This window comes from Halobacillus naozhouensis, assembly GCF_029714185.1.
Lineage (GTDB): Bacteria > Bacillota > Bacilli > Bacillales > Halobacillaceae > Halobacillus_A > Halobacillus_A naozhouensis.
Map to the genome: position 1 here is coordinate 346,029 of NZ_CP121671.1, position 461,373 is coordinate 807,401.

Sequence of the window (461,373 nt, forward strand, 5' to 3'; positions counted from 1 at the left end):
GGTGCGGAGACGGATATGGATCTTATAAACTTGAGAAAGCAGGTTATGCTGTTACTGGACTGGATATCTCACAAGATATGATTGATCGTGCGAAGGCACGCTTGGAACACAAGCGGCTTCAGTTCGTACAAGGAGATCTTGCTCGTCTTCCTTTTGAAATAGAAAGCTTTGATGCGATTATGGCTATAAATAGCCTGGAATGGACAGAAGTACCTTACAAGGGCCTCGAGGAAATGAAACGGATCCTCAAACCGGGCGGACAATTATGCATCGGCATTCTTGGCCCAACCGCGATGCCAAGAATGAACAGTTACCGGCGGATCTACGGAGAAGAAGTGATATGTAACACGATGATGCCATGGGAGCTCAGGCAAATGGCTGAGGAAACAGGTTGGAAGCTTATTGATGAACATGGAGTATACAAACGTGAAGTAGAGAAAGAGGATGTGTCCCATTTTCCTGTCGAACTGCAGCAGGCACTCACGTTCATGTGGGTCTTTTTGTTTGAGAAAAAGTAAGCTTGTCGCTAGGAAAAGAAAATAGGTAGGCCGATTACGCAGCGTGGTTAACCTTAATATATAACAGGTTAACCACGCTGCGTTGGTGCTTACGTTCCCCTTTTTTAGGAACTAAATTCACAGAAAATAGGCTGGAAAGAAGACTTTCTTTTCTAGGCGGGTTTATTCGTTGACATGTGACACTGTGTCATATATAGTAGTTCTTGTTCCTAAGTGACATGGTGTCACTTTTATTTAGATTGGGGGGAGAGATAATGCCCAAACAGACGTTTTATAATTTAAAAGGGGAAAAGAGGCAAGCTCTACTAGATGCAGCAAAAAAAGAATTTTCAAGAGTCTCATTTTACGATGCCTCTATTTCTAATATCGTGAAAACGGCCAAGATTCCAAGAGGAAGTTTTTATCAATATTTTGAAGATAAAGAGGACATCTTTTTTTATTTGTTAAATGAAGATGCGAAAAGAAGACATGAGCATTTTATTACGTTTCTAAAGAAATATGATGGAGATATATTTGCTACGATGATTGCGATATTTCAAGTTTCCCTCGAGTATTCTCAAGATCAAGGTAAAAATGATTTTATAAGAAATGCCTTTTTGAATATGAATTATAAAATTGAAAATACATTTGCTAAGTTTCTTACGGATGAAACAGTTAATAATAGGTATGAAGAAATCTTTCAATTAGTAAGTACTAAAAAGTTAAATGTTTCAAGTGAAGAGGAATTATTTCATCTTCTCGAAATTATCGTAGCCGTGACTTTTCATAATCTTGTGCAAAGCTATGCAAAAGAGTTACCTATTGAGAAAGCTATCGAAAACTATACAGCTGAATTAAATTTACTTAAAAAAGGACTTTTAAGGTAATTCTAACTAATAAACACTAATACACGTTCATGCATTTTAAATCTGGTTTCCGGATTTTAATCATATGGAAAGAAGGAATAACATGGGTAACAAAAACGATCAGGCACAAGGTGAGACTGTAAATAAGGTCCCCCTTATGCTTGTCTTAATTTCAGGGGCATTTGCTGCTATATTAAATCAGACGCTTCTAGCTACGGCCTTACCACACATTATGGCTGATTTGCATCTTGAGGCAAATACAGCCCAGTGGTTAACGTCTATTTTTATGTTGGTGAATGGGATCATGATTCCAATTACGGCTTTTTTAATTGGCCGTTTTACAACGAGAGCTTTGTTTTTATCCGCAATGGGGATGTTCGCGATGGGTACATTAATTTGTGCGATAGCACCGAGCTTTTCTTTATTAATGGTGGGGAGAGTTATACAGGCCGCAGGTGCCGGGATTATCATGCCATTGATGCAAACTATACTCTTTCTCATTTTCCCAATTGAAAAACGGGGAACAGCGATGGGAATGTTTGGTTTGGTAATTGCTTTTGCCCCGGCTATTGGCCCAACTTTGTCAGGTTGGCTTGTTGAACAGTTTCCGTGGAGAAGTTTATTTTACGTTATTTTACCAATCGTTATCGTTGATTTCATTCTCGCTTATATCCTTCTGAAAAATGTGACAGAACGCACATTTCCTAAGCTTGATATTCTGTCCATCATTTTATCTTCGCTTGGATTTGGCGGACTGTTATATGGATTTAGTTCTGCCGGAAGCAGTGGATGGGATAGTCAGCAGGTTATCATCTCGATGGTTGTTGGTGCTCTTGCTCTCACATGGTTTATCCTTCGACAAATGAAATTAAAACAACCGATTCTTGAATTCAGGGTATTTCAGTATAAAATGTTTACGTTAACTACGGCCCTTGGGATGGTTGTATTTATTGCTATGATCGGGGCTGCGACAGTACTGCCATTGCTGATGCAAAATATGCTTGGTTTTACAGCTTTTGAGTCAGGACTGGCACTCTTGCCGGGTGCGTTACTAATGGGGGTTATGAACCCGGTCACTGGCCGGTTGTTTGATAAGTTTGGAGCCAAGTGGCTTGCGATTATTGGTTTATCCATCTTGACGATTACAACCTTCATGTTTACAAATATGAGTGCAGAGACAACATTCTCCTATATAGCTATTGTTAATGCGGTAAGAATGCTGGGTGTAGCAATGGTTATGATGCCTGTGACGACTGCTGGGTTAAATCAGCTTCCACAGCACTTAATCCCTCATGGGACAGCCATGAATAATACTATGCGCCAAGTTTCTGGTGCAGTTGGGACGGCTTTACTCGTTACAGTGATGGTAAATAATACGCTTCCTGAACAAGGTGTAAACGGTCTGGTACACGGCGTGAATGTTTCATTCATCGTAGCAGGTATTACAGCTATTGTTGGACTAGTATTGTCCTTCTTTATTAAACGGTCGCACCCAGATCAAGATGACCCTGACCAAATCAGGTCCCAGGCCAATAATCGAGCCGCTACAGAAAGTTAATCAAGTATGAGCAAAACGACCACTTCTCCTATGAGGTGGTCGTTTTTATTCTAAGCCTCATAAGCTACCTCAATATAATAGGACAAGCACCCCTCACATATAATGGATTAGTTATTGCAAGTGGGGAGAGATTACATGCAAATTCATGTCGTGGCGCGTGGTGATACACTGTGGCGTATAGCACAGTTTTATGGCTCAAACATTAACCAAATTATATTAGCTAACCAACTTGAGAACCCTAATGTGCTTGTGGCAGGGCAGGCTCTGGTTGTTCCGAATCCTGACCGTGAATATGTAGTCCAGGCTGGAGATAATTTATGGTCTATTGCTCAAATGTATGGCGTTACCGTCAACGAACTTGCTGAGTTTAACAATATCACGAACCCCTCACTTATTTATGTGGGGGAACTGATTGAACTTCCTTTTTTTCCGCATATCGTTCAGCTTGGAGAAACCTTATGGGGCATCGCGCAAAGTTATGGAGTCACGGTCAATCAAATATCTCAAGCAAATAATCTTCCGAATCCATCGTTAATTTATCCGGGAACTACTTTAATAGTCCCTGCTGCAAGGGGACCAGTTACAGAAGTGAATGCATACACTACCCAGCTAAATCAGCAAGGTGCTCAGGAAGTGCTGGCACTAGGAGCAAACCTTACGTACCTTTCACCTTTTATGTACGCTATCCAGGAGGATGGAAGTATCACAGAAATGGGAGATCAGCCTATTTTAGAAGCGGCTCATGCAGTCAATGCCGCCCCGCTTCTTGTCTTAACGAACTTCTCAGGAGGGAGCTTTAGTTCGGACTTAGCTGCTGCCATCTTGAGGAATCCTGATCTGCAAGAGACGTTAATTACTAACCTCCTGGAACTCATCAATGCGAAAGGGTATGCGGGCATCAACATTGATTTTGAATACGTCTATCCAGAAGACAGAGAAAACTATAACAACTTCCTTCGGCGGGTTGTCGAACGTTTTCGTCCTGAAGATTTACTTGTTTCTACGGCTCTTGCCCCAAAGGATAGTGCAGATCAACAAGGGCTGCTTTATGAGGCACATGATTATCAAGCACACGGAGAAATCGTCGACTTTGTTGTGCTTATGACCTATGAATGGGGGTGGGCTGGTGGAAGACCATGGGCGATTGCCCCGATAAACGAAGTCCGTGAAGTTCTCGATTATGCTGTAACGGTCATTCCTCGTGACAAAATTCTTATGGGAATGCCCCTTTATGGCCGAGACTGGGAGATACCCTGGGAAGAGGGGACGACGGCGCGTACGATCAGCCCTAAAGAAGCCGTACAACTGGCAGCAAGATATGGAGTAGTGATCCAGTATAATGAATTGTACCAGTCGCCATTTTTTCGCTATGTAGATGAAACAGGACAACAACATGAGGTTTGGTTTGAAGATGCCCGCAGCGTACAAGTCAAATATGACACAATCAAGAATTATCGCCTCAGAGGGGCTAGTTTCTGGGTGCTTGGAAACCCATTTCCTCAAAACTGGGCTGTATTGCAAAATAATTTTCAAATAAGAAAACTATAGCAACTAAATGTTGCTTCACTTGAGGGACGCGGTTTAAAGATAACCGCGTCTGTTTATCTTAGTTTATAAAATTAAAACAGTGATAATTAAGATAAGACCGATAAGACCAGTGAACAGTAAAGAGTTCTTACGTGACGTGCTCGCTTCTTGAATCTCTGCCCAGTTAGCCGGTTTAATGCCACTGAGCCAAAATACTAATATAGCTGACAGCAGGATAGCGTTGATATTGATAACGAGGAGTAAAAAAGGCATGATTGCGCCGTTCCAATGAGCAGCACCAAGCATCATACCAAGTACAACAGCGGGAGGTAATACAGCTAATGAAACCATGACTCCAACCAGCTGGCCCTGGGACCGTTTCACGAAGGATAAAGACCCGGCAGCTCCAGCTGATACAGCTACAATAAGGTCGATCAGATGAACATTTGTCTGAGAGATAAATTCATTGCTGGTTAACGGCAATGGGAAAAGGTATCCAAATGACGCGGCGATTGCGATAGGGATGAACAGACCGAATAATGCCGTCGTAATCGATTGACGGACAAGTTTTCCTTCACCTAGCACGGACGCAAATGAAATCCCGATAATGGGTCTGATCGACGGGTCGATAATATTGGCACCTATCACTAAGGCTGGTCTGTTCTGGAATACACCGACAGCAGCTACAAGGGCAGCAAATATGGTAAACCAGGAAAAACTAAAGTCAATTTTACTTGAGGAATCGACGATGGAGTATAATTCGTGTTTACTGGCTCTTTCAAATTGCTCCTGATCATCGTCAGGAGTGTTTTTCTCGTTGTATTTACTAGGGATATACGCTTTTATCGAATATAGCATGGCATCAAATTCATTATGTTCATCATAAGCCGCTTTTTCTAAGTAGTTCAAAATCTCTTCGGAATCTTCCTTCTCCACGAGAATCTGAATGTGGAGCTTTTGATCTTCTTGATGGGAAATCCAGTGAGATACAAATGAAAATTTTTCTAACAGTTCATCCTTGTAGTTGAACTGTTCAGGTGCATATATTTCGATTAATTGCAGCTCCATGTCATAATCCCTCAATGTCTCAGTTGTGACTATCGTAACTATTATTGTAACCGGAGCTGGGCTTTATCATTCTGTTAGTTAAGGCGTGTTAAAGGTTAAATTGGCAAAAAATAAACTCAGAACCCTTGTAAGGAGTATTCTGAGTCCAAATTGATAACTTATTCAAACATCACTGTGCTGTGTACCTTACTTTGTATCTTCCTGCATGAATAGCCTGAAAAACACCCTTAGCGAATTTTTAAATTCAGCGTTCTCCCTGTGTTGACTGCCTATCTTTTCGCAGTGCTTTGTAGAGGGAGTAAATCATGAGCAGCATGATGACTGAGAATGGGAAGGCTGCTGAGATTAACGCGTTTTGCAAGGCTTGAAGTCCTCCTGTATAGAGTAGAACAGCCGCTATTAAGGACTGGGCAATTCCCCAGACGAACTTAACGGTTTTGGGCGGATCCAGCGCGCCATTTGTCGTTTGCATTCCTAATACAAAGGTGGCGGAATCTGCGGATGTGATAAAAAAGTTCCGATGAGCATAATCGCCAGGATTGATAAGATGACACTGAATGGGAATTGATCAAAGACTCCGAATAAGGCTTGTTCATCAGGAAGACTGGCAATGTCTGCCCCTTCGTTTTGCACCTGAATTCCTGTTATGCCAAACGTCGTCATCCAGAGAAAGCTGACGACAGAAGGAACAATAAGAACTCCAGAGAGAAATTCCCGTATCGTTCGGCCTTTGGATATCCTCGCAATGAAAATCCCGACAAAGGGAGCCCAGGCTATCCACCAGGCCCAAAAGAAGACCGTCCAGTCTAATACCCATTGTTGTTCTTCTTCATGATTTGGGGAGATGCGCAAACTCTCAGCCGGAAGCTGTTGAATGTACATTCCAAGTGTATCTGTAAATGAATTCAAAATATAAAGTGTCGGACCAATAAATAACATGGCAAAAAATAAAATAGCTGCCAGAGCCATGTTGGCATTACTTAAATACTTAATCCCTTTACTGAGACCTGTGTAAGCAGACATCATAAATAATGCAGTGACTACAATGATGATAACGAGCTGGACCCAAAATTGGTTTTCGATGCCAAGCAGGTACGTGAAGCCGCCATTGATTTGTGTTGCTCCAAATCCAAGCGTCGTGGCTACCCCCACAATCGTAGCGAAGACGGCAATAATATCGATTGTCTTCCCCCATGGACCGGCCATCTTATCTCCAAAAAGGGGTTCAAGGGTAGCGCTGATTAAACCAGGTTTTCCGTGTCTGAATTTAAAATAGGCGAGTACTAAAGCGACGACAGCATAGATCGCCCACGCGTGAATGCCATAATGAAAGAAGGTTATACGCATGGCATCCTCAAGCGCTACCCGAGTACCTGGCTCGGCCGTTGGAGGGGTCTTCATATAATGGGAGATTGGCGAGGCAACACCGTAAAAAACAAGACCAATTCCCATGCCCGCACTAAAGAGCATGGCAAACCAGGTGGAATAGCTGAAATCTGGCTTGTCCTCTGGCTTACCAAGCTTGATTTTTCCATACGGACTGAAGATCATATACAAACAGAACACGACAAACAAGGAAACAATTAATAAATAATACCAGCCAAAGTGGACGGATATGTAGATTTGAATAGTACCTGATATACGTTCAAAGCTCTCAGGCGCTAAGGAACCCCACACGGAGGCAGCAAGCGTTATAGATAATGTGATCCAAAATACAGAAGTTGTTTTATTCATAGTCTACTCCTTCCCGTCACCGTTCTCCTCTGAAAAAGAGTTATCCTGATGTAGTATTTCTGAACTGATTGTTTCTATACTATAGGGCAGAAAGAAAATCACTTAAGATATTATCCATTCTGGCAGGATAGAACTTCCTTCATTGATCAAAACTAGTGCTAGGTAATCAAGAGAGAAGGGAGGGATGCTGGTATGAATGAAGCGGTTTTCGATGTGGTCATAATAGGCGGAGGACCAGGGGGATTAAGTGCCGCTCTTGTATTAGGGCGCTCTTGTAGAAACGTGGTCATTATAGATAAAGGAACCCCGCGCAATGATGTTACACTTGAAGCTCATGGTCTTTTAACAAGGGATGGGATCAAGCCTCAGAAACTTCGCCAGATTGCCCGGCAGCAGTTGAGGGCCTATCGCAATGTAACGTGTTTTAATGATGAAGTGATACAAGTAGAAAAACATACTAAACAGTTTATTGTTACAACCCGTCTGGGGGATGCTTTTAAAGCAAGAAGGTTGATTGTAGCAACAGGAATGATCGATGAGTTACCAGCTATACCTGGTTTTAGGGAGGTGTATGGCAGGTCCGTTTTCCCCTGCCCTTATTGTGATGGATGGGAGCGTAAGGGTGAACCTCTCGCAGTGTTTGGAAATGAAGAGAAAGTTGTTAATTTTACAAAATTGCTCTATAACTGGAGCAAGGATCTTATTTTATTTACGAATGGAGCGGCACAGTTTGATGGGAAATTCAAGCAAGAATTGACAGACCATCATATTCGTATAGTAGAAACACCCGTTGTAAAGTTACAATCTAATGAGGGTAAATTAGAGAAGGTATTGACGGAAACAGGACAGACATTTTTTAGAACGGGCGGTTTTCTTTTAAATACCAGAGAAAAGCAAGCTTTCGACCTTTCTGAACAATTAGACATCCATATCAATGAACGGGGCGGCTATGAATCAGACGATCATGGACTGACAAACGTAGAAGGATTGTATGTGATTGGTGATGCCAAGAACTCATTTGTGGGGTTAGCTGGTGCTGCAGGAGAGGGGTATGAAGCAGGAGTGGTGATCAATCATGAACTGTCGATGGAAGATTGGGAGTAAGAAGAACTTTAAACCGGGTAAAGACCTGGATTAAAGGAGGGACAGGACGGCCCCTCCTTTCCTGACTAGATGAATATGCGAAGGCGTCTGGAAGTGTGAATGTTTTCGTATATTGGTATAGACAACTATATATTTAAATGATAAAGTGGATCTATGAAGCGTTTTCATATTATTTATCCGATAAAGGGGTGGAGATACATGTTGAACTTTTTACAGCGAATTGGTAAATCATTAATGTTTCCAATAGCTACTTTGCCAGCGGCGGCATTACTTGTGCGTCTTGGTATGGAGGATATGCTGGATATTCCCTTTGTAACAGCAGCGGGGAATGGGATCCTTACAAACCTGTCGTTAATATTTGCGATTGGTATTGCTATGGGATTTGCGAAGGATGGAAGCGGGGCGGCTGCTCTTGCTGGTGCCGTCGGTGTTTTAGTACTCGAAGGCGGGATTGGAGCGATTAACGAAAATATTAATATGGGAGTATTTTCAGGAATTGTTTCCGGGGTAATCGCCGGGATGCTATATAATCGTTTCTATGACGTTAAATTTCCAGAATTTCTGTCATTCTTTGGTGGAAAAAGGTTCGTTCCGATCATTACTTCACTAGTAATGGTCGCGCTCTCCTTTGTATTTGGTTATTTATGGGTTTATCCGCAAAATGTGCTTGATGCCACAGCTAACTGGATTTTAAATGCAGGAGAACTGGGTGTAGGTGTATATGGCGTTCTGAACCGTTTATTAATTCCAGTAGGCTTACACCATGTAATGAATACATTAATTTGGTTTGACTTTGGTACATTTACGACTGAATCAGGGGAAGTTGTTCGGGGAGAAATTAACCGATTCTTAAATGGCGACCCTGAAGCGGGGCACTTCCTTGCAGGGTTTTTCCCGGTTATGATGTTTGGTCTTCCAGCTGCTTGTCTGGCCATGTATGCAGCAGCTAAGAAGCATCGTAAAGCAGCTGTAGGAGGCATGTTATTAAGTATTGCTTTGACCTCTTTCCTTACAGGTGTGACAGAGCCGATTGAATTTACATTTATGTTCCTATCACCCCTTCTTTACGTTGTGCATGCTATATTAACCGCTGTTTCCATGGTTGCTGCTTTTATGCTGGATGTTCGTCACGGCTTTGGTTTTTCAGCAGGTCTGATTGATTATCTTCTAAATTACAGTATTGCTGAGAATCCGCTCATGCTGATTCTTATCGGAGTCGTTCTGGGTGCTGTGTATTTTGTTGTCTTCTACTTCTTGATTGTTAAACTCGATTTGAAAACTCCTGGTAGAGAAGATGAGGAGGAAGATCTCGTAGAAGAAACACAGGAAGTTGGACAGCCTAATAAGCCAGCAAACGATTATGATGCAAAAGCTTATCAGTACCTTGAAGCACTCGGGGGCTCTGAGAATATTAAATCATTGGATTATTGTACGACTCGATTGCGCCTGCAAATGTCTGACCGTGAAAAAGTGAATGAAGCGGCATTAAGGCGTTACGGGGCACGCGGTGTAATGAAAGTTGGAAAGCAGAATCTGCAAGTTATCGTAGGAACAACTGTCGAATTTCTGGCAGATGCCATGAGAAAGCGGATGGACCAGAGGTACGAGGCTCCACCAGAAACTGATTTCAAGGAAGATGAACAGAGCGATAAATCATACAATAGCCGCGAACTATCGGCTGAGGATTTTGTGCTGCCAAATGAAGGTACGGTCATGCCGCTTGAAGACGTTCCCGATGAAGTATTTGCACAACAGATGATGGGGCCAGGATTCGCCATCGATCCCGAGAAGGACACTTTTACTTCACCTGTTAACGGAAAGGTTGTCCAAGTATTCCCTACTAAACATGCAATTGGACTTGAAGCCGACGATGGGATGGAAATCCTCATTCACATTGGACTGGATACCGTTCAGCTTAAGGGTGAAGGGTTTGAAACTCTCGTTGAAGCTAATCAGACAGTCAAACAGGGGGACCCGCTAATACGTGTGGATCTCGACTTTGTGAAAAGAAAAGCTCCTTCTGTTGTAACTCCAATTATTTTCACAAATCTGGAAAATGAAACAGTAACTCTTCACCAAACTGGGAGGCATTCTCAAGGTGAGACAGGCATTGTTACTGTTCAATAATAGTAGGGAGAAGTTGATCACTTCTCCCTCCACTAGTAAGAAAGGGGTGAAATCATGGCTGAAACCATTGAATTTAGAAATGTAACGATAGTGACGGAAACTGAAACGATGAGATCTGCATGCCTGCAGGTTCGCAATGGAAAGATATATGCCATATCTGAATATAATATAGGCGGGGCCGATATTGTTATCGACGGTCAGGGTGAAAAGTGGACGCTCGTGCCTGGTTTCATCGATGTTCACATACATGGTGCCGATGGCCATGATGTAATGGATGCATCTCACAAGGCTCTCGCTGGCATGGCTTCCCGTTTGCCTGAAGAAGGTACGACTAGCTTCCTGGCGACAACGATGACTCAGTCGAAAGACCATATTTCCCGTGCTGTTCAAACAGTCGGAACTTATATCAAACAACAGAAGGTGAACAGCGAGGCCGAAGTACTCGGAATACACCTAGAAGGGCCGTTTATTTCACAAGAAAAAGCAGGCGCCCAGCCATTGGGACACATTTGCTTGCCCTCTATTGAGCAATTTGATCAATGGCAGGAAGAAAGTGATCACAACATTCGACTTGTTACACTAGCTCCTGAGGTGTCAAACGGCATGGAGTTTATAAAGCATGTAAGTGAGACTGGAGTTGTGGCATCAATTGGCCATAGTCAGGCTACTTACGATCAAGTTACAGAAGCTGTGCGTTCAGGCGCCCGTCATATCACTCATTTATACAATCAAATGAGCGGTCTGCATCACCGCGAACCGGGAGTCGTCGGGGCGGCTTTTTTAAATAAAGACCTTATGGTAGAAATGATTGTGGACTATGTCCATTCTCGTCCTGAGATGGTCCAGCTCGCTTACGAGCATACCCAGGCTGACCGTACCATTTTAATCACCGATGCGATGAGGGCTAAGTGTCTTCCTGAGGGAACCTATGAGCTTGGCGGGCAGAGTGTAAATGTTGAAGGAAATGAAGCTCGTCTAGCCGACGGCACATTGGCCGGGAGCATCTTGACGTTACAACAAGCTGTATCTAACATGAGCCAAAACACCAACATAACTATAGAGGAACTCACACGCATCACGTCTACGAACGCAGCTACCCAGTTAGGAATTGAAGGCCGTAAGGGAAGTATTGCAGCAGGAAAAGATGCCGATTTAGTACTTTTAAATGAAGAATACGGTGTCGTAATGACAGTATGCCGTGGAGTGATCGCTCACGACCGCAGGGAGGATACACCATGAATATCATCGTCACAAAGGATTATAAAGAGCTAAGCAAGAAAGCTTGTGAGTATATTGAAGAACAAGTAAAAGGAAAGCCGAATTCTGTCCTGGGTTTAGCAACGGGGAGCACGCCGCTTGGCACATACCAGGAGTTAGAAGAAGGATATAGAAGTGGATCTGCCGACTATCAGGACGTTTATTCACTAAACCTGGACGAGTATGTCGGATTGGACAAAATCGACCCTCAAAGCTATCATTTTTTTATGAACAAACATCTGTTTCACTCGATTAATATCGACCCTGACCACACTTATATTCCGAATGGGAAAGCAAGTGACCTTGCTTACGAATGTGAACGATATGAACAATTAATCGAGGAAATAGGACCACCGGATCTACAATTGCTAGGTATTGGTCAGAATGGACATATCGGCTTTAATGAACCTGGTACTTCTTTTGATAGTGAAACACATATTATTGATCTATCTGCCTCAACAAGAGAGGCCAATGCGAGATTTTTCAACTCAATTGAAGAGGTACCTCACCAGGCAGTTACAATGGGGATCAAGTCCATTTTAAAAAGTAAAAAGATCGTGCTTCTTGCTTCAGGAGAGGAAAAGGCTGAAGCTATCAAGCGTCTGCTTAGAGGGGAACAGGATGAATCTTTTCCTGCCTCTGCCTTGAATAAACATGATCATGTGACTTTAATTGTGGATGAACCAGCTTATAAACAAGCAAAGCTTTGAGAGGAGTCCGAATTCTATGATAGATAAGCAGTCACCATTGCCGATTTATTATCAAATTGAGGAAGATATAAAACAGCGAATAGCTGATGATGATTATCGGTCAGGGGACATGATCCCGTCTGAACGGGAGCTTTCTGAGACGTATGATGTGAGCCGGATGACAGTGAGACAAGCGGTTACTAATATGGTGAATGAAGGAGTCCTGTTTAGGGAAAAAGGACGAGGCACCTTTGTTGCCGATCAAAAAATTGAGCAGCCTCTTCAAGGGATGACGAGTTTCACAGAGGATATGAGATCAAGAGGAATGGAAGCAAGCAGCAGGCTATTGCAGTTTGAGAGGGTAGCAGCCCCGTTTGATGTATTGCGAAAATTGCAGCTCCATGAAGAGGCTGAAGTTTACAAAATTGAGCGGATTCGCTATGCAGATCAGAGGCCGATGGCGATTGAAACGACATTTATTCCTGCAGCTATGTTTCCTGGTCTCGATGAACGAGTTGTTCAAGGGTCGCTGTACGATTATATTGAAAAATCGAAACAAAAGAGGATCGGCAAAGCAAGTCAAATGATTGAAGCAACTATAGCTGATGAACAACAATCGTCCTTGTTAGAGGTACCGGCAGCATCGGCTATCTTGCATATCGAACGGAATAGCTCGTTAACGGATGGAACTCCCTTTGAAGTAGTGAAGTCATCTTATCGCGCAGATCGCTACAAATTCATTAGTGATATTTACCGAGCTTAAGGAGAGGGTATTGATGAACTATTTGGTAAAGGTAGCTGAACAGCTCAAGAATCTTGAACTCTCGACTCACTGTCAACTGACCACGATTAGTCAAACGGTGGCTGAGTATCTTAAGCAGGGACAGATTATTCACTTGTTTGGCTGCGGTCATTCCAGCCTGATTGCTCAAGAACCTTATTACAGGGCAGGAGGCCTTGTGCCTGTTCGTCCCATTTTGATCGAATCTCTTATGTTACATCAGGGCGCACTTCAATCCAGCGTGAACGAAAAAACAGTCGATTACGTCCACGATTCGCTGGCCAATGAAGACATTCGCGAAGGGGATATATTGATTGTGATCTCGACTTCTGGCCGTAATCCTGCTCCCATTGATGTTGCCATGTTCGGGCAGGAGCGGGGTGCTTACGTCATCGGGTTAATGTCAAGGGAATATACACAATCTCAACCTGCGCGACACCCTTCAGGGAAAAGGCTGGAGGAGGTCGTCAATGTCGTAATTGATACACAGGTGCCTGTCGGTGATGCAGTTTTAGAAAAAGAAGGAATTGCTCAGGCGTTTGCCCCAGCATCTTCGGTCATTGGTACAGTGCTTATCCAAGATCTTTTTGCAAAGACAATTGTAAGCCTTAAAGAATTGGGAGTAGACCCGCCAATTTTTCAAAGTGGCAACATCGATGGCTCCGAACAACATAACAAAACCCTGGTAGAAAAATATAAAGACAGAATACAATTTTAACATCCTTTTTCTGGGAGACCTGAGGTGGTATTTATACCCACTTTAGGTAATTACACCCTTAGCATGTATTCAGAGGAAGTGATCCTTGAGATGTTTCGGGTCAATTTAGAAGGAAGTTCAGCTCTTGAGTAAAACAGAATTTCGATCTTTTCAAAAGGACAATCGATTAGCAGAGATTCAGAAACAATGATCAAGAACTCTAAATGACAAAAAATAGATGACCTGAGGTGGGTGTTTTTTCCACCTCGGGTCATCCATTTTATTCCATATCACTCGCTTTGGATACTCCAAAGAAATTGTGCGATAGCCTGATCGACTTTAATATATTCGTGCAGACCCGAGTGGGTAGCGGTCTGGCTGAAAAAAGTACGTTCCTGATAATTTACTGGCGCGATAATGCGACTGAGACCCAGTGCACTTTGTTTACTGACAAGACCGTCCCATTGCTTAGCAGGGGGCGCCTCCTGGTTAATGACACCCGCGATCGCTAATGCTTGGACCTTTGAGTTAATGTTTTCTTTATTTTTGATCATATTTGTTAATGCATGTGAATCAGCTTTTAAATCAACCGTAGCTGCTCCTGTATTCGCAGCAAAGTAACTCTCTTGATCAATGCCTAAGAAAGGGCTGCCAATCGCAATCAACTTATTCACTGAAGGAAAACTCCCTTGTTGATTACTTAACAGAAAATTCGTTGCAGCAAGGCCTCCCATAGAGTGGCCGACAAGGTTAACTTGATCAATACCATAATTCTCTTTTAAGGTGTGCAGCACTTTTTTTAACCAAAACGTCTGATTCTCTAAACTGGCTCGGTCATTTTTAAACAGAATCTGAATGAATGGATTCATCGTGTGGGGAATGTTCCCGCGAATCTGTACTGAACCTGATGAAGACACGTGAATCACCATTTGCTTAGAGCCCCAATTATTACCTTCAAAACGCTGGAGCATTGTATTGAATGACCCAGGCCCGCCTTTAAAACCATGAATAAATAGGGTTGGAATGGTTGAGTCAGTTTGCTCAGAACGTGTAGGTGAGGAGTTCATAAAGAAGATGGAACTGCCTAGTAGAAAGAACAGAATGGGGATAAGAATGTATTTTCTTCTTTCGTTATAAATATGACTGCGCATGATCTTCCTCCTGGTTGCATTCTTGCTTAAGTATAACATATTCTCGTTGTTTATATTACATTTTCATTACAAATATTACAAATGTAATAAAAGTAAAAGACCAGTTCCGTTACAGGAACTGATCTTTATTATCTCCTCAATTTTTGTAATAAACGCAGTATCTCAATATAGAGCCACACAAGTGTAATCATCAGTCCGAAGGCACCATACCATTCCATATGTTTAGGTGCTCCTTTATCAACGCCTTTTTCAATGAAGTCAAAATCCAGCACTAGGTTTAAGGCAGCTACCGCGACAATTACCAGACTAATCCCAATTCCGATTGGTCCACTCGAATGCAAGTAAGGGACACTGGTCTGGAAAAAGATATTCATGATGAAATTAACAATATAGACGATAAAGATCGCAAGCGTAGCCGATATCACCATTAATCTGAAGTTCTTCGTTACTTTTATGATTCCTGTTGCATAGAGAAACAGGAGCGCGCCCATAACAGCAAAGGTTAGAGAAGCTGCTTGAATCACAACCCCCGGATAGTTTGCTTCTGCAAACGAAGAAATTCCTCCAATGAAAAAACCTTCAAGTGCTGCATAAATGGGTGCAGTAATAGGTGCAGCTTTTGGAATGAAAATCGTGATCAGGGCAAAAATCAGCCCGCCAATAGCACCGATGATCATCATGAGATTGACGTTTACCCCTTGAGAATATTGGTACCACGTGTAAAGGGCTGAACCGAGTAAAAAAAGAAACAAAAAGAAAGTTTTGGATACGGTTCCGCCGAGAGACATTGTCGCCCCAGGGCTGCTGGACCTTTGAAAGGTTTTATCCTTTAAAACGGGATTCCCACTTCGCATTTTCGTCACTCCTTTTCCTAAGTATAAATGTAAGATGGGGGTAGAATAAAGGAGGAGCATTTACAGGACCTAGTTATGAATGTTTACTTTTCTGCCCTTGAAGGAAAATGACTTATACATTTCCCAATTGGAAAGGAGAATATCATTGAATCAGCAAGCGCTTAAAGAAAAGATTTTTGATATTATGGAGCACCACCAAGTTGGTACGCTCGCAACAGTTAAAGACGGTAAGCCGTATTCAAGGTTTATGACCTTTTCAAATGACGATGAATTTACCTTCTTCACCCCTACGAATAAAGAAACTCATAAAGCAGAGGAAATTGAGTCAAATCCCAATGTCTACATTTTAATTGGGTACGAGGGTGAAGGAAATGGGGACGCATACCTGGAAGTGGAAGGGCAGGCCAAAATCCGTGACGATCAGGATATAAAAGATCGATTGTGGAATGACAGAATGAAACGGTGGTTTTCTGGAAAAGATGACCCTGAATATATCGTGCTGGAAATTTACCCAGAGAGCATTCAGTTAATGAATACAGGAACTGACACACCTGAAAAATTAGAACTATAATAGAGGAGCTGCCAGGTAACAGCTGGCAGCTCCTCTTTCAATGATGCAATGCATGGTTAATCATTTGCTGCAACACGTTAATGACATGTTCATCATCGTGAGAATAATAAATCGTCGTTCCTTCCCTGCGGTATTTAACGAGTCGCAAGTTCTTAAGAAACCGAAGCTGGTGCGAGACAGTCGATTGCCGTAGTCCGAGGGTTTCTGAGATATCATTAACTGCATATTCCTTTTCAAAAAGGAGGTTTAAAATTCGAATGCGGGTGGGGTCAGACAGAGCTTTAAACGTTTGACTGACGATAAACAGCGTTTCTTCATCCAAGTCTCTCATATAAAAAGAATCATCCATGCTGAAACCCTCCTTTATCCTGTTCGTGCATAGAACAGTACTCATCTTCATACTCAATTTCAATCGTAATATGGTCCAGGTGAATCGTATTAATAATCGATTTCACCTGCTCCTTGATTGTACAGACCTCTTCCTTAGAAGCAGAAGAAGGGACCACAATATGGGTGGAAAAAGCATGATGTTCGCCGTCTAGTGACCATAGGTGAGTATGGTGTGTAGACTCGACATGACGGAGTTCATTCATTTCATTCACAACACTGTCCAGGTCAACATCTTCGGGGACTCCTTCCAGAAATAGCCGCATCGTTTTGAGCAAATTTAAAACAACATTATATAAAATATATAGCGTGATTGCGATGGAAGCAATCGGATCAAGAATCGGTAAATCAGTGAAAGCCATGACAATACTGACAATAAGTACTGCTACCCACCCTAGAACGTCCTCAAGCAGGTGCAGTGACATGACTTTCTGGTTCATTGATTCACCGCCGCGCAGCCGAAATGCCGCTGCTCCATTCACGATAATTCCCAATACAGCGAAAGCTATCATTCCGCCTGCATGCGGTTGTTCGGGATCCATAAGTCTCGGTATCGCCTCTGTTAAAATAAATACCGATCCTACGATTAACACAATGCTATTAATAAGTGCAGCCAGAAGAGAGAAGCGTTTATAGCCAAAAGAAAAATTATGGTTTTTCCCTTTTTTTGAAAACTTTTGGAGAAACCAGGCTAAACCTAATGATAGCGAGTCGCCTAAATCGTGTAATGCATCTGAAAGGATGGCCATACTGTTGGTCAAAATTCCGCCGACAATCTCCAGGATTGTAAATCCCAGGTTGAGAAAGAAGGCTAATTTAATATTTCCGGTAGTATGGTCGTGATGATGGTGATGGTGTCCCATACTGAATCCCTCCTTTACCTCAATATATGTTTATATGTTCATATATACAATACTACTGGACATCTAAAAAGGTGTCAACTTGTGTTGACTCTTTTTAACTATACCCACTTTAAGCTTTTTCACTAGCTGAGGGTAATGGTTGATTATCCAAATTTTCCTCAATGGGGCTCATTAGAATAAAATGGTTTGAGTTATATTCTTTATGCGAGTAAAGAGTTTTTGTATAGTAAAAGTATCTTGTATAGAGGAGAATGATTATGAAGTGGATTCAGAAGAGGTTTGACCAGCTGACAACTCAAGAATTATATAAGATTTTAGAGTTGAGAACGGAAGTATTTGTTGTCGAACAAAATTGTCCGTACAAAGAGGTAGACGGACTTGATGACGAATGTGTACATATTTGGCTTGAAGATAAAGGCGAAATGATTGCTTATTGTCGAATCGTTCCTCCGCAAGCAAGTGGAGATTATCATGCAATTGGCCGTGTGCTTGTTGTGAAGCAGCAGCGCGGCAAAGGGTATGCAAAAGATCTTATGAATAAAGCGATTGAGACGTTAAAGCAAAGTGACAATATTGAGGGGATTTCCCTGCATGGTCAGGAATATTTACGCCATTTTTATGGATCGTTTGGCTTTAAAGAAGTAACAGAAGTTTACCTGGAAGATAACATTCCACATGTTGATATGGTCATGAAGCTGTAACAAATGGTTCATGTTTGAAGACAAGTATGAGGTGGAAAATATACTCTGTGACTTAAAAAAACTGGAGGGAACTCATATGAGTCCGCAAACATTTACTAGACAATATATTAAGGGGGAGTGGAGGACGGGAGCAAGTGAACAGACCGTTGAAAATATAAATCCTTACACTCACCATACTATCGCAAGTATTCCATCAGCTAATGAGGAAGACTTGGATGACGCATATAAAGCTGCACAGGCAGCACAGAAAGAATGGCGAAAGGTTACACCTGGACAGAAACAGACTTACTTTGATTCACTACAAAAAATTGTGGCGGATCGTAAGGATGAGATTATTGACTGGCTGGTTAAAGAATCAGGAAGTACACTTATCAAAGCGGAGTTAGAGTACCAAACAGCTTATGGGATTCTTCGAGAAGCTGCTTCTTTTCCAACCCGGATGGATGGACAGATCCTGCCATCGAATATCCCGGGGAAAGAAAACCGTATTTATCGTTCTCCTAAAGGAGTAATTGGCGTTATTGGTCCCTGGAATTTCCCGTTTCATTTAGCAATGAGATCGGTGGCACCGGCCATTGCAACTGGTAATACAGTAGTTGTCAAACCTGCCTCAAGCACTCCCGCTACAGCAGGACTGCTTCTTGCTGAGTTATTTGAAGAGGCAGGATTCCCGGCAGGAGTATTAAATGTTGTTGTAGGTCGAGGTTCTGAGATCGGAGATGCTTTTGTAACGCACCCTATACCTGAACTCATTTCATTTACGGGTTCCACAGAGGTCGGCAGCCATATCGGAGAGCTTGCTGGAAAGCATCTAAAAGATACCGCCCTTGAATTGGGCGGTAATAACGCAATGCTCGTCCTCGATGACGCTGATATTGACAGGGCTGTCGAAGCCGCTTCTTTCGGTAAGTTTTTACACCAGGGGCAGATTTGCATTGCGCTCAATCGAATCATTGTTCATGAGTCTGTTCACGATAAATTCGTTTCAGCCTTGAAGCAAAAAGTTGAAGGATTGCAGGCCGGTGATCCTGCTGAAAAAGAAACGATTGTCGGTCCGCTCATTAATCAGGAAGCTGCTGATCGTATTCAGAAGGATATGAACGATAGTATTGAACAGGGAGCTGTCAAACTAGTTGGTGGAGAAGAAACAAGTAATTTGCTGCAGCCTGCTTTATTAACAAATGTAACGAATGACATGCCGATTGCTAAAAACGAAATCTTTGGTCCGGTAGTAGCAGTTATTGCAGTGGCCAATGAAGAGGAAGCTATCCAGGTGGCTAATGATTCACCACATGGCTTGAGCGGCTCTGTGTTTACGACAGATGTTCATCGTGGAGTTGAAGTAGCTAAACAAATTGATACAGGTATGATTCATGTGAACGACCAGTCTGTCAACGATGAAGGACACGTTGCCTTCGGTGGTGAAAAGCAATCCGGTCTAGGTCGTTTTGGCGGGTCTTGGGCAATTGATAAATTCACAACGGTCAAGACGATTGGTGTCATGAACGGGTATCGTGAATTCCCATTTTAATAAATAAAAAAGAGTCAGAGAGCTAGTGCTCTGACTCCTTTTTTTGGAATTCTTTGAAGCGACTGATAGATTCTTTAAGGTCTTTTTTTGAGTTGTTCAGACCAATTCTGACGTACCCTTCCCCATAGGTGCCAAAACCAACACCTGGCGCCACGAATAATCCAACTTGATCAAGCAGGGCGTCAGCAAATGATTGGGAGGAATAGCCTTCAGGGACCTTCAGCCATACGAAAAATGACCCTTTACAAGGCATTAAATCCCAGCCTAACTCTTCAAATCCTTTTGCTAAAATATCTCTTCTTTCCTCATACGTTTGACGTAATTCCCTGACAGAATCCTGAGGTTCAAGCAAAGCTGTTGCCGTTGCTTCTTGAAGGGCGCCAAACAAGCTCACATGGTAGTGATCCTGAATGAGTTCAAGGGCTTCAACTACGCTCGGATTCCCGACAGCAAAGGCTACGCGCCACCCTGCCATGTTATACGTTTTAGACATTGTATAGATTTCAACCCCGACATCTTTTGCTCCAGGCATCTGCAGGAAACTCAAGGGCTTCTTATGTTCATCAAAGCCGATAGCTCCATAAGCAAAATCATGAACGACACAAATATCATGTTTATCAGCCAAATCAATCGTTTCTTTGAAAAATTCCTCTGAGGCGACAGCCCCTGATGGGTTATTCGGATAGTTCAAAAACATTAATTTAGCTTTGTCCAAGGTGTCGTTGTCCAATTGCTCATAGTCTGGAAGAAAGTCATTCTCTTGCAGGAGCGGCATCGACTTCATGACCGCATCAGCAATTGCAACACCAGACCAATAATCTGGATAACCAGGGTCAGGAACGAGCGCAACATCTCCCGGATCAAGAAAACACTGACTCAGCTCAACAAGGCCAGCTTTACTGCCCAACATGATCGCTACTTCGGACGTGGGGTCTACTTCTACGTCATATTCACGTTTATAGAAATCGGCCACAGCCTCTTTTAGAAAGTCATATCCCTTGAATGGCGGGTACTTATGATAGTCCGGATTTTCACTGGCATTTTGTAACGACTGAACGATATGTTCCGGAGTTGGCTGGTCAGGGTTTCCCTGCCCGAGATTAATCACATCATATCCCTGTTCGCGGTATGTATTTAATGTTTTCATAAGATCTGCAAAGAATTGATTAGGAAGCCTCTTTAGTGTTTCTGATTGAGGGAATGATTTCATAAGATCGCACCTTTAAAAGATATTTTTGAAAAGTCTAATAATTTATCTTAACGTGTGAAGTATAATTTGTAAAGCAGCTTTGATTTTGCTGAACGGTGAAATGGGGTATAAATAAGATAGATGAGCAGAAGGAGTGTGTTGGAATGAAGTTTGTTATTATTGGCGGAGACGCAGCTGGTATGAGTGCAGCGATGCAAATTGTCCGTAACAGTGAAGGAAATGAAATTGTTACGTTGGAACGTGGTGAAATCTACTCGTATGGTCAGTGTGGTCTGCCTTACATATTCGGAAGAGAAGTGGATTCCTTTGATGATTTGATTGCCAGAACACCGGAGACGTTCCGTAATAAGTATGGAATTGATGCGAGACAGCTTCATGAAGTTACAAAAGTGGACTGTGACCACAAAGTCGTTTACGGGATCGATCATAACAATGGCGAAGAGTTTAAAGAGTCATATGACCGTTTACTTATAGCTACTGGTGCAGACCCTGTCATGCCACCATGGGAAGGAAAGGATCTTTCAGGTATCTACTCATTAAAAACGATCCCTGACGCAAAAAACATCATGGATGGATTAGAAGATAAAGTAGATCAAGTGGCTATTATTGGCGGGGGGTATATTGGTTTAGAAATGGCTGAGAATTTAGCTGCGATTGGAAAGAAAATATGCATCATTGATCGTGGAAACCGTTTAGGTAAAATTTTTGATGAAGACATGAGCGAATTAATTCATAAAGAAGCTGAGAAGCAGGGGATCGAGTTGTTACTTGGTGAATCTGTAGAAGGGTTCAACGGGAATAAAAAAGTAAAAAGTGTGATTACCGATAAAGGAGAATATGAGACTGATCTTGTTCTGGCTGCGGTTGGGGTAGCTCCAAATACATCATTTTTAAATGGAACAGGCATTTATACGAGTTATAATCAGGCGATTGAAGTCAATGCCTTTATGGAAACAAGTATCATGGATATTTACTCCGCGGGAGACTGTGCCACACAATTTCATCGCGTGAAGCAGCGACCAGATTATGTACCGCTTGGAACACATGCAAATAAACAAGGTCGAATTGCAGGATTAAATATGGTGGATCACCGTCGAACCTTTCAAGGAATTGTGGGTACTTCCATTCTGAAGTTCTTTGATTTGACGCTTGGCCGGACCGGGATTTCCTCACAGGAAGCAAAGGAAGCACATATCCCTTACGAAACAGTGAAAATCGAATCTACACACGCAGCCGGATATTATTCTAAGGAAGATCCGATGACTCTGAAGTTGATTTACGATGAACAATCAAGGTGCTTGCTTGGTGGTCAGATTATCGGCGGCCAAGGTGTTGATAAACGAATCGATGTATTGGCTACAGCGATTTATCATTGGATGACCGTCGATGATCTTGTCGATTTGGATATCTCTTATTCCCCGCCTTATAACAGTGTGTGGGACCCGATTCAGCAAGCTGCCCGCCGTGCAAAGTGAAACGTAGTTGCTGCCACCCCGTATATACTTGATGAAGTAATTTAAAGGTTTTTATTTTGGAAATATATACCTTTAGTAGAGTGCGTATGATAAAATAAATTTACAGTAGGCTTACCTTGCACGACCGAAATTTCCGGTGTTTTCAGGACAAACGAATGGAGGAATCACATGGAATATAAGGGTCCATCAGCCTATGATGAGGAGTTCTTCTTCAACCGTTTCTTATCAAGAAGAAACCGAGCAGACAGTCCGAATAATACTATGGAACACCCAGCTTTTATAAAGTTACTTGGGGAGGTGGGGCAGAAAAAGATTCTTGATCTAGGGTGTGGTGACGCCCGGTTTGGGGTGGAGCTTCTCAAAAAAGGATGCTCATCTTACGAAGGAGTGGAAGGCTCACGTAATATGGCAGAGCAGGCAGCGGAGAGTCTTAATGGATTGAAAGGCCGCGTATTTCATTCCTACTTGGAGGAGTGGAATTATCCTTCGGCCCACTATGATTTGATCGTTTCAAGAATGTCTTTCCATTACATAGAAAAACTCGAACCTATTTTCGAGCAAATTCATCAGGCTCTTCGTGATAATGGCAGGTTTATTTTTAGCGTCCAACACCCCGTATTAACATCTTCACAAGCAAGCGCTGTGCAATCCCCAAGGAGGACAAATTGGATAGTTGATGATTATTTTGATGGGGGTAAGCGAGTGGAACCGTGGATCGAGGAGCAAGTCGTTAAATATCATCGTACCTTAGAAGACTACTTCAAGGTAATAAAAGCTTCCGGATTTACAATAGAAGATATAAGTGAATGTGCACCAAAAAGAGGGCAGCTTACTAATGAAGGGGAGTATCAGCGACGGATGCGTATCCCTTTGTTCCTTATCATTGCCTGTCATAAATAAAGAGGCCCGCGGTAAACGGACCTCAACGGCGGAATTTCGTAATATTGCGCTGCATCACTTATAGAGATCGGGTCTGCGGTCCTGGAATATCGGAATTTGTTCCCGGATCGCCTCTACTCTAGAGAAATCAACTTCTACGATTAATATTTCTTCCTCCTCACCAGCTTCACCAACGACCGTCCCCCATGGATCAATCACGAGTGAATGGCCGCCAAATTCATTATTAGGATCAGCCCCCACACGATTGCAGGCAATGATGAAACACTGATTTTCGATAGCGCGGCTGATTAATAAGCTCCGCCAATGCTCAGTCCTTGGCTTTGGCCATTCTGCTGTAACAAACAATCCACGGGCTCCTTCAAGCATGTGCGTACGAATCCATTCTGGGAAGCGGATATCATAACAGATCACACCAGCTACAGGAGTATCGCCTAGTTGAAAAATCCCCTGTTGGTTCCCTGATCTTAAAAACTTTTCCTCATCCATCAGTCGGAACAAGTGGGCTTTTCGATACTTCAAACAGCGCTGACCTGATTCATTATAGACAACGAAAGTGTTGTAAAAATCCTCCCCATCACGTTCGGCAATAGAACCAGCGATCGTTACCTTATGTTGTTGCGCCAACTCCATCATTAATTGATGGGCGGGCCCGTCAAGTTCTTCTGCGATTTCATCAAAACGACTTAAATCATAACCTGTCGTCCACATCTCAGGAAGTAGAATGACTTCCCCGCCGTGGGTGGCTGCTTCTTCTATTTGTGTCCGTGCATGTTTTCGATTCAGTGCAGGATTACCAAAAGCGATATCCATTTGAATAATAGCCAAGTTTGTTGTCATCGTTTCACCTCTTTCTTTTCAGTGTACCAAAAATTCCTCAATATTTGTTCCCTTCCAGGAATTTATAAAAAAGTTGCGCGTGGATGAGCATACATAAAGATAGCCACATCCACGCGCAAGACACGTGCCAACATCGAATTACTCCACTACGATCGAGGGCATGTTTCAACGCCGAACGGCCCTGCGTTGTGCGGGTCACTTTGTGTTAAAAGCTTATAACCATGCTACAATAGTAGCATAATCTTTTAACAGGAGAGGGCGTAGGATCTATGTTTGAGCTGCTTTTGCCGATGCTTGAGCGTTTGGGCATTATCGTAACCGTCGCTTTTATTATTACTCGTTTTCGCTTTTTTCGTGAACTGATCGACCAAAAGACACTTGATCGCCCTCAGCAATATATGGCGATCGTGTTCTTTGGATTGTTTGGGATCATCGGTACATACACAGGCATTACGTATAACGTTAATTCATTTGAGTATGGCAGCTGGGCCATCAACCTCGGCGAATCAGAAGCTCTTGCTAATTCCCGTGTAATTGGAATTGTTGCTGCCGGTTTGTTTGGCGGCTACCGGATTGGCGTGGGTGCGGGGTTGATAGCTGGTATCCATCGGTTTTCCCTTGGTGGATTCACAGGATTTGCATGTGGAATCTCCGCAGTGATAGCGGGTCTGATAGCCGGCTTTTTTCACAAAAAAAATCAGTCGCTTAAGTTGAAGACGGCGTTAATGATCGGGGCGCTTGCAGAGACAGTACAGATGGGGATTATTCTTACCATCTCAAAACCATATGCTCGTGCGTGGGAGCTGGTACAGGAGATTGGTTTACCGATGATTGTGGCAAACGGGGTCGGGTCGGCTCTGTTCTTGCTTATCATTCGGAATGTATTAAATGAGGAAGAGAAGGCCGGAGCGATTCAGGCTCAAAGAGCTCTTAAGCTGGCGGAATCCACCATTTCGCATTTGCGTAAAGGCTTGACGATAGTTTCCGCGCAAAAGGCCTGCCGGATTATATATAATGAAGTGGAAGTTCGGGCGATTTCGATGACGGACAATCATAAAATACTGGCCCATGTTGGACAGGCAGACGACCATCATCTTCCTGGAGGAATGATCCTGACGCGTGCAACTAGAGAGGTGATTCAAACAGGAGAGCTCGTTGTCGCTCGTCATGAAGATATCGACTGCAGTGATCCGAACTGCCCTCTCGGAGCTGCTGTTATCGCCCCACTCAATCGAAAAAATGAAGTCGTTGGGACGTTGAAGTTTTATGTCCAATCTGAAAAAGAAGTGTCGAACGTGCTGCTTGAATTGATTCAAGGTTTGAGTGCTTTGCTTGGTCAGCAGCTTGAGATCGCAGAAGCCGAGAAAGCACAGGACCTAGCCAGGGCAGCTGAAGTGAAGGCGCTCCAAGCTCAGGTAAATCCACACTTTCTTTTTAATTCATTAAATGTGATCGTTTCCCTTACACGCTCAGAGCCTGATCGAGCCAGGGCATTATTGATTGCTCTGTCCAAATTCTTCAGGCAAAACCTTGAATCAACGACAAGAACATGGACATCTCTGAAAAAAGAACTACAGCATGTGAAATCCTACTTAACTATCGAAGAGACACGATTCGTTGATAAATTACATGTGCAATATGAGGTGGAAGATAGGGCCCTGGATGTGAAAATAGCCCCTTTAACTCTGCAGCCCTTAGTTGAGAATTGTATCAAACACGGCATTAAGGATCAGGAAGAAAACTGTACAATTATCATTCAAATTAAATGTGTGAGAGAAGGCGTACATGTATCTGTCATCGATAATGGAGCCGGTATTATTCCGGAACGGTTGAAGGCGCTCGGAGATCAGGAAGTAAAGTCTGAAAAAGGAACTGGTTTAGGGTTATACAATGTCAATAAACGTCTTAAGCATATGCATGGAGAACAATCTGCCTTAAATATTACCAGTGAACCAGGCAAAGGTACGGAAATTTCCTTTTTCCTATTCGAAAAAAGAGAGGAGGATTCTGCATGGGGATGACGGTCATGGTGGTTGATGATGAACGATTCAGCCGGGAGGAGCTCATTTACTTGTTAGCAAAGCATCCTTCTATTGAAGTAATCGGGGAAGCCGACTCAGGTGAAGCGGCATTAATGAAAACGATCCAATTGCAGCCTGATGTCTTGTTTCTAGATGTGGAAATGCCGAAAATGGATGGTATGGAGGTAGCTCAATCAGTCCAGGGATTAAAGAAAGTTCCTGAGATTGTTTTTGCAACTGCTTATTCCAATTTTGCCGCTGAAGCCTTTCGCCATGAAGCCGTTGACTACCTGCTTAAACCATTTGATGAGGACCAGTTATCCGAGGCAGTCGAACGGCTGGAGAAGAAACTGATTGGAAGCAGTGATTTAGCAGTTAAAGCCCAGACGCCTGCGAAATTAGCTGTAGAGGAAGATGGTGAAATCAGTTACCTTGACCCCGGTGACATTTTATATGTGTTCCGGGAAGGACGACTAACAAAGGTCGTTGGAAAAAACAAGGTTCATGATACAAAATGGTCGTTAAAGGATATAGAAGAACGGCTGGAGCCTTTTTCATTTTTCCGAATTCACAAAAGCTATCTCGTTAACCTCGATTACGTTGACCGGCTTACACCCTGGTTTAATGGTGCCTATCAGCTGGAATTAAAAGGATATAAAGAAAGACTTTCGGTTAGCCGTAACTATGTTAAAGACTTGAGAAAACAACTAGAGTTGTGACTTTTAGTGTATGATAGACATAATTTTCAACATGTTATACAACATATGTAACATGTTAAACATAAACTGCTTCGATGAAAGCGGTTCCTTGCTATGATGGTGAAAACGATTACAAAACATAGTAGGGAGGAAACTCAACATGATTACATTTATTGTTAGTATTGCACTATTAATTATCGGATATTTTACGTATGGGAAATATGTTGAAAAGGTTTTTGGCCTGAATACAGAACGGCAAACTCCTGCATACACACACAGTGATGGCGTGGACTATTTGCCTATGTCTGATAAAAAGAACTCATTAATCCAGTTGTTGAACATTGCTGGGGTTGGGCCAATATTTGGGCCGATTTTGGGCGCTCTTTACGGGCCAGTGGCTTTTATTTGGATTGTCTTTGGAGCGATCTTTGCCGGTGCCGTTCACGATTATTTAACCGGAATGATCTCGATTCGGAACCGTGGTGCCCATTTGCCGGAACTTGCTGGTAAGTTTCTCGGCAAAGTGATGAAGCATGTGGTTAATGCTTTTTCTATTCTTCTACTCGTGTTGGTAGGTACGGTGTTTGTAACAGCACCGGCTGACCTGCTTCATAGTATGACGAGCAGCTGGTTGACAATGCCTGTTATTCTGCTAGCTATTTTCGCTTATTATTTGCTAGCAACCTTACTGCCGATTGATAAAATCATTGGACGACTCTATCCCATCTTTGGAGCTCTATTATTAATTAGTGCCATTGGGGTGGGAGGAGTGTTAATCTTCACTGGAGCACCGATTCCCGAACTCACATTTACGAATATGCATCCAGATAACGCACCAATCTTCCCGCTGTTATTCTTGACGATTTCGTGTGGGGCTTTATCCGGTTTCCATGCTACGCAAACACCGATTATTTCTCGTACGACTCAGCAGGAGAAGCAAGGACGTAAGATTTTCTACGGAATGATGATTACTGAAGGAATAATTGCAATGATTTGGGCTGCGGCAGCGATGAGTCTGTTCAATGGTCCAACAGGATTGAATGAAGTGCTTGCTAACGGTGGTCCGGCAGCTGTTGTGAGTGAGGTGTCTGTCGCGATGCTTGGGGCGATCGGCGGTACACTTGCCATTCTTGGTGTTATCGTGTTGCCAATCACTTCGGGTGATACAGCATTCCGCAGTGCGCGTATGATTATTGCTGACTACATTAAAGTTTCGCAAAAGAAAGTAATGAGCCGTGTATGGATCGCTGTACCAATGTTCGTGATTTCTTTCGCTCTAACAAAAATTGATTTCACGCTGCTATGGAGATATTTCTCATGGGCGAACCAGTCCACTGCAATGATTGCCTTGTGGGTTGGAGCTATGTATTTATTCTTAGCACGAAAAAATTACTGGATTGCAGCTATCCCGGCAACATTCATGACGATGGCAACGTTCACATATATCCTTAATGCACCAATAGGATTTGGATTATCACTAAATATCTCCTATATGGTTGCTGCGGTAATTACTGCTATCATTGTTACAGCTTTCTTTGTAGCTGCAAGACGTGGCCTGTCGCAAAACATACCACTCGAAGAAGAGTTGAAATCGGCTTAATCGGCCACAGAAGTCTCAGCCACCAGGCAAGTAAGCCTGGTGGTTTTTTATTTTAACCGTGGGAATATACTTGGTAGTGATAGGGTATGAGATAAATAGAAGAGAAGGGAATTGAATGACACAGGAGGCATCACGATGAAAGCTATGTTGATTGTTAATCCTTCTTCAGGTAAAGAAGAAGCGATAGATTACGTGGACCAAATTGAGGAACTTTTAAGGAAGAAAGGTTATGAAATAAAGACGGTTCAAACTGAGAAAGAACTTGATGCTATGAAATTTTGCCAAAATGCCTGCCGGGATGAATTCGAGCTCGTTGTTTCACTCGGAGGAGATGGGACACTTAATGAAACAATCAACGGGATGGTCGACCAGCGTCACCGTCCGAAACTTGGTGTGGTCCCACTAGGTACTGTAAATGATTTTGCCCGGGCTCTAAATATTCCACTAGAAGCTGAGGAAGCCATTCAAATCTTAACCTCTGATCGTACTCAAAAGGTAGATATCGGCCGTATGAATGATTATTACTTTGTTAATATTGTGGCCATTGGCGCCATAGCTGAGGCAAGTTATGAAGTAACATCAGAACAAAAGACGAAATTTGGTCCCCTGGCCTATATTATGGAGGGATTAAAAACATTAGCTTCAACCCCTTCTTACCCTCTTCATATCGAACATGATGAACAAGTGTGGGAAGGAGACGCCTTCCTGTTCCTTGCGGCTTTAACAAATTCAACCGCAGGTTTCGAACAGTTAGCTCCCCAAGCTGAAGTCAATGACGGTGTCATGCATTGCTATATTGTAAAGGAAGCGAACGCGATTCAATTAGCATCGATCACCACTTCCATGTTAAAAGGAGAATTAAGGCATCAAAAAGGTGTGGAGTATTTTACAGCTCAGAACTTAAAAGTTTCCTCGGCGAAGGACCTTGTAACGAATGTAGATGGAGAAGAAGGGGGCCCGCTACCCGCGACTTTATTGGTTAAATCGCAACACATAGAAGTTATTATAGAATAGTTATTTAATAGTATTAGAAGATGATATTGTCAGTTCACCTCGCTTCTTGTAAAATTAAGTTAATCAAATCTATGAGGTGAATCATGGAGTTTAAACAAATTCGGTTTATGATGCAAATGCAGGCAATGTCAACGTTAAGTGGAGGCACCACTTCCTCATTCAATAATTCAGTTCGTGATATGGCTTTTCAGAGTATTTTACAGTCTATTATGTCTCAGCAGCCGCCATACGGCAATAGCAGTGTCACTCAGAATAACCAGCCAACACCGCCAACACCGTTAACTAGTTTTAACGCATTTAGGTCTCAACCTGTACATATTAAGGATCAAACACCCTCTGTTTCTCACTCTCCTGTCCAGAGTCCTGTTGCAGAAGGAGAGAGCCAAACTATTGAAGCACTAATTAAAGAGGCTTCAGAGAAGTACGATGTTGAGGAAAGTCTCCTCCGTTCTGTCGTTAAAGCGGAATCAAACTTTGATCCTGATGTGGTGAGCCATGCGGGAGCGGAGGGGTTGATGCAATTAATGCCAGCTACAGCCAGGGGTCTTGGGGTAACTGACCCGTTTGATCCAAGGCAGAACCTTATGGGTGGAACGAAGTATTTAAAGCAAATGCTTGATCGCTATAGTGGAAATACTACCCTGGCGCTTGCGGCGTATAATGCTGGTCCTGGAAACGTTGATAAGTATGGTGGTGTTCCTCCGTTTGAAGAGACACAGAATTATGTAGATAAAGTATTAGGATATGCTTAACTAAAACCGCCCCAACGCTGATATGAAGCGTGGGGCGGTTTTTCATAAAAATAGGATTATGAGAAAGCAACTCCCATTCTTAGATTCTATGACTCATTTGAATGTATTGGTCGAATACTTTTGTCATCTCTTCGAGTCGGTGATGAACATCTTCGTCGATGAGTTCTCCATCAGCAGAGAAATGGTTGGTATGGGTATAGACATAATTAGGAGTGACAAGACAGCGGAAGTAGTCAAGAATAGGCTTAAGTTGACTTTCAATAACTAAGTGGTGCTGTAATGTTCCGCCGTTCGCTACTATGGAAACAGGCTTATATCGCATCGCCAGTGGTGAAATGGCATCGAGAAGGTTTTTTAAAGTTCCGGGAATGGACCCCTGGAAAATAGGTGTAGCAATAACGTAAGCATCTGCATGCTCCATTTCATGAATCAGCTTTTGCATATCCTCATTATATTGATCAACTGGCCGGCCATCGACGAACTGCATATCAAAATCTTTAAGATCAATGAGAGTTGTGTCATACTCTTTATGGAGCTTGCTTATATAGGTTTGGATTTCGTCCAGTAAACTTTTTGTTTTAGTTCCAACAATAGTTCCGTTAAGTAAAAGAATCTTCATGACCTGCTTCTCCCCTTTAATCTTCCATGAATGGGCACGATTTCACTAAACTTTCAACCATTATGTTAAATCATACGTTTTAAATAAGCAATTGTGACTGATTGAGTAAAGGGTCTTGGGAAGAGGGTATAGTATAATAAATCATCAATAAGAGGTGCAGCTCTATGAGAAAGATATGGAGAAGAATACGATTCTTATTTAATATAAAAAGATCGATCCCTTTCTTGATTGGATTTTTTCGATCACCGGATATCGCCAACGGGAATAAAGTGATAGCTATTTTACTTATGCTTGGCTACCTCCTATTCCCCTGGGATGTGATACCTGATTTCTTAGTAGTCTTCGGTCTGGTCGATGATATAGCAGTTCTGACTTTTATTTTACAGCAAATTGTCAAGATGGCTCCCGATTCCTTGAAAAAAGAGTATCGAATAGAAGAATAACAAATGTTTAAGAGTTAGTCATTTGAGGAACATATAAATTGCGTGAGATTAATTATCGAGGAGTGATTGATAGTGAGTAACGTAATGTTTACAGCACATGCTACAGCAAAAGGCGGACGTGAAGGTCACGTTAAGTCTGATGATGGTTTAATTGATTTAAATCTTGCACAGCCAGGCAGTGGGGATGAGCAGGGATCTAATCCAGAGCAGCTATTTGCAGCGGGTTATTCAGCTTGCTTCGATGGCGCCCTTAATCTGGTTGCGAGTAAGAAAAAAAAGGATATCGATTCTGAAATTACCGCTGATGTCAGCTTGTTAAAAGATGAATCAGATGGTGGCTTTAAGGTAGGAGTGGTGTTGAACGTTAGCCTTAAGGGAGTCTCCCAGGAAGAAGCGGAAGAACTTGTGGAAGAAGCTCACCAGGTTTGTCCTTACTCTAAAGCAACTCGAGGAAATATCGATGTAGAACTTAATGCTAAAGCAGTATAACTTTTGTAAAAACTCCAAGGCTTCAGGATAATTCTCCTGAAGCCTGTTTTTATTGCAGTTAAAGCTTATTTGAAAGACGTAGAGTAATATGATTTCCTATTGGATAGGTATCTGTGGTAGGTTATAGGTGAAAGTGAGGGCGATTTTATGAAGATAACTGATCAGGCTTGTCATCTCCTTGACCAGTTACTTGAAGACGAAGAAGCCAGTTGTTTACGTTTGTTCTTCGCTGGATTCGGGTGTGGTGAACCAGATATAGGCTTAACGTTAGCCGAACCTGAAGCAGATGATGAACTTCATCATATTAATTCGATCCCTGTTGCCATAGATCAACGGATTACTCATCTAACAAATGAGCTTATCATTGATGGGAAACAGACTATGGAGGGTCCTAAGTTTCAGATGTTTGGGCTGCCTGAAAAGGATTGTTAACGAAGCTACTGTTTGCACAGTAGCTTTTATTAATTTATTCATGAAAGTGATGTGTTCTGCTGACCCTCCTTAAAGGATTATTTGCTGATTTCAGGGAGTAGTTATTTACTTATCGAGCGTATGAAGGCGCACCCAGCTTTCACTAGTTTACGGTGGGATGTTTTTAGGATAATATGGAAGGCATCCTGATTCTAACCGGATCAGGCTTATTTTTGAAAAGTTAGAGGGTTGTAACAACATGATGGCATCAGGGCACCAAGTCGTTGGTTTTACTTGTGGAGTAGCTACACTAACATTCTTACCCGAACTGGTTCGTTTACCTACTACGTCTTTTGAGACCACGCTATTCTTTTTATTCGTTTTGTTTGGGTCGCTTCTTCCAGATATTGATACACCACGATCAACTCTTGGAAAGTGGTTTTGGAGACTCCTCCTCATCTTCCTTCTTGGGGCGGTCAGTGCTTATTTACTTGTACCGGTAATTATTAATGAGTATAGAGATGAATTAAGTATTGTTTCGATGTTTATCTTACCAATTCTGATTATGGTTCGCAGTCATCGAAAAATGACCCATTCCATTTTATTCATTTTTCTTATAGGTGGATACTGTTATTTTATTGGCTACTTTCTGGCTGTCCCATTGAATTATTTCATCGGACTGCTGGTCGGTGTCTGCTCACATTTGCTTGGGGATGTTATTACGAAAAAAGGAATACCAATATTATATCCTTTTTCTAAAAAGCATTTTCGGTTTATCGTAACGTTCAAAACGGGTTCACTTACTGAAAAATTTATCGTAATGACTTTAGCTGTAGCGAACCTGTGTTTTCTGGTGATTCATGTCCTTTAGCAGGTGGTATGCGTAATGGACAGTGTATCTATCAAGGAGTAATAATAAAAGCAAGAGGGCCTGTATTTTAGGCCCTCTTGCTTTTTATCATCGTTGCTTTTTAGGTTGTCTCATTTTCCTTTCGGGAATTGGCTCTTGCCGGATCATTTTCAAGAAAGCATACATGAAAATAAAGAGAATCACAGCAAAAGGGAGAGCCGATACAAGAGAAGCTGTCTGTAAAGCATTGAGTCCACCAGCTGTAAGTAGCACAGCTGCGATCGCCGCAATTAATACGCCCCATACAATCTTGGCAACTAACGGAGGGAATAGCGTTCCGCCGGCAGTCATACTAGATAAGATGTAGGTAGCAGAGTCAGCAGATGTAATTAAGAATGTGGCGATTAACAGAATTGATAGGATTGATAAAATATTTGTCATTGGCAGATAATTATATGTTTCAAAAAGTGCCAGTGCCACATCATCGTTTACAATTTCAGCGATGTTTGTTCCATTCATTAGGTCACTGTTCAGTGCCGTTCCCCCGAAAGTTGCAATCCACAAACATGCGATTAAAGGTGGAACAATTAAAACACCCACAATAAATTCTCGGATAGTACGCCCGCGTGATACGCGTGCAACAAACGCACCAACGAATGGCGACCAGGCAATTACCCAAGCCCAATAGAAAATCGTCCATTCTCGAACCCAGGTCCCTCCTCCTTCATAGGGAGTTAATCTGAAGCTATAGTTGATAAAGTTTGTAATATAATCGCCTAAACCTAATGTGAACGTGTTCAGAATAAATAAGGTAGGTCCAACAATAAATACGAATGCAAGTAATGTTAAGCATAATCCAAGGTTTAAATTACTAAGCCATTTAATCCCTTTATCCAAACCCGTAGTGGAAGATGTCAAATAGAGTACAAGCAATATCGTAGTGATAACAAGCTTTACCCATATTGAGTTCGGCACATCGAACACAGCATCAAGTCCACCAGCCATTTGTAAAATTCCTAATCCCAGTGACGTTGCTACCCCCATGACCGTTGCGATAACTGCCAGGGAATCAATTGTATGTTTAATACCTTTATTTTTACCTACCACAGGTTCAACAGCGGTGGAAATTAACCCATCTTTATTTTTTCTAAATTGAAGAAAGGCAATTAGCAGACCTACAATGGCAAAGACGGACCATTGACTGATTCCCCAATGAAAGAATGCGTACCCCATAGCTACGCGAGCTGCTTCTTCTGTTTGTCCTTCCAATTCAGGAAACGGCGTATTGAAGTAGTGGCTCATTGGCTCAGCTACACCCCAGAATACAAGTCCTGCACCGAAACCAGCCGAAAAGAGCATTCCGATCCAGGTAAAAAACGGATATTCCGGCCTTGAGTCTGGCGGGCCAAGTCTGATCTTTCCATATTTACTAATGGCTAACGCAAATAGAAAGAAGACGAAGACAAAAACGGCGATTAAATAGAACCAGCCGAAGTTTACAGTTGTAAAGTTGAAAAGTTTGGAAGATACAATGCTGAAACCTTCAGGGTTAACAGCACCAATAATTACTAGTATTCCCACTACAATAGAGGATACGAGGAAAACAGGGTTAAGTAGTTGATTCTTCATAGATAGTCCTTTCCATTTAAGTATTTGTTTACTTTAGTGTTCTAAGTAAAAGTGAGGATATATAATATGTAAAGCTATTCATTTATCCCCTTTTCAAGCAATTTTTAAACCTATAAGATGCCTGGGTGTCTCTTAAACCGTATCACAATCATGTTATTTTACATATTCATTTTACCAAATTCGTAAAGCTTCATGTATCATGCAGTCTCTTTACGGGTATAGGAAGGGGAATAGTATTTTGTCCATGTTTCAGCCCTTATACTCACTTTGGTCATTTTTGAAGCCAGTTTCATTTATGGAATGCCATGAGAGGCCATCTCTTGTATGGAATTGATTATCTAGTATAATACCCATAAAATTACGTCCCTCCTAAGCTCGTTTTCTTCAAATTATTTTAACAGAACTATGTGTTTTTGTCAGAATATTCTTGGTATCTGTGAGTAGCGGGAAAGGGTGAAAAGTGACGCTTTGCTCCATTTGAACTATTTAGCTTGTCCTTCCTCTATGTTGAAGAGAAGTTCAGTGTGAACAATGCTTGGAGCAAGTATGGCAGAATCTGTTGTTCATATGTGATAGGTCTTTTTTTTTAGGGGATACTATAATGGATAGGTTAAAAGGAGTGTTTTTCAAATGTTTGAACGTTGTTTACAGGTGAAGGAGTTTATGGCTTCCTATGAGGGGAAATGGATGGTCGCAGGCGGGTGGGCGATCGATTTACATATTGGAGAAGAAACACGGGATCATGAAGATATAGAGGTGGCTGTATTTCGTGATGAACAAAGAAGTTTAGCTTCACTGCTTGCTGATTGGGATATCTACATTGCTACAGAAGGGGAAAAGGAAAAATGGGATTTGGAGGATCCTATTGAACTTCCGATTCATGAGATTTATGCCTTTCATCAGGGAGGCAAGCAGCTAGAGATTTTAATAAATGAAAGAAATAGAGGAAGATGGAGGTTTAGAAAAGATCTAGAACTGACTTTTCCTTTATCGATGATGAACCTTCAATCGGAGCAGGGTGTTCCCTATTTAAATCCTGAAATCGTACTCTTGTATAAAGCAGCGAACACGAAGGAGAAAGATCATGATGATTTCAATTACGTTTTTCCGCATTTAAATGAGCATCAGAAAGAGTGGTTGAAGCAAGCCTTAATCCAGCATGTACCTAATCATCCCTGGCTCGAGGCACTACTATATTAGATCTGGAGGATAACGATGTATAAGGAAAAGGCCTGGGTCCATATTCGTGATAGTTTTTGGTTTCTGCCTGCGATTTATAGTATCATATCGATTTTATGTGTAACGCTAGTCACTATGATTGATTTTTGGATCATTCCTAAGATTAAAGAAAGTGTGCCCGGTATTCTGCTCATGAATACAAGTACAGCTCAAACTCTGTATGGCTCGCTGATTACATCGATCTTGACCATGACAACAATTAGTTTTTCTACGATCATGGTTGTACTTACCACATACTCGACTCAGTTTTCGCCGCGAACCTTGCAGGACTTTATGAAAAGCAGAGTAACCCAGCATGTGCTTGGTGTTTTCTCATTCGGCTTTATTTTCGTGATTATCAACTTACTTCTCATGGGCGGCGAACAGAGCAAAGCACTGATAAGCCCATTTCTAACCGTGGTCGTATCAATTGTTTGTCTCGGATTTTTTATAGTATTTATTCATCATTCATCAAGGTTTGTTCAAGTAAATAACTTAATAGGTACGATTCGATTAAGTACTTCTAAAGTAATAAAGAAAACTTTTCAGGACAAGGACTATTATGAATCCAGCGAATGGAACGAACAAAAAATCACAGAGAGAAAGAAAGCAAAGAAAACGACGGTATATGCAAGAAAATCAGGCTATGCTCAAGCTGTCCAAGTCCCGGACTTAGTTGGGTGGGCTAGTAAAAAAGATGCCCTGCTTGAAGCAAACTTTTATATAGGGAGTTATATTCAAAAGGGGATGCCTATTTATTCATGTTGGAGTAATATAGAGGATCAAGAAGAATTAGATGGATGTCATGAATTTTTACTAGTTGGAAATGAGAGAACAGACCTTCAGGATATTGAGTTTTCCATACAAAAACTGGTTGAAATTGCGGTTAAGGCCATATCACCTGCCGTCAACGATCCTCATACAGCTGTGAATTGTATTAATCGTATAGGTTCATTGTTAGCTGAACTCGGTACCGTGTACAAACCGATTCGTTATTATGGAGATGAAGAAAAGGGATTACGATTAATCATGGAGCCTCTTTCTTATGAACAGTATATTTATAAGAGCTTTTATCAAATACGAATTTATGGAAGCAAAGATATTTCCGTCATGAATGGAGTATTGGAAGCATTATATAAAGTGGCGACAGTTAATGATGAAGCAATCAAAAAGGATGTTTGGAAATTTGGTCTATATATTATAAGAGCTGTTGATAGGAAAGGACTTGACAAGTTGGATTATAAGCAATTTGCCTATCATGTAGAAAAACTGGCTTCCTCCTGTAATGAGTCTTTCCCCCTTGAAAAGTAAGGGGAGTATAGCTGCATGTAATTCTTCAACCGAGGTGTGCTGGGTATTTGACCGAACTAAGTAGACGTGAGCGAATAATAGGACATAGGTAGATATATCACGTATGATATAGTTAGATTATTTAAATAAAGGGGTAATATAGCATGGAATCTATTCAAACTAAGGATAATTTTCAAAACGTTATTGCGGGAGAACAGCCTGTAATTGTTAAGTTTCAAGCTGATTGGTGTCCAGATTGCCGTCGGATGGATCTGTTCATTGATGATATAGTAAAGGAATTTAATGGCTATAAATGGTATGATGTGAACAGAGATGAACTACCGGAAATTGCTGAAAAATATGAGGTCATGGGAATTCCTAGTCTTTTGGTTTTTCAGGATGGCAAGAAAACAGCTCATTTACATAGTGCGGATGCAAAAACTCCCGAAGAAGTTGAAGAGTTTTTGCAGCGCAGTTTGTAGGGGGAGCCTCCACATGGTAGTCCCATGTGGAGTTTCTTTTATATAAGAATGGGACTGGAGTTACCTTTACGAAACCTTGATTCTTATAACTTGAGCACTATTCTGCCGTACGCTTACTTGTTGTATGAAGGGGGATTTGATTTGACAAAACGATTATTACTGGTGGGAGCGGGCCATGCTCATATCGAGGTGCTTCGTTCTATGAAAGAGAAGCCGTTACATCATGTAAACGTATGTCTGATTTCGCCTTCAGAGTACTTTTATTATTCAGGAATGGTCTCTGGTTATATCGAGGGAATTTATTCTCTAGAAGAGATTCGAGTTGATGTAAAGAGATTAGCTCATCAAGCAGGGGTTCATTTTATCAGAAAAAAAGCTTCGCGCGTCTATCCAGCTTTCAAGAAGCTCTTCTGTCAGGGAGGTGCGGTCTATCCGTTTGATATGATCAGCTTTGACATTGGGGCAAAAAGTCAGCCGGATCAATTTGTCTCTACCTCTGACTATAATCATATAAATGATCCAAGTAAACAAATGATCGAGCAGCTAAAAGAACTGAGACAAACGAGCCATCCGCTTGTAATAGGCGGAGGAGCTGCTGGGTGCGAAATGGCCTTTGCTTTGCATGCGTATAAGAATAAAAACAAGATACCGGGACAGGTTCGTTTAGTCAGCACGTCCTCAGTTCTTGATTCGGTATCTAAGCGAAACGCAAGGAAACTGAAGGGTATTATGCAATCAAAAGGAATACAGATGTGGGAGCATGAACGAGCAGTGACCGTATACGATGATAATATTATGACTAGTGCAAACAATAAAATCAGACATACTGGGGTCCTTTGGCTTGGCAGCCCGGTTGCCGATCCACTATTTGAGACTTCAGGAATCGCAGTCGATGAAAAAGGTTTTCCGTTCGTTACAGATACCTTACAATTTGCAGACTATGAATTTATATTCGGGGTCGGTGACTGTGTAACATTAGAGTCCTCACCTGATTTAGACAAAACTGGAGTACACGCTGTCAAACAAGCTCCAATTCTTTGTGATAACTTACGCCGCTTTGCCGCTGCCATGGAATTAACCGTTTATGAACCTCAAAAGGTTGGACTCTATATATTATCAACGGGTATGAAGAAAGCATTGCTAATATACGGTCCTTTGACTTCATATACTAAACCGGCCTGGAAACTGAAAAATAAAATTGACCGTGAATATATAGATAAGTATAAATAAGGCGTTCATTCCAGTTTAATGGAAGGAACGCCTTATTTATACATTAAGCCAGTCTCGAACATTTCTTCTGAATAAGCTGCTTTCCCCTAACTTAACACGAAGTAATAAGGCTGATGGCAATTTAATAAAGGCGTTCTCGATAGCTCTCATTTAAGGAAACTTCAACCTTTTCTTGATCATGGCTATCTAACTTAGCATGAGCTGCCATCATTTTTGCCGGTGATGGAAGTGTGTTCCGTTCCGGCCACTGTTCTGGTTCCCACAGCTTGGAGCGTTTAAAAGCCTTTGCACAATGGATAAAACATTCATTGACTTCAACCACAATTTCAACCTTTGGAGCGCGTCCTTTCACTTCATGTTTTTTAAGAAGGTTCTCATCTTTAATGATGGTTGCTTTACCATTGATTCTCAAGGTCTCTTCTAAGCCTGGAATGATATAAAGAAGGCCAATATGGGGGTTTTCTAATATGTTTCTCATAGAATCAACTCGTTTATTACCCATGCGCTCTGGAATCAAAAGATGTTGTTCATCAAGTACCTGCGTAAATCCCGCAGCATCACCTCTTGGGGAATTATCACATTCTCCTTTAGCATTGGAGGTGCTCACTACGACAAAAGGGGAATAACTTAAGAATTGTTTGCTTAATTCATCAATATAGTGAATAACCTTATGCTCCGCGATCTTACCAGGTTTTCCTTGAAGAGAGTATAGTTCATCTTTTGAATGAACAGGTTTACGATAGGGTTTCATTAAACATTCCTCCAATGAGATAGTGTATGTGCTACGATAAAAAGAAAAGGGAGAGTCATAATATGTTTAAATCTTTAAATAAAGAACAAAAAGAGTATGTAATTGAACGCATCAAAGAGTACTTTGAACTTGAGCGTGGGGAAGAGCTGGGGGATTTAGCAGCTGATCAATTGCTTCATTTTATGATACAAGAAATAGGGCCAATTTTGTATAATCAAGGAGTGAAAGATTCAAGACAGATGGTGGATCAGAAAGTGCTGAACCTTGATGAGGATTTGCGTTCGCTCGAGCGTCCGGCTGGTAGAAATACTCGTACTTAATAGAGGGCAGGCCCATGGTTTCAATATGGGCTTACCTTGATTACTTGAACGCATCACTTACTAGACACTGTTCGGTTATGTATTTTTTTACGCTGATACGTAGATAGCAGGACTCCTCCAACAATAAATAGTGAACCTATTAGTTCTGAGCCCGTTATCGGTTTAGATAACAGGATTAATCCCATAACCATTGCCACAAAGGGTTCTAAATTAGATAAAATCGATGCCTTTGATGCATCAACATAACGAATGTTGGTATTCCAAATTAGTGTAGCCATTCCATGTACCACAATAGCTGTTCCAGCCAGGAATGCCCAATCTGGGAAATCAAAACTTACTCGAATAGGATGATCCAATGTAAATGCAAACGGAATAGAAATAATGAACCCTACGATATTTGAGTACAAGGTAATCGTAAGGGAGTCTAATCGTTTGGACAATCCTCTCGTCATAATAATCATAATCGCGAAGGTAACCATCGTTACCACTATCCACAAAAGTCCTCTTTCAACTTGTAAGGAGGATAAATTACCTTTTGTTACAACAAAATAAATGCCGATTATGGCTACAATAGATCCTATCAACATGCGTCTGGTTATTTTTTCTTTTAGGAAAATAGCTGCTAGAAAACCAGTCAGGATAGGGGTCGTTGCCAAAATTAATGCTGATGTAGTTGGGTCTGCTGTTTGCAGGCCTTCAAAAAATGACCATTGGTTGATGAAGACACCGACAACTCCAAGACAAAGGATCGATAGAATATCGGTTTTAGTCACTCTGTTCAAATGTCTTTTGTAAGCAGCTAACCCTAGTAACAACAACACAATAAACAAAAGTCTTAGCATGGTTAACATGGCAGGGGAGAACTCCTGAACTAATATCTTTCCAAATACAAAATTGCTTCCCCATACTGCTACGCAGAAAGTCAACCAACCATACGCTTTCAACATATTGACACCTTCTTTAAAAATTAATCCAATTGTTTCATTTTATACCTGTCCAATTAGTTAGTCGAACTTTTTTCTTCAAATGGTTTCGTTATCTTGCTTTTATATTCGGAACACCTTTCATATCAAACGGTTTGGGGTACAATTCCCTTAGGGGGGATTACATGGAAACATCACACGTGCCAAACGAATACTGGAAAGCTATTGTTGCCAATAATGCTGCATATGATGATGTCTTCTTTTATGGTGTTCAAACGACCGGAATCTTTTGTCGGCCATCTTGTAAATCAAAGGTTCCTAATATTGAGAATGTACGTATCTTTAAAAATGCTAAGGCAGCTCAATCAGAGGAGTTCCGACCTTGCAAACGATGTAAGCCTGAGGGGTTACGTCTCCCTGACCATGAGTGGGTTGAACAAATGACTAAATGGATAGATCGGTATTATTATGAACCGTTAACCCTGGATAAACTGGCGGAAATTAGTCACGGTAGTCCCTCCCATTTGCAGCGTACATTTAAGCGTGTAAGCGGGATTAGTCCGCTCGAGTATATTCAACAGAAGCGTATTGCAAAAGCCATTCGTGATCTCAAGGAGACAGATAATCCTGTAGCAGATATAGGAGTGTCAGTAGGCTTGTCTAATCATGCCTATTTTGTAACATTGTTTAAGAAAAAGACAGGTACTACCCCTTCTGAGTATAGAAAACAGTGTAAGGAGAGGGAGCTATGAACCAAATAAAAAGTGACACTTTATCCTGGTCAAGGTTAGAATATGGTAACTGGAATTTTTATGTGGCTGCAACATCAAAGGGGCTTAGTTATGTCGGGGAGCCGAACAGTTCCTTTGGAAAGATGGAGGACTGGGCAAAGCGTCGCTTCCCGCAATCCGAGTTCATCTTGGACGATACCAGATTACAGTCTTTTAAAAAGGAGTTACTGGAATATTTACAAGGCAAGCGAAAGTGGTTTACATTTTCGACAGATGTTCAGGGAACCGTATTTCAAACAAGAATATGGGGAGCTTTACAACAAATTCCTTATGGTGAAACGTGGACGTATTCGCAAATTGCTGACATGATTGGAAAGCCATCTGCTGTACGGGCAGTTGGCGCTGCTATTGGGTCCAACCCCGTACTAATCTCTATCCCATGTCACCGTGTAATAGGTAAGAATGGTACATTAACGGGTTACCGTGGAGGATTGGAAATGAAAAGGTATTTGTTAAGGATCGAGAAACAAGTAAAGGTGAATCACATTGAGAAGTAATTTACTATATAAACATCCAAAGACCATCCTAAATAAGGGATCAGGGTATTTAGCCGGGTATAGTCATTCATTAAATCCCTATACTGGCTGTGCTTTTGGCTGCTCCTTTTGTTATGTGAGGAAAATGCCTGTCGCAACCTTTAGAAAGGAAGAGTGGGGGACATGGGTGGATATCAAAAAAGGATCAGCTGAATTATTGGAGAAGGAACTAACCCGTGCCAAAGCTAAAGGGAAAGTGACGGTCTTTATGTCGTCAAGCACTGATCCTTATCAGCCTGTTGAGTATAAAGAGGAAATAACCAGGTCGCTTCTGGAAGTAATGACAAAGATCCAGCCGGATTTTTTGTTCGTCCAGACAAGAAGTCCTTTGGTGAGAAGAGATATCGATTTATTCCTGCAGCTTAAAGATAAAGTTCGGGTAAGCATGACGGTAGAAACCGACCGGGAAGATATTCGAAAACATTTTACACCGCATGCTCCTCCTATTCGAGGGAGGTTGAAGACTCTTCAGCAGTTGAAGGAAGCGGGTGTTCCAACACAGGCGACGATTGCGCCTTTGTTACCCAGCAGTCACGAATTTCCAGATACACTAGCAGACCTTGTAAACCGGGTCTGTCTTGATGATTATTTCATGGGTGATGGGAGTGGGGGAAGGCGAACTAAAACCCTGGGTATATCTTCATTATACGAAGAGTTGGGGCTAGAGGAATGGTATAGCCCATCCACTTATCGTTTAATGTATGATAGACTAAAAAAATCCTTTTCCAAAGATCAAATTCATGTAAGTCAGGAAGGGTTTCTGCCTTAAACTGTTACTTTGGCTGTGTATGAAAAAAGACAAAGGCTATTTGCGGCCTTTGTCTTTTCATTTGCTATCAGAATTCTTTTCCTCATTTGTACATATAATCGCGCGTCCAAGGGATCGAGTTATTGGTCCCTTTCGTAAATATAAATTGGCTTAAGTCGATGTTGCCAGTCTGGAAGGATGCAGAACAAGAATTTAGATAAAGTCTCCACATTCTGATGAACCGTTCATCTCTCGATTTCCGTACTTCCTCTAGTACGTTCTCGAAGTTTTCAGCCCATTTCTCCAGTGTTTTCGCGTAATGTCTGCGCAGACTCTCCAAATCTGTTAAAAGGAAGTTGTGCTCTGTAATATGACGGACAAGCTCATTTACAGCCGGAATGTATCCTCCAGGAAAAATATATTTATCGATCCAGGAGTTTGTCCCACCATCCTTAGGTGAGGTAATTGAATGGAGGACAGAGACCCCGCCATCGATAAGCAATTCATTTACTTTTTGAAAATATTCCTCCAAGTGATCTTGACCCACATGCTCAATCATCCCCACACTGACTATGCGGTCAAACTGCTGATGCTTTATATCCCGATAGTCCATTAACCGCACGTCTACGGAATCTTCGTGTTGTTCCTCGATAATTCGTTCTTTTACACGCCCGTACTGTTCCTCTGATAAGGTTACGCCGGTAGCTTTTACCCCATAACGTTTGGCCGCCGTAAGAATTAACTCGCCCCAGCCACATCCGATATCCAATAATGTATCGCCTTCCCGGAGGTTGAGTTTCTTAAGGATATGAGCCACCTTATTTTGCTGAGCAGTCATAAGGGAATCGTCAGCAGTCCTAAAATAACCACAAGAATAGGTCATCGTCTCATCAAGCCATAATTTATAAAATTCGTTACCGATATCATAGTGAAACGTAGCATTTTCTTTACTGCGCTTTTTTGTATTAGAAAATTTATCTAAAAGTTTTGCATAGATCTGGTTGTTGCCTAGGAAACTTTCCTGGCTGCGGTACATGGAGGCGATGAGTTCTTTGAGATTTCCTTCTACTTCTATTTTTCCATCCATAAAGGCTTCACCAAAGGCAATGGATGGGTCATGAAGCAGATCGCCTTTTGGGATAATATCGTAAAAGGTTAGTTTAAATTCCCGCGTACCTTCTCCATACTGGACGGTTTCGCCATCCCAAAAAGTGATGTGAATTGGATCTGAAAAAGTTTTTTTAAGTAAAGTCTTGTAAAACATTTTATCAATCATTCTAACACCTCGAATTATTGTGGATTTTGTAGATAACAAGCTTATGGGTGACTTCGTAAACTACACATCGGTGACCTTATATGATATCGGCATTGTCATTAATAGGATTCCCAAAATTATAGATAGTAGAAATATATTATTAATAACTGGCCTGAATCAATTTACTCATATGAAAGAAAAGAGGTAAAATTATCTGCACTGTAATCTTTTTAAAGGAGTATTTGAAATTATTTTTACTCTTTAGAGTAACTTATTGTTGCTCTCAAACGTAATTTATATTACTCTTAAATTAGAGGGGGAGTATCATGGAAGATTTGAGGTTGAATGTAGCGTTGTTACGCAGGCGCGTTCCAAATCTGACCAAGGCTGCACGATCTGTTGGGCTACGCCCTGCAACAGTTTCTAATTTATGTACAGGGAAAATCCCTGTAGGCCGTTCTGAAGTTCGCACCCTGGCAGCTCTTGCATCACTGGCTGAATGTAGTTTGGATGAGTTGATCATAAGAGGGGAGAATGTGGAAATGATTGAAACTAGAATTAAAACGTTAGATCTGTTTGCACCCTTGGCAAAGGGTGGTACTGTTGGACTGGTGGCTCGACCAGGGATGGGGCAGCTTGTGGTACTCGCTGAAACTTTCTATCGATTAAGAAAAGAAGGCTATGTGACGGTCCTGCTTAAACCTGAGGGTGACGCTCCAGAGATTAACGATATCCATGATTACATGGATGTTGTGACCTCCTCAATGGAAGAAGCTTACGAAAAAATAGCCACAGCTGGAAAAGAAAAGGCTATAGCTTTTACTACCGACCGCAGTCATGTTCTGTCTGGTAAGGTATATGAAATACAGGAACGTTTGGCTTCTATTGGAGTTGAAAATGTTACAACATTTCTAGTGGATTTAAAAGGCGAAGCGGTGGATGAAGACCTTCCCTATGGACCTCTTGAAACCTTGTGGCAGTTTGACTCCGAATTGTCGGCACGGCATAAATACCCTGCTGTAAATCCGATGTATTCAACTTCTTCCGTGCTTGAGGGAGCACATATTGATCAGAACCACTTTTCTATTCAACAACGGGCTCAGAAATTATTACGTCGCTATCGGGAACTTTGCTCATTAGTTAAGGTCCAGGGCCTCGATAAAATACCTGCTTCTGAATTAACGACTTATAAGCGTGGGGAGCGATTAGAAGCCTATCTTACACAACCTTTCTATGTAGCAGAAGGCTTTACGATGCGAAAAGGAGAATCAGTAAGTTTACAAGAGACTATAAAAGATGTGCGGAAAATATTAGATGGAAGTACAGATTCTAAAGAAGTAAGTGAGCTTACAAACATCGGAAAGCTATAATCTTTGAATTTATAGAGATAAAGGTCCCGGCTACCTTTATCTCTTTTTTTGGCCCAAGGCACCGTGGGGTAGTTCGACGTTGGCACATGCCCCACAGGAGGTGGGGTAGTTCGGTGTTGGCACAGGACGTGCCGTTCTTAACGGAACTTCCTTAAATCCGAACTTAGTCAAACTTCCGCTATTCCCCGTCTTAACCGAACTTCCTTTGTCTTCTTTCTTACTCGAAATCCCACTTGGCGAGTCTGTCAGGTCACTTGCGCTTTTGTTTTCAGTTTAGTAATTACATTTTAAAAGGAAATGGGCAGTAGTTGTTGAAATAATATAGTAAGCAGGCTGCATAGAAGTGAAGAGAAATAGAGAGGGATGAGTATGGATATTATTGTATTATTAGTTGCGTTCGGGTTAATTTTATTTGGTTTTAACTGGCTTATGGGATACAAGAAGAATCATATTGTCATCGATTTCGACGAAAGGTATCAAGATTATAAAGAGTATATTGGGGCCATTCAAAGAGAACTCGTGAACCAGGGAAGAGTGGTCAGCTATAAAGGAAATAGCAGGTTCCTCATAGATGGACAGGTATATGTTTTCGTTGAAAGCAATATATCGATGGGTGGTGCCCCCTTGCAGAGAACAATTCTTAAACCTGAAAAAGGAGACAGTGAAGTATTACAACAAGTGAAAGGGAAAATGAATGTTAGGTAGAAAAAAGCCCAGCCAAAACAATGGAGAGTGATTATTTAAAAACTCATTTGCATAGCTAACAATACTCATATATAAAAGGTACTTCCCATCATACAGATGGGGAACAACACGAATCACAACCTGCCTTAGAAAAGCAAAAACGAACAGGTTTTAGTTCTTTCAGCTTGTTAGAATTTGGTTAAGGGAGTGAGCAATATTGGGCTGGGTTGAATCGTTGCAGCAGACTATTGATTATATAGAGGATCATTTGCTGGATCATTTAACTGTGAATAACATAGCTAAGGAGGCGAATGCATCACCTTTCCATTTTCAAAGGGTATTTACTCTTTTAACGGATATATCAATAGGGGAGTATATTAGACGCCGACGATTAACGTTAGCGGCGCAAGATCTATTTCATACAAATGTGAAAATCATTGACCTTGCCTTTAAATATGGTTATGAGACTCCCGAGGCTTTCACCAAGGCTTTTCGCCGACAGCATGGGGTTTCTCCAAGTCAAGCTCGACGGTACATGGGAAAGCTGCAATCTTATAACCGCCTGGTTATCCAGGTGAGTCTGAAAGGAGCAGAACCGATGAAATATCAAGTGGTAGAAAAAGAAGGTTTTCAAGTTGTTGGGATTAAGAAGGGGTTTTCTATTGCGAATGGAGAGAATCTATTAGAAATTCCAAAAATGTGGGATCAGGTGAACAGTGATGGGACGACCGATTTATTACTTCATTTAAATAGCGGTCCTATTGATGGAATGTTAGGTATATGTGACACTAGCGGCAAGAGTTCTTCGGATGAAATGAATTATTGGATTGCCGCCGCTTATGATGGAAAACCACAAAAGGGGCTAGTAAGCCTTGATATTCCTGCTTCGAAGTGGGCAGTATTTGAAGTTCATGGAGCTATGCCTGATGCAATGCAAAAAGTATGGAAGCAGATTTTCTCAGAGTGGTTTCCATCTGGCGGGTATGAGCATGCCGGCACACCTGAGTTAGAAGTGTACACAGCAGACGACCCCTACAGTCCAAACTGTTATTCCGAAATTTGGATTCCAGTAAAATAACAAGGGATGTAACAAAGAGGCTGGCACACAAATAATCCGAACTGATTTCAATAGAATTGTTCGGATTATTTTATACTTAATTCAGTTTTGTCCCAGTCTCTTTGATTGATTAGTTACCATTTAAAATGTTCCAGTTCTCTATTCATTTGATTGACCATGTTCCCTAATTCATTAGCTTCTTCCGTCATTTGCTGGAAGGCGTGCTGCTGTTCGCCAGCTGAAGCGGATATTTCTTCAGTTCCTGCAGCTGTTTCTTCCGTTATTGCACTTACATTTTCAACGGAAGTCGTTATTTGCAGGCTTTGTTCTTTGGATTGAACCATTCCCTCAACAACCTCATGTAACTGTTCATTAATTTTGTCCACTTGGGTTTTTATCAATGTAAAAGACTGCTCAGACAGGTTTACCGCTTCAGTTTGCTTTACAGCCAGCGAGACGGTTTCCGTCATTTCCTGTTCAATCACATTTACCCCTGATTTAATCTGTTGAACCATAGTTGAGATTTTACTGGTGGCATCAGTTGATTGATCAGCGAGTTTTCTCACTTCTTCTGCAACGACAGCAAACCCTTTACCATGTTCACCGGCACGAGCTGCTTCAATAGCTGCATTTAAAGCAAGCAGGTTCGTCTGCTCCGCAATTTCATTGACGAGCTTCACTGTGACTTCAATTTGGTCGGTATATCCAATGAAGTCTTGCACGGATGCTTCCACCTTAGTAATAGAGCCTTTATTTTTCTCCATCCCTTTGCGTTGTTCTTCAATAGCTGTTTGTCCTTCGTAAACCTTAGAAAGGGCAGCCGTGCTTGATTCTGATGCCTTTTTACTTTCCCGCGTATTTGCTTCAAAAGCTTGGTGCATCTGTTCCATCAGGGAGGCAACATCTTGAATATCGTTAGAAATCGATTGACTTCCTTGTGCTAACTCATCTGTCGAGCTCGTTACTTGCTGTGTGACTTCAGAGAGTCCTGTCATCTCGTGATTCAACTTGGAACTAAATCGCTCCACATTTCCTCCAATTTGATGTACCGATTTAACCGTTGACGTCAGGTTGTTCACCATTACTTGAAAAGACCGCTTCAGTTGGCCAATCTCATCCTTTTCTTTTTCGGAAACATGAATGGTTGTGGTTAAGTCACCTTCCGCCACCTTAGAGGCCTGCACAGCTAAATCCTTCATTGGTTTCGCTATATGTTTATTTAAGCGGGAGGTAGCGTAAATTGACAGCATAATCAGGACTATTCCAGCGATAATAGCAAAAAGGATTAATTGACTCACTGTTCTTGCTTGACTCGCCAAGTTGTTGTCATACCAGGCACGGGATTCTTGCTGTACCATGTACATGTCATTAAGAATTCCCGAAGTACGAGCCGATTGACGTTGGATTTCATTAATATCTTCTGCTTCGAGAGCTTCAGTTACAGTTTGCTGCCAGTCCTCATACTTGGTAACAGCTTGACTGTACCAGCGTTCTTGCTCTGATGTAGCCATTAATCTGCCAAGTTCATCGAGTGCTGACTTCGTTATTTTCATTTGACTTAAAGCTTCATTTTTCGTTGCTGCTGAAGGGTTGTACCCGTATGTATTCAGCGTTTGCTCAAGAGTGACAAGTTGCCCATTTACTTCTTTAGATTCTAGCAGTACAGCTACGTCCGAATTGGAGGAACTTTCAAGGCTAGTCATTTGATAGACAATGAAAGAGATTAGTGCCAGGCTAAGGAGCAAGGGGAGTAAGGTCATGGTATATAATCTTCGTTGTATTGTCATTGTCCCATCTCCTTATCCAGTATGGCTTGTTGCTTGTCAGTTAAGTCAATTAACCGAATGGGTGCCAGCCCTACACCTTTTTCTTTAACTCCGAGTGTGATTTGACTGCCTTCCAGCTGTTCTCCATTCACAAGTTGCTCCATCACATCATAAAGTGCCACGTCCAAGTACTTCAGCATCGACGTAACAACGGCTTTTTCTGCCACAAAAAATTGGTCACTGTCGACACCAAAGGCATAAATTCCTTGATTTTGAGCTTCCTTTAATGCCCCAATTCCCGTAAACCCTGCAGCTGGAAATACAAAATCAGCTCCTTTTTCAACCATAGCCTCGGTGATCTCAGCTCCTTTAGCATCATCGTCAAAGGTCTCTGCATATTGCACAAGTACTTCAGCATCAGGATTTACTTTTTTTACACCCTTTGCAAATCCTGTCTCAAAACGCTCTACCACAGGAATTCTTTCGCCTCCAATGAAGCCAACGACGTCAGACTCTGTTCTCATCCCGGCAATCAGTCCGATTAAATAGCTGCCCTCGTCCTCTTTGAAGGTGATAGATGTTACATTATCAAACTCGGAAACAGCATCAATTAACACAAACTGCTGCTTCGGGTACTCTTGAGCCAATTCATCAATAGCGGCTTGCGAATTATAGCCTAGTCCAATAATTACGTCATGCCCCTGATTGATTAAATCCTTCATATGTTTCTTGTATTTTTTATCAAAAGGTTCACGATAATCGAAAGTAATTCCCAGTTCGTCCCTGGCTTGTTCTAATCCTTTGAAGGCTGAATCGCTAAACGAATCGTCACCAAGCCCGCTCTCTGTTACAAGCAGACCGGCACTAATTTCGTTATCTGTATCTTCAGATTGCGCCTCATGTTCAGCGCAGCCAGCGAGTAATAGTATTCCTAGTATAAATAGACCGACCCAATGTTTCTTCATGTTCCCACTCCTATCGTATGATGTCTGACAACATATGATATCGGCTTCTTTTAAAGAAAATGAAGGGGGAAATTTACGAAATAAAACTTTTAACGGTAGAGAAGCAATTCAGGAAATAAAAAAAACACTATGATGAAAATCATAGTGTTTTTTTATTTAATTGTAGGTTCACGGAGCTGAAAAGCTTCAGCTAAAAGCTCATAAGATTTCATGCGTTCGTCAAAAGGAGAAACAATAGTGTTCACAATAACTTCGTCAACTTGATAGTAGCTGGCAAGACTTTCTATTTCACTTTTGACTTTTCCCGCTGAGCCAACGATCATCCTGTTACGGTTTTCCTGAATACGCTGCTCATCAGACATTGTATATGAGTAGTTGAATGCCTCTTCAGGTGTGGGGAAATGATGGCGAATCCCACCTTGTTCAATTTTTAAAAGAGCGAGGTCTAAACTGGCAGCCAAGTATTCAGCCTGTTGGTCGGACTCAGCACAAACGGCGAATATGGATACGTTTCCTTGAGGATTTCGCTGCTGCAGGGAAGGGTGGAAGGCATCTTTGTAACGGTCCATTGCGCGTGCTCCGCCATACCCGCTAATAAAATGGGCAAATGAATAGGATACCCCAAGGTCTGCTGCCACTCTTGCACTTGTTCCGCTTGAGCCGAGCATCCAAACTGGCGGTGCTGTTCCGCCTTGCGGAGCCGCAAACACTCCCATGCCGTGAGGATCTTCCCCGTGCAGATAGGCGATCAGTTCTTCGACTTGTGCGGGGTAACCTTCTATATTTGGAACTTCCCCTCTGTTTAAGGCTAAATTGACATTTGGGATGCCGCCGGGAGCACGCCCCACTCCTAAGTCAATCCGATTAGGATGCAAGGTTTCCAGCACCCGGAAAGTCTCAGCCACTTTATAGGCACTATAGTGTGGGAGGAGGATTCCACCCGTCCCTATGCGAATTCGCTCAGTTTGGGAAGCTAGATGGGCTGTTAACACTTCGGGAGAAGAACCTGCTAAACTATGAGTACTATGATGTTCGGCTACCCAAAACCGGTAATAGCCAAGCCGGTCAGTCCATTTTGCTAACTCTGTTGTTTGTCTTAAAGCATCGCGTGAATCCATCCCTGTTAGTACAGGAGATTGATCCAATACACTTAATTTCATTTTCTTATCCCCTTAATAGTATATCTCTTTTCATCTATCATCCCATGTGAAGAATCTGAAGGCAAAGGAACGGATTATCGGACATGGACACTGCAGGCTAACAAGCGCGGAAAATATTATCTGTTCATCAGTCCTAAAAGTCCATAATCAAGCATTAGAGAAGGGTCAATCTCAAAAAGGCTTTGAACCTCAAAGTGCTCTAATTTCAATGGTGTAAGGAACACTGATCCTTCGCGAAACTCGTCTTCAGGTTGGTCGGCTAAATATTCGCCTTCTTCTAACCCTTCGGTAACTTCTACAATTCTATCCTCTCTGATCCCAGTTTCAATTTCTCTTTTTTCCAACCGTCCTCGATCACCCATGACCCATGCTGAGGAATTTCCCAGATTCTTTAATACGTCATCATAAGCAGCGACAGCATCGGTTGCCTCAGCCGTTATAATTTCAACGTTTGCATGGTAGCCAGGTCTTACTTGTTCCTTGTTTTCTTCTATAACGATTTTATATGGGTAATGACTGGGCTGCTGAACGTCTACGTTCTTAGGGAATGGTTTAATGCTTTCAACTAAACCTGTAACTTCCACCTCTAGGTCCGGGATTCGCACATACGAACTCATGCCTTCCTCTACTTGTTTTCTGTGTTCCTCAGACAACTCTCCGCTGACAATCAAATTGCTGGACGACAGGGTAAGCAAAGGAGGATGGAGATTTTCCGACAGATTTGTAACCACTCCCGAAAATTCGCTAGTTACGGTGATTGACTGGCCTGTCTCTTCAAGCTGACGCAGCTGATTCTCTACCATAGAGAGGTGAGCTTGTTTTTGAGAAAGCTGAAGTTCTTTCTCTGCGATTGCTTTTTGTTTCATGAATTCAGTTTCGATGGTCTGAGATTCACTGCCTTCCTGTTGTTGTGGTTCCAGGTCTTGCGAAAAGGAATCATCAGGGGAAGACTCAGGGATAAAGGAAGGCGGAGATGCCCCACCTGTTTCCGGAACTGTAAAGCTTCCCAGCTCATTAATATAGTTTGTGAGGGAGATGATCTCTTCTTGTAGGCGAACAGCCTTTGTCTTCAATTGAGTCAATTGTTCTTCATAATTCACGACTTTATATGTATAAAGCTCATCCCCTTCTGAAACCTCATCCCCTTCTTCCACTAAGAACTCTTGGAAACTGCCGGATTGTTTATCAAAGTAAACAGGGTTTGTTTCATTAGAGGTAAAAATACCGCTTGTATGGATGGATTCAAAGAGATCCTCTGTAAAGGTGGAGGACCACTCATTAATATACGATTTTCGATCGACTTCACTGTCCCTATCGAAGTAAATAAGGCTGGCATTTAGGGTTAAAAAAGCAATGATCAGTAGACCGCAAATTCTTACTTTGTAGCGTGTTCTCATCGTCTTCCTCCCAGCGTTAGGATGTAAGTAGATGCACGATATATGTATCATAATGAGTCAGAGCTGCAGTGCCTGCCCATAAGGTCAGGTGCCATAGAGTCACACCTGTTATAATCCGGCCTTTTCTTGATGTGGAAAGATAGGAAAGACATTTGATTTGAAACCAAATAATAAAGAATTGAAAAAGGGTAATTGCTCCAAAGAAATAGATCAACCACTCAATATTTGTTATGTAAGAAGCTATAACACCAAACGAGAAAGGCGATACATACCAATCAAGCCCGACATATACCATAAGTGGAATCCATGTAATACGCTCCAGCAGCATAACTAGTATGACATTCATCTGAATGACCATAATTTTTTTATAGGGCAGGCCAAACATAATCCAAAATAACAAGGGTGCAAAAAGAAGGACCCCAACAAATAAAAGCAGCCCATAGGCTATTCGTCCAATTATGAACCACGCTTTGTAAAGCTCATATTCGGTCCCGCTAAGTTCATTCATATTCATGGACAAAGGGGCAGTACCCAGACCAATCCAAGCTGTCCAAATGTATGTAAGGACCGTTAACACCATGAGGGTGAAAAAAGCTCTCCAAAACCGACGTATGGTTTCAGCTTCTCTTAGTTTAAATAACTGATCATCCCGTTGTGTAAACCATTTTAAGATTCGGATTGAATAATTCATATGCGTCATCCTTTGAAATCTGTCTACTCCCTTCTAAGTTTAACTTAATTTGTCAAAGCTTGCTATATCAATCTATCAATTAATGGAAAAGCGCCGTCCCTTCGCGAGACGGCGCTGAATCGTGATTAATGTGGATGCACGGGCGTGTATGGGGGAGTTTCCTCCGCCTTTGTAAAAAAAAGTTTACGATCCTTATATAAAAAGAAGATAGATAAGGTAAAAGCCAAAATATCTGCCAATGGAAAGGCTAACCAAACCCCGGTTACACCAAAGAAGTTTGGAAGAAGTAAGACCAGGGGAATAAGGAATAAAACCTGCCGTGCCATCGAAAGAATTAAGGCAGGCTTAGCCATGCCAAGTGCTTGATACAGGCCGCCGCTTACCACTTGGACTCCGATTAGAACAGACATCGCAAACATGATTCTCATGGCATACGCCCCCGAGTCAATGACAGTTTGGTCGCCCGTAAAGATATGCATGAGAATTTCAGGTAATGTCATCATAATGATGAAGATAAAAGCAGAGATGATCGTGACAACTTTCATGCCGAGCATGATGGTCTCTTTTAATCTGGTGAACTGATTACCTCCGTAATTATAGCCGATAATGGGCTGCATACCTTGAAGGACGCCGATCATCGGCATGATGGTAAACATTGTTAACTTATGGACGATCCCGAAAACACCTACTTCAAAGTCGCCGCCATACTTAATTAACATAAAGTTAATAGAAATAATCATAATACTTCCGGCAACTTGACGGACGAAAGCAGGCATCCCGATCGTTAGTGTTTCTTTAATGACTAACATCCTTGGCTTTATCTCGGACAATCTTAATTCCAGACTCGATTTGCCTGAAAGGAAATAATGTAAGACCACAATACTGACGGAAGCTTGAGAAATGACTGTCGCGACGGAAGCACCTTGAACTCCCATTTCTAAAACAAAAATAAAAATGGGATCCAGGATTATATTTAATACAGCAGGAATAATCATTGTGATCATGGCAAAGCGGGAGTTACCTTCTGAGCGGATAATGCTGTTGGTCGTAAAAGAGAATGAAAAAAACACAGATCCAAGCATAATAGGGAAAAGGTAATCGGCCGCGTAGGGGAGAATGTCAGGGGTGGCCCCGAACAAAACTAACAACGGCTTCATAAAAGTGAAGGCGCCTATTATCCCCACCACGCTAACGAGTAAAATGATAAAGATAATATTGCCGAACACTTTATTTGCGGCTTCTGGCTTACTCTCGCCGAGCCGTCTCGATATGACTGATGCTCCCCCGATTCCAACAGCTGCTGAGATGGCCATCATAATCATCATGACCGGGAAGCCGATGCTAACACCAGCCACCCCAAGAATTCCGACCCCTCTCGCAATGAATAATGTATCTACAACATTGTAAAGCGCCATCACAAACATGCCGATCATGGCAGGAATGGATAAATTCCATAGTAATTTTGGAATCGGCTGGGTGCCAAGGCGCTGACTTTGCTCTTTCATGGTCATGACCTCTCTTTTAAGTGTTTTAAGTTATTTTGGATTTTTTGAAGACACGAGATCATCACTTGCTGATCTTTCTCAGCAAGCCCAAGACTGATTTCATTTTCTATATTCTGAGCAATAGTCCAAATGGTCTCATCCAGTTGAACCCCTTTATCGGTCAGCTTAATGAGCTTAGACCGTTTGTCGTTGGGACAGATCTGTTTCGTGATACATTCGTTCTTCAAAAGAGATTCGATAATCCCATTCATGGAAGAAGCTTTAATGTACAATCTATTTTGCAATTCAGTTTGACTTTGTTCTCCGTGATTCGCCAGAAAATAAATGACTTTCGCTTGTGAATAGGTTAATCCATAATCACTCAGTTTCTCGTTAAATACGTTTTGAATGAAATGTGAAATCACATTGATGTTGTAACCTAGCAAAGGGTGTATGTCACGATCCATAAATTAGTTAGCCTCCTAAACAAAGTTATTATAAGGCAACGGACAATAAAGGTAAATGATTTTGCATTCCGCCTTTCTATTAGAAAAGTCTTTTGGAAAAGTTTTCAGCAATTGATAAAATAGACGCTCACAGGGTATAAGAGTCAAGAGGGGGGATGCATGATGCCTCGTTATCAACGTGGAATTTTCGTATATAATGGCAATATGCAGGGGGAAGATCTGGAGCAAAGTTTGACCGTTACGCTGCCAGTACTTGCCCAGGAAATAAAAGAGTTAACAGTCATTCAGACCCATTCATTGGGAGAGTTAAGAAAGGTTTGTTACGAATATGGTCCTAAGGTAGAGGTGTTCGTGATTTTAGGAGGAGATGGAACATTGCATGAATGCATCAACTATTTAGCTCCACTAGAATCCAGACCCGTTCTCCTTCTCCTTCCAGGGGGGACGTGTAACGATTTCAGCCGGGTATTAGGCACACCTCAAAATCTCCAGCAGGCTGCAACACAGCTTCTTCAAGGGGAGGAAGTGAAAGTGGATATAGGGAAGGCTGATGATCGCTATTTTACGAACTTCTGGGGAATAGGGCTTGTCACAGAAGCTTCTTTTAATATTGACTCTGAGCAAAAGAATCGAATTGGTGTATTGAGTTATTTTATCAGTGCCATAAAAACCATGAATCAAACAGAGCCATTTTCCTTTACATTAAGGATTGATGGAGAAACGGTTAACGAGGAAGCAGTAATGGTTCTAGTCATGAACGGGCGATTTATCGGGACGAGAGAAGTTCCTCTTCCTGATTCCCAGCTTCAGGATGGCGAACTTGATGTATTAATTGTGAAGAATTCCAACCTTACTACATTTAAAGAACTTCTCACAATGAACAGGCCTGGAGCAGACCCTAGTAAATTCCAGGAATTATCCCATATGCAGGGGCAACAGGTCAGTATAGAGGTGGAAGCAGAAAAAGAGGTAGATATGGATGGGGAAATTATGGGCAGCACTCCTGCTCGAATAGAAGTTCTACCAAATCACTTCACGTTTCTATGTGCGGACCCTACTGTATTTCATAATGTACAAGGTTCAATAAGTAAATAAATACGGCTGAAATCCACTCGGAAAACCGGTTGGGTTTTTTGAGCTGGGCATAAGGTTTATAGTTTCAGAAATCGAATAATTACTCTCTGAGGTTCATGCTGTTTTTATGCACGCTAATAATCTTAAGAGATTTGTCAGGTACTGTTCGGTTTCAGATGCCGAGCTCCATACCTTTGTTTGACAGTGTAAATTTGTTATCTATATACTGTCTTTAAGTAGAGGACAGATGAGAGGGCGAGGATTACTATGGATGAACAAGAACTGTATCTTAAAAAGAAACAAGACCCTTCTTTGAAGCTGTTTGTCGTCCTGGCAAAGGCTCAGCGCGCAATTGCTGACTTAGTGAAAGATGATATTCAAAGCTTTGGTTTAAACACAACTGAATTTGGTGTGTTGGAACTTTTATATCACGAAGGCGATCAGCCGTTACAAAAAATAGGGGAAAAGATTCTCTTAGCAAGCGGAAGTATAACGTATGTTGTAGATAAGCTGGAGAAAAAGGAATACTTAAAGCGCGTACCATGTCCTAATGATCGGCGTATTACGTATGCAGCTATAACGAGTAAAGGGAAAGAATTGCTTCATGGAATATTTCCTGATCATTGGAAACAAATTGAGATGATTACCGGAGGCTTGTCTGAAGACGAGAAACGGCAAGCCATCGATTTACTGAAGAAATTAGGGAAGTATGCGGATCAGCAGAAGTAGTAGCAATATTTCAAAAAGTGAGCTATAATGATCCTATGACTAAAGACAAAGGAGGGAATGAAGATGTTATCAAAGCACGTGATAGATCGCGAATTGCTCTATATTAACCGTGCGCTTTTTCATGATTTAACTGTTCAAGGGATTCGTATGTCCAATTTTCAGTTGAATAATGGAAAAAGATAATGTCTCATACCTGATTATAATTTTTACCGAAGAAAGTCAGAGGTGGCGAGACCTCTGGCTTTTTTTGTCTTTAGGAGGAAACAGATATGATTACAGTGAAAGATGTGTACAAAATTATAGGCGGCAAAGTGTTGTTTGAGTCGCTTACTTTTGAAATAAATGAAGGACAGAAGATAGGCTTAGTAGGGAGAAACGGGAGCGGTAAGTCTACACTGTTTCGGTTAATCACAAAAGAAGAAGAGCTTGATGGAGGAGACCTATTTATAAAAAAAGACCTGGCAATCGGTTATTTAAGGCAAATCCCTGATCAATTTAATGGCACGGCTAAAAAGTATTTAGAAGCCGCATTCACAGAGCTAAACCAATTATTAATGGACATGCAACGTCTAGAGAAAGAAATGTTGGATCCTGAAAAAATGGAAAAAGCACTCTCTCGTTACGGAGAGGTCCAGGATCAGTTCACAGAAATGGGCGGCTATGAAGTGGAGGCCATGATCAGCCAGGTAGCTAATGGACTTCGTGTCGAGCAACTGCTGGATCTGCCCTTTAGAAGTTTGAGTGGGGGAGAGAAAACAAAGCTTTCACTCGCCAGAATTTTATTAGAAAAGCCTGAAGTCTTGTTACTGGATGAGCCGACGAACCATCTGGATTTAGTAGCGATCGAATGGTTGGAGCAATACTTGCTTCAATATAAGGGTGCAGTATGCATCATCTCCCACGACCGTTCATTCCTAGATCATACGGTCTCAACTATTGTGGACCTCGAATCTGGTGTAGCACAGAGTTATAAGGGGAACTACTCTTCTTTTGAACAACAGAAAGAGGAGCAGCTGCTGGCAGAATTTCATCAGTATCAAGAACAGCAAAAGAAAATAAAGAAAATGAAAGAAGCCATCAGACGGCTGAGGCAATGGGCCAATGAAGCTAACCCTCCAAATCCTAAGCTGTTTAAAAAGGCTAAAAGTATGGAGCGGGCCTTAGAAAAGATGGAGAAAATCAATCGTCCAATTCTTGACCGTAAGAAAATGGGCTTAACGCTTCAGGCGGATGGTCGCAGCGGCAACGATGCTCTGACGGCTGAAGGAGTAACAAAAGGGTATCGAGGACGTTTAATCTTGGATGAAATTTATTTAAATCTTCGCTATAAAGAGCGACTTGCTATCGTAGGAGCTAATGGAAGTGGTAAATCTACACTTCTTAAACTGCTGCTCCAGCAGGAAAAGCCAGATGCAGGAGTCGTAAAGCAAGGAAGTTCTATTCAAATTGGATACTTGCCTCAAAATCCATTGGATGGGGTTGATGACCAGCAGCGAATGATCGATTATTTCAGGGAGTATATAAGAGTAACAGAAGGACAGGCTAGGCATTTGCTGGCAGCATTTATGTTTTATGGGTATGATGTATTTCTGAAAATCGCTCATTTAAGTGGCGGGGAGCGGATGCGCCTTAAGCTGGCTGTCTTTATGCATGAAGGGGTTAATTTACTAGTTCTTGATGAACCTACGAACCATTTGGATGTGGAATCACAAGAAGTTTTAGAAGAGGCACTAGAGCATTTTGAAGGAACGGTTATTGGTGTTTCCCATGATCGTTACTTTTTAAATAGGTGCTTTAAGGAAACGGCCTACCTCGTAGAGGGAAGGCTCTATCGATATCTGGGATCGTACAATGAGACGAAGGAAAAATGGCAAGGGTTATTAGAGAAACCTGTGAAGATGGAACCACCAGCTAAGGCCAAGCCCTCCAATCCAGCGATTAAAGAGGTGCCTGTAGAAGAAAGAATTATGAAGCTTGAACAAGATCTAAATGAAACAGATGAGGCACTCAAACGGGAGACGGGTACTGCTGAATTAAAGGTATTACAGAAAAGAAAAGATGTATTAACTGAACGGATCGACCAGTTGTATGATGTCTGGATGAATTAGCTCTGTGCGCACACCAATTTTAACCGTACACCTCTGGAACCGCATTAGTCGAATCGCTTCCTATCATTTCTAGGGCACCTGGAGCCTTATTAGCTTACAATGAATTTTTTCCACTTCATCATTAAATAGTCGTTTAAACCTCCGATTACCAGGGTAGATTATCGAGTAGTCATAGTATAGAAGGAGGAGCAAGCAATCGTGCGTGTCTTAGTAATAGGAGCAAATGGTAAAGTAGGAAAACATATCGTAGATAAACTAAGTGATTATGGCCACGAACCAGTTCCTATGGTCCGGGATACTGATCAATTCCCGCATTTTGAGGAAAAGGGACATAAACCAGTGCTTGGCGATCTGGAAAAAGATTTTGACTCAGCGTTTTATAATATAGATGCGGTTATTTTCGCGGCTGGATCCGGTCCGCATACGGGCGCTGATAAGACGATTCTGATTGACCAAGAAGGGGCTATCAAAGCTATCGAGCGTTCGAAATATTTTGGAATTAAGAAATTCGTGATATTAAGTTCGATCGCTGCCGATCGACCGGAATCTACTCCCGATACGATCAAGCATTATATGTTTGCCAAGCATAGAGCTGATGAACACTTGAAACAGTCAGGCTTGACTTATACGATTGTCCGACCAGGTATATTAACGAATAATTCAGGCACAGGGAAAGTTAAACTTCAGAAGCATGTTCCCGGTTTTGAAAAAATTCCTCGTGAAGATGTAGCCGAGACAATTTCTTTTTTACTGTCTGAATCTCAAGCCTTAAACAAGAGTTTTGACCTAGTTAGTGGTGAACAGCGCATTCAAGAAACTTTGACAAATTAGTAATGCATTCAGGGGCATCCTCGCCCCTCGTGTGCATTTTTTTTGGTGTTAAAGTTTAACTGTAGATGAAATGGGTATTATAAAGTAAATATTACAAAGGAACTAGAAAGAGAGAATGGAGGGGTGTCAATGATCGGTCACGAGGTTATAGTGTACACCAGTAATGACTGTGTGCAATGTGAAAAGGTATTAGCAAAATTGAGTAAATGGAATATAGCTTTTGAAGAACGTAATATTTCTAAGGATGAGAGGCATTTCAAAGATTTAAAAGCACAACGAATCTATGCTACGCCTGCTACCTTTTTTAACAGTGAAAAGATTCTTGGTTATCAAGAACGCAGGTTGAGACGAGCGCTAGGTATCCCGTACGACGCAACATTTCAAAAAACTTCAAATATATCATCATAATTTCAAGTGATTTATTGTCACTTGCTTTTTTTTACACTTTTTCCCCTTAGTAACATAGGCTATAGTAAATGAATGAAAAGGTGGAACTGATTGTGTACACTTACACTTATCCTTATAATTCTTATTACCCTTACTGTCAGCCAGATAGCCGTACCAATACATCCCCTCCCTATTATAATCATTACAACCCTTATGGTAATTTTGCATCGCCACCTAATGCCATGTGGAATCAGGGGATGTACGCTTACAACAATCCTTACACGTATGGTTATGGACAACAGGGATACAATGAAGGTGAGCCTGCAGCGGCATCGAAGAGCAGTGTTGTTTCTTATTTTCAAGATGAACAAGGACAGTTGGACTTTGATAAAATGATGTCTACCACAGGTCAGGTTATGCAAACAATTCAGCAGGTTTCCCCAATTGTTAAAGGGATAGGGTCTTTCGTAAAAGGAATGAAATGAGGCGCGCCATTTTTCTCAGGCGCGTTTCCTTCCACGTAAATTATAGAGAATTTGAATGGGCAGGTGGACAATAACGAGTGTTGGTGTTTATGCATCCATGGTTATACTGGAAGTCCAACTCCCGCGGGGCCGTACCCGAAAAAGGTCCTCCTTCACCTAGCTAGGGGCCAGCTAGGTGAAGGAGGACCTTTTCATGTTCTGACAGGGAGAGACCGTCACTTTCTTCAGGCACAAGCTATTAAATCATTACTCCAATTTATCGTTCCAGTTCCCGTCATAAAGCCAGAGGAGCTTCCACTGGCTTTAGTCATTTTTAAAAAATGCAATAACGATGCCACCTTCTCCTGCATGGGTTGAAATAATCGGTCCCATCTCTGTGAAAATGGAGTCTTTGAAGTTATAACGGTCCCTGATGCTTTGAAGAACTGACTTGCCGCGTTCTTCATCATTACTATGAGAAATTGCGATCACTTTGTCTTCAAATTGATGGGAATATTCTCCGATTTGTTCGATGAAGCGGCGGAGGGATTTCTTGTTCCCCCGTACCTTTTCGGTCACCTCGATTTTCCCTTGCTCAGTAGCTTTCATAAGCAGCTTTATATTAAGGGTTTTTGCAATAGTACCTTTTACCTTATCAAGACGACCGCCCTTAATGACATTTTCCAGCGTTTTTAAGATGAAGAGGGTAGTGGTTTGCTCGATTTTCTTCTCCATATGAGCGACGACCTCTTTGAACTTAATGCCGTTTGCTGACATCGCAGTGGCTTCATGGACCAGGAGGGCAATTCCGCAAGAAGCCGTTTTTGTATTTAATACAGCTATGGAACGGTTAGGCTCTTCTTCAAGCAGCATTTTTTTCCCTATCACGGCACTCTCGTATGTGCCGCTCAATCCTTGAGTAAGTGCCAGAACAATAATAGGCGTATCCTTATCTACTTCCTTATACTTATCGTAAAATTCGTTAGGACTGGGAGAAGAGGTGCTAGGAAGCGTAGTAGCTTCTTTCAGTTTTTCGTAAAATGTTGGCAAATCGATCGTCAACCCTGTTTTATAGTGGTCTTCATCAAAATGAAGGTTTAAAGGGACTACTTTCAAGTTATGTTGTTCAACCATGGCTTGAGGTAAATCGGCCCCTCCATCAATAATTAGTTGAATCGACATGGTGTTCACCTGCTTTCTTATAGTAAGTTTCTGTCTCGCTGCAGTACTTTGGAAAACTTGTTAAGAGTTATGGGAATTATGTGTAATTTTTGGTTTTCTTAATTTTTTGGTACTAACAATAAAGAGCATAAGTCCAAATAGAACGATGGATCCTCCGAGCCACTGATACCAGGAGATTTGTTCATCGAGCACCACGTAAGCGAGAATGGAGGCCCCGATCGGCTCTAAAAGTATGCCCATGGAGATGGTAGAGGTGCTGATCCATCTTAAAGACGCATTAAACAGCGTATGACCAAAAAAAGTTGGTACAATGGCCAGCGCTAAAAATATCAGCCATTGGTGACCGGAGTATCCCGTAAAGGAATAGTTAAGTACCAGGTTATAAATAAATAAACTAAGCGCGGCGACCCCGTACACAATAAAGGTATAAAATAGCAAGGAAAGTCGCCTTCTTAAGTTCTGTCCTAACAGAAAATAGGCTGTCACCATCACTGCCCCAAGAAGGGCGAGGATATCTCCAACCAGTGCCATTCCACTAATTCGGAAATCACCTGAACTAATAATCACACTTCCTGTTACAGCGATAACCATGCTTAGTAAAGCCCCTGCAGTGAAACGCTCTTTAAAAAACAGAAATGTTCCTAGAAATGCGAATAGAGGCTGCATAGATACGAGGATTACAGAGCTGGCAACTGACGTATAATTTAGGGATTCAAACCATAATATAAAGTGTGAAGCCAGGAAGATACCTGCAAAAGTAGCTAATACCCATTCTTTTGAAGAAATTTCTTTGAACTCATGGGTGTGGTTCCACATAACGTAGGGGAGCATAATAATCACAGCAAGCACCAACCGATAGAAAGCGATCATGGAAGCTGGAGCGTCCCCGGCCAGTTTAACCAATATAGCTGAGGTTGAAATAGATAGTACACCAATTGCTAACATGAAATATGGATGAAAGGGAGGCTTATCCAAACCTGACCCTCCTTTTGTTAGGATCACTAGCATATACCCTGATAATAAAGCATATATGGCTGCCAAGCTTCTTTTAGTTATATATTAAAACGCTTTACATCATTTTATCATTGATACGTTTGAAAAGCATAATAAAAATGTGTAGAATATATACTGTTATGTGTGTTATGATGGATGAATCTATCAGGCAGGTGCTTCAAAGCCTCTCCCGTATAGCATTGGCAGGAGGCTTTTTTTTACATGTTTTAATCACTGGTAAGGTAGAAGATTTTTTTAATAAAGGAGTATGAAAGTATAGTGACAACATTCAATTCATTAGGATTATCCAATCCGGTGTTGAAGGCTTTAAACAACATGGGGTTTGAAGAAACGACACCTATTCAAGAGCAAACCATTCCTCTTGGGTTACAGGGGAAAGATGTCATCGGCCAAGCGCAAACGGGAACAGGTAAAACAGCTGCATTCGGAATACCGATGATCGAGAAAATAAACAAAGATATCAAGTCTGTTCAGGGGCTGGTGATCGCGCCGACGCGTGAATTAGCCATTCAAGTAGCTGAAGAAGTAAACCGGCTTGGTAAATATAAAGGGGTACGCACACTTCCGATTTATGGTGGGTCGAATATGGAACGCCAAATTCGTGCACTTCGAGACAACCAAATCGTTGTGGCAACTCCTGGTCGTTTACTTGATCACATCCGTCGTAAAACGATTAAACTTGAGAACGTTCATACAGCTGTGTTAGATGAAGCAGACGAAATGTTAAACATGGGTTTCATTGATGACATTCGTGACATCCTTAAGTCTCTTCCAGAGCACCGTCAGACGTTGCTTTTCTCAGCTACCATGCCTAAGGAAATCCGCAACATCGCCACAACGCTCATGAAGAAACCTGAGGAAGTTAAAGTGAAATCAAAGGAAATGACAGTCGAAAATATCGATCAATACTACTTGGAGATCCCGGAAAAGCATAAGTTCGACACGTTAACACGCCTTCTGGATATTCACGCTCCAGCATTAGCGATCGTGTTTGGCCGTACGAAACGACGTGTAGATGAAGTTTCAGATGGCTTACAAGCTCGTGGTTTCCGTGCTGAAGGTATTCACGGTGACCTCACTCAGGGCAAACGCATGTCCGTATTGAATAAATTCAAAAAAGGCAGAATCGAGATCCTTGTAGCAACAGATGTTGCTGCTCGCGGACTTGATATTTCTGAAGTATCACATGTTTACAATTTTGACATTCCTCAGGATCCTGAAAGCTATGTCCACCGTATTGGACGTACTGGCCGTGCAGGCCGCAAAGGGGAGTCTGTTTCTTTTGTAACATCACGTGAGAAAGCACAACTCAACTTAATTGAGAAGCTTACGAAGAAGAAGGTTGAGCGCATGAATGTACCTTCTTCTGATGAAGCACGTCGTGGACAACAGCAAGTTGCTGTAGAAAAACTGACTGGTGCTGTAGGTAATAAAGACCTCGATAAGTATAGACAATCAGCAAGTGAATTGCTTGAGCAACACGATGCGTCTGACCTTGTGGCGGCAGCTTTAAAAATGCTCACAAAAGAGCGCAGTGAGGTGCCGGTTCGTTTGTCCTCTGTCCAGCCTATCAGTGTAAAAGGGGCACGCGGCGGTGGAAAAGGAAAAGGCGGTAATAAGCCTTACCGTAAAGACGGCAAGCGCAATTTCAAAAAGCACAGTAATAAGTCCCGTAACTTTAAAGGAAAAGGGAACCGCGGTTTCCAAAATAAAGGGCGTAACTCGAACGCTAAATAATATAATGAAGCTGTCAGACCTAAGGGGCTGGCAGCTTTTTTATTATACGAGTGGTAGGTTAAATAAATGATTTTCTTCTCATTAGAAAAGCCGCCTTCTTGCGGAGGGCGGCGAAAAAGTTATTAAATGTTATTAGCAAGGGCCAGCAGAACAAGAAAGATAATGATCCCCCAAAGTATGTTTTTTCCGTATCCCTTTCTTCTTACACTACGTCTATTCCATCGATTTGGGTTAAATCCTGCACCACTTTGACTCTTGTTCTTATGTCTCCCCCGGTTGACCCCAATGGAAAAGGGTTTAGCCTTTCTGAGAAAAGGAGGAGCCATGGCGAAGCCGCCGATTAGACCGAATACATGGGCCACGACATTAATATTCGGTCGCGTAAAGGTCATAAATAATCCAAGGATAAAAATGACCATAATGATTTGTGAATTGGCTGAACCGATCAAGTGTTTGCGGAACAAAACCATGAATACATAAATGCCGAAAATGCCAAATATGGCACCTGATGCTCCAAGATGCTGGTAGAAAGCATTTGGCGCAACAATGTATGTTCCGATATTTCCGGCGATCCCGGCAAGAAGATAAACGCTGATGAACTTTAATCTGCCTAACATCTGTTCAAGAGCTGGCCCAAATAGGACGAGTGAGAAGGAATTGAACAGGGCATGGGCAAATCCGCCATGCAGAAAAATAGGGGTTATGAGGCGCCAATACTCACCTTGGGCTACAAGGTAGTTGTTCCCCACCCCGGCACGCAGCATGTCGAGAGCAAATGAAAACTGAAAAACATAAATGCACAGCCATAATAAGAGGTTAATGGCAACAAGTCCTGATACGATAGGGTAAAATCTTAGAAATTCCTTGAAACTTTCTGTTCTAACAAACATGTTATTTGGTCTCCTTTAGAAGAGTATCTCATTTCCAATATAAGCAATCACATAGGCCAGTATTCTTTTTAAGAGAAGAAATTATCGGGTATACTAAAATTGTAGCCCGACTCATCAGAAGCAAAAGTATAAAGGAAGATGAATATGATTAAGGGGATTGGCATTGATATTGTTGAAATTGATCGTATTAAACAAAGTATAAAGCGAAATGCTCGCTTTGTTCAAAGAATATTAACCAGGAATGAACAGGAGCGGTATCATCAGTTAACGAAACACCGAGGTGCAGAATTTCTCGCGGGTCGTTTTGCGGCGAAGGAAGCTTTCTCTAAAGCTGTTGGAACGGGGCTCGGAAAGCTCAGTTTTCAAGATATTGAAGTGAAAACGAATAAGGACGGAGCTCCCATTATACATGTGAAGGAATATGAACACCTCGAGATATGGGTAGCTATCTCGCATAGTAAGAGTCAAGCTGTAGCGCAAATCGTCCTTGAAGATAGAGCAAATGACATAATTACATAGGTTGTCTCATAACATGTAATGCGGGTAGGAGGGAACGAAATGGATGTTGTGACCGCGCAGGAGATGTACGAATGGGACCAGGTGGCGATAGAGTCCTCTGGATTAGAAGGTAAACTATTAATGGAGAATGCGGGCCGAGCAGTTTGTTTTGATTTAGAAAAAAAGCTGTCCAAACATCAAAAGATTGTCATTCTAATTGGTGGTGGAAACAACGGGGGAGATGGGTTCGTAATCGCCCGGACATTATTAAACCTTGGTTACTCTATAGAAGCCTGGCAGGTGGTCCCTGATTCGAAGGTGGAGGGAGGCTCCCATTTTCACAAAAGGCTTTTGGAGAATTCAGGATTTCCTTTATATCATTTAGAACAGATAACTGAAATAAGGGAATCTTTGGTGGGTGCCGATGTCATTATTGACGCGATGCTCGGAATTGGTATGAAAGGGCGGTTGCGTGGTCTGATTCGGCAAGTTGTTGCGCTTTCTAATGAGCAAGAGGCATTCCGAATAGCGGTGGATCTTCCGAGCGGAGTACCAGCTGATGAAGGAATTGATGTTGATCAAGCCTTTGAAGCGGATTATACGTGTATCATAGCAGCCGTGAAGATAAGTGCGTTAGTAGAAAACACTCGGGTGTATTATGGGGAATGGAACGTTGTAGAAATCGGCTTGCCGGTGAAAAAGCTTCCTTCATCCACTCGAAAAGTGTGGCAGTGGGAAGATGCTAAACGAGCATTTCCGAAGCGAAGAGCAAATTCACATAAAGGCAGCCACGGAAAAGGGCTGATCGTTGGGGGAGCAGCTAATATGCCCGGCTCAATTGCGATGTCGGCAAGGGCCACGCTTAGAAGTGGAGCTGGTCTATTGACAGTCGCCGCCCCTGGCAGCGCTATTCAAAATGTTGCACCCTACGTTCAGGAGGCAACATTTCTCCCGTTGCAGGAAGATTCGGGTGTTGTAAATGGGCAAATTGACACAGATGTGTCTAACTATGATGGAGTGGCCTTAGGTATGGGAATGGGGCGCAGGCTGAAATCTCACAAACTAGTTGAGGATCTTGTGTGTAAAGTAGAATCACCACTGCTGATCGATGCAGATGGGCTTTACCAGTTGAAAGATATCCTTCACTTAGTGAAAGAGAGAACAAACCCTACCGTTCTCACACCGCACCCAGGTGAGTTCGCACATCTAGTTGATCAATCAATTTCTACAATTGTCAATGCGCCTTTTTACTACAGTCGTAAGTTCTCAGAAACTTATGGGGTTTATACTGTTCTCAAAGGACCTGTTACCATTATTACTGCCCCTGATGGTAGACAATATGTTGATTTAACGGGGAACGCCGGCTTGGCAAAAGGCGGAAGCGGAGACGTGTTGTCAGGAATTTTACTGGCTATGATGCTTCAGTCAAATTCAATTATGGATGCATTAAATATCGGGTGTATGGTACATGGGCTTACAGCTGAAATGTTAACAGAATCTGAACATTCCATGGTGGACCTGCTTGCCACTGATCTAATAGAAGGGTTATCCCAGACCTTTCGTACATTCTCTTTCTGATCCACGAATAATACGTTCCCTTTGTCCTTCAGAAGAGACAAAGGAGTTGAGTGCATGCCGAAACGTTTTCCGATCCTTTTGTTCGTCTTAGTGACAATAATGCTCGTTATGAGTGCTTGTGGAGAGAAGTCTAAAGAAGACGTTGTGGAGAAACTGTCACAACAAGCTAAAGAAATGCCTGGTTATAAAACGGATGTAACGATGACCATGCGAACCGGAAAAGAAGAACAAAAATATCAAATTCAAATTTGGCATAAAGAAGATAAATTCTATAAGGTGAAACTTCACAATCAGGAAGATGAAAAAGGAAACCAAATCATCCTTAAAAACAACAGTGGGGTTTATGTCTTAACACCTGCTTTGAATAAAAGTTTTAAATTTCAAAGCGATTGGCCGGATAACACAAGTCAGCCCTATCTGTATGCTTCTTTAGTGAAAGATATTAAAAAGGATGCCGATGCAGAGTTTAATGTAACAGAGAACCACTATGTGTTTAAAACAAAGACCAACTACCAAAATAATCAAACCCTGCCGGTTCAGGAAATTTATTTTGATAAGAAGACATTTAAACCTGTCTTAGTAAAAGTATTTAATCAGGATGCTCAGGCATTAGTAGAAGTGCAGTTTGATAATTTTAAGAAGGCAGAAAACCTTAAGAAAGAAGATTTCGATGTAGATCAAAACATGGCAATGGCCTCTGGGGAAGTTCCTGTCTCAAACATGGAAGAGAAAAACGGTGCTAATGAGGTTCTTTATCCTCAGGTCACTCTCGGAGCTGAGCTGGTAGATAAACGAGAAGTACAAACAGAGGATGGCACGCGGGTGATCATGACTTATCAGGGAGATAAGAGTTTCACCCTCATCCAGGAGTCAGCAGAAGTACAGCCTACGAGTGCCGGACAAGCCGTAACTGTCAATGCAGACCCTGTAGCGCTTGCTGGAGGTACAGTAGCAGCTATGTCGAATCAACGGATGCAATGGTCTGAATCAGGTACTACGTTTAACCTGGCAAGTGCAGACCTGACTCAGGAAGAAATGGTTTCAATTGCAAGTTCCATCAACAGTCATTCAACCAAATAACTTTCTTGCAAGCAGGCTTAACGGTCTGCTTTTATTTTTAGCAATTATTGTTGTTCCCACTACTAAACCTCACCTTATTACTTCTTCTTAGCGTCCGTTTAATGATTGTTGACAGCCGGACCTTCACGTTCAATAATAGAAAGATATTGAACTGGAGAGGAGAGCTTCGCCTTGTCATTCGAATCATTCTATAGAGATACTTGGGTAGAAATTAACCTGTCAGCTATAACACATAATATAGAACAAATGGATAAACGACTTCCTCCACGTACGGGAATCTACGCTGTAGTGAAAGCTAATGCTTATGGTCATGGAGATATCCAAGTAGCTAAGCAGGCTATTGAAGCTGGGGCAGAGCGACTGGCTGTTTCATTACTGGATGAGGCGATTAAACTTAGACGAGCTGGGATTACTGCCCCCATTTTAGTTATGGGCTGGATAAGACCAGAAGATGCCCCCGTTGCTGCAGATCAAGACATTGCTGTTCCTGTATTTCAGAAAGAATGGCTGGAACAGTTAGAACAAAGTGCATTTAATAAGCCACTTAAGCTTCATATGAAATGGGATACAGGCATGGGGAGGATAGGAATACGGAGTACAGAAGAGCTGGATGGTATTCTTAGTGCTATAGAGGCAAACCCCTGGGTTGAATTAGAAGCTTTATTTACTCATTTTGCCACAGCGGATGAAAAAGACCTGAAGTATTACGAAGAACAAGCGGCTCGATTTGACACCCTGTATGATCATTTTAAGAAAGTATGGTCACAACCGGTTGAGATTCATACCGGGAATAGTGCTGCGAGCATGCGTTTTCCTGAGGATATGCAGCATTATGTTCGTTTTGGTATAAGTATGTATGGGCTTTATCCTTCTTCTGTAGTGAAAGATGAGCGGCCGATCGATCTCAAGCCTGCTTTCTCATTGAACAGTCGTTTGATTCATGTGAAGGAGGTGCCTCCTAGGGAATCCATCAGCTATGGGGCTACCTATCAATCCGAAAGTGAGGAATGGATTGGGACAGTTCCTATGGGTTATGCAGATGGCTGGATTCGTAAACTGCAAGGCTTTGAAGTGTTAGTAGACGGAAAGCGCCACCCTATTGTCGGAAGAATATGCATGGATCAGTTTATGATTAAACTAGATCGAGAATATTCTATCGGAACTAAGGTTACATTAATTGGCAAGCAGGATAATGTAGAGGTTCATACCGATGAACTGGCCGATTATTTAGATACGATTAATTATGAGATTCCTTGTATGATAAGTTATCGTGTACCACGCATGTATTTGAAAAATGGGCATATGGTAGAAGTAGACAACACTTTAATTAAGGTTTGATGAAGTACATGCAAGACAATCCTCCTTCTATTCAATCACCATGCAACATTTTTCACGAAAAAAATCCAAGACTCCTTTGCAATAGACACCAGCCAATGATAAGATTAAATTGGACTTATTTGACTGGTTTCTTTTGAAAGAAGATGGTGGAGGTGTATGGTTTTGTCCGACAGTATGCAGGAGATTGTCATTCGTATTCCAGATAGCCTACTAAGTGAATTAGATGGTCATGTTCAACTCGAAAACAGTGATCGGAGCGATTTCATGTGTAAAGCAACAAAAATGTATTTGCGGGAAGAAAAGCAACGCCATATTAGAGAATCCATGCGCCGTGGATATATGGAAATGGCTAAAATTAATTTAACTATCGCTTCAGAAGCGTTTCAGGCCGAAGAGGAGGCAGATCACACCCTGGAGCAATTAGTGAGCGGGGTGTGAAGCCTGTGATAGTCAAACGAGGAGACGTTTATTTCGCTGATTTGTCCCCGGTTGTAGGATCAGAACAAGGCGGGGTACGCCCTGTTCTCATCTTGCAAAATGATATTGGGAATCGTTTCAGCCCTACAGTTATTATCGCGGCAATAACCGCGCAGATTCAAAAAGCTAAACTTCCTACACATGTTGAAATTGATGCTGAAAAATATGGTTTCGAACGCAATTCTGTTATTCTGCTGGAACAAATCAGAACGATTGATAAACAACGTTTGACCGATAAAATCACACATCTGGATGGGCCGATGATGCAACAGGTTAACGAATCCTTGCAAATCAGCCTTGGACTTATTGATTTTTAAGATAAAGCTGTCTATATAATTAGGCAGCTTTATTTTTTTGCACTTTTTATCTGGAATTGTTAAAGTGTAGATAATTTTGTTACCGTGTCCTTTTGATCAAGGTTAAAATAGACTAAATTAGTGTATTATCTTCATAATGTTTGATAAAATTATTCACAGGTAGTTATGACGCGTTTAAGCATGTAATGAAATTGTAGAATATAGTCGGGGGTTTAACGATGGATGAAAAGCTGAAAAATATCGTTTTAGAACATAGCAATGACATTATACAAATGTGGTTAGAAGAAGTTAATAGTCATAAAAAAGGTGATTATACAGCGACGATATCGGACGAGCTGTTTGAAAACACGAACCGGGAATTTGTAAATGTGATTTTTTCCAGTATTGAAAGTCAGGGACTATCCTCTGATATGGACGATTTCTCAGAACGATTGATTAATTTAGGGTGGCCTCTCAGTTATTTGACTGATGGCATGCAGGTTTTCCGCAGGGTGCTTACGGAGTATATTTTAAGCCAATCCGATCAAATCGACTCGAATTACTTCTCTAAAGTGTTAAGAGAAGTTGATGACTGGGTCGATCCGGTAATTAATCGTTTGGTAAATGAATTCTCCGGAAGTTGGGAAAACATTGTATCCTTGCAGCGTGTAGCTTTGCAAGAGCTGTCTGCCCCGCTGATTCCGGTGATGGATAATATTACGATTATGCCTTTGATTGGCACCATAGATACTGAGCGAGCTAAGTTCATTATGGAAAACCTTTTAGATGGTGTTATTAAACACAATGCAGAGGTTGTTCTTATTGATATTACTGGGGTTCCTGTCGTGGATACAATGGTGGCGCACCATATTATCCAGGCCGCTGAAGCTGTACGTTTAATTGGTTCCCGTTGTATTTTAGTAGGGATCAGACCTGAAATTGCCCAAACTATCGTAAATCTTGGGATCGATTTAGGGAAGTTCCCAACAAAAAGTTCGCTGCGCAAAGGCTTCCAAACTGCATTGGAGCTAACGAATCGTACCATTGAAGAAGCTCAAAAGAATGATAAGGATATCGAGAAATTAATCGATTCTCTAGACAAGGAGTGAACACAATGAGGATTCCAATTTTAAAGCTTCATAATTATTTACTCATTTCCATACAAATCGATTTAGATGATCAGACAGCTATTCAATTTCAGGAGGATTTGCTTAGTAAAATCCATGAAAGCGGAGCAACAGGAGTTGTCATTGATTTAACCTCGGTCGAAATTATTGACTCTTTCATCGCGAAGGTTCTTGGAGATGTGGTGACAATGTCAGATCTTATGGGTGCTAAGGTGGTGCTCACGGGTATTCAGCCTGCGGTTGCTATGACACTGATTGATCTAGGAATTCATTTGCAGGATGTCCCGACTGCACTAGATTTAGAACAAGGGTTGATCAAACTTCGACAGGAACTGGAGGAGTAGATATGGACTTCCAATCCTGTGTCAATATTAAAAAGGAGTGGGATATTGTCGGGGCACGTCAGCTTGGACGGGATATAGCCGGGAAAGTAGGCTTTGGAACAGTTGATCAAGCAAGAATTGCCACTGCAATCTCTGAACTAGCAAGGAACATCTATCTGTACGCGGGTACAGGTAAAGTTTGCTTTGAAACCATCGAAGAAATAAATCAAAAGGGATTAATTATAATTGCAATGGATGATGGACCAGGGATAAAAGAATTGAATCAAGTTATGGAAGATGGCTTTTCCACATCAGGAGGTCTTGGAGCAGGCCTGCCCGGGGTCAAAAGACTGATGGACGAATTTGATATTCAATCCGAGCATGGGCAAGGAACAGAAATTAAGGTGGTCAAGTGGCTCCGTTAAGGGAGGTTGAGAAATGGATACTCTGAAGGTTGAATTGAAAAATTATAAAGAGTTAATGCATGAGTATATTAAAACAAAGGATGAGCAGGCCCTTTATCAAGCCGAGCAATTCAGTAAACAGTCTATGCAGCAGAATATCTCACCCGAAGAGATCATTAATGTGCATATTGAAGCGTTACAAGATTTATACCCGAATATGCCGGAATATATTCAATCTTCTTTAAGTTTCTTGCTAGAAACAATGATCTCATATGGGATGGCTTATCAGGAATATCAATCGTTGAGAGAAAGGCAATTAGAGCTGAAATCAGAGATCTCAGTCGCTGCCAATATGCAAAAAACTTTGCTGTCTACTGTAAAACCTGAGCGTGAGGATTTGGATATTGGCGCAATAAGTATTCCTGCTAAACAAATGAACGGGGACTACCATCATTTTGTTGAGGATGTTGATGGAACGTTAGGGATAGCTATTGCTGATGTGATCGGGAAGGGAGTTCCTGCTGCATTATGCATGTCGATGATCAAGTATGCGATGGACAGCTTCCCAGAAATGCGAATGGATCCGGATGTAATTTTAGGAAGTCTTAATCGTGTGGTGGAAAGAAACGTTGATTCGAGTATGTTCATTACGATGTTTTATGGGTTATATGATACTGAGAATCACACGTTTAATTATTCATCTGCAGGGCATGAGCCAGGATACTACTACAGCAAAGAGAAAAATGAGTTTGAAGAAATCGAGGCTTCCGGCTTGGTATTAGGCGTTTCTTCTGAGACAACCTACCATAAATATACCAGAGAGATTGCTATGGGCGATATGATTATCCTGCTGACAGACGGAGTGACAGAATGCCGACAAGGCGACCGTTTCATTGAACAAGAAGAAATATTAGAAGTGATAAGAGAATACGCACACCTCTCTGCCCAGGAGATAGTGGAACATGTTTACAAACATTTTGAGCGATTACAGGATTTTCAACTTAGAGATGATTTTACGTTAATTATTTTGCGAAGAAATGTTTAACATAAGTTTGAGAAGGGTATTCTTTCTCCGATGAGTTTTTTAGGATTATTGGGAGGAGATCTAAATGAATTTGACCATAGATATAACAAATCAAGACCGGGTGACGTATGTATCTTTAGTTGGAGAAGTAGATGCATTTACGGCTCCTAAATTAAAAGGATCTTTACTGCCTGAGACTGAAGAGGAAGGTCAGACTGTAGAAGTTAACCTTCAAGATGTCAATTATATGGATTCGACAGGGTTAGGAGTATTTATTAGTGCGTTAAAATCAACGAAGGAACATAATTCTGATTTGAGACTTGTTCAAATGCAGGAACGTGTTTACCGTTTATTCAAGATTACAGGTTTAACTGAGATTATGAACATCGACAATACAGTTCGGGGTGGAATGTAAAAATGGAACAATTTGATTTTGTCGAAGTTAAAGTCCCTGCTAAGGCTGAATATGTCGGTGTAGTCCGTTTAAGCACTTCAGGAATTGCTAATCGAATGGGATTTTCATATGAAGATATTGAAGACCTGAAAGTAGCTATTTCTGAAGCAATTACGAATGCCGTGAAGCATGCGTATAAGGAAACGGGCGAAGGCGAGATTACCATTGGATTTGGAGTTTATGAAAATCGCCTGGAAGTCATGGTCGCCGATCATGGAGGCAGTTTCGATTTAGGGGAAATTAAAGAGGATATTGGACCTTATCAGCACAGTGACGATATTAGTGAGTTACGGGAAGGTGGGTTTGGTCTATTCTTGATTGATGCCTTAATGGATAAGGTTGAAATTAACAGCAAATATGGAGTTATTGTCCTAATGACAAAATACCTTCATGAGAATGAGGTGAGTCAAGATGGCGACCAAATCTCGAAAACACAATGATGAAGTTTATAATTGGATAGCAACTTTACAGGAAAATCCAAACGATGAAGAGATTCAGGAAAAGATTGTGCTGGCCTATCGTGATCTAGTGGAATCGATTGCTCGTAAGTATTCTAAGAACAGTACAATTCACGAAGATTTAGTTCAAGTAGGAATGCTGGGGCTTCTTGCAGCTATTCGCAGGTATGATCCGGAGTTTGGTAAATCGTTTGAATCATTCGCGATCCCAACGATTATCGGAGAAATCAAGCGATTTATTCGGGATAAAACTTGGAGTGTTCATGTTCCTCGCAGAATTAAGGAACTTGGTCCCAAAATAAAAAAGGCTGCTGAAGAATTAACTAGTGTATTGCAGCGATCTCCATCTGTGATTGAGATTGCTGACTATCTCGAAGTCTCCGAAGAAGATGTGCTTGAGACAATGGAAATGGGGAAAAGCTACAAAGCGTTATCGGTGGACCGCAAGATTGAGGCCGACTCGGATGGCAGCACAGTGACCATCTTAGATTTGATTGGTAATCAGGAGGATGGATACGATCAGATTGATCAAAAAATGCTCCTTCAAAAAGTTTTACCGACTCTAAATGAACGTGAACAAGAAATATTGCAGTGCACCTACTTTGAGAATATGAGCCAAAAGGATACAGGAGAAAGACTTGGTATTTCTCAAATGCACGTTTCCCGACTGCAGCGGAGAGCATTGAGGAAGCTGAGAGAAGCATTACAAGCAGAATCTGTTGAGGCATTCTAATGTCCGTAATTGAAAACCAGGTAGCTGTTTCCGTCTATCAAAAGGCTAAAAAGGGGAACTACTATTGCGGGGATAGCTATTTTTATAAGGAAACTGATGATGCATTTATATGTGCATTGGCAGATGGTTTAGGAAGTGGAGAGTTAGCCAAAGAATCCTCGCAGGCGGTTATGAAAGTCCTCGAAGATTTTCCTGATATGGAGATCGAATCTATTATTAGGAAATGTAATGAGGTCTTACTTGGAAAACGAGGTGTCGTTTTAGGCATACTCCGAATTGACCTTATTGAACAAACTTATTCCTATTCCTCTATAGGAAATATAGGGATCATCACGCTCGCGAAAGATGGCAAGCGAAACAGAAACATCCCATTATCCGGATATTTAGCAGGTTATCCTAAAAGGCTTAAGGTAACACGTGGAAAGGCTGAGCATGGAATGATCTTTCTGTTGTTTTCCGACGGAGTCAGTGATCGGCGTTTGTCTGTAAAGAATACGAACACGCATGATATCCATTTCATCGTTGAACAATATAAGGAGCTCTATGGTCAATTTCGTGATGATGATACAACTCTAATTGCAATGGAGTATAAATAAAGGGCCTTATTCTGATCCAGGAATAAGGTCCTTTCATATGTATAGGAAATAAACGATTTATTTTGATACAATACAAACAGGAAGGCAATAGAAGGAGGCTTATTTTTGACTGATTTAATGGAAAAAACAGATATAGTAAGCATTGTAGCCAAGCAAACAGGTTTAGCTGCAAAACCCATTAACCAAGTTATTGAGTTATTAAATGAAGGGAATACGGTGCCATTTATCGCCCGTTATCGAAAAGAGTTAACTGGCGGTCTCGATGAAGTACAAATTAAAGCGATTGAAGATCAATGGGCTTATGTTCAGAACTTAACACAGAGGAAAGAGGAAGTAATTCGGCTCATTGATGAGCAAGGAAAACTGACTGATGAGTTAAGAAATGAAATAGAAAAAGCTGTGCAGTTACAAAAAGTAGAAGATCTTTACCGTCCCTATAAACAAAAAAGAAGAACGCGGGCTACTGTTGCAAAGGAAAAAGGATTAGAATCGCTTGCCTTGCTCGTATGGGAACAAAGCGATTTTGACTATGAAAAAGAAGCAGAAAAATATTTCTCTGAAGAGCACGAGTTACATACCTTAGAGGAAGTCAGTCTCGGAGTGAACGATATTTTAGCAGAGTGGATTTCCGATGACCCTGACTTTAGAGAACCCATTCGTAAGCAAACACATCAAAGCGGAACTATCCAATCATCAGTAAAGAACGACCAAAAAGATGAGAAGTCTATTTTTGAAATGTATTACGACTATCAGGAACCGGTGAGGTCTATCGTTTCCCATCGCGTTCTAGCTCTAAATCGCGGGGAGAAAGAGGGCGTTATAAAAGTCTCTATTCACCCTCCGGAGGGAGCCATTATTGACTTATTAAACAGGAAAGTTATTAAGCCTTCCACTTCCCAGAAATTACGCAAGATCTTAGAAGAGGCGATCCTTGATAGTTACAAACGATTGATACAGCCATCTATTGAGAGAGAAATTCGTAACGCTTTATCGGAAACCGCTGAAGAACAGGCAATTGAAGTGTTTTCCAGTAATTTAAGAAGCCTGCTGCTACAGCCTCCTCTTAAAGGAAAGGTAGTCTTAGGTGTAGATCCAGCCTATCGAACCGGCTGTAAGCTTGCGGTAATTGATGAGACAGGAAAAAAACTTGAAGTATCCGTAATTTATCCAACACCTCCAAAGAGTGATGTGGAGGGCTCGGAGCGGAAGGTACGCGCCATTTTTGATAAATATCCCATCGAACTCATTGCGATTGGAAATGGTACAGCTTCTAGAGAAACAGAACAATTTATTGCTGACATGATCCAGAAATATTCATTACCCGCTTCTTATATGATCGTTAACGAAGCAGGGGCGAGTGTGTACTCTGCATCAAAGCTTGCACGAGAAGAATTCCCTGATTTACAGGTAGAAGAGAGAAGTGCCGTATCCATAGCTAGAAGAGTTCAGGATCCGTTGGCGGAATTAGTGAAGATTGATCCTAAATCCATCGGGATCGGCCAATATCAACATGATGTAAGCCAGAAGAAATTAAATCAATCCCTCACTTTTGTCGTTGAAACAGCTGTGAACCAGGTAGGGGTTAACGTCAATACAGCATCTTCATCTCTGCTTCAATATGTATCAGGTTTAAGCAAAAGTGTTGCAAATAACATTGTGAAGAAGCGTGAAGAGATTGGGAAGTTTGCAACTAGGAAGGAATTAAAAGATATTCCGCGCCTTGGTGCCAAAACTTTTGAACAAAGTATAGGTTTCTTAAGGGTTCTCGAGGGAGAGGAACCATTAGATAAGACGTCCATTCACCCGGAAAGTTATCAGGCTGCTCAATCATTGCTTCAGCAAATTGAATGTACACCTGCGGATTTAGGGAATGACGAAATTAAAGAGAAGTTGAATCATGTCAATGTATCCGCAACAGCAGAGCAATTGGACGTAGGCGAGCCTACCCTAAAAGATATGATCAAGTCGTTAACAGAACCGGGACGAGACCCTAGAGATGACCTGCCGAAACCATTGTTAAAGACCAATGTTCTGTCCATGGAAGACCTTGAACAAGGGATGGAGCTTGAAGGCACTGTTCGCAATGTAGTGGATTTCGGAGTATTCGTGGATATAGGAGTTAAGCAAGATGGGCTTGTTCACATATCAAAATTATCGAATAAATTCGTAAAACACCCTATGGACATCGTCTCAGTAGGTGATGTGGTTACCGTATGGGTAGAAAACGTAGATATACAAAAACAACGAATTGCACTCACTATGCTGAAAAAATAACACATAACCTGGGAGATCTTATTCTTCCGGGTTTTTTATTTGTATCGATGGCGATAAAAATACCAGCATTGATTTAACATTTTGATTTGGTATTTATCTTTATTTAAAAAGGCATTGGACATTTGTTTACGCAGCCAGCGTGGCAATTGAAACTCCTCCTTTTGTATTTGGAGACATTCCCATTTATAATAGACTATGCAAAAAGGGTGAGAGGTGTTCCGGAAATGTGGATTGAACAACAACAACTACAGGAGTGGACAAACAGCATATCTCTGGAGTTTTTTGGTAAGCCTTATGTAGATCATGTATCCTTTAATTCTCGATTAAGAACTACCGGTGGAAGATACATCCCTTCGAAAAGGAAGATTGAATTAAACCCTAAGTATTTAAGAGAGATGGATAAGGAAGAGTTTGTCGGCATTATCAAACATGAGTTATGTCATTATCATTTACATATTGAAGGGAAAGGATTCGCGCACAAAGATCGGGAGTTTAAGGATCTGTTAAAGAAAACCGGCTCTCCAAGGCATTGCAAACCTTTACCTTCTGAACGAGAAAAGCTGAAACATATTTATTCTTGTACTCGTTGTTCACACGAATACTTCCGGCAAAGAAGAATTAACACAGCTAAGTATCGTTGTGGAAAATGCAGAGGACAATTAAAAAAGAAATAGAAAAAGCATTGACGAATTTTGTAGTGCGTGTTAAATTAAATAAGCCTTATAAATGAAGCGGATCAGTTCTTTTATATCGACAAAAATTTTAGCTGAAAATTGTTTGACACAACAGGCTAAATGTTATAGAATATAGAACGTCGCTGATCTTGTACATACGACAAGTTAGACAAGATTAACATTGATCCACCGTAGCTCAGTGGTAGAGCAATCGGCTGTTAACCGATCGGTCGTAGGTTCGAATCCTACCGGTGGAGCCATTACGGAGAAGTACTCAAGTGGCTGAAGAGGCGCCCCTGCTAAGGGTGTAGGTCGCGCAAGCGGCGCGAGGGTTCAAATCCCTCCTTCTCCGCCATTTATTTTTTTGTTGGCCCGTTGGTCAAGTGGTTAAGACACCGCCCTTTCACGGCGGTAACACGGGTTCGAATCCCGTACGGGTCACTTTACATATTGTTAGGTCCGGTAGTTCAGCTGGTTAGAATGCCTGCCTGTCACGCAGGAGGTCGCGGGTTCGAGTCCCGTCCGGACCGCCATTTAACGTTGGGCCATAGCCAAGCGGTAAGGCAACGGTTTTTGGTACCGTCATGCGCTGGTTCGAATCCAGCTGGCCCAGCCATTTTATTTTGCGATTAAGGTTGACAAAAGCTTGATAAAATTATATGATGTTCCTTGTGCTTAAATCCTATCTCGCATTATCTGTTGTGAGATAAGAGAATAGATGTTAGTTGAAAAGAAACATCATTTACAACGGAATGAACTATTTTTAATGAAGAGCCATTAGCTCAGTTGGTAGAGCATCTGACTTTTAATCAGAGGGTCGGAGGTTCGAGCCCTCCATGGCTCACCAAACATTAGCGGGTGTGGTGGAATTGGCAGACACGCTAGATTTAGGATCTAGTGCTTCACGGCGTGGGGGTTCAAGTCCCTCCACCCGCACTTATGTACTTTGCTGTGGAATACACAGCGTTTCAAATTAGCGGTCGTGGCGGAATCGGCAGACGCGCTAGGTTGAGGGCCTAGTGGGGGCAACCCCGTGGAGGTTCAAGTCCTCTCGGCCGCACTAAGCTTTTTTGAAAAAAGTGCTTGCACAACAAGCTAGAACATGGTACGATAGAACATGTCGCTTTCAAAGGCGCCCGTAGCTCAATTGGATAGAGCGTCTGACTACGGATCAGAAGGTTAGGGGTTCGACTCCTCTCGGGCGCGCCATTATTTTACGGGAAGTAGCTCAGCTTGGTAGAGCACTTGGTTTGGGACCAAGGGGTCGCAGGTTCGAATCCTGTCTTCCCGACCATCGGATTTACTTTCAAATTTCATGCGGGTGTAGTTTAGTGGTAAAACCTCAGCCTTCCAAGCTGATGATGAGGGTTCGATTCCCTTCACCCGCTCCATTATTTAAACAACTACCAATTGGGGCCTGTAGCTCAGCTGGTTAGAGCGCACGCCTGATAAGCGTGAGGTCGGTGGTTCGAGTCCACTCAGGCCCACCATGAACATTTGATCTTTGAAAACTGAACGAACCAACCAGTACGTCAACACATTCTTTCTATTATATAGAGGGAATACAAACAAGCACATTCGGTGTGCAAAGAGTCAAAGGATCTTCAACTAGGTTCGCAACGTCCTGTTGCAACGTTGGAGGCAGTGCATCCGTGCACAAGCAAACTTAACTTTTATGGAGAGTTTGATCCTGGCTCAGGACGAACGCTGGCGGCGTGCCTAATACATGCAAGTCGAGCGCAGGAAGCAGGCAGATCCCCTTCGGGGGTGATGCCTGTGGAATGAGCGGCGGACGGGTGAGTAACACGTGGGCAACCTGCCTGTAAGATCGGAATAACTCCGGGAAACCGGGGCTAATGCCGGGTAATCTTTTCCCTCGCATGAGGGAGAAGTAAAAGATGGCCTTTGGCTATCACTTACAGATGGGCCCGCGGCGCATTAGCTAGTTGGTGAGGTAATAGCTCACCAAGGCGACGATGCGTAGCCGACCTGAGAGGGTGATCGGCCACACTGGGACTGAGACACGGCCCAGACTCCTACGGGAGGCAGCAGTAGGGAATCTTCCGCAATGGACGAAAGTCTGACGGAGCAACGCCGCGTGAACGATGAAGGTCTTCGGATCGTAAAGTTCTGTTGTTAGGGAAGAACAAGTACCGTGCGAATAGAGCGGTACCTTGACGGTACCTAACGAGGAAGCCCCGGCTAACTACGTGCCAGCAGCCGCGGTAATACGTAGGGGGCAAGCGTTGTCCGGAATTATTGGGCGTAAAGCGCGCGCAGGCGGTTTCTTAAGTCTGATGTGAAAGCCCACGGCTCAACCGTGGAGGGTCATTGGAAACTGGGGAACTTGAGGACAGAAGAGGAGAGTGGAATTCCACGTGTAGCGGTGAAATGCGTAGATATGTGGAGGAACACCAGTGGCGAAGGCGACTCTCTGGTCTGTTTCTGACGCTGAGGTGCGAAAGCGTGGGTAGCAAACAGGATTAGATACCCTGGTAGTCCACGCCGTAAACGATGAGTGCTAGGTGTTAGGGGGCTTCCACCCCTTAGTGCTGAAGTTAACGCATTAAGCACTCCGCCTGGGGAGTACGGCCGCAAGGCTGAAACTCAAAGGAATTGACGGGGGCCCGCACAAGCGGTGGAGCATGTGGTTTAATTCGAAGCAACGCGAAGAACCTTACCAGGTCTTGACATCCTTGGACCACCCTAGAGATAGGGTTTTCCCTTCGGGGACCAAGTGACAGGTGGTGCATGGTTGTCGTCAGCTCGTGTCGTGAGATGTTGGGTTAAGTCCCGCAACGAGCGCAACCCCTAATCTTAGTTGCCAGCATTCAGTTGGGCACTCTAAGGTGACTGCCGGTGACAAACCGGAGGAAGGCGGGGATGACGTCAAATCATCATGCCCCTTATGACCTGGGCTACACACGTGCTACAATGGATGGTACAAAGGGCAGCGAAGCCGCAAGGTGTAGCAAATCCCATAAAACCATTCTCAGTTCGGATTGCAGGCTGCAACTCGCCTGCATGAAGCCGGAATCGCTAGTAATCGCGGATCAGCATGCCGCGGTGAATACGTTCCCGGGCCTTGTACACACCGCCCGTCACACCACGAGAGTTGGCAACACCCGAAGTCGGTGAGGTAACACATTATGTGAGCCAGCCGCCGAAGGTGGGGCCAATGATTGGGGTGAAGTCGTAACAAGGTAGCCGTATCGGAAGGTGCGGCTGGATCACCTCCTTTCTAAGGAACTATGGAAGGCGGACACAACCTTCGGGTTGATGGATGCTGATCCATACGGAAGACGCACTGGTTGGTTGTTCAGTTTTGAGAGATCAAACGATCTTCTCAATGTGAACCTTGAAAACTGGATAAGATATTTCAGAACGTGTTTGATCGCAAGATCAACACGGGATGACAAGACATCAAACATCAATTTTTAAACGTCTTTTCACAGATAGTTAAGTGAATAAGGGCGCACGGTGGATGCCTTGGTACTAGGAGCCGATGAAGGACGGGACTAACACCGATATGCTTTGGGAAGCCGTAAGTAGGCTGTGCACCGAAGATTTCCGAATGGGGAAACCCCCTGCTCGTAATGGAGTAGGATCGTTTACTGAATTCATAGGTAAACGAAGGCAGACCCGGGGAACTGAAACATCTCAGTACCCGGAGGAAGAGAAAGCAAACGCGATTTCCCGAGTAGCGGCGAGCGAAACGGAATCAGCCCAAACCAGAAAGCTTGCTTTCTGGGGTTGTAGGACACTCCATTGGAGTTACCAAAAAAGAAGATAGATGAATCGATCTGGAACGATCAGCCAGAGCGGGTAAGAGCCCTGTAATCGACATCTTCTTTTCTCCGGAGTGGATCCTGAGTACGGCGGAACACGAGGAATTCCGTCGGAATCCGGGAGGACCATCTCCCAAGGCTAAATACTCCCTAGTGACCGATAGTGAACCAGTACCGTGAGGGAAAGGTGAAAAGCACCCCGGAAGGGGAGTGAAAGAGAACCTGAAACCGTGTGCCTACAAGTAGTCGGAGCCCATTGATGGGTGACGGCGTGCCTTTTGTAGAATGAACCGGCGAGTTACGACTGTATGCAAGGTTAAGCATCAGAAGCGGAGCCGCAGCGAAAGCGAGTCTGAACAGGGCGCGTGAGTATGCGGTCGTAGACCCGAAACCGTGTGATCTACCCATGTCCAGGGTGAAGGTCAGGTAACACTGACTGGAGGCCCGAACCCACGCAAGTTGAAAATTGCGGGGATGAGGTGTGGGTAGGGGTGAAATGCCAATCGAACACGGAGATAGCTGGTTCTCTCCGAAATAGCTTTAGGGCTAGCCTCAGAATAGAAAGTCTTGGAGGTAGAGCACTGATTGGACGAGGGGCCCCTACCGGGTTACCGAATTCAGTCAAACTCCGAATGCCAACGACTTTGTTCTGGGAGTCAGACCATGGGTGATAAGGTTCATGGTCGAGAGGGAAACAGCCCAGACCGCCAGCTAAGGTCCCTAAGTGTGTGTTAAGTGGAAAAGGATGTGGAGTTGCTTAGACAACCAGGATGTTGGCTTAGAAGCAGCCATCATTGAAAGAGTGCGTAATAGCTCACTGGTCGAGTGACTCTGCGCCGAAAATGTACCGGGGCTAAACACACCACCGAAGCTGCGGATTGATCCGAACGGATCAGTGGTAGGAGAGCGTTCTAAGGGCTGTGAAGTCAGACCGTAAGGACTGGTGGAGCGCTTAGAAGTGAGAATGCCGGTATGAGTAGCGAAAAAAGAGTGAGAATCTCTTTCACCGAAAGCCCAAGGTTTCCTGAGGAAGGCTCGTCCTCTCAGGGTTAGTCGGGACCTAAGCCGAGGCCGAAAGGCGTAGGCGATGGACAACAGGTTGATATTCCTGTACCGCCTCCTTTCCGTTTGAACGACGGGGGGACGCAGGAGGATAAGGAGAGCGCACCATTGGATGTGTGCGTCCAAGCAGTAAGACGGTCGAGGCAGGTAAATCCACTCGGCAACGTCAAGCTGTGATGGGGAGGGAACTAAAGTACCGAAGCTCCTGATTTCACACTGCCAAGAAAATCCTCTAGTGAGGAAAGAGGCGCCCGTACCGCAAACCAACACAGGTAGGCGAGGAGAGAATCCTAAGGTGAGCGGGAGAACTCTCGTTAAGGAACTCGGCAAAATGACCCCGTAACTTCGGGAGAAGGGGTGCTCCTCTGCCGAGGAGCCGCAGTGAAAAGGCCCAAGCGACTGTTTACCAAAAACACAGGTCTCTGCGAAGCCGTAAGGCGAAGTATAGGGGCTGACACCTGCCCGGTGCTGGAAGGTTAAGGGGATGCGTTAGCGCTTTTGGCGCGAAGCGTTGAACCGAAGCCCCAGTAAACGGCGGCCGTAACTATAACGGTCCTAAGGTAGCGAAATTCCTTGTCGGGTAAGTTCCGACCCGCACGAAAGGTGCAACGACTTGGGCACTGTCTCAACGAGAGACCCGGTGAAATTATACTATGCGTGAAGATGCGCATTACCCGCGACAGGACGGAAAGACCCCGTGGAGCTTTACTGTAGCCTGATATTGAATGTTGGTACAGCTTGTACAGGATAGGTGGGAGCCTGAGAAACCGGAGCGCTAGCTTCGGTGGAGGCGCTGGTGGGATACCACCCTGGCTGTACGGACATTCTAACCCAGGACCGTGATCCGGTTCGGAGACAGTGTCAGGTGGGCAGTTTGACTGGGGCGGTCGCCTCCTAAAGAGTAACGGAGGCGCCCAAAGGTTCCCTCAGAATGGTTGGAAATCATTCGCAGAGTGTAAAGGCACAAGGGAGCTTGACTGCGAGACTTACAAGTCGAGCAGGGACGAAAGTCGGGCTTAGTGATCCGGCGGTACCGTATGGAAGGGCCGTCGCTCAACGGATAAAAGCTACCCCGGGGATAACAGGCTTATCTCCCCCAAGAGTCCACATCGACGGGGAGGTTTGGCACCTCGATGTCGGCTCATCGCATCCTGGGGCTGTAGTCGGTCCCAAGGGTTGGGCTGTTCGCCCATTAAAGCGGTACGCGAGCTGGGTTCAGAACGTCGTGAGACAGTTCGGTCCCTATCCGTCGTGGGCGTTGGAAATCTGAAAGGAGCTGTCCTTAGTACGAGAGGACCGGGATGGACACACCGCTGGTGTACCAGTTGTTCCGCCAGGAGCATGGCTGGGTAGCTACGTGTGGACGGGATAAGTGCTGAAAGCATCTAAGCATGAAGCCCCCCTTGAGATGAGATTTCCCCTTACGCCAAGTAAGTAAGATTCCTCAGAGACGATGAGGTCGATAGGTCCGAGGTGGAAGCGTGGTGACACGTGGAGCTGACGGATACTAATCAATCGATGACTTAACTATATCAAAAAGCGGAGACGACCGTTTATGGGAGTCAAAGCTAGATTATTAAACGTAGAAGATGATGTTTGTCTTGCCCCTCTTATCCAGTTTTGAAGGTTCGCCCTTCCTAACAGAATGATGTGGTGGCGACAGCGAAGAGGTCACACCTGTTCCCATGCCGAACACAGCAGTTAAGCTCTTCAGCGCCGATGGTAGTCGGGTCGATCCCCGTGAGAGTAGGACGCGGCCACGTCATTCTATATTATTTACAGAGAATATTATGGGAACCAAATAAAAGGTTCACCCACATTGTCGCGGGGTAGAGCAGTTCGGTAGCTCGTCGGGCTCATAACCCGGAGGTCGCAGGTTCAAATCCTGCCCCCGCAACCAAAATACTTAACAGTAACTTGAAGTTATAGATCTCCTTGAACGCTTCAAAACCAGTTTTCAGGAACTGGTCCGGTAGTTCAGCTGGTTAGAATGCCTGCCTGTCACGCAGGAGGTCGCGGGTTCGAGTCCCGTCCGGACCGCCATTAACATTAAAATTAACTTTCCAAGCCTTAGGAATACTTTTCCTAAGGCTTTTCTTATTTTTTGGATGAATAACATAATATATCGGTTTTTCTCAATGAGTTTTTTAATTATCATCTTCCATTGGTATAATAAATATATTGATTGTTAACAGTGGAGGGTTCTTATATGGATGAGTTTTCTTTTATCGATTCAATTAAGCCTGACAGCTACCGTCAATCTTCGCTTATTAAAGGAATTGATGATGATGCTGCTGTTTTTCGGCAAAATACACAAGATATTGTTACGGCTGTAGACACAATGGTTGATGGAATTCACTTTTCACGGGAAACTATGGAACCTTATTCCATCGGCTACCGAGCATTAGCAGCCAATCTAAGTGATTTGGCTGCTATGGGGGCAGAGCCTGCCTTTTTCATGGTATCGATTGTTATTCCATCGGATTGGGCAGAACAAGAGCTGCAAGAGGTGTATCGTGGAATGGCTTCTCTCGGTGATGGATATAGGATGGATATGATCGGGGGAGATACAGTATCCGGGAAAGAATTCGCGATCTCCATTACAGTGTTCGGGTATGTGGAAAGAAACAAGGCACGGTATCGCACGGCAGCTCTTCCCGGGGATATCCTTTTTGTAACGGGGACGTTGGGCGATTCGAGAGCTGGTCTTGAATGTATAAATAAGAAAATAGACAACGAGTATTTGATACAAAGACATTGTCAGCCCTCACCTCGGATTACTTTTGCTGAACAATTAAGTTCATTCAACAGAGTAGCTTTGAACGACGTGAGTGATGGGATTGCTAGTGAGGGAAGTGAAATTGCTGAAGCTTCGTGTGTGGATCTACATATAGCTTACGATTCTATCCCTTATCATTCCTCCATAGCTGAGCTTTTTCCTAACCAATATCAGGAATGGATACTATCTGGCGGTGAGGACTTTGAACTGCTGGGTACAATTTCAGAGCGTGAATGGCCGGAAGTTCAGCAAAAAGCCGAAGAGCTAAATCTTTCAGTGACGAAAATTGGATATGTCTCGGAGGCACGAGAGAGCAAAGGTCTGGTATACTTAACCATGGATGGTCGGACTGAACGGTTAGAAAAATCGGGCTACACACATTTGCAAGAAGGTCGTGATTAAGGTGAAAAGATATGAATGGACGACAGCGTCTGAAGGGGAAACAATTCTCTTTTCGGAGAAGTTAGCTGAGTACTTAACTCCTGGAGATGTGCTGACACTGGAAGGAGATTTAGGTGCAGGTAAGACAACGTTTACGAAAGGACTTGCGAAGGGTCTAGGTGTTACACGCACGGTAAACAGCCCGACGTTTACCATTATAAAAGAGTACATGGGAAGAATCCCTTTATATCATATGGATGTATATAGACTTGAGGATAGTGATGAAGATTTAGGTTTTGAGGAATTTTTTGAAGGAGACGGAGTGACGGTGGTTGAGTGGTCTCAATTTATTAAAGAGTACCTGCCTGACGAAAGGTTAGATATAACTATCGAGTACCTGAGTGAGACGGAGCGGAAAATAAAGTTGCAGCCGCACTCTACCCACTTCGAGGAAATTTGTAAGGAGATTAAAAAATGAATGTATTAGCCATAGATACATCAAATTATGTAATGGGTGTTGCGGTTATAAAAGATGGAGTCGTAGCCGGTGAGCTTGTCACGAATATAAAGAAAAATCATTCTCTACGGCTGATGCCGGCGATTGAACAGCTTATGAGCGAGACAGCAACTAAACCTGAAGAACTTGATCGTATTGCTGTTGCCCACGGGCCTGGATCCTATACTGGAGTCAGGATTGGTTTAACGACAGCCAAGACGATGGCCTGGTCACTGAACATTCCAGCTGTCGGCATATCAAGTCTAGAAGCTGTAGCAAGGCAAGGTGAACTATTCGATGGTTATATTTGTCCTTTTTTTGATGCAAGAAGGGGACTGGTGTACACAGGTTTGTATGACGGGAATATGAAGCTTGTTAAGGATGAAGTGAATATTTTGATGGATGATTGGCTGGACCAACTAAAAAACTTGGATAAGCCAATTCTGTTTTTAAGTCAGGATATTCAGGGGTTTATGGAAACGATTATGGACGTCCTCGGGGAGAGGGCAGTTTTTCCAAATGCAGCTTTCAACTATGCTCGGCCATCTTTAATCGCATTAGCAGGTATAAAGAAAGACCCGGATGATATCCATGGGCTTGTCCCTAACTATTTACGCTTACCAGAGGCAGAGGCTAAGTGGCTTGCGGAGCAGGAGAAGAAGTAAATGGTGATTATACGGAAAATGCAGGTTGATGATATCGAGCAAGTGATGACAGTAGAGCATGCAACATTTGCTGTTCCCTGGACCGAAGATACATTTAGGAATGAAGTCAATGGCGAGAATCCGTATGCTCACTACCTTGTAATTGAGCAGGATGGGACGATTTTTGGCTACTGTGGTCTATGGCTGATTATTGATGAAGCGCATGTAACAAATATTGCGATCCATCCTGATTATAGAGGGAATGGATATGGAGAACAGCTTTTTCGCAAGTCATTTGAAGAAGCGATTGAAATGGGTGCGATTCAATTAAGTTTAGAAGTGCGTGTATCTAATACAGCAGCACAGCATCTCTATCGTAAGTTTGGGCTTGTCCCTGGAGGCGTTCGGAAAAATTATTATACAGATAATGGTGAAGATGCATTAGTGATGTGGGTGGGGTTAAAATGAAGCAAGATCAATACGTATTAGCGATTGAAACAAGCTGTGATGAAACGGCGGTAGCCATTGTGAAGAATGAACGGGAGTTAGTAGCTAATGTCGTCGCTTCACAAATTGAGAGTCATAAAAGGTTTGGGGGAGTGGTCCCTGAGATTGCCTCAAGACACCATATAGAGCAAATTACATTAACATTAGAGGCTGCCCTTGGAGAAGCAGAGCTTGAGGCAGATGAAATCGATGCGATTGCGGTTACGGAGGGTCCAGGTTTGGTGGGGGCGTTGCTCGTTGGTGTGAATGCAGCAAAGGCGCTGGCTTTTGCTAAAGGTAAACCGCTTGTTGGGGTTCATCATATAGCCGGACACATCTATGCTAATCGCTTAGAGAAGGAATTTACGTTTCCTGTGCTGTCTTTAGTAGTATCAGGCGGACATACTGAGCTGATCTTAATGAACGAACACGGCTCCTTTGAAGTAATTGGCGAGACAAGGGACGATGCGGCAGGAGAAGCCTATGATAAAGTAGCACGCACACTTAAACTTCCTTACCCAGGCGGACCTCATATCGACAAGTTAGCAGCTGAAGGGGAGGATGTTCTTAACTTTCCACGAGCCTGGCTGGAGGCAGATTCTTATGATTTTAGTTTTAGTGGATTAAAGTCTGCAGTTATCAACAAGTTGCACAATGCCAAGCAAAAAGGAGTGACTCTTAAACCTGAGGATGTAGCTGCAAGTTTTCAGGCAAGTGTCGTAGATGTGTTATCCACAAAAGCATATCGGGCAGCAATAGATTATGGAGTAAAACAAATCATTGTAGCTGGAGGTGTGGCAGCCAATCAGGGGTTGAGAAATGCACTTCATGAGAAGTTCGAGGGAACTGATACAGAACTGTTAATTCCTCCTTTACATTTATGTACGGATAATGCTGCAATGATTGCTGCAGCAGGGGCTGTAGCTTTTAAACAGGGACACAGAGCGGGTTATGATTTGAATGCAAATCCCGCTTTGAGTTTAGAAAGATACGGTCAACGAAACGACGATGATTAGACATGATAAACTTTCCTTTGGATAGCTGAAGGAAAGTTTATTTTTGTTAAGAGGTTATACACATATGCATAATTATACAGTGGATAAGTGTGGACAGGAAAGAATATAATTTAGATGGTATCGTTATCAAAAATGTGGATAACTAAGGTTATTTTTGTGGATAGTGTGAATAAAGTTGTTGAGAACTGATATATCAATTGAGTAATCCTGAATAAGCTGTGGATAACGAAAAGCAGCTCATGCGCATATATACATCGAATATGGAAATGAAAACCACCTCAGGTCATCCATAATCTGGATGACCTGAGGTGGAAATTAGTGGGTTTTACTCATGGAGTTGTTCCCATTCTTCCATGAGGGTTTCGATTTGTTGTTGATAGCTTTGATTGCTTTCGGTAAGTTCTAGAGATTTCTCGTGATCTTGATAGATCTCGGGATCGCACAATAAGGATTCGATTTCCTCAATTTTAATCTCAACTTCTTCAATTTGTTGTTCAATTTCAGTAATTCTACGTTGGCGTTTTCGCTCTTCTCGCTTATTGGCTTTATCCTGTTGAAAGCTATTTTTAATTTGCGCTTCTCCAGAATCCCCTGTGGCTTGCTGGGCCGCTTCTGCTTCCTCGAGCTGCTGGAGTTCCAGTTCCTCTTGTTTCTTCTGAACATAGTAATCATAATCACCGAGGAATGTCCGTGTTTCTTTCGGATGCATTTCAACAACTTGAGTAGCTATTTTGTTTATAAAATAACGGTCGTGTGAAACGAACAGCAGCGTCCCTGGATAATCAATAAGAGCCGACTCCAGAACTTCTTTACTATCAAGGTCCAAGTGGTTCGTCGGCTCATCAAGGATGAGGAAATTAGCTTCTTGCATCATGAGCTTAGCCAATGATAAACGCGCTTTTTCTCCACCGCTTAAAGCAGAAACCGGCTTCAGCACATCATCTCCGGAGAACAGGAAATTGCCGAGTATCGTCCTGATATCTTTTTCATTTTTCAAAGGATAATCATCCCATAGCTCGTTCAATACAGTCTTCTTCGAGTTCAGATTCGTTTGTTCCTGATCATAGTAACCAATTTGAACATTGGTCCCAAGCATCATTGTACCACTTGCTTTTAATTCCCCGATTATGGTTTTGAGCAAAGTCGTTTTTCCGACACCATTTGGTCCGACTAAGGCAACGGAATCTCCTCGCTGTAAATTCATCGATAAATGATCAAATAACATAGGAGAATCAGGGTCGTAACGAAAAGAAAGATCATTCAGTTTCAATACATCGTTACCGCTTTTCTTATTCACTTGAAAGCTAAAGGTAGCGGAGGATTGGTCTGTTTTCGGCTTTTCGAGCTTGTCCATTTTTTCAAGCTGTTTTCTGCGGCTTTGCGCACGCTTACTAGTCGTGGCACGCACAATATTCTTCTGGATAAACTCTTCCATTCGCTTGATTTCTGACTGCTGTTTCTCAAAACTCTTCAATTCAAGTTCATAATCGGCTTCTTTCTTTTGCAAATAATTACTGTAGTTACCGTGGTATTTCTTTGAACCTTGATGGGCAATTTCATAAACCGTGTTCACGATCTTATCTAGAAAATATCGATCATGGGAAACGATGACAACGGCCCCTTCATACCCTTGCAAATAACCTTCTAGCCAGGACAGGGTTTCAATATCCAGGTGGTTAGTCGGTTCGTCTAGGATGAGAACATCAGGTTTCGTTAATAACAGTTTTCCAAGAGCCAGCCGTGTTTTCTGGCCGCCACTTAAGGAAGTGATCGGCGTATTCCAATCGAAATCATGGAAGTTTAATCCGTTTAGCACAGCTTTTATGTCTGCTTCATAGTGATAGCCGCCTGCTCGTTTAAAATAATCTTGGCGCTCATCATAGCTTGACAACAATTTCTGGTAGGCCTCATGGTTATCGAACAGCTCCGGATCTGCCATCTCTGCCTCCATGTCCCGTAATTCTTTTTCGATCCCTTTTAAATGGGCAAATACTTTCTCCATTTCATTCCAAATCGATTCCTCAGAATCCAGTCCAGTATTTTGAGCCAAATACTCCATCGTCACATCTTTAGGCTTGAAAATATCACCAGAATCATAGCTCAATTCTCCAGCCATCATTTTTAACAGAGTACTTTTACCAGACCCGTTTCTGCCAACAATGGCAATACGGTCATTCATTTGTACTTCCAGTTTAATATTCGATAAAATTAACTCAGCCCCAAAACGCTTCGTTAATTGATTTAATTGCAAGAGAATCATGTCGTTTCACCTCAATGGATTAAGTGTATCTTATATGGGTCAAGAGTAGCAAGACGGGGAACTTCTATTTACAAACGCGTCAACGACTTTGAGTTGATTTTTTGGTAGAATAAGAGTACTGTTTCATTAACTGATTTGGCAAAAGGAGTTTGGACATGGCTGAATTTACTCATTTTAATGACCAGGGACGCGCCAGAATGGTCGATATATCTGAAAAAAATGATACGGTTCGGACCGCTGTAGCTAAGACAAGTGTGAACGTGAATGAATCGATTTATCATAAAATAAAAAACCAAACGATGGCAAAGGGTGACGTATTAGCCGTGGCTCAGATTGCCGGCATCATGGCAGCGAAAAAGACGCCGGATTGGATCCCGATGTGTCATCCGCTTTCGTTAAAAGGGATTGACGTTCGATTTGACTGGCAAGTGAAGGATGGATATCAATTGCTGATCGAAGCAGAGGTGAAAACGAAAGGAAGCACCGGTGTAGAGATGGAAGCTTTAACCGCAGCTTCGGCCACAGCTTTAACGGTATATGACATGTGTAAAGCTGTGGATAAAGGAATGGTGATCGGTCCTACTTATCTAGAGGAGAAGACAGGTGGAAAGAGCGGAGATTACCGAAGAGAAGACGGATCGAGGAGGTAGAGAAATGGATGTAGAGCATACGAAGATTCCACAGGCGACGGCGAAGCGACTGCCGTTATATTATCGTTTTTTGAACAATCTGCACAGCCAGGGAAAGCTGCGTGTCTCCTCGAAAGAGCTCAGCGAAGCTGTAAAAGTCGATTCGGCTACGATCCGCAGGGATTTTTCCTACTTTGGAGCGCTCGGAAAAAAGGGCTATGGATATAATGTAGAATATTTGCTTTCTTTTTTCAGAAAAACATTGGACCAGGATGAGACTACTAAAGTTGCCCTAATAGGAGTCGGAAATTTAGGGACGGCTTTTCTAAACTATAATTTCACGAAAAATAATAACACTAGAATAGAGATAGCCTTTGATGCAAGTCAGGAAAGGATCGGAGAAGAAGTTGGCGGCGTGCCTGTGAAGCACATTGATGACTTAGAACAATATATGAAGGAGATAGATGTTGCGATTTTAACAGTCCCTGCCTCAGCAGCGCAGGGAATTGCCGATAGATTGGTGGAAGCGGGAATATCAGGCGTGCTGAACTTTACACCGGCTCGGATTACAGTACCCACAAGCGTCCGGGTTCATCATATTGACCTGGCCATTGAACTGCAGGCACTTGTGTATTTTCTAAAGCATTACCCTTTAAAAGAAGAAGAGTAGGATCGTACGGTAAGGTTCTATTTATCAAAATATAGAGACCGCTCTTATGGAGGCGGTCTCTTTATACTTGAGAATTACTTATTTATGAGAGCTTTGACACCAAGGTACAGCAACGCCAATGCGAAGACGATAATAGCAATTCCGCCGATAATATTAAAAAAGCTGACGATTCCAGCGGTAATCACAGATGAGGTTGGTAAGTTTGCTAAGGCGAAACCTGCTAGAATGCAGGCCAGGTAAAGCAAAGCCAATTGATACATGGTATCCCCTCCTTTTTGGATAGTATATGAACACTACTCATTTATGTGATTGAACCCATCTTTCTCCTATTTCATTAATGAGGTTAATGCCTATAAGGAATGGGTATAAACTGAATAGTTCGTATGTCTAAATAAGAAGGGAGGGGAAAGAATGAAGAAATTGTCTCACAAATGGCTGGTCGTCGTTTCTGTTCTCTTTGGAACATTTACAGTTATTTTAAACAACAGTATGCTTAATCCCACACTGCCAAGGTTCATAGAAATTTTTGACTCCAATGCAGTGTCCGTCGGGTGGATCCTGACGATTTTCATGGTGTCAATGGGAATGACCATGCCGTTAACGGGATACTTTGGAGATCGTTTTGGAAAAAAGAAAGTGTATATAACGGGGTTATGCATCTTTATTGTGGGATCTTTATGTGGGGTATTCTCGCAATCACTAGGCATGATCATTTTCTCGCGGGCTATCCAGGGAATGGCTGGCGGTTTAATGATGCCCATTGCGATGGCCCTGATTTTTAATTCATTTCCCCGCCAGGAGAGAGGGCTGGCAGTTGGAGTGTATGGGGTAGCAGCCATGGTTGCCCCGGCAATTGGACCGACAGTCGGCGGTTTTATTATTCAGTTCCTGGACTGGCCCTGGTTATTTGTCTTTAACATTCCATTTGGTCTGATAGGGCTTGTTTTGTCTATGAAGTTTCTTGAACCGACCGAAACCAATCCGGAAAAGCGATTTGACTATATTGGATTTATTATCATAACAGTTGGAATCGGATCAATTTTGTATGCATTAGGAAGAGGACGCAGCATTGAGACATTAGGAGATCCCTTAAATATAGCCCTGATAGCCAGTGGACTGGCAGCACTAGTTGGATTCGTTTATTACGAAAATCGTCAACAGGATCCATTGCTTAACCTATCAGTGTTTAAAGTCCCGACTTATACGTTTTCGATTGTTGTCACCTCCTCTGCTTCCATCGGGCTATTCTCAGGAATATTCTTATTGCCGTTGCTTATCCAAAATGTGTACGGTTTATCGGAAGTCATGACAGGACTCTTGTTTCTCCCGGCTGCAGTGGCAAGTGGTATTTTCATGTCCATTGGAGGACGCCTGCTTGATAAAAAAGGTCCTAAATATGTCGTGCCACCCGGGCTGGCCATCATGGCTGGAGCTACGTTTGGACTTGGGATGCTGCAGCTCTCCACACCATATTGGCTGATCCTCGTCCTTAATACGATTCGCGGATTAGGAATGGGAATGGGGAACATGCCTGCTACAACGTCAGGAATGAATGCAATTCCTGAAAGTCTCGTCGCGCAAGGATCTGCTATGAACAATATCATCAGGCAAATTTCCTCGTCACTCAGCATTGTTTTCTTTTCGATTTATTATGAAGTGAGGCGGGCACAAATTGCAGCTGCTCCGGACGTTGGGATGCAGGCTGCCACATTGCAGACATTGAATGAAGCGTTCCTCGTCTCTGCTGGCGTGCTTACTCTCGCAATTCCTTTTTCCTTTATTTTAAAAGGAGTGCAGAATGATCAACAAACAGAAAGAGTTTAATAAAAAGAACCGCTTGAAGAGCAGGATACTCTTTAAGCAGTTCTTCTTAGTTCTCCACTAAATGATTCAGGATTTAGGAATTACTTATTAGCTTTTTTTATTTTCATGTAGGTGATTATTAAACGAATCGTGACCGCGAAATTAAAAGTGGCAATGAGGGCAGGAAGTAAAGTTCTGAAATTCCATAAACTCTCTTCCGCAGAGTGGGCGGCAATATAGGTGAAAGCCACCCCCATCGCAAAGTAAAGAAGAGCCATAAATATCGGTGACATCCTCATCTACATTAGCCCTCCAAACAGAATCGTCTGCAACTGTTCCTGCATACGGCGAATTTCTTCTTCGGAAATAAAGAATTGAGTAAACACAACGAAAGAATTCATCGCCATGTGAGCAATTATGGGTGTAATAATGCTCTTTGTTTTGATGTACAAGAAGGCAAACACAACGCCCATGGAGAAATAGACAAGCATATGCTTAAAGTCAAAGTGGAACGCCCCAAATATGAGCGCTGATACTAGAACAGCAACAAAAAAGTTAGACCTTTTGTAAATAGAACCAAAGATGACTTTACGAAAGATAATTTCCTCTGTAATAGGAGCAAATACAACAGGCAGAAGAATAAACAATGGAGACTTCCTTGCGATCTCCATTAAATTCATCGTATTTTCGGACCCAGCCGGAACCCCGAAGATTTCCGTTTCTATCAGGGCGGCTATTCCTTGAGAAAATAAGGCAAGAAATACACCTAGAATCGACCAAAGCACAATCTTTCCAGGACCAGATCGATCTTCCCGTAAGGAAGCCTGTTTCATATCTTTCTTTAATAAACCCAGCATGATGATGGTGGCGATCGTAAAGCTGAACACTGACCACACTGCAATAGCATCAGATCTACTCAGGTCAAAAGCAAACACTACAAGCGGCATTCCAACGATCGCGGATAGCTGAGTAATCACATAAGTAAGAATAATTAACCAATATCGTTTAGGCATCTAGGCACGGCTCCTTTTTCCAATTATAAAAAATAAACTGCTTCCGTTCATCTATAGATCTAGTCACAAGTAACATTCATACAAAGTAGTGTTTTTAAATCGGGCAAGGCCTAAGAGAAGCTTACCCTTTGTTGAAATAGGTGTAACATGATTTACCTTATGTATTTTATCATAGTTTAAAAACCACGAGGAAGGATAAGGGGTCAGCCCGATAAAAAATTTGTTGAAAATTGCTGATAAAAAATCTATTTTTTTTACTTGAAAAACGGAGATGAATTGATTATGATAAGAATTGTGTTAGCACTCAACATTACAGAGTGCTAATAACCGACACAAAACAAGAAACGAACCTTATTAAGGAGGGTGTCCTAATTGTTAAAGCCACTAGGTGATCGTATTGTAATTGAATTAGTAGAGGAAGAACAAACTACTGCAAGCGGTATCGTGCTTCCAGACTCTGCGAAAGAAAAGCCTCAAGAAGGTAAAATCGTAGCGGTTGGAACAGGTCGTGTAACGGATAACGGTGAGAAGATTGCACTTGAAGTTTCACAAGGTGATCATATCATCTATTCTAAGTTTGCAGGTACTGAAGTAAAATATGAAGGCAATGAATACTTAATCATTCGCGAAAGTGATATTTTAGCAGTCGTTCAGTAATATCTACAATGGGATAACCCATAGAGGATATCGATACGAATTTGATAAGGAGGGCATTTATAATGGCTAAAGAAATTAAATTTAGTGAAGACGCACGCCGCGCCATGCTTCGTGGTGTAGATACATTGGCAGATGCCGTAAAAGTAACACTAGGACCAAAAGGACGTAATGTGGTACTTGATAAGAAATTCGGCTCCCCGCTTATTACCAATGATGGGGTAACCATTGCGAAAGAAATCGAATTGGAAGATCACTTTGAGAATATGGGTGCACAGCTTGTATCCGAAGTTGCTTCTAAAACAAACGACGTAGCGGGTGACGGTACAACAACTGCGACTGTCCTTGCACAAGCTATGATCCGTGAAGGGTTGAAAAACGTAACCTCTGGTGCCAACCCAGTAGGAATCCGCCGCGGAATTGAAAAGGCAGTAGAAGTTGCAACAGAAGAACTTCGTAAAATCTCTAAGCCAATCGAAGGCCGGGAGTCTATCTCTCAAGTAGCTTCTATTTCTGCTTCTGACAATGAAGTAGGCCAGCTAATCGCTGAAGCTATGGAGCGCGTGGGTAACGATGGTGTTATCACAATTGAAGAATCTAAAGGATTTAACACAGAACTAGAAGTGGTTGAAGGAATGCAGTTTGACCGCGGATACGCTTCTCCATACATGGTAACAGACCAGGATAAGATGGAAGCTGTTCTTGAAGATCCTTATATCTTGATCACAGATAAGAAGATCAACAACATCCAGGAAGTTCTGCCTGTTCTTGAACAAGTTGTACAGCAGTCCAAGCCTCTTTTATTAATCTCTGAAGATGTAGAGGGTGAAGCTCTAGCAACACTTGTTGTCAACAAGCTTCGCGGCACATTTAATGCTGTAGCAGTTAAAGCACCAGGCTTCGGTGATCGCCGTAAAGCAATGCTTGAAGACATTGCTGTACTAACAGGCGGTCAGGTTATTACAGAAGATCTTGGCTTAGATCTGAAGAACACTACAATTGATCAGCTTGGACGTGCATCCAAAGCAGTGATCACTAAAGAAAACACAACAATCGTTGAAGGAAACGGAAACCCAGAGCAAATCGCTTCCCGCGTAGCTCAAGTCCGTGCCCAGGCTGAAGAATCTACTTCAGAATTCGATAAAGAAAAACTACAAGAACGTCTGGCTAAACTTGCTGGCGGCGTAGCTGTCATTAAAGTGGGTGCAGCTACAGAAACAGAATTGAAAGAGCGTAAACTACGCATTGAAGATGCCTTGAACTCAACTCGAGCAGCAGTAGAAGAAGGTATTGTTGCTGGTGGTGGTACCGCGCTTGTAAACATCGTCAAATCCGTTGAAGGTCTAGGCCTGCAAGACGACGAAGCTACAGGTGGAAGCATCGTGCTACGTGCTCTCGAAGAACCTGTACGCCAAATCGTACACAACGCTGGATTAGAAGGTTCTATTATTGTAGAACGTCTAAAAGGTGAAGCAGTAGGTACTGGATTCAACGCAGCTACTGGCGAATGGGTAAACATGGTTGAAAGCGGTATTGTCGATCCAACAAAAGTAACTCGTTCTGCTCTGCAAAACGCAGCATCTGTTGCGGCTATGTTCTTGACTACTGAAGCAGTCGTTGCTGATCACCCGGAAGAAGACAACGGCGGTGGCGGCGGTATGCCTGACATGGGCGGAATGGGTGGAATGGGAGGAATGATGTAGGGTATTTCCTACACTTTCTCCTAGCTTATTGTGAGGCTGTACAATGCATAAATAGTTAGTTGTTATAAAAGACTACTTCCTTACGTAAGGAGGTAGTCTTTTTGTGCTTTTAAATTTTTCTTTCTACATAAATTTGGAGCAGCTTCCCAAAAAACGGTGTTTTGGTTAACATAGTGTAAGAAGGCTTTCATGGGTGGTGGCTCATTCCCTTTTTAGAAAGGGGGTGAGGCTTTATGACGGTATTTTGAAATGATCTCGTTCGCAACTTAATCGTTGCCATACTGCTGCAAATACCCTATCTGTAAGCTTAGCCAGCAAGTAATTGTGGTAGTATAATTCGTGTGGAAAGATTTTAATGCTGTTAGTTCGTATGGAATTCCAACTCTAGTTGAATATTTATCTTAAACTACTGTGACTTCAGAGAAAAATACCTTTCATCTTGTGATGTCCCAGTAAGATTAAAATTGCTAAAGATCTTCCTTCTCTCCGTTAGATCAATGTGTTCAATTTGAGTACACCCTGTACAAACAAAACGAAATTCTGTAATATCAAGGTATAAAATGTTCATTCAGGGTTGTTCAACCCAATTGAGGTGAAAGTAATGATATTTGGCTATGCACGAGTAAGTTCCAATGAGCAAAACTTAAATCGTCAAATTAAAGAATTAGAAGCTTATGGTTGTGAAGATATTGTGATTGAAAAAGAGAGTGGTGTTATGTTTAGACCTGAATTTGAAAAGCTTTTACATCAGATTCGTAAAAATGACGTGGTTGTTTGTCATGATCTAACACGCTTTGGACGATCACAGATTCATATTTTACAAGTGATTCAAGAATTACGTGAAAAGAATGCAGGACTAGTCACATTAAAAGAGCGAATTGATACAAGAGAGGATAATCCATACAGTGACCTAATTGTCTCCATTTTCTCCGCAACAGCAGAGTTTGAAAGGAAAATGATTAAAGAACGGCAGCGTGAGGGGATTGAAATTGCCAAAAAGAAGGGCACTTATAAGGGTGGAAAGAAAAGATATCATGCGGGAGCTAAAGGAAAGGATAAAGTGATCTATGATGAAGTCGTACGTTTACTTAATCAAACAGAATCGGTGATAAACATTCATCGAAAGACAGGGCTTTCTCGTAATACGGTTTACTCCATTAAGGAGAGTAAAGAGAACGGTTCATAGTAAATTTTCCTCAACTCATGAAAAAAAGGAGATAATCAGGGGGTCCTACCAACAAAACGAGGAAAACATACGCTAAGCAAACTTCAACCTAAAAAAGTCGAATTCCCATACGCTAAGGAACCGACTTTTTACTTTGGCCTGTTAAGCTAAAGCACCCATTACTTTAAGTACACTTTTTCACAAGAAAAAATAGGTATTTAATGTTGCTTTGAAATAAAGTTTGATAAACCAACCCAAATGTTTTCAGATAAAATAAAGTATATAATACCAACTATAAAGAAATTCTGGATATATAGGGGTGGAAATGAATGGTGAAAGTCGTTCAACCAAAGTCTTTCTTATTAAAAGGCGGGAAAAAGGCGGTTTTATTATTGCATTCCTTTACTAGCAATACGGTGGATGTGAAAAAACTAGGAAGGTACCTGAATCAAGAAAATTATACTTGTTTCGCTCCGTTATATGAGGGACACGGATTATCCAGCGAACAATTACTTCTTAAGAACTCTAGTGATTGGTGGAAAAGTGTAGAAGGAGGTTACCAATTTTTAAAGAATGAGGGTTATCAAACTATTGCTGTAATTGGTGTATCATTAGGTGGCATTTTCGCTTTAAACGTAGGTCAAAAATTAAATGTTAATGGTATAGTTACGATGTCTGTTCCTTATAAGAGAGATGTAGACATGTTAAAAAGTCGTGTCCTAAAATATGCATTAACTTATAAACAATTAGAAGGAAAAGGCAAGGAGCAAATATCTCGTGAATTGGATCATTTAAAAGCATCTTCATTTAATAGTTTATTACAGTTTAAGGAATACATTGACTTAACAATGGAAGGATTGTCGAGAATTGAGAAGCCTATATGTATTTTATATGGAGAATTAGATGAAGTCTTATATAAAGAAAGTGCTGATTATATCTATCAAAATGTATCTTCGGAAAGTAAAAGTGTAAAGGGTTATTCCAATTCAAGACATTTAATGACATTAGGTGAGGATCAAGAAGAAATCCAAGCTGACATTTTATCTTTCTTAAACAATTTACAATGGTGATCTTTCAAGCACAAGAGAGAAGTAATCAACCGTAAACGGTTTGCTTATTTCTCTCTTCTTTCTAACAATCTGTTTTATTTTTCAAGGAATAACTCAATTTAAAAATTTGGCCTATTTTCACTTATTTTTTGGGATGAAATCGCAGCATGAAAGATATTACATAATGTTTTAATTCCATGTGTTAATAGTTCCTCATTTATATATGAGTAACTAATACGCAAATGATTATTTTCTTGCCCTACTGGATAACATGCTGATCCTGGCAAAAATGTTATCTGTTGGTTTTTTGCTTCTGATAAAAGAAGATGACTATCAATCCAAGAAGGCAAACTGATCCATAAATTTAATCCTCCTTCTGGTATCGTCCAAGATACACCTTCAGGAGAAAGACTTGTAAGTAAATCAAGAGCTAAATCTCTTCGGATTTTTAGAGCCGTCCTCAACTTCTTTGAGTGATCTATCATTCTTTTAGAGTTAATCAAGGGAAGAATAGCCTTTTGTGTAAGTAAAGGACTTCCTAAATCAGCATTTGCTTTTGCAGCTAATAAACGATTGAAAATAGAGCCAGAAGCTGTTAATATTCCTATTCTACAACTCGGAGCAATCGTTTTGCTCAATCCTCTTAAATAAATTACATTACCAAACTGATCCATGCTTTTAAGGGTGACAGGTGGTTTTTTTTCAAAATAAATCTCACTGCATGGATCGTCCTCCACAATAATACAATGGATACTCCCCGCTATATCAAGTAACTGCTTACGTCGTTTTAGAGACATAACAACACCTGTTGGATTATGAAATGTAGGAATCGTAAAGATAACTTTTGGTTTATGTTTTTCACACACGTTTTGGAGTATATCTATTCGCATTCCATCTTTATCAACAGGCACCGTAAGTATGGTAGCACCTCTTCCCCGAAAAATATCAATTGCCCCCGGGTATGTCGGTGCTTCCATTACCACCACATCCCCAGGTCCAACAAATGTACGTGCAATAAGATCTATACTTTGTTGAAGACCACTTGTAACTAAGATATTTTCTGGTGTAGAAGTAACCCCTGACCTTTTTAAATAGGCAGACATTTCACTCCTTAGTTGATTATCACCTTGAACATTCCCGTATATAGACAATAACTCTGGATTCTCCGAAAGAACCTGTTGTACCTCATGCTCAAAGTATCTGTTTGGAAGTAGTTTAGGATCTATCATGGACGATGAAAGGTGGACTTTTTGGGGAGCAATATGATAACGAGCAAACTGGGATCTTGGTAGATAATCTTGAAGTGATAATTGCCAATCGTATAAAGGTATTGCTTCTTCTTTCTTTTTCTCGCTAATTTTTGCTTTTACAAAAGTACCTTTTCCTTGGATAGAAGTAGCAAATCCATCTTGTTCTAATTGTTTGTACGCCTTGACAGCTGTAACCAAACTTACTTCCAGTTGTTTGGAAAGACTGCGTACAGAAGGCAACTTCGATCCCTCTTCCAAAAGTCCTGAACGGATTCGGTCAACAATAGATTGATATATTTGTTTAGATAGTGATTCCCCATTTCTTTGAATATCAATTTGCACCATAAATCCTCCTAAGTGTTATACATTTAGTTAGTGTTATAGATTTATTTCATATAGCAGATGTTAATATATTTATTTTAACACTTGAATGAAATTCATTCATACATAAGGATAAAACGCTATTAAGTAAGTCTTCATACAGAAGTTCCACAGATGAAAACACAAAGGATAAGTGTTATAAAAGTGTGTTGAGTGTTATACACACGTTAAAGTAATATAGCACTTATAGTTGAACATAGTATTACACTTGGAAAATGGAGGAGTAACTTGTGAATCAAAAACGCTTATTACTAACTTACGGTTTAGTATTTTTTGTTACAGCTATTTGGGGACTTAATCTTGTTATAATTAAAGTATTGGTGGAAGATTTACCCCCTCAAACAATGACAGCTTTTCGAATTATGATGGCTGGGATTACAGCATTAATCATAATCGTTCTGGGGAAATCATTTCGTCGTCTATCGAAAAAGGAATGGATCTATACATTATTTGGAATGTTATTCGGTGTCATCTTACACCACTTGCTTATAGCAGTAGGCTTAACAATGATTGATGCTTCGAATGCTTCTTTAATTCTTGCATTAGTTCCACTCACAACTGCAATACTTGCTGTTCTCTTTTTAGGTGAACAATTAACAAAATTACGAGTGATTGGTTTTATTCTAGCATTAACCGGCGTCTTCTTTATTCAGGGTGGATCATTCAGTAACATGCAATTATCTCAGGGAGAATTAATTTTATTTATTGCCATGTTTGTCCAAGCCATTAGTTTTATTTTCGTAAAAAAGGCAACAGAAACACTTGATTCAAAACATGTAACAACAATAATGTACCTAGCTGGCTCAATTGGATTGTTGATTATTAGTTTTATAATCGAGCCTGGAGGGGTCAGTGAAATGACTTCTGCATCTTTATTTACTTACTTTTTATTTATCGTATCAGGGTTAGTGGCAACAGGAATTGGATATATTGTTTTTAATGCAGCTATTCAGCAGATAGGTGCAGGACAAACAGCTATATTTAACAACTTTGTTCCATTTTTTGGTCTTGTATTTTCCGTTATTTTTTTAAATGAAACAATTACAACTTCACAATTAATTGGATTTGTATTTATTGTAGCTGGTGTTCTATTTGGTACAGGTTATATTGAAAAACTACGGGAGAAAAAACATAGACGGATTAATAATACTAAAAAGAGTGTGGGATAAACTATCTGGTTTCGTTATTAAGTACAAAACACAAAGAAACTATTAAAATCGCTTATGAAGTCGCAATTGATTTCGTAGGCATTTTTTTATTGCTGTAAGAGTATTTTGGCCAGTTAAACTAAACTGCTAGTTAGCTTAAGGTCTTTTGGAGTTAGCGTTATTTAGTATTATTATTCCGTTCTCCTAAGTATCTGTAGAAAGTAGCTCTACTTAAGCCGGTAGCATCCAATATCTCTTTAATCCTGTATTCCTTACTATCATACATGCGAAAGGCCATATCCAACTTGGATTGGTCTTTTTTTGGTCGACCACCTTTTCGTCCTCGGGATCTGGCAGCATCTAATCCGGACTTCGTTCGTTCAGAAATAATGTCACGTTCAAACTGAGCTAAACCACTAAAAATCGTGAAAACCAATTTTCCCATCGCTGTTGTGGTATCAATGTTCTCATTAATAGAAACAAAATTAATGCCTTTATCCTGGAAGCCATTGATTAGATCCACCAAGTGTTTTGTGCTACGACCAATTCGATCGAGTTTATAAACAACCACCGTATCTCCCTCACGTAGATACTTCATCATTTCCGCGAATGCCGGACGATCCTTTTTCGTTCCCGTGATTTTTTCTGAGTAAATATTTTTCTCTTCTACCCCATATTGCTTTAACGCGTCAAACTGCATATGTAAATTTTGATCTTTTGTACTTACCCGAGCATACCCAAATAACATATATTGTAACCCCTTTTGAAATTCATTACTTATATATTATCAAAAAGGTTATTAAGTGTATATATTAATACTTTGTTTATGATACGTCTTTTGAAACTGGAATTCCAAGGACAGAGAGCTAAATTTCCTCCTTCAGATGCTTATTATCAAAAACGAACGTTATTGATAAGGATATGGATCTTATGATTGAAAGGTGACTGTTCAACAAACGGGCCAGCGCGACAAGTTCCGCTATAAACGTCCCATGACGTGAACTGCGGGGAATCAGATGGATTCCAACTTTACAACCGAGGATGGGAATGACGGAACCATGTTTCCCGAAACTATCCCGTCAATACTCCTGCATGCGTTGTGACTGACAGGTTACAGGGTCTGAAGTACAGGTAGATTAGGCAGAACGAAGGCTGAAGCCACTCCTTCGGAGAAGGTATGCCAACGGATATGCCCAACGGCTGAAAAACTGGATATGGTGAGAATGGTTTCTAAGAAATGAAACTGACGAATAACCGAATATACAGGTCTAGAGTTTGAACATAGGGAAACTTATGTCCCATCCAACGATGGGGTGAGTGGTGTGTAGTAAAAATTGGCCCTATGAAACACGCTATACCGGACAAAGGCGGTATCCGGCTCACAGGCTTCCAGGGGACACCTAAGTTCAGTATGTATAGCTAGGTTGTAAGGGACTTGGAAAGCAAGGAACGTTGAAACAAGGACTGTCATCTGAAACGTTTGTCATAAGGCTTATGCCGAAAGACATTTATCCTTGTGAGGGTAGGGGCATGACTGATGAATTTCCTGTAATGGGAATGGAGGAACAGCCCCAAGTCTAATGAAATGAAAAGTTATTTTCCATACGTGCATTGCACCGGTCGGGTAGGAACGTGGGAACATCACTCCTATAGGGGGGATGCCACAGTGCAAGCTTTACGATATTGGGATTATTACGATATGACTAAGACGTTTACTGATTTGTATGATAAGAGTGGGAACCAACAATCTTTTTCACATCTTTACGATGTCATTATATGCAGAGAAAATATATTGCTCGCTTACCGTACTATCAAATCCAATAAAGGTTCCAAAACACCTGGAACTGACGGAAAAACGATAAATGACCTGAAAGAGTGGTCCGAAGAAAAACTGGTGATGAAAATCCGGAGGCAACTGGAAAATTATTGCCCCAAGAAAGTCAGACGAAAATGGATTGATAAAGGTAATGGCAAGCAAAGGCCACTTGGTATACCTTGTATTCTGGATCGAGTCATCCAACAAAGTTTTAAACAGGTACTTGAGCCGATTGCTGAAGCTAAATTTTACAACCACAGTTATGGATTTAGGCCCCTTCGTTCGGCTCACCACGCAATGGCGAGAGTCCAACAACTTATCAATTTATCTTCTTTTCATTTTGTAGTGGATGTTGATATCAAAGGGTTCTTTGACCATATTAATCATACATTGCTTATAAAGCAACTATGGAACATGGGAATTCAAGACCGAAAGGTATTGGCTTGTATTGGCAGAATGTTGAAAGCTGAAATAGACAATGAAGGGGTGCCCAATGAAGGTGTGCCGCAAGGCGGCATCTTATCAACTTTATTGGCAAACATTGTGCTTAATGACCTTGACCAATGGATAGCTGGACAATGGGAGTTCTTCCCTTTGACTAAACCTTATCAATCCAAAGTTGGCGAAAGATACGCCAAAAAGCGTTCTTCCCTCAAAGAAGGCTATATCGTCCGTTATGCGGACGACTTTAAAATTCTTTGCAAGGATGGAAAAACGGCGCAAAAGTGGTATCATGCTGCAAGACTATACCTCAAGGACCGTCTGAATCTTGATATTTCGCCGGAAAAATCGCAAATAGTAAATTTGCGAAAACGGGAGTCAGAATTTTTAGGATTTACCATCCGTGCCGATAAAAAGGGCAAAAGGCGAGTTGCCCGCACCGGTGTTAAAGAAGATAAAAAGCAAAAAATCAAGAAAGAAACGAAGAAACTGGTTCGAAGAATCAAAGCTTCGCCTTCGGCAATGAATGCATTGCTCTTTAACAGTTTTGTTTTAGGAATTCATCAGTATTTCAAAAGGGCTACCAAGGTTAATTTGGAGTTTTCACGTCTTGCCTATGACTTAGGTGCGTTCATCTATAACCATCTTAGACCAGTTGGTAAATATGGTCACCCGTTCCAACCACCACCGACTTATAAAAAGATGTATTATCATAACTTTAAAACATTTAAAATCGCTGGTATTTATCTATTTCCAATCGCGGATGTTAAAACGGTGAAGACCTTAGGATTCACTCCAAAAATGACGCCTTTCACCGAAGAAGGCAGAAACATGATACACAAAAAGTTACGTTCGGACATCCAAAGTGAAATAGGTACACTAATGAAATCCACACTTCCAAACCGAAGTGTGGAATACATGGATAATCGCATCAGTCGGTACAGTATGAAAATGGGGAGATGTGAAATTACAGGCCTAGAATTGCTTGCGACAGATGTCCATTGTCACCATTATGTACCGTTAACTCTTGGTGGAAGCGACCAATTTAATAACCTTCGTATCCTACACAAAGGGATACACAAGCTAATTCATGCCACTAATATAAAGATGATTGATGAACTTATACAGGAGTTTCAGCTTACTGGTGATATGATAAATAAGGTTAACCGTTTCCGAAGGAAATGTGAGCTTGAAACGATTTAAAAATCCCAAACAAAAAGTAACGAGGAACTTATGACTTAGTATATTTTGTTAGATGGAACGCGGAGTGCGAGGAAACCTGCACGCTCCGTGTGGAGCAGGGGAAAAGCTGGCGATAACCTCAAAGGCTTACCTATTGCTACTTTTCTGGAATAACTTATTGTTACAATGATGGAAATTTGAAATAATTGTTATTAGCTAATAGGAAGGAAAGCTGAGGAATTCTCAAGGAAGGGGTTAACTGGGTTTGAGTAGTTTTGTAATGAAATTCGTCAATTTTGTCATAGCTATTTTCTTCTTTGTATTATATTGGAATATTTGTGAGTATATATTTAACTCCTTTGTGCCTCTAAATCCAAAGACACATATTTTATCTCTGTTTATTATATTGCTTCTTATTCCACTTTCAATGATTTCTACATATGTGGTTGGTAGTACATATAAAAAACATAGGTGAGTAATCTCCATAGAATGACTATAAAAAAATAGTCCATTGCTGTTGAAGACTCAAGGAAGCTTTATATGGAGGTATAATTATGTGGGTAATATTTGGGGTTATTGCAATAGTAATAACTTTTATAAATCTTTATATGTATATAGCAGGAAAGGATTATAAGCTTGCTATGGCGCTAGGATTATCATTTACAGCCTTAACACTTTGTGCAGAATACAGTCTTGTATCTGAGTGGGTAAAAGCAGAAGATTGGTCAGCTTTAGGAGATGTAGTACCCGGTATGGAAAGGGCATTATGGTTTTTGACAATTGTTTCTATCTTACTAAATATAGCACCTATCCTTTTAGAACTAAAAGGTAAGAAATAGTAACTTATTGTCACATCATTTATATAATATGCAATTATTGTGTAAGTCTTTATGTGTAACTAACGGGTGCTTTAGTTGAAGATCAACTCGAGAGTATCTCGGATTCGAGTCTTCACGAAACGGGGGCTAATCTTGAATAATGGTTGGTTCCCATTTCTAAATACGAAAATATTGAACTAACGGAGCAGTTTAGTGAAAGAAGAAGATATTAAAATAGAGAGGATTGATAAAATAGCGATTGTTATAGGGTATTTAATTGCATTTATAGGTGCGCTTGTAGCTTTTCTGCTAAGCGTAGATAAACCAAAAAATAAAAAATATAAGGTATGGGGCATTGCTCTTATGGTACCAATTTCACCAGTTTTAGCTTTTGCGATAGGGTTAACCTATGCATTCATTGTAGAAAATGCTTGGGCAGGATTGATAATGTGGTATATTTTCCCCTTTATTTTCATAATCGGACTCGTTATGTTAATGGTTGGTATTTTCAAGAAAGAAGAAACAAAAATAGTTTGAGATCCTCAACTAAAGGATGCGTTAGTTGAACAAGTTAAGCAAACGGGCGCAAGAGTGGAATAAAGGCAAAGGAATGGAGGCGATTTTGTGGCACGTTGCACCATCTGTGATTACAAATGGAAAGCCAAAGAGGTTTTGTCACTCGGGTTTTCAAAGAATGGGAAAAACTGCCCCAAGTGTGGACATAAACAATATATTTCTGCTGAGACACAAAGGATGTTCACGTTAGGATATTTAAGTCTTTTATTAGTTCCATTCTTTCTTTATCGAATTAAATTGAGCGATAAAGATGAACCGTTGTGGTAATTTTTTTATCCAATACGAGCTGCTCCAGAATAGGGCGCCCTAATCTAATAAGTCGTATAACTTTTAAATCGGACCAGGTTGAGGGAGATGATTGTGTAAGCAAATTCATCGAAAGAATTATGAATAAAATAATAGTGTTTTAATTATAACTTTGAAGAAAAGTTTTATATCCATAATAGGGAGTCAATTGTGCATGTTACAAAACATAAAGGGTTGGAAACATCCTGCAATATTGTTGTCTTCCATCGGAATTTCAAATATCGGAGACTTTATCTACTTAGTAGCGATAAATATCATTGTCTATCAGATTACTGGTTCAGCGGCAGCTGTTGCGGGACTTTGGATCATCGGACCATTAACGAATATTGTAACGAAGCTCTGGACAGGAAGTTTTATCGATTATCGAAGCAAGCGAAAAGTAATGATAGTAACGTACATAATTAGAGCGATGTTCATCGGCATGATACCGTTTGCACCAAATATGGTGGTAATCTACGGGATACTCGTTATCTTAAAGATGGCGGATGCCTTTTTCAATCCGTCAGCAATAACATACGTTACAATTCTCGTTCCAAAAGAAAAAAGAAAGCGCTTCAAATCAATTCGTTCATTTACGACTTCTGGAGCGTTTATTATTGGGCCTGCAATTGGTGGTTCACTTATATTGTTAACATCTATCGAATCGACATTATGGCTTAATGCAATATTTTTTGTAATCTCAGCAATTTTATTATTATTTCTTCCGGAGAAAGAAAACATTGATAAAGAGACCATCCCTACATTAACAATTTCACAGGTGATTCGTGACTTCACGGTTGTTCGTGAGTTCATGTTCAACAATAAATATGTATCCTTTATTTATCTTGGTTTTATTATGATCATGATTTTTTCTTTTGCCATGGATACACAAGAAGTTGTTTTTACACAACAAGTAATCGGGCTTTCCGAAATTGATTATAGCCTGTTAATTAGCATAACTGGAATTGGCTCTGTTGTTGGTGCGGTTTTATTATCGTTTTTTTCGAACAAATTCTCACTTAGGTATATGATTACTATTGGTCTAATCATGATGACGATTGGTTATGTCATTTATGCATTTTCGTGGTCTTTTTCATCCATTGTTGTCGGGTTTTTAATCTTAGGTTTCTTTAACGTGTTCTTAAATGCAGGAATCATGACTTTCTATCAAAACAACGTCCCTGTTGAAGTCATGGGGAGAGTAACAAGTGTTTATCAGTTAGTTCAAAGTGCTGTTCAAGTAATCTTTATACTTGCAATTGGGGTTGTAGCTGACCTTGTTTCCTTACGACTTACGATTGTCACATTGGCGCTTCTCATGTTGTTTTCATCTTTTATCTTTTCAATTTCAGTATTAAAGCCAAGTAAAAAGTATTTTTACCAAGAACATGGCAACGAAAAAGAGGAAAGTTAAATAAATTGAGTAATCAATGTGTGCGTAATCAAAGGACATTTACAGTTCAGCAATCGGGGCGCAATTCTGGAGCAAAGGATTGCGCTTTTATTAATGTATCGGGCCATTATCTGGAAGACTTGAATTCGAGATAAATGCAAATTTTATTCTAGATAAGAGCAGGATTCTTTAAGTGCTTCGCAGAAAGCCCAAAAGTCTAGTGATCATATTCTTGGAATTTAAATTTTTAAAAACTCCCTGCATGGTAACCATGCAGGGGAAAAAGGAGGAATGGCCCTCCAGCTTTATTGACTAAATAATACCCCAATAACTGAAAGGCAAATTGCTCATTTTATCTTATGTGAATAAATTAGTCTTGCATCATTCATTTACCCAGTTTGGTTGTGTTATCAAGTACATGAAAGTTATTGGTTCAAGATGTAAAATAAAAATGATTGCTGAAAGGGCATATCTAATTCCCCATATGCCGTAGCATTTTGATAATAAAGAAAAACGTAAACGTTGACGTTTACGTTTTTCTTTATTGGGCTCGATGCTTGGAAAGAAAAAACCACATAATATTGAACTGAATTTGAAATACGCTGTTTTTGGGCGTGGTAACCTTTTAAATCCTTCCGTGAGTAAGAAATATATTAGAGCTGAGAGCTACTATGGTAGTTATCAGAATGATAACTGCCATAGGGGTACAGCCGTTGACTCACTTGCAATTCCAATAAGAGGTGCTGTTATGGCACCTAGCAAGTAGGGAAGAGCCCCTAATAAAGCAGAAGCACTGCCAGCTCGATGTCCTTGTATTTCCATGGCAATTGAAAAACAAGTAGTGTTAGTTATTCCAACACAAGCGACCACGAAAAAGAGAGAAATCACGATGAACAACTCTCGAAATAAGCAGTACTTACAGAACGTCTCTCTTCATTTATTGGTTGACAACAGAATCTTCAACTTCATATGTCTTTTGGTCAACCTTTGTGGGATTCTTTAAACTTACGACGATAAAGACTACTGTTGATATTGGCAATGCATATAAAAGTGGATGGATATGAGTTAGGGGAAAACCCAGTAAGGTTTCTTTTCCGAAAAGAGCGCTAGAAAGCCCAATGGCCGTAGCAACTTTTGCGTTGAAAAATAAATAGCCGATCACACTAGACGCAAAACCAACACTGATACTTGAAATAGCCCCAATTCTTGAAGCCCTTTTCCAATATAGCGCGCCAACCAAGGTAGGCAAGAATCCCGCCCCACAAATTCCGAACCAGAAGGATGTAGCTTGAGCAATTACACCACTCGGTAAGAAATAAGCCATAAAAACCGCACCTACCATTCCAATAATAACCCCAAGGCGGGACAAACTAAGTTTAATCCCGGGGATTTGAGTAATACCTAATGTTTTTAATATATCTTCTCCAAAAGCCGATGCTTGGACGTGTATTAAGGAGCTAATCGTGGAAATCGCTAGTGATATCAACGTCAATGTAAACAAGTATAGAAACCAATCCGGCATCATTCCATTTATTAACATTGGAATCACTAAATCAATATTTCCTCCGGCAGCTTGTACAGCAATTTCCCCGGTTGTATTGTAAAACTGAACATTACTAATCGCACCAAGCATAAATGGACCACTTGTCAAGAAAAACATAAAAATGCCGCCCACTAAAACCGAACGGTGTAAAGCTTGATTATTTTTTACTGTCATGGTCCTGACCACTAGTTGTGGTTGGGCCAACACTCCAATTCCAACACCCATAATTATTGTACTGATCATTGTCCACCATAACGGAGAGCCTGCCTCTGGCATCGATGTCCAACCTTGGTGTCCCTGCTCTACAAGCGATTCTGGAACTAGATTTTCCATGGCAGTCAATGTACTATGGGCATCGAATACTCCACCGAGAGAATGATAGCCGATTATGAGAAAGATGATCATACCGATAAGCATCACAAAAGCAGCGAAGGCGTCTGTGTACATAACCGCTTTAATGCCACCACTGATAACATAACCCCCAACAATGATCGCTAGTATGAATATGGCTAGATCAAAATTCATATTTAATGTTTCTTGTAGATACCGCCCGCCACCGATTAGGACAACACCCGTATAGGCAGGCATGAAAAGAAAAATCATTGCCCCCGAAAACACTGTAATAAATTTGGATTGATAGCGCTTACCTAATAAGGAAGAAAAAGTGTGTGTGTCTAATTGAACGGATAACTTTCGTATGCGTGTGCCGAATAGGGCAAAGGCAACAAAAATACCAAACAAAATATTCATAAACGCCAGCCATAGCGTCCCAAAACCTAAATTTGCCGATACTCCGCCGAAGCCGATAATAGCGGATGTACTTTGGAGTGTTGCCCCATAGGAAAGAGCCATAATGATTGGGTTTATATTACGTCCGCCAACTAAATAATCAGCCTCAGATGTTGTTTTACGATAACCATAATACGCTAACCCCGACATCAAAATAACATATAGAATAAATAGAGGAATCATAATTGAGATATTCATTTGGGATCATCCCCTCCTCGGTTCCACATTACAGCCCCATAGATCACACAGCCTAAGGTAATTAAAACGTTTCCAATCCATGCAACCGTAATCAGGATACCTTCCATACCTAACAATAAAATCACCCTTTTAAAATAGATTAATTTTTAGCTTTTATGTGTTTTGTTAACGCCGCAATATTCACCGAATTTATTAGTTAAGTATAAGCACCAAGGGTTTAACAGTTTTCACAGTTAAACCCCTGATCAACACCTAAGTTCAACACTGTTAAAATGATTTACTAGATTTATGAAAGGGCGCTCATTGCTTTTTGGAGTTCTTTTTCCGGGTTAATCCAATCATCAGATGTCCAACCGGAAAGGTCGTAATCACTCAAAGCCTTGTCTACAAAGCCTTTATATTGGTCAGTTTGTCCTGCTGTGTTGGCCATTTTAAGTGCATCTAAACGGATACCTTCGTGATTTCCCGCATAATTAATTTCATATAATTCATGTCGTCCTCCAAATTCGGTTCCAATGGCATCCCAAATTAATTTCATAACTTTTACTCTCTCTTCGGCACTGACACCGCCAGAGCCTTTATAATATTGATCCAAATATTGTCTGATTTCAGGATTCAAAAAGTCCTTTGAACTAGAAGGCAGCTGAATGAGCCCGCCAGCAACAACTTGTTCAAAAATACCCTTTATTTTTGGCCAAACGGTTGGGGCAAACGTACGGTAAGCAGTTGCATATGTGCTGTTTGGCAATACAGTACCATTTGGCCCTTCTTCCGGATCAGAAGCCATTGCTGTAGAAATCGCCCAAAACATATTTCTATAAGAAATGACTTCTCCGATGTTGGCTTGAACTCCTCTGAAACGACTTGTTCCAGCCATTTCCGTTGCTTTAAGTAGCAGTCCTACCATAAAGTCAAGTTTCACAGCGAAACGAGTACATCCCTGGAACGTATAGCGATTAAGCCAACCGGTTTTCGGTCTGAAGCCATTTGCGATATCTACATTGTTATAGGTTAAAATGTCTTCCCATGGAATTAGCACATTATCTAAAACAATGACAGCATCATTTTCATCAAAGCGACTGGATAGTGGATAGTCAAATGGGGTTCCATTTTTAGTTGCCATTTCTTCAAATGACTGACGGCTAATAATTTTCAAACCTGGAGCATTCATGGGGACAAAGAAAATTAAAGCGTGACTCTTATCGCCTTCCCCTAAATCAGCTGGTGAATAGTTTGCTACGAAATTATAGTGGGTTAAGGCAGCAGACGTACCCACCATTTTGACACCGCTTACAACAACGCCATCATCTCGCTCTTCCACTGCACGTACAAAGACATCCTTATTTTTGTGAAGGGGTTGGTCACGATCCATTTGCGGGTTAACAATAGTATGGTTACAGAAAGGAACCTCTCTTTGTGCTTTCTTATACCATCTTCTTGCATTATCCTCGAATCCTTCATAAAAATCTGCAAACGGCCCCAGTGATCCTGTGAAGGCAGCTTTATAATCTGGTGTTCGCCCCATAAATCCATAGCTTAGTTTGGACCATTCTGCCATAGCATCTCTAGCTTCTAAAAGTTCTTTTGCGCTTGTTGAGGCTTTGAAAAATTTAAAGGTTCTATGTCCATCTTCTGTTTCAGTAGTAAGGGTGGGGGCTGTTTCTGGATCATGCAAGGCATCGTACAAACGTGCTACTGATCTTGCAGCATTTCGATAAGCTGGATGTGTTGTTACGTCATCCACTTGTTCACCATTTAAGTAAACAACTCTACCGTCCCTAAGACTTTCCAAATATTCTTTACCATTCATCATGTAAAAAACCTCCATTTATTTCTTATTGTATAAAACTTGCTTTGTTCAAGCGTTTCTCATACATGACTGGTTTCCAGTCCGTATTGGCCTTTATAAAAGGTTAAAGGGTGATCTTCATTAGTTTCCACATGAATAACTTCACCAATGAACAACGTGTGGTCTCCGGCTTTGTGGGTACTATACACATTGCACACAATAGTAACTAACGAATCCTTAATGACAGGCGTTTCCTTTAACCAATCAAAATTGATTTCCCGGTTTTCTTTTTTCTGACCTGCGAAATGCATCGAAATGTCCTGTTGTTTTTCCGAAAGAATATTAACTGCGAATTTTCCGGAATGCTTTAGTTTTCCATGCATCCCAGCGCGCTCATCGATCGATATAGAAATAAGCTTTGGGTCTAGTGAAACAGACATAAAAGCATTCGCTGTCATTCCATGTACTTCATTTTCGATTTCCGTAGTAATAACGGTAACACCTGTTGCAAATTTCCCCATGGCATCACGAAATAATCTATCCTCCATCTACTAAAACCTCCCTAAAATTATTCTTACCCCGATATCATTGCAGTACTTGAAATCTCGTTGGTAAATTGAATAGAAATCTTATTGACATGGGGGTCTATTAATCCGTTTACAGTTATTTCACTCTCTTCCTCAATAGAAGGGAAGAGACGAAATAATCCTTGAAGCGTTCGCTTTCCATCCTTGACTTGGACCTGATACAGCCCTGGTTTAGGTAAAAGATATCTTCCAATTGGATCCACTTTTATCGTTTTTCCTCTTGAACGTAAAGTGTTGATGTGACCTATGACCTCATAATGTTTTCCTAAATAATATGGAACGAGATGAACATGGCCTTCCCTAATTACACTCTTCAATAAGGTGGAGCTTATTTTTTCCTTGTCATATGTTTTCTTAGGAATCACAGTGACATTGAAAGGTTTCTTTAGGCTTTTTTTCTGTAAATATTCCGTATCTCCCTTTGCTTTATAACCAAAGGTAAAATCAAATCCCACCACCACATTTTTTGTATTAAGACTTATAACATAATCGTTAATAAAATCAGCTGGAGGAAGAGAAGCAAACGCCTTATCGAAGCTGACAACAAACAATTTTTCACAGCCGAATCTAGCTAATCTCTCTGCTTTAGCAGGCAACGGGGTTAGGTATTTTCGGTCAGTCTCTTCCTTGATCACCTCATCTGGGTGTGGATCGAAAGTCATCGCGGTTAGTGTTCTATTCTCCTGATCAGCAATCCGTTTCGCTTGTTTTATTAAATCTTGGTGACCTAAATGAACTCCATCAAAGAACCCCACGGCCATAACATGAGATTCTTTTGGACTAAGTGATTCTTTTAAAGGGTGAGTCAGCCGCACAATTTCCATTTTGTTCACCTTCCCAAGTAATTTCCTTTTGATAACAATCAGATCTTCTGGATACAGATACGGTTGAATCCGCTTTCATAAAGTGGTGTAATTGCTGGGTGATAGAGGAACGCATAAATGGTTTTAGATCCTCTTTTTTCGTCGTTACCTACATCATTTAAATTTTTTCCTGTCATTGGATTCCTTTAAATAAGGAGTGTCAATTTTTCAACTTATCAAAATACTCAAATTAATCATAACGAACAGCACGTATAGGATCTACGACAAACATTGTCTAATAAATACTTAATAATTAAATATATTTTGTTCGTTTGTTCAAGGAAATGGCTACAACTTGCTATTATACTGAGCTCATCTTGGCCCTCATTAAACAAAAAAAAACCACCTAAAAGCATAAAATGCAGTTAAGCAGGTTCTAAAAAGGGCGTATGATATAATGCTTTCCTAAATAAACATCTATCGTTTGCAGCGTGTCATCAATATACGCTTATTCAATTTTTATCTCACCTTCGACAACCAAAGCTTGTAACGTTATAAAAAGATGGTAACCAAATTCAGGGTTTCGGAGGTCTTGTCCAAGTAAGGACTCAATTTTTTTTATTCTGTAGCGTAACCCACTCATTGACAAAGAAAGCTTGTCCATCGTCTTCTCAAGATTTCCCCCGTTTGATAAAAATACATAAAGAGTTTTGATAAATTCTACGTGATCATCTTTTTGTTCATATAGTGTCCCTAAAAGTTGTTTAGCTTTTTGTTTGATGGCTTTTTTATTGTTGGAATGAATTAATATTCCCACGACACCTAGATCTTCAAAATGTGTTACCTCATTAAAGGAAGTGGCCATCTGCAAGGCAGTAATAGCCTCATCGTAAAATTCTGATGCCAGTTGAATATCCTTGGTTAAAGAACTTATTCCCATTTTAAAGGTATGCATCGGAAAACACTTGGTTAGAAAGCCAATAAGAGTGTCGCATAAGTGGTTTATGCTTTCTTTTAAAAAGTCCTTTTGTATAAGAAAAATAATATTTCCGTTCCGTTGGCCGATCAAGACATGGGAGCAATTTTTAAAATATTGAAGAACACGTTCCATTACCTCTTCATGGAAAAATAACTCTTCTTTTGAATGATTGTGTTGATTATTATATTCAAGTGCAACAATGTAATAGGGTCGTTCCAGGTTAAGGTTAACGTAAGTTCCTCGTTTTAAAATTTCCTGTTTGGATGATGAGAAATGTCCGTAAATGATTTGTTCTAAAAAGTGCCCCTTCATTCTCTCTGTGGCTTCGAAGGAATTCTTCTCGTTTAGCATATATAACGAACAAACGGTGGCAACCCTCTCCAGAATCAATTGGTCCACTTCAGAAGGTTCCTCATTCTTTTTATCATAAACAAAGGAACAATACCCAAAGACTTTTTTCTCCAGAATAATTGGCGCCATCAGGCGTTGATGATTAACAGACGAGCGTTTACTCGTTTGATAAAAAGAATTGATGTGTTTCTTTTCCTCTAAAAAAGATGGAACGTCTGATTTTACCTCTTCGAATCGTTCATGAGTTAATCCGGCATACGCTAATTGGTGAAAAGCTGCATCCTCTATTATAATGGGTTTTTGCGTTGTCTGATAAACAACATCTGCCATGGACTGCAAATTATTCCCATTGATGAGTTCTTCCGTTAATTTTTTATGAATGGATACTGATCTCGAGAGATTATTACGCTCTTCAAGAAGCTTTTCGTACGCTGTCTCCAATTCTTGTACAATCGTTGTATTTTCGTAATATGGTAATTCACTATCCACTTCACCTTCCCATTGGTTTAGTGATTTACCAACATAGCGACACTCACTGTCACCTTTTCCTTTACAAGAGACTTCTTTAAAGAGAACATTGTGTTCACAAATTTTTGAGTAATAGCCACTAGCGTAACCAATTAGTTGTGACACACCGGTGCTTCTGAGTTTCCGAACTGATGTACGTGTTCTTCTGCCTCATAAGAGCTGAACCATGTTCCTTCTACATGCACGGATTGTACCGATCCGTCCAAATGATAATCAATTTGAAGATTGGATGTTTGGCCTTTGTATATCCCCTCATCATATGTAAAACAGGTCCTTGCTTCAGAATTTTTTCTACAGAAGGTAAGTTTTTTTCGAGCGCTTTTTCGGCATCGTTTGCACCTAAGTTCCAACCATAACGGATAAGGAATCCCTTCATCCGATCCATTCAAATATTCTCAATAAGATCTTTTCTAAGTGTTCCAAATACAGAGGATGAAGTTAAAATCATCCGTTCATTATCCAAATAAAGTTCCCCATTGTGGTTGGAGTTATATAAAACTTCGCCTATAGACTTTCCATATGACATTTCTAGCACCTTCTTTATGAGAGTTGCTTGGTTAGTCTTAATATTAGATAAGCTGTTAGGATTCTATAAACCTTACTATATAATTAGTTCAACGTGATCTTATTCATGAGTATACGTAAAAACGCTTCAAATTGTAAGCGCCTTCCCGATTCCGCATAGCTTATTATATAGTGATTACATACTGGAAAGTCCCTATCAAAACATACTTTACATCCTGGATAGTTAGTTTTTTTCTTATCTATATCTTTTTTGTATACATTATCAACTTTATAAATATTTATTATATGAATGGTAGAATGTTACGGTTTTATTATCGGATATTTCTGAATAAAGGGAACGATTAAAATGGAAGGAGTGAACGTAATGCCATATGTAAGAGCCAACCATAGTGGATCTCTGCAGCATACAGTACTCGAAGTTAATCTACAATCCTCTCAGGTAAAACTTAAGGAGCAAAATGTTGACCTAGAGGGGCAAATATGGAACCCGCCTGTTTCAGGAACGGTTTATGGAACGTTGCTAAATTATAAAGGAAGTTTAGAAAAAATGGGAGAATCACTAAATGAGGACCCTTATAAACGACCGCCCCAAGCGCCGGTTTTATATATAAAACCAGCGAACACCCTTATCGGACATCAAGGAATAGTACCATTTCCAAAAGAAGAGGATGAATTGGAGATAGGGGCCAGTCTTGGCATTGTGATTGGTCAAAAGGCCACAAAAGTAAGCCAAGAAGATGCCCTGAACTATGTGGAAGGGTATACGGTTGTGAGTGATATCAGCATTCCCCATGAAAGTGTATTCCGACCGGCTATTAAAGAAAAAGCCAGGGATGGTTTTTGCCCAGTCGGTCCTTGGGTGATCGAAAAGGAAGCAGTTGAAAATGTAGACGCTTTAGACATCAGTGTGTACATAAATGATGAAGTAAAACAGGAAAACAACACGAAAAATCTGGTGAGGTCTGTTTCTGAATTACTTAAAGATGTGACAGAGTTCATGACATTAAACAAAGGGGACGTTTTAATGATCGGGATACCGGAAAACGCTCCTAAAGCATCCAACGGGGATCATGTACGCATTGAGATCGAAAATGTTGGTACATTAAAACACACAATCGCGAAGAAATAGTCAGGAGGTATGGGTTATGAAAACAGCTCGTGTAGCTTATGAAGGAGATATCCATCATGCGACCGCATCTCATGAGGGAGTCCAATTGGAAAATGGTAAATCTATAGCAGAAGAGGAGGTCGTGTGGCTTCCTCCCATCGAACCGAAAACATGTTTTGCGTTAGGATTGAATTATTTTGACCATGCGAGCGAATTATCTTTTAAGGCTCCCGAGGAACCCCTCGTTTTTTTAAAAGGCTCTAATACCTTTATAGGTCACCGTGGTAATACTAAGCGTCCCGACGATGTTACGAACATGCACTATGAGTGTGAACTGGCCGTAGTCATTGGAAAACAGGCCAAGGATGTTCCAAAAGATAATGCTTATGACTATGTTGCTGGATATACTATTGCAAATGATTATGCTTTTCGAGATTATTTAGAGAATTATTACAGGCCTAATCTTAAAGTGAAAAACCGTGATGATAGTACGCCTTTAGGACCGTGGTTTGTGGATGTTGATGATATTTCAGATCCGATGAATTTATCGTTATGTACCTATGTAAATGGAGAGATTGTCCAAGAAGGTTCAACGAAGGATATGATTTTTGATGTTCCCACTTTAATTGAATACTTAAGTAGCTTTATGACATTAAACCCTGGCGATCTACTATTAACTGGAACTCCAAAAGGTACAGTAGACACGAAGGTTGGAGATGAAGTGATCACTGAAATTGAAGGGCTGGGAAGGCTTAAAAATACAATCATTGAATAAGGAAGAGGGTATAGACATGCCACATGTCATTTTAGAGTACACGGATAATCTTTCTCCTCATACGGACATTCAACAACTACTTAAGAAAATCAATAATGTTTTAATCTCTAAGAAAGAGGTTTACCCAATAGGGGGAGTTAGATGCAGAGCCCATGAGGTTCACCATTATTGCATAGCAGATGGACAAGAAAATGATGCATTTGTCCATGCCACTTTTAAGATAGGTAAAGGGCGAAGTGAACAAGAAAAACAGGAAACGTGTGAGGAGATTTTCGAAACAATAAAAATACATTTTCAAGGCTATTCTAAGGAACATTATTTAGCCTTATCGCTTGAGTTAGTGGAGTTTCAAAATGGAACTTTTAAATCGAATAATATACATCAGCGGTTCAAATAAACCACTATATCTAAAAAAGGGCATGCTTTTTGAAGGAGTTTGCTCTTTTTTTGCATAGTTTTCCGAAAATATATTTTTAAAATTGGTTAAAACAACTTAATTAATATTTATCATATCAATAATCCAGTGATAACCTATAGTTGTTTTATATTTCTGAAGATTCCCTCATCCACCTAAGCCATGTGCCTTAAGTATTTAAGTTGTTGAAAGCGTTTACTGATAGGGAGATAGACTTTGAATTTTAAAGAGGAGGTTTTTATTTTGCCAGCAACAGATTCCATAAAAAGAGAAAAGCTTTTTATCCATGGACAATGGAAGGAAGGAAGCGATTATACAGAACTCGTTTCCCCATATAGCGGAGAAGTCATAAGTGAAATTCCATCTGCTTCTACGGAAGACGTGGAAGAGGCGATCAATGCCGCCGATTCTGTAAAGCCAATTATGAGAAACTTATCATCTTTTGAACGTGCAGAAATTCTTGAAGAGCTTGTGACCCTTTTAAAATCAAATAAGGAAAGAGCAGCACATATTATTGCATTAGAAGCAGCTAAGCCGATCTCTACGGCAAAAGGAGAAGTAGAAAGAACCATTCAAACATATAAGTTTGCAGCTGAGGAGGCTAAGCAAAATCATGGGGAGATGATCTCTCTTGATGCAACACCTGGCGGGAAAAATCGGATAGGTTATACCAAATACGAACCGATTGGGGTTATAGGCGCTATTACCCCGTTCAATTTCCCGATGAATTTAGTGGCCCATAAAATAGGACCAGCTATCGCGGCAGGGAATGCCATTGTATTAAAACCAGCCTCCCAAACCCCGCTGTCTTCCTTTTTCCTTGCCGAGTTACTAGAAAAAGCCGGTCTTCCAAGTGGGGCTCTAAACGTGGTTACAGGAAAGGGAAGAGTGGTAGGAAACGCCATTGTAGAAGATGAACGTGTGAATATGGTTACATTTACTGGAAGTCCAGAAGTAGGGAAATCCATCCGTAATAAGGCTGAGTTAAAAAGAGTAACCCTCGAGTTAGGGTCGAATGCTGCCCTTATTATCGATGAAGATACGGATATTGATTCGATCGTTTCAAGATGTGTGAGTGGGGCATTCAGTTTCCAGGGTCAAGTATGTATTTCATTACAAAGGGTTTATGTACATGAAAACCTTTATGAAGAATTTGTCCAGAAGTTTGTAAAAGAAACGGAAAAACTTCAATTAGGAGATCCTCTCTCTGAAAGCACCGATATTTCAGCCTTGATTTCCCCAGAGGATGTTACACGTTCCTTAGAATGGATAGAGGAAGCAACGAAAAATGGTGCTTCCATTGCTTCAGGGGGGCAATCTGATGGGAATATGCTCCAACCGACCGTTTTATTAAATGTTGAACCTAGCATGAAGGTATCATGCCAAGAAGTATTTGCTCCGATTGTTTTGATCGACAAAATATCCTCTATTGATGAAGGGATAGAGAAGGTGAACGATTCGAAATATGGGCTTCAAGCAGGAATCTACACAGAATCCATTTCTTCAGCTCTTGATGCGGCAGATCAGCTGGAAGTTGGTGGAGTGATTGTTAATGATTTTCCTACCTTCAGAGTCGATAACATGCCTTATGGAGGAGTGAAGGACAGCGGTACCGGAAAAGAAGGCGTGAAATATTCTTATGAAGAAATGTCTGAAATGAAATTAGTTGTGATCAACCAAGATTAATAATGAGCTTAAGAAGATATAAGGGGGAATAGGATGTTAGGATTCGGAGATTTATGGAGTGCACTTGCCTGGTTTGGGGCCATTTTAGCTCCTATTGTGTGTATTGTTTATGGAGCATATATGTGGAATAAGGGAGGGGAAGAAGAGTGAACTTAACCATCTTGATCCCCTTGGTCTTAGGTTATATAGGCATTATGTCAGGACTGGCTTATTATGGGTATAAAAAAACGGTTACCCAAGAGGATTATTTAGTAGGAGGACGAGATACGAATTCAGTTGTCATGGCACTTTCCTATGGCGCTACGTTTATAAGTACGTCATCAATGGTAGGATTTGGAGGCGTAGCATCCGTGTATGGTATGGGGTTATTGTGGTTGGCATTCTTGAATATCGTCTTAGGCATATTTGTGGCTTTTGCTGTATTTGGTAAGAGGATAAGGAGAATGTCCCTTCATCTAAACGCTTCAACTTTTCCTACATTTCTTGGGAAGTATTATAAATCCAGATTCATTACTGTTTTCTCAGGTACTATGATTTTTATTTTCATGCCTGCTTATACAAGTATTGTTTTAATTGGAGGAGGGAGATTTCTTCAAGAGTCCCTCTCCATAAATTTTAATATAGCATTATTTTTATTAGCTGTGATTGTAAGTCTGTATGTCATTTCAGGAGGAATTAAAGCTGTGATGTATACAGATGCTTTTGGAGCCGTGATCATGTTGGTAGGGATGGCCATATTTTTAGTAGTTACCTATCAAGCCGTAGGTGGGCTATTAGACGGGCATAAAGCCTTAAGTGCTTTAAAAAGTATGGTTCCGGAAGAGTTGGCTGCAGAGGGACATGCGGGTTGGATGAGTATGCCAGAATTCGGGTCCCCAATGTGGTGGACTTTAGTAAGTACTATGATCTTGGGGGTAGGAATTGGCGTCTTAGCCCAACCCCAATTAGCTATGCGATCCATGACTGTCGAAAATGATAAAGCGTTAAATCGATCGGTTATAGTTGGCGGAGTTTTTATTTTCTTTATGGCCGGTGCCGCCTATATGATTGGGCCATTAAGTAATGTGTATTTTATGGAGACGACCGGTCAATTAGCTATTACAGTAGCTGAAGGGAATACAGACTTAGTTATTCCTAGGTTAATAACCTCTTTAATGCCAGAGTGGTTCGTCTATTTATTTACACTAACTCTTTTATCAGCAACCATATCAACGGTAAGCTCGTTAATCCATGTTCAATCCTCTGCGTTTGGTGAGGATATACTTAAAACGTTAGGTGTCAAAACAGTGCTTTGGAATAAAATAAGTCCAGCTCGATTGGGAGTCATTATTGGGGTTATCTTAGCTGTCATATTAGGTTATACCTTACCAGGTGGTATCATCGCTCAAGCCACAGCCTTTTGGTTTGGCATATGTGCCGCTGGCTTTCTACCAGCATTGACGGGGGCGTTGTTTTGGAAGGGTGCTTCTAAAGAAGGGGCCGTAGCCAGTATTATCACCGGTTTTACAGCAAGCGTATTTGGATTCCTGTTTTTGAAAGTTTCCCAATCTTCTGCTTTTGGACTCTCTCAGGCCCTTTTTGGGAAAGACTATTTATTACCGTATCCATGGACACATGTTGATCCTTTAATCTATTCCCTCCCTTTATCAACTATAGTGTTTATAGGGGTGAGTATAATAACTAGATCTAAAAAACAAAACAAAAATAGCGAATGGGAACGTGAAAATGTTGATGCTATTCAATAAATAAAGCCGTGTGACTATCTTTGATGGTCGACACGGCTTTTGCTTTGAAGTGATTACACTAATTGAGCTTCACAATATTGATCTTTGAAATATTGTATTAATCGCTGAGAACCTTTCGTTAAATATCGATCTTTATGCCAAATTACTACAGATTCAGCTTTAATAGTCGAATCGGAAAGCTTATAACTTTTTATATTAGGATAAGAAAAAGAAGTAAGTGTTGATTCTGGAACTATTGTGGCTCCCATTCCTTGTGCAGCGAGAGAAAGGAGCATAGCAGCATCAGGGCACTCACAAACAACCTTTGGTTCCACCCCGTGCTTTCGACACTCATCGACAACTAACTCATATTGCCCCGCTCCGCTAATTCGGTGCAGTAACATTAGGGGGATACCCCTTAACTCTTCAAATGCTATCTGTTGACTATCGTTAGAGTTCATGTTCCATGAATCAGGTGTAACGAGAATATAAGATTCGGAAGGAAGTGGTAGCATATCAAATTCTTCAAATTGCAAAGGAAGACGAACTACAGCTAATTCGATTTCCCGATTTATTATACATTTTTCGAGAAAATAGGTATCTCCTTCACGAAGCTGATAGGATACTTGTGGGTGTTGAACCTTAAATTGATTTAAAGTAGAACTCAGGAAAGAGAAACATGTTTTATTTGACCCAATATTCATGGCCCCACGGATCCCTTCACCTGTCTCCTTTACTTCCGCTAGCGTTTCCTTGAAATCATTTAGGAGGCGTGACCCTTTTTCGTAGAGAATCTCCCCTGCTTTCGTTAATTCAAGTTTACGCCCTTGGCGATCGAATAATTTTAGGTCTAGCTCTTGTTCCATTAATTTAATTTGTTGACTTAATGGAGGTTGAGCCATATGTAACTTTTTGGCGGCTTTCGTAATCTGTTGTTCATCAGCTACAGTTTGGAAATAATGAATTTGTTTAATATTCATTTTGAACTCCTCTCGTTATTTAGTAACTTATGAAGCTCCAATTGGGCGCCTCTGCTGGGAGTATATTAAATAGGTATAGGAAGTAAATTTTATAGATATTATTAATATACTTCTAGGTGTGATAACTTTGATAATACAAAGTTTATTGAAAATTTGCAAATCTGGTTTGGAAGGGTTTGCATTTTATATCACCTATTAGGTAAGCGCTATCAAATGAGGAGGAAAAGAATGGGTAATGTAAATTTAGTTGATGGTAGTAAGTCCGGTCAAGAAGTTATATCTGAAATTAAAGATGTAAAATTGTATATTGACGGAGCGTTTGTTGATGCTGAATCAAATGAACAGTTTGACAACATCAATCCTTTTACAAATGAAAAGATTAATCAAGTAGCCTCTGGTGATCGCAATGATATTGATAAAGCTGTAAAAGCAGCAAGGAAGGCCTTTAAAGGAGAATGGGGAAGCCTACCTTTGAAGGAGCGTCTAAGCTATGTCTATAAGATTGCGGATTTGATTGATGAACATATTGAGGAAATAGCCCCGTTAGAATCCTTTGACACGGGCCTTCCGATCAGTCAAACGAAAAAAATGGTAGCACGCGCAGCTCAAAACTTTAGATTCTATGCTGAAATGGTGTCGAGCCGACTTGTGGGAGATGCCTATCAAGTCGATGATCAGTTTTTAAACTATACAATTCATAAACCAGTTGGCATTGCCGGATTAATTACACCGTGGAATGCACCATTCATGCTGGAAACATGGAAGATTGCCCCAGCTTTAGCAACAGGGAATACAGTGGTGTTGAAACCGGCAGAATGGTCGCCGTTGACTGCTAACCGTTTAGCCGAAATTATCGATAAAGCAGGCCTTCCAGATGGGGTGTTCAATGTTGTCCATGGGTATGGAGAAACGGCAGGAGCTTCACTGGTGGCCAATGAAGATGTTGAGTTGATTTCCTTCACAGGGGAAACAACAACAGGGTCGGAAATCATGAAAAATGGCGCCGATTCGTTAAAACAGTTCTCCATGGAGCTTGGCGGCAAGTCGCCAATCATCGTCTTTGAAGATGCCGATATGGAACGGGCTATCGATGCTTGTACTTGGGGAATCTTCTCCTTCAACGGGGAACGTTGTACAGCTAACTCAAGACTGTATGTCCATGAAAATGTGGCAGAGGATTTCGTTGCTGCTCTTAAAGAACGAGTGCAAAACATTGTTGTCGGGGACCCGATGAAAGAGGAAACTCAAGTCGGACCATTGATCCATACCAAGCATTATGAAAATGTGAAAAAGTATCTGGACATAGCGGAACAGGAAGGGTGTCAGGTGGTAAGCGGAACGGTCCCTGAGGAGTTTAGCCGTGGGAACTTTATTGCTCCTACATTGCTATTAAATGCCGAAAACTCTATGCAAGTCATACAAGAGGAAATATTTGGTCCGGTTATTGCCGTCATGACATTTAAGGATGAAGAGGAGGTTATCGAGAAAGCGAATGACGTCCGCTACGGTCTAGCCGGTTATGTATGGACAAAAGATCTTCAGCGCGGGCACCGAGTGGCTCAAGCCGTTGACTCAGGTATGCTATGGATCAACGCACAAAATGTGCGGGACTTACGCACACCATTTGGCGGATCCAAACATAGCGGGATCGGTCGTGAGGGCGGTCATTATGCATTTGAATTTTACACAGAAGTCCAAATTATCCATGTAGCGTTGGGAGAACACCATATCCCTCAGTTTGGTAAAAAATAAAGAAATCAAGGAGGAGACTTTATGCCTGCAAAAACAGGAGCGGAATATATTGAAAGACTAAAGAATGCTAAAAACAATATTTATATTCACGGAGAAAGAGTTGAAGATCCAACGACTCATCCTGCATTTAAAAATGTTATCCAATCGATGGCAAAACTATATGATACGCAATACGAAAAACAAGAAAAAATGCTTTATACCTCCCCACAAACAGGGGATAAAGTTGGAATGACTTTCTATCGTCCGGAAACCATTGATGACTTAATAAAGAGAAGAGAAGCCATCCAAGAATGGGCACGCATTTCTGGAGGAATGATGGGACGTTCCCCGGACTATTTAAACGCTGAAGTTATGGCTATGGGAGTAGCTACGGACCTATTTGCTGAAGATGACCCAATGTTTGCAGAAAATGCTAAAAATTATTATGACTATGCTAGAGAAAATGATGTAAGTCTGACACATACACTTATTCATCCACAAGTTAACCGTCAAAAAGCTCAACATGAGCAAAAGGATGCTAATGTGGCTTTACACTTGGTTGAGAAAAAGTCTGATGGAATCATAGTGGACGGTGCTCGTCTACTTGCCACGCAGGGTGGTATTACTGACGAAATCCTCGTATTCCCATCGACTGTTAAACAATCTGGGGAGCATGATGATCCATATTCCTTAGCTTTCGTCGTTCCAAATAATACGCCTGGGCTTAAGTACTTTAGTAGAGAATCCTTTGATTATGGTAAAGATGAATGGGATCATCCTTTAAGCAGTCGTTTTGAAGAAGGGGACGCCATTGTTTATTTTGATAACGTGTTCGTTCCATGGGAGAAAGTTTTTGTTTGCGGAAACTCTTCCATTTGTAACCGTACATTCCTAGAAACAAACGCTGTGGTACACATGTCCCACCAAGTGGTTGCCAAAAATATTGTGAAAACAGAATTCGTCCTTGGCGTTATTCTAAGTGTTATGGACGCCATTGGCATCGATAAGTTTCAGCATGTACAGGATAAAGGAACAGAAGTCATGCTTATCTTAGAAACTATGAAATCTCATTTATATAAAGCGGAGCACAATGCAAAATTAGATAAATGGGGAACGATGACGCCAGACTTTGAAGCATTGAATGCAGCTAGAAACTGGTTCCCAAGAGTATATCCTCGTATTACGGAAATCCTTCGTATTCTTGGAGCTTCAGGACTTATGGGAATTCCTACAGAAGAAGACTTCCACCATGAAGATATCGGTCCATTGTTAGATCGTGCCTTACAATCGAAAAATCTACAAGGATACGACAGAGTTAAATTATTCCGCTTAGCTTGGGATGTGACTATGAGCGCATTTGGCAGCCGACAAACACATTATGAATATTATTTCTTTGGCGATCCGATTAAGATGGGCATGACGTACTTTGAGCAGTTTAATAAAGAGCCATATAAAGAATATGTTCAAGACTTTTTAAAAAATGTTAAATCATCAAAACCGGATTTTACTAAAGTGTGAGGAGTGAGTATATATGAGTTTTGATATTATTCGTTCAGGAAGAGCGATTTTACATGTAACCGATTTGGAAGCATCCAAAAAGTTTTATGATGCTCTTGGGTTTATCGAAACCGAATCTGATGAAAAACAAGTTTTTCTAAGAGGGTTAGAAGAACATAATCACCACAGTTTATTACTAAAAGAAAAAGAAACTCCTGCACTAGAGGTAATTAGTTATAAGGTAAGGTCTGAAAATGATTTAGATAAGTTAGCTTCTAAACTTCAGAATGATGGAAATGAAGTGAAGTGGCTTGAAGAAGGTGAACAGAAAGCTGTAGGAAGAGCGTTTCGTTATCAAGATATTTCAGGATTGCCAGTTGAATACTATGCCCAAATGGAAACAGTGGAGCGTAAGCTGCAGCAATATGACCTTTATAAGGGAGCGAAAGTACAAAGGATCGACCATTTTAATTGTAATGTTCCCGATGTAGAGCAAGCGTATAATTACTATATTGACGAGTTAGGGTTTGCATGTTCAGAATATACCGCGGGTGAAGAAGATAAAATTTGGGCTGCGTGGCTTCACCGTAAACCTAGTGTCCATGATGTAGCTTATATGAATGGGGTGGGCCCAAGGTTACACCATGTAGGTTTTTGGTTGAAAGATCCGATGAGTTTAATTGACGGGTGTGATGTTCTAGCATCCATGGGGTATGGTCCGAATATCGAAAGAGGTCCAGGACGTCATGGGTTATCCAATGCATTCTTTCTCTACCTACGCGACCCAGACGGACATAGAATTGAGTTATATAATGGAGATTATTTGACAAGTGATCCAGATTTCAAACCAATTCGCTGGGAATTAGATGATCCGATGAGGCAAACGTTCTGGGGTCATGAAGCTCCTGATAGCTGGTTTAATGAAGCTACAGAAGTTCTTAATGTTCATTCAAATGAAAAGGTAAAACTCAAAGAACCTAAACTTAAAAAGCGTAAACCAACATTTGTGATCTAATTGAATAAATAAAAGATTTGAGAGGTGATAATGATGGATGATCGCATGTTTCGAGCAGCAATGGGTAAATTTGCCACTGGTGTTACTGTTATCACATCTGAATTAGATGGCGATGTGCATGGGATGACGGCTAATGCCTTTATGTCCGTCTCCCTTGACCCAAAGCTTATTCTGATTTCAGTAGATGAAAAAGCTCGCATGAAAGAGGTCATTAACCAATCAGGGAAATTCACGGTTAATATCTTGTCGGGAGAGCAAAAAGAAATGTCGATGATTTTCGCTGGGCAGATTAAGGAAGACAGAGATGTTGAATTTGAAACCTTCGAAGGCCTTCCTGTCATTGAAAACTCCCTTGTTAGTTTAGCTTGTGATGTTTATCAAACCCAGGATGCGGGTGACCATACGCTGTTTATTGGAGAAGTTTTAAACCTTAATGTGCAAGACGGCGAACCCCTTGCTTTTTATGAAGGAAAATATAAGCAAATGACTTAATACCTGAGGAGGTGGGATAGGATGCGAACAATTCAGATTCATTATCCAATTTCAACGGCCACACAATTAGACAGTGAACGCTGCGTTATGGCTTTAGGTTTTTTCGACGGCGTACACTTGGGGCATCAGAAAATCATTAAAACAGCAAAGAGGCTTGCCGATGAGAAGAATCTCAAGCTGGCTGTCATGACCTTTTCGCACCATCCCTCCTCTGTGATTAAGAAAGGTAAGATCATTAAAAATTATATCACTCCATTATCTGTGAAAGTCAAAGTTCTTAAACAGCTTGGTGTGGATCTTCTATATGTTATTGATTTCAATGAAGAGGTTGCGAAAATCCCTCACCACCAATTTGTGAATGATTATTTATGTGGACTTAACTGTGCCCATGTTGTTGCTGGGTTTGATTACAAATATGGCTTTAAAGGTAAAGGAGATATGGAGCAGTTATCTATAGACAGTGCCGGGAGATTTGAAGTAACAACCGTTCCGAAGCTTGAAAAAGATGAGGAAAAGGTAAGTTCTACGCTTTTAAGGGAGTTAATTTCATCTGGAAAAGTAGAAAAGATTCGAGAGTACTTGGGAAGAAATTATGAAGTATTGGGTGAAGTGAAGGGACGGGGAAGAACGTGCACGATTAATTTTGATCCTGACTACTACCTTCCTTGCCCTGGACAGTATGAAGTCACGATTATGAAAGGTCTGTTCCACTTAAAAGGAATCTGTGAAGTGAAATCCGTTCACCATCCGGGTCAGTTAATGGTCACGCTTTTTCATGATCAACTGTTTGATGATCATTCTAACGTGCGGCTGCAATGGGATAATTTCATCGCTGACTTTGAAATGGATGCTTTCCATGCTCAACGTGACTTTCGTGAGTTGGAAATGAGTATCTGATTTTTCTAGAATAATAGAGGAGGAATAAAACATGGTACAAGATTATAGCGAAATCAAATCAAGACTAAAAGGATCGGTCACCCCAGTCATCACACCGTTTACAACAAACTCTGACGTAGATTATGATACATTGTCAGAATTGATTGAGTTCCAATTAGAGAATGGTACACACGCGATTTCGGTAACGGGTACCTCAGGGGAACCAAGCTCTTTGACAGAAGAAGAACGGGTGAACGTTATGGAGACGGCTTATAAGTCGATCAATGGACGAGTTCCATTCGTACCTGGCACAGGGTCAACCAATCATGACGAAGCCATGCGTCTGACGAAAAAAGCGGAAGAAATTGGTGCAGACGCGGCCTTGGTCATCGTTCCTTATTACAATAAGCCGAATCAACAAGCACTGTATAAGCACTTTAAAACAGTTGCCGACTCTGTTGATATACCGATTATTATCTACAATATCCCCGGACGTACGGCTCAAAACTTGCATGTTGATACCCTTGCACAGTTGAGCAAAGATTGTCCTAATGTGATCGGAGTCAAAGAATCGAATAAAGATTTTGAACATGTTAATCGAGTATTGTTGAAATGCGGTAGAGACTTCCTACTGTTCTCCGGAATTGAATTGCTTTGCTATCCAATGCTAGCGATTGGCGGAGTGGGCTCTGTCAGTGCTACAGCTAATGTGGTTCCGGGAAAAGTAGCCCAAATGCATGACGCTTGGTTTGAAGGAGATGTGGAAACGGCCCAAAATCTCCATTATGAGCTGATGGAGTTGAATGACGTGCTCTTTAAAGATACAAACCCTGCCCCCGTTAAAGCAGCGCTCGGCATGATGGGTAAAATTGAGCCTCACCTAAGACTTCCTATGGGATTACCATCAGAAGAATTGCAAAAGGAAATTCGCCAAACATTAGACAAATATAATGTTTCTGTACAATATGCATAAAGTTCCTTAACGATAAATAAGTACAGAACGATAAATCGATTGTTCTGTACTTATTTTTATTTATAGCATGAAAAGGCATTATTGCACAGATGGATCAATCAAAGAAAAACATGGTTACAGTTCTTGAGGGAAGATAGTCTTGCTAAGGTAAAGGCAACAAGTAGTTTTTATATACAAGGATCTGGTGAGAATGGACGCAAACGACCTCGAGAAAGAATTCGAACAAAGGCTAGAACGTGAGTTAAAAGAAAAAGAGAGGGAACTTATTAAATGGATGGTTTACCAAATTTCCCTTCACACATAAGATGAATAGTTTAGTTCAAACGAAGAAACGTTTAAAACAACGTTGGATGGAATACTAGACTTCATATAAATTAATCAGGAATTTTGAAAAATCAAGAGGATTCATATTGGTCTATGTCGAAAAATATTATATGGAAGTAGAGATCCATAAAATTAAGTGAACTAATATTTTGAAAACCCTTTCATTTATTATGTATAGATAATTCCAAAACCTAGACATGTAGACGTGATTGAATTTCGGCTAAGCAAATTCGATTAAGCTAGCACGTCAAATCTATTTTGTACTGCACATGTGCTATAAAACGAGGAGGATAAACGTGGATTATAGAAAAATGTTCTTGCTATATGGAATATTATTTTCCTGTCTAAGTGTCTTTGTGTTGTTTATGGCTATTGTACAAAGTTATTCGCTTTATGGATTTTACTTTATGTTGGCTATGGCTATTACGAGCATCTGTTTAAGTTACTTTTTACCGATAACTAAACTAAAGGATGAACAAATGAAACTATCCCAAAAAAATGAATCGTATTATTCTTATTTTTGGATGTGATGGTTCGTCAGAATTAATTCCCCATGTAGCGTGATCCTTTCCATAGGATCAGCGCTTTTTTTGTATACAGTCTTATTATTGATGACATCTTCACTTTCACCGGGTTTTGATTCGTCAGTTCGTCTTTTAGATTTTAAAAATTATATTAGCTCCCATTAATGATTAGTCGAAGATATGAAAATAGTTCCATCATCTTAACCTCCAACAAGTCTTTCAGCCAATGGGGAGAAGTACTGGGGGATTGAATTATTGCGACAGCAATATTAGATCGATTGCTTCACCATTCTAAAGTTTTTCTGTAGTGGACCCAGTTATCGGATGAATGAAAAAGGCAACAACTAAGGTGCCACTATTGTACATTTATAACCCGACGATTTTGTATAAATTTAAACGACCTTAACAGGGCCAAAGGGGGATGATCACGGAATCGCATATGATTTATACTGAACAATCAATACCGAAGCTGATGATTTCTAGACAGGTGAGTCATAATAATCTTGTATTAGCTCATTCTATGTTAGAAGAACATAATAACTAAGGGAGGGAGAGTATGGCTGACTTAAAAAAACAAGTAATCCTTATTACTGGTGCGAATCGTGGGCAGGGAAAAGCTATTGCTGAGCACCTTGCCTCGTTAGGTGGCATAGTAGGGGTAGGTGCCCGAAATCATGACCAGGCTCAAGAAGTGGCAGTGGCGATAGGTAAAGACCATGCATATCCGGTGCAGTTAGATGTTACAAAGGAATCACAGTGGGAAGCAGCTATGGATCTGATTATGGGTAAATTTGGTAAAATAGATGTGCTCGTTAATAATGCTGGGATCCTGATACGTAAACCGTTCACAGACATAACCATAGATGATTATCAACAGATGATTAATGTGAATCAGCTCGGAGTATTTAGAGGGATGCAAGCTGTTATTCCGCATATGGAAAAACAGCAAAAAGGTTCTATCATAAATAATTTATCAATCTCTGCGTTTGACCCAATCAGTAATTCTTCTGCCTATGCTGCGACAAAAGCGTCTGTAGTTGCGATGTCTAAAGCAGCAGCCATTGAATTAGGAAAAAAAGGAATACGAGTAAACATGGTCCATCCGGGTGGGATTGAAACCGAAATGGCCACCCAAGGTAAAGGTGTTCCCGATTTTTACAATTCTGTTCCTCTAGGACGTATCGGACAGCCGGTTGAAATTGCTCGTACTGTAGCATTCCTTGCTTCTGATGAAAGTTCATATTGCACGGGAACAGAAATTGTCGTTGATGGTGGAATGACATTGGGGCTTGTGGAAGATTAATGAAGGGGTATAAGCCCATATTCAAAACAGGTTATCAATTACAGAAAATGTCGTTATGTATATGGGGTTTAGAATTGGAAAATACTTTTCAACAGCCAGCAAATCAATACCACCATTAGACGTATTATATAACCAAAAAATATTTAATCAAAGAACTCTCATTTTTTGAATATAAATAAAGGATCAAAAAATTTGTTTAGAGGTTATCTAAGATACTAGTTAAGATGTGAATACCACTGGTTAAATGACATAATTTTTGACATACTATTGCTCATATATATTTATATCCATTTATTTGTGGTATTGGATTGGATCCTTATAAAAGTTGCTTTTCAAGTTAAATTTGCTATATTAAATTAGATGAATCCATGGGCGGCATGATGTAATAACTCCCATAACACTTTATAGAAGGGTCATAGCAACATGTAATCCCTATTTTGTAATATCTAAAAAAGAATACACTAAATGGCAAGAGCCTCTCATTAGTTCACTGGAACTTTTGAGGGGTTTTTTATTAATAGGTTGATCAGAAGAAAAAATATAATATGAAAGTTAGTATCCTTTTCTACTAGTAGGCAATCCCCTATTTATTTACCCGTTCGTTTGTTTACAGTCAGACTAAGATTAATTAATATCGCATATTGGAAAATATAACTTCTTATATCTTTGTTTTTACTCATATTTTTTGATTATTTGTTCAATTTAGAAAATCAATGATATGATAGTAAAAAAACGACTCCAAGAAGGATAGACGACATGAAAAACTATTTGAAACGTCTAGTGGAAAAATATCGATTTAAGAAGATTAAAACCCGGTTTTTAGCTGCTCTTATAGCTTTAACAGTTCCCCCTATTTTTCTCACTGGTGTAATCGCTTACAATATTTCCTCGGATTCATTAGTAGATACTCATATTCAAGCGTATGAGCAGCAACTGAAGACATTCAATAAAAATATTGAAATGGTTTTCGTGAACATTATTAAAATGAACCGCTATATTTTATCCAATGAAGAGATTAGAGACCAACTGATTGAACGGGAGAAAAGTCGAGCAGAAGCACAGAGAACATCTAATAAATTACAGCAAATTATGTTCGAATACTTAATAGAGAATAGGCATGTGGAATCGATCTGTTTAATGGACAAACAATTCCGGTTCGTTTGCTATGGAAGGTCGGATAATGCAGGGGTATATAACGGCAAATATAAAGTGTTGAACATCATGAATTCCAATTGGTATCAACAAGCCGTCCAAGCAGAAGGAAAAGAGGTATTCCTGAATTACAACGTGCTGGAACCTTCTCGGAAACATACTTTTTCCAGTGTAAAGAGGATGCTCGACCCTGAAGATATGAGCTTAGAGCCTTTGGGTATATTGATTGTAAATATGAATAAATCCATGTTTGAAGAGGTTCTAAATAATAATAACGAGTCCAATGGTTTACTGATAGTGAAACCGGAGGACAATGACCTCGAAACGGTCTACTCCTCAAATGACTACTTAAACAAGCTTGCCGAAAACCATTCCTTATCAGAGGTGTACGATGAATTAACGAAGGAGGGTTATGTTTATAGTCAATTCACCAATGAAGAAACAGGGTGGCGTTTTATTCATACAATTCCGGAGGATATCTTACTGCAAGAATCTCATCAGATCAGGACCGTTACTTTTTTTATCGCTGGTCTTATTGCTGCTTCAGCGATTGTAATGTCTTTGTATATCTCGGACACGATTACAAAGCCATTGAGAAAAATTAAAGGCATGATTGTCCGTTGGGCCCTGGGGCAAAGAGAATTTACGGAGAAATATAGAGATGATGAAATCGGGGAAATTGGAGAAACATTTAAGCAAATGGCCGCCGAAAACAGGGACCTTGGCGAGCGGTTGACACGCTCACAGTTGAAACAAAGGGAAACGGAACTAAGGGTTCTTCAGGCACAAATCAACCCGCACTTTTTGTACAACACAATGGATACGATTTATTGGATGGCGATTATCCAAAATCATCAGGATATTGCCAAGATGTCCATTGCACTCTCAGAAAGCTTCAAAATCATTTTAAGTAAGGGGAAAGAAACGATCACTGTAAAAGAAGAGTTGAAACACATTGACCATTACATGACGATTCAGAAGTTCCGCCATAAAGAAAAAATATACTACCATTCTGAAGTTGACCCTGAAATTATGGACCTTCCGATACTGAAATTACTGCTTCAGCCGATTGTTGAAAATGCGATTTATCACGGGCTTGAGAAAAAGGTTGGTCATGGATCGATTATACTGTCAGGAAAAAAGATCGATCGGTTTGTTGTCTTTCATATCTCTGATAATGGAGTCGGGATCGAGGATAGGAATGTCATCAAAAATGGTTATGGCATTGGGAATATTCAAGAACGTCTGCAGCTTTATTATGGAGAGGATTGCTCATTTAAGATTAAGAGTGCCCCTCAAAAAGGGACCAGTGTTGAAATCAAGTTTGACCCTGAAAAAGGAAGAAGGAGTGATACGGATGAGAGCCATCATAATTGATGACGAACCGATCATCATAGAAGGGTTAACCAAAATGATTGATTGGTCTCACTATAATGTTGAGTTGATTGGTTCGGCAAGTGATGGGATAGCCGCTCTCGAATTGTTTCACGAATTTGAACCGGAAGTCGTTTTCACCGATATCCGGATGCCGGGGATCGATGGGCTGGATCTAGTCAAAGAAATTATGAAGACGGCACCGGATACGATCTGTATTGTGTTTAGCGGGTTTAATGAATTTGAATATGCGCGCACGGCCTTAAAATTAGGCGTGACCGATTATATGGAAAAACCGATTACCATTCCTATGATTGAAGAATCATTAAGGAAAATCAACGAAAAACATCATGAAAAGGAAAAGCTATCTCAGTTGGAGGATCAATGGGAAAAGTCCAAACGTATAGTGACGGAGAAAGCTGCCCTAGATCTTGTGCTGCAAGGAGTGGAAAAGCGAGAAGTCCAAGCTTGGGAAACATTTGAAGGCATTCAGGCCAGCACAGTGCTTGCTTATACAGGAACAGAGTTGGGAGGTGCCCCTCATTCTGATTCTGCTCGAATTGTCTCCACTTTTGATGGTACGAACTCCCTTGTGGTGATTTTTCATTTGGAAACCAATGCAAATGCTTTTTTGGAAACCTTTCTGGATACATTGGAATATTCCTCCGTTACGGTCGGGTGCGGCAGGACTTATGAAAATTTGGCCGATGCTTCTCAAAGCTATAAAGAGGCCTTGTATGCACTAAGATTTGCTACCTTTTCCAATCGAAAAGGGTGTTGGAGGTATGATGACTTGAAGAATGAAATCAATTCTTCGGAATCCTTGGAACCGAAAGAGGAAGCTGTACTTTATTCGATTCGGATTGATGATGCGCACGCCTTAAAAGCAGCACTCGAAAAATATGTAGAGGAATTGGAAAAGAAGCCATTACATCCGGATGTAGCCGAGAGGGAAATCTTAAGATTGATTTACTTATCCATGGATGCTGTCAAAGAAGTAGGTTTTGATGGTGCAGAGGATATGCTTCACCATTACTTTCCACAGCAAGAGCTGAAAAACCTTACGACGAAACAACAAATGATGGTTTGGTTAAGAGAACAACTGCAGATGATTACGAAGTGGTTGCCGAACGCTGGTGAAACGAGAAAACATCCGGCTGTTGAGAAGGCCTGTGATTATGTCAAAAAGCATTACGCACAGGATATTTCCCTTGATGAAGTAGCTGAATTCGTGCGTATGAATCCTAATTATTTTAGCATGCTTTTTAAAGAAGAGATGGGGATTACGTATATCAAATATTTAACCAGGTATCGGATGGTTGTAGCGAAATGGATGCTTGAAAAAGGAGAAACGGTATCAGAGGTAAGTGACAAAGTGGGTTATACTACTTACAGGCATTTTTCCAATAATTTTAAAAAACAAACTGGATATTCTCCTGGTGAATTTAAAAAATCTACCAGAAGATATAACCATGACCTTAAATGATACCTAAATATGGTATTATTTAAGGTCTTTTTGTGATGTATCTGAAAAATCCGTACACCACCCTAAAAATGAAGCGATTATATCTATTGATGATAGCGTTTACAATGACGTTAACCAAATGAAAAGAGGGGGACACAAGTTGAATAGAATCGGAATGATTTTGTTAGGAATGCTGATGGTTTTCTTAGTTGTTGGCTGCAGTTCCGAGGAAAGTGCCAATTCCGAAGACGGCACAAGAACAATTGATTTTTTAACGGAAGACCGTCCTGATCAGGGAGAAAGTAAAATTCTACTGGATTTGGATGAAGAGATTCCGGAAACTGAACTGGAAACTGAAACGATTGAACATGCCAACATCATGCAGCAAATCTCTTTACTTTCAGCGAGTAATGATCTGCCGGAATTATTTAAATATGAATCCGCTCAATTAGAGGAACTCATTGACAATGGACAAGTAATTAATATGGAAAAAACCTTCAAAGATTTAGGGATCTACGATGAGCTTACACCAGGAGCGGTTGATTTACTTACACAGCTCAGTGGTGACCGCGGCCTTTATGCTTTACCCGTTGAATTGAATATCGAAGGATTTTGGTACAACAAGAAAATGTTTGAAGAAAACAATTTAGAAGTTCCAACCACATGGGAAGAGATGATGGAGGTTAGCGCAAAGTTAAGTGAAGCAGGGATTCAGCCCTTCTCTGTAGCAGGAAAAGAAAAATGGCCGATTACTCGATTTTTGAATGGCTATGTGATTCGTTACTATGGACCAGACGTTATGGAAAGAGTCAAAAAGGGTGAATTGAGTGTAACCGATGAAGGTTTTGTAGAAGGTGCCCAGCTAGTTCAGGAAATGAATGAAAAAGGATACTTTGGTAAAGGTACCAATACGATTGATGCAGATACAGCCTTAGATATCTTCCTTCAAGGCGAGGCAGCCATGTATTACAGCGGCAGCTGGGATTTAGCTAACTTCAATAACCCTGAACGTAACCAAATCGGCCTGGAAAATGTCGGGATGTTCAATATCCCATTAGTGGAAGGCGGAAAAGGAACGCTTGACGATTGGTCGATGAATGCAGGTTTAACATTAAGCGCCTCTGCAGAAAAGTATGATGAGCAAATGGGTGAATGGATGAAACAGATCTTCTCAGAGTATGGGGATAAAGCTATGGAAGAAGGAATAATTACAGGATTCAAAGCATCAGAAATTCCAGATGATATAAGCCAATTAACTAAAGAAACCATGGATAAGATCAACAGTGTAGAAAATGCAGCTTTATGGTTTGAAGCAAGGATGGATGCCGAATCAAAAGCGCTCGCGGAAGACAATGCCCAACTATTACTGACAGGTCAAATGTCTCCAGAAGAATATTTAGAAGCGTTAAAGAGTCAATTGGAAAAATAAGTAGAAAGGAAGGTCGACCAATGACCTTCCTTTCTACTTATGATCATATGTGAATCCAACATAAGGGGTGAAATTATGAAAGAAGTATTAGGAGATCGCAAAGCTATTCTTCTATTTATGCTCCCGGCTCTGCTGATTTATATAGTCATATTATTAGTGCCTATTGTTTGGTCGAGCGTGTATACATTTTATGAAGGTTCGTTAATCAAAGGATTCAGCTTTGTCGGAATACAGAACTATATTCAATTATTCAATGACAGCAACTTCTTTTCAAGTTTATGGATTACCTTAAAATTCACATTAATTGTTACAACCGGACAAGTCTTTCTTGGATTGATGCTGTCCTTGCTGTACGTATTCTATATCAAACGTGCATCATTTTTAATAAGGACACTGGTTTTTTTCCCGGTCGTCCTGCCCACGGTTGCCATCGCACAACTGTTTGCCAAGTTGTTCGAGATTGCACCTAACTATGGATTAGTAAACAGTGTTCTGACTGCTTTTCACTTAGAAACCTGGGTGCAAGCATGGCTGGGACAACCGGAAACAGCCTTCTGGATTCTATGTATCATGGAAATTTGGAAGGCGATGGGTTTTTATGCAGTAATTTTATATGCTGGGCTAATGGATGTCCCTGAAGATGTATTAGAAGCAGCCAAAATTGATGGGGCTAAAGGGTGGAAAATGACGCAATTCATAATCCTGCCTCTCATTAAACCGATCTTGATTTCTGCAATTATCTTCAGTTTGAGTGGGACGCTGAAAGTCTTTGAACAGGTCGTGGCTCTGACAGGAGGTGGACCCGGAAAAAGCACTACAACGCTCTCGGTTTATATGTACCAGCATGCCTTTACGAATGGAAATTACGGTTATGGAAGTACGGTTGCTTTATTTCTATTGTTCATGACACTAGTGGTTACCTTGATCGTTTATAAAGTTTCCTGGAAAGATCAAACATAATAAGATGGGGTGATTTCGATGAACACAAGCGGTGGAAAATGGATCGGAAATATTTTAGGCAAGCTATTAGTTTTTATTATCGTGGTCATAACGGTTTATCCGGTCTTTTGGTTATTGATGTCTTCCTTAAAAGCTCCTGGAGAATTTAGTACGTCTCCGATGTATACTCTTCCAGAAAGTTTCCACATCCAGAACTACATCGATGCTTGGAAAGATGGGAATATGGGAGTTTACTTTAGGAATAGTATTATCGCTACATTCCCGTCATTATTGTTTATCATCCTTTTTGGAGCGGCAGCAGCTTTCGCTATTGAAAAAATGAGATGGAAAATCAGCCGGGGGATGTTATTAGTTTTCTTAGTCGGGATTATGGTTCCTGTCCCCATAGTACTGCTGCCTTTATTCACGATTTTCTTTAATGTTGGTTTATTGAATAACCTCCTAGGTTTAATTCTAGTTTATGTGGCCTTCGGTTTACCATTAACCATCTTTTTGTTTACCAGCTACTTTAAGGCAGTTCCCAATGAATTGATTGAATCAGCTGTCATGGACGGGGCAAGTATCTACAGGATTTTCATCAGTATTGCGATGCCTATGATAATGAATGCTGTCGTAACCGTAACGTTAGTGCAATTCTTTTTCGTTTGGAATGACTTGATTTTTGCTATGACTTTTATTAGTGATTCCGAATTAAGGACCATCCAAACAGGGTTAATGAGTTTTTCCGGCGAATATGGACAACGCCAATGGGGACCTACTTTTGCTGCCATTTCTATGGCTGTACTACCCACTTTAATCCTTTACCTTTTTTTGAATAAGACAGTTATGAAAGGGATGACAAGTGGCGCGGTGAAAGGATAAGAAACTTTAAATAAAAAAGGAGAGTGGAGAGAAATGATCGAAGTTAAAAACCTTACATGTGAATATTTTAAAGAACCGCTTGGATTAGATACACAGAATCCTCGCATTAGTTGGCAGATCGAGTCTGACAAACAGGAAGTAAAGCAATCGGCTTACCAATTACAGGTATCCAAGAAGCAAAGTTTTGAAAACCCCATTTATGATCAAAGATTTGAGAGTCATGAATCCATTCTAAATGAAATCAAGGACTTGAAGCTCGACCCGTTTACTCGTTACTACTTTCGAGTGAAGATCTGGTGTCAGGGTGAGGTCCCTACCGACTGGTCACCGGCAAGTTTTTGGGAAACAGGTTTCATGAATGAAGAGTGGGAAGGCGAGTGGATTACAGCCCCTGAGAAAATGGAAAAATCAGAAGCATCGCCTTATCTCTATCATTCTTTCAATAGTAGGAAGGAAATTTCTCAAGCAAGGGTATATGCAACAAGTCTAGGTGTTTATGAGCTTAGTATTAATGGCAGCCGAGTCGGAGATCAATATTTCTCACCGGGATGGACGAGTTATCATAATCGTATTCAATATCAAGCCTATGATGTGACGGAGTACTTAACAGCCGATCATAATGAAATTGGCGTATCGCTAGGAAACGGCTGGTATAAAGGTCCATTTGGATTTGAAGGAAAAAAAGAAATCTATGGAGATACGAAAGCAGCATTGGTCGAACTGCATATTACCTATGGGGATGGAACGAAAGTCAAGATCGTTACAAACAAAGACTGGCAGGCAGTTGCGACACCAATCCTTATGTCTGAAATCTATCATGGGGAAACCTATGATGCTCGCTTAGAAGACCAACGAAACCATAACGTTGAGACCGTGGAAGTCGTGAATTATCCCAAGCATCACATCATTCATCAGCAGAACGAACCTGTAAGAAAAATCGATGAGCTGATACCTCTGGAGATTTTCACCACACGTGAAGGAGATACCGTCCTTGATATGGGGCAGAATATGGTCGGATGGATCAAATTTAATGTAAGAGCAGAAAAGGGTCATCAAATAGCTTTGAAACATGCTGAGATTCTAGATGAAGAGGGAAATATCTACTTTGGCAATCTACGAAAAGCCGAACAGAAAATAACGTACACATGTAAAGGCGGGGGGCAGGAAGTCTTTGAACCGCATTTCACCTTCCAAGGTTTTCGTTATGTCAAATTGATTAATTTCCCAGAGGACGTTGATCTCAGTGATTTCACAGGAGAGGTTTTACATTCGGATATGGAACGTACGGGAGACTTTGAAACATCCAATCCACTAGTTAACCAGCTCCACCATAACATTGTCTGGGGTCAAAAAGGCAACTTCCTGGATGTCCCAACCGATTGCCCTCAACGCGATGAACGATTGGGATGGACGGGGGACGCACAAATGTTTTTCAAAACAGCATCCTACTTGAGAAATGTGGGGCCTTTTTTCAATAAATGGTTAAAAGATTTAATAGCTGATCAACTCTCAAATGGTGGCGTTCCTTATGTTATTCCAGACATTATCAGTAAAACAGATGGGAATCTTGGAGGTGTGACGCATTCCGTAGCTGCTTGGGGAGATGCTGCTGTAATCATCCCTTGGACGCTTTATGTTAGTTACGGGGATAAAAGGATTCTTGAAGAGCAATATAGCAGTATGAAGGCATGGGTAGAGTATATGAGGTCGCAAGGAGAGGACGAAAACCTGTGGGATACGGGCTTTCAACTCGGAGACTGGCTGGGCCTTGACTCCGAACCTGATACTTATACAGGCGTAACAGATAAAACTTTGATTGCCACCGCTTTTTTTGCCTATTCAACCCAGATACTGATCCGTACCGCTAAGGTGCTGGAACTTAATGATGATCTAGAAGCATACGAGCACTTGTATAAAAAAATTAAAGACTCTTATCAAGACTGTTTCTTGAAGGATAATGGCTCTTTACAAGTCCAAACACAAACGGCCCATGTCTTAACTTTGATGTTTAATTTAGTGGATAAGAGATCAAAGGAAAAGATAGCGGCTGATTTAGTAACATTAATTGAACAAGAAGGTGTTCATTTGACGACGGGTTTTGTGGGAACCCCTTATTTAAATTTAGTTTTGAGTGAGAACGGATACCACTATATCGCCTCCCGTCTGTTTTTACAAAAAGACTATCCTTCATGGCTGTATCAGGTTACTAAAGGGGCTACGACGGTATGGGAGCACTGGGATAGTATCAAGCCAGATGGTAGCTTCTGGAGCGATGATATGAATTCCTTCAACCACTATGCCTATGGTTCGATCGGTGAATGGATGTACAAAGTTCTGGCTGGGATAGATACTGATCAAACGCAGCCTGGTTACAAACATATTCATCTTGCTCCAAAACCAGGTGCGGAATTGACATGGTTAAGATCCACCTATCATTCCATGTATGGGGAGATTGGATCGAGCTGGACATTCGAAGGTGAAGTATTCACCTATAATGTTTCTATTCCGGCAAATACTACTGCTACTGTTACCTTGCCTGGTGCAGCTTCACCGGTCAAAAATCAAAAGCTTTTTTTGGAGGCCATCGGTGAATATCAGTTTTCTGGAGAAAATGTTATTGTTCACATCGGTTCAGGTAACTATAAATTTCAATATGAGTATAACGTTTTAGAAGGCTCTCTTTGATTCAGTATAAATAGAAGGAAAAGAAATCATATACCATGGGCGGCATGGTGTAAGAAAAACATGAATTGACAAAAGACTATGTCTAGATAGTTCACATAATTTTAAGAAAAATAAGCTTATCTTCTTATCTAGAGAGGTGGAGGGACTGTCCCTTTGAAACCTCGGCAGCGGGACTAATGTAGTTCATTAGAAACTGTGCCAACTCCAACAGGTGCGTATGCACTTGAAAGATGAGGAGAGTCGGTTTTCTATTTAAATTTGAAAGCCCCCCTTCTAATTTTTCGAGAAGGGGGGCTTTTTTGTGTAGACAGGGGGATAAGAAATATAAAATGTCGATACCATAACATTTTAATTACAGCTCATAGATAGAGTTCATCCCCGGCAATAAACCCTAACACGCGGGGTTTTTTTTGATTTTATAGCAGGAAAGACGACGTTCGATCAGCCAACAACACCCTTGTACAGATTAGAACACGACAAAGAGGGGGATAGAGGGAATATCATGCCCTTAAAGGAGTGTCGAGATGAAGAATCGGAATAAACTCCAAAATAAAAAGAAGTACAAAAACATGTCAAAAAGAGAGAAATGGCACCGGGTTTACTCAAACCTTTGGGTTACACCCATTATTTATGCAGGGTTATCACTATTGCTTTTTGTCTTAACCGTGTGGGCAGATCTGAAGATGGAGTTTGGCAACATGATGCCTTCGATTCTAAGTGCAAATTATCAATTGACCAAAACCATATTAAGTACTCTAACAGGAGGACTTTTATCATTAAACTCCTTTACCTTTTATGGTGTGTTAACAGCTCTAACGACCTTCGCCGGCCAATATTCTCCAAGGATACTAAAGAATTTTATGATGACGAATGTGACACAGCGAACGCTTGGGATTTTTAACGGGAGCTTCCTATATGTATTGTTTTGTCTATTATTTCTTAATGGGGAAACAGCTTCCCAATATTCCTTGATTCCAGTAACAGCTACATTTCTGACAGCTTTATGTTTAGGAACATTTGTTTTTTTTATTAATCACATTGTCACCTGGCTTCAAGTATCAAATATGACGAGTGATATGAAAAGGGAATCCATTGGAATTATTGAAAGTTCCTTGCTTAATGAACTCGAACCTTACAGGGTAGAGGATGAAGCGACAATAAAAGGCCAAATCCCGGAATACCAGGGACACCAAATAAGTATTGATTCTTCTGGCTATTTACAAACTATGGATTTTATTCCATTGATTGAGGAAGCTTGTAAGGATGATCTCATTATTCGGCTAGAGTACAAAGTTGGGAATTTCGTCTTTGGCTCTACACCTTTGTTAACCTATTGGAAGAAGAAAGAAAAAACAACTATTGATGAATTTAAATATAAAAATATGTTTCATATAGGAAAGGGCCAAACAGAAATTCAGGACATTGAGTTCAGTATCAATAAATTCGTGGAAATCGCTATTCGGGCTTTGGGTAATGATGACCCCAAAACAGCCACTGATACTATTTATGAGATTGGGGATTTACTTATAAACATTTCTCAGAAGGCAAAATTCACTCCCTATTTAACCGATAAAAATTATGACCTCCGTCTTATTTTACAGAATCTCGATTTTGAAGATTATTTATATATCGGGTTCGCCTCTATACGGCATTATGCAAGGGATAACGTAGTCATTACCGTTGAGTTACTTAAAGTCCTTGATGCGATTGCACGAGCAGTGAGTAAACGAGACGACCAATCTGTCTGGGAATTTGCCGTATATACGGCAAGTGGATTCGAATATGAATACATGCATCACCTAGATAACAGAAAATTTTATGATGGGCTTTTTAATATCGCAAAAACAACAGGGAATGAAGAAGATTACAATAATATCATTGAAGAAATATTAAAACACGAAGAACGCTCCCCTAGAGATAGAATATTACAAAGAAATTAAAAATATCCATTTATGGTTAATATATGTTTTAACCCTATAGCTAAGGAGGAATGGTATATATACAACACAAAAGGAGGAATTGAAAATGGCTAAACAAAACAATAGCAATCGCAAAATGACTGTAGAGGAAGCAGGTCAAAAGGGCGGAAACAAGACCTCCAAGGAACACGATAAGGAATTTTATCAAGATATAGGTCAAAAAGGCGGAGAAACTACCTCCCAAGAGCATAATAAAGAATTCTACGAGGAAATCGGGTCAAAAGGCGGTAAGCAAAATAATAATAGAAAAAGCTCATAAATCTATTAGAGAGAAGGCCTGTTCCAAAGAGTGGACAGGCCTTCTATAGTATTTGAACATGCTTAAATAATAACGATTGGCAGTAATCATAAAAAGATATTTAAAAGAACAGATGCTGAACTCAGCGACTCTAAACAACTCTGGAATAAATAAGTATATTTATTCCATTAGGAAGATGGGGGAAATTGAAAATGTCCATTACACCATTCCTGATTTTATTGTTTATCGGCTATATCATCTTCACCATTGATAAAAAGAAAGAAAATTTCCCTGTACCACTCATACTAGTCCTCGTCGGTATTGGGCTCTCTTTTATCCCTTATTTTTCTTCTATTGAAGTTACGAAAGACATGATTTATCACATCTTTTTACCAGGATTGTTGTTTACTTCAGCTTACCGGTTTTCTCCCGATGCCCTTAAAAGGAATGCTGGGATTATAACCTTCTTGGCTACGATAGGAATTATGCTCACTGTCCTCTTATTAGGTTGGACAATTTATGTGATCAGTGGTCTATTCGCGCTATCATTTGTTGGATCTTTATTGGTTGCTTCTATGCTGACACCCACAGATCCTGTCTCCGTCGTTTCCATTCTTAAGAAGTCTTCCGGAGATAAGATGATGGCTGACGTGGTCGAAGGCGAGTCGCTCATTAACGATGGCACAAGTATCGTCATTTTCACAGTAATCTTAGGTATATATCTTCATGATAAGACTTTTTCTATCGGTGCTTTCTTAGGTGAATTTTTATTTGTATCTATTGGAGGAACGCTTGTCGGCTTAGGATTTGGGTGGCTGTTTAGTAAGGCTATACACATTACTCATCATAAAGAATACCAGGTAATGCTGAGTATTATCCTTGCTTATGGAATTTTTAATTTGGCAGAGCATTTAGGCGTATCAGGGGTATTAGCCACCGTCTTTGCTGGTATCATGCTTTCCATTGAATTTAATCGCTCCCATCAGGAAGACCATTTCCGTGAATCATTAGACAGTTTCTGGGGAGTGGTAGAACTCTCGATCTTATCTTTATTATTCTTACTCATAGGTGTTGAATCTACTAACTATCTTTTATTTGATGCTTGGGGGCTTGCCTTTCTTATATTTGTTGCATCTTTATTGGTAAGATTTCTTATTATTGCTGGTACGACTCAGTCCTTCCCGGTTTGGAGAGACAAAATCAATTGGAAAGAATCCCTCCTTCTCAGCTGGTCAGGATTGAAAGGCTCTATGTCTGTCTTTTTGATCTTAAGTCTACAGGCTAAAGAAGCTCAAGGCACAGAATTCATCCTCTCTCTGACATTTGCTGCTGTCTTACTGTCTTTAGTGATCCAAAGCATTGGAATACATCCTTTGTCAAAAAAGATACTTACTGATTAATATTCCCTCAAGTGCTGAAGGGTGTACGTTTCGACTTAGTATTATATTAAGGGGTAGGGTGTGGGGAGGGAGCGGAGGAAGAAGAAGACGTTCACAATGGATATTAATCTGAATTTCAGAAAATGTTCTACCCAGATGACGAAAAATGGAGTGAATCTGTTATGACAGGGGGCACGGCTAGGTATTGAATCCGTGTTGAGTAAGGAAGGTATCTTGAACTAATTCATAAATCGAGAAAAGAAGCCAATGATGAAGAAGGACGTTTAAGTCCATGTCTCCCGGGAACGCATTATATAAGCCTTTCTTTTTATTTCCTCTATTTCTAATTTATAGGTAGTAATTAATGGAAGATGAGAAACGAAAGGAAACAATCTGGGCGTTACCCACATAAAACTTAAGTAAGACCTGATGGTGGGGATTGAAGAAGGCTTATAGAGTCTATACAAGATCTTTTACAACAAAAAAGGAGGAGAGACATCATGGAACATGTAAAGGCACTTGCAATCAAAGGGATCATGACCCTAATAGTCCTGTATGTAATCCTTAGTTTGGGGTTTGGAATTTCTTTTATTAACACGCTCATTTTAACTGTCGTTTTAGGTGCAGTCTCCTATCTTCTAGGGGATCTCTATATTTTACCTAAAACCAATAACATGATAGCTACTATGGCAGATTTGGGAGTCACGTTCATAATTGTTTGGATACTTGGGACGGTCTTAACAGGTATGGGACTAGGAACGATGATTTGGGAAGCTGCTATTTCAGCTGTTGCAATTGCAATAGGTGAATACTTCTTCCATTCTTATATTTCAAAGAAACCTCTTGGCGCCAACAAGAGATTAAGAGCTTCATATAGTCATTAAAACCACCAAGTAGCAGCTCTTAATAGGGCTGCTATTTTTATTTCACCCTTTTTGATGAAGTTCAAAGGAGCTAGAAAAGAGCTTCAACTGCTGATTGTGATAACGACTGCTATGAGTGAAACAACCTCTAACGATATAGGTTCCATTGACTTAAAATTTAAAAAAAGTACCTGGGGGAAGAACTCCTTTCTTCTCCCAGGTACTTATCTATCTTTTTCAATATAGTTATGAGACTTTTACCCAGTTTGCTGCATCGTTACTTGATGGAGAAGGGGGGAACTGCTCTCCTTCCTCTACCTTGACTTCCGTGTCATCTTGATTAGAAGAACCACCGTTGACTAAACTCTGTACTTTGTACTTACCGCTTTCTGGTGCTTTTTCACCTGTTTTATACGTCTGATTGTTATTAGCCATCTTACTCCACCTCCGATATAAATTTTAGAAAAGACATTAAGCTGTTTTCTTTTCTACTAAACTTGTTCCCTCCACTTAAGGGACTAAACGTCTTTAATGGTGAAAGTTACTATTTGTAAACAAAATGTAACTATAATACTCATTACTATACCTTTTTTGGTTATCCTGATAAAAAAAGAGACTGACTTAGTTAGGAATCAGTCTCTTTGCTCTATTATATTAATCTAGGGGAGGCGTTCCATGGACGTAGGATGGGGCTGGCTTTAACTCCTGTTTACCTCCGTGAGCTTTCGGCTTTTTCACGTAGTCAAATTCCCCATTTCCATCCGGAGCCTTCCCAGAAGCCCAGCTTCCTTTTTTGCTTTCCTCTCCTTCAGAAAAGTTCATAAGACTATAAGAAAAGTCAGTTGCTTCCCAATCAGATGGGACTGTAGACGGTACTGTGGTTCCCCGTTTTTCTTCTAATTCCTTAATAGCAGCAATCCATTGGTTTTGGTGCATCGTATCACGAGCTAGAAGGAAGGAAAGCATATCCTTCACTCCAGGGTCATCTGTAATTTCGTATAATCGAGCTACTTGCAGTCTTCCTTGCGACTCAGCATTTAAGTTCGCCCGGAAGTCCGCCAGCATATTACCACTTGCTACGATATAGCCAGCATTCCAAGGAACACCTGTACTGTTCTCAGGCATAGCACCAAGTCCTGATACAATAGCGTGATGAGGGTTCATTCCTCCCATGATCGAGCCGATTACAGGGTCTTCGGCTGCTTTTTCCTGTTCGTTAATAGGTGCATCGTCTAATAGCCTCGCGATCATCGTAGCGATCATTTCTACATGACCCATTTCTTCTGCTCCCGTATCCATAATCAAGTCTTTATACTTCTCATCCCCTCGAGCATTCCAGCCCTGGAATAAGTACTGCATAGCGACTGATATTTCACCGAATTGTCCACCTAAGATTTCTTGTAACTTTTTAGCGTATACCGGATCTGGGCGTTCTGGTTTAGCATGAAATTGTAGCTCTTTTTTGTGAGAAAACATCCAACCCCACCTTTCTCATAATAAGATTGGTTGGTAAGGATAATATTACCTCTTTACAACCATACATTCGATGTTCCCAATAACATGCGATAGGAAACATTAAAGCATCTAGGTAAGTCCAAGATTTCATTGATGTATAGAACCGTCCTTATTCCTCACTTTTTGGCATGATTCATGAATCATGGAATATATAGAATAGAAAGGGGGGTCTCATATTACGAAAAAAATTCTTTTATTTTGTGATCCTGGAATTGATGATTCTTTAGCAATTATGTATGCCATGCTGGATCCTGAAATTGAACTGGTTGGTATCGTCACTAGTTATGGTAATGTAACAAAAGACCAGGCTACAGCCAATGCTGCTTATTTGGTGCAATTAGCGGGTAGAAACGACATTCCCATTATCCCTGGTGCTTCCAATCCAGTTCACCAGAAAGAAATGATGTTCTATCCTGAAATTCACGGTGAGGAAGGAATCGGTCCAATACGGCCTCCTAGTAACATGCAATATCAGATTTATCCTTTTGACACCATTCGTATCATCATAGAGAAATATAGAAATGAGCTGATCATTGTAGATACAGGCCGTTCGACTACCTTGGCAACTGCATTTATTCTATTTCCCGATGAAATAAATAGGGTTAATTCCTTTTATGTAATGGGCGGGGCATTTTTTGTTCCAGGTAACGTAACGGCACTAGCGGAAGCAAATTTCTATGGAGATCCGACTTCATCTAACTATGTTCTTAAGTTTGCACATAACCTGACGATAACTCCGTTAAATGTCACTCAATTCGCCATTATCACTCCGGATATCGTAGACACCATTTCCAAAAACGAGAAAAACGTCTATGCTTCCATGATGGCGCCGGTCTTTGAGTATTACTACGAATTTTATAAAAAAAGTGTACCAGGTATATTAGGTGCACCTATTCACGATCTTCTCACTATTATACTCGTTAAAAATCCTACTATTGTTGATTACATATACTATGATGCAAATGTTGTAGAGGGTATAGAAGCAAGAGGACAATCCTATATTGACCTTCGACCAACAAGTAAACCAGGAAAAACGGGTATTGCCACCACACTTTATTACGAAGCATTTATAGAAGAATTTAGTAAGGTGATGTTGCCGGAATGATAGGGTGTTTATTGATCCATTTTATTAACGGTATTGCCTTGAAATTATGCGCTACTCGAAAGCCCGTTTTCTCCTAATTTATATAACGAGAATGGGCTTTCTTTATTTTTCGTTATTTTAAAGCGCTGGGTTAAATAGTGAAACGCCAGAATCATTCTGTATCTTTTGATTTAGTAAGTTTTTGCTTATCTATTGTTCCAGGTGGCTGTTCTAACCATCTATTTTTAATCATGAGGTCGGCGCCATCCTTCGCATATCGAGCGATTTCTATGGATAAGCGTTCATAATTTACCATAAGGTCGTTTCTTTGACTTGCAGCTGCTGCGGTCGCGTAATTCCCAGTTCCAGCCCCACTTAATAAACCCATATGAAATAAAGTTAATTTATCTGAGAATGGTGGGGTAGTTGAGTCTGTAATACTAACATCCGATGAGGCAGGGGGCTGTATGTTATTATTCATAAGTGCTTTTGTAAAGATTTCAACATGTTTTTTTGAAATATCTGCCCCTCTTAACATCCATTTTTGAACCTGTTCATTCGGTGAAGTTTGAGCAAAACTAAGGGCTAGTTTAGTTCCTATCATGTTAGTTTGAGTGTTCATGAACAAATGAGATATTTCAATTGAATTTAACGGCCGTTGGTTACCGAGAAGAGAAAATCCATTTATATATTTTTTTGAGTCTACAAAGTCCGTTCTAGTTGGATAGGCAATATAAGGTGCTCTAACAAATAAACCTTTTGAAAGGAGTACGTCTGTACTATTGTCGTATAGATCAGACGTTTCTTGCAGTCCTTCCATAAAATAAGCTCGTATATCTTTTCGGGCACTCATAGCGATAAAACTGCTGTAGGCAAGTAATCCAACCTTAGCCATATGGTTGATGTAATTTAGCATGAACATGTCTGTATAAAGCCTAGGGGCATTTAAATTTAAATCCTCCTTTTTTGTAAAACCTGTCGGCAATGGTATATTTTCAATTTGAAATATACTTGTTAGCTTTTTTATGTGTGCAGATGAAATGTCATAAGCAAACTGAACAATAGGTCGAATTTCGTCGTCCTCTACATGTTTGAGAAAATACTTTAAAATACATTTGGACATGCTATCATTCATATAAGAAGTCCAAACAGAACTTATTTCAGAAGAAGTTAGCTTCGTACGATTTTCAGTCATAATTAAGTTCCTCCAAAGAATATTTTTTAGGTATGGATTTATTCTTTACGAAAAACTCATTAATATTATGGCAGAGGCTAGGGTAGGTTTACCCCTAGCTTTTCTTTTGCCAAGATTGATGACCATCGCAGCGATTTTGGATTGTAAAGAAAGGTTTTTAACTTCTGAATTTTAAATACCGGGAATAATTAACCTCTTTTATGAAAAACTAATTTTCAAAGGAGGTGCGGTAGATGAGTAGATCTCTCCCAAACAACAAGGATAATGAGCAATTAAACACTGAAACTTCTTCTATTCTGCTATCTTTGTCTCTTGAGTCAAACCTCTCTATGTTAAAAGAGACATTTACTTCATGTGACGACATCGTCTTTCGCAAAGCGCAATTCGGTAATCAATCTGGTTGCCTAGTTTACTTATCTGAAATGATCAACAATCAGACATTGTTTGAAATAGAAAAAGGGCTCTCTTCTTCTTCAGTCCCTCATACCCAGCAGGGTTCAAAAGAATCCTTCACCGAACTTATTCGCCGTCACTTCCCATTAAGTAGTATGGATGAATCAGACAATTCTCAATTCATCATTAAAAAAATTTTGGCAGGACAAATTATTCTTCTAGTTGATGGAATAGATCATGTTTTTTTGTTCAGTTCAAATAACCAAACAAGTAGAAGAGTGACAGAGTCAGATAATGAGCGGACTGTTCGGGGGCCAAAAGAAGGGTTCGTCGAAAACATTCATACAAATTTGCAGTTAATCCGTCAGAAAATACAAACACCTGTTTTAAAGGTGAAATATTTAACCCTTGGCAGACAAACAAATACACAAATAAGCGTTGTGTATATGAAAGGGATCGCGGATGAGGAAATCGTAAATGAGGTACAACGTCGATTGACCGATATTGACATTGATGGGGTGTTGGACAGTCATTATATAGAATCGATGATAAAGGATTCCCCGAGGTCCCCTTTTCCCACTGTTTTTAGCACAGAACGTCCTGATCGTGTCTGTGGCGGGTTGTTAGATGGGAAGGTAGCCATTCTTACGGATGGTACACCCTCTGCTTTAACGGCACCTGCGATGTTTGTCGAGTTTCTTCATTCAAGCGAAGATTATTATGACAGCTCCTTAATCGCAACAATTATTCGCTGGGTACGTTTTTTAGGGCTTTTCGTCATTTTAATTCTTCCAGCATTTTTTGTGGGGATGACCATGTTTCATCAAGACTTATTACAGACACCTTTTCTAATGAGGATTGTCGCCAATCGGGAGGCCTTGCCGTACCCTGTGTTAGTCGAAGGCATTTTTATGCTGCTGACATATGAACTAATTCGGGAGGCAGGGTTACGAATGCCGAAAATATTCGGTGGTCCTGTGGTAACCATTTTAGGACTCGTGTTAATAGGGCAAGCTGCGGTACAAGCAGGGATTATTGGTCCCGTGATGGCAATTGTCGTTTCAGTAACGGCTTTAACGTCCTTTATTTTACCTAATTATGAATTTCATCAAATTATACGCTTTTGTGGTATTCCCATACTGTTATTGGCAGGACTTTTTGGTTTTATGGGGATCATTGTCGGCCTGATGTTTGGGTTAACTCATCTCGTCAGCTTACGTTCCTTTGGTGTCCCTTACTTTTCACCCGTTTCCCCTGCAAGAAAAGAGGGATGGAAAGACGTATTTATGCGGGCACCATGGTGGGCAATGGATACCCGTACGCCGGGCCTTGGAGTGGATAATGTTGACCGTACAGGGAAGGATAATATCTCCAAACCTCCAAAAACTGGTGAGGAGGATCGTCATGAGGAAAAATAAGCCTTTCAAATGGACACGTCTATTTCAAGCGCTAGTACTACTTGTAATGGTTTTATCACTTTCAGGGTGTTGGGATGCGGATGAAATCAATAACCTTTCCACGATCAATCTCATCGGAATTGATGAAACGGATTCCGGCCAAGTTGAGGTAACAGCTGTCATTGTTAAACCCCATACCCTTTTTTCAGAAACCGCTGTTGCTGGCAATGAACAAAATAAGTTTCTGATTGAAACAACAACAGGTAAAAGCATTCTTGAAGCGCTAGGTAATTTATCAAGTACCATTTCTGAAAAAGTTTACTTTGGACACGTCAATGCGATCGTGTTTGGAGAACGGGCAGCACGTGAAAGGATGGTATCCTCCTTAGATTTTTTCAAAAGACAAACCGGTTTTCGTCCAAGTACTAAGTTACTGGTAACCAGAGGAACCGCATCACAATTGGTCAAAACGATGCCTCAGTTCAATGTAACACTAGGGATGGAACTGGACGATTTAGTACTTTCAAACCGGTATGCTACTACGGCTATGGTGAAGGACATTAGTCAATTTATGAAGGCACTTTCCAGTAATACAACGGACCCAATTACAGGTGTCATCAGTGCAGCCGAAAAGCAAGGAATAGAAATAGGAAAGAATGAAAAGGAAACAAAAAAGCAGTCTGATACTGAAAAAAGTGAAGCAACAGCCAATACAATTGAAAAAAATCAAAAAGATATACCAAAGGTACTAAGTCTAAAAGGTACCGCCGCGTTTAAGGGTGGGCAATTGCAAGGTTTTCTCGATGAACGGGAAACACGTGGACTACTATGGGTAAAAGGAGAACTCCAAGATGAAATTGTTGTTTTAAGCTGTGGAGAAAACAACAATGAAACAGTTACCTTAAATATCACAAACTCAAAATCGAAATTCACACCTGAACTATCTGGCGGAACAACCAAGATAGGTGTAGATATTCAAGTTGAGGCCGACATCGGTCAATTGACTTGTCCTGATTTCAACGTTAATACCGATCAAATTGACCGTTTAAATCAACACCTTGAGAGAGTGGTTGTACAAGATGTTACCAGTGTGTTGAGCAAGGCGAAGAACCACTGGCAAACGGACATTTTTGGATTCGGTCAATCTTTTTATCGAAACTACCCGAACAAGTGGGAACAAATAGCTCCTCTTTGGAGAAACGGCCTGTTAAAGAATACGGAAGTAGATTTAAAAGTCTCGGCAAATATATCTCGATATGGACTGCTTAAAGATCCAATCAGAGCGAATGAGGGGGAGTAACAGGTGAATAGTTTATTATGTTTACTTCTTGTAGTGTTGATTGTACTGACCACAGGCACCCATATCCATTTTGTATGGAAAAGAAACCATTATAAAATGTTAGCTGCCCAACTTGGGATCATTAGTCTCACGATTATTCTAAGCATACTGGCGATTTATGATCTTTCTGATCCTTCCATATCTAAATTATTAAATATGTTGAGCCCCTTGTAGGAAAAGAAACGGAGGTACCAACCATGATTGAAAAAGGCAGAATAAGTAATATTCAGGCAGCCATGTTGGCCATTACATCCTTAACGATCGTTGGGCACTTAATTTTGTTAACCTTAGTCCTCCAACAAAGCGGACGGGATGGCTGGATTGCAGCTATTGGAGGCGCCATTTTGGGGTTGATTGGGATTATTACATTGGTGAAACTATCTCGGTATTTCCCAGGTCTAACATTAATTGAGATTTTATTTCAACATTTCTCGTGGCCGGGTAAAATTATCGGGGTGCTTTATCTGGTTTATTTTTTCATTATGGTTACTTTGGGGACGAGATTGTTTGCTGAAGCGTTTAAAAAAGTCATGGATGAAACACCAATGTGGGCGTTTGTTACGGTTATTCTGCTCTTGACAACATATATTGTGTATCTGGGGTTAGAAACCTTGGGGAGACTCAATCAAATTATGCTCCCGGTTTTAGTAATTATAGCAATGGCAGTGGTTTTCCTTACCATGGGTGAAAAAAAGGATTATACAAATTTATTACCAATCATGGGAGATGGGCTGATGCCTGTTACTGTAGGTTCCCTATCGGTAATGGGTTGGTTCGGTGAGTTTGTGATTTTGGGCATGATCCTCCCCTATGTTCAACGACCGGAAAAATTGGTTAAAACAGGCGTTGGGGTAGCCGTTGTTACCTTAATCTTTTTTCTAGGTCCTATCACTGGCCCTGTAGCTTTATTCGGTGCCGAACAGGCTGCGAAGATGTCCTTACCAACCTATTCAGAGGTCCGTTATATCGAAGCTGGAAATGTCATCAATCGCTTTGATGCTATTGCGGTAATCTTATGGACGGTCGGTCTAATGATTAGAATATCGCTATTTTTCTACGGACTAAGCTTAGGATTAGCCCAGGCTCTTCGACTAAATACATACCGACCTTTAGTTATTCCATTAGCCTGGTTGATTGGAGTAGGGTCCATTCTATTTGCCAGTAACTACCCAGAACTGAATGAATTTCTCTTTAAATCCTATGTCCCTCTCAATATTTTGATGGGTGCTGTTATACCTTTAACGTTGTTCATATTGGGTTTAATGAGATTTAAAAATAGCAGGAATCAAAATGGTTTAAGTGGTTAAAATGACATTAACCATACCGCCAAAATTAAAGGGTTTTTCAATCATGAGGAGACAAACTTAAACAAATCGAGTGTTCCTAAAAAAGGAATACTTGTAAATATATTGACTTGTGGTAGATTATCCTATATATTAGGATGAAATTAAAACATGGCGATGACAAGGACATGAGTCATTCTTAACGGTTTACAGAGAGGGAAGGCAAGGCTGGAAACTTCCTAACGCTGTGGAATAGCTTACCCCCTTAGAGCAGTATTGGTGAACAAAAGTAATCAATACCGTAGGTGCTACGATACAGCAATATGAAGCCATTACCTTTTAATTAGGTGGTGGAAATCTGGGTGGAACCACGAGACCGCACACACTCGTCCCTTTTGTTGAGGGATGAATGTGTGTTTTTTATTTTAATTTTATACAAGTAATGCAATGAAAAGGACATGAGTTATTTTTAACGGTTTACAGAGAGGGAAGACACGGCTGAAAACTTCCTAATGCTGCGGAAAAACTTACCCCCTTAGAGCAGTACTGGTGAAAACACAGTAATCGGTACCGTAGAAGCTACGATATAGCTTAAACAAAGCCATCATGATTTTAGGATATGATGGGAAGTTGGGTGGAACCACGAGTTATGATACACGCTCGTCCCTATTTTAGGGATGGCGTGTTTTTTTATATCCTAAAAAGGAGTGTTGATTTATGAAACAAGAAGAAGTTGTAATCAAGTTTCCAGACGGAAATGAAAAACAGTTTCCAAAGGGTATTAGCTTAGAGCAAATCGCAGACTCCATTAGTCCAAGTTTAAGAAAGAAATCTTTGGCAGGTAAAGTTAACGGGACATTGTATGACCTTAAGAGAAGTATTGGTAAAGATGCTGAAATAGAGTTATTGGATATAAGTTCTTCGGCTGGTATCGAGATTATGAGGCATACAACCGCGCACGTATTAGCACAAGCTGTTAAACGTCTGTATGGAAACATTCATTTAGGTGTTGGACCCGTCATCGAAAATGGTTTTTACTATGATATTGATGTAGAGCATAGCATTACAATGGATGAGCTAGTTAAAATCGAAAAAGAGATGAGTAATATCATCTCAGAAAATCTTGAGGTTGAACGTAAAGAAGTCTCACGTAAAGAGGCAATGGAGATCTTTACACATGATCCTTTAAAATTAGAACTGTTAGAGGATATTCCACAAGAAGATATGGTTACAGTATACCGTCAAGGGGAGTTTTTTGATTTATGTCGGGGTCCCCATTTGCCTGTTACACGATTTATCAAAGCTTTTAAGCTAACTCATGTTTCTGGGGCTTACTGGAGAGGGGATAGCCAAAATAAAGTGCTTCAGCGTATATATGGCGTGGCTTTTGCTTCAAAAGAAGAACAGGCTGAATATTTTCGCTTTGTTGAAGAAGCAAACAAAAGAAATCATCGGAAATTAGGGAAGGAACTAGAGTTATTTATGTTTTCAGAAGAAGCACCTGGAATGCCTTTTTATTTAGCCAATGGTCAACTTATTCGAAATGAATTAGAGTCCTTTTTAAGGGATTTGCAGCATTCATATAATTATAAAGAAGTACGTACACCAATAATGATGAACCAACGGCTATGGGAACAGTCAGGTCATTGGAACCATTACAAAGAAAATATGTACTTTTCTGAAGTAGATGATCAAAAGTTTGCCTTAAAGCCAATGAACTGTCCCGGACATATGCTTATTTTTAAGGATAAACTTCATTCCTATCGGGATCTCCCTATTCGGATGGCTGAGTTTGGGCAAGTTCATCGACATGAATTCAGCGGGGCCTTGAATGGTATGTTACGAGTACGTACATTTTGTCAGGACGATGCCCATATCTTTGTAACACCAGATCAAATAGAACAGGAAATCACAGAAGCTTTAACATTAATTGATTACGTGTACAGTACATTTGGGTTTAGTTATGAAATTGAACTCTCAACAAGACCAAGTCATTTCATGGGGGATGAGCTGTTGTGGGATAAAGCAGAGGGCGCCCTAAAGAATGTCTTAAACGAACTTAACTATAACTTTAAAATCAACAAAGGTGATGGAGCATTTTATGGTCCGAAAATTGATATCCATATTAAAGATGCACTTAAGAGAAGTCATCAATGTGCTACAGTCCAACTAGATTTTCAAATGCCGGAGAAATTTGACTTATCTTATGTGGATGAGAGCAACGAAAAAAGCCGTCCAGTTGTTATTCATCGTGCTGTCTTTGGGTCCATTGATCGTTTTCTAGGTATCTTAATTGAGCATTTCGGCGGTGCATTTCCTACTTGGTTAGCACCTGTTCAAGTAAAAGTAATAGGTGTATCCAATAAAGCTCATAAGGAATATGCAGACGAGGTTACACAACGGTTGAAACAAGAAGGAATACGAGTGGAACATGACTTACGCGAGGAAAAGCTCGGTTATAAAATGAGAGAAGCTCAAATTAAAAAGGTGCCAAATATTCTTGTAGTGGGGGACCAAGAACGTGAGAATCATACTGTAAATGTAAGAAAATACGGACAAGAAGGGTCGGAAGAAGTTCAAATAGATGAGTTTATCTCTAGTCTGAAAAAATCTATTAATAATAAATGGCTGAACGAAGGTGTATAGTGTCTAAGTTCTGGTCAGCTATTAAAAGACTATATGATTATTCAGTTGGACGATATGGCGCTATTCTGGAATAAGAATTGCGCCATAAGGTCGTATTCAAGTAAATTTAATCGATCAATTTAATGGGAGGGCATCTTCTATTTCCTCACGATTATTAAGATAGTCTCGTATAATCCATCTTAAAACGAAACTAGCTAGAATAGTATAGGCGATTACATTAGGAAAAGTAAGAGGGATATCCGTGTGGAGTACGAGTACACCGCCTATGAATAGGAGTAGAATAATAGCCCAACAGGTAATGTATCCGGCAAAGTGAGCATTAGAACGTGTGCGCTGATCATGCTCAAGGTTAACTTTGGTCCAATTTCCCTTCTTGTGAATATCAATCCCAAAGGCCCCATAATGAATCGTAGCTACAATCGCAGCAACTAAAGTCATTGTAGAGTGAGACTGAAAAAAATACATATAAAATAAAATTAACGGAATCCCTATTTTCAACAGGAAATTTGTTCTATAGGTTACGTTCATTTTCATTCCTCTCCTTCGATCCAAAATAAATTTTCTAAAGAACAATCTAGTACAGTAGCTAATTTAATGGCTGTTCCAATGGATGGTTCATAACGTTGCTTTTCTATAGCAATAATCGTTTGTCTGGTAACGAGGATCTTTTCGGCCAATTGATCCTGAGTGAAACCCATTTCTTTTCTAAAATCTTTTACGGCATTACGTACTCCATGTTTCATCGTTAACGACCTTCCTGGATTGTAATGTGCACCTTACATAATTCAATTATATATGAGGGTTTATGTAATGTAAACATTACATTTAAAATTTTCCATATTTGTATGTAAATAATCACTCAGTTAATGCGGTTGTTCCATACTTCAAAACTTTTTTGAAGTATATATGGTATGAATTATTTGGTGAGCAGTTTTGGGGGCTCTTTTTCATATTTCCGTTGTTCAATTATCAAGCGTCTTTAATAAAGATTAGCACTCATTTTTCTTCTAAAGAGCCAAATCTCGTAATAAGATTTGCGCCATATTATTAAGTAAAGAATTGAGTTAAAAAGGGAAAAATGCCAACGAAATTATGTAAAAGGGAGGCTTGGTGGTTCTTATGAAGATGCTGTGGTATTATTAGGCATATTATTGGAGGTGTATAAATGGATAATAATGATATATTAATTAGATTAAGATATGCCCTGGATATAAAAGATATAGATATGATAAAAATATTCAAACTTGGTGGCATTGACCTAACAAAAGAAGAAGTGTTAAAGGTACTCACAAAATCAGATGACGGGTACGATGATGAGCTTGACTATGATGGTGATGTAGCTGAAAGTGAAGAGAATATAAAATGCACGAACAGTATGTTAGAGTCATTTTTAAACGGCATGATTATTTTTAAAAGAGGACCACAAGAACCAAAACCTGGACAACCAAATAAACCAGACCGGTCAATAAAGAATTATTCAAGTGTTAATAACGTCATGCTAAAAAAAGTGAAAATAGCACTAACGTTAACAAGTGAGGATATAATAGATATCCTAGAAGGCGCAGGTGTCACGATAACAAAAGGGGAATTAAGCGCGTTATTAAGAAAAGAAGGCCACAAGAATTATAAAGAGTGTGGTGATCGATACGCCAGGAATTTCTTAAAAGGATTAGCTATAAAATATAGAGTATAAGAAGGGCTATGAGACTGTATGACATTTAATGCCCTTCCTCACGAATGCTTGAAATACTTGATAGCCTTCCTTCTCTAAATGAATCGCAATTAAATCCGCGATTTCTTCTCATCATCTGCTACAAGAATGTATTTTGCTTTGAACCCATGGACAGGATGTATACCGATCCTCAAAGACCCTATTATGCCAATAATTTGTGACCACAACAACGTGTTGTGGTCACATTCTTTAGTCATAAGCTTTTTCAAGATAAGAAGTTATTAATTTCATTAAGTTTTCGGATCCTAAAGAGAAAGAAAGTGATAAGGAGTACACCTTTGTACTTCCACCCTTTTTCCTGCTATCTTTTATTCACAGAAGCATCGTAAATCGAATCCACAGCATTCTTCAATGCTGTATTAAACTCTTCTTCAGACTGATTGGCATTTAAGTCAGCAGATAGTGCCCGGGAGAAGCTCGCAATGAGCCCATCATTTTCTTTCAACTTCTCATTTGCTTCTGTACGAGAATAACCGCCTGAGAGAGCGACGACCCGTACAACGCGAGGATGCTCAATCAATTCTTTATAGGCATTGGCCGTTGTTGGAATCGTTAGCTTTAGCATCACGTTTTCGTCTTCTGTTAAGTCATTTAAGTGCTTAATAATTTCATCTCGAAGGATTTCCTCCGATTTTTCTTTGTCTTCACTGTGAATATTGACTTCCGGCTCAATAATCGGGATGAGGTCAGAAGCGATAATACGTTTTCCGACTTCAAATTGCTGTTCAACGACAGCTTTAATTCCGCTTGAATTTGGTTCGTGAATGACAGAGCGCATTTTAGTACCGAAAATGTTTCGTTCGTTAGCACGTCTTAGTGTCTCATCCAAATTATTAATCGGTTTCATGAGCTGTACACCGTTTTCCTTTTCAGCAAGTCCTTTATCCACTTTGAGGAAAGGGACAATTCCTTTATCAGCGAGGTAATCCGCTGTATATTTGCCTTCGATTTCGCGGTCCATCGTCTGCTCGAATAGGATGGCGCCAAGGATATGGTCGGAATTAAATGCAGGAGATGTGATAATTCTTGTCCGCATTTCGTGAACCAAATCAAACATTTCATCCTCACCAGAATAAGAATCTTCTGGTACACCGTACGCTGCTAATGCTTTCGGCGTACTACCGCCACTTTGGTCGAGGGCAGCGATAAATCCGTTTCCGTTCTTTATTTTACCGAATTGTTTGTTGTTCATCATTTTCCGCTCCTTTTTTCTAGTATTCAAATTAAAGTCCATTTATACTCTTTCCCTTTTTTCTCCCTATTTAACACAAATAGAGCAAAAAGAAGCACATGATTTAATGGGAGTCCTCTTCATATATCGTAACCTTATAAAAAAAGGCAAGGCAGGATCAGGCGTCAAGGTGAAGTTCTAGACATCTTCATCTGTTTCCATTTACGATAATAGGGAAGGGACATGTATCGATTGTATCATCAATGATCTAGTTTAATTAGAAAGGGTGGAGAAATTGAAAGTTCTTGTTGTTGGAGCAAATGGTCAAATTGGAAAACATCTCGTTTCATTTATTCAGGATAGCGATAACCAGGAAGCGAAAGCTATGATTCGTAAACAGGAGCAAGCCTCCTTTTTCGAAGATTTAGGTGCGGAAACCGCGGTGGTGGATTTGGAACAGGATATCGAAACGATTGCAGCAGCGGCTGAGGGAGTGGATGCGATCGTCTTCACTGCAGGATCTGGGCCGAAAACAGGGGCAGACAAAACCATTTTAATTGATTTGGACGGTGCCGTAAAAACTATTGAAGCGGCAAAAGTTGCTGGAATAAAACGGCTTATCATGATTAGTTCGTTTGACACGAGCCGTGAAGCAATTCAGGCAGCTCCTTCGTCCTTTTCGCCATATGTTGCAGCAAAGCATTATGCAGATGAATGGTTGAAAAGAACAGACTTAGATTATACGATTATCCATCCTGGCCTGCTGACAAATGATAAAGGAACAGGTCAAGTAGAGGCCGCATACGAAGTAGACAGGGCTGAAGTTCCTCGAGAAGATGTGGCAAGTGTCATCGTTTCAAGCCTGGAAAATGAGACAACGATCGGCAAGGAATTTCAAGTAGTGAGTGGAACGAAACTTATTAAGGAAGCAATAACATCCATCTAAGTGAATATGGATAGTTTTTGTTACTTGGTTCGATGTTTAGAAGACAATTTGCCGATAAGGTGAATTGTCTTTTTTAACGTGTCTGGAACTTTACGTTTAGAGTTGACAAATCTAACGAAGTTCTATAGAATTTATCTTGAATTAAAGATAAATTAATTAAGGATTTGATGCTCATGAAGCAGTATGATGAAAAAGATTTGTCCTTAAAATCATTTATTGTTCTTTCTCGTGCGAATCATGCTGTGGAAGGAAAAATTAGAGAAGATATTCGAAAGCATGGTTTGAATCCTACGGAGTTTGCCGTATTAGAACTGCTTTACCACAAAGGTGACCAGCCGATACAACGTATTGGGAAAAAGATCCTGCTGGCAAGCGGCAGTATTACGTATGTGGTTGATAAATTAGAAGAAAAGCACCTTTTGCAACGTATTAGATGTCCAGAGGACCGACGCATTATTTATACTAGGATCACAGACAAAGGCAAGAATTTGATGAATGGTATTTTTCCAAAACATGCAAAAGGTATTCAATCTATATTTGGGGAATTGGATGAGACTGAAAAGGAAACACTGATTTCTTTATTAAAAAGGCTAGGTCTTTCTTTGAAGGAAAATTAAATTTTTTTAGGTTATTATCTTTAATTCAAGATAAGTGAATTGAAAGTAAAATGACAAGACATAATACAAACGATAGGAGGATGGCCATGACAAAAGCTACGGCAGGTATCCACCATATTACAGCGATTGTAGGGGATCCGCAGGAAAATGTTGATTTTTATGCAGTTGTTCTTGGGTTAAGATTGGTCAAAAAGACCGTGAATTTTGATGATCCAGGCACTTACCATTTGTATTTTGGAAACGAGAAGGGACAACCGGGTACGATTATGACCTTTTTCCCCTGGGCAGGTGCCCGTAATGGCCGGATTGGTACTGGTCAGGTAGGTACAACGACATTTGTCGTGCCCGAAAACACCCTGGGTTTCTGGGAAGAGAGGCTTCTTACATTCAATGTTTCAGTTAGAAAAGAAACTCGTTTTGGGGAAGAATTTCTCCAATTTAATGATCCGCACGGATTACACCTTGAAATCGTTGCACGAGAAGAAGGTCCTAATAGTAAGTGGGAAGATGGCAGTGTTACAGCTGGATTTGCTATTAAAGGATTTGGCGGGGCTATTCTAAATACAGCAGCTCCATATAAAACGGCAGACCTACTTGAAAATGTCATGGGGATGGAAAAGGTTGGACAACAAGATGACTACCTTCGTTTTCGTTCTTATGCAGATTTGGGTAATGTCGTTGATATTCAATTAACGGCAAGCACAAGAGGCGAAATGGGTGCTGGTACCGTCCATCATATAGCATTTAGAGCTGAAGATTTCGAAGACCATAAAGAATGGCAGAGCCATATTGCACATCAAGGATATTTCCCGACAGACGTAAAAGACCGGGATTATTTTAACGCCATTTACTTCCGTGAACATGGTGGAATATTGTTTGAGATTGCAACCGACCCGCCAGGATTCACGCGTGATGAGACATTCGACGCGTTAGGCGAAGAGTTAAAACTTCCCCAATGGCTGGAAACTCATCGTACGAGAATTGAAGAGGTTCTTACACCTATTACTGTTCGAGAACGTAAGGAGGAGCAATCATGAAACACATTTTCCACAAAGGAACAGATTTAGAGAAACCAACTTTCCTTCTGCTGCATGGTACTGGAGGGACAGAGACGGATTTATTACCGATTGCGGGTATGATTGATGATTCTGCATCTGTATTGGGTGTTCGTGGCAACATCAGTGAAAACGGTATGCCTCGATTTTTTAAAAGGCTTGCTGAGGGCGTATTTGATGAAGAGGACTTAATTAAGCAAACGAAAGAACTTCATCAATTTCTTGATACAGCTGCTGATGATCATAATTTTAATCGGGATCATTTACTCGCCATTGGCTATTCCAATGGTGCGAATATAGCCGCTAGCTTGCTTTTCCACTACCAAAATTCTTTACAGGGAGCCGTATTATTGCATCCTATGGTGCCGCGTCGGGGGATTGAACTACCTGATTTGACGGGACTGCCTGTATTTATCGGTGCGGGTACAAATGATCCGATTTGCAGCCCGGAAGAAACTAGGGAATTAGCAGAAATGCTGGAAAAATCCGGAGCCACTGTAGAAGTTCATTGGGAGAATCAAGGGCATCAACTCACAAAAAGCGAGATTGACAAAGCGGCTGAATGGTACAGGGCAACCTCGATTAAAAAGTAAACTTTACGAAACTGAGGTTTGGGTGAATTAACTGCAACTGAAGTATTAGTTTAGGAATTTTTTTGAATGGGAGATATACCACATGGGATTATTAGATTTTTTTAGAAAAGATACAAAAGGGAGCGATTTAACAATGGAAAACGTAAAATTAGCAGTCATTTATTACAGTTCCACGGGCACAAATTATGAAATGGCAAAATGGGCAGAAGAAGGTGCCAAGCAGGCAGGTGCTGAAGTGAAGTTAGTCAAAGTCCCTGAGCTTGCACCGACGGCAGCAATTGAGTCTAATCCGGCATGGAAGGCCCATGTGGATGCGACGAAAGAACTACCGGAAGTCACTTTAGATGATCTTGAATGGGCAGATGCGTATATTTTCAGCATGCCAACTCGTTTTGGTAACTTGCCGGCCCAAATGAAACAATTCCTTGATACAACAGGGGGACTTTGGTTCAATGGGAAGCTGATTAATAAAGTGGTTAGCGGAATGTCTTCAGCAAACAACCCACACGGTGGACAGGAGGCAACAGTTAAAGCACTTTATACGTCCATGATGCACTGGGGTGCGATCATTGCTGCACCTGGTTACACAGATCCTGTGCAATTTACTTCAGGAGGTAACCCATATGGTGTTAGTGTGACGGTTGATCAGGAAGGAAACATGCAAGAAGATGTAGAGGAAGCCGTTAAACATCAAGCCAAACGTACGGTTACTATCGCTTCATGGGTGAAAAAGGGTCAACAGTAATTGATCGTTACATTTCTTTGACATGTGAAGAATTCAAATACCTCACATGTCATGTATAGAACAAGTTTATTTCCGTGAAATAATTCTTATCCTAAAAACACAAACGTAAACACTAGCTGTTTACGTTTGTGTTTTTGTATGGGAGGACATAGAGAACAATCTAACCAATGTATGATCTCTTTAAAATAACTGCTTCACCCCATCCCTGGGTCCCCGGGATCTTCAGCTAAACCTTGGAAATAGACAAACTCATGTAGACTAGAGCGTAAAACTGCAGACTGAAATAAATCAAAGATCTGTGTTATGGTCATCATTCCTTTCTAATTTTAAAATTATGTAGGGTGGGGAAAGCACTATTTTTTGATAAGTCAGAATCTTTTAGTCTAGTTATGAGTATAAAGGAGGAGAAACGAAAATTCCGTCGGTTTTTGTAGAAATCTAAAATTTTCTTATAAATTATTCGGTCTCCATTTAGGAAGGTAAACCCGGTGATTAGTCTATTCAAAACATTTTTCATTAGAAGAGGGGATTATATGACATGGCAACACTATGGATTAATAAACTTTGGAGAGGAATAGGGATGGACTTTAGACCTCCCTATTTAGTCTTAAAGTCATGAAGTTGATGAAACTTAACGCTTTATGAGTTAGCAAGTGGTGTATGAATATAACGCATTGAAACTAGACAAAATAGTACCCTGTCTTTTCCATATTAAAAACATAAAAATGACGTGAAATCTCTGAGTAGAGAAGCCACGTCATTCGTAAGAGAAATGGCACACAACTTCACGGGATGCGAAGTCGGGCCATTTCTAATTATTTATATGTCTCAGCGAAGTTATTATTTAAATTCCTTGCATGATCATGGCATCAGCAACCCTAATGAATCCTGCGATATTTGCACCAATTACAAGGTTACCTGGGTATCCATGCTCTTCTGCTGCTTTAACACTGTTCTTGTGAATGTTAACCATTATTTTGTGTAAACTGGCATCTACTTCATCAAAAGACCAGGATAGACGTCCACTATTTTGAGCCATTTCGAGAGCAGATACAGCTACACCTCCAGCATTTGCTGCTTTTGCTGGTGCAAACAGTACATCATTATTGTGGAAGATTTCGATAGCTTCAAGAGTGGAAGGCATATTTGCTCCTTCCCCGACGGCAGAAATCCCGTTCCCAACAAGTACAGAAGCTGCTTCGGTATCAAGTTCATTTTGTGTCGCGCATGGAAGAGCAATATCACAAGGGATAGACCAAATATTATTACAGTTTTCAAAGTAGTATGCGCTCGGATATTCATCAATATATTGTTTGATCCGTTCATTGCGTTCGATCTTCAGTCGTTTCACTGTGTCGAGATCAATCCCATTCTCATCATAGATATAACCGTTGGAATCACTGCAGGCCACGACCTTTGCACCTAGGTGTTGCGCCTTTTCCATGGCAAAAAGCGATACGTTACCTGAACCGGAGACAACCACTGTTTTTCCATCAAAGCTTAATCCCTTAGTTTTAAGCATTTCTTCAACAAAATAGACGGTTCCATATCCTGTCGCCTCTGTACGTGCTAAACTTCCCCCGAAACCTGGGCTCTTACCAGTTAAAACGCCTGCTTCATAGGCACCGCGGAGTTTTTTGTACTGACCAAACATATATCCAATTTCACGCGGTCCGACACCGATATCTCCAGCTGGGACATCAATATCTGGACCGATATGATTAGCTAGTTCAGTCATGAAACTTTGGACAAAACGCATAATTTCTTGATCTGATTTTCCTTTAGGATCGAAGTCTGATCCTCCTTTTCCTCCACCAATGGGCTGCCCGGTGAGGGAGTTTTTGAATATTTGCTCAAACCCTAGGAATTTAACAATACTTGAATTAACGGAAGGGTGAAAACGAAGCCCTCCTTTATAAGGCCCGATTGCGCTGTTGAATTGAACACGGAAACCGCGGTTGACCTGTACCATTCCCTGGTCATCCGTCCATGGCACTTGAAAGCTGATCATCCTTTCTGGTTCGACTATTCTTTCAAGAATACCATGTTCCATATATTTGGGTTTCTTGATTAAAACCGGGACTAACGATTTGAGAGCCTCTTCTACTGCTTGATAAAATTCAGGCTCATGCGGGTTGCGTTGTTTTACTACCTCTAGAACTTTTTCTACATATTTCTCCGCCACTTGTGTCCCGGGTTTTTTAATTTTTTCTTGAATAGCCATATATAGGGGACTCCTTTCGATTGGAATTTCTTTATGAATATGATTTCACATAATTTAAATAATTGTTATATCTACCGAAATATTTTATAATTTATAACTGATCTAATCAATGCAATAAACAGATAGAATCGATATCAGAATCAGATCGTTTTGAAAAGAGGTGCTCATGAGTTTGGAATTAAAACAGATTAAATATTTTATGGAAGTAGCTGAACATGAGCATGTTACAGAAGCAGCGCTTAATTTGAATATTGCACAATCTGCGGTCAGCAGACAGATTTTCAATTTGGAGTCTGAATTAAATGTAGATCTTTTTGTTCGAGATGGCAGAAATGTACGTCTCACACAAATAGGGAAAACTTTCTATGAGCATATGCAAAAGGCAGTAGTGGTCATTGAGAATGCTCGTAGAGAAGTTATGGAGTACTCAGATCCTGAAAAAGGCACGATAAATATTGGTTTTCCAAGTAGTATGGCCGCTTTTACCATGCCAATGGCTATATCCGCCTTCCGCAAGATTTACCCAGACGTTAAATTCAATTTGAGTCAAGGTTCTTATTATCAACTTATAGAAAGGGTTATGAAGGGCGATATAAATTTGGCTTTGCTGGCCCCTCTTCCTAGTAATAAGGAAAAAATCCTAGGGGATATTCTTTTCTCTGAAAAAATTGTTGCCTTATTGCCAGCTGATCACCCCCTTGCTAATAATCATGTTATTAACATTAGCGATCTGAAAGGGGACGCTTTTGTTATGTTTCCCGAAGGTTTTATATTACGTGACATTATTTTTGAAGCATGTTTAAAAATAGGTTTTAAACCTGACGTTACCTTTGAAGGGGAGGATATTGATGCTATAAAAGGGTTGGTTTCGGCAGGACTCGGAATAGCTCTGATCCCGGAAATAACCTTAGTCGACAGTTTGCCCAGAAATACAGTGAAGGCAGAACTATGTGAACAGCAAATGACCCGGACGGTCGGTGTGATCAGTTCCAGTGAACGTCAGTTGCTTCCAACTGAACAGAGGTTTTATCAATTTCTCAAGGGATTTTTCACAAGGTTGGAGGGATTTAGAAATTGATTCACAACCTGTAATTTTTCCTCCTCAGGACATGTTTGGACGATTAAAAAATAGAAGAGCGATAATTAGAAGTAGATTTGACGGCGATGTTGGAGAATGAATTTTTATCATCTTTATTACTAGTAAGGAGGGGTAAAATGGACAAATTCATGGAACGAGCAGTAGAATTAGCAGCAGAAAATGTTCGTGAGAGCGGCCAGCCTTTTGGCGCAGTACTTGTGGAGGATAACAAGATAGTGTCAGAAGGCGTGAATGAGTTGCATAAAGCTTATGATGTTAGCGGCCATGCTGAATTATTGGCTATCCGGCGCGCGCAAGAACAATTACAAACAAATGACCTATCAGGTTATACTATGTATGCAAGTGGAGAACCTTGTCCAATGTGTCTATCGGCAATGTATTTTGCTGGAATCGAAAAGGTCTTTTATTGTGCGTCAGTTGAAAATGCGGTGGAAGCAGGGTTAGGAAAATCAAAAATTATATATGAGGATTTACAAAAAACAAAAGGGGAACGTATGCTTTCGATGATACAAATGCCATTGGATGAAGGAGAGGAAGATCCAATGAAACTTTGGAAAATGCGACCATAACGACAAGCAGTTATAAATTTTATGCATATGAAAATATACGTTTTTGGGCTTTCAGGATGACTAGAGGGACCTAATCAAAACATAACTAAATAAAACAACCAAGCTGCCAATGCTAGAAATTCAATATGACTTTGGCAGCTTCGTTTTTAAAGGGGCATACACACGTGGGCAAAAGGCTTTCCTGTCAGCATTAATAGGTCCATTTCAGTATTCATTTCCAGGAAACCACAAGAAAATAAGTGCTCTTGAGTTTACCTAGGAAATTTACACTTCATAATTACCAGTAGTATTGACGCCGCGGGTCAAAACTCCACGGAGCTCTATATCTATGCCACCTTCCAGACATCCCTCCGCCTTAGCCAGGGAGCGGGATTTGAGGAAACATACCACCGCCTGGCATTCCGCCACCTTGCCGGTCTTGACCGCCTTGCCCCTGCTGGTGACGATTGGATCAAACCGCTTGATAAGGATTGAAGTAAAACATGATGGGAGTTACTACTAGTTACTCCTAATAAGAAAGTATCATGGAACTTCTTTTTTAAACTGCATAATAATTGAAGTGAGAGAAAACAAAGGATGTCAGGGAGAAATAAATAGAGGGAGTGAATCCATATGTATCACTGCGGAGGATTTTGGACCTGTGTTTCACCTGATGCTTGGATAACGAGTGGGGGGACATTAATAGGGGCATTTCTGGGAGCATTAATTGCGGGTCTGATCACACTGCGTGCAAATAAAAAGATGATTGTATGGCAGGAAAGACTGAGAACAAGAGATAAAGACGACTATTTTAAGATCATTTCCCAACAATTCATAGATCAATTTGAGTTAATTCATTCCAAGGTCCAGGTAGTAATAGACACAAACTTCGATAAAAAAATCTCAAAAGAGGTTGGTCACTATATATCAAGTAAAATAAATACTATCGATTCGACTATTGATATCAAACAAATGAATCCTGGAGATTATAAAGTTTTTAATAAGTTGTTAGAAGGCTATCGGTATATATCATATGAATTAGTCTATATGCTCGATGAACGTTCACCTAACTTAGAAGTCATGAACATCATTAAAACGGAAATGGAAAATACATTAAAGCAACTTAAAAACACCCCTTAACCTTATGATTAGTCTCTTCTCTTGTAATCATTACTAATTAGACATAAAAAAAACGCCGAGGATAAGTCCCCGGCAGGTAGAATAATAGTTCTCTTATTTACCAATGAACATTTGAGTCCAGTAGTTTCCTTGTTCCACATACCCTACACCAATGTGTGTGAAGGAAGGGTTCATGATATTTTTACGGTGGCCTTCACTGTTCATCCATCCTTGAACCACTTCTTGTGGAGAAGTTTGTCCCATCGCAATGTTTTCTCCAGCACTACGATAGTCAATACCATATGCATTCATCATATCAAACGGTGACCCGTATGTCGGGCTGTTGTGTGAAAAGTAATTTTTTTGCTGCATATCAAGAGATTTGTCTCCTGCTACTTTACTCAATTCTACATCTAATTTCAGTGGTTCTAGTCCTGCTTGAGTACGCTCAGCGTTCGTTAGTTCTACAACCTTTTTCTCAAATGCTGACACGACAGAATTGTCGGCAGCTTGTTCTGTTTGTTCCTTAGCTTGAGCTGTTTCTTCGGCTTTTGGTTGAGCCTCAGCTTTAGTTGGTTGTTTTGGCTGCGCTTCAGCTTTAGCTGGCTGCTCTGCAGCTTGGGCTGGTTGTTGCTCAGCCTTAGCCGGTTGTGGCTGCTGGTCTTCTTTAGCGGGTGTGCTAGGCTCTTCTGTTTGTTTTTGAGCTTTCTGAGGTGTTTCTGTTTGCTGCTTAGCTGGAGCAGGTTTTTCAGATCCAGTCTGGGTCTTTTCCATTTGTTTTAAAATCGATTGAATGGAGCTGCCCTCCTGGAAATTCCCGATTAGTGACTCCCAGTTTGTCACACAATCTATATTAATGTTCTTCTGGTCTGCGGTTGACGCTTGTGTTGCTGCTGGAGCAAATAAAAGCGATGCCGCTACGGCTCCAGAAATGATAAATGAAATACCTTTCATGTTTTACTTCCTCCTTTTGGGTTTTTGTCTTTCCGACTCTTTTATACTACCATCCGATTTTTGTAATATATTAGGATAAATTTGGTTAACTCTATTTTTCTAGTACGAATAAGCTGACAAACTAGCTATTTACATTAAATGACTCCAATAATCCTTGATGACACGGGGGATTACCTAATTTGCCCTTCATGGATAAAATCATCATGCATTGGAATATTTATGATTTGGTAGAAAAATATTAACAATGCATTTAGGTTGACAGGTGTTGAAACGGCAAAGTTTTGTTACGAATGTTACTCAAACATTACAATTGTTTACTGCTTATTAGGAAAAAAGGGACTCGTCTCCTTTAAATAATGGAAGAAATTTATTAATCCATCTAATGTGAACGAAAAAACCGGATAAAAAAATGAAAGCAGGGAGGAGCAGGAAAACCTAAAAATCCCGTACCACCCTCAGAGTGGTACGGGATTACTTATCTAGCCACAGTAGTTACAAAGCGGCATAATGATATACACCGTTTCTCAACACCTTATTAATATTACCCTTTTTTTCTAAATAATCGAGTTGCCCAATAATCTCTGACATGACTAAGGAGAATTGTTGTTCGTAAGTAGAGCCGTAATAGTTTTGAGCGATTTCTCTGCCTGTTGAAGCGCCCTTTTCAATAAGGGAAATGATTTTATTTCCTTTTTGATCGATACGGTTTAACCTTTTTTTAACTAATGCCTGTGGGTTATGAATAACAGACCCATGGCCAGAATAGACAAGTTGAACGGGTAAGGAAGCAATAGCCTTCAATGATTCGACGCTTTGGCTTAGCGTCGGCAGTCGTTCTCCGTTCTCATCAGGCTCGACTAAAGCGTTACTGGAGATGTGTTGAATGAGGACATCAGCTCCTAATAAAGTCCGTGATGTTTCCTCCCAGAGCCCAATCTGATCAGGAGCGTGTCCTGGAAAGTGGAGAACGCTTAAACCATCAAGAGGGGCTTCCTCAATTGGCGAAAGGTCTGCCTTTACAGCTAGGTGACGGTTATTTTCCAGAGAGCGTTTTAAGTGGTTAACTTGTTCCTCACCTTTTTCCTTGCAGTCAAACTCTTCATATAATGTGTAAAAAAACTGGATACGTTTTTTTAGGAATGCCTCATCTCTTTGCAAGCGAGGAAAGGCCTTTTTATGAGCGTAAACAGGGATATTATGTTGTGCAACTAATTGATTCACCAAACCACAATGATCGATGTGGTGATGACTGAGGACAATGCCTGTGAGATCTTCAAGTTTAAATTGGTTTTCTTTTAAAGTTTGCTTAAGTGCATACCAGTATGAATCTCCTGTCCAGCCCGCATCAAATAACAGTAACTGGTTCTTTGTTGAAAGAAGATAGAAATTTACTGTTTTTAAACTCCCCGGAGTGGGGATACATATCGGATGAATTTTAAAAGTAGTCGTCTGAGATTCAATCAGTATGACCACGCCCCTTTTTATAAAGTTCTACTCACCCCGCAGAGGGATCTTTTGCTAGAATTATACCTCATTTAATAGATGCGTTCCATTTTAATCAAGAGATAACGGTTTTTTTAAAACATTACCGCCCTAACTAACTGATTCCCACCTTTACTTATTTACTCGTTACTGTAGAGTGAAAGGGTTCCTCAGCAACCTTAATAGATTCAGTAGGGCAGCCTTCTTCGGCATCAAGTAAATCCTCTGCTAATTCTCCAACAATTTCAGTGATACCTTTGTTATCGTCCAGAATAGCATCAGCCAATCCTTCATCATCATAACCAAAAATATCAGGAGCCGTATCACCACATGCTCCACAAGCGATGCATGTATCTTTATCAACCATAGTAAATTTAGCCAATTTTATCGACCTCCTGTGAAAAATTTTTAAGCAAACACACTTGTGCTGTGTTTCGGCTGAACCTTGGCTTTAGGATCCATATAAGCTTTTGCGTTATTTACGGCGGTAGGGCCTTCGCCAAATCCGCTGGCAATTAACTTCACTTTTCCATCATACGTACAAATATCTCCAGCCGCATAAACCCCCGGAACAGCTGTCTCCATCTTGGAGTTAACGACAATTGAATTTTTTTCAATTTCTAATCCCCAATTTTTCATGGGCCCAAGAGAGGCTAAGAATCCAAAATTCACAATCACGTCATCTACTTTAATACAATGCTGATCGTCTTCCTTCTTAGTGTGTCTGATTACGGTTTCATGGATTAATTCCTCATTTCCATTAAACAGTTCGGGTTTATATGGGGTTTTAATGGAAACCTTGCTATTAAAAAGTTGTTCAACGCTATGTTCATGGGCTCTGAATTTATCTCTTCGGTGAACAAGAGTAACTTGTTTCGCCAAAGGCTCTAACATGAGGGCCCAGTCAACAGCGGAATCCCCTCCTCCAAAGAGCAGGACGTTTTTATCCTGGAATCGATTTAAGTCTTTAATATGATAATGAAGGTTTTTCCCTTCATATTGTAGGGCATTCTCTAAATCTAGTTTTCTAGGGCTGAATGCGCCATTTCCTGCTGTTATGATGACGGTTTTTGTATAATGTACTCCTTGGTTTGTTGTTAACTTGAGGGTCTGATCTTCCAGAACTTCTAAATCCTCAACCATTTCTTCTAAACAAACGGTAGGGTTAAAATAATTAGCCTGCTCTGTTAAACGATCAACTAGGTCCTGGGCTTTTACTTTAGGAAAACCTCCTACATCATAAATGTATTTTTCTGGGTATAATGCTGTAAGCTGACCGCCCAGATGCGGTAAACTTTCTACAATTTTGACTGATGATTGTCTCATTCCTGCATAAAAGGCAGTAAAGAGTCCTACTGGTCCTCCACCAATAATCGTAATGTCATACACCTTTTCGTCCTGGTAGAACGTGTGCAATAAAATCCCTCCAAATTATATTATGTTTTATTTACTATCGTAATTTATAAATAATATATAACAGGTTTCCTAAGGTGTCAAATGGTTTTTAGCCATCTAAAAGCAGTCATAAATCAGCTGGAATGCAATGAGTAGTCACATTAAGGCCTTTAAAATATATAAGATTCAGAAAAATGGCAGTATATAAAAGGAAATGGAAGATAACGATTAATTACACGGCTTTAACTGTAATATATTGGGCAATTTGAGGGTTTGAAAAAGCAGCCTACATTCCTTATATTATGTATATAGAACGTTAGCTTTTAAATAATAATGAAATTTAGGAGGAATTAAAATGGCTACAGCAACTGAAAACAAATTGACGGTAACAAAGAACAATGGGATTGCAGAAGTCCACATTCACGTGAACAAGTCTAACTCTTACAATTTGGACTTTTACCGCGAATTGAATGCAGCGATTGATGAGATCCGCTTCGATAATGACATTAAGGTCGCCGTGCTCATGAGTGACATGCCGAAATTCTTCTCAGCCGGGGCGGATGTTTCGTTCCTGAAATCCGCTGAACCGAAATTCAAAACACAGTTTTGCCTGTTCTGTAATGAAACCTTAGATAAAATCGCGCGTTCACCGCAAATCTGGATTGCTTGTTTAGAAGGCCATACCGTAGGAGGCGGCCTTGAAATGGCACTTGCTTGCGACCTTCGTTTTATGGGCGATGCCGCAGGGAAAATCGGACTTCCGGAAATCAGCCTTGGTGTGTTAGCCGGGACAGGCGGAACGCAGCGTCTGGCTCGTCAAGTTGGCCATTCTAAAGCACTGGATATGAACATTACGGGGGATACGATTTCCCCGCAAGAAGCGCTGGACATCCAACTCGTGGATAAAGTGTATCCACAAGAGGAAACACGTGAAAAGACGTTAGCTTATGCCGAGAAAGTGGCCAGCCAAGCGACATATGCTGCTTCTAACATTAAGCTATCCATCATGAATGGGAAGGAAATGCCGTTGAACGCAGCGATCCGTTACGAAGGGGAATTGCAGAATCTGTTGTTCCGTTCCGAAGATGCTCAGGAAGGCTTGAGTGCTTTCTTAGAAAAACGTGAGGCGGACTGGAGCGGGAAGTAAATTTTGGATTATTAAGATGAGGAGGGGCGGTATCGGTGTTCCGGTATCGCCTTTTTAGTCATTGTGAAGCGCACGATTATTCTAATGGAGGTGACGGACGATGGAAGAAAAAGTTCAATCATTAGATGAAGCCATTAAAGACCACGTAAAAAATGGTGATTCGGTCGTAATGGGAGCTTGTTTAGAGCCGATGATCCCTTTTGCTGCAGCACATGAATTGGTTCGACAGCAAAAAGAAAAGCTTAATGTAATAGCGCCGATCTCGGATATTTTATTTGATATGTTAATTGGCGCAGGGGCCGTTCAAAAAGTAACAGCGGCTTGGGCAGGAAATGTGAGTGCAGGATTAGGCCATAATTATCGTCGCTCCGTTGAAAAGGGTGTGCCTTTTCCGATTGAAATCGAGGATCACAGTAATTTTTCAATTGGATTAGCATTGTTGGCTGGAGCGATGGGGGTCCCGTTTTTACCAACTCGTTCTTTATTAGGGACGAATCTGTTAGATAGCAATCCCCATTTGCAGACACAGGAATATGAAGGAGAAAAACTCGTTTTTGTGCCGGCGATAACACCCGATGTAGCTATTCTCGGAGTACAAAGAGCTGATAAGGAAGGCAACGCTCACTTGTGGGGGAATTTGGGTATCGCACAGGATGCGGCCATGGCAAGTAAAAAAATTATATTACTTGCAGAAGAAATCGTGGAGAGTCATGAAATTGACAGTGACCCAAACCGTATTTTAGTACCTGGTTTTAAGGTATCTTCGGTTGTTTCGTGCCCAGGCTTTGCGCATCCATCCCCAGTCCAGGGGTACTACAGGCGGGACCATGAATTCTTCCATTCGTATCATAAAGAGACCAAAACCAGAGAAGGTTATCTTTCCTGGCTGGACCAATATGTCCTAGGAATGAACTCCCATAAAGAGTACTTGCAAAAAGTAGGGAGGGAACGATTAGAGAATCTTCAAATTAAAGAAGAAAAATTAGCGGCACCCGTCAATTATTCGGCTGAGTAAAGGAGGAGGGAAAAAATGAATTATACAACAGGGGAATTAATGGTTGTAGCTGCTGCCAGGGAAATCCAGGATAAAGAAGTGGTATTTGTAGGAATGAGGCTTCCTATGCTTGCTTTCGCCGTAGCCAAACGAACTCATGCACCTAATGCCGTTGGTTTTTACGAATGTGGTATTGTAAGGGATTTCCCCTCAGAAGAATTACTTTACACGATGGGAGACACACCGAATATAGAAGGAGCTAAATGGTGTACTTCTACGAATCACTTGATGTTTTTGATGCAGCGTGGAGACGTAGATTGCGGATTCATTGGCGGAGCAGAAATAGATAAGTATGGAAATGTGAATACATCTTATATCGGGGATCATAAAAAGCCAGCCGTGAAACTTCCTGGAAGTGGCGGGGCTGCTGACATTGCAAGTCTATCTAAACGGTTGCTTGTCATTATGAACCATGAAAAAAGACGCCTGACGGATCGAGTCGATTACATTACTTCTCCAGGTGCCGGGACAGGAGGAGACTGGCGTCAAGAAAAGGGTCTTCCAAGGGGCGGGATTGGAGCATTAATCACAACTCTTGGAGTGATGCGTCCCGGCGATAACAATGAATTAGAGTTATCCTCGATTCATCCAGGTGTGTCAAAAGCAGAAGTTAACGAAAGCACAGGATGGGATTTGAAGGAGGCCAATGACTTAAAAGAGACCCTTCCACCTCAGCCTGAAGAGTTGAATGTCATACGATCCATTGATCCAGATGGGTTTTGGACAGGGTGATAGAAAGGAGGAAGAGTAATGCGCAGTAACGAAATCGATTTTTTAATTAATTGGGGCGATACGGATATGGCAGGTATCGTTTATTATCCAAACTATTTTAAGTGGTTTGATATAGCGGGGCACCAATTTTTTCGCAGCTGTGGGTTGTCACCCAAAAAACTTGAAGAAGAACAGGGGATCATCTTACCGATGATGGACACCCGCTGTACCTTTAAGAAGCCGCTTTATTATGATGATTTAATGACCGTCGTCACTAAAGCGGTAGAAGTAAATAATAAAACGATCAAACTAACCCATGAGGTATATCGAGATGGGGACCTAACAGGTCATGGGTACGAGTTGAGAGGATGGGTGAAAAAATACGGTCATGGTATTAAAGCAGTTTCCATCCCAGAAGAGGCCAGACTCTTGCTTGAGGCAGACAAACATACCAGCTTCAAAAAGCCACAGTTTAATGCATAATACGGTCTAATCCTCTATAATAAAAATAACGTGTCAATATACTATACATCGAAGTAATGGACGGTGAAAAAATGAAACCGAGGTCACTTATGTTTACACTTTTTGGAGAATATGTACAAAATTACGGCGGTGAGATATGGGTAGGAAGCCTTATCCAGATGATGGAACGCTTTGGAGTATCTGAATCGTCAGTTAGAGGAGCCATTTTACGTATGGTTCAAAAAGACCTGATGAAAGTTCGTAAAATTGGTAATCGGAGCTATTATTCGTTTACACCACAAGGAATTAACCAAATTAACGAAGGTGTGAAACGTGTATACAGTGAAAGAAATGCAAAGTGGGACGGACAATGGCGAATCTTGACATATTCTTTCCCTGAAGCAAAACGTGATATGCGTAATGAAATTCGGAAGGAATTGAACTGGACAGGCTTTGGAGCTATTTCCAACAGCACTTGGGTCAGCCCTAACCCTATTGAAAAACAGGTGATGGAACTAATGGAACGCCATCAGCTTGGAGACTATATGATGTTGTTCACTTCTTCTAAAGTAATGTCACATGATAATCAGGAAATTGTTAATAAAGGCTGGGATTTACAGCATATTTCAGATGAGTATGACCGTTTTATCCAAGAACATTTGAAAATATATGATTACTTACGTGAGAAGGCGCTCCAAAATACTTTAACCGATGAGGAAAGCTTTATTGAACGAACGAAAATTGTTCATGAATATCGGAAGTTCTTATTTAATGATCCCATTTTTCCTGTGGATCTGTTGCCTGAGAACTTTAGGGGAACTGAAGCGAGAGAGCTGTTTTGGAAAATCCATCAGATGATCTCCATTCCGGCTGTTCGCTGTTTTGAGTCTTTATATGAATCTGCCCCGGACCGGGAAGTGGAGCCGCATCGTGAGAGAGCCGTCAATCCGTTTAATAAAGTTTATATGTAGTAAGCGCCAGGAAATTGGAGGCTTTATATATGGAAAAGGTACTTTTTGAAAAGCAAGGATACTTAGGGATCATAACCATTAATCGGCCAGAGCAGTTAAATTGTTTCGATTATGAAACTTTAGTGCAGCTCAGGGAGACTGTAGAACAGATTCAAATGGACAATGAGGTACGGGCTGTACTTATAACCGGATCGGGAGAAAAGTCGTTCAGTGCCGGTGCTGATTTGAAAGAAAGAAGAAATCTTTCTGAGCAGGAAGTCCGGCGTAATGTACGAATGATACGGGGAGTATTTAATGAGATTGAAAACTTAGCCCCGCCGACTATTGCAGCCGTGAATGGCTACGCTTTAGGCGGCGGACTTGAATTAGCACTTGTTTGTGATTTTAGGTATGCTTCGGAAAGCGCTGTCATGGGGTTGACCGAAGTCAGCTGGGCCATAATCCCCGGAGCAGGAGGAACACAAAGGTTAGCCCGGCTGATAGGTGCATCGAAGGCGAAGGAACTTATTTTAACCGCTCGTCGCGTTAATGCCGATAAAGCACTGGAGTTGGGGTTGGTGAATAAAGTTTGCCCGGCTGAAGAGCTAATGTCTGAAGCCGGACAATTGGCTGGGGAAATCATGAGAAATGGTCCGTTAGCTGTTACACAAGCCAAATATGCCATTAATCATGGAAACAATTCAGATCTGAATACTGGATTAGCGATTGAAGCTAAAGCCTATGAAATGATTATTCCGACTGAAGACCGTGTGGAAGCATTAGAGGCTTTTAGGGAAAAAAGAGAAGCCAACTTTAAAGCTCGTTAAAAGGAGGAGCTGAATGAATCTCAATAAAATCGAAGGAAATGGGTATCGAATAGGTATTCCAGTCCCGTTTCCGATGAAGTATGTCTACTGTTATCTGCTTCCAAGTGATGATTCCTATGTTTTGATTGATACGGGCTACAATTATGGAAAAGCACGGGAAGCATGGGAGGAAGTGTTTGATCAACTTACTGTTGACCCGCTTTCAATACGGGCTATTTATGTTACTCATTTTCACCCTGACCACTCGGGCCTTGCGCATTGGATGCAGCAAAAGACGGGTGCAGCAATATATATGCACGCAAGTGACCGGGAGATGATGGATCGAGTGTGGGGCAAGGGAACTGTGCAAACTGCCCGCATAGAAGAAATGATGAAAAAACACGGTGTTCCTGCTGCACTTAGCAGCGAGATTGCTGATCATATGGATAAAATGTCGCAGCAGATGAGACCCTTGCCTGACATTCAAGAGCTCGATCATGATCCGGTCTTTATGGACTCGTCATGGCAAGTTCTTCATACTCCTGGCCATAGTGACGGTATGTTCTGCCTTTATAACGAACAGGAACAAAAGGTGTTCTCATCTGATCTGATCTTGTATCCAATCACACCAAACATTAGCGTGTGGCCGGGCGCGAGTCAACGACCGCTTCACGATTATCATTTGTCTTTGCAGAAAATAAAGAGATTGCCAGTGAAAACAGCCTATACCGCTCACGGAGAGCCCATCCACAATGTGAAGGAGCGAATCGATGAGCTTATTGAACATCATGATCAACGACTTAAACAGATGGAAGAACTGGCGGGTGGGCTGACGGCTTATCAGATTGCTTCAACTGTTTTTGCGCATCGGGATTTAACACCGCACCAATGGCGGTTTGCAATGGCTGAGACGATTGCTCATCTGCATTATTTAGAAGAAGAGAAGCGGACAAGAACTTGGAAAGATCATGAAGGAACAATCTATAACGAACATATCCATAAAACGGTTACTTAATCACGAGGGAACTTTCCTTCGTGATTTTTTTTGCGCATCGGCGGAGTAAGTATAATATTAACTTTCGTCAAAAAAACATAATAAAGTGATTGACAAAAAAACGCCGATGTTCTATATTATTATTTAACAACGATAATTCAAAAAACATAATTAAAAGAGGTGGAGAAATGAGCCAGGCGGAAGTTTTAATGGAAAAAGTTCAAAAGGGGTTTATGGTCGAACGATTGGAAGACATGGATGAGGACTATAAAAAAGCATTGATGCAAACCCTCACCATAGTTGGGGATACAGAATTGCTCAGCGTGCCGCCGCTGCTGACGGTGTACAACGATGCACCAGATCTAAATTATAAAATTACTGCCCTCGCCGTTATGCAGGATGAATTAGGGCATGCACATATTGCATACCGGCTGTTGGAAGCTCTGGGAGAAGATGTAGATGAACTGCTTTATGAACGTTCTCCAAATCGATGGAAAAACCCTTATGCATTTGACTTTCCATTAAATAATTGGATTGAACTTGGAGTTTTTAACGGTTTGTTTGACAGGGCTGGATATACCCTTTTGGGGGATGCTTTCGAACATACTTCATATGGACCATGGAAACGAGCCCTGGTCAAGGTAGATAAAGAAGAATTGTTCCACTTACGTAATGGCGAAATCATTATGAAAAAAGGAATGAAGAATCCGGAAACAGCCAAACAAGTCCAAGAAGCTGCCGACTGGATGTTTATGATGGGGCTCGAGTTTTTCGGTGTATCAGATTCACATAAGAGCCGCTCGGCACAAATTGATTACCGAATAAAAGGAAGTAAGAATGATGAGTTACGTCAAAAATGGATGTCTACCGCAGTTCCATTCTGTGAATCTATTGGAGTAGATGTACCGGCACATTATGACGAAGAGCAAGAAAAATATGTAGTAGATGTTCCGTTCCCATGCAAGTTTGATCTCGAGAATCGCAAATGGTTACATGATGAACCTGACACATGGTCGGGAATGATCGAAAGATTTAAGAAACGTGGTCCTCAAAACGAAGAGTTTGTGCAGCGAATTCAAAAAGGTGTGAAGGAATTAGAAAAAATGCGCCAGGAGGAGGCTTCGTAACAATGAGTGTTATTCATCAGTCAGCCGAACAATATTGGGAAGCTTTAAAGGAAGTTATGGATCCTGAGTTTCCTATAAGCGTAGTAGATATGGGGTTAATTCGAAATATTGCACAGCTAGAGGAAGGTGTCATCAAAGTGACGATGACGTATACATCCACGGGCTGTGCTTGTATGGTCTGGATTGAAAGCGATATCAAAGAGCGTTTACTTTCGGAGGAAGAAGTAAAAGAGGTGGAGATTGAAGTTCAATGGGATCCTGCCTGGACAGTCCATGACATGACTGAGGAAGGCAGAAGTAAAATGCAGAATTGGGGAGTGAGGTCATGACATCCCCAATTGAAAAAAATGAAGACTATATCCTCCTTACACGCATCAAGCGCGGGGATGATTTAATGCAGATTGGTTCATTCCGAGCTGCCAGCGATGAACTGGCCAAAATTTATGCAGCTAAGATATATGACGAAGAAGATTGGGTAGAGATGCATGTGGTTAAGGCATCCAATCTGGTCCCGGTTCGGCTGCCGAAAGGGCTATTTGAAAAGGAAGGGGTGAAGTAAATGACAGAAGAACAAATTAATGAACTAGTAAGTTTGGCTGAAACTATTGCTGATAACAAGTTCATTATGGGAGAACAGCTGGTAGAAATTGGCGTCAGTGGGCCTAATCTCGAAGCCTCGCTTGCATCTATATCCATGGCTCAGGGCGAACTTGGTCATGCGCGTCTATTATATCGATGGTCGTATGAAGTTCAGGGTCTACGGGCTGGAAAATTAGATGTAAAGGAACAAACGGGAAAAGCCTTCGATCAAATCGTAAATGCTTCGAACTGGGTAGAGCTTATCGCTGGCTTATACGTAAATAATGTGGCTATTGATTTAATCATGCAGGAACTAATAAAGAATAAAGGAAAAGATTTAAATGCTCAATTCAGTAAGATGGCGAATGAACTTAACGAACATATTACCTATTCAAAGAATTGGTGCAAACAACTGATCAATGATAAAGGTTCTATACCGAGGAGAGTACAAGTTGATTTGGAGAAAGCCTACGAATCGGCAAGTACATGGATAAAAGAAATTGAAGAAAACACTCATTTGAAAGAAGCGGGTGCTGTTGACGAATCTAGTAATCTAGGAAAATCATTTGAACCGACCATTAACGAGGTACTTGGTGAAAGGTCCGTTACTCATGCCTGAGAGTGATAAAGACATTCAATGTCCATTTTGTTCTTCTGGAGATGTAGAACTTATTGCTCCTTTTGGGACAGCACAGCTTGTCAGACAATACTACTGTAACCATTGTAAAAGCGTTTTTGAATATATCAAATGGCAAAGCGCTTCCCATGGGTAGTGAAGGGTGGTGATGAATAGTCATGGAAGGTGTCAATAAAGTAGCTGTCATTGGATCAGGAACTATGGGAGCAGGGATTGCCCAGGTTGCCATTCAGAATGGTTATTCTTCTATTCTCTATGATATTGATCAACAACAATTAGCAAAGGCTAAAGCACAAGTATTTAAACGTTTGGAGCGGTTGGTTGAAAAAGGCAGGATTCTGGACGAAGAGTCTATTCAGGCTAAGGAGAAGTTGATGGTAACTACTGATTTAAAAAGCCTTGAAAAGGTAGATTTAGTTATAGAAGCTGCTCCTGAAAAATTGGACATCAAAAAATCAATTTTTCACCAGTTAAACGATATCTGTTCACCTGAAACCCTTTTTGCCACCAATACTTCATCCTTATCGATTACAGAAATAGCGGGATACATCCAAGACCCATCGAGGCTGGCTGGATTTCATTTTTTTAACCCGGCACCACTCATGCCGCTAGTTGAAATCGTCCAGGGAATATCCACCAATCAAGATACAATCAACAGATTAAAGGATTTTGCAGAAAAGATTCATAAATATCCAGTGGTTTGTCAAGACACTCCGGGATTTATCGTCAATCGAGTCGCCAGGCCGTTTTATAATGAAGCATTAAGGATCATGAATGATCAAGTAGCAAGTGTCGAGCAAATAGACCGAATTATGAAAAAGGCCGGCGGTTTTAAAATGGGACCGTTTGAACTGCAGGATTTAATTGGTATTGATATTAATTTAGCCACTACCAGAACCGTATACAGTAGTTTCTATGGAGAAAATCGCTTTCGACCGCACTATTATCAGGAGCGGATGGTCCAGGCCGGCCGGCTTGGTCGTAAAACAGAGGGAGGGTTTTATGATTATGCCTCAGCTGAACATTAGTATTATTGGCAGAAACCAAGCGGCGGAGTCGATCTTTACCCTTTTGAAGCATAATTACTTTGAAAGCGCTTCCCTGAATAATGACAGCCAGCTTGCCCATGCCGAACTGATTATTGAAACGGAGAATTTGGAACGCCATGAGAAAATCAATAATCTTAAGAGGATTGATGGGCTGGGATCCCAAGGAGCTACTATATTATCGTCTACTTTGCAGTGGACCGCAACTGAAGTAGCCTCCTGGCTGACTCATCCAGAAAGATTAGTTGGTTTTGGCGCTTTTGCTGATGTGGGTCAATCTCAGTTGATAGAAATAGCACCTGGTTTGCAAACTGAACCTCAACACCTTCAATTGGCCAAGGATCAATTGAAGCTAATGGGGAAGGAAATCGAGATGGTGGAAGATGAGGCGGGCCTCGTCTATCCCCGTATACTCAGCTTAATCATTAATGAGGCTATTTTTGCCTTAGCTGAGGGAACAGCAAGTGCGGAGGATATCGATAACGCGATGAAGAAAGGCACCAACTATCCTGATGGTCCATTAGAGTGGGCGGAAAAGGTTGGGATTGACAATGTTTATGCTGTATTAAACGGACTTTATCGTCAACTCGGCGAGGAGAGGTACCGGCCTGCATCGTTATTACGCAAATTAGTTTATGCCGGCTGGACGGGAAGAGCTTCGGGTAAAGGGTTGTACTACTATGAACAGCAAAGGTTAAACCATTCAAGTAATTACCAAAATGTCTAAGGAGGATTTCTTAATGGCTACAGGTACCACTGAAGTAAAGGTAGAAAAAGATACTTATCAATTGTTAATCAATGGGGCATACACTGATGGCCTTAGCGGCAACTATTTTGAAACTTACAATCCTGCAACTGGAGAGTCAATTGCTAAAGTAGCAAAAGCTTCAAAAGAAGATGTAGATCTTGCGGTGGAGTCAGCAAGAAATGCATTTACTTCTGGAAAATGGCCAAAGCAAGGACCAGCAAAGCGAGCACGTCTGTTAAATAAAATTGCCTCTATTATGCGTGAGCGCTTTAACGAACTGGTAGAAGTAGAGGTATTGAATAGTGGTAAAACGGTAGCAGCAGCCCAGGGCCAAGTCAGTCAGGCGATTGAGGACTTTGAATTTTATGCAGGGGCGATTTCCACTTTTGGCGGGGCTACCAATCCCATGGTACCGAATGGATTTTTCAACTATACAGAGAAAGTGCCAGTAGGAGTTTGTGCTCAAATTATTCCTTGGAATTATCCATTGATGATGGCTGCCTGGAAACTTGCACCTGCTTTAGCAGCAGGGTGTACGATCGTTTTGAAACCGGCAAGCTATACACCAATTACAGCCTTCATGCTTGCAGATATTTGTCATGAAGCTGGACTTCCAGATGGAGTATTAAATGTTATTACCGGCAGTGGATCCGAAATCGGTCCTTACTTAACGGAACATCCTGACGTTGACAAAGTGGCATTCACAGGTGAAACAGATACGGGCAAGGATATTATGGCGAGAGCTTCTGAAACGCTGAAACGTGTCACGTTAGAACTTGGCGGCAAATCTCCAAGCATCGTTTGTGAAGATTGTGACCTGGAAGGCGCGGTTGACGGATCCCTGTTTGGTATCTTTTATAACACAGGACAATCATGTGAGGCGCGTTCAAGAGTGTTTATCCATGAATCGATTTATGATCAGTTTGTCGATCGTTTTATAGAAAAGGCAAAGAGAATTAAGGTGGGAGATCCGTTTAATAAAACGACGCACATGGGGGCGCTAATCTCCGAAAGTCATGAAAAGACCGTAGATGATTACGTTAAGTTAGCACAGGAAGAAGGAGGAGAAGTTCTTTACGGCGGAAAAAGACCTGAAGGAGAAGCCTATCAAAATGGGCACTGGTATATGCCGACCATCATTGGAAATGTAAGCAATGACATGCGGATTGCTCAGGAAGAAGTGTTTGGACCCGTTGTTGTATTAATGAAATATACGGACGAAAAAGAAGTGCTTCAACGAGCGAATGACTCAATCTTTGGGCTTGGCTCCGCAGTATGGACAAAGGATCATGGCAAAGCCCATCGTCTTGCCTCTGGTTTGCGCGCAGGTATCGTGATGGTAAACAATCCGATCTCTGCTTTTCCAGGAGCTCCGTTTGGCGGGTTTAAGCAATCCGGTTTTGGCCGTGAATTAGGGGCTGAAACATTGGATCTGTACTCTGAAACGAAGAGTGTTGTTTCTTATGTAGGGAAAAAACCACTTAATATATTAGGTGTTGAATAAATATAAAATTTTAAATTATTTAGGAGGAATGAAACATGACAACAGCAACTGAAAACAAATTGACGGTAACAAAGAACAATGGGATTGCAGAAGTCCACATTCACGTGAACAAGTCTAACTCTTACAATTTGGATTTTTACCGCGAATTGAATGCAGCGATTGATGAGATCCGCTTCGATAATGACATTAAGGTCGCCGTGCTCATGAGTGACATGCCGAAGTTTTTCTCAGCCGGGGCGGATGTTTCGTTCCTGAAATCCGCTGAACCGAAATTCAAAACACAGTTTTGCCTGTTCTGTAATGAAACCTTAGATAAAATCGCACGTTCACCGCAAATCTGGATAGCTTGTTTAGAAGGCCATACCGTAGGAGGCGGCCTTGAAATGGCGCTTGCCTGCGACCTTCGTTTTATGGGCGATGCCGCAGGGAAAATCGGACTCCCGGAAATCAGTCTTGGTGTGTTAGCCGGGACAGGCGGAACGCAGCGTCTGGCTCGTCAAGTTGGTCATTCTAAAGCACTGGATATGAATATTACCGGGGATACGATTTCCCCGCAAGAAGCGCTGGACATCCAACTCGTGGACAAAGTGTATCCACAAGAGGAAACACGTGAAAAGACGTTAGCTTATGCCGAGAAAGTGGCCAGCCAAGCGACATATGCTGCTTCTAACATTAAGCTATCCATCATGAATGGGAAGGAAATGCCGTTGAACGCAGCGATCCGTTACGAAGGGGAATTGCAGAATCTGTTGTTCCGTTCCGAAGATGCTCAGGAAGGCTTGAGTGCTTTCTTAGAAAAACGCGAGGCTGACTGGAGCGGAAAATAAGGGACGATGTTATAGTAGTGAAGAGTTAAGGTTGAACTTATTCTGCCTTAACTCTTTTTCTAAGCCAACTGTTGAATGCGCTTTCGTAAATAGATAGGAGGAGAAAATGTTACAGTCGGTTGATACATTGAGAGGAATAAAGGATTCTTATAATGCTGCTGTCCGTTTTGTTGACGATAATGTGAAGAATGGTAATCAAAATAAGATAGCCATCGCGTGTGGGGAAGATGAACTGACTTATCAGCAACTGTCACATCAGATGAATCAGTTCGGAAATGCTTTATTAGATATTGGCTTAGAAATAGAGAACCGAATCTTACTATCTCTTCCTGATTCTCCTGAATTTGTGGTTTCATTTTTCGGATCGGTAAAAATCGGTGCCGTACCTATTCCTGTTAATACAAACCTTCAGCCCCATGATTATGAGTATTTTTTAAACCACAGCCGTGCGAAAGTATTTGTTGTGTATGAAGAACTGTGGGAAGAGTTAAAAGCATACAAGGATCGTTTCCCTTTTCTGAAGCATGTCATTATTGTATCGGACAAGGGATCATCCATAGAGGAATTAAACTTCCACACTTTTATAGCAAAAGCCTCTCATCAACTAGATGAGTCCTATCCAACTACCTCTGAAGATTCAGCATTTTGGCTATATAGCTCGGGAAGCACTGGAACTCCAAAGGGGGTCATACATCGGCAGCGAAGTATGGAATCAGCATACTATAATTACGCTGTAAATATTTTGAATATTCAATCAGATGACATTGCCTTTTCTGCGTCGAAACTATATTTTGCGTACGGATTGGGCAACGGTATGTATTTTCCGTTTGGATCCGGAGCGACAGCTATATTACTTAAAGATAAGCCTACACCTGAAAAGGTTTTCGAGACGATCGAAGAGAAAAAACCGACTATATTTTTCGGTGTTCCTACACTCTATGGAGCAATGATTAATTACGTGGAAAAAATAGGGCGCATTCCTGACCTGTCCAGCGTACGTGTTTGTGTGTCTGCAGGAGAAGCATTGCCTGCCTCCTACGTCAAAAAATGGAGAGAACTGTTTAACGTTGATATTTTAGACGGCATTGGTTCAACTGAAGCCCTCCATATTTTCCTTTCTAACCAAAGCGGACAAGTTCAGCCAGGAAGTACGGGGAAAATTGTTCCCGGGTACAATGCTAAAATTGTCAATGAAGATGGACAAACACTATGTGCAAATGAAGTTGGCGATTTAGTTATTAAAGGTGACAGCATTGCTTCGGGTTATTGGTGCAACCTCACTGAGAATTACCATAAGTTCAAAGGGGAGTGGATGTATACAGGAGACAAGTACTATCAGGATGACGATGGCTACTTCTGGTACTGTGGCCGCTCCGATGACATGCTTAAAGTAGGGGGGATTTGGGTTTCTCCGATTGAAATTGAATCAACTCTCTTGCAGCACGAGGATGTGTTAGAGGTGGCAGTTGTCGGAGAAACGAATACAGCTAATCTAGTTCATCCTAAGGCTTATGTCATTTTAAAAGAACTTGAAAAGGCAAGCGGTGAATTAGCGGAATCACTAAAATTGTATGTGAAGGATCAGTTGGCGCCTTATAAATATCCACGAGAAATCGAGTTTATTGAAGAACTTCCGAAAACAGCAACAGGGAAAATACAACGATTTAAATTAAAAACATAGTTTTTTTCTCGAACTTAGCCGGACTTCCTTAAGAGTGAAGAGATTACTCCGGAAGAAATTTTATACGATACTAGCCGTTACTTTTCTATAGAAGGAGAATCGTTAATGAATGAAGTAGTAATCGTCGACGCAGTTCGAACTCCAATAGGCAGGTATAAAGGAGCTTTAAAAAATATAAGACCAGATGACCTCGGGGCTGCTGTAATTAAAGCGTTGATGGATCGAAATACCAGTCTGCCTCCTGAGGAGGTGGGGGATGTCATATTGGGTAATGCCAACGGGGCGGGAGAGGAAAACCGCAACGTTGCGCGAATGGCCCTTTTGTTAGCTGGTTTACCCCAGGAGGTTAGCGGAACTACGATAAACCGCCTTTGTGGATCCAGTCTTGATGCCGTAAGTATGGCAGCTCGATCGATTCTATCGGGAGAGGAAGACATCATGATTGCCGGCGGAACTGAAAGCATGTCACGTGCCCCCTTCGTCATGCCTAAACCCGAAAAAGAGTTTCCTAGGGGAAACATGGAACTCTATGATACGACAATAGGATGGCGGTTTATTAATCCGCAACTACAGGAAATGTATGGGACAGATTCGATGCCGCAGACAGCAGAAAATGTTGCCAGGCGATATCATATCACCCGAGAAGAACAGGACGAGTTCGCATTGATGAGTCAGCAGCGTGCCAAAGAGGCTGTTGAAGCGGATCGGTTTGCCGAAGAGATCATCCCCGTGCTGTCCAGGGACAAACGGGGAAATGAAGAATGGATTGATAAGGATGAACACCTTCGTCCTCAGACAACAATAGAAAAGCTTAGTAAACTTCGGTCTTTATTTCCTGATGGAACCATTACTGCCGGAAACGCTTCCGGGGTCAATGATGGAGCCTCCGCCTTACTGCTAATGAGTGCAGATCGCGCCAGGGAACTTGGGCTCCAGCCTTTGGCCAAGTACACAGCCTCAGCAACTGCAGGAGTTGAACCATCTGTCATGGGACTAGGACCTATCTCAGCAACGCAAAAGCTTATAAAGAAAAATTCCCTAAATGTGAATGATTTTGATTTAATTGAATTAAATGAAGCATTTGCGTCTCAATCCTTAGAATGTATAAACCAGCTTGGCCTAGATAGGGAACAGGTTAATGTAAATGGAGGAGCTATTGCATTTGGCCATCCTTTAGGTGCAAGCGGAGCGAGGATGTTAACAACTTTGGTCCATGAAATGAAGAAGCGCGATGTCGCCAGAGGTCTGGCTACAATGTGTATTGGTGTTGGGCAAGGAATTTCTGTTGCCGTGGAGAACATAGGTTAGAGATTTGTTTTTTAAAAACTCCATCGAGAAATGCAATGCTGGATCGAGGGCAATCACCCCTTGATCCAGCATTCATGATAATCTAATTGTATAATTTCCAGGATAACTTCAATGAATCAACAATATAATTCGCTGCTTCTTCTTCACTAAGCTGATCTGTTATTAATTTAGAATGATGATCTGCATAGGTCTCTCTTCTAGCTTGAAACAACAATTCGATCTCCTCTATTGTACGCCCTTGCAAAACTGGACGGGTTTCAATTAACATATCGAGTCTTTCTTTCCACATCTCCCATGAAAGATCCAGATGAAAAACAATACAATGACTGAGACAGACATCACGTATTTCTTCCTGTAGAAAAGCCCCTCCTCCAAGAGAGATGACTTTAAGATTCTGGTGGCAAAGCTCGGTAATGAGGTTCTTTTCCGCTTTACGAAACTCGCTTTCACCTAACGTTTTAAAAATTTTCGGAATAGGCATCTGATATTTACGCTCGATTTCTGAATCGGCGTCAATAAAGCTTCGATGCAGCTTCTGGGCAACCAGTTTCCCAATTGTAGTTTTACCGACCCCCATAAAGCCTACAAACACAATACTTTTTTCTTTTAATGGAATTTCTCTTAGTGAATTTTCTATATACCCCATAGATAAAGCATCCTTTAGTTAGTAGATTTGAATTGCTTGAACAAATAAAAAGTTGGATTGATTATATTATACTGCACATCGTTTTGGCAAAAAGATAGATTCAGGGACAAGCACTATTGACTAATATGCACTTCCTTTATTAGTTTTTTCTATGTGTCCGGAGGGATGTAAGCTATTAACGTTAAAAAAGAATTGTAAGTTTATAAGAAGTTTTATAGAATGACACTAATATTAGTCAAACAATATTGAATTAAGGAGACCTTCATATGGAGCGCAATAGCAAAGAATTGACAGTGAAGGGGAAAGTGATTGACGGACAGTCTCCCGCGATCTGTCTTCCGTTGATTGGAACGAATGAGGAAGAGCTGATAAGAGAATTAAAGACAATTGTTGCACAAGAACCTGACCTGATTGAATGGCGTGGGGATTTTTTTGAGAAGCTGGATGAGGAAGCTAAAGTGATGGATGCACTTTTGAAGATTAAAGACTTGGCAGGAGAAATTCCAATTTTATTTACGATTCGTTCGGTTACTGAAGGTGGGGAACCAATCCCTTTAAATGAAGAAGCAAAAGTTCATTTGCTCACACGTTTAATAGAAACAGGTAAGATTGAGTTAGTGGATTACGAATTGCACAATGAGTCTAGATACATAGAGCATTTGCGTGAAGTAACCAGAAGTCATGATGTAAAGCTCATGGTTTCTTACCATAACTTTGAACAAACACCTCCACTGGAGTCCCTTTTTGAAAAAGGAGAACAGGCGGAGCAATATGAAGCGGACCTTGTAAAATTTGCAGTTATGCCTGATGATATGAAGGATGTATTAGTTGTGCTGGAAGCTACTCATAGTCTGGATTCATATCTCCGTATTCCTGTAGTAGCCATATCAATGGGGGGGAATGGATCAATCAGCAGAATGTTTGGGTGGAGGTTTGGTTCCATGATTACGTTTGCAGTTGGACACCAAAGTTCCGCGCCCGGGCAAATCCCTCTTGAAGATTTAAGAACAGTAGTGGGCATTATCAAGAAATCATTATAGCGAAACGTTACAGGCAGGTTAATAAGTTTGTACGGTGTGGGGAGGAGTATAGTAAAGGAAAAGAGCCAGGGCGGGTGCCTCTGGCTCTTTTCCTTTACTTTAAATGTTTATTATTTGTAGAATGAAGCACCAACAATAATGAGAAGGATAAACAACACTACAATTAAGGCGAAGTTGTTACCGCGTCTGCGGCCATGACCGCAGCCACCGTAACCGCCGAATCCGCCTACGTTATTTCCGTAACCGCCGAATCCACCAACGTTATTTCCGTAGCCGCCAAAGCCGCCGACATTGTTTCCGCCAAAGCCACCAACGTTATTTCCGTAACCCATAATCTCACCACCTTTTTAATCTATATAAGTACTTTATGAAAACTTTGGAATGGCGGAAGGGCTGATGACTAGTTGGAATAATAAAATCGGGACATTTACGCTATGTTTAGAGTGGAGGCTTCAAGCAGATCAGCGAAGATGCATTAAAAGCCTGCATCTTTTAAGAAGGCACGATGAAAAAAACTTTTTTTCGAAAAGGTGGGGCTGGCTCCAAATTTCCTTGAACAAACATGTGATGACTTGTTCCGTTTTTTTAGTATCCTTTAACTCCGTTAAGATCAGAGGATATAAAAAATGGATGTATTTATGGTACAACTGGTCGAGTGCCTGCTTATCTTTATGTATAATTCGAGTGATTAATTCCTGATCCATCCTCAACTACTCCGCCCCCCTCTTCTACAAGTCTACTATAAAATACCCCTAAATGTATTTTTCGAAACTCTCATAACATGTCTATAGACTTATATTATCGTATGTTTTGGGAAATTATGGTCTCTTGTGTTCAATGATAAGTGTTTAAAGTCATGACCCAGTCAAGCGAAAATCAATAAACTTTTTATCAAGAATAAATTCCGCTCATGGCAGAAAAGATTTTTTCTCTGTAAAAACGACGCACATATTTTGTCGTATGTCTATAGTTGTAGTATAGTTAGAGTGAGCGTGACTTTTCAGAATATATTGTCAAACTAGAGAGGGGTACACCGAATGACGAAGCAAACTCTATTATATCAACCAAAGATTGCTGAAGTCTTAAAGAATATTAACAAAGTAATGATTGGTAAGGAAGAAGCAGCACTCTTAAGTGTCATTGCCTTGCTTGCCAGGGGTCATGTTTTGCTGGAAGATGTACCAGGAGTAGGGAAGACAATGCTCGTGCGGACGCTCGCCAAGTCACTGGATTGTGATTTTAAACGTATTCAATTTACACCAGACCTGTTGCCTTCTGATGTAACAGGTGTTTCGATATATAATCCAAAAGATCTTCAATTTGAGTTTCGCCCCGGTCCGATTTTAGGGAATGTTGTTTTAGCGGATGAAATTAACCGAACATCACCTAAAACGCAGTCTGCTTTATTAGAGGGGATGGAAGAAACGAGCATAACGGTTGATGGGGAATCCGTGCCTCTAAACCAGCCGTTTTTCGTAATGGCTACACAAAACCCAATTGAATATGAAGGGACATATCCGTTGCCTGAAGCTCAATTGGATCGTTTCTTACTAAAACTTAAAATGGGTTACCCATCAGCTAATCAAGAGGTCGACATGCTTATGCGAACCTCAGTAAGCCATCCGATTCATGAGATTGAGGCCGTGATTTCAAGAGAGGAACTGATTGATCTTCAGAAGCAGACAGAAGACGTGTATATCGATCAGACGGTCAATCGATATATTGTGGAACTTGTAACAGGGACACGTAAACATAATGGGGTGTATCTAGGGGTAAGCCCTCGTGGTTCGATCGCGCTTATGAAGGCAGCAAAAGCCTATGCTTTTATACAGGATCGGGATTATGTAATTCCTGATGACATCAAATATTTAGCTCCCTATGTATTAGCCCATCGGATGATTCTAACGTCAGAGTCTAAGTTTGAAGGGTCAACCGCAGAGGATATTGTTGCAGAGCTTCTCACCGTAACATCGATACCGGTGCAGAGGAACGTGAGTGAATGAAGCCATCTCTTCGATTCGCAAGCAGGTTAGTAACGATCTTGCTTATATTTGCTGTCTTATTCTCTTATGCCATGTTTCAGGGTGGCTTTGTGAGTTGGTTTCTATTCTATAGTTTCCTTCCATTCCTCCTCTATATGACTGGGCTAACCTTTTATTCAATGGATAATTGGGAAGTCGATCGTCATTTTTCTAAGAGAGTAGCTACAGCAGGGGATACCATCCATGTAGAGGTAGTGATTACGAGAAGGTTTCTGTTCCCGATGTATTATTGTGTGATTGAAGAGCTTTTTCCGGAGTCATTAATGAAGCGGGATAATCATGTTGATAAATACCGAAACATGGATAATCCGGCGAGTTTGACTCAGTCGCGGCAAATAAAAAAAGTAGCCTTTCCTTGGTTTAAGCGTACGATCCGGTATCAGTATGAAATGGAGGAGTTACCAAGAGGTGAGCACTATCTGCAGGCGCTTCGAGTAAAGACCGGAGACTTTTTTGGATTTATCACAAAAGAAGCAACCTACCAGCTAAACAACAAGCTTCTTGTTTTTCCTCGTAAAAGACCAGTGAGGTTGAAAGAAAGTGCGCAAAGTTTTGAGCAAGGTGTCAGTCCCTCTTTTAAATTAAATGAGAAAAACACAAATGTTGTATCAGGGGTTAGAGAGTATGTCCCTGGGGATCGCTTCGCCTGGATTGACTGGAAGACGACAGCGAAAAGTAACCAAATGATGACAAAGGAATTTGAGCAGGAAAAAAGTGTAGATATGCTGGTCATATTAAATGCCGTGAATGAGTCGGATATGAATCCGTTAAGCTTTGAAGGGGCAGTTGAATTTAGTGCATCGTTACTGGATGAGATGCACAGCAGGTCGTCACAGCTCGCCTTTATGACACTTGGAGAGCAGAAGAGGTATTTCCCCTTCCAAAAAGATTATACCCAGAGAGATATGATTCAAGAACACCTTGCTAAAATTCGTCCCAACGGAAAAATGCCTTTCGTTGAACAGCTGGAGCGGGAGCTTGCACAGAACCTTTCAGGGATGCTGCTCCTTTTGGTCAGCCATCACTTAGATGCTCAAATGGTCGTCACTTTATCTCGACTAGCACAGAAAAGTAAGCGGCTTGTTTTCTTTTATGTCATACCCCAGAACCAAATAGATTTTCAAGGTCATAAATGGCTTAAGCAGTTGAAAAACTATGGAATCCTTGTGAACACCATCTCAGAAGGAGAATTAACACAGTTAGAATTTGAGGTGAACACATAATGGGCATCTCACCGGGAAAGCAAAGCCAGATCTATCAAATTGTTATCTATATATGCGGTTTTTTACTATTTTGTGAATGGTTAAGGCCGTTAGAAATGATTTCAGAGACACAAAATGTAAAAGTGTTTTTCATTTATGCAGGTTTTTGCTTTTTCATTTCGTTTCTGCAGGTAAACTGGATGATCTCCGTCCCTTTAAAGCTGCTTGGACTTATGTTCATTATTGATGGCTTGTATGTTGCCGAACAGATTTTCAGCGGGCAGTGGTTTGCGGTCGTTTATAATCAAGTGATTTACAATATTCAAGTGATTCAAGGCCAGCAATGGTGGGAAATGACCCCGTTGTTTAGAAGTCTATTATTCTTAATTTTATTATGGCTCATGAGTTATTTGCTATATTACTGGTTAATCATCGCGAAACGGATGCTGTTTTTTGTGACGTTAACCTTTGTATATGTCACTATTGTTGACACCTTTACGATTTATGATGGACAGTGGGCTATCATCCGTACCTTTATATTAGGAATGGTCTCATTAGGTCTGTCTCATTTCTTTAAGGAAATGGACAAGGAGAAGATATCCTTAAGGGGTGTGAAGAAAGCCCACTTATGGGCTGCCCCGCTAATAGGGGTGGTTATTTTCTCTACCTTAGCCGGATATGCAGCTCCGAAGTTAGAGCCTCAATGGCCAGATCCCGTTCCCTATTTAACTAGTAGTGATAGTGGAGCAGGGAGTGGACCGGGAGGCAGAGTCCAGAAGGTGGGTTATGGCGAAAATGATACGAGGCTCGGCGGATCCTTTGTTCAGGATGACACGGTAGTGTTTCAGGCAGTAGCCGATAGTAAGCAATACTGGCGAATTGAATCGAAGGACACTTATACAGGAAAAGGATGGGTCGATACTCTTGATGAACAGGTAACGAAAGTTTCACCTGAGGATATTGAGTTTCAAACGTTCACGGAACAAGTGGAAACGGAGGAGCATGTCGCCTTACTAAATTTTACGGATGATGCCGAGTTTAATAAACTGGTTTATCCGTATGGAGTCCAAGGCATGGAACGTTTTCCAGACCGGTACAATATTGCCTTACACGAGAACACAGGAGAGATGGATACCTTGCTGGAAGGGAATCCTGACCAGGTTGAGCAATATGTAACTCAATATAATGCGCCTTCTTTTGAATATAACCAGTTAAGGGAAGCTGACGGTGAGGATCCTGAAGAAATAAAGGAGCGCTATTTGCAGTTACCGGACAACCTGCCAGCACGTGTTCGGGAGCTGGCAAGTGAGATCGTCAGCGGCGAAGAAAACAGATATGACCGTGCAAAAGCTGTTGAATCGTATTTCTCTGCTAATGACTATGAATATTCAACTACAAATGTCCCGGTTCCAAATGAAAATCAGGATTACGTTGACCAATTTCTGTTCGAATCGAAAGTTGGTTATTGTGACAACTTCTCCACCTCTATGGTTGTTTTACTGCGAGCAGAAGGCATTCCCGCCCGCTGGGTTAAAGGGTTTACCGGTGGGGAACGCCAAAGTGAAACAGCGACAGTCAATAATCAAACGTTAAACATTTACGAAGTAACCAGTGGAAATGCCCACTCATGGGTAGAAGTGTATTTCCCGGAAATCGGCTGGGTTCCATTTGAACCGACCCAGGGTTTCACAAACAATACAGACTTTCACATGGACATCGAAGATACAGATAATGAGGAAGCCACTCCTGCAAGTGCTGATGAACCAGAACAGGACGAAACGTTGGGCGGACCAGAACAAATGCAGCAACAATCAGCTGATACGAGCGTTGGTCAATCGGATGTAAGCATCGGTCAGCAGTCGATATCATTATGGGCCGGTTTAATAGCGGCATTGCTCATTGCGGCCGTCCTCTACCTCACAAGGTTCAGGTGGATGTCTGCCATTTTAATTCGAAGGTTTAAAAAAATGGACCGTGAAGATACTTATGATCGGGCCTATCATTATCTATTGAGGGTTCTGGCTCATAAAAAAGGGATTAAACGTTGTCCAAACCAAACGCTTCGGGACTATGCGAGACAGGTCGACGCTCATTTTCAATCGAATGACATGCGGAAGTTAACCAATCATTATGAACGTGCTTTGTATCGAAATGAAAAAGGAATTGAGCATTGGCGTAAGGTCACAGAATTATGGGAAAATTTAATTAAAAAAGCATTGTCTTGATTCCGCATCATGCTGTTGATAGAATGAATGAAAATCAATGGTATGACCCTTCATATATCCTTGGAAATTGGTCCGAGAGTCTCTACCGGAACGCCGTAAACGTTCTGACTATGAAGGCAGGAATCGTGTGAGATGTATTACACATGGACTTCTGCCTTCACCGGATCAGTTCGGAGGCAGAAGTCCATTTTTTATATGGGTCGTTTGATAGATTCATGAGTCATCAAACTAAAGCTGGCTACGCTCGTCTAAAACGGGGAGCCTAGTTATTAAGGAGTTGAATGTGTATGGAACAAGTAAAAGGCATGATCCTTGTACTGGATTTTGGCAGTCAATATAATCAATTAATCACGCGTCGCATTCGTGAATTTGGGGTGTACAGTGAACTGCATTCTCATAAATTGACAGCTGCAGAGATCAAAGATATGAACCCTAGTGGGATCATTCTCTCAGGCGGCCCGAATAGTGTGTATGGAGAGGATAGCTTTCGCTGTGATGAGGAATTATTTGAATTAGGAATCCCTGTATTGGGAATTTGTTACGGGATGCAGCTTATGACCCATCATTTCGGCGGCAAAGTTGAACGGGCTAAAGAACGAGAATATGGGAAGGCAGACATCTCTGTCCATGATGATCCTTTATTATTTCGTAAAACTCCAAAGCAGCAAACAGTGTGGATGAGTCATAGTGATAAAGTGATCGCTCCGCCAGAAGAATTCAGAATCGATGCTACGAGTTCGTCGTGTCCTGTTGCAGCTATGAGTAATGTGGATAGGAATATGTATGGCGTGCAGTTCCACCCGGAAGTGCGTCATTCAGAGTATGGCAACGACCTCTTACGAAGCTTTGTCTTCGAAGCCTGTGAAGCTACCGATGATTGGACGATGGAACATGTGGTAGACATGGAAGTGGAAAAAATCCGTGCCAAAGTAGGGGAACGCAAAGTTTTATGTGCATTGAGCGGGGGCGTCGATTCCTCTGTTGTAGCGGCTTTGATCCATAAAGCAATTGGGGACCAGCTGACCTGTATTTTTGTCGACCATGGTCTTCTTCGTAAGCATGAAGCAGATGACGTAATGCGTACTTTAGGTGACGGTTTCCAAATGAACATCATAAAGGTTGATGCAAAAGATCGTTTCCTCGGGAAGCTTGCTGGAGTATCAGACCCTGAAGAGAAGCGGAAAATTATTGGTAATGAGTTTATTTATGTATTTGATGACGAAGCAGACAAGCTCAAAAATATTGACTTTCTTGCTCAAGGGACCCTTTACACAGATATTATCGAAAGTGGTACAGAGACAGCCCAAACGATCAAGTCTCACCACAATGTTGGCGGCTTGCCTGAAGATATGCAATTTGAACTGATCGAACCTCTGAATACTCTTTTTAAAGATGAAGTTCGTGCGCTGGGTACTGAGCTCGGAGTTCCTGATCATATCGTATGGAGACAGCCATTCCCAGGACCGGGACTTGCCATTAGAATTCTTGGAGAGGTATCCGAAGATAAGCTTGAGATTGTTCGTGAATCGGATGCCATTTTGCGGGAAGAAGTGAAAAACGCAGGGTTGGATCGTGATATTTGGCAATACTTTACGGTGCTGCCGAACATCAAATCCGTTGGAGTCATGGGAGATGAACGCACTTACGACCATACCATTGGAATTCGTGCTGTTACATCGGTTGACGGAATGACATCTGATTGGGCACGTATCCCATGGGATGTGCTTGAGAAAATTTCTACTCGAATCGTAAATGAAGTCGACCACATCAATCGTGTCGTTTATGATGTTACTAGTAAGCCGCCAGCAACGATCGAGTGGGAATAAACGAATTTTTCGTTTGTTTCACCTCTGGAATGTTCGTGTTTGATGTTGACGAACCACGTCGAAACTTGTAAGATTGAAAAATAATAACTGAATAGTTCTGTCGTATAATTTTGGGGATATGGCCCATAAGTTTCTACCAGACCGCCGTAAATGGATCTGACTACGTTTTAAGAATGTAACCACACGTCTAGCGACGTGTCGGTTATTTTTCCTAGTAGATTCGTAGAACACTCTTGGCCTATTATGCCAGGAGTGTTTTTTTGATCAGAGCAGCAATCTAGTCGAAAACAGCCTTTGTTTTACTTCTTGGTCTGGGAAGGATTTGCCTCCTGAAGGGCTTCAGGAAAGGGAAGTTTCCTGAAAAAGACGTTTGGTTATATAAACAACTAAGAAAAACCATCATGAGTAAACTAGGGGAGGAACATAAACATGAAGAAATTTTTTAAATTTGAGGAGTTTGGGACGAACTATCGAACAGAATTTCTAGCAGGAATGACGACATTCTTGGCTATGGCGTATATCTTATTCGTCAACCCATCGACGCTTGCACTCGTTGGGGTTGAAGAACTTCCGGAAGGCGTGACCCGCATTGACCAGGGAGCTGTCTTCACAGCAACTGCGATTGCCGCAGCTGTTGGAACATTAATTATGGGTGTGCTGGCTAAATATCCGATTGCTTTAGCACCAGGAATGGGCTTGAACGCTTTTTTCGCCTACACAGTTGTACTCACATATGGAATTTCATGGGAAACAGCTCTCGCAGGAGTACTGGCATCTGGACTTATTTTTATTGTATTAACTTTAACAGGACTCCGAGAAAGAATCATTAATGCAATTCCTGGAAATTTAAAGCTGGCCGTAGGTGCCGGTATTGGATTATTTATAGCTTTTATTGGATTTCAAAACTCAGGAATCGTTCAAAATAGTGATGCAACATTAGTCGCGCTTGGCGACTTAACTGAGCCGACAACTATGCTTGCAATTTTTGGGATCGTCACATCGGTTATCTTTCTATCCCTCGGATTAAAAGGCGGTATTTTCTATGGAATGATCCTTACAGCGATAGCCGGGATGGTGACAGGTTTGATTGCGCCACCTACAACTATGAGTGAAGTGGTGGGGCCTGTACCAAGCGTAGCTCCTACTTTTGGTGCTGCACTGACACACTTTGGAGATATTTTTACACTGGAAATGTTAGTCGTTATCCTGACGTTCCTATTTGTTGATTTCTTTGATACTGCTGGGACCCTTGTAGCTGTTGCCACCCAAGCCGGGTACATGAAAGACAACAAACTGCCAAGAGCAGGACGTGCCTTATTCGCAGACTCTGCAGCAACGGTGGTTGGCTCGGTTGTCGGAACATCGACCACAACCTCTTATATTGAATCAACAGCTGGAGTTGGGGCAGGTGGAAGAACAGGCTTCACATCCGTTGTTACAGCAGGATTCTTTCTTCTCTCCCTGTTCTTTTCACCATTATTAGCCGTCGTCACGCAAGAAGTTACAGCACCAGCACTGATCATCGTAGGTGTGCTCATGGCTTCAACCTTGAAAAGCATTGATTGGGATCAGTTCGAGATTGCCGTACCTGCTTTCTTCACTATCGCTACGATGCCGCTTACGTACAGCATCGCCACCGGAATCGCTATCGGCTTTATCTTTTATCCGATCACGATGTGGTTAAAAGGGCGAGGAAAAGAAATTCATCCGATCATGTATCTGCTTTTCGTGATCTTCATCCTGTATTTTATTTTCTTAGCTTAAGCGTTATTCGTCCTCAAGGTGGCGGATACGAATCGGCTTCTGTTTTGTTGAATCAGAAATAAAGCGGTGCAGCTGGATAATGAGTAATCCGTGTTTATAAGTAGCATCAATTTTATCACTTCGTACTGGGAAGGGAAGGTCAATGCTTCGTTCAAACGAACCTGTGGCAATTTCCGACTTGAGCTGATGGCCGCCGCGGTGGTTAATTTCAATTCGTCCCGTTAATGTAAGTGTCGCATGGTCAACGACAACATCAACATTCCTCGGGTGACTCATCCCAGGAACGTTCACCATGCAAAGCAATTCATTATCATATTGATAGAGGTTGATTTGAGGAATTGAAGGCTTCATAAACCCTTCAAATTCACTGAAAAAGTCCTGACCAAAGAAGTGATCTAAATTTTTCTTCCAATCATTAAATTGGTTCATTTGATCTCCCTCCAATTTTCGGCAAATGATTTAAAAAAATCTTATTGTGCCATGAATACAAGATGTTATATAGTGTATGCATGATTGATCTTTTGGGTGATGTGAAGTAGTTGCAACTGTCAGATGAAAAGGCGCAGCTGTTATCGGATGGCCCATAATACAGGAGGAATACATGCATGCTGGATAACACCATGGTGATGATTACCATCATTTTAGTTGTCAACATTGTTTATGTGTCATTTTTCACCCTTCGAATGATTTTCACTTTAAAGGGGCAGCGGTACTTTGCAGCATTTATCAGTATGTTTGAGATTGTTGTTTACATCTTAGGTTTAGGTTTGGTTCTTGATAATCTTGATCAAATCGAAAACGTTATCGCGTACGCTGTTGGTTATGGGATGGGTGTTGTTGTCGGCATGAAAATTGAAGAGAAGCTGGCCCTTGGTTATACGACAGTCAACGTAATTTCATCTGATCCGGAAATTGAGTTTACGAAAATGCTTAGAGATAAAGGATATGGTGTGACGAGCTGGTACGCCTATGGTATGGAAGGTGACCGTCTGGCGATGCAAATTTTAACACCAAGGAAATATGAACTTATGTTGTATGAAACGATCAAATCGATTGATCCTAAAGCCTTCATCATTGCTTATGAACCGAAACAGATTCATGGTGGGTTCTGGGTGAAGCAAGTGAAGAGGGGAAGGTTGCGTAATGGCCAAGAAAAGCAAGAAGCGCTTTGAAGTTCGAGACAATGAAACGATCGATCAATGTCTGAACCGCATAAGTAAAGAGGGGTACATTCCTGTTCGCCGTGCGGAAGAGCCAATATTTCAGGAAGTGATTGATAATGGAGAAAGCAATTTGGAACCTGTAGGAAGAACCATTGTTTTTCATGCGGTTAAGGGTTAAAGACGAACATTATTTAGTTTTTTATTTTTTATTGTTCGTAATTTGCGTTGACAGATGTAATCGAATATTGCTATGATTAAGTCAGAAACTGCATAGAAGAACCTCATATAAGACGGGGATATGGCCCGTACGTTTCTACCCGGATACCGTAAATTTCCGGACTATGAGGGGAGATCAAGCATCTCATTCTGAACACACGTATGCCTGTTTATCTCTCCTCATTTGAGGGGAATAAGCAGGCTTTTTCATTAACAAAAAGAGTTCAACATCAAGCGTAAAGAGGTGGAAGAACATGGCTGAGATAGGTATTATCATGGGTAGTATTTCAGATTGGTCAACAATAAAAGAGGCATGTACCGTATTAGATGACTTGGGGTTAGATTATGAAACTGAGATCATTTCTGCGCACCGAACGCCTGAAGATATGTTCACATATGCGGAAGAAGCGAGAGGACGAGGGCTTAAAATGATTATTGCAGGAGCGGGAGGAGCGGCCCATTTGCCAGGGATGGTAGCAGCGAAAACTACGCTTCCGGTCATCGGCGTCCCTGTACAATCCAAAGCTCTGGATGGTTTGGATTCTTTACTTTCTATAGTGCAAATGCCTGGCGGTGTCCCTGTGGCAACGGTTGCAATCGGCACAGCTGGAGCGAAAAATGCGGGAATTCTAGCGGCAGAAATGCTAGGTGCTTTTGATGATAAAATAGCGGAGCGGCTTGCGGATTACCGAAAGCAGATGAAAGGTAAAGTATCTCAAATGAGGAGGGAGTTACGTGAGCAATAATATCGTACGACCTGGGCAAATGATTGGGATTCTAGGTGGAGGACAGCTTGGAAGAATGATGGCAATTGCTGCAAGGCATATGGGCTACCGTATTGCTGTACTTGATCCGACGGAGGATTGCCCTTGTGCCCAAGTTGCGGACGAGCATATTGTGGCTGCTTATGATGACATAGCAGCTGCAGAACAGCTAAGTGAACTGAGCAATGTAATTACGTATGAGTTTGAAAATGTGGATCTCAAAGTGGCTCGACTTTTCGAACAAGCAGGAAAGCTTCCTCAAGGAGCTTATTCACTAGAGGTGACACAAAACCGGCAGAAAGAAAAGCAGGTTGCTGTCGATGCTGGTCTGTCTGTGGCGAAATATGAGGTTGTTCAAACGTTTGATCAATTTAAAAAAGCGATCAAGACGATCGATTTTCCGGCCGTTATAAAAACGGTCAGCGGGGGCTATGACGGGAAAGGCCAGCTTCCACTCGGAAATGAAGAAGATTTTGACGAAGTAGAGGGATTTATGGAAGATGGCGGAACGTATATCGTTGAGCAATGGGTTCCGTTTGATTTGGAAATCTCCCAAGTATTCACAAGAGGTCAAGAAGGTGACATCACTCATTTCCCTGTAGCCGAAAACATTCATAAAAATCATATTTTGCATGAAACGAGAGTTCCGGCCACAGTATCCAAAAAAGTGGCTGAAAAAGCAAGGGAAGCTGTTAAAATGTTAGCTGAAAAGATGGGGATTGTCGGTACGTTTGCGGTTGAAATGTTCGTAAAAGATCACGATGTTTATATTAATGAACTGGCACCTAGACCGCATAATTCCGGGCATTATACCATTGAAGCCTGCAGTGTATCGCAGTTTGAACAACATGTACGAGCGATTTGCGGTCTGCCTCTGCTGCCTGTTCATTCCTTTCCTGCCGCTGTGATGGTTAACGTACTTGGAAAACATCAAGATATTTTACACAGCAAACTCGAGCAGTATTATGGGTTTCATGTCCACGACTACGGTAAAAATGAGGCTAGAACGAACAGGAAAATGGGCCATATCACTTTCGTTGGAAATAGTTTGAAAGAACTGGATGAGCACATCAAAAACAATCAAATTCATATGTGGTAAGCGATAAGGAGGAAGACGATGATAGAACGTTATACGAGACCTGAAATGGGTTCCATTTGGACCGAAGAAAATAGATACCAGGCATGGCTTGAAGTGGAACTGCTAGCTTGTGAAGCATGGAGTGAGATCGGGGTCATTCCTAAAGAAGATGTAGCAAAATTACGTGAGGGAGCCTCTTTCAGTATTGATCGCATTCATGAAATCGAAGCAGAAACGCGTCACGATGTTGTCGCATTCACCCGCGCTGTTTCGGAAACAGTGGAGGAGGAGCGCAAGTGGGTGCATTATGGTTTAACGTCTACAGATGTTGTGGATACGGCCCTTTCCTATCAGCTGAAGCAGGCTAATGAAATCATTCGTAAGGATCTTGTCGCTTTCATTGATATTCTGGCAGATAAAGCTCGTGAACATAAGCATACGGTCATGATGGGACGTACGCACGGTGTCCATGCTGAGCCGACAACTTTTGGACTGAAGTTAGCGCTTTACTATGAGGAAATGAAGCGGAACCTTGAGCGCCTCGATCTAGCGATAAAACATATAGAAGTTGGCAAACTATCTGGAGCTGTCGGCACGTACGCCAATATCGATCCATTTGTAGAGCAGTATGTTTGCGACAAGCTGGGTCTTGCTGCTGCACCTGTGTCTACGCAAACTTTGCAGCGTGACCGTCACGCCCATTACGTTTCAACCCTTGCTTTAATAGCAGCCTCCATTGAAAAAATTGCTGTGGAAATTCGTGGCCTGCAGAAGACAGAAACTCGTGAAGTGGAAGAGTTTTTTGCGAAAGGTCAAAAAGGTTCTTCGGCCATGCCGCACAAACGAAATCCAATTGGGTCTGAGAATATGACAGGGATGGCGCGCGTGCTGCGTGGGGAAATGCTGACCGCATTTGAGAATGTGCCGTTATGGCATGAACGTGATATTTCTCATTCGTCTGCGGAACGAGTCATCCTGCCTGATGCGACGATTGCGATTAATTACATGCTGAACCGCTTTGGAAATATCGTGAAAAACTTGACTGTGTTCCCTGAACGTATGCAGGAGAATATGGAGAAAACGTACGGCTTGATTTTCTCTCAGCGCGTATTGCTGACGCTGATCGATCAAGGGATGGTACGCGAGGAAGCGTATGATCTTGTGCAGCCCAAGGCAATGGAGGCATGGGAGCGTGGAGTGCCATTCCGCGGTTTAATTGAAGCGGATGACAAAATTACGTCCACACTAACCGAAGAACAAATTGAAGCATGCTTTGACTACAAGCACCACCTAAAAAACGTCGACCGCATCTTCGACCGCATCGGTTTATAGAATACCATAATATGGATGACCAGGTCACGCGGCCTCAGGTCATCCATAAAATCCCAAGTGAGGTGTACGTGTATGAAGGGTTCTCTTTTGTATGAGGGGAAGGCGAAAAGGGTTTACCATGTTGAGGGTAAGCCGGCGCAGCTTATTTTATCTTATAAAAATGATGCCACCGCATTTAATGGCAAGAAGAAAGATCAATTTGAAGGCAAAGGACGCCTAAATAATTTGATTGCCTCTAAAATCTTTGATTATTTGAAACAGAACGATATATCCTCTCATTTTATTAAAACGCTGAATGATACAGAGCAGCTCGTGGAAAAAACGACCATCATTCCTCTTGAAGTAGTTGTCCGTAACATTGCTGCCGGCAGTATTACGAGAAGACTTGGTATACCGGAGAAAGAGCGTTTTAACACCCCGTTAGTTGAACTTTTTTATAAGAAAGATGAATTAGATGATCCAATCATTAATGATCAGCATGCTTATCATTTAACAGATGTAAATAAGGAAGAGCTTCACTTTATAAAAGAAAAGGCACTTGAAGTGAATGCACTGTTAGCTAATCTTTGTAAGCGGACAGGCCTTGACCTCGTCGACTTTAAGTTAGAGTTTGGGCGCCTGGCTGATGGAACGATTGTCCTGGCTGATGAAATTTCTCCTGATACTTGCCGTCTTTGGGATGATGAGACTGGCGAGAAAATGGACAAAGATGTGTTTCGGGAAAACCTTGGTGACTTAATTTCAGTATATGAGACGATTCTGCAACGACTGGAGGAGTACACATGCGAAAAGTAAAAATTTATATCACTCTTAAAGAAGGTGTCCTTGATCCTCAGGGGAAGGCTGTTCAGCATTCTCTGCATTCCCTTGAATATAAGAATGTCGGTGAAGTAAGAATCGGCAAGTATATGGAAGTTATGCTGGAGGATGAAGACAATATCGAACAGCAAGTGGAGAAAATGTGTGACCAGTTGCTGGCTAACCCTGTTATTGAAGATTACTCGTACACGATCGAGGAGGTTGTCTAAGTGAAGTTTGCTGTCGTTGTTTTTCCAGGATCGAACTGTGATCGGGACATGGCTTTTGCTATTACGGAAGCTTTAGGTCAAGAAGCGGATCTAGTATGGTATCAGGAAGCAAATCTATCAGACTACGACGGAATTCTTTTGCCAGGCGGCTTCTCTTATGGAGATTATTTACGTTCCGGTGCAATCGCTTCTACTTCAGGTGTGATTGAACAAATTCGCCAGGCGGCTGAACACGGTAAGCCCGTACTCGGTGTCTGCAACGGATTTCAAGTGCTCCTTGAAATGGGTTTGCTGCCGGGCGCTATGCTGCCTAACAAAAACTTGAAATTTATGTGTCATGACGAAACGCTCATCGTTGAGAATAATAAAACTTTGTTTACTGATTTTTATCAGGTCAAAGAAGAAATCAGTATTCCAATTGCTCATGGAGACGGAAACTATTATTGCGATGAAGCAACATATCAAACGTTACGAGACAACCATCAAATTGCCTTTACGTATGCAGCCAACCCGAACGGTTCTGTCGCTGATATCGCTGGAATTACCAATGAACAAGGCAATGTACTTGGAATGATGCCCCACCCGGAGCGTGCCGTTGATGCGTTGGTGGGAAGTGAGGACGGACTCCGTTTATTTCAATCAATTTTGACACACTGGAGGAATAACCATGCCATCAATGCTTGAGATTAGTCCAGAACAAATTGAACAACAGCAGCTATACCGCGACATGGGATTGAGTGAGGAAGAATTCCAGTCGATCACACAGATCTTAGGGCGCCGTCCAAACTATACGGAAACAGGGCTGTTTTCAGTTATGTGGTCCGAGCATTGCAGCTATAAGAATTCAAAGCCATTATTGAAAAAGTTCCCCACTCAGGGTCAGCATGTCCTTCAGGGTCCTGGTGAAGGGGCCGGGATTATTGATATTGGAGATGAACAAGCCGTAGTCTTCAAGGTTGAAAGCCACAACCACCCTTCAGCTGTGGAGCCTTATCAAGGGGCGGCAACTGGCGTTGGCGGGATCTTGCGTGATGTATTTTCGATGGGAGCGCGACCTGTAGCTTTGTTAAATTCACTCAGATTCGGTTCGCTGAAACGCCCGCGTGTCAAATATTTATTTGAAGAAGTTGTACGAGGGATTGCTGGTTACGGCAACTGTGTCGGTGTCCCAACGGTGGGAGGCGAGCTTCAATTTGATGATGCCTACAACGGAAACCCACTTGTCAATGCAATGTGTGTCGGCTTAATTGATCATAAGGATATTCAAAAAGGGATCGCAGCAGGTGTTGGAAATACAGTTATGTACGTCGGTGCAAAAACCGGGCGGGACGGTATTCATGGCGCTACTTTTGCCTCAGAAGAATTATCCGAAGAGTCTGAAGAAAAACGTCCGTCCGTCCAGGTTGGTGATCCTTTTATGGAAAAACTATTAATCGAAGCTTGTCTTGAAGTGATTCATCACGAAGCGTTAGTTGGTATTCAAGATATGGGAGCAGCTGGTCTCACTTCCTCTGCAAGTGAAATGGCTAGTAAGGCGGGGACAGGCATGCTGATGAATATGGACCTGATTCCACAGCGCGAAGAGAATATGTCGGCATACGAAATGATGTTGTCTGAATCGCAGGAACGTATGCTTCTCGTAGTTGAAAAAGGCCGCGAGCACGAAATTGCAGAAGTGTTTCGCAAGTATGACCTGGAAGCTGTATCTGTTGGTGAGGTCACAGAGGATAAGCGTTTCCGCCTTGAGCACCATGGGGAAATTGTTGCCGATGTTCCAGTTGACTCACTTGCAGAAGATGCACCAGTGTATCATCAGCCTTCAACCGTTCCAGCTTATTATAAGGAATATCAGGAAATGGAGGAGTATAATCCAGCCATTTCAAATTATGGTGAAACGTTAGCTGACCTTTTGAAGCAGCCAACGATAGCCAGTAAAGAGTGGGTCTATGATCAGTACGATTCCATGGTTCAGACGAATACGGTGGTTAGACCGGGTTCCGATGCAGCGGTCGTGCGTGTGCGCGGTACGGAAAAGGCGCTGGCTATGACAACAGACTGTAACTCCCGCTACATTTATTTGGATCCTGAAATAGGCGGACAAATCGCTGTAGCTGAAGCAGCTCGCAATATCGTATGTTCCGGCGGACGGCCGCTCGGGTTAACAGATGGTCTCAATTTTGGCTCACCAGAGAATCCTGAGATCTTCTGGCAAATGGAAAAAAGCGTCGACGGGATGAGTAAAGCTTGTTCGGAACTTGGCACTCCGGTTATCAGTGGGAATGTATCCCTTTACAACGAATCGATAGGCGGACAGGCCATTTATCCAACGCCAGTTGTAGGGATGGTGGGCTTAATTGAAAAAACAGATCATATTACGCGTTCTAGTGCGAAGCAAGCAGGAGACCTCATCTATATCATTGGTGAAACGAAGCCTGAATTCGGTGGAAGTGAGCTTCAAGGTATGATGGAGGGACGTCATTTTGGTAAAGCACCAGAGATTGATCTGCAAGTGGAAGCAGCCCGTCAAAACAGTCTGCTGCAAGCGATTCAAGAGGGACTTCTTCAGTCAGCACATGATATCTCCGAAGGCGGATTTGCTGTAGCGTTAGCGGAAAGCCTTTTTGATAAAGAATTGGGTTGTGAAGTAACGGTGTCAGACGATGTAACTGCTGCGCTCTTCTCCGAATCACAATCTCGTTTTCTCGTATCTGTCTCTCCGGAAAACCAGCAGGCATTTGAAGCAGTGAGCAGTGAAGCTAGTTTACTAGGAAAAGTAACAGAAGATGGAATGTACCGTATTAAGGCAAATGATGAAGTCGTCGTGGAAGAGCAGACAGGGGAATTAAAGCAACTATGGAAAGGAGCTATTCCATGCTTGGTGAAATCAAAGGCTTAAACGAAGAATGCGGAATTTTTGGCGTCTGGGGTCATCCGGAATCAGCACAGCTGACTTATTATGGACTTCATGCTCTTCAACATCGCGGTCAGGAAGGGGCGGGGATCGTCACTTCAGATGGTGAACAAATGAAGGTAGCGAAAGGGCATGGTTTAATTAATGATGTGTTCTCACAAGATCGTTTGGATGAGCTTGACGGATCTGCCTCCATTGGTCATGTTCGTTATGCTACCGCAGGAGATGGAAGCTATGAAAATATTCAGCCGTTAATGTTCCGTTCGCAAACAGGCGGCCTTGCTCTCGCTCATAATGGTAACCTGGTCAATGCTCAAGCTTTGAAAGGCCAGCTTGAGGCTCAAGGCTCTATTTTGCAAACGACCTCAGATACAGAGGTGGTTGCACATCTAATCAAGCGAGCTGGCCACGTTCCAGTCGATGAAGCAATCTGTCAGGCGCTGTCAATGATTAAAGGGGCTTATGCTTTTCTAATGATGACAGAGGACAAACTGTTCGTTGCTAATGATCCGCGCGGGCTAAGACCGCTGTCTATCGGCTATCTCGGTGATTCATGGGTCGTGTCCTCTGAGACTTGTGCGTTTGACATCATTGGGGCCACATATGAACGTGAAGTTAAGCCAGGGGAACTGGTCGTAATCGATAAAAATGGCTTAGAATCCAAACGTTTTGCTGCACCGATTCAACGGACACTTTGCTCAATGGAACATGTTTATTTTTCCCGTCCTGACAGTAACCTCGATGGTAAAAATGTTCACGCCTCTAGGAAGAGAATGGGCAAGGCTCTGGCTGACGAAGCCCCGGTTGAAGCAGATGTTGTGACAGGGGTACCGGATTCAAGCATATCTGCAGCCATCGGTTACGCTGAAGCTGCTGGTCTGCCATATGAGCTCGGCTTAATTAAAAATCGCTACGTTGGACGCACATTCATTCAGCCTTCCCAGGAGCTTCGTGAACAAGGTGTAAAAATGAAGCTGTCTGCTGTCCGTGGTATTGTCGAAGGGAAGCGTGTCGTAATGGTCGATGATTCGATTGTGCGCGGGACGACAAGCCGCCGTATTGTCAAAATGCTTAAGGAAGCTGGAGCATTAGAAGTACATGTACGCATTGCTTCGCCACCTATTGAAAATCCGTGCTATTACGGAATCGATACGTCCACGAGCGGCGAGTTGATTGCGGCGAACAGTTCTGTCGAAGAAATCGAGAAGCAGATAGGGGCTGACAGTCTATCCTATTTATCTGTTGATGGTTTAAATCAGTCTATTTATGAAGGCAATGAATCGCTTGAACACGGAGGCTGTATGGCTTGCTTTACGGGCAACTATCCAACAGAAATTTATCCGAACACCGTTTTACCATATGAGAAAGCCTAAAGGAAGGGGGAGCCGACGTGAGTCAATCATATAAACAGGCCGGTGTAGATGTAGAAGCAGGCTATGAAGCAGTCGAACGAATGAAAAAACATGTGGCTAGAACGATGCGTCCGGAAGTTATTGGTGGACTGGGCTCGTTTGCCGGCCTTTTTGACATCGGTTCTATGAGCTATGAGCATCCTGTTCTGGTTACAGGGACAGACGGAGTAGGAACGAAGCTGAAACTTGCTTTTCAAATGGATCAGCATGACACGATCGGCATCGATGTCGTAGCGATGTGTGTCAACGACATTGTTGCTCAAGGAGCAGACCCGCTTTTATTTCTTGATTATATTGCGTGCGGTAAAAATGAACCCGAGAAAATTGAGCAGATAGTAAAAGGAATCTCAGATGGCTGTGAGCAGGCAGGCAGTGCACTTGTTGGCGGAGAAACCGCTGAAATGCCTGGCATGTACCAGCTTGATGAATACGATTTAGCTGGTTTTGTTGTTGGAATGGCAGATAAGGACAAGCTGATTACAGGGCAGAATGTTCAAGCTGGAGATGTATTAATCGGCCTGTCTTCGAGCGGAGTTCATTCAAATGGCTTCTCGCTTGTTAGAACAATTATTGAAAGACAAGAGCTTGACCTCGAAGCTGTCTATACCCCTTTTGACAAACCATTAGGGGAAGTTCTTTTAACCCCTACGAAAATTTACGTACAATCGATTAATGTTCTAAAACAATTCGTCTCTATTAAAGGTGTGGCCCACGTAACAGGTGGAGGATTCTATGAAAATATTCCAAGGATTCTTTCGGAAGGCTTAGGAGTCAAGATTGACCAGTCGAGCTGGCGTGTTCCGCCAATTTTTGAATTTCTACGTGATCAAGGTGAGGTAACGGACGAGGAAATGTTTGGAGTCTTTAACATGGGGATCGGGATGGTGGCTGTCGTGTCTGAAAAAGATGTCCCAGCGTCCCTTGAGTCTCTGAAGGATGCTGGAGAAAAAGCCCAAGTAATTGGACATGTCACGGAACAGGAAGGAATCCACTGGTCATGATGAATCTAGCTATTTTTGCGTCAGGAACAGGATCGAACTTTGATGCGATTATGACAGCGATAGAAGACGGAAAACTAGAAGCAAACGTTTCACTGCTTGTTTCAGATCGAATCGATGCCGGAGTCATTGAGAAAGCTCAGAGGAGACAAATCGATACAGTTGTATTCAACCCTAAATCTTTTGCAAATAAAGAAGCTTTTGAAAAAGCACTTCTCAAAGATTGTAAGGATAGAGGGGTGGAATGGATTATTCTTGCTGGTTACATGAGACTCATTGGTTCAACCCTGCTAATGGCATACGAACACCGAATTCTGAATATTCATCCGTCTTTGCTGCCGGCTTTTCCAGGTAAAGATGCCATCGGTCAAGCCTATGATAAACAAGTGAAATTAACCGGTGTAACAGTTCATTACGTCGACGACGGCATGGACACGGGTCCTATTATCGATCAGGAGGCTGTCCGTATCCATGAACAAGATACAAAAGATGATATAAAACAAAAAATTCAAGCTGTTGAACACGAATTGTATCCACGTGTCATCCAGTCATTAACGATCAAGGAGGAGTCCAGATGAGCACGCGTAAACGCGCCCTGTTAAGTGTATCCAACAAGCAAGGGTTAACTGTTTTTGCAAAGAAATTAATTGAACTAGATTATGAACTTGTCTCTACAGGAGGGACAAAGCGGGCGATTGAAGCAGAAGGTCTTCCTGTAAAATCTATTTCCGATATTACAAACTTTCCTGAAATAATGGATGGGCGTGTAAAAACGTTACACCCATCTGTTCATGGCGGCCTGCTTGCTAAAAGGGGCAACGACGAGCACATGAGCCAGCTGGATGAACTTGATATCCAAACGATCGACCTTGTAGCTGTCAATTTGTATCCTTTCAAAGAAACGATCGCAAAAGAAGGAGTTACAGAAGCTGACGCCATTGAAAATATTGATATTGGCGGTCCGACGATGCTGCGATCTGCCGCCAAAAGCTTTGAAGATGTAGCTGTCGTTGTCGACCCGGCTGACTATGAGCAAGTTATCACTGGTTTGCAAGAAGGAGAGCTTTCATTTGAAGCTCGTAAGAAATTGGCCGCAAAGGTGTTCCGCCACACGGCCAATTACGATGCTATGATCGCCGAATATTTCACAGAAGCAGTTCAAGAAGCTTATCCGGAAACTTATACGGTGACTTATGAAAAAGTTCAAGATTTACGTTATGGAGAAAACCCTCACCAAACGGCTGCATTTTATCAGAAAGCGAACTACGGTGGAGCTTCACTGGCTGATGCTAAGCAGCTAAATGGCAAAGAGCTTTCTTATAACAATATTCAGGACGCCAATGCAGCTTTGGATATAGTGCTAGAATTTGAGGAACCTGCAGCAGTTGCTGTGAAACATATGAATCCGTGCGGTGTGGGTACTGGGCGTGCAATTTTTGAGGCCTATGGCAAAGCCTATGCTGGCGACCCGATCTCAATTTTTGGCGGAATTGTTGCCTTGAACAGGGAAGTCGATGAAGAAACCGCAGCGAAGCTGAAGGAAATTTTCCTCGAGATTGTTATTGCCCCTTCCTTTAGTCAGGCGGCTCTTGATTTACTTACACAGAAAAAGAATCTCCGTTTACTAGAAATAGAGATGAAAAAGCCTGAAACTCAATCACATAAACTTACTTCTGTAAGTGGGGGCTTACTCATTCAGGACACGGACGAAGGGTCGCTCGAAGATGTGGAATTAGAGGTAGCGACCGAGCGCCTGCCTACCGAACAGGAGCTTAAGGATTTAGCACTAGGCTGGCAGGTCGTCAAACATGTGAAATCCAATGCAATTGTCATTGCGAAGTCAGATCAGACGCTTGGAGTTGGCGCCGGACAAATGAACCGTGTAGGAGCAGCCAAGATCGCTCTCGAGCAAGCTGGCGATCAATCGGAAGGTGCTATTATGGCGTCCGATGCGTTCTTCCCGATGCCTGATACAGTTGAAACGGCGGCACAGGCCGGAGTGAAGGCGATTATTCAGCCAGGTGGTTCCAAACGTGATCAGGATTCGATTGATGCCTGTAATCAACATGGAATAGCTATGGTATTTACAAGAATGCGCCATTTCAAACATTAAAGAGGGGGATACGAATCATGAATGTCCTTGTGATTGGACGCGGAGGACGTGAGCATAGCCTCATCCAGAAGTTTGCAGAAAGCCCACAAGTTGAACAGATTTTCGTGGCTCCAGGAAATGCTGGTATGGAAAAACAAGCTACCCGTCTTCCCATTCAGGAAACGGATCAGGATGAACTCGTTGCATTCGCTAAGGAGAACCAGATTAACCTGACAATTGTCGGGCCGGAGAATCCGTTACTTGATGGTCTTGTCGATCGTTTTATGGAAGCTGATCTTCAAGTTTTTGGGCCGACGAAAGACGCTGCGTTAATTGAGGGCAGTAAGCATTTTGCTAAGCAGCTTATGAAAAAGTACGACATTCCGACTGCTGATTATCAAGCGTTTACTGATGCAAGCCAGGCAAAGGAGTATATTCATGAACATGGCGCTCCAATTGTGGTTAAAGCAGATGGCCTCGCCGCTGGAAAAGGCGTGGTGGTTGCTGAGACAGTGGAAACGGCATGTGAAGCCGTCGATGATATGTTGCTTGCTGGACAATTCGGCGAGGCGAGCCGAGAAATTGTCGTAGAAGAGTTTCTGCAAGGTACAGAGTTTTCCTTGATGGCCTTTGTAAAAGGGAAACAGGTTTATCCTATGGTAACAGCTCAAGATCATAAGCGGGCTTTTGATGGAGATCAAGGCCCTAATACTGGAGGGATGGGCGCCTTCGCTCCTGCTACTCATATCCCTTGGGATGATTATGATTATGCAGTAGAGTCGATCCTGCAAAGAACAGCCTCAGCCCTGGCAGCGGAAGGACGCTCTTTTACCGGGATTTTATACGCTGGACTTATCCAGACACCTGCGGGTCCAAAGGTGATCGAGTTCAATGCACGATTTGGAGATCCAGAAACCCAGGTGGTTATGCCGCTTCTTGCTAATGATCTCGCCCAAGTCATCACCGATGTACTGGAAGATAAAGATCCAAACTTAACATGGTTTGAGCAAGCATGTGCCGGGGTGGTTGTAGCCTCTGCAGGTTATCCAGGAGATTATCAAAAAGGTGTCCGCTTACCACAATGGTCTGAGCAAGGTGTTTTCTCTACTCATGCTGGTACGGAGAACGATGGTGACGGGTATATAACAAGTGGAGGCAGAGTCCTGCTTGTAGGGGCTGTGGCTCCAGTTCTTGAAACGGCCCTGACGTCTGTTTATCAGTCGTTAACCTGTTTTGATCACCATGAAGGGTTCTTTTATCGGAAAGATATCGGAAGATCGTTCGAAACCAAGTCGTAAAAATAGAAGTCTCCCCTGATGAATATAAGTAGATCAATCCGCCTATTCGGGCGGATTTTTTATTATAGAGTATGTGAACTTTTCTGCTTCGCGAAGTTGATGATCATGTGTTAAGATAGAAAAAATGAATCAGGGAGGCTCTCTAGTGAATGAACAACGCTTCCGTTGGCGGAATAGACAGCTTCGTGAACACGTAGCTGTTGTGGAAGGAAAACTCGCGCCGACCAAACTAATCAAAAATACAACCTACTTAAATGTCTTCGTAAAGAAATGGATGACCGGTCATATCTGGATCTATGAGGATCGGATTATCTATTCAGGTCCAGAGCTTCCCCCTCTGACGGATGGAACGGATGTCATTGACGGTGAGGACAGTTATGTTGTCCCAGGCTATGTTGAACCACATGTCCATCCTTTCCAGTTATATAATCCTCACAGTTTAGCTGAGCATGCTGTAAGGACAGGAACCACAACACTGATTAATGATAACTTGATGTGGCTTTTTTTAACGGACAAAAAGAAAGCGTTTTCTTTATTGGAAGACTGCGCTAAATTGTCCGCTTCTATATTTTGGTGGGCTCGATTTGATTCTCAATCAGCCTTGCAGGATGATGATCGCGAGAATTTCAATAGTCAGGTGTTGTCCTGGCTCAAACATGATGCTGTGATACAAGGTGGAGAATTGACAGCCTGGCCAGACGTTCTTCATGGCGGTGATGATCAGATGCTTCACTGGATGCAGGAAGCGAAGCGATCACGCAAGCCGCTGGAAGGGCATTTACCTGGAGCTTCATGGAAAACCCTAGTAAAAATGAAACTGCTGGGACTTGATTCAGAACATGAGTCAATGACAGCAGATGAAGTGATAGAACGACTGACACACGGGTATCAAACGGGCGTGCGCTATTCATCAATTCGTCCGGATTTACCCGGCATATTGCAAGGGCTTCTTGAAAAAGAATTAACGACTTTTGATAAATTAATGTACACAACGGACGGGTCCACACCTGGCTTTTTAAAGGATGGACTGATCAATGTTTGTATAAAGATTGCCATTGAAGCAGGACTGCCTGCTATTGATGCCTACTTGATGGGATCCTATTACCCTGCTCGTCACTTCGGTATAGAAAACCGAGTAGGCAGTCTTGCTCCAGGGCGTGTTGCCCACTTGAACTTTCTATCAGATCCTAATGACCCAACCCCGCATTCTGTATTAGCAAAAGGAGAATGGGTAAAACGTGATCATAGAGACGTAGAATCCGATTCAGAAGTGAGCTGGCAAAGAAATGGAGTAACTCCACTGGATATTGACTGGGAACTGACTGATGATGATCTTCAATTTTCGATGCCGATCGGTATGGAAATGGTAAACGAGGTTATCATGAAGCCTTACGCCATCGATAGTGATGCGTCAGTAGCCCGTCTGCCAACCGAATCGAAAGAAGCATTTCTGACGCTGCTTGATCGTGAAGGGAAATGGCATGTCAATACACTGTTAAAAGGGTTTACCGATTCACTAGGCGGACTTGTCAGCTCATATTCTAATACAGGTGACTTTATTTTAATAGGGAATTCAAGAGAGGATACAAAACTGGCCTTTGAACGCATGAAAGAATTAGGTGGCGGTATTGTCCTGGCTGACCAGGGGGAAATAGTCTATGAGCTTCCGCTGCCTCTTGGCGGAATGATGTCTGATCTATCGATGTCATCTTTAATAGAGGAAGAGCATAGACTAAGAGAGCACCTCAACTTTTATGGTTACGCCTTCGGGGATCCTGTGTATACACTGCTCTTTCTATCAGCCATGCATCTTCCTTTTATTAGAATAACTCCTCAGGGGATAATGGATGTGAAGAAGAAAGAGGTACTCTATCCTGCGATGATGCGTTAAAATAAAGAAGAATATACAGGTGCAAAGGGAAGGACGTTAATGAAGAATATCGTATGGTTTATGGCAGCTGCCGTATTTATGTTGCTTCTGACTGCTTGTGCAAACCCAGCAGAAGATGAAAATAAGCAGGAGAATCAAGACAAGAAGGAGAATTCTGTAGAGGAGACTGAACAACCAAAAGGGACGAGCAATGAGAACATCTATCCGTTAACTGGGGAACCGGCTAATGATTCAGTGGATCATCGTGTGCTTTCCGTGATGGTAAATAACCATACAAATGCTCGTCCGCAGACGGGTTTAAGTCGTGCAGATATCGTGTACGAAGTATTGGCGGAAGGACAGATCACAAGGCTTCTTGCCTTATTTCATAGTGATGTTCCCGATGTCATTGGTCCGGTGAGAAGTGCGCGTCCGTATTACTTTAAATTAGCTTCTGGGTATGATGCCCTGTACGTCTATCACGGTGCTGCAACATTTATAAACGAAATGGTTCATGCCAGCGGGATTGATTTTGCCAATGGATCCTTATACGATAATGATGGGAAACTATTTAAACGCTCCACAGATCGGCGGGCACCACACAATTCGTATCTCTTAACTTCAGGTGTAGCAGATCTATTAGCCAAAAAGGGATATGAGTCAACTAAAGAAGTAGAACCTCTTCCATTTGCGGATAAGCCATCCAGTGAGGGGCAATCAGCGCAGCAGGTCCAAGTGGTTTATGATGAACAAGAAACAGTAACGTATACGTATGACAGCGCTAGTAAGCAATACAAACGTTCAAGCGATGGAGAACCGACAGTCGAGAAAGAGACGGGTGAACGTATCACCGTTGATAATATCTTTATTGTCAAAACCGAGCACCAGGTGGTTGATAATGCCGGACGCCGTGAAATTGATTTAAGTTCAGGCGGTGAAGGTTATTTAGTACAAAGAGGGCAAATCATAGAGGTAGAATGGAAGAATCACAATGGTAGAATTTTACCTTTTAAAGATGGAGAACCTGTCAGTTTCGTTCCTGGTCAAACATGGGTGAATATAGTTCCAGATCGATCGGGAATCGTCACTGCTGAATAAAAGGAGGGATGTCATCGTGCAAATTGATAAACTACGCGGCAAAACACTTGATCAGCTTTTCGAAGCGATTCTATCGCTGAAGGATGTAGAGGAATGCTATGAATTCTTCGATGACTTAGCGACAATGAATGAAGTTCAGTCTTTAGCACAGCGTCTAGAAGTAGCACGCATGCTGAGAGAAGGCTTTACGTATCATAAAATTGAAACCGAAACAGGGGCTTCAACGGCAACCATCTCACGTGTGAAACGATGCTTAAATTATGGAAATGACGCTTATACGAAAGCATTGGATCGTGTTCAGGCAAATCAAACTAAATAATGGAATGATAGAGGCTGCCTTATTGATGAGGCAGCCTTTTTTAATTAAGAAGTACGGACAACTTCAGATGGTTAGGGTCATACAGTTTAATAGATGATTGGATAAAAAGTAACTCGGCTGTAGAAGGGGTCAGATTTTTCATCGATAATAACCAAATATGATTTCGTTCTGGCACGGGATCTTTGCTATAATATATGAATGGATAAAGGTTATGGAGGAATTTGTACGGTGTACAATAACGTGAAAGAATGGAACCATGTTTTTAAACTAGACCCGAATAAGCACCTGTCTGACAGCGACCTTAACCTGGTAGGGCGATCGGGGACAGATGCTGTTATTATAGGAGGAACCGATGGCGTTACTTATGACAATGTGACAGCTTTGCTCATGAGAATGCAAGCCTTTGAGCTGCCATGTTTGCTTGAGGTTTCAGCTCTTGAAGCAATTTCTCCAGAATTTGATGGCTACTTGATACCAATGGTAATGAACAGCCGGGAGAAACGCTATATGCTTGATGTACAGCATGAAGCAGTCAAACAATACGGTGACTTTATCGAATGGAATGACATGTTTGTCGAAGGATATTGTGTGATGAATGAACAGGCGAAAGTTTTTCAGGCAGCGAACTGTACGTTGCCGGACTATGAAGATGTGATTGCTTATGCGCGAATGGCTGAGCACATGTTTCACCTGCCTGTTTTTTATATTGAATACAGCGGACGATTTGGGGATGTGAACCTCGTACGTGAGATAGCAGAACAACTTGATAAGACGCTGCTGTTTTATGGTGGGGGAATTCGTTCTGAAGCTGACGCAAGACAAATGAAACCATACGCGGACGTGATTGTCGTTGGTGATATTATATATGAAAATATTCAGGCTGCCCTTGAAACGGTACAGGCTTGCAAAAAATAAAAGAAGATGGTTTTTGCCAGATGTCTCTTTCCTACTTAACAATTTAGAAAGGTTGGTGTCCACATGACGCAAGCAATGAATCCTCTCCTTAAAGGATTGAATGAACAGCAACGAAATGCGGTGACCCATACCGAGGGACCACTGCTGATTATGGCCGGAGCCGGAAGTGGAAAAACACGAGTCTTAACTCATCGTATCGCTTACTTACTGGGTGAGAAGGAGGTCGCTCCTCGTAATGTGCTGGCGATTACGTTTACCAATAAAGCAGCACGTGAGATGAAAGAACGTGTCGAGGAATTAGTTGGACCTGAAGGTGAAAAGATCTGGATGTCGACATTTCACTCCATGTGTGTGCGGATTCTAAGGAGAGATATTGATCGGATCGGGTATGACCGGAATTTCTCAATTCTCGACTCAAGTGACCAGCTCTCCGTGATTAAACAAGTGTTGAAGGAACTGAACCTTGATCCTAAAAAGTGGGTTCCGCGAGCCATGCTTGGAGCGATCAGTAATGCTAAAAATGAATTACTGACGCCCGAAGAGTACACCCGCGATGCAGCGAGCATCCATGAAGAAAAAATCGCAGAAGTATATAAAGGCTACCAGAAGAAGCTGCGCAAGAATCAGTCCCTCGATTTTGATGACTTAATCATGCAGACATTGAACTTATTTGATCGTCTCCCCGAAGTGCTCGAGTATTATCAGCGCCGCTTTCAATATATCCATGTCGATGAGTATCAGGATACGAACCATGCTCAGTATCAACTTGTTACGCAATTATCCAGCCGCTATCAGAACCTATGTGTAGTTGGGGATTCTGATCAATCGATTTATCGCTGGCGAGGGGCGGATATTAAAAACATTCTTTCGTTTGAAAAAGATTATCCAAGCGCCCAGACCATTATGCTTGAACAAAATTACCGCTCCACGGAGCTTATTTTGAATGCAGCCAACAATGTAATCGGCAATAACAGCGGGCGTAAAGCGAAGAATCTCTGGACAGATAATTCTGGCGGGAACAAGATTCAGTATCATGAGGCTGGAACGGAGCGCGAGGAAGGATTATTTGTAACCGACAACATTGAAGATCTAGTTCGCAGCGGCCGCTTTCAGTATAAAGATATTTCCATCTTGTACCGAACGAATGCTCAGTCCCGTACAATTGAAGAAACCTTCGTTAAAGCAGGAATTCCCTACCAAATGGTCGGCGGTACGAAGTTCTATGACCGTAAAGAGATTAAGGACATGCTTGCGTATTTACGATTAATTGCTAACCCGAATGATGATTTGAGCTATCAGCGTGTAGTTAATGAACCGAAGCGGGGAGTTGGAAAGACTAGTCTTGAGAAGCTGCAGAGATACGCTGCTGATCATGATATTTCTCTTTACGAAGCTTCAGCAGAAATCGACTTTGTAGGCGTTAGTGCAAAAGCAGCTAAATCGATTATGAACTTCTATTCGATGATTCGAAACTGGACACAGCAACAGGAATTTCTATCAGCGACCGATATGGTACAAGAAGTGATTGATAAGACAGGCTATGAAGAAATGCTTCGAAATGAAAAAAGCCTTGAAGCTCAAAGCCGTTTAGAGAACATTGAAGAATTTAAATCGGTCACGAAAAATTTTGAAGAAAATAGTGAAGATAAAACACTTGTAGCTTTCTTGACAGACCTGGCCCTGATTGCTGATATCGATCAAATGAATGAAGACCCGACGAGTGATGATACGGTGACTCTCATGACGCTTCACTCTGCGAAAGGGCTGGAATTTCCCGTTGTCTTTCTAATCGGAATGGAGGAGAACGTTTTTCCCCACACCCGCTCTCTTATGGACGATGAGGAGATGGAAGAAGAACGACGCCTTGCGTATGTAGGAATTACGCGTGCAGAACGTCAGCTGTTTATGACGCATGCTAAGATGCGCACACTATATGGCAGGACCAACATGAACCCAATCAGTCGTTTTATTAATGAGATACCAGAAGATCTCGTGGATGGAAAAGAAAAACAGGAAGAGTTGCCCTTTTTCAATAAAAGACGTGAATCAGCAGCTTTTTCTCCCCAGCCTCCTAAGCATGAACCAAAGCGGGCGGCGAAGAAGGTGGAGAAAGGTTCATCAGGCGGTGAAAAAATTTCCTGGCAGCCAGGGGATAAAGCAAGCCACAAGAAATGGGGCGAAGGAACGGTCGTTAAAGTCCAAGGAGAAGGTGACGCCATGGAGCTTGATATTGCTTTTCCGGCTCCAACGGGGATCAAACGTCTCCTGGCTCGATTTGCACCGATAACGAAATCGTAAGGATGTGGAGCGATAATGAACCATAACGAAGCAGAAGAAGTCATCAAAGACCTTCGCAAAAAACTTAACCAGTATAACTATGAATATCACACGCTGGACAACCCTAGTGTCTCGGACTATGAATATGATCAAAAGATGCGGGAACTGCTTGATTTAGAGGCGCAATTTCCGGCTCTTGTCACAGCGGACTCACCTTCACAGCGTGTGGGGGACGAGCCTCTGGAGGCCTTTCAGAAAGTGCGGCACAATGTCCCCATGCTCAGTCTCGGAAATGCCTTTAATGAACAGGAGCTAAGAGATTTTGACCGCCGAGCTCGTCAAGGTACTGGGGAAGACGTTACGTATGTTTGCGAATTGAAAATTGACGGTCTTGCTGTTTCGTTACGCTATGAGGAAGGAGTCCTTGTTCGTGGGGCTACTCGGGGCGATGGCACAGTAGGAGAAGATATTACTAAGAATTTGCGTACCATTCGCAGCATTCCGCTTCGATTGCAACAGCCTGAGACCATTGAGATACGCGGTGAAGCGTTTATGCCGAAGAAGTCATTTCTGGCTTTAAACGAGGCACGTGAAAATAATGGAGATGAGCCATTTGCAAACCCGAGGAACGCAGCCGCAGGTTCACTAAGACAACTTGACCCGAAGATTGCGGCAAAGCGTAATTTGGATATTTTCTTATATGGAGTCGGAGAGTGGCAGGGTGAAACAAAACGTTCTCACAGTGAACGACTGGAAGAGTTGAAAAATCTGGGATTGAAAACGAACCCGGAATGGAAAAAGTGTAACGATATTGATGAAGTGATCGACTATGTTCATAGCTGGGTAGAGCGCCGTCCCGATCTGGATTATGAAATCGATGGAATTGTCATTAAAGTTGATCGCCTGGACCAGCAGGAAGCCCTTGGATTCACAGCCAAAAGTCCACGCTGGGCGACTGCCTACAAATTCCCGGCTGAAGAGGCTGTTACTAAACTTACCGATATCGAATTAAGTGTCGGTCGAACCGGCGTCGTCACTCCAACTGCTATCCTTGACCCTGTAAAGGTTGCCGGAACGACTGTTCAGCGGGCTTCGCTGCACAATGAAGATTTAATCCGTGAGAAGGATATCCGCATAGGGGATACTGTAGTGATTAAAAAAGCAGGCGATATTATTCCAGAAGTCGTCCGAGTGCATATAGACGAGCGTTCGGGTGAGGAAGAACCTTTTCATATGCCGGAGTATTGTCCAGCTTGTGATAGCAAATTGGTCCGGTTGGAAGAAGAGGTGGCGTTAAGGTGCATTAATCCTAACTGTGATGCCCAGCTGCAAGAGGCTTTAATCCATTTTGTTTCACGAAATGCCATGGACATTGAAGGGTTAGGAGAAAAAGTAATTATCCAGCTTTTCAACGAACAATTGATTGATAACATTGCGGACCTTTATAGATTGGAAAAAGAAGAGTTACTTAAACTTGAGCGTATGGGTGAAAAATCTGTCGAAAATTTGTTGAATGCTATTGAACAATCAAAAGAAAATTCTTTAGAGCGTCTATTATTCGGTCTGGGAGTCCGTTATGTCGGGACTAAAGCAGCCAACACGCTTGCGCAGGAATTTGAAACAATGGCGAGCCTTGTGGAAGCGAGTGAAGAAAGATTGGTTCAAGTTCCTGAAATCGGTGAAAAAATGGCCGACTCTATTGCACGTTATTTTTCCAAACCTCAGGTCATCCAGTTGTTGGAGGAATTGGAGGATATTGAAATGAACATGGAATACAAGGGACCGAAGAAAAACGACGGGCCGGAAGACTCTCCTTTCAAAGGAAAGACAGTCGTACTTACAGGAAAGATGGAACACTATACGCGGTCTGAAGCCAAGAATATCGTTCAAAATCTTGGGGGGAAAGTAACTGGGAGCATCAGTAAAAATACTGATCTGTTAATTGCCGGAGAAGATGCTGGTTCAAAGTACACAAAAGCTGAACAGCTTGGTGTTAATATTTGGGATGAAGAAGAATTTGCGAAAGCTTTAACATAAGAAGGGCGTTCAAAAAATGGCTATCGATTGTTCGGTGATTTTTTGGGCAGCTCCTAATAGGGAGTGGAATAAATGAGGAAGCTGCACCTGCTTTTACTTAGTAGCTTGCTTCTTGTAAGCGCATGTACACCCGTTTACGATAATACGGATGAAGTGGTTCGTGAAACGGGAAGTGATAATAATAACCAGTCAGCCATCATACCAAACTATAGTCTTTCCGATCAAACTTATCGGATGATTTTGACAGAAGACAGTGCGAAAGTTTCTTCTGCCCCTGGTGTAACGACCAACCAGATGGATAATCGCTTAGATATTGCGGCGTTTGAAAATGGCCTGCGTCGCCATTCTAAAGAATATTTCAGTCCGAAGAAATATTACTTTCAGCCTGGCCAGACCTTAACGGATTCCGATTTGTTAAACTGGCTTTCGCGTAAATCGGAGGACAATCCTAAGGGGCTGAATCCTGTGTTGGATGAGGATAAAGCGTCTGAAAAAGATTTCCGCAGCAAACCTCGCTACATTTCAAATATTATCGAACAAGATTATCTTGTTCGAAAGGAAGATAATGTGGTCGAAGTAGCAGGAGTTACCATTGGAATATCTATGCGATCAGTGTACAACTTTACTGCGGATGGGCGGGAGTACTCCGAAAATTTATCGACTGAAAAAGTATTAGCAAAAGGGAAAGAATATGCCAATACTATTCTGAAACGACTTCGTGAAAAAGAGACGCTTCAAGGGGTTCCTATCGTATTTGCGATTTTTGAAGAAGAGCGCGACAACGCAAAAACTGCCGGGAATTTCTTAAGCAAGACCTACGTGGAAGCCTCTGAAAATTCGATAGGTGATTGGAAGTCAATCCAAGAAAATTATGTTCTCTTTCCTTCAGATGAAGCTGAAGAGAACTACTTTGATCATGCCAAGCTATTTTCTGATTTCCGCGTTCAGGTTTCGGATTACTTCCCGAATTTCGTAGGTATGATTGCAAATGGATTTTATATTGATCAAGAGCTTAAAAAGGTAGAGATTGATATTCCGATTCAATTCCGTTCACAGTCAGAAGTCGTCGGTTTTACTCAATATATCTATAGTCTCGTTATGGAAATGTTTGAGGATCACTATGCTGTCCAAGTAAGAATTAAGAGTATGGATCAACAGGAAAGCCTCATCGTTAAAGAGCCAGGTAACGAGAAACCGTATATTTATATTTATGATTAACTTGCAAATCCCCGATGTATCGCGGCTTTCAGCTTGGAGAGAAGCCTCGTATTTTTCTTTATAAGCTTATATAGTGCTAGGCACGGGTGATAAAAGCTAATCCTCTCTTATTTCTGAACGAAGAGAGGATTAGCCTTTTTTAGTTCATTTTATCGATCTCTTCTGATTGAAACAAAAGGTTTTTTTATAAATCATAATTGTTTTTAAAAAGACAAATTAAGCAGATGAGAGCCGTTGATACACACGAAGACTCCTACGGTAAAAGCGAGACGAGAGAGACCCCGCAGAACGAAACGATAGTGGAGTTAAAGGAGGCTCACTGGCTGCCCGTGGAAAGCGAAGTGTGTATCACCGGCTGACCCAGATAGCAACAATCTAAAATCTTTGCCTCTAGAAGGCTATATCTCTAGGATAACAATAAAAAAAACTGAATTTCAGAAAACACCAAAATGCCGAAATCGTTCAATTCAGCATGTCTATAATCATAATCCGGTTAAGAAGATAAAATAAATTTGGAAAGGATATAGTTTGAAGTAGGTAAGGAGTTACGATAAAATAATTTGTGGAAGCGCTTAAATTGGTAATTTTCACACAATTTACAAAGCTTCAAACCCCATAACTCACTACAGGAGGTTGTTTTAGCATGGTCGTACCATACAAACATGAACCATTTACTGATTTTAGCTTGGATGAGAATCGCAGAGCGCTAGAGGCTGAGATTAAAAATGTTGAAGCTGATCTAGGCAATGATTACCCTCTTATTATTGGCGGAGAACGCATTATGACAGACAACAAGATTGAAGTTGTCAATCCCGCTAATAAGAAAGAAGTTATTGGTTATGTTTCAAAAGCGAACCAGGATCTCGCTGAAAAAGCCCACAAAATTGCAGACGAAACTTTCCAGTGGTGGCGCAAGACAAAGGCGCAATTCCGTGCTGATATCTTATTTCGTGCAGCGTCCATTATTCGGCGTCGCAAGCATGAATTTACCGCCCATCTTGTAAAAGAAGGTGGAAAGCCATGGAAGGAAGCGGATGCTGATACAGCGGAAGCGATCGACTTCATGGAGTATTATGGACGTCAAATGCTTGAAATCGATAAAGGGGTAGAGGTAAACTCCCGCCCTATTGAAAACAACCGTTTCCACTACATTTCCCTTGGAGTCGGAGTTGTGATTTCCCCGTGGAACTTCCTGTTTGCTATTATGGCAGGTACTACAGTGGCTTCAATGGTTTCTGGAAACACGGTATTGCTTAAACCAGCAAGCTCGACTCCTATTATTGCTTATAAAATGATGGAAGTGCTTGAAGAAGCAGGTCTGCCGGCTGGAGTTATTAACTATATTCCTGGCAGCGGAAAAGAAGTTGGGGATTATCTCGTTGATCATCCGCGCACACGCTTTGTCAGCTTTACAGGCTCGCGCGAAGTTGGGACAAGAATTTTTGAACGGGCTGCCAAAGTACAGCCAGGTCAAAAGTGGCTGAAGCGTACGATTATCGAAATGGGTGGGAAAGATACTATTGTCGTAGACAAGGAGTCAGATTTAGAGCTGGCTGCAGATGCGATTACGTATTCTGCTTTTGGATTCTCCGGACAGAAATGCTCGGCCTGCTCACGAGTAGTGGCTCACGAAGACATCTATGACGAACTTTTAGATAAAGTGGTAAGTAAGACGAAAGAATCGGTCTCTTACGGCGATCCGGCAGCACACGACACTTATATGGGGCCGGTTATTGACCAGGCTGCCTACGATAAGATTTTAAGCTACATTGATATTGGGAAAGAAGAAGGAAAGCTGCTGGCAGGAGGTAAAGGAAATGACAGTAAAGGCTGGTTTATCGAGCCGACTGTTTTTGCCGACCTGAAACCAGATGCAAGAATTATGCAGGAAGAAATATTTGGTCCCGTCGTTGGCTTTACAAAAGCGAAGTCCTTCGACGAAGCGATCGACATAGCAAACAATACAGATTACGGTCTGACTGGTGCAGTTATCTCGAACAATCGCTCACACATTGAACAAGCTCGTGAAGACTTCCAAGTTGGTAACTTGTATTTTAACCGCGGCTGTACAGCAGCAATCGTCGGGTATCATCCGTTTGGAGGATTCAACATGTCGGGTACGGACTCAAAAGCTGGCGGACCAGATTATTTGATTCATCACATGCAAGGTAAGACAACTTCCGAAATGCTGTAATAATATGAGTAAAAGAACCTCTTTCCGTATACTGACGGAAAGAGGTTCTTTTGAATGCCTAACCCGCGGTTGACCTACACTTCGCTTACCACGGGCAACCGGTGAGCCTCCTGCACCGTCACTTCGTTTCCGCCCTGGGGGCATCCCTTTGGCCGCTGTTTCTGTAGGAGTCTCCGTGTTTAACAAATGATTAGAAGAGGTATCATTTTGGGGAGGTATATCCCTATTAATTTTAAACCCCATTGCCGCTTCGGAATTAGAGTTTTGAAATTGGTTCACATAAGGGAAATTTAGATGTTTTATGTAATCTTTTTTTATGAGATTTGATGTATAGATATTGTTTATAAGTGTCGAATGCCCGTATACAATCAATAGATTTGCATAATAATACAAAATAGGCTAAATAGACTAACTTTTTGCAATGTTCCTATTAATGTACTATGATATAGTTGCACATATGTTTGGAATTTTCTACTTCTATGACTTTAGAATCAGATGTGCTTTTTGCATAGAAGTGCATAAAATGTGTGAAGTGGAGGTGAGATCGTGGTTGAACTATTATCAATTGCAGCTCAATATTCTATTGCCGGACCAACGTGGTTTTGGTTATTCGTACCAATGCCAATCTTAATTATTCTATCAATTATTACACTATTTACTAAAAGGAGCGAATAATAAAACATGGATATACCAACGTTAATTACGTTTATTGTTTACTTAGTCGGTATGCTTTTAATTGGATTTGCTGCATATCGTTTAACAAGTGATTTATCAGATTACGTATTAGGTGGACGTCGATTAGGCCCGGGAGTAGCCGCACTTAGTGCAGGCGCATCAGACATGAGTGGCTGGCTATTATTAGGACTGCCTGGTGCTGTTTATGCTTCTGGTTTGTCTGGAGCTTGGATCGGGGTAGGACTTGCTATTGGTGCCTACTTAAACTGGCAGTTTGTGGCACGTCGTCTGCGTATTTATACTGAGGTCGCAAAAGATTCTATAACGATTCCGGATTATTTGGAAAATCGTTTCCACGACAGTTCTCATTTATTACGTGTTATTTCTGCATTTGTCATCCTGTTATTCTTTACCTTCTATACTTCCTCTGGTATGGTGGCCGGTGCAAAATTGTTTCAGGCCTCATTTGAAATAAGTTATACACAGGCTTTATGGATTGGTGCAATTGTCACCATTTCTTATACCTTCTTAGGTGGGTTCCTGGCTGTTAGTTGGACAGACTTTGTACAAGGGATTCTAATGTTCTTGGCACTTATTGCAGTTCCAATTGTGGCCATTCAGCAACTTGGTGGCTGGAGTTCTGCAGTGGACGCTGTAGGAAATATAGATCCGACACATTTAAACATGGTTCAAGGAGTTGGAGCCTTAACAATCATATCCTCACTTGCCTGGGGGCTCGGATATTTCGGTCAGCCGCATATCCTTGTACGTTTTATGGCGCTTCGTTCAGCTAAAGATGTGCCGAAAGCCCGCTTTATTGGAATGGGCTGGATGATTATTGGCCTTTATGGAGCGATCTTTACTGGTTTGTTCGGACTTGCCTTTATTAATACACAAGACCTTGCAGGTTTAGCAGGATTTGGAGTAGAAGTCGTATCCCAAGACGGTATGCGGATGCTTGCAGACCCTGAAAAAATCTTTATTACATTTTCCCAGATTCTGTTCCACCCTGTGATTGCAGGTATTCTATTAGCAGCGATCCTTTCTGCGATTATGAGTACCATTGACTCCCAATTGCTTGTATCTTCTTCTGCATTAGCAGAGGACTTCTACAAAGCGATCTTCCGTAAGAATGCCTCTGAGCGTGAATTGGTTTGGGTTGGGCGTGTGGCTGTTGCTACTATCGCTCTAATCGCGATCTTAATTGCCGGAAATCCGGGTAGTTCTGTACTTCAACTAGTATCTTATGCTTGGGCAGGATTTGGTGCTGCATTTGGACCACTGATCATTTTATCCCTGTTTTGGAAAGGAATTACTCGTAATGGTGCGCTAGCTGGTATGATCGTTGGTGCGGTTACAGTAGTTGTTTGGGGAGACTTCTTAAGTGGTGGAATCTTTGATCTTTATGAGCTTGTACCAGGATTCCTGTTTAGTTTGATTGTATCTGTACTAGTAAGCTTGGCTGGTACGCCTTCTAAGGAAATAATTGCAGAATTCGAAGAAGCAGAACGTCGCTAAGACAGGATAGGAAGAGCTCTCGGCTATTTGCCTGGGGCTCTTTTTTTTGAAAAATACTATTTCCCCATATGTCACGTTTTCCTTTTTTTATAGGGTAAAACAATCAGCATTGATTTATGTTAAAATAGGAAAAGTGAAAACTGGTCTGTTTGCATACTAAATTAGCTTTTTGGTATGATCATATATTATGTGTGTTCGAATGGAGGTAACAGAAATGTCCCGTATTAGCAAAGATGAAGTAAAACATGTGGCGCATTTAGCGCGTCTCTCCATTAATGAAGAAGAGGCGGATATGTTTACGAAACAGCTTGACGACATTATTATGTATGCCGAGCAATTGAATGAATTGGATACAGATGGAGTCGAGCCGACAACTCACGTCCTTGATTTACAAAATGTGATGCGTAAAGATGAGCCAAAGAAATGGATTACTAAAGAAGAAGCACTAAAAAATGCACCGGATAAACAAGATGGGCAATTTAAAGTACCATCAATTTTAGAATAGGAGGGGGTGTAAGTTATGGCTTTATTTGACTATACCTTACGTGAGCTTCAGGAGAAGCTACATAGCAAAGAAATTACTGTTACTGATCTTGTCGATGAATCCTATCAGCGAATTGAGGAAGTCGATCATGCAGTGAAGGCATTTCTTACCTTAAATAAGGAAGCTGCCCAAAACCAGGCTGCCGAATTAGACGCTGACCGCGGTAATGATGCTGCCAAGCTATTTGGACTGCCGATTGGTGTGAAAGATAATATTGTCACAAAAGGGTTACGTACTACAGCAGCAAGCCAGCTGCTTCGTAACTTGGAAGATCCACTTTACGATGCAACCGTAGTTCAAAAATTAAATGAAGCAAAATCCGTTACGATTGGAAAGTTAAATATGGACGAGTTTGCGATGGGGTCCTCTAATGAGAACTCAAGTTATACTGCAACCCGTAATCCGTGGAATCCCGATTACGTTCCAGGAGGGTCAAGCGGAGGCTCAGCTGCAGCGGTTGCAGCGGGAGAGGTGCCTTTTTCGCTAGGCTCAGACACAGGCGGGTCTATTCGTCAGCCGGCTGCTTTCTGTGGAGTCGTAGGACTTAAGCCAACGTATGGCCGTGTCTCACGTTTTGGCCTTATCGCTTTCGCTTCCTCCCTTGACCAAATTGGACCGATTACGCGAACCGTAGAGGATAACGCCTTTCTATTAGAAAACATTGCCGGGCATGACAAAATGGACTCTACTTCAGCAAATGTAGAAGTTCCTAGTTATACTGATGCTCTAACTGGTGATGTTAAAGGGTTAAAGATCGCCGTCCCTAAAGAATACTTGGGCGAAGGGGTCACTCCTGAGGTCAAAGAAGCGGTACAAGCTGCTCTTAAGAAATATGAAGAATTGGGCGCGACATGGGAAGAAGTATCTCTGCCACATTCGAAATATGCTGTTGCAACTTATTACCTGTTGTCTTCATCGGAAGCTTCTGCAAATCTGGCCCGCTTTGATGGAGTCCGCTACGGTGTACGTACCGACAATGCAGATACTATGCTGGATATGTTCAAAAACTCCCGTTCAGAAGGGTTTGGCAACGAAGTGAAGCGTCGGATTATGCTAGGAACGTTCGCGCTTAGTTCTGGTTATTACGATGCTTACTATAAAAAAGCCCAGCAAGTCCGTACATTAATTAAGAATGATTTTGAAAAAGTGCTTGAAGACTATGATGTGATCATTGGACCAACAACTCCGACGCCGGCCTTTAAGGTGGGCGAGAAAATCGATGATCCACTAACGATGTATGCAAATGATATTTTGACCATTCCTGTCAATCTTGCCGGCGTCCCGGGGATTTCTGTGCCGTGTGGTCTATCATCAGATGGATTGCCAATCGGCCTGCAAATCATTGGCAAGCATTTTGATGAAAGCACGGTTTATCGTACAGCACACGCCTTTGAACAGGCGACAGACTTCCATAAACAACGCCCGTCCCTTGGAGGTGCGCAGTCATGAATTTCGAAACAATTATTGGATTAGAAGTACACGTTGAACTTAAAACAGCATCTAAAATTTTCAGCCCATCCTCCAACATGTTTGGAGATGAACCGAACTCGAATGTTAACCCGATTGACTTAGGATACCCAGGTGTTCTACCTGTGCTCAATGAAGAAGCGGTTAATTTTGCCATGAAAGCCGCAATGGCATTGAACTGTGAAATCGCAACCGATACAAAGTTCGACCGTAAGAATTACTTTTATCCGGATAATCCGAAGGCCTTCCAAATCTCTCAATTCGATAAACCAATTGGCGAGAATGGCTACATTGATATTGAAGTAGATGGAGTCAAAAAACGGATCGGGATCACACGGCTTCACATGGAAGAGGATGCCGGCAAACTGACTCACAGTGATGATGGCTATTCCCTTGTCGATTATAACCGTCAGGGTACACCGCTTGTAGAGATTGTCTCAGAACCTGACATTCGTACACCGAAAGAAGCATATGCTTATCTTGAGGCGTTGAAGAACATCATCCAATATACAGGTGTTTCGGACTGTAAGATGGAAGAAGGCTCACTAAGATGTGATGCTAACTTGTCTCTGCGCCCGATTGGACAAGAAGAATTCGGAACGAAGACAGAGCTAAAGAACTTGAATTCATTCTCTTTTGTACAAAAAGGACTTGAGTTTGAAGAAAAGCGTCAGGAAAAAGTTCTTCTTAATGGCGGAGAAATTTTGCAGGAAACACGCCGTTATGATGAACAAACGAAAGAAACGATTCTGATGCGAGTTAAAGAAGGTTCAGATGATTATCGTTACTTCCCTGAACCGGATCTCATTCCGCTTTATATTGATGAAGCCTGGAAAGAACGCATTCGAGAGCAAATTCCAGAGTTGCCTGATGCCCGTAAACAACGTTATATCGAAGAGCTTCAGCTTCCGGCGTATGATGCAATGGTACTTACCAATAATAAAGAAATGTCGGATTTCTTTGAGGATACAATCGCAAACGGCGGTGACATTAAGCAGTCCTCAAATTGGCTGATGGGTGAAGTTTCTGCATACATGAACAAGCAGCAGAAAGAGTTCGGTGATTTAGCACTGACGCCACAATCCCTTGCCAAGCTGACGAAATTAATTGAAGATGGAACGATCTCTTCGAAAATCGCTAAGAAGGTCTTCAGTGAATTAGTTGAAAAAGGCGGCGATCCTGAGAAGATCGTGAAAGACAAAGGCCTCGTTCAAATTTCTGATGAAGGACAGCTTACAGAAATCATTACGAAGATCCTGGATAACAATCAGCAATCCATTGAAGACTATAAAAATGGAAAAGATAAAGCGCTTGGTTTCTTAGTCGGACAAGTGATGAAGGAAACAAAAGGTCAGGCGAACCCGCCAATGGTCAATAAGATCATCCTTGAAGAAATGGATAAACGATAAGGTTTCTGGTCAAAAGCACGCACTAACCCTGCGTGCTTTTGTATGGCAGGGCAAGCCGTTTGTTTGAGCTCCCTAAGAAAAAAGTGCTTGCAAATTTTAGAAAAAAAGCTATGATGTAATTTGGAGCACACCTGGATGAAGGAGGGCTTACTATGCAACGTGCCCGAATAATATATAATCCGACATCAGGAAGAGAAGTAATCAGGAAAGTTCTCCCTGACATTCTGCAGCGATTTGAACAAGCTGGTTATGAAGCCTCTACACACGCTACAACATGTGCCGGTGATGCAACGGAGGCAGCTGAGATCGCCGTCGAACGCAAATTCGATGTCGTTGTCGCAGCAGGTGGGGATGGAACGATTAATGAAGTCATTAATGGCATAGCTGAACAGCCATTTAGACCGAAGCTTGGTATCATTCCAGTCGGAACCACGAACGATTTCGCGCGAGCACTTTATGTTCCGCGCAATATTCATAAAGCCGTTGACGTCATTTTAGCAGGATATTCAACGCCGCTTGATATCGGCCGTGTCAATGATCAATATTTCATGAACATCGCCGGGGGAGGAAAGATTACCGAAATTTCCTATGAAGTCCCAAGTAAACTTAAGACAATGCTTGGTCAGCTTGCTTATTACTTAAAGGGAATGGAGATGCTTCCTTCGATCAAGCCTACGTATGTGGAAATGGAGTACGATGGCAAGTTGTATCAAGGTGATATTATGTTGTTCCTCGTCTCTAATACAAATTCAGTTGGCGGGCTTGAGAAGCTGGCTCCTGAGGCGCAAATGGATGATGGTTTATTTGACTTAATGATTATTGAGAAAATGAACATCGCTGAATTTGTAAGGCTGGCCACGCTGGCCATACAAGGCACGCACATGAACCATCCGAAATTTATTCACAAAACCGCAAGTCGGATTAAAGTGAAGACAGAAGAGAAGATGCAGCTTAACATTGACGGAGAATTTGGCGGACTCTTGCCAGGAGAATTCGTCAACTTGTATAAACATATCGAGTTTTTTGTACCAGAAGATAAATTCTCACTAGAGCAAGAAGATGAGTTGAATGAGTGACTGATTTCAATCCGGCCGCCTCAAGCCTTTGTAAATGGACAAAGGCTTGAGGCGGTTTTTTTGGCTTTTTCCGCTTTTATGAGAGGGAGAGCCTCAGGTTCTGCCTCTGTGTGGGCAAAGGATTCTTAAATAATGTTCCTGATTCTAAAATAACGTAAATCGATTCTTAAATTAACTGCTTGGATTCTCAAGGTTTTAGCCTATATTTTTGGTCTTTAGTGCGCCCGGAAAAGCTTTGACTGTTTTCTAATAGTATTCTTTTTGCTACATATTCCGTTTTGACCGAACTCCCGGAATTCAACATTAGAGATTTCAGCCCCGATAAGCAGTTGAAAATCTCGCAACGCCGCTAAGTGAGCATCCTTCGATTTAAATCCACACCATGGACAACCCAGTGGTCTCGCTTTCGCTCCATAGAGAATCTTTTGCATTTTTGGCATTGAACGCCTTTTATTAAATCCTCTACCGTTAAATCAAAACGCTCAAGAATGGAACCCCCTCGGTAAGGCGTGTTTTCTTTTTCAAAACAACTCGTTGACCTGCATTATTATCGTACTTTCCCAATACTCCCTGTTAAAAGTAGATGTTAAATCCGTCACGGATGGGATAATTTGTTTCGGTTGGGATCTGAAAATGTATCTTTTTTACCGTCAAAAGTACGTTTTCCACGTAAATTTTCGACTTCAAGGATGAGACGAAGGATGGATTGAGGATGAGGCAATCGATTTGAAAATGTTGGATACCGTCGAAGAGTCGAATGTCCTGGATAATATGGTATCTCTCTGAGTGAAGGTATGGAACAAGAAAGTGATCAGTGGTGGTTTCTCCTAAGTGACCTGCAGACCTTATGGCGTACTGTTCATGAACGTCTATTCGTTTGAAATGAGTAGGGGGAAGGTGCTCCAGTAACGAGGCTAATTTGCTTGTGTTGCATTAATTTCATTCTTTTTTCCAAAATATATCACGCTCCAATCCTTAATAATATTCGTTATGGTATAAAAATCACCTCTAATTTTTACCAAGAGGTTTCACGAAAAAAATCTCCTGTGCCTCATTTCTGAGGGCACAGGAGATCGATATTTACTATTAAGCTTTTTCCATTTTAGCTTTGAACTCGTCATATTCCGTTTGAACTTCTTGTGGTGGTTCTTTACCAAGAAGGCTAACGATAATAATGGCTAGGCCTGCAAAAATGAAGCCAGGGGCTAATTCATATAATTCGAAAATGCCGCCAGATAGCTGTTTCCAGATAATGACGGTGGCTGCACCGACAATAATTCCGGCTAGTGCACCATTTCTGGTCATACGCTTCCAGAAAAGGCTTAGAATGATAACAGGACCAAATGCAGCACCAAATCCTGCCCACGCGTAACTTACAAGCTCGAGCACCTTACTATCACGGTCATAACCTAATAAGACAGCGAGCAACGCGATTCCCAGCACAGCGATTCTTCCTACAATCATTTCTTCTTTCTGGCTGGCACTCTTTCTGAAGATCGCTTTATAAAAGTCTTGTGCTAAAGCACTTGAAGATACAAGCAGCTGTGAATCCACAGTACTCATAATCGCAGATAGAATAGCGGCAAGTAAGAAACCAGCTACCCATGGATTAAAGAGAATTTGTGAGAACATGATAAATACTGTCTCAGAGTTCTCAAGTGGTGCGTCAGCAAAGAAAGCAATACCTGAAAAGCCGACAAGTATGGCACCGAATAGAGAGATAACCATCCAGGACATACCGATGAGGCGTGCCTTTGGAATGTCTTTCGTAGATCTGATTCCCATAAATCGAACGATGATGTGTGGTTGTCCAAAGTAACCAAGTCCCCAGGCCAGCAGGGAAACCACACTTACAAACGTGGCACCAGAATAGACATTGAGATAAGAAGGGTCCATACTTCCGATAGTGTTAACCGTTTCATTCCAGCCGCCAAGCTCAACAATGGCGACAATTGGGATAATGATTAAGGCTAAGAACATTAAGATCCCTTGAATGAAGTCTGTCCAGCTTGCGGCAAGGAACCCGCCGAACAACGTGTAAGAAAGAATAACAGCTGCTCCTACCCATAGGGCAAGTCTGTAATCCATTCCAAATGAACTTTCTAACAGTATCGCTCCACCTACAAGGCTAGATGAAGTGTAGAAGGTAAAGAAGACTAAGATGATTACTGCAGAAATAACACGAAGTATTTTTGAATGGTCACGGAAACGATTTTCGAAGTAATCAGGAACCGTAATGGAGTCATTTGAAACCTCTGTGTACACGCGGAATGGTTTCGCAACAAATTGCCAGTTCAAGTAGGCACCCATTGCCAAACCTACGGCAAGCCAGATAGAGCCCATACCACTTACATACATAGCTCCCGGCAAACCAAGCATGAGCCACCCACTCATGTCAGAAGAACCAGCACTTAAAGCGGCTACTCCTGGAGTTAATCGTCTTCCACCTAGTACATAATCTGATAAGTTACTGGTAAGTTTTGCGGCCAAATAACCAATAATTTGCATACCAACTAGATAAATAATAATCGCGGTTAGTGTCTGGTAATTTATATCCATTGTTTTATTAGCTCTCTCCTCTTTCCTTAAAGTAGGTAATGATTGATAATACAATTAATAGCGGCATTGGGATAAGCAGCCAACACCAAGTTGCAAGGGTTAAATCGAAATCCACATCGTCACCTCCTCGATCACTTGTTTCCATGTATCGCTTGTTATGTGTCTAGTTTGAAGTAGCTGCTAGTATTCATTGATATACATTTTGTAGATCTGTTTATTGGCTGAGATGTAAGGCAATGAAAGCAAACACGTTTTTAAACATAACATAATAAAAAAGACAGAACATAGGGAATAGTATAAAAAGTGAGATATATTGTATAAAAATTCACTGTTTTATATTTATTTGCGAAATAGATGATTATCTATACAAAATCATTTATAAAATTAATTTCGACAAATTCCTTGGTTTTTCGTTATTTATATTATCTCCTGATTTTCACAACAATACATATATAACTTAATTTGTTAGAGCGTACTCTGCTTCCGCAAACGGAATTAAATGTGATAAACTTTGAACAGCAAAGAAATGTAAAGGACGGATCAAATATGGCCAAACCAAAGCCACCTGTACAAAAAAATGAAACCATTCAACTCAAATTTGAAGACTTAACCCATGAAGGGAATGGAGTAGGCAAAGTCGATGGCTATCCCTTGTTCGTTCCCTACGGTCTTCCTGGAGAGACTGCTCAGGTCAAAGTGGTGAAGGTCAAGAAGAATTTCGGCTTCGGTAAATTGTTAGAGGTGGACCAAGCTAGTGAGGAACGTGTTGAGCCGCCATGTGACGTGTTCTATCAGTGCGGCGGCTGCCAGCTTCAGCACATGAGCTACAGCATGCAGCTTGACATGAAACGTAATCAGGTAAAAAACGCCATGAAGAAAATTGGGCACCTCGACCACGTTCCTGTCCATGAAGCAATTGGAATGGATGACCCCTGGCGCTACCGTAATAAAGTCCAAATTCCTGTTGGTCAAAAAGAAGACGGCCAGCTAATGACCGGATTTTATCAGAAGCGCAGCCATAACATCATTGATATGGACACCTGTTTAATCCAGGATGAAATGAACGATCGCATGGTAGAATCCATAAGGCGCATCGCCAGCCGCCTCGGGATAGATGCGTATGACGAAGAATCTCATCGTGGTGTATTACGACATATTATGGTACGAACTGGGCAAACAACAAAGGATATCATGATCGTTCTCGTAACACGCACGAAGAAGCTTCCATATAAAGAGGAACTGATTGATGAATTGCGCGAAGCATTTCCTAACGTGAAATCAATCGTTCATAACATCAACAGCGGCAAGACCAATGTGATTCTCGGAAAAGAAACAAAAGTCCTCTGGGGGGATGAGTACATTTATGACACGATCGGTGACGTGAAATTTATGATCTCACCAAAATCCTTTTACCAGGTTAATCCGACCCAGACGAAGAAGCTGTATGATCAGGCACTAGAGTTTGCTGATCTGCGCGGCGGAGAAACCGTTATCGACGCGTACTGTGGCATAGGCACTATTTCACTGTTCTTAGCCCAAAAAGCGAAAAAAGTGTATGGAGTCGAAATCGTTCCAGAAGCCGTCACCGATGCTAAGAAAAACGCTCGCCTGAATAAAATGGATAACGCAGAGTTTTATGTAGGGAAAGCAGAGGAGATCATGCCATGGTGGCGAACTCAGGGGCTGCGTCCAGACGTGATTGTTGTTGATCCGCCCAGAAAAGGCTGTGATGAGGAACTGTTGAAAGCCATGCTTGATATGGAACCGGAGCGGATTGTCTATGTGTCCTGTAATCCGTCGACACTTGCGCGTGATTTGCGTGTGCTTGAGGATGGGGGATATGAGACGAAAGAGGTTCAGCCTGTAGATATGTTTCCGCAGACAGCTCATGTTGAGGGTGTTACCTATTTAACCCCTAAATCATAGGCTTTTATAAAAGAAAAACACGAGAGTGATCACTTATGTGTTTTTTTCTAATGCGAGATGATTTAACTTTTAATATAAAAAGCGATCGACGTTTAAGAGGACGTCGATCGCTTTTTTTAGTAATAATACGGATAGTATCGATAGGGCTGATAGTGCTTCTGCTGTTGATAGGGTGTCATTTTCGACATTTCACAATCTGTATATGGACCGATATAAGTGGTCGGATGAACAGGAGCTGTCGTTTCTTTCCACTGTTTTTCATCCATACAGTAAGTGTGTGCCATTACATTAGGCGGTGTGAATTTTAAGATGTCTGAACCTAGAATGACTTCAGGGGTATCTGCATCGAAAATGGCAAGCAGATGAGTACTGTCCTTGGTGGCCGCTTCGTAATGCCACCACCCTTGTGGTACATTAGCCACTTGGCCTGGAGTAATTGGGTAGTTAAGTATCTCTTTTGTAAAAGGATTTAACATCGAAACGACGGCGGCCCCGGCAATACAGTAAACCAACTCAGCGGCATTTTGATGATAGTGGGGTTCAACGACATTACCCGAGCTTAAGAAAATGTCTAGCAACGACGAGTTTTCCAGCGTGTTCAACTGTTGGATCCCCAGAATGTTAATGTAGTTCTGTTGGTCCTTAATAAAAAGCGGACTTTGATTAACGTCAAAAGTAAACTGAGCTGAAGGGGATGAATAATCTACGGAAGAGCTCATAATTATCTCCTCACTTCGATAAAAAATTTGGCGCTTTTGTAGTGTATGGCTGGGTAAATGAATCAGTGACTTTATATTTTATCAAGAAGTTTTGTTTTACTAGGGGAAAACAATGTTTTTAAAAGGTTTACAGGAGACAGAATTCATAGTTGAACGGAGATAATACATTCTATTTTAACGATAAGCATTTTGAAAAATTTGCTGCACCATTGCAAGTAAGTGGGGGTTTCAATTCATATGGGAACTGGAAAAGAAGACATTAATTAGCGAAGAGGACCATGATCAGCTTTAAAATGAAAAAATAATTCAAGAGGGCTTTCCTTAAGCTCTATTTTTTTGGGAGAATTTCGGTGACACAGTTAGATAATCTTCATTTAAATATTTAAGGAATATTTAAGAATTAGATAAGAGGCAATTTCTTTTCTCTTTATATGATAAAGAACGAAAGGAGTTGTTTGACAGTGAAAACAAAAGTAACGGGACTATCAATCGGATCCCATTTGTGGATTCAATGGATTATGCTTGGAAGTATTTTGCTGGATACCTTTATGGTTTATCCGAATATTTTTCACGATATCCCTCATTCCTTTGAGGTAGGAATGGAATTCATGGAGGTGGCCAGTCCGCACACATACTTCCCGCCTCTGGGGTTAGCTAGTATAATTACAGGTGTTTTCGCATTAATACTCGGTTGGGGTTATAAACCTGCAAGAGTATGGGTGTTCTTAAGTATATTGATGATGGTACTTGAAGGAGCAACATCAATCATTTTTGAATGGCCAAGAAACGAAATTATGTTTATCGAAGGAGCAGAGGTACACTCAGTAGAATTTCTTAAACAGACCGCCAATGAATTCTTAATTGTTCATTGGTTTCGGGCAGCCTTTAATGTATTAGGTTCTTTATTTATCTTTGTCGGTTTCTTGAAGTTTTACAGAAGTATTTTGTTAAGGTCGAATCAGTCCTAATGCATTTCCTACGACTCTGGCTGTGTGCCAGGTTTTTTTGTATCAGGCGCGTTTCTTTGCTTATGATGGAGGGGCTAACCACGAACTAAGCGGTCAGCCCCTTTAGAAGTAATTCCTTCACTCACCAAAAGCTTCCGGAAGCATTTTAAACCCATCAATCTCGGCATCTTCTTCCACTTCAATCATAATGCAGCGTTTGCCCTTATAGTTGACCTGCCTCACGTATTGCAGATCCTGGGGGCTGATTGCGATCTTGGCTATCTTCGTGTTGATTTTAATCGATTTTGATTTGTATTTGGGGACGATGCTGCTTGCTTTCAGCTCGTATGTTTCATCATCGGTGACTCTTTGGAAAGCGGTTTTCACCTTTTCGCTATCGACTTGTTCACCGCTCTGATTTAACACACGCTCCACGTCCTTATAGTCGAGCTTGGGTGCTGCGTCCTCTTCATTTTCTTCAATGGTACGGTTGATTTCACCATAGACAGTAGCGAGGGTAGAGGGATTGAGCTGATCTCCTACGACATCCTTGATCACTTCCTCAAACACCGCTTTGTCTTCCTTCGCTGTTATAAATTCCTCTCCGTTTAATACGTCTTCAATAAAGCGATAGTCAGGCTCATTGGCCTTCCCCGCTGCGTAGAGAACGTGATTCACATCAGAGGCGCCATCTGTGATGCAGGGAAATAGGAATCCTGTCATCGGGTTCTTGAGATCAATGACCGGGTCGACCTCGATCTTGTACTTGAACTCTTTCTCAACATAGTCGAACTTTATTTCTTTTTTAGGCTCTTGCGTCTGGTTGATGCTGCAAAGAATAAAGGGATTCGAATAAACGGCGTCCCGTTCACTTTCTTCCGCTTCTTCATTACGGCGTTTCATTGGTTTCATATATTCGGCGCGAATGAAGGTGATGACGACATCCTTTTCATATGGATGGTCTTTGATCATTTTTTCTGTCATCTGCAACATTTGTTCCTTCCAGTCCTCGACTTCGTTGCTTAGCAGTCCTTTGTGTAAAGTAAGCTGGCTGTGATTTTCAGCATCGCGCTTAAATTTTAATTCAAATAATTTTTCATCCAGCTGCCCTGTCAGTAATTTTTTGAAATTATTCATGAAAAGCTCTTGCTGGTCTCTGTCCAGCATTTCGAACGGCTGGCTCTGGTGATGATAAATGTCCGTCGTTTCTTTCATAATATATACGTTAAAAATGTCAGAGATCTTCAGTAAGTCATTGTCTAATTTTAGTTGTCTGCGGATGCCGGCTATGTCTTTTTTGTCCATCGATCGTTCACTCCTAAGTTGTTCGGATATGATCCTTCGTTCTATGATTCTATTATTTTAACATATGCTTTTCTTCATTACGGGGCATTCATGTTTTGGGTGTACATATACAGTCTTTTAGAGTGGAGTGAAATTTTTCGGAGCAAATATGATAAGGTATTTCTCAAAAGATATTACATATAGGAGAAAGGATGAACATGAATGTTTATTGGGACATTGTTTTACCTGGCAATTATTCTGTTAATTACCTTCATAATCAGATGGATTAGGTTGATTAAAGTAAATAGTGATGAACAAGTTCGCCAGAATGAAAAAATTATAGATTTGCTTAGCGAATTAAGAGAGAAAGCAGAATAACTGTTTCACTCTGTGGCAGTAGAGCATGCCTACATGTATTCTTGTAATAAAGGGATTGACTCTGTTTTAATATTACAATTTTATATTGTATAATGGAAAAGATTATCATAGTTTGTTTTCATAAACGACAGGATTATAAAGGAAGATACTTTATGTCAGAGGAAAATATTACGAGAATACAGTTAAATGATAAGGAACTGATCTTAATAGGTACGGCTCACGTTTCCAAACACAGTGCAGGGCAGGTGAAAGAAGTGATCGAAGCCGAACAGCCGGATTCTGTTTGCGTGGAGCTTGATGAACAGCGTTACCAGTCGATCAAGGACGGAAACAGCTGGAGAGACATGGACATTTTCAAGGTAATTAAAGAAAAGAAAGCTACCTTACTGTTAATGAACCTTGCGATCTCTTCCTTCCAGAATCGTATGGCCAAGCAGTTCGGTATTAAGCCTGGGCAAGAGATGATTCAGGGGATTGAATCAGCTCAGGAAACCAGGGCTGAGCTTGTTCTGGCCGATCGAAATATCCAAATTACGTTTGCTCGTATTTGGCGAGGTCTAGGATTGAAAGGGAAAGCGATGCTGCTTACCCAAGTGGTTGCCAGTATCTTCAGCAAGGAGAGTATTTCTGAAGAAGAACTGGAGAAGATGAAGGAGAAAGATACGATTAATTCTGTCTTGAATGAATTCGCGGAGGCGTTTCCTAAACTGAAGCGGCCTCTTATTGATGAACGAGATCAATTTTTAGCACAAAAAATTAAAGAGGCACCAGGCAACAAGGTTGTGGCTGTGCTCGGAGCTGCTCATGTTCCTGGTATTAAAGAGGAAATAAGGGAAGAACATGATTTAACTCGGTTAAATGAACTTCCGCCTAAGTCAAAGGCTCCTAAAATCATTGCCTGGACGATTCCGATTATCTTAATCGCACTAATTGCTTTTACCTTTAGCGCAGATCCGTCTGCAGGACTGCAACAGACGATCAGCTGGGTGTTATGGAACGGGACCTTGTCAGCGATAGGAACCGCGATTGCATTAGGACACCCGCTTGCGATTCTTACAGCTTTTGTGGCAGCACCGATCACCTCGCTCGATCCGATCACAGCTTCAGGGTGGTTTGCAGGCTTTGTCCAAGCGTATTTTGTACGACCAAATGTAGGAGATTTTGAGAGGATTACAGATGATGTTCATAGTGTGAAAGGATTCTGGAGAAATAAAGCAACTCGTATTTTACTCGTCGTAGTGTTAGCGAACCTCGGCAGTTCGCTGGGAACATTCATTGGCGGGGCAGATGTCGTGCGATTATTTATTGAAAATATATAGCAGTGGGTGTATTAGGGTCTAATCTTTACATGCAAAGATTAGACCCTTCTATGTCTAGCCTATCATTTTTGTTAATTGAACATTTCTATCCTCTTGTTCATTCTCAGATGAGAGATCATACTTTTTCAAAAGGTGGAACAAGTCGTTTAGCGTCTCCTGATCATGTTCCTTTTGCAAAAAGGCATAGGCCCCTTCAACTAAATGGTCTGGCAAGAATTGTTCCTGACTTTCCAGTTTATTCACCACATCCGCATGTGAATGATCAATATTACATTTCCCCATTTGAGACATCCCTTCTATACGTTTAATAAGAGCGTTTTAACTTCTTCACGGACGACTTTCCAGGCTTCAGTTGTTGTATCGGTTACCATGAAATGCTCGGCTTCGGGCAATTCTACATATTTAACAAAATCACCAGCTTCCTGGGCTTCACGATGATAGTGGTCACTAATGCCAATCGGAACATTGATATCTAGTGCACCATGAATTAACACTTGCGACACACCTAAAGGCAGCAGTTCGATAGGAGAAGCATCATGGTAACGATCAGGTTGTTGTTCTGGTGTTCTTTGAAGCAGCTCGGCAGTCGGGTTATTGGGCTCCACAGCTAGAGCTTTTTCCCGGAAGTGGTGCACGTCATACATGCGTTCCAGATCACTTACACCCGCTAAACTGATCGCTCCGGAAATCGCAAGGGGATGATCTGTTGTATGAAGTTCACTGTCTTTGGACAAACGATGGCGGGCAGCGAGCCATAATGCCAGATGTCCTCCAGCGGAATGGCCGATCGTAATGACCCGGTTTAAATCCAGCGGGTATGTATCAGCAAGGGTTATAAGGTAGTCACTAGCCTCAGCTGCATCTGTGAGCGTTCCTGGCCAGGCGCCGCCTTCCTGGCCAACACGTCGATATTCAATATTCCACGTGGCGATTCCATTTGCCGTTAAACCCTCTGCCACATGTGTCATATTATCGAGCCCAAACGGTTCCCGCCAAAAGCCGCCGTGAATAACAATAGCAACGGGGTGAGGGCCTTCGTTATCAGGGAGACGCAATTCACCAAATTGGTTTTCATTTTTTCCGTAAAAAATCTTTTCCATGTGTTCACCTCATTGTCAGTAAGACTATAATTATTATCGCACACTTAAGAGTGATGATCAGGTTTACATGTAGTCAAAAGAGAGAAGACCGTTTGAACTGAACAATAGCCTTAGTAATAAAAAGTCCTGTGATCATTTCAGATCACAGGAGTATGCTTAGGCTTTCGTTTTATAGGAAGTGATATGAGGCTGCAGCGTGTCATCTGATCCAAACAAAAAGTGTTTTTCCATATCTGGAGAGTAGGTTGAGTTTACAGTAGTGCGTCCAACGGTTTCTGCAACCTCTCTCAGCATGCTCGGGGACGCCCCGCAACACAGGCCAAGGTAGTTAACACCTGCTTCATGAGCGGCCTTTGCCCACTGAGCCAGCTCGTAACGATTACAATAGAGCGGATCTAGTGATGTTGGAAATGTCGTCTCCGTTGGAAGATTGCAAGCACAACCCCCGTCGGGTAAATTGAAGAATGTAGGGTGTTCTTCTGTAGTTCGATAGGGAATGGGCAACGCTCCGACATAACCATCTACCGTGTCACGAATTTTTTCCACATAAGGCTGCATAGTGGCTGGACCGCGGAAGCAGTTCATGCCTACAACTAAAGCGCCTTGATCTTCTAGTAAGCGACAGGCTTCTTCGACGGTGTAGCCATCTCGAAGAATATTTTCGCCCATGAGTCCGAATGTGATCACAGCAGGTAATCCTTGTTTAGTGATTTCCTCCAGGGCAATTTTAGCTTCCTCATAATAATAGAAGGTTTCTGCGTTTACAAAGTCGACATCTTCCTCTTTACACCATCCGACCATTTCAGCAAACATACTGCGTACACTTTCTATAGATGATGGGTCTTCAGGGTTAAATAAGTTTGTATTTGAAATGTTACCTGCTACCAGCGCTTCCTCTTCTGGATGCTCCTTCGCTACTTCTTTTGCCAGTCGAATGGCCTGTCGATTTAAAGGCTCTAATAAATTTTCTTTACCAATGATGCGCATTTTTTCACGGTGTGCGTTGTACGTAAAAGCTAAAACGACATCTGACCCTGCCAGCATATAATCACGGTAAGTCTGTTTTAATGCCTGAGGATTGTCTAGAGCTACTTCGGGCACAAATGAACCTGCTTGTAAATATCCACGCCGTTCAAGTTCGAATAAATATCCTTCCCCACAAATCACCGGACCATCCTGCAGACGTTGTTCTAACGATCTTTTCATTTTCAACACCCTTTCCATTTTAATTGTAAGAAGACGAGGTTCGTATCCATCTAACTCTCGCTTTTCTTTATAAAAAGAATATAATTTACCCCCATACATCCCGTGCGATAGTGACGACCTGTCCAAGCTTGTCCCATTGTTCTTCTTCTGTTATTAGATTTCCTTCCTCCGTAGAGGCAAATCCGCATTGAGGACTTAAACACAACTGGTTCAGATCAACATATTGAGAGGCTTCTTCAATTCTTCGCTTAATCGACTCTCTATCTTCCAACTCCCCAAACTTAGAAGTGATGACCCCCAGAACGATTTGCAAGTCGGATCGCTTGGCGTGGCGGAGGGGTTCGAAACTTCCAGAGCGGTCGTCATCGTATTCCAGAAATAAGCCATCGATATGAAGTCCATTAAAAATGGTCTCTGACACAGCATCATAACCCCCGGAACTGGCATAGCTTGATTGGAAATTACCACGGCAAATATGCATCGTGATGTTCATATCATCAGGTCGATCAGCTACAGCATCATTAATCATTTTTGCAAAAATAGTACTCAATTCCTCTGGTTCAAATCCCCACGATTGTATGAGGCTGGGGCCGTTTTCTGAGAAAAATACGGACCATGCTGTGTCATCCAGCTGAAGGTAGCGGCACCCAGCCTCATAGAAGGCATGAATGGCTTTTTTATAGGCTTGGGTTAAATCGTGAATGAATTCTTCAGTAGTATTATAGATTTCTTCTTGATTTTTCCCTCTGAAGAACAGCATATTGGGACTTGGTATCGTAAACTTTGCCGTATGTGAGCCGGCAATGCTGTGAAGAAACTTATAATCTTCCAGCATAGGATGATCGGTGAAATCTATTTTGCCTGTGACCTTTACCCCGTAAGCCTTGGTAACGGTGTTATGAAATTCAATTCCTTTCTCCGGAACAAATCCCGTCACTCCGTCTAATCCTTCAAGGAAATCAAAATGCCACCAGGCTCGCCGAAATTCACCATCTGTTACGGCTTTAAGTCCGATTTCCTTTTGCTTTTCTACGATTCTAGTAATTTCCGCGTTTTCAATGGCACGCAGCTCTACTGCGTTAATCTCTCCGGACCCTTTTTGAAGACGGGCCTGTTCAATTCGCTGCGATCTTAATAAGCTTCCCACATGATCAGCGTGGAATGGAGGCAGTGACGTTTTCAATGTTCTTCGTATGAAAGTTTGACTTTGATTCATGGTTATACCTTCTTTCGTGTAAGTTTGACAACACATAAGATTTGGACTTTACAGCAAAATACCTTTCGTATTCATACCCTGAGTGGCAGCTTCAAGTGCTTGATCGATATCCTGTATTAAGTCGTCTGCATGCTCTAATCCAACAGAGAGTCTTAACAATCCATCCGTAATGCCTCTTGCCTCTCTTTCCTTTTCTGGCATGGCTGCATGTGACATAGTTGCCGGACAGGAAAGAATCGACTCGACTGCACCAAGACTTACGGCAAAAACCGGGAGGCGAATGTTTTCCACAAATGCTTTTGCGGCGGGCTTATTCGGTAATCGAAAGGATAGAAGTGCTCCTGAGCCTTTTGATTGTCTGGCATGGATGGGATATCCATCGTGAAAAGATAAACCAGGATAGTAAACTTCACTGATTAAAGAGTAAGCATTAAGATGCACAGCTATTTTTTCCGCTGTTTCTGAGGATTGTGAGAGTCTGGCACCTAAGGTCTTAATGCCCTGGATTAATTGATAAGCATCCTGCACCCCTAAGATTGAACCAAATGAGTTTTGAATAAAGGCTAATTGTTCACCAAGCTCCTCAGTCTTCGTGACGGCTAAGCCTGCAATAATATCACTGTGACCAGATAAAAACTTAGTTGCACTATGAAGAACAACATCCGCCCCCAACTGCAGTGGATTCTGATAAAGGGGTGTCATAAACGTATTGTCAACAAAGGTCAGACAGTCATTCGCTTTAGCTAATTTAACAATTCCTTCTATGTCGGTAATATTCAGGCATGGGTTTGAAGGCGTCTCGACATAAAGCACTCTTGTGTTTGGCTGGATGGCGCTGCTTGTTTCATGGAGATCAGTCATATTCACAAAAGTGTGTTCGATATTGTACTTTCCCAGCATTTCTGTGATCAGACGGTATGTGCCTCCATATACGTCTTTAGATACGAGTGCATGGTCACCGGCGGAGAGAAGCATAAAGGCAGCGGAAATGGCCGCCATGCCAGATGCGAACGCTAACCCCCTTTGGCCTCCCTCTAAGTCCGCGATGGTATCTTCTAATATTTGCCTTGTTGGGTTGCCAGATCTGCTGTAATCATACGGGCCAAATTGATCAAAGTTTTTCTGGTGGTAGGTAGATGACAGGTAAATAGGGACGTTAACAGCACCTGTGTTATGTTCTGTATGATCATGACTGGTGGAAGAATGGATGAATTTGGTCTCTAATCGATCATTGTAAGCACTCATAGTTAAAATTCCTCCTTTAGGGATCGTGTCCTTTTTGCAATACTTAATGAACGTTAAAATACCGCGCTTCAGGATGGGCGAAAACCATTGCCGTGACTGAGGCTTCAGGTTCCATCATGCATTCTTCAGTTAATTCAACCCCAATTTGTTCTGGCTCAATCAATTGGAATAATTTTTTCTGATCATCTAAATCGGGACAGGCTGGATAGCCGAAGGAATACCGCTGACCCTGGTATTTGGCTGAGAATCGCTCTTGCATTGTGAAATCAGTCGGGTCAGGGAACCCCCACTTATCTCGCAGGAGCTGGTGGATGTGTTCCGCTAATCCTTCCGCTGTTTCAAGTGCGAGTGCTTGCAAAGCGTGACTCTTCAAATATTCCCCACGTTCTTTCATGTCCAGAGAACGCTCCCTGATGCCTTTACCGGCTGTAACGGAGAAGAATCCAACATAGTCCATTTCTCCACTGGATACTGAGCGCAGATAGTCTGCCAGGCAAAGAAATGGCTCTTTGATCTGGCGGGGAAACGTAAAACGTTCCAGGATCGTTTTTTGATCAGCAGGATCATAAATGATTACATCATCCCCATCGGATTGGGCGGGAAGAAACTGATAGAGAGCGGACGGCTGTATCCAGTTTTCCTTTTCCGCCTTCAACAGTAAGTCATCGACAACCTCCTTCAACTGATGGGCTTTACCATTTCCTTCTTCTAATAGTTTGGAAAATCTCCCTTTTAGCCCCAGGTGATGCCCGATCAGCATCTGCATGTTAATAAAAGGATTAATATGGGCAATAGAATAATCACGCAAAATATGCTGTTCGAAGTCGTGCGGCTGGTAAATAGGAACGGTCTTAGAGACGTTAGATACTGGCTTTTCAGCTACGGCCGTTGCTGATTGAACTTGGGTTTGTTCATTTCCTTTGGCCACGGCCCTGGCTTGTTTCTCTTTTTGTTCGTGAATTAACAGCTCTCTTTCTTCCTTTTGACTGAGCTGGTTCGCCAGGCCAAGTCCGTCCATTGCATCTTTTGCATAAAAAACCGTACCCTCATACTGAGGAGCGATTTTTGTATTCGTAAACTTCCTTGATAGGGCAGCGCCGCCAACCAAAATGGGCAGTTCGATTTGCTGCTGCTTCAGATCCTGAGCGGTTAATACCATTTGTTGGGCCGATTTGACGAGCAGTCCAGATAATCCAATATAATCAGGCTTTTCCTCGTTTATTTGTTTGATTAACTCAGGCGGAGTTACTTTGATTCCGAGATCAACGACATCAAAACCGTTGTTGCTTAAAATGATGTCTACAAGATTTTTCCCAATGTCGTGTACATCCCCTTTAACGGTGGCGAGAAGTATTTTCCCTTTTTTATTGGACGTATCGTCTTTTTCCATATGAGGTTCAAGAAAAGCGACTGAAGTCTTCATCACCTCTGCACTTTGCAAAACTTCGGCTACAATGAGCTGATTGTCGTTGAATAATCGTCCGACTTCAGCCATTCCCTCCATGAGTGGCCCATTGATTATTTTTAGCGGGGCAGGGTACGTTCCCAGTGCCTTCTCAAGGTCTGGAAGTAACCCTTCCTTTGTTCCTTCCACCACATAGTGGGCTAATCGTTCAGGTAAACTCATCGTTGATGTTGGTGCCTTGACTTCTTTTTTCTTCCCACGGTAAAACGCAGTGAAGGAAGCGAGCGTGGCATCAGTCGTTTGAAAAAGCAGATCATTCGCCTGGTTAATTTCTTCTTCAGCAATGGAAGCAAATCGTTCCAGTTTTTCTGTGTTTACAATCGCATAATCAAGACCTGCTTTTGTGCATTGATAAAGATAGACGGCATTCAGAACTTCCCTTCCAACAGGCGGAAGGCCGAAGGAGACGTTGCTGACCCCTAAAACAGTCTGACAATTTGGCAGCTGTTCCTTAATTAAACGGATCCCGTCAATGGTCGCTTTAGCAGAGCCGATGTATTGTGCGTCACCAGTTCCGACAGGGAAGACAAGCGTATCAAAAATAATATCGGATTCATCAAGACCATATTCATCGACTAAAAGGTTGCGTGAGCGTACCGCGATCGCAAGTTTCCTCTCGGCTGTGAGGGCCATACCTTCCTCATCAATAGTTCCGACCACGACAGCTGCACCGTACTGTTGAACAAGTGGAAGGATTTCTTTAAAGCGGTCTTCGCCGTCCTCAAGGTTGATCGAATTGATAATCACTTTTCCTTGCGAGTAGGTGAGGGCTTTCTCAATAACGTCTACATCGGTTGAATCAATGATCAAGGGAACTTTCACTTTATTAATGACTTGTTTCATGAAAGCTTCCATATCCTGTACTTCATCACGATCTGGGTCCGCCAGACAAATATCAATGACCTGGGCACCTTTCTTCACTTGAGCCCGGGCGATTTCCGAAGCTTCTTCAAATTTCCCTTCCGCGATTAACCGTTTGAACTTACGGGAGCCGATTACGTTGGTTCTTTCACCAATCAGAATCGGGCGGTCATTTTTATCTTCATAGATAAAGGGCTCGATTCCAGAAACAGCATGCGGATGGGAAGATGGCACCTTCCTGGGTTCGATCCCCTTTACAGCTTCTGCGAGGGCTTTTGTGTGATCGGGGGTTGTTCCGCAGCAGCCGCCCACGACATTCAGCCATCCCTTTTCAGCAAAGCCGGCTACTTTGATAGCTAGAGATTCAGGCGTTTCATGATAGTGACCTTCTTCATCAGGCAGCCCGGCGTTTGGATAACAACTTACAGAGGTGGTAGCCAGCTCTGAAAGTGAGCGAACATGATCGCGCATGAATTCTGGACCCGTTGCACAGTTTAAGCCGACAACAGCAGGTTTCATATGTTCCAGTGATAAATAAAAGGCTTCGATCGACTGACCCGCAAGTGTTGTGCCCATCGGTTCGATCGTCCCCGAAATCATCAAAGGAAGTGTTTGCTGGAGTGATGTAAAGGCTCGAGTAATTCCGAGGTAGGCCGCTTTTACATTCAGCATATCCTGGGAAGTCTCTAACAAGAGCAGGTCCACTTCACCTTTGATCAATCCTCTTGCCTGTTCTTCATAGGAATCGGCCAACTTTTCGAATGTTGTTCCTCCTGTCACTGAGAGGGTTTTGGTTGTGGGCCCCATAGCCCCAGCTGCGAAACGGGGTTGCCCATCTTTTGAAAAGTGTTCGGCTGCCTTTTTAGCAATTTGAGCAGCCTTAAGATTCATTTCCTCCGCTAAATGACCTAATCCATATTCGTCGAGAACGAGATCTGTTGCTCCGAATGTATTCGTTTCAATAATGTCTGCCCCAGCCTCCAAGTATTGAATATGAATGTGTTCAAGCACTTCTGGAGCTGTTAGATTCAAGTATTCATTACAACCCTCATAGGCCTCTCCGCCGAAGTCCTCTGCTTCAAGACCGGCATTTTGCAGCATTGTCCCCATGGCTCCGTCTAGTACGAGAATTCGTTTTGCGAGGTGTTGTTCAAATAATGTGGCTCCCATTCGCAACCTTCCTTTCTGTGTCTGCTTGTGTTTTCTGCTTAATATAGTGAGTGAGTTCTTCTGTGATTTCGTATCGTAAAAAGGGTGTGATTAAATAAATTCCATTAAAATAGTCAACAGCGGTATCAATTAAAGATTTTGCAATGGCAATTCCTTCTGCCTGAGATAGCATGGGGTCGTGGCTGCAAGCTTCCATACGCTGTCTAATCTCCGGAGAAAGCGTAATTCCTGGTACTTCATTGTGCAAAAACTCCGCGTTGCGCGAGCTGATTAGTGGCATGATGCCAATATAGATAGGAACTGGTATATGCTGGGTCGCTTCATATACTTCCTTTAGCTGTTCGTTACTGTACACAGGTTGGCTGATAAAGTAATCTGCGCCATATTTGATCTTTTTTTCTAAACGGCCAACCGCTCGATTTAGGTTGCGGACATTTGGATTAAAAGCGGCCGCGACGGAGAAATTCGTGTTCATACCAAGCGATTTACCAGAAAAAGAGATCCCTTTATTGAGCTGTTTAATGTAATGAATCAGATCAAACGAAGACAGATCATAGACGGATGTGGCACCAGGGAAGTCACCGATTTTAGTGGGATCCCCTGTAATGGCAAGTACCTGGGTGATTCCGAGTGTATGCAGCCCCATCAAATGAGATTGCAGGCCGATCAGATTGCGGTCACGGCAGGATATATGGACTAACGGGTTGATATCGAATTTTTGTTTGATAATGGAGGCGACGGCTGTGTTGCAAATTCTCGGGCTGGCCAGTGAATTATCTGCTAACGTCACTGAATCAACTCCAGCTTGTTGGAGTGCCTGAGCTCCTTTTAAATATCGATCAGTAGAGAGACGCTTCGGTGGATCAAGCTCAACAATGATAGACGGTCTTTGCGCTGCTATTTCGTAAAGGTGTGGACGAGTATCTTTATTCTCAGGAGGGGCTGCCGAATCATTTTTTTGAATTGACACGGTCTTCTGCTCAATTGGCTTTTCACCCTTTATTTCATTCGCAATCGCAGTAATATGCTCAGGTGTTGTTCCACAGCAGCCCCCGATAAGCCTTGCACCTTGTTCATAAAGGGCGCGGGCACTAGCCTTAAAGTACTCTGCATCTGTTTTGTATATAAATCTGCCATCCTGGTAAGCTGGTAAGCTGGAATTTGGGTAGGCAGAGAGTACGGCCTTTTCGGGAAGAGGGACACTTTCTAACGCCTGCACCATGTGGTAAGGCCCCAGTCTGCAATTGACCCCAATCACATCCGCACCCTCTTTTTCTATAATCGCTAAAGCTTCTGCGAGGGAGGTGCCTTCCTGTAAGACACCAGGTTCATGCATAGACACTTGAGCGATGATCGGAAGTTCTGTTTCTTTTCGGGCAATTTGTAAAACGGTTGTAAGTTCTTCTAAGTCATAAAACGTTTCTAGTAAAATACCGTCTACTTCTTCAAACAGCAAACAGTATAGTTGCTCACGGAAGGTCCGTTTGATTTCTTCCAGAGAAACGGCTTGTTTTCTAATGCTGCGAATTCCTCCGATTGTACCCACTACATAGGTATTGTCTGTAGCAGCTTGTTTAGCTAGTCTGACAGCTGTTGTGTTGATTTCTTTTACTTTATCCTCTAACCCATAACGCGCCAGCTTAATATAGTTGGCTCCATATGTATTCGTTTGAATAATATCAGCACCAGCATCTACATATGCCTGATGAACGTGCAGGATTTCGTTTGGGTGAGAAAGGTTTAATTCCTCAAAGCATTGGTCGATGCCGTAAGAGTAAAGCAATGTTCCCATAGCACCATCACCAACAACTGTCTTTTCTTGAAGGGCATCTCTAAGGTCCATGATGTTCCTCCTGTCTTTAATATTTGTTAAGATTTATTGTCCACAAGACACGGGGGAGTAAGGAAGTGCCGTTCTTAGTCGAACTTCCTCTGCTGTGTCTAATGGAGCTTTTGTCTTCAGTAAAGATATGAGATCGATTCCAATCATCTATGACTCCCTTTGTAATTTGTTCAGTGTCTGATCGAGATCTTCGATTAGATCGTCAATACATTCAATGCCAACTGAAAAACGCAGCAGTCGGTTACAAACCCCATAGCGCTTCCGCTTTTCTTCCGGGATGTCGGCATGAGTCTGGGTCGCTGGATAGGTGATAAAACTTTCTACTCCGCCGAGACTTTCGGCAAAAGTAATGACTTTCAAGTTTCTTAAAAAGGGATCGATACAATGTTCAGCTTCTAAACGAAATGAAAGCATTCCGCCCCGGCCGGGATAAAAGACGTGTGTAACAGCGTGATGGCGTTCCAGATAGGAAACAACAGCCTTTGCATTTTGCTCATGCCGCTCCATTCGTAAGGCGAGGGTTTTCATCCCCCTCATAAGCAGCCACGAGTCAAAAGGGGAGAGGACTGCGCCGGTTGTATTTTGATGAGTCGCTAATTTTTCACAAATTACAGGGTCTTCTGCGACAAGTAGTCCGGCCAGGGTATCGTTGTGGCCGCCCAAATATTTGGTGGCACTATGGATCACAATATCGGCACCTTCTCGTAAAGGCTGTTGCAAGAGCGGTGTATATAATGTGTTATCAACAAGCAGCAGAAGACCATGTTCCCTGGCTACTCTCGCTATGGCCGGAATATCTGCAACATGCATAAGCGGGTTCGTAGGTGTCTCAATATAAATCGCCTTCGTTTTCTCAGTGATATATTCCTCTAAGTCGGATAAATGTTGGCTGTCACAATAATGAAATCTCAAACCATATTGAGTAGAGAGGTGCTCAAATAAACGATAACTGCCGCCATACAAATCTTCTGACACAATGATCTCATCTTGATGGGCGAATAAAGAAAGTGCAGTTTGAATTGCCGCCATCCCTGAACTGAATGCAAATCCCATTTCTCCATGTTCAATTTCCGCAATGGATCGTTCGAGAATGCTTCTTGTGGGATTCCCTGTTCTTGAGTAGTCAAAGCCAGTCGATTCACCGATGCCAGGATGTTGGTAGGCAGTTGAGAAATAGACGGGAGCATTAACGGCTCCTGTAGCATCCAGATTGTTTTTGCCTGTATGAACTAACTTTGTTTCCGTACGTGAGGTAGACATGAGCATTCTCCTTTTATAAAAATAAAAAAAGCCTTCTGTAAGAAGAAGACTTTAAGATACTTAATGCTTCTTCTTATCTTTCAAGTTTAAATAACTTGCTGGATTTAGCACCATACTGGTAATACCAGTGGTTGCTGAGGTTTCATCGGGCCAGTCCCTACACCTCTCTAGATAAGAAAACATATGTAATTTTTTGGTATTTATAATTGCTTACTTTACATCAAATGAACAATGGATTCAAGAGTAAACTTTATGTCTTTCTGTTGAATTCTTCTAGCCTAGTTTATGACTTCTGTAAATCATCTAGTACTCGATTTGAAATCTTGTTTCAGATGTTGCGACTTACATTACACGAAAAAAAACAAGGAATCAAGGGTAATTGTCAAAAGAATTTAAAAATTATTAAACCCGACTAAATCACTTTGAATAAAGGGTTTTAGGATTTAAATGGCAATAAATTTTACAAATTCTCTTTGACAGGATCGAATACTTGTTGTATATTTTCCAGTAACAAAATTAAATCAATTTCTTATCCAGAGGGGTGGAGGGACTTGGCCCGACGAAACCTCGGCAACAGACTAGTCATAGTACTGTGCTAACTCCAACAAGCTATTAGCTTGATAGATAAGAAGAGACGGATCCCGTTGTCTGAAATCCTCTTCTTATTGCTGTTTAAGAAGAGGATTTTTTTAATTTAATGATGATACTGCTGACTAGACAACTAGAGGTAGTGCTGCTTGTTAGAGTAGAGCAGTGCTGCCTTTTTTCTTTGCTTTTCACAAATACTAACTGTTTCTTTTGAGGAGGATTCAACGATGACTAATAACGTAGTAACCTATGACTCTGCTTTTGAAAATCCTTTCCCTGATCGCATCACAAAAGATCATAAACAAGAAGCATTCCAGGTTTTACAATGGGCCTATCGTTCTTATGATGATATTGTCTATGCCTGCAGTTTTGGTGCAGAAGGGATTGTATTAATCGACTTGATTTCTCAGGTGAAAAAGGATGCAGCCATTGTATTCCTGGATACGGATGTTCACTTTCAAGAGACTTATGATCTCATCAATGCAATTAAAGAAAGATTTCCAGATTTGCAGATTACGATGAAAAAACCGGACTTAACGTTGCAGGAACAAGCCAGTAAGCATGGCGATGAATTGTGGAATCGAAATCCTGATAAATGTTGTTATATTAGGAAGATTAAACCGCTTGAAGACGCTTTAAACGGAGCAACGGCTTGGATTTCCGGGTTAAGACGCGAGCAATCTCCAAGCAGAAGTGAAACAAACTTTGTGAACAAAGATGACCGTTTTCGCTCGATCAAAGTTTGTCCACTCATTCACTGGACCTGGGAGGACGTATGGGAGCATATTCGTACTCGTAACCTTCCATACAATGAACTTCATGATCGAGGATACGCCAGTATCGGCTGTATGCCTTGCACGTCCCCTTCAGAGGATCCTAATGATCGTTCAGGCAGATGGCAAGGATTTGCTAAAACAGAATGTGGTCTGCACACCGGATCTCCTAAGGACTCCCGTTCATGACCCTGATCATTATAGGGCTGGCCGTTTCTTGCTTTTTTGCATTTAATGTCGGGGCAAGTGGTTCAGCTGCAACGATGGGAATTGCTTATGGAGCTCAAGTTATCAAGAAGAAACGAACAGCTCTTCTCCTAAGCGGGGTGGGGGGATTGCTTGGTGCTTTGTGGGGCGGAGAGGTAGTGGAAACGATAGGAAAGGGGCTCATAGCATCAGAACTGCTGACTGTTCAGGCGGCTGTCATTATCTTGTCTGTAGCGGCCATTACATTATTTTTTACGAACATGATTGGCATTCCGCTCTCCACAAGTGAGGTAACAGTTGGAGCCATAGTCGGGGTAGGGATCTCTTTGCAGCAGCTTTACCTTGACACTCTGATTCACATTGTCACCTTCTGGGTAATTGTTCCTGTCGCTGCCTTTACCCTGACATTTTGTTTTGGATTAATCGGAAATTACTGGAGAAGGAAGCACAAGTCTTCAGCGAGTAGACAAATTTCCAAGTGGATTTCCATTTTGTTAATTATAACTGGTTTCATAGAGGCCTTTGCTGCTGGGATGAACAACGTAGCGAATGCAATTGGCCCTCTTGTCGGTGCGGGTGTTTTACCAAAAGAAATAGGACTGCTGGCAGGAGGGGTGTTTATTGCCCTTGGAAGTATTTTATTAGGAGGAAGAGTGCTTGAAACAAATGGCAAGCGCATTTCCACATTAACCTTAACAGATGGGGTTATGGTGTCAGGGACATCGGGCGTATTGGTAGTGGGTGCTTCCTTATTAGGAGTTCCCATTCCGATGACACAGGTTACGACATCAGCCATTGTGGGGATAGGGGCAACGAAGAACTGGGGCGAAATTTGGAAAAAGAGAATTATTTATCAAATTTTGAAAGTCTGGATCACTTCTCCAATTATTTCCCTGGTTCTTGCTTACTGTTTAACGGAAGTCTTTTTGAGGTCAAATTTTTATACAGTTGTTATGATGGCTTGCGGAATATTCGCCACTTTGCTTCTGACAGGCTTTGGAAGGAAGGCAGCTGTCCAGACCCCAAAAGGGAAACCTCGATCCTTAAAACAAGAGTTTTAGTATGGACACAATGCCATCGCACCATTCAGCTGGAGTGAGGTGTAGTAACTACCTGATCACAACCTAAGGAGGGAAGACCATGAATACAAACATTGCCAGGCATGATACTGCTTCTATTTCAAAGATTGATTATCACCGTAAAAATCAGCATTTTAGTGGTGTGGTTTGGCTTACCGGTCTATCAGGTTCTGGAAAGTCTACGATAGCCAAACTTATTAATCAGAAGCTCTATGATCAAGGGGTGCAAACCTATGTCCTGGATGAAGATGATGTACGTCACGGGTTGAACAATGACCTCGGTTATGGAGAACGGGATCGACAAGAAAACATTCGAAGGGTTGGAGAAGCAGTCAAGCTTTTAGTAGATAGCGGGACAATTGTAATGGCAGCATTTACTTCTCCTTTCCGTTCAGACCGCAACCAGATTCGTCATAAATTCAGAGAGAATGAGTTCCTTGAAGTATTCGTGAGTTGTCCGATTGAGGACTGTGAGAAACGTGATCCTAAAGGTTTATATAAAAAAGTTAGAATAGGTGAGATTCCATCCTTTACAGGGTTTGATTCCCCATATGAACCACCGCATGAGGGAGACCTAGTTGTTCATACGGACCAGGAATCTGAAGAGTCCTCATCTGAACGTATTTTTCATCTATTACGGCAAAAACAATGGATTTAATGGACGTAAAGGATTTTTTCAACGCATGATCTATTCAGAAAGTTGTAAATAAAGATTCTGGTCACAGCCAAACTATTCGCTAGAACTTTTTTTATAAGTTCTAGCTTTGCTCACACTTAGTGTTTAGCCTTAATTATTCGTCACTCTCTAATTCCACAAGCTGGTCTGTAATGACATTAAGTTGTCGGTCGGCCACATCAGTTGAGATGATATCTTCTTTTAACAATTGTTCAACAGCTTCGTGCTGCGCATATAAGGCATGCTTTTGCAAGGTGGTTTGCTGTTTCTCTTTAAGGTCGGGATGGTTTGCAAAAAGGTTGTCAATGTCGGTATGCAATTGGTTCAGTTCTTGTTCATATTGTTCAATGATTCCTTTCGTTATCGTTTCAGTAATGAACAGGTTCTCCCTTACTTTAGTTATTTCTGAAATGGATTTTTTAAATCGATAAACACGTGCTATAAGTTCTTCATACTCTATAAAACCTTCTTCTTCCTTATTAGCTCCCAGCCATGTGATCAACGGTTTAATTGAGAGCCCTTGAAAGACTAGGGAGAACAGAACCACGCTAAAGGCTAAAATTAAAATATCCTCACGTCCTGTGAAGTCACGAGGTAGACTCAACACAAGTGCAATGGATAATGATCCCTTTAATCCACCCCAGTTTAAAATGTGTTTCCACGAAGCAGCGATTCCTTTGACAAATAGTAAGCTTAAATATACAGCAGCACTTCTAGCCAAAAGTACAATTAGAATCGCCAAAAAGATATATCCCCATTTGTCTGTGACATCGATGCGTGTGATTTCCAGTCCTACCATCAGAAATACGAGGGAATTCGCGAGTAGTGTGATGACATCCCAGAAGTTGCTGATATTCAACTTTGTCGCAGGTGTCATCCCGATTTTTGCGCCATAATTCCCTAAGATAAGTGCTGCAACCACAACCGCAATAACTCCCGAAGCGTGAACTGTTTCAGCAAGGAGGAATGCCCCGTAAAACAAAATGATGCTGAAAATAATTTCCAAGGGATAATCATCAAAGAGTTGGGTGATTCGTGACCCTACATAGCCTAGTGCTCCTCCAACGATCAGGCCTAACGCTACAACTTTAATGAATTCCCATAGTCCATTGCCGACGCCAATCAACCCAAGTTCCGTATAGGCCAGTAAAGAGAATGCAGATATATTAAAAAGGACAACGGCCAGCCCATCATTAAATAAACTTTCACCTTCAATAACAGTGGCAAGTCTGTTGTTTACGCCCACGTTCTTAAAAATCGATAATACACTGACCGGATCTGTGGCACTCATAATGGCGGCAAACACGAAAGCAGCGGGAATTGAAAATTCTAAAAGCCACATGGAAGAAAACCCAATCACGACAAAGGATAAAAAGGTGCCTCCAAATGCGAGTGCGATGATGGGCTTTTTATTCTCATTTAAATGGGAGAAGGGGAGCTTCAAGGCAGCTTCTCCTAATAGCGCAGGTAAGAATAGTGTGATAATCGCAAAATTAAACACTTCTGCTTCGGTAATAAAATCTTTCAAAGGGGTAAGTATGGGGACATCTATCAAACCAATGATAGCTCCAACTATGACAAGGGCGATCGGGTAGGGTTGTTTTAATTTTTTTGCAAATGCAGTAATCCCGGCTGCAATCAGAACTAAGATTAGTACAAGTGAAAATATATGATGTAAATCTAATTCATGCACTGGCTTTTCCTCCTAAGCTGGGGCTAATTTCTTGTTAACGGTAAAGTCAGACAGTGAATACCGCCTCCTAGTTTATAAAACTCGCTGATATCTACTGTGATCACCTTTATCCCGCATGATCTTAAGAGTTCATTCGTCTTAATTCCAGAGCTCGGACAGACTACTCTTCCGGGAGCTATCGGCAGAACGTTAATGGAAAGGGCGGGATCTCGAGGATCGACGTGTAACAAGTTCAGCTTTCGTTTATGTAGCTCATCCAGAAACCAAAAAGGCAGAAGAGCCTGGTTTATAAGGGCGGTATGCTGGTCGAGCAGAAGAAAGGCTTCATCCAAATGGATGATCGTTGAGGGCAGATCCACGCTAATTAGGTCGATGTTTTGATGCGAAAGGATTTGCCTTACTTGTTCAATGCCGTCCGGATTTACACGTTCAGATCGTCCGATAATGGCTGTAGTGCTATCTAACATGCTAAAGCTGCCGCCTTCAGCAAACCCGTTTCCCTGAATGCATCCTAGCATCGGTACACCTAAACGACTGAATGTCTGCGAAGCGAAGACAGTTTCCCCATATCGGATATAAAGGGCAAGGCGGGGAAGGATCACTCCTCCGGGGATCACCATCCCCAAGTCTCTTGTGAAAGTTCGCTCCGGCCAAGATTCTGATTCCCCTTCAAGATAGACGACTTCAATCCCTTCTTTAGTTAACACCCCAGCAAGCTGGTCATGCTGAAATTGCAAGCTCTCTAAATTCGGTAGTCCTGTAGTTTGTTCGTCTTGCGGGGGCGTTCCTTTTATATTTTGCGCCAAAACACTTCCATATTCGATTTGCTGGGCATTACTATGCAAACTCAGTATTTCTTTCCCGGGACGATGCATTAATACTTTCTTGACTGGTTGTATATCATTGGACACGCCCCAGTTCTCACCCCACATATCTTTCAGCAGTTTCTTGTCATGAAACGGCTCGACTACCATTTTTCTTGATAAATATCGACGGGAAGTGTGCATGTCATAACTCCTAATCCTTTTGGTTTCGTAGTAAAAGCTTTTCCAAAAAGAGAGGTAGTTATCCTTATGCAAGAGCCCTGGACCTTACATAACCAGGGCGCCTGTCTTTAATCCTATTCAATAGAATCCCCACACTAAATTCATCGTTAAAGTACAGCAATTCTCAAAATTATCCGCATCTGCATATAAGGTAAAAGTTACGGAGTTAGGAGTGTAAGTCGTCTTAACATCTGAAGGCACTCCGGTGGATTTAATGATACGATCCACTTCATCTTGCTCATTTTCCTGGGCTGAACTCATAAGATTTCTCATTTTCTCAGGGTGAGACAAGAGATGGTTCACAATCGTTTTAGCCTGATCGAATAAAGTATGATAAGCCTGTAATGATTGCTTAAAATAGTCAGTATTCACCTGAGGATACGGGTTCCTGTAGTAAGGATGAAGGTAATATTCACTCACTTTTTGTACAACCTCCAAGTCCATAAGATTTAGAAAACTTCTTACACCTTATGATAATGGGCGAACTGTAGTGCGAAATGCTTTTACAGATGACGAATGTTTTTACGTTCTTTTGTTAATCCTAACAATGAATTACATAAGGAGGAATTGATAGTGAATATAGCTGACATCATGACAGTCATCGGTTTTGTTACATGTGCGATTCTATTGCTGATCATCATTATAGCTGGAATTTATCTATATTTTATTGACAGAACGCAAGACATGCACCCAATTTTGCGTAATTATCCCGTTGTTGGACGAGCAAGACATTTTTTTCAACAAATTGGTCCGGAAATGCGGTCCTACTTATTTAACAATGACAACGAAGGTAAACCTTTCTCACGGAACGACTATGAACATATAAAGAATAAAGCAAAATATAAACGTGATGTCTTTGGATTTGGCTCACAGCGGGATTTTGAAAAAGAGGGTTATTATGTAAGGAACTCAATGTTTCCGAAGCTGTCTGAAGAATTAAGGATGGACAGGGAAACAAAAGTAACGACGGACCGTTATTTACTGCTGAAAGAGCCATTATTTACCCAGAAAAAAGAAGAATTGGAGCAGGATGAATCTCCAGTTTATCTACTTAACGAAGAAGATACGATTGTGATTGGAAAAAACGCCAGAAATCCCTTTCATGTCAGAGGGCAGATTGGAATGTCTGCGATGAGCTATGGATCTCTTGGTGATCACGCGATTACCGCCTTATCAGAGGGTCTTGGGATCGCTAAGGGGACGTGGATGAATACAGGGGAAGGCGGTCTTTCGAAATACCACCTCAAGGGCGGCGTAGATATTATTATGCAAATCGGCCCCGGGATGTTTGGCGTTCGAGACCCGGAAGGTAATTTTAGTTGGGATGCTTTAAAAGAGAAAAGCGAAATCCCTGAAGTTAAAGCTTTTGAGGTTAAACTCGGGCAAGGGGCAAAAACTCGTGGCGGTCACATTGATGCAGAAAAAGTGACAGAGGAGATTGCCGAAATTCGTATGGTGGAACCATTTAAATCCATTGACAGCCCAAACCGTTTTCGTGAATTTAGTGACTTTCCATCGCTATTTGAATTTATCGAACAAATTCGGGAGCATAGTGGTAAGCCAGTTGGTATGAAAGTGGTGATTGGAAGTGCCTTTGAGGCTGAGGAATTAGCCAGGAGCATTAAGGAAACAGGGAAATGTCCTGATTTTATCTCTGTCGATGGCTCTGAAGGAGGTACGGGAGCTTCTTATCAAGAATTGGCTGATAGTGTGGGCTTGCCAATTAGGTCTGCCTTGCCTTTATTAGACAACGCTTTGAAAAAATATGGGGTTCGTGATCAGCTTAAGATTATCGCCTCCGGAAAATTATTTTCACCTGACCGAATAGCGATTGCTCTGGCTATGGGGGCCGATCTTGTGAACATTGCAAGAGGGTTTATGATTACAGTCGGCTGCATTCAGGCTCTTCAATGTGCTTCTAATGCCTGTCCGGTTGGGGTGGCAACAACAGATCCTGAATTGCAGAAAGGTCTCGTCATTGAGGAAAAGAAATGGCGGACAGCGAATTATGTTATTACGATGCGAAAGGGATTATTCCGAATAGCCGCAGCGGCGGGTTTGGAATCACCTGTGCATTTTAATCGGGAACATGTAGTTTATAATGATGAACGGGGTAAAACGTGGTCACTGGATGATATTTATCAATCGATTGTAGATCAAGACAAGAAAGTGAATTAGAAATTTGAAGGTAAAGTCTAACCGGAAAAAGGTTAGGCCTTATTTTTTTGGACTGATGCGTCTGTGAATTGAATAGGATATAGGCAATTGACTTTATTCATAAGGATGGGGTTACTATGTATCGTTATTTCATTGCCTATTTATCTGACCGCAGTGGTCACTTTGATCTTTGGTTATATAACTTGGCTAACGGAATGAGTGTGCAACTGACAAATGGGGCAGGGGCTCCGTATTCCATTCCTGTTTGGTCACCAGGCGGCAGCAAGATTGCGTTTGTGGGTGGACAACAAATTCTCTATGTAGTTCATGTCTATACTGGAGCGATTGCACAGATCGATCAGCTGGAAGAAGGGGCCGGATTTGAATTTGATTGGTCTCCCGATGGTGAAAAGCTGGTCTATACGAAGCACGATCAAATCATACTGTATAACGTATTATCTCATCGAGCACAGTTTATTGATTACCCAGGGTCTTCAAATCCTCAATGGTTTCCAAATGGCAGGGAGCTGCTCTTTCAGGCACCTGATGAGTCAGGGATCAGTCAGTTATTCCGTATTCGAACCAATGGAACTGATGTGCGGCAGATCACGAGCAATGAGGAAGGACCACTTCATGATATAGAGCTGTCTCCCGACGGCACCTTTGTGCTATATACGACGCCTGGAGCGAGTATCTCGTTAATCAGGACGGTAGAACTTTCAACAGGTAATGTCTTTGAAGTGGAAGGAGGACCACTGGCTAAAAACTATTACCCGGCATGGTCGCCTGATTCCATGCGAGTTGCTTATAGCGCCACAAATTTTGATGAAAACAACGGGTATTTTTCGCAAATACGTACAGTGGGACGCATGGGCGAAAATGAACGAACTTGGGTAAATTCTAATTGCTTTGCAACACCTGTAAGCTGGTCCCCGGATGGCAGACAAATTGCCTATCTTAGTGGTTGTACGGAGCAAGAATTTGCCCGCGAAATGCTGGTGTTAAACCTTTCTCAGGCTACTTCTACTCGGCTGATAAGTGGAGTTAACATCATGTCCATGCAATGGGCACCGTCACCGTTTATAAGATGGCGAAGAACGCCGTACATCAATGAGCAATATCAAGTCAGGCTTAACTATCCTTCGCACTGGGAGAAGGTGAACGACCTAAGATTTCAGGGAATGGACGGTTTTTTTCAAATATCAGCCATTTCTTCAGAGAGAACAATCGAAGAAGTCTGTCATGACGAAGCTTTGCACCCATTACGACCTTATGGTTCCATGCCGGCAGTTTACCCGACACGTATGCATAATCAAGAAGTATGCTTTATTTTTCCTTCTGCAGATCAATCTTCTGAGATGATGGGGCAGTCTGCATTTCTTATAAAGTATCCGAAGCCTGTAAAAATTCAAGGTGAAACCTATCATTACTTTATCTTGTGGGCAGATCAGCATCATATGAGAGAAATTGCTGCCTCCTTAATCTTTTTAAGTAGTTAATACGTTATAGGCATGACGTGCTTAACTGGCTGACCAGGCTTTTTATGTTTGTCATGGCTGGTTGCGCCGAAACGTATAAATAACTAAAAAGGGGATCTGTTTGGGGGGGAATTGTCATAAGTAAATGGATTTGTGCCTTAATTGGAATCGCTGGTACGGGTATCTTACTAACGGTCGGATTACTGGTTCAATCTAATCATGAATATAGAGCATTGACTCTGAACATGGAAGAATCGGAGAAATCTAAGGATGCAGTTGAAGGCTTTATGAATGAACTTCAGAAGGAGTTTCAAAAGCGATCGATAACGAAAGCGGCCGTTTATTATTCGTATGATGACAATCAGTGGACGGTACAAGTTATAGGAGAAGAATTTCTGAAGGAGCATAAAGGTGAGATTACATCAGTAATTGACAAAGTTGCCGAAGATATGAAGATGGGGAAGTTAGATATATTTTATCGGGTGATTAAATCATCTTCATAAAAAAAGCAGCATCACGAAATATAATGAGAGTTTTCAAGCGTTCCATTTGGCGGGACGCTTTTTTTCTGGAAAAAATTATCGTGTTATTTTGACAGTTTTCTTTTTGCTTTATGAAAGTTAAAGCTTGATCTAAAGCGGTTATCGAAATAATCTATTCCAATAGTTTAGCGCTTGAAAGTAGTCTAGCTTTAAAAGACATTCTTGAGGGAAAATTTAGATAATTCTAAGATGAGTATGATGTAGTTTTATTTCAGGGCAAGGAGGAGTTCTACATGGTCCAGCCACGTCAACAAATTAATCAAATCGCAATGTACTCACCGGGAAAGCCGGTTGAAGAATTAAAACGAGAGAAAGGGCTATCAAAAATCATTAAGATGGCCTCAAACGAAAATCCTTTTGGATACTCGCCGCGCGCAGCGGAAGCTATCCAGGCTGAAATGAAGGAGATTCCGTATTATCCGGAAGTTACAGCGCCTTTGCTGGCTGAAAAGCTTGCGAACAGGCTTGAAGTTTCTCCAGATCAAATTTTATTTGGCAGCGGATCAGATGAAATTATCCGTCTGTTAACCAGAACCTATATAAATGAAGGGGATGAGGTCGTGATGGCCGGCGTCACGTTCCCCCGTTATAAAACGAATGTCATCATCGAAGGCGGGGTTCCCGTTGAGGTAGAGATGAAGGAGGGCACCCATGATTTAGACGCGATGTATCAGGCCATCAATGGGAAAACGAAGATCGTATTTGTATGTAATCCCAATAACCCGACGGGGACGATTGTGGAAAAGGAAGCACTAAAAGCGTTTATAGAAAAAGTACCATCAGACGTTATGCTCGTCATGGATGAGGCTTACTATGAATACGCGGATTCTCCGCAGTACCTAGAAACACTGCCGCTTTTAGATCAGCACAAAAATATGGTGATATTACGGACGTTTTCTAAAGTGTACGGGCTGGCAGCATTGAGAATTGGTTACGGGCTCATGTGCACCGATATGGTGGACCATTTACGGAAAGTGAAAGAGCCGTTTAATGTAAACAGACTGGCCCAGACAGCTGCTTCAGCTTCATTAGATGATGACGAGTTTATGTATGAAAGCATCAGCCTTAATCGGGAAGGACGCGATTACCTGAATGACAGTTTTGGCCGCATGAACTTAAGCTACTTTCCGACGCAAACCAACTTTATTATGGTGGATGTCAGTGAACCAGCGGAAGAGGTCCATGAATTTCTGTTGAATCAGGGGATTATTATCCGGCCAGGACATTTAATGGGCTATCCAACGATGATTCGGGTGACAATTGGGAAACAGGAAGATAATGAACGTTTCATTGAAAGTCTGCAAAGCTTTCTAGAAAAAAATAAATCAAATGTTCATCAGTCTTAAACGGAAAGGATGTGGTTACGTGGATATGCTAGAAAGATTTCCAATCACACAGTATATAAACGAAGAGGGAGAATTAGTTAGGCAAGATATCAAAGAGGGTCTCTCCCTCGATCTAATTAAAATATTTTATGAAAAAATGCTGCGTGCCCGAATGATGGATAAGAAATGTGTTAATCTGCAGCGGCAAGGGCGCATTGGCACGTATGTCCAGTATGAAGGACAGGAGGCCGCGCAAGTGGGAAGTGCGCTGGCGATCGAGGAAGGGGATTGGATGTTTCCTTCCTACCGGGATCATGCAGCAACGATGACATTTGGCCATTCACTGCGCAACCTGCTGTTATATTGGGTCGGACGAATCGAAGGGGGTATTCCGCCAGAAGGGAAGAACATTTTTCCGCCTGCCGTGCCAATTGCCTCGCAATTGCTGCATGCCACTGGGGCAGCCTGGGCAGAGAAAAAGAAAAACACAGACCGGGTATCGCTCGTCTATTTTGGTGACGGGGCCACTTCGGAAGGGGACTTCCATGAAGGGCTTAATTTTGCAAGCGTTTTCAAAGCGCCAGTCGTATTTTTTAATCAGAACAATGGGTATGCCATCAGTGTTCCGACAGAGAAACAGATGAACTCTAAGACGATAGCCCAGAAAGGTTTAGGATATGATATTCCGAGTATTCGTATCGATGGAAATGATATTCTCGCGGTGTTTATGGAGACCCAAAAAGCTGTTGAGCGTGCGCGCAGTGGAGAAGGTCCAACGTTAATTGAGGCAGTTACGTGGAGATACGGAGCACACACAACGGCAGATGACCCTTCAAAATACCGTGATCAGTCAGAAAGTGACCGCAGACGGACGACTACTGACCCGCTGCTTCGACTGGAAAGATATTTAAAGCAGCAAAACAGCTGGGATGAAGAGTGGTTAGCTAGTATTGAACAGAAAATCACTGATGAAATCAATACCGCTTTGGCGGAGATGGATGATGTCCCGGAAGCGGAGATCGAGCAGCTATTCAATCATGTGTTTGAAAAACCGACATGGACAATTGAACAGCAACGAGAACATCATATGTCGATCAAGAGGGGGCAGGTATAATGACGACGGCTGTGCAAGTGAAAAAATTAACGATGGTGCAGGCGGTTACCGATGCGATGAGAACGATGCTTGAAGAGGATGAATCAGTGTTGGTGCTGGGGGAAGACGTCGGAATCAATGGCGGTGTGTTCCGGGCCACTGATGGATTGATTGGGCAATTTGGTGAGGATCGTGTGATTGACACACCACTTGCAGAATCAGGGATTGTGGGGACATCGATTGGTTTAGCAGTAAATGGTTTCCGTCCAATTGTTGAAATGCAGTTCCTGGGGTTCATCTACCCGGCCTTTAATCAGTTGATGACACATGCGACACGGATGCGGCAACGGTCGATGGGGCGGTTTACAGTACCCATGGTGGTTAGAGCTCCATATGGGGCAGGGGTAAAAGCCCCAGAAATTCATTCGGATAGTGTAGAAGCCTTGTTTACTCATATCCCTGGTTTGAAGGTGGTCGTTCCTTCAAATGCTTACGACGCAAAGGGGCTGCTGATTGCAAGCATAGAAGATCCTGACCCCGTACTTTTTCTAGAACCGATGAGAAGTTATCGATCTTCAAGAACCGAGGTGCCGGAGGAGAAGTATTCGATTGAACTTGGTAAAGCTGCTTATGTTAAAAAAGGTCATGATGTGACAGTACTGACATGGGGAGCGATGGTGTCGGATACGGTCAAGGCTGTTGAAAAATATGAGGAAAAATATGAGGCAACTTGTGATGTGATTGACCTGAGAACATTGTATCCATTAGACAAAGATGTGATTGCTGAATCTGTCAGGAAAACAGGCCGAGCGGTAATCGTTCACGAAGCGCCATCGGCAGGAGGAGTCAATGGTGACGTGATATCTGTCATTAACGACACGGCCTTTTTCTACTTGAAAGCTCCGATTCAGAAGGTTACAGGATTTGATACACCAGTTCCTGTTTATTCCCTCGAGCGCGAGTATTTGCCAAGCAGTGACAAAATAATCCACGCCATCAATATGACGTTATCGTACTAGAAAGCTGTCAGGAAAGGGGAATTTGGTGATGGAAGTAAAATTACATGATATTGGCGAGGGCATGCATGAAGCAGAAATTCTTCACTATTTTGTGAAGAAAGGGGAACATGTCAAAAATGATGAGCCGTTAGTTGAGATTCAAACTGATAAGATGACCGCGGAGCTGACGGCCCCTTCCGAAGGGATCATTGAAGAGATTAGATTCGAATTGGGTCAGGTGGTCGAAGTAGGAACGACAATTTTGACAATTAAGACGGAACAAGAGGCTGCTTCACCAGTTCCGGATCAACCACTGTCACATAAGGAACTTGATGTGGCTGTTAAAACACCTGAGAAAACGTTAACGATGACTCTTCCTGTCAATCGAGTGATGGCCTCTCCTCATACAAGAAGAGTAGCGCGGGAAAATGGCGTTACGATTGAAGAAGTAGCAGGAACTGGCCCGGCTGGGCGTGTGTTGGATGAGGATATTTTTGCTTTTATTCAAGCAGAAGCAAAACCTTCACCTGCTCAACATGATATTAAAGAGACGGAAGCCCAAGTAGTAGAAAGTCGAGAGAATAAGACGATTCCATTAAGAGGTGGTAAGCATACAACGCAATCCACGTCTCAACCTGTGACGCATTTTGATGAGGTAGACATGACGGAGCTGCATAAATGGCGAGAATATCTAAAAGCAGGAACTTCGAGACAAGAAGGCATCGACGTGTCCGTGCAAGCTTTTTTAATCAAAGCCTTGCAATTATCACTTAGGGACTTCCCTATCTTTAATTCTAAGCTCGATGAGGAGAACGGGAAAGTTGACCTGGAATCAGCCTGTCATATCGGCCTGGCCACAAGCACGAGTGATGGATTGGTAGTTCCGGTCTTAAAACATGTCGAGCGGCAATCAGTCATCGCCATTCATGAATATGTGAGGACTTTGACGCAAAGGGCGATTGACGGCCAGCTGTCTGCGGAGGAGGCAGAGGGAAGAACATTTACGATTAATCATATTGGGGCAAAAGGAAGTACCGGACTTACACCGGTTATAAATAGTTCGGAAACGGGCCTCATGGCTTTTCACAAAACGAAAAAAATGCCTGTAGTAGTGGAGGACGAAATTGTGATCAGAGAGATGATGAATTTCGCGTTAACCTTTGATCACAGAGCGGCTGATGGTTCTCAAGCCGTAGCGTTTACAGAGAAGTTCATGGACTATATTGAGAATCCTCATTTAATGCTAGTGGAGTTGATATAAATGGTCGTTGGTGAATTTGTTACGCACAAACAGGTGATTGTTATTGGAGGGGGCCCGGGTGGCTATCATGCAGCGATACGGGCGGCCCAGCTCGGACTTGAAGTGCTGCTGGTAGAGAAAGAGAAAATCGGGGGTGTCTGCCTCAATGAAGGATGCATTCCTTCTAAACTATTTGCGCATGCAGCCCGTCAGATTCGAAAAATGAGCGGCCTGGATGAACTAGGGATTCGTCTGGGTGGCTCAATTGACTTTGACTTATCTTTATTGCAGCAGCGAAAGGAACAAGTCATTGAGCGGTTATCCCAGGGAGTTATAGCTTTACTCGAAAAGTATAGTGTTGAAGTGGTGCAGGGGAAGGCTTCGTTTATTTCAGCCGAGCGGATCGGAGTGGAAAGGGGAGAGGCATTTGATTTATATGAAAGTGAGCATGTGATTATTTCTACTGGATCCGGTTATACATACCCCGCGGAAATGCAGCCTGATCACCAGTTAATTTTCGATGCCAACTCCATTTATCAAGTCGAAGAACTTCCGAAGCACCTGCTAGTCTATGGATCTGATTACTTGTCTCTTGAAGTGGCTTCAACTTTTTCAGCTTTTGGAACTGATGTGACGATCATTATGGATGAAGGGAAAACAGCGTTTCCTTATGATTCTGCCATTAATCGGGAACTGTTCAGGCAGTTGAAGAAAGCTAAGATTAAATGTGTGAAACAGGCGGAAGTTCACGGTGTTACCGCTTCGTCTGAAGGAGTGAAAGTCGACCTTGAGGTCAAAGGGGAGTTCAAATCGGTTCAAGGTTCCCATTTGTATGTAGCGGCAGAACCTTCCCCCAATATAGAAGAATTGCAGATCCAGACCGCTGGGATCGATCAGTTGGAAAATGGACTGATCGCTACCAATGAAGCGATGGAAACCTCTGTCAACGGGATTTATGCTATAGGTGATGTGACAAGTTATCAATCCTTAGCCGTTACAGCGATCCGGCAAGGAAAAGTAGCCGCTGAAAATTGTGCAGGGAAATCTAGTGTGGTGGACACGTCTATCATTCCTCATGTCATCCATTTTCTGCAGCCCGTAGCCACAACCGGTCTCAGTGAAGAAATGGCAAAAGAACTGGGATATGAGATCAAGACAGGACAGTTTTCAATGCGGGGGAGCGGTTATGCCGAAATTTTGAATGAGAAGAATGGGTTTGTCAAAACAGTCAGTGAACAGGAGTCTGGAAGATTGCTAGGATTTCATGCGGTAGGTGAAGATGCGATCGGGTTAATTAACCAGGGAGTGCTTGCCCTGGAAATGGTGGCACGGGAGGAAGACTTGACTTCCATCTTCTATCCTCACCCCAGTTTATATGAAGCATGGACAGAATCAATCGAAGATATCGACTCATTAGCCATCCACAAAGGATGATGACCTTGTTATGTTGAAAAGAATACTAGACGGTTGGATTTGAAAAAACTAGAGAGGGGAATTTCATGGATAAAAGAAAGCCTTCATTTCTTGTATCAAGTCTCATCATTCTCTTTATCATTGCTATTTTGGGAGTAAGTATTCTAGTATATGGGGCAGCACCTCATATTCCAATTGTATTAGCTGCAATCATTGTGGGGCTCTACGGTCTGAAACTGGGCTATAAATGGAAGGAATTAGAACAGGCCATGACCAGGGGTGTATCTTATGGCATCCCTGCGATTATCATTTTAAGTTTGATCGGTATTCTCGTAGGGGTCTGGGTTCTCAATGGAACGGTTCAAACGATTACCTATTATGGCTTGCAAGTATTATCTCCTTCTATTTTTCTGGTGACTGCAGTAATCATTACGGCAGTGGTGGCCACGATGACAGGCAGTTCTTGGAGCGCGATTAGTACAATAGGAATTGCCTTAATGGGGGTGGCTTACGGCATGTCTATATCTCCAGCCATGACCGCTGGTGCTATTGTATCCGGGGCCATGTTTGGGGATAAACTTTCTCCTCTTTCCGATACAACCAACCTAGCTGCTGCAACGGCGAAAGTAGATATTTTTCAACATATCAAACACATGCTTTGGACAACGCTTCCAAGTTTGATTATTACGTTGGCGATCTTTTCCGTTATTAGCATTACAACTGACCGTAGTGCAGCGGATACAGGTAAAGTCGAGGCGATGATGGCAACCTTGAATAGTGAATTTATGCTGACACCTATTGCTCTGATATCTCCGTTGTTAATAATTTTTTTAGCTTTTAGAAAGGTAAGCCCGATCCCTTCGCTGATTATCGGTTTAATTGTAGCGGTCCTGACTTCGTTCTATACCGTTCCAGGGGTAACTTTCGGGACGATTATGAACACTGCGCATTTCGGGTATACCGCAGAAACAGGTAATGAAGCGATTGACAGCCTTCTTTCATTAGGAGGGTTGGACAGTATGTTGTTTGGCGTATCACTCATTTTGATAGCGCTTTCCTTCGGGGGTATTATCCGGGAGATCGGCTTGGCACATGCGATCATTGAAGGGTTGAGGGACTTCCTAAGAAGCCGCGGGAATGTAATTTTATCCACGGTCCTCTCCTGTTTAGGGATCAATGTCGTTGTGGGGGAACAATACTTATCAATTATTTTACCTGGCCAAATGTTAGAAGAGTGCTATGAAGAAACCAATCTGCATCCGAAAAATATGTCACGTACGCTTGAAGATGCGGGAACCATGATTCATCCGCTCATTCCATGGGGAGTGACGGGCGCGTTTGTGATGACGACGTTGAATATAGGAATAGGCTACATTCCATTCGCGTTTATTTGCTTTATTTCCCCAATCTTTTCTATTATATATGGATTTACAGGATTTACGCTAACTCCTGTTGAGCAAGAAGACGTGGTGCATATAGAAGAACAGCAGTCGGTGTCTGGACCGTGAATCATGGGGGAGTTTACGAAAGACTTATTGGCGTGGAAGGTAATGTAAAGCCTTCCATGCTTTTTATGAAGTGATGGAATCTCTGTGGGAGGAGGAGTGTGTATGAATACATATAAAGAATCCATTGAATGTGAAGGGAAAGACCGAACTTTTTACTATAGTCTTCCTCAAACATTCACCAAACCTCTGCCTGTTTTATTTTGCTTTCATGGAGCCGGAAGCAATGCCCTTCATCATATGAAAATCACTAAGTTTCATGAAAATGTTGAAGAACAGCAAATGATCGCCGTTTTTCCTGAAGCGATTCAACTGAATAAATCGGATCAGATGAGCAGGCAATGGAATGAGGGAAGGCAGAAAAATCCTGCGCATGCACAGAATATTAACGATGTTGGTTTTGTAATGGAACTTCTTGGCTGGTTTAAGCAAAAATTCTCCATTAATGAAAATCGTATATATGCCACAGGATTTTCTAACGGCTCTTCTTTTAGTATGCGGCTCGCGATCGAATGTCAGAACGTGTTCGCAGGAGTGGGCGGGGTATCAGGGCCCGTCGCAGCAGAAGTAGCACAGAATTGTGAGTGGCATCATCCTATGCCGATGGTTTTCTTTATGGGGACAGAGGATGCCGTGGTTCCCTATGATGGTGTGGTTCAATCGGAGTCTATGGTCGACGGGTTGTTATCGGCAAACGATACAGCCTTGCTTTTTGCCAAATCCTGGCCAGAATCTGTGCTAGCATTGAAAGAAGAATTTCCTGTCGCCGATGGGGGTCTTATAACGAAACATACGTTTCATCAGCATGAGGGAACCGTTTATTATTCGATAAAAGGCGGAGGACACACATGGCCTGGAGGTCCTGAATCGCAGGCTTCTGCTATGGCAGGAAAGGTGCATTCAAATCCGGATGCTACGCAATTTATTTGGAATTATCTGAGGAATTTTAAGAGGGGATAGGAATCTAGAGGAGAGTTCACGTTGCCAATCCTCTGAATCTTAATGCTAAAAAAGCAGCTCAGCGAGAGCTGCTTTTTTGGTGGTTGGTTATCTACAGAACTGATAATGCAGCGATGGCTGTCAACGGAAGGATCAGTCTTCCAATGCCGCCATACCCTCCATAACCATAAGGATAGCCGTAACCATAACCATATCCACCGTAACCATAGCCAGGGTATCCGAATCCGCCCCATAATCTTGAATTTTCCTCCGACTGTCCTTCAGCTAAAGTCATGTGAACGTTTTCCATATCAACATGATCAATACGACCTTGAAAAGAGTCACCAAATACGGTTTGAATATGCACATTTTTATTTTTGTGCTGATTGCAGACGTGATACATATGCTCTAAATGCTGCGGATCAGCAACCATATTCCCCATATGATTAGCGTTCATGTAATTGGCATTCATATAATTTGAGTCCATTTCTAAACTCCTCCTGTTCTCTATAACAATCTCCTTATAGGTTATTCAACTATGGGCTACTTGTGTATCGGTCAAGTAAATATAGGCCCCTTTCCCGATTACCAATAATTCCAATATCCCCCACCTCAGGTCATCCAGTTTCTGGATGACCTGAGGTGGGGGGATTTCCCAGTTTTCTGAATTTCTTGTGTTCGGATTTGTTTTCATGTAAAGTATGAAATGGACTTTTTTAAATCAATATATTCTTATCAAGAGAAGCAGAGGGGCTGGCCCGGTGAAGCTTCAGCAACCACCTTTAGGAATGGTGCTACATCCAGCAAGTACGTATACTTGATAGATAAGAAGGAACAGACTGATTGACCAAGCCTTCTTCATTCAAGAAGGCTTTTTAATTTGGACTGACCAAGGAGGTTAAATAATGGAACAACAACATAAAGGAAATGCCTGGGCATTGCTTCCTTTTGCTATATTCATCTTATTATTTATCGGTTCTGGCATTCTGACAGGCGACTTCTATAAAATGCCTGTTTTAGTTGTCTTATTTGTGTCTATTCTTGTCGCATTAGTCATGAATCGAAAAACTAACTTTCAAACGAAGATTGACCAGCTGAGCGAAGGCGGGGGACACCCTAATATCATTCTTATGGTAGTGATTTTCCTGCTGGCCGGCGCTTTCGCCAAAGTAGCTGAAGGGGTAGGAGCGGTAGATTCCACTGTAAATATGGGGCTCTCTTTCCTGCCAGGGAACTTAATTATTGTCGGACTGTTTATTATCGGATGTTTCATTTCTATCTCAATGGGGACCTCTGTTGGAACAGTGGTAGCTCTGGCTCCGATTGGCTTAGGTATAGCTGAGCAGACAGATATTCACGTCGCTCTCGCAATGGGGACGATTATTAGTGGTGCGATGTTTGGCGATAACTTGTCGGTTATTTCTGACACAACCATTGCTTCTGTAAGAACTCAGGGAGCAGAAATGAAAGATAAATTTAAAGCCAACTTCTTCATTGTACTGCCTGCTGCGGTCATAACGGCGATCATTTTCTACGTGATGACGGCTGATGCTTCAGGTGCGATCCAGGAAGCGAAGTCTTTTAATTTTATAAAAGTATTGCCTTATTTGGCTGTACTCGTATTTGCTATTGCCGGGGTCAACGTCATTTATGTACTATTTGGGGGCATCTTATTTGCTGGGGCCGTCGGACTCATTCTAAATGAAATCGCCTTGATGGATTTCGTCACATTAATCAGTGATGGATTTGCAAGTATGTTGAATCTATCAATAATGGTCATTCTCTTAGGCGGTCTCGTTGAATTAATTAAGCAAAATGGCGGGATTGAATTTCTGCTCAGAAGCATCAGCAAGCGAATTAATAGTGACAGAGGCGGCGAGCTTGGCATCGCAGCATTAGTAAGTACGGTTAACTTATCCACGGCCAATAATACGATTTCGATTATTACGACTGGGCCTTTGGCAAAACAGATCTCTGAGCGCTTTAACATTTCACCGCGTCGTTCAGCGAGTGTGCTGGATATTTTCGGAAGTACGATACAAGGTCTGCTTCCATATGGTGCGCAAATGCTAGCAGTGGCAGGCGTTGCCAGTATTTCGCCTGTAGCGATTGTCCCGTACTGCTTTTATCCGATGTTAATAGGGATCTCGGGATTACTGGCCATTGCTTTCAGGTTCCCGCGCTTTACGATCTTAAATGAAAAAAAATGAAGATAAAAAGGAGCCGCGCTGGCTCCTTTTTAATTTTATTAAATGGAATTTGCCCCATAAATCGCTACATACTGTAGGTTGTTCATCACTGTAAATTGTTGCCCATTCCAGCTAAGAGGAGTTTGCACAACGCCTAACCCATCTGCATGGTACCTCCCCGCAATTTCCTGAAAGGCAAACAATTCGTACACTCCATCTCCGTCAAAGTCGACTGGATAAAGAACATTCAACCCAGAAACCCAGCCTTCAAGCGGCTCTTTCAATGTTCCATCACTATTATAAATCTCAGATAAATATTCTTCTCCTTTGTTCTGAATGTCAATCGTGAACGTTAGATCAAGGGTTTTGTTAATAACGTCTACCTTGTAATTATTTCTATAGATGACATCGAACACAAAAAAGTCGTTGAACGTCTCATAATTAAAAAGTTCCCTCGCTTGATTATTCAAAAATGAGTATGCGTAATAATAACCATAGCCGCCGCTTCCACCTGATTGAATACTAACCAAAATATCGTCAACATGTTCCCCAGTAAAATCTCCTAAGAAGAGCGTTGGCTGATAACCTGCATTTGATTCCAAGGGGATACTGTACGAAGCATTCGTTCTCCCATCTTGAATCACGAGTGTAATGTCAGTCACGAATGGACTTGTATTGTCCGGCTGCTGGCCTAATAAATAGACGCGGTCAGGAATGCCATCTCCGTTTACATCTCCCATTTCTGTTGCAAGAATCGTGAGAGGCTGTCTCATTAAATAAGGATAAGTATACATGGTCCTCACCTTTCCTTTTATGGTTCTGTGCTTATCATACGCCCAATTTAGAAGTGTGTTCCCTCATCTTATTAGTGAACAATTCAATAAGCATGCTTTTTTTATATGTAAAACGAATGTTATCAATATTTTATGTATGGAGAAAGGAATGTTACTTTGTAATCATGAGATAGTTCAGAAAATTTTGTTGTTTTTACGTTTATTTATTTTGTTAGAACAGAGGTAAGTGTGAGGTATAAAGCAAAGGCAAAGCTTAGTAGAAAGTTGCAAGTAGAGGAGGTTGAAGTTCGGGTAGAAGATACGGGTGTTGAGGTAAAGGAAGAGAAGTTATATAGGGCAGAGCGTAAATGGGATGCACCTGTGATAGGCACTATTTACAGGACAGTACTAAATTACAAAGGCACGCTGGAAGCCATGAAGGATGAGTTGACAAAGGATCCATATAAAGCACCTCCAAAGGCGCCGATTTTATATATTAACAAAACACGGTGATTGGCCATCAAATGGCGATCCCATTGCCTGATGATGTATCGGAACTAGAAACAAGCGCGTGCCTTGGTGTCATCGTTGGGGTTGTCCTGTCTTGGCCTATCTATTTCCGGAAGGAGTTATTGCCCCGGCTACTTCTTTTTGGTTTTCTGTTTTTACACTAAAGAGGTGGACGCCGTTCGTTAAGCAAGACATTCTTTTTTAGTAATTAAGTAAGAATTTTTAATGAAAGAATAGAATCAGACGTGAAAATAGCTTAGAAATGCACTTTAAAGCGCCGTGTGATGGGAGGCACACGGCGTTTTTTTGTATTAGATAAGTTCTAAGTCTTTATTGATCCTCTCAAATGAATCCAATAGCCTCTGGGAAGCCTTTGTTAAGTACCGATTTTTGTGCCAAATAATAACCGATTCCGCTACGACCCCGGCGTTCTTTAATTCATAGCTTCGGATGTTCGAGAATGAAAAAGCCGATAAAGTGGACTTGGGAACTATGGTAGCTCCTACACCACTGGCGGCCAGGGAAAGAAGCATGGTCGGATCAGGACATTCACAAATGACATGGGGATCAAACCCATGGTTACGGCATTCGTTTACGATCAGCTCAAACTGCCCCGTCCCACTAATTCGATGAAGCAACATTAAAGGAATATTCTCGAGTCTCTCAATCTCCACTTCGGTTACATCTGCAGGAAACAGTTTCCACGATTGTGGTGTAACAAGGACATAAGGTTCTGAAGGAAGAGATACCATGTCAAAATCATCAAGATTGATAGGGAGACGGACGACAGCCATTTCAATTTCGCGATTGCGTATACATTCAGCTAAAAAGAAGGTATCCCCTTCCCGCAGCTGGTAGGTGAGGTTTGGAAAGTCAGCACGTAATTTTTGCAAAGGGTCTGCAAGAAAGGAGAAACAGGATTTATTGGAACCTAAATGGAGGGTGCCGCTGATTCCTTCATTTGTTTCTTTTACTTCAATTAACGTTTCTTCTAAATCATTAAGAATTCTTCCTGCTTTTTCATATAAAACTTCTCCGGCGTTGGTAAGTTCCAGCTTACGTCCTTGTCGGTCAAACAGCTTCAAATCTAGTTCATCTTCCATGATTTTAATTTGCTGGCTAAGCGGAGGCTGGGCCATATGGAGTTTGTTGGCTGCCTTAGTTACTTGCCCTTCCTCTGCTACTGTTCGAAAATAACGCAATTGTCTCAAATCCATCAGGATCACTCCGTTCAGTTGTATAATAATCCATCGAAAAACAAGTATATGGAAAACATATGCGAAATATTTTTTAATATTTTTAATATACTAAGGGCTGTTATACGTGTGATATACAAAAATTTAGAATATTTCTAAATTAATTTTAGCAGAAAGGGTAAGCGCTATCAAAAAGGAGGATAACAATGAGTGACGTAAGATTGGCTGATGTCAATGAAGTTGGAAAGAAAGTCATTTCTGAAATTCATGATGTTCAACTGTATATCGATGGCGAATTCGTAGATGCCGAAAGTAAGGAACAATTTGATAATGTGAATCCGTTTACCAATGAAAAAATTAATCAAGTCGCTTCGGGAGTGCGGATATTGAAAAGGCTGTTCAGGCAGCGAGAAAAGCCTTTGAAGGAGAATGTGGCAATCTTCCACTGAAGGAGTGGCTCAACTACATTTACAAAATTGCGGAAGTCATTGATGAACATATTGATGAGATTGCACCGCTAGAATCGTACGATACAGGTCTTCTGATTTTCAGACGAAAAAAATGGTGGCTCGCGCAGCGCAAAACTTTAGGCTTTACGCAGAGATGGTATCAAGCCGACTCGTTGAAGATGCTTATCAGGTTGGTGATCAGTTCCTCAATTACACGATCCGTAAGCCATTAGGAATTGCCGGGCTCATTACCCCGTGGAAAGCGAAGTCTGTATCACCGGCGGACCCAGTTGGTATCTATTTATGTGAAAACAGCAAAACCAAAAAATAGGATTTTATAGATTTTCTCTACATCTGGACGGTCTATCGTAAAGGTAGACCGTGTTTTTTATGCAAAAGGTGGCTGTTGAGAGATTTGCAAAAAAATGAGCGATAACGAATATAAGAGGAAGGCTTCCTTCCTTTAGGACCATATTTGCTGGCACAATATAGACGACTTCACTTATAATGGTATATGCTTAAGAGAAAGATAGGAAAGGAGCGGGGATTTTGTCGATACGCAAACGGTTGATTTTATCTAACATAGCCATGGTTGTCGGGCCTATTTTATTACTGCTTATAGTAGAAATAATCGCCGGCTACCTGCTGATGAATGTGATAGAGATCGAGAGTAGAGATCAGATACAGAAAATATTCATCTCTATTCATTTCATAGGTCTACTTCTCATATTAATTTTAACGAACGGAATCATTACATACTTTTTATCGAAAAGTATCATTCGCCCTGTGAACCGATTAACCCATGCAGCAGAAGAAATCGGAAAGGGAAATCTGGATTTTAAAATTGAACGAATGAGAAAAGACGAAATTGGCAAACTTTCCGATACTTTTGAAACGATGAGAAAGAGGCTGCAGGAATCTCAAGAGCTTCAGAAAAAATATCAGGAAAACCGTAATAAATTGATGATGAATATTTCTCATGACTTAAAAACACCTATCACTTCGATTAAAGGACATATAGAAGGAATCCGTGACGGTGTGACAGATACTGAGGAGAAAATGGATGCTTATATTGAGACCATTCATACTAAGACCATTGTCATGGACCGCCTCATTGACGAACTGTTTGAGCATTCTAAGCTGGATATGGGACGACTTGCCTTTCGATTTAAAGAGATCAATTTACAGCCATTTCTTATTGATCTGATGGAAGAGTATCAGCTTGAGTGGGATGAGGTAGACTTTTCCTTTGATGCTGAAAAAGAAAAAGACTTTCGAGCAAAAGTTGACCCTGATCAGTTAAGAAGAGTAGTTGTGAATATAATGAATAATAGTTTAAAACATATGGATAAAGCAGAGAAGAAAATTCATATTGATCTGGTAGAAAAATTTGATGAGATTATTGTAAAGATTAAAGATAACGGACCGGGTATTCTAAATAAAGACCTGCCTCATGTGTTCGAATTGTTCTATCGTTCAGACATGGCGAGGACTTCAGAAGGAGGAAGCGGTCTGGGACTAGCTATTTCTAAGCGAATTATCCAAGAGCATGAGGGAGAGATCAATGCATCCAGCAGAATAGGTCATGGAACAACCGTGACTTTTACGCTTCCTGTATCACGAATTTAAAGGATGATGTAATGAATCACGTTTTAATCATTGAAGATGAAAAGAGTATTGCGGAAGTACAGAGGGACTATTTGGAAATGAGTGGCTATAGGGTTACGATCATCTTGGACGGGACAACCGGACTGAACACCGCATTGACTGAAGATGTGGACTTAGTATTGTTGGATGTCATGCTGCCTGGTATGGATGGATTCAGCATTTGTAAAGCTATACGCAAGGAGAAGGATATTCCCGTTATAATGGTGACGGCCAAAGTAGAGGATATCGATAAGATTCGGGGGCTTGGCTTAGGAGCAGATGATTACATAGTAAAACCCTTCAGTCCAAGTGAGCTGGTTGCTCGCGTTAAAGCACATCTCGCAAGGTACCAGCGACTAGTTGGTAAGCTGGACCATGATATTCAAATTCGCGGGCTCCACATCGATCGTAAGTCACGAAGAGTAAAAGTTAATGAAGAAGAAATAGTGCTTACCACCAAGGAATTTAACTTATTGGCGTTTCTGGCACAGAATCCTGACCACGTTTTTAGCAAAGAGCAATTATTTGACCGGATTTGGGGTTTCGATTCTGTTGGAGATATTAGTACGGTAACCGTTCATATTAGAAAAATCCGTGAAAAAATTGAACAAGACCCCTCTCAGCCTCAGTACTTGGAAACAGTATGGGGTGCGGGTTACCGGTTTATAAAGTAAAAGGAAGGAATCTTCGATTGAAGATTCCTTCCTTTTTTATAGTTAAGAAATATTTAATCATTCATTAAGTTTTTTTTAAGCACGATCCTGTATCTTGTTTATTAGTAGACAGGAGGTTATAAATAGTGAATGATTCTCAGTTAACAAAAGGTACGAAAAAAGGCAGTAAAATATTTTCGGTGATTGTTGGGGTCTTTTCAGCTTGCATTGTCGTCCAAATATTTATTGCCGGCTTAGCCATTTTTGATACGCCATTGCATTGGGAGCACCATCGCTTCTTTGTGCATCTATTTGATAAGCTTGCCCTTTTGATTCTAGTATTGTCCTTTGTTTGCAAAATGCCTGCTAGCATCCGCTGGCAAAGCGGTGCCATGTTTTTTTTGGTTTATTTGATGTATTTTTCGGCATATGTAGGCGCCCTTATATCATGGGGGGCAGCATTTCACCCCGTCTTAGCCATGCTTCTCTTCAGTATTTCCGTTTACTGTACTGTGCAGTCATGGCGGACGATGAGGGAGGTGGAATCTCAATGAGAAAGGCCATGGTTATAATCGTTGCTGCCCTTGCTGGGATAGTGACAGGAATCGTAGTATCAGAATTAATTGGAATGATCAGTTACCTATGGTTTGGTAAATTAATGGGGATTAAATATTTACCCATTGTTTTTGCGATTGTATTTGCCTGGATCGGTCCTGGTATAGATCGGCGATTTATTCGAACTAATACTAGGAAGTAGAGTGCTGATTTATACGGGCAACATTTTTTGACGGAAGATGGTTATACTCGGCTAAATCCTTCTTGCTCAAGGAAATTGGCAGCTTCTTCATAGGAGTTGAAAGTTCCTTCAAGAGCCTCGTCCGCATATACGTTATATCCATCTTCTTCACGCATTAAGACGAGTGATTGATTGAAATCATTCATCCATTCTTCCAGGACAGGGTTTTTCTCAGCGGGTGTAGCGGATAGCGATTCGATCGCTTCCTGCACGAGATTTCGCAGCTCGTCCGCTCCAAAATCACGGATGTTGACCATTCCTTTTGAGTCAGTCGGATAGCCTTCAACTTCACCGGCATAGACGAATCCGTTGCCGTTTGGATGAAGGTGATACACGATATTCTTTTTATCGTATAAGCTATTTTCAAAATGAAAATTAACGCGGCCGAGTGAAACTTCCTTTTTCTCAAGCTGGTCAAATTCCTCAATAATGGCTATTTTTTCTTCAAATGATAACATAAGTGCCTCCTCGAGCTTTCTTTATCATTTGTCGATTATAGCACAGGGGGCACAGGAAAGGAAAAAAGGAATTGTTTAAAACGGTCTTCCGTGGTATAATTAACCTTGCGATGAGCTAATTTGTGTAAGACGGCGTATATGCCTATCGTGGCTAAACGGCGAATGTGGTCGCCGGTACGTACGCGACAAAGTATCGAAAGCTTTCCCTTTAATGGGAAGGCTTTTTTCATGTGAAAAACGGTTCTTTGGTAATCTATAAAATGAAGTGGGGGAGAGAAGGTGTACTTAACCATCCAGCAAACTGCCGAATATTTGGATGTGCCTTATTCATATATTGAATCCCTAATAAGAGATAAAAGAATACGTGCTGTCCATGATGGCACATCATATATGATCAATAGCAGCCAATTTGATACCTACTTTGATCAGGTTGAGAAATATCGTTTAATGCTCCAGGAATACTTAAGTGAACCGTTACCTCCAGACCCGGACATTAAAGATGAAGATTAAAAAACAGAGCTCCTATGGGCTCTGTTTATTTACGTTCATATACTTTTTTACCGCGGTACCACGTTTCCAGAACTTTTATATGGTGCAGGTCTTGAGGTGAAACTTCGTGAGGATGTTGATTAAGCAGGACGAAATCGGCTTGATATCCAGGTTTGATCTTTCCTTTACTATCTTCACGGTATTCAATTTCCGCCGGTACAGCTGTGAAAGCATGAAAGCTGTCATCCACCTTTAATTTTTCCTGGGGCATCCAGCCACCTTCAGGATTCCCTTCGAGATCTGTGCGATTTACGGCCGTATTGATCGTCACAAACGGATTGATTGAGCCGATCGGCAAGTCTGAACTTAATGTAACAGGAATGTGGTCACGCACTAAACTGTTAAAGGGATCACAAAAAGGAAGCAATTCTTTTGGTGTCCAGTTATCCTTTTTATCCCACTCGCCCAGCAAAAAGGAAGGCTGTGTTTCGATATACGGCTTGAGTGTTCGCAGCCGATCCATGAGGTCAGGGGCAAGGGTTTGAGCGTGGATGATTCGGTGCCGTCGCTCTCTAGTATAGGCTTCTTTCTGTTCCAATGCCTCAATCGCCTGCTCGCAGGCCCGGTCTCCAATTGCATGCATGGCAACTTGCATCCCATTTGAACCAGCTTCAGCCACCATTTCATTTACTTGCTCCTGGGTGTAAATGAGCGTACCACTTGTCTCAGGGTTTTCTGGATAAGGGTTTCTCATGGCCGATGTATGAAGACGCTGAGTGCCATCTAAGAAGATTTTGATCGCCCCAACTTTCACTTGACTCGTCCCATCCCCCGTTCTAACCTTATGGTCTTTAAGGAATTGTCTGAGATCATCAATATCAAATATATAATGATGTAGTTGAACATCAATTGGGAGTTCGCCTTCATTTTCAAGTTCCGTATAAGCCCTCCATAACCGATCATAATTTCTAATGAAATTTAAATCATCGGTATGCACGGAGGTAAGGCCGTTTTCGCTAATGTGAGGAAAAGCAGCCCTCAGAGCCTGTTTGGCATCTTCGACAGACCGTCCCCAGAAATGACGCTTAATGTAATGGACGGCCGTATCTTTAAATCGTCCTGTCCACTGACCTTGATCGTCTGTTTCCTTGAAAATATCCGGTTCTTTTTTGAAATCTTCTTCTTCCCTTAACAATTCTAATGCCTTTTCACTAATCACACACTCATGTCCATCTTCGTGCAACAAAAAGATATAAGCATTTACGTGAATTTTGTGCAGATCCTGTGCTGTTAATAATTGGTCGATGTCTTCAAATTGAGCATCATCGAATCCTTTTCCGAAAAACCACTGATTTTCTTCGAGGCTCCCATAATGGTTCTCGATCAGTTCCTTCACTTCTTTAAAACTTTGGGCTTCTGTTAAATCAAGTTCTTTTTTCAATAGCCCATATCTAAGTAAATGCATATGACTGTCATTGAAACCAGGCGCAACCAGCTTTCCTTTTCCGTCAATCGTTGTTTTTTGGCCCTTGTAGGGACTTGGATGAATAGCCTGAAATTCACCGTCGTCAAACTCAATGGCATACGTCTTACCCCTGTCCTTATCGTTAAAAGGCTGATAGATTCTTACATTATCTATGATCACGAAACCATTCTCCTCTCCAAACTTCTTCTATTAAATGTTACCACTATAACAAATTAGTAAACCTTTTTGAGAAGAGAATGAAAAACGCAGAGCCATGGGCACGACTCTGCGTTTAGGGTTATTCTTTAACAGCAATGGCTTCGATTTCAACTTTAGCTCCTTTTGGAAGCTTTCCTACTTCGACGGCGGCACGGGCTGGGTACGGTTCGCTCAAATAGCTCGCATAAACTTCATTAACGACAGCAAAGTCGTCGATGTTATCGAGGTATATATTAGCTTTTGCGATGTGTTTGTATGAAAGGCCAGCTTCGTTTAGAATTGCGCCAATATTCTTCATGACTTGTTTAGCTTGATCTTCTACATGTTCCGACACAAACGACTGAGTAGTGGGATCGAGCGGGATTTGTCCGGAAATAAAAATATGATCCCCGACATCGACAGCTTGCGAATAAGGCCCGATGGCAGCAGGGGCTTTGTCTGTTGAGATTGGTTTAAACATAGTGAATCACTCCTCTTATGTATATTTAATAAATATCCTATCACGCTAAGAATGTTTAGGAAATACAGATCATGCAGAAGAAAGGAGAAACAAATCATTTCCCGGGAAATATTGCTGAGTAGTGTCAGGTCTTGCTATTAGGAATTTTTAATGGTTTACCGAAAATTTTGTCTTTACAAACTGAAAATTTTATCATTAAATTAATATCAACCGCCATTTTGAGTGTTTTTGTTATAGGGGAATTTATCAAAGATTTCCAAAATCTACTTTGATACAGGCAGATTCACTCGGTGGTGAAAGGGTGTTAGAGGGGTATAATTACCTAAAAGTGTTAGAGTAATTTACCAATCGAAGGATAAGATAGCCTAGTTTGGTGTAAGCGGTTACATGTAACCGCGTTTAATGATACACTATTTAGGGATTTCACTTGAAGGAGGGAAACTTGTGGCAGATTCACGAAACGATGAAGTCATTGATGAAGCAATAGGAGAAAAGTCAATTAACAGATTAGAATTCCATGGAGGCGTCTTTGCAGCCACAGTCCCACTAATCTTTTTCATAGTGTGGGCGATTACATTAAGTGTAACGAAGCTTGTCACTGAAGAAGCATTGGTTCTCGGAATGGTAATCGGTGTAGCCATCGGTTTATTTCTATGTAAATCAAAGTGGGCGGATTACGCACAAGCTTTAATTTCAGGGATGGCGCAGCCTATTGGGGTTATCGCTGTTATTGCCTGGTTTTGGGCAGGAATGTTTGCCAAGTTATTATCAGCAGGCGGACTTGTTGATGGACTCATTTGGTTTGGGTTTCAGACGGGGCTCGAGGGCGGTGCTTTTGTTGGAGTAACCTTCTTGCTGTCCGCATTATTTGCAACAGCCGTTGGTACTGGATACGGAACTGTTGCAGCATTTGGCATTCTAATGTATCCAGCAGGGGTCATCCTAGGAGCAGACCCAGTCTTACTGCTGGCAGCTATCTTAAGTGGTGCAGTGTTTGGGGATAACCTCGCACCTGTCTCTGATACCACAATAGTCTCCGCTACGACACAGGAAGCAGATGTGCCAGGAGTTGTCCGTTCCCGATTTAAATATTCTATTACGGCTGCTATCCCGGCTCTTATCTTATTCGTGATTCTCGGTGGCGGCGGAGATGCGCAAAATACAGAAGCTATGGCGAGACTTCAGGAGCAAGTATCACCACACGGACTATTGCTGCTGATTCCGTTCGCATTAGTCTTATATTTAGCATTGTCAGGTCATCATTTATTAACTTCTTTGACATGGGGCATTGTCGCTTCAATCGTCTTTATCATTATTTCCGGAACCCCTTTTACCGAAATCATTCATATCTATAAAAATGATGCGGGGGAGGCTGTTATAGAAGGTGCCCTTATGAATGGTATCGGCGGCTATTTTAATATGGCAATATTAATTCTGTTTATATTAGCAGCTGCCCATCTAATGGAAGTAGCTGGTACGATGGACACGATCAGGGATTTCTTCCTTGGCATTATTAAAGGTGTAGTGAAACGTGCAGAGCTTTCCATGTATGGTATTGTTGCTTTCTTAAATGTGTTTATTACGATCAATACGGCAGCAGAAATTGCAGCAGCTCCATTTGTGCGAAAGCTTGGAAAGGAAATGAATATCCACCCTTACCGTCGAGCAAATTTCCTTGATACGGTAACTTCTTCCTTAGGATACATTTTCCCTTGGAGTGCTGGTGTGCTTCTGGCTTGGGCTACGATAAAAGGTGCTGCCCAGGAATATGAGAATATACCAGTGGTTAGTCCAGCTGAAGTATTCCCTTATGTCTTTCAAGGTTGGGGACTACTCATCGTTATGCTCATCGCAGCTTTGACAGGCTGGGGCTTACGTTACAATGGAAAGAATGGAGAAGAAGTAAAACCGAAAGATTATCAAAATAAATAGCATGAAGAAAAAGTACTCTTCCATCTGCGAAGAGTACTTTTTTATAGGAGGAGAAATGGTGAAAACAGGTCCCTTCAGAACAAAGTGCGTTCATAGAATTATTAACCTGTTATATAAATCAGTTATCTATTTATTATTGCTATATAACACTGTTTTCCTTACAATAGTTTCTGAAAGCGCTTTTATGAAAGAGGGAGGAGACATAAGGGATGCATGTACCACTATTGTTGACGGATTTTTTGGATCGCTCAGTTGAACTGTATGGGGAAAAGCCTGCAATTATTGATGATGAACGAATCCTGACTTATCGCCAATTAAACGGTCGGGTTAATCAATTATCAAGAGGACTACGAAGTCTTGGGGTAAAAAAAGGGGATAAAGTAGCCTACCTTGCACCGAACACTACCGAAATGTTGGAAGGTTTCTATGGTGTTTTTCAGGTGGGGGCAGTCATGACAGCATTAAACACTCGTTTGCAGCCGGCTGACTATCAATTCATACTAACACATAGTGAAAGCAAAGTGCTGTTTGTCGATGAGGAGCTGTATCCGCTTATAAAACCGGTCTTAAGGAATATTCCTTCTTTAGAAAAAGTGATTATTCATGGTGAGGCAGTGGATAACCGTGAGGGGTATGATGAATGGCGGACTCAGTTTTCGCCGGACACGTTCGATCGTGCTGAACTAGAAGAAACGGATATAGCGAGTTTACTTTACACAAGTGGTACGACGGGAAATCCAAAAGGCGTGCTGCTATCCCATCGGGCCAACTACTTACATGCTTTGTCATCAATGCATCACCTGCGCGTATCGGATAGCGATACGCTGCTGCATGTCCTGCCTATGTTTCACGTGAACGGCTGGGGCTCGCCTTTTTACTATACAATGAATGGAGCTACGCAGGTGATGCTGCGGAAGGTCGATCCGAAATTAATTTTGCAAAAAGTGAAAGACAATGGTGTTACCGTCATGCACATGGCCCCAACCGTTTTAAACATGGTCATTGAAGAATATGAGTCACTCCCACTGGAACTGGAACAGGATTTGCGCGTTGTGATAGCCGGTTCTGCTCCACCGCCGGCTTTTGTGCGAAAGGTAGAAGAAGATCTCAAGTGGGAATTCATTCAAGTTTATGGGATGACAGAAATTAGTCCGTTAATTACAACATCGATACCACGTTCAATGGAACTCGATTTACCTTTGGAAGATCAATATCTTTTAAAAGCGAAAACGGGTTATTCGATGGTAGGATCTAAAGTCAGGGTGCTGGATGAGATGGGGGATGAAGTGTCACATGACGGAAAGACGATCGGTGAAATTGCGACCCGTTCTAATAACGTGATGGAAGGGTATTATAAAAATGAGACCGCTACCAATAAAACGATTCGCGATGGCTGGCTATATACTGGGGACATGGCGGTTGTCGATCATCATGGTTATATTGAGATTGTGGATCGAAAAAAGGACGTTATTATTAGCGGAGGAGAAAATATTTCTTCTATTGAGGTAGAAGGGACGCTGTATGACCATCCCGCGATATTAGAAGCTGCTGTTGTGGCTGTGCCTGATGAAAAGTGGGGAGAAGTTCCTCATGCTGTTATTGTGTTAAGGGAAGGCTATGCTGAGAAAGAAGCTGATTTAATCGATTATTGCCGGAAGAAATTAGCTCATTTCAAAGTCCCTAAGAGTTTTTCATTTGTGAACCAGCTTCCTAAAACAGCTTCAGGGAAAATCCAAAAAGTCGTTCTCCGTAAAAAGTTTTGGAAGGGCCACGATCGTATGGTTAGATAGCGGAAAGCAGAAAGGCCTCGGATCCGGGGCCTTTCTGCTTTATTAAGTTCATGTTAGGGATCGGAAGATTTGTGGTATGTAGATTAGGTAAACATCAAAATATATTCTAAGATAAGGAGAAAACAATATGTGGCTGAGGCACCCCTTTTTTAAGTATATAACAGCTGTGATTCTGGTGTTAATCTGTATTTATTTTCTACATATTCTTCACTTTTTTCAGCCTGTTCAAACCATTATCGGTACGTTATTTTACCCCATTCTAATCGCCGGGTTTTTATTTTATTTAATTAGACCCTTTGTCAGGTTTTTGTCTAAGCCCAGGTATATCCCGGAAGTAGCTGCGATTCTAATTGTCTTTGTTGCGATTGCTGGATTGCTATATGCAGCCTCGATCTATTTGGCGGATACGATTCAAAAGCAAGTTTCCAGTATTTCAAATCTACCAGAGAAATTAAAAGAAACTGCACAACAGACGGGACAAGTCATCCAAAGTAACAATTTAGGAATTCTCTCAGTCGGAGAACTGCGTCAAAAATTTTCCAGTTTATTTGGAAGCTTTGTCCAGCAAATTAGTGATCATCTGACTGAAGTAGTCTCCACGATTGCAAGTGCTGCAACTGTTCTTGTCATTATCCCGTTTGTCTTATTTTACTTTCTAAAAGATGGCGATCGTTTAATTCCTTTCTTATTAAGAGCGATTCCCGAGAAACATAGGAGAGAAGGGAAGAACCTATTAAAAAATATTGATCAAACACTGGCTGCCTATATTATTGGCCAAATTACAGTAGCTGTAGTTGATGGTGTACTTATGTATATTGGTTACTTACTGATCGGGCTAGATTATGCATTAGTGCTCGCGATTTTTGTCATGATTACAGCAGTTGTACCTTTTTTCGGACCGATACTGGGTGCCATTCCGGCTTTATTGGTAGCTTTGACGCAAGATCCCGTCATGGCCGTTTATGTTTTAATTACCCTTGTAGTGGTTCAGCAGCTTGAGGGGAATCTAGTTGCACCAGTTGTCCTTGGCAACCGCTTGAATTTACACCCTTTGACAATTATTTTGCTGTTAGTCGTGGCCGCTGCCTTATATGGGTTTATTGGTATGGTCATTGCGGTTCCGTTGTATTCCGTATTGAAAGTCATATTGAAAAACCTTGTGAAATTTTTAAGACTCCGATTTCAGGAATGAGGTGTCAATTTGGAGCTGCAGGACAAATTTGTTGAAAACGTTATTTTTTCTTTCCGTAAGCAGGGAGAAGAATGGTTGAAAGCCTTGCCATGGCTGCTTAACTATTGTGAGAAAAAGTGGGACTTGGTGATGAAAGACCCTTACACTCTGTCGTTTAATTATGTGGCGCCAGCCGTAAGAAGGGACGGCAGTGAGGTTGTGGTCAAAATTGGCTTGCCAGGTCAAGGGTTTAATCACGAACTTGATGCACTTCAGACCCTCAACCCCAAAGGTATAGTTCAACTTTTAGATGCTGAACGGGAGCGTGGGGTGTTTTTGTTAGAAAAGGTGAAGCCAGGAACGATGCTTGCAACCGTTGAATGTGAAGAGGATGTATGTCAAATAGCTGCCATGGTGATGAAGCGCCTTGTGGCTCCTGCTGAAATGGAGAAAGAGTTTCCTACGACAAAAGACCGCGAAGATGATTTAGCTCGCATCTATGAAGAAAACCCGACTGGATTCGGACCTTTCTCCCGTAAAACGTTGCGAAGAGCATTAAATGTGTTTGCGAATATGAATACAACCATGCCAGCTTCGAAGCTTCTTCATGGTGATTTTCATCATTACAATATTCTGTCTGATGGGACTGGTTCGTGGATCGCAATCGATCCGAAAGGGCTAATAGGAGAAGTAGAGTATGACCTAATCCAATTTCTGATGAACTGTTTGCCGGAAGAAGGTGCTTATGAGATTATCGCAAATAGAGTGAAACAACTGAGTCACGAGTTAAATTTAAACGTGAAACGATTGTTGCTTTGGGGGTATGCTCATTCTGTGCTATCCAGTGCCTGGACCGTTGATGTGAAAACAGGTGAGTATAATCGAAGCTTCTCCCAGTGTGTGGATATTTTCAAACATCTATATGAGAAATATTTCGGTCAATCAATAGATGACTTTTTAGGAAAACGAGCACCTTAGAGGTGCTAGTTTGTTAAGGTTTATGGACTTTTAGCGACTGCTTTGTCTTTACGTACAATCCCCATTATCCCAGCGATAAGCAGTAAGGCTGCTGGAATTAAGTAGAACATCGAAATACTGACGAGACCCCCCAGGGCAGCGGCAATCATCATAATCGCTCCTACCTTTGTTTTGCTCTTAACAAGTATGGCCCCTACAATTGCGAGAGTGGAGAACAAGAAGGCTGACCAGCCAAGCCCGCTGATGGCACTTGTTCCCGCCTCACTGACAGCCGCATCAATTTCTCCAATGAAGATCGCAAAAATGGCACTGAAAAAACCAATAATTCCGCCAATTAATCCTATAATGAATTCACTGTTGCGGTCCATGGTGTACCCCTCCATTCATAATAGAACCTGTCTATTGATTTCTATTCGATAAGGGAAGTTTTATTCTTGACTAAGTGTTGATTTTATTTCACCGTGTTCAGTTTGACTGTCTCTAAGTTGCTAAAGAGTGGTGGCTATGATACATTCTTATCAATGCCATCCCGTCTAGTAATCGACTGCGGGAAACTTAACCAATCTCGGGGATGGCAGGTTACATACGAAAGCCGGATTTGTCCATAAACAAGTCCGGCTTTTTCTAATGAAAGCGATTGATCTTTAAGAAAAAAATGGGAATAAATATAATTTTCAGAAAAACGGTTGCTATTAGATAAAAACGGGTTTACAATACTCCTTATTATTTACTATTGAAAGGAGGCTTCGCGATGGTTACATTTCTTGCATCCATCATGATTTTACTACTAGGTTACTTTTTCTATGCAAAGGTGGTTGAGCGCATTTTCGGTATCAACGACCAAAACCCAACTCCTGCGTACACAGAGAACGATGGGTTTGACTATACACCCATAAGCTGGTGGAAAGCGAGCCTCATTCAATTGCTTAACATTGCTGGTCTTGGTCCGATATTCGGTGCGATCATGGGTGCACTGTATGGTCCAGTTGCTTTCATATGGATCGTTGTGGGGTGCATCTTCGCAGGCGCTGTACACGATTATTTTTCAGGTATGTTGTCACTTAGACATAATGGTGCACAGTTTCCGACTATCGTTGGTAAATATTTAGGAAAGCCGGCGCAATCCATGATCAATGTCCTTTCCATTGGCCTGATGATCCTTGTGGCAGCTGCGTTTACCGCAGGTCCTGCCCAGCTAATGTCCGAAATTACACCACTAAGTTTCACGGCCTCATTACTTTTAATTTTTGCTTATTTTTTACTGGCCACTTTGCTGCCTATTAATAAAATAATTGGACGAGTCTATCCGATTTTTGGAGCCATTCTTATCTTTATGGCGCTTTCAATCGGGGTAGGGCTTTTCTTTTTCGACAACCCTGTGCCAAACTTGACGCTGGACAACTTGCATCCTGATGAGCTGCCGATGTGGCCGCTTCTTATGGTAACAGTCTCTTGTGGGGCAATATCAGGTTTTCACAGTACACAGAGCCCGATTCTGTCACGAACGTTAAAGAAAGAAAGTGAAGGGCGAAAAGTTTTTTACGGTGCGATGATTAGTGAAGGCATCATAGCCCTTATCTGGGCTGCCGCCGGTATGGCGTTTTTTGGAAGTACGGAAGGGCTGCAAGCTGCTCTTGCCAATGGCGGACCAGCGGGGGTTGTGAACGAAATCAGTATTACAACTCTTGGCACACTAGGCGGAATTCTCGCTGTACTGGGTGTGATTATCCTGCCGATTACTACAGGGGATACGGCATTGCGGTCCTCGAGAATGATGCTGGGAGATCTCCTTACACCTATTCTTAAAAAACGTGGAAAATGGACCAATGGATTATTAGTCCTTCCCGTTGCTGTGCCGACCTTTTTGTTAACGCAGATGGATTATAGCTTTTTGTGGCGTTATGTAGGCTGGTCCAACCAGGTTGTGGCAACTGTTATGTTATGGACAGGAGCCATGTACTTGATCAAACATCAGAAATTCCACTGGATTTGCAGTATTCCAGCCTTATTTATGACTGCGGTGGTCAGTTCCTATATTTTCTATGCGCCAGAAGGATTTGATCTGCCTTATAGAACATCGATGGTGATCGGAGGCGTTATTTGGGTCGCTGTTCTTACCTGGTTTATTAGCCAGCTGATGAAGAACAAGAGAATCAAACATGATAAATCTGCGGCCCGGAAAGCCGGCTAATAGAGAATCCCGTCTTCTGTAAATCAGGAGACGGGATTTTTTGACAGAGTAATAACTCTTTCCCTAAACTGGCGTGCCTTAAATAAGAATAGAATCTGTGTAAGGGAGGGGGCTATTTTTTTCCATAACAACTCCAAAATGGGGTGAGTTTATCAATATCAAACTTTCGTATCGATCTAATCATTTGAATCTTCAATTCTTGTTCCATATCCTCACGCTCAGACGCAGGTAAAGATCCGCTTAATTTTCTTATTTTCGGTTCAAATTTCTCAATCAGTTCAGTCATAGCTGTTTCATCTTCCTCTTTTGCTTGTAATAACAACTCGTACATCTCACTCATGTTTCCTTTTCACCTCTTCCGTTAAATGATCTATGGACTTATCAAGGTTTTGCAGACATTGATCCAACCGAAATAGAATAAAGAATGTAACTACTATGGGGAAACCAATGTTTCCAGCGAGACTCATCCAGGATTCGATCGTTATCATATTCATTCTCCTTCCTGATAAGCTTTACGAAGTTTTTTCATGACCCTGTGAAACGATTTGGATGTAGACTGTTGCGAAACACCCAGCTTGTCAGCAATTTCCCTGAACGACAGTTGATTGGCGACATGGTCATATAAAATCAAGCGCTGCTGAACAGTTAGCCGGCTGATTATGGTTTGTAGCTGTGGACACGTGACAAGCTCAAATGGATCACTTTCCTCACCCCAGCCAGCGGGGTTAGTATCTTCGATCGTCATCACATCCAATACGGTCAGATCTTCACCAACTGACTGATTAAGTGTGAGCGCATGAGATTCATGCCAACGCTGTCGCTTTTTTTGATAATCCTTTGCGCATCGCCACATTGTTGTATTCATATAGGTCACGAACCTTGCTTCAATTTGGTAATGGTAGAACAGCTGATTCACACGACTGCGATTCTTGGTCGTTGGATCTTTGCTCGCTAGTGCAAAAGCTTCGTAATGGCCGTCATGCTGCAAAAATAAATCGAGCGGTTTTTTGGACATGTTATCAGCCTCCTTTCTAAAGAATAAGGGTTTAGAACGAGATTTCACAACCGACAATCGAACTAATGTTCGTATTTTTTCACGAAAAGTATCATTTTATACATGATAAGATAACCAATCCTAGGCCTGGAAAACTACTTACAGATTCATTCGGTCTCCATTTAACTTATAAGTTACGATTGTATGTTTAGACAGATATGGGAATAATAGGATAACAGCTTTTCAATGGAGGAATAATTATGCCAGAATTGCCGGAAATGGAAAACTATAAAATACTGCTTCAACAAAAGATTAAAGGGCGAACGATTATAGATGTCGACATTAACCGTGATAAATCCATTAATGTGGACCCAGAGAATTTCATGAACCAGGTGCAAACCCAGAAAGTAGCAGAGATAGAGAGGAAGGCTAAGCATTTACTGTTTCATCTCGAAAATGGCTATATCTTAGTCTTACATCTCATGCTGGGTGGCATATTGTTTTATGGGACTGAGCAGGAAAAACCTGAACGGACCATTCAAATACGACTGTCCTTTGGTAAAGAGAGCCTTTACTTTATTGGTTTACGGCTGGGATATTTGCATCTTTTTACACAAGAAGAGGCCAAGGAAGAATTAGCTGATTTAGGTCCAGAGCCGCTAAATGTAAATTTTTCACTCGATCACTTTTTAGATCTGGTAAAAGAGAGAAGGGGTATGATCAAGACGACTCTCGTTAATCAGGAGTTTCTTTCAGGGGTCGGTAACTGCTATTCAGATGAAATTGCCTGGCATGCTCAACTTTTGCCAGAGCGAAATATGGATGAGCTCAACAAAGCGGAGAAAGTTCAATTGTATCAATCCATACGCTTCATTCTTCCTCGGGCCACTCAGCTCGGCGGGTACATGGATCAGCCTCTTTTTAAGGGTGATAACAAAACAGGAAGCTATCATTCACAAACCTATGTGTATGATCGAGAGGGGAAGCCATGTAAGAGGTGTGGGGAGAAGATTGTACAAATTGAAATTTCATCTCGCAAAACGTTTCATTGTCCACAATGCCAGAGTTAATAAGGGAGGATGACTATGAATTTCGGCAGCCATGTTTCCATACGTGAAGGTTATTTAGGTGCTGCAAGGAAAGCTGCATCCATGAATGCCTCTGCTTTTCAGTATTTTCCTAAGAACCCAAGAAGTTTATCTGTCAAAGAAGTCAACAGGGAGGATGCTGCGTCATGTAAAGAATTTTGCGAAAAACATAATCTTATTTCTGTAAGTCATTCTCCTTATCCGACAAATTTGACGCCAACGAGTACCAGCAAAAGAAATCAAGTGGTTCAGTCGCTATTAAACGATCTTGAAATCACGAATGCGTGCGGTTCGCTAGGGGTAGTCGTTCATTTTGGAAAGGAAATCAGCCAGGATGATCCACTCGTGAGCTATCAATTAATGATTGACGTGCTTAATGAAATTCTCGACCAGTGGGAGGGGGAATGTAAGATTCTGCTTGAAAACAATGCTGGAAAGCCCGGCACAATTGGGACTACTCTTGAGGAGCTTGTGCAAATTCGCCAGTTATGTGATGATCCTGAGAAAATTGGGTTTTGTTTTGATACGTGCCATGCTTTTGCAAGTGGATTATGGAATGGGGATGATTGGGGAGAGGTATGGAGTAAAGGGGCAGAACTCGGGTATTTTGAACAATTAGAAGTTGTCCATTTAAATAATTCTAAATATGAGAGTGGTTCAGGGAAAGACCGGCATGCCAATATTATCGACCACGGTTACATAACCGCCACACAATTTGACCAACTATTAAGAACTCCACCATTAAAAAATATACCCTTTATCCTGGAAACACCGAAAGAAGTGGTTTCCCATCAAGAAGAGATCGCCCTCCTTCGAGAAAGCTGGGATTGAGAATAGGGCGGTGTTTCTCTACTTTGATGTACGCATTTTGAGTTCACTTACAAACCATTTCATTACTACCCCAATGGCAAAGTAAATAGGAATAGAATAGATGTGTTTCCATGCATGAAGTTCATAGATGTCCATCCAGACGAATAAAGGTTCAGCTATAAATGCACCAGCTGCAGAGAGAAAGATGTGTGCGAGGACAAAGCTTCTCCAGCGTGGAAACCATTGATAAAGGAGCATGTGGGACACTGGTAATACCGAATAATCTATGGGAATTAACTCAGGAAGCATCTGGATCATCTTGGATTCATATGTCCATAGACCCCATATAACCCCAACAGAGTCCAAAAATGCAGCGATTGCGGCAACAAATAATCCCAGTGTAATCATTTCAAATAATCGGCTTTTATTTACAAGTGTCCACCAGATGATCCATGGAATGAATGTTAGAAGCAGGAGGAACCACCAGTTAAAAGAGAACAGCACATGTTCCACCCAATAATGATAATGGGTGTCGAACCACTTCTGTTGTATTTCATAAAGATCAGCGGCATTAACAGACAGACTGGTACTGATCATGGTTAGGCCCTCACTTCTTTTAAAGATTGTCGTACATGATAATGGAAGTCCAATGTGATTTCTTGTAACGTTTACCCTATCCTTAAAGGGAATTATATAGTTCATTTAAAAAGAACTTGAAGGGAGCTTAGATGGTTTCTCTCCAAGTTCTTTACTTTAGCTCTCAAGTTAGATTCATGATTACTGATCTTCATGTTTCCAATATGTTTCTTTTCCACTGACAGGACAAACGGGAAAGTCCTCATTTTTATTAAATGTTAGTTTCTCTCCTGATTGGCACATATACTCTCCCGTCTTAGGTACTCCTTGACCTGTTCTATATTCACGGTAGGAGTTATCCATTTTCTACACCTCCCTATTGTCATCTACACTTATCCTTTCCAGAAAATCTGTTTTTTTGCATGCCCATGTGAATGGAGGTGTGATTCTCAATTATTCGTTCATGTTTATAATCTTTTGTCAGGGGTAAAATGGTGAAAAATAGCAAGGATGAGGTATAGTTTGGAGGGTGTTTAGAGATGGAAACTAAATCAGTCAATTTAACTTCTGCTGGCTACTCCGCTCGTAACTTGTGGTCAGGAATTTTGTTTGGTATTGGGCTGGTTGCTTTTTTAGATGAAATGGTTTTTCATCAGCTTTTACATTGGCATCATTTCTACGATAAGTCTACGACGGATGTGGGCTTGGTTTCTGATGGTCTCTTTCATGCATTCAGCTGGTTTGCGACAATCGCCTCGTTGTTTATGGTTGCGGATCTGCGCCGTCGAAGTGCATTTTGGTTAAAAAGATGGTGGGGAGGCGTATTTGTGGGGGCCGGTGCTTTCCAACTTTACGATGGAATCATTCAGCATAAGTTGATGAAGCTCCATCAAATTCGCTATGTAGAAAATCTACTCGTGTATGACCTAATATGGAATATTTCTGCTGTAATTATGATCGTTATCGGCTGGATCCTTGTTGCTTATACAAGGCGCAAATTACAATCAACAGGGAAGGGGGGAGATAATGAGCAGTGATTACTTACATCAAGGGAGCGGCTTTCTCCCGGATCTCATTACAGTCCTGCCGTTTGCCATGCTGTTAGGGTTATACATTTGGGCAGCAATCACATCCAGTCAGCGCAGCCGGCTCAAATCATGGCCGCTCCACAGGTACGTATGCTGGTGTGTTGGTTTGCTATGTGCCGGGGCAGCGATAGCCGGTCCTTTAGCAAATAGAGCCCATGATGACTTTACGGCACATATGATTGCTCATTTATTACTTGGCATGTTAGCTCCGCTTCTGTTAGTACTCTCCGCCCCGGTGACCTTATTGTTGCGCACAGTTCCTGTTCGAACTGCAAAAGCTATTTCGAGACTATTGAAAAGCTGGCCTGTCAGCATAGTCAGTCATCCGGTCTCTGCCTCTATTCTTAACATTGGCGGCTTGTGGATTCTTTACACGACAAGTTTGTACGAAGCCATGCACCATAACTTTTGGGTAGGGATGGCCGTCCATATACATATGTTTTTGGCTGGATATCTCTTTACTGCAGCTATAATTTATATTGATCTGACTCCTCATCGGTATAGTTTCGTTTATCGTGCGGTGGTTTTAATTCTAACTTTGGCGGGGCATAGTATATTATCAAAATACATCTACGGCCAGCCTCCAGGTGGTGTACCTCAAGACCGTGGCGAACTGGGGGCGATGGTCATGTACTACGGAGGAGATGTCATAGACATATTTCTAATCATCATGCTTTGCCATCAATGGTACACTGCTGCCCATCCTAGGATATCCTTTGGTGTAAGTCAATAAAAGAGGAATGTTGATAAACTAACAGAATTTTGGTGAATTGGTGCGAAAGGCTTTCATATGCAAGACGGATTCCGTACAATAGTTACTAATTATACTTTTTGACTTTTAAGCGTCATAGAAGTAAACCAACACCAATTTCAGTAAGGAGTCCTGTCAATGAGTGAACAGAAGCTTGAAATCGTAAAAACAGAAGACAAGAAGCCGAAGCCAGAGACGGATCAAATCCCATTTGGAAAAACATTTACAGACCATATGTTTGTTATGGATTACGAGACGGACAGTGGCTGGTATAATCCACGGATAGTTCCTTATGAACCGCTTACGCTCGACCCTGCAGCAATGATTTTTCATTATGGACAGACTGTTTTTGAAGGATTAAAGGCTTATCGCGCGGAAGACGATCGGATTTTATTATTCAGACCTTCTCAAAATTTGCAGCGATTAAATCGTTCAAGCGAACGGCTTAGTATCCCGCCGATCGATGAAGAACGGGTGATGTATTACCTGACTCAGTTGATCAGCCTGGAACAGGATTGGGTTCCTTCCACACAAGGCACGGCATTGTATATCAGGCCATTCATCATCGCAACCGAAACGAATCTGGCTGTGGCGCCATCACATTCTTATAAATTTATGATCATTCTCTCGCCGGTGGGTCCTTATTTTTCAGGAGGCCTAAAACCAGTGAAGATAAATGTTGAGGACCAGTTTACGAGAGCTGTCAAAGGCGGAACCGGCACAGCGAAAACAGCTGGAAACTACTCCTCTGGGTATCAGGCCCAAGCAAAAGCCAATAAAGAGGGACATGCAGATGTGCTTTGGTTAGACGGGGTGGAGAAACGATACATTGAGGAAGTTGGCAGCATGAACATCTTCTTTAAAATCAATGGAGAAGTGGTAACGCCTGAATTAAACGGAAGCATCTTAAATGGGATCACAAGAATGTCGATCATTGAATTGCTGAAAAAATGGGGGATCCCTGTATCCGAGCGCAAAATCTCCATCGCTGAATTGTATCAAGTGTACGAAGAGGGTGGTTTAGAAGAAGCCTTTGGTACGGGTACAGCTGCTGTTATTTCTCCAGTAGGGGAATTAAATTGGCTGGGCCATCAAATGGTGGTTAATAACCATGAAATTGGAGAGTTATCTCAGAAACTCTATGATACGATTACGGGCATTCAAACAGGGAAAGTAGAAGATCGTCATGAATGGACAGTCGAAGTGCAGTAAGTTAAAAAGGGCGCCATGCAGAAATGCATGGCGCTTTTAGTTCTTTTACGCTGCAGATAATTCACTAGCTGTGACCCATTTATGGTTTGTTACCTTTTCACCGCCCGTGGTGGGAGTATAGCTAACCATATACACGGTAGTTTGTTTGGCAGACTCAATTTCCGCTGTGGCCCCTTTCATTCCTTTCATATGTGACGCCTGAATGGTGACCTCAGTACCGGGTTCAAGCGGTTCTTCACCTGGCTCCTTAATTTCTTCATGGATGACCCATTTATGGTCTTCCACTCTTTCTCCGCCTGTTGTCGGAGTGTAGGAAACTACATAGGCTGTTGTGTTATATGCTCCCTCTATAGTTGCCTCAGCCCCTTTCATTCCTTTCATATGCCCTGTTTCAATAATTACCTGGCTGCCAACTTCATAAGTTGGACTCTCAGCATCCTTTAATTCCTCAGGAACTTCACCTGAGCTGGAATGATTCATGTCCATATGGCTTTCAGAGCTGGATTGTGTTTGTGTATCTTCCTCGTTGTTTTCCTGACTTGTCTCCTCCTTACCACTACTGCAACCGGTTAACATCATGGTGAAGATCAGAATCACAATGCCAGCCCACTTTTTTTTACCTATCATTAAGGCCCTCCTTCTCATAATTAAAGTCTTCTATACTATACCCCCCTATCGTAATTCGGGGCAATAATTAAATGTTCCTAGATCTTCAATTATCGTTGTAGACTATGTGTCATGTTAAAAAATAAAAAGCGCCGCTGAACTTGTGGCGGCACTCTTTTCGTATCATAATAGGAATGGGTGAAGAAGGGTGAACGATAACTCTACATTCTAACAATGATGGCTCCGCCGCCGCTGCCTTGCACACACTTGGTATCTTCTTGATCGTGCATAGATTGAAGTAGTTCATTATACTGTGTCATCAATTGACTGATATTATCCATTTGGCTCTCCAGTCTGATGATTGCCTGCATCATATATTGCATATCCGCAGAAGTTACGTTATATGAAGGGGCAGTATAGGAGGGATATCCTTGACCATGGTAAGGAAGGGGCCCTTCCTGAGGGACGCCCATCTGGTACAGGTCATCTTGATGTGTACCATGATGGCCACTAACGTCTTCAGTTTCTCCGTGACCATGAGCACCTCCACTTCCACCCTGGTTGTGACGATAAGGATCCCAAATCGGTTGATATGGATTGTATGAAGACATCCGTTTACCTCCTTTCATCATAAAAATAGTTTATTCGTTTATGCCCTCTCTTGGGTATAAACCTTTTAAAATGATTGATCTGCCCATCCATCAAAGAATCCTTGGCACTCGTATTAAAAGTCCGGATGAGGAGAATTCTCCTCATCCTTTATAGATTGAGTTAGAGTGTGGCTGATCCTTGTGAACGCGGAAGAAATAGATATGGTAAGAAGATGCTATTTGGGTTTCATTTGCAGGAGAAGTGACTGGGCAGACAGAAGTTTATTAATAGGGTAAGTATTACATTTAGAAGTTTTATAGAAGGAAGGTTTCAAATGATAAAAAATATACCTGTCGCTGTGCAAATGTATACACTACGAAAAGAAGCGGAAAGAGACTTTGCCGATACATTAAAAAAGGTAGCTGAGCTTGGTTTTGACGGAGTGGAGCTGGCTGGGTATGGAGGCCTGAGTGCGGGAGAGTTAAGACATTTACTGGATCAACTCGGGCTTAAGGCAGCATCAAGCCATATTCCTCTAGAAGAAATCAAACAGAATTTGTCACAAGTCATTAAAGATCAGAAAACGTTAGGTAGTAACTTTGTGGTGTGTCCTTATTTTCAACCCAAAAATGAGGCAGACTATAAAGAGCTTATACGTACTTTAAGGAAAGCGGGGAAAGTGTGCCGCCAAGAAGGGCTAACCCTCTGTTATCACAACCATGATTTTGAACTCGAAAAGTTAAGTGATGGCCGGACGGCATTACAAACGATTTTTGATGAGACCGACCCTAAGGAAGTCCAAACTGAATTCGACGTGTACTGGTTGAAAAAAGCTGGAGAAGACCCAGTCGAATGGATCGAGAAATACCAGGGGAGAACGCCTCTTGTCCATTTGAAAGATATGACGAGAGATGGAGAAAAGTTCTTTGCCGAACTGGGGACAGGTGGTGTCGAGATTGAATCAATTCTTGATAAAGGTAAGGGAATGAATGTTCAGTGGTGGATTGTAGAGCAGGATGAAAGTCGTAACACACTACTTGAAAGCCTTGAGATCAGCATGGAGTATTTGAAAAACAGACTCCCTTATTTATAAAAGTAAATAACGCATAGCAAAAGGTTTAGTGTAATGACCCTCCTCGTTTTACAGGGCTTGAGCTGAATGATTTCCACCGGAAAAGTTGCGTGAATAAAAGTGACTCCCTTAAGGATAATAACGACATAGATCATTTTAATTCCTGCTCACAAATCTTTAGGGTTGCATGCAAGGAACATGATAAAGTCGTCACTTCAGAAAAGAAGGAGTCGTTCACGTAATGTTAAAAAAATTCACACCGGTTTTTAAAATATCAGCTGGGATTATATCTGTGATTGTAATTATAGGTGTTATATGGCCTAAGGGTTTGGAAACAGCTACAACCGATATTCAAGCATTTATATCAAATAAATTAGGTTGGTATTATTTAATTGTCGTTACATTATTTGTCCTAGTTTGTTTGGTCTTTTTAATTTCCCCGCTTGGAAGAATCAAACTTGGTAAGCCGGATGAAAAACCTGAATTTACAAGACCCACTTGGATTGCCATGTTATTCAGTGCCGGAATGGGGATCGGGCTTGTGTTCTGGGGAACAGCTGAACCTATCAGTCATTATGCACTGAGCTCTCCGACGGGGGAAACAGGCACAGAACAAGCGATTAAGGATGCGATGAGGTTTACTTTCTTTCACTGGGGAATTCATGCATGGGCGATATATGGAATCGTGGCACTAGTATTGGCTTATTTTAATTTTAGACACGATAGAAAAGGGCTAATCAGTGCTACTCTGCATCCAATTATCGGTAAGAAAGCTGCAGAGGGGAATCTAGGTAAGTTCATCGATATTCTGGCTGTTATTGCTACAGTGATAGGGGTAGCGACAACGCTTGGCTTTGGGGCAGTCCAAATTAATGGGGGACTATCCTATTTGTTCGGGATACCTACTAATATTATCATTCAATTTATTATCATAGCTGTGGTTACTGTTCTCTTTATGATTTCAGCATGGTCAGGATTGGATAAAGGAATAAAAATTTTAAGTAATGCTAATATGATTATAGCAGTCCTCTTGTTCGGATTTATTTTTATCTTAGGACCAACGATATTTCAATTGAATTTGTTCACAAACTCGATCGGTACGTACTTGCAGAATCTTCCGGCCATGAGTTTTCGTATTGCTCCTCTTAACGAAGAAGCAAGAACATGGATTAATGGATGGACGGTATTTTATTGGGCATGGTGGATTGCATGGTCACCGTTTGTCGGCATATTTATTGCTCGGGTTTCTAGGGGCCGCAGTATAAGAGAGTTTGTCTTTACCGTATTGATTCTTCCGTCAGTCATTGGGTTCCTATGGTTTGCGGCTTTTGGCGGGACAGCTATTTCACTTGAGCATAATGGGATCGATACCATTTCAACTCTCGCAACCGAAGAGTCGTTATTTGGAGTGTTATCTAATTATCCATTAAGTATGGTTGCCTCATTGATTGCCATTACACTGATTGGAACATTCTTTATTACTTCTGCCGATTCTGGCACATATGTATTGGGAATGATGACTACTGATGGATCGCAACACCCGGGTGCTGCCATTAAACTAACCTGGGGATGCTTGCTTTCAGCTATAGCACTCGCTCTGCTTTACACAGGGGGGCTTCAAGCTTTAGAAAATACAATGATCATTGCTGCTTTGCCATTCTCGGTGATCATGCTGCTGATGGCCATTAGCTTCATTAAGGCCATTTATGAAGAGGGAGAAAAATTAGGTGTAGGTCGATTCCATCCTCCTAAAAAGAAATCTGAAAAAGGTTAGAACCATTTCAGCTGTATATCTGGTGATCTCTTCATTGTGTGGGGATCATTTACAGGTGTAATCATATAAATGTAGCCCATACTAAACGTATGGAACAGTTTATTTATGTTCCAATCCCCACTGGGAGTGATTAGTGATGGCAGACAATCGGAATGAATTGTTAGTGCCTGGTGCAGAACATGCAATGGACCGTATGAAGGAAGAGATTGCAACAGAATTTGGTGTTGAGCTTGGAGCGGACACTACTGCGCGCGAAAACGGATCGGTGGGTGGCGAAATGGTCAAGCAGATGATCAGATTAGCTGAGTCAAGTATGGAAAATAAAAACAAATAATTAGAGGCAAAGGGAGCTCATTCTTTGGGTTCCCTTGCTTTTTTTTTACAGGACTAAATGATTTAGAAAATAATTTTTTAAAAAATTGGCCTCTGTAAAATTTGATCAAACTTTAATTTATTGTATCCCTTATGATATCTGGAAAGAATCCGCTTTCATCAGATTGAACATCATCATAAAAGCAAGCGCTTACAAATGTTTACTAAGGAATCACTCCATTTGACTATCCAAAAAATTCTGATAACATAATTAAAATATGAGCGGGTCTATCGTCATCGCTCAGGGAAAAAGACTATTATAGGATGGTGAAAGAGTGACAATCCAAAAAGAAAAAAACGATCATACAACACCACTTCGACGCGATGTGAGTCTCCTTGGACATATGCTTGGTGAGATTCTCGTTCATCATGGTGGAGAAGAATTATTAAACAAAGTGGAAACAATCCGTAAATTAACGAAAGAACTTAGAAGAAGTCGCGATACCTCCACCTATGAGCAATTAAAAACTGAAATCCAAACCCTTCAACCTCCGATGCGTTCGCAAGTCATACGCGCATTCTCAATCTACTTCCACCTCGTGAATATTGCCGAGCAAAACCACCGTGTTCGCAGGCGCCGTGAATACCAGCTTTTTGAAGATCAAGGGGTGCAGCCTTTTTCGATAGAAAGTGCGGTGCTTTCGCTGAAAGACCACCAAATCGATAAAGGAGTCATTCAGAATGTGCTCAATGAACTATCACTGGAATTGATTATTACAGCGCATCCTACTGAGGCGACTAAACGGACAGTACTTGAAATTCAGAAACGTATTGCCACGATACTAAGCCAGCTTGATCATCCTCAGTTAACAGAAAATGAGCGTAAACGGATAGAGGAGAGTCTGTTTAACGAAGTGACCGTGCTATGGCAGACCGATGAATTAAGGCAGCGTAAACCAACGGTCATGGATGAAGTTCGCAATGGTTTGTATTATTTTGATGAGACGTTATTTGATGTACTGCCTGATATCCATCAGGAACTGGAAGACCGTCTCGAGGAGAGCTACCCCGAGGATACCTGGAACGTTCCAAACTTCCTTCGCTTCGGTTCCTGGATTGGCGGAGACCGTGACGGTAACCCGAATGTAACGCCAGAGCTTACATGGGAAACATTAAAGAAACAGCGAACGTTAGTTTTGAAAAAATATGATGGTGTACTGGTTGAATTAATGAAGCGGTTCAGTCATTCAACGAATCGCGTGAACGTAAGTGACGAACTCATTGCTTCAGTTGAAGAGGACGAGTCTCGTATCCCCACAGACAAAAAGTGGCGGGTCAAAGAAGAGGTGTACCGTCGTAAATTTGCGGTGATCCTGGAGCGTTTGCGTCAGGTAGGAAAATCGGAAACAGGCTATCCATCCTCAGACGATCTGTTGGCTGACCTGTACTTAATTCAAGACAGTGTGAAACATCACCAGCCGACTAAGCGTGAATTGAAGATGCTTCGCAAACTAGTGCGTCAAGTGAAGCTGTTCGGCTTCCATTTAGCCACGCTCGACATTCGTAATCATAGTGGAGAGCATGAAGCAGCGATCACAGAAATTCTGCAAAAAGTGAGTATTCATAATGATTACGCGAATCTTTCTGAATCTGAAAAAGTGGAGCTGCTCGAGGATGTCTTAAAAGATCCTCGTCCGATCACTCTTCTGAATGAAGATTATAGTGAAGAGACTCAGGAAATGTTGAAAGTCTTCCAATTGATTCGTGACGCTCATAAAGAATTCGGTAAACGTTCGATTGAAGTCTATTTAATCAGTATGACTGAATCAGCTAGTGACCTGCTAGAAGTAATGGTGCTGGCGAAAGAAGCAGGGATATACCGTTTGCATGCTGATGGGAGAGTAGAGAGCAATTTAAACATTGCGCCACTGCTTGAAACGGTTGATGATTTAATAGCAGGACCGGAAATATTAAAGACACTGTTTGAAAAAGATGTGTATAGCAAGCATTTGCAAGACTTAGATAATCATCAGGAAATTATGCTAGGCTATTCTGATGGCAGTAAAGATGGCGGTACGCTGACAGCTAACTGGAAATTGTATAAAGCCCAGCAAGAGATTCATGAAATGGCAAAAGAGTACAACGTTGGCTTGAAATTTTTCCATGGACGCGGCGGCTCTCTTGGTCGAGGCGGCGGACCTCTAAATCGAAGCATCTTATCACAGCCAGCTGAAACGTTGGGAGATGGTGTGAAAATCACGGAACAAGGTGAGGTATTATCTTCCCGCTACCTTCTGCGTGATATTGCTTACAGAAGTCTTGAGCAAGGAGTATCGACGTTAGTTGAAGGAGCGGCACATGTATCGAAAGAGACCGAGCAAGTCAATGATCTTGAAGAGACTTGGAAACAAGCCATGGAAGAAATGGCAGATGTCTCACTTGAAAAATATCAATCACTCGTTTTCGCTGACCAAGACTTTTTAACATACTTTAATGAGGCAACACCGCTTCAGGAACTTGGTGAATTAAATATTGGCTCTCGTCCAATGAAGCGGAAGGACAGTATGAAATTTGAGAATTTACGAGCCATTCCATGGGTCTTTGCCTGGACACAAAACCGTCAGCTGATTCCGGCATGGTATGCAGCAGGGACAGGGCTTGTGGACTATGCTTCCCGTGGCGATGACCATGTGAAGCAATTGCAGCAAATGTATGAGAGCTGGCCTTTCTTCCGCTCTACGATTCATAATTTGCAGATGGCCTTGACGAAGGCGGATATCCAAACCGCTAAAGAGTACACGGCCCTAGTAAATGATCAGAAGCTTGGGGAACGAATTTTCCAAAATATTGTGGAGGAATATGAGACAACGAAACAAGTTCTTCTGCAAATTACCGGGGACCAAGAATTGCTCGATCAGCAGCCGACAATCCAAGAGTCGGTTAAGCTGCGAAATCCTTATGTAGATCCGTTAAACTTCCTGCAGGTTGAACTGATAAAGGATCTTCGTGAAAATGATGACGACAATGAGGATACACTCACGGAAGTATTGCTTACGATCAGTGGCATTGCGGCTGGTTTGCGTAATACGGGTTAAGTTATGAGAGGAGCTGTCGGCAAAAGCCGGCAGCTTTTTGTTAGGCCTGGGCAAGGGAGGTTGTCACGAGCAGACATAACGTTTAGAATGTATGGAGGAGAGTGGGAAATAAAGCCCGATCTCAACAAAGGAATGAAGTGAATGGATAAGAAGTCATTGCAATCCGAAGTAGCAAGCTACATAGGAAAGTTGCTAAGAGATAATTTTGGTAAAGGACCTTCCTCTGTATATGTATCAATTGAAGAACCCTACATTACGGTATACCTTCGTGAATTTCTGGCCCCGATGGAACGCGTTCTCGTTGGGCAGGACAACGGTATGAAAGTGGAGGAAACCCGGGACTTAATGATGATGGAACTTCTGCCGGAGATTAAAGCGACGCTCAAACATATGGCAGGGATTGAATTGGGCGATTTATTTTATGACTGGTCCCTTACTAATCAGTCCGGGATGTTTCTTGGTGTTCTTTCGAATGTGGATGAACCGGAAGGCTACAGTGATCTTCCCGATTATGCTACTAAAAAGAAAATTCATAAAGAAATCAGCCGGGTGAGTGAATTAGCGGAAAAAGTTCCTGAAAAGGTTGATTCTTACATGTTAAACTCTCGAACACTTTTGGTCGTTCGTGATGGGATTCTCGTGAGAATCGAAAAGGAATTAATTCGCAATGGATTCGGAGAGACACTGAAGCTGTCGAAACGGAACTTGGAGAAAACATTATTAAGAGAATCCCATTGTGAAAGTATTTTAGGGCAAGAAGTACTGGATGTTTTCGCAGACTGGGATTTTGAGAAGGATAAAAGCTATATCCTCTTTATTTTAAAACCAGATAAGGGGTAGAAATGAGCCGGACAATAGAGCTGGACATAAGCCGAAAAGATATTATATCTTTTCGGCTTTTTTAATCTTTTTTAAGATATTTCCTAAATAAAAGGAGAAATGGACAATGTTTACAATTATTGCTACAGATGAAAATGGACTAAGGATAGAGTTTGATCAAAATGAGAAAGAACTTCAATTTGAAAGCTATGAGGAGGCGCAAAAGTTTATAGATAGTATTAAAACATCCAATATGTTTCCAGAGAAGTACAGGTTTGTCATAGAGGAAAAGCCGTCCTCCAATGACACTACCAATTAAGAAGGATTTGTTTTTTAGTTTGTTTCTCACCCACGAGGGAATAAGAGAATAATTTCCTATTATATTAAAGGAGGTATAAATTAATTGCTACTCGATTTATTACCTATATCATTAAAAAAGTATTTAAAAATGTCGAAGAGACAGCGGAAAAATGAAATGCAGTCGACCCTATGGTACATGCCTATCGTTTACATAGGGTTAGCTGTTTTACTAGTTGCCATCACTTTATTTCTTGATCTAGTTGTAAATTTAGCACCGTACACTTTTGAAATTTTTCATTTTAATGCTCCTGTCACGAGAACGCTTGTCAGCACGCTAATCGGAGGTATCTTAACTCTAAGTGCGTTCACGATTAACTCATTACTAGTGGTGCTTACTACCTTTAGTGGTCAATTTTCGCCAAGGATGCTTCTGAACTTTACATCGGATAAGCAAACACAGCATGCTCTCGGCATTTTTAATGGTAGCTTTGTCTACGTTCTGCTATTGTTTTTGTTTATTGGAAGTGCCAAAGAGGAAGTATTTGTCACGATCCCGATCGTAACTATTACACTTGCCTTCATAACAGCCGTAACCTTTATTTATTTTATTAATCATGCAATTACTTGGATGCAGGTTCATAATATTACCGATAGTATGAGGGAAGTATCCGAAAAGATTGTTTACAGAGCGTTGGGAAACGAGCTGGAACCGTACCGTACAAATGAAAAAGGTGACCTGATGGAAGAGGACCGTAAACAGGCTGAAGAAGTCAAAATAGAGGATTCAGGTTACTTACAGCTGGTCAATTATCGAGAGATGGTTACAGAGGCCAGGAAAGATAATATTATGATAGAGTTACATTCACAAGTGGGAGATCATATTTTAGAAGGAAACATTCTGTATAGCTTCTGGGGCCCGGGTGCTGCGAATGTTGACAGGCATAAGTATCTTCAAATGGTGGAAATGGGTCATAAAGAAACGGAAATTCAGGATATTCATATGGGGATGCATAAACTAGCTGAAATTGCCATTAAAGCTCTTGGAAATGATGATCCTAAAACAGCTACAAATACTATTCATCAGATGACAGAGCTTATGCTTTCAATAAATAGTTATATTACATTTACACCATACTTGGCCGATGATAATCAACAAGTTCGCGTCATTATGAAAGAAGAAACATTTGAATACTATATTTATCGGGGATTTGGCTATATTCGTCACTATGCCGGAGATAATCACTTGATTATTACTGAGATCATTAGTGGCCTGGCCATGGTTGCAGCTTCTATTGAGGAATCTAAACATGAGGTGATATGGAGGTTTGGCTGTAATACGTTAGACCATATTGAGAATAAACTCATCTACGAATTGGATAAGACTTTTTTGTTAAAGGAATTTTATGAGCTTGCTAAGATTACTAATAACATAGAAGAATATAAGGGGATTGCAGAGAAATTTTACCCATCAGCAAATGAAAATGTCTAGATAAAAAGTAAGTCTTCAAAATTATGATTGTTGATAATGATACCTTGTTAAATCTCATTAGTTCTTGAGGCAGAGGTAGAAGCTCTTCGATTCGCAGAATAAATAAGCCAACAGAATGATAAATTCTGTTAGCTTATTTTCTGTAGTGCTGTTATACAAGCTCAGGCTGTTGTAGCGTGCGAATTGCTTCCAAACCTGCTTTATTTAAAAAATTCCATGGCTGGTTAAAGTGCGGCTGGAAGAAAAAGTCGACAAAAGCCAATTCATCGATTGTCATCCCCTGCTGGATACCGACAGAAATCGTGTTGATGGCCTGGGTAACATCTGCTTTTGATATTACCTGGGCACCCAGAAGGCGTCTAGTATCAGGAGCAAAAGCTACTTTTACTTTCACGTTTTCTGCTGTAGGCATAAAGGCAGGACGGTGAGTATCCTCAATTGTGATATTTTTCACATGAATGCCCATAAGAGAGGCAGATGTTTCTGTTAATCCAGTAGAAGCCATATTTAAATCGTAAATATGCAGTCCAGAGGTACCCTGTGTCCCAACGTTTGCAACAGTTGGTTCCATTAAGTTCCGTGCGGCGAGAGTGCCCATACGAACAGCGTTTGTAGCGAGCGGGATATAAGCATGGCCTCCAGTCGGATTATACTTAACTGCACAGCAATCACCAGCTGCGAAAATGGATGGATTGCTTGTTCTCATATACTCATCAACAGTAATAGCTCCATTGTCCATCATATCGACTTTTTCCCTCAATAATCCAGTATTAGGTCTGAAGCCTACACACATAATGACTAGGTCTGTCTCATATTCTTCTTTGTCTGTTACGACTTTCTGCACAGAACCGTTCTGACCTTCGATGCGCTCAACAGTCTGTGATAGGGCAAGTTCGATGCCGCGGGTGCGGAATTCTGTTTCTACTTCGTCAGTAAATTCAGCATCGAGATACTTATTTAAGATTCTGTCAGCCCCATCGATTAGCGTTACCTGTTTACCAGCTTTTTCGAATGCTTCTACTAGTTCCACACCGATATAACCTGCACCGACAACAGTAACTCGGTCCGCCTTTTTTGCACGTTCAATGATAGTACTGGCCTGATTGAAGTTCTTGGCCAGTAGTACGTTTTCAAGGTCTATCCCCTTGATCGGCGGGGTGACAGGCCAGGAACCTGTCGTGATAACGAGTTTATCATAGCCGTCGACAACCGCCTCTCCCGTAACCAAGTTCGTGGCATGAATCAATTGTCGCTCTGTATCGATATGATTAACATCATGCTGCATCTTCATAGTAATGCCTAACTCGTTCATTTTTTCTGGGGAGGAGTAGAACAGTCCCTGAGGGTCTTGGACAACGCCTCCCACATATAGAGCTAGGCCGCAAGATAAGAATGATACGTTATCGTTTCGTTCATAGACAGTGATCGTTGAATCAGGATATAGCTTGGCAATCGTAGTGGCAGCTGCTGTTCCGGCATGTGTACATCCAATGACTGCGATTTTCATAAGGTTATCCTCCTAGTTATTGTTTGTGAAATAATTCACATATTCGATTGTAACCTTAGTATAATCGGAACAAAGTCAATACACAAGGAACTTGCTCACTATTTCACAATTTAGTCAAAAGTGTGATACAACCTATTGTGGAGCTGAGAAAAACCCATCCTGCTTCTTACTTAACGAAGCAGGATGGGTTCTGTTTCATTATTCAACGTCCCTTTCAATGGAATCATTGAGATGTTTGAATTTATTTTTAATAACAGAGGTATCTGCAAATAAATCATGAATGCCTTGGTGACGTTTCGTAAAAGCCACAACCAGATAGGGAAGGCCAAGAAGTGCCATGCTGATGTATCTGCCAATACACTCACGGAATATAATCTGGCCATTCGTGAGGGAATGGGTGTGAAGTGATTCGACAGATAAGCCAAGAATCATTTTCCCAAGTGTGGCACGGAAAAATTTTGTCATCAAAATAAAATAAAGAAAAAAGATAATCGATGTCGTGATATTTGCTGCACTGAACATGTTGATCCAGAGTTTTGCCCCCTCGAGATTCAGCAGGCGAAGGATCGGCCTAGTCACAATCGAATTAACGCCCCAGATGACAATCAGGTCAATTAGATAGGCGACAAAACGGGGGCCGAAACCAGCGTAAAACACACGTTGGATATCGTCTTTCTGGCTTTTGAACATCGTATTGAGCGGCATATCATTGGGGTGGTGCTCGGTAGTCTCCATATTTGTCCCTCCTTACTCGCTATACATGTACATCAAGGTCGGTCCTTGACGGTTACTAATCAACTGTTTGATGAAGCGGACTTCGCTATTAGGCAGAAGGCTTTTGGCCATTGGCAGGTTAAAGAAGGAACCGATGCTGTTCTGTTTATATTTAATCACTTGCGGGTTTCCTCCAACTTTTTTCTGCAATGCATTCAGTGCTTCGTCTTTAAATCCGATTTCATCCACTAGTCCGTTTTCAACGGCTTGTTTACCAGAATAAATCCGCCCATCCGCGAGTTCATATACTTTGTCTTTTGGCATGTTGCGCCCTTTCGCTATCACTTCGACGAACTGCTCATAAGACTCATCGACAAGAGCCTGAATGATTTGGCGGTCTTCTTCAGACATAGGCCTCGTTGGGCTCATAATATCTTTAAATTCTCCGCTCTTGAAGGTATTAAACTTGATGCCAAAGTCATTGGCTAATTGTTGATAGTTAATACTTTGCATAATCACGCCAAGCGACCCCGTAAACGTTTCGTTTGAAGCAAAAATTCGATCCGCTGGGGCTGAAATGTAATACCCGCCTGAAGCAGCCATTCCACCCATTGAAACGTAAATGGTTTTGCCAGCTTCTTTAATCTCCAGTAGCTGATCATGGATTTGGGCACTTTCATAAACCCCGCCGCCTGGTGAATTCACATAGAGCAGCACACCTTTTATGCTGTCATCTTTTTTTATGGCCTCTAATTTCTTGAGGAACTGTTCATGTTGATACCCTCCAGACCCGAAAGGATTAGAACTTGATCCTGGATTATTTATAATCGTGCCATTTACCTCAAGCTGGACAATTCGGTTAGCGGTCGAACCTTTTTCAATAATTTGCTCCTTTGGTGCTTGGCTTACTGAAAACATCTCTGTTGTATTTTCAGAAAAACTTTGATTCATGAAAAAGCTGACACTCTGAAATGCAATCGCAATCAGCAATATACTCGCGGCGATAATACTTGCCACAATACGTTTGTTCATATGTAATCCCCTTTCAAGATAGTGTACAGCGTTTGTGCTGTACTTTGACAAGGCTATCTAAACCCTGCCCCTTTATTCATACGGTACATTAGGTGGAAAGTTTCGTAAAATGAGAGATTCTTAATGTAAAACTTGAAGGAGACCACGGGAAAAGGGGAGGTCAGTATGGTGCTAACCGAATAGCCAAGACAGGGAAGACACAAAAACACTTGAATCTCGCTGACGGCAAGCAAACGACTATTTGCCAGCAGACGGAGAACCAAGATATTTTAATTTGGACGTTATGCTTCTCCGTTAAGTCGTTATGACTTAGGGTTTGGGTGTTATACTTTTGCCCCCCATTTTCACTTCTCTTTATTGATTAACTCATTACGGTTTTCTGCTTGAGGCGGCTCTTCCATCCAGTTGTTTTCAATCATAATTTTTCCGCCTTCTTTTGAATAGGTAAAGATATCCTTGGCTAGCATTGCCATTTTGACAGGAAGGTCTGGACGAAGGCTGAAGGCACCGCCAATCACATTGCTTCCTAGCCCAAAGGTGCTCAGTAAGTTGGTATTGTACATCATCAGCTTGTCTGAAAAGGGAGGGGTGATCGAGTCCGTCGCCTTCCCTGCCCAAGTTACTGGGGCTTGGATGTCGCTTTGCAACAGAATGTCGCTGAGTTCTGTGACTATTTTCTTGGCGATTTCTTTCCCTTTGAGGAAATGATTTTTGGCAGCTTTGCTTCTAGCTGCCTGAGCGTAGCCCGTCATCAGTTGAATACCAGCTGTATTCGTTTCGATGCCATAACATAAATGACCGATTTCCATGGCGTTTAAAGGTCTCTTTTCCTGTGAAAATGGAAATCCGCTAATGTACTTTTGGTCTTTTACAATTTCCACTTCTTTCGGTACGGAAATGTGAGGCGGACGCACCAATGTACCTCGATTTAACAAGACCTCGGTGATGTTGTCGTACACTTTCTGCGCGTGCTTAGTCAAACGGTTGCTTAAGCTTCTAATATCCTTTCGATAGGACATGGTACTATACAAGGCATAATACCCAATGCTGACTTTTGCCATCGTACGTATATACATCAGGTCAAAATCCTGGTCAAATAAACGGGGAACATCTTTCCTGACATCCTGCTCTGTGAACCCGATGGGGACAATCGCTTGTTCATTTTCCAATATCGCCGTCAATTCTTTCACGATACGAACTTCACCTTCATAAAGCTTTGTGAGGATCTTTTGTGATTCTTTGTCATCCGTTTCTTTAAAGTGTTCTAGCACTCTGATCATCATCGTTTTAAATTGATACAACGACCAAATTATCCCGATTTCAGTAGCTGTCAATTGCACGTGTTGTGAATCTCCCATTATAAACCACCTTTATCTATTGTTATCTTTACTATTTCCAGTATTTGTGTAATTATAACGAATCATGACATATAGCCAGCAAAGGTTAGTAGCATAGACATTTTCATAAGGAATTCCCTGTGATCATAGGGTTCATGTGCTTCACATAACTTTTACAAACCTAATTCCCCTAAACCTATTTACTTTTATTTTCTCTAGGAGTAGAATACGTTCATGCCAATTAAATAAAGATGACCGCTTAACTTTCTTGTTAGAAAGGTGGGGGACCCAATAATGTAGCCTGGCTACCTGGGGTGAATCCGGAAAGAGTTTTCCTTTCTGGTAGGGTGACCTTTTCACACCCGAATCCGACAGCTAACCTCATAAGCGTGGAAAGGGAAGAATGAAATTGGATTAGTATGTATAATTATGCCAATTTTGCGAGCCATGAAAAGCCATTCTTTTCATGGCTTTTTATATGACAGCAAGAAAGCAAGAGTGGGAGGAATCATCATGACAAAACAATATGCAGTCATTGGGCTTGGACGGTTCGGGGGCAGCATTTGCCGGACCCTAAGTGAACAAGGACAAGAAGTTATGGCCATCGATAAGAGTGAGGAGATCGTTAACGAATATAAGGATCTCGCAACCTATGCGATTATTGCGAACACGACAGAGCAAAACATGTTGAAAAGTTTGGGAATAGGAAACTTTGATCATGTCATTGTTGCTATTGGTGACGACATTCAAGCAAGCTTACTAACAACTATTATGCTAAAAGAGTTAGATGTTAAAAAAGTAACAGCAAAGGCTATTACGGAATACCATGGAAGGATTTTGTACCGAATTGGTGCTGATAACGTGGTGCATCCTGAGCGAGATATGGGGAAACGGGTAGCTAATCATATATTGTCCTCCAGTATGTTGGATTATATTGAACTGTCAGATGAGTACAGTGTCGTGGAGGTACTCATTGGGAAGAGCATGATTGGCCAATCTTTAGCTGATTTAGATGTACGAGCAAACTATGGCATTAATATTTTAGCTATTAAAAGAGAGAAAGAGATCGATGTTTCTCCTGAAGCGGATAAAGTTTTAGGGGAAGGAGATCTGATGGTAATTATGGGGGCAGAAGCCGATATTAAACGATTTAGGAATAACATGCTGGACAATGACTAATATGATCGTACAGAAATGATGAACTACTAGATGAGGTTGAAGGAGAATGTCGATGGACGGCTTAATGAGAGTCATTAAACAACAGGTTAAAAACGTACAATTAAACCCACCTCTATTCATCGCATTTGGGTTTCTCTTTTTAATTTTACTAGGAGGTCTATTACTTAAGTTACCCATTGCAACCACTATGCCGGTCAGTTGGATAGATGCCTTATTCACTTCCGCGTCTGCTGTAACGGTCACAGGATTATGGGTGGTCGACACGGGGACAGCCTACACGTTATTCGGAGAAGTTGTCATTCTGGCGCTCATCCAAATCGGCGGGCTTGGCTTCATGACCTTTTCGATTTTAATTTTTATGATCTTTGGGAAAAAAATCGGTTTAAAACAACGTATTCTTATCCAAGAGCAATTACAAACATCACTAGGTGGAATTATTCGTCTTGTTAAACGACTTGTCATTTTTGCCTTAACCATCGAATCAGTTGGAGTCATCCTTTTATCGGTACGGTGGGTGCCGGAGATGGGACTTTGGAAAGGAATCTATTACAGCCTGTTTCATATTGTTTCTTCTTTCAATAATGCCGGCTTTGCTCTTTGGCCTGATAGTCTCAGTGATTATGTCGGCGATCCAGTTGTGAATATCGTCATTACCTTAATGTTTGTGCTAGGTGGACTTGGTTTTACTGTTATAAACGACCTTGGGTCAAAAAAAACGTTTCGGTTGTTAACCCTTCATACTAAATTAATGGTCATAGGTACCATCACCGTGAATATGGTTGCCATTGTAACGTTCTACTTGCTCGAAATAAATAACCCTGAAACATTAGGAAAGCTATCCGACAGTGAACAGCTTTGGGCAGCCTACTTTCAAGGAATCAGCCCTAGAACAGCAGGATTTAACACAGTTCCTATCGGGGAGTTAGAAGACCCTACCTTAATGTTTGTGGCAATGTTAATGTTTATCGGAGCCGGCAGTGTTTCAACCGCTGGGGGGATAAAGCTAACAACTTTCATCATCATTCTATTTGCCGTTGGAACTTACTTAAAGCATAAATCGCAAAGTCCTGTTTTGTTTAATAGAAATATTAAAGTTGGGGTTGTGTATCGAGCCCAGGCTATTGTCGTGACCAGCCTTTCGTTCATCTTTTTGGCTTTATTTACTCTTACGATTACTGAGAATAAACCATTTATTGACTTGCTCTTTGAAGTGATGTCTGCTTTTGGAACAGTGGGTTTATCAACAGGAATTACTACGAGTCTCAGTACAATAGGAAAAATGATCATTATGTGTATGATGTATGTGGGTTTAGTTGGACCATTATCCGTTGTATTATCGCTAGCACGCAGGGAGGAACAGAAGATTCGTCACCCGGAGGAAGATGTGTTAACAGGGTAGAAGTAGACACGTCACTTGGAATTAGCTGCTTACGGTTGAAACAGCTATTTTTATGTCTATGGGTGGTCAATGGGGATATCTATACTACAACTACGTTGCTAAAGGCTAACTTTTTAAATTAAATTGAAGTTAACTTCTTAAAGGCTCTTTAAGTTTTCTGTAAATTCGGAACGTACCAACTTAGTCTGTGCTATTTTAAATGTGAAAGGATTAAATAACGGACTAAAGGAGCTGGTGAACATTGAATTATGAGAAATGGCTTAAGGAATTAGAATCGAAAGAAATGGATCGGCGAGGCTTTATTGGTGCAACTGGTAAAACAGCTATGGCGACAGCATTGGCCTTCACGATACCATCCTCTTTTGCTAAAGATCATGCCCAGGCATCCCCAAAGTTCTCAAACTATCCTTTTACTTTAGGAGTGGCCTCAGGCGATCCGCTTCCTGATGGAGTTGTATTATGGACAAGGCTGGCTCCAGAGCCTTTTGCGAAAGACGGCCGCGGGGGAATGATTCAACGAAATTTCCCTGTTCATTGGGAAGTCGCGGAAGACAAGAACTTTCATAAAATTGTCCGGCGCGGGACAGAAGTGGCCACTCCGGAGTTCGGTCATTCTGTTCATGCAGAGGTTCATGGTTTAAAACCTGGACGGGAATACTATTATCGTTTCAAGGCGGGTAAGGAGATCAGTACAGTCGGAAGAACAAAAACCGCTCCAGTGTTTGGCACACATGTTGACACCCTTTCATTTGCCTTTGCCTCTTGCCAGGCATGGATAGGAGGAAACTATGCCGCCTACCGAGATATGGTTAAGGAGGATCTGGATTTTGTTGTGCATCTGGGAGACTATACATACGAAAAAGGGAGTACGGAATCGCTGGCTGATTTTCGTCTAAACCATGCTCTTTACAAAACCTCACCAGATTTACAAGCAGCACATGCTAAATTTCCGTTTATCGTTACGTTTGACGACCACGAGATTGAGAATAATTGGGCGGATGAACATTCTCAGCCGGACGGGGAGGAGTCTAACAAGCATTTTATGGAAATGAGGGCGAATGCTTTTCAGGCCTATTACGAACATTTACCCCTTAGAATGCGTTCGAAGCCCCACGGCGCTAACATGATGCTTTATCGAAAGTTTACATTTGGGGATTTAGCTGAATTTAACGTCATGGATACTAGACAATACCGTGATGATCAAGTAAGCGAAGGATTTCCTGGGGCCACTAGAGAACCAGAGGCGTTGGATCCATCAAGAACCATGATGGGATCAGATCAGGAACAATGGTTATTACACAACCTCAGCAACTCAAATGCTCGCTGGAACGTCCTTGCCCAACAGACGATTATGGCCCAGTTTGATTATGATAATGGGCCTGGCATCAGTGTCAATCATGATCAATGGGATGGTTATGCTGGTGAAAGAGCACAAGTTTTAAACTTTATCGAGCAGCGCCAGCCATCTAATCCAGTAGTTATTAGCGGGGACTGGCATTCCAGCTGGGTAAACGACCTCAAGTCAGATTTCAGCAATCCAGATTCGGCAACAGTAGCCACCGAATTCGTTGGAACTTCAATTAGTTCCGGATGCGGCTGGGCCAGGGAAGTGGAAGCAGCCCTTCCTGAGAATCCCCACGTCAAATTCTTTAATGGCGACATGCGTGGATATGTCCGCTGCCATGTAACGCACGATTCCTGGAAGAGTGACTATAGGGTCGTATCTTCGGCAGGCGATCCAAATGCACGAGCATATACTCTGACTTCATGGGAAGTTGAAAACGGTCGTCCGGGAGCGAAATCGATCCAATCATCACCAGAAAATAAAGTGCGGGGAACAGTCGAAAAATAAGCTTCGTGTAAAATCTTTACAGTCCTTTGATAATGTCGGCGGGTTCTGTTTCTATTTCTATTTCTATCCTATTTGAAAAGGGGATATGTCATTGACAGCTACTAAAAAAGACTTGCTCTTACTACTGACTAGTTTTATAGGTGTTAGATTGGGATATGGCGGTATAAAAGCATCCTCTGCAAACCGTGGTATTCCCCCATCAGCCCCCTTAAAAGAAAGCAATATGGGTAGTGTGAACGGTTAAGTGAACCTTTCTACCTAAATCAAAGATTTAGAAGGGGACTGCACCTTTCGCCTTTTGTTCAAAGTTAAATCATTCATCAAGTAAACAACCAGCAGAGCCTCAACATTCTGCTGGTTGTTTACTGTTAGCTCTTTTCATGTCTTTAACCCTCGAACTGACATAAACTTTCGTCTCAACATACCAGCGCAGGAAATACACCGAGACTCCTTCGGGAAAGCGTAGTGTATTTCCCGAAGGAGTCTCCGGCTGGATGAACTATGTGAATGAAAATTTAGAAGGTCAGCCGTCAATAAGCCTGATCTTTTTGCTTAATTACTTTAAAATAAATATCCCATCTGAAACTGGACGTTCACCCGTTGTGTCCGAGGGATCGTTGACGAGTTGACCTTCCACAACCATCGACGAGGATCCACCTCCATCAAGGTTCATTCCCTCAACTGCTCCAAGGGATTTGAGTATTTTGGCACTTTCAAAAAAGCTGATTCCAATACTTTCTTTCGGATTACGACCATTTACAGTTCCAAGCAGGATATTTCCATTTTCTTTAATGCCTGCAAAGGATCTAGGGTGACGGTAGAGGGCAAAATGGTAAAAGAAATCTTTGCTCCAACGAAATCCTTCCTCTCTAGCTTGTATATCAATTCTTCCGTCCTCTAAGAGTTGGGGGCCTCCATTAATCACATCTAAACTGGACGGAGTATTAATGAGCTTTCCATCAGAATATACCTTTTTTGATATACGAAGTTTATCTCCAATTGAAACAGCATTCTTTAACCATTTCGCCTGTTCCCCTGTGGCCGAAAGGACGCTGCCGTTTTCCGGTATTTTGTGTCCGCGCTGGGGATAAGTTTTTACGACCTTATCCTCTTCGTTTACGACCACTTCAAACCCTTCGCCTTCTGGGGTCATATCACCAGAATAAGCGCTAAATAGGATGATTTCTTCTTGATCAGTACATGTGACATCATGCTTAGGTTTAGTTGTAGGTTTATCATCTGTTCCACCGCAGTTCCTAATCAGTCCGGGCTCCCTATTCATTCCATCAATTACTTCTGTAGCTCCAGTTGAGGTTTCCAAGCTTAATTTAGCTCTTACTTCCCCGATTTCTCCCTGATTATTTGAAAGCAACAAACTTGTTCGATCCCCGACAGATTCACTTACAAGTTTGCCATCAATGATTGAAATGCCGGCTGGATCCCCAGGAGTACCATCCTGTGAACCGACGACAAAGTAGCCGCCATTTATTCCCGCTATGGCTTTACTCCGAGCGGCCATAGAAGATACTGTTTCACGTCCAGGGATTTTTCCATTTGCGAGAAGGTTGGTCAGCTCACCTTCAAATTTTTCAGGATTGATTTCAATGACGTCAATTTGCCATGGACCTGTGGTTTTCGTAGTCCCATCAAATTCTGAAAAAGTAACGCTTGCTTTCTTATAACCATCGTCACTAATTCGGTCAGCTAGTTTTTCAGCCTCTTCCTTATGAGTAAATTCTCCAGACCGAATCACATATCCAATATTCTTTTCTTCGACATCTGTGTATTTCGTATGTTTGTTCTTCACTTTATGTATCTCGACTTTATAGCCAGTATCTCTCAAGCTTTGGGCCACTGTTTTTGCTTTCCTCTTTGAGGTTAGAAAGGCTATGTCTACCGTGTAGTATGCGTTCTGAGAATAGTAGCCTCGAGAAATTTCTGTATGGGTGACTCCTTTGGTTAGTTGTGTTGTTTTACGTGATTCTGGCAAGTTTTTCTGTCCTAATGAAAGGTTCTCTTGTTCTCGGTTACCTTCTTGATGATTCATGGCTGCTACATCCTCAAATGGTGTTGCTGCACAGAGGGCAGTGAAAAGGATCAACAAGGAAAAGAATAGATTTTTCATAATTGTGGCATGCACGCTAAAACCTCCCTAAGTTTTAATTCGATTCTATCATAGCTAGTAAATAATAATAGAAAATAAGATGAACATAAAAATTCGGTAAATTAAAGACCTGAGGTGATTAAAAGATTTCGATGATGTGCATTCATAATTAAGTCAAAAATTTATATATTTAATACAAGCCATATTATCCATGATTTTTCCATAAGTGGAGGGGAGCGAATGGGGAAGAGGATAACTGTTATAGCCGGAATAGTTTTGACATGTATGGTCGCTGTTTTTTTGATTGGTTCTATTAGTAGTAATCAAATGGTGCAGGGTGAAAAACTGGAGGAAAATATTAAACAGAGTATGAAGGAAACCAAAGAAAGGAAAGAAAAGATCGAAGCTTTTCGCAAAGAGCTGCACAATAAATTCAAGAAAAAAGGATTTCAAGGCAGCATTTCTACCTCAATAGATGACCTTTTCTCTTCTAAATCTCCTTCGATTACAATCAGTGTTAAAGATCAACCATATAAAAAAGAACATGAAAGTGAAATGAAACAACTCATTAAAGATCTTGTTACATCTTACAATTTTGGTGAGGTGGCCATTCATATAAGAGTAGAGGACAGGGGGATGGAGGAATTAAGTGAAGAGGATAGGGAGCGACATCAGCTTACAAGCGATTTGTTTGAAATTGCTCATAAAATATTAAAGGAAAAGGGGTATAACAAGGTCAGTACAATGAGTCTTAATTCAAGGAAATCAAAGCAAGCTATGAATATTGAAATTGAAGGGACAAAGCATTACTACAATAACGTTAAGGAAGATATCGAAAAAATTGTACACGACACGATATATGCTAAAAAAGGATTAAATTATACAGTCAAAGTAACAAGGAGAAGCGAAGCAGAAATGAGAGATATGAAATGGTCACCTATTTTCAGAGCAATCATGGAAGAAGCAGATAAAAGATTCGAGGAAGTTACAGGATTTGCTTACTCTTTCCACCCTGAACCGCTGCAAATTATTATTAAAACCTCCCTATCTGATAGGTGGTATTCATGGGGAACGAAGGAGCAAGCCGCAAAAATTGAGAAATACGTAAAGAAAATTATTGAGATAAAAAGAGAAGAACTTTCCATTAAAAAAATTCCTTACAAGGTTTTGATTAGAGATAAAAAAGGTGACAAATTAAATTGAAACTTTAGCTGATCTGCCAATCAAAACCAGATTATGCTTTAGCCAGCAGAACTCCAATTTCTGCTGGCTTTTTTGAAACCAAATAATGTTTCAATCGTATTTTAATAAAAAGGTCTTTTAGTTGGGAGTTCACGACTTATTTAAAAATACAATACATACAGGAACTTTTCCAAGAGGAAAATCGGTTATATAGGAAGCTGATTTTTACATACATTACTTAACATGGTTTTTAGAAAAAGAAGGGGGAATGGAAATGCTTGAAGGTGCATTACTGTTTGTGATTTTAGGAATTATCGGTTTCTTAGTCGTTGCTGGAGGGATTATTACGTTCATTATTTTTAAGGTTCGTTATAAAACGGCGAGCTCGAATGAAGCTTTGATTGTCACGGGACCAAAGTTAGGAGATCCTGAGAAAGAGAAGAATGTGTTTGAAGATGATAATGGACGTTCGGTAAAGATTATTCGTGGGGGCGGATATCGTCTTCGTATGTTCCAAACGGCTACACCTATTGATTTGACATCTTTCCAGCTGCAAGTCAACTCGGAAAAAGCGTACACCAAGGAAGGGATTCCGGTACGTGTAGCGAGTACGGCTGTTATTAGTATCGGCAGTGAATTGGAGATCATGGCCAATTTTGCGGAGAAATTTTTAGGGAAAAAGCAAGGGGAGCGTGAATCCGAGTTGAAGGATGTATTAAACGGCCACCTTCGTTCCATCATTGCTTCGCTCCCCATCGAGAAAATTTATAATGACTTTAAAGAGGTCAATACACAGGTGAAAAAAATTGCTGAATCTGATTTAAAAGGGATGGGCTTTGAAATCACCTCGTTCGCTTTGAATGACGTGGAGGATGTTGACCAGGAGAATGGCTATATCGATGCCCTCGGGCGTCCCCATATTGCCGAAGTACAGAAGAAGGCGAATATGGCGGAGTCTGATGCGCAAAAAGAAACACGGATCTATCAGGCGAAGAACGATCAGGAAGCCCAGAATGAAGAAATTCGCCGTTTAACTGCTGTGGCTGAATCGAAAAAAGAAAAGGATATTAAAGAAGCTGAATTTCAAAAGGATACGAACCGTGCGAAAGCCAATGCAGAACAAGCAGGCGAGATCGAACGGCAGAAGTTAGCTCAGCAGGTTAAGGATGAAGAGTTGAAAGTACAATATATTGAGAAACAACGGGCTGTTGAGCTAGAAGAGGAAGAAAATAAACGCCGCCGCTCCATTGCTGATGCTGAGGCTTACAAAACGACTAAAAAGGCGGAAGCAGAAGCAGAGAAGGAGCGCATTAAAGGTGAATCAGAAGCAGAGGTTATTCGCCAGCGTGGTATAGCTGAAGCAGAATCGAAAGAACGTATGGCTAAGGCAATGGAACAGTATGGGGAAGCAGCCATTATGGAAATGATGATCAACGTATTGCCTGATTATGCAGAGAAGGTATCTGCACCTCTGTCACAAATTAAGGATATGAAAGTGATTGATATGGGCGGATCAAACTCTCAAGGCGGGTCTGCCAAAGTGGCGAATAGTGTAACTTCAACCATGCTTGGCATTCAGGAATCTTTGAAGGAAACAACCGGAATGGACTTGAAGGCCATGCTTGAGAGCTATGTTTCACGCGGGAACGTTAATCCGTTTGATCCTTCTCCTGACAGTCATTATCAAGAAGCAGCGGCATCTGAGGAATTAAACAAGAGAGCACCAGAAGCAGAACAAGATCCAGAAAAAGAATCGGAAGAAGAAGATACAGAGTTAGACAAAGAGTGAAAGAAATAGTGAGCGTCAAATGATAATATTCGTTTTGTGAAATGAAGTTAGAAGAAAGAAAGTATAGTAGCTTTTTATTTAGCTGAGAATTATCTTAAAAGCCAATCCGGCAGAACCTCCATATTCTGCCGGATTGTTCTATTTTGTCGAGTATTGAGAGATGCTTTACAGAGAGCCAGTTTGATGATAACTTAATATTTAGAAAATTATAAAATAAAGAACAATTCCACAGATCCAGTTAACTTTTTAACTGGATTTAATTTTCTAATAGGAGAGGCGTTCACGTAGGAGGGAGCAGAGAATTATGAGGAAGCCTGATGTTATTTTCTTCAACGGCGATGTACTGACAATGGATGATTCATTTCCTCAAGCCAGTGCTGTGGCGGTGAAAGATGGAATGATTGTAGCTGTTGGGGACGAGTCAGATGTGTTCGACTGGAAAACGGAACATACAAAAATCATCGATTTAAACGGAAAAACGTTAATGCCTGGATTCATCGAAAGTCACATTCACCCAACCATTTACGGAAGTACGCTGCTCGAGATTGACTGCAGGCCAGAAACAACTCCTGCGATGGAGGACCTTTTACAAAAGGTGAGCGAAGAAGCTGTGAAAACTCCTGAAGATGAATGGATACGAGGTTTTGGCTGGGATGATAGTAAGTTAGTAGAAATGCGTAATCCGACACGGTGGGAGTTAGATGAGGCTGCCCCTAATCATCCAGTGGTGTTGAAACGATCTTGTGCTCATATGGCCGTAGCGAATTCCAAGGCGCTTGAAATGAGTGGGATCACACAAGAAACCCCTGATCCTTCTGGCGGTCATATTGAACGAGACGAAAATGGAAACTTAACGGGATTACTACAGGAAAAAGCGCAAGGGCTGCTAGATGTTCCTCGTTATGATCTTGAAGACATGGCCGAAGGAATGAGGCTGGCTCAGCAACAGTTCGCTGAATGGGGAATCACGACTGTTCATGACATGTCGACTCAAACAACAGATTTGCAATTATTCCAATATTTGCAGGAGCAAAATGAATTAAGAGTCAGAGTGCGGCCATGGATATGGGCGATTGATCAAAACGGCTTTGACGGTTCATTAGATGAAGTGTTAAAGGTGGGCTTGCGAAGCGGATTCGGGAATGATCTTGTGAAAATTCAAGGTATGAAGTTTATGCTGGATGGAAGCGTGGGCGGGAAGACTGCTGCCATGCATGATCCGTATGTAGATACAGAGGAAAAAGGAATTCTGTACAATTCGGTCGAAGAAATCCATCCGCTCATGGAGAAAGCAATAGAATCGGGGCTGCGTGTCGCCGTTCACGCGATCGGGGACCGCGCAATTGAAGTGGCGATCGAATCATTTGAACAGATTCATAACAACACAAATATAACAGGAATGCGCAACAGGGTCGAGCATTGCGTTATGCCCACAGTTGATCATTTGAGACGCATGAAGAACTTAGAGTTAGTTGCGGCTTCCTCGATAGGTTTCCTGTACCATATTGGTGATAACTATGTGGCTAAATTAGGGGCGGAACGTGTTAACCATCTTTTCCCGCATAAGTCTTTTAAAGAACACGGAATTGTTGCTCCTGGGAACTCCGACTTGCCTGTTAATAGCGGTAATCCATGGCAATCCATCTATAGTGCAGTTACTAGAAAAACTTCAAGTGGACAAGTCGTAGAGCAAGGAGAGCAAATTTCTGTCTGGGATGCATTGAAAGCGTTTACTGTAGATGCGGCCTACAGCTCTTGTGAAGAGCAGCTGCTCGGGGTTATCAAAGAAGGGTCTAAAGCGGATCTTATCGTTCTCAGTGAAAACCCGCTGGAAGTTAAGCCTGACCACTTAAAAGAAATGAAGGTACAGCAAACCTATTTGGAAGGTGACTTGACGTTCAGCCAAAGCCAGTCGTATGAAGAAGTCTTGAAAGGGTGATGAGATGTTTTCCGCACAACAGCAAACAATATTGTTTTTCATTGTAGTTGTCTATTTTTTCTTTCTATTTGGTCTCTCCATCTATATTAATAGGAAAATTAAAACGTACGATGATTATAATGTGGCAGGGCGGACGATTTCACTCTTCCCGCTTATCCTGACATTTACAGGAACAGCAATTGGCGGTTCCATTTTGCTTGGCTACATGACGAATGGTTATTTATACGGAATGGGTCAGCAGTGGCTTGCCATTGGTTTTACGTTAACGTCGATCATTATGGCGTTTTCTATGTTGAAACGAATTCGGATTTTAGGGGAAAAATATAATATGGTCACGATCGGTGATTTCACGGCATTACGGTTCGGGGAAGCCGCTCGGATTCCGACCGTACTCAGTATTCTGGTCGCGTATTGTTCGATTACCGGCATGCAATTTGTAGCGATAGCGACGATCTTGAATCTGACGATTGATTTAAATATGACAACCGGCATTCTAATCAGCTGGGTATTATTAACGCTGAAAACATACTTCGGCGGTTTAGTTTCCGTCATCTGGCAGGACGCGATTCACGGTACGATTCAAACAATCGGGGTCGCGGTTCTACTGGTTGCCGTGTGGCTTGCCTCAGGCGGGTGGAGCAATGTTACCGAAAATGCTGCTGCTATGGGCAGTACCGATGCACTGAGTATTTTCAATATATCCACCTATGACTTCTTTGTCTTTCTATTTACGATTGGTGCTTATCAGTTCGTCAGGCAGGATTTATGGCAGCGTTTCTGGGCTGCCAAGGATCTTAACATTGCTAAAAATGGATATTGGGCAGCGATTATCCTTGGCTTTTTGACAGCAGGAGCGGTTATAGCCATTGGAGTTCTAGGGAAATTCGGCATGCAAATGACGAATATTGACCCAGCGTTAATTTACTATGAATTGAGCGCCGCCGTACTGCCATTTGCGCTCGTCATTATTATGGTCATTGTTCTTCTGGCAACAGTTATCTCTTGTGCCGATTCTTTTTTCCTGGCAGCCTCAACATCCATTGTTAATGATATTGTTAAACCAAGATTAGGGGATAAGGCAGAAAACCATAACATGCTATTATACAGTCGCTTATCGGTCGCCATCGTATCGGTCATTGCTGTGCTGTTAGCTCTTTACATTCCTACCTTGGTCACTCTCTGGGTAACAGGAAGTGCGATGCTGGTTTCTGGCTTATTAGCACCTGTATTGTTCGGATTATTTTGGAAAAAGGCGACCAAAGCCGCAGGAATTTCAGGAATGTGGCTGGGATTGTCAATTGCGGTGATATGGCAAATAGCGGGTCATCCGTTTGGCGCTCATCCAGTATTCATCGGGTTTCCTATATCGATTATCACCGTTGTTGCTGTGACATTGTTCTCGAGACGGGAAAAAGAGAATGCCATGTATCAGGAGTTTAGAAAGACTGTTTAGCTTCAAACGCTGCCCCTCCATACTTGGAGGAATTAAAAACAATGGGAAACACATGCTAGGGTTGAGGTGATAATCATGAAAAAACAGCCAAAAAAGACATTCAATATTCCCATCCAGGCAAACACCAGTGGTGAAGTACATGTTAGAACTGGAACCAATAGTTTGGGAACGGAAGGCAGTTATGCCGGAGATTCCGTAGATAAACATAAGGAATTGGAAGCTGCCAATGCAGAACTAGCTGAAAAGGAAATATCTCAAACATTCAATAACTCATAACAGCAAAAGGTAATTCAAAAAAATCCAGCAGTGTATGGGACACTGCTGGATTCCACTTTAGCTGAGAATACTATGATCAGGAAGCTTTCTGTTCCCTTAACCTCGTTACTTTATTCCTTGATTGAGTCATATTAAAAACTACATTCAGGACAATAGCTGTTACACTGCCTGCCACAATTCCGTTACTCGTTAAAATTTGGATGCTCTGAGGCAGCTGTGCGAACAATTCAGGAACCACTGTTACTCCAAGACCCATCCCGACGGAACATGCTACAATCATTGAGTTTTCAGGAGAATCTGTGATGACACTACTTAACATTTTAATCCCTTGTGCGATGACCATTCCAAACATGGCAATCATCGCTCCACCCAACACAGCAGTAGGAATAATGGTTGTTAAGGCAGCTATTTTTGGAATGAATCCTAAAGTAATCAACATGACACCAGTAACGAGGATCACTTTTCGGGATTTAACTCCGGTCATATGCATTAAGCCGACATTTTGAGAAAAGGCGGTGTAAGGAAATGCGTTGAACACTCCGCCAAGTAGTATGGCTAAGCCTTCTGCCCGATACCCCTTAGAAAGGTCTTCTTCCTTTAATTTTTCCTCTGTCATATCCCCAAGGGCGAAATAGACACCCGTTGATTCGACTAGTGATACCATAGCTACCAGGATCATCGTCAAGATCGCTGACCATTCAAAGGTTGGCATCCCAAAGTAGAAGGGCTGCACCATATGGAACACAGAAGCTTCTGCAACGGCAGCAAAATCAACTTTGCCGAGCAACCCGGCTATAATAGTTCCGCCAATCAGACCAAGTAAAATAGAAATCGATCTGGTAAATCCTTTGGTGAATCGGTACATGAGGATAATAAATAATAGTGTCCCAAAGGATAGAGAGAGATTAGAGATCGAACCAAAATCACTTGCACCTTGTCCGCCGCCCATATTGTTGATTGCAACCGGGATTAAGGTAATCCCTATTACTGTGACTACAGTCCCTGTAACGACCGGCGGGAAAAACCGGACTAACTTCCCAAAGAAACGACTAATGAGAACGACAAATAAACCAGATACAAGAATAGAGCCATAAATAGCCGAAATCCCGTATTGTCCACCAATCGCAATCATCGGACCGACAGCTGTAAAGGTACAGCCAAGAACTACAGGCAAGCCAATTCCAAAGAAGCGATTATTTAACACTTGCAGGATCGTAGCTACACCGCACATTAAAATATCAATCGCAACGAGATAGGTGAGCTGCTCGGAAGTCAGACCCAAAGCCTCTCCAACAATGAGCGGGACTAATATAGCCCCGGCATACATGGCAAGGAGATGTTGAATTCCTAATGTTACTGTTTTCACACGGATGCCCCCTCTTTATGAAACGTAATCTTCTGATCTGCTAATGAATCAATGATGGCAAGTGATTCGACACGAATACCCTGTTCTCTTAGCAGTTTACCGCCATCCTGGAAGCCCTTTTCAATCACAATTCCGACACCAGCAAGGGAGGCTCCTGCTTGTTTAACAATATTTATTAGTCCTAGTGCAGCCTGTCCGTTCGCTAGGAAGTCATCCAGGATGAGAACAGTATCGTCGCCAGACAGATAATCCTTAGATACCGAGATCTCATTCGATTCATTTTTCGTAAACGAATGAACGCTTGCTGAATAGAGGTCGTTGTTTAAGGTTAGAGATTTACGTTTCCTTGCAAAAATCGCCGGGACACCTAATGTGAGCCCTGTCATTTGAGCCGGAGCAATACCGGATGATTCTAATGTTAATACCTTCGTAACGCCTTCATTAGCGAATTGGTCAGCGAATCCTTCTCCAATTTGCTTCATTAAGACCGGATCAATCTGATGATTTAAAAAGGAGTCAACCTTGATAACGGATTCGGATAATACTCTACCTTCCTCGATGATTTTCTGTTTTAATTTATCCATAATGATCACCCTTCTGTAGTAAAAAATAAAAAAGCCCGAAAATCCTGCTTCCGCACCAACTATGAGGAAAGCAAGTTTTTTCGAGCTTTGAAAAAACAAAATGAAATGATAAGAGAGCGCAAAATAGGCATCATCTCATCATTGCAGCTTTTCATAGTCGGTCCATTTACGGTAAACCGGTAGAAACTTGCAGGCCATATCCCCGCGATTATATGAAAATACGTTATTTAAATGTTATCAACAGTATAGCACGGGTTTTGTCGAAAACAATACCCGATAAAAGAAAAATATATAATTTACAAAAGTTACCATAACCATAAATGAGTATAAGAACGTCCTAATAAAAGACACTGACGTTGTTATTTCTGACTGTCAATCCATTAAGAACTGATGAATGTTAGCAAACACAAGTTCACGGATATGTTTCGATTCATTAAATAATGAATGCTTTCCATCTTCTATATAAACGATCTTCAGATGAAGAAATTTCTCCATGACAAAACGGAGATTGTACTTCCAGGCAACTGTTTCATCCTTAGTTCCTTGAAGGACACAGGTCTCCATGTCCGTAGCACGATAAGTCTGGATATTTTTGTTCCAATTTATTAGTGCACTTAGCCATTCTATCGGGATGGTTTCCGATTGTAATGGGTCTTTTTGGATAAACTTTAAATAATTTTGGTTTGACGAGTTCTCCCTAAATCGTCTATCAATCCTCTTGATATAGGGAAAAAGTTTACTCAGGTAAAATCCTAATTTTGTTAAACACCAATGATTGGATCGAACCAGCGGCGCCACCAAAATAGCTTTATCGAAATTGTGATCGTGATGTTTTAATAGATAATTGACTGCGATTGCGCCACCGGTACTATGTCCGATAACATAAAACGGTCCGGACATCTCGTCCCTTGCTTTTTTCATTAATTTTTCTAACGTTAAAACATAAGTGGAGAAGTGATCGATTGAAGCAGCTTCTCCTTCTGAAAGTCCGTGTCCCTGTAGATCATAACTGACTACACGGTAGTGGTGATCATTGAGAAATTGAATGATATTTCCTAGGTATCCAACATGTTCCAAATATCCGTGTAATAAAAAGACGGTCGCTTTACTTCGCCTTGGATTAAAAATCTGCACGGCGATTTCTTTTTCATCAATCTCCATCTTTCCAAAATGAAAATCAACTTTCTCTAAATCAAAGCCATAATAGTCCAGGTATACTTGAATATCCTCAGTTTTCTCAATGGGATGGTCAAAGTCTATTCGTTGATTCCAACTCGATAAGCGTTCCAATACATTCCTAATGTCCTTGTTTTCGTTCATAATAGGTGTTCTCCTTGTACGCTAAACCGGTCAGATTAATCGGATCAAACGATCTCGGTTAACGTTTTCTAAGACGATCGGAGGATTGAATATGGACGATCATCTGCCCGTTCTTTGAGGTAGCCCGTATCAAAATGGGCTGGTTATATTCGTTTTTGAATGTAAAATCCGGTCCATACCAGCTTACTGTGGCATCTCGTCCTTCAGGCACATATGGGACCTGCCGGCTATGGGAGTAACGCTCGACTATTTTAAGGCCGGCTTCATCTACAGCGTTATACAGAGTAGAGGAAACCTGACAAATACCGCCCCCAATGTCTTCTGACAGCTCACCTTTTACAATGACAGGTGCACGCATATATCCTTTTTCCTTAGTGCGTTTACCTACAACCTGATTAAAAGAAAACAGTTCACCTGGAAACACAACGTGGTTGTTAATTGCTTGAGTAGCAAGGGAAATATTGTTCGTCCGTTCACGATTACTTTTTTTAAAATAAGTCTGGTAGGCACCGATTTGATTCGTTCTAATATCCGCAAGTAATTCGCCATCTACTTGAGGGTAATCCCGAATCATAGGCACTTCCGCCTCCACCTCTTCATGGGAATAAAAATAATTATAAAATTGCTTGCTTAATTTTGAACGATTCACCTTCGTTCCGGTCTTTCCTTGAACAATCGTTCCATCTTCATCGATCGTGGCATTTACAGGCGACTTAGCTAATTTGCTGTCAATGTCATCCATAAATGCTTCAAATCCTTGTTGATCGACAAACTTTTCATCAAGGTAAGGAATCGTAAAGTCTGTTCTACTGATGCGAGCAACGGTTTCTCCATCATGCGTAAGTGAAAAGTAATCCGTCATATCTTCCTGTGGCAGTATAAAAAATAAGAGAAAAGGGAGAACCATGAATTTCATTTCCAACACCTCTTACAGTAGTATGAATTAATGAGGCAAATTCATGCACTTGAAGAGGGGAACATATGGGATTACTTTTATTGGAAATCACCTTCCTGGAAGGTTTCTCTGGTCAGGTCTATAAAAGACTGCAAAGGAATAGTAATCAGCTTATCCTTATGCCAGGCGATTTGAGTAAAAAAAGAAGAGGTGGGATAATTCCATTTTAGTTCACTGATTCGCCCTTCTTTTATTTCTGGATCTACGACCATACCAGGCAAAAAGGCTATACCCAGCTTTGCAAGTACACATTGCTTGATGGCTTCTATACTTACGAATTCAAATTTATTAACGGCGTGAATTCCTTGTTCCCTTAAGGATTCCTCCCAAATCATGCGGTAAGAACACCCTTCATCGGTAAGGAGGAAGGTTTCATGAGCTAAATCATTTGGAGTAAGATCATGGTTCAGTGCCAAAGGATGGTCCGCTGCAGATACGAGCTTCATCTGTTCTTGGATCAGTGGTTCCGTAATCAGAGAGTCTCCTGGCTTAGGGACATCCATAATGAAAGCAATATCAAGCTCTCCCTTAAGGAGTTGTTCTTTTGCTTTTTCATCCGAGTGGGCAGGTTTAAAGATAAGTTTAACGTTTGGAAATTGGTTTTTGAATTCCTTTAAAATAGGGGGGAGACGATACGTGCACTGACTCTCTTGTGCCCCAATTACGAGAGTTCCTGCTGGCTCCTTTAACCCGCCAGTTATTACCTTTGCTTCTTCAGTAAGTGTGAGCATTTTGTCTGCATAGCCTTTAAATTGGCGGCCCGCTTCCGTTAAAATTAATCGTTTACCCAATCGTTCGAAAAGTACCGAACCAAGTTCGTTTTCGAGTGCCTTGATCTGAGCGGTTACAGTGGATTGAGCAAAATTTAACGACTTAGCTGTTTGGGTGAAATTTAGGGTTTCCGCAGCCATCTTATATGTAATCAATTGTTTGGTTTCCATATCTCTTCTCCTTTAATCGAAATATTCGATCAGTATAATCGTTATTATCATCTTTCTTGATTTCTAAGTTCATTATAGTATAGAAGTCGAACCAGGAAAAAACAGTGAGGAAAAGGAGTAGATGAGCATGTCAGTAGCCGTTATTTACGGAGGAACTCGTTCAAATGGGAATACTGAACAATTGACGGAACGAGTAATTGGCGAGATGGAAGCGGAGAAGATTCTATTGAAGGATTACGATATTAAGCCCATTGAAGATTATCGACATCATGAAGCAGGTTTTCCAAAAGTAGAAGACGATTATAAACAACTTATAGATCGTATGCTCTCTCATGATGTGGTCATTTTTGCTACACCAATATATTGGTACGGGATGTCGGGAACGTTAAAGAATTTTATCGATCGTTGGTCGCAGTCAATGAAAGAATATCCAAACTTTAAAAAAAAGATGTCTGAAATGCAGACTTACATTGTCGCTGTTGGTGGAGACGCGCCATTTATTAAAGGGCTTCCCTTGGTTCAGCAGTTTCACTATATCTTTAGTTTTGCAGGGGCTTCTTTTGAAGGCTATGTTCTTGGCGAAGGAAACAAGCCTGGGGAGATACTGCAGGATAAGCAAGCTCTTGTCGCGGCTGAACAGATGCAAAAGAAGATTAAAAAACAGATGATGTTAGCATTGGAATAATCATTAAAAGCCAGCTGGGAGAGGAAATGCCCAGCTGGCTTGCTTCCAAGTAATGATCACTTAGCTGCTTACTCAATGTTGAACGAGGTTTTAGCTTTTAAAACCGGCTCTGTATGCAAGATAGCCGTGATCGAATAGGTTCCGGGCTCCAAATCTTCCGGGATGGACAGTTTGTATTCGATTTCTTCTGCCTGCTTCAATGTGATCGGTTTTTTAGGCTCATATTGAGGCTGACTTTTTGCATTCTCGAACACGGTATTTCCTTCATCATCCGCAATGATGTAGTTGTATGCGGTTTTCCCAGAGATGACAAGTTTCTGAACGCGTTCGGTTTGGTTCTTGATTTGAAAGTAGGCATGATGTCCGCTTACTTCAAGGGTTGTCTCTAACTTTCCTGCAATAATCCCTCCAGGACGATCACCTTCGGGGTCTTCCTGGCTCCCATTCGAGTTTTCCTTGTCACCATTTACCTCTTCGGCTTTGTCGTCATTTGCGTTGTTGGCGGAGTCTGTTTGATTGTTGTTCTGCTGGCCGCAAGACGATAGGATGATTGCAAATAGTAGGAACGCTAATAATAGTATCATTCTCATATGGTTTTCCTTCCCTTCTATCGAACAGGATTCATTGTATCTATTTTACTGAAAAGGATTCAGATTAACAATATTCCTCCCGTATGGGAAGTGTTTTTTTAGCCTTCAAGTTCATCGAATTCTATTTCTGGTGGCTCTTTTTTGAATAGGTTGGTGGACAGAGCCAAATACAATATACCAAGTAAAGCCCACGCCAAGCCGATAATGATTGAATATAAATCAAGGTTACTCCATAGATAAAGCACAAAGCCTAATCCAATAAGGGGTCCTATTGGATGCGGCCCCAGGCGGTGAGGGGAGAGTAGCCTATACCGTGAAAGAACCGCTTGGGGTTGTGGGAGCGATCACGCCTTTTAATTTTCCGATGAATTTAGTGGCCCATAAAGTTGGCCCTGCCATAGCTTCTGGAAATACCGTCATTTTAAAACCTGCGGGTCAAACGCCGCTGTCTGCTTATTTCCTTGCCGAACTTCTGCATGAAGCAGGATTGCCGTCAGGAGCGTTTAACGTAGTAACGGGCAGTGGATCTGTTGTCGGGGAGAAGCTTGTCACAGATGAGAGAGTAAAGAAAATTTCCTTTACCGGAAGCCCGGAAGTAGGCATTGGTATTCGCAATAAGGCAAAACTTAAGCCCGTAACGCTTGAATTGGGATCTAATGCAGCTGTAATCGTAGACAAAGATGTGGAGGTTGAAAAAATCGTTTCACGCTGTGTAACCGGAGCATTTGGCTTTCAAGGACAAGTGTGTATTTCGCTTCAAAGAGTTTATGTTCATGAAGAAAATTATGATCGTTTCGTTGAACATTTTGTTAAAGCGGCTAAACATCTAAAGGTTGGCGATCCGTTAGATCCGGATACAGATGTGTCCGCATTAATCAGCCCTAAAGATGTAGATCGTACATTGGAATGGATTGATGAAGCAAAACAACATGGAGCGGAAATAGCAACAGGTGGAACGAGCGAAGGGAACCTATTACATCCAACCGTTTTACTCGGAGTAGATGCCCAATCGAAAGTTTCCTGTCAGGAAGTTTTTGCCCCAATCGTTTTAATTAACAAAGTCAAATCTGTTGAGGAAGCGATTGATGTAGTGAATGACTCGCGCTATGGTTTGCAGGCAGGAATCTATACGGAAAATGTCCGTACCGCTATGAACGCGACGAAAAAACTGCATGTCGGAGGGGTGTTGATCAATGACATTCCAACCTTCCGTGTTGATCATATGCCGTATGGCGGAGTCAAGGAAAGTGGAGTCGGGAGAGAAGGAATTAAGTATGCCATTGAAGAAATGACAGAGCTAAAACTAGTCATCTTTAACAATAATTAATACTGATAAGGGAGGATTCATAAATGATTATTGGAGTTCCAAAAGAGGTAAAAAATAATGAAAATCGTGTGGCACTGACACCAGCCGGGGCCATGAGCCTTATCAATGCAGGTCACCAAGTAATAATTGAAACGGAGGCAGGGCTTGGCAGCGGATTTAGCGATGCATCCTATCGTGAAGTAGGGGCGATTGTTGAATTAGATGTAGCGAACGTTTGGGCAGACGCAGAGATGGTAATGAAGGTGAAAGAACCGCTTTCTAGCGAATATCACTATTTCCGAAAAGGGTTGATTTTGTTTACTTACTTACATTTAGCAGCTGAACCGGAACTGACGAAGGCCTTAGTAGAAAAAGAAGTAACAGCGATTGCCTATGAAACGGTTCAAGTTGAAAACGCATTGCCCTTGCTCACGCCGATGAGTGAAGTTGCTGGAAGGATGTCCGCTCAAATTGGAGCTCAGTTTCTTGAGAAACCTCATCGTGGAAGAGGGGTGCTTCTTTCGGGAGTACCAGGTGTCAGACGCGGAAAGGTAACTGTAATTGGCGGTGGAGTGGTAGGAACCAATGCAGCTAAAATTGCGATGGGGCTAGGTGCAGATGTAACCATTATCGATTTGAGTCCAGATCGTTTGCGTCAGTTTGATGATATCTTTGGGGATCAGATCCAAACACTGATGTCAAACCCATTAAACATTGCCGAAGCAGTGGCTGAATCCGATTTAGTCATCGGCGCTGTCCTTATCCCAGGGGCTAAGGCACCAAAACTTGTCACAGAAGACATGATTAAATCCATGAATCCTGGTTCCGTTGTTGTGGATGTTGCCATCGACCAGGGCGGTATCATTGAGACGGCTGATCAAATCACGACACACGATCATCCAACCTATACAAAGCATGACGTCGTTCATTATGCCGTTGCCAACATGCCAGGTGCTGTGCCGCGGACTTCTACAAATGGTCTGACCAATGTGACGGTGCCGTATGCCTTGCAAATTGCCAGTAAAGGTGTGGAGAAGGCTATCGCGGATAATCCTGGACTTGAATTAGGATTAAATACGGCAAGTGGAGCAGTCACATACAAGGCTGTAGCAGGTGACCTTGGATATGAGTATGTGGATCCAAAAGAAACGTTGGCTAAGGTTAAAGCATTAAATTAAATGATTAAACAGATTCCCCTTAATTTTTCATTGGATTAAGGGGCTTTCTTTAAAAGCAGGAAAAGGCAGGTGAAATAGATGACCATTCACGAAGTCATGCCTATACAGTGGGACAGCAGGGAGATTGTTACAAGTCCTATTTTGGGCAGGGTCGAAGAGATACGGGTCAAGTTAGGGGATATAATAAAGGAAGGACAGCCATTGTTAGCAATAAAAAAAGAACAGGGGAGCCTAGACCATATTGCAGCAGGAATTGGCGGGATGGTGGAAAACCTGAACGTAAAAATAGGAGACAAGGTGGTCCAAGGAGAAGTTTTAGTTTTCATTAAAGGAGACTTATAGAATCAGTGGAAACTGTAATTAATTATCCATAGTAGGGCGAAGGGGATAATGTCTATCCCCTTTGCAAAATCATAAATGAATGATCTCGGAATGATTTAATGTATAGTAACTCCAGGTACCACGTGTTTCTTTTTCAATAACTTGGGCATTCATCAATTTTTTTTAATTTAATGAAGGTGTAGTTGATTGTATTTTGAAAAGCAAATATTAAATCAAAATAATAATAATTTGATATATTATACGTTATGAAAGTTAGGTACAGAAAAATACAATACAAATATAGGCATATGCTAATATACTATTTGAGCGAGGTGATGTTCATGGATAAAACAACGATTGAATTAGAAACCGCTGCCCAAACATTGAAGCTATTGGGTGATAGAACACGCTTAACCATTATGGGATTAATAAAAGATGGGGAGTGCTGCGTTTGTGAATTTGTCGAAGTACTGCAATAAACTCTTGCAGAAGTCAAATCGCTGAAGGTTGGGCGAAAAAATATTTAGGAAAAGAATGGGACGTAAAAAGCGCTGGAATCGAAGCTCATGGATTGAATCCAAACGCTGTGAAAGCGATGAACGAGGTGGGAATCGATATTTCCAGTCAGCAATCAGATATGATTGATCCTGAGATTTTCAATCATGCCGATTTAATGGTTACTTTATGTGGGGACGCCGCAGATAAGTGTCTGATCACTCCTCCTCATGTAAAAAGAGAGCACTGGGGCTTTGATGACCCGGCTAAAGCTGAGGGAACAGATGGGGAAAAATGGGCAGTCTTCCAGCGTGTTCGTGATCAAATTGGGGAGCGGATTCAGCGGTTTGCAGAAACGGGTGAATAAAAAATAAGAATCGCCAGAACGCTCAGTTTCTGGCGATTTTTGGTATGGGTTGGGAAAGTGAGTTACTTTTCCCCTTCCCAGGCGATTAGGACTTTACCGAATTCTTTTTCAAGAGTTTCTAATTTTTCTCGTTCAGTCTCTGAGAGAGTTGCCAACTGGTAGTCATTCTTCAAAGTAAAACCTCCTTATCTAAACTCTCCTTAAAGTATTCGTTAATAAGCAAAAACTATTCTGTGATACTGTTTTTGTTATGGGAATTTATTGTATAATGGGAAAATTGTTCATCTACATGCTCTTGTCCCCTTATGTATACCATGGTAGAGTTTAATATAATATGACAGAATATTATGGTAAAAATTAATCCTAGTTAGGTTTCAATGGAGGTATTTTATGAAAAAATTACTCGTCTATGCATTGCTCGCTATTTGGGTATTTGCAGGGTTAGGAACACAAGGAGTTCAAGCTAAGGGTGCCCAACAATACGGTGAAATTTCGTTTGACCATGTATCCTATCTAGCAACCGAAATTGGCGATCGTGTTGCTGGAACAACTGGAGAAGAATTGGCACGGGATTATATCTATCAAACTTTTGAACAATTAGGCTATCAGCCGGAGGTACAGCCTTTCTCATTCAGTGGTCCGAACAAAAATAAGATCCATTCTGCAAACGTTACAGCTGTCAAGCCCGGGCGCTCTAAACATGAAATTATTATTGGGGCTCACTACGACACGGTAAATCGAGTGGAGGGTGTGGATGATAATGGTTCTGGTGTAGGAGTAATGCTTGAGGTGGCAGAGAAAATCCAGAACATAGATACTCCTTACACGATTCGTTTTATCGCTTTTGGTGCAGAAGAAACTGGGTTAAGAGGATCGAATTATTATGTTTCACAAATGACGAAACCTGAGATTAATCACACTAAGGCCATGATTAACTTGGACAGCCTGGCAGTGGGGGATATGAGATACGTCCATGGAAACGCTGGTAAAAAAGGATGGGTCAGAGAACTAGCGCTAGACATCAGTAATGAGTTAGACATCGATCTTCATGTGAATCCTGGACTGAATCCGCATTATCCCAAGGGAACAACAGGAGATTGGAGCGACCATGCGGCTTTTAAAGAAGCGGGAATTCCTTTTACTTATTTCGAATCAACGAATTGGGAAATCGGGGCTCAGGATGGATATACACAAACACGGGAACACGGCTCAATTTGGCACAATCCTTTGAAGGATAATATGGCTTTCATTCAATCGGAATTTCCAGGTCGTATGAAAGAGCATTTGCAATCCTATTCTCGTATTTTGACAGAGCTTGTTCAGCGAGTTCAGCCGAACAGTAAAGGACAGTATATGCCGTGGCTAAGTAAGCAATAATTTTTACATCGGACGGATTTGTTTTACGAAAAGACAATTAAGGAGCCTTTCCTCCAGTGCTTGAAGGCACGGAAAGAAAGGCTCTTTTTAAAATTGATGATTTCCTAGTAAAAACTAATGGATGGTCCTGGTTCCTTAATGACTTCCTCGCAGATCACGCTCAATATCCTCGAGGCTTCTTCCTTTCGTTTCAGGTACGAACTTCATAACAAAGGAAAAGGCGAATACGCCAATAATGGCAAAGAGTACGAATACCCATGCGGTGCCAACTGCGCCTAGTAAAACAGGGAAGAAAAGCGAGACAACCAGGTTGGCTGCTGATAAAAGCAAGGTTGTAAACCCTGTGGCAGCACCTCTTGCTTTCAATGGGAAAAGCTCAGGAAGCATGACCCAGACGACCGGTCCCCACGTCGCAGAGAAAAACACGATAAATAGGCCAAGGAATAAAACGATCAGCCAGGCGATGGTGGTCGTCATTTGGAATATAAACAAAATGGCCGCTAAAATAGCTAAGCTTAAGGTCATCCCTACATTTCCAATCAGCAGCAGCTTCTTTCTGCCTAACTTGTCAATCGTCGCAATCGCCACCAGTGTCATTAAAACGTTCACAATTCCAATACCTAACGTACCAAGAATGGAAGCAGAGTTTCCTAATCCTGCTTGTGTGAAAATGGTAGGAGCGTAATAGATGACTGCATTGATCCCGATCAATTGTTGAAAGACCGCGATACCACTGCCTATAAGAAGCATCGGACGAACCCACTTCGATTTCAGTACGTCCATGGTACTTTCCTCTACCTCTTCAATCTTTTTCATTTGCTCAATTTCATCATCAATTTCGTTATGTTTTCTAGTTAACGCCATAATATCTCGAGCTTTTTTCTCTCTATTATGTTTAATTAAGAATCGAGGACTTTCAGGCATGAAAAGTACACCAATCATCAGGATGATCGCCGGTACTGAAGCGAGACCTAACATCCAACGCCAGCCTTCCATAGAAGAGAAAGCGTAGTTTACCAAATAGGCGAGCACAATCCCGATCGTAATCATTAACTGATTGAGTGAGGCAAGCGCCCCTCTCGATTGAGTCGGAGCCATTTCAGATAAATACACAGGTACAATAGCTGTCGAGCCCCCAACGGCAAGACCTAAAATAATTCGTCCTGTAATCAGAACCCAGGCGTTTGGAGAAAAAGCCAACACGAGGGAACCAATCAGGTAGATGAGAGCGATCACGAAGACCACACGCCTTCGGCCAAATTTGTCGGCTACATAACCACTCATCCCGGCCCCTATAATAGCACCACCCAGTAAGGAACTGACAACTAGTCCTTCGAGAAAATTAGAGAGAGGAATATCCTGGCCGATAAAAAGCAAGGCCCCAGAAATAACCCCCGTATCATACCCATAAAGGAGACCGCCGAGAGCTCCAAAGAAATAGATCCACCCTTTATGTAAATTTTTATTCATGATTATTCCCACCTTTAAAATGTAACGTCTGTCTAGTCATTTTCCCACTACTTAGGTGTGCGCAAACATGAATGTTTTCTCAGGCGAGAGGCTTTGTTGTGGATTGGGGGGGGATTGTTCCGTAACAGAAGGGGATTCTCTTCTAACGCTCAATGATTGTTTCCTAGCTCGACGTGATTGTTCCCGTTCAAATTATGATTCTTCCCTAACGTTAGAGGATTGTTCTCTAACTAAATCCGAGCATGTATGTTCGAATAGGGAGCTGGTCTCAGATGATAACCCCCATGCAACTTAGCAGCTTTATTAAATTGGAATAATCTACAGAAAAAAGCCAGCAGAATCCCCACATTCTGCTGGCTTTCATTATCAGTCTGTTATTTTTCAATCAAACGACCATCAAACGCTTCAGCAGGAACAATCGTTTCACCATTCGCTTGCTTCTCACGCAAGTAATCAGCAAACAGCTCTCGCTGGAAAGCAGGCTGTGACGTCCATTCTACTTCACCAAAGGTTGTGTAGCCGTCGCCTTCACCTGTAGAAAGGAAGTTGTTCGTGACAACCTTAAAGGTCTGATCAGAGAATTCGCCGTTTGTATAAACAGGCGTTCCATCAGTCAGCTTAATCGACGTTACGCGTTCACCGTCTGGTTTAGCAGGATCGTAGACAACATCCATGCCGGAGAACTGAATCTTCATGAAATTCCAATCATCAGGCGCCGGTCCTTCTAGGATTTCCTTGATTTGCTGACCAGTCATCTGAGCAGTTACGTTATAGTTGTCAAAAGGAAGTACCTCGAATACTTCCCCGTACGTAATTTCACCCACATTAATGTCAGCACGGATTCCGCCACTGTTTTGGAAGGCAATATCTGCATTCGCGCGTTCGCGCATCGCATCTGTGATCATATTTCCAAGCTGGCTGACACCAAGCTCGCCATACTTGCGATCACGAGTCAGCGGTCCTTCCGTTGTTGAAACGACTTCACTTTTTATCTCTTCGACTTGTTCTTGATAGTAGTCTACAATTTCCTGAACGCTCTCATCTTTGCCTGCTAGATGCTCATATGTTTCTAGCATATCGACTTCAGAATCATAGATTTCTTCTGTTTCAGGATCGACGAACAACTGAATGTGTCCCATCGCATTGGTGTAACGGCTTGCCTCTACAACTGGTATGCCATTGACATGTCCAGCTACCCGCTCATGGGAGTGACCGCCGACTAACGCATCGAGGCCACCTTCAGAGGAGTTTGCCAACTGAGCAAGTTCACCCATGATTTTCTCTGTTTCTTCTTCATGCCACCCAGGAAGGTGGGAAGTAACCATTACCATATCAGCACCTTTTGCCTCAAGTTCTGCTGCAAGCTCTTCAGCAATCGGAGCAGGGGTAGGGAATTCTAAACCTTCCACATGAGTAGATAAGGTTGTCTGTGGAGTTTGCGGTGTCGCAAATCCGATAATCCCAATCTTATAACCGCCTTTTTCCACAATTGTATAAGGCTTCGCCCACTCAGGACGTTCTCCTGTGGCTTCTTCAAAAATGTTCGCACCAAGGATAGGATACGTGGCATCATCTAGACGCTGTTTCAGCACATCAATTCCCCAGTCAAACTCATGATTACCGATTGCCCCCGCATCATATTGAATGTCATTTAATGTTTCAATGGTAGATTTTCCGTCAAAAGAATTAGAGATAAGAGTTCCTTGCATCGTATCTCCGCCATCCACAACGACCGTTCCATCCGCGTTGACAGAGCGGAAGTCTTCCACAATACCGCCAATTATCGCCATGCCACCTTGCTGGTATTGTTGATTTTGAGTGATATGACCATGAATATCGTTAGTAGAAAGAATATCAATGACATCAAAGACAAGGGGTTTGAACGTTTTGGCCACTTCTTCAAGCGTCATTGGCTCATTCGGATTAAATGCTTCTTCAAACGTAATGTCGAATCCTCCAGCCAGAGTGGCATAAGCCACATAAGGCTTCGCTTCTTGAGGAATAGATTCGGCATCCGTGAAGTTATTCAGCACTTCAATATCCACTTCAGGAACCTCGCCATCATTCATCGCAAGTGTAAACAGCTTTGCCATATCAATACGAGTAATTGGTTCCTTAGGACTAGAACCTTTGGACTTGTTTGATGAATCAGAGAAAAATACGTCTTTCGGATTTAATCCTTTCATTTCATCGGCACGCTTTAACATCTTCATCACGTCAAGGCGCGTCACATAAGGATTTTTATGTACTTGAGCCTGCTTCTTCTCTTTAATGATATCTTGCTTGATCAAAAGCTCTGTATCACTCAACTGGGTCATGTCGAAGTTCGTCTCAGCTTTTACCTCATCTGCCTGAAATAACGAGAACGCCATGACTGGAGCGGCTAAAACGGTCAACAACTGCCTTTTCTTCATCCGCCTTTTTCCCCCTTAAAATTGTAATAGAACCGTATACAATGTACCAAATTGGAAGAATATTTTAAATCATGCAATCTATCTATTTTTTTACTGATGATAAGAGGATTCTGATAGAAAAATGTCTAATTATGAATTAAATAATAATTTATTTAGAAGTAGGTGAGAGAAAACGTGCCCGTATATCATAAACTCGTCCGTGATCAAATTCCTGAAATCATCGATGGAAAAGGCAAGACGTTTCACACGTGTATCTTAAATGAAAGTGAATACATAGGCTCTTTGAGAGACAAACTCGAAGAAGAACTCAACGAGTATTTAACTGCAGAAAGCGATAAAGAAGCGTTGGGGGAATTAGCTGATTTACTGGAGTTGATCGATGCTGCTTCTAAAACTCACGGATCTTCGTTAAAGCAAGTGGAAAAGATACGGCGTGAAAAGTTTGAGCAGCGCGGTGGGTTTGATGGACGAGTTTTTCTAGTCGAAGCTGAGGATTAAGATATTGTGGAATGGGAAGTTGGGAAGCATGAACCGTTTTAGTTTTGCTGAATCTTTATATCGAAATCATATAGTAATAGGAGGAACTTTTGATGAAACTTCAAAATAAAGTTGCAGTAGTAACCGGAGCAGCATCTGGTATGGGGAAAGCAATAGCAGAATTGTATGCAAAAGAGGGTGCAAAAGTTGTTGTAGCTGACCTTAATAGTGAAGGTGCTGAGACGGTTGCAAGAGAAATCGTTAGTAATGGTGGAGTAGCTAAAGCCGTAAAGGTAAATGTAGCAAAGTTGAAAGATATTGATAATATGATTGAGACAGCTGTAAATGAATTTGGAACGTTAGATATATTGGTTAATAACGCAGGTATCATGGATGGTATGGAACCTGTTGGGGATATTGATGATGATAAGTGGGATCTCATTTTCGATATCAATACAAAAGGGGTCATGCGGGCAATGCGCAAAGCATTGCCGATCTTCCTGGAGAAAGAAAAAGGAATTATCGTTAATACTGCGTCTTCAGGCGGGTTAAATGGTGCTCATGCAGGGGCAACCTACACGGCATCAAAACATGCGGTAATCGGATTAACGAAAAATACCGGTTATATGTATGCAGAGAAAGGAATTCGCTGTAATGCAATAGCCCCAGGCGGTGTAGAAACAAATATTGCTTCATCGATAAATGATTTAAATGATTTTGGTGCCAGTCGTACAAGGGCTGCCCAGTCTGTTATGCCGAGGACGGGTAAACCAGAAGAAATTGCGAAGGCTGCCCTATTTTTAGCTTCTAATGACTCAAGCTTTATAAACGGTACGGTTATAACAGCGGATGCGGGTTGGACTGCTGCATTTTAAGCAGTCATCAACTTCGTTAGAGACTTTATATACACGTTGAAACCTATCATGGATTAATTCGTAGTTTCTAGGGAGGGTGATTAATGGAGGTGCTAATTTGATAGCAGAAATGTATAAACGTAGGGAAAACCTGGCCTACGTTCTTTTAGTGGTAGTTACTTTGGTCGTAGCAGGATATTTAGTATTGGAAAGGCCCGAAAGTACTAGTGGTTGGGTGGAGGCGTCCACTTTCCTCGTACCGTTGGGGTTTATGTTAGCTGTGGCTATTACGAGCCGACAGAAGTATAACAAGGTTAAAGGTTTATCGATTCCGTATTCTACTACATCAATTTTGGAGATAGACCATCTTGTTCTGAAGCAAGATGCAGGGTTAATTCCACGATTACTTTGCTTTGGGAAAAATGGGTATTTTGTAGGTACATATAAACCCATTCATTTACCTTGGTATCTTTACCCTGTTTTAATCTATAAAAGATCCTTGCTAACAATGCTCCCCGTAACCATCGCATTCATTTCGCATACAGGGGAGACCTTGTTTACATTAAAGCGTGTCGGTTTCAAGGAGAGTGTAATAGCCGTCTATGATCAAGAGAGTCAATATTTGGGAAGGTATGTTCAAGAAGACTTTAAGAGCCTTTTACATATAAAAGGTGAACTTAGGGACTGTAACGAGGAGTTGATTCTGCCTGTGAAGGCCTCTGGTTTCTCAGGTGATTTTACCTTGAAAGATATAAATGATCATCGCTGGGCTCATTTTTTTAATGGACGGTTTCCACATGAGTACACACAAATTTTTCGGGATATAGATAATGATATCGTAGAAATTTCAAATGATGTATCTCAGGAACACAAAATGCTTTTATTGGGTATGATTGGTTATCTGTTCATAGCCAGGAATAATAGATAGCTAGGAAATATAGAAGATAGCATTACATATTGGGTCGTTTAGGTTAGGGAAGATGAGTGATGGTAAAACGAATCCTTTGGAAGATTGGGCTCATGAGTTGATGGGGTAGCCGAAGGGGTCATGGAAGAAAAACGTAAGCTATGGATGACGTCATACTGGGGCTGCGTATTCGACTGGGAGAGGGAGGGGAAATATGGTTCATGTTATTAAAGCAAAACCAAATCACGTACAAGGAATATCTGAAGTGTGCTCAGATGCTACACGTGCAACATATAAAGACATATACACCCAAGAATATATCGAGAGGATCATAAAAGAATTTTATGATCCAGAGAGAATTTCAGAAGAAGTTAAAACTGCGAACAGGCAATGGGGAGGATACTTTGTAGCTGTTGAAAACGGGGAGGTGCTCGGTGCCTGTGGAGGTGGAATGATTAGCGAAACTGCGGGGGAAGTGTTTGTACTATATCTAAACCCTAAAAGACGTAATGAAGGAATTGGGACAAAGTTACTGGAGGCAGTCACCAATCAGCAAAAGAGTGAATTCCATGCTTTTGAACAATGGGTTTCTGTCCAAAAAAGTAATTCAAAAGGCATTCCATTTTATGTAGCTAAGGGGTTCTTATATAAGCACGAACAAAGAGGGTATGGAAATAATGAGAACGAAAAACTATAGATCATTAAGATATTATCGGGAAATTTAAGACTCTTAATGAGGATTAATCTTCTTTTTGATTACATCTATAACGGATTCTGACTAATGAGGGGAAAGAGTTCTTATAAGGCAGGCAATCGATACATACCTTAATATGAAATATCCAAAAAGGAGATGAATCGATGTATAACAGGTATGTTCCTCACCCTTATGTCAGTCCGCCTGGAGCCCCTTATTCACCTGGAGTGGAATATCCTCGTCAGCCACAACCACCCAATCCCAATTTTAGACATAATACACAAGGTTCCATGAATCCAAATGGAAAGAGTGGCCATACCCACGGGCATGGTGGGGCAACTACATGTCAGGATGAACATGTTCATTTGCACCCAGGAGTGACTAGTACGCCGATTGAGGCAGAAGGAGGCCATGTCCATAAAATGTGGGGGAATACAACTTTTGATGACGGTCACATTCATTATTACGAAGCTTATACTAGTACCCCGATTGCTTTACCTAATGGGTACCACACCCATTATGCAGAGGTAAAAACAACAGAGGACGATGGTCATATTCATATTATCAAAGGATTCGTTGATCCTTCTATGGGTTAAGTGATTATCCTTTCAAATCAACATTTGAGTGAAGTTGTTTTACTTTCATATTAGCGCACAAAAAACAACCACCATGGCGTGACATGAGCAGTGCGTTACTGGAAATGAAAATTGATTAATCAGTTTTAGTAGAAAATAATAGTCCCAAACAAAGGAAAACTAAAGTATTTAATTACAAAAACACAACTAGGAGGGGATGCCAGTAGCATTTAATTTGCGAGCGCATCCTTATCAGAAGTCCAGGAATTCGTAAATTTGGATTCTTGGGCTTTTAAATTCTGTAATTTACAAAAAAGATTTCAATTACCCACTAATTAATCAAAGAGATAAACCAACTTTATGGTAGTGTCTTATTTGGAAGCAACATTTTCTACTTACCATGTCTTTTTTAATTCCCCTTAGAACACATCATTCTAAAAATCTATTCTGTAGAGTAGAACTTTGACAGAAGCTCATCTGCTATCCAGAATATCCTCTATAATGGCAATGTGAAGCGAAGCCCAGGCTTTTTCACGGAAATGAAGAATGACACTTAAAGTGAGGATGATGACATAGATAACAGCGAAGCCAATGCCCCACGTCATCCCCCGGGTTAGAATGAACTCTTGCAGCTGGTCTGAGAATAAGAATAGCAGCCATGGCCCTGTCGATACAAAAATCGGGATCATTCCTGAGCCATCTTTTTCTTTTATCATGCGATAAAGGATTTTTTCCAATGTATGTGATTCAAGATCTGAATAAAAGGTCTGGATTTCCGTAACCTCGTTAATTTCTTCTATTTTATGGAAAGAGATATCACTTTCACGCATCTTCTTCAATTTTAAGTAAAATTTATGTGCATCACCACGAAACAAATTCATTGCCCCTTCCATTAAATTTTTTCCGTTTCTTTAAAATTTAAATCGTTATGTGGGCTGGGAACGAAGCAGTTGTATCAGGACCCGTATAAAGATCATGAAAGAAAGGACACTAAAAAAAGTATGGACCCCTGTCCAAGTATGATATTCAATCAAGCTTGTGTATTTTTCAAATGCTATTTCTACTGCAGTTAAGGCTGAGGTATAAATGGTTGCTTGTAACAGAATTCCGATATGGGAAGAATAATAGGTCGTTCGATAAAAGTATAAGCAAACGACAGGAAACAATAGATACTCAAAGAGAAGGCTCGAATCGAAATGTTTTCCTAATAATTTGCTGGGGTAATGAAGCATCTCTTCTTCTACAACAAATACACCAATGATGATGGAGAAATAGGATGTCAGTAAATATCCGAAAAGAAATTCCTTGAAAGGTAAATTCCTCATGATGATAATCAATAAGGATAATCCAAGGATTAATAAAAACCATAATATAATGGGTTCCATGGTCATGCCCCTTCACAAGCAAAATTTGATTCCCGATGGCTCCATTTGCGGTCATGATTGATCTACTTATATTTTTTACAAGCTCTCAGCATTTATTCAATGGATTAGCATTTATACGGCATTCTACCAATTAGAAGAAAAAGGCAGCCCTTAAGAAAAGAGCCGTCTTACCTGTTATACACGCCTTCCTATAATACAGAGGGGTGTATTTAACTAAGTTCTGTTGTGCTTCTGTCTCAATACCTTCTGCTTAAATATCCAATATGTTTAGCCATAGAAATAATAAAGCATTTTTCCTTATCTTACTTGTTTCTAATTCAGAGGTACAGGGAACCTACCTTTAAACGAGCTATTTTAACTGGGGTGAGGAGATAACGTGGATGATTCAGTCAATTTATCTGAAAAAGCAAAAGAGGAAATAAAGCCATGGATCAGGCGATTAGCTCGATCTGGCTACATGGCAAAAGGAGTGGTTTATACATTTATTGGAGTTCTAGCCTTTATGGCTGCCCTAGGGATAGGAGGGAAAGCGACAGGAACAACGGGAATGCTGCGTTCATTGGCGCAAGCTCCTTTTGGTAACCTTTTATTATGGTTGGTTGGTATTGGTCTAATTTTCTACATTATGTGGGTATTTATAAAAGCTGTGAAGGACCCAAAGGATGAAGGTAGGGATGCTAAAGGGGTCATAACAAGGGTTGGATACTCTATAAGTGGTTTGATCTATTCAAGCCTAGCCTACAATGCTTTTAATATCGCCATAAATGCTACTAGAAGCAGCGGATCTAAGCATACGTTATCTGCTAAACTGTTGTCTCATCCTTTTGGTGCGTGGATAATTTGTTTTATTGGAATTATTGTAATTGGTTATGGTCTCTACGAATTGTATAGCGGGATTAGTCAAAAATTCCTGAACAAATTCAGAATGGGTGAAATGGATAGGCACGAAAGGAAAGTGGCCAAGAATTCAGGTACTATTGGAATGACTGCGCGAGGAATAGTTCTAGCAATGATCGGTTTTTTCTTTATTCAAACAGGCATTATGAGAGACCCAAGCAAGGCTAGAGGACTGGACGGGGCATTAGCAGAAGTGGCTCAAAATCCCTTTGGGCAGTGGATGTTAGGGTTCGTGGCATTAGGACTGGTGTTGTATGGGATATACCAAATCATTCGAGGACGTTATGAACATATGAGTTTTGGCAGGTTGAAATAATCTCTTACTTTTTTTAATAGAATGATATTACAAGGAGCCTTTTTGTGATGAACAGCACCCTCTAAATTGTTAGGTACAACTAACAATTTAGAGGGGCTTTTTTTTTAGACCAAACTTGGACTCCCGCTTATTCCTGAGTCAAGTTCCTGTGTGGCTGCAAATTTTAACAAAAACTCAGCGGTTTCCCTCTCCAAAGTTGGACCTTTCTGCATAAGATATCTTAATTGCTAGTGCAGGGAGGTGGATTTAATGGGATATGGTTATAGAAACAATTTTGCATTAATCGTCGTGTTGTTTATTTTGCTCATTATCGTTGGAGCAAGCAGTTTCGGAAGACGTTACTAATGATTAGTGCATGGAGAGTATAGAGAAAGTCAGGACAGATGCTTTCGTCCTGGCTTATTTAAAAGTCGCTGTGTTTAGAGGGGGAGCTTTATGAGTCAGATGTCCAGAGGGGAGCTACCACACTCCACATTTTTAACCAAAAAGGAATGGCGGTCTATTGAGCTTTGGCTATATACTATGGAAAAATACGGACATTATAGTGATGACAGGCTTGCAAGAAAAGCAAAAAAGAAAATGGGGCTCAGCTATGACGTGCTCGGTCACGGATCCTTTCGAGTGGTTTTCGATCTAAATAATGATTATGTGCTAAAAGTGGTCACGCGTAGAATGGGATTCATCTCCAATGAAATTGAAATGGATCTGTTTAGAGAATGCCCTAAACATTTACGGAACTATTTATGCCCGGTGTATGAATTTGGACATGGCTGGATAATTATGAGGAAAATGATTCGAACAGTTTCGATGGAGGAGCGAGACCATAGGAAAAAGCTTGTTAAATTAGAGGATGACTTTTTGAAGGAAGGCATACATCCAGGGGACTTAAATGAAGAGAACCTGGCTTTATCGCGAACAGGTAAACTCGTTGTCATTGATTACGGTCATTTTAGCAAAGCTGATTTCTGGTGGTAACCTCTCCAGTGTGGCAAGAATATGATTTCCGCCCATTTATAACATGGTTGCCATACCTTTGTAGGCTGAAAAGTGACCTCATCCTTCAAGGGATAAGGTATGGTAACTACTTTGTTTATCCATTCAGCGGGAATGGTGGAGGTAAGGTCAGCTTCTGTCAGCTCGATTAAACTTGTACATAACTATCGAGATAAGTCACAAAAAAAGATGACCGAATTACTATTGCGGTCATCTTTTTTTTGTTGTTTAGGAAATTATAAAAATACTTGTCTGTGGATAAGCTTACATGAAGTTAGACACATCCAGCTCCTAGACAATCGAGCCATAAGACAATCGTCTCTGTGGAGGAAAAACAATCCACTGCGCCGCTTGTCTTATGCTTGTCGCGGGACGATTGCGCTTTTGTTCTTAATTTAGTTTTCCTTAGACTGCCGGCGGACCAAATTTCCCGTTACAGAAATCCTGAAAAGCTTGTTTAATCTCCTCCATCGTATTCATCACAAACGGTCCATAAGGGACAATATCTTCCTTGATAGGAGCGCCTGAATACACGAGGACCTTAGTCCGGCGTTTGTTGGATTTTATGTTCAGTTCACTTGGGTTCTGTTCCTGTCCATCATCGTTAAACGACAAAGTGGCCACACCATGCTTCTTTATATTTACTTCATTCTTACCTGCGTCAATATCTCCAGCTAACACATATAAAAATGCATTATGGTTTTCAGGTAATGAAAGCACGTATTCGGCTCCCTCAGATAAAGTAATCTCACTGAGCGTAATCGGGACGATGGATTCTAAAGGACCTTGGGTGCCGGCAATGTTTCCAGAAAATACTTTAACAGACCCGCCTTCAAAAGGTACGACCGGGGCTTCTTCTGCGTACACATTTTGATACAGCGTTTCTGTATTTCGTTTGTCTTTAGGAAGGTTGAGCCACAACTGAAGCGTGTGAGCAATATCATCCTCGACACCATCTTCTGCATGGCGAGCCGCCCATCCAGCATTCATATATTGAACGTCTCCTGGTTCAAGGATATCACGGCCGCCGCCATTATCAATATGCTCCAGCCTTCCATCAACCACATAGGTAACCGTCTGAAATCCCCGGTGGGGGTGATCAGGAAAAGTTCCTTTTTTAAACCAATCTTCGGCCATTAAAATGAATGGATCGAATTCAGCCCAGCGATCGACAGGTAATACCCATCCCTTTTGTATGGAGGGAAACCCCATTTCGTTGTAGTTGACATACCAGTGATCCTTGACCTGTCTTTGCAAGGGTTGAGCTTTATTTTCTTTTGCCATTCTAAACATCCTTTCCGTGAAAAAAGTAATCTCACTCGGCCTCATCAATATTTTGATGAATTTTTGTTAGGAGTCGATCCATTTCATTAAGTTCCTGTGTAGATAATCCTTTGTTGACGATTTCATTGAAATGTTCCGTTACAGGTAGCACTTTACCCTTTAAATCTTTACCAGGCTGTGTCAAATGAAGCTGCAAAGCGCGACGATCTTCGCTTGAGAATCTTCGCTCAATGAATCCCTTATCTTCCAAACTTGAAGCCATTCGGGCAATATTGGTTTTATCTTTATTTAATTTATGGGCCAGTTGATTCTGAGTTAACCCGTCTTTTTCCCAGAGCAGCATCATGATTAAATTCTGCTCTGGCGCAAGGTTATACGGCTGCAATTGAGATTTTATATAGCTTGTTAGCTTTAAATCGGTTTGGTGGATTTTGATACTGACATAATCTTGAAATGTTAATCTCATATGAACTCCTTACTCCAATAGTCTTTTACTAGTAAGCCTTGCATTAAAATAGTTGCTATACATACTAATTAGCACGCCTTAAGTATATGGTGATGGGAAATCACAGTCAAACAAACAGCATTTATTCTCAACTTGGCAACCGTATCCCTAGAAAACTCTTTAGTAAAATTGAGTTTCTTGTATGATGGAAATATGTACTAACTTATAGTTTGGGGTGATAGTATGACAGTGAAAGGGATCAACCATTTCTTATTTTCAGTTTCTGATTTAGAGAAGTCGATCGTTTTTTATCAAAAGGTGTTTGATGCCAAGATTTTAGTGAAGGGGAGAAGGACGGCCTACTTTGATTTGAATGGACTGTGGTTAGCTTTAAACGAAGAAAAAGATATTCCGCGAAGTGATATCTCTCACTCTTACACTCATATTGCTTTTTCAATTGAAGAAGAGAATGTTGATAGGATGTATGAAAAACTTAAAAGGTTGAATGTAAATATTTTATCTGGGCGGCCAAGAGATCGGAGAGACAAGCAGTCTATTTATTTCACGGATCCGGATGGTCATAAATTTGAATTTCATACAGGTACACTAGAGGACAGGTTAGATTACTATAAAAAAGATAAGCAGCATATGACATTCTATGACTAAGGGGAGGAGAAGAGGGTGTTATGGCAGATGAGTACATAAAAGAGATCAGGATGAGTTGATCCTGTCTATAAAAGCGGGTTTTTAAAGAGTTCAGCCATTGTATAAAATAATAAGGATATACGAGAAAAAGCGGACGCTGTCTTGAACGAGACGGCGTCCGCTTTTTGGCTGTGTGCGATATTTTTGTTGCAAGGGGTTGGAGTGAATACGAAGAGAATTGTTCTCATATATATGAGGTGATGCATTTATCAATGGAAGGAGGGTGTTTATGTACACACAGTATAAATATTGGAGGCCCTATTACAGTCCATTTGATCCATGTCCGCCTATGAAAGTAAAGAGCTACTCAACACCGCCCCAGTTGTACATGGGGTTCCAGCCGTACGGATTAGCACAGTACCAAACGCCTAAAGAGGCTCTATTCAGCGGAACATTGTGGCCGCAGCTTTTTAGTCCTTATCCAAACCCACATAAGAGGGGGAGTGAAGAGAATGAGTAAGAAGATGCCTCCAGAGTATTATCAGATGCTTGAGGAAATTCAGGCCATTGACTTTGTTTTAGTCGAACTGAACCTTTACTTAGATACTCACCCCACTGATTATGATGCAGTTCAGCAATATAATCAATTTGCCAGAAAATCTATGGAGTTGAAAACTCACTTTGAGAGCAAGTTCGGCCCATTGATGCATTTTGGCAGAAGCTTCTCCAGTTATCCTTGGAATTGGGATGACACCCCCTGGCCATGGCAGGTTTAAACAGAGTAAACAGATGGGAGGAATAGTGAATGTGGTATTACGAGAAGAAACTTCAATATCCTGTAAGGGTTAGGGAATGTAACCCGATGTTAGCAAAATTCCTGATTGAACAATATGGAGGGGCCGACGGGGAATTAGCAGCCGCCCTACGATACCTCAATCAGCGGTATACCATTCCTGATAAGGTAGTAGGTCTGCTAAATGACATTGGAACAGAGGAATTTGCTCACTTGGAAATGATTGCGACGATGATCTACAAGCTTACAAAAGATGCTACACCTGAGCAAATGAAAGAGGCAGGACTTGGTGCCCATTATGCCAATCATGACAAGGCGCTCTTCTACCATAATGCGGCCGGTGCGCCATTTACAGCAACATATATTCAAGCCAAAGGTGACCCAATTGCCGATCTTTATGAAGATATCGCTGCGGAAGAGAAAGCGCGGGCGACCTACCAGTGGATCATTGACTTGTCGGATGATCCAGAGTTGAATGATAGTTTGAAGTTCCTTCGGGAAAGAGAAGTCGTTCATTCTCAACGTTTTAGGGAAGCAGTAGAAATTTTGAAAGAGGACGGTGATACGAAGAAGGTTTTTTAGTAAACCCCAGCTTGAGTTTTGTTAAAGGCGCTGATCCGAATCACCACGGAAGGCGCCCTTTTAGTGTGTATATGCAGGAATATAGAAGGAGTTGGAGAATTATAGTGTAGGAAACCAAACTTTGGGGAGTGATGATATGCTGAAAACGATTTGTTTTTTCTGTAAAAAGAACTATACAATTGATCGCTCTGATACTCAGTATCAGCGAATTTTAAAAAACCCTAAAGCGCGCTATGTATGTAAAAGCTGCAACCAATCGATGCAAAGGGAAGCCCAAACAACGACAGGATTAAACCCGGATCATATTGATAAATACGATAAGTACTTGCGATAAAATATGAAATAGGTGATGAGGATGTTCAGTAGTAAAAGAATAAATTTAAGGAAAGTAAATGAAGGCGATGCGGACATTTATCATAAATGGAGAAATAATCCGGTGGTAATGGAGAACACGAGTCCAAGCTTAGATGTTTATACTCTGGAAGAAACGGAAGAGTTCATAAGGGTAATTACTGGTTCCGGTGATTCAAAATGTTACATGATTGAGCTAAATGATCAAGATAAATCAATAGGCATTGTCTCTTTAATTAATATTGATTATAAGAATCGAAATGCTGAGTGTATTATTGATATTGGAGAGAAAGATTATTGGAGTAATGGATACGGCCGGGAAGCTATGGGGCTTGTGTTAAATTATAGCTTTTTAGAGATGAATCTACATAAAGTGTATTTGAGAGTCTTTTCATTTAACCATAGAGCTATTAAGTTGTATGAGAAGGTAGGGTTCGTGAAGGAAGGGGAGCACAAAGATCATTTATTTAGGAATGGACAATGGCACGGAGTTACCTCGATGGCTATTTTCCAGGAAGGTTATTTGAAAGGCTGAGGTGGTAGCTTTGTCGTAGACATAGGCAATATAACAGTGCTAACCTTTCTAAACATTTATACCCCTCACAAATATCAGCTGGGCTACTCTAGCAAACTGTGAACATTTAGAGTAATCTTAATAGAGATAAGTGTAATTTTGTTGGTTTGAAGGTGAGGGAGGTTTTTTTTATTAAAAAGAAATGGATCATAGCTGGAGTGATCTCAGCAGCCATCCTATTATCCTTGTATGGGACATATAAGCTGATGAATTCAAGAACAGTTCAGTTATTTGGAGGATTAACAAACAGAGTAGAAACTGGTGAGAAAGTGGTTGCTCTAACTTTTGATGACGGCCCTACAAAGAAAGTAGAAGACATTTTGCCTCTGCTAGACGAATATCAAGCCAAAGCTACCTTTTTTGTAGTAGGAAAAGAAATGGAAAGCAATCTTGAAATAGGAAAACAATTAGTGGAAGCAGGTCATCAAATTGGAAATCATACTTATTCTCATGAACCTATGATTTTCAAAAGGTACTCCACAATAAAAGAGGAGATTGAAAGGACTAATGATGTTATCCGAGCTGCGGGGTATGAAGGCGAGGTCGATTTTCGTCCTCCATATGGCAAAAAGCTTGCTGTCCTGCCATATTATCTAGATCAGCATCAGGTGGAAACAATTACGTGGGACCTTGAGCCGGATACTTATTTCTCTTCAGTGGAGGATAAAGTGAATTATGTTAAGGAAAATGTCAAGCCTGGTTCCATTATTCTGCTGCATCCAATGTATGATCAGACCGGGAATGAATTGAAAACGATTGAAGGGATTTTGGATTCTTTAACACAAAAAGGATATGAATTTGTGACGGTTAATGAATTGCAAGATGTGGGTAAGGAATGAAAACCATAGATTTCCTGTTTTAAAAAGATTAAGGAAGGGTCTATGGTTTTAACCGACTGGTGAAGAGAACGAGCTAGTACTTATTTGATTGTTACCTACATTCTTTGCAGGACAGTGGGGCTATGCTCACTTACTTTTATTTATTGCCCTTGTTTCAGCTCGAAAATCCGAAATTCATATCGTTGAAGTTCTATTTGTGATAAGTTAGCTTTCATTTTTTTATTAAGCGTCGATCCATCGGCTATCATCCATTCCGTTATTTGCTCATAATTGGTAGAGAATAATTGTTTACTAGACAGTAGTTTAGTACTTTCACTATTGTTTATTATAAAAATAAGACTGTGTTCCGAATTAAATTTTTCATAAGCTATACAGTTCTGCTCATCATCTGAATAAATAAAGCGGAACTTGCTGCCATTTCCAAACGCAGGGTTGTTTTTACGAAGATTGATAAGCATTTGTACATATTGAAATAATTTCGTGTCCTGTTTCTGATCATCCCATTCCATACATGCTCTGCAGCCCGGGTCGTGTCCGCCAGCCATTCCTATTTCATCTCCGTAATAGATACATGGTGTACCAACAAAAGACAACTGGAATAAATAGAGAAGTTTCACACGTTCGAGCTCCCCGCCAGCAAGTGTTAAAAGCCGTGGAGTATCATGACTGTCGAGTAAATTAAACGCAGCCTCATTCACATTGGCGGGGTACATGTGTAATACATTTGTGATGGAATTAGCAAAGTCTGAGGCAGAGAGTTCTTTTTTTGCAAAAAAATCGATCGTTCCATTTGTAAACGGATAGTTCATGACGGCATCAAATTGATCTCCTTGAAGCCATGGCATAGAGTCATGCCAAATTTCTCCTAAAATATAGGCATCAGGCTTTACGCTTTTTACCGTCTGACGAAATTCTCGCCAGAATGTGTGATCCACCTCGTTTGCCACATCCAAACGCCATCCATCAATATCGAATTCCTCTACCCAATATCTAGCAACTTTCAATAAATATTCTTTCACTTGGGTATTCTCTGTATTAAGCTTTGGCATCGAAGGAACGAATCCGAACGTGTCATAATTCAGCTTTTCTTCCTCAGGTTCTACGGGGAATCCCCCTAGGTGAAACCAATCCTTATACTCAGATTTCTCTTGTTTGTTCAACACATCTTGAAATGGTGGAAAATAAAACCCGCTATGATTAAATACCGCATCCAGCATAATGCGGATTCCTCGTTTATGACATTCATCGACTAAACGGCGGAATGTTTCCTTATCCCCAAATTGGGGATCTATTTCCATGTAATCGATCGTGTCGTATTTATGATTCGAATGGGCTTTAAAAATAGGAGTGAAATAAACGCCGCTAATCCCGAGTTCCACTAAATAATCCAGGTGATCGATGACACCTTGGAAATCCCCGCCGAAAAAGTTCGTTGGGGTAGGTTCTTTACTGCCCCAGGGTAGAGTGTTTTCGGAATCCAAAGCGGGATCTCCATTCCCAAAGCGTTCTGGGAAGATTTGATACCAGACTGTGTCCTTTACCCAGGATGGTGCATGAAATACATCGATAGGATTTAGGTAGGGGAAACAGAAATAGTTGGCAATCTCACTAGGTAGAGAGCCGAATATTCCTCCTTCAGTAACAAAGCATGTTTCGGTTGCATCAGAACACCTAAAGCCATAGCGCATTCGGTGATATTCTGGTTTTATTTCAACAAACCAATAATCATGAAGACTTGTTGAGCCGGATTTTAACATTTCTCTAGTGTCTGTTTGCCACTGCTCATTTTTCCAGTCGTACGGATCGCCGAAAACAAGGGAAACGGAGTCCATATCATTCTTCTTTGTTTGCAATATAATGTGAAGCGTATTGGCATCATACGCATAGGCAAAGTTGTTTTTTGGACGATGGTAAATGGCTTCTTTTATCATGTGAAAATCTCCTCTCGATTAAGAACAAGACTTCGAAATTTGTTGGCATATGTGATGGCAGGAACATAGAAATATAGAAAAAACCCCGCGTTCCAAATGGGAAAACGGGGTTGTTGTGACAGTACAAAGCATTGCCCTTATATTTAGATACTCTTAACTTACTGAAACTACTCAATTTTGTCAAAGAAGTTTACTGCCAATTTGCGATGATTGTGTCAGTTCCTTGAGCAGGTGTGGTATACACGTGGTTTGACCCACTCTCCCATACAACATTCCCGGAACTATCTTTTTTAATAAACTTGTATTCTATTTCTTTGCTGGCAGGTACGCTTATATCATAGTACCAAGTGGGATATTCATAGGCTACTTGATTGAACATGGGACCAATTGCTTTATCCGGATCCCAATTTCCAAGCTCGCTAACATTACCGACAATATAAACATTTTCGTCAGGCTCTGTGTAAGCATTATTCACACCAAACCTTATTGCTATTTGGTTACCTGTTACTATTTCAAACTCGTGGTACTTGTTGCTGATCGTACCTTTTGCATTGGAGACAGTTATATCATATTTCCCAGCTGTCACATCTGGAACTCGGACTTGGATTTCAGTTTCCGACCAGGATAGAATGCTTGCGTTTGTAGAACCAAATTGCACAGTACCTTCGGATGAACCAAACCCTTCTCCACTAATAGTAATGGGGTTTCCGGCTTTTCCTGTCATCGGTCCCACGTGGCCGATCATTGGAGTAGTAGAGGGGCCATTAAATTGCCAAACGGCTACACCCTTTGGACTTAACTGAAATGACTCAACCGAGCCATCTTGGGTCACTGAAATACTGTTGCCATCTAAAATGTGGTTGAGCTCATCACGATAAGTTCCTCCAGGTAACGCAGTGGATAAATTAGTAATGTTTTGAGGGGAGGTTCCACTGTTTACTGCAGTTAATACAATGTTATTGCCAAATTGCCTTTCGTATATATAGACATCAGAATTGATCCAACGTTCTTGGGTATCCCCGTATCCAACCGCAGGGTTAGATTTTCTTACCTGAGCTAATTGACTAATGATTTTATAGGAATTTGTTGATATGTTAAAATTTTCCATCTGTTTTCTATTATTAGGGTCTTTGCTGCCTGTGAGGTACTGTTCAGTTCCGTAATAAATGGTCGGCACGCCACGGGATGTCAGCAAGACAGCTAATGCCATATCTGTGTAGCGGTTTGGCGAACCCTCGTCAGAAAAACGGCTCATGTCATGGTTATCAATAAACGTTACCTGGTCAATCACCTCGTCATAGTTTTCTGCTGTATTTTGAATCATCTTATTAAAATCATACCAATTGGCTGTACCATCTTTTAATACTTCTGTAATGGTTTGCCCATATCGAAAGTCAAGCAGGCTCATCCCGCTTTCATTAGCGAAATAATGATTTTGTTGAGAAATTTCCCCTTTGCCTAAGAACCATTCACCGAATGTGAATACAGGGCGATGGCTATAGATTTCACTCATCAATGATTCTTGCCAGCCCTGTGACATATGTTTCACAGCATCTACTCTAATACCATCAACACCTCTGTCTAGCCAAAGCTTGATAGATTCTTTTAAATATTGATCCAATACTTCATTATTCAAATTATAATCTGCTAAATCGTATAAGTTTCGATAAATACTGTCTTCATAAGAGGAGAAATCGGTCCCGCCATTATGATGAAAAAAGTTATTTGGATCGTTCGAGTAAGTAGCTAATAAGGTACCGTTATTATAAACGGCCCCATTTTCTGCATAGGAAGGGTCCGTCTCAAGAGCTGGTGAAGAGTGATTGGGAGTGAAATCCATAATGATCTTAATCCCATTCGAGTGGGCTGTATCAATTAATCGATCAAAATCAGAAAGGCTTCCAAAAAACGGGTTTGTTTTTTTATAGTCTCTTGCCCAGTAACCATGATAAGACGTGTACCCACTTGGATGCAGGGCATACACGTTTTCAACTGGCTGGGAAATCCAGATGGCTGTGACTCCCATATCGGTTAAATAGCCATCATTTATCTTTTCAATGATCCCTTGCCAATCACCACCACAGTACTTATGCAGATTACTGCAGTTTTCACTAAATATATCTCCATTAGGGTTATTCTCAGGATTACCATCATAAAATCGATCGGTCACAATTTGATAAATCACATCGTTTGAATAGTTCACATCGTTGGATGCTTCACTATGGACAGAGGTAAATACAAAGGTGCTGACGAACATGAGAGTTAGCGCAATCGCTTTCACAAAAATGTTGATTGTCTTCCCCAATATAAATCTCCTCCTTTATTTAAATAAACCGCTGCAGATCCCCCTTTCCAAAAAAATAAACCCCGACTTTTAAAGAAAAGTCGGGGTTGTTTGTTGGTGACAAAAGCATGGCCCTCTAATTTTATAATTGTGTGTAAACCTGATGTTACTTTTAATTAGTACGTGAGAATGAACGTTATGTATATAGGTAATTATACCTTTTTTCAACCCGTAATCATTTCAAAATTATAGAAATCGATAATAGATAGTCAATTTTCGAAAAAATTAGTTATTTATCTGAAACCGCTTGCAAGTAAATTGAATTAACTGTAAAATGATGTTCAAATTGGAGGGCAAGCGATTGCACAAATTTTTTCGCAATGCTTGTGAAAGCTTAAAACTATTATTCAAAAGGGGAGATCGTATGGAAAGAAGAGTGTTTTCGGTTGTAGCATTGTTGTCATTATTTCTCTTGTTAGCAGCGTGTGCGCCAGATCGAGAAGAAGTTACAAGTGAACAGGATACAAACTCTGAGGGGACTGCTGAAAAACCTGAAGAACTTACGATTTGGGCAAACGACGAAGAAAAACAATTGGAGGCTATTAAAAAGATTGCGGCTGATTACGAAGAGCAAGAAGGAATAAAAGTAAATGTCGTACCTAAATCCATGCTTGATCAAGTACAGGAATTATCCCTTGCTGGCCCAGAGGGAAATGGTCCAGATTTATTCTATCAACCCCATGATCAACTTGGAACTATTGTAGCCCAGGGACTTGCAGAACCTCTGAATATATCAGATGAAGAGTTGAGTGGATATAGTGATGTAGCTGTTGAGGCTGTCAGCTATAAATACAACGGTGAAACCGCTATTTATGGAGTACCTTCTGTTCTTGAAACATATGGTGTTTTTTACAATAAAGATATCATCTCGAAAGCCCCTGAAACCATTGAGGATCTAAAAACGATTCTTGAAAAACATACCAACCCAGCAAAAGATGAATATGGATTTTTAATGAAACCAAATGATTTGTATTTTGCATATCCTTTCTTTAAAAACTATGGTGGTTATATTTTTGGCGGTGAAACGGGTGAATTCGATACGACGGACATTGGTTTAAATAATGAAGGAGCTGTAGAAGGGGGTAAACTGTTCCAATCGTTCTTTGGTTCAGAAAAGATTCCACCAGGAACAACGGCAGATGTTGTAGATGGTCTCTTTACGGCAGGAAAGGTAGGGGCAGTTATTAATGGTCCTTGGAGTATTACTGGATATAAAGAAGCTATAGGAGACAGCCTTGGCTTTGCGCCATTCCCAGAAATAAATGGAGAGCCTGGTAAAACATTGGTAGGAGTGAAGTCCTGGATGGTTTCCTACTACTCTGAGAATAAAGATTGGGCTCAGGATCTTGCCCTATTTATGACAAACGAAGAAAACCAAAAGTATTATTTTGAAGTGGCCGGGGAAATGCCAACGAACACGAATGCGCTCGAGTCTATTGAAGATCCAATTTATAACGCATTTGCGGAACAGGTTAAGTATGGTGTACCAATGCCGAGCACCCCTCAAATGTCTCAAGTATGGGAGCCGATGAATAATGCTTTACAGTTCATAGCTGAAGGAGAAAATGTACAAGCTGTTTTAGACGAAGCCGTTAGGCAAATTAAAACAAAAATACAAGCTAGCGGTGCAAGTCAATAAATAGATTACAGGTATAAAGAGAGTGGGGAGGATTTTCTCCCCATTTTCTTTTCAAACCTCTATTGGATTAAAGAGGGATTCTAAACGTTTGAAAGGAGGCCTTTTCATTGGCTATACCAGATTTAAAAGATTATGGGGATCAAGAGACGACGAATAAAGGGCCCAGGAAAAAACAACATAAACCTAGAGTGGCTATGATTTTATCCATACTATTTGCGGGATTGGGCCAATTGTATAATCGCAGGTTTATGAAAGGTTTCACTTTCATTATCGTAGAGTTGGCGTTTATTGTGACGCTGCTGGAATCTATCAATTATGGACTGTGGGGGCTGCGTACGTTAGGTACGATTCCAGGGGTTGATCATTCCATCCGTTTATTAGTGTTCGGTGTTCTTTCTTTAATTGGAGTTTTCTTTGCTTTATCCCTTTATATTTATAATGTAGTGGACGCAAGGAATCAGGCTCGTAAGATTCAGAATGGATGGAAACCGATGGGATTCAGAGAGAGCATGAGGACATTTTATGATCATGCCTTCCCTTACTTAATGACCTTCCCTGGATTAGTTCTCATGATCTTTGTCGTTATATTTCCCTTGTTATTCTCCGTGTTATTAGCGTTTACGAACTACAATTTGTATAATTCTCCACCTCGAAATTTAGTAGATTGGGTAGGTTTCGAAAACTTTGTTAATTTGGCTACAGTACCCATCTGGCAAGACACGTTTGTAAGTGTATTTTCTTGGACCATTGTCTGGACGGTTGTGGCAACCACGCTGCAAATTGGCCTTGGTCTTTTCTTGGCTTTGCTAGTGAATGATCCCCGCATTAAATTTAAAAAACTGATTCGCACTATTTTAATTTTGCCATGGGCAGTGCCAGCGTTCGTGACCATCCTTATATTTTCTGCCATGTTCAATGATGATTTCGGCGCCATAAATAAGGATATTATTATGCCGCTATTTGGTGGGGACGGACTACCGTGGCTGAGTGATCCATTTTATGCCCGGGTTGCGATCATTATGGTTCAGACTTGGCTTGGGTTTCCGTTTATTTTTGCGCTATTTACGGGTGTTCTACAAAGTATCTCGAAAGATTGGTATGAAGCAGCAGACGTGGATGGCGGCTCCCGGTTTCAGAAATTTAGACATATCACGCTTCCGCATGTAATGTTTGCCACCGCGCCGCTTCTCATTATGCAATATGCTCAGAACTTTAATAATTTTAACGTCATCTATCTGTTTAATGAAGGGGGGCCCCCTGTACGGGGACAGAATGCAGGAGGAACAGATATCCTGATTTCCTGGGTTTATAAGCTGACTTTTGATACTAATAATTACAGCATGGCAGCCGCTATTTCAATCATTATGGGATTGTTTGTTTCAGGATTCGCTTTTTATCAATTTAGGAGGACAAGATCATTCAAAGAGGAGGGCGAGATTTAATGGATCAAAAAAAGAAGTCTAAACTGGAGGTTACGGCGATTTATATTATCCTGGCTATTGTCGCGGTCATTATATTTTACCCTCTGGCCTGGACAGTCGGCATGTCATTTAATCAGGGAAGCAGTTTATACTCTTCCTCGCTAATCCCGGAATCCTTCTCTTTAGAACATTATACATGGCTGTTTAGTGAAGAGAGTGACTATTTATTATGGTATAAAAACTCTCTCATTGTTTCCGCAGCTACCGCTATAGGAAGTGTTATTCTAACATCGCTTGTAGCTTATGCTTTTTCCCGCTATCAATTTGTCGGACGGAAGAACGGATTATATGTCTTTCTGCTACTGCAAATGTTTCCGGTTATGATGGCGATGGTAGCTTTATATATCTTTTTAAATATGATTGGGCTGCTGGATACACTCACAGGTTTAATTCTCATTTATTTAGGAGGCCAAATACCCTTTAATGCCTGGCTCGTCAAGGGGTATTTTGATACCATTCCAAGAGAGCTTGACCAAGCTGCCCGAATAGATGGAGCTGGTCATCTAAGAGTATTTTGGAGTATTATGCTGCCATTGGCTAAGCCAATTTTAGCTGTTGTCGCCTTATTTAACTTTATGATGCCTTTGTTTGACTTCTTGCTTCCGACGATTGTGCTTTCAAGCTCCGAAAACTATACATTGGCGGTGGGCTTATACAATTTTATCAACGATCAATTTGCGAATAACTTTACTAGGTTTGCTGCTGGGTCTATTTTAGTGGCCGTCCCCATCGCAGCTGTGTACCTTTACCTTCAGAGATTTCTTATTTCTGGGTTAACAGCAGGGGGGTCAAAGGGGTAAGATTATAGATGAGAAATGTGTAAAGGTTTACAGAAAGTTAAAAATGATAAAATGAGCAATAATGGTATAGAAAATTATAAGTAGAGGGTGAAACTATTGATAACAATTAGTGACGTAGCAAAGGCAACTGGTGTATCATCCTCTACTGTATCTAGAGTCATTGCCGATAATCCGAGGATCAGCTTGGCTACCAAAAAGAAAGTACGGAAAGCAATGAAAGAATTAGGTTATTACCCCAACATTAATGCACGCAACCTGGTCGTAAAATCAACAAAGGCCATTGGGGTAATCATGCCATCGTCAGCTGATAAAGCTTTACAAAACCCCTTCTTTCCAGAAATATTGCGAGGAATTAGTTCTGTTACACATGACAGGCAATATTCACTTACCCTATCAAGTGGGAAGACAGAGGAAGAAATCTTTACTGAAGTTCAGCGAATGGTGTATGGCAGCTATGTAGACGGTGTTATCCTGCTGTATTCACGAGTCAATGATCGAGTGATGAATTTCCTGCGAGAAAAAAAGTTTCCATTTGTTATTGTTGGTAAACCTTATGAACATACAAAAGAAATTACCTATGTAGACAACGATAACCTAGCCGCCGGGAAAGAGATTACAGAGTATCTAATTGCACAGGGTCATGAGAGAATAGCTTTTATCGGAGGCTCGAAAGACTTATTCGTTACAATGGATCGTGAATCAGGTTATGAAGAAGCCATGACTAACTTAGGCATATCCAACGTAGAGGAATATCAAATCCATACGGAATTTCTTAAATCAGGTGGACGTGAAGCGGTTGAACAGTTACTTTCACTGAAGGTTCGACCGACAGGGGTAGTTGTGAGTGATGATCTAATCAGCCTTGGTGTCTTAAGTACATTGGAAGAGTACGGTCTTCATGTACCACGTGACATGTCGCTGGTTAGTTTTAACAATGTTTATCTATCTGAAATTACCCGTCCGGCTTTAACAACCGTTGATATCCAGATCTATGAGCTCGGAGTACAATCTGCTAAAGCATTGATTGAAAAAACAGTTAATAAAGAAGAGCCATCGAAACGGATTATAGTTCCCTATAAGGTTGTTTATAGAGATTCAGTGAATAAACTTACATGAATGATCAGTGCAGGTTTTTAGGTTTCGCCGGAAGTGAAAAAAGGAATGATTGAACTAAAGAGGAGGAAAGACCATTGCCCACTGTATACGACTATAATGTAAAAAAGACGGATGGCGAGATAAAATCACTGCAGGATTTTGAAGGCAGGCCAATGATTATTGTCAACACCGCAAGCAAATGCGGGTTTACGCCACAATTCAAAGGACTTCAAGAGCTATATAAAGCGTATCACAATGATGGATTGGAAATTTTAGGGTTTCCTTCTGATCAGTTTAATAACCAAGAGTTTGATGATATTGATGAAACGATGCAGTACTGTCAACGGAACTATGGGGTCAGTTTTTGGATGTTTGATAAAATCAATGTAAAAGGGGAAGAAGCTGATCCGTTGTTTACGTTTTTAGTTAATGAACAAAAGGGAATTCTTTCATCGGCCATTAAGTGGAATTTCACCAAATTCCTGATTAATCGTGAGGGACAGGTTGTGGAACGCTATGCTCCCACAACCGACCCGAAGAAAATTGAAAAGGACTTGAAGAAGGTATTATAGATCATCACGTAGAACCACACAACTGAAGTGTGGTTTTTTCTTATTTCCCTGATGAGGGACAAAAACTTAACCGTATCTATTAAGATCTGGAATGTTATTGTAAAAAGAGAAGGGCTGACTAAAAAATAGCGAAAAGGTGATCACTTTGATCTATGAAATATTCAGCTTTTATAAAAAAAGAATGTCATTTTGGAATATTTATTTTGACTACATGAAAAAATGGCTGGTTAGTTTATTAGTTATAACTGCTGTTATCATTTCGCTGGGCTTACTGATCGTTTCCTTTTGGATTGGAGTGAAATGGATCATTCTTTTGACGGTTATTCCGATTTTATTAGTTATGATTTATGTAAGAAAGGAAAAGAATAGGATAGCGAAGGAAGTATATAACCAGGATTCGCCAATGGACGTTTTTTACAATAGAAAAGAAGACTTTGCAGCATATTTGGAGAGGAAAGGCATTGTCGAACCTCATCATTTTGAATATTTGATCGAGTTAACCGATAAAAACGCTCAGGACTTAAAGGTTCCTTTCTTAATTAATTGGGGCATTATGGCTGCCATCGCAGCACCTATCTGGATCCAGTATATTCATTATATTTTTTCAAACGAGATCAGTGGTCTAGAGGAAGCTACGGGAACCATGGGGATTTTGATAATGTTCATTGTAGTTATGCTATATGTTGGTTCTATCGTTAGATCTTTCGTTGTCGGTGAGCTGCTCAATGGTGAATATAATAGGATGAAGCAAATGGGGAATTTAATAAGAGATATTTATCTCATTAAATTGAGCCAGGGTCGAAATGAATGGAAATAAGGTTCTGTACGACCGTATCTCTACACAGGTGCAAAAAGACTGTCTTTCAAAAGCGATTATGCGCATAAGAAAATAGACCCGCCCCCTATACAAAAGCGGGTGGGTCTATTTTTCTAACTAGGCTGCACCTTATTCAAAGAGCAACTATCAAGGGGATCACAGTCGCAAGCTGTGGTCCCTTAAATTATGTGCATCCTTTTTCTGTCTTTACCATACCAAATTTCAGAAAAAGTTTAACTATCTTTACGATTTATGCGTGTGTTAATTCTTTTAAAGCGTCTTTAACTGGTACATACTCATACCCAAGGTCGCGTGCTACAGCCTCATAAGTGAGGTTTCCGTTAATGGTGTTGAGCCCTTGTTCGATCGCTTCGTTTTCTTCAATAGCTTTGACAACACCTTTAGAAGCAATTTGTAACGCATACGGAATGGTCACGTTCGTTAATCCGATCGTAGCCGTGCGTGGAACAGCACCTGGAATGTTGGCAACCGCATAATGAAGGACGCCATGTTTTTCATAAATTGGGTCATCATGTGTTGTGATGTGATCGACGGTTTCAAAGTTACCGCCTTGGTCGATCGCAACGTCGACGATGACAGATCCTGGTTTCATGGATTTGACCATATCTTCTGATACTAGCTTCGGTGCTTTAGCTCCTGGGATAAGGACAGCGCCAACGACTAGATCAGAATCCTTCACTGATTCAGCGATATTGAATGGATTTGACATCAATGTTTGCACGTCAGATCCGAACAGGTCATCTAATTCGCGTAAACGGTTCGGGTTCAAGTCGAGGATCGTGACGTGTGCGCCGAGTCCGACAGCAATTTTGGCTGCGTTGGTTCCAACAATTCCGCCGCCAATGATCGTAACTTTTCCACGATTAACACCAGGGATGCCACTTAGGAGGATCCCTTTTCCACCATAAGATTTCTCAAGATACTGAGCACCGATTTGCGAAGCCATGCGTCCGGCTACCTCACTCATTGGTGTAAGAAGCGGGAGAGTATGGTTAACGGAAACCGTCTCATAAGCGATGGCGGTTACTTCGTTTTCCACTAGAGCTTTTGTCAATTCAGGCTCTGCAGCAAGGTGAAGGTACGTAAATAAGATTAATCCTTTACGGAAGTAGCCATATTCAGAAGGGAGAGGCTCCTTTACTTTCATGACCATTTCTGCTTTTGTCCAAATATCTGAAGCGCTTTCAATAACTGTGGCACCAGATGCTTTATATTCTTCATCTGTAAAATTACTGCCGAGTCCTGCGTTGGTTTCGATCAAAACAGTGTGACCGGCCTTTATGACATTGACGACTCCCGACGGGGTAATCGCTACACGGTTTTCATTGTTCTTAATTTCTTTCGGAATGCCGATAATCATCTCTATTCCCTGCCTTTCTTAGTACATGTTAAAGCTAGTATATCTCGCGTTCTCGTTTTTTGATTTAGGAAGATTACACAAAATAAAAGAGATGGTTTGTGTAAAATCACAAATCATCCCTTTCCATTTCATGAATGAGTAAATCTAAATATAAGGTGGTTTTCTGATTAGGATCTTTTAAATCAATCGAGCCGATCTCTTTAATCCTTTTTAGTCGATAATTCAATGTATTGGTATGAATGTGCATATCTTCGGCAGCCTTATGAACGTTGCTGTTGCAGTCTAGAAAAACTTTCAGCGTTCCGACAAGTTCAGACTTGTTCCTGCGGTCATAGTCGTACAACTTTTCAAGAAAATCATTCCGATACTGCTCGCGGCTGCGAAGGGAGGCTAACTCATTTATAAATTGATAGATGCCAAGTTCCTGATAACTGGACACGTGCTGCAGGTCCTTAGTGAATTGTTCTTTCAACTCGAGTACTTTCAATGCTTGCCTATAGCTGTCACTCACGTGTTCTGGGGAGTCGTAAATAATCCCGAATGATCCTTTTACGTCTTCGAATTGCAAGCGTTCCTTCATTTTTTGGGTGAAATCATGAATAAAGGCATGACAGATACGAGCAGCATCTTCTTCCTCATCTGATCGCACCAGTAAGATCAACTGATTTTCGTCAAAAATTCGGCTGACGATCCGTGTTTGTTGAAGGGTTTCCGTCAAGTAGTAGGCGTGCCGTTCAACGGATTGATTCATATTCTCATCGAATTCAAATACGGCCACACAAAGCTGTCCGGTTAATTTTGTTCCAAAACGTTTGGCATGGCGAATAATTTCCGGCTTATAATGAAGAGTGCCTGTCAGAAGCTGCCAGAAAAATTCCTTCTGATTTTCTTCTGACTTTCTTTTTTTCACTTGATGATGAAGCAGATGGCGACTGACCAGCTTGGAGGCGTCCTTGATCAACTGTAAATGATGTTCGGTAATCCTTACCTCATTCGCCTGCGCCCAAATAAATCCAAGCACATCTTTATTTTTTCGAACTGAAACAGCAATCCGATTTCCCAGACCGATTTCGTCGATCGCTTTGACCACTATTGGTTCTCCGCTTGCGAATAACTTGGACATAATTCCGTGCTTCCACAATCCATTAATGACACGTTCTGGAACCTTGCGCCTCATGATGGTAGCCGTTCTCGCCTCATCTACATTATGTTCATGCTTACTATAAGAAACGATGCGGTGGTTAGGGTCTTCAATGGTGACAGGACAGCCAAGAATCTCTGCGATTCGATCAGCCAGGCCTTCTGGTGACTCCGGTCCATCTGAAAATCCGTTTAATTGACTTGATGAATGGCTCATACCTGTGGCTCCTTCACTTCCTGATTACCTTCATCTTATCATGGTTTTCGGGCGGGCAAAACATCTACTTAGAGCTGGGCAGGAAATGATCAGGCTGCCATTATAATCTATTTGAATGATACTGGTAATCAACTTATGGACGAATGGGATCTATTAAAATAGTTGGAAAATTAGTATAATTAATTTTGGTAGATAAATATCTTTGGGGGGTTTTTCATGATGAAAGCAAAGTGGTTGTGGTTGGCGATGTTGTTAGTGCTGACCATGATTCTGGGAGCGTGCAATAGTGGTAAAGAAGAAGCGAGTTCAGGCAGCAGTGAAGCCGAAGATACCAAAGGGGCTGCTGACAGTGAACAAGTTTTAAATATCATAGAAAGCGCGGAAATACCAACGATGGATTCATCTTTAGCTGCTGATGCTGTAACCATGCAATGGCTGGCGACAACGACAGATGGCTTGTATCGCTTGGGAGAAGGCGCCGAACCAGAGCCGGGAATTGCTACAGACCATACCGTGAGTGAAGATGGTCTAACTTGGACGTTTACACTGCGTGATGATGCGACATGGTCAAATGGTGATCCAGTAACAGCGCATGATTTTGTATTTGCGTGGCAGCGTGCCGTTAATCCAGATACGGGATCTGAGTACGGACCCTACATGATGGGTGGCGTGATTAAAAATGCCACAGCGATTTCCAAAGGGGAAGCCCCTGTTAAAGAACTTGGGGTTAAAGCTGTAGATGATTATACATTAAAGGTAACGCTTGAAAAACCGACACCTTACTTTGAATCGATGACAACGTTCGGTACGTTCCTTCCATTAAATCAAGAGTTTGTTGAAAAGCATGGAGAGGAGTATGGTCTTGAAGCAGCCACAGTCCTTTCAAACGGACCCTTTAAACTGGCTGAATGGGACCATGGTCAGAAATTTGTACTGAAGAAAAATGAAGATTACTGGGATGCCGACAAAGTTAAGCTTAAGCAAATCAACGTGAGCATCGTTAAAGAAACGGCATCTGCCGTTAATTTATACGAAACAGGTAAAGTGGACAGAGTGAACTTAACTTCAGAATTCGTTGATGAATACCGTACTTCGGAAGAATTCCGGACAATTGAAGAGCCGACTGTAGTTTTATCTGAAATTAAATCAAGAGAATGAAATTCTGTCTAACGTCAATGCACGGAAAGCCCTACAGCTCGCTGTTAACCGCAAAAGTATGGTGGATGTAATTTTAAATAATGGTTCGATTTCTACGGGCGGAGTAGTCCCGGCAAACTTCGCCAAGCATCCGAAAACGGGCGAGGATTTCCGTGAAGTAAATGGCCCGCTAGTAGAATCAAATTTAGAAAAAGCACAAGAACTGTGGGCTAAAGCAAAGGAAGAATTAGGTGTTGAACAGGTAGAGTTAGGTTATATTGGGGGAGACACTGAAGTATCCCAGAAAATTGATGCCTATATTAAAGATCAGTTTGAACAACTGGAAGGGCTGACAATTAACGTCGAGAGTCTTCCTTTTCAAGTCAAGCTGGATCGTGATGAAACTATGGATTATGACATCCAAAGTACTGGCTGGGCTCCAGATTACATGGACCCGAATACCTTCTTAAATATATGGATGACTGGCGGCGGAAGCAACAAAACTGGCTATGCTAGTGAAGAATATGATGCTTTAATAGAAAAGGCAGGTACAGAATTGGCTAAGAAACCTGTGAAACGATTTGAAACATTCCTTAAGGCTGAGAAAATGCTTATTCAGGAAGATGCAGTCCTTGTACCTTTGTACCAACGTGCAATGGCCCAGCTTCAGAAACCTTATGTGAAAAATGTTACAGCGAATCCAATGAGTCCGGATTATACGTACAAATATGCGTATATTGAAGGGAAGTAGGAACACTTTTCTACTAAAAGATCTCGATTATGATCCCATAGCCGGGATCTTTTTGGATGTATTAGCAATAGGGAAGAAGCTGTAACGCCACAAACCCTTATATAGCAACGGTTTTACAAGTTCTAAAATACAGTTTTTTTAAGTAATGCAACTCGTGTATATGGTATATTATAGATAGTTGTCCAAATTGAATAGGGTGTCGGCTAGCCCCATGTCAGAGAAAAAAGGGTGTGAGGCCATGAGTGTATTTGAAGCCTTGACCGTCCACTTGCTGTGCTTTTTATCCTGGTTGGATTGCTATTCGTACTGGCGGGAGTTTACCCATTGAATTATCCAATGAAGAAGAACCACTCTGGTAGAGTAAGAGACTGACTCTAAAAAATAGCCCTGCACTCCTTCAGGTACAGGGCTTTTATCTTTTGGATTAATTCTCTTTTTCTTGACACCATTGCAAAATAAACGCAGCAATTGTTTTTGTCGTCGTTTTCAGGCTTGTTAAATCAACATATTCATTCGGTCCATGCATGTTAGCGCCGGTTGGTCCATAACAAGTTGCTGGAATTCCGAACTCTTCAAAGGCACGAATATCAGTAGTAGCGGTAAAGGCAATAGATTCTAACTCTTGATTGGTCGTGAGTCTATGACCTTCCGCAAGACTGTTGAATAGGTCATTGTCCGTGGAGGTGGAGAATCCTGGTGCGCTAAATCCGTAAAAAGATACGTCTGGCGGGGTTTCCCGCAGCCAGTCATCTTTTTCGGCAGCTGCCAAGATCCAGTCTCTGACTTCCGCTTGGATCTCAGCTGGATTCTGGTCGGGATAGAAGCCTACTCGAGCTTCGAACGTACATTCAGAAGGAACATTTGAAGCCCAATCTCCCCCTTGAATGACGCCGGTGTTTACGTTTAACGGGTGAGGATGGTCGGTAAAATCACTATGTTTAGGTCGAGCATTAATATACTCTCTATATTCGTCAAGGGACTGAATTAAATAAGCGGCTTTGTTAATGGCATTATGAGCTTTCTCTGCCCGCTCAACGTGGGCGCCTGCCCCTTGAACGGTGACTCTCACCCAGAGAACGCCTACTTGTCCTTTAATGGCACGATGCGCTGTCGGTTCTGGGATCAGTGCTCCATCAGCCGTGAACCCCGCGTCCAGCAAAGCTAAAGCGCCATTACCAGTGCATTCTTCTTCAATAACGGTTTGAATTTGAAGGTCCGCTCCCAGTTGAATTCCGGACTGCTGAAGAGCTTTAACAGCATAGATCATTGAGGCTACGCCGCCTTTCATGTCCAGCACTCCACGGCCATACATGCGGTCGTCGATGGTTACTGGTGAAAAAGGGTCATGCTCCCAAAGATGTTCGGGTTCAGCACTGACGACATCAATATGACCCTGGAGGATAAGGCTTTTACCGGTTTTAGGCTGATCACTTTTCCATTCTCCTACCACAACTGGGCGCCCTTTATACGACCACTCTGGATGGCCGAAATTTTTATAGGAAGACAGCACCTCAGGGTCTGGTTCAAATGACGTTGTTTCCATATTCATCTCCCTTAGATGATTCTGGATAAATGCTTGAACCTCTTGCTCATTTCCTAGTGTGCTCTGGTAGGAGCCGAGGGTTTTTAAAAAGAGATGGGCTTCGTTCCATAACTCATCAATTGTTTCATGAACCTTTTTCACGGATTCTGATTGTACTGGTGGACTTGACTGTTCTTTCATGCAAAATTCCTCCCTTTCAGTAGTTTCTTTCATTAATAGTGTGAAATTTCTTACTATTAGTTTATCTTATATGAATTGACTATTAAACTAGAAGGTTTGCTGTCCTTTTAAAAAAGTTATCAACCGACGGCACCTCTCAAAAAAGGAGATCAAGCTTACGAAGGGGATCATTCAGAGTACGGGGCACATGTTTTATAAGTAACCTACATATTCTGATTATATGGAACACTAGACAAACAGGAGCAGGTCGAATCAATTTGGACGAGTTTTCCCTGACAACCTGTTATAGTAAAAGAAAGAAGTTTGAGGTGAAAATATGGATGCAAAAATGATCCTAGACAGAGTACAACAACATACCCCTACTATTCTTGGCAGTCGAAATTTTGCTAAGTTTGCTATTTTATTACCCTTGGTTCAAAAAGATAACGAAACGCATGTGCTGTTTGAAGTTCGTTCCAGGCAGCTTCGCAGACAGCCAGGAGATATTTGTTTCCCAGGAGGAAGAATTGACCGGCAGGATACCTCCGAGGAAGCCGCTGCCCTAAGGGAGACGAGTGAAGAATTAGGAATCGATGAAGCGGATATTTCAGATATTTTTCCATTGGACTACATGGTTTCCCCGTTTGGGATGATCGTCTATCCTTATACAGGGTTTATTCATGACCCTGAATCGATTAAGTTGAACCTGGCGGAAGTGGAAGACTACTTCACAGTTCCTCTTTCATTCTTTATGGAGACCAAGCCGCAAATTCACAAGGTGGACTTTGAGGCGAAACCGGAGGATGACTTCCCGTTTGACCTCATTGTCGGCGGAGAGGATTACGATTGGCGTACAAGGCAAATCGATGAGTATTTCTATATTTATGAAGATAAAGTGATTTGGGGGCTGACCGGAAAAATTCTTGCCCATTTTGTGGAGATGGTGCGGTAACAATGGTAAGTAACAGAAACAATCAAGCACCTATAGGTACCCCTTTTTATTACGGGTGGATGGTTGTATTTGCTGCAGGGTTAAGCATGTTTTTTTCTGGCCCAGGGCAAACGTACTCCATTTCAATCTTTATCGAACATTATAATATAGGCGATTTTAATTATTCCAGATCACTTGTGTCGGGCTTATATTCAACAGCTACATTATGTGCAGGCTTAACACTTTTCCTGGTAGGGAGGCTGGTTGATCGGCTGGGCAGCGAGTGATGATGACTGCAGCCGGGATATTACTGGCTGTCGCTTGTTTTTGGAATGCCTTTCTGACTGGCGCGGTCATGATGTTTATAGGATTCTTTATGCTTCGGTTATTCGGGCAGGGATCGCTAACGCTTATTCCGAATACTTTAGTTCCTCAATGGTTTATCGGAAAAAGAGGGAGAGCCTTAAGTGTGATGGCGATTGGGGGGTTTGCAAGTTCTGCTTTACTACCGCCCTTAAATACGTGGATGATTGATATGTTTGGATGGAGGACAACGTGGACGACGTGGGGAATCTCTCTGCTTGTCGTTTTTGTTCCCTTAGCTTTCATATTTGTTCGCAATCAACCGAAGGATATAGGGGAAGTGCCTGATGGGACGCCCAAACGTGCAGTTCAAGATGGAGAGGAACATCTTAACGTCGAAATTAATGAAAAAAGTTGGACCTTGAAGGAAGCTATGAACACGAGAGCGTTTTGGATGATTTTATTTTGTGTGAGTGTGCCTGCCTTAGTCAATACAGGGGTGACTTTCCACCTTGTCTCTATTGCTGAAGGGAAAGGATTGTCGGATTCGGTCGCAGCCCTTGTCCTATCTATGATGGCCCTGATCGGATTTCCAGTCACTTTTCTTGTAGGGTATCTAGTTGATCGGGTCTCCGTGCATTATGTGCTAGCTATCAGATTTGTTGGTCATATCGCAATTTTGCTCATTCTCTTGCAAGTAAATTCTTGGACCATGGCCATGCTGTATGGTGTGGTTTGGGGAGTGGTTAATGGGTTTGAGCGCATTGTGCTCAGCATTGTTTGGCCAAATTATTTTGGAAGAGAACATTTAGGAAGTATTAAGGGAGTTGCTCAAACGGTGATGGTGTTAGGATCGGCGTTTGGACCTCTTCCGTTTGGTTTGTTTTATGATTGGTTCGGAGGTTATCAGGAAATCCTGTGGGTAATGATTTTGCTCCCGTTGCTTGCTGCTATTTTCTCTTTACTGTCACCTAAACCAAATTACGAAACACATTTTTCTTCAGCAAAATAGTCCTGTATAATCTGATCATCCTATTCCTATTAAAAAAGCCTCCGGAATTTTACCGGAGGCTTAATAGTTTGAAAGATCTCTATTAGAAATGTCCAATTGTACAGAAAATTTTGATATAATCATAGGACAGTGTAATAAGGCTATTTCATGGGTGGTGGCTCATTTCCCTTTTTAGAAAGGGGGTGATGCCTGATGACAGTATTTGAGGCTTTGTTTCTTATGATCTCATTTGCAACCTTAATTGTTGCGATATTGTCAAACAAAAAATAACCACCCTTACGCCTAGCAAGCATTTAGGGTGGTTATTTTGACACTTTAATGTGAGCCGCCCCCTTGAAGGGCTATTACACTCAGGCTGAATGGTGTTGACAGCACCGTTCAGTCTTTTTTTATTGTATGATTCTCTATATTTATTATACCTCATTTTTTATGGATATAAAACAGATTATCGAGAATATCTTACTGCAATCCTTAAAAACGGTTTACGTTTCTGTCCAAATTACTCTTTAGGTGGAGGATTTTTAACCATCCCTGAATTAATGGCTTCCCATAGATACAAAGAAACTACAGAGTTAAAGGGTGACCATTTTTCGTGAAAATAATCTAAATTCAGGGGTTCGTCCTTGTCGATCTCATAGAGCCATCTGATCGAATTCTGGATACTAACATCCCCATAAGACAGCACATTCAACCGTCCCAGTGCAAAGATGAGAAACATTTCGGCTGTCCATTTACCAATACCTTTTATGCTGGTTAAGGTCTGGATGACTTCTTCATCTTCGAGGGAGTGAATATGGGAGAAATCCACTTCCTTAGTTAAATATTTTTGAGTTAATTCCCTAATGTATCTGATTTTCGGTCTAGAAACTCCGACACTATTTATTTGTTCGTCACTAAGGTCGTTTAATAATCCTGGTTGTAGGCCTGGCCAGATGTTTTCGAGTCTTGTATTAATCGTGTGCGCTGCTTTCAGGGAGAGCTGCTGACCAACGATCTGTTTCACTACGGATTGATAATAATCCCTCTTTAACGGAATTTCAATCACGTCAATTTTCTTCATCAAACGGTGTAACTTTGGATCGGTCTGTGACAAGTGTTGAACTCTATCATCTTGTAATGTGAAGTATAGTTGATCTACCGTAAACACCTCCATCTTATCTTGAACTTACTAAGTTTTGTACCATCCATTATACATGATCAATCGACTCGAACATGCTGTTGCCGCTTTGGTTTCTCCGTAATAGGAAAAGGGGCTGATTCAGAAATGTATGATTGATCTCTTGCATACACTGAATACTGGCATGAGATTTTGGTGCCAAAATCAATGCTAGGCAGGGGGCTAAATGAAAATGGGTGATCGTTATTGGAGGGAGGATGAACAAGTACATGTCATTTTTGACGAAACGTCGAATTACAGATATTTATTGGAGTGCACTTTCGGTGAGAGTAAAGCCAAAGCCAACATAACGTTCGTGATGCTCAACCCTAGCACCGCTGATGCTGACATATGTGATTCTACATTAAACAGATGTGTTAATTACACGAAAAGGTGGGGATATGGAGGTATGTATATCGTCAATTTGTTTGCCCTTGTTTCGAAAAGTCCGGAAATACTTCTCACACATAAGGATCCTATAGGAGTCGATACTGATCGATACATCCGTGAGGCTGCTAAGAAATCGAAGACGATCGTTTTGGCGTGGGGAGAAAAATACACTTCTATAAGAAATAGAAAAGTAGAGGTTCTTCAAATGCTACAAAAATATAACCTTCACTGTATTAAAAAAACGAAAAACGGCAAACACCCTCGTCATCCTCTGTATCTTAAAAAAGACCTCACTCCTATCCCGTATTAATTAGAAGAGGTCAGGACCGCAAGTTTTGCCTACAGCGGGGTACTGACCTTTTTCATAATTTACAATCCTTCACAAACCAGGCCGTCACCCTCTCCGTCTAAACGGTGGGGATCAGAAGAAGGACCTCCAGCAGCTTCAAAAAAGTTCTGTGCTTGCTGCTGTGTAGTAAAATCTCCACAATCGCGATCTGGTCCATCGGGATCGTAGTTCAAGTCTGAGTTCGGCTCTGCTTTTTCTTTTTCCGAAGATGCTTCCTGATAGTGATACCCATGGTTGTGATCCACATGGGCGTAGCCAGGAATCGACCATACCCCAATTTTTGCGGTCCTTGCAGGCTTCTGGGCTTCGTGAAACTCGTCGAGCATCGTGAGGTCATTGTACAGGTAGGCAGTCCGTGCGAGTCCTTTTTGCAAAAGTTTTTCCTGGATCGTTTCCCCATTAAAATACACATAGGCGAGCAGCCGTCCGTAGTGGTCGCGTTCTTCTTTACCAACTTCAATTCTAACTTTTTCCCCGGTGAGTTTTTCTTTTACAAACTGAGAGGCTTCAGGTCCGAACGGCTGGACAGGCTTGGAGGGGTGCACGGTTTCAGGCGTGTCGATCAACAGCAGCCGAACGTCTTCGGTTTTTCCATTCATAGTCACTTCAAGTGTATCGCCGTCCACTACCCGGGTGACGGTGGCGTTTGATTGAGTAGACATATCATTTGAGCTTTCGTTAGGCTTAGGGTTTTGTTTATCCTTGTGATTCGGATCCTCATCATTGTTTTGGTAAGTATGCTCAGCTGTGTTTGCTGGTTCTTCCGACGTAGTGGTGCATCCAATCAATGTAACGGAAAGAATAGCTATCATAACAACCGGCTTAAATTGTGCCGCTAAGACGGCGGAGATCCCCGTTATGAGGAGTAGCGGCCAGATTATAGCGATAAGAGACATTCTAATTCTCCTTTTTGATAGATTCCTTTAATCGTAAGGAATAAAGGGAAGGTCAATGTAGGGATAAGAATATCGTAAAAACGTTCTTCCGTAAACGCTCCAAGCTAGTTGACGATGGAGGTATGAGTGGTTTATGGCAGAAGAAGCGGGGGAAAAGACTTTTTTTCTTAGGTGTGGTAGGCTAGAGGAAAATCTTGCTCAAGAAGTACACGGGTTAGGTCAATTGAGGGTACGACTTGCCTGCACTTTTTTGGTGAACGAAACATATACTTTCCTATAATAAGGCACCAGAAAAGGTGTCTTTTTTGTATAATTGAAATTAAAGCGGAAGAAATCGCGGATAGAAGGTATTCACATTGAACAGTAGTAAATTTAAAAGCTTTATCATTAAAATCGCTATACTTCTAGGGGTAGCTGGGTTCTTATTACTTTTGAATAAATTTTATTTCCATATTCAGCCGATAGATATTAAAAGCTGGACAGAGGCGTTAGGGGCGTGGGGACCCCTTGTTTTCATGATATTATTTCTGATTCGACCATTCACCTTGTTTCCATTTTCGGTTATTGCCGTTACGTGTGGAGTAACGTTCGGTCCTTATTGGGGAACGGTATATATCCTAGTGGGGATGGTTCTGAGTACTGCGGTCTCGTTCTACGTGTTAAGGAGATTCGCCAAGGAAATTAATATCGAAGGACAAGGCAGAGAGAACCTGAGACGGTTGAAAGAAGATGTCGAGAAACAGCAATTTAAAGCAGTATTAATGCTTCGCCTCCTGCCTGCGATTAATTTTGATTTGCTGACTTATATTTGTGCAAAGACACGAGTGGAGGGGTCTAAACATCTAATAGCAACATTAGTAGGGATGCTGCCTAGTTCTATTATGTTAGGCGTATTCGGCTCAGGGCTCCTGGCATTTAAACCTGTAAACTTGCTTGTTCTGGCAGGACTTATCATCGTCCTGACTATTCTGGCCGTCGTCATGAAAAGAAATGTTGGCGATCGCTATGACACGGAAAAGTTAAAAACTGAAGTGAAAGATTTAAGGAAAAGCATCTGACCGGGAACGCCTCTACTGGATGAATAATAGAGCAAGGAGACTGGCTGCAACCTGGAGCCAGTCTTTTTTAGTTTGTTTGCCGTGAAAATTACAATTTATTTACGGATTGTTAATATTAGGTTAAATGCGTTTATTCATGTGAGTGCCGGGAATGAGTCTTGTAGAAGAGAGATCAGCTGATTTCTTTTCCAAATTTACAACGGAGGTGGAGTAAGATGGCTAACAATCAAACGTACAAAACAGGTGAAAAAGCACCAGAAAGCGGGAAGTACAAGGTGGAGAGTTTAGTCAGCGGTGGATCTTCTAATCAAGATGACACGGAAGTCAAGGTAGAGGAAGGAGAGCAATTCCCCCCTTCTCCATCTAGTAATGAAGCCGCTCATTGGGTAAAAGTTTCTTAATGATTTGATAAAGTGTGTAAATGCCTGGGTGAAGAAAGAGTCTTCATCCAGGCATTTTTAAAAATTTTTTTTAAATCCAAACTAATGAATAAGGGTCAACCTTAATACTTTATTACAAGAAAGGATGATCATGAATGGCTATCTTGAAAGAATATATGAGCCCCACTATTGAATGTAGTAAGGCTTCCGATGATTTGAATACTTTAGCTCAGCAGATGGAAGAAAAGAATGTTGGGTTTATTCCAGTCGTAGAAAACGAAAAATATGCTGGGGTTGTAACAGATCGTGATATCGTCGTAAAAGGATTAGCTAAAGGTTCTGCGGAGAATGTGAAAGCTGAAGACATTATGACAGAGAACGTGATCACAGGCTACCCTGATATGGAAGTAGAGGAAGCTGCCCGCTTAATGCAGGATCACCAGGTCAAACGCCTGTTGGTAGTAGAAGATGAAGCTGTTAATGGTGTTGTTACACTCGGCGATTTAGGAGTGGAGAACGCTGGTCAAATCGCCGGAGATATCGTAAGCGAAGTTTCTAAGGGACAAAGTAATAACTAATCCATTTTTTGCGAAAAGGAGTGGAAGGATGTCTGAAAATAAAGAACATCAAAACAGTGAGGATTCAGCGGAACAAAGGTTGAAAAAGAACGATCCAGAGCGCGATATCAGTCCACAGCGTGAAGATAATTCCAGACCTAAAAGAAAAAAGTAATGCTTATAGGGCGGAAGCTTCAAGAATAAACTTTGAACCTTCCGCCCAAAATATATGTATCTATACATAAGCGTTAGGAGAATAGTGATGTATAAGAACATCCTGGAAAGCATACAGCACCGTGTTTCCCCGTTACCCCGCGGCCCCTGGGTTATGACACAGAAATGGGAGCATTTATTGTTCATGCATTTGCCGGTTCCCAAAGAAGTATTGGCACAACATATTCCGAAAGAATTAGAAGTAGATACGTTCGAGGGCCAGGCTTGGATCACAATTATTCCTTTTATGGTTAGTGATATGCGCCTGCGAAACCTGCCATCCATTCCTTATTTGAAATCATACTTAGAATTAAATGTACGGACTTATGTAAGGTGCAACGGCCTTTCTGGCATCTACTTTTTTAGTCTCGATGCTGATAAAATCCTTGCTATATTAGGTGCCAGATTAGCAACACTTCCATACTATTATGCCAATATGACGATGAATGAAGGGAGAGAAGATGACTTTCACTACAAAAGTGTCCGCAAAGGTAGTACTGAAGCTTCCTTCAAAGGGAGTTATCGACCCATTTCGACGTATTATTACCCGGGAAATGATAGTCTTTCTTTTTGGCTGCTGGAAAGATACCATTTATGGACTATAAAAAAAGGGGTGCTATTTAGGGGTGACATTCATCATAAGCAGTGGAAAGTGCACGATGCAAAGGCGGCTGTAGAAGGTTTTTATACCCTCATTCCATTCTTACCTGATAGTATTAGCAAGGAAAAACTCCTTTTTCATTATGCGTCTTCTCAGCGAGTATTGATTTGGAGAATTAAAAAAGTCGAATGAAGGAGCTCCCGTAATCAAGCCATTAGGAAGCTCTATTTTTTAATAGGAAAATAGCTAAGCTCGATTTTTCAAATCCTTCATCTCAATTGCTGCTCTGCAAACTCACTATACAAGTCATGAGACTGGACCAGGTCATGATGAGTGCCTATCCCTGTAATTCTTCCTTGTTCGATAAACACGATTTGATCTGCGTTAACAATCGTTGATAATCGGTGCGCAATGATGAAAGTGGTGCGCCCTTCCATCAATCGGGATAAGGCGTGTTGGACCATTCTTTCTGACTGACTATCGAGGCTGGCGGTCGCTTCATCCATCATAAGGATTTTTGGATCTCTCAGAAAGGCGCGTGCGATGGCAATTCGCTGTCGCTGTCCACCGGAAAGCATGATCCCGCGTTCTCCTACTTCGGTGTTCAGCTTTTTCGGAAATTCGTTAATAAACTGTTTAGCATACGCCATCTCGGCTACCTCCCACAGCTTTTCATCGGAAATGGTTTCAGGATTTTCTAAGCCATAGCAGAGGTTTTCGCGGATGGTTCCTGCCATCATAGGACTGTCCTGGGAAACATATCCGATCTGTCTACGCCATGAATTCATCGATAGCTCCATTATGGAGGTATCTCCAATTGTGATATCGCCTGACGTTGGTTCGTAAAACCGTTCCAGTAAGCCGAATAGTGTCGTTTTTCCACCGCCGCTTGGGCCAGCGAAGGCGACCATCATGCCCGGCTGGACATCGAAGGATACGTCTTCTAATATTTGGTCCTTGCCGTTATAGGAAAAGGAAAGCTGGTTCACATGAATAGGAAGGTTCGTGATATCGATCGATTTACCTGTCTGGCCGAGTTCCACATCCTCATCCAGAATCTCGATGATCCTCTCTGTAGCGCCTGTCGCTTTTTGCAGCTGAGTAAAGAACATCGTGAATGAAGTGATTGGAAAAATGATCTGAAACAAGTAAAGTAAGAAAGCGACCAGAGACCCGGTGGTCATCGTTCCATCTGCCACTCGAATACCTCCATAGCCGATTATCACAACAATAACGGCCATAATAACGAGATACATAAGAGGGCCAATCAAGGCAAATATTCGCCCTTCTTTTAATCCGTAAGAAAGCAGGCTGTTGATGCCTGTCATTCCCTTTGTTTCATCGTACTTCTCCGCATTAGACGCCTTCATTAATCGAACTTCACTTAGCGTTTGCTGAATGCTGCTTGTAAAGCTGGCTGTTTCATCTTGCAGGCCGCGAGAAATCTTCGCCATTCTCCTTCCTAGAGGAATCATAATCAGCGTTGTGATCGGAACCGAAATCAGCATAATCAACGTCATTTTCCAGTCCATAATAAAAAGGATGATAATGGCGCCGATGATTGTAATGATGCCTGTAATAAACTGGGGAAAGTGTTGGGAGATTAAATCTTTCACGATCCCCGTGTCATTCACGACCCGGCTGACCGACTCACCACTCGTTTTTGTATCAAAATAACCCACGGGCAAGCGAATCAGCTTGAACCACATCTTCTCCCTTAGCTTGGCCACAATCGTTTGGCCCACATAGGCGAGAGCATAGGTGGAAAAGCCATCAATCACTGCCTGAATAATAAACACGGCGCCAATGAGGAGAATCAGGGCAATACTCAACGAATCGACGGAAAAGCCATCGACCATTTCCCTTGTTAAAAGCGGGATAGTAAGGCCCACCATTGTCGTCAGAAGACTGCCGATCAAGCCCAAAGTTAAGGCCAATTTTGGAATGTTAGTTGAAAGGATAAGCGATATAAATGGTTTAAGGCTGCTCTTCTGTTCTTCTGCCATAACATGAACTCCTTTACTAAAGTCGTACTTCATCAAAACGTCCAGTGGATATCTGCTGGTATACATCACTACTATACCATTCATGGTCATGAATGAACGATTCCCACGAAAAAAATCAGTTTACCGAGATGAGGGGGTTAATAACCTTAAACACGAACAATATGTTAATAAGGTGAAATAATGTTCATGTTTTTGTTGATCCCTGCTTAAGAATTTGCTATATTAAGATCGTAATCATTTTAAATATCATTACTCGTATATGCTCGGTAATATGGTCTGAGTGTCTCTACCACGTTCCCAATGAAAGAACTGGACTACGAGTTAAAGTATTAAGCAACTGCTCGGCTTTTTTGCCGCTGCAAGTCTGGCATATATTTTACTTTTGCTTAGCTATACATACTCTGACTCCTACAGGTCTGGAAGGTAGAAGCCATTCTACACATTCTGGATCTTTTTATTCGGGCAATACTTCGAGTAGATCAAACATCTAGGAGGAACAGTTATGAACAACAACATGCTCAACAAGTACTTGAAAGCAGCCATTTTAACTGTATTCGTATTGGCGGTTCTGGCAGGGTGCTCATCTTCTTCACAATCTACAGCTGCTCAGCAGGAAGAAACACCGCGGCCGATATTAATTGAAGGACCAATGCCGATCGAGATTGAGAAACTTCTCGAGAAACTGGATAATATGGAAAAAGAAACATCAGGAACGTTTGAATTTTATAAGGGAACGATCGACGATTATCCTGTAATTCTTGCGAAAACGGGGAAAGGGATGGAGAACACAGCGGCTGCCACAGCTGTAGCCATTGAAAGATATAATCCAATTGCGATCATCAATCAAGGAACATCTGGTGGTCATGACCCTGAATTACATGTGTTTGATATTGTGTTAGGAAAAAGAACGACGAACATAGGTTCATTAAAGACGGGTCATAGAAAAGATGGGGAAGGAATCGCTCCAAAAGAATGGAAGCCGATGGATTTAATGGCGTCTGAAGGGAGTGCAGGGGAAGACCCTGATGCAGAGAGCATCCGTTATTACGAGGGAGATCAGGATCTACTCGCAGCGGCTAACGCCGTGAAAGATCAATACACAAAAGGCGAAGTGGTCGAGGGAACGATCGGCTCTGCTGATGTCTGGAATAATGAAATAGACCGGATTCAATGGTTCCATGAAAAATACGGGACATCTGTTGAGGAAATGGAAAGTGCTGCAGCTGCACAAATCGCTAAAGCTTATGAGGTTCCTTTCCTGGCGATCCGAATTCTTTCCAATAATAAAACGAATGGCGGGGAATACAACCCCAATACAGCAGCGGCCAATCAAGGCTACGTTTTGGAAGTAGTGAAACAATATATCTCTACACTTCAAACGGAGGACTAGTTTAAAGTCAACTGGAAATATTCTTGCATGATTGCGGAATGAAAAGCTGATCATAAGCATAAAACAAGCGGTCTTTCCCTGATTAGGGAAGGTCCGTTTTAATTTATGTAATTTTCTCTGTTATAAACTTTTCTTAAGCGGGTAGAAGAAGAGGAGGCACCGTGAAAGAACAAACAGAGGAGGATTAGATGAATCGTAAAAACTTAATTGACTACAAAATATTTGTGCCCGCATTATTGATTATAATCGGGATCAGCATACCTTTTGCCTTATATGAGGCAGAATCATTAGCCTTACTAAATTCTATCTTTGATTATATTGTAGAGGTGTTCAGCTGGGGCTATCTCTGGTATGGCATTATTCTTGTCGCTGCAGGATTATATTTATCATTTTCTAAATATGGTCAGGTGGTTCTCGGGGATCCGAATGAAAAGCCTGACTTTACATTCTTTGAGTATGCGTCGATTCTGATTGCCATGGGGGTTGGTTCGACGATTATGCGAACGGGGATGCTCCAATGGACGTCGGTAGCGAACGATCCTCCAATAGGGGTAGAACCAGGTTCCGCAGAAGCCCTTCTGTGGGGAAATGCCTACAGTATGTTTTTATGGGGATTCCAGGTTTTCGCTATTTTTGTGATGGCCGCTCCGGCAATGGGGTATATCCTGCACGTTAAAAAACGGCCGTTGATGAGGATATCTGAAGCTTGTCGAGTCGTCTTCGGTGATCGTTTTACTGATGGATGGGGCGGAAAAATGCTCGACATCCTATTTTTAATTAGTATTCTATCAGGTGCAGCCGTAACGTTAGGGCTGGGGACACCGATTATAACTCATAACTTATCGAATCTTTTAGGTATAGAAGTAAACTTTACCATGACCATTATTGTCACAGTCGTCTGGGTATTGCTATTCTCACTCAGTGCCTATCTAGGAGTTGATAAAGGGATCAAACGGTTAAGTACACTTAATATGTACTTAGCAGGAATCTTCGCTTTATTTATTCTGGTAGCAGGTCCTGGAGTGTTTATATTAAGCTATTTTACGGACACTATTTCTTTTCTATTATCTAATTATCTAACGATTTCTTTAAACACAGAGTCGGTCCATCAAGGACAAACCTCACACATGCAAAGCAACACCGTCTTCTGGTTTGCCTATAGTGCGACATGGGCCATGCTTCACAGCGTATTTGCTGCGAAAATTTCAAAAGGCAGAACGATCAAAGAAATGATTCTGACATATCTGCTCGCCCCAACCCTGCTTTCCTGGATGGCGACAGGTGTACTTGGCGGCCTAGGGGTTCACAAATATCTCACGGGAGATGGGTCAATTTTACAACTTGTTCAGGAAGAAGCAAGAATGGCCGCGATCCCAGAGATCTTATCGACCCTTCCATTTGGGGCTATCTCAATCATCATCTTTATGATCGTTGCCCTCATTTTCTTAACGACAACGCTTGATTCCACGACATACACGGTAGCGGCATATACCAGCACGAGGGACATGAGTAAACATGAACCACCAAAGCTTCTGCGTATTGTAATTTCTGTGGTTATTACAGGCGTGGCCCTTGTTCTGATGCGGATTGGCGGATTAGCACCGTTAGAAGTGATCTCAGGATTAATGGGACTGCCAATTATCTTTATTCAATTTATCCTCATTTACGCGGCGAAGCGGATGATGGATGAAGATCAGGCCTGGAAATATAATATTAGAAAAAAAGAATAATAGACAAAGCCTCCCATCAGTTTAAATTGGTGAGAGGCTTTGTTTTTGAAAAATTCATGAAACTTTCCCACACATCGAACGTATTACTACAAGAGCTGTGCGATCACATTATTATTATAGGGAGAGGGAACCATGGAACATGTAATCACCGTCGAAAATGTATCCAAGTCTTTTGGCGAGGTGCAGGCTGTTCAGGACATATCGTTTTCAGTACAAAAAGGGGAAATCTTCGGCATCATCGGTCCAAACGGGGCAGGGAAAACAACCACACTCGGAATGCTTGAAGGAATAAGTAAGCCGACCCAGGGCAGCATTGATGTGCTTGGACTTATTCCCAGTAAGCACCTCAGAGATTTAAACAAGCGGATTGGTGTTCAATTTCAGGCGACGGCCATCCAAAAGAAAATGAAAGTAAAAGAAGCGTTAGACCTTTTTTCATCTTTTTATGAAGGACCAACCCAGAAGGATTACCTGACTGAGTTATTAGGATTAGATGAAAAAATGAACGCTCACTTTGAAGACTTATCTGGCGGCTGGCAGCAGCGTGTCACGCTCGCGCTTGCGACCCTGCACAAGCCAGAACTGCTGTTTCTAGATGAACCCAGTATGGGGCTTGATCCTCACGCGCGCAGGGAAATGTGGTCATTGATCCGCCTGCTGAGGGAACAAGGATCTACGATTGTCATGACAACGCATTATATGGAGGAAGCCGAGAAACTTTGTGATCGTGTTGCCATGATTTATAACGGGCAGTTGAAGGCTCTCAATACGCCTGAAGCATTGCTGCACCAAATCGCCGGTCAATCCCTCATCGTCGAAAGCGATAGGCTGGACTATGATGACTTGCTGGCATTGCCTGGCGTCGTACGTGTTGAACAAGCAGGGGAGCAGTTTGTCCTCGTTAGCGAAGATCGGCAACAGACTGCTTATCATCTGTTTCATTACTGTCAGGAAAACGAAGTCGCACTTTTAGACTTTAAGTTTGAAAAAGGATCACTAGATGATTTGTTCATACATTACTTGGAAAAGGGGTAATAAGATGAAAGCCATTATAAAACTGTCTGGCATCGAAACTAAAATGTTTTTTAGGGATCGACTTAACGTGTTTTGGACGTTTTTATTCCCGGTTGCTATGATTTGGCTCTTCGGTTCCATGTTTGTGGGAGGTGAAATGAGCGGTCTGGCTTTCGCTGAAATGTTTGTTCCTTCCTGGATCGGTGTTAACATCGTTACCACATCATTCTTCACCCTAGGCACTGTATTAGCCGGATATAGGGAAACAGGTGTGTTAAGACGTTATCAATCTACCCCGCTCCAACCGTGGAAAATTCTCGCCGCCCATACGTTTCAGGGAACTGTGATTTTCTTCATATCGGCCATGCTGCTCATGGTGTTCGGCATGCTCATGTATGATCTTACGCTTCCAGACTATATTTGGAGTACGATACTCGGATTGATCATTAGTATTTTGGCCTTCTTCCCATTCGCATTATTTGTGACCTCTCTTGCTAAAAATACACAGGCTGCTGCTGCGATCAGTGCTCTATTCCTGAACCTGATGCTATTTTTATCTGGAGCTACCTTTCCACTAGAATTCATGCCCACCGTTCTTCAATATGCAGCCAAAGCCCTGCCGCTTTACTATGTCATTCAATTACTGAGGGGAACATGGAATGAAGCTCCCATTACGGACTACGGCTTAGAAGTCAGTGTGCTGATTGGGATCGGAATTGTTTCTGTCATCCTGGCGTCACGCTTTTTCCGTTGGAGCGAAAAATAATATAAAGCTGAAATATGGAGAGGTTATCTATAAATCTCCCAGGATCCTGAAAATTTCAGTTGCACACCTTCGTACAAAGAGGTAGATTTATACCTTAATAAGCTAATAAGCAAAAAGGTTCTTCACCTCCATAAATAAGTGTTTCTATCCAATCAAATTTAAATAGCTCGAATAGGCTTCATTCCCCCCCTAAAAAAGGTAGATAATTTTAAAAAGGGCAATACTGAAAAATAGATTGCCCTTTCGATTTTGCCGACATATCCCAAAGTATGTACTCAAATACGAATAAACCCATTTGAGATTTTTTGATACGAATAATCACTCATTGGGTAGACTTACTCGCCAGTTTGTTGCTTAGCATTAAACGTCCACTTAAGATTGATAGAATCTCCTTGATATTGGTTTTGCGGCTCATCCTTGTTAACAAATTCAAACTTGACAGCGAATAAGTTGGATTCGCCCGCTTCTAACCCAGCTCCGTGGCCGTCAACTTCTGGGTCAATTACATTTTCTCTTACAAGGTTAAGGGATTCTTCTGAAAGGTCCGCTAAAGTGGTCTCATAGACAACTGTATAATCTTTCGAGTCATTAATGAGGAAACTTAGCTCAATTTGTTCACCAAAGTCACCTGTATTATCCCCATTTACATCAGTTACACTATAATTCGATTCTAGAATGATCTCACTCATATCAAGGTTACCTATATTATTTAGAGAAAACTCCCTAATAATTTCATCGCCTGGCTTCATACTATCCAAATTAATTATATTTGCTTTACTCGTGGAAAGGTCCAAGGTCCCAGCCGCGAATGTACTGTTGGATACTTCTTGATCACTGAAGTATGCGTACGTTCCACCTCCTACTAATGATAGTCCAAGGGCTGCTGATGCAAGGCCTAAACTTAATTTCTTTTTAATACCCATTACTTTAACCTTCTCCTTTTCCTACCTATTCTGGGAATAGGTGAGCTTTAATATTTTGAACCCCTTTAGAGGGATATCAAGCGTCAGTTGTGGATGCTTCTTTCTTTTTCTCAGGCTCATCGATTTCCTTAAAGGCTTTCCAAATCATGGTGACTGAATAGAAGATGAGCAAAATTCCAGGCAGGACTACCAGTAGTGCACTGCCCTCTTTCGATTGAGCGTAGTGTAAAAGGTAACCAACAAATGGGACTGTAAAACCGGTATAAACAGCTTCAACATTTTTCGGGAGAACGGGTTTCGAATCGCGATTTTCGTTGTTGTCGCCCTTTGTAATATATACGGGGTAATTATCAGTACCCTTAACCTCGTTGATCCGGTGAGTGACGGTTGTGCCTTTGTCGGTCTTAAAAGTAATCACTTCACCCTGTTTTAATGTGGTTGATTCTTTAACGGGTTTTATTGCAATAATCGATCCCGTTTGAAAAGCTGGCTCCATCGAACCTGATAAAACCGTCTTAAATTGATAACCAAAAATATTGGGTTCGCCACCGGACACTTTTGAGGAAATAACCACAAAAGCCATAAAAATTAATAGAATAAACAGAAGAGTGGTCACTGCGCTGCTTAGCCAATTTTTAAGAGTACGGAATCTCATTTTTTCTCCTCACTTTTAAGCAATTGTTTTTTATCTCCAGCGTCCATTTCATTTGAATTTTCCTGGGCCGTTTCATCCTGTTTCTTCTCCGCAGACTGACTATTATTGGCCGATTCATTTTGAATAGATTCTTCCGTGTCCTGGGCTTTTTCTGAAGTTTCTTTATCTGTAGTGTCTTTTTCTGTTAGGTCTGGCTCATCTGTTGTTGTTTTAGTTTGATCCTTTTTTACTTCTTTTGTCTCTGGTTGTTCCTTGTTCTTTGGCTTGTCTTCTTGGTCAGTGGACTTTTGTTTGGCTTCTGGAACAGAGGATTTCTGCTTGATATCTTGATCGGGTGTTTTTTGTGTATCCTCGTTGACTGGCTCCGCATTCTCATTTTCAATTTCCCATGTTCCCGCCGCAATAGTACCAGAGGCCACTTCTGTATCGGTGAAGTAAGCATTCGTTGCAGAAGTTAAATTCATTAAACCAATCAATGTAATAAAAAGGATAAGACCCAATTGCATAAAAAAGATAGAAAACCAGTGTTTATGTATAAAAGTTCTTACTCGCTTATGGTTAATAGTGCTCGATACCTCCTTTTCGTGTACAAAAAGAGCAGAGATTCGACTGCTCTCCCTTTTTTAAAGCTCTTAACAAGTATTTCTGTCGTTATGTTACAAATTCCTTTCTTTTATTTCAGAAAATTACAAAACAGTAAAAAAGTAATGTTAAAAGGTGGGCAAATTGTAATGTTTTACAAAAAGGACTTTGTATTGGCAATGGATAAGCTTTCTCTAATTAAAAGGAGTATATCAATTGGGGTATTTACCCAAGATTCAATCTTCGTTAAGTACTTCAAGTAGTCTCGTTTACCGGTTTTATTTAAATACATATGACACGTCATAATGGTAAAGGATATAAACAATTAAGCGGCTAGTACGTAACTGAAGTCAGCATCTATCATGCGAAAAAAATACTAGCAGTTAAGGAGTAACTCATGGCGACTTATCATGTTAAATTACTAAAAAAAGAAACAATAGCGAACGATACGATGGCTTTTCATTGGGAAAAGCCGAAGGGGTTTGAATTTAAAGCCGGGCAGCATTGTGAGATGACCCTGGCCAACTCAGAGGTGACGAAAGAAGAGAAAAAGCGCGTCTTTTCAATGGCTTACGCCCCGTTTGAAAAAGATGTGGTGACAGCCACTCGCATGTCTGATTCAACTTTTAAAGAGCTTTTGAAGGATTTCCCGGAAGGAGCAGAAGTGAAATTTAGTGAGCCAAGTGGTGATTTCACCTTGCACAATGCTGACACTACACCGGCTGTATTTATTATCGGCGGGATCGGTATCACGCCTGTACGAAGCATCATTGCTCAGGCGACATACGATAAGATGCCTCACAAGATCACCTTAATGTATTCGAATAATACGCCTGAAGATGTAGCGTTCATGACCGATTTGAAGGGCTTTGCAGAAAGGAATTCAAATTTCTCATTTGTACCCGTTATGACTGAAACTCAGGCCGGAGAATGGAATGGAGAAACAGGTTTTATTGACGCCAATATGCTGAAAAGACATGTACCAGATATTAGCGCCCCCATTTACTATCTATCCGGTCCTGCTGGTATGGTTCAAGATATGCGTAAAATGCTGACTGAGGCGGGAGCTAACGAAGCCAATATCCGTACAGAGGAATTTTCAGGTTATGAATGATTTCCATTTGTTTTGTCAAGGCTCCACGCGGGCAGTTGATGAATAACAATGACAGGGAATAAGTGTGGGTAAGTTACGGTGAGAGAAAATATAAATAGGAACTATTTGGAAGTAAACGTCTGTTTTATGATATAATAAAATGAATAACGGACAAAATTTTCCAAATGGGAGGATCACAACGATATGGGTACTTTCTCAGCTTTCTTACTCATTGTATTAGCTGTTTTAGTGGATTTCTTCTGGATTGATGTCAACCGAAAACGCTGGGGCTGGATGAAAAACTGGTCTAAGTTTCACAAGGTTATGTTTTTTTCGGGATTTATCGCTGTTTCCCTAATCATTTATGTTGGGTTAAGTCTAGAGTACATCTAACTAAGGTAGTATCTGTGATAATGCCTTTTTGTAAAAGACAGTCTTTCAAATGGGCGACGGCAGACGCTGTCTTGGGACTTGCTTGGTTCTTCACAAAATTATAAGAAAGAAGAGACAGTGGAGAAGCAGTTCCTTGCAGCCGTTCCTTTTTCACGGTATGATCTCGAACATGATTATTGCCTTATGAGCTGTTAAGTTGGTAAAATAGTACCGGCTGTAAGTGGAGGTGGTAGCATGAACAGCGATATTGTATTTTATTCAACAGCTTTCATAGGGCATCTAATAGCCTTTAGTTTGGCATTAGTTATTTTTTCTACGATATTTCTTCATCATAAGAATAAAGGCTACATGATATTAACAGCTATTATAATATTAAATGTTTACACATTGATTATCGGTTTTGAATTCTCAACTCGGATGGGGCTTGGATTTGCACTTATTGATGGGTGTATAGGGACCGTGACATATTTAGTGATTCGAAGGAAAAGAGTCCAAGTCAATAGTAAGAAAAGTGAGCGAAGAGTTAAGAATACACGGTCGTCGAGAAGGAGCTTGTAAAATCAAGCTCTTTTCTTATGGAATTTTTTCTGAAATTCCTTTACCTTTACGCTGCGTTACCCTCTATAGTAGGTAAAAGAAAGGGAGGATAATACATAATGAAAATTACTGAAGCAGCCAAAGTCTTACATACCACGCCAAGAACTATTCGGTTTTACGAAGAAAAGGAATTAGTGAGGCCGCGAAAAGGTGAAAATGACTATCGGTATTATGGGGAAGCGGATTTGTGGAAACTGCAAACGATTTTGGCGTTACGAGAAGTGGGAATGTCAACTGGGCAGATAAAAGGGGCGTTGGAGGGGGAAGTTGATCGAGAAGCCTATTTAAATCTGCAGCGTTCAGCATTATATGAGGAGTGGCTTCAAATCAAGGACATGATTACAACTATAGATGAAATGCTATCTAAACAAAAAGAAACGACACTTACGACCGAGGATATCTTTACTTTGGCACATCAACTTAAAGTGACGAAACAGATGCGGAAAAGCTGGGAGGATCAATGGAACTTTAATGAGCAGGCAAAAAAGTATGACCAAAGTATTAAAACGACTGGCTATCGTTTTAATGTCCATGAGCATTACCAGGAGGCGCTAGGGAAGGTAAGCGAATTAATCAAGGCTGCGCCCGAGGAATGGGGAGTAGATATAGGGACGGGAACAGGTAATTTGGCTGCTAAATTCATAGAAAATGGAGCAAATATCATTGGTGTGGATCAGTCGGAGGAAATGTTAAAAGTCTGTTCTCAAAAGTATCCTGAGATGGATTTGCGCCACGGCCATTTTCTGTCACTGCCAGTTATGGATCATCAAGCTGATTTTGTCGTTTCCAGCTATGCCTTACACCATATTCCTGATCAGGAAAAGGAATTGGCACTGGCTGAGATGAATCGGGTATTAATGGAGTCTGGTCGGATTGCGATAGCGGATCTGATGTTTGAAAATGAAGAAGAGAAGGTTCGAGTGCTGAGCCGGTATGAGCAGGAAGGAAATCAGGAAGCTATTGAGGCGATACAGGATGAATATTATGCAGATCGTTCAAAACTCATTGATTGGTTTGAGACCCAAGGATATAACGTAAAAGCCTTCCAATTAAATGCTATTCTGCATGTTTTATATGCTGAAAAAGGTAACGCTTAGTCGTATGAATACACTTATAGTTAGAACGCTTACCAATAATGAGGGGGTAAGCGTTCTTTGTGCATATACATTTTATAACGGCCCCCGTACGATTACCATTCTCGTCGCCCCACTAGGGGAATCCATGCTTGCTTGGTATGGAGTGAGCTGTTATTCAGATAACTTTTTCAATGGTTTGGTGGCAGGGCCTTCGATTACTTCTCCGTCTGTCGTGAACCTTGATCCATGACAAGGGCAGTCCCATGACCGTTCAGCCTTGTTCCAAGAGACATCACACCCCATATGTGTACATGTCGTATCCACAAGGCTCAGGTTGCCGGCTGCATCTTTATAGGCTCCGACTTTATTCCCCTTGTAATGGACAACAGCTCCATCATCGTGCTCGAGTTCTTCCAGCTTCTTATCTTTTCGGTTTAACTTTCCTTTAACAAATTCTTTTGCGACATCCGCATTCTCTTTAGTAAAATTTTTCAGATCCTGCTTAGCGTGAAAACGTGATGGGGAAAACAGTTCTTTGTAGGGATTACTCCTCTGTCTGATCTGATCACTAATCAATGTTGCTGCAATCGTTCCATTCGTCATTCCCCATTTAGCAAACCCTGTGGCGACATAAATATTCGGTTGCTTTTCTGTAATCGGCCCGATGTATGGCAGGTTGTCCATTGTACTTGGATCCTGGGATGACCAGCGATACGGGATGTCCTTAACTTCAAAGTGCTCGTCTGCAAAAGAGGACAAGTTCTCATAATGGGCAAGAGGATCGTCGTGCTGTCCACTCGTGTGGCTTTCGCCGCCCACTAATAGGAGGGGTTCACCTGAATCGTCTTTGGCATAACGTAAAGATCGTTTAGGCTGGTCTGCATTCAAGTACATTCCCTCTGGGATTTTACTGGAAGTTTTAACGGCAATCGAATAGGAACGTTCGACGTGAAGACGGGCAAAATACATATTATCGATATCCTTAAAAGGAAAATGGGAAGCCATCACTACATGATCGGAAGTAACGGAATAGCCATCTCTTGTCGTTACTTCGGGTTGGCTGCCTTTCTCTATATCCACCGCTCGAGTGTTCTCGAAGATCAGCGTGTCCTTTTTCTGCAGCTCTCGAACCAGGAACCTCAGATACTTAAGGGGATGAAATTGTGCTTGATCATTTAACTTAATCGCAGACTGTACGGAGAAGGGAAGAGGAGGGTCCTGTACTAGCCCGCCGTCTATACCTAATGCTTCATATGCTTGCGCTTCTTGCTCTATTTTTTCTATCGATGAGGAGGTCTCCCCATAAACGTACGCATCCTGATAGGAAAAGTCACAGTCGATATCATGCTCGGAGCGGATGTGATCGATCAACGTTAAGGCGTCCTGGTTGGCTTGATAGTAAAGCTTAGCCTTCTCTTCCCCTAAGGTCTCCATAAGATGGGAGTAGATTAACCCATGCTGGGAGGTAATCTTTGCGGTTGTATATCCAGTTGTACCTTCTATAATCTTGCCGGCCTCTAACAAAATCACGTTGTGCCCTTGTTTCGTCAGCAAATAAGCTGTTGTAATCCCGGTAATCCCAGCCCCAATGACCGTTACATCAGCTTGTCTATCTTCAGAAAGTGTCGGAAATGTTTCAATTGGTAAATCTCTCCACAGGGAGTTAGATGTGTGCGGTATGTGACTCAAGATAAACCCTCCTCGTTTTAGTGAAATGCTATGCGTATTTTTAGTCTTTCCTGTTAATTAGCAGCTTTTTAACCATTAGCTAGTGGAACTGGTCACTTTTAAGTGGACATTTAGTTCAGCGCCTGGATGGGTAACGTTTAAAAGTACTACGGGAAATCTATGCAGCCCTGATAATAAAAGGCCTGTCCTTAATAGAACAGGCCTTCGTTTTAAGATTATTATGATTGGTTATTGTTACCGCTGCTTCGTTTACCGCCTTTTGCGCCAATTTCTTCATAGAATTTCTTGTCATGTTCCTGAGAAGTTGTTTCTCCACCTTTTTGTCCGATGTCTTGATAGAAATCCTTGCTGTGCTCCTGAGAAGTCGTTTCTCCACCTTTTTGTCCGATGTCTTGATAGAAATCCTTGCTGTGCTCCTGAGAAGTCGTTTCTCCACCTTTTTGTCCGATGTCTTGATAGAAATCCTTGCTGTGCTCCTGAGAAGTCGTTTCTCCGCCTTTTTCTCCGATGTCTTGATAGAAATCTTTACCGTGTTCCTGAGAAGTCGTTTCTCCGCCTTTTTGCCCGATGTCTTGATAGAATTCCTTGTCATGTTCCCTGGAGGTCTTGTTTCCGCCTTTTTGTCCGGCTTCCTCATAGCTCATTTTGTTCGTGTTTTTGTTAGTTGCCATTTTCAATTCCTCCTTTAAATAAGTTATTCGTACAATACCTCAATAGATGGGGAAGATAAACGTAGTTTCCTTATAAAGTAGATTTCTTAATATTATTGAAATGTTTTTAATATTTTTCATCATATTTCATATAAGACCTTTCGGATTGTTTGGATATATGTTCAATCAGGTTCTTATAGTTATCCTTATTTCCTGTTGTTTCTGCGATATTATATAACCCATCATAAAACTTCTTTTGATCTAAATGATGCATATATTCATATTCGAATCCACTAGCTGTGTAGACGGCAAAGTCCCAGACATGGTGGTGATCTCGTTTGCTGACTCCTCGGGCAATCGCATCCAATACCCTCAGAAGCTCAACTGTGATAACCACGTTGTTTCTTGCATAATGACGTATGGAAGCGAACCCAATATAGAGGTAGTCTTCAAAATCGAGATTTTGTAAAATGAGACGAAGATTCTGGTCTTTGTCAGTTAAATAAGGTGTAAATTTGGCTTTTTGCGAAATGTTGATCAATAAATCGCCAATTTCATAAATGGTCCCTGACGCTGTTTTAGGATCATCATTCCCCAGGGCACGGATCGCAATCTCGACAAATTTATTTATACTGAATTCAATATCCTGAATTTCTGTTTGGCTCTTTCCCATATGAAACATCTCTTTATACTTATATTCATCAATCGTAGTGGTCTCGTTTTTCTTCCAATAGGTTAGGATGGGGGTGGAAGCAAAGACGAAGTTTCCAACTTTATATTCGAGGTGAATAATAAGATCATCCTTACTAGCTTGTTCTATCATTGGAACGAAATCAATAGTTTGCAAATACCCAGAATTGTCAATCCCGATACTATGCCCCTGATCCTTAGGGATTTGTTCGACAATTGTATTGTTATCTTTCACCCTGTAAGGCTCAAGCTCGCTAAGCAGGGAATTATTAATGATATTAAGTGATTCGCGTTTCATATCCCCGGTCATATTGGATACTTGAAGCCAGGTAACGATATGATTAATAAAAAAGGTGAAAGCACCTAGTGATAAAGCAGTTAAAAGGGTGGCCGTGACCGGAATCAGGCAATATTGTGAGGTGGTTTCCCCATTAAGGAACAATAAACAAAGCAAGACATACATGAAGCTCCCGATAAAGATTCCTAGAGTTCGTTGTGTCCCTCTCGTCATCATGAAATTTTTGAGTATTCTTGGTGAGAATTGACTGGCAAAGGTAGTCAGAGCCGTTAAGACACCATAAAAAGTGAAGGAGGTTAACGATAATAGCCCTGCTGTTAAAGTACTCAGAATCGTACTGGTTAATTGAAAGCCTGCACTAAGCACAGAGGGCATCATCTGCCCAAATTCCATCTTCAGATCGGCCCAAACAGTTACAGCAAAAAGCAGCAGAGCGATGCCTGCATAGATGATCGGCGTCACCCAAAGGTTAGAATAGATTTGATGCCATTTTTCTCGTTTAGACATATTTTTGTACTTTTTAATTATAGTTTGAAGTTTGTACTTCTCCTTCATTGTGACACTCCTATATGGCATTGTGTATATTTCCTTCTATACCCTTTCTTGTGCGTATGCTAATCTAGTATAGGTGTAATTTTTCTATTATATAACGCCCATCTAAATCATAATCTGCTGCAAGTATTACCTTACCTTCAAAATGTAATCAAACTGTTAGGTGATAGACATGTTAATCACCTGATTCACATGTTACCATTTAGTTGAAGTCACCTAATCTGGAGGAGATAATAGTGAGTGATTATCAATCAGGAGAGTTGATACAGAAGCGGTGCAGACAATGTTTCCACGATGAAGCGAAAATCTTGAAAGTGGATCGTAAGGATTTTCATGACAAAAAGGCAGCTTTTATCTGGTGCCAATGTCCGGAGTGCGGAATGAATGATGGTGAACTTATTCCAGAAGGATACCAACAAGAATCAGACATTCTTCAAAAGAAGTAATATCAATAAAAAATGGGATCAGAACAGCTTTTACAGGGCTGTTCTGAACTTCTGTACTAAATAGGTAACAGTAAAGGAAGGGCCAGGAATGATCTGGTCCTTCCTTTTCTAATGCAATAAGCCGCTCCCCTTAATGGTTTTATTAGGAGAAATTGGGATACGATAGATACAAGAACATCTATCCAGATTGTTGAATAGACAAGGCTGAGAAGGGACGGTTGAAATGGATTTTTCGAATAGCCAGAAACTGATGGCGGGATTCTTCATAGGTATTATGATGGCAGTAGGGTTTCAAGTAGGTTTATCTCTTACAGATCATGTTGCTATGAGTATTATCATTGCATGCGCAGCGGGCATGGTCGCACGGTTTATTTGTTACTTGCTCATTAGAGCTTTAAATCATCGATAGGTCTCGATGAATGGCCATATCGTTTTCAGTAAGCTCTCCGTCAGGATCTGACGGGGAGCTTTTTGATGAGCAAGGCCTGGGAGGAAGCCTTGGAAAAATACTTTTTTATATTTTAATTTCATAGACACCTGATCCGCGCGGCATACGATTATAGGTATAGAAGGAGCTAGCGACTAAGAAAGAGAGCTGGCTGACCTTCATGACCATATCAAGGAGGAATTACTAATGAACTATTTAAAGGAAATCAATGCATTTTATAATCAGCTTGAGGTTAACCCGCTATCTGGATCAGCGAATTCGTTATGGCATGCGCTTCTGCACATTAACAATAAAGCCGGGTGGAAAAAGGAGTTTACGGTAGCTGCATCAGTGTTATGTTCGAAAGCAGGCTTGAGTGACGGGACTTTCAAACGAGCGCGAAATGAGTTGAAACAAAAAGGCTATATTATCCATAAAGCGAGGGGTTCAAATTTGAGTGCGGTCTACGAGATGATCTCCGTGCAGACAATAATGGACTACAGTGCTTTCCGTAATGATTCCCCATTAGTTAAACAAAAAAAGAAACAGAAAGAAGTAGTACAAGTAGTCGGCCCAAATCTCCATTCTTTTTACGAACAAAATATTGGAACAGTTACTCCGTTCATCGCAGAGATGATGAAAGAATGGTGTGAGGAGCTGTCGGAAGAATTAGTGATGGAAGCTTTGAAAATTGCTGTACGCCAAAATAAATTATTTTTCCAGTACATTGATGGGATTTTAAGGCAATGGAAGCAGAAGGGTGTAAGAAAGATAGCTGAGGTAAAAGAGGGTGTAGAAAGCCATAGTAAAGAATCTTTAAGAGACAAAAATAAGCGTATTTTTGACAAGCTGAGAGACAAGGGTGATCCATGGATTACTGTGCCAAGAACAGAGAGCTAAACAATTAACACGTTCATGAGAACTAGGAGGGAGAGTTATTCAAAAAAGGAAATACCTAGAGGAAGTTCTTGAATTAAAGACCCCGCTTTTTTAAAATGTATCGGTAAAGCGATTAAACAAGTGTGAAACTTTTCCTTGATTCAGTCGTAACGTAATAGAGCAAAAAAACTGTTATTTGAGAATCCACGCTAGTTATTTCTGAATCCTCTCTGGTTATTTAAGAATCATCAGCCGTTATTTTAAAATAAACTTTAGTTTTAAGGATTACGGTCAATATTTAAGAATATATATTGCGTGCCGGTATCTTTAAGCTTTAAAAAAACAGTGAGATTAGCATACGTCTTATAAATACAGGGAAGTAGTCGTATTGAATCTAGGCAGGGGATGTGAGCATAGTTGAATTTAATTGGCTGGTTGATTATTGCGAGTGAAATTGGGTTTTGGGTGTTTATTGTATTAGGCTTAGTTACACGGTATGTGTTTAAATCTAAAAAACTAGGTTTATTCTTTTTAGCTTTAACACCATTGATTGATTTGATCTTATTAGTCACCACAAGTGTAGACTTATTCCGCGGATCTACAGCTACTATGGCCCATGCCATTGCTGCTGTTTATATCGGAGTCTCCGTGGCATTCGGTAAAAGTATGATTGAATGGGCAGATGTTCGGTTTCAATACTATATAACCAGACAAGGGCCGCCACCGAAGAAGCGTGTAGGGATGGACCATGCAAAGCATTATTTTAAAAGCTGGGGTCAGCATGTGCTTGCTTATGTGATAGGGGCAGGTTTTCTAGCCATCGTAATTTTCTTTATTAGTGATCCATCTCGTACGGAGGCATTAGAAAAAGTATTAAAGCTTTGGACAGTGGTACTAGGCATTGATTTCGTCATTGCGATTAGTCATTTCGTTTGGCCAAAAAAAGCCAAAGGATAATTGGCATTTGTCAAAAGGAGCACTTTTGCAAGAGAAAGGGTTCTGCTCATTCTTCGCGGGTTGTATCGTTCGGTAGAGTGAAAACCGCTCATGGTAATAGGTTACTAAGTGAGGTTGCTTTTCAAAAAACTGAAGTGGGAGAGTTGGCTAATATGTCTTACGCCCCATTTAAAGTGCGAATTTATGCTTTCCTGTTAGATTACCTTGTTATTGTTATATACGGTATTTTTGTTTTAGGCACCATTTCATTTGTATTTCGATCGTATATAAATTATTTATTCTCAAATTCTCCCGTTACCGCTGAATTGACAGGTTTTATAATGATAACGTTACCCGTTTCTCTTTACTTTATTATAGGCGAACAGTCCAAATGGCAAGGGACATGGGGAAAAAGGAAAATGAGCATCCGTGTTGTTGATCATAGCGGGCGGCGTATTGGTAAAGGGCGTTCAGCTGTTCGAACAGCAATCAAATTTCTACCCTGGGAAGTGGCCCATTTCGGTATATGGCAGCTGATGCTTCCTACTGATTTTTCGGGGATCACCATTTTGATCATATTGAATGCCGTCAATATCACCATAATATTGTATCTATTCATTCCATTTACAAATAAAAAAAGGAAAAATATCTATGATTGGATTTCAGGAACAGTCGTCATTAAATGACTGTTTAGTCGGAGGGCGATTGTTAAGCAGTAAAATGAGACTGTACATTCTTACTTAGAGAAGCATTCAAGTGAATGATTATATACGTAGGTTTTGATAATAAAACAGGGTGCCTCATAAGTGAAATACACTTGTGGGGTACCCTGTTTCGCTTGAGATTGAACATTTTTTCACTTTGAAATGGCTGTTTTAAAAATGTCTCTAAACTTCTCCTTATCCTCCGATGTAAAAGGCTTCGGCCCCTTTGTACGCTTTCCGCTTTTTCGAGCTTTTGCACTCAAATAACGTGTTTGTAGTAATTGGTCGATGTTCTCGTTTGTATAGATAAACCCTTTATGATGAAGAACTGTACAACCTTTTGCTAAGGCTAGCGAAGCAAGGCCATAATCCTGGGTAACAATGAGGTCACCCATTTCTGCTAACTTCATAATCCGATAATCCGCAGCCTCTGGGCCAGAATCAACATAAATGGTTTCCACCCCTGATTGTTGGTCCGCATTAGAATAATGAGAAAAACTGGTAACAAGGATAACGGGGATCTCTTCATTCGTACCTTCAGAGATAATAATATCTTTTACCGGACAAGCATCTGCATCTACATAAATTTTCATCTTTATCTCTCCGTAAATAAGTTCGAATTGATAGTGATCATACTGGCCGATCAAGGGTTTGTCAAGAGATGGAGAGACTTTAACGATATTTTAGTTACTAAACAGTGGCGATTTTGGCTCACCGATTTCCCCTTTTTCCCTGTTGCAACGTCTCTCTTCAGTTCATCATTTATGATAATATGAACAACAATAGAGGGTTATTTCCCTGAAAACGTACTTATACGAAAAGAGGAATTTATAAATTTAGAAGGATGTTGAATTCTTTGAAACTATCGCTGCAAACTAAAATACTGTTTCTAGTTTTATCCCTTGCTTTTTTGATTATCATTCTGTTGACCGCATCCTTTACCTATTTGGAAGCGAAAGAGATTGAAAAGCAAAAAGCCCAGTTGGCCTTAAAGATCTCTAAGACCATTTCGTTTATGCCTGAAGTAGGCAGCGCCATTCAAACAAATGACCCTGCTAAGATTATTCAGCCTATAGCTGAAAGAATCAGAAGAGAAATCGGAGCAGAATTTATTGTGGTCGGCAGTAAAGAAGGCATTCGCTATTCCCACCCTGTACCTGAACGGATCGGGGAAAAAATGGTTGGAGAAGATAATATCGGGCTCTTGTTGAGGGGAAGTACTACACTTCAAGGGCTGTAGGTTCATTAGGGCCTTCCCTAAGAGGCAAGTCACCGATATTTGATAACAATGGTCAAATCATTGGGATTGTGTCTGTTGGTTTTCTTATAAAGGATATCAAAGAGCAAATCTTTCATAATGTACTTAGGGTTTCATTTAAATCATTAATCGTTCTCCTTATAGCTGCTGGTGGAAGTGTCCTGCTGGCCAAGAATATTCGAAAGGACACGATGGGATTAGAACCCTATCAGATCGCTACCTTGTACACGGAAAAAGATGCAATTATACAGTCCATTAGAGAGGATTTGCTGTCATATGACGAAACGGGAAGAGTCATGATGATAAACCAGACCGCGAGAAGACTATTGAATATTAAGGGAGATTTTCGTCACTTAACAATTGAAAGGCTCTTGCCTGACTCTCATCCTTATCAGATTTTCGAGACAGGAGAAGCTCAAATGGACCAAGAACTGCTGTTGGAGGATAAGACAATAATTGTAAATCGGGCACCGATTTTTCACCAAGATCAGGTGAAGGGGGTAATTGCTTCGTTTCGTGATAAAACGGAAATCGAAGAAATGCTCAATACCATTTCTGAAGTTCAACGTTATTCTGAAGATTTACGGGCTCAAACCCACGAATTTACGAATAAATTGTACGTATTGTCAAGTTTGCTGCAGCTCGGTGAGTATGATGAAGCGTTTGATATGATTCAGAATGAAACGACAAATGTTGAGGTGAAAAACCGCATTCTTTTTAACCAAATAGAGGATAGCAGGGTACAGGCTATTTTACTTGGGAAAATTGGGAAGGCTTCGGAAAAGAAAATTAAATTTGAAGTGGATTCAAACAGTTCCTTACAGAAGCTTCCCGATCATATTAACTTGACCCACCTCATCGTGATGATTGGCAACCTAGTAGACAATGCGTTTGAGGCTGTTGCGGATCGTGATAAGAATCCAACGGTAACATTCTTTGGAACGGACCTCGGCCATGATATTATCTTTGAAATCCATGATAATGGAGCTGGCATTCCTATCGAAAACCATGCCCTGCTCTTTAATAGAGGATTCACAAATAAAAAGTCTCATGCGCCAAGAGGATACGGGCTGGCTAATGTAAAGGAAACCGTCAATCAACTTGGGGGGATGGTTGAATTTCATAGTGAACCAGGCAGAGGTACGGTGTTTACGGTATACCTTCCCAAAGAACATTCATAGGAGGACAAGGATGGAAACTGTAAAAGTGGCGATCGCAGAAGATGACTTTCGCGTAGCCGATATTCATGAAAAATTTCTTATGAAAATACCTAGTGTTGAAGTCGTGGGAAAAGCATTAAATGCTGAAAAAACCCTGGAACTTTTACGCTCTCAACAAACTGATCTTTTATTGCTCGATATTTACTTGCCGGACCAGCTGGGAACCGATATTCTAACGACGATACGACAGGATTTTGAAGACTTGGAATCACGGCGGCAACAGATAAAGCCTTTCTTGAAAAAGCTATGAGAAACGGTGTAGAAAATTATTTAATCAAACCAATTACCATGGAACGCTTTACAGACATGATTAACAAGTATATTCAAAGAAGGCACTTATTACAGAACGAGGATGAGATCAATCAAAGTGTTGTAGACAGATTATTCAAGAATTCGGAAGAGGAGAAGGAAGAAGTCATTCACGAGTTACCCACAGGAATAGATGGAGACACCCTCCATAAAATTTTGGAGGTTCTTAAAAACAGCCAGGAGGGTTTGTCTGCAGAGGAAATCGGGAAACGGATGGGAGCCTCCAGGACGACTGCAAGAAGGTACTTAGAATATTTAATTTCCATAGACAAGTGCCGTTCAGGAGTAGAATATGGTTCAGTCGGACGCCCCGAACGTAAGTACCACAGGTAAGCCAAAAAATAGCACTTACATTACTTGCACAATGGATTTTGACCATTGTGCATTTTTTGGTGGCCAAAATCGGCAAATGAATAGTCAGAAAGTTTTTTAAAAACAGTAAACTTAAAAAGGTTACAGATCATGAACGATGATATATGCTGTTTCTAAGCTTTGAAAACGGTACCAATCATTCGAAAAAACTGCAGTTATTTAACTTTTCGAAAATGTAAGCGCTTAGAATAGGAGTGGAAACGATGCTAGCTTTACTTGGATTTTTAATGATTGCTGTTTTCATGTATTTAATCATGACAAAGCGGCTCTCTGCACTTATTGCCTTGATGGTTATACCAGTCATTTTTGCATTAATTGGCGGTTTTGGAGGAGAAATTGGCAAAATGATGCTAGACGGTGTGAAGAGTGTGGCACCGACAGGCATTATGATTATGTTTGCGATTTTGTTTTTTGGGGTCATGATTGATGCTGGTTTATTTGATCCAGTAGTTGAAAAAATTGTTAGAATTGTAAAAGGTGACCCTTTGAAAGTAGCAATGGGAACCGCGTGTCTCATTCTTTTTGTATCCCTGGACGGCGATGGAACAACCGCTTATATGATTACGGTTTCGGCCATGCTTCCATTGTATAAACGAGTTGGCATGAATCCGCTTATACTGGCCGGTATCGCAGTACTAGGATCTGGAGTTATGAATTTACTACCATGGGGAGGACCGACAGCCAGGGCCATGAGTGCTTTAGGAGTCGGTGTATCAGAATTGTATGTTCCTGTGATCCCGGCCCAGATTGGCGGAGTCCTGGTGGTCTTATTTGTTGCATTTCACTATGGACGGAAAGAGAGAAAAAGGTTAGGTGTCATTCAAATCAGTCAAGATGCTATTGATGAGGTAGCAGCCGGAGAAATGGCAGCGGCTTCTGCAACAGTTGAAGAAGATGAAAGTATAAAACGTCCGAAGTTAATATGGGTGAACTTTGCTTTAACGATTGCCCTTCTGGTCTCGCTTGTTGTCGGAGTGCTGCCTACGCCCGTCTTATTTATGGTAGCCTTTGCGATTGCGATTATGATCAACTATCCACATATGGATCAGCAGAAAGAAAGAATTTCAACATACGCAGGTAATGTGCTGTCAGTTGTGTCATTGATATTTGCTGCAGGTATCTTTACGGGGATCCTTACAGGAACGGAGATGGTCGATGCCATGGCCAATTCGTTAATTGCAATCATTCCTGAAGAATTAGGACCATATTTTGCCGTTATCACAGCGATTGCAAGTGCACCGTTTACCTTCTTCATGTCAAATGATGCATTTTATTTCGGAGTACTACCTGTACTTGCAGAAACTGCTGCTACTTACGGGCTGGATCCAGTAGAAATCGGACGAGCCTCTCTGCTTGGCCTGCCGGTTCACTTACTAAGCCCGCTCGTACCTTCGACTTATCTGCTAGTCGGGATGGCTGGAGTTGAGTTCGGTGATCTCCAGAAAATGATGTTAAAGTGGGCAAGTCTCGCCACTATTGTTATGACAATTGTTGCAGTACTGACAGGTGTTATTTCCATCGGATAATTATTCATCTTTACAACGTGATGGAAAATGATTAGCACTTAAAGAGGAGGATATGGTTTGAGACAGCATGTAGAAGTGGTTTATAGTCCCTGTCATGGCAGAATTGAAAAAATCTTAATTCAGAAAAATGATTATGTGTATGAATGGGAGAAGTTATTTGTAGTTAGAAATCATGATGGTCTATTGGAGGAAATAAGGATAGGTGCCAGCGGTCTTATTGCTTCTTTGGAAGTGCTTGAGAGTCAGGAAGTAGACACAAATACAATCTTAGCCACGGTGAAAGATGATCTCAACATAACCGGTAGTGATTGATTCATACACGGTTGCACAAGTAACTTGATAAAGATTTATATGAGATACAGGAAAAGCACCTTTTGGAACGCAGGTATGCGGCTTTCAAGAGGTGCTTCTATTATGAGTCAGATGATTTCAGGGAGATTAATTTTTTGTAAATAATGGAGGTGAGAGAAGGTATCCCCGAGTATTAGAAAGAAGAGTTACAGCCTAAGGAGGGCAGTAGGGTGAACTAAAGGGCTACTACAGTAAATTACGATCAACTTCCCCTTTCTCAAAATGATTTTGACGTTCTAAGGAGGAATACCAATTGAAAAAGCTTCTCTATTACACTATTTATCTACTTCTAGTCTTGTTTATCTCAGCTTGTTCACAGCAGACCCACTCGGATGAAAAAACGGAATCTACTGAAACAAAAGAAACGAATCAACAGGGTAAACAAACCGACCAGGCACTAGAACCTAAACAGGTTCAGTGGTCATATGAAGGGAAAAGAGGTCCTAAACACTGGGGAGATCTTGCAGAAGAATTCGCTGCATGTGAGAAAGGTAATGAACAATCTCCAGTGAACGTTAAATTCGCTGAGGTAGAGGAAGAAAAGGACTTACCCGAAATTCAACTTCATTATGAACCAGCCAAAGTTAGTGTGATCAATAATGGTCATACTGCTCAATTTAACCTTCCTAACGAAATGAATAACTCGATGACGATTGGTGAAACGAACTATAGGCTCATCCAATTTCATTTTCATACTCCTAGCGAGCATCAATTTAATGGGAAACATTTTCCTGTAGAAATGCATTTCGTTCACAAGAATCCGAATAATGAATTGGCTGTAACCACCTTAATGATTGAAGAAGGGACCCAAAATAAAGAACTCGCTAGTATTTGGGGAGGAGTTCCTTCTGAAAAGACGGAGAAGGAAATCATGATGAATGAACCGGTTGACTTAGCAAGCTTACTACCACGGCAAAGCAGTACTACCTTCCACTATAGCGGGTCTTTAACTACACCTCCATGTTCTGAGGATGTAAAGTGGATTATATTTGAGGATACTATTGAAATATCTAAGGAACAAATTGACGTTTTCAAACAAATATTCCCAAGTAATAACCGCCCTATTCAATTATTGAATGAACGAGAGGTAATGAAGAATAGCTAAATTGCCGAACATAGAAAAAGCTTGTAGACAAGCCGCTGGGCTTCTCTACAAGCTGAGCATAGCTAGTTATTCAAAAATAGCGTTAGAAAGCAATCTATACAAGTAGTCCGTATGATCACGGAAACCAGCTTCTAACCCAATTAAGGTTACATCTTTTTCATTCTCTTGAATGATGACCGCTTCACCGCGTGCATCTTCACGATTTTTCCAGAAGCCGGCTTTGAAAAAGTCTTGCTGCTTAAAAGATGCGGCAACTGTTTGATCTGTTATGTTCGTATACCATACTGGATTATACACAAAACCGATGTCTGTACCGTCATAACCTGCTGTTAACGGCGTGTGCTCGTAATTGACACGAACGATACCGTTGCTGTTTGATTGTCCAAGGTTGATGGTTACATCCGTTAGGCCGAGTGTTTTAGTGGCTTGAGATGCTCCTGCCCCTACAGCAATATAGCTTCCGCCGTTTGTGGCAAATGCGTTAATATGACGTTTAAAGTTCTCAAATTGCTGTTCGTTTTTTAGCCCAAACGGCTGGTTGGCTTTAGATAGTTCATAAGAAATTAAGCGATCTGTTCCGCTGTAAACAAAGACGTCATAGTCTGATAAGCCATCTTCAGCGACTTGACGAGGGTGGACTTCGTCAACTTCAAAACCGAGTCGCTCAAGGGCAATCTTAGTCCCTGAATGTGATTGTGATTTCCACATTCCGCCGTCTTTCAAAATCGCTACCTTAAGATTGTCCAGTGTTTGAGCCTCGTCGGGAATTTCACTCGTCGTTAAAGTGAGTCCAGACTCCGCAACGGCTTTTCGCAGATCATTTCCAGATTGATTTTCCACATAATAATCACCTTGGTTGTCCTGAAGTACTGGAATACCGTTTTGGAGCAACTGGTTGACTAAAGCAACGGCTTGAACCGAACTGTTCGGAATCTGATAAGGTCCTTTCCCGTCTAATTCACCTTTATGGTTAATTTTGTTTACCTTAACAGCCTGGACATCGAGGTTTTCATCAACCGCGATCGCTTCAAACCCCCATAATTCAGGTAAGCTCCAAGCTGAAATGTCATACATTGCTGGCGTGTCATAGCTAATGTCTTCCCCATCCCAGAGCATGGTGTTAGCAAGACCGGCCTTAGCCTGGTCCATTGGAACAATAAAAGTTCCTGCCTCGTATTGTTTGCCATTTACCGCGAACGGTTGTTTGGTTTTCCCGACATCAATGTCGTTAGCTTTCAGGTGCTTGACGGCTTTATGAGTAGCCGTTGGGTCCTTCTCATCTACCGGGAGCACGTAAGCGTGAGGGAAGAAGCCTTCCTCGTGAGTAGGGTGATGGAAGTTGATCCCCCGTTTAAATACTTCAATCTGGTCCTTGATCATTTCGTTTTTATGGTTGGTGGCGAATTTCAATGCCCCCATAACGGCATTAATTTGCCATTCCACCCCATCCCATGTATTGTTCGGAGCTTCGATGGTAGCCCCATAAGCACCGTGGTACATCGCATACATGGGTGCAAAGATAGGCGGGTAATCATCCCAGCCATATTCGGCATCACGCCTGGGAATATGTACACCCTCTAAATTTTTGTAGAGCTCTGAAGTATAGTCTTCTTTATGAGTTACAATTTCCTTTTCCATGGCTTCTGCCTGGTCAAGCGCCCATTTTGAATATAAATCGTACTCATAATTTGGGTTATGCGGCGGTGTAGTTGGCTCAATTAATCCTGGCTTTTCGCTGGAGTATTGAACATAGCCGTGTAAATCCAGAAACACCATTGGATTCCATTCTGTAATCATCTCAACAGAAGCTTGAGTTTCCGGCTGTGATTGAGTAATATAATCACGGTTTAAATCAATGCCTTCTCCGTTAAAACGAGTGGCGTTAATTCGTCCATCTGGATTAACGACGACATTAAAGATCAAAATGTTCTTTTCAAGAATGTCCTTGGTTACGTTATCATCCTCGAACGCAAAGCGCTCGATTAGCTGCAAAACAGCATCAGAACCGACAAATTCATTGCCGTGGATCGAACCATTAATCATGAACGGCACTTTGAAATCAGGATGCTTGTCCGCCCATTCCTGTGCCTTGCCGGGATGCTTGAACATCTTCTTTCTCAATGCCTGGATTTTCCCGTATTTTCCTTTCGCTTGCGGATCACTAACGATGACAGAATAAATGTTATGGCCATTCGTTGATTGTCCGACGACCTCCAGTGTTACACGATTACTTTTTTTATCGAGGCTATGTAACTTTCCCTCGATTTCCTGATAAGTCGTGTAATCATAATGCTCTGAATTAAACGGACTTTGCTCTTGCTGCTGCTCATCTGCCGACACTTCTGTTAGGAAAGTGAAGGGGAGGAGACTTATGAAAGCTATAATAAGCAGCTGAATTACACGTTTTTTCATATACCTTTCTCCTTTCATTTCTTCCTTATTTTTCAATCTTCTACACTTTTAGGGGAGTTTCCTCTTTAATTGGTTAAAACCAACATATATGACTATGTAGCTCACTTATAGATAGGAATTTTGTCTCCTATCTCACTTTAGTTTTTTACATAAATTAAGATTAAGGTGCCGTAATGTGGCAAAAGAGGAAGCTACCGATTAACAAGTTAGACAGGACGGGTTATTTCAGAATCATCATACGTTATTTTAGAATTAGTCCTATTTATTTAAGAACAGTGATCGTTATTTAACAATCACTTCTAGTTATTTTAGAATCAGCGGTCTTCATTTAAGAATCCATCTATATTTTTCTCTTTATAGAGAAGAATATAAAGCGAAGGAGGGATGATCCGTGCCGGATTTCGAGCAGATCTATAACCAGTATAAGCAAGACGGAGAACAACAAGCGTCTCAAGAAAGTCAGAACACAGCTAATGAAGGGCAAGAAGAGATTGCAGCGGTACGAAAAAATGATGACGGCGACATCATTGCGGTTCAAACGAGTACAGGGCGAGAGCTTGATTATGTGTCCGCTTTAGAGGAAGCAAAGCAAGGCCAACTGGCTCATGTGGACGTTTTTCATAAATATGGCCGCGATATTCTCCGAAGTGAGCCAGATGGTATCAAGAGCAATAACTTAGATAATTTGCCAACATTTTAAAAATGTGAAGGCTCCACCGTGCGACGCGGTGGTTATTTTTTTATATAAAAACACCTCTTTGAGGAGACCCTACCAAATGAAGGAGGCGATGAAAATGGCGAGGAATAAAATCTTAGTGCCAGGAGCCCGCAAAGATTTGGATTTATTAAAAGCGCGGGTCATGAAGGGAAAAGGCTATAATACAGATTCTGATAACGTAAAATACGAGGTCGCAAAGGAACAAGGCATTCCATTGAAAAAAGGATATAACGGTCAAATCACCTCAGAGCAAGCTGGAAAAGTTGGAGGGCCGATTGGCGGAAACATGGTCAAGGAAATGGTCAAAATGGCTCAAGAAAATATGACGAAAAAATAAATGAGCTCCGCTGGTTTAAAATTCACCAGCGGAGCTCAGTATTATTTCTTATTTTGATTCTTACTTTTCACGTCTTCAATGTTGGTATCACTATATGCATTGGTGCCATGTCCTCTTGTTGTTTTAGCCATAAATGCTTTGGCTTCATTGTAGGACATACCAGACTGCTCATTTTTCCTTTTAACCTCATCAATATTTGTGCATGCAACGGTAAAATTATCGTTTTCTTTCATAAAAGCATCTCCTTATTTGTTTCTCTTACTTTCTCCTGGTTAGAGATTTTCTAAACAGTAAACGTTATACCATTAGTAAGAAAACCGCAGCCTGGGTATCCTAAATTTATCAAGTTTACGTAGTAGGAGGGAGAAGCATTGTCCGATATTTGTTCCACCCCATGGCCGGAAGACCCCACACCGGAAAACCAGATAAAATGTACGGACTGCGGTCTTTATGAACACGGGTCGAGAATGATTTGGGGAGAAGGCAACCCCGAAGCACCTATCATAATCATTCTCGATAACCCGGGAGCACGTGAAGACCGAGATGGAAATTCATTTGTGTGCGGCACGAGACAAACCTTGCAACAAGCCGCCCATGAAGTTGGCCTCACCATGAGCGATTTGTACATAACATTTATTCTAAAAAGAAAACCTGTTCGAAAATATGATAAAGAGGATACACGCCGCATCTGCATGCGTCATCTTCAACGGCAGCTTCAGACAAAACAACCCGACCTGATTTTCTGCCTGGGAAATGTCTCTGTCCAATCTTTTTTTCAAGATACGGACGCTGATGTAAAATCACTGCGCGGCAAAGTCCATGAAGTAAAAGGGTATCCGACGGCAGTGGCTTACCATCCCTTAGCTGTGAGACGCCGTCCTAATTTAAAGTCGTTATTTATGGAAGATTGGGAGCTGCTTGCTAATCATTACCGCAATATAAGGAGTTTTCCTGAAAAAAAGTGAACTTACTTCCAGTAAAAGCTTTTCGTTGGACCGAACTAAACGGGATTCGAGCCATCGATTCCGACCTTGCCTTTCGTTTAACGAATAAAGGAATCAGATTGAAGTATTTCTTTATAGGCAAAATTTCTATATACTTAATGGTAATAAACTGGAAAGAGGATGTTTTACATGAAAGTGTTGGATGTTTCAGATCTGCAGAACGGTGCAGAAGAAACGATACATATGTTAGACAACATGAAAAATTCCATCCATCAGGTAAAGACCAGTATCAAAGCCATTATTGATTTGGAAGATTCGCTTAGCGGGCAGGGCGGGAAAGCCATTCGGATGTTTTATCAGGAAGCCCATCTCCCGTTCCTGAGTTATTTGGAACAATTTCTTTCGCAATATGAAGCGGCGATTCAAAAGATGGTGAGTTCGATGAATCAATTTGAACCTTCTTCTGACGGTGTCATTCGAGAAGATTTTCTTGAGCAAGAGGTGGAAGCGGGATTACATAAAACGAGTACCGTCACGAATGAACTGATTCAAGAGGTTAACCAGGTCGTTAGTGGCGTACAAGATATTGTATCTTTACCATCCGTTGACGACAGCGCATTTTTGCAACAGATTCAACAGGCTAGGGAAAAGAAGAATCAGACAGTGGAACAGTTACATGAGTTTGATCAAACTCAGTCGAACCAGTTGGCAGAATTGAAGCAAAGCCTCTCCACCATGAATCAATACATCAAATCCATTTCTTCAAAGTTTGAAGCAGGGGATATTAGTATTGGAAGCTATCAACCAGGTCAGCTTCAATCGATGGAAGATTGGAAATCTATCAATCAAGCAACAGCAGCGAAGCCAGTTTCCCCAGCTGAAGTGAACCATTTCATAATGGAACAAAAAAGCCAGGCTCCTGTTTCGCTGCAGTATGAAATTACTTCAGGAGGAGTATGTACAAGGGAAGAAATAGTGGCTTCGGCGGAGGAAGAGGATGTCGTCTGGTGGAAAAAGACGCTCTCCTTTGGCCTTGATTTTATCCCGATTGTCGGAAATATCAAAGCGGCTATTGAGACGAAGACCGGAGAGAATCTGATTACGGGTGTGGAGTATGAAGGCTGGGAACGACCCCTTCTAGCTGCCTCTATTATAGGTGGGGGATATGTTAAGCTGGCGGGGAAAGGGGCTAAGGGTGTTAGTAGTGTTGTTAAGAATGGCGATGAGGTTGTAGAAGCTGTTAGTAAAAGGCTAGGTCAGCTTTCTAATAATTTATACAGAGGAGATAGTTTATTACATTCTCCTGCAAGAGCAAATGGTGTTGGAAAGCCATTCATATCAGAGTCAGGTAATTTAGTGCCTGCTAATAGTAGTGGAATCTATAAAGGTAGACAAGTTACTGTCACTGAACATATTTTAGGTGGTTACAGACGAGGGGCAAAATCAAATAGTCCTTACACTAGTTTTACCATTAATAAAGGTACAGTAGAAAATTACGGTGATAATTTGATTGAGCTAGATATTTCTTTGTTAAGAAAGGCTATTAAATCAGGTGAGGTAAAAGATATTGCAATCTTATCACCAAAGCAAATAAACAAAATAATAGAAAGGGACAATTCATCGCAATTTTGGAAAAAAAGGGCATTAGCTTGGACCAATAGAGATAATGAATATTTAGTTAAAGGAGAAGTACCTAGCAAGTTTATAAAAATTTCTCCTAAGGAGTGAGTAATTTGTTTTTATATTTTAAAACTGAAAGTCTGGGTGAAATAAAAAATATTAAGCTTGAAGGCATGTGGATGTATGGTTCACTCAACCCGAATGAAAGTATGCAAAAATATAAAGGATTTTTAGAAGCTCTTGTGAATGAAGAGAATGATTTTCAAGAAGACAAATATTGTGAGGATTTGTTGGAAGATAAAAATTGGTTTATCGTGGACAAACAACAAAATAAAAGAGGAATCTACCTGCCAGCAGTTTACGAAGATGGAGAGATTAATTGGAGATGGAGGTAACTATTTTTAAGTTGAGGATTAAGGGGAACTTTTTTTTACTTTAACCATATTGAAAAAATTTAAAATTTATTGACAACTTAGAATTTATCAATTACACTTGAATTGTTTCGAATACGTATTCTAAAGAATTTTATAGCTTTATTCTAAAGGTTAAAGAATGGAATTTAGCTGGAGTTGAAAGGAACTTAATCGAATGAGAATCACGGTTCACGACATAGCACGTGTCGCCAATGTATCACAGGCTACGGTTTCAAAAGTACTCAATAATTATTCAGGGGTAAAAGAGTCAACTCGAAAAAAGGTCTCTGAGGCTATAGAAGAGCTGAAATTCACCCCGGATTCTGTGGCCAGAAGCATGGTCACCAACAAAACAAATACATTAGGATTAATCGTGGGTGATATTTCAAACCCATTTTTTGCTGAATCAGCTAAGATCATCATAGGGAAAGCGCAGGAACAGGGGTATGATGTAATTATCAGTAACACGGATCATGATGATGAGAATTTAGAAAATGCCATTCAAACTCTGATTTCTAAGCGTGTTGATGGAATCATCATTTCTTCTATTAGTCGTACAAGTATAAGAATAAAGAAATTGCATGATGCCGGATTTCCTGTTGTTTTGTACAACAGTAGGGTAGAAAGCGACTCATCGAATTCCGTAGTCTTGGATAACTATAAAGGGGCAGTATTGGCTGTTGATCATTTGGTTGAATTAGGACATGAAAGTATCGCGTTTATCGCTGGGCCTACGAAGTATTTGACCACTTATGAACGATACGCTGGCTATGAGGCAGCTTTAAAAAATCGTGGATTGGTACTAAATAAGGAACATGTTTATGATGGTGAATATGATTATGAGAAGGTTTACGATTTTTCCTACAATCTGTTAAGCGATCCTGACAGGCCGACTAGTTTCTTTGCGACGTCAGACCAGATGGCTCTTGCAGTAATGGATGCTGCAGCAAGTAGAAATATTAAGATACCGGATGAACTCTCTGTGGTTGGTTTTGACAATATGAATATCTCTGCAAACCAATATATTGGCCTGACGACAATTTCACAGCAAAAAGAAAATATGGCTGAACTTGCTTTAAAGAAACTCATTAATTTAATAGTAAAAAAAGATCCACATCCTGTATCTGCTGAATTGACTTTGGAACCAGAGTTAATTGTACGTAAAACAACATCTACTCCTAACAAAATAATTCTTGAAAGGAGGGGATACAATGGTACCTGAGCAATTATTTGATCTTACTGGTAAAGTAGCCATTGTGACAGGCGCAAGCAAAGGGATAGGGAAAGATGTGGCAAGACTCTTAGCACAGGCGGGGGCTAGTATTGCTCTAGTGGCGAGAAATAAAAGTGAGTTGGAGAAGGTTGCAGCTGAGATTCACTTAATAGGGAGAAATGCGATAGTTGTTCCTTTTGATCTTACGGAAACAAGCAAAATACCGAAGATGGTGGAACGAATAAAAGATCACTTTGGTCACATCGATATCTTAATAAATAATGCAGGGCTGAATATTGCAAAAGATGCAGAAATGTTAACAGAAGAAGACTGGGATAAAGTGATGGACATAAATTTAAAAAGTGTTTTCTTTTTATGCAAGGAAGCAGGCCGTTTTATGAGAGAGCAAAAGCATGGGAAAATTATCAATATGTCCTCCCAGATGGCTTTTGTCGGTTATTATAAAAGAAGTGCCTACAGTGCTAGTAAAGGTGGCTTAACCCAATTAACAAAGTCTCTTGCAATCGAATGGGCACAGGAGAAGATTAATGTAAATGCAATAGCTCCAACTTTTATAGAAACAGAGATGACAAAATCTATGTTTGAAGATGAAGACTTCAGAGCTCAGGTTCTAAATCGGATTCCACTCGGAAGACTAGCTAAGACCGAGGATATATATGGGTCTGTACTTTATTTAGCATCAGATTCGTCGAATATGGTCACAGGTCATACAATATGCGTTGATGGTGGCTGGACTGTCTGGTAAATGACAGCTGAAATTTTTTTATAAAATAACGAATACGTATTCGATAAAATATTCGGAAGGGGAATGAAGATGAAAGCAAACAAACAAACGAATGTTACAAATGAAGAAATGGAAAGCAATTGGATTGTAAGATTCAATGATATGAAAGAAAGAGGAATCCCTTTGATGTTTATTGATAGCATCATTCCGGGTCATCAACGTGTAAACTATGCTGTGGTGGGAGATACAGCGAGTGAAAATCCAGAGTATAATCCAATCATTACTGAACCACATGGTTTCCAGATAGGCATGGTTAAAGCTCCTCCTGGAAACGGCCCTGCTTACCACACACACGATTATATTGAAGCTTTTTTACCTCTGACAGGAGATTGGCGCTTTTACTGGGGAAACAGTCCAGATGAAATTGAAGGAGAAACCGTTATCGGTCCATGGGATCTTATTTCTTTGCCGCCAAATCTTTATAGAGGATTTGAGAACATTAGTGATGAAGACGCGTGGTGCTTTGCAGTTTTGGAACAACACGAGGCATTCGATGGGAGAGATCCTTATTGGTCGCCACAAGTAATTAAGAAAGCTGCTGAACATGGCTTTAATGCAGATGAGAAAGGAAAAATGATCCCACCGGAAAACTTCAAAGAGTTAGAAAAACAAATGGGTGAGAAACTCCGTATGGGTAATAGGTAAGCGTTTACTTAAAAGGTGTGAATTTATGAACTCCATGCATAACACACGATATTAAAGGGGGATGACCTTGACACTTAACAATTTCTCGGATTTTAATATGCCAAAAGTAATTCGGTTTGGATCAGGTTCCTTCTGTACATTGCCTGATGAAGTCGAAAATTTTCATCCTAAGAAAGTAGCTATTATAAGTGATAAAGGCTTGGAGAAAGCTGGGTTGGTCAAAAGGGTGATAGACTCTATAACTCCATTGGGTGTTTCTATTGTTACATTTACAGATTTACAAGGCGAACCGACTTTTAAACTGGTTGGTGAAGTCGTAAACAAGATGAAAATGGAAGGCTGCGAACTGATTATCGGGATTGGTGGGGGAAGTGCATTGGATGTAGCAAAAGCCACTGCTGCCTTAATGGATAAAGACGACTTCCATCCCTATTTGAGCGGCGAATCTGTGATCGAGTTTAGAACGGTTCCTTGTATCTTACTCCCAACGACTTCTGGGACCGGCTCCGAAGTAACCATGAATGCGATATTCGGAGATGAAGAACAGGAAGTAAAGCGTGGTATAATCAGCTGCTTTTTATTACCCGACGTATCCATTGTCGATCCCGCGTTAACTTTATCATGCCCGGCTAGGGTAACGGCCGCATCTGGAGTGGATGCCTTTACTCATGCGATTGAATCTTATGTGGCTACGAATGCGACATTGTTAACGAAAATGTATGCAGAAAAAGCGATGAAATTATTTGCACCAAACATCCACCGTGCGGTTCATAATGGGAATAAAGATTTAGAAGCCAGGGACGGGATGAGTTGGGTCAGTTTATTAGGAGGTATTTCACTCGCTAATGCGGGCGTGGGTGCAGTGCATGCACTAGCCTACCCGTTGGGTGGTAAGTACAAGATCGAACATGGTGTCGCAAACGCTCTGCTTTTACCGTATGTTTTTGAAGTGACAGGAAAAACATGTTCAAAGGAAATGGTCCAAATAGCAAGATTTCTGCAGCTGGGTGATTATGACGAGTGTCCACATAAAGCAGTGGGAGAGGTAGTGAATTTTTTATATGAATTATTAGGACAGTTAGATCTCCCGAGTTCTCTTTCGGATCTAGGTGTTGAAGAAGAATCATTGCCTTTGTTGGCTGACCAAGCCTCAAAGGTTGATCGACTATTATCAAATACTCCGTATACTTTGTCCAGGGACAAGATCCTTGATATTTATCAAAATGCTTATCATGGTTCACTACTCATGAATAATAGGGGCGTAAGGTAATGTTAAAAGATTCTAAAACAAAACTGTATGTTAACGGTAAGTGGCAAGAAGGAAATTCCTATTATGATCTAAAGTCTCCATACAGTGGTGAAATAATTGCTAGAGTCCCACTTGCTACCCCGGAGGAAGTTGAAGAAGCTTTGGCAAGTGCGGACCGCGGAAAAGAAGTAATTAAAAAAATGACTTCCCTTGAGCGGGCTAAAATACTTGAAAAAGCGTCTCATATCTTTGAACAAAGATTGGAAGAATGTGCAGAAATACTGACCCAGGAGAATGCAAAACCTATTAAAGCAGCAAAAGGAGAAATTCTCCGAACGATCGAAACGTACAGATTCGCAGCAGAGGAAGCCAAAAGAATTCACGGAGAAACGATACCAATGGATGCAGCAGTTTCCGGGAGAGGGTGGTTTGCTTATACTCGAAGGGAGCCACTGGGGGTCATAGCTGCCATTACACCTTTTAACTTCCCGTTTAACCTCGTTGCACATAAATTGGGGCCAGCTATTGCTGCAGGGAACTCAGTCGTTTTGAAACCTGCCAATCAGACTCCGCTCAGCGCATTATTAACAGCGGAAATTTTTGAAGAAGCTGGTTTGCCCCCTGGTGTTTTGAATGTAGTAACCGGACGTGGAAGTGTAATCGGGGATGTTCTTGTCAGAGATACCCGAGTAAAGATGGTTACTTTTACAGGGAGTTTAGAGGTAGGACTTAGTATAAATGCAAAGGCTGGTTTGAAGAAAGTTACGCTTGAACTTGGTTCAAACTCAGGTTTGATTGTTGACAGTACTTATGATTTAGATAGTGTGGTTTCCAGATGTATAGAAGGTTCATTTGCTTATGCAGGACAAGTTTGCATTTCGATACAGCGCATTTATGTTCAGCAAGATCTTTATGAAGAATTTGTTTCAAAATTTGTAGAACGTACAAAGAAACTGGTCATGGGGGATCCTAGAGAAGAGAACACAGACGTTTCTGCAATGATCCATATGGATGAAGCTACACGGATAGAAAAATGGGTAGAAGAAGCAATGAATTCAAATGCAGAAATTCTTAGTGGCGGAAAGCGAGAAGGAGCATTGTTTGAACCAACAATTATTACAAAGGGATCATCTGAACTATCCGTAAATTCCAAAGAAGCATTTGCACCAATAGTGACGATTAATCCTTATAATGAATGGGATGAAGCAATCGAAATGGTGAATGATTCATCTTATGGTTTGCAAGCTGGAGTGTTTACGAATTCAATGGATAAAGCCTTTGATGCTACTGATCGAATAGAAGTTGGCGGTGTAATGGTTAATGATATTCCTTCCTTTCGTGTTGATCAAATGCCGTATGGTGGGGTTAAAAACAGCGGTATGGGTAAGGAAGGTATAAAATACTCAGTAGAAGAAATGACAAACTTAAAAATGGTAGGGTTTAAAGTGAATCAATAGTATATCTGGAACTGGTAGTATTTGTCTACTGGTGAGCTGAATTGGTGTTTGTGAAAAGCAACTGAAAGGTTGGATAAGATGAGTAAGCCACCATTAATCCTGTTACCTGGAACCCTCTGCGATGAAAAGTTATGGGAGCATCAAGTTGAACATCTCTCTAGTTTAACTGATGTATCAGTCCATATGCTGACGGAAGATGATTCGATTGAAGATATGGCGCTTACAGTCCTAAAAAATGCGCCAGAACGTTTTTCGTTAGCAGGGCTATCTTTAGGAGGAATCGTAGCACTAGAAATCGTTAAGCGAGCACCAGACCGAGTAACAAGCCTCGCGCTACTTGATACAAATCCAAACCCACCACGGGCAGAGCAGATTGAAGCCTGGGGACAATTTATCGAAATGGCTAAAAATGGTCAATTTAAGCAAATTACGAAGAAGCATTTGTTGCCAGGACTGATTCGCCCTGAAAGCCAAACCAACAAAACACTTGTCTCGGAAATTTTGAAAATGGCAGACCAGGTGGGGGCAGACGCACTGATTCGTCAAATGCGAGCGCTTATAAATAAACCCGATGGTCGCACTGTACTGACTGAAATATCATGTCCAACACTTGTAATGGTTGGCCTTGAAGACACCGTATGCCCATTGGAGATGCATAAAGAATTAGCATCGGATATTCCTTCTGCCAAGCTTGTAACAATTGAGCAGTGCGGACATTTAAGCAGTATTGAACAGCCACAGGCAGTATCGGCCGTTTTACAATATTGGTTACAAAGTTCTTAATCTACGACGGTTATTTTATCATTTTAACCGTAAAATTAGGGAGTCATCTAAATTATGGGGAATATTTTAAAAGAAAAAATTAATAACGGCGAAAGAGTTCTTGGAGCCTTCATCAATATGTACGCTCCTTCATTGGTAGAAATCATCGGTTACGCAGGATTCGATTTTATCATTATCGATGATGAGCACGGTAGCTTTAGCTCCTCAGAATTAGAGAATATGATTAGAGCTGCTGAAATTGTTAATATGGCTCCGGTAGTACGTGTTTCTTATAATCCATCCAGTATCCAAAAAGCACTAGATCGTGGAGCAAAAGGAATTCAAGTGCCTATGGTGAACAATGAAAAAGAGGCGAAAGATGCAGTGGAAAAAGCAAAATATCCGCCATTAGGCAACAGAGGAACAGCTTTTTCCATACGTCCGGCTAGATTTGGAAAAGAGAAAGGCAAAGAATATTTAGAGAAAGCGAACATGGATGTTTTAATTGTTGTCCACATTGAAACGAGCGAAGCTGTGAAAAATTTCCGAGAAATAACGAGTGTCCCAGGGATTGATGTGGCATTTATCGGATCAACTGATCTAGCTGTGAATATGGGTTATTCAGGTGATACTAAACACGCAAATGTACAAAAAGTTATCGAAGACTTATTTGAAACAGGAAAGCGAAATGGTTTGCGAATGGGGGCAGTATCAGGAAATGAAATTGGTGTAATTGAGGGATTCTCTAAAGGAGCTTCTTACATGGGAGTTGTGGCGAATTCAGTAATTATGTCTTCACTAGAAAAGGTAGCTAAGTCAAAAAAAGCCGAAGTTAGTTCATAACTTCTTTACCAGAAGATGCTGGAAGATAGGCTCTGTTTCAAAATTGTTACATTTTATTATTTAAATGGAGCGTGAGGTATCATGATTAATATGACCATTAAGGAATTGCTTGAAGGCTACAAGAGTAAAATGTTTTCACCAGTGGAAGTTACAAGAGACTATTTAGACAAGATTAAGAATTATAATCCCCAATACAATGCTTTTATAACTGTAACTGAAGAAACCGCCTTGAGTAGTGCTTATAGGATTGAAGAAAATATTATGAGTAATCAAGAAATAGGTATTCTGCAGGGAGTCCCAATATCCTATAAGGATTCAATTGATACAAAAGGGATTAAAACAACAAGCGGGTCCTTAATTAATAAGAATCGTATTCCCACTGAGGATGCAAACGTAGTAAAAATGCTAAATAAATCAGGTGTTGTAAACCTGGGGAAAGCTAATATGTATGAATTTGGAACTGGAATTACCTCGGACAACCCTTTTTATGGATCTATAAAAAACCCATGGAATACTCGTTATATGGCTGGCGGTTCTAGTGGAGGGTCTGCTGCGGCTGTGGCGGCGAACCTTTCTATGGCATCGATAGGGACGGATGCGGGTGGCTCGATTCGTGTTCCCTCCGCTTGTTGTGGAGTGGTTGGTTTAAAGCCGACATATGACCTTATTCAAATGGATGGAATCATGCCATTATCTTGGACACTTGATCACGTTGGCCCAATTACTCGAAATGTTGAGGATTTAGCTATTATTATGGAGGCACTTACTAAGAAGCCTAATGTTGAGTTAGGTAGAGATGACTTGCAGGATTTAAAGATTGGAATTCCTAATCAGTACTTTAATGAAAAAATCGATGAAGAAGTACGAGAGATTTATCAAAAAGCCATTAGAGAGTTTGAAAAGTTAGGAGTGAACTTCATTGCAGTCGACATACCGTTTGCTTCTGAATCAATAAATGTCGCCTCAACCATAGCAACAGCGGAAGCAGGTTATATGCATAAGGATTTAAGAAAGACATCACTCGATCTTTATGGTGAAGCGGCCAGAGAAACTTTTACTAGAAGCCAATCAATTTCATCTTTTGAGTATATCGCAGCCCTGAAAAGCAGGGACTATATGAACCAAAAGTTAACTGAGCTATATGAAGATATAGACATTCTTTTAACCCCCACTTTGCCAGCTCTAACAACTAAGTTAGGGGTGGATGAGGTGCAGTTTGGCAAAGAAAAAGAAAAAGTGGGCGATTGTATGATTCGTTATACTTGTTTATTCGACATAACCGGACACCCAGCCTTATCTATACCTTGTGGCGCAACGAAAAATTCAATGCCGGTAGGATTACAACTCGTCGCAAATCACTTCAGAGAAGATCTATTGATAAAAACGGCATATTTTTATGAAAAAGAATACTTAACGGATTTTTACAAAAAAAAGAATGAAATATTCAAACAAGTATAAATAAATGAGAATAATTCACATGCTAGAGATCACCTTATTTTTAATTATTTAAACATTCTAACAATTTAACTCTTCCAAAGAATATCAAAACTTACGGAATACGTATTTGTAAACTTAAGTTTAGGTGGTGATAAATGGAAAGACAAAGGGGGAGAAAATCACCTCATAAGGAAAGCGCATGTCGCAAAGTTCTGGCTGATTCTAATTTTTTTGAAAGGAATGGTTAGTTAGTGAAAAGAAAAACAGCCTTTAAATTAACCAGTTTACTTTTGATTATTTCCTTGATGGCAGTAGGTTGCAGTCCTTCAGATAAAGCTAGTCAATCACAAGACGATAAAACTATTTCAGTACTTCTTTCAGCGGGGGAAGTTGGACAATTTAATGCCTGGCAAGCAAGGACAGAAGAATTTACAGAGAAAACAGGTATCAATGTAGAATATATTATTGTCCCTTACAAGAACCTTCTAGAAGATATTACTACAGCGGGCATCTCTGGACAAGGCACTTATGATGTAGTTGCTTACCTAGATACAATGGGACCTTCCATCCAACAGTTTTTAGAACCCCTAAATGACTATGCCAAGAAAGGTAATTTTGAATTCGATCGTTGGCCGGAAGCCGCTCTCAATCTCTCTACCTATGATAATAAAATGTACAGTTTACCAGTAAGATCACATGTTCAAATGCTATTCTATCGCAAAGATATTTTTCAACAATTAAATATCGATAAACCAGAAACTTGGGAAGATTTAGTAGCAGCAGGTAAAAAAGTTCAAGAAAAAACAGATTTATCCGGGATCGTACCTTATTACGGTGCAGGAAACAATGGACAAAATCTTTACATGTGGACATCTTACTTATGGAGTAATGGTGGAGATATATTTAATGAGGATATGAAACCGATATTTAACAAGAAGAAAGGTGTCGAAGCTACCGAACGATACATTAATCTTTTGGACCAAATCGCTCCCTCAGGGTCAAAGACTTTTGGAGAACAAGATGCTAGAACCTATTTTCAACAGGGCAAAGCGGCTATGTGGATAGGCTGGTGGTGGGCATACAGTGGTTTCAATAGTGATTCTTCAGATCTATCAGGAAATGTTGGATTTGCTCAGGTCCCCAAATGGGAAGGAAAGCAAAGCGTTTCAAACGTAATTTCGTTCCCAATGGCCATGATGAAAGGATCTAAAAACAAACAAGCTGCTTGGGAATACCTTAAATGGTTGGCAGAACCTGGATTAGAAAGAGATATAGTAATGGATACCCTAACTAACGAAAGTCCGCCTAAGCAGCACTCAATCGTTGTAACCCAAAAAGCCAACTTAAAGAATAATAAGCTAAACGAGCTTTCGAATGGGTTTTATAATGTAGGATATGAAAACTTTCAAAGTGCTAAGACTTTTCCAACCATCCCAGAATGGCCCCAGGTTGCTGATATTCTTAGTACGGCTGTGAACAAAATGGCAACAGGCGGAGCTGTTGAGCCTACCTTAAATCAGGCAGCACAGAGAATAGAAGAACTGATGAAAGAAGCGGGCTATTATAAGAAAGGTAGCTAAGAATATCGATAAAATTTTCTAATTAAGATTAGTGAGGTCATTAACCTCCTAATCTTAATTGGAAAAAATGTATAATATAAAAGCCTTGTTTACCACTATAAAACCCAAGGTGGTGAGTTACATTGAACAATAGATTATTTAAATATATTTTACTAATCCCGGCTTTTATTTTGTTAGCGTTAACGACAATATACCCACTTTTGAGGTCATTCTGGATTAGTCTTCATGAATGGGATTTAAAAGAATCCGCTGAAATGGGACAGTTTGTTGGCGTTAATAATTATATCAGCGCTTTTTCTGACTACCAGTTTTGGAATGCATTGCAAGCAACGTTAATATTCACAGTTAGCACAGTAATTGCAACGATTGTATTAAGCATTTTTGTAGCTTTGTTACTAAGTAAAGATAAAAAGCATCTATCGTTTATTCGTGCTGTATTGATTATCCCCTTTGCGGTTAGTCCGGCATTAATTGGTTACTCTTGGCGTTTTATGCTAAACCCAGACTATGGTTTATTTGATAAGATTATTGGTTTTTTCATCCCTGCCTTGTCAGACGTGGTTTGGTTATCTCATGAATCAACAGCGATGATAGCTCTTGTATCTGTAGTGGTTTGGATATTTATGCCTTTTATAAGTTTGATGTTTATCAGTGCTCTAATGGGGATGCCAAAAGAAGTGTTCGAAGCAGCCAAAGTAGATGGAGCTTCTTCATTACAAACTTTGTTCCGTATTACTCTTCCTATGCTTCAACCTATTATTCTCATCGCAGCGATTCTGACTACAATGTTTACCCTAAAGGCTTTTGATCCTATAGTTACGCTTACTCAAGGAGGACCTGGATCCTCAACCTCAGTTTTAAACTTCTTTATTTATAAAACAGGATTTAGATTTTTTGATTTGGGTTATTCTGCTGCATTGGGTTATATCTTAGCCGGCATAACGATTATAGTCGTTATTGTTTATATGAGAAGGCTTGTGAAAGGAGATCAGTGGAACTAATGAATACTCGAACAAACTTAGTACAACAAAAAAAACTAGATGGGAAGAGTACTATATTAAATAAACTGCCTTCTCTTCTCGAAAATATTAGCGTTATATTGATTGTGCTGTTTCTTTTTGTTCCAATTTTTTGGATTTTTCTTACTTCAATAAAGCCTTATGAAGAGGCTTTTACGACAAGTGTAATTTTCCAGCCTACTTTTGAAAATTATATGGCTGTTTTTAGTTCATCTTTCGATTTAGGAAAATATTATTCAAATAGCACCATTGTAGTTATAGTTACTCTTTTAATCACTTTGGTAGTGAGTATATTGGCTTCCTACAGTCTTTCTCGATTCAATATTCCGGGGAAGCAGATTATAATGTTTACTATTTTGGCTACTCAATTTATCCCTCTGATTATTAATGTGATTCCTTATTTCGTCATATTTAGGAATTGGGGTCTCTTAGACACTACCTTGGGTCTAATTATTGTAAACCTAGGCCATACAATCCCTTATGCTATTTGGCTTATTAAGGGTTTTATGGACAGGATACCAATAGATATAGAAGAACAGGCGAGTATTGATGGTGCTGGAAGATTAAGAATTATATGGAGTATATTATTGCCGCTTGCCAAGCCGGGAATTATAACAGCATCTGTGTTTTGTTTTGTTATTATTTGGAATGAATTTATGTTTTCATTAATTTTGACCAACCAGGAAGCGGTTACTTTACCAGTAGCGTTACAATTTTTCATCGGGGAAGAAGGTGTCATCTGGAATCAAATGGCTGCCGCTGGAACACTCTTTGTACTGCCGACCGTCATATTTATGCTGTTGGTACGTAAACAATTTGTCCAAGGTATGACCTCAGGTTCAATTAAGTAAAAGTACCAATTTGTAGGAAAACTCAGATGAATTATCATTTCAAAAGGATGGGATTTTAGGATGGAAAAAAAGGATAGTAACCAGGTTGATAACAATCAAGAACAAAGAAATGTGAAGATAGGAAACGAAGAAAGTCAAAAGGCTTCTGAGTCAACACGTAACAAAATCTTTTACGCTGACAGTAAGGAAGTAAATCGAATTGACCACAGGGATAATTACGATTATTTAAACATGAGTCAGGGAGAGCAGAAAAAACAAAGTATGAAAGGTTTTGACGATGATTATAACAATATTGTCGATTACATCGTGAAGATTACACGGCAGATTTGGAAGGAGAAGGATATTGGGTTAATATATGACACTTATAGTACGGACATACAAATTCATAAGGGACGGATTAATAGTCACGGGGTCAATGAAGTAATCTCTGGTACATTGCAGACCTTGCAAGCTTTTCCAGATAGAAAAGGCTCAGGGTGGAGCGTCATTTGGTCTGGAAATGATGAAGATGGCTTTTTCACCTCTCACCGAGGTCGTTCCATAGCAACTAATACTGGAGATAGTTTTTACGGGCCGGCAACTGGAAAGAAAGTTATGTTTAGAACCACAGCAGATTGCCTTATTCACTCAAATAAAATTTATGAAGAATGGCTAGTTATGGATACTTATCATCTTGTTCAGCAGTTAGGGTACGATCCAATTGAAGTAGCGAAAATTATGGCTAAAAGCACTAAAAAGCTAGCACCTCCTATGAATTTTGGCCTGTCAGAGACGGCAGAAGTAGGGCTGCCTCCTGAAGTTTATGTTCCTAAGCATAAAGATTTTGAAATCGGCGATTTTGTGCTTCAAGTTTTCAATCGTATTTGGGAAAGACGCTCGATTAATTATATTAAAAAGTTTTACGAAGATAACGCAACCGTTCACTTTATATGTAACAGGGATTTGGTTGGTTTTAATGAAATTCAAGGAATGTTTATCAGTTTTTTTGCCTCATTACCAAACGCAAAAGTATTAGTAGACCGCGTAACTTGTAACAAGAGAGACACTGACCGCGAGTATGATGTAGCTGTTCGGTGGAGAATACAAGGTATTCATGAAGGTACCGGATACTTTGGAACGCCAAGTGGAAAACCAATTGAAATCACTGGAATTAATCACTTCAAGATAAAAGATGAAAAGATTACCGAAGAATGGTTTTTATTTGACGGAATGGAAGTTTTAAGACAAATTCACACCGAAAAGGACAATGAAGAGGGGCAAGATGGCCAAGAAGAGGTAGAAAATACAACTGAAGATGGAAACTTTACAGGGGTCTCCTAACCCGATGTTTTACTTTTTTAAAGAAAATAGCTAGGAGTGAAAGTATGGAATATCTAAAACAAGCTATCAAGCAAGAAGAAAATCAATCAGCTGAAACTGAAAAAATTGTGAAAGATATTATTTCGAATGTTATAGCAAATGGGGATGTAGCAGTAAAGAAATATGAAGAAACTTTAAGTAAGTCATTTCGTCCCCTGAAAGTAGATGAGGATGAAATTGAAAAAAGTATTAGTTTACTTTCTTCAGAGGTAAAGGAATTAATTGAACGTGTCGTAGATAGGATTTCAACTTTTGCCCAGGCTCAACTAGATTGTCTGTCCCCTTTTGAACAAGAATTCGGTCCTGGTATCCGTATGGGGCACAAAATCATTCCCATAGAAAGGGTGGGAGCCTATGTCCCAGGGGGGCGCTTTCCTCTTCTTTCATCCGGTCCTATGGTAGTGGCTCCAGCTAAAGTGGCGGGCGCTAAGAAAATTGTTGCTTGCAGTCCTGCTAATTACAAAGGTGGTATACATCCAGCCGTTCTTTATGGGCTTAAGTGCTCAGGTGCTACTCATATCTATGCAATTGGTGGTGCTCAAGCTATTGCAGCTATGGCACATGGAACTGAATCAGTACCAGAGGTAGATATTATTGGAGGGCCAGGTAATCGTTTTGTTGCCGAAGCAAAAAGACAAGTGTTCGGGAAAGTAGGAATCGATTTAATTGCGGGTCCAAGTGAAGTTCTTGTTTTTTCTGACGAAAAAGCCGATCCCAAAAAATGTGCAGCAGATCTCTTAGCCCAAGCGGAACATGACCCAAATGCTCGTGCTATTCTAGTATCTACCTCACGTTCAATAGCAGAACAGACGATTCAAGAAATTAAAAAGTATCTCAAAGAATTTTCCTCTGATTCTCCTGCTCATGAATCATGGTTAAACATGGGAGAAGTCATATATACTGAGTCTTTGGAAGAAGGTATAAACATATGTAACGAAATAGCTATTGAACATCTTCATCTGCATATCAAAGATAGTCGTAGTATTATGGATAAGTTTCACAATTATGGTTCTATATTTCTTGGGCAGGATAGTTCTGTAGTATTTTCTGATAAAGTCTCAGGAACAAACCATACATTACCGACACAGAAAGCTGCTCGCTATACGGGGGGACTTTGGGTTGGTAACTACGTTAAGGTTGCAACGCATCAAGAAATCACAGGGGAAGGGGTAGAATATTTATCTCGCCATTCTACACTTCAATCGGAAGTGGAAGGTTTAGAAGGCCATCGTTTATCAGCGGCCGTTCGTTTGACCGACCATTAACTACGGCGGCCTTCTTTTACTCACTTTTCATTGAATAATTCCACGCAATGGGCTAGTCAGTATGATAAGGTTTTACGGTCAGAGCTATTTGTATTTATCTTCTGAAAATAAATTAAAAATTACAAGTCATAAACCATTCTATAAATCCGGAAAACCATTCCGAGATATTGGAATGGTTTATTTTTCGCTTTATAAGAAAGGGCTTCCATTATTATGAGGTTAGGGTTTAATTTATTTTTCCGAAAAACCGGAATTAGTTTAGTTCTTTCCCCGTGGATGAATGTCAATTCAATATTGTCTTTACGATAAAAACGAATGTTGGCACGCTCCTTGCATTAATAAATGGAGAGGGGGAGTGTCATAGGATGAAAACATTTTACACATTATGTGCAGAACAGTAACATTCAACAATCATGGACGGAGGAGGATATTGTAGGAACCCCGAAGAATCTGATCCTCGATTGGTCGAAACGTACTTAAAGCAAAATAAACTGTTGGAATAGAAGTAACTTACTAAGAACTTTTTTTGTGAGAGGTGATGAATGATGGTAGAAAACAAAGTCGTGTTCATTACAGGAGCTGCAAGTGGGATTGGCTACGAAGTCGGCGTTGAATTTGCGAAAAACGGAACGAAAGTCGCGCTTAGTGATATTAATGAAGAAAAAGTAAACGAAGCGGCCAAGCAATTAAATCGGGAGGGGTATGAATGCATTGGGCTTACGTGTGATGTGACCAAAGAGGAGGAGTTGCAGCAGGCGATTGATCATACAGTTGAGAAGTATGGCAGGTTAGATGTCCTGATTAATAACGCCGGGCTTCAGCATGTGGCCGCGATTGAAGATTTTCCAACCGAGAAATTCGAGTTGATTACGAAGGTCATGCTCGTTGCCCCATTTATGGCGACCAAGCATGTTTTCCCGATTATGAAAAAGCAAGGATTCGGGCGCATCATCAATATGGCTTCGATCAACGGTCTGATTGGTTTTGCTGGAAAAGCGGCCTACAACAGCTCAAAGCATGGTGTTATCGGATTAACGAAGGTGACGGCATTAGAAGGGGCGGAACACGGCATCACGGTAAATGCCGTCTGCCCGGGTTATGTCGACACACCGCTCGTTCGCAACCAGCTCGAGGATCTGGCCAAGAACCGCGATGTATCACTTGAAAAGGTGCTGGAAGAAGTCATTTACCCGCTGGTTCCGCAAAAACGTCTGTTGTCTGTTAAGGAAGTTGCGGATTATACCTTGTTCCTGGCTAGTGACAAGGCAAAAGGGGTGACGGGTCAGGCGGTCGTCATAGATGGTGGGTACACGGCCCAATAGCTAGCTAAGGAAAGAATCTATTAAACGATTGGAGGAAACATCATGTTTGGAATTTTACTAGGTCTCGTCGTGTTAATGGTGCTCGCCTATCTCGGCTGGTCGATCATCTGGGTAGCCCCAATCGCAGCAGGAGTGGTGGCACTCACAGGCGGTCTTGATTTATTAGAAGCCTATAAGGACTCCTATATGAGCGGGTTCGTCGGGTTTGCGAAAGACTGGTTCCCTGTCTTCATGCTTGGGGCTATATTTGGAAAACTTATGGAAGATACTGGGATGGCCAGATCGGTGGCTGTTGCTTTCACAAAAGTCATTGGCACAAGTCGGGCGATTCTCGGCGTGCTCGTCTCCGCCGCCGTCCTTACTTATGGCGGGGTAAGCTTGTTTGTCGTCGTATTTGCGGTCTATCCACTCGCCCTGTCCCTATTTCGTGAAGCGAACATTAGTAGAAAACTGATCCCAGCCACTGTCGCCTTAGGGGCTTTCACGTTTACAATGACTGCCATTCCAGGCACACCGCAAATTCAGAACCTGATCCCAATGGAATATTTCAATACGGATCCGATGGCCGCACCTGTGATGGGGATCATCGCCGCGATCATTATGGCAGTCGGAGGATACTTGTATTTACGCTGGCAAGAGAAAAAACTCACGGCCAAAGGAGAAGTTTTCACAGAACCAAAGGATAAGAAAATTGTTGAAAAAGTTGAAGACGAAAAAGATCCCCACTTTCTCTTATCGGTCCTGCCCTTATTAACCGTACTTATAACCTTAAATGTATTCAGCTGGGATGTAATCACCGCACTCGTGGCCGGAATCATTTTGATCATGCTTCTGAACATCGACAAATTCAAACGCTTTATCAAATCCATTAACAGCGGCGCCAACGGCTCAGTTATCGCTATCATCAATACCAGTGCAGCCGTCGGTTTCGGTACCGTTGTAAAAGAAGTCCCAGGCTTTCAGCGCCTGACTGAATTACTAATGGGGATCAAAGGAAACCCGTTGATTTCAGAAGCTATCGCCGTCAACATTCTCGCAGGGGCAACCGGCTCCGCTTCCGGCGGGATGGGCATCGCCCTCGAAGCACTAGGGGACAAATATTATCAAATTGCACAGAATACCGGCATCAGTCCGGAAGCCTTCCACAGAATTGCTTCGCTTTCATCCGGCGGATTGGACGCCTTACCGCATAATGGTGCGGTTCTGACGTTGTTCGCGATTACCGGTATGACTCACAAAGACAGTTACAAAGATATCTTTGTTGTAGCTGTACTGATTCCGGTTATTTCTGTTGCTGTTGTGATTCTGTTGTCATCGATTGGAATTTTATAAAAAATAAGAGCCTCTCAAGCGTCTCATGAAAAGGGATGGCTTATGAGGCTTTTTATATAATTATCCACAGAACGGAGCCAATACATTTGAGGCCGCTCCCCTAAAAGTCCAGAAAAGTATAAAAAAGGAGCATTCCCCAACGAGAATGCCCTCTTCATAATAACAAAACTGAATCGCCTATAGTTTTATTTCACCCATTCATCAATTAATTTCTGATTTTCTTCCACCCATTTCTTAGCTCCAGCAATAGGCTCCTCGCTATTTTCTACATACTCAATAAGCTTACCGATTTGTTGATCATTCATCTTCCAATTTTTCAGCCATTGGCTCACTTCTGGATGATCTTCTTCAAATCCTTGTCTCGTCGCATGGTGAATTTTTTCTACACCACCGTATGTTTTCTTCGGGTCTTCCAAGAATTTTAAGTCATATTTGGAGAAGACCCAGTGCGGGCTCCAAAGAGGGACTACGATAGGTTCTTTGTTTTCTATTGCATTACCAATTTCAGCTAACATCGCAGGTTCAGAGCTTGATAGGAGTTCAAATTCAAGCTCATAGTCCTTAATTAATTGCTGCGTCACTTCCATCGTACCTGCGCCAGGATCAAACCCAACGATTTCGCTATCGAACATTTCCTTATGTTCATTCAAGTCTTCAACACTATCCACTTCTTCTACATAGGTTGGAACAACAAGTCCTACTTTTGCATTATCATACCAAGTAGCCTCTGAAAAATTAACGGTATCTTGAAATTCCTTTAAATAGTTTGCATCCTGAACGGGTAACCATATTTCTAAACTGACGTCCAGATCGCCGCTTTCTAACGCCTGCATCGTACTACCCATGTTCAAATTGTTTAACGTCACGTCATATCCTTTATTTTCTAAAATGACTTTCCACATATTTGTGACCGCAATGTTTTCAGCCCAGTTGATCTGACCAATGCTGATTTTTTTATCGCTTTCTTCTGATGCGGTAGTTTCCTCATTAGTGCTTCCGCAAGCTGTCAGGACAGCAACCATTAGGATCGCTACAATAAAACTAAGTTTTCCTTTCCACTTGTTCATGTTGATAAACTCCCCTTTTTGTATATTTATTCAAATACATCTTAAATTAAATGTATTAAGAATTTATTTAACGATAATGCAAAATAAAGCCCACTCTTTTATAGGTAAGAGTGGAACAAAGATGGAATCAGGTAGTCTTAAGCTGCTTTTCAATAAACTACCTGATCACTTCTTGTCAAGCTTACTTTTATTGATCTTTCGGTAAGAATTCGAAGATTTCACCGCTTCTTATACTTACAACCAGGTCATCTAACCAGTGATAGTATGTTTTAGACTCTTCTAATTGGTCATAGTATTTCTGTGCTTTTGCAACAACTTCTGTCGTACTGTTGGAATCTTTTTTGACCTCTATGAGATCTTCTTGTGCCTCTTCAATGGCTTTCAAATTCATTTTCACTTCACGCTCCCACATCTGACAGTAAAACGTCATAAAGGAACGGAAGAAATTTTTCTCCGCTGCATACGTATGTTTCCTGGAACCGCGTGTAAATGTTTTTTTCACCATTTCTATTTCTTGGAGCCTGCGGACGCTAGTACTCATACTCGGTTTGCTCATTCCGAGTTCTGTACGCATTTCATCAAGTGTCATCTGATCTTCAAAGTACATGGTCGCATATAAGTTTGCAGCAGCTGGTGTTACCCCATATAAATCCATTGTCTCTGCAATGGCGCCTATAACTTTATTTTTGGCATCTTCTATTTTGAGGCTCGGTCTTTCGGTAGATTCACTCATAGGGTCGCTCCTTTAATAAAAAGTAAACCTCGTTAAATTTTTATCAAATGTTCTTTGCAAGCTTTATGATAACGTGTTCAGATTTAATGTCAAATGTAATCCTTCAGGGGTGGCATCATGGCATCTGTCTATTATCCCCTTCTTATACTACCTTAGTTACTTTTCAATATTTCTGCGCTTAATGCTTGAAATGACTTTGACATCCATAAAAAGGCGTGCTAGTGTTAAAAACGTTAAATAAATTCTTAATAAAGTTAATATACTTCGAAAATGGAGTTGATTAAATTGGATCTGAAACTGAAGCTACAACATTATATTAATGGTAAATGGGTTGGCGCGGACTCTGAGAATACGCGTACGATTATTAATCCATTTGATCAGGAAGTTATTGCTGTTGTTCCCGAAGGTGATGAATCGAATGCAAAAGCAGCAATCGCTGCGGCAAGAGAAGCATTTGATAACGGGGAATGGGCTTTTACCCCAGCAACGGAGCGAGGGGTTGTTGTAAGGAAGATTGCTGAATTGATTGAAAGAGACAAAGAAGAACTTGCCTATTTAGAATCATTGGATACAGGCAAGACAGTAGAAGAAAGCCGCGGAGACATGGATGATATCGCAGGGGTATTTCGTTATTTCGCAGAACTTGCGGACAAAGACGGCGGGGAGCTGATCGACTCTCCGATATCAAACTCGATCAGTAAAGTGGTACATGAACCTGTAGGCGTCTGCGGACAAATTACACCATGGAATTATCCTTTACTACAAGCGTCCTGGAAATTGGCTCCAGCACTTGCAACGGGAAATACGTTAATCATGAAACCAAGTGAAATTACTCCGCTTACTACTATAAAAGTATTTGAACTGATAGAAGAAGCGGGTGTACCTGCCGGTGTTGCCAACTTAGTCCTTGGCGCGGGCAATACAGTAGGATCAGAGCTTTCCAATAACGAAGACGTAGACCTGATTTCTTTCACGGGCGGCATTGACACCGGGAAGAAAATTATGCAAGCGGCAAGCGCAAATGTGAAGAAGCTCGCCCTTGAGCTGGGCGGAAAAAACCCGAATGTCATCTTTGCTGATGCTGACTTTGAAACAGCAGTCGATCAAGCATTAAACGGAGTTTTCTTCCACGCAGGACAAATCTGTTCCGCTGGTACAAGGCTGATTGTAGAAGAAAGCATTCACGATGAGTTCGTTCAGGCGCTTGTAGAGCGAGTGAAAGAATTTAAGCTGGGAAGCGGATTTGAAGAAGATACCCAAATGGGACCGCTTATTTCAGCTGAACATCTTGCAAAAGTAGAAAAATATGTAGAAACAGGGATCGAAGAAGGGGCAACAGTTGCCGTTGGCGGCGGACGCCCAGAAGAGCCTGCGTTACAACAAGGATTTTTCTATCTGCCTACGATCTTCACAGACTGCACAACAGACATGAGGATCGTTCAAGACGAAGGATTTGGTCCCATTATTACGGTTGAAAAATTCACTGCCGAAGAAGATGCCGTAAAGCTTGCGAATGACTCGATCTATGGATTGGCTGGCGGCGTGTTTACAAATGATATTGCAAAAGCGGAACGCTGTGCAGCGAAGATGCGCATGGGGACGGTTTGGATTAATGAATTCAACCTTTATTTCCCACACGCCCCTTGGGGTGGATTTAAGCAGTCTGGTATCGGCCGCGAGCTAGGCAGACTAGGTATGGAAGAATATACAGAAACAAAGCATATTTTCCAAAACCTTAAACCAGAGCCTATCAATTGGTTCTAATAGTATTCATTTCTATAGAATCAAGCTTTAGCGTGAGCTGCTGAATTGGTTTAAGGAATAGTTTTATAAATACACTAACTCGAATTAATAAATGAAAGAAGGGTTTTAGAGCTTCTCCTATTGTCTGGATCCCTTCTTTCCATTTTCAACATCAAGGAGGAACAATAGATGACTGAAACCTATGATATTGTAATCGTTGGCGGCGGGAGTGCGGGTTCCGTACTCGGCGATCGTCTAAGTGAAGATGGGAATAAAAGTGTCCTTGTTTTGGAGGCCGGGCGCAGTGATTATTCATGGGACCTATTGATCCAAATGCCGGCAGCTTTGCCGTTTCCAGCAGGCAAAAGCCTTTACGACTGGAAATACGAATCTGACCCTGAGCCCTATATGAATGGCCGACGGATCAAGCATGCCCGAGGGAAGCTACTCGGAGGTTCTAGTTCCATCAACGGTATGATTTATCAACGCGGAAATCCGATGGACTATGAACGCTGGGGAGCCGACGAAGGTATGGGAACGTGGGATTTTGCGCACTGTCTTCCGTATTTCAAACGCTTGGAGAATGCATTAGGATCAAGAGATGATGAGCTTCGTGGTCACGACGGGCCGGTCAAATTGGAACGCGGTCCAGCTAAAAATCCTTTATTCCAAGCCTTCTTTGACTCAGGTGTAGAGGCTGGTTACTCAAGAACCCCTGATGTGAACGGCTTTCGACAGGAGGGATTCGGACCGTTTGATAAGCATGTGTACAAAGGCCAGCGGTTGTCAGCTTCACGTGCCTATCTGCATCCGGCAATGAAGCGTGAGAACTTAACGGTGAAGACTCGTGCTTTCGTTAAGAGTATCGATTTCGAAGGTACTCGAGCCAAAGGATTGACATATCAACGAAACGGGAAGACTCATCAGGTTAAAGCAGGTGAAGTTATCCTCTCAGGCGGTGCTATCAACACGCCCCAGCTCCTTCAACTATCAGGTGTGGGAGATGCCGAACACCTTCGCTCACTTGGCATTAAACCGGTAGCCGACCTTCCAGGTGTAGGAGAAAACCTCCAGGATCACCTTGAAGTCTACATCCAACACGCATGTCCGCTACCTGTTTCCGAACAGCCTAATTTAAATAAAGCGCGTATGCCTTGGATTGGTTTGCAGTGGATGCTCGGACGCACTGGGCCGGCAGCGACCAATCATTTCGAAGGCGGAGGTTTCGTTCGTTCAAACGAGGACGTCGACTACCCGAATTTGATGTATCACTTCCTTCCGGTAGCGGTACGGTACGATGGCCAAAAAGCGCCAACGGATCACGGATTCCAAGTACATGTCGGACCTATGTACTCTGATGCCCGGGGATCATTGAAGATTCGTTCGAAAGATCCTAAAGAGCATCCAAGCATGGTCTACAACTACCTTTCTACTGAACAGGACAAACGCGAGTGGGTGGAAGCGATAAGAGTCACCCGGAAGATTATGTCCCAACCAGCTATGAAACCTTACAATGCAGGGGAAATCTCACCTGGTCCTACTGTTCAAACAGACGAGGAAATTTTGGAATGGGTGAAAGAAGATGCTGAAACGGCACTTCATCCGTCTTGCACCGCAAAAATGGGACCTGCTTCAGACCCCATGTCTGTCGTAGATCCGCAAACCATGAAGGTCCACGGGCTCGACAATGTACGAGTGGTCGATGCATCTGCCATGCCTTACGTTACGAACGGCAATATACATGCACCTGTGTTGATGTTGGCGGAAAAGGCAGCAGATCTCATCCTTGGACGTAAACCGCTGGAGCCCATTGATGCCGATTTCTATCGTCATGGAGTACATCCGGCCGATGCAGGCACAGTATCTAAATAACGCTTTCCGTAATAAGAAGGCCGATCATTATGGCAGTCGGAGGATACTTGTATTTACGCTGGCAAGAGAAGAAACTCACGGCCAAAGGTAATTCCAGTTATTTTTGTTGCGGTAGTGATTCTATTAGCATCGATCGGAATTCTATAAAAAAATAAGAGCCTCACAGCTGTCTCTTGAAAAGGATGGCTTGTGAGGCTCTTTCTATAACGATACATAGAACGGAGTCATCCTATTTCGGGAACGGCTGCGTTCTATATTTCGATCCTTGGACAGTCCGTGTTGTAGGAATGATAACCGTGCGATCATTTACATCTTTGTTTTTAATAATCTTAAACAAGTGTTTCGTTGCCACTTCTCCAAGATCATTAGTTGGGTTTTCAATCTGGATAATAGATGGGAATAAGAAAGATGTGATCTCTGTATTGCTGTAGCCGCCAATAAGAATATCCGATGGAGTCGAAATTCCATGCTCATCTAAATTCTTATATAAGCTAAGTAGTTTGAGATCATCTGTAGCAAAGATAGCTGTCGGCAGTCTTTGATTATCGAAAAGCTTTTGGGAATTTTCGTAAGCTTCGTTCATGGTAAAACCGCAGTTGATCATGAGCTCATCTTGAACAGGGATGTTGTTATCTTTAAGACATTGTTTATAGCCTTCTAATCGATCAATCGACACATGATACTCCTGTGGTGAATACAGACATGCAATATCCTTATGCCCTAAATCGATCATATATTGGACGAGGTTATAGCTGTCTAAAAAGTTATTCGTATCGACAGAGTATATGTTTTGATACTCCCCGACAACTTTCCCGATGACAATCGTGGGAATGTTAAACTTATCGATTTCTTTAAAGTAATCTTCATCAGACGGAGAGCTTAGCATAATAATGCCCTTTACAATTTTGGAAGCCGTTTTTGCTATACAACGTTTGATTTCTTCCACGTCATTTTGGGAGGTCTGGAGGATAACATCATAATCTTCCTGGTCAGAAAACTTCGATATGACGTGAAGAATCTCAGAGAAGAAAGGGTTGTTTTTAGTTGTGGTCGTTGACCTTGAAACGACAAGAATAGCATCGAAACCCGAAGAAAGTCCGCGGGCAATTTTACTTGGCTGGTAATTCAGTTCTTTAATCGCTTTTTGTACTTTATCTTTGCTCTTAGCAGATATATTAGGGTTATTATTTAAGACTCTAGATACAGTCGACTTTGATACGTTTGCAGCCTTTGCTATATCGTAGATCGTTGGATTCATCATGCTTCACCTCTTTTTGGTACCGGTTCCATTACATAGTATCAAACTTCCAAAAATATGTCACCGAATAACTTTTAATTCAGGCAAAAAATAGAATGATATTACCATAAAATAACTAATATTTATCCTGATAAAAGGTGCTTAAACTAAGCGTTTTATTGAAATATTATGTTGACAGAAAAACAAAATGTATATTATGATCTTCACAAATGGTAACGCTGTCATATTTTTTTTGAATGTTTTTGGGAGCGGTCCCTAAAATGCGAAAGTAGAACATGAATTCCTCAAAGGTAAAGGCAGCAAAAACTATCCAGGAGGCTGACACATGAAACTTAAACGGTTTGGAATAATGGCTTTCATTGTACTCTCTGCAACTTTAATTGGCTGCTCTAGTGAAACCAGCCAATCAAAGGGAGGAGAAGTAACCATTGAATTTATGCATACTTCTGTAGAGCAGGAACGCTTAAAGGTGGTAAATGGATTAATAGAGGAATTTGAAAAGGTCAATCCTGACATCAATATTGATCCAGTTGTCGTCGAGGAAGGCAGTCTATCGACCAAAATCATTACCTTAGCTCAGGCTAGCGAGTTACCAGAGGTTATTGAGGTTGGGCAGCAGCACGCAAAGATGCTGGATAAAAATGCTCTTGTCGATACGGAAGCTTTGAAAAGCGTCATTAGTGACATTGGTAAAGACGAGTACTTTGACGGAGCATTGAAACTCGTACGTACAGAGGATGGGGAAGGTTTTAGAGGCATCCCGATGAGTGGGTGGGTACAAGGCATCTGGTATAACAAAGAAATGCTCGCTTCCAAAGGTTTTGATGAACCACAGAACTGGGAGGAGCTGCTAGAGGTTGCGAAAGCATTTACGGATAAGGCCAATCAAAAGTATGGGATTGCCATGCCAACTGTAGAGGCTGGAATGTCAGAGCAAGCCTTCTCACAGTTCGCCCTATCCAATAAGGCCAACATCTTAAATGCTAATGGTGAAATCACTCTGAACACTCCCGAAATGAAAGAAGCCTTGGAGTATTATAAGAAATTGTCGCAATATACGATGCCAGGCTCAAATGGTGTAACCGAGGTAAGAGATGCGTTTATGAATGGTACTGCTCCAATGGCCATCTATTCTACATACATTTTACCCGCTGTTTACGCTCAAGGGGATCCTAGTAATCTAGGATTTGCCATACCGAAAAAAGAACAAGAGGCTGTATTTGGAACAGTTAGTTCTTTAACGATTCCAACTGGGCTAAAAGAACAACAGAAAGAAGCGGCACAAAAGTTTGTGAAATTCCTTTCCAAAACCGAAAATGCGACCGAGTGGATTCTAATGGCTCCAGGCGGGGCTCAGCCAGTCCACAAAAGTGTAGTGGCAAGTGAAGCCTATCAATCTAATAAAGTCATTAATGCCTTTGGTGATTTATCTACTGAGATTGCCGAATCCTTTAATGAAATTCAAGTATTCGGTTTAGTAGAAAATAAAAACTTCGTGAAGATGGGTCAAATTTCAAGTTCAAATGCGATTCCGATCATGGTGAACCGAGTAACCGTTGGTGATGCTAGTGTTGAAGAAGGGATAAATGCAGCCCAAGAACAGTTGGAGAAAGTTCTTGAATAAGTGAAATTTCTTTTAAAATAGATGGCTGCGGATCATTGGTTTCTGCAGCCAGAATTAAACCTTGTTTAGAAAGGTGGTCAACCTATTGTTTAAGGTCAAACGAGAAACGTCAGATGGAAAATTAGCCTTGATTTTATTATTACCGAGCACCCTTTTAATACTATTGCTAATTGGCTACCCCATGCTCTCTAACTTTTATATAAGCTTTTTTGAGCAGCCTATTAACCCTGAGTTTCCTGCAGAGTTTGTAGGGTTTGAAAACTACATAGAAACATTGACGAATATTGATTTTTATAAATCACTTGGTATCACTCTCCTATACACCCTGTTAGTGGTTGTGGGGAGTACAGCCCTGGGTCTTTATGTAGCCATCATGTTCAATCGGCCATTTCGATTTAGAAAGGTTGCACGTTCGCTGATCATTTTATCTTACGTCACTCCATCCATTTCACTGATCTTTGTCTGGAAGTATATGTTCAATAGTGGATACGGGATCATTAATTACATTGGCAGAGATATTTTGCATCTTTTTGATCGGGCCCCACTCTGGTTTGATAATCCTACCAGCGCTTTCATCCTTGTCGTGTTATTTGCGATTTGGAGGTACTTTCCTTATGCCTTTATCGCGTTCTTGGCCATTCTTCAAACGATATCACCTACTTTATATGAAGCAGCAGAAATGGATGGCGCAAATATTTGGCAAAAGTTTAAAGCGGTTACGTTACCTGCCATTATGCCGGTCATGCTTACGGTGATCACGTTAAGGACGATTTGGATGTTCTATATGTTTGAGGACGTCTATCTATTAACAAATAAAGTGAATGTACTAGGAGTCTATTTATATGAAACCGCGTTTGCCTTTAATGACTTAGGGAAAGCATCAGCGATTTCTGTCATCTTATTCTTAGTGATTAGTACATTAATTATTGCTATTAGGAAGAAGGTGAACTTAAATGCCAGCAGTTAAGACGAGATCGACGAAAATTGCAGGAAGAGCATCCTTCTATTTAGGAGTCATCGTTCTATTATGCATTTGCCTATTTCCTTTCTTTATCATGCTTATGACGGCATTTAAAGGCTCTGAGGAAGCCATTTCAAGGAATCCGACATTTTTACCGAAGGATTGGACGCTCCAGCATTTTATTGACATCTTTAACCCGGCGATCTTTCCATACCTTCATTATTTACAGAACAGTTTTATTGTTTCCGTAACCGCATCTGTCATCTCTGTCGGGATTGCGATATTCGGAGCTTATGCCCTTTCAAGGCTGAACTTCAGAGGGCGCCTGGCGATCAATGCCAGCTTCTACACCGTTTATATGTTTTCAGGAATTCTGTTAGTGGTTCCATTGTTTAAAGTGATTGCCGGCTTGGGTCTATACGATACAAAAACATCACTTATTATCGTGATGATTGTTCAGACTTTGCCGACAGCCATATTGATGCTGAACAGTTATTTTGAAACGATCCCTAAAGATTTGGAGGAAGCGGCCAAAATAGATGGATTAAATCGAATTAAGGTGATTTTCTACATTATTATCCCGCTGTCTTTTACAGGTATTGTTTCCGTGTTTGTTTATTGCTTTATGGTCGCATGGAATGATTTCCTCTTCGCTTCGATTTTCTTCTCAGGCGCAGAGAATTTCACATTACCTGTAGGGTTATATGCTTTATTTAGTACCCCTGATTACGTTTGGGGAAGAATGATGGCCGCGTCGATTATTACCGCATTGCCTGTCGTGATTATGTATGCGATATCAGAGAACTTAATTAAAGGAAATGTAACAGATGGAGGGGTTAAAGGATGATTGCAAAAGAAGAACAAATCACAACACTTGTCGCTACAAAACCAAGAGAAGCTGCCTTGCTGGACGTTGAGGCACCTGAACTAGGGGAAGAAGAGGTGAAAATAAGGGTTGAATTTTCAGCTCCGAAACACGGCACGGAGGTTGTGGACTTTCGGGGAATTACTCCTTTCATGGATGAAGAGTTTTCAGAGGAGTGGAGAAGCTTTGTTCCAAGGGAAGATACCTCGGAAAAAGGAATTGTGTTCGGTGAGTTCAAGCTAGGAAATATGGTGGTCGGTGAAATCGTAGAAACCGGCCATAAGGTCACGGACGTTTCGGTAGGGGATCGTGTTTGCACGTATGGACCAATATCTGAGTATGTGATTGTGAATGCTAGTAACAACCATAGACTATTAAAAATGCCGGAGCACGGAAAGTGGCAAAATGCAGTTTGTTATGACCCTGCCCAGTTTGCGCTAGGTGCAGTGAGAGATGCGCATATTAGGCCGGGGGACTGTGTCGCTGTTTCTGGCTTAGGAGCGATTGGCCAAATTGCGATTCAATTAGTGAAAAAAATGGGAGCCAGCTTAGTGATAGGTGTGGATCCGATTGAACATCGAAGAGAGATTGCTAGAGAAGGAGGGGCCGATGTGTGCTTGGATCCAACTATCTGCGACGCCGGTTTTGAAGTGAAAAAACTAACGGATAAACAGGGTGTGGATGCCTGGGTCGAGACAAGCGGGATCAGCAGTGCCCTTCAGGATGCTTTAAAAGGAACCGGTTATGCAGGAACGATCTCCTATATCGCATTTGCTAAGCCTTTTCCAGAGGGGCTTAATTTTGGACGGGAAGCCCATTTCAACAATGCCAACCTTGTGTTCTCAAGGGTAGCGAGTGAACCAAATCGTGATTATCCGCGCTGGGATCGGAAGCGGATCGAACGAACATGCTGGCAGTTACTTATGAACGGTCATCTGGACTGTGAAAAAATAATTGATCCGGTTGTAAGCTTTGAAGATAGTGCAGAGGCTTATATGAAATATGTCGATCAATCACCGAATCTTAGTATCAAGCTTGGAGTTAAACACGGATAAAGAAAGGATGGAGAGTATGAAACTCGCAACGCAAAATCAGAGCTTTTTTCCTGAAGGGATCAGTGAGAAATTTCAGTACATTAAAGAGCTTGGCTTTGACGCGTTTGAGATAGACGGAAAGCTATTAGTGGATCATAAAGAGGAAATTAAAAGCGCCATCGATGAAACAGACGTTGTCGTCAATGCAGCTTGCGGGGGATATGACGGCTGGATAGGTGATTTCTCTGAAGAGAAACGTCAAAATGGGTTAAAGGAAATCACGGAAATCTTAAAAGCTCTTCAATATGTAGGAGGAAAAGGAATCGTCGTTCCGGCAGCCTGGGGAATGTTTACGTATCGCTTACCTCCAATGGAATCACCACGAAGCCAGGAAGAGGACTGGAAAGCTGTTAGTGATTCCCTGCTTCATTTAGAAAAAGCAGCAGAGGAAACAGACACGGTCATTTTCCTGGAACCGTTAAACCGTTATCAAGATCATATGATTAATACGATTGCCGATGCTAGAACATATATTGAAGAGAATGGATTACAGCATACAAAAATCATTGGTGACTTTTATCATATGAACATTGAAGAGGACAGTCTCGTCGGATCATTACACGCCAATCGGGACTTAATCAAACATATTCATATCGCGGATAATCACCGCTACCAGCCAGGTACTGGCTCGATTGATTTCGAGGAATGTTTTGCACAGCTTCGTCAAGACAACTATGCAGGCTATGTAACGATCGAGGGCCGGATCAGGGGCGAGCATCAGGAAGAAGCGTACAAGAAATCGATCGCTTATCTAAAGTCACTACTGAATAGCTGAAGGAGGGTATCCATTGAAAACAATGAGGGTCGCGATCATTGGTGGCGGGGACGTAGCCGAGACGAAACACCTTCCGAATTACCGGAGTTATGAAGGTGTTGAAGTCGTTGCTGTACTAAACAGAAGGGAAGAGAAGGCTCGTTCATTCGCTGAGCGCAATCAAATTGCTCATGCCTACACGGACCTGGAAGACATGCTGAGTACGGAAAAGCCGGATATCGTCAGTGTCTGCACACCAAATAAATATCATTACCATCATGTGATGGAAGCCCTAAGAGCGAATTGTCATGTCCTTTGTGAGAAACCTCCGAGTATAGCTGCTTCTGAGGCCAAAGAAATGAATGACCTGGCGAAAGAGAAAAACTTGGTGCTAGCTTATAATTTTCAACATCGTTTCTCAGAGGAAACGGCTATGCTGCGTAACAAAGTTCAAGAAGGGATGCTTGGTGGGATCTATTACGCCAAGCTCTCTGCTTTAAGAAGGTCCGGCGTACCAGGCTGGGGAAATTTTATTAGTAAAGACCTTCAAGGGGGCGGCCCATTAATCGATATAGGCATACATATGCTGGATAGCGCGTTTTTCATCATGGGATTTCCAGAAGTAAAAAAGGTAACGGCGAACATGTTTCAAAAGATTGGACCGTATAAATCAGAAGGTTCTTTTGGCACATGGAATCCTGAAAAATATGAGGTAGAAGACTCGCTGTTTGGCACGATTGAACTGAAGAATGGCGGCTTGATTCAAATCGATACTTCCTTTGCGCTTCATATGAAGCAAACGAAAAAGCTGAATATTGAGTTTGCGGGAGATCAAGCCGGGGCCACCTTGTATCCTTTAGAAATTTATACAGACGAGAAGGGGGAACTCGTATCCCTGTATGAAAAAGGCCCTGCAGATACAGATGACCGTGAACGACTTTCGATTCATTCTTTTATTCATAAATGCTTAGGGTCACAGGAAGAATGGATTACAAACGGTGCAGAAGGATATGAAATTCAGAAACTAGTTGAAGCGTTATACAGATCTGCTGAAATAGGAGAGAGTATTTATTTATGAGGAATTTGAAGCTTTCCGAAGACCATTTTGATCTCAAAAAAATAAACAAATATGCGACGCTTATGACGCTCGGAAATGGATACATGGGCATTCGGGGCACACATGAGGAAGACTATCCGATTCAAAAGCGTGGATTATTTGTCGCAGGTATTTATAACAATTCGAGCACAGAAGAACCCGAGGAAATAGTGAACCTTCCAGATGTCATGGGGATAGATCTAGAAATTGATGGAGAAGTCTTCTCTTCATTGAAGGGAAAAACGATTTCTTATGACCGAACACTTCACATGGATAGAGGAGAACTAACAAAGGATGTGGTTTGGGAAAGAGAAGATGGCCTACGTCTGCAATTTACGTTTCGCAGATTAGCCTCTAAACACGATGTCCAGGTGCTAGCTTCAAAAGTGAGTATTGAGAGCTTGAACAGGGACGTAACGATTACATTGCGGACAGGCATTGATGCGCAGCAAACGAACTTTGGCCGCCAGCATTTGCTGGAAGATCATGTTCAAGTCCATGACGAAACCTATATGCAAGGTACGTACACAACAACACGATCGCATCAAACCATTGGCTTATTTTCGACATGCACCTATTCAAAGAGCTGTGATGTCCATTTTTTTGCAAAAAACCGCCAGCTGCTATGTGAATCTACAGCTGCATTAAAGAAAAACGAACCGTTTCATATGGAAAAACTCAATGCGGTGTATACAAGTATCGATCAAAGAGTTGATGATCTAAAAGAAGTCGGCTTAGCAAAGGTGAAACAATTATCCGAAGAAGGATATGAACGGATCCTACAACAATCAGAAAACGCCTGGGAGGATTTCTGGAACGAACGGCGAATTGAGATCCATTCCAGCAATCCTATGGATCAGCAGGCGATTGATTTTGCTCAGTATCACTTGGAGATTATGGCTCCGAAACATAACCCTAACCTTAGTGTGGCAGCGAAAGGGTTAACGGGTGAAGGCTATAAAGGGCACGTTTTCTGGGATTCAGAAATCTTTATCTTACCTTATCATCTTTATAATGATCCAAAGGCAGCTAAACAATTGCTGGAATACCGGTATAATAGGTTACCAGAAGCCAGAGAGCGAGCGAAGGCAAATGGACATGAGGGGGCCCAGTTTCCATGGGAGAGCGCACGGACAGGAAAGGAAGAAACCCCTGCTTATGCGGCCATCAATATAAAAACCGGCGAACGGCAAAAAGTGGCCTCAGCCTTAGCGGAGCATCACATTGTAGCCGATATCGCCTATGCTGTTCTTCATTATTATCAAGTAACCAATGACGAGGAGTTCATGGCAGCGAAAGGGTTGACGATGCTTGAAGAAACGAGCAAGTTTTGGCTGAGCCGCACATCAGAACGTGACGGTCAATTGCACCTGTTAAACGTTATCGGTCCAGATGAATATACAGAGTTTATTGATAACAATGCTTATACGAATTACTTGGCCCATTATATTGTAAAACAAACACTGCAAGTATTGGATGCAATCAACGAGCTGAATGAAGAATTTCGAAAGGCAGCGGAAGATTTTCTGAACCGTTTGTATTTACCGAAAGAGAATGCTGACCAGCTTATTCCCCAAGATGGTACATTTTTAAGAAAACCTGCGATTGACTTATCCAAGTATAAAAAGAATCAAGGCAGCCAGTCGATTCTGCTGGATTACTCCAGAGGCGAAGTAAACGAGATGCAAATCTTGAAGCAAGCAGATGTCGTCATGCTGTTATATCTTTTTCCTGATTTATTTTCTAAAGAAACCATTGAGAGGAACTTTACGTATTATGAAGAGAAGACGATCCATGATTCTTCGTTAAGTAAAGCGATTCATTCCATTCTGGCGATGAGATGTGGTCAGGAGGAACTGGCCTACCAGCTCTTCCAGGAAGCCTGCTTAATTGATCTCGGACCGAACCCTCACTCTTCAGATGAAGGGATTCATGCAGCTTCGTTAGGTTCCATCTGGTTGGCCGTCTTTAGTTTCTTGAATTTATCGTTTGAACAGGAACGGATTAAACTGAATCCTACACTTCCTCAAGCATGGTCTTCCTTTAAATTCCCATTCCATTATAAAGGGAGAAAAATTACGGTGGAGATGAATCAGGATGCGTTATGGCTTGAAAAAGTTGGAGGAGACCCGATTGATTTGGAAATCGGGAAGCAACGTTATCAGTTAATCGACCATCTTGAAATTCCCCTGCATAAGGATAATGAATTGCACAAAGAAAGGACTTAATCGATGAAATCACAACAAATAGAAGCCGTCGTTTTTGATCTGGATGGGGTGATAACCGATACCGCCCATTATCATTATTTAGCTTGGAAACAGCTGGCTGATGAATTAGGAATTCCTTTTGACGAAAGCTTTAATGAAAACCTAAAAGGTGTAAGCCGAGTCGAGTCTCTTACACTGATTCTAGCCAATGGAAACCAGGCAGATGCTTATACGGATTCGGAAATAGAAGACTTAGCCAATCGAAAGAATGAGTATTATAAAAGATTGATCCAGCAGCTTACCCCTGAGGACATGTTACCCGGCATGAAGGAACTAATTGAAGAGATTAGAAGTGAACACATCCCTGTTGGGTTAGCTTCAGTATCAAAAAACGCCCAAACCGTCCTGCATGCCTTGGAAATCGAGCACTTATTTGATTACTGTGCGGATGCAGCTAAAATTAAACAATCCAAACCAGATCCGGAAATTTTCCTAACCGTATGTGAAGCGCTGGAAGCGGATCCTGAACACTCGATAGGGGTCGAAGATGCGAAGGTTGGGGTTCAGTCGATCCAATCGAGCGGCATGTGTGCGGTAGGTGTGGGCTCCTATCTTGACCAAGCGGATTTGATGGTAAACGATACAACAGAGCTTTCCTGGACACAAATGAAGCGTGCTTATTTACATCAATAGTAAAGAGGAGGGGACATGTATGAAAGATGAACTCATCGATCAGATTGCCAATCATCTTGAAGACATTTATGGCAAAAGGGATGGCGAGGTGATCAATAAATTTCAAGAACTGATGGAACAGTGGTCCAAAAAAGAGTGGACGACCCCAGCTGCGCCAACAGAACAGAACATTTACCTCATTACATATGGTGACAGCATATACGAAGAGGGGAGACCAACTCTCCCGACATTGCACAAATTTTTGAAGGAAGAAGTCGGCGGCACCATTACGGATGTTCATCTATTACCGATGTTCCCTTACACTTCGGATGATGGTTTTTCCGTAAGCGACTATAGAACGATTCATACAGAGTTAGGAGACTGGAGTGACATTCAAAACTTTTCCGATGATTATCGGCTGATGTTTGATTTTGTAGCCAACCATATGTCGCAATCCAGTGAATGGTTTCAAAAGTATCTTGAAGATGATCCCAAGTACAAAAACTTCTTTATTCCCAAGGATCCAGACTTTATTAGTGAACATGTAGTGCGCCCTAGAACTTCGCCGCTTTATCATGAATACGGTACGGAAGGGAAAACAGCCTGGACAACCTTTAGTAAGGACCAAGTAGACGTTAACTTTGCGAATCCAGATGTGTTAATCGAAATGACAGATATCCTGCTGTCTTACGCCCAGCAAGGCGCAACCAGTATCCGGTTAGATGCGATCGGCTTTATATGGAAGGAATCAGGAACGTCCTGCATTCACTTGCCACAGGCTCATGCCATTATTCAGTTATGGAATACGGTCATGAATGCATTTCAGCCGAATACCCAGATCATTACTGAGACGAACGTTCCTCACCAAGAAAACATTAGCTACTTTGGGAGCGGAACGAATGAAGCGAACATGGTGTACCAGTTTACACTGCCCCCACTGGTTCTTTATAGTTTCATGAAGCATGATGCATCAAAGCTAACCCAATGGGCTCAAACCATTGAACCCGTATCTGAAGAAGCTACTTACTTCAATTTCCTGGCCAGTCATGATGGCATAGGCATGCGCCCTACAGAGGGATTGTTAAAGGAAGACGAAAAGCAAGAGCTCGTCGATCAGGTAAAAGCAAATGGCGGAGATGTTTCGTATAAAAGTAATCCAGACGGAAGCCAATCTGTCTATGAGTTAAACATCAATTATTCGGAAGCCTTAAAAAATAAGGAAGAAGACCTTACCGTAGAAGACGAAGTTCAAAAAATGCTAGCAGCTCATTCCGTTTTACTATCCGTCATCGGTGTACCCGCTATTTACTATCATTCCTTACTAGGTTCAAAAAATGATGAGCATGGTATGGCAGAGTCAGGGATTCCACGCCGAATCAATAGAGAAAAGCTCCAAGTTAATAAGATTCGTGAGGAACTTCAAACGGGTCCCCGTCGTTCTAGTATCTTTTCAGGACTTCAAGAAATGATAGAGATTCGTAAAAAAGAAGCGGCGTTTTCACCGTATGCAGATCAAGAAGTACTCAATATAGATCCTCGTATTTTTGCTTTAAAGAGAATGGATCCTAAGTCAGGGGAGGAAGTTTTCTTTGTTGTTAACACGTCAAGGGAAGAGGTTGAAGTAGAGATGCCATTCAAGGGAACCGATTTATTTCATAATAGAAAAGTAGAAGGTTCTGTTGTTCTTTCAGGTTACGGGTATACGTGGGTTAAGAAAGAGGGAGACAATTAATATTAGAATTGGTGTTATAGAATCATATCTTAAGAACCAAGCGTCGTTCTGGGTGAACGATGGCTTGGTTTTTTATGTAGGTGTTAATGTCTAAATTGTTTATATGATTATAATAAAGTTAAGCAGAACCATAACTATGCAAGGAGAGAATAGTATGCCAGTCTATAACAAGCTAGTGCGTGATAGAATTCCAGAAATTATCGAAAAAACAGGGAAGGAATTTGAAACGAGAATTCTGGATGATAAAGAATACATAGATTCACTGAAGGAAAAACTTCAGGAAGAGCTAAACGAATACTTTACAGCGGAAAATGATGGGGAAGCATTAAAGGAAATGGCTGATTTACTAGAATTAATGCATGCCTTGGCAAATTTTCATGGGGCATCTATGGATAAGGTGGAGGGGATTCGTAAGGATAAAGCCGAAAAAAGAGGAGCTTTTAAAGAACAAATCTATCTCGTTGAGGTTCAGGATTGAGTAACGAAGTAAAACTCCATACAGAACGACTTCTACAGGAAATTCTTGATCATATTCACCATTTTGTGAGTACCGATTGCATCATTACTTTGAAAAAAGGCTTCTAATAATTTGACTGAATAAGATTGGAGAAGCACTTCTCACTAAAGACCTATGAATTAATTAACTGAATATCTTTATATTTGCCTTATAATTTATCACTATATTGTTTGCCTGCAGCCCCATCGTGTAGTGGGTAGCGGGTTTTTTTAGAATTGGATCACATTGAAATATACTTTTACAGAAATTGTTTAATTACTATTTATTAAATAGCGGTATCGGTGTTAGGTAAGACAAAAGTTTGATAAAATTGTAAGAAGAGTAAATCGACAAAAGTAAAGTGAGGTATTTCGTTTGAAATCAATTAACACCATGGAGAAAGCTAAGAATTTTTTTGAATATATGCTTTCCTTGAATAAGCTTGTTGGGAAAGTAGTTAGAGATTACAAAGAATTTGATAAAAACTGGGACTTGAATGAACTTAATGATTTGGAAGGCTGTTATACCTTTGAAGATTGTCAGAAAGAGGAGCATGTTTTAGAGATACATAGACCGGTCATTAACGAAAGAGATGAAAAACCTCCAAAGCCAGACAAGTTAATCTCTCAGTGGATTAATTTTGATTATAACAATGAAACTAGCAATCCATCATATAAAGTTGAAAAAGTTGCTACAGATGATGATGGAAACCAAATTAAAGAAATATTTTCTGAAAACAGTAAGCGAAAGCAATCCTACCAGGCGTGGGTTGCTGAATGGAAGGAATGGGCGGCTAATTTAAAAGAGAAAAGAACTGTCTTGCGTCTTTATGAGGAGTACTTTGAGCTGATTTCTCGCTTTGAAAAAGAGGGAGAGGCTCTCGAATTTATTTATGGAACTGGAATTTTCTGTTGGAAGCATCCAGATCCGAAAATTGGAACTATTCGTTCTCCACTTATTACAACAAAACTGGAACTGGAGCTTGATGCTGATAGAGGTATCATCACTGCCAATCAAGTCGATGAAACCATAAAGGTTGAAAATGAAATGTTCTCGGGCGTGCAACTTCCAAATATGGACCAAGTGAATGAATTGACTTCTAGCATCCAAGCTAGCGGGATAACCGAAGACTTTTCGGACTTCTATACCCAATTCGTTAATTTAATAGATGCCAATGGGGAATACATAGCAGAACCTACTAATATCAAGCCACAAAAACATCCTACCATTTATGATTATTCTATTTTTTCTTTAAGAAGCAAAAATACAAGGGTATTACGAGAGGATTTAGAGCAAATAATCGAAGAAATTTCTTTAGGTGAAGAATTTGAGCTCTCTGAAACGGTTCTATCCATTTTGGGTGAAGAAAGTGACCTTGCAGAAGATAACGTAGAAGAGACTGAAAAAGATAAATTAGATTCAATGGAGAAAAATCTATATTTTCCCCTAGAGTCTAATGAACAACAAAAAGAAATCGTTAATAGAGTTGAACATCATCATGGTGTCACTGTTCAAGGACCTCCAGGAACAGGGAAGACTCATACAATCGCGAATCTCGTATCACATTTTCTTTCTGAAGGGAAAAAGATATTAATCACGAGTCAAAAGGAGAGTCCTTTAAAAGTATTAAAGAACAAGATACCTAAAGAAATTCGTGATTTATGTGTACCTGTACTTGGCGGAGGAAGAGAATCCTTGCAAGAAATTGAGCAATCTATTCGTACCATTAGTGAAAAGCTAGGAGAAGTAGATGTTCAAAAGCTTGAAAGAGTGATTGAGAGAAATAAGGATAATTTAGATCGAAGCAAGCGAAATGAATCAAAGTTAAAAAGCCAAATCAAAGAATATGCCGAAAAAGAGGGTACTTCCATTCAATATAAAGGAGAAAGATTATATAAGTATGATGTAGCTAAACGTCTTTCAGAATCTACTATTGATTACTTCTGGATCCAAGATGACGTGCCTCTAGACGGGAGATTTCCGTTGCAAGCTCCAGATTTTAAAGAAATGTGGGCTTTAAGGGGTGAGTTACATAAAGATGATTTATCTTTAGTTCTTAAGAAACTTCCAGTGGTAGATGAACAGATTAGGAATAGTGAATCGTTCTCCTCTTTCATGGACGGAGGAGAAAGTTTAGTTGATTCTAACGATATTGGAAGGAACATATTGGAAACCTATCAGCTTCCGAGTAATGAAACTGTACTTGAACCATTACTAGCGAGTATCAACGCAACAATCCATGTTTCAGAGATCTTAAGTGATAATGAATATCAAGCTGTTATTGAAGACTTACGTGCGGGAGGCGGACGTGAGCAGCGTTGGCGGACATTAATTGAGGAAACAGAATTCGCGAAGCAAAAACTATTTGAATACTACAACCAACTTGTTACTCATAAAGTAGATCTACCTCATAAAGATTTATCCGTTTTAAGAGAAGAATTAGAAATTGCGAAAGAACGCTTAAAGTCTGGCAAAAAGCCAAATTTCTTCTTTTTTATGCTTAAGGGGAAGTCATGCAAGTATTTGTTTGAAGAACCTGTGATTGATGGGAAGTCAGTCAACACGTTAGAGGATATTGTGCCGCTTGAAACCTACCTGAAATATGAAGAGCTTAAACAAGAAACCGCTCGTAAATTCAATGGAAATATGGAAGAGATAGGGCATTCCATCATAGAACTGAAAGAGAAAAGGTTCCCTTACCTTCTAGAGGATCGGTTAAATGAACTTAAATCAATCCAAGAGTCGATTGATGCAGTTATTTCATTCAAAGAGGAAGTTGCCGATTATAACTTTGATGAACTAGATCCATACTCACCAAAAGATAATAAAAAGTTAAAAGCAGAGATGGAAACAGCCATTGAACACCTGAAGTACCGTAATTGGGACCAGGAGTTTTACAAGGAGCATAAACTTTTAAAAGAATTAAGTGACGAGGGAGAGATGCATCCGATTACGGAAGAGTTTACGGCTGCATTTGAGAGAAAGGATCGTGCTAAATGGAGTGAACTTTTAACAAGTTTACAAACATTGCAAGAGAAACAAGTGAACGTAAAACAGTTTTATCAGTTGCTCGATCCATTAAAACGATCCTTGCCTCTAACTAGAAAGTGGATCGAATTTTCAGTTGGAAAACGAATTGATTTTCCAGAAGAATACAAAGAAGCCTTTGAGCTTAAGAAGTTGCAAACGTGGTTAGATGAAACAAAGGATATGAATGTTGCCTTTCTAAAAGGCCAAATAGAAGACGAGCATAAAGAACAAAGAAAACTCGTGCGCGAAATCGTAAGTGCGGCCACCTGGAAGAATCAAGTGCAATCTATAACAGCGAGGGAGAAGAGAGCACTGTCTGCATGGAAGTCTTATATTAAGCGGTTTGGCCAGGGAACAGGTAAGTATGCGCAGAACCATTTACAGGATGCTAGAGAAGAGATGAAAACGGCTCAAAGCGCGATCCCTGTATGGATTATGCCAGTCAACCAAGTGATTGAAAACTTTCCTGTTACCAATAATAAGTTTGATGTCATTATCTTCGATGAAAGTAGCCAATGCGATTTATTCTCCGTCAATGTATTAATGCGGGGAAATAAAGTGATTGTAGTGGGCGATGATGAACAAATTAGTCCTCAATCAATTGGAATCAATCAAGAGGACGTTTATGACCTCACAAGACGGTACATGACGGGCATCCCGAATGCAACTTTGTTTGATGGGAATATCTCGTTATATGAAATTGCTGAACAAACTTTCCCTAAAGAAGGAAAGTTAATGCTACGTGAACACTTCCGTTGTGTACCCGAGATTATCCAGTATTCCAATGACTTAAGCTACGGTGGGGAAATGATTCCTTTGCGATTGCCGTTAGAAGATGAAAAAATTGATCCACCCGTGCACGCTGTAAAAGTCGATGAAGGCTACAATGATGAGAGGAATAAAGACATTAACCTTCCAGAAGCGGAGGCCATCGTTGGTGACATCGCAGAAATGATCGAAGACCCTAAATTTAATGATCAAACGATTGGTGTCATAACCCTCCAAGGTCAGAAACAACATAGACTAATCGAGAATTTGATTCGTGAAAAAATTGGGGACCGTGATTTTGTAAAACGTAAAATCATTTGCGGGAATCCTTACACCTTACAAGGGGATGAAAGAGATATAGTATTTCTATCCATGGTCGTAGCTCCTGATCGGAATTTTAGAGCCTTAACAAAATCCTCTGATAAACAACGTTTTAATGTTGCGGCAAGTAGAGCCAAGAACCAGATGAGACTCTACCACTCCGTAGAATTGGAACGGTTAAATCCAGATGATTTACGATATAAATTGTTGAGCTACTGTAAGAATCCAACACGTCTTAATGAACAAGTCGAAAACTTAGAAGAGAAGTGTGATTCTCCATTTGAAATTGACGTCCTTCGAATGATTTTAGCTAAAGGTTATAAAGTAACTCCGCAGGTACAAGTGGGCCGCTATCGAATCGACTTTGTGATTGAAGGCTTACGTGACCGTTTAGCCGTTGAATGTGACGGGGAACGATGGCATGGTCCTGAGAAGTTTGAAGAGGATATGCAACGGCAAGAATCACTTGAACGTGCTGGTTGGAAGTTTTGGAGGGTCCGGGGAAGAGAATTTTATTTTGATCGGACAAAAGCAATGGAAAGTTTATGGGAACAATTGAATGAGATGGGGATTGAACCTGTTTATAATCATTCAGTTCCTAGTTGAATGTAAATTCTTAGTTTGACCTGGGCTTAGTCTCTAATAGATTAACGCGCCGCTAGTCAGGCACCAAATCTATAATAGATTCTAACTTTCAAAAAGTTTACGATGTAAACAATAGAAGATTAACGAAGATTAAATACAGAAAAAAGATAGTATGGGGTGGTTTTTTGTCTAATTATCAAGTAAATAATACTTCAGTAAATGCACTGATCAGCTGGATTGAACAAGATATTGTAGCAATCCCTGAAATTCAGCGACCATTCGTTTGGAAACCTTCTAAAGTAAGGGATCTAATGGATTCATTATATAATGATTATCCTGTTGGTTACATTATTACATGGCAAAATCCTGATGCTCGTTTAAAAGATGGGACAGTTTCCCACGGCAAAAAAATACTAATTGATGGCCAGCAACGTGTTACAGCTATCATGGCTGCGATCTCAGGTAAGGAAGTTGTAGATAACAATTATAAGAAGAAGAAAATTAGGATTGCTTTTAACCCAATTGAACAAATTTTTGAGGTTGAAAACCCAGCAATTCGAAAAGATAAAAGGTGGATACCTGATATTTCTCAGGTATTCCAACAGGGGTTTGATACGTTCGATTTCATCAATGAATATTGTGAACGTAATCCAGAGATTAGTAAAAATGAGCTCAATGAGATTCTTCAGAAGCTCACTAGTGTAAGGTATAGTTCAATTGGGATAATTGAATTAGCCCATACATTAGATATTGAGGTAGTTACAGAAATTTTCATTCGAATTAATTCTGCTGGGGTAAATTTGAGTCAGGCGGATTTTGCTATGTCAAAAGTATCTGTCAACGATTTGTACAATGGGCCAATCATCCGGAAAACTGTTGATTACTTCTGTCACCTAATTAAAAGCCCAGCAATCTATGAAAATATCATTGAAAATGATTACGATTTTGCTGAAACTGATGAGATGAATAAGATAAAATGGTTAAAGAATTATAATACAAATATTTATGAGCCAAGCTACTCAGATCTTTTACGCGTTGCCTTTACATTTAAGTTTCTCCGTGGTCGTTTATCAAATTTGGTTAGTCTATTATCTGGACGTGACTTTGAAACGAGAGAGTATAAAGAAGAAATAATTGAGGATTCATTTACACAATTACATGATGGGGTACTGAAGTTTGCCAACGAAACTAATTTTAAACGCTTTATAATGATTCTTAAGTCTGCCGGTATCGTTAATGCTAAAATAGTCCGTTCTCAAAATGCTTTAAACTTTGCATACACTCTGTTTTTATTACTTAGAGAGAAAGATGTAAATGATGCAACCATCAACAAAGTAGTAAGAAGATGGTTAGTAGCTTCTATTCTCACTGAACGTTATTCAGGTTCACCAGAATCTATGTTTGATTTTGATATTAAACGGTTTGACCAACATGATGATCCAATGGAATATGTGAAAAAAGTAGAAGCTGGAGAATTATCAGCGGCATATTGGGAGAACATTTTACCTGCCAACCTAAATACATCTGTTACTAGTAGTCCTTATTTTAATCTATATGTCATGTCTCAAATTTATAATAAAGACTATGCCTTCTTATCTAAATCTATTACGGTGCAGCAACTTATTGAAGAACGTGGTGACGTCCATCATGTGTTTCCAAAGAAATACTTACAGGCAAATGGGTTTAATAATAGAAGGCAGTACAATCAGATCGCAAACTATGCTTATACTGAACAAGCTGTTAATTTAGCCATTAAGGCACAATCCCCAAAAGATTATATGGAGAAAGTTAAACAACAGGTAAATGGAGATGCTCTTCACATGGGGGAAATAAATAATATGGAGTCTTTAAGGGAGAACCTTGAGATGAACTGTATCCCTGAGTCTATATTTGATCTTGCATCCAATGACTATAATGAGTTTCTAGAGGAGAGAAGGGAATTAATAGCCAATAAAATTCGTGAATATTATAAAAAGCTTTGATAAAAATGTCTGGCTCACATAGGGTCAGACATTTTTATATTGATTAGAAAGTTCTTAGCATGGATTAAAGATTTTCTTGTGGATTCCTTCAACCTAATTTCTCGTGTGGACCTTGTCAATGAACGTGTAGAAGTTAACACAAAGCGAAAGGTTCTCGGGCATGGCAAGGCCACTTATAATGGGATTATTTCTACAGACACTCGTGCGACCAAATATGTGGAAAAATGGTACGAGGATCCACGTTTTGAAACAGATGTATTGCCAAAGACGATTCGGAACGGCTGATTTTTTAGTTAACAATGCTGCCATATGGCCAACTAGTTATGTTAAGGATATGAGCTTAACTGAATGGAATGAAACACTGGATATTAATCTGAGATCCGTCTTCTTAACGAGTCAAACTTTTGCAAATCACTGTCTGAATGAAAACAAACGAGGAAAGATCCTAAATATAACATCGCAAGCAGCTTTTAATGGTTCGACTACTGGTCATGCCCATTATGCGGCCAGCAAGTCAGGGATGATCGGTTTCTCGATATCATTAGCTCGTGAGCTCGCGAAGGATGGTATCAATGTCAATAACTTAGCTCTTGGAATTGTTGAAACGGATATGATTAAAGATAAGCTTGAAAAGAATCAAAATTATTATTTGAACCGTATTCCGTTAGGGCGAGTCGCTGAGCCAAGAGAAATTGCAGACATTGCAAGTTTCCTTGTTTCAGAGAAAGCCAACTATATCACTGGCGCCACCCTTGATGCAACAGGTGGCATGTTGATGCGCTAAAACCAATGGTTAAGGAGTGGGTTTGTAATGAAATGTTTGGCTATAGCTGATTTGTTTATTACAAAGGAAATGATGCAGCACGGGTTAACAAAACTAACTGAGGCAGGAATAGCGGTAACGGTAAGAGAATGGAAACATGAAAATTTAGAGAAGTTACAACAAGATAATCTGGCTATAGAGCAGGGAGGCAGTGAGGTAATTGAGCTTCCCGATCATTTAATGAAGGACATTGATTCATTTGATCTAATCATTACACAGTTTGCACCAGTGAATAAAAAGGTAATAAGTGCCACTAGTAATCTCAAAGGAGTTGGTATTATGCGAGGGGGGACGGAGAACATAAACGCATCATTTGCTGAAGAAAAAGGGATTACAGTCATAAATACACCAGGACGTAACGCTCGCAGTGTAGCAGAATTCACAGTTGGATTAATTCTTGCCGAGGTACGGAACATTGCTCGTTCTCATGCAGCTCTGAAGCAAGGTGTGTGGCGCAAGGATTTTCCAAATGGAGACTTTGTACCGGAATTAGAAGGTCGAACAGTCGGTTTGATTGGATTTGGAAACATCGGTCAGCTGGTTGGGAAGTTTTTAAGCGTGTTTGGGGCAAAGATCATTTTCTACGATCCATATTATAACGGAGAGACCTCTTTTGATAATGTAGACTTAGAGAATCTTCTTAAGCAATCAGATATTGTATCCATGCATGGAAGGCTGACAGAGGAGACGCGTAATATGATAAGGGCAGAGCATTTTAAAATGATGAAGAGCACTGCAATTATCGTCAACTCTGCACGTTCGGGACTGATTAAGGAAGATGATTTGATTGAGGCTTTACAGAACAGGGAGATTATTGGAGCGGCTATAGATACCTTTGATCATGAACCTCTTGAAGAAGACAGCCCGTTTTTAAAGCTGGATAATATAACGCTGACGGCTCATATGGCAGGGAGTACACATGATTCTTTTAGGAATACACCGAATAAGTTGGCTCAGAGGATATTAGAGCATTTGGAATGAAATTTCAAACCTCCTTCTTAACATCTATTATTGATATGTGGTAATTACTAATCTAAATTACACGAATCCACAAGTATTGTAAGTAGCATTCATGTCAAATTAGCGAAGGTATATATACAAACGTAAACGTTGATGTTTACGTTTGTATTTTTGCACGCACAATCCAGCATCCAGGTCAGCAAAGAAGACAGGATTATTTAAGCAACCTAACCTAGTTAACTAGTAAGTTTCAGAAAGATATCAAAAGGCAAAAAAATCGCCACTCTAACGAGCGGCGAATAATTTAGTAGTCTGTTCAAGTGTTAAAGGAAATGACTTAAAACGGGTTTAAAAATTCAATGTGCGTTTTAGGATCGAAAACTTACGCTCAGATTTCTTCAGCGCATTTTTTGACCCAAATAATAAGTTAAACATCGATGCCCCTCCTGTTGGTACATGATATTTTATTTCCTCAATGGTATTATAGCCTAGAACACCAAAAAGGTCAACACAAATTGTATACCAAATACCATATAAGAGGCTTTAAATCTCTGAAAATACCCTATAATAATTAATGAACTCTCATTTGGTATACCAAATGAGAGTTCATTAATTATGGAAAACACACTAAAATACTTATATAACAAGTGTTAAAGCTAATATTCACAATGAAATGAGCAGTCAGGCAAGTAGTCAATTATCTTAGTTTACTCTAAAATTATAAAATATTGTATACCATATGATGGATTTTCTTGATTTAATAGTATAGAATGATAGTTAATTCAGTTCCATAATCTATTATTCGAATGAATGGTGATGCTATGTTGAAATATTTATATGGTCTTTCAATATTTTTCTATCTTATAACGGTTGTCTTTCCAACGGTTAACGCTGCATCTTTGTTATCACTAACTTGTTTCCTCATCATTTTGCTAACGATTTTTAAAGTATCTAGGTTTGTCAAAGTAATGGGAGGATTCTTTTTATTAATTGGTACGTTTATGTTGATTGATAGTGGGGCTGGTTGGAAAGACTTTCTTTTTTCGTTCGGACCGATGATGAATTTACTTACTCTTTTTGCAATGGTCCCGATTTTGGCGTTACCTATAAAAATAGGGAAGTATGAAGTGCGAATCCGAAGTTTAATTAAACAAAAGGTCAAATCTTCCAGCCAATTATATTCGATGACTTCTGGGATTTCATATTTCTTTAGTATTTTTTTAAATCTCGCTACATTGCCGATGACTTATTACTCGATACGGCCGGCAACTGATATATTTTCCCTGCAGGATAAGGAAAGGTTTATGAGCAGGGCTATTACACATGGGTTTGCTATGCCATTAATGTGGGCACCAGTCACCCCAATTGTGGGCATCGTAATTGAAATGACAGGCGTTAGTTGGGCTTCCATGCTCCCTTATGTCTTACCTTTAAGTATAGCGGGTTTGTTGCTTGATTGGATGCTAGGGAAGAGTAATGCTAAAAAACAGGCAAAGCAGAATCTAGGGTTTAAAAGTGAAAATGATGAAATAGCGGCGGCTAGTGAGGCGAGTGAAGAAAGTGTACACTCCGGCAGATTATATCACATATTGATTGCCATTATTATCTTCAACCTCCTGGTTTCTGTATTCGAAACACAGTTTTCTTTTTCCTTTCTCATTCTTGTTGCGTTACTGGTCATTCCGTTCACTCTTTTGTGGTCACTATGTATAAGAAAAACGAAAGCATTTGGCATCGGATTGAAAGAACACTTTCAAACACACCTCCCAAAAATGAAAGATCAATTTTTTATTTTTCTATCAGCTGGATTTTTTATTTCATCGATTCAATTCTCAGGTACCGATCATGTTTTGAACCAATGGATAAGTGCTATTAAGGATATAATCGGAATAGAAGTTTTTCTTATTGTTTTATTATTCATCCCGCTTGCTTTAGCCTTTACTGGATTACATCCAGCAGTAGGTTTGGCACTAATGGCAGAGGCATTGGATCCCCAAGGGCTTGGTATATCTCCCTATATACTAACTACCTCTATGCTTGCAGGATCAGTAGCTGCTTTCTTAATGGGTCCTTACAATGCTACTATTGGAGTTATGTCAAATATTGTTAAAGTAACTTCCTTTAGAATTTCTAAATGGAATGTATCCTTCACCTTATTGTTCTTAGGATTTTGCATAAGCTATTTGATATTTTTGGAGATACTTATTTGATTGCGGTGGCCTGCCGTTAATTGTGAATCTCATTACAAAAAACCTTGCCTTTAATCGGCAAGGTTTTTAGAGTTTTTATTTGCCCCTTAAGAGTGTTACGCTGTTGTCGTTTCAGATTTAACGAGTTTTGAGAATTTAGAATCCTCGCTGTTACCGGATCCCTTTACTATTTCATCTAATTCTTCTCTAGCATCATCAATGTTTTCAAAAGCCTCAAAGAATTTCACTCTAATATAATTAACAAATTCTTTCTCTCCATACTTCTCATATAACTGGATCTTTGTACGATCATCTAATACCTTTGCGATAGTATATGTTGCTTTTAATTTATCGAAAAAATAAAATTGGTACGACTCTACTACCTCAAGTCCATCATTATCCAGTACTGTTTGATAAGTATCCTTATTGGTTAACACAATGTATTTATCCATCCATACACGCTCCTTTAGTAAAAATTAGAATCATTTCCTTTAGACCAATTGAATAGTGATCCGGCCCCCCCTTTTTTTGTATTTTGTATACCAAAACATTTGACTTTAGTCTATAACACGATAAATATTTTATCAAGAGTAATTTAGAATTTTCCGAAAATAGATAATCTAATCAATGATCACTTAATCCTTTTAAACAATGAGGAAGCCTATGATCGGGATAATATTGGTAATATATTCATGTTTAAAATACATTGAAAGGGTTTACAATTTCAAAATTAAACATTATACTCAAGAAAATTCAAAAAATTAAGAACAGTGATGAAAGGGTGTTGGTATGCCAAAGGTTAAATTGCATGTGGATGGAGAAATAGTCGAACAAGAGGTTAAAGATCATGCTAATCTCGTAGTTTTAGCTGGAATTAAACAATTCCCTAAGCTGAAGTATGGATGTGGAATGGGGAAATGTACGAGATGTACATGCAGGGTAATTGATGGTGGAGACCAATTGGATCCTCCAAATTGGAAAGAAGAAAAAAGGTTGGGAGATAAATTAGAAGAAGGTTACCGTCTTACATGTCAGTTGTCGGTAAAGGATGACTTAGAGATTTCACAAGAAAATATTGATGTCCGAAAGAAAAAAAGAGAAGTACAGGAACTAAGGAAGGATTAATTTTTTGTTTAAAATATTGGTATACAATAAACCAAAGGAGAGGATCATTTGAACGCGTATATGCTAAGCGAAATGACCTGGGAAGAAGTAGGAGATGCCCTGAAAACGGTGGAAGTGGCTGTTATTCCGATAGGAGCTCATGAACAGCACGGCCCTCATATGGTTGAAAGCTGTGATGCTGTACTGGCTACGGAAATGGCTAAACAATTAGCAGAAAAAATGTTCCCTCGTATAATTGTGACACCAACAATCAATATGGGAGTATCTGAACACCATATGAATTTTCCAGGAACAATTTCTTTAAAGCCTGAAACGCTTATTGCTATCTTAAAAGACGTTGTCCGTTCCTTGAAGCACCATGGTATTACTAAATTCTTGTTTTTAAATGCACACGGAGGAAACCAGTCGACGTTGAGTGTCGCTAGCACAACTTTATCAGCAGAAGAGTCGGTGGAGGTATATTATGCGAAAACAACAGCCTCTGCTAAACAAACGGTGGCCCATGCGATTACATCTCCTATTTTTGGACACAGTTGTGAGCGCGAAGTATCAGAAGCCTTATATTTAGCACCCTCACTGGTACGTGCTGATAGATTGGCGAAAGGTGATTTTATTGAAGGGGGGAGATATAAACAATTGAGACCTGGGAAGGCCATTCAAGGTTTTTATCGTTACGAAGATATGACAAGAAATGGAAGTATTGGTGATGCTACGAAAGCATCGAGAGAAATCGGGGAACAAATTGTACAAGAAGCTGTAGAGAACATAACACTGTCTTTGGAAGAAATTTTGGATTACAAAGTAGAGTCTGTTCATTAAAAAAAAGAGAAAGAAGTCTGTTTAGACGGTTAAAAGGAAATTTGACGAAAAGGGTGTGTGCGTTTGGAGTTAACTATTGCCCATTGGCTTTACGGTGCAGTTACGTTTCTAGTCATTGTCACGATGTTGTTTCGCCGGGGAGTTATACTTCCCACTATCGTTGGTACTTTTTTAGTAGCATGGGTTTATAAAGGATCAGTAGTTGGAGGATTCCAGGCAGTTTTTAACGCCAATCTTGTTGCAGCAAGGGAACTGTTCAGTATTTTTTTGATTATCACCCTTATGGTTGCCCTGCTCAACTCACTAAAAGAGATCGGGGCAGATGAAAAAATGATCGTCCCTATTACGAAGGTGATGAAGAATGGACACATTGCTTTCTTAGTACTGATGGCAGTAACCTATGTCATTTCCTTGTTTTTCTGGCCGACCCCTGCAGTTCCATTAATTTGTGCTCTATTAGTTCCAGCAGCGGTACGCGCAGGGCTTCCGGCAATGGGGGCGGCTGTAATCATCGCTATCTCAGGACAAGGCATGGCATTGTCGTCCGATTATATTATGCAGGTTGCTCCAATGATGAGTGCGACTGCGGCAGGGATTGAAACTGCCCAAGTTGCTGATAAAGCCTTCATTATGTCCCTGATAACAGGTAGTGTAGCGGCTACAGTAGCGTATGTCGCTGTTAGAAAATCAATTACCAAGCCTAATAGCGATGAATCTCTATCTTCCCTAAATGGTCTGCCAACAAGTGTAGATCCAACAGTTGAGGCAGAAATATCAGCAACTTCTGAAGTTGATGTTTACGAAGCCAGGCGTGGAATATGGGGCACAGTCTTTGCTGTGCTTGTGCCACTATCTCTATTGGCTGTTATGATATTCATGTTTTCCACACAAATCGGCGGTGATACTGTAGGAGGATTTGAAGGTGGGGATGGTGCAGCATTCATAGGTGGAGTCGCTGCGGTATTGCTGATTTTAGCCTCTGTCGCATTCCGGAGAATTCATGCGCTAGATAAAATCAGTGATCATTTCACAGAAGGTTTTGTATTTGCATTTAGGGCTATGGGTCCAGTGATACCGATTGCTGGTTTCTTTTTTCTCGGAAGTTCTGATTTCACAGGGGCGATTCTTTCTTTAGGTGAAGATGCGACTACCCCAGCCTTTTTGTTTGACCTTGTTCAAACAGCACAAGGTTATATTCCGGAAAATGCTCTATTCACAGCATTTGGAATACTTATAGTAGGAATCATCACGGGGCTTGACGGTTCAGGGTTTTCAGGTTTACCTTTGACTGGTTCATTGGCTGGCGCGATGGCAAATACGACTGGAGTGGATACTGCTACGCTTGCAGCAATCGGTCAAATGGGTTCTATTTGGACAGGGGGAGGAACATTGGTCGCGTGGTCATCCCTAGTGGCTATCGCAGGCTTTTGTGGGGTATCTGTATTGGATCTTGCCAGAAAAAACTTCATCCCAGTTATAATGGGTCTTTTTGCTTCCGCTGCCTTTGCCGTGTATTTCCTGTAAAAGAACTAACGTAGGAATACAAAAGGTTTAAAAATTCAGAAAATGATGTTTACAAACAATAAATAATAGGTTACTATTTAATCAATGGTATACCAAATTAATGGAGTTACTAGTTATTTCTTTCTTCAAAGCGTGGATGCTGGGGGGATTTAAAGAATTCAACGCTTTAGCTTAGGTATACTTGGTATACAAAATACTGTACACAAAATACTGGGTTGTAATCTCACATTTGATTTCAAGGAGGAGAATGGAAATGGCAGAAC

Annotated in this window: 436 protein-coding genes, 14 tRNA genes, 3 rRNA genes, 7 pseudogenes and 10 riboswitches (2 of these 470 running past the window's edge); of the genes and pseudogenes, 339 read left to right on the forward strand and 121 right to left on the reverse strand. The window is 41.4% G+C overall.

Features of this window, described 5'->3' with window-relative positions; genetic code table 11:
* The 4 genes from P9989_RS01940 to P9989_RS01955 all read left to right on the forward strand — a co-directional run.
* Positions 1 to 518, forward strand: the 3' portion of a protein-coding gene (locus tag P9989_RS01940; RefSeq protein WP_283077163.1) for a class I SAM-dependent methyltransferase. It extends 163 nt beyond the left edge of the window; 518 of the gene's 681 nt are visible here — the last part of the coding sequence; its start codon lies off the left edge, out of view; its stop codon occupies positions 516 to 518.
* A 254-nt stretch (positions 519 to 772) separates the two neighbouring features.
* Positions 773 to 1,384: a TetR/AcrR family transcriptional regulator gene (locus P9989_RS01945; protein WP_283077164.1), complete on the forward strand. Its 612-nt coding sequence runs from the start codon at positions 773 to 775 to the stop codon at positions 1,382 to 1,384.
* A gap of 82 nt (positions 1,385 to 1,466) precedes the next feature.
* Positions 1,467 to 2,921: a DHA2 family efflux MFS transporter permease subunit gene (locus P9989_RS01950; protein ID WP_283077165.1), complete on the forward strand. Its 1,455-nt coding sequence runs from the start codon at positions 1,467 to 1,469 to the stop codon at positions 2,919 to 2,921.
* A 135-nt stretch (positions 2,922 to 3,056) separates the two neighbouring features.
* On the forward strand, positions 3,057 to 4,469 hold the full coding sequence (locus P9989_RS01955) for a glycoside hydrolase family 18 protein (RefSeq protein ID WP_283077166.1): 1,413 nt from the start codon (positions 3,057 to 3,059) through the stop codon (positions 4,467 to 4,469).
* 63 nt (positions 4,470 to 4,532) lie between these two features.
* Here P9989_RS01955 and P9989_RS01960 read toward each other — a convergent pair whose 3' ends face one another.
* Entirely contained in the window at positions 4,533 to 5,516 is a 984-nt protein-coding gene (locus P9989_RS01960) for a TIGR00341 family protein (protein WP_283077167.1), read from the reverse strand.
* 244 nt (positions 5,517 to 5,760) lie between these two features.
* Positions 5,761 to 7,250 (reverse strand): annotated as a pseudogene (locus tag P9989_RS01965) (glycine betaine uptake BCCT transporter).
* 192 nt (positions 7,251 to 7,442) lie between these two features.
* On the opposite strand from P9989_RS01965, the gene P9989_RS01970 reads away from it, so the two are divergent.
* The 6 genes from P9989_RS01970 to P9989_RS01995 all read left to right on the forward strand — a co-directional run bounded on the left by P9989_RS01970 (position 7,443) and on the right by P9989_RS01995 (position 13,926).
* Complete coding sequence (locus P9989_RS01970) at positions 7,443 to 8,354, forward strand: NAD(P)/FAD-dependent oxidoreductase (protein WP_283077168.1); 912 nt, start codon at positions 7,443 to 7,445, stop codon at positions 8,352 to 8,354.
* A 198-nt stretch (positions 8,355 to 8,552) separates the two neighbouring features.
* Positions 8,553 to 10,481 (forward strand): N-acetylglucosamine-specific PTS transporter subunit IIBC, encoded by a 1,929-nt coding sequence (gene nagE / locus P9989_RS01975; RefSeq protein WP_283077169.1) that lies wholly within the window; start codon positions 8,553 to 8,555, stop codon positions 10,479 to 10,481.
* A gap of 54 nt (positions 10,482 to 10,535) precedes the next feature.
* Positions 10,536 to 11,720: an N-acetylglucosamine-6-phosphate deacetylase gene (nagA, locus tag P9989_RS01980; RefSeq protein ID WP_283077170.1), complete on the forward strand. Its 1,185-nt coding sequence runs from the start codon at positions 10,536 to 10,538 to the stop codon at positions 11,718 to 11,720.
* Positions 11,717 to 12,448, forward strand: coding sequence for a glucosamine-6-phosphate deaminase (nagB, locus tag P9989_RS01985; protein ID WP_283077171.1), 732 nt, complete (start codon positions 11,717 to 11,719; stop codon positions 12,446 to 12,448). The genes nagA and nagB overlap by 4 nt, the downstream gene beginning before the upstream one ends.
* A gap of 16 nt (positions 12,449 to 12,464) precedes the next feature.
* Entirely contained in the window at positions 12,465 to 13,190 is a 726-nt protein-coding gene (gene phnF, locus P9989_RS01990) for a phosphonate metabolism transcriptional regulator PhnF (RefSeq protein WP_283077172.1), read from the forward strand.
* Between the two features lie 13 nt (positions 13,191 to 13,203).
* A complete protein-coding gene (locus P9989_RS01995; RefSeq protein ID WP_283077173.1) occupies positions 13,204 to 13,926 on the forward strand; it encodes an SIS domain-containing protein in 723 nt (240 codons plus the stop codon).
* Between the two features lie 269 nt (positions 13,927 to 14,195).
* Here the strand turns inward: P9989_RS01995 and P9989_RS02000 are convergent, their stop codons facing one another.
* Together P9989_RS02000 and P9989_RS02005 are read right to left on the reverse strand one after the other, a co-directional pair.
* Positions 14,196 to 15,056 carry an alpha/beta fold hydrolase gene (locus P9989_RS02000; protein WP_283077174.1) on the reverse strand — a complete coding sequence of 287 codons (861 nt, stop codon included), beginning with the start codon at positions 15,054 to 15,056 and terminating at the stop codon, positions 14,196 to 14,198.
* A gap of 128 nt (positions 15,057 to 15,184) precedes the next feature.
* Positions 15,185 to 15,910, reverse strand: a complete 726-nt coding sequence (locus tag P9989_RS02005; RefSeq protein ID WP_283077175.1) for a Bax inhibitor-1/YccA family protein — start codon at positions 15,908 to 15,910, stop codon at positions 15,185 to 15,187.
* A 145-nt stretch (positions 15,911 to 16,055) separates the two neighbouring features.
* Here P9989_RS02005 and P9989_RS02010 point away from each other — a divergent pair, with 145 nt between their 5' ends.
* Positions 16,056 to 16,481 carry a pyridoxamine 5'-phosphate oxidase family protein gene (locus P9989_RS02010; RefSeq protein WP_283077176.1) on the forward strand — a complete coding sequence of 142 codons (426 nt, stop codon included), beginning with the start codon at positions 16,056 to 16,058 and terminating at the stop codon, positions 16,479 to 16,481.
* A gap of 37 nt (positions 16,482 to 16,518) precedes the next feature.
* Here the strand turns inward: P9989_RS02010 and P9989_RS02015 are convergent, their stop codons facing one another.
* Positions 16,519 to 16,830, reverse strand: coding sequence for an ArsR/SmtB family transcription factor (locus tag P9989_RS02015; protein WP_283077177.1), 312 nt, complete (start codon positions 16,828 to 16,830; stop codon positions 16,519 to 16,521).
* Positions 16,823 to 17,731 (reverse strand): cation diffusion facilitator family transporter, encoded by a 909-nt coding sequence (locus P9989_RS02020; protein ID WP_283077178.1) that lies wholly within the window; start codon positions 17,729 to 17,731, stop codon positions 16,823 to 16,825. Before P9989_RS02020 ends, P9989_RS02015 begins: the two co-directional genes overlap by 8 nt.
* A 257-nt stretch (positions 17,732 to 17,988) precedes the next feature.
* Here P9989_RS02020 and P9989_RS02025 point away from each other — a divergent pair, with 257 nt between their 5' ends.
* Both P9989_RS02025 and P9989_RS02030 read left to right on the forward strand, forming a co-directional pair.
* Positions 17,989 to 18,432 carry a GNAT family N-acetyltransferase gene (locus tag P9989_RS02025; protein WP_283077179.1) on the forward strand — a complete coding sequence of 148 codons (444 nt, stop codon included), beginning with the start codon at positions 17,989 to 17,991 and terminating at the stop codon, positions 18,430 to 18,432.
* A 76-nt stretch (positions 18,433 to 18,508) separates the two neighbouring features.
* Positions 18,509 to 19,963 (forward strand): aldehyde dehydrogenase family protein, encoded by a 1,455-nt coding sequence (locus P9989_RS02030; protein ID WP_283077180.1) that lies wholly within the window; start codon positions 18,509 to 18,511, stop codon positions 19,961 to 19,963.
* A gap of 22 nt (positions 19,964 to 19,985) precedes the next feature.
* Here P9989_RS02030 and P9989_RS02035 read toward each other — a convergent pair whose 3' ends face one another.
* Positions 19,986 to 21,173 (reverse strand): pyridoxal phosphate-dependent aminotransferase, encoded by a 1,188-nt coding sequence (locus P9989_RS02035; RefSeq protein WP_283077181.1) that lies wholly within the window; start codon positions 21,171 to 21,173, stop codon positions 19,986 to 19,988.
* A 143-nt stretch (positions 21,174 to 21,316) separates the two neighbouring features.
* Between P9989_RS02035 and P9989_RS02040 the strand changes: the two genes are divergently transcribed.
* Both P9989_RS02040 and P9989_RS02045 read left to right on the forward strand, forming a co-directional pair.
* Positions 21,317 to 22,648, forward strand: coding sequence for an FAD-dependent oxidoreductase (locus P9989_RS02040; protein WP_283077182.1), 1,332 nt, complete (start codon positions 21,317 to 21,319; stop codon positions 22,646 to 22,648).
* A 168-nt stretch (positions 22,649 to 22,816) separates the two neighbouring features.
* Positions 22,817 to 23,548 carry a class I SAM-dependent DNA methyltransferase gene (locus P9989_RS02045; RefSeq protein WP_283077183.1) on the forward strand — a complete coding sequence of 244 codons (732 nt, stop codon included), beginning with the start codon at positions 22,817 to 22,819 and terminating at the stop codon, positions 23,546 to 23,548.
* 54 nt (positions 23,549 to 23,602) lie between these two features.
* Here P9989_RS02045 and P9989_RS02050 read toward each other — a convergent pair whose 3' ends face one another.
* Complete coding sequence (locus tag P9989_RS02050; RefSeq protein WP_283077184.1) at positions 23,603 to 24,385, reverse strand: carbon-nitrogen family hydrolase; 783 nt, start codon at positions 24,383 to 24,385, stop codon at positions 23,603 to 23,605.
* A gap of 269 nt (positions 24,386 to 24,654) precedes the next feature.
* Here P9989_RS02050 and P9989_RS02055 point away from each other — a divergent pair, with 269 nt between their 5' ends.
* The 5 genes from P9989_RS02055 (at position 24,655) to P9989_RS02075 (ending at position 30,470) form a co-directional block, all read left to right on the forward strand.
* Positions 24,655 to 26,406: a sensor histidine kinase gene (locus tag P9989_RS02055; RefSeq protein ID WP_283077185.1), complete on the forward strand. Its 1,752-nt coding sequence runs from the start codon at positions 24,655 to 24,657 to the stop codon at positions 26,404 to 26,406.
* On the forward strand, positions 26,397 to 27,125 hold the full coding sequence (locus P9989_RS02060; RefSeq protein WP_283077186.1) for a LytR/AlgR family response regulator transcription factor: 729 nt from the start codon (positions 26,397 to 26,399) through the stop codon (positions 27,123 to 27,125). Before P9989_RS02055 ends, P9989_RS02060 begins: the two co-directional genes overlap by 10 nt.
* Before the next feature lie 139 nt (positions 27,126 to 27,264).
* On the forward strand, positions 27,265 to 28,704 hold the full coding sequence (locus P9989_RS02065) for a carbon starvation CstA family protein (protein ID WP_283077187.1): 1,440 nt from the start codon (positions 27,265 to 27,267) through the stop codon (positions 28,702 to 28,704).
* A gap of 135 nt (positions 28,705 to 28,839) precedes the next feature.
* The gene (locus P9989_RS02070) at positions 28,840 to 29,718 is read left to right on the forward strand and encodes a diacylglycerol/lipid kinase family protein (RefSeq protein ID WP_283077188.1); all 879 of its coding nucleotides are present in this window, start codon (positions 28,840 to 28,842) and stop codon (positions 29,716 to 29,718) included.
* Positions 29,719 to 29,801: 83 nt separating this feature from the next.
* Positions 29,802 to 30,470, forward strand: coding sequence for a lytic transglycosylase domain-containing protein (locus P9989_RS02075; RefSeq protein WP_283077189.1), 669 nt, complete (start codon positions 29,802 to 29,804; stop codon positions 30,468 to 30,470).
* Positions 30,471 to 30,549: 79 nt separating this feature from the next.
* Here P9989_RS02075 and P9989_RS02080 read toward each other — a convergent pair whose 3' ends face one another.
* The gene (locus P9989_RS02080; protein ID WP_283077190.1) at positions 30,550 to 31,089 is read right to left on the reverse strand and encodes an NADPH-dependent FMN reductase; all 540 of its coding nucleotides are present in this window, start codon (positions 31,087 to 31,089) and stop codon (positions 30,550 to 30,552) included.
* 164 nt (positions 31,090 to 31,253) lie between these two features.
* Here P9989_RS02080 and P9989_RS02085 point away from each other — a divergent pair, with 164 nt between their 5' ends.
* From P9989_RS02085 to P9989_RS02100, 4 genes are all read left to right on the forward strand, one after another.
* A complete protein-coding gene (locus P9989_RS02085) occupies positions 31,254 to 31,532 on the forward strand; it encodes a YkvA family protein (RefSeq protein WP_283077191.1) in 279 nt (92 codons plus the stop codon).
* A gap of 72 nt (positions 31,533 to 31,604) precedes the next feature.
* The gene (locus P9989_RS02090; protein WP_283077192.1) at positions 31,605 to 32,021 is read left to right on the forward strand and encodes an organic hydroperoxide resistance protein; all 417 of its coding nucleotides are present in this window, start codon (positions 31,605 to 31,607) and stop codon (positions 32,019 to 32,021) included.
* 147 nt (positions 32,022 to 32,168) lie between these two features.
* On the forward strand, positions 32,169 to 32,453 hold the full coding sequence (locus P9989_RS02095) for an iron-sulfur cluster assembly accessory protein (protein WP_283077193.1): 285 nt from the start codon (positions 32,169 to 32,171) through the stop codon (positions 32,451 to 32,453).
* A gap of 238 nt (positions 32,454 to 32,691) precedes the next feature.
* Positions 32,692 to 33,303, forward strand: a complete 612-nt coding sequence (locus tag P9989_RS02100; protein ID WP_283077194.1) for a metal-dependent hydrolase — start codon at positions 32,692 to 32,694, stop codon at positions 33,301 to 33,303.
* 87 nt (positions 33,304 to 33,390) lie between these two features.
* On the opposite strand, the gene P9989_RS02105 is transcribed toward P9989_RS02100, so the two are convergent.
* On the reverse strand, positions 33,391 to 34,911 hold the full coding sequence (locus P9989_RS02105; protein WP_283077195.1) for a BCCT family transporter: 1,521 nt from the start codon (positions 34,909 to 34,911) through the stop codon (positions 33,391 to 33,393).
* 630 nt (positions 34,912 to 35,541) lie between these two features.
* Between P9989_RS02105 and P9989_RS02110 the strand changes: the two genes are divergently transcribed.
* The 4 genes from P9989_RS02110 (at position 35,542) to P9989_RS02125 (ending at position 39,131) form a co-directional block, all read left to right on the forward strand.
* On the forward strand, positions 35,542 to 36,111 hold the full coding sequence (locus P9989_RS02110) for a nucleotidyltransferase domain-containing protein (RefSeq protein WP_283077196.1): 570 nt from the start codon (positions 35,542 to 35,544) through the stop codon (positions 36,109 to 36,111).
* Between the two features lie 15 nt (positions 36,112 to 36,126).
* Positions 36,127 to 37,440, forward strand: coding sequence for a DUF2254 domain-containing protein (locus P9989_RS02115; protein ID WP_283077197.1), 1,314 nt, complete (start codon positions 36,127 to 36,129; stop codon positions 37,438 to 37,440).
* Positions 37,441 to 37,583: 143 nt separating this feature from the next.
* The gene (locus P9989_RS02120) at positions 37,584 to 37,901 is read left to right on the forward strand and encodes a thioredoxin family protein (RefSeq protein ID WP_283077198.1); all 318 of its coding nucleotides are present in this window, start codon (positions 37,584 to 37,586) and stop codon (positions 37,899 to 37,901) included.
* 141 nt (positions 37,902 to 38,042) lie between these two features.
* Entirely contained in the window at positions 38,043 to 39,131 is a 1,089-nt protein-coding gene (locus tag P9989_RS02125; protein WP_283077199.1) for an FAD-dependent oxidoreductase, read from the forward strand.
* Between the two features lie 121 nt (positions 39,132 to 39,252).
* Here P9989_RS02125 and P9989_RS02130 read toward each other — a convergent pair whose 3' ends face one another.
* The gene (locus tag P9989_RS02130; RefSeq protein WP_283077200.1) at positions 39,253 to 39,882 is read right to left on the reverse strand and encodes a pyridoxamine 5'-phosphate oxidase family protein; all 630 of its coding nucleotides are present in this window, start codon (positions 39,880 to 39,882) and stop codon (positions 39,253 to 39,255) included.
* A 62-nt stretch (positions 39,883 to 39,944) separates the two neighbouring features.
* On the opposite strand from P9989_RS02130, the gene P9989_RS02135 reads away from it, so the two are divergent.
* Positions 39,945 to 40,202, forward strand: a complete 258-nt coding sequence (locus P9989_RS02135; RefSeq protein WP_283077201.1) for a DUF2164 domain-containing protein — start codon at positions 39,945 to 39,947, stop codon at positions 40,200 to 40,202.
* A gap of 53 nt (positions 40,203 to 40,255) precedes the next feature.
* On the opposite strand, the gene P9989_RS02140 is transcribed toward P9989_RS02135, so the two are convergent.
* Positions 40,256 to 41,149 carry a DMT family transporter gene (locus tag P9989_RS02140; RefSeq protein ID WP_283077202.1) on the reverse strand — a complete coding sequence of 298 codons (894 nt, stop codon included), beginning with the start codon at positions 41,147 to 41,149 and terminating at the stop codon, positions 40,256 to 40,258.
* 161 nt (positions 41,150 to 41,310) lie between these two features.
* On the opposite strand from P9989_RS02140, the gene P9989_RS02145 reads away from it, so the two are divergent.
* Genes P9989_RS02145 through P9989_RS02155 form a run of 3 tightly spaced genes read left to right on the forward strand, consistent with a single transcriptional unit; the run spans position 41,311 to position 43,221 of the window.
* Positions 41,311 to 41,877 (forward strand): bifunctional transcriptional activator/DNA repair enzyme AdaA, encoded by a 567-nt coding sequence (locus tag P9989_RS02145; RefSeq protein WP_283077203.1) that lies wholly within the window; start codon positions 41,311 to 41,313, stop codon positions 41,875 to 41,877.
* The gene (locus tag P9989_RS02150; RefSeq protein WP_283077204.1) at positions 41,874 to 42,413 is read left to right on the forward strand and encodes a methylated-DNA--[protein]-cysteine S-methyltransferase; all 540 of its coding nucleotides are present in this window, start codon (positions 41,874 to 41,876) and stop codon (positions 42,411 to 42,413) included. The genes P9989_RS02145 and P9989_RS02150 overlap by 4 nt, the downstream gene beginning before the upstream one ends.
* Positions 42,403 to 43,221 carry an SPL family radical SAM protein gene (locus tag P9989_RS02155; RefSeq protein WP_283077205.1) on the forward strand — a complete coding sequence of 273 codons (819 nt, stop codon included), beginning with the start codon at positions 42,403 to 42,405 and terminating at the stop codon, positions 43,219 to 43,221. The genes P9989_RS02150 and P9989_RS02155 overlap by 11 nt, the downstream gene beginning before the upstream one ends.
* Positions 43,222 to 43,303: 82 nt before the next feature.
* Here P9989_RS02155 and P9989_RS02160 read toward each other — a convergent pair whose 3' ends face one another.
* Positions 43,304 to 44,476, reverse strand: a complete 1,173-nt coding sequence (locus P9989_RS02160) for an SAM-dependent methyltransferase (RefSeq protein WP_283077206.1) — start codon at positions 44,474 to 44,476, stop codon at positions 43,304 to 43,306.
* 305 nt (positions 44,477 to 44,781) lie between these two features.
* Between P9989_RS02160 and P9989_RS02165 the strand changes: the two genes are divergently transcribed.
* From P9989_RS02165 to P9989_RS02175, 3 genes are all read left to right on the forward strand, one after another.
* A complete protein-coding gene (locus P9989_RS02165) occupies positions 44,782 to 45,825 on the forward strand; it encodes a F0F1 ATP synthase subunit beta (RefSeq protein ID WP_283077207.1) in 1,044 nt (347 codons plus the stop codon).
* 369 nt (positions 45,826 to 46,194) lie between these two features.
* Complete coding sequence (locus P9989_RS02170) at positions 46,195 to 46,530, forward strand: hypothetical protein (RefSeq protein WP_283077208.1); 336 nt, start codon at positions 46,195 to 46,197, stop codon at positions 46,528 to 46,530.
* 196 nt (positions 46,531 to 46,726) lie between these two features.
* Complete coding sequence (locus P9989_RS02175) at positions 46,727 to 47,587, forward strand: AraC family transcriptional regulator (RefSeq protein ID WP_283077209.1); 861 nt, start codon at positions 46,727 to 46,729, stop codon at positions 47,585 to 47,587.
* 113 nt (positions 47,588 to 47,700) lie between these two features.
* Here the strand turns inward: P9989_RS02175 and P9989_RS02180 are convergent, their stop codons facing one another.
* From P9989_RS02180 to P9989_RS02210, 7 genes are all read right to left on the reverse strand, one after another.
* The gene (locus P9989_RS02180) at positions 47,701 to 49,353 is read right to left on the reverse strand and encodes a methyl-accepting chemotaxis protein (protein ID WP_283077210.1); all 1,653 of its coding nucleotides are present in this window, start codon (positions 49,351 to 49,353) and stop codon (positions 47,701 to 47,703) included.
* Positions 49,350 to 50,297 carry a BMP family lipoprotein gene (locus P9989_RS02185; protein WP_283077211.1) on the reverse strand — a complete coding sequence of 316 codons (948 nt, stop codon included), beginning with the start codon at positions 50,295 to 50,297 and terminating at the stop codon, positions 49,350 to 49,352. Before P9989_RS02185 ends, P9989_RS02180 begins: the two co-directional genes overlap by 4 nt.
* Positions 50,298 to 50,449: 152 nt before the next feature.
* Positions 50,450 to 51,457, reverse strand: coding sequence for an LLM class flavin-dependent oxidoreductase (locus P9989_RS02190; RefSeq protein ID WP_283077212.1), 1,008 nt, complete (start codon positions 51,455 to 51,457; stop codon positions 50,450 to 50,452).
* Between the two features lie 116 nt (positions 51,458 to 51,573).
* Positions 51,574 to 52,854: an efflux RND transporter periplasmic adaptor subunit gene (locus P9989_RS02195; RefSeq protein WP_283077213.1), complete on the reverse strand. Its 1,281-nt coding sequence runs from the start codon at positions 52,852 to 52,854 to the stop codon at positions 51,574 to 51,576.
* Between the two features lie 16 nt (positions 52,855 to 52,870).
* Complete coding sequence (locus P9989_RS02200) at positions 52,871 to 53,545, reverse strand: hypothetical protein (RefSeq protein ID WP_283077214.1); 675 nt, start codon at positions 53,543 to 53,545, stop codon at positions 52,871 to 52,873.
* A gap of 125 nt (positions 53,546 to 53,670) precedes the next feature.
* A complete protein-coding gene (locus P9989_RS02205; protein ID WP_487247020.1) occupies positions 53,671 to 55,050 on the reverse strand; it encodes an MATE family efflux transporter in 1,380 nt (459 codons plus the stop codon).
* 2 nt (positions 55,051 to 55,052) lie between these two features.
* A complete protein-coding gene (locus P9989_RS02210) occupies positions 55,053 to 55,496 on the reverse strand; it encodes a MarR family winged helix-turn-helix transcriptional regulator (RefSeq protein WP_283077216.1) in 444 nt (147 codons plus the stop codon).
* 159 nt (positions 55,497 to 55,655) lie between these two features.
* Between P9989_RS02210 and P9989_RS02215 the strand changes: the two genes are divergently transcribed.
* The 7 genes from P9989_RS02215 to P9989_RS02245 all read left to right on the forward strand — a co-directional run bounded on the left by P9989_RS02215 (position 55,656) and on the right by P9989_RS02245 (position 61,110).
* Positions 55,656 to 56,591 carry a YegS/Rv2252/BmrU family lipid kinase gene (locus tag P9989_RS02215; RefSeq protein ID WP_283077217.1) on the forward strand — a complete coding sequence of 312 codons (936 nt, stop codon included), beginning with the start codon at positions 55,656 to 55,658 and terminating at the stop codon, positions 56,589 to 56,591.
* Positions 56,592 to 56,837: 246 nt separating this feature from the next.
* Positions 56,838 to 57,299 carry a MarR family winged helix-turn-helix transcriptional regulator gene (locus P9989_RS02220; RefSeq protein ID WP_283077218.1) on the forward strand — a complete coding sequence of 154 codons (462 nt, stop codon included), beginning with the start codon at positions 56,838 to 56,840 and terminating at the stop codon, positions 57,297 to 57,299.
* Positions 57,300 to 57,362: 63 nt separating this feature from the next.
* A complete protein-coding gene (locus tag P9989_RS02225; protein ID WP_283077219.1) occupies positions 57,363 to 57,482 on the forward strand; it encodes an RAxF-45 family protein in 120 nt (39 codons plus the stop codon).
* Between the two features lie 86 nt (positions 57,483 to 57,568).
* Positions 57,569 to 59,407, forward strand: a complete 1,839-nt coding sequence (gene abc-f / locus P9989_RS02230; protein WP_283077220.1) for a ribosomal protection-like ABC-F family protein — start codon at positions 57,569 to 57,571, stop codon at positions 59,405 to 59,407.
* 198 nt (positions 59,408 to 59,605) lie between these two features.
* A complete protein-coding gene (locus P9989_RS02235) occupies positions 59,606 to 60,238 on the forward strand; it encodes an SDR family oxidoreductase (RefSeq protein WP_283077221.1) in 633 nt (210 codons plus the stop codon).
* Positions 60,239 to 60,367: 129 nt separating this feature from the next.
* A complete protein-coding gene (locus P9989_RS02240) occupies positions 60,368 to 60,646 on the forward strand; it encodes a glutaredoxin family protein (protein WP_283077222.1) in 279 nt (92 codons plus the stop codon).
* A 68-nt stretch (positions 60,647 to 60,714) separates the two neighbouring features.
* Positions 60,715 to 61,110 carry a YppG family protein gene (locus P9989_RS02245; RefSeq protein ID WP_283077223.1) on the forward strand — a complete coding sequence of 132 codons (396 nt, stop codon included), beginning with the start codon at positions 60,715 to 60,717 and terminating at the stop codon, positions 61,108 to 61,110.
* Positions 61,111 to 61,413: 303 nt separating this feature from the next.
* Here the strand turns inward: P9989_RS02245 and P9989_RS02250 are convergent, their stop codons facing one another.
* Positions 61,414 to 62,271, reverse strand: a complete 858-nt coding sequence (locus tag P9989_RS02250) for a DegV family protein (RefSeq protein ID WP_283077224.1) — start codon at positions 62,269 to 62,271, stop codon at positions 61,414 to 61,416.
* Between the two features lie 60 nt (positions 62,272 to 62,331).
* Positions 62,332 to 63,246 carry a DMT family transporter gene (locus tag P9989_RS02255; protein ID WP_283077225.1) on the reverse strand — a complete coding sequence of 305 codons (915 nt, stop codon included), beginning with the start codon at positions 63,244 to 63,246 and terminating at the stop codon, positions 62,332 to 62,334.
* A 297-nt stretch (positions 63,247 to 63,543) separates the two neighbouring features.
* On the opposite strand from P9989_RS02255, the gene cshA reads away from it, so the two are divergent.
* On the forward strand, positions 63,544 to 65,022 hold the full coding sequence (cshA, locus tag P9989_RS02260) for a degradosome RNA helicase CshA (protein ID WP_283077226.1): 1,479 nt from the start codon (positions 63,544 to 63,546) through the stop codon (positions 65,020 to 65,022).
* A gap of 122 nt (positions 65,023 to 65,144) precedes the next feature.
* On the opposite strand, the gene P9989_RS02265 is transcribed toward cshA, so the two are convergent.
* On the reverse strand, positions 65,145 to 65,912 hold the full coding sequence (locus tag P9989_RS02265; RefSeq protein ID WP_283077227.1) for a rhomboid family intramembrane serine protease: 768 nt from the start codon (positions 65,910 to 65,912) through the stop codon (positions 65,145 to 65,147).
* A gap of 144 nt (positions 65,913 to 66,056) precedes the next feature.
* Here P9989_RS02265 and acpS point away from each other — a divergent pair, with 144 nt between their 5' ends.
* The 15 genes from acpS (at position 66,057) to P9989_RS02340 (ending at position 78,572) form a co-directional block, all read left to right on the forward strand.
* A complete protein-coding gene (gene acpS, locus P9989_RS02270; protein WP_283077228.1) occupies positions 66,057 to 66,431 on the forward strand; it encodes a holo-ACP synthase in 375 nt (124 codons plus the stop codon).
* Positions 66,432 to 66,470: 39 nt separating this feature from the next.
* Positions 66,471 to 67,988 carry an NAD(P)H-hydrate dehydratase gene (locus P9989_RS02275; protein WP_283077229.1) on the forward strand — a complete coding sequence of 506 codons (1,518 nt, stop codon included), beginning with the start codon at positions 66,471 to 66,473 and terminating at the stop codon, positions 67,986 to 67,988.
* A 54-nt stretch (positions 67,989 to 68,042) separates the two neighbouring features.
* Positions 68,043 to 69,068 carry a LolA family protein gene (locus tag P9989_RS02280; protein ID WP_283077230.1) on the forward strand — a complete coding sequence of 342 codons (1,026 nt, stop codon included), beginning with the start codon at positions 68,043 to 68,045 and terminating at the stop codon, positions 69,066 to 69,068.
* A gap of 171 nt (positions 69,069 to 69,239) precedes the next feature.
* On the forward strand, positions 69,240 to 70,406 hold the full coding sequence (alr, locus tag P9989_RS02285) for an alanine racemase (protein ID WP_283077231.1): 1,167 nt from the start codon (positions 69,240 to 69,242) through the stop codon (positions 70,404 to 70,406).
* Positions 70,407 to 70,562: 156 nt separating this feature from the next.
* Positions 70,563 to 70,844 (forward strand): CopG family ribbon-helix-helix protein, encoded by a 282-nt coding sequence (locus tag P9989_RS02290; RefSeq protein ID WP_079525632.1) that lies wholly within the window; start codon positions 70,563 to 70,565, stop codon positions 70,842 to 70,844.
* 5 nt (positions 70,845 to 70,849) lie between these two features.
* Positions 70,850 to 71,200, forward strand: a complete 351-nt coding sequence (locus P9989_RS02295; protein WP_079526733.1) for a type II toxin-antitoxin system PemK/MazF family toxin — start codon at positions 70,850 to 70,852, stop codon at positions 71,198 to 71,200.
* Positions 71,201 to 71,418: 218 nt separating this feature from the next.
* Positions 71,419 to 72,288, forward strand: coding sequence for an RsbT co-antagonist protein RsbRA (locus P9989_RS02300; RefSeq protein ID WP_283077232.1), 870 nt, complete (start codon positions 71,419 to 71,421; stop codon positions 72,286 to 72,288).
* Between the two features lie 5 nt (positions 72,289 to 72,293).
* Complete coding sequence (locus P9989_RS02305) at positions 72,294 to 72,650, forward strand: STAS domain-containing protein (RefSeq protein ID WP_079525635.1); 357 nt, start codon at positions 72,294 to 72,296, stop codon at positions 72,648 to 72,650.
* Between the two features lie 2 nt (positions 72,651 to 72,652).
* Positions 72,653 to 73,054, forward strand: a complete 402-nt coding sequence (locus P9989_RS02310) for an anti-sigma regulatory factor (RefSeq protein ID WP_283077233.1) — start codon at positions 72,653 to 72,655, stop codon at positions 73,052 to 73,054.
* Between the two features lie 13 nt (positions 73,055 to 73,067).
* Complete coding sequence (locus P9989_RS02315) at positions 73,068 to 74,078, forward strand: PP2C family protein-serine/threonine phosphatase (protein ID WP_283077234.1); 1,011 nt, start codon at positions 73,068 to 73,070, stop codon at positions 74,076 to 74,078.
* 64 nt (positions 74,079 to 74,142) lie between these two features.
* Complete coding sequence (locus P9989_RS02320) at positions 74,143 to 74,472, forward strand: STAS domain-containing protein (RefSeq protein WP_283077235.1); 330 nt, start codon at positions 74,143 to 74,145, stop codon at positions 74,470 to 74,472.
* Positions 74,473 to 74,474: 2 nt separating this feature from the next.
* Positions 74,475 to 74,951 (forward strand): anti-sigma B factor RsbW, encoded by a 477-nt coding sequence (gene rsbW, locus P9989_RS02325; protein WP_283077236.1) that lies wholly within the window; start codon positions 74,475 to 74,477, stop codon positions 74,949 to 74,951.
* Positions 74,923 to 75,702, forward strand: coding sequence for an RNA polymerase sigma factor SigB (sigB, locus tag P9989_RS02330; RefSeq protein ID WP_283077237.1), 780 nt, complete (start codon positions 74,923 to 74,925; stop codon positions 75,700 to 75,702). Before rsbW ends, sigB begins: the two co-directional genes overlap by 29 nt.
* Complete coding sequence (locus P9989_RS02335) at positions 75,702 to 76,298, forward strand: SpoIIE family protein phosphatase (RefSeq protein ID WP_283077238.1); 597 nt, start codon at positions 75,702 to 75,704, stop codon at positions 76,296 to 76,298. Before sigB ends, P9989_RS02335 begins: the two co-directional genes overlap by 1 nt.
* A 117-nt stretch (positions 76,299 to 76,415) precedes the next feature.
* Positions 76,416 to 78,572: a Tex family protein gene (locus P9989_RS02340; RefSeq protein ID WP_283078810.1), complete on the forward strand. Its 2,157-nt coding sequence runs from the start codon at positions 76,416 to 76,418 to the stop codon at positions 78,570 to 78,572.
* 35 nt (positions 78,573 to 78,607) lie between these two features.
* Here the strand turns inward: P9989_RS02340 and cmpA are convergent, their stop codons facing one another.
* A complete protein-coding gene (gene cmpA, locus P9989_RS02345; protein WP_139377036.1) occupies positions 78,608 to 78,718 on the reverse strand; it encodes a cortex morphogenetic protein CmpA in 111 nt (36 codons plus the stop codon).
* Positions 78,719 to 78,796: 78 nt separating this feature from the next.
* Between cmpA and P9989_RS02350 the strand changes: the two genes are divergently transcribed.
* From P9989_RS02350 to tsaD, 23 genes are all read left to right on the forward strand, one after another.
* Positions 78,797 to 79,246, forward strand: coding sequence for a SprT family protein (locus P9989_RS02350; RefSeq protein ID WP_283077239.1), 450 nt, complete (start codon positions 78,797 to 78,799; stop codon positions 79,244 to 79,246).
* Between the two features lie 185 nt (positions 79,247 to 79,431).
* Positions 79,432 to 79,506: transfer RNA gene (locus P9989_RS02355), tRNA-Asn, on the forward strand.
* A gap of 4 nt (positions 79,507 to 79,510) precedes the next feature.
* Positions 79,511 to 79,601: transfer RNA gene (locus P9989_RS02360), tRNA-Ser, on the forward strand.
* A 14-nt stretch (positions 79,602 to 79,615) separates the two neighbouring features.
* Positions 79,616 to 79,687: transfer RNA gene (locus tag P9989_RS02365), tRNA-Glu, on the forward strand.
* Between the two features lie 15 nt (positions 79,688 to 79,702).
* A tRNA-Asp gene (locus P9989_RS02370) sits at positions 79,703 to 79,779 on the forward strand.
* Positions 79,780 to 79,787: 8 nt separating this feature from the next.
* Positions 79,788 to 79,862: transfer RNA gene (locus P9989_RS02375), tRNA-Gln, on the forward strand.
* A 155-nt stretch (positions 79,863 to 80,017) separates the two neighbouring features.
* Positions 80,018 to 80,093: transfer RNA gene (locus P9989_RS02380), tRNA-Lys, on the forward strand.
* 7 nt (positions 80,094 to 80,100) lie between these two features.
* A tRNA-Leu gene (locus P9989_RS02385) sits at positions 80,101 to 80,182 on the forward strand.
* 40 nt (positions 80,183 to 80,222) lie between these two features.
* Positions 80,223 to 80,306 (forward strand) — tRNA-Leu (locus P9989_RS02390).
* A 72-nt stretch (positions 80,307 to 80,378) separates the two neighbouring features.
* Positions 80,379 to 80,455: transfer RNA gene (locus P9989_RS02395), tRNA-Arg, on the forward strand.
* 8 nt (positions 80,456 to 80,463) lie between these two features.
* Positions 80,464 to 80,540, forward strand: a tRNA-Pro gene (locus tag P9989_RS02400).
* 23 nt (positions 80,541 to 80,563) lie between these two features.
* Positions 80,564 to 80,637 (forward strand) — tRNA-Gly (locus P9989_RS02405).
* A 22-nt stretch (positions 80,638 to 80,659) separates the two neighbouring features.
* Positions 80,660 to 80,736, forward strand: a tRNA-Ile gene (locus P9989_RS02410).
* Between the two features lie 182 nt (positions 80,737 to 80,918).
* Positions 80,919 to 82,487, forward strand: a 16S ribosomal RNA gene (locus tag P9989_RS02415).
* 216 nt (positions 82,488 to 82,703) lie between these two features.
* A 23S ribosomal RNA gene (locus P9989_RS02420) occupies positions 82,704 to 85,627 on the forward strand.
* 118 nt (positions 85,628 to 85,745) lie between these two features.
* Positions 85,746 to 85,859, forward strand: a 5S ribosomal RNA gene (rrf, locus tag P9989_RS02425).
* The 16S, 23S and 5S rRNA genes sit together here with 14 tRNA genes alongside, the layout of an rRNA operon.
* 60 nt (positions 85,860 to 85,919) lie before the next feature.
* Positions 85,920 to 85,996: transfer RNA gene (locus P9989_RS02430), tRNA-Met, on the forward strand.
* Between the two features lie 66 nt (positions 85,997 to 86,062).
* Positions 86,063 to 86,139: transfer RNA gene (locus P9989_RS02435), tRNA-Asp, on the forward strand.
* A gap of 166 nt (positions 86,140 to 86,305) precedes the next feature.
* Entirely contained in the window at positions 86,306 to 87,277 is a 972-nt protein-coding gene (gene thiL / locus P9989_RS02440; protein WP_283077240.1) for a thiamine-phosphate kinase, read from the forward strand.
* A 1-nt stretch (position 87,278) separates the two neighbouring features.
* On the forward strand, positions 87,279 to 87,734 hold the full coding sequence (gene tsaE, locus P9989_RS02445) for a tRNA (adenosine(37)-N6)-threonylcarbamoyltransferase complex ATPase subunit type 1 TsaE (protein ID WP_283077241.1): 456 nt from the start codon (positions 87,279 to 87,281) through the stop codon (positions 87,732 to 87,734).
* Positions 87,731 to 88,417: a tRNA (adenosine(37)-N6)-threonylcarbamoyltransferase complex dimerization subunit type 1 TsaB gene (gene tsaB, locus P9989_RS02450; RefSeq protein WP_283077242.1), complete on the forward strand. Its 687-nt coding sequence runs from the start codon at positions 87,731 to 87,733 to the stop codon at positions 88,415 to 88,417. The genes tsaE and tsaB overlap by 4 nt, the downstream gene beginning before the upstream one ends.
* Positions 88,418 to 88,864 (forward strand): ribosomal protein S18-alanine N-acetyltransferase, encoded by a 447-nt coding sequence (gene rimI / locus P9989_RS02455; RefSeq protein WP_283077243.1) that lies wholly within the window; start codon positions 88,418 to 88,420, stop codon positions 88,862 to 88,864.
* On the forward strand, positions 88,861 to 89,898 hold the full coding sequence (gene tsaD / locus P9989_RS02460; RefSeq protein WP_283077244.1) for a tRNA (adenosine(37)-N6)-threonylcarbamoyltransferase complex transferase subunit TsaD: 1,038 nt from the start codon (positions 88,861 to 88,863) through the stop codon (positions 89,896 to 89,898). The genes rimI and tsaD overlap by 4 nt, the downstream gene beginning before the upstream one ends.
* A gap of 325 nt (positions 89,899 to 90,223) precedes the next feature.
* Here the strand turns inward: tsaD and abc-f (P9989_RS02465) are convergent, their stop codons facing one another.
* Complete coding sequence (abc-f, locus tag P9989_RS02465; protein ID WP_283077245.1) at positions 90,224 to 92,158, reverse strand: ribosomal protection-like ABC-F family protein; 1,935 nt, start codon at positions 92,156 to 92,158, stop codon at positions 90,224 to 90,226.
* 155 nt (positions 92,159 to 92,313) lie between these two features.
* On the opposite strand from abc-f (P9989_RS02465), the gene moaC reads away from it, so the two are divergent.
* Positions 92,314 to 92,808 (forward strand): cyclic pyranopterin monophosphate synthase MoaC, encoded by a 495-nt coding sequence (moaC, locus tag P9989_RS02470; RefSeq protein ID WP_283077246.1) that lies wholly within the window; start codon positions 92,314 to 92,316, stop codon positions 92,806 to 92,808.
* A 4-nt stretch (positions 92,809 to 92,812) separates the two neighbouring features.
* Positions 92,813 to 93,457 (forward strand): redox-sensing transcriptional repressor Rex, encoded by a 645-nt coding sequence (locus P9989_RS02475; RefSeq protein WP_283077247.1) that lies wholly within the window; start codon positions 92,813 to 92,815, stop codon positions 93,455 to 93,457.
* A gap of 74 nt (positions 93,458 to 93,531) precedes the next feature.
* On the opposite strand, the gene P9989_RS02480 is transcribed toward P9989_RS02475, so the two are convergent.
* The gene (locus P9989_RS02480) at positions 93,532 to 93,717 is read right to left on the reverse strand and encodes a hypothetical protein (RefSeq protein WP_283077248.1); all 186 of its coding nucleotides are present in this window, start codon (positions 93,715 to 93,717) and stop codon (positions 93,532 to 93,534) included.
* 151 nt (positions 93,718 to 93,868) lie between these two features.
* On the opposite strand from P9989_RS02480, the gene P9989_RS02485 reads away from it, so the two are divergent.
* Complete coding sequence (locus tag P9989_RS02485; RefSeq protein WP_283077249.1) at positions 93,869 to 95,281, forward strand: MDR family MFS transporter; 1,413 nt, start codon at positions 93,869 to 93,871, stop codon at positions 95,279 to 95,281.
* An 80-nt stretch (positions 95,282 to 95,361) separates the two neighbouring features.
* Here P9989_RS02485 and P9989_RS02490 read toward each other — a convergent pair whose 3' ends face one another.
* Both P9989_RS02490 and P9989_RS02495 read right to left on the reverse strand, forming a co-directional pair.
* On the reverse strand, positions 95,362 to 95,559 hold the full coding sequence (locus P9989_RS02490; protein ID WP_283077250.1) for a YdiK family protein: 198 nt from the start codon (positions 95,557 to 95,559) through the stop codon (positions 95,362 to 95,364).
* Entirely contained in the window at positions 95,560 to 96,273 is a 714-nt protein-coding gene (locus P9989_RS02495) for a CPBP family intramembrane glutamic endopeptidase (protein WP_283077251.1), read from the reverse strand. It lies immediately after the preceding gene.
* A gap of 372 nt (positions 96,274 to 96,645) precedes the next feature.
* Between P9989_RS02495 and groES the strand changes: the two genes are divergently transcribed.
* The 4 genes from groES (at position 96,646) to P9989_RS02515 (ending at position 100,865) form a co-directional block, all read left to right on the forward strand.
* On the forward strand, positions 96,646 to 96,930 hold the full coding sequence (gene groES, locus P9989_RS02500; RefSeq protein WP_079525677.1) for a co-chaperone GroES: 285 nt from the start codon (positions 96,646 to 96,648) through the stop codon (positions 96,928 to 96,930).
* A 62-nt stretch (positions 96,931 to 96,992) separates the two neighbouring features.
* Positions 96,993 to 98,630 carry a chaperonin GroEL gene (groL, locus tag P9989_RS02505; RefSeq protein WP_283077252.1) on the forward strand — a complete coding sequence of 546 codons (1,638 nt, stop codon included), beginning with the start codon at positions 96,993 to 96,995 and terminating at the stop codon, positions 98,628 to 98,630.
* A gap of 601 nt (positions 98,631 to 99,231) precedes the next feature.
* Positions 99,232 to 99,816, forward strand: coding sequence for a recombinase family protein (locus tag P9989_RS02510; RefSeq protein WP_283077253.1), 585 nt, complete (start codon positions 99,232 to 99,234; stop codon positions 99,814 to 99,816).
* Between the two features lie 308 nt (positions 99,817 to 100,124).
* A complete protein-coding gene (locus P9989_RS02515) occupies positions 100,125 to 100,865 on the forward strand; it encodes an alpha/beta hydrolase (protein WP_283077254.1) in 741 nt (246 codons plus the stop codon).
* Between the two features lie 98 nt (positions 100,866 to 100,963).
* Here P9989_RS02515 and pdxR read toward each other — a convergent pair whose 3' ends face one another.
* On the reverse strand, positions 100,964 to 102,436 hold the full coding sequence (pdxR, locus tag P9989_RS02520) for a MocR-like pyridoxine biosynthesis transcription factor PdxR (RefSeq protein WP_283078811.1): 1,473 nt from the start codon (positions 102,434 to 102,436) through the stop codon (positions 100,964 to 100,966).
* Positions 102,437 to 102,705: 269 nt separating this feature from the next.
* On the opposite strand from pdxR, the gene P9989_RS02525 reads away from it, so the two are divergent.
* Entirely contained in the window at positions 102,706 to 103,644 is a 939-nt protein-coding gene (locus P9989_RS02525; protein WP_283077255.1) for a DMT family transporter, read from the forward strand.
* Positions 103,645 to 103,801: 157 nt separating this feature from the next.
* Here the strand turns inward: P9989_RS02525 and P9989_RS02530 are convergent, their stop codons facing one another.
* Positions 103,802 to 104,371, reverse strand: a complete 570-nt coding sequence (locus P9989_RS02530) for a recombinase family protein (RefSeq protein ID WP_283077256.1) — start codon at positions 104,369 to 104,371, stop codon at positions 103,802 to 103,804.
* Positions 104,372 to 105,289: 918 nt separating this feature from the next.
* On the opposite strand from P9989_RS02530, the gene ltrA reads away from it, so the two are divergent.
* The 4 genes from ltrA to P9989_RS02550 all read left to right on the forward strand — a co-directional run bounded on the left by ltrA (position 105,290) and on the right by P9989_RS02550 (position 110,155).
* A complete protein-coding gene (ltrA, locus tag P9989_RS02535) occupies positions 105,290 to 107,083 on the forward strand; it encodes a group II intron reverse transcriptase/maturase (RefSeq protein WP_283077257.1) in 1,794 nt (597 codons plus the stop codon).
* Between the two features lie 533 nt (positions 107,084 to 107,616).
* On the forward strand, positions 107,617 to 107,901 hold the full coding sequence (locus tag P9989_RS02540; protein ID WP_283077258.1) for a hypothetical protein: 285 nt from the start codon (positions 107,617 to 107,619) through the stop codon (positions 107,899 to 107,901).
* 192 nt (positions 107,902 to 108,093) lie between these two features.
* A complete protein-coding gene (locus P9989_RS02545; protein WP_283077259.1) occupies positions 108,094 to 108,417 on the forward strand; it encodes a hypothetical protein in 324 nt (107 codons plus the stop codon).
* A 499-nt stretch (positions 108,418 to 108,916) separates the two neighbouring features.
* Complete coding sequence (locus tag P9989_RS02550) at positions 108,917 to 110,155, forward strand: MFS transporter (RefSeq protein WP_283077260.1); 1,239 nt, start codon at positions 108,917 to 108,919, stop codon at positions 110,153 to 110,155.
* 660 nt (positions 110,156 to 110,815) lie between these two features.
* Here the strand turns inward: P9989_RS02550 and P9989_RS02555 are convergent.
* From P9989_RS02555 to P9989_RS02585, 7 genes and pseudogenes are all read right to left on the reverse strand, one after another.
* Positions 110,816 to 110,956, reverse strand: coding sequence for a hypothetical protein (locus P9989_RS02555; RefSeq protein ID WP_283077261.1), 141 nt, complete (start codon positions 110,954 to 110,956; stop codon positions 110,816 to 110,818).
* A gap of 115 nt (positions 110,957 to 111,071) precedes the next feature.
* Entirely contained in the window at positions 111,072 to 112,664 is a 1,593-nt protein-coding gene (locus P9989_RS02560; protein ID WP_283077262.1) for a sodium:solute symporter family protein, read from the reverse strand.
* A gap of 286 nt (positions 112,665 to 112,950) precedes the next feature.
* Positions 112,951 to 114,477: a 4-hydroxyphenylacetate 3-hydroxylase family protein gene (locus P9989_RS02565; protein WP_283077263.1), complete on the reverse strand. Its 1,527-nt coding sequence runs from the start codon at positions 114,475 to 114,477 to the stop codon at positions 112,951 to 112,953.
* A 56-nt stretch (positions 114,478 to 114,533) separates the two neighbouring features.
* Complete coding sequence (locus P9989_RS02570; protein WP_283077264.1) at positions 114,534 to 115,001, reverse strand: flavin reductase family protein; 468 nt, start codon at positions 114,999 to 115,001, stop codon at positions 114,534 to 114,536.
* A 26-nt stretch (positions 115,002 to 115,027) separates the two neighbouring features.
* Positions 115,028 to 115,864, reverse strand: coding sequence for an adenylyltransferase/cytidyltransferase family protein (locus P9989_RS02575; RefSeq protein WP_283077265.1), 837 nt, complete (start codon positions 115,862 to 115,864; stop codon positions 115,028 to 115,030).
* A 487-nt stretch (positions 115,865 to 116,351) separates the two neighbouring features.
* Positions 116,352 to 117,806: a helix-turn-helix domain-containing protein gene (locus P9989_RS02580; protein WP_283077266.1), complete on the reverse strand. Its 1,455-nt coding sequence runs from the start codon at positions 117,804 to 117,806 to the stop codon at positions 116,352 to 116,354.
* A 70-nt stretch (positions 117,807 to 117,876) separates the two neighbouring features.
* A pseudogene (locus P9989_RS02585) lies at positions 117,877 to 118,227 on the reverse strand (XylR N-terminal domain-containing protein).
* A 363-nt stretch (positions 118,228 to 118,590) separates the two neighbouring features.
* On the opposite strand from P9989_RS02585, the gene P9989_RS02590 reads away from it, so the two are divergent.
* From P9989_RS02590 to P9989_RS02610, 6 genes are all read left to right on the forward strand, one after another.
* The gene (locus P9989_RS02590) at positions 118,591 to 119,355 is read left to right on the forward strand and encodes a fumarylacetoacetate hydrolase family protein (RefSeq protein WP_283077267.1); all 765 of its coding nucleotides are present in this window, start codon (positions 118,591 to 118,593) and stop codon (positions 119,353 to 119,355) included.
* Positions 119,356 to 119,371: 16 nt separating this feature from the next.
* Positions 119,372 to 120,109, forward strand: a complete 738-nt coding sequence (locus tag P9989_RS02595) for a fumarylacetoacetate hydrolase family protein (protein WP_283077268.1) — start codon at positions 119,372 to 119,374, stop codon at positions 120,107 to 120,109.
* A gap of 16 nt (positions 120,110 to 120,125) precedes the next feature.
* Entirely contained in the window at positions 120,126 to 120,506 is a 381-nt protein-coding gene (locus tag P9989_RS02600; RefSeq protein ID WP_283077269.1) for a 5-carboxymethyl-2-hydroxymuconate Delta-isomerase, read from the forward strand.
* Between the two features lie 261 nt (positions 120,507 to 120,767).
* Positions 120,768 to 122,210, forward strand: coding sequence for an aldehyde dehydrogenase family protein (locus tag P9989_RS02605; protein ID WP_283077270.1), 1,443 nt, complete (start codon positions 120,768 to 120,770; stop codon positions 122,208 to 122,210).
* 33 nt (positions 122,211 to 122,243) lie between these two features.
* Entirely contained in the window at positions 122,244 to 122,360 is a 117-nt protein-coding gene (locus P9989_RS21570; protein WP_346274884.1) for a symporter small accessory protein, read from the forward strand.
* A complete protein-coding gene (locus tag P9989_RS02610; RefSeq protein WP_283077271.1) occupies positions 122,357 to 123,955 on the forward strand; it encodes a sodium:solute symporter family protein in 1,599 nt (532 codons plus the stop codon). The genes P9989_RS21570 and P9989_RS02610 overlap by 4 nt, the downstream gene beginning before the upstream one ends.
* Positions 123,956 to 124,008: 53 nt before the next feature.
* On the opposite strand, the gene P9989_RS02615 is transcribed toward P9989_RS02610, so the two are convergent.
* A complete protein-coding gene (locus P9989_RS02615) occupies positions 124,009 to 124,914 on the reverse strand; it encodes a LysR family transcriptional regulator (RefSeq protein WP_283077272.1) in 906 nt (301 codons plus the stop codon).
* A gap of 228 nt (positions 124,915 to 125,142) precedes the next feature.
* On the opposite strand from P9989_RS02615, the gene hpaE reads away from it, so the two are divergent.
* The 19 genes and pseudogenes from hpaE to P9989_RS02710 all read left to right on the forward strand — a co-directional run bounded on the left by hpaE (position 125,143) and on the right by P9989_RS02710 (position 148,055).
* Positions 125,143 to 126,666, forward strand: coding sequence for a 5-carboxymethyl-2-hydroxymuconate semialdehyde dehydrogenase (gene hpaE, locus P9989_RS02620; RefSeq protein WP_283077273.1), 1,524 nt, complete (start codon positions 125,143 to 125,145; stop codon positions 126,664 to 126,666).
* Between the two features lie 21 nt (positions 126,667 to 126,687).
* Complete coding sequence (gene hpaB / locus P9989_RS02625) at positions 126,688 to 128,163, forward strand: 4-hydroxyphenylacetate 3-monooxygenase, oxygenase component (protein ID WP_283077274.1); 1,476 nt, start codon at positions 126,688 to 126,690, stop codon at positions 128,161 to 128,163.
* Between the two features lie 13 nt (positions 128,164 to 128,176).
* On the forward strand, positions 128,177 to 129,157 hold the full coding sequence (gene hpaD, locus P9989_RS02630) for a 3,4-dihydroxyphenylacetate 2,3-dioxygenase (RefSeq protein WP_283077275.1): 981 nt from the start codon (positions 128,177 to 128,179) through the stop codon (positions 129,155 to 129,157).
* A gap of 33 nt (positions 129,158 to 129,190) precedes the next feature.
* Entirely contained in the window at positions 129,191 to 129,649 is a 459-nt protein-coding gene (locus tag P9989_RS02635) for a flavin reductase family protein (RefSeq protein ID WP_283078812.1), read from the forward strand.
* 21 nt (positions 129,650 to 129,670) lie between these two features.
* Complete coding sequence (locus P9989_RS02640; RefSeq protein ID WP_283077276.1) at positions 129,671 to 130,546, forward strand: FAD synthetase family protein; 876 nt, start codon at positions 129,671 to 129,673, stop codon at positions 130,544 to 130,546.
* A gap of 31 nt (positions 130,547 to 130,577) precedes the next feature.
* The gene (gene hpaI / locus P9989_RS02645; RefSeq protein ID WP_283077277.1) at positions 130,578 to 131,498 is read left to right on the forward strand and encodes a 2,4-dihydroxyhept-2-ene-1,7-dioic acid aldolase; all 921 of its coding nucleotides are present in this window, start codon (positions 130,578 to 130,580) and stop codon (positions 131,496 to 131,498) included.
* A 620-nt stretch (positions 131,499 to 132,118) separates the two neighbouring features.
* Entirely contained in the window at positions 132,119 to 132,352 is a 234-nt protein-coding gene (locus tag P9989_RS02650) for a hypothetical protein (protein WP_283077278.1), read from the forward strand.
* A 158-nt stretch (positions 132,353 to 132,510) separates the two neighbouring features.
* Positions 132,511 to 132,694 (forward strand): annotated as a pseudogene (locus P9989_RS21575) (ATP-binding protein); the annotation flags it as partial.
* Positions 132,695 to 132,902: 208 nt separating this feature from the next.
* Complete coding sequence (locus P9989_RS02660) at positions 132,903 to 133,649, forward strand: SDR family NAD(P)-dependent oxidoreductase (protein WP_283077279.1); 747 nt, start codon at positions 132,903 to 132,905, stop codon at positions 133,647 to 133,649.
* Between the two features lie 756 nt (positions 133,650 to 134,405).
* Positions 134,406 to 136,178: a sensor histidine kinase gene (locus P9989_RS02665; protein ID WP_283077280.1), complete on the forward strand. Its 1,773-nt coding sequence runs from the start codon at positions 134,406 to 134,408 to the stop codon at positions 136,176 to 136,178.
* On the forward strand, positions 136,159 to 137,661 hold the full coding sequence (locus tag P9989_RS02670; protein WP_283077281.1) for a response regulator: 1,503 nt from the start codon (positions 136,159 to 136,161) through the stop codon (positions 137,659 to 137,661). The genes P9989_RS02665 and P9989_RS02670 overlap by 20 nt, the downstream gene beginning before the upstream one ends.
* A gap of 139 nt (positions 137,662 to 137,800) precedes the next feature.
* Entirely contained in the window at positions 137,801 to 139,069 is a 1,269-nt protein-coding gene (locus P9989_RS02675) for an ABC transporter substrate-binding protein (RefSeq protein ID WP_283077282.1), read from the forward strand.
* Between the two features lie 75 nt (positions 139,070 to 139,144).
* Positions 139,145 to 140,029: a carbohydrate ABC transporter permease gene (locus P9989_RS02680; RefSeq protein ID WP_283077283.1), complete on the forward strand. Its 885-nt coding sequence runs from the start codon at positions 139,145 to 139,147 to the stop codon at positions 140,027 to 140,029.
* Between the two features lie 18 nt (positions 140,030 to 140,047).
* Positions 140,048 to 140,890: a carbohydrate ABC transporter permease gene (locus P9989_RS02685; protein WP_283077284.1), complete on the forward strand. Its 843-nt coding sequence runs from the start codon at positions 140,048 to 140,050 to the stop codon at positions 140,888 to 140,890.
* Between the two features lie 33 nt (positions 140,891 to 140,923).
* On the forward strand, positions 140,924 to 143,575 hold the full coding sequence (locus tag P9989_RS02690) for a glycoside hydrolase family 78 protein (RefSeq protein ID WP_283077285.1): 2,652 nt from the start codon (positions 140,924 to 140,926) through the stop codon (positions 143,573 to 143,575).
* Between the two features lie 121 nt (positions 143,576 to 143,696).
* Positions 143,697 to 143,812: riboswitch (SAM riboswitch) on the forward strand.
* A gap of 287 nt (positions 143,813 to 144,099) precedes the next feature.
* A complete protein-coding gene (locus P9989_RS02695; RefSeq protein ID WP_283077286.1) occupies positions 144,100 to 145,515 on the forward strand; it encodes a DUF2254 domain-containing protein in 1,416 nt (471 codons plus the stop codon).
* Positions 145,516 to 145,600: 85 nt separating this feature from the next.
* Positions 145,601 to 145,813 carry a KGG domain-containing protein gene (locus tag P9989_RS02700; RefSeq protein WP_283077287.1) on the forward strand — a complete coding sequence of 71 codons (213 nt, stop codon included), beginning with the start codon at positions 145,601 to 145,603 and terminating at the stop codon, positions 145,811 to 145,813.
* Between the two features lie 191 nt (positions 145,814 to 146,004).
* Complete coding sequence (locus P9989_RS02705) at positions 146,005 to 147,192, forward strand: cation:proton antiporter (protein ID WP_283077288.1); 1,188 nt, start codon at positions 146,005 to 146,007, stop codon at positions 147,190 to 147,192.
* Positions 147,193 to 147,671: 479 nt separating this feature from the next.
* Positions 147,672 to 148,055 (forward strand): DUF2512 family protein, encoded by a 384-nt coding sequence (locus P9989_RS02710; protein ID WP_283077289.1) that lies wholly within the window; start codon positions 147,672 to 147,674, stop codon positions 148,053 to 148,055.
* A 225-nt stretch (positions 148,056 to 148,280) separates the two neighbouring features.
* Here P9989_RS02710 and P9989_RS02715 read toward each other — a convergent pair whose 3' ends face one another.
* Positions 148,281 to 148,469, reverse strand: coding sequence for a YjzC family protein (locus tag P9989_RS02715; RefSeq protein ID WP_283077290.1), 189 nt, complete (start codon positions 148,467 to 148,469; stop codon positions 148,281 to 148,283).
* 219 nt (positions 148,470 to 148,688) lie between these two features.
* On the reverse strand, positions 148,689 to 149,510 hold the full coding sequence (locus tag P9989_RS02720) for a manganese catalase (RefSeq protein WP_283077291.1): 822 nt from the start codon (positions 149,508 to 149,510) through the stop codon (positions 148,689 to 148,691).
* A gap of 271 nt (positions 149,511 to 149,781) precedes the next feature.
* Between P9989_RS02720 and P9989_RS02725 the strand changes: the two genes are divergently transcribed.
* Positions 149,782 to 150,654 carry a nucleoside hydrolase gene (locus P9989_RS02725; RefSeq protein WP_283077292.1) on the forward strand — a complete coding sequence of 291 codons (873 nt, stop codon included), beginning with the start codon at positions 149,782 to 149,784 and terminating at the stop codon, positions 150,652 to 150,654.
* 151 nt (positions 150,655 to 150,805) lie between these two features.
* Here the strand turns inward: P9989_RS02725 and P9989_RS02730 are convergent, their stop codons facing one another.
* Positions 150,806 to 151,828, reverse strand: a complete 1,023-nt coding sequence (locus tag P9989_RS02730) for a DUF3231 family protein (RefSeq protein ID WP_283077293.1) — start codon at positions 151,826 to 151,828, stop codon at positions 150,806 to 150,808.
* Between the two features lie 233 nt (positions 151,829 to 152,061).
* Between P9989_RS02730 and P9989_RS02735 the strand changes: the two genes are divergently transcribed.
* From P9989_RS02735 to thrS, 5 genes are all read left to right on the forward strand, one after another.
* Positions 152,062 to 153,639 (forward strand): spore germination protein, encoded by a 1,578-nt coding sequence (locus P9989_RS02735; protein ID WP_283077294.1) that lies wholly within the window; start codon positions 152,062 to 152,064, stop codon positions 153,637 to 153,639.
* On the forward strand, positions 153,626 to 154,918 hold the full coding sequence (locus tag P9989_RS02740) for a Ger(x)C family spore germination protein (protein WP_283077295.1): 1,293 nt from the start codon (positions 153,626 to 153,628) through the stop codon (positions 154,916 to 154,918). Before P9989_RS02735 ends, P9989_RS02740 begins: the two co-directional genes overlap by 14 nt.
* Before the next feature lie 3 nt (positions 154,919 to 154,921).
* Positions 154,922 to 155,131, forward strand: a complete 210-nt coding sequence (locus P9989_RS02745; RefSeq protein ID WP_283077296.1) for a hypothetical protein — start codon at positions 154,922 to 154,924, stop codon at positions 155,129 to 155,131.
* A gap of 23 nt (positions 155,132 to 155,154) precedes the next feature.
* Positions 155,155 to 156,264 (forward strand): GerAB/ArcD/ProY family transporter, encoded by a 1,110-nt coding sequence (locus P9989_RS02750; RefSeq protein ID WP_283077297.1) that lies wholly within the window; start codon positions 155,155 to 155,157, stop codon positions 156,262 to 156,264.
* Between the two features lie 693 nt (positions 156,265 to 156,957).
* Complete coding sequence (gene thrS / locus P9989_RS02755) at positions 156,958 to 158,886, forward strand: threonine--tRNA ligase (protein WP_283077298.1); 1,929 nt, start codon at positions 156,958 to 156,960, stop codon at positions 158,884 to 158,886.
* A gap of 114 nt (positions 158,887 to 159,000) precedes the next feature.
* Here thrS and P9989_RS02760 read toward each other — a convergent pair whose 3' ends face one another.
* Both P9989_RS02760 and P9989_RS02765 read right to left on the reverse strand, forming a co-directional pair.
* Complete coding sequence (locus tag P9989_RS02760; protein ID WP_283077299.1) at positions 159,001 to 159,414, reverse strand: hypothetical protein; 414 nt, start codon at positions 159,412 to 159,414, stop codon at positions 159,001 to 159,003.
* 2 nt (positions 159,415 to 159,416) lie between these two features.
* Entirely contained in the window at positions 159,417 to 159,629 is a 213-nt protein-coding gene (locus P9989_RS02765) for a helix-turn-helix transcriptional regulator (protein ID WP_283077300.1), read from the reverse strand.
* Positions 159,630 to 160,051: 422 nt separating this feature from the next.
* Here P9989_RS02765 and P9989_RS02770 point away from each other — a divergent pair, with 422 nt between their 5' ends.
* Positions 160,052 to 160,579 (forward strand): YehS family protein, encoded by a 528-nt coding sequence (locus P9989_RS02770; protein ID WP_283077301.1) that lies wholly within the window; start codon positions 160,052 to 160,054, stop codon positions 160,577 to 160,579.
* A 340-nt stretch (positions 160,580 to 160,919) separates the two neighbouring features.
* Here P9989_RS02770 and P9989_RS02775 read toward each other — a convergent pair whose 3' ends face one another.
* Positions 160,920 to 161,810, reverse strand: a complete 891-nt coding sequence (locus tag P9989_RS02775; RefSeq protein WP_283078813.1) for a fructose bisphosphate aldolase — start codon at positions 161,808 to 161,810, stop codon at positions 160,920 to 160,922.
* 274 nt (positions 161,811 to 162,084) lie between these two features.
* Here P9989_RS02775 and P9989_RS02780 point away from each other — a divergent pair, with 274 nt between their 5' ends.
* The 5 genes from P9989_RS02780 (at position 162,085) to wrbA (ending at position 165,745) form a co-directional block, all read left to right on the forward strand.
* On the forward strand, positions 162,085 to 162,735 hold the full coding sequence (locus P9989_RS02780; RefSeq protein WP_283077302.1) for an SDR family oxidoreductase: 651 nt from the start codon (positions 162,085 to 162,087) through the stop codon (positions 162,733 to 162,735).
* A gap of 173 nt (positions 162,736 to 162,908) precedes the next feature.
* Entirely contained in the window at positions 162,909 to 163,352 is a 444-nt protein-coding gene (locus P9989_RS02785) for a MarR family winged helix-turn-helix transcriptional regulator (protein ID WP_283077303.1), read from the forward strand.
* An 86-nt stretch (positions 163,353 to 163,438) separates the two neighbouring features.
* Positions 163,439 to 164,389, forward strand: a complete 951-nt coding sequence (locus P9989_RS02790) for a ring-cleaving dioxygenase (protein WP_283077304.1) — start codon at positions 163,439 to 163,441, stop codon at positions 164,387 to 164,389.
* The gene (locus P9989_RS02795) at positions 164,386 to 165,000 is read left to right on the forward strand and encodes an alpha/beta hydrolase (protein ID WP_283077305.1); all 615 of its coding nucleotides are present in this window, start codon (positions 164,386 to 164,388) and stop codon (positions 164,998 to 165,000) included. Before P9989_RS02790 ends, P9989_RS02795 begins: the two co-directional genes overlap by 4 nt.
* An 82-nt stretch (positions 165,001 to 165,082) precedes the next feature.
* Complete coding sequence (gene wrbA / locus P9989_RS02800; protein WP_283077306.1) at positions 165,083 to 165,745, forward strand: NAD(P)H:quinone oxidoreductase; 663 nt, start codon at positions 165,083 to 165,085, stop codon at positions 165,743 to 165,745.
* 844 nt (positions 165,746 to 166,589) lie between these two features.
* On the opposite strand, the gene gdhA is transcribed toward wrbA, so the two are convergent.
* Positions 166,590 to 167,969: an NADP-specific glutamate dehydrogenase gene (gene gdhA, locus P9989_RS02805; RefSeq protein ID WP_283077307.1), complete on the reverse strand. Its 1,380-nt coding sequence runs from the start codon at positions 167,967 to 167,969 to the stop codon at positions 166,590 to 166,592.
* A 172-nt stretch (positions 167,970 to 168,141) separates the two neighbouring features.
* Here gdhA and gltC point away from each other — a divergent pair, with 172 nt between their 5' ends.
* The 3 genes from gltC (at position 168,142) to P9989_RS02820 (ending at position 170,756) form a co-directional block, all read left to right on the forward strand.
* On the forward strand, positions 168,142 to 169,047 hold the full coding sequence (gltC, locus tag P9989_RS02810) for a glutamate biosynthesis transcriptional regulator GltC (RefSeq protein WP_283078814.1): 906 nt from the start codon (positions 168,142 to 168,144) through the stop codon (positions 169,045 to 169,047).
* Positions 169,048 to 169,184: 137 nt separating this feature from the next.
* Positions 169,185 to 169,637: a nucleoside deaminase gene (locus tag P9989_RS02815; RefSeq protein ID WP_283077308.1), complete on the forward strand. Its 453-nt coding sequence runs from the start codon at positions 169,185 to 169,187 to the stop codon at positions 169,635 to 169,637.
* A 612-nt stretch (positions 169,638 to 170,249) separates the two neighbouring features.
* Positions 170,250 to 170,756, forward strand: coding sequence for a hypothetical protein (locus P9989_RS02820; RefSeq protein WP_283077309.1), 507 nt, complete (start codon positions 170,250 to 170,252; stop codon positions 170,754 to 170,756).
* Positions 170,757 to 170,849: 93 nt separating this feature from the next.
* Here the strand turns inward: P9989_RS02820 and P9989_RS02825 are convergent, their stop codons facing one another.
* From P9989_RS02825 to P9989_RS02840, 4 genes are all read right to left on the reverse strand, one after another.
* On the reverse strand, positions 170,850 to 171,689 hold the full coding sequence (locus P9989_RS02825; RefSeq protein WP_283077310.1) for a CAP domain-containing protein: 840 nt from the start codon (positions 171,687 to 171,689) through the stop codon (positions 170,850 to 170,852).
* A gap of 492 nt (positions 171,690 to 172,181) precedes the next feature.
* The gene (locus tag P9989_RS02830; RefSeq protein WP_283077311.1) at positions 172,182 to 173,162 is read right to left on the reverse strand and encodes an MBL fold metallo-hydrolase; all 981 of its coding nucleotides are present in this window, start codon (positions 173,160 to 173,162) and stop codon (positions 172,182 to 172,184) included.
* Between the two features lie 145 nt (positions 173,163 to 173,307).
* Entirely contained in the window at positions 173,308 to 173,553 is a 246-nt protein-coding gene (locus P9989_RS02835; protein WP_283077312.1) for a ferredoxin, read from the reverse strand.
* Between the two features lie 26 nt (positions 173,554 to 173,579).
* Complete coding sequence (locus tag P9989_RS02840; RefSeq protein ID WP_283077313.1) at positions 173,580 to 174,587, reverse strand: NAD(P)/FAD-dependent oxidoreductase; 1,008 nt, start codon at positions 174,585 to 174,587, stop codon at positions 173,580 to 173,582.
* Positions 174,588 to 174,921: 334 nt separating this feature from the next.
* Between P9989_RS02840 and P9989_RS02845 the strand changes: the two genes are divergently transcribed.
* The 18 genes from P9989_RS02845 to P9989_RS02925 all read left to right on the forward strand — a co-directional run bounded on the left by P9989_RS02845 (position 174,922) and on the right by P9989_RS02925 (position 190,147).
* Positions 174,922 to 175,713, forward strand: a complete 792-nt coding sequence (locus P9989_RS02845; protein WP_283077314.1) for an enoyl-CoA hydratase/isomerase family protein — start codon at positions 174,922 to 174,924, stop codon at positions 175,711 to 175,713.
* Between the two features lie 100 nt (positions 175,714 to 175,813).
* On the forward strand, positions 175,814 to 176,728 hold the full coding sequence (locus P9989_RS02850; RefSeq protein WP_283077315.1) for a CoA transferase subunit A: 915 nt from the start codon (positions 175,814 to 175,816) through the stop codon (positions 176,726 to 176,728).
* Positions 176,729 to 176,743: 15 nt separating this feature from the next.
* Entirely contained in the window at positions 176,744 to 177,499 is a 756-nt protein-coding gene (locus tag P9989_RS02855; RefSeq protein ID WP_283077316.1) for a CoA-transferase subunit beta, read from the forward strand.
* Positions 177,500 to 177,517: 18 nt separating this feature from the next.
* Positions 177,518 to 177,961 (forward strand): acyl-CoA thioesterase, encoded by a 444-nt coding sequence (locus P9989_RS02860; protein WP_283077317.1) that lies wholly within the window; start codon positions 177,518 to 177,520, stop codon positions 177,959 to 177,961.
* Positions 177,962 to 178,032: 71 nt separating this feature from the next.
* Positions 178,033 to 178,911: a PaaX family transcriptional regulator gene (locus tag P9989_RS02865; RefSeq protein ID WP_283078815.1), complete on the forward strand. Its 879-nt coding sequence runs from the start codon at positions 178,033 to 178,035 to the stop codon at positions 178,909 to 178,911.
* A gap of 29 nt (positions 178,912 to 178,940) precedes the next feature.
* Positions 178,941 to 179,717, forward strand: coding sequence for an enoyl-CoA hydratase-related protein (locus tag P9989_RS02870; protein ID WP_283077318.1), 777 nt, complete (start codon positions 178,941 to 178,943; stop codon positions 179,715 to 179,717).
* Positions 179,718 to 179,730: 13 nt separating this feature from the next.
* Positions 179,731 to 180,711 (forward strand): MBL fold metallo-hydrolase, encoded by a 981-nt coding sequence (locus P9989_RS02875; protein WP_283077319.1) that lies wholly within the window; start codon positions 179,731 to 179,733, stop codon positions 180,709 to 180,711.
* Between the two features lie 167 nt (positions 180,712 to 180,878).
* Positions 180,879 to 181,817, forward strand: coding sequence for a Phenylacetic acid catabolic protein (locus P9989_RS02880; RefSeq protein ID WP_283077320.1), 939 nt, complete (start codon positions 180,879 to 180,881; stop codon positions 181,815 to 181,817).
* A gap of 2 nt (positions 181,818 to 181,819) precedes the next feature.
* Positions 181,820 to 182,146, forward strand: a complete 327-nt coding sequence (locus P9989_RS02885) for a metal-sulfur cluster assembly factor (protein ID WP_283077321.1) — start codon at positions 181,820 to 181,822, stop codon at positions 182,144 to 182,146.
* On the forward strand, positions 182,143 to 182,376 hold the full coding sequence (locus P9989_RS02890) for a hypothetical protein (RefSeq protein WP_283077322.1): 234 nt from the start codon (positions 182,143 to 182,145) through the stop codon (positions 182,374 to 182,376). The genes P9989_RS02885 and P9989_RS02890 overlap by 4 nt, the downstream gene beginning before the upstream one ends.
* Positions 182,377 to 183,015, forward strand: a complete 639-nt coding sequence (locus tag P9989_RS02895; protein ID WP_283077323.1) for a Phenylacetic acid catabolic protein — start codon at positions 182,377 to 182,379, stop codon at positions 183,013 to 183,015.
* Positions 183,008 to 183,169, forward strand: a complete 162-nt coding sequence (locus P9989_RS21620) for a PaaD-like zinc ribbon domain-containing protein (RefSeq protein ID WP_428841945.1) — start codon at positions 183,008 to 183,010, stop codon at positions 183,167 to 183,169. The genes P9989_RS02895 and P9989_RS21620 overlap by 8 nt, the downstream gene beginning before the upstream one ends.
* A 22-nt stretch (positions 183,170 to 183,191) precedes the next feature.
* Positions 183,192 to 184,061, forward strand: a complete 870-nt coding sequence (locus P9989_RS02900; RefSeq protein WP_283077324.1) for a 3-hydroxyacyl-CoA dehydrogenase NAD-binding domain-containing protein — start codon at positions 183,192 to 183,194, stop codon at positions 184,059 to 184,061.
* The gene (locus tag P9989_RS02905) at positions 184,036 to 184,806 is read left to right on the forward strand and encodes a 3-hydroxyacyl-CoA dehydrogenase family protein (protein WP_283077325.1); all 771 of its coding nucleotides are present in this window, start codon (positions 184,036 to 184,038) and stop codon (positions 184,804 to 184,806) included. Before P9989_RS02900 ends, P9989_RS02905 begins: the two co-directional genes overlap by 26 nt.
* Before the next feature lie 13 nt (positions 184,807 to 184,819).
* Positions 184,820 to 186,331, forward strand: a complete 1,512-nt coding sequence (locus P9989_RS02910; protein ID WP_283077326.1) for an aldehyde dehydrogenase family protein — start codon at positions 184,820 to 184,822, stop codon at positions 186,329 to 186,331.
* A 35-nt stretch (positions 186,332 to 186,366) separates the two neighbouring features.
* Positions 186,367 to 187,158 carry an enoyl-CoA hydratase/isomerase family protein gene (locus P9989_RS02915; protein ID WP_283077327.1) on the forward strand — a complete coding sequence of 264 codons (792 nt, stop codon included), beginning with the start codon at positions 186,367 to 186,369 and terminating at the stop codon, positions 187,156 to 187,158.
* 106 nt (positions 187,159 to 187,264) lie between these two features.
* The gene (locus P9989_RS02920) at positions 187,265 to 188,839 is read left to right on the forward strand and encodes a benzoate-CoA ligase family protein (protein WP_283077328.1); all 1,575 of its coding nucleotides are present in this window, start codon (positions 187,265 to 187,267) and stop codon (positions 188,837 to 188,839) included.
* Positions 188,840 to 188,944: 105 nt separating this feature from the next.
* Positions 188,945 to 190,147: an acetyl-CoA C-acyltransferase gene (locus tag P9989_RS02925; RefSeq protein WP_283077329.1), complete on the forward strand. Its 1,203-nt coding sequence runs from the start codon at positions 188,945 to 188,947 to the stop codon at positions 190,145 to 190,147.
* An 82-nt stretch (positions 190,148 to 190,229) separates the two neighbouring features.
* On the opposite strand, the gene P9989_RS02930 is transcribed toward P9989_RS02925, so the two are convergent.
* Positions 190,230 to 190,793: a shikimate kinase gene (locus tag P9989_RS02930; protein ID WP_283077330.1), complete on the reverse strand. Its 564-nt coding sequence runs from the start codon at positions 190,791 to 190,793 to the stop codon at positions 190,230 to 190,232.
* A gap of 266 nt (positions 190,794 to 191,059) precedes the next feature.
* On the opposite strand from P9989_RS02930, the gene aroD reads away from it, so the two are divergent.
* Positions 191,060 to 191,833, forward strand: coding sequence for a type I 3-dehydroquinate dehydratase (gene aroD, locus P9989_RS02935; RefSeq protein WP_283077331.1), 774 nt, complete (start codon positions 191,060 to 191,062; stop codon positions 191,831 to 191,833).
* Between the two features lie 110 nt (positions 191,834 to 191,943).
* Here aroD and P9989_RS02940 read toward each other — a convergent pair whose 3' ends face one another.
* A complete protein-coding gene (locus P9989_RS02940; RefSeq protein WP_283077332.1) occupies positions 191,944 to 192,165 on the reverse strand; it encodes a YjcZ family sporulation protein in 222 nt (73 codons plus the stop codon).
* Between the two features lie 705 nt (positions 192,166 to 192,870).
* Here P9989_RS02940 and P9989_RS02945 point away from each other — a divergent pair.
* The 5 genes from P9989_RS02945 (at position 192,871) to P9989_RS02965 (ending at position 200,892) form a co-directional block, all read left to right on the forward strand.
* Positions 192,871 to 193,836: an AAA family ATPase gene (locus P9989_RS02945; protein WP_283077333.1), complete on the forward strand. Its 966-nt coding sequence runs from the start codon at positions 192,871 to 192,873 to the stop codon at positions 193,834 to 193,836.
* Entirely contained in the window at positions 193,833 to 195,098 is a 1,266-nt protein-coding gene (locus tag P9989_RS02950; protein ID WP_283077334.1) for a DUF58 domain-containing protein, read from the forward strand. The genes P9989_RS02945 and P9989_RS02950 overlap by 4 nt, the downstream gene beginning before the upstream one ends.
* On the forward strand, positions 195,098 to 197,302 hold the full coding sequence (locus P9989_RS02955) for a DUF4129 domain-containing transglutaminase family protein (RefSeq protein ID WP_283077335.1): 2,205 nt from the start codon (positions 195,098 to 195,100) through the stop codon (positions 197,300 to 197,302). Before P9989_RS02950 ends, P9989_RS02955 begins: the two co-directional genes overlap by 1 nt.
* A 30-nt stretch (positions 197,303 to 197,332) precedes the next feature.
* Positions 197,333 to 197,433, forward strand: a riboswitch (purine riboswitch).
* 156 nt (positions 197,434 to 197,589) lie between these two features.
* Positions 197,590 to 199,128: a glutamine-hydrolyzing GMP synthase gene (guaA, locus tag P9989_RS02960; protein ID WP_283077336.1), complete on the forward strand. Its 1,539-nt coding sequence runs from the start codon at positions 197,590 to 197,592 to the stop codon at positions 199,126 to 199,128.
* An 80-nt stretch (positions 199,129 to 199,208) separates the two neighbouring features.
* Positions 199,209 to 199,311: riboswitch (purine riboswitch) on the forward strand.
* Between the two features lie 246 nt (positions 199,312 to 199,557).
* Complete coding sequence (locus tag P9989_RS02965) at positions 199,558 to 200,892, forward strand: NCS2 family permease (protein ID WP_283077337.1); 1,335 nt, start codon at positions 199,558 to 199,560, stop codon at positions 200,890 to 200,892.
* 3 nt (positions 200,893 to 200,895) lie between these two features.
* Here P9989_RS02965 and P9989_RS02970 read toward each other — a convergent pair whose 3' ends face one another.
* The gene (locus P9989_RS02970; protein ID WP_283077338.1) at positions 200,896 to 201,321 is read right to left on the reverse strand and encodes an Hsp20/alpha crystallin family protein; all 426 of its coding nucleotides are present in this window, start codon (positions 201,319 to 201,321) and stop codon (positions 200,896 to 200,898) included.
* Positions 201,322 to 201,497: 176 nt separating this feature from the next.
* On the opposite strand from P9989_RS02970, the gene P9989_RS02975 reads away from it, so the two are divergent.
* From P9989_RS02975 to P9989_RS03105, 27 genes are all read left to right on the forward strand, one after another.
* Positions 201,498 to 202,064: a DUF2179 domain-containing protein gene (locus tag P9989_RS02975; protein WP_283077339.1), complete on the forward strand. Its 567-nt coding sequence runs from the start codon at positions 201,498 to 201,500 to the stop codon at positions 202,062 to 202,064.
* Positions 202,036 to 202,233, forward strand: coding sequence for an NETI motif-containing protein (locus tag P9989_RS02980; RefSeq protein WP_283077340.1), 198 nt, complete (start codon positions 202,036 to 202,038; stop codon positions 202,231 to 202,233). Before P9989_RS02975 ends, P9989_RS02980 begins: the two co-directional genes overlap by 29 nt.
* 83 nt (positions 202,234 to 202,316) lie before the next feature.
* Positions 202,317 to 202,417: riboswitch (purine riboswitch) on the forward strand.
* 108 nt (positions 202,418 to 202,525) lie between these two features.
* The gene (gene purE / locus P9989_RS02985) at positions 202,526 to 203,017 is read left to right on the forward strand and encodes a 5-(carboxyamino)imidazole ribonucleotide mutase (protein WP_283077341.1); all 492 of its coding nucleotides are present in this window, start codon (positions 202,526 to 202,528) and stop codon (positions 203,015 to 203,017) included.
* Entirely contained in the window at positions 203,007 to 204,134 is a 1,128-nt protein-coding gene (gene purK, locus P9989_RS02990) for a 5-(carboxyamino)imidazole ribonucleotide synthase (RefSeq protein ID WP_283077342.1), read from the forward strand. The genes purE and purK overlap by 11 nt, the downstream gene beginning before the upstream one ends.
* Before the next feature lie 18 nt (positions 204,135 to 204,152).
* A complete protein-coding gene (gene purB, locus P9989_RS02995; RefSeq protein WP_283077343.1) occupies positions 204,153 to 205,445 on the forward strand; it encodes an adenylosuccinate lyase in 1,293 nt (430 codons plus the stop codon).
* A 72-nt stretch (positions 205,446 to 205,517) separates the two neighbouring features.
* Positions 205,518 to 206,240 carry a phosphoribosylaminoimidazolesuccinocarboxamide synthase gene (purC, locus tag P9989_RS03000; protein WP_283077344.1) on the forward strand — a complete coding sequence of 241 codons (723 nt, stop codon included), beginning with the start codon at positions 205,518 to 205,520 and terminating at the stop codon, positions 206,238 to 206,240.
* Complete coding sequence (gene purS / locus P9989_RS03005) at positions 206,228 to 206,473, forward strand: phosphoribosylformylglycinamidine synthase subunit PurS (RefSeq protein WP_283077345.1); 246 nt, start codon at positions 206,228 to 206,230, stop codon at positions 206,471 to 206,473. Before purC ends, purS begins: the two co-directional genes overlap by 13 nt.
* Positions 206,474 to 207,157 (forward strand): phosphoribosylformylglycinamidine synthase subunit PurQ, encoded by a 684-nt coding sequence (purQ, locus tag P9989_RS03010; RefSeq protein WP_283077346.1) that lies wholly within the window; start codon positions 206,474 to 206,476, stop codon positions 207,155 to 207,157.
* Positions 207,141 to 209,369 carry a phosphoribosylformylglycinamidine synthase subunit PurL gene (gene purL, locus P9989_RS03015; RefSeq protein ID WP_283077347.1) on the forward strand — a complete coding sequence of 743 codons (2,229 nt, stop codon included), beginning with the start codon at positions 207,141 to 207,143 and terminating at the stop codon, positions 209,367 to 209,369. The genes purQ and purL overlap by 17 nt, the downstream gene beginning before the upstream one ends.
* Positions 209,345 to 210,757, forward strand: coding sequence for an amidophosphoribosyltransferase (gene purF, locus P9989_RS03020; RefSeq protein WP_283077348.1), 1,413 nt, complete (start codon positions 209,345 to 209,347; stop codon positions 210,755 to 210,757). Before purL ends, purF begins: the two co-directional genes overlap by 25 nt.
* 17 nt (positions 210,758 to 210,774) lie before the next feature.
* Entirely contained in the window at positions 210,775 to 211,797 is a 1,023-nt protein-coding gene (gene purM, locus P9989_RS03025; protein WP_283077349.1) for a phosphoribosylformylglycinamidine cyclo-ligase, read from the forward strand.
* Entirely contained in the window at positions 211,794 to 212,372 is a 579-nt protein-coding gene (gene purN / locus P9989_RS03030) for a phosphoribosylglycinamide formyltransferase (RefSeq protein WP_283077350.1), read from the forward strand. The genes purM and purN overlap by 4 nt, the downstream gene beginning before the upstream one ends.
* Positions 212,369 to 213,907: a bifunctional phosphoribosylaminoimidazolecarboxamide formyltransferase/IMP cyclohydrolase gene (purH, locus tag P9989_RS03035; RefSeq protein WP_283077351.1), complete on the forward strand. Its 1,539-nt coding sequence runs from the start codon at positions 212,369 to 212,371 to the stop codon at positions 213,905 to 213,907. The genes purN and purH overlap by 4 nt, the downstream gene beginning before the upstream one ends.
* A gap of 17 nt (positions 213,908 to 213,924) precedes the next feature.
* Positions 213,925 to 215,184, forward strand: coding sequence for a phosphoribosylamine--glycine ligase (purD, locus tag P9989_RS03040; RefSeq protein ID WP_283077352.1), 1,260 nt, complete (start codon positions 213,925 to 213,927; stop codon positions 215,182 to 215,184).
* 145 nt (positions 215,185 to 215,329) lie between these two features.
* Positions 215,330 to 217,075, forward strand: coding sequence for an adenine deaminase C-terminal domain-containing protein (locus tag P9989_RS03045; protein ID WP_283077353.1), 1,746 nt, complete (start codon positions 215,330 to 215,332; stop codon positions 217,073 to 217,075).
* Positions 217,076 to 217,114: 39 nt separating this feature from the next.
* The gene (locus P9989_RS03050; protein WP_283077354.1) at positions 217,115 to 218,152 is read left to right on the forward strand and encodes a DUF3048 domain-containing protein; all 1,038 of its coding nucleotides are present in this window, start codon (positions 217,115 to 217,117) and stop codon (positions 218,150 to 218,152) included.
* A gap of 16 nt (positions 218,153 to 218,168) precedes the next feature.
* Positions 218,169 to 218,471: a YerC/YecD family TrpR-related protein gene (locus P9989_RS03055; protein ID WP_163528691.1), complete on the forward strand. Its 303-nt coding sequence runs from the start codon at positions 218,169 to 218,171 to the stop codon at positions 218,469 to 218,471.
* Between the two features lie 198 nt (positions 218,472 to 218,669).
* Positions 218,670 to 219,386, forward strand: a complete 717-nt coding sequence (gene pcrB, locus P9989_RS03060; RefSeq protein ID WP_283077355.1) for a heptaprenylglyceryl phosphate synthase — start codon at positions 218,670 to 218,672, stop codon at positions 219,384 to 219,386.
* 63 nt (positions 219,387 to 219,449) lie between these two features.
* Entirely contained in the window at positions 219,450 to 221,684 is a 2,235-nt protein-coding gene (gene pcrA / locus P9989_RS03065; RefSeq protein WP_283077356.1) for a DNA helicase PcrA, read from the forward strand.
* Between the two features lie 15 nt (positions 221,685 to 221,699).
* A complete protein-coding gene (ligA, locus tag P9989_RS03070) occupies positions 221,700 to 223,700 on the forward strand; it encodes an NAD-dependent DNA ligase LigA (RefSeq protein WP_283077357.1) in 2,001 nt (666 codons plus the stop codon).
* Between the two features lie 72 nt (positions 223,701 to 223,772).
* Positions 223,773 to 224,918 carry a CamS family sex pheromone protein gene (locus P9989_RS03075; RefSeq protein ID WP_283077358.1) on the forward strand — a complete coding sequence of 382 codons (1,146 nt, stop codon included), beginning with the start codon at positions 223,773 to 223,775 and terminating at the stop codon, positions 224,916 to 224,918.
* Between the two features lie 643 nt (positions 224,919 to 225,561).
* On the forward strand, positions 225,562 to 227,112 hold the full coding sequence (pruA, locus tag P9989_RS03080) for an L-glutamate gamma-semialdehyde dehydrogenase (RefSeq protein WP_283077359.1): 1,551 nt from the start codon (positions 225,562 to 225,564) through the stop codon (positions 227,110 to 227,112).
* Between the two features lie 681 nt (positions 227,113 to 227,793).
* A complete protein-coding gene (gene putP, locus P9989_RS03085; RefSeq protein WP_283077360.1) occupies positions 227,794 to 229,305 on the forward strand; it encodes a sodium/proline symporter PutP in 1,512 nt (503 codons plus the stop codon).
* A 214-nt stretch (positions 229,306 to 229,519) separates the two neighbouring features.
* Positions 229,520 to 229,810 carry an Asp-tRNA(Asn)/Glu-tRNA(Gln) amidotransferase subunit GatC gene (gene gatC, locus P9989_RS03090; protein WP_283077361.1) on the forward strand — a complete coding sequence of 97 codons (291 nt, stop codon included), beginning with the start codon at positions 229,520 to 229,522 and terminating at the stop codon, positions 229,808 to 229,810.
* Positions 229,811 to 229,825: 15 nt separating this feature from the next.
* Positions 229,826 to 231,298 (forward strand): Asp-tRNA(Asn)/Glu-tRNA(Gln) amidotransferase subunit GatA, encoded by a 1,473-nt coding sequence (gatA, locus tag P9989_RS03095; protein WP_283077362.1) that lies wholly within the window; start codon positions 229,826 to 229,828, stop codon positions 231,296 to 231,298.
* Positions 231,295 to 232,725: an Asp-tRNA(Asn)/Glu-tRNA(Gln) amidotransferase subunit GatB gene (gene gatB / locus P9989_RS03100; protein WP_283077363.1), complete on the forward strand. Its 1,431-nt coding sequence runs from the start codon at positions 231,295 to 231,297 to the stop codon at positions 232,723 to 232,725. Before gatA ends, gatB begins: the two co-directional genes overlap by 4 nt.
* Positions 232,726 to 232,877: 152 nt before the next feature.
* The gene (locus P9989_RS03105; protein WP_283077364.1) at positions 232,878 to 233,801 is read left to right on the forward strand and encodes a diacylglycerol kinase; all 924 of its coding nucleotides are present in this window, start codon (positions 232,878 to 232,880) and stop codon (positions 233,799 to 233,801) included.
* 215 nt (positions 233,802 to 234,016) lie between these two features.
* Here the strand turns inward: P9989_RS03105 and P9989_RS03110 are convergent, their stop codons facing one another.
* The 3 genes from P9989_RS03110 to putP (P9989_RS03115) all read right to left on the reverse strand — a co-directional run bounded on the left by P9989_RS03110 (position 234,017) and on the right by putP (P9989_RS03115) (position 236,360).
* On the reverse strand, positions 234,017 to 234,241 hold the full coding sequence (locus tag P9989_RS03110) for a hypothetical protein (RefSeq protein ID WP_283077365.1): 225 nt from the start codon (positions 234,239 to 234,241) through the stop codon (positions 234,017 to 234,019).
* Between the two features lie 133 nt (positions 234,242 to 234,374).
* Positions 234,375 to 234,707 (reverse strand): nuclease-related domain-containing protein, encoded by a 333-nt coding sequence (locus P9989_RS21625; RefSeq protein WP_390306611.1) that lies wholly within the window; start codon positions 234,705 to 234,707, stop codon positions 234,375 to 234,377.
* Positions 234,708 to 234,887: 180 nt separating this feature from the next.
* Complete coding sequence (putP, locus tag P9989_RS03115) at positions 234,888 to 236,360, reverse strand: sodium/proline symporter PutP (RefSeq protein ID WP_283077366.1); 1,473 nt, start codon at positions 236,358 to 236,360, stop codon at positions 234,888 to 234,890.
* Between the two features lie 546 nt (positions 236,361 to 236,906).
* Here putP (P9989_RS03115) and rlmD point away from each other — a divergent pair.
* Positions 236,907 to 238,286, forward strand: coding sequence for a 23S rRNA (uracil(1939)-C(5))-methyltransferase RlmD (gene rlmD / locus P9989_RS03120; protein ID WP_283077367.1), 1,380 nt, complete (start codon positions 236,907 to 236,909; stop codon positions 238,284 to 238,286).
* Positions 238,287 to 238,402: 116 nt separating this feature from the next.
* On the opposite strand, the gene P9989_RS03125 is transcribed toward rlmD, so the two are convergent.
* A complete protein-coding gene (locus tag P9989_RS03125) occupies positions 238,403 to 239,005 on the reverse strand; it encodes a cupin domain-containing protein (RefSeq protein WP_283077368.1) in 603 nt (200 codons plus the stop codon).
* Between the two features lie 461 nt (positions 239,006 to 239,466).
* Between P9989_RS03125 and P9989_RS03130 the strand changes: the two genes are divergently transcribed.
* Positions 239,467 to 239,973, forward strand: a complete 507-nt coding sequence (locus P9989_RS03130; protein ID WP_283077369.1) for a hypothetical protein — start codon at positions 239,467 to 239,469, stop codon at positions 239,971 to 239,973.
* A 117-nt stretch (positions 239,974 to 240,090) separates the two neighbouring features.
* Here the strand turns inward: P9989_RS03130 and P9989_RS03135 are convergent, their stop codons facing one another.
* Positions 240,091 to 241,257 carry a DUF4317 domain-containing protein gene (locus P9989_RS03135; protein ID WP_283077370.1) on the reverse strand — a complete coding sequence of 389 codons (1,167 nt, stop codon included), beginning with the start codon at positions 241,255 to 241,257 and terminating at the stop codon, positions 240,091 to 240,093.
* Positions 241,258 to 241,458: 201 nt separating this feature from the next.
* Between P9989_RS03135 and P9989_RS03140 the strand changes: the two genes are divergently transcribed.
* Complete coding sequence (locus tag P9989_RS03140; protein ID WP_283077371.1) at positions 241,459 to 241,614, forward strand: hypothetical protein; 156 nt, start codon at positions 241,459 to 241,461, stop codon at positions 241,612 to 241,614.
* Between the two features lie 152 nt (positions 241,615 to 241,766).
* Positions 241,767 to 242,933 carry a TraB/GumN family protein gene (locus tag P9989_RS03145; RefSeq protein WP_283077372.1) on the forward strand — a complete coding sequence of 389 codons (1,167 nt, stop codon included), beginning with the start codon at positions 241,767 to 241,769 and terminating at the stop codon, positions 242,931 to 242,933.
* Positions 242,934 to 242,987: 54 nt separating this feature from the next.
* Here P9989_RS03145 and P9989_RS03150 read toward each other — a convergent pair whose 3' ends face one another.
* The 8 genes from P9989_RS03150 to P9989_RS03185 all read right to left on the reverse strand — a co-directional run bounded on the left by P9989_RS03150 (position 242,988) and on the right by P9989_RS03185 (position 254,299).
* Positions 242,988 to 243,215 (reverse strand): hypothetical protein, encoded by a 228-nt coding sequence (locus tag P9989_RS03150; RefSeq protein WP_283077373.1) that lies wholly within the window; start codon positions 243,213 to 243,215, stop codon positions 242,988 to 242,990.
* A gap of 14 nt (positions 243,216 to 243,229) precedes the next feature.
* Positions 243,230 to 244,033: an alpha/beta hydrolase family protein gene (locus P9989_RS03155; RefSeq protein ID WP_283077374.1), complete on the reverse strand. Its 804-nt coding sequence runs from the start codon at positions 244,031 to 244,033 to the stop codon at positions 243,230 to 243,232.
* A gap of 156 nt (positions 244,034 to 244,189) precedes the next feature.
* The gene (locus P9989_RS03160; RefSeq protein WP_283077375.1) at positions 244,190 to 245,239 is read right to left on the reverse strand and encodes a homocysteine S-methyltransferase family protein; all 1,050 of its coding nucleotides are present in this window, start codon (positions 245,237 to 245,239) and stop codon (positions 244,190 to 244,192) included.
* Positions 245,240 to 245,324: 85 nt separating this feature from the next.
* Entirely contained in the window at positions 245,325 to 246,455 is a 1,131-nt protein-coding gene (locus P9989_RS03165; protein WP_283077376.1) for a 5-methyltetrahydropteroyltriglutamate--homocysteine S-methyltransferase, read from the reverse strand.
* Between the two features lie 48 nt (positions 246,456 to 246,503).
* On the reverse strand, positions 246,504 to 247,700 hold the full coding sequence (locus tag P9989_RS03170) for an aminotransferase class I/II-fold pyridoxal phosphate-dependent enzyme (protein ID WP_283077378.1): 1,197 nt from the start codon (positions 247,698 to 247,700) through the stop codon (positions 246,504 to 246,506).
* Between the two features lie 43 nt (positions 247,701 to 247,743).
* Entirely contained in the window at positions 247,744 to 251,196 is a 3,453-nt protein-coding gene (gene metH, locus P9989_RS03175; RefSeq protein WP_283077379.1) for a methionine synthase, read from the reverse strand.
* Entirely contained in the window at positions 251,177 to 253,039 is a 1,863-nt protein-coding gene (locus P9989_RS03180; RefSeq protein ID WP_283077380.1) for a bifunctional homocysteine S-methyltransferase/methylenetetrahydrofolate reductase, read from the reverse strand. The genes metH and P9989_RS03180 overlap by 20 nt, the downstream gene beginning before the upstream one ends.
* A 147-nt stretch (positions 253,040 to 253,186) precedes the next feature.
* Positions 253,187 to 254,299 (reverse strand): methionine biosynthesis PLP-dependent protein, encoded by a 1,113-nt coding sequence (locus P9989_RS03185; protein WP_283077381.1) that lies wholly within the window; start codon positions 254,297 to 254,299, stop codon positions 253,187 to 253,189.
* A 70-nt stretch (positions 254,300 to 254,369) separates the two neighbouring features.
* Positions 254,370 to 254,477: riboswitch (SAM riboswitch) on the reverse strand.
* Positions 254,478 to 254,825: 348 nt separating this feature from the next.
* Positions 254,826 to 254,930: riboswitch (SAM riboswitch) on the forward strand.
* Positions 254,931 to 255,114: 184 nt separating this feature from the next.
* On the opposite strand from P9989_RS03185, the gene P9989_RS03190 reads away from it, so the two are divergent.
* The 3 genes from P9989_RS03190 to cysC all read left to right on the forward strand — a co-directional run bounded on the left by P9989_RS03190 (position 255,115) and on the right by cysC (position 257,604).
* Complete coding sequence (locus P9989_RS03190; protein ID WP_283077382.1) at positions 255,115 to 255,849, forward strand: phosphoadenylyl-sulfate reductase; 735 nt, start codon at positions 255,115 to 255,117, stop codon at positions 255,847 to 255,849.
* Positions 255,846 to 256,928 (forward strand): sulfate permease, encoded by a 1,083-nt coding sequence (gene cysP, locus P9989_RS03195; protein ID WP_283077383.1) that lies wholly within the window; start codon positions 255,846 to 255,848, stop codon positions 256,926 to 256,928. The genes P9989_RS03190 and cysP overlap by 4 nt, the downstream gene beginning before the upstream one ends.
* A gap of 79 nt (positions 256,929 to 257,007) precedes the next feature.
* A complete protein-coding gene (cysC, locus tag P9989_RS03200; RefSeq protein ID WP_283077384.1) occupies positions 257,008 to 257,604 on the forward strand; it encodes an adenylyl-sulfate kinase in 597 nt (198 codons plus the stop codon).
* Positions 257,605 to 257,737: 133 nt separating this feature from the next.
* On the opposite strand, the gene P9989_RS03205 is transcribed toward cysC, so the two are convergent.
* The 3 genes from P9989_RS03205 to P9989_RS03215 form a co-directional block, all read right to left on the reverse strand.
* Positions 257,738 to 259,315: a cation:proton antiporter gene (locus P9989_RS03205; protein WP_283077385.1), complete on the reverse strand. Its 1,578-nt coding sequence runs from the start codon at positions 259,313 to 259,315 to the stop codon at positions 257,738 to 257,740.
* A 23-nt stretch (positions 259,316 to 259,338) separates the two neighbouring features.
* Complete coding sequence (locus P9989_RS03210) at positions 259,339 to 260,322, reverse strand: dimethylarginine dimethylaminohydrolase family protein (RefSeq protein ID WP_283077386.1); 984 nt, start codon at positions 260,320 to 260,322, stop codon at positions 259,339 to 259,341.
* A gap of 117 nt (positions 260,323 to 260,439) precedes the next feature.
* Positions 260,440 to 260,781: a YuzC family spore coat inner layer protein gene (locus P9989_RS03215; protein WP_283077387.1), complete on the reverse strand. Its 342-nt coding sequence runs from the start codon at positions 260,779 to 260,781 to the stop codon at positions 260,440 to 260,442.
* Positions 260,782 to 260,934: 153 nt separating this feature from the next.
* Between P9989_RS03215 and P9989_RS03220 the strand changes: the two genes are divergently transcribed.
* The 10 genes from P9989_RS03220 (at position 260,935) to P9989_RS03265 (ending at position 273,072) form a co-directional block, all read left to right on the forward strand.
* Entirely contained in the window at positions 260,935 to 262,539 is a 1,605-nt protein-coding gene (locus P9989_RS03220; protein ID WP_283077388.1) for an FMN-binding glutamate synthase family protein, read from the forward strand.
* Between the two features lie 116 nt (positions 262,540 to 262,655).
* Positions 262,656 to 264,017: a hypothetical protein gene (locus P9989_RS03225; protein WP_283077389.1), complete on the forward strand. Its 1,362-nt coding sequence runs from the start codon at positions 262,656 to 262,658 to the stop codon at positions 264,015 to 264,017.
* Positions 264,018 to 264,241: 224 nt separating this feature from the next.
* Complete coding sequence (locus tag P9989_RS03230; protein WP_283077390.1) at positions 264,242 to 264,499, forward strand: hypothetical protein; 258 nt, start codon at positions 264,242 to 264,244, stop codon at positions 264,497 to 264,499.
* Positions 264,500 to 264,771: 272 nt separating this feature from the next.
* Positions 264,772 to 265,884, forward strand: a complete 1,113-nt coding sequence (hisC, locus tag P9989_RS03235; RefSeq protein ID WP_283077391.1) for a histidinol-phosphate transaminase — start codon at positions 264,772 to 264,774, stop codon at positions 265,882 to 265,884.
* Positions 265,885 to 265,909: 25 nt separating this feature from the next.
* The gene (gene pdhA, locus P9989_RS03240; RefSeq protein ID WP_283078816.1) at positions 265,910 to 266,977 is read left to right on the forward strand and encodes a pyruvate dehydrogenase (acetyl-transferring) E1 component subunit alpha; all 1,068 of its coding nucleotides are present in this window, start codon (positions 265,910 to 265,912) and stop codon (positions 266,975 to 266,977) included.
* On the forward strand, positions 266,977 to 267,975 hold the full coding sequence (locus P9989_RS03245) for an alpha-ketoacid dehydrogenase subunit beta (protein WP_283077392.1): 999 nt from the start codon (positions 266,977 to 266,979) through the stop codon (positions 267,973 to 267,975). Before pdhA ends, P9989_RS03245 begins: the two co-directional genes overlap by 1 nt.
* A 28-nt stretch (positions 267,976 to 268,003) precedes the next feature.
* The gene (locus P9989_RS03250; protein ID WP_283077393.1) at positions 268,004 to 269,215 is read left to right on the forward strand and encodes a dihydrolipoamide acetyltransferase family protein; all 1,212 of its coding nucleotides are present in this window, start codon (positions 268,004 to 268,006) and stop codon (positions 269,213 to 269,215) included.
* Positions 269,216 to 270,628 (forward strand): dihydrolipoyl dehydrogenase family protein, encoded by a 1,413-nt coding sequence (locus tag P9989_RS03255; protein ID WP_283077394.1) that lies wholly within the window; start codon positions 269,216 to 269,218, stop codon positions 270,626 to 270,628.
* A gap of 65 nt (positions 270,629 to 270,693) precedes the next feature.
* On the forward strand, positions 270,694 to 272,115 hold the full coding sequence (nhaC, locus tag P9989_RS03260; RefSeq protein WP_283077395.1) for a Na+/H+ antiporter NhaC: 1,422 nt from the start codon (positions 270,694 to 270,696) through the stop codon (positions 272,113 to 272,115).
* A 102-nt stretch (positions 272,116 to 272,217) separates the two neighbouring features.
* Positions 272,218 to 273,072, forward strand: coding sequence for a CE1 family esterase (locus P9989_RS03265; protein ID WP_283077396.1), 855 nt, complete (start codon positions 272,218 to 272,220; stop codon positions 273,070 to 273,072).
* A 91-nt stretch (positions 273,073 to 273,163) separates the two neighbouring features.
* Here P9989_RS03265 and P9989_RS03270 read toward each other — a convergent pair whose 3' ends face one another.
* Together P9989_RS03270 and P9989_RS03275 are read right to left on the reverse strand one after the other, a co-directional pair.
* Complete coding sequence (locus P9989_RS03270; RefSeq protein WP_283077397.1) at positions 273,164 to 273,538, reverse strand: hypothetical protein; 375 nt, start codon at positions 273,536 to 273,538, stop codon at positions 273,164 to 273,166.
* A gap of 45 nt (positions 273,539 to 273,583) precedes the next feature.
* A complete protein-coding gene (locus tag P9989_RS03275; protein ID WP_283077398.1) occupies positions 273,584 to 273,745 on the reverse strand; it encodes a hypothetical protein in 162 nt (53 codons plus the stop codon).
* A 35-nt stretch (positions 273,746 to 273,780) separates the two neighbouring features.
* Positions 273,781 to 273,882, forward strand: a riboswitch (SAM riboswitch).
* A 74-nt stretch (positions 273,883 to 273,956) separates the two neighbouring features.
* Between P9989_RS03275 and P9989_RS03280 the strand changes: the two genes are divergently transcribed.
* Complete coding sequence (locus tag P9989_RS03280) at positions 273,957 to 275,261, forward strand: Na+/H+ antiporter NhaC family protein (protein ID WP_283077399.1); 1,305 nt, start codon at positions 273,957 to 273,959, stop codon at positions 275,259 to 275,261.
* 38 nt (positions 275,262 to 275,299) lie between these two features.
* Here P9989_RS03280 and P9989_RS03285 read toward each other — a convergent pair whose 3' ends face one another.
* Positions 275,300 to 276,013 carry a VCBS repeat-containing protein gene (locus tag P9989_RS03285; protein ID WP_283077400.1) on the reverse strand — a complete coding sequence of 238 codons (714 nt, stop codon included), beginning with the start codon at positions 276,011 to 276,013 and terminating at the stop codon, positions 275,300 to 275,302.
* Between the two features lie 249 nt (positions 276,014 to 276,262).
* Here P9989_RS03285 and P9989_RS03290 point away from each other — a divergent pair, with 249 nt between their 5' ends.
* Positions 276,263 to 276,526 carry a hypothetical protein gene (locus tag P9989_RS03290; protein WP_283077401.1) on the forward strand — a complete coding sequence of 88 codons (264 nt, stop codon included), beginning with the start codon at positions 276,263 to 276,265 and terminating at the stop codon, positions 276,524 to 276,526.
* Between the two features lie 308 nt (positions 276,527 to 276,834).
* Here P9989_RS03290 and P9989_RS03295 read toward each other — a convergent pair whose 3' ends face one another.
* Positions 276,835 to 277,740 carry a LysR family transcriptional regulator gene (locus P9989_RS03295; RefSeq protein ID WP_283077402.1) on the reverse strand — a complete coding sequence of 302 codons (906 nt, stop codon included), beginning with the start codon at positions 277,738 to 277,740 and terminating at the stop codon, positions 276,835 to 276,837.
* 185 nt (positions 277,741 to 277,925) lie between these two features.
* Between P9989_RS03295 and P9989_RS03300 the strand changes: the two genes are divergently transcribed.
* From P9989_RS03300 to P9989_RS03330, 7 genes are all read left to right on the forward strand, one after another.
* Positions 277,926 to 278,168, forward strand: a complete 243-nt coding sequence (locus P9989_RS03300; protein WP_283077404.1) for a hypothetical protein — start codon at positions 277,926 to 277,928, stop codon at positions 278,166 to 278,168.
* Positions 278,105 to 278,401 (forward strand): aldehyde dehydrogenase family protein, encoded by a 297-nt coding sequence (locus P9989_RS03305; protein WP_283078817.1) that lies wholly within the window; start codon positions 278,105 to 278,107, stop codon positions 278,399 to 278,401. Before P9989_RS03300 ends, P9989_RS03305 begins: the two co-directional genes overlap by 64 nt.
* On the forward strand, positions 278,323 to 278,499 hold the full coding sequence (locus P9989_RS03310; RefSeq protein WP_283077405.1) for a hypothetical protein: 177 nt from the start codon (positions 278,323 to 278,325) through the stop codon (positions 278,497 to 278,499). The genes P9989_RS03305 and P9989_RS03310 overlap by 79 nt, the downstream gene beginning before the upstream one ends.
* Before the next feature lie 218 nt (positions 278,500 to 278,717).
* Positions 278,718 to 279,797, forward strand: a complete 1,080-nt coding sequence (locus P9989_RS03315; protein ID WP_283077406.1) for a sensor histidine kinase — start codon at positions 278,718 to 278,720, stop codon at positions 279,795 to 279,797.
* Between the two features lie 11 nt (positions 279,798 to 279,808).
* The gene (locus tag P9989_RS03320) at positions 279,809 to 280,489 is read left to right on the forward strand and encodes a response regulator transcription factor (RefSeq protein WP_283077407.1); all 681 of its coding nucleotides are present in this window, start codon (positions 279,809 to 279,811) and stop codon (positions 280,487 to 280,489) included.
* Between the two features lie 125 nt (positions 280,490 to 280,614).
* Positions 280,615 to 281,022: a DUF6220 domain-containing protein gene (locus P9989_RS03325; RefSeq protein WP_283077408.1), complete on the forward strand. Its 408-nt coding sequence runs from the start codon at positions 280,615 to 280,617 to the stop codon at positions 281,020 to 281,022.
* Positions 281,019 to 281,225 carry a DUF5957 family protein gene (locus tag P9989_RS03330; RefSeq protein WP_283077409.1) on the forward strand — a complete coding sequence of 69 codons (207 nt, stop codon included), beginning with the start codon at positions 281,019 to 281,021 and terminating at the stop codon, positions 281,223 to 281,225. Before P9989_RS03325 ends, P9989_RS03330 begins: the two co-directional genes overlap by 4 nt.
* A 41-nt stretch (positions 281,226 to 281,266) precedes the next feature.
* Here P9989_RS03330 and P9989_RS03335 read toward each other — a convergent pair whose 3' ends face one another.
* Positions 281,267 to 281,722 carry a hypothetical protein gene (locus P9989_RS03335; RefSeq protein WP_283077410.1) on the reverse strand — a complete coding sequence of 152 codons (456 nt, stop codon included), beginning with the start codon at positions 281,720 to 281,722 and terminating at the stop codon, positions 281,267 to 281,269.
* A gap of 279 nt (positions 281,723 to 282,001) precedes the next feature.
* On the opposite strand from P9989_RS03335, the gene P9989_RS03340 reads away from it, so the two are divergent.
* The gene (locus P9989_RS03340; RefSeq protein WP_283077411.1) at positions 282,002 to 282,232 is read left to right on the forward strand and encodes an excisionase family DNA-binding protein; all 231 of its coding nucleotides are present in this window, start codon (positions 282,002 to 282,004) and stop codon (positions 282,230 to 282,232) included.
* A gap of 25 nt (positions 282,233 to 282,257) precedes the next feature.
* On the opposite strand, the gene P9989_RS03345 is transcribed toward P9989_RS03340, so the two are convergent.
* Both P9989_RS03345 and P9989_RS03350 read right to left on the reverse strand, forming a co-directional pair.
* Complete coding sequence (locus P9989_RS03345) at positions 282,258 to 283,856, reverse strand: amidohydrolase (RefSeq protein WP_283077412.1); 1,599 nt, start codon at positions 283,854 to 283,856, stop codon at positions 282,258 to 282,260.
* 118 nt (positions 283,857 to 283,974) lie between these two features.
* Positions 283,975 to 284,355, reverse strand: a complete 381-nt coding sequence (locus tag P9989_RS03350; RefSeq protein WP_283077413.1) for a RidA family protein — start codon at positions 284,353 to 284,355, stop codon at positions 283,975 to 283,977.
* A gap of 444 nt (positions 284,356 to 284,799) precedes the next feature.
* Between P9989_RS03350 and P9989_RS03355 the strand changes: the two genes are divergently transcribed.
* From P9989_RS03355 to P9989_RS03375, 5 genes are all read left to right on the forward strand, one after another.
* Positions 284,800 to 286,287: a Na+/H+ antiporter NhaC family protein gene (locus P9989_RS03355; RefSeq protein ID WP_283077414.1), complete on the forward strand. Its 1,488-nt coding sequence runs from the start codon at positions 284,800 to 284,802 to the stop codon at positions 286,285 to 286,287.
* A gap of 1 nt (position 286,288) precedes the next feature.
* On the forward strand, positions 286,289 to 286,543 hold the full coding sequence (locus P9989_RS03360; protein ID WP_283077415.1) for a hypothetical protein: 255 nt from the start codon (positions 286,289 to 286,291) through the stop codon (positions 286,541 to 286,543).
* Entirely contained in the window at positions 286,497 to 288,077 is a 1,581-nt protein-coding gene (locus P9989_RS03365; RefSeq protein ID WP_283077416.1) for a long-chain-fatty-acid--CoA ligase, read from the forward strand. Before P9989_RS03360 ends, P9989_RS03365 begins: the two co-directional genes overlap by 47 nt.
* 127 nt (positions 288,078 to 288,204) lie before the next feature.
* On the forward strand, positions 288,205 to 289,269 hold the full coding sequence (locus tag P9989_RS03370; RefSeq protein WP_283077417.1) for an AI-2E family transporter: 1,065 nt from the start codon (positions 288,205 to 288,207) through the stop codon (positions 289,267 to 289,269).
* Positions 289,270 to 289,278: 9 nt separating this feature from the next.
* Positions 289,279 to 290,226 carry an aminoglycoside phosphotransferase family protein gene (locus P9989_RS03375; RefSeq protein ID WP_283077418.1) on the forward strand — a complete coding sequence of 316 codons (948 nt, stop codon included), beginning with the start codon at positions 289,279 to 289,281 and terminating at the stop codon, positions 290,224 to 290,226.
* A gap of 20 nt (positions 290,227 to 290,246) precedes the next feature.
* Here P9989_RS03375 and P9989_RS03380 read toward each other — a convergent pair whose 3' ends face one another.
* On the reverse strand, positions 290,247 to 290,594 hold the full coding sequence (locus tag P9989_RS03380) for a DUF4064 domain-containing protein (RefSeq protein WP_283077419.1): 348 nt from the start codon (positions 290,592 to 290,594) through the stop codon (positions 290,247 to 290,249).
* Between the two features lie 383 nt (positions 290,595 to 290,977).
* Here P9989_RS03380 and P9989_RS03385 point away from each other — a divergent pair, with 383 nt between their 5' ends.
* A complete protein-coding gene (locus P9989_RS03385; RefSeq protein ID WP_283077420.1) occupies positions 290,978 to 292,417 on the forward strand; it encodes a carbon starvation CstA family protein in 1,440 nt (479 codons plus the stop codon).
* A gap of 112 nt (positions 292,418 to 292,529) precedes the next feature.
* Here P9989_RS03385 and P9989_RS03390 read toward each other — a convergent pair whose 3' ends face one another.
* Genes P9989_RS03390 through P9989_RS03400 form a run of 3 tightly spaced genes read right to left on the reverse strand, consistent with a single transcriptional unit; the run spans position 292,530 to position 293,432 of the window.
* On the reverse strand, positions 292,530 to 292,757 hold the full coding sequence (locus P9989_RS03390; protein WP_283077421.1) for a helix-turn-helix domain-containing protein: 228 nt from the start codon (positions 292,755 to 292,757) through the stop codon (positions 292,530 to 292,532).
* Positions 292,750 to 292,905: a YvrJ family protein gene (locus P9989_RS03395; RefSeq protein WP_283077422.1), complete on the reverse strand. Its 156-nt coding sequence runs from the start codon at positions 292,903 to 292,905 to the stop codon at positions 292,750 to 292,752. The genes P9989_RS03390 and P9989_RS03395 overlap by 8 nt, the downstream gene beginning before the upstream one ends.
* 2 nt (positions 292,906 to 292,907) lie before the next feature.
* Complete coding sequence (locus P9989_RS03400) at positions 292,908 to 293,432, reverse strand: sigma-70 family RNA polymerase sigma factor (RefSeq protein ID WP_283077423.1); 525 nt, start codon at positions 293,430 to 293,432, stop codon at positions 292,908 to 292,910.
* 239 nt (positions 293,433 to 293,671) lie between these two features.
* Between P9989_RS03400 and mutM the strand changes: the two genes are divergently transcribed.
* Entirely contained in the window at positions 293,672 to 294,481 is an 810-nt protein-coding gene (gene mutM / locus P9989_RS03405) for a bifunctional DNA-formamidopyrimidine glycosylase/DNA-(apurinic or apyrimidinic site) lyase (RefSeq protein WP_283077424.1), read from the forward strand.
* Between the two features lie 15 nt (positions 294,482 to 294,496).
* Positions 294,497 to 295,330 carry a deoxyribonuclease IV gene (locus tag P9989_RS03410; protein ID WP_283077425.1) on the forward strand — a complete coding sequence of 278 codons (834 nt, stop codon included), beginning with the start codon at positions 294,497 to 294,499 and terminating at the stop codon, positions 295,328 to 295,330.
* A gap of 18 nt (positions 295,331 to 295,348) precedes the next feature.
* Here P9989_RS03410 and P9989_RS03415 read toward each other — a convergent pair whose 3' ends face one another.
* Together P9989_RS03415 and P9989_RS03420 are read right to left on the reverse strand one after the other, a co-directional pair.
* A complete protein-coding gene (locus P9989_RS03415; protein WP_283077426.1) occupies positions 295,349 to 295,906 on the reverse strand; it encodes a CBO0543 family protein in 558 nt (185 codons plus the stop codon).
* Positions 295,907 to 296,086: 180 nt separating this feature from the next.
* Positions 296,087 to 296,248, reverse strand: coding sequence for a hypothetical protein (locus tag P9989_RS03420; protein ID WP_283077427.1), 162 nt, complete (start codon positions 296,246 to 296,248; stop codon positions 296,087 to 296,089).
* Positions 296,249 to 296,424: 176 nt separating this feature from the next.
* Here P9989_RS03420 and P9989_RS03425 point away from each other — a divergent pair, with 176 nt between their 5' ends.
* From P9989_RS03425 to P9989_RS03435, 3 genes are all read left to right on the forward strand, one after another.
* Positions 296,425 to 296,922 (forward strand): DUF2243 domain-containing protein, encoded by a 498-nt coding sequence (locus P9989_RS03425; protein ID WP_283077428.1) that lies wholly within the window; start codon positions 296,425 to 296,427, stop codon positions 296,920 to 296,922.
* Positions 296,912 to 297,706: a cytochrome c oxidase assembly protein gene (locus P9989_RS03430; RefSeq protein ID WP_283077429.1), complete on the forward strand. Its 795-nt coding sequence runs from the start codon at positions 296,912 to 296,914 to the stop codon at positions 297,704 to 297,706. Before P9989_RS03425 ends, P9989_RS03430 begins: the two co-directional genes overlap by 11 nt.
* A 156-nt stretch (positions 297,707 to 297,862) precedes the next feature.
* Positions 297,863 to 298,936 (forward strand): branched-chain amino acid aminotransferase, encoded by a 1,074-nt coding sequence (locus P9989_RS03435; RefSeq protein ID WP_283077430.1) that lies wholly within the window; start codon positions 297,863 to 297,865, stop codon positions 298,934 to 298,936.
* 45 nt (positions 298,937 to 298,981) lie between these two features.
* Here P9989_RS03435 and P9989_RS03440 read toward each other — a convergent pair whose 3' ends face one another.
* Complete coding sequence (locus tag P9989_RS03440) at positions 298,982 to 299,563, reverse strand: YdhK family protein (RefSeq protein ID WP_283077431.1); 582 nt, start codon at positions 299,561 to 299,563, stop codon at positions 298,982 to 298,984.
* 200 nt (positions 299,564 to 299,763) lie between these two features.
* Positions 299,764 to 300,153: a hypothetical protein gene (locus tag P9989_RS03445; protein WP_283077432.1), complete on the reverse strand. Its 390-nt coding sequence runs from the start codon at positions 300,151 to 300,153 to the stop codon at positions 299,764 to 299,766.
* Between the two features lie 317 nt (positions 300,154 to 300,470).
* Between P9989_RS03445 and P9989_RS03450 the strand changes: the two genes are divergently transcribed.
* From P9989_RS03450 to P9989_RS03480, 7 genes are all read left to right on the forward strand, one after another.
* A complete protein-coding gene (locus P9989_RS03450) occupies positions 300,471 to 301,226 on the forward strand; it encodes a sugar phosphate isomerase/epimerase family protein (protein WP_283078818.1) in 756 nt (251 codons plus the stop codon).
* 220 nt (positions 301,227 to 301,446) lie between these two features.
* A complete protein-coding gene (locus P9989_RS03455; RefSeq protein WP_283077433.1) occupies positions 301,447 to 302,979 on the forward strand; it encodes a glycine betaine uptake BCCT transporter in 1,533 nt (510 codons plus the stop codon).
* A 136-nt stretch (positions 302,980 to 303,115) separates the two neighbouring features.
* Positions 303,116 to 303,313, forward strand: a complete 198-nt coding sequence (locus P9989_RS03460) for an alpha/beta-type small acid-soluble spore protein (protein ID WP_283077434.1) — start codon at positions 303,116 to 303,118, stop codon at positions 303,311 to 303,313.
* A gap of 382 nt (positions 303,314 to 303,695) precedes the next feature.
* Complete coding sequence (ppc, locus tag P9989_RS03465; protein ID WP_428841949.1) at positions 303,696 to 306,386, forward strand: phosphoenolpyruvate carboxylase; 2,691 nt, start codon at positions 303,696 to 303,698, stop codon at positions 306,384 to 306,386.
* Between the two features lie 141 nt (positions 306,387 to 306,527).
* Positions 306,528 to 307,226 (forward strand): Na-translocating system protein MpsC family protein, encoded by a 699-nt coding sequence (locus P9989_RS03470; protein ID WP_283077436.1) that lies wholly within the window; start codon positions 306,528 to 306,530, stop codon positions 307,224 to 307,226.
* A 106-nt stretch (positions 307,227 to 307,332) separates the two neighbouring features.
* Complete coding sequence (locus P9989_RS03475) at positions 307,333 to 307,524, forward strand: hypothetical protein (RefSeq protein ID WP_283077437.1); 192 nt, start codon at positions 307,333 to 307,335, stop codon at positions 307,522 to 307,524.
* A gap of 84 nt (positions 307,525 to 307,608) precedes the next feature.
* Complete coding sequence (locus tag P9989_RS03480) at positions 307,609 to 308,994, forward strand: DUF2254 domain-containing protein (RefSeq protein WP_283077438.1); 1,386 nt, start codon at positions 307,609 to 307,611, stop codon at positions 308,992 to 308,994.
* A gap of 151 nt (positions 308,995 to 309,145) precedes the next feature.
* On the opposite strand, the gene P9989_RS03485 is transcribed toward P9989_RS03480, so the two are convergent.
* The 4 genes from P9989_RS03485 to P9989_RS03500 form a co-directional block, all read right to left on the reverse strand.
* On the reverse strand, positions 309,146 to 310,501 hold the full coding sequence (locus P9989_RS03485; protein WP_283077439.1) for an FAD-dependent oxidoreductase: 1,356 nt from the start codon (positions 310,499 to 310,501) through the stop codon (positions 309,146 to 309,148).
* 198 nt (positions 310,502 to 310,699) lie between these two features.
* Positions 310,700 to 311,236, reverse strand: a complete 537-nt coding sequence (locus tag P9989_RS03490; protein WP_283077440.1) for an RDD family protein — start codon at positions 311,234 to 311,236, stop codon at positions 310,700 to 310,702.
* Positions 311,237 to 311,248: 12 nt separating this feature from the next.
* Positions 311,249 to 312,247, reverse strand: coding sequence for a signal peptide peptidase SppA (gene sppA / locus P9989_RS03495; RefSeq protein WP_283077441.1), 999 nt, complete (start codon positions 312,245 to 312,247; stop codon positions 311,249 to 311,251).
* Between the two features lie 344 nt (positions 312,248 to 312,591).
* Positions 312,592 to 313,605, reverse strand: coding sequence for a DUF3231 family protein (locus tag P9989_RS03500; protein WP_283077442.1), 1,014 nt, complete (start codon positions 313,603 to 313,605; stop codon positions 312,592 to 312,594).
* Positions 313,606 to 313,830: 225 nt separating this feature from the next.
* Positions 313,831 to 313,990, forward strand: a riboswitch (cyclic di-AMP (ydaO/yuaA leader).
* Positions 313,991 to 314,097: 107 nt separating this feature from the next.
* Here P9989_RS03500 and P9989_RS03505 point away from each other — a divergent pair.
* From P9989_RS03505 to P9989_RS03520, 4 genes are all read left to right on the forward strand, one after another.
* A complete protein-coding gene (locus tag P9989_RS03505) occupies positions 314,098 to 314,763 on the forward strand; it encodes a potassium channel family protein (protein ID WP_283077443.1) in 666 nt (221 codons plus the stop codon).
* 64 nt (positions 314,764 to 314,827) lie between these two features.
* Positions 314,828 to 316,162, forward strand: a complete 1,335-nt coding sequence (locus P9989_RS03510; protein WP_283078819.1) for a TrkH family potassium uptake protein — start codon at positions 314,828 to 314,830, stop codon at positions 316,160 to 316,162.
* Between the two features lie 241 nt (positions 316,163 to 316,403).
* Complete coding sequence (locus P9989_RS03515; protein ID WP_283077444.1) at positions 316,404 to 318,014, forward strand: alkaline phosphatase D family protein; 1,611 nt, start codon at positions 316,404 to 316,406, stop codon at positions 318,012 to 318,014.
* A gap of 91 nt (positions 318,015 to 318,105) precedes the next feature.
* Complete coding sequence (locus P9989_RS03520) at positions 318,106 to 318,258, forward strand: hypothetical protein (protein WP_283077445.1); 153 nt, start codon at positions 318,106 to 318,108, stop codon at positions 318,256 to 318,258.
* A gap of 312 nt (positions 318,259 to 318,570) precedes the next feature.
* On the opposite strand, the gene P9989_RS03525 is transcribed toward P9989_RS03520, so the two are convergent.
* Complete coding sequence (locus P9989_RS03525) at positions 318,571 to 320,154, reverse strand: phosphodiester glycosidase family protein (RefSeq protein WP_283077446.1); 1,584 nt, start codon at positions 320,152 to 320,154, stop codon at positions 318,571 to 318,573.
* A gap of 204 nt (positions 320,155 to 320,358) precedes the next feature.
* Here P9989_RS03525 and P9989_RS03530 point away from each other — a divergent pair, with 204 nt between their 5' ends.
* From P9989_RS03530 to P9989_RS03550, 5 genes are all read left to right on the forward strand, one after another.
* Positions 320,359 to 321,321, forward strand: a complete 963-nt coding sequence (locus P9989_RS03530) for a hypothetical protein (protein ID WP_283077447.1) — start codon at positions 320,359 to 320,361, stop codon at positions 321,319 to 321,321.
* 253 nt (positions 321,322 to 321,574) lie between these two features.
* A complete protein-coding gene (locus tag P9989_RS03535) occupies positions 321,575 to 323,089 on the forward strand; it encodes a flotillin family protein (RefSeq protein ID WP_283077448.1) in 1,515 nt (504 codons plus the stop codon).
* A gap of 304 nt (positions 323,090 to 323,393) precedes the next feature.
* A complete protein-coding gene (locus P9989_RS03540; protein WP_283077449.1) occupies positions 323,394 to 325,028 on the forward strand; it encodes an amidohydrolase in 1,635 nt (544 codons plus the stop codon).
* Between the two features lie 4 nt (positions 325,029 to 325,032).
* On the forward strand, positions 325,033 to 326,481 hold the full coding sequence (locus P9989_RS03545) for a sodium:solute symporter family protein (RefSeq protein WP_283077450.1): 1,449 nt from the start codon (positions 325,033 to 325,035) through the stop codon (positions 326,479 to 326,481).
* Between the two features lie 75 nt (positions 326,482 to 326,556).
* Positions 326,557 to 326,757 carry a hypothetical protein gene (locus P9989_RS03550; protein ID WP_283077451.1) on the forward strand — a complete coding sequence of 67 codons (201 nt, stop codon included), beginning with the start codon at positions 326,557 to 326,559 and terminating at the stop codon, positions 326,755 to 326,757.
* Between the two features lie 76 nt (positions 326,758 to 326,833).
* Here the strand turns inward: P9989_RS03550 and P9989_RS03555 are convergent, their stop codons facing one another.
* The 5 genes from P9989_RS03555 to P9989_RS03575 form a co-directional block, all read right to left on the reverse strand.
* The gene (locus tag P9989_RS03555) at positions 326,834 to 328,123 is read right to left on the reverse strand and encodes a nucleobase:cation symporter-2 family protein (protein WP_283077452.1); all 1,290 of its coding nucleotides are present in this window, start codon (positions 328,121 to 328,123) and stop codon (positions 326,834 to 326,836) included.
* The gene (locus P9989_RS03560) at positions 328,120 to 328,707 is read right to left on the reverse strand and encodes a xanthine phosphoribosyltransferase (protein WP_283077453.1); all 588 of its coding nucleotides are present in this window, start codon (positions 328,705 to 328,707) and stop codon (positions 328,120 to 328,122) included. The genes P9989_RS03555 and P9989_RS03560 overlap by 4 nt, the downstream gene beginning before the upstream one ends.
* Before the next feature lie 134 nt (positions 328,708 to 328,841).
* Positions 328,842 to 328,943: riboswitch (purine riboswitch) on the reverse strand.
* 136 nt (positions 328,944 to 329,079) lie between these two features.
* Positions 329,080 to 330,027: an alpha/beta hydrolase gene (locus tag P9989_RS03565; RefSeq protein WP_283077454.1), complete on the reverse strand. Its 948-nt coding sequence runs from the start codon at positions 330,025 to 330,027 to the stop codon at positions 329,080 to 329,082.
* A 58-nt stretch (positions 330,028 to 330,085) separates the two neighbouring features.
* Positions 330,086 to 330,943, reverse strand: a complete 858-nt coding sequence (locus tag P9989_RS03570; RefSeq protein ID WP_283077455.1) for a VanW family protein — start codon at positions 330,941 to 330,943, stop codon at positions 330,086 to 330,088.
* Positions 330,944 to 331,020: 77 nt separating this feature from the next.
* Entirely contained in the window at positions 331,021 to 331,923 is a 903-nt protein-coding gene (locus P9989_RS03575; protein WP_283077456.1) for a LysR family transcriptional regulator, read from the reverse strand.
* Between the two features lie 127 nt (positions 331,924 to 332,050).
* On the opposite strand from P9989_RS03575, the gene P9989_RS03580 reads away from it, so the two are divergent.
* The gene (locus P9989_RS03580; RefSeq protein ID WP_283077457.1) at positions 332,051 to 332,608 is read left to right on the forward strand and encodes a flavodoxin family protein; all 558 of its coding nucleotides are present in this window, start codon (positions 332,051 to 332,053) and stop codon (positions 332,606 to 332,608) included.
* Positions 332,609 to 332,676: 68 nt separating this feature from the next.
* Here the strand turns inward: P9989_RS03580 and P9989_RS03585 are convergent, their stop codons facing one another.
* Positions 332,677 to 333,198 (reverse strand): BsuPI-related putative proteinase inhibitor, encoded by a 522-nt coding sequence (locus P9989_RS03585; RefSeq protein WP_283077458.1) that lies wholly within the window; start codon positions 333,196 to 333,198, stop codon positions 332,677 to 332,679.
* Between the two features lie 271 nt (positions 333,199 to 333,469).
* Here P9989_RS03585 and P9989_RS03590 point away from each other — a divergent pair.
* The 6 genes and pseudogenes from P9989_RS03590 to P9989_RS03615 all read left to right on the forward strand — a co-directional run.
* A pseudogene (locus P9989_RS03590) lies at positions 333,470 to 334,525 on the forward strand (aldehyde dehydrogenase family protein); the annotation flags it as partial.
* Between the two features lie 23 nt (positions 334,526 to 334,548).
* Entirely contained in the window at positions 334,549 to 335,682 is a 1,134-nt protein-coding gene (gene ald / locus P9989_RS03595) for an alanine dehydrogenase (protein ID WP_283077459.1), read from the forward strand.
* Positions 335,683 to 335,760: 78 nt separating this feature from the next.
* A complete protein-coding gene (locus tag P9989_RS03600; protein WP_283077460.1) occupies positions 335,761 to 336,024 on the forward strand; it encodes a biotin/lipoyl attachment domain-containing protein in 264 nt (87 codons plus the stop codon).
* A gap of 320 nt (positions 336,025 to 336,344) precedes the next feature.
* A pseudogene (locus P9989_RS03605) lies at positions 336,345 to 336,473 on the forward strand (ArsR/SmtB family transcription factor); the annotation flags it as partial.
* The gene (arsC, locus tag P9989_RS03610) at positions 336,461 to 336,865 is read left to right on the forward strand and encodes an arsenate reductase (thioredoxin) (protein WP_283078820.1); all 405 of its coding nucleotides are present in this window, start codon (positions 336,461 to 336,463) and stop codon (positions 336,863 to 336,865) included. The pseudogene P9989_RS03605 and the gene arsC, both read left to right, overlap by 13 nt.
* Positions 336,866 to 337,255: 390 nt before the next feature.
* Positions 337,256 to 338,242 carry a M20/M25/M40 family metallo-hydrolase gene (locus P9989_RS03615; RefSeq protein ID WP_283077461.1) on the forward strand — a complete coding sequence of 329 codons (987 nt, stop codon included), beginning with the start codon at positions 337,256 to 337,258 and terminating at the stop codon, positions 338,240 to 338,242.
* A gap of 135 nt (positions 338,243 to 338,377) precedes the next feature.
* On the opposite strand, the gene P9989_RS03620 is transcribed toward P9989_RS03615, so the two are convergent.
* Both P9989_RS03620 and P9989_RS03625 read right to left on the reverse strand, forming a co-directional pair.
* On the reverse strand, positions 338,378 to 339,712 hold the full coding sequence (locus P9989_RS03620) for a sugar porter family MFS transporter (RefSeq protein ID WP_283077462.1): 1,335 nt from the start codon (positions 339,710 to 339,712) through the stop codon (positions 338,378 to 338,380).
* Between the two features lie 374 nt (positions 339,713 to 340,086).
* A complete protein-coding gene (locus tag P9989_RS03625; RefSeq protein WP_283077463.1) occupies positions 340,087 to 342,126 on the reverse strand; it encodes a bifunctional metallophosphatase/5'-nucleotidase in 2,040 nt (679 codons plus the stop codon).
* Positions 342,127 to 342,300: 174 nt separating this feature from the next.
* Here P9989_RS03625 and P9989_RS03630 point away from each other — a divergent pair, with 174 nt between their 5' ends.
* The 5 genes from P9989_RS03630 to P9989_RS03650 all read left to right on the forward strand — a co-directional run bounded on the left by P9989_RS03630 (position 342,301) and on the right by P9989_RS03650 (position 345,654).
* Entirely contained in the window at positions 342,301 to 342,624 is a 324-nt protein-coding gene (locus P9989_RS03630) for a nucleoside triphosphate pyrophosphohydrolase (protein ID WP_283077464.1), read from the forward strand.
* A gap of 92 nt (positions 342,625 to 342,716) precedes the next feature.
* Positions 342,717 to 343,478, forward strand: a complete 762-nt coding sequence (locus P9989_RS03635; protein WP_283077465.1) for an SDR family oxidoreductase — start codon at positions 342,717 to 342,719, stop codon at positions 343,476 to 343,478.
* Between the two features lie 97 nt (positions 343,479 to 343,575).
* Positions 343,576 to 344,385, forward strand: coding sequence for a hypothetical protein (locus tag P9989_RS03640; protein ID WP_283077466.1), 810 nt, complete (start codon positions 343,576 to 343,578; stop codon positions 344,383 to 344,385).
* 193 nt (positions 344,386 to 344,578) lie between these two features.
* Complete coding sequence (locus P9989_RS03645) at positions 344,579 to 345,061, forward strand: GNAT family N-acetyltransferase (RefSeq protein WP_283077467.1); 483 nt, start codon at positions 344,579 to 344,581, stop codon at positions 345,059 to 345,061.
* Between the two features lie 161 nt (positions 345,062 to 345,222).
* Complete coding sequence (locus P9989_RS03650) at positions 345,223 to 345,654, forward strand: YmaF family protein (protein WP_283077468.1); 432 nt, start codon at positions 345,223 to 345,225, stop codon at positions 345,652 to 345,654.
* Between the two features lie 452 nt (positions 345,655 to 346,106).
* On the opposite strand, the gene P9989_RS03655 is transcribed toward P9989_RS03650, so the two are convergent.
* Positions 346,107 to 346,514, reverse strand: a complete 408-nt coding sequence (locus P9989_RS03655; protein WP_283077469.1) for a hypothetical protein — start codon at positions 346,512 to 346,514, stop codon at positions 346,107 to 346,109.
* A gap of 45 nt (positions 346,515 to 346,559) precedes the next feature.
* On the reverse strand, positions 346,560 to 347,018 hold the full coding sequence (locus tag P9989_RS03660; protein ID WP_283077470.1) for a CBO0543 family protein: 459 nt from the start codon (positions 347,016 to 347,018) through the stop codon (positions 346,560 to 346,562).
* 376 nt (positions 347,019 to 347,394) lie between these two features.
* Here P9989_RS03660 and P9989_RS03665 point away from each other — a divergent pair, with 376 nt between their 5' ends.
* The 3 genes from P9989_RS03665 to P9989_RS03675 all read left to right on the forward strand — a co-directional run bounded on the left by P9989_RS03665 (position 347,395) and on the right by P9989_RS03675 (position 349,206).
* The gene (locus P9989_RS03665; RefSeq protein ID WP_283077471.1) at positions 347,395 to 348,231 is read left to right on the forward strand and encodes a DUF1206 domain-containing protein; all 837 of its coding nucleotides are present in this window, start codon (positions 347,395 to 347,397) and stop codon (positions 348,229 to 348,231) included.
* A gap of 249 nt (positions 348,232 to 348,480) precedes the next feature.
* Entirely contained in the window at positions 348,481 to 348,576 is a 96-nt protein-coding gene (locus P9989_RS03670) for a YjcZ family sporulation protein (protein ID WP_283077472.1), read from the forward strand.
* Between the two features lie 90 nt (positions 348,577 to 348,666).
* Positions 348,667 to 349,206: a hypothetical protein gene (locus P9989_RS03675; RefSeq protein ID WP_283077473.1), complete on the forward strand. Its 540-nt coding sequence runs from the start codon at positions 348,667 to 348,669 to the stop codon at positions 349,204 to 349,206.
* A gap of 423 nt (positions 349,207 to 349,629) precedes the next feature.
* Here the strand turns inward: P9989_RS03675 and P9989_RS03680 are convergent, their stop codons facing one another.
* Positions 349,630 to 350,508 (reverse strand): pirin family protein, encoded by an 879-nt coding sequence (locus P9989_RS03680; protein WP_283077474.1) that lies wholly within the window; start codon positions 350,506 to 350,508, stop codon positions 349,630 to 349,632.
* Between the two features lie 31 nt (positions 350,509 to 350,539).
* Positions 350,540 to 350,974, reverse strand: a complete 435-nt coding sequence (locus P9989_RS03685; RefSeq protein ID WP_283077475.1) for a MarR family winged helix-turn-helix transcriptional regulator — start codon at positions 350,972 to 350,974, stop codon at positions 350,540 to 350,542.
* 222 nt (positions 350,975 to 351,196) lie between these two features.
* On the opposite strand from P9989_RS03685, the gene fosM reads away from it, so the two are divergent.
* The 7 genes from fosM to P9989_RS03720 all read left to right on the forward strand — a co-directional run bounded on the left by fosM (position 351,197) and on the right by P9989_RS03720 (position 354,737).
* Positions 351,197 to 351,619, forward strand: a complete 423-nt coding sequence (gene fosM, locus P9989_RS03690) for a FosM family fosfomycin resistance protein (protein ID WP_283077476.1) — start codon at positions 351,197 to 351,199, stop codon at positions 351,617 to 351,619.
* A gap of 268 nt (positions 351,620 to 351,887) precedes the next feature.
* Positions 351,888 to 352,118, forward strand: a complete 231-nt coding sequence (locus P9989_RS03695; protein WP_283077477.1) for a spore coat associated protein CotJA — start codon at positions 351,888 to 351,890, stop codon at positions 352,116 to 352,118.
* Positions 352,111 to 352,374, forward strand: coding sequence for a spore coat protein CotJB (locus P9989_RS03700; RefSeq protein ID WP_283077478.1), 264 nt, complete (start codon positions 352,111 to 352,113; stop codon positions 352,372 to 352,374). Before P9989_RS03695 ends, P9989_RS03700 begins: the two co-directional genes overlap by 8 nt.
* A gap of 29 nt (positions 352,375 to 352,403) precedes the next feature.
* Entirely contained in the window at positions 352,404 to 352,973 is a 570-nt protein-coding gene (locus P9989_RS03705) for a manganese catalase family protein (protein ID WP_283077479.1), read from the forward strand.
* A 136-nt stretch (positions 352,974 to 353,109) separates the two neighbouring features.
* Positions 353,110 to 353,307 (forward strand): DUF2197 domain-containing protein, encoded by a 198-nt coding sequence (locus P9989_RS03710; RefSeq protein ID WP_283077480.1) that lies wholly within the window; start codon positions 353,110 to 353,112, stop codon positions 353,305 to 353,307.
* A 21-nt stretch (positions 353,308 to 353,328) separates the two neighbouring features.
* Positions 353,329 to 353,859 carry a GNAT family N-acetyltransferase gene (locus P9989_RS03715; protein WP_283077481.1) on the forward strand — a complete coding sequence of 177 codons (531 nt, stop codon included), beginning with the start codon at positions 353,329 to 353,331 and terminating at the stop codon, positions 353,857 to 353,859.
* Positions 353,860 to 354,029: 170 nt separating this feature from the next.
* Positions 354,030 to 354,737: a polysaccharide deacetylase family protein gene (locus P9989_RS03720; protein WP_283078821.1), complete on the forward strand. Its 708-nt coding sequence runs from the start codon at positions 354,030 to 354,032 to the stop codon at positions 354,735 to 354,737.
* Between the two features lie 140 nt (positions 354,738 to 354,877).
* Here the strand turns inward: P9989_RS03720 and P9989_RS03725 are convergent, their stop codons facing one another.
* Both P9989_RS03725 and P9989_RS03730 read right to left on the reverse strand, forming a co-directional pair.
* Positions 354,878 to 356,668, reverse strand: coding sequence for a glycoside hydrolase family 13 protein (locus tag P9989_RS03725; RefSeq protein WP_390306332.1), 1,791 nt, complete (start codon positions 356,666 to 356,668; stop codon positions 354,878 to 354,880).
* A gap of 190 nt (positions 356,669 to 356,858) precedes the next feature.
* Positions 356,859 to 358,925: an alpha-amylase family glycosyl hydrolase gene (locus tag P9989_RS03730; protein ID WP_283078822.1), complete on the reverse strand. Its 2,067-nt coding sequence runs from the start codon at positions 358,923 to 358,925 to the stop codon at positions 356,859 to 356,861.
* A 451-nt stretch (positions 358,926 to 359,376) separates the two neighbouring features.
* Here P9989_RS03730 and P9989_RS03735 point away from each other — a divergent pair, with 451 nt between their 5' ends.
* From P9989_RS03735 to P9989_RS03760, 6 genes are all read left to right on the forward strand, one after another.
* On the forward strand, positions 359,377 to 360,651 hold the full coding sequence (locus tag P9989_RS03735) for a sugar ABC transporter substrate-binding protein (protein WP_283077482.1): 1,275 nt from the start codon (positions 359,377 to 359,379) through the stop codon (positions 360,649 to 360,651).
* 194 nt (positions 360,652 to 360,845) lie between these two features.
* Positions 360,846 to 362,093, forward strand: coding sequence for a carbohydrate ABC transporter permease (locus tag P9989_RS03740; protein WP_283078823.1), 1,248 nt, complete (start codon positions 360,846 to 360,848; stop codon positions 362,091 to 362,093).
* Positions 362,093 to 362,932, forward strand: a complete 840-nt coding sequence (locus P9989_RS03745) for a sugar ABC transporter permease (protein WP_283077483.1) — start codon at positions 362,093 to 362,095, stop codon at positions 362,930 to 362,932. The genes P9989_RS03740 and P9989_RS03745 overlap by 1 nt, the downstream gene beginning before the upstream one ends.
* Before the next feature lie 96 nt (positions 362,933 to 363,028).
* Positions 363,029 to 364,048: a LacI family DNA-binding transcriptional regulator gene (locus tag P9989_RS03750; RefSeq protein WP_283077484.1), complete on the forward strand. Its 1,020-nt coding sequence runs from the start codon at positions 363,029 to 363,031 to the stop codon at positions 364,046 to 364,048.
* Between the two features lie 74 nt (positions 364,049 to 364,122).
* Positions 364,123 to 364,599 (forward strand): glutathione peroxidase, encoded by a 477-nt coding sequence (locus P9989_RS03755; protein WP_283077485.1) that lies wholly within the window; start codon positions 364,123 to 364,125, stop codon positions 364,597 to 364,599.
* 181 nt (positions 364,600 to 364,780) lie between these two features.
* A complete protein-coding gene (locus P9989_RS03760; protein ID WP_283077486.1) occupies positions 364,781 to 365,416 on the forward strand; it encodes a hypothetical protein in 636 nt (211 codons plus the stop codon).
* Positions 365,417 to 365,666: 250 nt separating this feature from the next.
* On the opposite strand, the gene ald (P9989_RS03765) is transcribed toward P9989_RS03760, so the two are convergent.
* Positions 365,667 to 366,797: an alanine dehydrogenase gene (gene ald, locus P9989_RS03765; protein ID WP_283077487.1), complete on the reverse strand. Its 1,131-nt coding sequence runs from the start codon at positions 366,795 to 366,797 to the stop codon at positions 365,667 to 365,669.
* A 106-nt stretch (positions 366,798 to 366,903) separates the two neighbouring features.
* Positions 366,904 to 368,154 carry a PucR family transcriptional regulator gene (locus P9989_RS03770; protein ID WP_283077488.1) on the reverse strand — a complete coding sequence of 417 codons (1,251 nt, stop codon included), beginning with the start codon at positions 368,152 to 368,154 and terminating at the stop codon, positions 366,904 to 366,906.
* Positions 368,155 to 368,370: 216 nt separating this feature from the next.
* On the opposite strand from P9989_RS03770, the gene P9989_RS21580 reads away from it, so the two are divergent.
* Positions 368,371 to 369,312: a peptide ABC transporter substrate-binding protein gene (locus P9989_RS21580; RefSeq protein ID WP_346274886.1), complete on the forward strand. Its 942-nt coding sequence runs from the start codon at positions 368,371 to 368,373 to the stop codon at positions 369,310 to 369,312.
* Positions 369,313 to 369,316: 4 nt separating this feature from the next.
* Entirely contained in the window at positions 369,317 to 370,042 is a 726-nt protein-coding gene (locus tag P9989_RS21585) for an ABC transporter substrate-binding protein (protein ID WP_346274901.1), read from the forward strand.
* A gap of 424 nt (positions 370,043 to 370,466) precedes the next feature.
* Here the strand turns inward: P9989_RS21585 and P9989_RS03780 are convergent, their stop codons facing one another.
* The gene (locus P9989_RS03780; protein WP_283077489.1) at positions 370,467 to 371,765 is read right to left on the reverse strand and encodes an ArgE/DapE family deacylase; all 1,299 of its coding nucleotides are present in this window, start codon (positions 371,763 to 371,765) and stop codon (positions 370,467 to 370,469) included.
* Between the two features lie 316 nt (positions 371,766 to 372,081).
* Here P9989_RS03780 and P9989_RS03785 point away from each other — a divergent pair, with 316 nt between their 5' ends.
* The 4 genes from P9989_RS03785 (at position 372,082) to P9989_RS21630 (ending at position 374,260) form a co-directional block, all read left to right on the forward strand.
* Positions 372,082 to 372,696: an NUDIX hydrolase gene (locus P9989_RS03785; RefSeq protein WP_283077490.1), complete on the forward strand. Its 615-nt coding sequence runs from the start codon at positions 372,082 to 372,084 to the stop codon at positions 372,694 to 372,696.
* Between the two features lie 2 nt (positions 372,697 to 372,698).
* Positions 372,699 to 372,962 carry a hypothetical protein gene (locus P9989_RS21590; protein ID WP_346274887.1) on the forward strand — a complete coding sequence of 88 codons (264 nt, stop codon included), beginning with the start codon at positions 372,699 to 372,701 and terminating at the stop codon, positions 372,960 to 372,962.
* On the forward strand, positions 372,962 to 373,990 hold the full coding sequence (locus P9989_RS03790; protein WP_346274902.1) for an MFS transporter: 1,029 nt from the start codon (positions 372,962 to 372,964) through the stop codon (positions 373,988 to 373,990). Before P9989_RS21590 ends, P9989_RS03790 begins: the two co-directional genes overlap by 1 nt.
* 219 nt (positions 373,991 to 374,209) lie before the next feature.
* A complete protein-coding gene (locus tag P9989_RS21630; RefSeq protein WP_428841950.1) occupies positions 374,210 to 374,260 on the forward strand; it encodes a hypothetical protein in 51 nt (16 codons plus the stop codon).
* A gap of 229 nt (positions 374,261 to 374,489) precedes the next feature.
* On the opposite strand, the gene P9989_RS03795 is transcribed toward P9989_RS21630, so the two are convergent.
* A complete protein-coding gene (locus P9989_RS03795) occupies positions 374,490 to 375,143 on the reverse strand; it encodes a DNA-3-methyladenine glycosylase family protein (protein ID WP_283077491.1) in 654 nt (217 codons plus the stop codon).
* A 196-nt stretch (positions 375,144 to 375,339) separates the two neighbouring features.
* Between P9989_RS03795 and P9989_RS03800 the strand changes: the two genes are divergently transcribed.
* Positions 375,340 to 375,846 (forward strand): DUF1643 domain-containing protein, encoded by a 507-nt coding sequence (locus P9989_RS03800; protein WP_283077492.1) that lies wholly within the window; start codon positions 375,340 to 375,342, stop codon positions 375,844 to 375,846.
* A 59-nt stretch (positions 375,847 to 375,905) separates the two neighbouring features.
* Here P9989_RS03800 and P9989_RS03805 read toward each other — a convergent pair whose 3' ends face one another.
* Positions 375,906 to 376,781: a thermonuclease family protein gene (locus P9989_RS03805; RefSeq protein ID WP_283077493.1), complete on the reverse strand. Its 876-nt coding sequence runs from the start codon at positions 376,779 to 376,781 to the stop codon at positions 375,906 to 375,908.
* Between the two features lie 356 nt (positions 376,782 to 377,137).
* Between P9989_RS03805 and P9989_RS03810 the strand changes: the two genes are divergently transcribed.
* The 5 genes from P9989_RS03810 (at position 377,138) to P9989_RS03830 (ending at position 379,782) form a co-directional block, all read left to right on the forward strand.
* The gene (locus P9989_RS03810; protein WP_283077494.1) at positions 377,138 to 377,839 is read left to right on the forward strand and encodes a TVP38/TMEM64 family protein; all 702 of its coding nucleotides are present in this window, start codon (positions 377,138 to 377,140) and stop codon (positions 377,837 to 377,839) included.
* 215 nt (positions 377,840 to 378,054) lie between these two features.
* Positions 378,055 to 378,240, forward strand: a complete 186-nt coding sequence (locus P9989_RS03815) for a YjzC family protein (RefSeq protein ID WP_283077495.1) — start codon at positions 378,055 to 378,057, stop codon at positions 378,238 to 378,240.
* Between the two features lie 134 nt (positions 378,241 to 378,374).
* Entirely contained in the window at positions 378,375 to 378,797 is a 423-nt protein-coding gene (locus P9989_RS03820) for a CBS domain-containing protein (RefSeq protein ID WP_283077496.1), read from the forward strand.
* Between the two features lie 28 nt (positions 378,798 to 378,825).
* On the forward strand, positions 378,826 to 378,951 hold the full coding sequence (locus P9989_RS03825; protein WP_283077497.1) for a hypothetical protein: 126 nt from the start codon (positions 378,826 to 378,828) through the stop codon (positions 378,949 to 378,951).
* A gap of 87 nt (positions 378,952 to 379,038) precedes the next feature.
* Positions 379,039 to 379,782 (forward strand): YqjF family protein, encoded by a 744-nt coding sequence (locus P9989_RS03830; RefSeq protein ID WP_283077498.1) that lies wholly within the window; start codon positions 379,039 to 379,041, stop codon positions 379,780 to 379,782.
* A gap of 77 nt (positions 379,783 to 379,859) precedes the next feature.
* On the opposite strand, the gene P9989_RS03835 is transcribed toward P9989_RS03830, so the two are convergent.
* On the reverse strand, positions 379,860 to 381,596 hold the full coding sequence (locus P9989_RS03835) for an ABC transporter ATP-binding protein (protein ID WP_283077499.1): 1,737 nt from the start codon (positions 381,594 to 381,596) through the stop codon (positions 379,860 to 379,862).
* Between the two features lie 233 nt (positions 381,597 to 381,829).
* A riboswitch (purine riboswitch) is annotated at positions 381,830 to 381,933 on the forward strand.
* Positions 381,934 to 382,098: 165 nt separating this feature from the next.
* Between P9989_RS03835 and P9989_RS03840 the strand changes: the two genes are divergently transcribed.
* The 4 genes from P9989_RS03840 (at position 382,099) to P9989_RS03855 (ending at position 386,496) form a co-directional block, all read left to right on the forward strand.
* Positions 382,099 to 382,986, forward strand: coding sequence for a 5'-methylthioadenosine/S-adenosylhomocysteine nucleosidase (locus P9989_RS03840; RefSeq protein ID WP_283077500.1), 888 nt, complete (start codon positions 382,099 to 382,101; stop codon positions 382,984 to 382,986).
* A gap of 188 nt (positions 382,987 to 383,174) precedes the next feature.
* Positions 383,175 to 384,716 (forward strand): BCCT family transporter, encoded by a 1,542-nt coding sequence (locus P9989_RS03845; protein ID WP_283077501.1) that lies wholly within the window; start codon positions 383,175 to 383,177, stop codon positions 384,714 to 384,716.
* Between the two features lie 132 nt (positions 384,717 to 384,848).
* Complete coding sequence (locus P9989_RS03850; RefSeq protein WP_283077502.1) at positions 384,849 to 385,751, forward strand: ABC transporter ATP-binding protein; 903 nt, start codon at positions 384,849 to 384,851, stop codon at positions 385,749 to 385,751.
* Positions 385,752 to 385,755: 4 nt separating this feature from the next.
* Positions 385,756 to 386,496, forward strand: a complete 741-nt coding sequence (locus P9989_RS03855; RefSeq protein WP_283077503.1) for an ABC transporter permease — start codon at positions 385,756 to 385,758, stop codon at positions 386,494 to 386,496.
* A 335-nt stretch (positions 386,497 to 386,831) separates the two neighbouring features.
* On the opposite strand, the gene P9989_RS03860 is transcribed toward P9989_RS03855, so the two are convergent.
* From P9989_RS03860 to P9989_RS03870, 3 genes are all read right to left on the reverse strand, one after another.
* Complete coding sequence (locus tag P9989_RS03860; protein ID WP_283077504.1) at positions 386,832 to 387,419, reverse strand: TasA family protein; 588 nt, start codon at positions 387,417 to 387,419, stop codon at positions 386,832 to 386,834.
* Between the two features lie 76 nt (positions 387,420 to 387,495).
* Positions 387,496 to 388,074, reverse strand: coding sequence for a signal peptidase I SipW (sipW, locus tag P9989_RS03865; protein WP_283077505.1), 579 nt, complete (start codon positions 388,072 to 388,074; stop codon positions 387,496 to 387,498).
* On the reverse strand, positions 388,071 to 388,538 hold the full coding sequence (locus P9989_RS03870; protein ID WP_283077506.1) for a SipW-dependent-type signal peptide-containing protein: 468 nt from the start codon (positions 388,536 to 388,538) through the stop codon (positions 388,071 to 388,073). Before P9989_RS03870 ends, sipW begins: the two co-directional genes overlap by 4 nt.
* A 515-nt stretch (positions 388,539 to 389,053) precedes the next feature.
* Between P9989_RS03870 and P9989_RS03875 the strand changes: the two genes are divergently transcribed.
* The 4 genes from P9989_RS03875 (at position 389,054) to P9989_RS03890 (ending at position 391,836) form a co-directional block, all read left to right on the forward strand.
* Positions 389,054 to 389,770 carry an FAD-dependent oxidoreductase gene (locus P9989_RS03875; protein ID WP_283077507.1) on the forward strand — a complete coding sequence of 239 codons (717 nt, stop codon included), beginning with the start codon at positions 389,054 to 389,056 and terminating at the stop codon, positions 389,768 to 389,770.
* 183 nt (positions 389,771 to 389,953) lie between these two features.
* Entirely contained in the window at positions 389,954 to 390,142 is a 189-nt protein-coding gene (locus tag P9989_RS03880) for a hypothetical protein (RefSeq protein ID WP_283077508.1), read from the forward strand.
* A 234-nt stretch (positions 390,143 to 390,376) separates the two neighbouring features.
* Positions 390,377 to 390,700: a hypothetical protein gene (locus P9989_RS03885; RefSeq protein ID WP_283077509.1), complete on the forward strand. Its 324-nt coding sequence runs from the start codon at positions 390,377 to 390,379 to the stop codon at positions 390,698 to 390,700.
* Between the two features lie 98 nt (positions 390,701 to 390,798).
* Positions 390,799 to 391,836 carry a MerR family transcriptional regulator gene (locus P9989_RS03890; RefSeq protein ID WP_283077510.1) on the forward strand — a complete coding sequence of 346 codons (1,038 nt, stop codon included), beginning with the start codon at positions 390,799 to 390,801 and terminating at the stop codon, positions 391,834 to 391,836.
* A 150-nt stretch (positions 391,837 to 391,986) separates the two neighbouring features.
* Here P9989_RS03890 and P9989_RS03895 read toward each other — a convergent pair whose 3' ends face one another.
* The 3 genes from P9989_RS03895 to P9989_RS03905 all read right to left on the reverse strand — a co-directional run bounded on the left by P9989_RS03895 (position 391,987) and on the right by P9989_RS03905 (position 395,697).
* Positions 391,987 to 393,504: an FAD-dependent oxidoreductase gene (locus tag P9989_RS03895; protein WP_283077511.1), complete on the reverse strand. Its 1,518-nt coding sequence runs from the start codon at positions 393,502 to 393,504 to the stop codon at positions 391,987 to 391,989.
* Between the two features lie 218 nt (positions 393,505 to 393,722).
* Positions 393,723 to 394,175 (reverse strand): KGG domain-containing protein, encoded by a 453-nt coding sequence (locus P9989_RS03900; RefSeq protein ID WP_283077512.1) that lies wholly within the window; start codon positions 394,173 to 394,175, stop codon positions 393,723 to 393,725.
* A 106-nt stretch (positions 394,176 to 394,281) separates the two neighbouring features.
* Positions 394,282 to 395,697 (reverse strand): DUF2254 domain-containing protein, encoded by a 1,416-nt coding sequence (locus tag P9989_RS03905; RefSeq protein ID WP_283077513.1) that lies wholly within the window; start codon positions 395,695 to 395,697, stop codon positions 394,282 to 394,284.
* A 233-nt stretch (positions 395,698 to 395,930) separates the two neighbouring features.
* Between P9989_RS03905 and P9989_RS03910 the strand changes: the two genes are divergently transcribed.
* The 5 genes from P9989_RS03910 (at position 395,931) to P9989_RS03930 (ending at position 399,068) form a co-directional block, all read left to right on the forward strand.
* Positions 395,931 to 396,140, forward strand: a complete 210-nt coding sequence (locus P9989_RS03910; protein ID WP_283077514.1) for a hypothetical protein — start codon at positions 395,931 to 395,933, stop codon at positions 396,138 to 396,140.
* Between the two features lie 223 nt (positions 396,141 to 396,363).
* Positions 396,364 to 396,549, forward strand: coding sequence for a hypothetical protein (locus P9989_RS03915; RefSeq protein WP_283077515.1), 186 nt, complete (start codon positions 396,364 to 396,366; stop codon positions 396,547 to 396,549).
* A gap of 225 nt (positions 396,550 to 396,774) precedes the next feature.
* Positions 396,775 to 397,467 carry a DnaD domain-containing protein gene (locus tag P9989_RS03920; RefSeq protein WP_283077516.1) on the forward strand — a complete coding sequence of 231 codons (693 nt, stop codon included), beginning with the start codon at positions 396,775 to 396,777 and terminating at the stop codon, positions 397,465 to 397,467.
* A gap of 396 nt (positions 397,468 to 397,863) precedes the next feature.
* The gene (locus P9989_RS03925) at positions 397,864 to 398,403 is read left to right on the forward strand and encodes a hypothetical protein (protein ID WP_283077517.1); all 540 of its coding nucleotides are present in this window, start codon (positions 397,864 to 397,866) and stop codon (positions 398,401 to 398,403) included.
* Positions 398,379 to 399,068, forward strand: a complete 690-nt coding sequence (locus tag P9989_RS03930; RefSeq protein ID WP_283077518.1) for an RDD family protein — start codon at positions 398,379 to 398,381, stop codon at positions 399,066 to 399,068. Before P9989_RS03925 ends, P9989_RS03930 begins: the two co-directional genes overlap by 25 nt.
* A gap of 170 nt (positions 399,069 to 399,238) precedes the next feature.
* On the opposite strand, the gene P9989_RS03935 is transcribed toward P9989_RS03930, so the two are convergent.
* Positions 399,239 to 399,679 carry a YaiI/YqxD family protein gene (locus tag P9989_RS03935; protein ID WP_283077519.1) on the reverse strand — a complete coding sequence of 147 codons (441 nt, stop codon included), beginning with the start codon at positions 399,677 to 399,679 and terminating at the stop codon, positions 399,239 to 399,241.
* A gap of 422 nt (positions 399,680 to 400,101) precedes the next feature.
* Here P9989_RS03935 and P9989_RS21595 point away from each other — a divergent pair.
* The 6 genes and pseudogenes from P9989_RS21595 to P9989_RS03960 all read left to right on the forward strand — a co-directional run.
* A pseudogene (locus tag P9989_RS21595) lies at positions 400,102 to 400,376 on the forward strand (sensor histidine kinase); the annotation flags it as partial.
* A gap of 18 nt (positions 400,377 to 400,394) precedes the next feature.
* Positions 400,395 to 401,525, forward strand: a complete 1,131-nt coding sequence (locus P9989_RS03940) for a sensor histidine kinase (protein ID WP_346274903.1) — start codon at positions 400,395 to 400,397, stop codon at positions 401,523 to 401,525.
* A gap of 10 nt (positions 401,526 to 401,535) precedes the next feature.
* Positions 401,536 to 402,206, forward strand: a pseudogene (locus tag P9989_RS03945) (response regulator).
* A 242-nt stretch (positions 402,207 to 402,448) separates the two neighbouring features.
* Complete coding sequence (locus tag P9989_RS03950; RefSeq protein ID WP_283077520.1) at positions 402,449 to 403,771, forward strand: CitMHS family transporter; 1,323 nt, start codon at positions 402,449 to 402,451, stop codon at positions 403,769 to 403,771.
* Positions 403,772 to 403,828: 57 nt separating this feature from the next.
* The gene (locus P9989_RS03955) at positions 403,829 to 404,083 is read left to right on the forward strand and encodes a biotin/lipoyl attachment domain-containing protein (protein WP_283077521.1); all 255 of its coding nucleotides are present in this window, start codon (positions 403,829 to 403,831) and stop codon (positions 404,081 to 404,083) included.
* Positions 404,084 to 404,375: 292 nt separating this feature from the next.
* The gene (locus P9989_RS03960) at positions 404,376 to 405,227 is read left to right on the forward strand and encodes a carbonic anhydrase (RefSeq protein ID WP_283077522.1); all 852 of its coding nucleotides are present in this window, start codon (positions 404,376 to 404,378) and stop codon (positions 405,225 to 405,227) included.
* 66 nt (positions 405,228 to 405,293) lie between these two features.
* Here the strand turns inward: P9989_RS03960 and P9989_RS03965 are convergent, their stop codons facing one another.
* Positions 405,294 to 407,639: a M14 family zinc carboxypeptidase gene (locus P9989_RS03965; RefSeq protein WP_283077523.1), complete on the reverse strand. Its 2,346-nt coding sequence runs from the start codon at positions 407,637 to 407,639 to the stop codon at positions 405,294 to 405,296.
* Between the two features lie 391 nt (positions 407,640 to 408,030).
* Between P9989_RS03965 and P9989_RS03970 the strand changes: the two genes are divergently transcribed.
* Both P9989_RS03970 and P9989_RS03975 read left to right on the forward strand, forming a co-directional pair.
* Complete coding sequence (locus tag P9989_RS03970) at positions 408,031 to 408,339, forward strand: DUF3892 domain-containing protein (protein WP_283077524.1); 309 nt, start codon at positions 408,031 to 408,033, stop codon at positions 408,337 to 408,339.
* 88 nt (positions 408,340 to 408,427) lie between these two features.
* Positions 408,428 to 408,694, forward strand: a complete 267-nt coding sequence (locus P9989_RS03975) for an alpha/beta-type small acid-soluble spore protein (protein WP_390306622.1) — start codon at positions 408,428 to 408,430, stop codon at positions 408,692 to 408,694.
* 41 nt (positions 408,695 to 408,735) lie between these two features.
* Here P9989_RS03975 and P9989_RS03980 read toward each other — a convergent pair whose 3' ends face one another.
* Positions 408,736 to 408,927, reverse strand: a complete 192-nt coding sequence (locus P9989_RS03980; RefSeq protein ID WP_283077526.1) for a gamma-type small acid-soluble spore protein — start codon at positions 408,925 to 408,927, stop codon at positions 408,736 to 408,738.
* Positions 408,928 to 409,065: 138 nt separating this feature from the next.
* On the opposite strand from P9989_RS03980, the gene P9989_RS03985 reads away from it, so the two are divergent.
* The 18 genes from P9989_RS03985 to P9989_RS04070 all read left to right on the forward strand — a co-directional run bounded on the left by P9989_RS03985 (position 409,066) and on the right by P9989_RS04070 (position 428,810).
* Positions 409,066 to 409,659 (forward strand): uracil-DNA glycosylase, encoded by a 594-nt coding sequence (locus tag P9989_RS03985; protein WP_283077527.1) that lies wholly within the window; start codon positions 409,066 to 409,068, stop codon positions 409,657 to 409,659.
* Between the two features lie 168 nt (positions 409,660 to 409,827).
* Entirely contained in the window at positions 409,828 to 411,366 is a 1,539-nt protein-coding gene (locus P9989_RS03990) for a ribonuclease YeeF family protein (protein ID WP_283077528.1), read from the forward strand.
* Complete coding sequence (locus P9989_RS03995) at positions 411,363 to 411,653, forward strand: hypothetical protein (protein ID WP_390306369.1); 291 nt, start codon at positions 411,363 to 411,365, stop codon at positions 411,651 to 411,653. The genes P9989_RS03990 and P9989_RS03995 overlap by 4 nt, the downstream gene beginning before the upstream one ends.
* A 193-nt stretch (positions 411,654 to 411,846) precedes the next feature.
* Positions 411,847 to 412,893, forward strand: a complete 1,047-nt coding sequence (locus P9989_RS04000) for a LacI family DNA-binding transcriptional regulator (RefSeq protein ID WP_283077529.1) — start codon at positions 411,847 to 411,849, stop codon at positions 412,891 to 412,893.
* The gene (locus P9989_RS04005; RefSeq protein ID WP_283077530.1) at positions 412,883 to 413,650 is read left to right on the forward strand and encodes an SDR family NAD(P)-dependent oxidoreductase; all 768 of its coding nucleotides are present in this window, start codon (positions 412,883 to 412,885) and stop codon (positions 413,648 to 413,650) included. Before P9989_RS04000 ends, P9989_RS04005 begins: the two co-directional genes overlap by 11 nt.
* A gap of 69 nt (positions 413,651 to 413,719) precedes the next feature.
* Positions 413,720 to 414,334 carry a cupin domain-containing protein gene (locus P9989_RS04010; RefSeq protein WP_283077531.1) on the forward strand — a complete coding sequence of 205 codons (615 nt, stop codon included), beginning with the start codon at positions 413,720 to 413,722 and terminating at the stop codon, positions 414,332 to 414,334.
* A 67-nt stretch (positions 414,335 to 414,401) separates the two neighbouring features.
* Positions 414,402 to 415,604: an iron-containing alcohol dehydrogenase gene (locus P9989_RS04015; RefSeq protein WP_283077532.1), complete on the forward strand. Its 1,203-nt coding sequence runs from the start codon at positions 414,402 to 414,404 to the stop codon at positions 415,602 to 415,604.
* Positions 415,604 to 417,040, forward strand: a complete 1,437-nt coding sequence (locus P9989_RS04020; RefSeq protein WP_283077533.1) for an aldehyde dehydrogenase family protein — start codon at positions 415,604 to 415,606, stop codon at positions 417,038 to 417,040. Before P9989_RS04015 ends, P9989_RS04020 begins: the two co-directional genes overlap by 1 nt.
* A gap of 78 nt (positions 417,041 to 417,118) precedes the next feature.
* Entirely contained in the window at positions 417,119 to 417,823 is a 705-nt protein-coding gene (locus P9989_RS04025) for an alpha/beta fold hydrolase (protein WP_283077534.1), read from the forward strand.
* 54 nt (positions 417,824 to 417,877) lie between these two features.
* Positions 417,878 to 418,645, forward strand: a complete 768-nt coding sequence (locus P9989_RS04030; protein WP_283077535.1) for an HpcH/HpaI aldolase family protein — start codon at positions 417,878 to 417,880, stop codon at positions 418,643 to 418,645.
* An 81-nt stretch (positions 418,646 to 418,726) separates the two neighbouring features.
* Entirely contained in the window at positions 418,727 to 420,103 is a 1,377-nt protein-coding gene (locus P9989_RS04035) for an amidase (protein WP_283077536.1), read from the forward strand.
* A 230-nt stretch (positions 420,104 to 420,333) separates the two neighbouring features.
* Positions 420,334 to 421,662, forward strand: a complete 1,329-nt coding sequence (locus P9989_RS04040) for an ABC transporter substrate-binding protein (RefSeq protein WP_283077537.1) — start codon at positions 420,334 to 420,336, stop codon at positions 421,660 to 421,662.
* A 122-nt stretch (positions 421,663 to 421,784) separates the two neighbouring features.
* Positions 421,785 to 422,663 carry a carbohydrate ABC transporter permease gene (locus tag P9989_RS04045; RefSeq protein WP_283077538.1) on the forward strand — a complete coding sequence of 293 codons (879 nt, stop codon included), beginning with the start codon at positions 421,785 to 421,787 and terminating at the stop codon, positions 422,661 to 422,663.
* Entirely contained in the window at positions 422,663 to 423,532 is an 870-nt protein-coding gene (locus P9989_RS04050; RefSeq protein ID WP_283077539.1) for a carbohydrate ABC transporter permease, read from the forward strand. Before P9989_RS04045 ends, P9989_RS04050 begins: the two co-directional genes overlap by 1 nt.
* Before the next feature lie 60 nt (positions 423,533 to 423,592).
* A complete protein-coding gene (locus P9989_RS04055; RefSeq protein WP_283077540.1) occupies positions 423,593 to 424,852 on the forward strand; it encodes an ester cyclase in 1,260 nt (419 codons plus the stop codon).
* Between the two features lie 44 nt (positions 424,853 to 424,896).
* On the forward strand, positions 424,897 to 426,156 hold the full coding sequence (gene hisD, locus P9989_RS04060) for a histidinol dehydrogenase (protein ID WP_283077541.1): 1,260 nt from the start codon (positions 424,897 to 424,899) through the stop codon (positions 426,154 to 426,156).
* Between the two features lie 545 nt (positions 426,157 to 426,701).
* Positions 426,702 to 427,478, forward strand: coding sequence for a 3-hydroxybutyrate dehydrogenase (locus tag P9989_RS04065; protein ID WP_283078825.1), 777 nt, complete (start codon positions 426,702 to 426,704; stop codon positions 427,476 to 427,478).
* Between the two features lie 42 nt (positions 427,479 to 427,520).
* The gene (locus P9989_RS04070) at positions 427,521 to 428,810 is read left to right on the forward strand and encodes a GntP family permease (protein ID WP_283077542.1); all 1,290 of its coding nucleotides are present in this window, start codon (positions 427,521 to 427,523) and stop codon (positions 428,808 to 428,810) included.
* 185 nt (positions 428,811 to 428,995) lie between these two features.
* On the opposite strand, the gene P9989_RS04075 is transcribed toward P9989_RS04070, so the two are convergent.
* Together P9989_RS04075 and cudC are read right to left on the reverse strand one after the other, a co-directional pair.
* Positions 428,996 to 429,877 carry a glycine betaine ABC transporter substrate-binding protein gene (locus tag P9989_RS04075; protein ID WP_283077543.1) on the reverse strand — a complete coding sequence of 294 codons (882 nt, stop codon included), beginning with the start codon at positions 429,875 to 429,877 and terminating at the stop codon, positions 428,996 to 428,998.
* 187 nt (positions 429,878 to 430,064) lie between these two features.
* A complete protein-coding gene (cudC, locus tag P9989_RS04080) occupies positions 430,065 to 430,610 on the reverse strand; it encodes a choline uptake/conversion transcriptional regulator CudC (protein WP_283077544.1) in 546 nt (181 codons plus the stop codon).
* 270 nt (positions 430,611 to 430,880) lie between these two features.
* Here cudC and betB point away from each other — a divergent pair, with 270 nt between their 5' ends.
* Both betB and betA read left to right on the forward strand, forming a co-directional pair.
* The gene (gene betB, locus P9989_RS04085; protein WP_283077545.1) at positions 430,881 to 432,374 is read left to right on the forward strand and encodes a betaine-aldehyde dehydrogenase; all 1,494 of its coding nucleotides are present in this window, start codon (positions 430,881 to 430,883) and stop codon (positions 432,372 to 432,374) included.
* Between the two features lie 168 nt (positions 432,375 to 432,542).
* A complete protein-coding gene (betA, locus tag P9989_RS04090) occupies positions 432,543 to 434,225 on the forward strand; it encodes a choline dehydrogenase (protein WP_283077546.1) in 1,683 nt (560 codons plus the stop codon).
* 229 nt (positions 434,226 to 434,454) lie between these two features.
* Here the strand turns inward: betA and P9989_RS04095 are convergent, their stop codons facing one another.
* The gene (locus P9989_RS04095; protein WP_390306628.1) at positions 434,455 to 435,483 is read right to left on the reverse strand and encodes a LacI family DNA-binding transcriptional regulator; all 1,029 of its coding nucleotides are present in this window, start codon (positions 435,481 to 435,483) and stop codon (positions 434,455 to 434,457) included.
* A 325-nt stretch (positions 435,484 to 435,808) separates the two neighbouring features.
* Here P9989_RS04095 and P9989_RS04100 point away from each other — a divergent pair, with 325 nt between their 5' ends.
* The 16 genes from P9989_RS04100 (at position 435,809) to P9989_RS04175 (ending at position 457,663) form a co-directional block, all read left to right on the forward strand.
* Positions 435,809 to 437,107, forward strand: coding sequence for an ABC transporter substrate-binding protein (locus P9989_RS04100; protein WP_283077548.1), 1,299 nt, complete (start codon positions 435,809 to 435,811; stop codon positions 437,105 to 437,107).
* A gap of 85 nt (positions 437,108 to 437,192) precedes the next feature.
* A complete protein-coding gene (locus P9989_RS04105; RefSeq protein WP_283077549.1) occupies positions 437,193 to 438,074 on the forward strand; it encodes a carbohydrate ABC transporter permease in 882 nt (293 codons plus the stop codon).
* Positions 438,061 to 438,915 carry a carbohydrate ABC transporter permease gene (locus tag P9989_RS04110; protein WP_283077550.1) on the forward strand — a complete coding sequence of 285 codons (855 nt, stop codon included), beginning with the start codon at positions 438,061 to 438,063 and terminating at the stop codon, positions 438,913 to 438,915. The genes P9989_RS04105 and P9989_RS04110 overlap by 14 nt, the downstream gene beginning before the upstream one ends.
* The gene (locus P9989_RS04115; protein WP_390306383.1) at positions 438,912 to 439,988 is read left to right on the forward strand and encodes a zinc-binding dehydrogenase; all 1,077 of its coding nucleotides are present in this window, start codon (positions 438,912 to 438,914) and stop codon (positions 439,986 to 439,988) included. Before P9989_RS04110 ends, P9989_RS04115 begins: the two co-directional genes overlap by 4 nt.
* 16 nt (positions 439,989 to 440,004) lie before the next feature.
* Complete coding sequence (locus P9989_RS04120) at positions 440,005 to 440,802, forward strand: sugar phosphate isomerase/epimerase family protein (protein WP_283077551.1); 798 nt, start codon at positions 440,005 to 440,007, stop codon at positions 440,800 to 440,802.
* A gap of 22 nt (positions 440,803 to 440,824) precedes the next feature.
* Positions 440,825 to 441,859, forward strand: coding sequence for a Gfo/Idh/MocA family protein (locus tag P9989_RS04125; protein WP_283078827.1), 1,035 nt, complete (start codon positions 440,825 to 440,827; stop codon positions 441,857 to 441,859).
* Positions 441,856 to 444,105: a glycoside hydrolase family 65 protein gene (locus P9989_RS04130; protein ID WP_283077552.1), complete on the forward strand. Its 2,250-nt coding sequence runs from the start codon at positions 441,856 to 441,858 to the stop codon at positions 444,103 to 444,105. Before P9989_RS04125 ends, P9989_RS04130 begins: the two co-directional genes overlap by 4 nt.
* A 3-nt stretch (positions 444,106 to 444,108) precedes the next feature.
* Positions 444,109 to 444,777 carry a beta-phosphoglucomutase gene (pgmB, locus tag P9989_RS04135; RefSeq protein ID WP_283077553.1) on the forward strand — a complete coding sequence of 223 codons (669 nt, stop codon included), beginning with the start codon at positions 444,109 to 444,111 and terminating at the stop codon, positions 444,775 to 444,777.
* A gap of 19 nt (positions 444,778 to 444,796) precedes the next feature.
* The gene (locus P9989_RS04140) at positions 444,797 to 446,488 is read left to right on the forward strand and encodes an alpha-amylase family glycosyl hydrolase (protein WP_283077554.1); all 1,692 of its coding nucleotides are present in this window, start codon (positions 444,797 to 444,799) and stop codon (positions 446,486 to 446,488) included.
* A gap of 154 nt (positions 446,489 to 446,642) precedes the next feature.
* Positions 446,643 to 446,966, forward strand: coding sequence for a nucleoside triphosphate pyrophosphohydrolase (locus P9989_RS04145; protein WP_283077555.1), 324 nt, complete (start codon positions 446,643 to 446,645; stop codon positions 446,964 to 446,966).
* Between the two features lie 393 nt (positions 446,967 to 447,359).
* Positions 447,360 to 451,709, forward strand: a complete 4,350-nt coding sequence (locus tag P9989_RS04150; protein WP_283077556.1) for an AAA domain-containing protein — start codon at positions 447,360 to 447,362, stop codon at positions 451,707 to 451,709.
* A 164-nt stretch (positions 451,710 to 451,873) separates the two neighbouring features.
* The gene (locus P9989_RS04155) at positions 451,874 to 453,670 is read left to right on the forward strand and encodes a GmrSD restriction endonuclease domain-containing protein (protein WP_283077557.1); all 1,797 of its coding nucleotides are present in this window, start codon (positions 451,874 to 451,876) and stop codon (positions 453,668 to 453,670) included.
* Positions 453,671 to 453,709: 39 nt separating this feature from the next.
* Positions 453,710 to 453,955, forward strand: coding sequence for a hypothetical protein (locus tag P9989_RS04160; RefSeq protein WP_283077558.1), 246 nt, complete (start codon positions 453,710 to 453,712; stop codon positions 453,953 to 453,955).
* On the forward strand, positions 453,924 to 454,454 hold the full coding sequence (locus P9989_RS04165; RefSeq protein ID WP_283077559.1) for an SDR family NAD(P)-dependent oxidoreductase: 531 nt from the start codon (positions 453,924 to 453,926) through the stop codon (positions 454,452 to 454,454). The genes P9989_RS04160 and P9989_RS04165 overlap by 32 nt, the downstream gene beginning before the upstream one ends.
* A 27-nt stretch (positions 454,455 to 454,481) precedes the next feature.
* Positions 454,482 to 455,474: a 2-hydroxyacid dehydrogenase gene (locus tag P9989_RS04170; RefSeq protein WP_283077560.1), complete on the forward strand. Its 993-nt coding sequence runs from the start codon at positions 454,482 to 454,484 to the stop codon at positions 455,472 to 455,474.
* Between the two features lie 800 nt (positions 455,475 to 456,274).
* A complete protein-coding gene (locus P9989_RS04175) occupies positions 456,275 to 457,663 on the forward strand; it encodes a hypothetical protein (protein ID WP_283077561.1) in 1,389 nt (462 codons plus the stop codon).
* Between the two features lie 95 nt (positions 457,664 to 457,758).
* On the opposite strand, the gene P9989_RS04180 is transcribed toward P9989_RS04175, so the two are convergent.
* Entirely contained in the window at positions 457,759 to 458,094 is a 336-nt protein-coding gene (locus P9989_RS04180; protein WP_283077562.1) for a hypothetical protein, read from the reverse strand.
* Between the two features lie 337 nt (positions 458,095 to 458,431).
* Here P9989_RS04180 and P9989_RS04185 point away from each other — a divergent pair, with 337 nt between their 5' ends.
* The 4 genes from P9989_RS04185 to P9989_RS04200 form a co-directional block, all read left to right on the forward strand.
* Positions 458,432 to 458,767, forward strand: a complete 336-nt coding sequence (locus tag P9989_RS04185) for a 2Fe-2S iron-sulfur cluster-binding protein (protein WP_283077563.1) — start codon at positions 458,432 to 458,434, stop codon at positions 458,765 to 458,767.
* Positions 458,768 to 458,815: 48 nt separating this feature from the next.
* Positions 458,816 to 459,586 (forward strand): creatininase family protein, encoded by a 771-nt coding sequence (locus P9989_RS04190; RefSeq protein ID WP_283077564.1) that lies wholly within the window; start codon positions 458,816 to 458,818, stop codon positions 459,584 to 459,586.
* Between the two features lie 63 nt (positions 459,587 to 459,649).
* The gene (locus P9989_RS04195; RefSeq protein WP_283077565.1) at positions 459,650 to 461,110 is read left to right on the forward strand and encodes a hypothetical protein; all 1,461 of its coding nucleotides are present in this window, start codon (positions 459,650 to 459,652) and stop codon (positions 461,108 to 461,110) included.
* A gap of 253 nt (positions 461,111 to 461,363) precedes the next feature.
* Positions 461,364 to 461,373: the 5' end (the start) of an iron-containing redox enzyme family protein gene (locus tag P9989_RS04200; RefSeq protein WP_283077566.1), read on the forward strand. Its footprint extends 719 nt past the window's final position; the window shows 10 of its 729 coding nt (coding positions 1-10); it begins with the start codon at positions 461,364 to 461,366; its stop codon lies beyond the right edge, outside the window.

Coding starts and splice junctions, on each gene's coding strand:
- P9989_RS01945 (WP_283077164.1), top strand. CDS start 773: ATGCCCAAACAGACGTTTTATAATTTAAAAGGGGAAAAGAGGCAAGCT.
- P9989_RS01950 (WP_283077165.1), top strand. CDS start 1,467: ATGGGTAACAAAAACGATCAGGCACAAGGTGAGACTGTAAATAAGGTC.
- P9989_RS01955 (WP_283077166.1), top strand. CDS start 3,057: ATGCAAATTCATGTCGTGGCGCGTGGTGATACACTGTGGCGTATAGCA.
- P9989_RS01960 (WP_283077167.1), bottom strand. CDS start 5,516: ATGGAGCTGCAATTAATCGAAATATATGCACCTGAACAGTTCAACTAC.
- P9989_RS01970 (WP_283077168.1), top strand. CDS start 7,443: ATGAATGAAGCGGTTTTCGATGTGGTCATAATAGGCGGAGGACCAGGG.
- nagE (WP_283077169.1), top strand. CDS start 8,553: ATGTTGAACTTTTTACAGCGAATTGGTAAATCATTAATGTTTCCAATA.
- nagA (WP_283077170.1), top strand. CDS start 10,536: ATGGCTGAAACCATTGAATTTAGAAATGTAACGATAGTGACGGAAACT.
- nagB (WP_283077171.1), top strand. CDS start 11,717: ATGAATATCATCGTCACAAAGGATTATAAAGAGCTAAGCAAGAAAGCT.
- phnF (WP_283077172.1), top strand. CDS start 12,465: ATGATAGATAAGCAGTCACCATTGCCGATTTATTATCAAATTGAGGAA.
- P9989_RS01995 (WP_283077173.1), top strand. CDS start 13,204: ATGAACTATTTGGTAAAGGTAGCTGAACAGCTCAAGAATCTTGAACTC.
- P9989_RS02000 (WP_283077174.1), bottom strand. CDS start 15,056: ATGCGCAGTCATATTTATAACGAAAGAAGAAAATACATTCTTATCCCC.
- P9989_RS02005 (WP_283077175.1), bottom strand. CDS start 15,910: ATGCGAAGTGGGAATCCCGTTTTAAAGGATAAAACCTTTCAAAGGTCC.
- P9989_RS02015 (WP_283077177.1), bottom strand. CDS start 16,830: ATGGATGATTCTTTTTATATGAGAGACTTGGATGAAGAAACGCTGTTT.
- P9989_RS02020 (WP_283077178.1), bottom strand. CDS start 17,731: ATGGGACACCATCACCATCATCACGACCATACTACCGGAAATATTAAA.
- P9989_RS02025 (WP_283077179.1), top strand. CDS start 17,989: ATGAAGTGGATTCAGAAGAGGTTTGACCAGCTGACAACTCAAGAATTA.
- P9989_RS02030 (WP_283077180.1), top strand. CDS start 18,509: ATGAGTCCGCAAACATTTACTAGACAATATATTAAGGGGGAGTGGAGG.
- P9989_RS02035 (WP_283077181.1), bottom strand. CDS start 21,173: ATGAAATCATTCCCTCAATCAGAAACACTAAAGAGGCTTCCTAATCAA.
- P9989_RS02040 (WP_283077182.1), top strand. CDS start 21,317: ATGAAGTTTGTTATTATTGGCGGAGACGCAGCTGGTATGAGTGCAGCG.
- P9989_RS02045 (WP_283077183.1), top strand. CDS start 22,817: ATGGAATATAAGGGTCCATCAGCCTATGATGAGGAGTTCTTCTTCAAC.
- P9989_RS02050 (WP_283077184.1), bottom strand. CDS start 24,385: ATGACAACAAACTTGGCTATTATTCAAATGGATATCGCTTTTGGTAAT.
- P9989_RS02055 (WP_283077185.1), top strand. CDS start 24,655: ATGTTTGAGCTGCTTTTGCCGATGCTTGAGCGTTTGGGCATTATCGTA.
- P9989_RS02060 (WP_283077186.1), top strand. CDS start 26,397: ATGGGGATGACGGTCATGGTGGTTGATGATGAACGATTCAGCCGGGAG.
- P9989_RS02065 (WP_283077187.1), top strand. CDS start 27,265: ATGATTACATTTATTGTTAGTATTGCACTATTAATTATCGGATATTTT.
- P9989_RS02070 (WP_283077188.1), top strand. CDS start 28,840: ATGAAAGCTATGTTGATTGTTAATCCTTCTTCAGGTAAAGAAGAAGCG.
- P9989_RS02075 (WP_283077189.1), top strand. CDS start 29,802: ATGGAGTTTAAACAAATTCGGTTTATGATGCAAATGCAGGCAATGTCA.
- P9989_RS02080 (WP_283077190.1), bottom strand. CDS start 31,089: ATGAAGATTCTTTTACTTAACGGAACTATTGTTGGAACTAAAACAAAA.
- P9989_RS02085 (WP_283077191.1), top strand. CDS start 31,254: ATGAGAAAGATATGGAGAAGAATACGATTCTTATTTAATATAAAAAGA.
- P9989_RS02095 (WP_283077193.1), top strand. CDS start 32,169: ATGAAGATAACTGATCAGGCTTGTCATCTCCTTGACCAGTTACTTGAA.
- P9989_RS02100 (WP_283077194.1), top strand. CDS start 32,692: ATGATGGCATCAGGGCACCAAGTCGTTGGTTTTACTTGTGGAGTAGCT.
- P9989_RS02105 (WP_283077195.1), bottom strand. CDS start 34,911: ATGAAGAATCAACTACTTAACCCTGTTTTCCTCGTATCCTCTATTGTA.
- P9989_RS02110 (WP_283077196.1), top strand. CDS start 35,542: ATGTTTGAACGTTGTTTACAGGTGAAGGAGTTTATGGCTTCCTATGAG.
- P9989_RS02115 (WP_283077197.1), top strand. CDS start 36,127: ATGTATAAGGAAAAGGCCTGGGTCCATATTCGTGATAGTTTTTGGTTT.
- P9989_RS02120 (WP_283077198.1), top strand. CDS start 37,584: ATGGAATCTATTCAAACTAAGGATAATTTTCAAAACGTTATTGCGGGA.
- P9989_RS02130 (WP_283077200.1), bottom strand. CDS start 39,882: ATGAAACCCTATCGTAAACCTGTTCATTCAAAAGATGAACTATACTCT.
- P9989_RS02135 (WP_283077201.1), top strand. CDS start 39,945: ATGTTTAAATCTTTAAATAAAGAACAAAAAGAGTATGTAATTGAACGC.
- P9989_RS02140 (WP_283077202.1), bottom strand. CDS start 41,149: ATGTTGAAAGCGTATGGTTGGTTGACTTTCTGCGTAGCAGTATGGGGA.
- P9989_RS02145 (WP_283077203.1), top strand. CDS start 41,311: ATGGAAACATCACACGTGCCAAACGAATACTGGAAAGCTATTGTTGCC.
- P9989_RS02150 (WP_283077204.1), top strand. CDS start 41,874: ATGAACCAAATAAAAAGTGACACTTTATCCTGGTCAAGGTTAGAATAT.
- P9989_RS02160 (WP_283077206.1), bottom strand. CDS start 44,476: ATGATTGATAAAATGTTTTACAAGACTTTACTTAAAAAAACTTTTTCA.
- P9989_RS02165 (WP_283077207.1), top strand. CDS start 44,782: ATGGAAGATTTGAGGTTGAATGTAGCGTTGTTACGCAGGCGCGTTCCA.
- P9989_RS02170 (WP_283077208.1), top strand. CDS start 46,195: ATGGATATTATTGTATTATTAGTTGCGTTCGGGTTAATTTTATTTGGT.
- P9989_RS02180 (WP_283077210.1), bottom strand. CDS start 49,353: ATGACAATACAACGAAGATTATATACCATGACCTTACTCCCCTTGCTC.
- P9989_RS02185 (WP_283077211.1), bottom strand. CDS start 50,297: ATGAAGAAACATTGGGTCGGTCTATTTATACTAGGAATACTATTACTC.
- P9989_RS02190 (WP_283077212.1), bottom strand. CDS start 51,457: ATGAAATTAAGTGTATTGGATCAATCTCCTGTACTAACAGGGATGGAT.
- P9989_RS02195 (WP_283077213.1), bottom strand. CDS start 52,854: ATGAGAACACGCTACAAAGTAAGAATTTGCGGTCTACTGATCATTGCT.
- P9989_RS02200 (WP_283077214.1), bottom strand. CDS start 53,545: ATGAATTATTCAATCCGAATCTTAAAATGGTTTACACAACGGGATGAT.
- P9989_RS02205 (WP_487247020.1), bottom strand. CDS start 55,050: ATGAAAGAGCAAAGTCAGCGCCTTGGCACCCAGCCGATTCCAAAATTA.
- P9989_RS02210 (WP_283077216.1), bottom strand. CDS start 55,496: ATGGATCGTGACATACACCCTTTGCTAGGTTACAACATCAATGTGATT.
- P9989_RS02215 (WP_283077217.1), top strand. CDS start 55,656: ATGATGCCTCGTTATCAACGTGGAATTTTCGTATATAATGGCAATATG.
- P9989_RS02220 (WP_283077218.1), top strand. CDS start 56,838: ATGGATGAACAAGAACTGTATCTTAAAAAGAAACAAGACCCTTCTTTG.
- P9989_RS02225 (WP_283077219.1), top strand. CDS start 57,363: ATGTTATCAAAGCACGTGATAGATCGCGAATTGCTCTATATTAACCGT.
- abc-f (WP_283077220.1), top strand. CDS start 57,569: ATGATTACAGTGAAAGATGTGTACAAAATTATAGGCGGCAAAGTGTTG.
- P9989_RS02240 (WP_283077222.1), top strand. CDS start 60,368: ATGATCGGTCACGAGGTTATAGTGTACACCAGTAATGACTGTGTGCAA.
- P9989_RS02245 (WP_283077223.1), top strand. CDS start 60,715: ATGAATGAAAAGGTGGAACTGATTGTGTACACTTACACTTATCCTTAT.
- P9989_RS02250 (WP_283077224.1), bottom strand. CDS start 62,271: ATGTCGATTCAACTAATTATTGATGGAGGGGCCGATTTACCTCAAGCC.
- P9989_RS02265 (WP_283077227.1), bottom strand. CDS start 65,912: ATGTTTGTTAGAACAGAAAGTTTCAAGGAATTTCTAAGATTTTACCCT.
- acpS (WP_283077228.1), top strand. CDS start 66,057: ATGATTAAGGGGATTGGCATTGATATTGTTGAAATTGATCGTATTAAA.
- P9989_RS02275 (WP_283077229.1), top strand. CDS start 66,471: ATGGATGTTGTGACCGCGCAGGAGATGTACGAATGGGACCAGGTGGCG.
- P9989_RS02280 (WP_283077230.1), top strand. CDS start 68,043: ATGCCGAAACGTTTTCCGATCCTTTTGTTCGTCTTAGTGACAATAATG.
- P9989_RS02290 (WP_079525632.1), top strand. CDS start 70,563: ATGGTTTTGTCCGACAGTATGCAGGAGATTGTCATTCGTATTCCAGAT.
- P9989_RS02300 (WP_283077232.1), top strand. CDS start 71,419: ATGGATGAAAAGCTGAAAAATATCGTTTTAGAACATAGCAATGACATT.
- P9989_RS02305 (WP_079525635.1), top strand. CDS start 72,294: ATGAGGATTCCAATTTTAAAGCTTCATAATTATTTACTCATTTCCATA.
- P9989_RS02310 (WP_283077233.1), top strand. CDS start 72,653: ATGGACTTCCAATCCTGTGTCAATATTAAAAAGGAGTGGGATATTGTC.
- P9989_RS02315 (WP_283077234.1), top strand. CDS start 73,068: ATGGATACTCTGAAGGTTGAATTGAAAAATTATAAAGAGTTAATGCAT.
- P9989_RS02320 (WP_283077235.1), top strand. CDS start 74,143: ATGAATTTGACCATAGATATAACAAATCAAGACCGGGTGACGTATGTA.
- rsbW (WP_283077236.1), top strand. CDS start 74,475: ATGGAACAATTTGATTTTGTCGAAGTTAAAGTCCCTGCTAAGGCTGAA.
- sigB (WP_283077237.1), top strand. CDS start 74,923: ATGGCGACCAAATCTCGAAAACACAATGATGAAGTTTATAATTGGATA.
- P9989_RS02335 (WP_283077238.1), top strand. CDS start 75,702: ATGTCCGTAATTGAAAACCAGGTAGCTGTTTCCGTCTATCAAAAGGCT.
- P9989_RS02340 (WP_283078810.1), top strand. CDS start 76,416: ATGGAAAAAACAGATATAGTAAGCATTGTAGCCAAGCAAACAGGTTTA.
- P9989_RS02350 (WP_283077239.1), top strand. CDS start 78,797: ATGTGGATTGAACAACAACAACTACAGGAGTGGACAAACAGCATATCT.
- thiL (WP_283077240.1), top strand. CDS start 86,306: ATGGATGAGTTTTCTTTTATCGATTCAATTAAGCCTGACAGCTACCGT.
- tsaB (WP_283077242.1), top strand. CDS start 87,731: ATGAATGTATTAGCCATAGATACATCAAATTATGTAATGGGTGTTGCG.
- rimI (WP_283077243.1), top strand. CDS start 88,418: ATGGTGATTATACGGAAAATGCAGGTTGATGATATCGAGCAAGTGATG.
- tsaD (WP_283077244.1), top strand. CDS start 88,861: ATGAAGCAAGATCAATACGTATTAGCGATTGAAACAAGCTGTGATGAA.
- abc-f (WP_283077245.1), bottom strand. CDS start 92,158: ATGATTCTCTTGCAATTAAATCAATTAACGAAGCGTTTTGGGGCTGAG.
- moaC (WP_283077246.1), top strand. CDS start 92,314: ATGGCTGAATTTACTCATTTTAATGACCAGGGACGCGCCAGAATGGTC.
- P9989_RS02475 (WP_283077247.1), top strand. CDS start 92,813: ATGGATGTAGAGCATACGAAGATTCCACAGGCGACGGCGAAGCGACTG.
- P9989_RS02480 (WP_283077248.1), bottom strand. CDS start 93,717: ATGTATCAATTGGCTTTGCTTTACCTGGCCTGCATTCTAGCAGGTTTC.
- P9989_RS02485 (WP_283077249.1), top strand. CDS start 93,869: ATGAAGAAATTGTCTCACAAATGGCTGGTCGTCGTTTCTGTTCTCTTT.
- P9989_RS02490 (WP_283077250.1), bottom strand. CDS start 95,559: ATGAGGATGTCACCGATATTTATGGCTCTTCTTTACTTTGCGATGGGG.
- P9989_RS02495 (WP_283077251.1), bottom strand. CDS start 96,273: ATGCCTAAACGATATTGGTTAATTATTCTTACTTATGTGATTACTCAG.
- groL (WP_283077252.1), top strand. CDS start 96,993: ATGGCTAAAGAAATTAAATTTAGTGAAGACGCACGCCGCGCCATGCTT.
- P9989_RS02510 (WP_283077253.1), top strand. CDS start 99,232: ATGATATTTGGCTATGCACGAGTAAGTTCCAATGAGCAAAACTTAAAT.
- P9989_RS02515 (WP_283077254.1), top strand. CDS start 100,125: ATGGTGAAAGTCGTTCAACCAAAGTCTTTCTTATTAAAAGGCGGGAAA.
- P9989_RS02530 (WP_283077256.1), bottom strand. CDS start 104,371: ATGTTATTTGGGTATGCTCGGGTAAGTACAAAAGATCAAAATTTACAT.
- P9989_RS02540 (WP_283077258.1), top strand. CDS start 107,617: ATGTGGGTAATATTTGGGGTTATTGCAATAGTAATAACTTTTATAAAT.
- P9989_RS02550 (WP_283077260.1), top strand. CDS start 108,917: ATGTTACAAAACATAAAGGGTTGGAAACATCCTGCAATATTGTTGTCT.
- P9989_RS02555 (WP_283077261.1), bottom strand. CDS start 110,956: ATGGAAATACAAGGACATCGAGCTGGCAGTGCTTCTGCTTTATTAGGG.
- P9989_RS02560 (WP_283077262.1), bottom strand. CDS start 112,664: ATGAATATCTCAATTATGATTCCTCTATTTATTCTATATGTTATTTTG.
- P9989_RS02565 (WP_283077263.1), bottom strand. CDS start 114,477: ATGATGAATGGTAAAGAATATTTGGAAAGTCTTAGGGACGGTAGAGTT.
- P9989_RS02570 (WP_283077264.1), bottom strand. CDS start 115,001: ATGGAGGATAGATTATTTCGTGATGCCATGGGGAAATTTGCAACAGGT.
- P9989_RS02575 (WP_283077265.1), bottom strand. CDS start 115,864: ATGGAAATTGTGCGGCTGACTCACCCTTTAAAAGAATCACTTAGTCCA.
- P9989_RS02590 (WP_283077267.1), top strand. CDS start 118,591: ATGCCATATGTAAGAGCCAACCATAGTGGATCTCTGCAGCATACAGTA.
- P9989_RS02595 (WP_283077268.1), top strand. CDS start 119,372: ATGAAAACAGCTCGTGTAGCTTATGAAGGAGATATCCATCATGCGACC.
- P9989_RS02600 (WP_283077269.1), top strand. CDS start 120,126: ATGCCACATGTCATTTTAGAGTACACGGATAATCTTTCTCCTCATACG.
- P9989_RS21570 (WP_346274884.1), top strand. CDS start 122,244: ATGTTAGGATTCGGAGATTTATGGAGTGCACTTGCCTGGTTTGGGGCC.
- P9989_RS02615 (WP_283077272.1), bottom strand. CDS start 124,914: ATGAATATTAAACAAATTCATTATTTCCAAACTGTAGCTGATGAACAA.
- hpaE (WP_283077273.1), top strand. CDS start 125,143: ATGGGTAATGTAAATTTAGTTGATGGTAGTAAGTCCGGTCAAGAAGTT.
- hpaB (WP_283077274.1), top strand. CDS start 126,688: ATGCCTGCAAAAACAGGAGCGGAATATATTGAAAGACTAAAGAATGCT.
- hpaD (WP_283077275.1), top strand. CDS start 128,177: ATGAGTTTTGATATTATTCGTTCAGGAAGAGCGATTTTACATGTAACC.
- P9989_RS02635 (WP_283078812.1), top strand. CDS start 129,191: ATGGATGATCGCATGTTTCGAGCAGCAATGGGTAAATTTGCCACTGGT.
- P9989_RS02640 (WP_283077276.1), top strand. CDS start 129,671: ATGCGAACAATTCAGATTCATTATCCAATTTCAACGGCCACACAATTA.
- hpaI (WP_283077277.1), top strand. CDS start 130,578: ATGGTACAAGATTATAGCGAAATCAAATCAAGACTAAAAGGATCGGTC.
- P9989_RS02660 (WP_283077279.1), top strand. CDS start 132,903: ATGGCTGACTTAAAAAAACAAGTAATCCTTATTACTGGTGCGAATCGT.
- P9989_RS02665 (WP_283077280.1), top strand. CDS start 134,406: ATGAAAAACTATTTGAAACGTCTAGTGGAAAAATATCGATTTAAGAAG.
- P9989_RS02670 (WP_283077281.1), top strand. CDS start 136,159: ATGAGAGCCATCATAATTGATGACGAACCGATCATCATAGAAGGGTTA.
- P9989_RS02680 (WP_283077283.1), top strand. CDS start 139,145: ATGAAAGAAGTATTAGGAGATCGCAAAGCTATTCTTCTATTTATGCTC.
- P9989_RS02685 (WP_283077284.1), top strand. CDS start 140,048: ATGAACACAAGCGGTGGAAAATGGATCGGAAATATTTTAGGCAAGCTA.
- P9989_RS02690 (WP_283077285.1), top strand. CDS start 140,924: ATGATCGAAGTTAAAAACCTTACATGTGAATATTTTAAAGAACCGCTT.
- P9989_RS02695 (WP_283077286.1), top strand. CDS start 144,100: ATGAAGAATCGGAATAAACTCCAAAATAAAAAGAAGTACAAAAACATG.
- P9989_RS02700 (WP_283077287.1), top strand. CDS start 145,601: ATGGCTAAACAAAACAATAGCAATCGCAAAATGACTGTAGAGGAAGCA.
- P9989_RS02705 (WP_283077288.1), top strand. CDS start 146,005: ATGTCCATTACACCATTCCTGATTTTATTGTTTATCGGCTATATCATC.
- P9989_RS02710 (WP_283077289.1), top strand. CDS start 147,672: ATGGAACATGTAAAGGCACTTGCAATCAAAGGGATCATGACCCTAATA.
- P9989_RS02715 (WP_283077290.1), bottom strand. CDS start 148,469: ATGGCTAATAACAATCAGACGTATAAAACAGGTGAAAAAGCACCAGAA.
- P9989_RS02720 (WP_283077291.1), bottom strand. CDS start 149,510: ATGTTTTCTCACAAAAAAGAGCTACAATTTCATGCTAAACCAGAACGC.
- P9989_RS02725 (WP_283077292.1), top strand. CDS start 149,782: ATGTATGCCATGCTGGATCCTGAAATTGAACTGGTTGGTATCGTCACT.
- P9989_RS02730 (WP_283077293.1), bottom strand. CDS start 151,828: ATGACTGAAAATCGTACGAAGCTAACTTCTTCTGAAATAAGTTCTGTT.
- P9989_RS02735 (WP_283077294.1), top strand. CDS start 152,062: ATGAGTAGATCTCTCCCAAACAACAAGGATAATGAGCAATTAAACACT.
- P9989_RS02740 (WP_283077295.1), top strand. CDS start 153,626: ATGAGGAAAAATAAGCCTTTCAAATGGACACGTCTATTTCAAGCGCTA.
- P9989_RS02750 (WP_283077297.1), top strand. CDS start 155,155: ATGATTGAAAAAGGCAGAATAAGTAATATTCAGGCAGCCATGTTGGCC.
- thrS (WP_283077298.1), top strand. CDS start 156,958: ATGAAACAAGAAGAAGTTGTAATCAAGTTTCCAGACGGAAATGAAAAA.
- P9989_RS02760 (WP_283077299.1), bottom strand. CDS start 159,414: ATGAACGTAACCTATAGAACAAATTTCCTGTTGAAAATAGGGATTCCG.
- P9989_RS02765 (WP_283077300.1), bottom strand. CDS start 159,629: ATGAAACATGGAGTACGTAATGCCGTAAAAGATTTTAGAAAAGAAATG.
- P9989_RS02770 (WP_283077301.1), top strand. CDS start 160,052: ATGGATAATAATGATATATTAATTAGATTAAGATATGCCCTGGATATA.
- P9989_RS02775 (WP_283078813.1), bottom strand. CDS start 161,810: ATGAACAACAAACAATTCGGTAAAATAAAGAACGGAAACGGATTTATC.
- P9989_RS02785 (WP_283077303.1), top strand. CDS start 162,909: ATGAAGCAGTATGATGAAAAAGATTTGTCCTTAAAATCATTTATTGTT.
- P9989_RS02790 (WP_283077304.1), top strand. CDS start 163,439: ATGACAAAAGCTACGGCAGGTATCCACCATATTACAGCGATTGTAGGG.
- P9989_RS02795 (WP_283077305.1), top strand. CDS start 164,386: ATGAAACACATTTTCCACAAAGGAACAGATTTAGAGAAACCAACTTTC.
- wrbA (WP_283077306.1), top strand. CDS start 165,083: ATGGGATTATTAGATTTTTTTAGAAAAGATACAAAAGGGAGCGATTTA.
- gdhA (WP_283077307.1), bottom strand. CDS start 167,969: ATGGCTATTCAAGAAAAAATTAAAAAACCCGGGACACAAGTGGCGGAG.
- P9989_RS02815 (WP_283077308.1), top strand. CDS start 169,185: ATGGACAAATTCATGGAACGAGCAGTAGAATTAGCAGCAGAAAATGTT.
- P9989_RS02820 (WP_283077309.1), top strand. CDS start 170,250: ATGTATCACTGCGGAGGATTTTGGACCTGTGTTTCACCTGATGCTTGG.
- P9989_RS02825 (WP_283077310.1), bottom strand. CDS start 171,689: ATGAAAGGTATTTCATTTATCATTTCTGGAGCCGTAGCGGCATCGCTT.
- P9989_RS02845 (WP_283077314.1), top strand. CDS start 174,922: ATGGCTACAGCAACTGAAAACAAATTGACGGTAACAAAGAACAATGGG.
- P9989_RS02850 (WP_283077315.1), top strand. CDS start 175,814: ATGGAAGAAAAAGTTCAATCATTAGATGAAGCCATTAAAGACCACGTA.
- P9989_RS02855 (WP_283077316.1), top strand. CDS start 176,744: ATGAATTATACAACAGGGGAATTAATGGTTGTAGCTGCTGCCAGGGAA.
- P9989_RS02860 (WP_283077317.1), top strand. CDS start 177,518: ATGCGCAGTAACGAAATCGATTTTTTAATTAATTGGGGCGATACGGAT.
- P9989_RS02865 (WP_283078815.1), top strand. CDS start 178,033: ATGAAACCGAGGTCACTTATGTTTACACTTTTTGGAGAATATGTACAA.
- P9989_RS02870 (WP_283077318.1), top strand. CDS start 178,941: ATGGAAAAGGTACTTTTTGAAAAGCAAGGATACTTAGGGATCATAACC.
- P9989_RS02875 (WP_283077319.1), top strand. CDS start 179,731: ATGAATCTCAATAAAATCGAAGGAAATGGGTATCGAATAGGTATTCCA.
- P9989_RS02880 (WP_283077320.1), top strand. CDS start 180,879: ATGAGCCAGGCGGAAGTTTTAATGGAAAAAGTTCAAAAGGGGTTTATG.
- P9989_RS02885 (WP_283077321.1), top strand. CDS start 181,820: ATGAGTGTTATTCATCAGTCAGCCGAACAATATTGGGAAGCTTTAAAG.
- P9989_RS02890 (WP_283077322.1), top strand. CDS start 182,143: ATGACATCCCCAATTGAAAAAAATGAAGACTATATCCTCCTTACACGC.
- P9989_RS02895 (WP_283077323.1), top strand. CDS start 182,377: ATGACAGAAGAACAAATTAATGAACTAGTAAGTTTGGCTGAAACTATT.
- P9989_RS21620 (WP_428841945.1), top strand. CDS start 183,008: ATGCCTGAGAGTGATAAAGACATTCAATGTCCATTTTGTTCTTCTGGA.
- P9989_RS02900 (WP_283077324.1), top strand. CDS start 183,192: ATGGAAGGTGTCAATAAAGTAGCTGTCATTGGATCAGGAACTATGGGA.
- P9989_RS02905 (WP_283077325.1), top strand. CDS start 184,036: ATGATTATGCCTCAGCTGAACATTAGTATTATTGGCAGAAACCAAGCG.
- P9989_RS02910 (WP_283077326.1), top strand. CDS start 184,820: ATGGCTACAGGTACCACTGAAGTAAAGGTAGAAAAAGATACTTATCAA.
- P9989_RS02915 (WP_283077327.1), top strand. CDS start 186,367: ATGACAACAGCAACTGAAAACAAATTGACGGTAACAAAGAACAATGGG.
- P9989_RS02920 (WP_283077328.1), top strand. CDS start 187,265: ATGTTACAGTCGGTTGATACATTGAGAGGAATAAAGGATTCTTATAAT.
- P9989_RS02925 (WP_283077329.1), top strand. CDS start 188,945: ATGAATGAAGTAGTAATCGTCGACGCAGTTCGAACTCCAATAGGCAGG.
- P9989_RS02930 (WP_283077330.1), bottom strand. CDS start 190,793: ATGGGGTATATAGAAAATTCACTAAGAGAAATTCCATTAAAAGAAAAA.
- aroD (WP_283077331.1), top strand. CDS start 191,060: ATGGAGCGCAATAGCAAAGAATTGACAGTGAAGGGGAAAGTGATTGAC.
- P9989_RS02940 (WP_283077332.1), bottom strand. CDS start 192,165: ATGGGTTACGGAAATAACGTTGGTGGCTTTGGCGGAAACAATGTCGGC.
- P9989_RS02945 (WP_283077333.1), top strand. CDS start 192,871: ATGACGAAGCAAACTCTATTATATCAACCAAAGATTGCTGAAGTCTTA.
- P9989_RS02950 (WP_283077334.1), top strand. CDS start 193,833: ATGAAGCCATCTCTTCGATTCGCAAGCAGGTTAGTAACGATCTTGCTT.
- P9989_RS02955 (WP_283077335.1), top strand. CDS start 195,098: ATGGGCATCTCACCGGGAAAGCAAAGCCAGATCTATCAAATTGTTATC.
- guaA (WP_283077336.1), top strand. CDS start 197,590: ATGGAACAAGTAAAAGGCATGATCCTTGTACTGGATTTTGGCAGTCAA.
- P9989_RS02965 (WP_283077337.1), top strand. CDS start 199,558: ATGAAGAAATTTTTTAAATTTGAGGAGTTTGGGACGAACTATCGAACA.
- P9989_RS02970 (WP_283077338.1), bottom strand. CDS start 201,321: ATGAACCAATTTAATGATTGGAAGAAAAATTTAGATCACTTCTTTGGT.
- P9989_RS02975 (WP_283077339.1), top strand. CDS start 201,498: ATGCTGGATAACACCATGGTGATGATTACCATCATTTTAGTTGTCAAC.
- P9989_RS02980 (WP_283077340.1), top strand. CDS start 202,036: ATGGCCAAGAAAAGCAAGAAGCGCTTTGAAGTTCGAGACAATGAAACG.
- purE (WP_283077341.1), top strand. CDS start 202,526: ATGGCTGAGATAGGTATTATCATGGGTAGTATTTCAGATTGGTCAACA.
- purB (WP_283077343.1), top strand. CDS start 204,153: ATGATAGAACGTTATACGAGACCTGAAATGGGTTCCATTTGGACCGAA.
- purC (WP_283077344.1), top strand. CDS start 205,518: ATGAAGGGTTCTCTTTTGTATGAGGGGAAGGCGAAAAGGGTTTACCAT.
- purS (WP_283077345.1), top strand. CDS start 206,228: ATGCGAAAAGTAAAAATTTATATCACTCTTAAAGAAGGTGTCCTTGAT.
- purL (WP_283077347.1), top strand. CDS start 207,141: ATGCCATCAATGCTTGAGATTAGTCCAGAACAAATTGAACAACAGCAG.
- purF (WP_283077348.1), top strand. CDS start 209,345: ATGCTTGGTGAAATCAAAGGCTTAAACGAAGAATGCGGAATTTTTGGC.
- purN (WP_283077350.1), top strand. CDS start 211,794: ATGATGAATCTAGCTATTTTTGCGTCAGGAACAGGATCGAACTTTGAT.
- purH (WP_283077351.1), top strand. CDS start 212,369: ATGAGCACGCGTAAACGCGCCCTGTTAAGTGTATCCAACAAGCAAGGG.
- purD (WP_283077352.1), top strand. CDS start 213,925: ATGAATGTCCTTGTGATTGGACGCGGAGGACGTGAGCATAGCCTCATC.
- P9989_RS03050 (WP_283077354.1), top strand. CDS start 217,115: ATGAAGAATATCGTATGGTTTATGGCAGCTGCCGTATTTATGTTGCTT.
- pcrB (WP_283077355.1), top strand. CDS start 218,670: ATGGATAAAGGTTATGGAGGAATTTGTACGGTGTACAATAACGTGAAA.
- pcrA (WP_283077356.1), top strand. CDS start 219,450: ATGACGCAAGCAATGAATCCTCTCCTTAAAGGATTGAATGAACAGCAA.
- ligA (WP_283077357.1), top strand. CDS start 221,700: ATGAACCATAACGAAGCAGAAGAAGTCATCAAAGACCTTCGCAAAAAA.
- P9989_RS03075 (WP_283077358.1), top strand. CDS start 223,773: ATGAGGAAGCTGCACCTGCTTTTACTTAGTAGCTTGCTTCTTGTAAGC.
- pruA (WP_283077359.1), top strand. CDS start 225,562: ATGGTCGTACCATACAAACATGAACCATTTACTGATTTTAGCTTGGAT.
- putP (WP_283077360.1), top strand. CDS start 227,794: ATGGATATACCAACGTTAATTACGTTTATTGTTTACTTAGTCGGTATG.
- gatC (WP_283077361.1), top strand. CDS start 229,520: ATGTCCCGTATTAGCAAAGATGAAGTAAAACATGTGGCGCATTTAGCG.
- gatA (WP_283077362.1), top strand. CDS start 229,826: ATGGCTTTATTTGACTATACCTTACGTGAGCTTCAGGAGAAGCTACAT.
- gatB (WP_283077363.1), top strand. CDS start 231,295: ATGAATTTCGAAACAATTATTGGATTAGAAGTACACGTTGAACTTAAA.
- P9989_RS03105 (WP_283077364.1), top strand. CDS start 232,878: ATGCAACGTGCCCGAATAATATATAATCCGACATCAGGAAGAGAAGTA.
- P9989_RS03110 (WP_283077365.1), bottom strand. CDS start 234,241: ATGCCAAAAATGCAAAAGATTCTCTATGGAGCGAAAGCGAGACCACTG.
- putP (WP_283077366.1), bottom strand. CDS start 236,360: ATGGATATAAATTACCAGACACTAACCGCGATTATTATTTATCTAGTT.
- rlmD (WP_283077367.1), top strand. CDS start 236,907: ATGGCCAAACCAAAGCCACCTGTACAAAAAAATGAAACCATTCAACTC.
- P9989_RS03125 (WP_283077368.1), bottom strand. CDS start 239,005: ATGAGCTCTTCCGTAGATTATTCATCCCCTTCAGCTCAGTTTACTTTT.
- P9989_RS03135 (WP_283077370.1), bottom strand. CDS start 241,257: ATGGACAAAAAAGACATAGCCGGCATCCGCAGACAACTAAAATTAGAC.
- P9989_RS03140 (WP_283077371.1), top strand. CDS start 241,459: ATGTTTATTGGGACATTGTTTTACCTGGCAATTATTCTGTTAATTACC.
- P9989_RS03145 (WP_283077372.1), top strand. CDS start 241,767: ATGTCAGAGGAAAATATTACGAGAATACAGTTAAATGATAAGGAACTG.
- P9989_RS03150 (WP_283077373.1), bottom strand. CDS start 243,215: ATGGGGAAATGTAATATTGATCATTCACATGCGGATGTGGTGAATAAA.
- P9989_RS03155 (WP_283077374.1), bottom strand. CDS start 244,033: ATGGAAAAGATTTTTTACGGAAAAAATGAAAACCAATTTGGTGAATTG.
- P9989_RS03160 (WP_283077375.1), bottom strand. CDS start 245,239: ATGAAAAGATCGTTAGAACAACGTCTGCAGGATGGTCCGGTGATTTGT.
- P9989_RS03165 (WP_283077376.1), bottom strand. CDS start 246,455: ATGAATCAAAGTCAAACTTTCATACGAAGAACATTGAAAACGTCACTG.
- P9989_RS03170 (WP_283077378.1), bottom strand. CDS start 247,700: ATGAGTGCTTACAATGATCGATTAGAGACCAAATTCATCCATTCTTCC.
- metH (WP_283077379.1), bottom strand. CDS start 251,196: ATGGGAGCCACATTATTTGAACAACACCTCGCAAAACGAATTCTCGTA.
- P9989_RS03180 (WP_283077380.1), bottom strand. CDS start 253,039: ATGGACCTTAGAGATGCCCTTCAAGAAAAGACAGTTGTTGGTGATGGT.
- P9989_RS03185 (WP_283077381.1), bottom strand. CDS start 254,299: ATGTCTACCTCACGTACGGAAACAAAGTTAGTTCATACAGGCAAAAAC.
- P9989_RS03190 (WP_283077382.1), top strand. CDS start 255,115: ATGACTAATAACGTAGTAACCTATGACTCTGCTTTTGAAAATCCTTTC.
- cysP (WP_283077383.1), top strand. CDS start 255,846: ATGACCCTGATCATTATAGGGCTGGCCGTTTCTTGCTTTTTTGCATTT.
- cysC (WP_283077384.1), top strand. CDS start 257,008: ATGAATACAAACATTGCCAGGCATGATACTGCTTCTATTTCAAAGATT.
- P9989_RS03210 (WP_283077386.1), bottom strand. CDS start 260,322: ATGCACACTTCCCGTCGATATTTATCAAGAAAAATGGTAGTCGAGCCG.
- P9989_RS03225 (WP_283077389.1), top strand. CDS start 262,656: ATGTATCGTTATTTCATTGCCTATTTATCTGACCGCAGTGGTCACTTT.
- P9989_RS03230 (WP_283077390.1), top strand. CDS start 264,242: ATGGAAGAATCGGAGAAATCTAAGGATGCAGTTGAAGGCTTTATGAAT.
- hisC (WP_283077391.1), top strand. CDS start 264,772: ATGGTCCAGCCACGTCAACAAATTAATCAAATCGCAATGTACTCACCG.
- pdhA (WP_283078816.1), top strand. CDS start 265,910: ATGCTAGAAAGATTTCCAATCACACAGTATATAAACGAAGAGGGAGAA.
- P9989_RS03245 (WP_283077392.1), top strand. CDS start 266,977: ATGACGACGGCTGTGCAAGTGAAAAAATTAACGATGGTGCAGGCGGTT.
- P9989_RS03250 (WP_283077393.1), top strand. CDS start 268,004: ATGGAAGTAAAATTACATGATATTGGCGAGGGCATGCATGAAGCAGAA.
- P9989_RS03255 (WP_283077394.1), top strand. CDS start 269,216: ATGGTCGTTGGTGAATTTGTTACGCACAAACAGGTGATTGTTATTGGA.
- nhaC (WP_283077395.1), top strand. CDS start 270,694: ATGGATAAAAGAAAGCCTTCATTTCTTGTATCAAGTCTCATCATTCTC.
- P9989_RS03265 (WP_283077396.1), top strand. CDS start 272,218: ATGAATACATATAAAGAATCCATTGAATGTGAAGGGAAAGACCGAACT.
- P9989_RS03270 (WP_283077397.1), bottom strand. CDS start 273,538: ATGGACTCAAATTATATGAATGCCAATTACATGAACGCTAATCATATG.
- P9989_RS03275 (WP_283077398.1), bottom strand. CDS start 273,745: ATGAAAACAAATCCGAACACAAGAAATTCAGAAAACTGGGAAATCCCC.
- P9989_RS03280 (WP_283077399.1), top strand. CDS start 273,957: ATGGAACAACAACATAAAGGAAATGCCTGGGCATTGCTTCCTTTTGCT.
- P9989_RS03285 (WP_283077400.1), bottom strand. CDS start 276,013: ATGAGACAGCCTCTCACGATTCTTGCAACAGAAATGGGAGATGTAAAC.
- P9989_RS03295 (WP_283077402.1), bottom strand. CDS start 277,740: ATGGATTTGAGACAATTGCGTTATTTTCGAACAGTAGCAGAGGAAGGG.
- P9989_RS03300 (WP_283077404.1), top strand. CDS start 277,926: ATGAGTGACGTAAGATTGGCTGATGTCAATGAAGTTGGAAAGAAAGTC.
- P9989_RS03310 (WP_283077405.1), top strand. CDS start 278,323: ATGGTATCAAGCCGACTCGTTGAAGATGCTTATCAGGTTGGTGATCAG.
- P9989_RS03320 (WP_283077407.1), top strand. CDS start 279,809: ATGAATCACGTTTTAATCATTGAAGATGAAAAGAGTATTGCGGAAGTA.
- P9989_RS03330 (WP_283077409.1), top strand. CDS start 281,019: ATGAGAAAGGCCATGGTTATAATCGTTGCTGCCCTTGCTGGGATAGTG.
- P9989_RS03335 (WP_283077410.1), bottom strand. CDS start 281,722: ATGTTATCATTTGAAGAAAAAATAGCCATTATTGAGGAATTTGACCAG.
- P9989_RS03350 (WP_283077413.1), bottom strand. CDS start 284,355: ATGTTTAAACCAATCTCAACAGACAAAGCCCCTGCTGCCATCGGGCCT.
- P9989_RS03360 (WP_283077415.1), top strand. CDS start 286,289: ATGAAGAAAAAGTACTCTTCCATCTGCGAAGAGTACTTTTTTATAGGA.
- P9989_RS03365 (WP_283077416.1), top strand. CDS start 286,497: ATGCATGTACCACTATTGTTGACGGATTTTTTGGATCGCTCAGTTGAA.
- P9989_RS03370 (WP_283077417.1), top strand. CDS start 288,205: ATGTGGCTGAGGCACCCCTTTTTTAAGTATATAACAGCTGTGATTCTG.
- P9989_RS03380 (WP_283077419.1), bottom strand. CDS start 290,594: ATGGACCGCAACAGTGAATTCATTATAGGATTAATTGGCGGAATTATT.
- P9989_RS03385 (WP_283077420.1), top strand. CDS start 290,978: ATGGTTACATTTCTTGCATCCATCATGATTTTACTACTAGGTTACTTT.
- P9989_RS03390 (WP_283077421.1), bottom strand. CDS start 292,757: ATGAGTGAGATGTACGAGTTGTTATTACAAGCAAAAGAGGAAGATGAA.
- P9989_RS03395 (WP_283077422.1), bottom strand. CDS start 292,905: ATGATAACGATCGAATCCTGGATGAGTCTCGCTGGAAACATTGGTTTC.
- P9989_RS03400 (WP_283077423.1), bottom strand. CDS start 293,432: ATGTCCAAAAAACCGCTCGATTTATTTTTGCAGCATGACGGCCATTAC.
- mutM (WP_283077424.1), top strand. CDS start 293,672: ATGCCAGAATTGCCGGAAATGGAAAACTATAAAATACTGCTTCAACAA.
- P9989_RS03410 (WP_283077425.1), top strand. CDS start 294,497: ATGAATTTCGGCAGCCATGTTTCCATACGTGAAGGTTATTTAGGTGCT.
- P9989_RS03415 (WP_283077426.1), bottom strand. CDS start 295,906: ATGATCAGTACCAGTCTGTCTGTTAATGCCGCTGATCTTTATGAAATA.
- P9989_RS03420 (WP_283077427.1), bottom strand. CDS start 296,248: ATGGATAACTCCTACCGTGAATATAGAACAGGTCAAGGAGTACCTAAG.
- P9989_RS03425 (WP_283077428.1), top strand. CDS start 296,425: ATGGAAACTAAATCAGTCAATTTAACTTCTGCTGGCTACTCCGCTCGT.
- P9989_RS03430 (WP_283077429.1), top strand. CDS start 296,912: ATGAGCAGTGATTACTTACATCAAGGGAGCGGCTTTCTCCCGGATCTC.
- P9989_RS03435 (WP_283077430.1), top strand. CDS start 297,863: ATGAGTGAACAGAAGCTTGAAATCGTAAAAACAGAAGACAAGAAGCCG.
- P9989_RS03440 (WP_283077431.1), bottom strand. CDS start 299,563: ATGATAGGTAAAAAAAAGTGGGCTGGCATTGTGATTCTGATCTTCACC.
- P9989_RS03445 (WP_283077432.1), bottom strand. CDS start 300,153: ATGTCTTCATACAATCCATATCAACCGATTTGGGATCCTTATCGTCAC.
- P9989_RS03455 (WP_283077433.1), top strand. CDS start 301,447: ATGTTAAAAAAATTCACACCGGTTTTTAAAATATCAGCTGGGATTATA.
- P9989_RS03460 (WP_283077434.1), top strand. CDS start 303,116: ATGGCAGACAATCGGAATGAATTGTTAGTGCCTGGTGCAGAACATGCA.
- ppc (WP_428841949.1), top strand. CDS start 303,696: ATGCTTGGTGAGATTCTCGTTCATCATGGTGGAGAAGAATTATTAAAC.
- P9989_RS03470 (WP_283077436.1), top strand. CDS start 306,528: ATGGATAAGAAGTCATTGCAATCCGAAGTAGCAAGCTACATAGGAAAG.
- P9989_RS03475 (WP_283077437.1), top strand. CDS start 307,333: ATGTTTACAATTATTGCTACAGATGAAAATGGACTAAGGATAGAGTTT.
- P9989_RS03485 (WP_283077439.1), bottom strand. CDS start 310,501: ATGAAAATCGCAGTCATTGGATGTACACATGCCGGAACAGCAGCTGCC.
- P9989_RS03490 (WP_283077440.1), bottom strand. CDS start 311,236: ATGGAGACTACCGAGCACCACCCCAATGATATGCCGCTCAATACGATG.
- sppA (WP_283077441.1), bottom strand. CDS start 312,247: ATGAACAAACGTATTGTGGCAAGTATTATCGCCGCGAGTATATTGCTG.
- P9989_RS03500 (WP_283077442.1), bottom strand. CDS start 313,605: ATGGGAGATTCACAACACGTGCAATTGACAGCTACTGAAATCGGGATA.
- P9989_RS03505 (WP_283077443.1), top strand. CDS start 314,098: ATGACAAAACAATATGCAGTCATTGGGCTTGGACGGTTCGGGGGCAGC.
- P9989_RS03510 (WP_283078819.1), top strand. CDS start 314,828: ATGAGAGTCATTAAACAACAGGTTAAAAACGTACAATTAAACCCACCT.
- P9989_RS03530 (WP_283077447.1), top strand. CDS start 320,359: ATGGGGAAGAGGATAACTGTTATAGCCGGAATAGTTTTGACATGTATG.
- P9989_RS03535 (WP_283077448.1), top strand. CDS start 321,575: ATGCTTGAAGGTGCATTACTGTTTGTGATTTTAGGAATTATCGGTTTC.
- P9989_RS03540 (WP_283077449.1), top strand. CDS start 323,394: ATGAGGAAGCCTGATGTTATTTTCTTCAACGGCGATGTACTGACAATG.
- P9989_RS03545 (WP_283077450.1), top strand. CDS start 325,033: ATGTTTTCCGCACAACAGCAAACAATATTGTTTTTCATTGTAGTTGTC.
- P9989_RS03550 (WP_283077451.1), top strand. CDS start 326,557: ATGAAAAAACAGCCAAAAAAGACATTCAATATTCCCATCCAGGCAAAC.
- P9989_RS03560 (WP_283077453.1), bottom strand. CDS start 328,707: ATGGATAAATTAAAACAGAAAATCATCGAGGAAGGTAGAGTATTATCC.
- P9989_RS03565 (WP_283077454.1), bottom strand. CDS start 330,027: ATGAACGAAAACAAGGACATTAGGAATGTATTGGAACGCTTATCGAGT.
- P9989_RS03570 (WP_283077455.1), bottom strand. CDS start 330,943: ATGAAATTCATGGTTCTCCCTTTTCTCTTATTTTTTATACTGCCACAG.
- P9989_RS03575 (WP_283077456.1), bottom strand. CDS start 331,923: ATGGAAACCAAACAATTGATTACATATAAGATGGCTGCGGAAACCCTA.
- P9989_RS03580 (WP_283077457.1), top strand. CDS start 332,051: ATGTCAGTAGCCGTTATTTACGGAGGAACTCGTTCAAATGGGAATACT.
- P9989_RS03585 (WP_283077458.1), bottom strand. CDS start 333,198: ATGAGAATGATACTATTATTAGCGTTCCTACTATTTGCAATCATCCTA.
- ald (WP_283077459.1), top strand. CDS start 334,549: ATGATTATTGGAGTTCCAAAAGAGGTAAAAAATAATGAAAATCGTGTG.
- P9989_RS03600 (WP_283077460.1), top strand. CDS start 335,761: ATGACCATTCACGAAGTCATGCCTATACAGTGGGACAGCAGGGAGATT.
- P9989_RS03615 (WP_283077461.1), top strand. CDS start 337,256: ATGAAAAAATTACTCGTCTATGCATTGCTCGCTATTTGGGTATTTGCA.
- P9989_RS03620 (WP_283077462.1), bottom strand. CDS start 339,712: ATGAATAAAAATTTACATAAAGGGTGGATCTATTTCTTTGGAGCTCTC.
- P9989_RS03625 (WP_283077463.1), bottom strand. CDS start 342,126: ATGAAGAAAAGGCAGTTGTTGACCGTTTTAGCCGCTCCAGTCATGGCG.
- P9989_RS03635 (WP_283077465.1), top strand. CDS start 342,717: ATGAAACTTCAAAATAAAGTTGCAGTAGTAACCGGAGCAGCATCTGGT.
- P9989_RS03645 (WP_283077467.1), top strand. CDS start 344,579: ATGGTTCATGTTATTAAAGCAAAACCAAATCACGTACAAGGAATATCT.
- P9989_RS03650 (WP_283077468.1), top strand. CDS start 345,223: ATGTATAACAGGTATGTTCCTCACCCTTATGTCAGTCCGCCTGGAGCC.
- P9989_RS03655 (WP_283077469.1), bottom strand. CDS start 346,514: ATGAATTTGTTTCGTGGTGATGCACATAAATTTTACTTAAAATTGAAG.
- P9989_RS03660 (WP_283077470.1), bottom strand. CDS start 347,018: ATGGAACCCATTATATTATGGTTTTTATTAATCCTTGGATTATCCTTA.
- P9989_RS03670 (WP_283077472.1), top strand. CDS start 348,481: ATGGGATATGGTTATAGAAACAATTTTGCATTAATCGTCGTGTTGTTT.
- P9989_RS03675 (WP_283077473.1), top strand. CDS start 348,667: ATGAGTCAGATGTCCAGAGGGGAGCTACCACACTCCACATTTTTAACC.
- P9989_RS03680 (WP_283077474.1), bottom strand. CDS start 350,508: ATGGCAAAAGAAAATAAAGCTCAACCCTTGCAAAGACAGGTCAAGGAT.
- P9989_RS03685 (WP_283077475.1), bottom strand. CDS start 350,974: ATGAGATTAACATTTCAAGATTATGTCAGTATCAAAATCCACCAAACC.
- fosM (WP_283077476.1), top strand. CDS start 351,197: ATGACAGTGAAAGGGATCAACCATTTCTTATTTTCAGTTTCTGATTTA.
- P9989_RS03695 (WP_283077477.1), top strand. CDS start 351,888: ATGTACACACAGTATAAATATTGGAGGCCCTATTACAGTCCATTTGAT.
- P9989_RS03700 (WP_283077478.1), top strand. CDS start 352,111: ATGAGTAAGAAGATGCCTCCAGAGTATTATCAGATGCTTGAGGAAATT.
- P9989_RS03705 (WP_283077479.1), top strand. CDS start 352,404: ATGTGGTATTACGAGAAGAAACTTCAATATCCTGTAAGGGTTAGGGAA.
- P9989_RS03710 (WP_283077480.1), top strand. CDS start 353,110: ATGCTGAAAACGATTTGTTTTTTCTGTAAAAAGAACTATACAATTGAT.
- P9989_RS03715 (WP_283077481.1), top strand. CDS start 353,329: ATGTTCAGTAGTAAAAGAATAAATTTAAGGAAAGTAAATGAAGGCGAT.
- P9989_RS03725 (WP_390306332.1), bottom strand. CDS start 356,668: ATGATAAAAGAAGCCATTTACCATCGTCCAAAAAACAACTTTGCCTAT.
- P9989_RS03730 (WP_283078822.1), bottom strand. CDS start 358,925: ATGTTCGTCAGCACCTTTGTATTTACCTCTGTCCATAGTGAAGCATCC.
- P9989_RS03735 (WP_283077482.1), top strand. CDS start 359,377: ATGGAAAGAAGAGTGTTTTCGGTTGTAGCATTGTTGTCATTATTTCTC.
- P9989_RS03740 (WP_283078823.1), top strand. CDS start 360,846: ATGATTTTATCCATACTATTTGCGGGATTGGGCCAATTGTATAATCGC.
- P9989_RS03745 (WP_283077483.1), top strand. CDS start 362,093: ATGGATCAAAAAAAGAAGTCTAAACTGGAGGTTACGGCGATTTATATT.
- P9989_RS03760 (WP_283077486.1), top strand. CDS start 364,781: ATGTCATTTTGGAATATTTATTTTGACTACATGAAAAAATGGCTGGTT.
- ald (WP_283077487.1), bottom strand. CDS start 366,797: ATGATTATCGGCATTCCGAAAGAAATTAAGAACAATGAAAACCGTGTA.
- P9989_RS03770 (WP_283077488.1), bottom strand. CDS start 368,154: ATGAGCCATTCATCAAGTCAATTAAACGGATTTTCAGATGGACCGGAG.
- P9989_RS21580 (WP_346274886.1), top strand. CDS start 368,371: ATGATGAAAGCAAAGTGGTTGTGGTTGGCGATGTTGTTAGTGCTGACC.
- P9989_RS03780 (WP_283077489.1), bottom strand. CDS start 371,765: ATGAAAGAACAGTCAAGTCCACCAGTACAATCAGAATCCGTGAAAAAG.
- P9989_RS03785 (WP_283077490.1), top strand. CDS start 372,082: ATGGATGCAAAAATGATCCTAGACAGAGTACAACAACATACCCCTACT.
- P9989_RS21590 (WP_346274887.1), top strand. CDS start 372,699: ATGGTAAGTAACAGAAACAATCAAGCACCTATAGGTACCCCTTTTTAT.
- P9989_RS03790 (WP_346274902.1), top strand. CDS start 372,962: ATGATGACTGCAGCCGGGATATTACTGGCTGTCGCTTGTTTTTGGAAT.
- P9989_RS03795 (WP_283077491.1), bottom strand. CDS start 375,143: ATGGAGGTGTTTACGGTAGATCAACTATACTTCACATTACAAGATGAT.
- P9989_RS03800 (WP_283077492.1), top strand. CDS start 375,340: ATGGGTGATCGTTATTGGAGGGAGGATGAACAAGTACATGTCATTTTT.
- P9989_RS03805 (WP_283077493.1), bottom strand. CDS start 376,781: ATGTCTCTTATCGCTATAATCTGGCCGCTACTCCTCATAACGGGGATC.
- P9989_RS03815 (WP_283077495.1), top strand. CDS start 378,055: ATGGCTAACAATCAAACGTACAAAACAGGTGAAAAAGCACCAGAAAGC.
- P9989_RS03820 (WP_283077496.1), top strand. CDS start 378,375: ATGGCTATCTTGAAAGAATATATGAGCCCCACTATTGAATGTAGTAAG.
- P9989_RS03825 (WP_283077497.1), top strand. CDS start 378,826: ATGTCTGAAAATAAAGAACATCAAAACAGTGAGGATTCAGCGGAACAA.
- P9989_RS03830 (WP_283077498.1), top strand. CDS start 379,039: ATGTATAAGAACATCCTGGAAAGCATACAGCACCGTGTTTCCCCGTTA.
- P9989_RS03835 (WP_283077499.1), bottom strand. CDS start 381,596: ATGGCAGAAGAACAGAAGAGCAGCCTTAAACCATTTATATCGCTTATC.
- P9989_RS03840 (WP_283077500.1), top strand. CDS start 382,099: ATGAACAACAACATGCTCAACAAGTACTTGAAAGCAGCCATTTTAACT.
- P9989_RS03845 (WP_283077501.1), top strand. CDS start 383,175: ATGAATCGTAAAAACTTAATTGACTACAAAATATTTGTGCCCGCATTA.
- P9989_RS03850 (WP_283077502.1), top strand. CDS start 384,849: ATGGAACATGTAATCACCGTCGAAAATGTATCCAAGTCTTTTGGCGAG.
- P9989_RS03855 (WP_283077503.1), top strand. CDS start 385,756: ATGAAAGCCATTATAAAACTGTCTGGCATCGAAACTAAAATGTTTTTT.
- P9989_RS03860 (WP_283077504.1), bottom strand. CDS start 387,419: ATGGGTATTAAAAAGAAATTAAGTTTAGGCCTTGCATCAGCAGCCCTT.
- sipW (WP_283077505.1), bottom strand. CDS start 388,074: ATGAGATTCCGTACTCTTAAAAATTGGCTAAGCAGCGCAGTGACCACT.
- P9989_RS03870 (WP_283077506.1), bottom strand. CDS start 388,538: ATGAATTTAACTTCTGCAACGAATGCTTACTTCACCGATACAGAAGTG.
- P9989_RS03875 (WP_283077507.1), top strand. CDS start 389,054: ATGGCGACTTATCATGTTAAATTACTAAAAAAAGAAACAATAGCGAAC.
- P9989_RS03880 (WP_283077508.1), top strand. CDS start 389,954: ATGGGTACTTTCTCAGCTTTCTTACTCATTGTATTAGCTGTTTTAGTG.
- P9989_RS03885 (WP_283077509.1), top strand. CDS start 390,377: ATGAACAGCGATATTGTATTTTATTCAACAGCTTTCATAGGGCATCTA.
- P9989_RS03890 (WP_283077510.1), top strand. CDS start 390,799: ATGAAAATTACTGAAGCAGCCAAAGTCTTACATACCACGCCAAGAACT.
- P9989_RS03900 (WP_283077512.1), bottom strand. CDS start 394,175: ATGGCAACTAACAAAAACACGAACAAAATGAGCTATGAGGAAGCCGGA.
- P9989_RS03905 (WP_283077513.1), bottom strand. CDS start 395,697: ATGAAGGAGAAGTACAAACTTCAAACTATAATTAAAAAGTACAAAAAT.
- P9989_RS03915 (WP_283077515.1), top strand. CDS start 396,364: ATGGATTTTTCGAATAGCCAGAAACTGATGGCGGGATTCTTCATAGGT.
- P9989_RS03920 (WP_283077516.1), top strand. CDS start 396,775: ATGAACTATTTAAAGGAAATCAATGCATTTTATAATCAGCTTGAGGTT.
- P9989_RS03935 (WP_283077519.1), bottom strand. CDS start 399,679: ATGAAAATTTATGTAGATGCAGATGCTTGTCCGGTAAAAGATATTATT.
- P9989_RS03950 (WP_283077520.1), top strand. CDS start 402,449: ATGCTAGCTTTACTTGGATTTTTAATGATTGCTGTTTTCATGTATTTA.
- P9989_RS03965 (WP_283077523.1), bottom strand. CDS start 407,639: ATGAAAAAACGTGTAATTCAGCTGCTTATTATAGCTTTCATAAGTCTC.
- P9989_RS03975 (WP_390306622.1), top strand. CDS start 408,428: ATGAAAATGGCGAGGAATAAAATCTTAGTGCCAGGAGCCCGCAAAGAT.
- P9989_RS03980 (WP_283077526.1), bottom strand. CDS start 408,927: ATGAAAGAAAACGATAATTTTACCGTTGCATGCACAAATATTGATGAG.
- P9989_RS03990 (WP_283077528.1), top strand. CDS start 409,828: ATGAAAGTGTTGGATGTTTCAGATCTGCAGAACGGTGCAGAAGAAACG.
- P9989_RS04000 (WP_283077529.1), top strand. CDS start 411,847: ATGAGAATCACGGTTCACGACATAGCACGTGTCGCCAATGTATCACAG.
- P9989_RS04005 (WP_283077530.1), top strand. CDS start 412,883: ATGGTACCTGAGCAATTATTTGATCTTACTGGTAAAGTAGCCATTGTG.
- P9989_RS04010 (WP_283077531.1), top strand. CDS start 413,720: ATGAAAGCAAACAAACAAACGAATGTTACAAATGAAGAAATGGAAAGC.
- P9989_RS04020 (WP_283077533.1), top strand. CDS start 415,604: ATGTTAAAAGATTCTAAAACAAAACTGTATGTTAACGGTAAGTGGCAA.
- P9989_RS04025 (WP_283077534.1), top strand. CDS start 417,119: ATGAGTAAGCCACCATTAATCCTGTTACCTGGAACCCTCTGCGATGAA.
- P9989_RS04030 (WP_283077535.1), top strand. CDS start 417,878: ATGGGGAATATTTTAAAAGAAAAAATTAATAACGGCGAAAGAGTTCTT.
- P9989_RS04035 (WP_283077536.1), top strand. CDS start 418,727: ATGATTAATATGACCATTAAGGAATTGCTTGAAGGCTACAAGAGTAAA.
- P9989_RS04050 (WP_283077539.1), top strand. CDS start 422,663: ATGAATACTCGAACAAACTTAGTACAACAAAAAAAACTAGATGGGAAG.
- P9989_RS04055 (WP_283077540.1), top strand. CDS start 423,593: ATGGAAAAAAAGGATAGTAACCAGGTTGATAACAATCAAGAACAAAGA.
- hisD (WP_283077541.1), top strand. CDS start 424,897: ATGGAATATCTAAAACAAGCTATCAAGCAAGAAGAAAATCAATCAGCT.
- P9989_RS04065 (WP_283078825.1), top strand. CDS start 426,702: ATGGTAGAAAACAAAGTCGTGTTCATTACAGGAGCTGCAAGTGGGATT.
- P9989_RS04070 (WP_283077542.1), top strand. CDS start 427,521: ATGTTTGGAATTTTACTAGGTCTCGTCGTGTTAATGGTGCTCGCCTAT.
- P9989_RS04075 (WP_283077543.1), bottom strand. CDS start 429,877: ATGAACAAGTGGAAAGGAAAACTTAGTTTTATTGTAGCGATCCTAATG.
- cudC (WP_283077544.1), bottom strand. CDS start 430,610: ATGAGTGAATCTACCGAAAGACCGAGCCTCAAAATAGAAGATGCCAAA.
- betB (WP_283077545.1), top strand. CDS start 430,881: ATGGAGTTGATTAAATTGGATCTGAAACTGAAGCTACAACATTATATT.
- betA (WP_283077546.1), top strand. CDS start 432,543: ATGACTGAAACCTATGATATTGTAATCGTTGGCGGCGGGAGTGCGGGT.
- P9989_RS04095 (WP_390306628.1), bottom strand. CDS start 435,483: ATGAATCCAACGATCTACGATATAGCAAAGGCTGCAAACGTATCAAAG.
- P9989_RS04100 (WP_283077548.1), top strand. CDS start 435,809: ATGAAACTTAAACGGTTTGGAATAATGGCTTTCATTGTACTCTCTGCA.
- P9989_RS04110 (WP_283077550.1), top strand. CDS start 438,061: ATGCCAGCAGTTAAGACGAGATCGACGAAAATTGCAGGAAGAGCATCC.
- P9989_RS04115 (WP_390306383.1), top strand. CDS start 438,912: ATGATTGCAAAAGAAGAACAAATCACAACACTTGTCGCTACAAAACCA.
- P9989_RS04120 (WP_283077551.1), top strand. CDS start 440,005: ATGAAACTCGCAACGCAAAATCAGAGCTTTTTTCCTGAAGGGATCAGT.
- P9989_RS04125 (WP_283078827.1), top strand. CDS start 440,825: ATGAGGGTCGCGATCATTGGTGGCGGGGACGTAGCCGAGACGAAACAC.
- P9989_RS04130 (WP_283077552.1), top strand. CDS start 441,856: ATGAGGAATTTGAAGCTTTCCGAAGACCATTTTGATCTCAAAAAAATA.
- pgmB (WP_283077553.1), top strand. CDS start 444,109: ATGAAATCACAACAAATAGAAGCCGTCGTTTTTGATCTGGATGGGGTG.
- P9989_RS04140 (WP_283077554.1), top strand. CDS start 444,797: ATGAAAGATGAACTCATCGATCAGATTGCCAATCATCTTGAAGACATT.
- P9989_RS04145 (WP_283077555.1), top strand. CDS start 446,643: ATGCCAGTCTATAACAAGCTAGTGCGTGATAGAATTCCAGAAATTATC.
- P9989_RS04165 (WP_283077559.1), top strand. CDS start 453,924: ATGTATTGCCAAAGACGATTCGGAACGGCTGATTTTTTAGTTAACAAT.
- P9989_RS04170 (WP_283077560.1), top strand. CDS start 454,482: ATGAAATGTTTGGCTATAGCTGATTTGTTTATTACAAAGGAAATGATG.
- P9989_RS04175 (WP_283077561.1), top strand. CDS start 456,275: ATGTTGAAATATTTATATGGTCTTTCAATATTTTTCTATCTTATAACG.
- P9989_RS04180 (WP_283077562.1), bottom strand. CDS start 458,094: ATGGATAAATACATTGTGTTAACCAATAAGGATACTTATCAAACAGTA.
- P9989_RS04185 (WP_283077563.1), top strand. CDS start 458,432: ATGCCAAAGGTTAAATTGCATGTGGATGGAGAAATAGTCGAACAAGAG.